The 453189-nt window shown below is 57.7% G+C and carries 444 protein-coding genes, 2 tRNA genes, 4 pseudogenes and 2 riboswitches (2 of these 452 only partly in view); of the genes and pseudogenes, 231 read left to right on the top strand and 219 right to left on the bottom strand.

What is annotated here, in order from left to right:
- Positions 1-932 carry the 3' portion of a UDP-galactopyranose mutase gene (gene glf, locus ACP0GE_RS12330; protein ID WP_424832236.1) on the top strand. It extends 226 nt beyond the left edge of the window, so 932 of the gene's 1158 nt are visible here — the last part of the coding sequence; the start codon falls outside the window, past its left edge; its stop codon occupies positions 930-932.
- 803 nt (positions 933-1735) lie between these two features.
- On the opposite strand, the gene ACP0GE_RS12325 is transcribed toward glf, so the two are convergent.
- Positions 1736-3541, bottom strand: coding sequence for an ABC transporter ATP-binding protein (locus ACP0GE_RS12325; protein ID WP_424832235.1), 1806 nt, complete (start codon positions 3539-3541; stop codon positions 1736-1738).
- A 467-nt stretch (positions 3542-4008) separates the two neighbouring features.
- On the opposite strand from ACP0GE_RS12325, the gene ACP0GE_RS12320 reads away from it, so the two are divergent.
- Entirely contained in the window at positions 4009-4809 is an 801-nt protein-coding gene (locus ACP0GE_RS12320; RefSeq protein WP_424832234.1) for a glycosyltransferase family 25 protein, read from the top strand.
- Between the two features lie 153 nt (positions 4810-4962).
- On the opposite strand, the gene ACP0GE_RS12315 is transcribed toward ACP0GE_RS12320, so the two are convergent.
- Positions 4963-5703 (bottom strand): hypothetical protein, encoded by a 741-nt coding sequence (locus ACP0GE_RS12315; RefSeq protein ID WP_424832233.1) that lies wholly within the window; start codon positions 5701-5703, stop codon positions 4963-4965.
- Positions 5704-5922: 219 nt separating this feature from the next.
- On the opposite strand from ACP0GE_RS12315, the gene ACP0GE_RS12310 reads away from it, so the two are divergent.
- The 8 genes from ACP0GE_RS12310 (at position 5923) to ACP0GE_RS12275 (ending at position 12029) form a co-directional block, all read left to right on the top strand.
- Positions 5923-6969: a Gfo/Idh/MocA family protein gene (locus ACP0GE_RS12310; protein ID WP_424832232.1), complete on the top strand. Its 1047-nt coding sequence runs from the start codon at positions 5923-5925 to the stop codon at positions 6967-6969.
- Between the two features lie 2 nt (positions 6970-6971).
- Positions 6972-7949: a hypothetical protein gene (locus ACP0GE_RS12305; protein WP_424832231.1), complete on the top strand. Its 978-nt coding sequence runs from the start codon at positions 6972-6974 to the stop codon at positions 7947-7949.
- Positions 7950-7978: 29 nt separating this feature from the next.
- Positions 7979-8605, top strand: a complete 627-nt coding sequence (locus ACP0GE_RS12300) for an SIS domain-containing protein (protein WP_424832230.1) — start codon at positions 7979-7981, stop codon at positions 8603-8605.
- Positions 8606-8607: 2 nt separating this feature from the next.
- Positions 8608-9396 (top strand): inositol monophosphatase family protein, encoded by a 789-nt coding sequence (locus ACP0GE_RS12295; RefSeq protein WP_424832229.1) that lies wholly within the window; start codon positions 8608-8610, stop codon positions 9394-9396.
- Between the two features lie 25 nt (positions 9397-9421).
- Positions 9422-10099 carry a cytidylyltransferase domain-containing protein gene (locus tag ACP0GE_RS12290; RefSeq protein ID WP_424832228.1) on the top strand — a complete coding sequence of 226 codons (678 nt, stop codon included), beginning with the start codon at positions 9422-9424 and terminating at the stop codon, positions 10097-10099.
- 10 nt (positions 10100-10109) lie between these two features.
- Positions 10110-11030, top strand: a complete 921-nt coding sequence (locus ACP0GE_RS12285; RefSeq protein WP_424832227.1) for a phosphoglycerate dehydrogenase — start codon at positions 10110-10112, stop codon at positions 11028-11030.
- Between the two features lie 301 nt (positions 11031-11331).
- On the top strand, positions 11332-11817 hold the full coding sequence (locus ACP0GE_RS12280) for an SMP-30/gluconolactonase/LRE family protein (RefSeq protein WP_424833849.1): 486 nt from the start codon (positions 11332-11334) through the stop codon (positions 11815-11817).
- Positions 11715-12029 carry an SMP-30/gluconolactonase/LRE family protein gene (locus ACP0GE_RS12275; protein ID WP_424832226.1) on the top strand — a complete coding sequence of 105 codons (315 nt, stop codon included), beginning with the start codon at positions 11715-11717 and terminating at the stop codon, positions 12027-12029. Before ACP0GE_RS12280 ends, ACP0GE_RS12275 begins: the two co-directional genes overlap by 103 nt.
- Before the next feature lie 107 nt (positions 12030-12136).
- Here the strand turns inward: ACP0GE_RS12275 and ACP0GE_RS12270 are convergent, their stop codons facing one another.
- The gene (locus ACP0GE_RS12270; protein WP_424832225.1) at positions 12137-13489 is read right to left on the bottom strand and encodes a hypothetical protein; all 1353 of its coding nucleotides are present in this window, start codon (positions 13487-13489) and stop codon (positions 12137-12139) included.
- A 508-nt stretch (positions 13490-13997) separates the two neighbouring features.
- On the opposite strand from ACP0GE_RS12270, the gene ACP0GE_RS12265 reads away from it, so the two are divergent.
- The 5 genes from ACP0GE_RS12265 (at position 13998) to ACP0GE_RS12245 (ending at position 21519) form a co-directional block, all read left to right on the top strand.
- Positions 13998-16880 (top strand): M10 family metallopeptidase C-terminal domain-containing protein, encoded by a 2883-nt coding sequence (locus ACP0GE_RS12265; protein ID WP_424832224.1) that lies wholly within the window; start codon positions 13998-14000, stop codon positions 16878-16880.
- Positions 16881-17414: 534 nt separating this feature from the next.
- Positions 17415-18458 (top strand): FkbM family methyltransferase, encoded by a 1044-nt coding sequence (locus ACP0GE_RS12260; protein WP_424832223.1) that lies wholly within the window; start codon positions 17415-17417, stop codon positions 18456-18458.
- Complete coding sequence (locus ACP0GE_RS12255) at positions 18458-19405, top strand: 6-hydroxymethylpterin diphosphokinase MptE-like protein (RefSeq protein ID WP_424832222.1); 948 nt, start codon at positions 18458-18460, stop codon at positions 19403-19405. Before ACP0GE_RS12260 ends, ACP0GE_RS12255 begins: the two co-directional genes overlap by 1 nt.
- 12 nt (positions 19406-19417) lie before the next feature.
- Entirely contained in the window at positions 19418-20356 is a 939-nt protein-coding gene (locus ACP0GE_RS12250) for a glycosyltransferase family 2 protein (RefSeq protein WP_424832221.1), read from the top strand.
- Positions 20357-20439: 83 nt separating this feature from the next.
- Positions 20440-21519, top strand: a complete 1080-nt coding sequence (locus ACP0GE_RS12245; protein ID WP_424832220.1) for a GSCFA domain-containing protein — start codon at positions 20440-20442, stop codon at positions 21517-21519.
- 131 nt (positions 21520-21650) lie between these two features.
- Here the strand turns inward: ACP0GE_RS12245 and ACP0GE_RS12240 are convergent, their stop codons facing one another.
- From ACP0GE_RS12240 to ACP0GE_RS12215, 6 genes and pseudogenes are all read right to left on the bottom strand, one after another.
- Positions 21651-23495 (bottom strand): carbamoyltransferase family protein, encoded by a 1845-nt coding sequence (locus ACP0GE_RS12240; RefSeq protein WP_424832219.1) that lies wholly within the window; start codon positions 23493-23495, stop codon positions 21651-21653.
- Positions 23496-23515: 20 nt separating this feature from the next.
- Positions 23516-23812, bottom strand: coding sequence for a hypothetical protein (locus tag ACP0GE_RS12235; RefSeq protein ID WP_424832218.1), 297 nt, complete (start codon positions 23810-23812; stop codon positions 23516-23518).
- Positions 23805-24719, bottom strand: coding sequence for an SGNH/GDSL hydrolase family protein (locus ACP0GE_RS12230; RefSeq protein ID WP_424832217.1), 915 nt, complete (start codon positions 24717-24719; stop codon positions 23805-23807). Before ACP0GE_RS12230 ends, ACP0GE_RS12235 begins: the two co-directional genes overlap by 8 nt.
- Before the next feature lie 642 nt (positions 24720-25361).
- Positions 25362-26189, bottom strand: a complete 828-nt coding sequence (locus ACP0GE_RS12225) for a 6-hydroxymethylpterin diphosphokinase MptE-like protein (protein ID WP_424832216.1) — start codon at positions 26187-26189, stop codon at positions 25362-25364.
- A 276-nt stretch (positions 26190-26465) separates the two neighbouring features.
- Positions 26466-27221: pseudogene (locus ACP0GE_RS12220) on the bottom strand (IS5 family transposase).
- A 287-nt stretch (positions 27222-27508) separates the two neighbouring features.
- Positions 27509-27585: transfer RNA gene (locus ACP0GE_RS12215), tRNA-Arg, on the bottom strand.
- 116 nt (positions 27586-27701) lie between these two features.
- Between ACP0GE_RS12215 and ACP0GE_RS12210 the strand changes: the two genes are divergently transcribed.
- Both ACP0GE_RS12210 and ACP0GE_RS12205 read left to right on the top strand, forming a co-directional pair.
- Positions 27702-28727 carry a LacI family DNA-binding transcriptional regulator gene (locus tag ACP0GE_RS12210; protein WP_424832215.1) on the top strand — a complete coding sequence of 342 codons (1026 nt, stop codon included), beginning with the start codon at positions 27702-27704 and terminating at the stop codon, positions 28725-28727.
- 4 nt (positions 28728-28731) lie between these two features.
- Positions 28732-29946: a winged helix-turn-helix domain-containing protein gene (locus ACP0GE_RS12205; protein WP_424832214.1), complete on the top strand. Its 1215-nt coding sequence runs from the start codon at positions 28732-28734 to the stop codon at positions 29944-29946.
- 3 nt (positions 29947-29949) lie between these two features.
- On the opposite strand, the gene ACP0GE_RS12200 is transcribed toward ACP0GE_RS12205, so the two are convergent.
- Genes ACP0GE_RS12200 through ACP0GE_RS12190 form a run of 3 tightly spaced genes read right to left on the bottom strand, consistent with a single transcriptional unit; the run spans position 29950 to position 32579 of the window.
- Positions 29950-30873 carry a helix-turn-helix transcriptional regulator gene (locus tag ACP0GE_RS12200; RefSeq protein WP_424832213.1) on the bottom strand — a complete coding sequence of 308 codons (924 nt, stop codon included), beginning with the start codon at positions 30871-30873 and terminating at the stop codon, positions 29950-29952.
- Positions 30874-30925: 52 nt separating this feature from the next.
- Positions 30926-31360 carry a homoprotocatechuate degradation operon regulator HpaR gene (hpaR, locus tag ACP0GE_RS12195; RefSeq protein WP_424832212.1) on the bottom strand — a complete coding sequence of 145 codons (435 nt, stop codon included), beginning with the start codon at positions 31358-31360 and terminating at the stop codon, positions 30926-30928.
- 46 nt (positions 31361-31406) lie between these two features.
- The gene (locus tag ACP0GE_RS12190; protein ID WP_424832211.1) at positions 31407-32579 is read right to left on the bottom strand and encodes a DUF3095 domain-containing protein; all 1173 of its coding nucleotides are present in this window, start codon (positions 32577-32579) and stop codon (positions 31407-31409) included.
- 129 nt (positions 32580-32708) lie between these two features.
- Here ACP0GE_RS12190 and ACP0GE_RS12185 point away from each other — a divergent pair, with 129 nt between their 5' ends.
- From ACP0GE_RS12185 to ACP0GE_RS12170, 4 genes are all read left to right on the top strand, one after another.
- On the top strand, positions 32709-33881 hold the full coding sequence (locus ACP0GE_RS12185) for an MFS transporter (protein WP_424832210.1): 1173 nt from the start codon (positions 32709-32711) through the stop codon (positions 33879-33881).
- A 31-nt stretch (positions 33882-33912) separates the two neighbouring features.
- A complete protein-coding gene (locus ACP0GE_RS12180) occupies positions 33913-34950 on the top strand; it encodes a glycosyltransferase family 4 protein (protein WP_424832209.1) in 1038 nt (345 codons plus the stop codon).
- Between the two features lie 112 nt (positions 34951-35062).
- Positions 35063-36085 carry an aspartate-semialdehyde dehydrogenase gene (locus tag ACP0GE_RS12175; protein WP_424832208.1) on the top strand — a complete coding sequence of 341 codons (1023 nt, stop codon included), beginning with the start codon at positions 35063-35065 and terminating at the stop codon, positions 36083-36085.
- A 213-nt stretch (positions 36086-36298) separates the two neighbouring features.
- The gene (locus ACP0GE_RS12170; protein ID WP_424832207.1) at positions 36299-37216 is read left to right on the top strand and encodes an endonuclease/exonuclease/phosphatase family protein; all 918 of its coding nucleotides are present in this window, start codon (positions 36299-36301) and stop codon (positions 37214-37216) included.
- Between the two features lie 2 nt (positions 37217-37218).
- Here ACP0GE_RS12170 and ACP0GE_RS12165 read toward each other — a convergent pair whose 3' ends face one another.
- Together ACP0GE_RS12165 and ACP0GE_RS12160 are read right to left on the bottom strand one after the other, a co-directional pair.
- Positions 37219-37755 (bottom strand): SRPBCC family protein, encoded by a 537-nt coding sequence (locus tag ACP0GE_RS12165; protein ID WP_424832206.1) that lies wholly within the window; start codon positions 37753-37755, stop codon positions 37219-37221.
- 242 nt (positions 37756-37997) lie between these two features.
- Positions 37998-38471 (bottom strand): phosphoribosyl-AMP cyclohydrolase, encoded by a 474-nt coding sequence (locus ACP0GE_RS12160; protein WP_424832205.1) that lies wholly within the window; start codon positions 38469-38471, stop codon positions 37998-38000.
- 262 nt (positions 38472-38733) lie between these two features.
- Here ACP0GE_RS12160 and ACP0GE_RS12155 point away from each other — a divergent pair, with 262 nt between their 5' ends.
- The 3 genes from ACP0GE_RS12155 (at position 38734) to ACP0GE_RS12145 (ending at position 41303) form a co-directional block, all read left to right on the top strand.
- Positions 38734-39123: a hypothetical protein gene (locus tag ACP0GE_RS12155; RefSeq protein WP_424832204.1), complete on the top strand. Its 390-nt coding sequence runs from the start codon at positions 38734-38736 to the stop codon at positions 39121-39123.
- 63 nt (positions 39124-39186) lie between these two features.
- Positions 39187-40569: a leucyl aminopeptidase family protein gene (locus ACP0GE_RS12150; RefSeq protein WP_424832203.1), complete on the top strand. Its 1383-nt coding sequence runs from the start codon at positions 39187-39189 to the stop codon at positions 40567-40569.
- Complete coding sequence (locus ACP0GE_RS12145; RefSeq protein WP_424832202.1) at positions 40566-41303, top strand: NlpC/P60 family protein; 738 nt, start codon at positions 40566-40568, stop codon at positions 41301-41303. The genes ACP0GE_RS12150 and ACP0GE_RS12145 overlap by 4 nt, the downstream gene beginning before the upstream one ends.
- Here the strand turns inward: ACP0GE_RS12145 and ACP0GE_RS12140 are convergent.
- The 11 genes from ACP0GE_RS12140 to ACP0GE_RS12090 all read right to left on the bottom strand — a co-directional run bounded on the left by ACP0GE_RS12140 (position 41300) and on the right by ACP0GE_RS12090 (position 52474).
- Positions 41300-41650, bottom strand: coding sequence for a DUF2794 domain-containing protein (locus tag ACP0GE_RS12140; RefSeq protein WP_424832201.1), 351 nt, complete (start codon positions 41648-41650; stop codon positions 41300-41302). The two genes, ACP0GE_RS12145 and ACP0GE_RS12140, sit on opposite strands and share 4 nt — an antisense overlap.
- A gap of 72 nt (positions 41651-41722) precedes the next feature.
- Entirely contained in the window at positions 41723-43387 is a 1665-nt protein-coding gene (locus ACP0GE_RS12135) for an ABC transporter permease (RefSeq protein ID WP_424832200.1), read from the bottom strand.
- A gap of 102 nt (positions 43388-43489) precedes the next feature.
- Positions 43490-44707: a phenylacetate--CoA ligase family protein gene (locus tag ACP0GE_RS12130; protein ID WP_424832199.1), complete on the bottom strand. Its 1218-nt coding sequence runs from the start codon at positions 44705-44707 to the stop codon at positions 43490-43492.
- 18 nt (positions 44708-44725) lie between these two features.
- Complete coding sequence (locus tag ACP0GE_RS12125; RefSeq protein ID WP_424832198.1) at positions 44726-45559, bottom strand: ABC transporter ATP-binding protein; 834 nt, start codon at positions 45557-45559, stop codon at positions 44726-44728.
- 108 nt (positions 45560-45667) lie between these two features.
- Positions 45668-46951 (bottom strand): ABC transporter substrate-binding protein, encoded by a 1284-nt coding sequence (locus tag ACP0GE_RS12120; protein WP_424833848.1) that lies wholly within the window; start codon positions 46949-46951, stop codon positions 45668-45670.
- Positions 46952-47028: 77 nt separating this feature from the next.
- On the bottom strand, positions 47029-48105 hold the full coding sequence (locus ACP0GE_RS12115; RefSeq protein ID WP_424832197.1) for a branched-chain amino acid ABC transporter permease: 1077 nt from the start codon (positions 48103-48105) through the stop codon (positions 47029-47031).
- Between the two features lie 3 nt (positions 48106-48108).
- Entirely contained in the window at positions 48109-48366 is a 258-nt protein-coding gene (locus ACP0GE_RS12110; protein ID WP_424832196.1) for a hypothetical protein, read from the bottom strand.
- Positions 48363-48617 carry a hypothetical protein gene (locus ACP0GE_RS12105; RefSeq protein ID WP_424832195.1) on the bottom strand — a complete coding sequence of 85 codons (255 nt, stop codon included), beginning with the start codon at positions 48615-48617 and terminating at the stop codon, positions 48363-48365. The genes ACP0GE_RS12110 and ACP0GE_RS12105 overlap by 4 nt, the downstream gene beginning before the upstream one ends.
- Positions 48617-49603: a branched-chain amino acid ABC transporter permease gene (locus tag ACP0GE_RS12100; RefSeq protein WP_424832194.1), complete on the bottom strand. Its 987-nt coding sequence runs from the start codon at positions 49601-49603 to the stop codon at positions 48617-48619. The genes ACP0GE_RS12105 and ACP0GE_RS12100 overlap by 1 nt, the downstream gene beginning before the upstream one ends.
- 29 nt (positions 49604-49632) lie before the next feature.
- Complete coding sequence (locus tag ACP0GE_RS12095) at positions 49633-50451, bottom strand: ABC transporter ATP-binding protein (RefSeq protein ID WP_424832193.1); 819 nt, start codon at positions 50449-50451, stop codon at positions 49633-49635.
- A 79-nt stretch (positions 50452-50530) separates the two neighbouring features.
- Positions 50531-52474 carry an AMP-binding protein gene (locus ACP0GE_RS12090; RefSeq protein ID WP_424833847.1) on the bottom strand — a complete coding sequence of 648 codons (1944 nt, stop codon included), beginning with the start codon at positions 52472-52474 and terminating at the stop codon, positions 50531-50533.
- Positions 52475-52798: 324 nt separating this feature from the next.
- Here ACP0GE_RS12090 and ACP0GE_RS12085 point away from each other — a divergent pair, with 324 nt between their 5' ends.
- Positions 52799-53986, top strand: coding sequence for an IS110 family transposase (locus tag ACP0GE_RS12085; RefSeq protein ID WP_424831702.1), 1188 nt, complete (start codon positions 52799-52801; stop codon positions 53984-53986).
- Between the two features lie 444 nt (positions 53987-54430).
- On the top strand, positions 54431-55552 hold the full coding sequence (locus ACP0GE_RS12080) for a serine/threonine protein kinase (RefSeq protein WP_424832192.1): 1122 nt from the start codon (positions 54431-54433) through the stop codon (positions 55550-55552).
- A 227-nt stretch (positions 55553-55779) separates the two neighbouring features.
- Here the strand turns inward: ACP0GE_RS12080 and ACP0GE_RS12075 are convergent, their stop codons facing one another.
- The 4 genes from ACP0GE_RS12075 to ACP0GE_RS12060 form a co-directional block, all read right to left on the bottom strand.
- Positions 55780-56502: a hypothetical protein gene (locus tag ACP0GE_RS12075; RefSeq protein ID WP_424832191.1), complete on the bottom strand. Its 723-nt coding sequence runs from the start codon at positions 56500-56502 to the stop codon at positions 55780-55782.
- Positions 56503-56740: 238 nt separating this feature from the next.
- Complete coding sequence (gene mutT, locus ACP0GE_RS12070) at positions 56741-57139, bottom strand: 8-oxo-dGTP diphosphatase MutT (protein WP_170411003.1); 399 nt, start codon at positions 57137-57139, stop codon at positions 56741-56743.
- Positions 57136-58362, bottom strand: a complete 1227-nt coding sequence (gene argJ, locus ACP0GE_RS12065) for a bifunctional glutamate N-acetyltransferase/amino-acid acetyltransferase ArgJ (RefSeq protein ID WP_424832190.1) — start codon at positions 58360-58362, stop codon at positions 57136-57138. The genes mutT and argJ overlap by 4 nt, the downstream gene beginning before the upstream one ends.
- A gap of 6 nt (positions 58363-58368) precedes the next feature.
- Complete coding sequence (locus tag ACP0GE_RS12060) at positions 58369-59217, bottom strand: peptidylprolyl isomerase (RefSeq protein WP_424832189.1); 849 nt, start codon at positions 59215-59217, stop codon at positions 58369-58371.
- Between the two features lie 176 nt (positions 59218-59393).
- On the opposite strand from ACP0GE_RS12060, the gene secA reads away from it, so the two are divergent.
- The 3 genes from secA (at position 59394) to ACP0GE_RS12045 (ending at position 64714) form a co-directional block, all read left to right on the top strand.
- Positions 59394-62111 carry a preprotein translocase subunit SecA gene (gene secA / locus ACP0GE_RS12055; RefSeq protein ID WP_424832188.1) on the top strand — a complete coding sequence of 906 codons (2718 nt, stop codon included), beginning with the start codon at positions 59394-59396 and terminating at the stop codon, positions 62109-62111.
- A gap of 100 nt (positions 62112-62211) precedes the next feature.
- The gene (locus tag ACP0GE_RS12050) at positions 62212-63132 is read left to right on the top strand and encodes a hypothetical protein (protein WP_424832187.1); all 921 of its coding nucleotides are present in this window, start codon (positions 62212-62214) and stop codon (positions 63130-63132) included.
- A 25-nt stretch (positions 63133-63157) separates the two neighbouring features.
- Complete coding sequence (locus ACP0GE_RS12045; protein WP_424832186.1) at positions 63158-64714, top strand: phosphate ABC transporter substrate-binding/OmpA family protein; 1557 nt, start codon at positions 63158-63160, stop codon at positions 64712-64714.
- 3 nt (positions 64715-64717) lie between these two features.
- On the opposite strand, the gene radC is transcribed toward ACP0GE_RS12045, so the two are convergent.
- From radC to dnaK, 13 genes are all read right to left on the bottom strand, one after another.
- Positions 64718-65473, bottom strand: coding sequence for a RadC family protein (radC, locus tag ACP0GE_RS12040; RefSeq protein ID WP_424832185.1), 756 nt, complete (start codon positions 65471-65473; stop codon positions 64718-64720).
- Positions 65474-65508: 35 nt separating this feature from the next.
- Positions 65509-66243, bottom strand: a complete 735-nt coding sequence (locus ACP0GE_RS12035; protein WP_424832184.1) for an ABC transporter permease — start codon at positions 66241-66243, stop codon at positions 65509-65511.
- Complete coding sequence (locus tag ACP0GE_RS12030; protein ID WP_424832183.1) at positions 66240-66965, bottom strand: ABC transporter ATP-binding protein; 726 nt, start codon at positions 66963-66965, stop codon at positions 66240-66242. The genes ACP0GE_RS12035 and ACP0GE_RS12030 overlap by 4 nt, the downstream gene beginning before the upstream one ends.
- Positions 66962-67636 carry a thiaminase II gene (gene tenA, locus ACP0GE_RS12025; RefSeq protein ID WP_424832182.1) on the bottom strand — a complete coding sequence of 225 codons (675 nt, stop codon included), beginning with the start codon at positions 67634-67636 and terminating at the stop codon, positions 66962-66964. Before tenA ends, ACP0GE_RS12030 begins: the two co-directional genes overlap by 4 nt.
- Positions 67633-68568, bottom strand: coding sequence for an ABC transporter substrate-binding protein (locus tag ACP0GE_RS12020; protein WP_424832181.1), 936 nt, complete (start codon positions 68566-68568; stop codon positions 67633-67635). Before ACP0GE_RS12020 ends, tenA begins: the two co-directional genes overlap by 4 nt.
- 20 nt (positions 68569-68588) lie before the next feature.
- Entirely contained in the window at positions 68589-69554 is a 966-nt protein-coding gene (locus tag ACP0GE_RS12015; protein WP_424832180.1) for a ThiF family adenylyltransferase, read from the bottom strand.
- Positions 69551-70147: a thiamine phosphate synthase gene (locus ACP0GE_RS12010; RefSeq protein WP_424832179.1), complete on the bottom strand. Its 597-nt coding sequence runs from the start codon at positions 70145-70147 to the stop codon at positions 69551-69553. Before ACP0GE_RS12010 ends, ACP0GE_RS12015 begins: the two co-directional genes overlap by 4 nt.
- On the bottom strand, positions 70144-70908 hold the full coding sequence (locus ACP0GE_RS12005; protein WP_424832178.1) for a thiazole synthase: 765 nt from the start codon (positions 70906-70908) through the stop codon (positions 70144-70146). The genes ACP0GE_RS12010 and ACP0GE_RS12005 overlap by 4 nt, the downstream gene beginning before the upstream one ends.
- 2 nt (positions 70909-70910) lie before the next feature.
- Entirely contained in the window at positions 70911-71105 is a 195-nt protein-coding gene (gene thiS / locus ACP0GE_RS12000; RefSeq protein ID WP_424832177.1) for a sulfur carrier protein ThiS, read from the bottom strand.
- On the bottom strand, positions 71089-72066 hold the full coding sequence (locus ACP0GE_RS11995) for an FAD-dependent oxidoreductase (protein ID WP_424832176.1): 978 nt from the start codon (positions 72064-72066) through the stop codon (positions 71089-71091). Before ACP0GE_RS11995 ends, thiS begins: the two co-directional genes overlap by 17 nt.
- Positions 72063-72866 carry a bifunctional hydroxymethylpyrimidine kinase/phosphomethylpyrimidine kinase gene (gene thiD, locus ACP0GE_RS11990; RefSeq protein WP_424832175.1) on the bottom strand — a complete coding sequence of 268 codons (804 nt, stop codon included), beginning with the start codon at positions 72864-72866 and terminating at the stop codon, positions 72063-72065. The genes ACP0GE_RS11995 and thiD overlap by 4 nt, the downstream gene beginning before the upstream one ends.
- Before the next feature lie 45 nt (positions 72867-72911).
- Positions 72912-73015, bottom strand: a riboswitch (TPP riboswitch).
- Between the two features lie 179 nt (positions 73016-73194).
- Positions 73195-74340, bottom strand: coding sequence for a molecular chaperone DnaJ (dnaJ, locus tag ACP0GE_RS11985; RefSeq protein ID WP_424832174.1), 1146 nt, complete (start codon positions 74338-74340; stop codon positions 73195-73197).
- Between the two features lie 74 nt (positions 74341-74414).
- The gene (gene dnaK / locus ACP0GE_RS11980) at positions 74415-76322 is read right to left on the bottom strand and encodes a molecular chaperone DnaK (RefSeq protein WP_424832173.1); all 1908 of its coding nucleotides are present in this window, start codon (positions 76320-76322) and stop codon (positions 74415-74417) included.
- A gap of 214 nt (positions 76323-76536) precedes the next feature.
- Between dnaK and ACP0GE_RS11975 the strand changes: the two genes are divergently transcribed.
- Positions 76537-77139, top strand: coding sequence for an alpha-ketoglutarate-dependent dioxygenase AlkB family protein (locus ACP0GE_RS11975; protein WP_424832172.1), 603 nt, complete (start codon positions 76537-76539; stop codon positions 77137-77139).
- Here the strand turns inward: ACP0GE_RS11975 and ACP0GE_RS11970 are convergent.
- Positions 77136-77960, bottom strand: a complete 825-nt coding sequence (locus ACP0GE_RS11970) for an ABC transporter permease (protein WP_424832171.1) — start codon at positions 77958-77960, stop codon at positions 77136-77138. The two genes, ACP0GE_RS11975 and ACP0GE_RS11970, sit on opposite strands and share 4 nt — an antisense overlap.
- A 122-nt stretch (positions 77961-78082) precedes the next feature.
- On the opposite strand from ACP0GE_RS11970, the gene cysQ reads away from it, so the two are divergent.
- From cysQ to ACP0GE_RS11935, 7 genes are all read left to right on the top strand, one after another.
- Positions 78083-78880, top strand: a complete 798-nt coding sequence (gene cysQ, locus ACP0GE_RS11965; protein ID WP_424832170.1) for a 3'(2'),5'-bisphosphate nucleotidase CysQ — start codon at positions 78083-78085, stop codon at positions 78878-78880.
- On the top strand, positions 78880-79680 hold the full coding sequence (locus ACP0GE_RS11960; protein WP_424832169.1) for a 3-deoxy-manno-octulosonate cytidylyltransferase: 801 nt from the start codon (positions 78880-78882) through the stop codon (positions 79678-79680). Before cysQ ends, ACP0GE_RS11960 begins: the two co-directional genes overlap by 1 nt.
- Positions 79677-80660 (top strand): UDP-glucose 4-epimerase GalE, encoded by a 984-nt coding sequence (gene galE / locus ACP0GE_RS11955; protein ID WP_424832168.1) that lies wholly within the window; start codon positions 79677-79679, stop codon positions 80658-80660. Before ACP0GE_RS11960 ends, galE begins: the two co-directional genes overlap by 4 nt.
- 7 nt (positions 80661-80667) lie before the next feature.
- Entirely contained in the window at positions 80668-81750 is a 1083-nt protein-coding gene (locus tag ACP0GE_RS11950) for a glycosyltransferase family 2 protein (protein ID WP_424832167.1), read from the top strand.
- Between the two features lie 135 nt (positions 81751-81885).
- Positions 81886-82872 carry a glycosyltransferase family 2 protein gene (locus ACP0GE_RS11945; RefSeq protein WP_424833846.1) on the top strand — a complete coding sequence of 329 codons (987 nt, stop codon included), beginning with the start codon at positions 81886-81888 and terminating at the stop codon, positions 82870-82872.
- On the top strand, positions 82869-84569 hold the full coding sequence (locus ACP0GE_RS11940; protein WP_424832166.1) for a beta-1,6-N-acetylglucosaminyltransferase: 1701 nt from the start codon (positions 82869-82871) through the stop codon (positions 84567-84569). Before ACP0GE_RS11945 ends, ACP0GE_RS11940 begins: the two co-directional genes overlap by 4 nt.
- Positions 84570-84575: 6 nt before the next feature.
- Complete coding sequence (locus ACP0GE_RS11935) at positions 84576-86030, top strand: nodulation protein NodH (RefSeq protein ID WP_424832165.1); 1455 nt, start codon at positions 84576-84578, stop codon at positions 86028-86030.
- On the opposite strand, the gene ACP0GE_RS11930 is transcribed toward ACP0GE_RS11935, so the two are convergent.
- The 5 genes and pseudogenes from ACP0GE_RS11930 to ACP0GE_RS11910 form a co-directional block, all read right to left on the bottom strand.
- On the bottom strand, positions 86014-86532 hold the full coding sequence (locus tag ACP0GE_RS11930; protein ID WP_424832164.1) for a L,D-transpeptidase family protein: 519 nt from the start codon (positions 86530-86532) through the stop codon (positions 86014-86016). The two genes, ACP0GE_RS11935 and ACP0GE_RS11930, sit on opposite strands and share 17 nt — an antisense overlap.
- 57 nt (positions 86533-86589) lie before the next feature.
- Complete coding sequence (locus ACP0GE_RS11925) at positions 86590-87375, bottom strand: ion transporter (RefSeq protein ID WP_424832163.1); 786 nt, start codon at positions 87373-87375, stop codon at positions 86590-86592.
- Between the two features lie 21 nt (positions 87376-87396).
- Positions 87397-88629, bottom strand: a complete 1233-nt coding sequence (locus ACP0GE_RS11920) for a class I SAM-dependent RNA methyltransferase (protein WP_424832162.1) — start codon at positions 88627-88629, stop codon at positions 87397-87399.
- A 39-nt stretch (positions 88630-88668) separates the two neighbouring features.
- Positions 88669-90501 (bottom strand): ABC transporter ATP-binding protein, encoded by a 1833-nt coding sequence (locus ACP0GE_RS11915; RefSeq protein WP_424832161.1) that lies wholly within the window; start codon positions 90499-90501, stop codon positions 88669-88671.
- A pseudogene (locus ACP0GE_RS11910) lies at positions 90498-90785 on the bottom strand (multidrug ABC transporter ATP-binding protein); the annotation flags it as partial. The pseudogene ACP0GE_RS11910 and the gene ACP0GE_RS11915, both read right to left, overlap by 4 nt.
- Positions 90786-90953: 168 nt before the next feature.
- On the opposite strand from ACP0GE_RS11910, the gene ACP0GE_RS11905 reads away from it, so the two are divergent.
- Positions 90954-92786, top strand: coding sequence for an IS1634 family transposase (locus tag ACP0GE_RS11905; protein WP_424830302.1), 1833 nt, complete (start codon positions 90954-90956; stop codon positions 92784-92786).
- Positions 92787-92916: 130 nt separating this feature from the next.
- Here the strand turns inward: ACP0GE_RS11905 and ACP0GE_RS11900 are convergent.
- From ACP0GE_RS11900 to ACP0GE_RS11885, 4 genes and pseudogenes are all read right to left on the bottom strand, one after another.
- Positions 92917-94462, bottom strand: a pseudogene (locus ACP0GE_RS11900) (ABC transporter ATP-binding protein); the annotation flags it as partial.
- 190 nt (positions 94463-94652) lie between these two features.
- On the bottom strand, positions 94653-95807 hold the full coding sequence (locus ACP0GE_RS11895; protein ID WP_424832160.1) for a CCA tRNA nucleotidyltransferase: 1155 nt from the start codon (positions 95805-95807) through the stop codon (positions 94653-94655).
- The gene (locus ACP0GE_RS11890; RefSeq protein ID WP_424832159.1) at positions 95804-96403 is read right to left on the bottom strand and encodes a CoA pyrophosphatase; all 600 of its coding nucleotides are present in this window, start codon (positions 96401-96403) and stop codon (positions 95804-95806) included. Before ACP0GE_RS11890 ends, ACP0GE_RS11895 begins: the two co-directional genes overlap by 4 nt.
- On the bottom strand, positions 96393-97379 hold the full coding sequence (locus tag ACP0GE_RS11885; RefSeq protein WP_424832158.1) for an Hsp33 family molecular chaperone HslO: 987 nt from the start codon (positions 97377-97379) through the stop codon (positions 96393-96395). Before ACP0GE_RS11885 ends, ACP0GE_RS11890 begins: the two co-directional genes overlap by 11 nt.
- 76 nt (positions 97380-97455) lie before the next feature.
- Here ACP0GE_RS11885 and ACP0GE_RS11880 point away from each other — a divergent pair, with 76 nt between their 5' ends.
- Positions 97456-97902: an NUDIX hydrolase gene (locus tag ACP0GE_RS11880; protein ID WP_424832157.1), complete on the top strand. Its 447-nt coding sequence runs from the start codon at positions 97456-97458 to the stop codon at positions 97900-97902.
- Here ACP0GE_RS11880 and ACP0GE_RS11875 read toward each other — a convergent pair.
- Positions 97899-99170, bottom strand: a complete 1272-nt coding sequence (locus tag ACP0GE_RS11875; protein ID WP_424832156.1) for a PP2C family protein-serine/threonine phosphatase — start codon at positions 99168-99170, stop codon at positions 97899-97901. The genes ACP0GE_RS11880 and ACP0GE_RS11875 overlap by 4 nt on opposite strands.
- Before the next feature lie 136 nt (positions 99171-99306).
- Between ACP0GE_RS11875 and ACP0GE_RS11870 the strand changes: the two genes are divergently transcribed.
- Positions 99307-99636, top strand: coding sequence for an Hpt domain-containing protein (locus ACP0GE_RS11870; protein WP_424832155.1), 330 nt, complete (start codon positions 99307-99309; stop codon positions 99634-99636).
- Here ACP0GE_RS11870 and ilvA read toward each other — a convergent pair.
- Positions 99633-100859, bottom strand: a complete 1227-nt coding sequence (gene ilvA, locus ACP0GE_RS11865; protein WP_424832154.1) for a threonine ammonia-lyase IlvA — start codon at positions 100857-100859, stop codon at positions 99633-99635. The genes ACP0GE_RS11870 and ilvA overlap by 4 nt on opposite strands.
- A gap of 59 nt (positions 100860-100918) precedes the next feature.
- On the bottom strand, positions 100919-101665 hold the full coding sequence (locus tag ACP0GE_RS11860; RefSeq protein WP_424832153.1) for a hypothetical protein: 747 nt from the start codon (positions 101663-101665) through the stop codon (positions 100919-100921).
- A 163-nt stretch (positions 101666-101828) separates the two neighbouring features.
- Between ACP0GE_RS11860 and ACP0GE_RS11855 the strand changes: the two genes are divergently transcribed.
- From ACP0GE_RS11855 to msrA, 3 genes are all read left to right on the top strand, one after another.
- Positions 101829-103055: an argininosuccinate synthase gene (locus tag ACP0GE_RS11855; protein ID WP_424832152.1), complete on the top strand. Its 1227-nt coding sequence runs from the start codon at positions 101829-101831 to the stop codon at positions 103053-103055.
- Between the two features lie 130 nt (positions 103056-103185).
- Positions 103186-103467 carry an SCP2 sterol-binding domain-containing protein gene (locus ACP0GE_RS11850; protein WP_424832151.1) on the top strand — a complete coding sequence of 94 codons (282 nt, stop codon included), beginning with the start codon at positions 103186-103188 and terminating at the stop codon, positions 103465-103467.
- A gap of 95 nt (positions 103468-103562) precedes the next feature.
- Positions 103563-104234, top strand: a complete 672-nt coding sequence (gene msrA / locus ACP0GE_RS11845; RefSeq protein ID WP_424832150.1) for a peptide-methionine (S)-S-oxide reductase MsrA — start codon at positions 103563-103565, stop codon at positions 104232-104234.
- Here the strand turns inward: msrA and ACP0GE_RS11840 are convergent.
- Together ACP0GE_RS11840 and ACP0GE_RS11835 are read right to left on the bottom strand one after the other, a co-directional pair.
- Positions 104231-105103: a ribokinase gene (locus ACP0GE_RS11840; protein WP_424832149.1), complete on the bottom strand. Its 873-nt coding sequence runs from the start codon at positions 105101-105103 to the stop codon at positions 104231-104233. The two genes, msrA and ACP0GE_RS11840, sit on opposite strands and share 4 nt — an antisense overlap.
- A 3-nt stretch (positions 105104-105106) precedes the next feature.
- On the bottom strand, positions 105107-107362 hold the full coding sequence (locus ACP0GE_RS11835) for an NADP-dependent malic enzyme (RefSeq protein ID WP_424832148.1): 2256 nt from the start codon (positions 107360-107362) through the stop codon (positions 105107-105109).
- Between the two features lie 161 nt (positions 107363-107523).
- Between ACP0GE_RS11835 and mutS the strand changes: the two genes are divergently transcribed.
- A complete protein-coding gene (gene mutS, locus ACP0GE_RS11830; RefSeq protein ID WP_424833845.1) occupies positions 107524-110136 on the top strand; it encodes a DNA mismatch repair protein MutS in 2613 nt (870 codons plus the stop codon).
- 57 nt (positions 110137-110193) lie between these two features.
- On the opposite strand, the gene ACP0GE_RS11825 is transcribed toward mutS, so the two are convergent.
- Together ACP0GE_RS11825 and hrcA are read right to left on the bottom strand one after the other, a co-directional pair.
- Positions 110194-110757: a nucleotide exchange factor GrpE gene (locus ACP0GE_RS11825; RefSeq protein WP_424832147.1), complete on the bottom strand. Its 564-nt coding sequence runs from the start codon at positions 110755-110757 to the stop codon at positions 110194-110196.
- A 10-nt stretch (positions 110758-110767) separates the two neighbouring features.
- Entirely contained in the window at positions 110768-111832 is a 1065-nt protein-coding gene (gene hrcA, locus ACP0GE_RS11820; RefSeq protein ID WP_424832146.1) for a heat-inducible transcriptional repressor HrcA, read from the bottom strand.
- A 112-nt stretch (positions 111833-111944) separates the two neighbouring features.
- On the opposite strand from hrcA, the gene rph reads away from it, so the two are divergent.
- Genes rph through ACP0GE_RS11800 form a run of 4 tightly spaced genes read left to right on the top strand, consistent with a single transcriptional unit; the run spans position 111945 to position 114770 of the window.
- Complete coding sequence (gene rph, locus ACP0GE_RS11815; protein WP_170412685.1) at positions 111945-112658, top strand: ribonuclease PH; 714 nt, start codon at positions 111945-111947, stop codon at positions 112656-112658.
- Positions 112655-113269 carry an RdgB/HAM1 family non-canonical purine NTP pyrophosphatase gene (gene rdgB, locus ACP0GE_RS11810; protein WP_424832145.1) on the top strand — a complete coding sequence of 205 codons (615 nt, stop codon included), beginning with the start codon at positions 112655-112657 and terminating at the stop codon, positions 113267-113269. The genes rph and rdgB overlap by 4 nt, the downstream gene beginning before the upstream one ends.
- Entirely contained in the window at positions 113259-114413 is a 1155-nt protein-coding gene (gene hemW / locus ACP0GE_RS11805) for a radical SAM family heme chaperone HemW (protein WP_424832144.1), read from the top strand. Before rdgB ends, hemW begins: the two co-directional genes overlap by 11 nt.
- A gap of 3 nt (positions 114414-114416) precedes the next feature.
- Positions 114417-114770, top strand: a complete 354-nt coding sequence (locus ACP0GE_RS11800) for a YbaN family protein (RefSeq protein WP_424832143.1) — start codon at positions 114417-114419, stop codon at positions 114768-114770.
- On the opposite strand, the gene ACP0GE_RS11795 is transcribed toward ACP0GE_RS11800, so the two are convergent.
- The 7 genes from ACP0GE_RS11795 to ACP0GE_RS11765 form a co-directional block, all read right to left on the bottom strand.
- Positions 114760-115656 carry a ParB/RepB/Spo0J family partition protein gene (locus ACP0GE_RS11795; protein WP_424832142.1) on the bottom strand — a complete coding sequence of 299 codons (897 nt, stop codon included), beginning with the start codon at positions 115654-115656 and terminating at the stop codon, positions 114760-114762. The genes ACP0GE_RS11800 and ACP0GE_RS11795 overlap by 11 nt on opposite strands.
- A gap of 20 nt (positions 115657-115676) precedes the next feature.
- Entirely contained in the window at positions 115677-116480 is an 804-nt protein-coding gene (locus ACP0GE_RS11790) for a ParA family protein (protein ID WP_424832141.1), read from the bottom strand.
- Positions 116473-117087, bottom strand: a complete 615-nt coding sequence (gene rsmG / locus ACP0GE_RS11785; protein WP_424832140.1) for a 16S rRNA (guanine(527)-N(7))-methyltransferase RsmG — start codon at positions 117085-117087, stop codon at positions 116473-116475. Before rsmG ends, ACP0GE_RS11790 begins: the two co-directional genes overlap by 8 nt.
- Positions 117084-118952, bottom strand: a complete 1869-nt coding sequence (gene mnmG / locus ACP0GE_RS11780) for a tRNA uridine-5-carboxymethylaminomethyl(34) synthesis enzyme MnmG (protein ID WP_424832139.1) — start codon at positions 118950-118952, stop codon at positions 117084-117086. Before mnmG ends, rsmG begins: the two co-directional genes overlap by 4 nt.
- A 12-nt stretch (positions 118953-118964) precedes the next feature.
- Positions 118965-120251, bottom strand: coding sequence for a tRNA uridine-5-carboxymethylaminomethyl(34) synthesis GTPase MnmE (gene mnmE / locus ACP0GE_RS11775; protein WP_424832138.1), 1287 nt, complete (start codon positions 120249-120251; stop codon positions 118965-118967).
- Positions 120252-120281: 30 nt separating this feature from the next.
- On the bottom strand, positions 120282-121553 hold the full coding sequence (gene rho / locus ACP0GE_RS11770; protein ID WP_424832137.1) for a transcription termination factor Rho: 1272 nt from the start codon (positions 121551-121553) through the stop codon (positions 120282-120284).
- A gap of 127 nt (positions 121554-121680) precedes the next feature.
- Complete coding sequence (locus tag ACP0GE_RS11765; RefSeq protein ID WP_424832136.1) at positions 121681-122130, bottom strand: CopD family protein; 450 nt, start codon at positions 122128-122130, stop codon at positions 121681-121683.
- 405 nt (positions 122131-122535) lie between these two features.
- Between ACP0GE_RS11765 and ACP0GE_RS11760 the strand changes: the two genes are divergently transcribed.
- The 4 genes from ACP0GE_RS11760 to dnaQ are packed head-to-tail and all read left to right on the top strand — an operon-like array spanning position 122536 to position 125270.
- Entirely contained in the window at positions 122536-123135 is a 600-nt protein-coding gene (locus ACP0GE_RS11760; RefSeq protein ID WP_424832135.1) for a Maf family protein, read from the top strand.
- Positions 123132-123965: a shikimate dehydrogenase gene (locus ACP0GE_RS11755; protein WP_424832134.1), complete on the top strand. Its 834-nt coding sequence runs from the start codon at positions 123132-123134 to the stop codon at positions 123963-123965. The genes ACP0GE_RS11760 and ACP0GE_RS11755 overlap by 4 nt, the downstream gene beginning before the upstream one ends.
- Positions 123962-124555 carry a dephospho-CoA kinase gene (coaE, locus tag ACP0GE_RS11750; RefSeq protein ID WP_424832133.1) on the top strand — a complete coding sequence of 198 codons (594 nt, stop codon included), beginning with the start codon at positions 123962-123964 and terminating at the stop codon, positions 124553-124555. Before ACP0GE_RS11755 ends, coaE begins: the two co-directional genes overlap by 4 nt.
- Complete coding sequence (gene dnaQ, locus ACP0GE_RS11745) at positions 124548-125270, top strand: DNA polymerase III subunit epsilon (protein WP_424832132.1); 723 nt, start codon at positions 124548-124550, stop codon at positions 125268-125270. The genes coaE and dnaQ overlap by 8 nt, the downstream gene beginning before the upstream one ends.
- Positions 125271-125295: 25 nt before the next feature.
- Here the strand turns inward: dnaQ and secB are convergent, their stop codons facing one another.
- Positions 125296-125793: a protein-export chaperone SecB gene (gene secB, locus ACP0GE_RS11740; protein WP_424832131.1), complete on the bottom strand. Its 498-nt coding sequence runs from the start codon at positions 125791-125793 to the stop codon at positions 125296-125298.
- A gap of 54 nt (positions 125794-125847) precedes the next feature.
- Positions 125848-126348, bottom strand: a complete 501-nt coding sequence (locus ACP0GE_RS11735) for an FxsA family protein (RefSeq protein WP_424832130.1) — start codon at positions 126346-126348, stop codon at positions 125848-125850.
- Between the two features lie 107 nt (positions 126349-126455).
- On the opposite strand from ACP0GE_RS11735, the gene ACP0GE_RS11730 reads away from it, so the two are divergent.
- The 3 genes from ACP0GE_RS11730 to ACP0GE_RS11720 are packed head-to-tail and all read left to right on the top strand — an operon-like array spanning position 126456 to position 128739.
- Positions 126456-127115, top strand: coding sequence for a Tim44/TimA family putative adaptor protein (locus tag ACP0GE_RS11730; RefSeq protein WP_424832129.1), 660 nt, complete (start codon positions 126456-126458; stop codon positions 127113-127115).
- Entirely contained in the window at positions 127112-128152 is a 1041-nt protein-coding gene (locus ACP0GE_RS11725) for a murein transglycosylase A (RefSeq protein ID WP_424832128.1), read from the top strand. The genes ACP0GE_RS11730 and ACP0GE_RS11725 overlap by 4 nt, the downstream gene beginning before the upstream one ends.
- A complete protein-coding gene (locus ACP0GE_RS11720) occupies positions 128152-128739 on the top strand; it encodes a Smr/MutS family protein (protein ID WP_424832127.1) in 588 nt (195 codons plus the stop codon). Before ACP0GE_RS11725 ends, ACP0GE_RS11720 begins: the two co-directional genes overlap by 1 nt.
- On the opposite strand, the gene ACP0GE_RS11715 is transcribed toward ACP0GE_RS11720, so the two are convergent.
- The 3 genes from ACP0GE_RS11715 to hslU all read right to left on the bottom strand — a co-directional run bounded on the left by ACP0GE_RS11715 (position 128736) and on the right by hslU (position 132466).
- Positions 128736-129956 carry an MFS transporter gene (locus tag ACP0GE_RS11715; protein ID WP_424832126.1) on the bottom strand — a complete coding sequence of 407 codons (1221 nt, stop codon included), beginning with the start codon at positions 129954-129956 and terminating at the stop codon, positions 128736-128738. The genes ACP0GE_RS11720 and ACP0GE_RS11715 overlap by 4 nt on opposite strands.
- Positions 129953-131050 carry an alpha/beta hydrolase gene (locus ACP0GE_RS11710; RefSeq protein ID WP_424832125.1) on the bottom strand — a complete coding sequence of 366 codons (1098 nt, stop codon included), beginning with the start codon at positions 131048-131050 and terminating at the stop codon, positions 129953-129955. The genes ACP0GE_RS11715 and ACP0GE_RS11710 overlap by 4 nt, the downstream gene beginning before the upstream one ends.
- Positions 131051-131158: 108 nt before the next feature.
- A complete protein-coding gene (gene hslU, locus ACP0GE_RS11705) occupies positions 131159-132466 on the bottom strand; it encodes an ATP-dependent protease ATPase subunit HslU (RefSeq protein ID WP_424832124.1) in 1308 nt (435 codons plus the stop codon).
- Positions 132467-132662: 196 nt separating this feature from the next.
- Here hslU and ACP0GE_RS11700 point away from each other — a divergent pair, with 196 nt between their 5' ends.
- Both ACP0GE_RS11700 and ACP0GE_RS11695 read left to right on the top strand, forming a co-directional pair.
- Positions 132663-133064, top strand: a complete 402-nt coding sequence (locus ACP0GE_RS11700) for a DM13 domain-containing protein (protein WP_424832123.1) — start codon at positions 132663-132665, stop codon at positions 133062-133064.
- A 105-nt stretch (positions 133065-133169) separates the two neighbouring features.
- A complete protein-coding gene (locus tag ACP0GE_RS11695) occupies positions 133170-134411 on the top strand; it encodes an MFS transporter (RefSeq protein WP_424832122.1) in 1242 nt (413 codons plus the stop codon).
- Here the strand turns inward: ACP0GE_RS11695 and hslV are convergent.
- Entirely contained in the window at positions 134403-134960 is a 558-nt protein-coding gene (gene hslV / locus ACP0GE_RS11690; protein ID WP_424832121.1) for an ATP-dependent protease subunit HslV, read from the bottom strand. The genes ACP0GE_RS11695 and hslV overlap by 9 nt on opposite strands.
- A gap of 197 nt (positions 134961-135157) precedes the next feature.
- Here hslV and ACP0GE_RS11685 point away from each other — a divergent pair, with 197 nt between their 5' ends.
- The gene (locus tag ACP0GE_RS11685) at positions 135158-135352 is read left to right on the top strand and encodes a DUF1127 domain-containing protein (RefSeq protein WP_424832120.1); all 195 of its coding nucleotides are present in this window, start codon (positions 135158-135160) and stop codon (positions 135350-135352) included.
- 150 nt (positions 135353-135502) lie between these two features.
- Here ACP0GE_RS11685 and trxA read toward each other — a convergent pair whose 3' ends face one another.
- The 8 genes from trxA to regB all read right to left on the bottom strand — a co-directional run bounded on the left by trxA (position 135503) and on the right by regB (position 147318).
- A complete protein-coding gene (gene trxA / locus ACP0GE_RS11680) occupies positions 135503-135823 on the bottom strand; it encodes a thioredoxin (protein WP_424832119.1) in 321 nt (106 codons plus the stop codon).
- A 60-nt stretch (positions 135824-135883) separates the two neighbouring features.
- The gene (addA, locus tag ACP0GE_RS11675; RefSeq protein ID WP_424832118.1) at positions 135884-139240 is read right to left on the bottom strand and encodes a double-strand break repair helicase AddA; all 3357 of its coding nucleotides are present in this window, start codon (positions 139238-139240) and stop codon (positions 135884-135886) included.
- Positions 139237-142164 carry a double-strand break repair protein AddB gene (gene addB / locus ACP0GE_RS11670; RefSeq protein WP_424832117.1) on the bottom strand — a complete coding sequence of 976 codons (2928 nt, stop codon included), beginning with the start codon at positions 142162-142164 and terminating at the stop codon, positions 139237-139239. Before addB ends, addA begins: the two co-directional genes overlap by 4 nt.
- Positions 142157-142843 carry a nucleotidyltransferase family protein gene (locus ACP0GE_RS11665; RefSeq protein WP_424832116.1) on the bottom strand — a complete coding sequence of 229 codons (687 nt, stop codon included), beginning with the start codon at positions 142841-142843 and terminating at the stop codon, positions 142157-142159. The genes addB and ACP0GE_RS11665 overlap by 8 nt, the downstream gene beginning before the upstream one ends.
- Positions 142840-143844, bottom strand: coding sequence for an aminoglycoside phosphotransferase family protein (locus ACP0GE_RS11660; RefSeq protein ID WP_424832115.1), 1005 nt, complete (start codon positions 143842-143844; stop codon positions 142840-142842). The genes ACP0GE_RS11665 and ACP0GE_RS11660 overlap by 4 nt, the downstream gene beginning before the upstream one ends.
- A complete protein-coding gene (gene tsaE / locus ACP0GE_RS11655) occupies positions 143841-144311 on the bottom strand; it encodes a tRNA (adenosine(37)-N6)-threonylcarbamoyltransferase complex ATPase subunit type 1 TsaE (protein WP_424832114.1) in 471 nt (156 codons plus the stop codon). Before tsaE ends, ACP0GE_RS11660 begins: the two co-directional genes overlap by 4 nt.
- A 41-nt stretch (positions 144312-144352) precedes the next feature.
- The gene (locus ACP0GE_RS11650) at positions 144353-145858 is read right to left on the bottom strand and encodes a PAS-domain containing protein (RefSeq protein WP_424832113.1); all 1506 of its coding nucleotides are present in this window, start codon (positions 145856-145858) and stop codon (positions 144353-144355) included.
- Positions 145859-145920: 62 nt separating this feature from the next.
- Entirely contained in the window at positions 145921-147318 is a 1398-nt protein-coding gene (gene regB, locus ACP0GE_RS11645; protein WP_424832112.1) for a sensor histidine kinase RegB, read from the bottom strand.
- 88 nt (positions 147319-147406) lie between these two features.
- Between regB and ACP0GE_RS11640 the strand changes: the two genes are divergently transcribed.
- Both ACP0GE_RS11640 and ACP0GE_RS11635 read left to right on the top strand, forming a co-directional pair.
- Positions 147407-148027 (top strand): SCO family protein, encoded by a 621-nt coding sequence (locus ACP0GE_RS11640; protein ID WP_424832111.1) that lies wholly within the window; start codon positions 147407-147409, stop codon positions 148025-148027.
- Positions 148028-148112: 85 nt separating this feature from the next.
- Positions 148113-148667 (top strand): ActR/PrrA/RegA family redox response regulator transcription factor, encoded by a 555-nt coding sequence (locus tag ACP0GE_RS11635; protein ID WP_298382043.1) that lies wholly within the window; start codon positions 148113-148115, stop codon positions 148665-148667.
- Positions 148668-148761: 94 nt separating this feature from the next.
- On the opposite strand, the gene ACP0GE_RS11630 is transcribed toward ACP0GE_RS11635, so the two are convergent.
- Positions 148762-149295, bottom strand: coding sequence for a hypothetical protein (locus ACP0GE_RS11630; RefSeq protein WP_424832110.1), 534 nt, complete (start codon positions 149293-149295; stop codon positions 148762-148764).
- Positions 149296-149542: 247 nt separating this feature from the next.
- Here ACP0GE_RS11630 and ACP0GE_RS11625 point away from each other — a divergent pair, with 247 nt between their 5' ends.
- On the top strand, positions 149543-149764 hold the full coding sequence (locus tag ACP0GE_RS11625) for a hypothetical protein (protein ID WP_424832109.1): 222 nt from the start codon (positions 149543-149545) through the stop codon (positions 149762-149764).
- A gap of 60 nt (positions 149765-149824) precedes the next feature.
- Here the strand turns inward: ACP0GE_RS11625 and ACP0GE_RS11620 are convergent, their stop codons facing one another.
- Positions 149825-150418, bottom strand: coding sequence for an HD domain-containing protein (locus tag ACP0GE_RS11620; RefSeq protein WP_424832108.1), 594 nt, complete (start codon positions 150416-150418; stop codon positions 149825-149827).
- 204 nt (positions 150419-150622) lie between these two features.
- Here ACP0GE_RS11620 and ACP0GE_RS11615 point away from each other — a divergent pair, with 204 nt between their 5' ends.
- On the top strand, positions 150623-150937 hold the full coding sequence (locus ACP0GE_RS11615) for a hypothetical protein (protein ID WP_424832107.1): 315 nt from the start codon (positions 150623-150625) through the stop codon (positions 150935-150937).
- A 6-nt stretch (positions 150938-150943) separates the two neighbouring features.
- Here ACP0GE_RS11615 and ACP0GE_RS11610 read toward each other — a convergent pair whose 3' ends face one another.
- Positions 150944-151996, bottom strand: coding sequence for a glycosyltransferase family 8 protein (locus ACP0GE_RS11610; protein ID WP_424832106.1), 1053 nt, complete (start codon positions 151994-151996; stop codon positions 150944-150946).
- Between the two features lie 67 nt (positions 151997-152063).
- On the opposite strand from ACP0GE_RS11610, the gene ahcY reads away from it, so the two are divergent.
- Positions 152064-153452 carry an adenosylhomocysteinase gene (gene ahcY, locus ACP0GE_RS11605; RefSeq protein WP_424832105.1) on the top strand — a complete coding sequence of 463 codons (1389 nt, stop codon included), beginning with the start codon at positions 152064-152066 and terminating at the stop codon, positions 153450-153452.
- A 63-nt stretch (positions 153453-153515) separates the two neighbouring features.
- Here ahcY and ACP0GE_RS11600 read toward each other — a convergent pair whose 3' ends face one another.
- Positions 153516-154163 carry a DUF899 family protein gene (locus ACP0GE_RS11600; RefSeq protein ID WP_424832104.1) on the bottom strand — a complete coding sequence of 216 codons (648 nt, stop codon included), beginning with the start codon at positions 154161-154163 and terminating at the stop codon, positions 153516-153518.
- Between the two features lie 186 nt (positions 154164-154349).
- Between ACP0GE_RS11600 and ACP0GE_RS11595 the strand changes: the two genes are divergently transcribed.
- Positions 154350-154691: a DUF2853 family protein gene (locus ACP0GE_RS11595; protein WP_424832103.1), complete on the top strand. Its 342-nt coding sequence runs from the start codon at positions 154350-154352 to the stop codon at positions 154689-154691.
- A 215-nt stretch (positions 154692-154906) separates the two neighbouring features.
- Here ACP0GE_RS11595 and ACP0GE_RS11590 read toward each other — a convergent pair whose 3' ends face one another.
- From ACP0GE_RS11590 to tsaD, 5 genes are all read right to left on the bottom strand, one after another.
- Entirely contained in the window at positions 154907-156028 is a 1122-nt protein-coding gene (locus ACP0GE_RS11590; RefSeq protein WP_424832102.1) for a hypothetical protein, read from the bottom strand.
- A 163-nt stretch (positions 156029-156191) separates the two neighbouring features.
- Positions 156192-156614: an EVE domain-containing protein gene (locus ACP0GE_RS11585; protein ID WP_424832101.1), complete on the bottom strand. Its 423-nt coding sequence runs from the start codon at positions 156612-156614 to the stop codon at positions 156192-156194.
- Positions 156614-156883, bottom strand: coding sequence for a YciI family protein (locus tag ACP0GE_RS11580; RefSeq protein WP_424832100.1), 270 nt, complete (start codon positions 156881-156883; stop codon positions 156614-156616). Before ACP0GE_RS11580 ends, ACP0GE_RS11585 begins: the two co-directional genes overlap by 1 nt.
- A 1-nt stretch (position 156884) precedes the next feature.
- Positions 156885-157847: an NAD(P)H-dependent glycerol-3-phosphate dehydrogenase gene (locus tag ACP0GE_RS11575; protein ID WP_424832099.1), complete on the bottom strand. Its 963-nt coding sequence runs from the start codon at positions 157845-157847 to the stop codon at positions 156885-156887.
- Positions 157844-158941, bottom strand: a complete 1098-nt coding sequence (tsaD, locus tag ACP0GE_RS11570) for a tRNA (adenosine(37)-N6)-threonylcarbamoyltransferase complex transferase subunit TsaD (RefSeq protein ID WP_424832098.1) — start codon at positions 158939-158941, stop codon at positions 157844-157846. Before tsaD ends, ACP0GE_RS11575 begins: the two co-directional genes overlap by 4 nt.
- Before the next feature lie 97 nt (positions 158942-159038).
- Here tsaD and ACP0GE_RS11565 point away from each other — a divergent pair, with 97 nt between their 5' ends.
- Genes ACP0GE_RS11565 through ACP0GE_RS11555 form a run of 3 tightly spaced genes read left to right on the top strand, consistent with a single transcriptional unit; the run spans position 159039 to position 162639 of the window.
- A complete protein-coding gene (locus ACP0GE_RS11565; protein ID WP_424832097.1) occupies positions 159039-159752 on the top strand; it encodes a uroporphyrinogen-III synthase in 714 nt (237 codons plus the stop codon).
- 54 nt (positions 159753-159806) lie between these two features.
- The gene (locus tag ACP0GE_RS11560) at positions 159807-161132 is read left to right on the top strand and encodes a COG4223 family protein (protein WP_424832096.1); all 1326 of its coding nucleotides are present in this window, start codon (positions 159807-159809) and stop codon (positions 161130-161132) included.
- Between the two features lie 10 nt (positions 161133-161142).
- Entirely contained in the window at positions 161143-162639 is a 1497-nt protein-coding gene (locus tag ACP0GE_RS11555) for a heme biosynthesis protein HemY (protein ID WP_424832095.1), read from the top strand.
- A 35-nt stretch (positions 162640-162674) separates the two neighbouring features.
- Here the strand turns inward: ACP0GE_RS11555 and ACP0GE_RS11550 are convergent, their stop codons facing one another.
- The 7 genes from ACP0GE_RS11550 to ACP0GE_RS11520 form a co-directional block, all read right to left on the bottom strand.
- The gene (locus tag ACP0GE_RS11550) at positions 162675-163517 is read right to left on the bottom strand and encodes a fumarylacetoacetate hydrolase family protein (RefSeq protein ID WP_424832094.1); all 843 of its coding nucleotides are present in this window, start codon (positions 163515-163517) and stop codon (positions 162675-162677) included.
- Between the two features lie 25 nt (positions 163518-163542).
- A complete protein-coding gene (locus ACP0GE_RS11545) occupies positions 163543-165045 on the bottom strand; it encodes an aldehyde dehydrogenase (NADP(+)) (protein WP_424832093.1) in 1503 nt (500 codons plus the stop codon).
- A 243-nt stretch (positions 165046-165288) separates the two neighbouring features.
- On the bottom strand, positions 165289-166290 hold the full coding sequence (locus ACP0GE_RS11540; RefSeq protein WP_424832092.1) for an endonuclease/exonuclease/phosphatase family protein: 1002 nt from the start codon (positions 166288-166290) through the stop codon (positions 165289-165291).
- A complete protein-coding gene (locus ACP0GE_RS11535) occupies positions 166287-167327 on the bottom strand; it encodes an ABC transporter ATP-binding protein (protein WP_424832091.1) in 1041 nt (346 codons plus the stop codon). Before ACP0GE_RS11535 ends, ACP0GE_RS11540 begins: the two co-directional genes overlap by 4 nt.
- Before the next feature lie 12 nt (positions 167328-167339).
- Positions 167340-168128, bottom strand: a complete 789-nt coding sequence (locus ACP0GE_RS11530; protein ID WP_424833844.1) for an ABC transporter permease subunit — start codon at positions 168126-168128, stop codon at positions 167340-167342.
- Positions 168129-168256: 128 nt separating this feature from the next.
- The gene (locus tag ACP0GE_RS11525; protein ID WP_424832090.1) at positions 168257-169138 is read right to left on the bottom strand and encodes an ABC transporter permease subunit; all 882 of its coding nucleotides are present in this window, start codon (positions 169136-169138) and stop codon (positions 168257-168259) included.
- 76 nt (positions 169139-169214) lie between these two features.
- A complete protein-coding gene (locus ACP0GE_RS11520) occupies positions 169215-170516 on the bottom strand; it encodes an extracellular solute-binding protein (RefSeq protein ID WP_424832089.1) in 1302 nt (433 codons plus the stop codon).
- Between the two features lie 256 nt (positions 170517-170772).
- Here ACP0GE_RS11520 and ACP0GE_RS11515 point away from each other — a divergent pair, with 256 nt between their 5' ends.
- From ACP0GE_RS11515 to ACP0GE_RS11505, 3 genes are all read left to right on the top strand, one after another.
- A complete protein-coding gene (locus ACP0GE_RS11515; protein WP_424832088.1) occupies positions 170773-171777 on the top strand; it encodes a LacI family DNA-binding transcriptional regulator in 1005 nt (334 codons plus the stop codon).
- Positions 171778-171908: 131 nt separating this feature from the next.
- Positions 171909-173015 carry a saccharopine dehydrogenase family protein gene (locus ACP0GE_RS11510; protein WP_424832087.1) on the top strand — a complete coding sequence of 369 codons (1107 nt, stop codon included), beginning with the start codon at positions 171909-171911 and terminating at the stop codon, positions 173013-173015.
- An 18-nt stretch (positions 173016-173033) separates the two neighbouring features.
- Positions 173034-174530, top strand: a complete 1497-nt coding sequence (locus tag ACP0GE_RS11505) for an aldehyde dehydrogenase family protein (protein ID WP_424832086.1) — start codon at positions 173034-173036, stop codon at positions 174528-174530.
- A 36-nt stretch (positions 174531-174566) separates the two neighbouring features.
- Here ACP0GE_RS11505 and ACP0GE_RS11500 read toward each other — a convergent pair whose 3' ends face one another.
- Positions 174567-176144, bottom strand: coding sequence for a DUF5928 domain-containing protein (locus ACP0GE_RS11500; RefSeq protein WP_424832085.1), 1578 nt, complete (start codon positions 176142-176144; stop codon positions 174567-174569).
- A gap of 142 nt (positions 176145-176286) precedes the next feature.
- Here ACP0GE_RS11500 and ACP0GE_RS11495 point away from each other — a divergent pair, with 142 nt between their 5' ends.
- Positions 176287-177105 (top strand): sulfotransferase family protein, encoded by an 819-nt coding sequence (locus ACP0GE_RS11495; RefSeq protein WP_424832084.1) that lies wholly within the window; start codon positions 176287-176289, stop codon positions 177103-177105.
- 109 nt (positions 177106-177214) lie between these two features.
- Here the strand turns inward: ACP0GE_RS11495 and ACP0GE_RS11490 are convergent, their stop codons facing one another.
- Together ACP0GE_RS11490 and ilvD are read right to left on the bottom strand one after the other, a co-directional pair.
- Positions 177215-177487, bottom strand: coding sequence for a hypothetical protein (locus ACP0GE_RS11490; protein WP_424832083.1), 273 nt, complete (start codon positions 177485-177487; stop codon positions 177215-177217).
- Positions 177488-177609: 122 nt separating this feature from the next.
- A complete protein-coding gene (gene ilvD, locus ACP0GE_RS11485) occupies positions 177610-179442 on the bottom strand; it encodes a dihydroxy-acid dehydratase (RefSeq protein WP_424832082.1) in 1833 nt (610 codons plus the stop codon).
- A 106-nt stretch (positions 179443-179548) separates the two neighbouring features.
- On the opposite strand from ilvD, the gene ACP0GE_RS11480 reads away from it, so the two are divergent.
- Both ACP0GE_RS11480 and ACP0GE_RS11475 read left to right on the top strand, forming a co-directional pair.
- On the top strand, positions 179549-180100 hold the full coding sequence (locus ACP0GE_RS11480; RefSeq protein ID WP_424832081.1) for a helix-turn-helix domain-containing protein: 552 nt from the start codon (positions 179549-179551) through the stop codon (positions 180098-180100).
- A gap of 16 nt (positions 180101-180116) precedes the next feature.
- The gene (locus tag ACP0GE_RS11475) at positions 180117-180386 is read left to right on the top strand and encodes a CBU_0592 family membrane protein (protein WP_424832080.1); all 270 of its coding nucleotides are present in this window, start codon (positions 180117-180119) and stop codon (positions 180384-180386) included.
- Between the two features lie 15 nt (positions 180387-180401).
- On the opposite strand, the gene ACP0GE_RS11470 is transcribed toward ACP0GE_RS11475, so the two are convergent.
- Positions 180402-181079 (bottom strand): energy-coupling factor ABC transporter permease, encoded by a 678-nt coding sequence (locus ACP0GE_RS11470; protein ID WP_424832079.1) that lies wholly within the window; start codon positions 181077-181079, stop codon positions 180402-180404.
- A gap of 53 nt (positions 181080-181132) precedes the next feature.
- Positions 181133-181345, bottom strand: a riboswitch (cobalamin riboswitch).
- A 144-nt stretch (positions 181346-181489) separates the two neighbouring features.
- On the opposite strand from ACP0GE_RS11470, the gene sseA reads away from it, so the two are divergent.
- On the top strand, positions 181490-182344 hold the full coding sequence (sseA, locus tag ACP0GE_RS11465) for a 3-mercaptopyruvate sulfurtransferase (RefSeq protein WP_424832078.1): 855 nt from the start codon (positions 181490-181492) through the stop codon (positions 182342-182344).
- Positions 182344-183528: an aromatic amino acid transaminase gene (locus ACP0GE_RS11460; RefSeq protein WP_424832077.1), complete on the top strand. Its 1185-nt coding sequence runs from the start codon at positions 182344-182346 to the stop codon at positions 183526-183528. The genes sseA and ACP0GE_RS11460 overlap by 1 nt, the downstream gene beginning before the upstream one ends.
- A gap of 66 nt (positions 183529-183594) precedes the next feature.
- On the opposite strand, the gene ACP0GE_RS11455 is transcribed toward ACP0GE_RS11460, so the two are convergent.
- Together ACP0GE_RS11455 and ACP0GE_RS11450 are read right to left on the bottom strand one after the other, a co-directional pair.
- Positions 183595-184905 (bottom strand): ammonium transporter, encoded by a 1311-nt coding sequence (locus ACP0GE_RS11455; protein WP_424832076.1) that lies wholly within the window; start codon positions 184903-184905, stop codon positions 183595-183597.
- Between the two features lie 31 nt (positions 184906-184936).
- Positions 184937-185275 (bottom strand): P-II family nitrogen regulator, encoded by a 339-nt coding sequence (locus ACP0GE_RS11450; protein ID WP_424832075.1) that lies wholly within the window; start codon positions 185273-185275, stop codon positions 184937-184939.
- A gap of 257 nt (positions 185276-185532) precedes the next feature.
- Between ACP0GE_RS11450 and ACP0GE_RS11445 the strand changes: the two genes are divergently transcribed.
- A complete protein-coding gene (locus ACP0GE_RS11445) occupies positions 185533-187713 on the top strand; it encodes a transglycosylase domain-containing protein (protein WP_424832074.1) in 2181 nt (726 codons plus the stop codon).
- Positions 187714-187763: 50 nt separating this feature from the next.
- On the opposite strand, the gene leuB is transcribed toward ACP0GE_RS11445, so the two are convergent.
- Positions 187764-188867, bottom strand: a complete 1104-nt coding sequence (leuB, locus tag ACP0GE_RS11440; protein ID WP_424832073.1) for a 3-isopropylmalate dehydrogenase — start codon at positions 188865-188867, stop codon at positions 187764-187766.
- Positions 188868-188958: 91 nt separating this feature from the next.
- Here leuB and ACP0GE_RS11435 point away from each other — a divergent pair, with 91 nt between their 5' ends.
- Positions 188959-189486, top strand: a complete 528-nt coding sequence (locus tag ACP0GE_RS11435) for a redoxin domain-containing protein (protein WP_424832072.1) — start codon at positions 188959-188961, stop codon at positions 189484-189486.
- A gap of 6 nt (positions 189487-189492) precedes the next feature.
- Here ACP0GE_RS11435 and ACP0GE_RS11430 read toward each other — a convergent pair whose 3' ends face one another.
- From ACP0GE_RS11430 to ACP0GE_RS11405, 6 genes are all read right to left on the bottom strand, one after another.
- Positions 189493-190521, bottom strand: coding sequence for an endonuclease/exonuclease/phosphatase family protein (locus ACP0GE_RS11430; RefSeq protein WP_424832071.1), 1029 nt, complete (start codon positions 190519-190521; stop codon positions 189493-189495).
- Positions 190518-191351 (bottom strand): hypothetical protein, encoded by an 834-nt coding sequence (locus ACP0GE_RS11425; protein WP_424832070.1) that lies wholly within the window; start codon positions 191349-191351, stop codon positions 190518-190520. Before ACP0GE_RS11425 ends, ACP0GE_RS11430 begins: the two co-directional genes overlap by 4 nt.
- 331 nt (positions 191352-191682) lie before the next feature.
- Positions 191683-192288, bottom strand: a complete 606-nt coding sequence (gene leuD / locus ACP0GE_RS11420) for a 3-isopropylmalate dehydratase small subunit (protein ID WP_424832069.1) — start codon at positions 192286-192288, stop codon at positions 191683-191685.
- Between the two features lie 42 nt (positions 192289-192330).
- Positions 192331-192876, bottom strand: coding sequence for an HdeD family acid-resistance protein (locus ACP0GE_RS11415; protein WP_424832068.1), 546 nt, complete (start codon positions 192874-192876; stop codon positions 192331-192333).
- Positions 192877-192913: 37 nt separating this feature from the next.
- Positions 192914-194317: a 3-isopropylmalate dehydratase large subunit gene (gene leuC / locus ACP0GE_RS11410; RefSeq protein WP_424832067.1), complete on the bottom strand. Its 1404-nt coding sequence runs from the start codon at positions 194315-194317 to the stop codon at positions 192914-192916.
- 43 nt (positions 194318-194360) lie between these two features.
- Positions 194361-194456: an isopropylmalate isomerase gene (locus tag ACP0GE_RS11405; protein ID WP_254438069.1), complete on the bottom strand. Its 96-nt coding sequence runs from the start codon at positions 194454-194456 to the stop codon at positions 194361-194363.
- Positions 194457-194570: 114 nt separating this feature from the next.
- On the opposite strand from ACP0GE_RS11405, the gene ACP0GE_RS11400 reads away from it, so the two are divergent.
- The 4 genes from ACP0GE_RS11400 to ACP0GE_RS11385 all read left to right on the top strand — a co-directional run bounded on the left by ACP0GE_RS11400 (position 194571) and on the right by ACP0GE_RS11385 (position 197449).
- Entirely contained in the window at positions 194571-195923 is a 1353-nt protein-coding gene (locus tag ACP0GE_RS11400; protein WP_424832066.1) for a mechanosensitive ion channel family protein, read from the top strand.
- A 164-nt stretch (positions 195924-196087) separates the two neighbouring features.
- Positions 196088-196447, top strand: a complete 360-nt coding sequence (rsfS, locus tag ACP0GE_RS11395; RefSeq protein ID WP_058276550.1) for a ribosome silencing factor — start codon at positions 196088-196090, stop codon at positions 196445-196447.
- Between the two features lie 44 nt (positions 196448-196491).
- The gene (rlmH, locus tag ACP0GE_RS11390; RefSeq protein WP_424832065.1) at positions 196492-196962 is read left to right on the top strand and encodes a 23S rRNA (pseudouridine(1915)-N(3))-methyltransferase RlmH; all 471 of its coding nucleotides are present in this window, start codon (positions 196492-196494) and stop codon (positions 196960-196962) included.
- 1 nt (position 196963) lies between these two features.
- Complete coding sequence (locus ACP0GE_RS11385) at positions 196964-197449, top strand: flavodoxin family protein (protein ID WP_424832064.1); 486 nt, start codon at positions 196964-196966, stop codon at positions 197447-197449.
- A 2-nt stretch (positions 197450-197451) separates the two neighbouring features.
- Here the strand turns inward: ACP0GE_RS11385 and ACP0GE_RS11380 are convergent, their stop codons facing one another.
- Together ACP0GE_RS11380 and ACP0GE_RS11375 are read right to left on the bottom strand one after the other, a co-directional pair.
- Positions 197452-197799, bottom strand: coding sequence for a hypothetical protein (locus ACP0GE_RS11380; protein WP_424832063.1), 348 nt, complete (start codon positions 197797-197799; stop codon positions 197452-197454).
- Between the two features lie 35 nt (positions 197800-197834).
- Positions 197835-198533: a DUF599 domain-containing protein gene (locus ACP0GE_RS11375; protein WP_424832062.1), complete on the bottom strand. Its 699-nt coding sequence runs from the start codon at positions 198531-198533 to the stop codon at positions 197835-197837.
- A gap of 82 nt (positions 198534-198615) precedes the next feature.
- Here ACP0GE_RS11375 and ACP0GE_RS11370 point away from each other — a divergent pair, with 82 nt between their 5' ends.
- From ACP0GE_RS11370 to ACP0GE_RS11340, 7 genes are all read left to right on the top strand, one after another.
- The gene (locus tag ACP0GE_RS11370) at positions 198616-200064 is read left to right on the top strand and encodes an FAD-linked oxidase C-terminal domain-containing protein (RefSeq protein WP_424832061.1); all 1449 of its coding nucleotides are present in this window, start codon (positions 198616-198618) and stop codon (positions 200062-200064) included.
- A gap of 66 nt (positions 200065-200130) precedes the next feature.
- Positions 200131-201249 carry an FAD-binding protein gene (locus ACP0GE_RS11365; RefSeq protein WP_424832060.1) on the top strand — a complete coding sequence of 373 codons (1119 nt, stop codon included), beginning with the start codon at positions 200131-200133 and terminating at the stop codon, positions 201247-201249.
- 4 nt (positions 201250-201253) lie between these two features.
- On the top strand, positions 201254-202570 hold the full coding sequence (glcF, locus tag ACP0GE_RS11360) for a glycolate oxidase subunit GlcF (protein ID WP_424832059.1): 1317 nt from the start codon (positions 201254-201256) through the stop codon (positions 202568-202570).
- 119 nt (positions 202571-202689) lie between these two features.
- Positions 202690-203481, top strand: a complete 792-nt coding sequence (locus ACP0GE_RS11355; RefSeq protein WP_424832058.1) for a trypsin-like serine peptidase — start codon at positions 202690-202692, stop codon at positions 203479-203481.
- Positions 203482-203576: 95 nt separating this feature from the next.
- Positions 203577-204293 carry a trypsin-like serine peptidase gene (locus tag ACP0GE_RS11350; RefSeq protein WP_424832057.1) on the top strand — a complete coding sequence of 239 codons (717 nt, stop codon included), beginning with the start codon at positions 203577-203579 and terminating at the stop codon, positions 204291-204293.
- Positions 204294-204417: 124 nt separating this feature from the next.
- Complete coding sequence (locus ACP0GE_RS11345; protein WP_424832056.1) at positions 204418-204885, top strand: Hsp20 family protein; 468 nt, start codon at positions 204418-204420, stop codon at positions 204883-204885.
- 230 nt (positions 204886-205115) lie between these two features.
- Positions 205116-205553, top strand: a complete 438-nt coding sequence (locus ACP0GE_RS11340; RefSeq protein WP_424832055.1) for a hypothetical protein — start codon at positions 205116-205118, stop codon at positions 205551-205553.
- A gap of 60 nt (positions 205554-205613) precedes the next feature.
- Here ACP0GE_RS11340 and ACP0GE_RS11335 read toward each other — a convergent pair whose 3' ends face one another.
- Entirely contained in the window at positions 205614-207797 is a 2184-nt protein-coding gene (locus ACP0GE_RS11335; RefSeq protein ID WP_424832054.1) for an esterase-like activity of phytase family protein, read from the bottom strand.
- A gap of 255 nt (positions 207798-208052) precedes the next feature.
- Here ACP0GE_RS11335 and ACP0GE_RS11330 point away from each other — a divergent pair, with 255 nt between their 5' ends.
- From ACP0GE_RS11330 to ACP0GE_RS11295, 8 genes are all read left to right on the top strand, one after another.
- Positions 208053-209132 carry a hypothetical protein gene (locus ACP0GE_RS11330; RefSeq protein ID WP_424832053.1) on the top strand — a complete coding sequence of 360 codons (1080 nt, stop codon included), beginning with the start codon at positions 208053-208055 and terminating at the stop codon, positions 209130-209132.
- Positions 209133-209221: 89 nt separating this feature from the next.
- A complete protein-coding gene (locus ACP0GE_RS11325) occupies positions 209222-209557 on the top strand; it encodes a hypothetical protein (protein WP_424832052.1) in 336 nt (111 codons plus the stop codon).
- Positions 209547-210668 carry a hypothetical protein gene (locus ACP0GE_RS11320; protein WP_424832051.1) on the top strand — a complete coding sequence of 374 codons (1122 nt, stop codon included), beginning with the start codon at positions 209547-209549 and terminating at the stop codon, positions 210666-210668. Before ACP0GE_RS11325 ends, ACP0GE_RS11320 begins: the two co-directional genes overlap by 11 nt.
- A gap of 58 nt (positions 210669-210726) precedes the next feature.
- The gene (locus ACP0GE_RS11315) at positions 210727-212658 is read left to right on the top strand and encodes an ATP-binding protein (RefSeq protein WP_424832050.1); all 1932 of its coding nucleotides are present in this window, start codon (positions 210727-210729) and stop codon (positions 212656-212658) included.
- Positions 212659-213495 carry a hypothetical protein gene (locus ACP0GE_RS11310; RefSeq protein ID WP_424832049.1) on the top strand — a complete coding sequence of 279 codons (837 nt, stop codon included), beginning with the start codon at positions 212659-212661 and terminating at the stop codon, positions 213493-213495.
- A complete protein-coding gene (locus tag ACP0GE_RS11305) occupies positions 213492-214829 on the top strand; it encodes a DUF6638 family protein (protein ID WP_424832048.1) in 1338 nt (445 codons plus the stop codon). The genes ACP0GE_RS11310 and ACP0GE_RS11305 overlap by 4 nt, the downstream gene beginning before the upstream one ends.
- Position 214830: 1 nt before the next feature.
- A complete protein-coding gene (locus ACP0GE_RS11300; RefSeq protein ID WP_424832047.1) occupies positions 214831-215097 on the top strand; it encodes a hypothetical protein in 267 nt (88 codons plus the stop codon).
- A gap of 10 nt (positions 215098-215107) precedes the next feature.
- Positions 215108-215752 (top strand): DUF1523 family protein, encoded by a 645-nt coding sequence (locus ACP0GE_RS11295; RefSeq protein ID WP_424832046.1) that lies wholly within the window; start codon positions 215108-215110, stop codon positions 215750-215752.
- Positions 215753-215776: 24 nt separating this feature from the next.
- Here the strand turns inward: ACP0GE_RS11295 and ACP0GE_RS11290 are convergent, their stop codons facing one another.
- From ACP0GE_RS11290 to ACP0GE_RS11265, 6 genes are all read right to left on the bottom strand, one after another.
- On the bottom strand, positions 215777-216871 hold the full coding sequence (locus ACP0GE_RS11290; protein ID WP_424832045.1) for a flagellar basal body P-ring protein FlgI: 1095 nt from the start codon (positions 216869-216871) through the stop codon (positions 215777-215779).
- Positions 216868-217875, bottom strand: coding sequence for a flagellin (locus ACP0GE_RS11285; RefSeq protein WP_424832044.1), 1008 nt, complete (start codon positions 217873-217875; stop codon positions 216868-216870). The genes ACP0GE_RS11290 and ACP0GE_RS11285 overlap by 4 nt, the downstream gene beginning before the upstream one ends.
- Before the next feature lie 2 nt (positions 217876-217877).
- Positions 217878-219329 (bottom strand): flagellar hook-associated protein FlgK, encoded by a 1452-nt coding sequence (flgK, locus tag ACP0GE_RS11280; protein WP_424832043.1) that lies wholly within the window; start codon positions 219327-219329, stop codon positions 217878-217880.
- A 33-nt stretch (positions 219330-219362) separates the two neighbouring features.
- A complete protein-coding gene (locus ACP0GE_RS11275) occupies positions 219363-220658 on the bottom strand; it encodes a flagellar hook protein FlgE (protein WP_424832042.1) in 1296 nt (431 codons plus the stop codon).
- 98 nt (positions 220659-220756) lie between these two features.
- Positions 220757-221596 carry a flagellar motor protein MotB gene (locus ACP0GE_RS11270; protein WP_424832041.1) on the bottom strand — a complete coding sequence of 280 codons (840 nt, stop codon included), beginning with the start codon at positions 221594-221596 and terminating at the stop codon, positions 220757-220759.
- Between the two features lie 87 nt (positions 221597-221683).
- Positions 221684-223003, bottom strand: a complete 1320-nt coding sequence (locus tag ACP0GE_RS11265) for a FliI/YscN family ATPase (protein WP_424833843.1) — start codon at positions 223001-223003, stop codon at positions 221684-221686.
- 106 nt (positions 223004-223109) lie between these two features.
- Here ACP0GE_RS11265 and ACP0GE_RS11260 point away from each other — a divergent pair, with 106 nt between their 5' ends.
- From ACP0GE_RS11260 to ACP0GE_RS11220, 9 genes are all read left to right on the top strand, one after another.
- Positions 223110-223496 carry a FlgB family protein gene (locus tag ACP0GE_RS11260; protein ID WP_424832040.1) on the top strand — a complete coding sequence of 129 codons (387 nt, stop codon included), beginning with the start codon at positions 223110-223112 and terminating at the stop codon, positions 223494-223496.
- A gap of 11 nt (positions 223497-223507) precedes the next feature.
- On the top strand, positions 223508-223894 hold the full coding sequence (flgC, locus tag ACP0GE_RS11255; protein ID WP_424832039.1) for a flagellar basal body rod protein FlgC: 387 nt from the start codon (positions 223508-223510) through the stop codon (positions 223892-223894).
- 12 nt (positions 223895-223906) lie between these two features.
- On the top strand, positions 223907-224197 hold the full coding sequence (gene fliE / locus ACP0GE_RS11250) for a flagellar hook-basal body complex protein FliE (RefSeq protein ID WP_424832038.1): 291 nt from the start codon (positions 223907-223909) through the stop codon (positions 224195-224197).
- Between the two features lie 3 nt (positions 224198-224200).
- Positions 224201-224473, top strand: coding sequence for a flagellar biosynthetic protein FliQ (locus ACP0GE_RS11245; protein ID WP_424832037.1), 273 nt, complete (start codon positions 224201-224203; stop codon positions 224471-224473).
- Entirely contained in the window at positions 224473-225183 is a 711-nt protein-coding gene (locus ACP0GE_RS11240) for a flagellar hook-basal body complex protein (protein ID WP_424832036.1), read from the top strand. Before ACP0GE_RS11245 ends, ACP0GE_RS11240 begins: the two co-directional genes overlap by 1 nt.
- Positions 225184-225204: 21 nt before the next feature.
- Entirely contained in the window at positions 225205-225990 is a 786-nt protein-coding gene (gene flgG, locus ACP0GE_RS11235) for a flagellar basal-body rod protein FlgG (RefSeq protein ID WP_424832035.1), read from the top strand.
- The gene (gene flgA / locus ACP0GE_RS11230) at positions 225990-226403 is read left to right on the top strand and encodes a flagellar basal body P-ring formation chaperone FlgA (protein WP_424832034.1); all 414 of its coding nucleotides are present in this window, start codon (positions 225990-225992) and stop codon (positions 226401-226403) included. Before flgG ends, flgA begins: the two co-directional genes overlap by 1 nt.
- The gene (gene flgH / locus ACP0GE_RS11225; RefSeq protein ID WP_424832033.1) at positions 226403-227128 is read left to right on the top strand and encodes a flagellar basal body L-ring protein FlgH; all 726 of its coding nucleotides are present in this window, start codon (positions 226403-226405) and stop codon (positions 227126-227128) included. The genes flgA and flgH overlap by 1 nt, the downstream gene beginning before the upstream one ends.
- Before the next feature lie 78 nt (positions 227129-227206).
- Positions 227207-227644 carry a flagellar basal body-associated FliL family protein gene (locus ACP0GE_RS11220; RefSeq protein ID WP_424832032.1) on the top strand — a complete coding sequence of 146 codons (438 nt, stop codon included), beginning with the start codon at positions 227207-227209 and terminating at the stop codon, positions 227642-227644.
- 21 nt (positions 227645-227665) lie between these two features.
- Here ACP0GE_RS11220 and ACP0GE_RS11215 read toward each other — a convergent pair whose 3' ends face one another.
- The 7 genes from ACP0GE_RS11215 to ACP0GE_RS11185 form a co-directional block, all read right to left on the bottom strand.
- Entirely contained in the window at positions 227666-228076 is a 411-nt protein-coding gene (locus ACP0GE_RS11215; protein ID WP_424832031.1) for a hypothetical protein, read from the bottom strand.
- On the bottom strand, positions 228076-229161 hold the full coding sequence (flhB, locus tag ACP0GE_RS11210; RefSeq protein ID WP_424832030.1) for a flagellar type III secretion system protein FlhB: 1086 nt from the start codon (positions 229159-229161) through the stop codon (positions 228076-228078). The genes ACP0GE_RS11215 and flhB overlap by 1 nt, the downstream gene beginning before the upstream one ends.
- On the bottom strand, positions 229158-229931 hold the full coding sequence (locus ACP0GE_RS11205) for a flagellar biosynthetic protein FliR (protein ID WP_424832029.1): 774 nt from the start codon (positions 229929-229931) through the stop codon (positions 229158-229160). The genes flhB and ACP0GE_RS11205 overlap by 4 nt, the downstream gene beginning before the upstream one ends.
- On the bottom strand, positions 229928-232015 hold the full coding sequence (flhA, locus tag ACP0GE_RS11200) for a flagellar biosynthesis protein FlhA (protein ID WP_424832028.1): 2088 nt from the start codon (positions 232013-232015) through the stop codon (positions 229928-229930). Before flhA ends, ACP0GE_RS11205 begins: the two co-directional genes overlap by 4 nt.
- Positions 232016-232024: 9 nt before the next feature.
- A complete protein-coding gene (locus ACP0GE_RS11195) occupies positions 232025-232711 on the bottom strand; it encodes a transglycosylase SLT domain-containing protein (RefSeq protein WP_424832027.1) in 687 nt (228 codons plus the stop codon).
- Between the two features lie 72 nt (positions 232712-232783).
- Positions 232784-233212: an Lrp/AsnC family transcriptional regulator gene (locus ACP0GE_RS11190; RefSeq protein ID WP_424832026.1), complete on the bottom strand. Its 429-nt coding sequence runs from the start codon at positions 233210-233212 to the stop codon at positions 232784-232786.
- 58 nt (positions 233213-233270) lie between these two features.
- Positions 233271-234590, bottom strand: a complete 1320-nt coding sequence (locus ACP0GE_RS11185; RefSeq protein ID WP_424833842.1) for an MFS transporter — start codon at positions 234588-234590, stop codon at positions 233271-233273.
- 144 nt (positions 234591-234734) lie between these two features.
- Between ACP0GE_RS11185 and ACP0GE_RS11180 the strand changes: the two genes are divergently transcribed.
- The 7 genes from ACP0GE_RS11180 to ACP0GE_RS11150 all read left to right on the top strand — a co-directional run bounded on the left by ACP0GE_RS11180 (position 234735) and on the right by ACP0GE_RS11150 (position 239507).
- Positions 234735-235349: a ribonuclease D gene (locus ACP0GE_RS11180; RefSeq protein ID WP_424832025.1), complete on the top strand. Its 615-nt coding sequence runs from the start codon at positions 234735-234737 to the stop codon at positions 235347-235349.
- A complete protein-coding gene (locus ACP0GE_RS11175) occupies positions 235346-236308 on the top strand; it encodes a KpsF/GutQ family sugar-phosphate isomerase (protein ID WP_424832024.1) in 963 nt (320 codons plus the stop codon). The genes ACP0GE_RS11180 and ACP0GE_RS11175 overlap by 4 nt, the downstream gene beginning before the upstream one ends.
- Positions 236309-236319: 11 nt before the next feature.
- Positions 236320-236919, top strand: coding sequence for a hypothetical protein (locus ACP0GE_RS11170; RefSeq protein ID WP_424832023.1), 600 nt, complete (start codon positions 236320-236322; stop codon positions 236917-236919).
- Positions 236920-236922: 3 nt separating this feature from the next.
- The gene (locus ACP0GE_RS11165; protein WP_424832022.1) at positions 236923-237408 is read left to right on the top strand and encodes an LptA/OstA family protein; all 486 of its coding nucleotides are present in this window, start codon (positions 236923-236925) and stop codon (positions 237406-237408) included.
- Positions 237408-238166: an LPS export ABC transporter ATP-binding protein gene (gene lptB / locus ACP0GE_RS11160; protein ID WP_424832021.1), complete on the top strand. Its 759-nt coding sequence runs from the start codon at positions 237408-237410 to the stop codon at positions 238164-238166. Before ACP0GE_RS11165 ends, lptB begins: the two co-directional genes overlap by 1 nt.
- Positions 238167-238418: 252 nt before the next feature.
- Positions 238419-238982: a ribosome hibernation-promoting factor, HPF/YfiA family gene (hpf, locus tag ACP0GE_RS11155; protein WP_170428456.1), complete on the top strand. Its 564-nt coding sequence runs from the start codon at positions 238419-238421 to the stop codon at positions 238980-238982.
- 60 nt (positions 238983-239042) lie between these two features.
- A complete protein-coding gene (locus tag ACP0GE_RS11150) occupies positions 239043-239507 on the top strand; it encodes a PTS sugar transporter subunit IIA (protein WP_424832020.1) in 465 nt (154 codons plus the stop codon).
- 71 nt (positions 239508-239578) lie between these two features.
- Here ACP0GE_RS11150 and ACP0GE_RS11145 read toward each other — a convergent pair whose 3' ends face one another.
- On the bottom strand, positions 239579-240094 hold the full coding sequence (locus ACP0GE_RS11145; RefSeq protein WP_424832019.1) for a CAP domain-containing protein: 516 nt from the start codon (positions 240092-240094) through the stop codon (positions 239579-239581).
- Between the two features lie 169 nt (positions 240095-240263).
- On the opposite strand from ACP0GE_RS11145, the gene ACP0GE_RS11140 reads away from it, so the two are divergent.
- Complete coding sequence (locus ACP0GE_RS11140; RefSeq protein ID WP_424832018.1) at positions 240264-240863, top strand: L,D-transpeptidase; 600 nt, start codon at positions 240264-240266, stop codon at positions 240861-240863.
- A gap of 139 nt (positions 240864-241002) precedes the next feature.
- Complete coding sequence (locus ACP0GE_RS11135; RefSeq protein WP_005979327.1) at positions 241003-241185, top strand: hypothetical protein; 183 nt, start codon at positions 241003-241005, stop codon at positions 241183-241185.
- Positions 241186-241255: 70 nt separating this feature from the next.
- Here the strand turns inward: ACP0GE_RS11135 and hemH are convergent, their stop codons facing one another.
- Complete coding sequence (hemH, locus tag ACP0GE_RS11130; RefSeq protein ID WP_424832017.1) at positions 241256-242305, bottom strand: ferrochelatase; 1050 nt, start codon at positions 242303-242305, stop codon at positions 241256-241258.
- A gap of 57 nt (positions 242306-242362) precedes the next feature.
- Complete coding sequence (locus ACP0GE_RS11125; protein ID WP_424832016.1) at positions 242363-243193, bottom strand: SAM-dependent methyltransferase; 831 nt, start codon at positions 243191-243193, stop codon at positions 242363-242365.
- Between ACP0GE_RS11125 and ACP0GE_RS11120 the strand changes: the two genes are divergently transcribed.
- The 4 genes from ACP0GE_RS11120 to ACP0GE_RS11105 are packed head-to-tail and all read left to right on the top strand — an operon-like array spanning position 243174 to position 245524.
- Positions 243174-243938 carry a double zinc ribbon domain-containing protein gene (locus tag ACP0GE_RS11120; RefSeq protein WP_424832015.1) on the top strand — a complete coding sequence of 255 codons (765 nt, stop codon included), beginning with the start codon at positions 243174-243176 and terminating at the stop codon, positions 243936-243938. The genes ACP0GE_RS11125 and ACP0GE_RS11120 overlap by 20 nt on opposite strands.
- Before the next feature lie 37 nt (positions 243939-243975).
- Positions 243976-244233, top strand: a complete 258-nt coding sequence (gene grxC / locus ACP0GE_RS11115; RefSeq protein ID WP_424832014.1) for a glutaredoxin 3 — start codon at positions 243976-243978, stop codon at positions 244231-244233.
- 4 nt (positions 244234-244237) lie between these two features.
- Positions 244238-245068 (top strand): carbon-nitrogen hydrolase family protein, encoded by an 831-nt coding sequence (locus ACP0GE_RS11110; protein ID WP_424832013.1) that lies wholly within the window; start codon positions 244238-244240, stop codon positions 245066-245068.
- Between the two features lie 15 nt (positions 245069-245083).
- A complete protein-coding gene (locus ACP0GE_RS11105) occupies positions 245084-245524 on the top strand; it encodes a MarR family winged helix-turn-helix transcriptional regulator (RefSeq protein ID WP_424832012.1) in 441 nt (146 codons plus the stop codon).
- 149 nt (positions 245525-245673) lie between these two features.
- Here the strand turns inward: ACP0GE_RS11105 and ACP0GE_RS11100 are convergent, their stop codons facing one another.
- Both ACP0GE_RS11100 and ubiG read right to left on the bottom strand, forming a co-directional pair.
- A complete protein-coding gene (locus tag ACP0GE_RS11100) occupies positions 245674-246111 on the bottom strand; it encodes a hypothetical protein (protein ID WP_424832011.1) in 438 nt (145 codons plus the stop codon).
- 87 nt (positions 246112-246198) lie between these two features.
- Complete coding sequence (gene ubiG / locus ACP0GE_RS11095) at positions 246199-246948, bottom strand: bifunctional 2-polyprenyl-6-hydroxyphenol methylase/3-demethylubiquinol 3-O-methyltransferase UbiG (protein WP_424832010.1); 750 nt, start codon at positions 246946-246948, stop codon at positions 246199-246201.
- A 48-nt stretch (positions 246949-246996) separates the two neighbouring features.
- Here ubiG and pip point away from each other — a divergent pair, with 48 nt between their 5' ends.
- The 8 genes from pip to ACP0GE_RS11055 all read left to right on the top strand — a co-directional run bounded on the left by pip (position 246997) and on the right by ACP0GE_RS11055 (position 255719).
- A complete protein-coding gene (gene pip / locus ACP0GE_RS11090; protein ID WP_424832009.1) occupies positions 246997-247974 on the top strand; it encodes a prolyl aminopeptidase in 978 nt (325 codons plus the stop codon).
- Positions 247971-248792 carry an ABC transporter substrate-binding protein gene (locus ACP0GE_RS11085; protein ID WP_424832008.1) on the top strand — a complete coding sequence of 274 codons (822 nt, stop codon included), beginning with the start codon at positions 247971-247973 and terminating at the stop codon, positions 248790-248792. The genes pip and ACP0GE_RS11085 overlap by 4 nt, the downstream gene beginning before the upstream one ends.
- Positions 248793-248862: 70 nt before the next feature.
- Positions 248863-249489 carry a CDGSH iron-sulfur domain-containing protein gene (locus tag ACP0GE_RS11080; protein ID WP_424832007.1) on the top strand — a complete coding sequence of 209 codons (627 nt, stop codon included), beginning with the start codon at positions 248863-248865 and terminating at the stop codon, positions 249487-249489.
- 156 nt (positions 249490-249645) lie between these two features.
- Positions 249646-250236 (top strand): ribosome maturation factor RimP, encoded by a 591-nt coding sequence (gene rimP, locus ACP0GE_RS11075; protein ID WP_424832006.1) that lies wholly within the window; start codon positions 249646-249648, stop codon positions 250234-250236.
- On the top strand, positions 250236-251849 hold the full coding sequence (gene nusA / locus ACP0GE_RS11070) for a transcription termination factor NusA (protein ID WP_424832005.1): 1614 nt from the start codon (positions 250236-250238) through the stop codon (positions 251847-251849). Before rimP ends, nusA begins: the two co-directional genes overlap by 1 nt.
- Positions 251850-251872: 23 nt before the next feature.
- On the top strand, positions 251873-252496 hold the full coding sequence (locus tag ACP0GE_RS11065; RefSeq protein ID WP_424832004.1) for an RNA-binding protein: 624 nt from the start codon (positions 251873-251875) through the stop codon (positions 252494-252496).
- 8 nt (positions 252497-252504) lie between these two features.
- Complete coding sequence (infB, locus tag ACP0GE_RS11060; protein WP_424832003.1) at positions 252505-254979, top strand: translation initiation factor IF-2; 2475 nt, start codon at positions 252505-252507, stop codon at positions 254977-254979.
- Between the two features lie 215 nt (positions 254980-255194).
- A complete protein-coding gene (locus ACP0GE_RS11055; protein WP_424832002.1) occupies positions 255195-255719 on the top strand; it encodes an AAA family ATPase in 525 nt (174 codons plus the stop codon).
- Between the two features lie 113 nt (positions 255720-255832).
- On the opposite strand, the gene ACP0GE_RS11050 is transcribed toward ACP0GE_RS11055, so the two are convergent.
- From ACP0GE_RS11050 to ACP0GE_RS11020, 7 genes are all read right to left on the bottom strand, one after another.
- Positions 255833-256657, bottom strand: a complete 825-nt coding sequence (locus ACP0GE_RS11050; RefSeq protein WP_424832001.1) for an alpha/beta hydrolase — start codon at positions 256655-256657, stop codon at positions 255833-255835.
- Positions 256658-256660: 3 nt separating this feature from the next.
- Positions 256661-257422, bottom strand: a complete 762-nt coding sequence (locus tag ACP0GE_RS11045) for a tryptophan 2,3-dioxygenase (protein ID WP_424833841.1) — start codon at positions 257420-257422, stop codon at positions 256661-256663.
- A gap of 145 nt (positions 257423-257567) precedes the next feature.
- A complete protein-coding gene (locus ACP0GE_RS11040) occupies positions 257568-259400 on the bottom strand; it encodes an IS1634 family transposase (RefSeq protein WP_424830302.1) in 1833 nt (610 codons plus the stop codon).
- A 144-nt stretch (positions 259401-259544) separates the two neighbouring features.
- A complete protein-coding gene (locus ACP0GE_RS11035; RefSeq protein ID WP_424832000.1) occupies positions 259545-259673 on the bottom strand; it encodes a hypothetical protein in 129 nt (42 codons plus the stop codon).
- A gap of 64 nt (positions 259674-259737) precedes the next feature.
- Positions 259738-260766 (bottom strand): L-threonine 3-dehydrogenase, encoded by a 1029-nt coding sequence (tdh, locus tag ACP0GE_RS11030; protein ID WP_424833840.1) that lies wholly within the window; start codon positions 260764-260766, stop codon positions 259738-259740.
- A gap of 14 nt (positions 260767-260780) precedes the next feature.
- Positions 260781-261965, bottom strand: a complete 1185-nt coding sequence (locus ACP0GE_RS11025) for a glycine C-acetyltransferase (protein ID WP_424831999.1) — start codon at positions 261963-261965, stop codon at positions 260781-260783.
- Between the two features lie 111 nt (positions 261966-262076).
- The gene (locus tag ACP0GE_RS11020) at positions 262077-262640 is read right to left on the bottom strand and encodes a helix-turn-helix domain-containing protein (protein ID WP_424831998.1); all 564 of its coding nucleotides are present in this window, start codon (positions 262638-262640) and stop codon (positions 262077-262079) included.
- Positions 262641-262757: 117 nt separating this feature from the next.
- Between ACP0GE_RS11020 and ACP0GE_RS11015 the strand changes: the two genes are divergently transcribed.
- Positions 262758-263933: an acetyl-CoA C-acyltransferase family protein gene (locus ACP0GE_RS11015; RefSeq protein ID WP_424831997.1), complete on the top strand. Its 1176-nt coding sequence runs from the start codon at positions 262758-262760 to the stop codon at positions 263931-263933.
- Between the two features lie 96 nt (positions 263934-264029).
- Here ACP0GE_RS11015 and ubiB read toward each other — a convergent pair whose 3' ends face one another.
- Positions 264030-265559, bottom strand: a complete 1530-nt coding sequence (gene ubiB / locus ACP0GE_RS11010; protein ID WP_424831996.1) for a 2-polyprenylphenol 6-hydroxylase — start codon at positions 265557-265559, stop codon at positions 264030-264032.
- Positions 265560-266312: a bifunctional demethylmenaquinone methyltransferase/2-methoxy-6-polyprenyl-1,4-benzoquinol methylase UbiE gene (ubiE, locus tag ACP0GE_RS11005; protein WP_424831995.1), complete on the bottom strand. Its 753-nt coding sequence runs from the start codon at positions 266310-266312 to the stop codon at positions 265560-265562. It abuts the gene before it with no gap.
- An 86-nt stretch (positions 266313-266398) separates the two neighbouring features.
- Here ubiE and mutM point away from each other — a divergent pair, with 86 nt between their 5' ends.
- From mutM to recF, 7 genes are all read left to right on the top strand, one after another.
- The gene (gene mutM / locus ACP0GE_RS11000; protein WP_424831994.1) at positions 266399-267250 is read left to right on the top strand and encodes a bifunctional DNA-formamidopyrimidine glycosylase/DNA-(apurinic or apyrimidinic site) lyase; all 852 of its coding nucleotides are present in this window, start codon (positions 266399-266401) and stop codon (positions 267248-267250) included.
- 66 nt (positions 267251-267316) lie between these two features.
- Positions 267317-268093 (top strand): enoyl-CoA hydratase, encoded by a 777-nt coding sequence (locus ACP0GE_RS10995; RefSeq protein WP_424831993.1) that lies wholly within the window; start codon positions 267317-267319, stop codon positions 268091-268093.
- Positions 268094-268322: 229 nt separating this feature from the next.
- The gene (gene rpsT / locus ACP0GE_RS10990; RefSeq protein ID WP_424831992.1) at positions 268323-268586 is read left to right on the top strand and encodes a 30S ribosomal protein S20; all 264 of its coding nucleotides are present in this window, start codon (positions 268323-268325) and stop codon (positions 268584-268586) included.
- 278 nt (positions 268587-268864) lie between these two features.
- Positions 268865-269041, top strand: a complete 177-nt coding sequence (locus ACP0GE_RS10985) for a hypothetical protein (protein ID WP_424831991.1) — start codon at positions 268865-268867, stop codon at positions 269039-269041.
- 76 nt (positions 269042-269117) lie between these two features.
- Complete coding sequence (dnaA, locus tag ACP0GE_RS10980; protein WP_424831990.1) at positions 269118-270494, top strand: chromosomal replication initiator protein DnaA; 1377 nt, start codon at positions 269118-269120, stop codon at positions 270492-270494.
- Between the two features lie 226 nt (positions 270495-270720).
- The gene (dnaN, locus tag ACP0GE_RS10975) at positions 270721-271842 is read left to right on the top strand and encodes a DNA polymerase III subunit beta (RefSeq protein WP_424831989.1); all 1122 of its coding nucleotides are present in this window, start codon (positions 270721-270723) and stop codon (positions 271840-271842) included.
- 59 nt (positions 271843-271901) lie between these two features.
- Positions 271902-272996, top strand: coding sequence for a DNA replication/repair protein RecF (gene recF, locus ACP0GE_RS10970; RefSeq protein ID WP_424831988.1), 1095 nt, complete (start codon positions 271902-271904; stop codon positions 272994-272996).
- On the opposite strand, the gene ACP0GE_RS10965 is transcribed toward recF, so the two are convergent.
- A complete protein-coding gene (locus ACP0GE_RS10965; RefSeq protein WP_424831987.1) occupies positions 272993-273559 on the bottom strand; it encodes a carboxymuconolactone decarboxylase family protein in 567 nt (188 codons plus the stop codon). The genes recF and ACP0GE_RS10965 overlap by 4 nt on opposite strands.
- A 99-nt stretch (positions 273560-273658) precedes the next feature.
- Between ACP0GE_RS10965 and ACP0GE_RS10960 the strand changes: the two genes are divergently transcribed.
- Positions 273659-274231: a TetR/AcrR family transcriptional regulator gene (locus ACP0GE_RS10960; protein WP_424831986.1), complete on the top strand. Its 573-nt coding sequence runs from the start codon at positions 273659-273661 to the stop codon at positions 274229-274231.
- Between the two features lie 102 nt (positions 274232-274333).
- A complete protein-coding gene (gene gyrB / locus ACP0GE_RS10955; protein ID WP_424831985.1) occupies positions 274334-276751 on the top strand; it encodes a DNA topoisomerase (ATP-hydrolyzing) subunit B in 2418 nt (805 codons plus the stop codon).
- Positions 276752-276840: 89 nt separating this feature from the next.
- On the opposite strand, the gene ACP0GE_RS10950 is transcribed toward gyrB, so the two are convergent.
- The 3 genes from ACP0GE_RS10950 to ACP0GE_RS10940 are packed head-to-tail and all read right to left on the bottom strand — an operon-like array spanning position 276841 to position 279262.
- Entirely contained in the window at positions 276841-277959 is a 1119-nt protein-coding gene (locus tag ACP0GE_RS10950; RefSeq protein ID WP_424831984.1) for a saccharopine dehydrogenase NADP-binding domain-containing protein, read from the bottom strand.
- Positions 277956-278657 carry a DUF4166 domain-containing protein gene (locus tag ACP0GE_RS10945; protein ID WP_424831983.1) on the bottom strand — a complete coding sequence of 234 codons (702 nt, stop codon included), beginning with the start codon at positions 278655-278657 and terminating at the stop codon, positions 277956-277958. The genes ACP0GE_RS10950 and ACP0GE_RS10945 overlap by 4 nt, the downstream gene beginning before the upstream one ends.
- 41 nt (positions 278658-278698) lie before the next feature.
- Positions 278699-279262 (bottom strand): GbsR/MarR family transcriptional regulator, encoded by a 564-nt coding sequence (locus ACP0GE_RS10940; protein WP_424831982.1) that lies wholly within the window; start codon positions 279260-279262, stop codon positions 278699-278701.
- A gap of 687 nt (positions 279263-279949) precedes the next feature.
- On the opposite strand from ACP0GE_RS10940, the gene ACP0GE_RS10935 reads away from it, so the two are divergent.
- Entirely contained in the window at positions 279950-281548 is a 1599-nt protein-coding gene (locus tag ACP0GE_RS10935; RefSeq protein ID WP_424831981.1) for a sulfatase-like hydrolase/transferase, read from the top strand.
- A gap of 78 nt (positions 281549-281626) precedes the next feature.
- Here the strand turns inward: ACP0GE_RS10935 and ACP0GE_RS10930 are convergent.
- The 5 genes and pseudogenes from ACP0GE_RS10930 to ACP0GE_RS10910 form a co-directional block, all read right to left on the bottom strand.
- Positions 281627-281701 (bottom strand): annotated as a pseudogene (locus ACP0GE_RS10930) (IS6 family transposase); the annotation flags it as partial.
- A gap of 132 nt (positions 281702-281833) precedes the next feature.
- Positions 281834-282724, bottom strand: coding sequence for a MurR/RpiR family transcriptional regulator (locus ACP0GE_RS10925; RefSeq protein ID WP_424831980.1), 891 nt, complete (start codon positions 282722-282724; stop codon positions 281834-281836).
- Positions 282725-282786: 62 nt separating this feature from the next.
- Positions 282787-284148, bottom strand: a complete 1362-nt coding sequence (locus tag ACP0GE_RS10920) for an aminotransferase class III-fold pyridoxal phosphate-dependent enzyme (protein WP_424831979.1) — start codon at positions 284146-284148, stop codon at positions 282787-282789.
- Positions 284149-284169: 21 nt separating this feature from the next.
- Positions 284170-285273, bottom strand: coding sequence for a mandelate racemase/muconate lactonizing enzyme family protein (locus tag ACP0GE_RS10915; protein ID WP_424831978.1), 1104 nt, complete (start codon positions 285271-285273; stop codon positions 284170-284172).
- Positions 285270-287747, bottom strand: a complete 2478-nt coding sequence (locus tag ACP0GE_RS10910; protein ID WP_424831977.1) for an FAD-dependent oxidoreductase — start codon at positions 287745-287747, stop codon at positions 285270-285272. Before ACP0GE_RS10910 ends, ACP0GE_RS10915 begins: the two co-directional genes overlap by 4 nt.
- Before the next feature lie 123 nt (positions 287748-287870).
- On the opposite strand from ACP0GE_RS10910, the gene ACP0GE_RS10905 reads away from it, so the two are divergent.
- The 3 genes from ACP0GE_RS10905 (at position 287871) to ACP0GE_RS10895 (ending at position 291239) form a co-directional block, all read left to right on the top strand.
- A complete protein-coding gene (locus ACP0GE_RS10905; protein ID WP_424831976.1) occupies positions 287871-288968 on the top strand; it encodes an aromatic ring-hydroxylating oxygenase subunit alpha in 1098 nt (365 codons plus the stop codon).
- A 33-nt stretch (positions 288969-289001) separates the two neighbouring features.
- Positions 289002-289382 (top strand): carboxymuconolactone decarboxylase family protein, encoded by a 381-nt coding sequence (locus ACP0GE_RS10900; RefSeq protein ID WP_424831975.1) that lies wholly within the window; start codon positions 289002-289004, stop codon positions 289380-289382.
- A 510-nt stretch (positions 289383-289892) separates the two neighbouring features.
- Positions 289893-291239, top strand: coding sequence for a Na+/H+ antiporter family protein (locus ACP0GE_RS10895; protein WP_424831974.1), 1347 nt, complete (start codon positions 289893-289895; stop codon positions 291237-291239).
- A 181-nt stretch (positions 291240-291420) separates the two neighbouring features.
- On the opposite strand, the gene ACP0GE_RS10890 is transcribed toward ACP0GE_RS10895, so the two are convergent.
- The 4 genes from ACP0GE_RS10890 to ACP0GE_RS10875 all read right to left on the bottom strand — a co-directional run bounded on the left by ACP0GE_RS10890 (position 291421) and on the right by ACP0GE_RS10875 (position 295534).
- Complete coding sequence (locus tag ACP0GE_RS10890; RefSeq protein WP_424831973.1) at positions 291421-292998, bottom strand: carbamoyltransferase C-terminal domain-containing protein; 1578 nt, start codon at positions 292996-292998, stop codon at positions 291421-291423.
- Between the two features lie 125 nt (positions 292999-293123).
- Positions 293124-294959: a carbamoyltransferase family protein gene (locus tag ACP0GE_RS10885; protein ID WP_424831972.1), complete on the bottom strand. Its 1836-nt coding sequence runs from the start codon at positions 294957-294959 to the stop codon at positions 293124-293126.
- A gap of 3 nt (positions 294960-294962) precedes the next feature.
- Complete coding sequence (locus ACP0GE_RS10880; protein ID WP_424831971.1) at positions 294963-295112, bottom strand: DUF5989 family protein; 150 nt, start codon at positions 295110-295112, stop codon at positions 294963-294965.
- Positions 295113-295129: 17 nt separating this feature from the next.
- A complete protein-coding gene (locus ACP0GE_RS10875) occupies positions 295130-295534 on the bottom strand; it encodes an SxtJ family membrane protein (protein WP_424831970.1) in 405 nt (134 codons plus the stop codon).
- Between the two features lie 535 nt (positions 295535-296069).
- On the opposite strand from ACP0GE_RS10875, the gene ACP0GE_RS10870 reads away from it, so the two are divergent.
- Entirely contained in the window at positions 296070-297245 is a 1176-nt protein-coding gene (locus tag ACP0GE_RS10870) for a hypothetical protein (RefSeq protein WP_424831969.1), read from the top strand.
- A gap of 167 nt (positions 297246-297412) precedes the next feature.
- Here the strand turns inward: ACP0GE_RS10870 and ACP0GE_RS10865 are convergent.
- Positions 297413-297502 (bottom strand) — tRNA-Ser (locus ACP0GE_RS10865).
- Between the two features lie 386 nt (positions 297503-297888).
- Here ACP0GE_RS10865 and ACP0GE_RS10860 point away from each other — a divergent pair.
- Entirely contained in the window at positions 297889-298842 is a 954-nt protein-coding gene (locus tag ACP0GE_RS10860) for a FecR family protein (RefSeq protein ID WP_424831968.1), read from the top strand.
- A gap of 222 nt (positions 298843-299064) precedes the next feature.
- Positions 299065-301299 (top strand): CHASE2 domain-containing protein, encoded by a 2235-nt coding sequence (locus ACP0GE_RS10855; protein ID WP_424831967.1) that lies wholly within the window; start codon positions 299065-299067, stop codon positions 301297-301299.
- Between the two features lie 228 nt (positions 301300-301527).
- Here the strand turns inward: ACP0GE_RS10855 and hemC are convergent, their stop codons facing one another.
- On the bottom strand, positions 301528-302487 hold the full coding sequence (gene hemC / locus ACP0GE_RS10850; RefSeq protein WP_424831966.1) for a hydroxymethylbilane synthase: 960 nt from the start codon (positions 302485-302487) through the stop codon (positions 301528-301530).
- A 107-nt stretch (positions 302488-302594) separates the two neighbouring features.
- On the opposite strand from hemC, the gene hemE reads away from it, so the two are divergent.
- Positions 302595-303629: a uroporphyrinogen decarboxylase gene (gene hemE, locus ACP0GE_RS10845; protein WP_424831965.1), complete on the top strand. Its 1035-nt coding sequence runs from the start codon at positions 302595-302597 to the stop codon at positions 303627-303629.
- 61 nt (positions 303630-303690) lie between these two features.
- Here the strand turns inward: hemE and ACP0GE_RS10840 are convergent, their stop codons facing one another.
- Entirely contained in the window at positions 303691-304797 is a 1107-nt protein-coding gene (locus tag ACP0GE_RS10840) for a CaiB/BaiF CoA transferase family protein (protein ID WP_424831964.1), read from the bottom strand.
- Positions 304798-304943: 146 nt separating this feature from the next.
- Here ACP0GE_RS10840 and ACP0GE_RS10835 point away from each other — a divergent pair, with 146 nt between their 5' ends.
- The 8 genes from ACP0GE_RS10835 (at position 304944) to uvrC (ending at position 312208) form a co-directional block, all read left to right on the top strand.
- On the top strand, positions 304944-305465 hold the full coding sequence (locus tag ACP0GE_RS10835; RefSeq protein ID WP_424831963.1) for a CoxG family protein: 522 nt from the start codon (positions 304944-304946) through the stop codon (positions 305463-305465).
- A 68-nt stretch (positions 305466-305533) separates the two neighbouring features.
- A complete protein-coding gene (locus tag ACP0GE_RS10830) occupies positions 305534-306463 on the top strand; it encodes an ABC transporter ATP-binding protein (RefSeq protein ID WP_424831962.1) in 930 nt (309 codons plus the stop codon).
- Positions 306460-307221: an ABC transporter permease gene (locus ACP0GE_RS10825; RefSeq protein ID WP_424831961.1), complete on the top strand. Its 762-nt coding sequence runs from the start codon at positions 306460-306462 to the stop codon at positions 307219-307221. The genes ACP0GE_RS10830 and ACP0GE_RS10825 overlap by 4 nt, the downstream gene beginning before the upstream one ends.
- Before the next feature lie 104 nt (positions 307222-307325).
- Positions 307326-308123 (top strand): S49 family peptidase, encoded by a 798-nt coding sequence (locus tag ACP0GE_RS10820; RefSeq protein WP_424831960.1) that lies wholly within the window; start codon positions 307326-307328, stop codon positions 308121-308123.
- On the top strand, positions 308104-308295 hold the full coding sequence (locus tag ACP0GE_RS10815; RefSeq protein ID WP_424831959.1) for a hypothetical protein: 192 nt from the start codon (positions 308104-308106) through the stop codon (positions 308293-308295). The genes ACP0GE_RS10820 and ACP0GE_RS10815 overlap by 20 nt, the downstream gene beginning before the upstream one ends.
- Positions 308292-309254: a calcium/sodium antiporter gene (locus ACP0GE_RS10810; protein ID WP_424831958.1), complete on the top strand. Its 963-nt coding sequence runs from the start codon at positions 308292-308294 to the stop codon at positions 309252-309254. Before ACP0GE_RS10815 ends, ACP0GE_RS10810 begins: the two co-directional genes overlap by 4 nt.
- Before the next feature lie 21 nt (positions 309255-309275).
- A complete protein-coding gene (locus ACP0GE_RS10805; RefSeq protein WP_424831957.1) occupies positions 309276-310055 on the top strand; it encodes an SDR family oxidoreductase in 780 nt (259 codons plus the stop codon).
- A gap of 263 nt (positions 310056-310318) precedes the next feature.
- Positions 310319-312208, top strand: coding sequence for an excinuclease ABC subunit UvrC (uvrC, locus tag ACP0GE_RS10800; RefSeq protein WP_424831956.1), 1890 nt, complete (start codon positions 310319-310321; stop codon positions 312206-312208).
- Here the strand turns inward: uvrC and ACP0GE_RS10795 are convergent.
- Positions 312205-313089 carry a DMT family transporter gene (locus tag ACP0GE_RS10795; protein WP_424831955.1) on the bottom strand — a complete coding sequence of 295 codons (885 nt, stop codon included), beginning with the start codon at positions 313087-313089 and terminating at the stop codon, positions 312205-312207. The genes uvrC and ACP0GE_RS10795 overlap by 4 nt on opposite strands.
- Positions 313090-313276: 187 nt before the next feature.
- On the opposite strand from ACP0GE_RS10795, the gene pgsA reads away from it, so the two are divergent.
- Genes pgsA through ACP0GE_RS10780 form a run of 3 tightly spaced genes read left to right on the top strand, consistent with a single transcriptional unit; the run spans position 313277 to position 314668 of the window.
- Complete coding sequence (pgsA, locus tag ACP0GE_RS10790; RefSeq protein WP_424831954.1) at positions 313277-313945, top strand: CDP-diacylglycerol--glycerol-3-phosphate 3-phosphatidyltransferase; 669 nt, start codon at positions 313277-313279, stop codon at positions 313943-313945.
- Between the two features lie 3 nt (positions 313946-313948).
- The gene (gene moaD / locus ACP0GE_RS10785; RefSeq protein ID WP_424831953.1) at positions 313949-314194 is read left to right on the top strand and encodes a molybdopterin converting factor subunit 1; all 246 of its coding nucleotides are present in this window, start codon (positions 313949-313951) and stop codon (positions 314192-314194) included.
- A 3-nt stretch (positions 314195-314197) separates the two neighbouring features.
- On the top strand, positions 314198-314668 hold the full coding sequence (locus ACP0GE_RS10780) for a molybdenum cofactor biosynthesis protein MoaE (RefSeq protein ID WP_424831952.1): 471 nt from the start codon (positions 314198-314200) through the stop codon (positions 314666-314668).
- Positions 314669-314804: 136 nt separating this feature from the next.
- Here ACP0GE_RS10780 and ACP0GE_RS10775 read toward each other — a convergent pair whose 3' ends face one another.
- The 4 genes from ACP0GE_RS10775 to ubiA all read right to left on the bottom strand — a co-directional run bounded on the left by ACP0GE_RS10775 (position 314805) and on the right by ubiA (position 319192).
- On the bottom strand, positions 314805-315557 hold the full coding sequence (locus ACP0GE_RS10775) for an SDR family oxidoreductase (RefSeq protein WP_424833839.1): 753 nt from the start codon (positions 315555-315557) through the stop codon (positions 314805-314807).
- A 376-nt stretch (positions 315558-315933) separates the two neighbouring features.
- Positions 315934-316254 carry a hypothetical protein gene (locus ACP0GE_RS10770; RefSeq protein WP_424831951.1) on the bottom strand — a complete coding sequence of 107 codons (321 nt, stop codon included), beginning with the start codon at positions 316252-316254 and terminating at the stop codon, positions 315934-315936.
- 1 nt (position 316255) lies between these two features.
- Positions 316256-318163 carry an OmpA family protein gene (locus tag ACP0GE_RS10765; protein ID WP_424831950.1) on the bottom strand — a complete coding sequence of 636 codons (1908 nt, stop codon included), beginning with the start codon at positions 318161-318163 and terminating at the stop codon, positions 316256-316258.
- Between the two features lie 66 nt (positions 318164-318229).
- Positions 318230-319192 carry a 4-hydroxybenzoate octaprenyltransferase gene (gene ubiA / locus ACP0GE_RS10760; protein WP_424831949.1) on the bottom strand — a complete coding sequence of 321 codons (963 nt, stop codon included), beginning with the start codon at positions 319190-319192 and terminating at the stop codon, positions 318230-318232.
- 12 nt (positions 319193-319204) lie between these two features.
- Between ubiA and ACP0GE_RS10755 the strand changes: the two genes are divergently transcribed.
- The 8 genes from ACP0GE_RS10755 (at position 319205) to ACP0GE_RS10720 (ending at position 327012) form a co-directional block, all read left to right on the top strand.
- Positions 319205-319930: a 16S rRNA (uracil(1498)-N(3))-methyltransferase gene (locus ACP0GE_RS10755; RefSeq protein ID WP_424831948.1), complete on the top strand. Its 726-nt coding sequence runs from the start codon at positions 319205-319207 to the stop codon at positions 319928-319930.
- Entirely contained in the window at positions 319927-320775 is an 849-nt protein-coding gene (locus ACP0GE_RS10750) for a GNAT family N-acetyltransferase (RefSeq protein WP_424831947.1), read from the top strand. The genes ACP0GE_RS10755 and ACP0GE_RS10750 overlap by 4 nt, the downstream gene beginning before the upstream one ends.
- Entirely contained in the window at positions 320772-321299 is a 528-nt protein-coding gene (locus tag ACP0GE_RS10745; protein ID WP_424831946.1) for a hypothetical protein, read from the top strand. Before ACP0GE_RS10750 ends, ACP0GE_RS10745 begins: the two co-directional genes overlap by 4 nt.
- A gap of 64 nt (positions 321300-321363) precedes the next feature.
- Complete coding sequence (locus ACP0GE_RS10740; RefSeq protein ID WP_424831945.1) at positions 321364-322734, top strand: glutamate--cysteine ligase; 1371 nt, start codon at positions 321364-321366, stop codon at positions 322732-322734.
- Positions 322735-322804: 70 nt separating this feature from the next.
- Positions 322805-323878 (top strand): phenylalanine--tRNA ligase subunit alpha, encoded by a 1074-nt coding sequence (gene pheS / locus ACP0GE_RS10735; protein ID WP_424831944.1) that lies wholly within the window; start codon positions 322805-322807, stop codon positions 323876-323878.
- The gene (locus tag ACP0GE_RS10730; RefSeq protein WP_424831943.1) at positions 323879-324127 is read left to right on the top strand and encodes a hypothetical protein; all 249 of its coding nucleotides are present in this window, start codon (positions 323879-323881) and stop codon (positions 324125-324127) included. It abuts the gene before it with no gap.
- Positions 324128-324507: 380 nt separating this feature from the next.
- The gene (locus ACP0GE_RS10725) at positions 324508-325152 is read left to right on the top strand and encodes a GNAT family N-acetyltransferase (protein ID WP_424831942.1); all 645 of its coding nucleotides are present in this window, start codon (positions 324508-324510) and stop codon (positions 325150-325152) included.
- Positions 325153-325266: 114 nt separating this feature from the next.
- Entirely contained in the window at positions 325267-327012 is a 1746-nt protein-coding gene (locus tag ACP0GE_RS10720) for an adenylate/guanylate cyclase domain-containing protein (protein ID WP_424831941.1), read from the top strand.
- A gap of 52 nt (positions 327013-327064) precedes the next feature.
- Here ACP0GE_RS10720 and ACP0GE_RS10715 read toward each other — a convergent pair whose 3' ends face one another.
- From ACP0GE_RS10715 to ACP0GE_RS10675, 9 genes are all read right to left on the bottom strand, one after another.
- Positions 327065-327907, bottom strand: a complete 843-nt coding sequence (locus tag ACP0GE_RS10715; RefSeq protein ID WP_424831940.1) for a hypothetical protein — start codon at positions 327905-327907, stop codon at positions 327065-327067.
- 154 nt (positions 327908-328061) lie between these two features.
- Positions 328062-329351, bottom strand: coding sequence for a hypothetical protein (locus tag ACP0GE_RS10710; protein WP_424831939.1), 1290 nt, complete (start codon positions 329349-329351; stop codon positions 328062-328064).
- A 40-nt stretch (positions 329352-329391) separates the two neighbouring features.
- On the bottom strand, positions 329392-330705 hold the full coding sequence (locus tag ACP0GE_RS10705; protein WP_424831938.1) for a TfuA-like protein: 1314 nt from the start codon (positions 330703-330705) through the stop codon (positions 329392-329394).
- Positions 330702-331907, bottom strand: coding sequence for a YcaO-like family protein (locus ACP0GE_RS10700; protein ID WP_424831937.1), 1206 nt, complete (start codon positions 331905-331907; stop codon positions 330702-330704). The genes ACP0GE_RS10705 and ACP0GE_RS10700 overlap by 4 nt, the downstream gene beginning before the upstream one ends.
- Before the next feature lie 132 nt (positions 331908-332039).
- Positions 332040-332582 (bottom strand): DUF3833 domain-containing protein, encoded by a 543-nt coding sequence (locus ACP0GE_RS10695; protein WP_424831936.1) that lies wholly within the window; start codon positions 332580-332582, stop codon positions 332040-332042.
- Positions 332579-333196 carry a DUF3833 domain-containing protein gene (locus ACP0GE_RS10690; RefSeq protein WP_424831935.1) on the bottom strand — a complete coding sequence of 206 codons (618 nt, stop codon included), beginning with the start codon at positions 333194-333196 and terminating at the stop codon, positions 332579-332581. The genes ACP0GE_RS10695 and ACP0GE_RS10690 overlap by 4 nt, the downstream gene beginning before the upstream one ends.
- Positions 333193-334416, bottom strand: coding sequence for an MFS transporter (locus tag ACP0GE_RS10685; RefSeq protein WP_424831934.1), 1224 nt, complete (start codon positions 334414-334416; stop codon positions 333193-333195). Before ACP0GE_RS10685 ends, ACP0GE_RS10690 begins: the two co-directional genes overlap by 4 nt.
- Positions 334416-334961 (bottom strand): hypothetical protein, encoded by a 546-nt coding sequence (locus ACP0GE_RS10680; protein WP_424831933.1) that lies wholly within the window; start codon positions 334959-334961, stop codon positions 334416-334418. The genes ACP0GE_RS10685 and ACP0GE_RS10680 overlap by 1 nt, the downstream gene beginning before the upstream one ends.
- Positions 334924-336246, bottom strand: coding sequence for an NAD(P)/FAD-dependent oxidoreductase (locus tag ACP0GE_RS10675; RefSeq protein ID WP_424831932.1), 1323 nt, complete (start codon positions 336244-336246; stop codon positions 334924-334926). Before ACP0GE_RS10675 ends, ACP0GE_RS10680 begins: the two co-directional genes overlap by 38 nt.
- 192 nt (positions 336247-336438) lie before the next feature.
- On the opposite strand from ACP0GE_RS10675, the gene ACP0GE_RS10670 reads away from it, so the two are divergent.
- The gene (locus ACP0GE_RS10670; protein ID WP_424831931.1) at positions 336439-337164 is read left to right on the top strand and encodes an SDR family NAD(P)-dependent oxidoreductase; all 726 of its coding nucleotides are present in this window, start codon (positions 336439-336441) and stop codon (positions 337162-337164) included.
- 3 nt (positions 337165-337167) lie between these two features.
- Here the strand turns inward: ACP0GE_RS10670 and ACP0GE_RS10665 are convergent, their stop codons facing one another.
- Positions 337168-338820, bottom strand: coding sequence for a DUF6504 family protein (locus ACP0GE_RS10665; RefSeq protein ID WP_424831930.1), 1653 nt, complete (start codon positions 338818-338820; stop codon positions 337168-337170).
- Positions 338821-338882: 62 nt separating this feature from the next.
- Positions 338883-339170, bottom strand: coding sequence for an I78 family peptidase inhibitor (locus ACP0GE_RS10660; protein WP_424831929.1), 288 nt, complete (start codon positions 339168-339170; stop codon positions 338883-338885).
- Between the two features lie 130 nt (positions 339171-339300).
- Between ACP0GE_RS10660 and ACP0GE_RS10655 the strand changes: the two genes are divergently transcribed.
- Positions 339301-340413 (top strand): S-(hydroxymethyl)glutathione dehydrogenase/class III alcohol dehydrogenase, encoded by a 1113-nt coding sequence (locus ACP0GE_RS10655; RefSeq protein WP_424831928.1) that lies wholly within the window; start codon positions 339301-339303, stop codon positions 340411-340413.
- 53 nt (positions 340414-340466) lie between these two features.
- Here the strand turns inward: ACP0GE_RS10655 and ACP0GE_RS10650 are convergent, their stop codons facing one another.
- The 3 genes from ACP0GE_RS10650 to ACP0GE_RS10640 all read right to left on the bottom strand — a co-directional run bounded on the left by ACP0GE_RS10650 (position 340467) and on the right by ACP0GE_RS10640 (position 344930).
- Positions 340467-341405: a DMT family transporter gene (locus ACP0GE_RS10650; protein WP_424831927.1), complete on the bottom strand. Its 939-nt coding sequence runs from the start codon at positions 341403-341405 to the stop codon at positions 340467-340469.
- 143 nt (positions 341406-341548) lie between these two features.
- A complete protein-coding gene (locus tag ACP0GE_RS10645) occupies positions 341549-341962 on the bottom strand; it encodes a group III truncated hemoglobin (protein WP_424831926.1) in 414 nt (137 codons plus the stop codon).
- Between the two features lie 49 nt (positions 341963-342011).
- Complete coding sequence (locus tag ACP0GE_RS10640) at positions 342012-344930, bottom strand: error-prone DNA polymerase (protein WP_424831925.1); 2919 nt, start codon at positions 344928-344930, stop codon at positions 342012-342014.
- A gap of 109 nt (positions 344931-345039) precedes the next feature.
- Between ACP0GE_RS10640 and ACP0GE_RS10635 the strand changes: the two genes are divergently transcribed.
- On the top strand, positions 345040-345504 hold the full coding sequence (locus tag ACP0GE_RS10635) for a DUF1203 domain-containing protein (protein WP_424831924.1): 465 nt from the start codon (positions 345040-345042) through the stop codon (positions 345502-345504).
- Here the strand turns inward: ACP0GE_RS10635 and ACP0GE_RS10630 are convergent.
- Complete coding sequence (locus ACP0GE_RS10630) at positions 345501-346493, bottom strand: ABC transporter ATP-binding protein (protein ID WP_424833838.1); 993 nt, start codon at positions 346491-346493, stop codon at positions 345501-345503. The genes ACP0GE_RS10635 and ACP0GE_RS10630 overlap by 4 nt on opposite strands.
- Positions 346494-346580: 87 nt before the next feature.
- Here ACP0GE_RS10630 and ACP0GE_RS10625 point away from each other — a divergent pair, with 87 nt between their 5' ends.
- Together ACP0GE_RS10625 and polA are read left to right on the top strand one after the other, a co-directional pair.
- On the top strand, positions 346581-346760 hold the full coding sequence (locus ACP0GE_RS10625) for a zinc-finger domain-containing protein (RefSeq protein WP_424831923.1): 180 nt from the start codon (positions 346581-346583) through the stop codon (positions 346758-346760).
- 127 nt (positions 346761-346887) lie between these two features.
- Positions 346888-349689, top strand: a complete 2802-nt coding sequence (polA, locus tag ACP0GE_RS10620; RefSeq protein WP_424831922.1) for a DNA polymerase I — start codon at positions 346888-346890, stop codon at positions 349687-349689.
- A 42-nt stretch (positions 349690-349731) separates the two neighbouring features.
- On the opposite strand, the gene ACP0GE_RS10615 is transcribed toward polA, so the two are convergent.
- The 3 genes from ACP0GE_RS10615 to ACP0GE_RS10605 all read right to left on the bottom strand — a co-directional run bounded on the left by ACP0GE_RS10615 (position 349732) and on the right by ACP0GE_RS10605 (position 351511).
- Positions 349732-349962 carry a DUF2798 domain-containing protein gene (locus ACP0GE_RS10615; protein ID WP_424831921.1) on the bottom strand — a complete coding sequence of 77 codons (231 nt, stop codon included), beginning with the start codon at positions 349960-349962 and terminating at the stop codon, positions 349732-349734.
- Positions 349963-350036: 74 nt separating this feature from the next.
- Positions 350037-350792: a hydroxypyruvate isomerase family protein gene (locus ACP0GE_RS10610; protein WP_424831920.1), complete on the bottom strand. Its 756-nt coding sequence runs from the start codon at positions 350790-350792 to the stop codon at positions 350037-350039.
- 140 nt (positions 350793-350932) lie between these two features.
- Entirely contained in the window at positions 350933-351511 is a 579-nt protein-coding gene (locus tag ACP0GE_RS10605) for a DUF1285 domain-containing protein (RefSeq protein ID WP_424831919.1), read from the bottom strand.
- Between the two features lie 64 nt (positions 351512-351575).
- Here ACP0GE_RS10605 and ACP0GE_RS10600 point away from each other — a divergent pair, with 64 nt between their 5' ends.
- Genes ACP0GE_RS10600 through ACP0GE_RS10580 form a run of 5 tightly spaced genes read left to right on the top strand, consistent with a single transcriptional unit; the run spans position 351576 to position 360529 of the window.
- Positions 351576-352583, top strand: coding sequence for an AAA family ATPase (locus ACP0GE_RS10600; RefSeq protein ID WP_424831918.1), 1008 nt, complete (start codon positions 351576-351578; stop codon positions 352581-352583).
- Positions 352580-353455, top strand: coding sequence for a DUF58 domain-containing protein (locus tag ACP0GE_RS10595; protein WP_424831917.1), 876 nt, complete (start codon positions 352580-352582; stop codon positions 353453-353455). Before ACP0GE_RS10600 ends, ACP0GE_RS10595 begins: the two co-directional genes overlap by 4 nt.
- A complete protein-coding gene (locus ACP0GE_RS10590; protein WP_424831916.1) occupies positions 353452-356214 on the top strand; it encodes a DUF4159 domain-containing protein in 2763 nt (920 codons plus the stop codon). Before ACP0GE_RS10595 ends, ACP0GE_RS10590 begins: the two co-directional genes overlap by 4 nt.
- Complete coding sequence (locus ACP0GE_RS10585; protein WP_424831915.1) at positions 356211-358253, top strand: DUF7408 domain-containing protein; 2043 nt, start codon at positions 356211-356213, stop codon at positions 358251-358253. Before ACP0GE_RS10590 ends, ACP0GE_RS10585 begins: the two co-directional genes overlap by 4 nt.
- A gap of 56 nt (positions 358254-358309) precedes the next feature.
- The gene (locus ACP0GE_RS10580; RefSeq protein WP_424831914.1) at positions 358310-360529 is read left to right on the top strand and encodes a response regulator; all 2220 of its coding nucleotides are present in this window, start codon (positions 358310-358312) and stop codon (positions 360527-360529) included.
- Here ACP0GE_RS10580 and yaaA read toward each other — a convergent pair.
- From yaaA to ACP0GE_RS10565, 3 genes are all read right to left on the bottom strand, one after another.
- Positions 360520-361290 (bottom strand): peroxide stress protein YaaA, encoded by a 771-nt coding sequence (gene yaaA / locus ACP0GE_RS10575; protein ID WP_424831913.1) that lies wholly within the window; start codon positions 361288-361290, stop codon positions 360520-360522. The genes ACP0GE_RS10580 and yaaA overlap by 10 nt on opposite strands.
- A gap of 133 nt (positions 361291-361423) precedes the next feature.
- Complete coding sequence (gene recQ / locus ACP0GE_RS10570; RefSeq protein WP_424831912.1) at positions 361424-363400, bottom strand: DNA helicase RecQ; 1977 nt, start codon at positions 363398-363400, stop codon at positions 361424-361426.
- 89 nt (positions 363401-363489) lie between these two features.
- Positions 363490-363777 carry a YggT family protein gene (locus tag ACP0GE_RS10565; protein ID WP_424833837.1) on the bottom strand — a complete coding sequence of 96 codons (288 nt, stop codon included), beginning with the start codon at positions 363775-363777 and terminating at the stop codon, positions 363490-363492.
- 130 nt (positions 363778-363907) lie between these two features.
- Here ACP0GE_RS10565 and ACP0GE_RS10560 point away from each other — a divergent pair, with 130 nt between their 5' ends.
- The 10 genes from ACP0GE_RS10560 to smpB all read left to right on the top strand — a co-directional run bounded on the left by ACP0GE_RS10560 (position 363908) and on the right by smpB (position 372081).
- Positions 363908-365275, top strand: a complete 1368-nt coding sequence (locus tag ACP0GE_RS10560; protein WP_424831911.1) for an MFS transporter — start codon at positions 363908-363910, stop codon at positions 365273-365275.
- Complete coding sequence (gene mepA / locus ACP0GE_RS10555; RefSeq protein ID WP_424831910.1) at positions 365272-366135, top strand: penicillin-insensitive murein endopeptidase; 864 nt, start codon at positions 365272-365274, stop codon at positions 366133-366135. Before ACP0GE_RS10560 ends, mepA begins: the two co-directional genes overlap by 4 nt.
- Positions 366108-366992 carry an esterase-like activity of phytase family protein gene (locus ACP0GE_RS10550; protein WP_424831909.1) on the top strand — a complete coding sequence of 295 codons (885 nt, stop codon included), beginning with the start codon at positions 366108-366110 and terminating at the stop codon, positions 366990-366992. Before mepA ends, ACP0GE_RS10550 begins: the two co-directional genes overlap by 28 nt.
- Positions 366993-367083: 91 nt before the next feature.
- Positions 367084-367731, top strand: coding sequence for a queuosine precursor transporter (locus tag ACP0GE_RS10545; protein ID WP_424831908.1), 648 nt, complete (start codon positions 367084-367086; stop codon positions 367729-367731).
- Between the two features lie 263 nt (positions 367732-367994).
- Positions 367995-368414: an alternative ribosome rescue aminoacyl-tRNA hydrolase ArfB gene (gene arfB, locus ACP0GE_RS10540; protein WP_424831907.1), complete on the top strand. Its 420-nt coding sequence runs from the start codon at positions 367995-367997 to the stop codon at positions 368412-368414.
- A 60-nt stretch (positions 368415-368474) separates the two neighbouring features.
- Positions 368475-369221 (top strand): SDR family oxidoreductase, encoded by a 747-nt coding sequence (locus tag ACP0GE_RS10535; protein WP_424831906.1) that lies wholly within the window; start codon positions 368475-368477, stop codon positions 369219-369221.
- 84 nt (positions 369222-369305) lie between these two features.
- Positions 369306-370319, top strand: a complete 1014-nt coding sequence (locus tag ACP0GE_RS10530; RefSeq protein ID WP_424831905.1) for a P1 family peptidase — start codon at positions 369306-369308, stop codon at positions 370317-370319.
- A 113-nt stretch (positions 370320-370432) separates the two neighbouring features.
- Positions 370433-370846: a c-type cytochrome gene (locus ACP0GE_RS10525; RefSeq protein ID WP_424831904.1), complete on the top strand. Its 414-nt coding sequence runs from the start codon at positions 370433-370435 to the stop codon at positions 370844-370846.
- 157 nt (positions 370847-371003) lie between these two features.
- The gene (gene idi / locus ACP0GE_RS10520; RefSeq protein ID WP_424831903.1) at positions 371004-371546 is read left to right on the top strand and encodes an isopentenyl-diphosphate Delta-isomerase; all 543 of its coding nucleotides are present in this window, start codon (positions 371004-371006) and stop codon (positions 371544-371546) included.
- A 58-nt stretch (positions 371547-371604) separates the two neighbouring features.
- Entirely contained in the window at positions 371605-372081 is a 477-nt protein-coding gene (gene smpB, locus ACP0GE_RS10515; RefSeq protein ID WP_424831902.1) for an SsrA-binding protein SmpB, read from the top strand.
- Here the strand turns inward: smpB and glpK are convergent.
- The 3 genes from glpK to panB form a co-directional block, all read right to left on the bottom strand.
- Positions 372078-373556, bottom strand: coding sequence for a glycerol kinase GlpK (glpK, locus tag ACP0GE_RS10510; RefSeq protein WP_424831901.1), 1479 nt, complete (start codon positions 373554-373556; stop codon positions 372078-372080). The genes smpB and glpK overlap by 4 nt on opposite strands.
- Before the next feature lie 70 nt (positions 373557-373626).
- Positions 373627-374478 carry a pantoate--beta-alanine ligase gene (gene panC / locus ACP0GE_RS10505; RefSeq protein ID WP_424831900.1) on the bottom strand — a complete coding sequence of 284 codons (852 nt, stop codon included), beginning with the start codon at positions 374476-374478 and terminating at the stop codon, positions 373627-373629.
- The gene (gene panB, locus ACP0GE_RS10500; protein WP_424831899.1) at positions 374475-375314 is read right to left on the bottom strand and encodes a 3-methyl-2-oxobutanoate hydroxymethyltransferase; all 840 of its coding nucleotides are present in this window, start codon (positions 375312-375314) and stop codon (positions 374475-374477) included. Before panB ends, panC begins: the two co-directional genes overlap by 4 nt.
- A gap of 169 nt (positions 375315-375483) precedes the next feature.
- Between panB and ACP0GE_RS10495 the strand changes: the two genes are divergently transcribed.
- The 5 genes from ACP0GE_RS10495 to ACP0GE_RS10475 all read left to right on the top strand — a co-directional run bounded on the left by ACP0GE_RS10495 (position 375484) and on the right by ACP0GE_RS10475 (position 381881).
- On the top strand, positions 375484-376971 hold the full coding sequence (locus ACP0GE_RS10495) for an ABC transporter substrate-binding protein (RefSeq protein ID WP_424831898.1): 1488 nt from the start codon (positions 375484-375486) through the stop codon (positions 376969-376971).
- Positions 376972-377040: 69 nt separating this feature from the next.
- Positions 377041-377988 carry an ABC transporter permease gene (locus ACP0GE_RS10490; protein ID WP_424831897.1) on the top strand — a complete coding sequence of 316 codons (948 nt, stop codon included), beginning with the start codon at positions 377041-377043 and terminating at the stop codon, positions 377986-377988.
- Entirely contained in the window at positions 377985-378800 is an 816-nt protein-coding gene (locus ACP0GE_RS10485) for an ABC transporter permease (RefSeq protein WP_424831896.1), read from the top strand. Before ACP0GE_RS10490 ends, ACP0GE_RS10485 begins: the two co-directional genes overlap by 4 nt.
- Positions 378797-380416, top strand: coding sequence for an ABC transporter ATP-binding protein (locus ACP0GE_RS10480; RefSeq protein WP_424831895.1), 1620 nt, complete (start codon positions 378797-378799; stop codon positions 380414-380416). The genes ACP0GE_RS10485 and ACP0GE_RS10480 overlap by 4 nt, the downstream gene beginning before the upstream one ends.
- A gap of 13 nt (positions 380417-380429) precedes the next feature.
- Positions 380430-381881 (top strand): aldehyde dehydrogenase family protein, encoded by a 1452-nt coding sequence (locus tag ACP0GE_RS10475; RefSeq protein ID WP_424831894.1) that lies wholly within the window; start codon positions 380430-380432, stop codon positions 381879-381881.
- On the opposite strand, the gene pncB is transcribed toward ACP0GE_RS10475, so the two are convergent.
- The gene (gene pncB, locus ACP0GE_RS10470; RefSeq protein ID WP_424831893.1) at positions 381878-383170 is read right to left on the bottom strand and encodes a nicotinate phosphoribosyltransferase; all 1293 of its coding nucleotides are present in this window, start codon (positions 383168-383170) and stop codon (positions 381878-381880) included. The two genes, ACP0GE_RS10475 and pncB, sit on opposite strands and share 4 nt — an antisense overlap.
- Positions 383171-383332: 162 nt before the next feature.
- Between pncB and ACP0GE_RS10465 the strand changes: the two genes are divergently transcribed.
- Positions 383333-383866: a hypothetical protein gene (locus ACP0GE_RS10465; protein ID WP_424831892.1), complete on the top strand. Its 534-nt coding sequence runs from the start codon at positions 383333-383335 to the stop codon at positions 383864-383866.
- Here the strand turns inward: ACP0GE_RS10465 and pncA are convergent.
- Entirely contained in the window at positions 383863-384456 is a 594-nt protein-coding gene (pncA, locus tag ACP0GE_RS10460; RefSeq protein WP_424831891.1) for a bifunctional nicotinamidase/pyrazinamidase, read from the bottom strand. The two genes, ACP0GE_RS10465 and pncA, sit on opposite strands and share 4 nt — an antisense overlap.
- 96 nt (positions 384457-384552) lie before the next feature.
- Between pncA and ACP0GE_RS10455 the strand changes: the two genes are divergently transcribed.
- Both ACP0GE_RS10455 and ACP0GE_RS10450 read left to right on the top strand, forming a co-directional pair.
- Entirely contained in the window at positions 384553-385458 is a 906-nt protein-coding gene (locus tag ACP0GE_RS10455) for a rhodanese-related sulfurtransferase (RefSeq protein WP_424831890.1), read from the top strand.
- Between the two features lie 64 nt (positions 385459-385522).
- On the top strand, positions 385523-386035 hold the full coding sequence (locus tag ACP0GE_RS10450) for a potassium channel family protein (RefSeq protein ID WP_424831889.1): 513 nt from the start codon (positions 385523-385525) through the stop codon (positions 386033-386035).
- A gap of 3 nt (positions 386036-386038) precedes the next feature.
- On the opposite strand, the gene ACP0GE_RS10445 is transcribed toward ACP0GE_RS10450, so the two are convergent.
- Positions 386039-386368, bottom strand: coding sequence for a hypothetical protein (locus tag ACP0GE_RS10445; RefSeq protein ID WP_424831888.1), 330 nt, complete (start codon positions 386366-386368; stop codon positions 386039-386041).
- A gap of 184 nt (positions 386369-386552) precedes the next feature.
- Between ACP0GE_RS10445 and betB the strand changes: the two genes are divergently transcribed.
- From betB to ACP0GE_RS10430, 3 genes are all read left to right on the top strand, one after another.
- Positions 386553-388007, top strand: coding sequence for a betaine-aldehyde dehydrogenase (gene betB / locus ACP0GE_RS10440; RefSeq protein ID WP_424831887.1), 1455 nt, complete (start codon positions 386553-386555; stop codon positions 388005-388007).
- Between the two features lie 135 nt (positions 388008-388142).
- Positions 388143-390584 carry a GcvT family protein gene (locus ACP0GE_RS10435; RefSeq protein WP_424831886.1) on the top strand — a complete coding sequence of 814 codons (2442 nt, stop codon included), beginning with the start codon at positions 388143-388145 and terminating at the stop codon, positions 390582-390584.
- The gene (locus tag ACP0GE_RS10430; RefSeq protein ID WP_424831885.1) at positions 390584-391954 is read left to right on the top strand and encodes an MmgE/PrpD family protein; all 1371 of its coding nucleotides are present in this window, start codon (positions 390584-390586) and stop codon (positions 391952-391954) included. The genes ACP0GE_RS10435 and ACP0GE_RS10430 overlap by 1 nt, the downstream gene beginning before the upstream one ends.
- Positions 391955-391988: 34 nt before the next feature.
- Here the strand turns inward: ACP0GE_RS10430 and ACP0GE_RS10425 are convergent, their stop codons facing one another.
- The 5 genes from ACP0GE_RS10425 to ACP0GE_RS10405 are packed head-to-tail and all read right to left on the bottom strand — an operon-like array spanning position 391989 to position 396649.
- Entirely contained in the window at positions 391989-394142 is a 2154-nt protein-coding gene (locus ACP0GE_RS10425; protein WP_424831884.1) for a hypothetical protein, read from the bottom strand.
- Positions 394139-395008, bottom strand: a complete 870-nt coding sequence (motA, locus tag ACP0GE_RS10420; protein ID WP_424831883.1) for a flagellar motor stator protein MotA — start codon at positions 395006-395008, stop codon at positions 394139-394141. Before motA ends, ACP0GE_RS10425 begins: the two co-directional genes overlap by 4 nt.
- Positions 395009-395054: 46 nt before the next feature.
- The gene (locus tag ACP0GE_RS10415; protein WP_424831882.1) at positions 395055-395648 is read right to left on the bottom strand and encodes a MotE family protein; all 594 of its coding nucleotides are present in this window, start codon (positions 395646-395648) and stop codon (positions 395055-395057) included.
- Positions 395645-396142: a hypothetical protein gene (locus ACP0GE_RS10410; protein WP_424831881.1), complete on the bottom strand. Its 498-nt coding sequence runs from the start codon at positions 396140-396142 to the stop codon at positions 395645-395647. Before ACP0GE_RS10410 ends, ACP0GE_RS10415 begins: the two co-directional genes overlap by 4 nt.
- A 9-nt stretch (positions 396143-396151) precedes the next feature.
- A complete protein-coding gene (locus ACP0GE_RS10405) occupies positions 396152-396649 on the bottom strand; it encodes a flagellar basal body-associated FliL family protein (protein WP_424831880.1) in 498 nt (165 codons plus the stop codon).
- A 118-nt stretch (positions 396650-396767) separates the two neighbouring features.
- Here ACP0GE_RS10405 and fliF point away from each other — a divergent pair, with 118 nt between their 5' ends.
- Genes fliF through fliP form a run of 4 tightly spaced genes read left to right on the top strand, consistent with a single transcriptional unit; the run spans position 396768 to position 399958 of the window.
- Positions 396768-398360, top strand: a complete 1593-nt coding sequence (gene fliF / locus ACP0GE_RS10400; protein ID WP_424831879.1) for a flagellar basal-body MS-ring/collar protein FliF — start codon at positions 396768-396770, stop codon at positions 398358-398360.
- Positions 398360-398956, top strand: a complete 597-nt coding sequence (locus tag ACP0GE_RS10395) for an ABC transporter ATP-binding protein (RefSeq protein WP_424831878.1) — start codon at positions 398360-398362, stop codon at positions 398954-398956. The genes fliF and ACP0GE_RS10395 overlap by 1 nt, the downstream gene beginning before the upstream one ends.
- The gene (locus ACP0GE_RS10390; protein ID WP_424831877.1) at positions 398949-399236 is read left to right on the top strand and encodes a FliM/FliN family flagellar motor switch protein; all 288 of its coding nucleotides are present in this window, start codon (positions 398949-398951) and stop codon (positions 399234-399236) included. Before ACP0GE_RS10395 ends, ACP0GE_RS10390 begins: the two co-directional genes overlap by 8 nt.
- The gene (gene fliP, locus ACP0GE_RS10385; protein ID WP_424831876.1) at positions 399236-399958 is read left to right on the top strand and encodes a flagellar type III secretion system pore protein FliP; all 723 of its coding nucleotides are present in this window, start codon (positions 399236-399238) and stop codon (positions 399956-399958) included. The genes ACP0GE_RS10390 and fliP overlap by 1 nt, the downstream gene beginning before the upstream one ends.
- 5 nt (positions 399959-399963) lie before the next feature.
- On the opposite strand, the gene ACP0GE_RS10380 is transcribed toward fliP, so the two are convergent.
- Entirely contained in the window at positions 399964-401403 is a 1440-nt protein-coding gene (locus ACP0GE_RS10380) for a sensor histidine kinase (RefSeq protein WP_424831875.1), read from the bottom strand.
- On the bottom strand, positions 401400-402137 hold the full coding sequence (locus ACP0GE_RS10375; protein ID WP_424831874.1) for a response regulator transcription factor: 738 nt from the start codon (positions 402135-402137) through the stop codon (positions 401400-401402). The genes ACP0GE_RS10380 and ACP0GE_RS10375 overlap by 4 nt, the downstream gene beginning before the upstream one ends.
- A 219-nt stretch (positions 402138-402356) precedes the next feature.
- Here ACP0GE_RS10375 and ACP0GE_RS10370 point away from each other — a divergent pair, with 219 nt between their 5' ends.
- Genes ACP0GE_RS10370 through ACP0GE_RS10355 form a run of 4 tightly spaced genes read left to right on the top strand, consistent with a single transcriptional unit; the run spans position 402357 to position 406527 of the window.
- The gene (locus tag ACP0GE_RS10370) at positions 402357-403601 is read left to right on the top strand and encodes an ABC transporter substrate-binding protein (RefSeq protein ID WP_424831873.1); all 1245 of its coding nucleotides are present in this window, start codon (positions 402357-402359) and stop codon (positions 403599-403601) included.
- A 58-nt stretch (positions 403602-403659) separates the two neighbouring features.
- A complete protein-coding gene (locus tag ACP0GE_RS10365; protein ID WP_424831872.1) occupies positions 403660-404532 on the top strand; it encodes a carbohydrate ABC transporter permease in 873 nt (290 codons plus the stop codon).
- Positions 404525-405424: a carbohydrate ABC transporter permease gene (locus tag ACP0GE_RS10360; protein WP_424831871.1), complete on the top strand. Its 900-nt coding sequence runs from the start codon at positions 404525-404527 to the stop codon at positions 405422-405424. The genes ACP0GE_RS10365 and ACP0GE_RS10360 overlap by 8 nt, the downstream gene beginning before the upstream one ends.
- A 5-nt stretch (positions 405425-405429) precedes the next feature.
- Complete coding sequence (locus ACP0GE_RS10355) at positions 405430-406527, top strand: ABC transporter ATP-binding protein (protein ID WP_424831870.1); 1098 nt, start codon at positions 405430-405432, stop codon at positions 406525-406527.
- Between the two features lie 59 nt (positions 406528-406586).
- On the opposite strand, the gene ACP0GE_RS10350 is transcribed toward ACP0GE_RS10355, so the two are convergent.
- Complete coding sequence (locus tag ACP0GE_RS10350) at positions 406587-407195, bottom strand: MlaC/ttg2D family ABC transporter substrate-binding protein (protein ID WP_424831869.1); 609 nt, start codon at positions 407193-407195, stop codon at positions 406587-406589.
- On the bottom strand, positions 407185-407967 hold the full coding sequence (locus tag ACP0GE_RS10345) for an MlaA family lipoprotein (protein WP_424833836.1): 783 nt from the start codon (positions 407965-407967) through the stop codon (positions 407185-407187). The genes ACP0GE_RS10350 and ACP0GE_RS10345 overlap by 11 nt, the downstream gene beginning before the upstream one ends.
- 328 nt (positions 407968-408295) lie before the next feature.
- Between ACP0GE_RS10345 and ACP0GE_RS10340 the strand changes: the two genes are divergently transcribed.
- Genes ACP0GE_RS10340 through ACP0GE_RS10325 form a run of 4 tightly spaced genes read left to right on the top strand, consistent with a single transcriptional unit; the run spans position 408296 to position 411038 of the window.
- The gene (locus tag ACP0GE_RS10340) at positions 408296-408751 is read left to right on the top strand and encodes a RidA family protein (RefSeq protein ID WP_424831868.1); all 456 of its coding nucleotides are present in this window, start codon (positions 408296-408298) and stop codon (positions 408749-408751) included.
- A complete protein-coding gene (locus ACP0GE_RS10335) occupies positions 408748-409515 on the top strand; it encodes a glycerophosphodiester phosphodiesterase family protein (RefSeq protein WP_424831867.1) in 768 nt (255 codons plus the stop codon). The genes ACP0GE_RS10340 and ACP0GE_RS10335 overlap by 4 nt, the downstream gene beginning before the upstream one ends.
- Positions 409516-409560: 45 nt before the next feature.
- Entirely contained in the window at positions 409561-410748 is a 1188-nt protein-coding gene (locus ACP0GE_RS10330; RefSeq protein ID WP_424831866.1) for a GNAT family N-acetyltransferase, read from the top strand.
- Positions 410745-411038: a 4a-hydroxytetrahydrobiopterin dehydratase gene (locus ACP0GE_RS10325; protein ID WP_424831865.1), complete on the top strand. Its 294-nt coding sequence runs from the start codon at positions 410745-410747 to the stop codon at positions 411036-411038. The genes ACP0GE_RS10330 and ACP0GE_RS10325 overlap by 4 nt, the downstream gene beginning before the upstream one ends.
- Here ACP0GE_RS10325 and ACP0GE_RS10320 read toward each other — a convergent pair.
- From ACP0GE_RS10320 to ACP0GE_RS10305, 4 genes are all read right to left on the bottom strand, one after another.
- Positions 411035-411343 carry a hypothetical protein gene (locus ACP0GE_RS10320; RefSeq protein ID WP_424831864.1) on the bottom strand — a complete coding sequence of 103 codons (309 nt, stop codon included), beginning with the start codon at positions 411341-411343 and terminating at the stop codon, positions 411035-411037. The two genes, ACP0GE_RS10325 and ACP0GE_RS10320, sit on opposite strands and share 4 nt — an antisense overlap.
- 28 nt (positions 411344-411371) lie before the next feature.
- Positions 411372-411716 carry a hypothetical protein gene (locus ACP0GE_RS10315; RefSeq protein ID WP_424831863.1) on the bottom strand — a complete coding sequence of 115 codons (345 nt, stop codon included), beginning with the start codon at positions 411714-411716 and terminating at the stop codon, positions 411372-411374.
- An 11-nt stretch (positions 411717-411727) separates the two neighbouring features.
- Entirely contained in the window at positions 411728-411973 is a 246-nt protein-coding gene (locus tag ACP0GE_RS10310) for a glycine zipper 2TM domain-containing protein (protein ID WP_424831862.1), read from the bottom strand.
- A 102-nt stretch (positions 411974-412075) separates the two neighbouring features.
- Positions 412076-412561 (bottom strand): peroxiredoxin, encoded by a 486-nt coding sequence (locus ACP0GE_RS10305; RefSeq protein WP_424831861.1) that lies wholly within the window; start codon positions 412559-412561, stop codon positions 412076-412078.
- A gap of 99 nt (positions 412562-412660) precedes the next feature.
- Between ACP0GE_RS10305 and ACP0GE_RS10300 the strand changes: the two genes are divergently transcribed.
- From ACP0GE_RS10300 to ACP0GE_RS10285, 4 genes are all read left to right on the top strand, one after another.
- On the top strand, positions 412661-413872 hold the full coding sequence (locus ACP0GE_RS10300; protein WP_424831860.1) for an NAD(P)/FAD-dependent oxidoreductase: 1212 nt from the start codon (positions 412661-412663) through the stop codon (positions 413870-413872).
- A complete protein-coding gene (gene rsmD / locus ACP0GE_RS10295) occupies positions 413869-414429 on the top strand; it encodes a 16S rRNA (guanine(966)-N(2))-methyltransferase RsmD (RefSeq protein ID WP_424831859.1) in 561 nt (186 codons plus the stop codon). The genes ACP0GE_RS10300 and rsmD overlap by 4 nt, the downstream gene beginning before the upstream one ends.
- Before the next feature lie 88 nt (positions 414430-414517).
- Entirely contained in the window at positions 414518-415153 is a 636-nt protein-coding gene (locus ACP0GE_RS10290) for an HAD family hydrolase (protein WP_424831858.1), read from the top strand.
- A 35-nt stretch (positions 415154-415188) separates the two neighbouring features.
- Complete coding sequence (locus ACP0GE_RS10285; protein WP_424831857.1) at positions 415189-415356, top strand: hypothetical protein; 168 nt, start codon at positions 415189-415191, stop codon at positions 415354-415356.
- On the opposite strand, the gene map is transcribed toward ACP0GE_RS10285, so the two are convergent.
- From map to sfsA, 3 genes are all read right to left on the bottom strand, one after another.
- Positions 415344-416156 carry a type I methionyl aminopeptidase gene (map, locus tag ACP0GE_RS10280; protein ID WP_424831856.1) on the bottom strand — a complete coding sequence of 271 codons (813 nt, stop codon included), beginning with the start codon at positions 416154-416156 and terminating at the stop codon, positions 415344-415346. The genes ACP0GE_RS10285 and map overlap by 13 nt on opposite strands.
- A gap of 280 nt (positions 416157-416436) precedes the next feature.
- On the bottom strand, positions 416437-417069 hold the full coding sequence (locus ACP0GE_RS10275) for a LysE family translocator (RefSeq protein ID WP_424831855.1): 633 nt from the start codon (positions 417067-417069) through the stop codon (positions 416437-416439).
- A 101-nt stretch (positions 417070-417170) separates the two neighbouring features.
- Positions 417171-417875, bottom strand: coding sequence for a DNA/RNA nuclease SfsA (sfsA, locus tag ACP0GE_RS10270; RefSeq protein WP_424831854.1), 705 nt, complete (start codon positions 417873-417875; stop codon positions 417171-417173).
- Positions 417876-417924: 49 nt separating this feature from the next.
- Between sfsA and ACP0GE_RS10265 the strand changes: the two genes are divergently transcribed.
- Genes ACP0GE_RS10265 through ACP0GE_RS10250 form a run of 4 tightly spaced genes read left to right on the top strand, consistent with a single transcriptional unit; the run spans position 417925 to position 420836 of the window.
- Positions 417925-418647 (top strand): competence/damage-inducible protein A, encoded by a 723-nt coding sequence (locus ACP0GE_RS10265; protein WP_424831853.1) that lies wholly within the window; start codon positions 417925-417927, stop codon positions 418645-418647.
- Positions 418644-419354, top strand: coding sequence for a GNAT family N-acetyltransferase (locus ACP0GE_RS10260; RefSeq protein WP_424831852.1), 711 nt, complete (start codon positions 418644-418646; stop codon positions 419352-419354). The genes ACP0GE_RS10265 and ACP0GE_RS10260 overlap by 4 nt, the downstream gene beginning before the upstream one ends.
- A gap of 25 nt (positions 419355-419379) precedes the next feature.
- Positions 419380-419937 (top strand): peroxidase-related enzyme, encoded by a 558-nt coding sequence (locus ACP0GE_RS10255; RefSeq protein ID WP_424833835.1) that lies wholly within the window; start codon positions 419380-419382, stop codon positions 419935-419937.
- Positions 419934-420836, top strand: coding sequence for an OmpA family protein (locus ACP0GE_RS10250; protein ID WP_424831851.1), 903 nt, complete (start codon positions 419934-419936; stop codon positions 420834-420836). The genes ACP0GE_RS10255 and ACP0GE_RS10250 overlap by 4 nt, the downstream gene beginning before the upstream one ends.
- 82 nt (positions 420837-420918) lie before the next feature.
- On the opposite strand, the gene ACP0GE_RS10245 is transcribed toward ACP0GE_RS10250, so the two are convergent.
- Positions 420919-421824, bottom strand: a complete 906-nt coding sequence (locus tag ACP0GE_RS10245; RefSeq protein WP_424831850.1) for a LysR family transcriptional regulator — start codon at positions 421822-421824, stop codon at positions 420919-420921.
- Between the two features lie 229 nt (positions 421825-422053).
- Between ACP0GE_RS10245 and ACP0GE_RS10240 the strand changes: the two genes are divergently transcribed.
- Entirely contained in the window at positions 422054-422494 is a 441-nt protein-coding gene (locus ACP0GE_RS10240) for a DUF4399 domain-containing protein (protein WP_424831849.1), read from the top strand.
- Positions 422495-422594: 100 nt separating this feature from the next.
- The gene (locus ACP0GE_RS10235; protein WP_424831848.1) at positions 422595-423203 is read left to right on the top strand and encodes a LysE family translocator; all 609 of its coding nucleotides are present in this window, start codon (positions 422595-422597) and stop codon (positions 423201-423203) included.
- A gap of 23 nt (positions 423204-423226) precedes the next feature.
- Here ACP0GE_RS10235 and ACP0GE_RS10230 read toward each other — a convergent pair whose 3' ends face one another.
- A complete protein-coding gene (locus ACP0GE_RS10230) occupies positions 423227-425254 on the bottom strand; it encodes an FAD-dependent oxidoreductase (protein WP_424831847.1) in 2028 nt (675 codons plus the stop codon).
- Positions 425255-425387: 133 nt separating this feature from the next.
- Here ACP0GE_RS10230 and ACP0GE_RS10225 point away from each other — a divergent pair, with 133 nt between their 5' ends.
- Positions 425388-425876: an RNA pyrophosphohydrolase gene (locus ACP0GE_RS10225; RefSeq protein WP_424831846.1), complete on the top strand. Its 489-nt coding sequence runs from the start codon at positions 425388-425390 to the stop codon at positions 425874-425876.
- A 12-nt stretch (positions 425877-425888) separates the two neighbouring features.
- Here ACP0GE_RS10225 and ACP0GE_RS10220 read toward each other — a convergent pair whose 3' ends face one another.
- Positions 425889-426425, bottom strand: coding sequence for a winged helix-turn-helix transcriptional regulator (locus ACP0GE_RS10220; RefSeq protein ID WP_424831845.1), 537 nt, complete (start codon positions 426423-426425; stop codon positions 425889-425891).
- A 40-nt stretch (positions 426426-426465) separates the two neighbouring features.
- On the opposite strand from ACP0GE_RS10220, the gene ACP0GE_RS10215 reads away from it, so the two are divergent.
- A complete protein-coding gene (locus ACP0GE_RS10215; protein ID WP_424831844.1) occupies positions 426466-426843 on the top strand; it encodes a VOC family protein in 378 nt (125 codons plus the stop codon).
- Between the two features lie 30 nt (positions 426844-426873).
- Here ACP0GE_RS10215 and ACP0GE_RS10210 read toward each other — a convergent pair whose 3' ends face one another.
- The 3 genes from ACP0GE_RS10210 to ACP0GE_RS10200 are packed head-to-tail and all read right to left on the bottom strand — an operon-like array spanning position 426874 to position 429346.
- Positions 426874-427863: an adenosine kinase gene (locus tag ACP0GE_RS10210; RefSeq protein ID WP_424831843.1), complete on the bottom strand. Its 990-nt coding sequence runs from the start codon at positions 427861-427863 to the stop codon at positions 426874-426876.
- Positions 427860-428504: an endonuclease III gene (nth, locus tag ACP0GE_RS10205; protein WP_424831842.1), complete on the bottom strand. Its 645-nt coding sequence runs from the start codon at positions 428502-428504 to the stop codon at positions 427860-427862. Before nth ends, ACP0GE_RS10210 begins: the two co-directional genes overlap by 4 nt.
- Before the next feature lie 41 nt (positions 428505-428545).
- Entirely contained in the window at positions 428546-429346 is an 801-nt protein-coding gene (locus ACP0GE_RS10200) for a methyltransferase domain-containing protein (protein WP_424831841.1), read from the bottom strand.
- Positions 429347-429478: 132 nt separating this feature from the next.
- On the opposite strand from ACP0GE_RS10200, the gene ACP0GE_RS10195 reads away from it, so the two are divergent.
- On the top strand, positions 429479-430330 hold the full coding sequence (locus tag ACP0GE_RS10195; RefSeq protein WP_424831840.1) for a methylated-DNA--[protein]-cysteine S-methyltransferase: 852 nt from the start codon (positions 429479-429481) through the stop codon (positions 430328-430330).
- A gap of 54 nt (positions 430331-430384) precedes the next feature.
- Here ACP0GE_RS10195 and ACP0GE_RS10190 read toward each other — a convergent pair whose 3' ends face one another.
- The gene (locus ACP0GE_RS10190; RefSeq protein ID WP_424831839.1) at positions 430385-431824 is read right to left on the bottom strand and encodes an aldehyde dehydrogenase family protein; all 1440 of its coding nucleotides are present in this window, start codon (positions 431822-431824) and stop codon (positions 430385-430387) included.
- Positions 431825-432031: 207 nt separating this feature from the next.
- Here ACP0GE_RS10190 and ACP0GE_RS10185 point away from each other — a divergent pair, with 207 nt between their 5' ends.
- Positions 432032-432682, top strand: coding sequence for a peroxiredoxin (locus tag ACP0GE_RS10185; protein WP_424831838.1), 651 nt, complete (start codon positions 432032-432034; stop codon positions 432680-432682).
- A gap of 98 nt (positions 432683-432780) precedes the next feature.
- On the opposite strand, the gene ACP0GE_RS10180 is transcribed toward ACP0GE_RS10185, so the two are convergent.
- Together ACP0GE_RS10180 and pnp are read right to left on the bottom strand one after the other, a co-directional pair.
- The gene (locus ACP0GE_RS10180; RefSeq protein WP_424831837.1) at positions 432781-433620 is read right to left on the bottom strand and encodes an isocitrate lyase/PEP mutase family protein; all 840 of its coding nucleotides are present in this window, start codon (positions 433618-433620) and stop codon (positions 432781-432783) included.
- 141 nt (positions 433621-433761) lie between these two features.
- Positions 433762-435912, bottom strand: coding sequence for a polyribonucleotide nucleotidyltransferase (gene pnp / locus ACP0GE_RS10175; RefSeq protein WP_424831836.1), 2151 nt, complete (start codon positions 435910-435912; stop codon positions 433762-433764).
- A 404-nt stretch (positions 435913-436316) separates the two neighbouring features.
- On the opposite strand from pnp, the gene ACP0GE_RS10170 reads away from it, so the two are divergent.
- The 3 genes from ACP0GE_RS10170 (at position 436317) to ACP0GE_RS10160 (ending at position 440062) form a co-directional block, all read left to right on the top strand.
- Complete coding sequence (locus ACP0GE_RS10170) at positions 436317-437918, top strand: BCCT family transporter (protein ID WP_424831835.1); 1602 nt, start codon at positions 436317-436319, stop codon at positions 437916-437918.
- A gap of 261 nt (positions 437919-438179) precedes the next feature.
- Positions 438180-439013 carry a transglutaminase-like domain-containing protein gene (locus tag ACP0GE_RS10165; RefSeq protein WP_424831834.1) on the top strand — a complete coding sequence of 278 codons (834 nt, stop codon included), beginning with the start codon at positions 438180-438182 and terminating at the stop codon, positions 439011-439013.
- 287 nt (positions 439014-439300) lie between these two features.
- The gene (locus tag ACP0GE_RS10160) at positions 439301-440062 is read left to right on the top strand and encodes a DNA helicase (protein WP_424831833.1); all 762 of its coding nucleotides are present in this window, start codon (positions 439301-439303) and stop codon (positions 440060-440062) included.
- Between the two features lie 131 nt (positions 440063-440193).
- On the opposite strand, the gene rpsO is transcribed toward ACP0GE_RS10160, so the two are convergent.
- From rpsO to rbfA, 6 genes are all read right to left on the bottom strand, one after another.
- Positions 440194-440463 (bottom strand): 30S ribosomal protein S15, encoded by a 270-nt coding sequence (gene rpsO / locus ACP0GE_RS10155; RefSeq protein WP_170379357.1) that lies wholly within the window; start codon positions 440461-440463, stop codon positions 440194-440196.
- A gap of 143 nt (positions 440464-440606) precedes the next feature.
- Entirely contained in the window at positions 440607-441638 is a 1032-nt protein-coding gene (locus ACP0GE_RS10150) for a calcium-binding protein (protein WP_424831832.1), read from the bottom strand.
- A 91-nt stretch (positions 441639-441729) separates the two neighbouring features.
- On the bottom strand, positions 441730-442236 hold the full coding sequence (locus ACP0GE_RS10145) for a DUF1643 domain-containing protein (protein ID WP_424831831.1): 507 nt from the start codon (positions 442234-442236) through the stop codon (positions 441730-441732).
- 21 nt (positions 442237-442257) lie between these two features.
- Positions 442258-443163, bottom strand: a complete 906-nt coding sequence (gene truB, locus ACP0GE_RS10140) for a tRNA pseudouridine(55) synthase TruB (protein WP_424831830.1) — start codon at positions 443161-443163, stop codon at positions 442258-442260.
- 203 nt (positions 443164-443366) lie between these two features.
- Positions 443367-444104 carry a phosphodiester glycosidase family protein gene (locus ACP0GE_RS10135; protein WP_424831829.1) on the bottom strand — a complete coding sequence of 246 codons (738 nt, stop codon included), beginning with the start codon at positions 444102-444104 and terminating at the stop codon, positions 443367-443369.
- Entirely contained in the window at positions 444101-444496 is a 396-nt protein-coding gene (gene rbfA, locus ACP0GE_RS10130) for a 30S ribosome-binding factor RbfA (RefSeq protein ID WP_424831828.1), read from the bottom strand. Before rbfA ends, ACP0GE_RS10135 begins: the two co-directional genes overlap by 4 nt.
- A gap of 91 nt (positions 444497-444587) precedes the next feature.
- On the opposite strand from rbfA, the gene dapB reads away from it, so the two are divergent.
- Positions 444588-445397: a 4-hydroxy-tetrahydrodipicolinate reductase gene (dapB, locus tag ACP0GE_RS10125; RefSeq protein WP_424831827.1), complete on the top strand. Its 810-nt coding sequence runs from the start codon at positions 444588-444590 to the stop codon at positions 445395-445397.
- A gap of 99 nt (positions 445398-445496) precedes the next feature.
- On the opposite strand, the gene ACP0GE_RS10120 is transcribed toward dapB, so the two are convergent.
- Entirely contained in the window at positions 445497-445679 is a 183-nt protein-coding gene (locus ACP0GE_RS10120) for a DUF1674 domain-containing protein (protein ID WP_424831826.1), read from the bottom strand.
- An 88-nt stretch (positions 445680-445767) separates the two neighbouring features.
- Here ACP0GE_RS10120 and ACP0GE_RS10115 point away from each other — a divergent pair, with 88 nt between their 5' ends.
- The 7 genes from ACP0GE_RS10115 to ACP0GE_RS10085 form a co-directional block, all read left to right on the top strand.
- A complete protein-coding gene (locus ACP0GE_RS10115) occupies positions 445768-447027 on the top strand; it encodes an RsmB/NOP family class I SAM-dependent RNA methyltransferase (RefSeq protein WP_424831825.1) in 1260 nt (419 codons plus the stop codon).
- Between the two features lie 88 nt (positions 447028-447115).
- Positions 447116-448855 (top strand): heparinase II/III family protein, encoded by a 1740-nt coding sequence (locus ACP0GE_RS10110; protein ID WP_424831824.1) that lies wholly within the window; start codon positions 447116-447118, stop codon positions 448853-448855.
- A gap of 22 nt (positions 448856-448877) precedes the next feature.
- A complete protein-coding gene (gene purH / locus ACP0GE_RS10105; protein ID WP_424831823.1) occupies positions 448878-450467 on the top strand; it encodes a bifunctional phosphoribosylaminoimidazolecarboxamide formyltransferase/IMP cyclohydrolase in 1590 nt (529 codons plus the stop codon).
- Positions 450467-450937: a signal peptidase II gene (gene lspA, locus ACP0GE_RS10100; protein ID WP_424831822.1), complete on the top strand. Its 471-nt coding sequence runs from the start codon at positions 450467-450469 to the stop codon at positions 450935-450937. Before purH ends, lspA begins: the two co-directional genes overlap by 1 nt.
- Positions 450938-450987: 50 nt before the next feature.
- Complete coding sequence (locus ACP0GE_RS10095) at positions 450988-451503, top strand: DUF3035 domain-containing protein (protein ID WP_424831821.1); 516 nt, start codon at positions 450988-450990, stop codon at positions 451501-451503.
- Between the two features lie 86 nt (positions 451504-451589).
- Positions 451590-452927: a M16 family metallopeptidase gene (locus ACP0GE_RS10090; RefSeq protein ID WP_424831820.1), complete on the top strand. Its 1338-nt coding sequence runs from the start codon at positions 451590-451592 to the stop codon at positions 452925-452927.
- A protein-coding gene (locus ACP0GE_RS10085; RefSeq protein ID WP_424831819.1) for a M16 family metallopeptidase crosses the window boundary here: on the top strand, positions 452924-453189 show its beginning. It continues 1039 nt past the right edge of the window; only the first 266 of its 1305 coding nucleotides appear in the window; it begins with the start codon at positions 452924-452926; its stop codon lies off the right edge, out of view. Before ACP0GE_RS10090 ends, ACP0GE_RS10085 begins: the two co-directional genes overlap by 4 nt.

The following is a 453189-nucleotide window of genomic DNA, read 5'->3' as shown; positions in this document are numbered from 1 at the left end:
ATGCCAGATTCATGCCCTACAAGAACCGGGTCAAAACAACATCTCAGGGTCAGGTATTTTCCCTCCCGGTAAACCTGCACACAATCAACCAGTTTTTCGGCAGGACGATGCGCCCGGACGAGGCCCATGCGTTTATCACCGAGGAGCAAGCAGATACGTCAATTGCTGACCCGCAGAGTTTTGAAGAACAGGCTATGCGATTTGTTGGGCGCGAGCTTTATGAGGCGTTCTTCAAGGGCTATACGATCAAGCAATGGGGTTGCCATCCCTCCGAGCTGCCCGCCTCGATTCTCAAGCGCTTGCCGGTCCGCTTCAACTATGATGACAACTATTTCTTCCATAGATTCCAGGGCATGCCTGAAAATGGCTATACTGAGATGATCGCTGGCATTCTTGATCATCCGTTGATCACCGTGAAGTTAAATACGTTGTTTGATCGAAGCATGGGCGATGACTATGATCACGTGTTCTATTCCGGTCCGCTGGACGGTTATTTCGGCTATGAGCTGGGTCGTCTGGGTTACCGCACCCTTGATTTCGAACGCTTCACTTATGATGGGGATTATCAGGGTTGCGCCGTTATGAACTACGGCGAAGAACATGTGCCCTATACCCGGATCACGGAGCACAAGCATTTCTCACCATGGGAGACCCACGAAAGTTCGATCTGCTATCGCGAGTTCTCACGCGCGGCAGGGCCAGACGATATTCCCTATTACCCGATCCGTCAGGTGAAAGAGAAGGAACTGCTGCGTGAGTATGTTGAACTGGCTCGGAAAACCCGGAAGGTAACCTTTGTCGGGCGACTGGGTACATACCGGTACCTGGATATGGACGTTACCATTCGCGAAGCATTGGATATCGCTGAATTTGCATTGACGGCATGGTCCGAAGGCAAAGAGATGCAGCCCTTTTTTGTGCCGGTTCTTTGAGAAACTGAATTGCAACCTACACGCAGAGACATGTCTGTGTTGAAATTGCGCACGCTCGATTGGGAACGCGCCCAGGCAAATTCTTGATTGGTTGAACGATAAGCCAATATGATCAAGCGCTTTGGCAGACAAGCGCTTGATCGGAGCGCTTGGACTAGCGGCTGAGGTGCGTATAAGACGACTTCCAAAGATAGTTGGTGTGGTGGCGGTCATCTGAGCCTTAGTTTTCCTCCACTTCGCGGAGAGTCCATGGGTTTGGCTGCTCTGCTACCCATCCTTCTGCCAAGTAGGTATGAGTTTTTCGCATTTTCTCAGCATGACGGGCTGGTATCGCAATGTGAGTTGGTCAGTATCGCCGGCGGGGTGTTCCCAATAGCTCTCGTTGTAGTATCTGTGCGCCCTTTCTTTGTCCTTTCGTAGCTATCCTACGGCGACATGAACCAACTCCAATCGCAAATGGCAGAAGTTCCGGGCTTCAGAGCACAACCTCCCTGAGCCTGACAAATAGTGAAGCAGTTCTAGGAGGGCCAACAATTTGCTTAGTTGTGTTGCGGTCCGCAGCCTAATCTCCTTGCGCACCAAGAACCAAGCTTTGGTCTTTCGCACAAAACATCAACACGGATTGAGGACATCTCCGAAAATACTGATAACCATCTACGTGCTACACCTATTGGCCTCTACGGTTAAAAGTATGCAACAGAACCAAATCAAGTCCTTGGCGAAGTGGCAGCCTTTCAAAGAGGCCATTGCGAAACCTACTCTCAATGGGCTTGGGGGAACAAGCACCTTTTAACGTGAGTTCGTCAACCTTGGTCTGAGGTTTGTAACGCAACCACTTCGGGCGCCGTGTCGATTGTTTTGAACTGCTGATCGAACAGTCGACGGAAGCTGCCATCGTTCCGCATCAATTCTTCTAAATTACCCTGTTCGACAATGGCGCCGTCCTGCACGACCATGATCTTGTCCGCTTCTAGAATAGTTGACAGGCGATGCGCGATTACGATCACCGTCACGTCCTTTGTCAGAGCATCCAGCGCGCTTTTGACTAGGGTCTCCGATTCAGCGTCCAGCGCGCTGGTAGCTTCGTCCAGCAGCAAGATTTCTGCATTGCGAAGGATGGCGCGGGCAATCGCGATGCGCTGCTTTTGCCCCCCGGACAGGAACGCCCCGTTTTCGCCAACCGGGGTGTCATATCCTTTGGGTAAATCACAGATGAAGTCATGAGCATGCGCGGCTTGCGCGGCCTCAATGACGTCCTCATCCGATGCGTTTGGCGCGGAACATCGAAGGTTCTCCATCACCGATGTTGAGAACAGGAAGGTATCCTGACCGACATAAGAGATTTTGCGACGCAATGAAGCAAAGCTAATCTCACGCAGATCCTGACCGTCGATTTCCACGCCGCCCTGGTCCGGATCGTAAAATCGCATGATCAGGCCGAAGATGGTTGATTTTCCGCCTCCGGACTGACCTACCAAAGCGGTGGTCTTTTGGGCCTCGAACTTCACGTTCATATCCTGGATCACCGGCACGGCACCATGATATCCAAATGTGACGTCACGTAAGATAATCTCACCCGGACCTCTTGGCAGATCAAGCGCATCCGGGCTTTCCTGCATGGTGTTTTCTTCATCCAGCAGTCTAAACAACATTCCGACGCCGACCATGCAGGTCTCGATCTGAACTCGCATCTTCGAGAGGCGTTTGGCAGGTTCATAGGCCATCAGCAGCGCGGTGATGAACGACATCAATTGGCCAGCAGTGGGCTGTTCGCTATTGGCAATTCCCATGGTGCTGACGACCAGAACGCCCGCGACGGCGAGCCCAGCCAGAAACTCCATTAGCGGGCTGGCGATGGATTGTAACCTAGCAATGTCGTTTGATCGTTTTTCGACAGTTCGGATCGCTGTTTCCATACGAGCAATCATACGATCCTCAAGCGAAAAGACCTTTATCACTTTGATACCGCTTGAAGTTTCCTGAAGAACACGGATGATTTCGGCCAGAGATTTAAACTCTGCCTGCATAATTGCACGGACACTTTTTAACAGGTAGCGCACACCAAGCAGAGCCACCGGACCCACGATGAAGAACATGATCGACAGAACCGGCTGCTGGTAGACCATGACGACGATAAGCCCGACCAGGGTCAATGAGTCTCGAACAAAACCGGTCACCAGAACGTCAATCAATCGGCGGGCGGATTGTGCTCCGTTGGTTGTGCGCATTAATAAATCGGAGGATTCGTTGGCGTTAAAAAACGCAACACCGTGCTTTAGCAACTTTCGGTAAACGCGTTCTTGTTGAGCCGCAACAATTCGATTGCCGGCGCGGGCGAGATACATAGCTTGAACGTAGGATGCTAAAGCCTTTGCAAGGAACAGGCTAACAACGCTCAGAGCAATGATATGGGTCCAACTGCGCATCTCGGGACTGGTCATGGCGTCAACAATGTACTCCATCATGTAAGCCGAACCAGCAGTCGCAACGGCAGCAATAATCATTGCAAAAATCGCAATGCCGTATAGTGCACCTTGCTCATAGAAGCTTTCGCCGATCAGACGGCCTATATAGCCTGATCGCCACTTGTCCCAGGCGCGCTTTAACATTGTATTCTCCAAATCGTGAAACCGTGTTCTCGCCCAGGTATCCTATATCCATGCCTACCTAAAGTGCAGATGATGCGAGGCCGCAGCTCTATGCGATACATAAGCCGTGCTTCGTCCAAGAACCACACAGGGTAGGTAAATACGGGTGCCTACTAAAACAAGCGTAGTGGTGAGGAGTTGTTTGAGCTACCTAGCTCGCAGCCTGACAGGAAGAAACCTGCTTGGGCATGCGTAAGAAACAAATCAGACTTCCGCTAATATTTAGCACTATATTTTCATTCTTGTTGGATTAGTTGTGGAGTCCTTCGTCTGTAAAATATCCCGTTTCCCCCCAAGTTTTCTGCAACAGCGGTGAAAAATTGCCTTACGGTAGAGAAATCGGCTATTTGATGAAAGGTACTTTTTATCCCCTTGCTCGTACTCTGCATGATTCTTAATTGTGCCCGGGTTTTCTTGGCGAAAGTTTAGTGTTGATCAGGACCTTTATTCTAAGCCTGCCAGAAGATGCGGGGCGGCGGCGTTTCTGTGGAAATGAAATGGCGCATCTTGGCCTGCAGTATGTGTTTGCGGATGCAATATCCGGCGACGAGCTTGAAGATGCTGATCTGTTGCGTGTTTACGATGCTGATATGAATCGCATCAAATTCAAACGACCGCTGAGCCGAAATGAAATTGCGTGTACGCTTGGGCACCGTCAGATTTGGCAGAGGATCGCGGACAGTCCCAACCACGTGAGTCTTGCCTTGGAGGATGACGCTACATTTGCTCAGAACCCAAGGCACTTCCTTGAAGCGATAGATCAATGTGCTGAATGCTTTGAAAATGTCATGATTAAACTCGACGGGGTGCCTGACAGGAATGCCCGGGTTCTCGGGGCTGTCGCGGATCAAAGCCTGGTTCTTTCTGATCGTTTGCCGCCAAGAACTACGGGTTATATCCTTGGGCGCAGGGCTGCCACGCGACTACTTGAACTCGCCGCGCCGATTGCGCGACCGATTGATATCGATCTGAAATTTTACTGGGAACACGAAATCCCAATTCTCACGCTCGCCAAACAAATGGTTAAAGAGCGTGAAGCGCTCAATAGTACGATTGAGCCTTGCAGAATAGCGACCAAAACCGGATCGTCTCTAAGTAGATTCGTGAGGAACCTTGTTTATCAGGTCAAGTATACCCATGGGCGGTTGAGTCATCCATTACATCCAGACTTGATAGAGGGCCTTGGCTCTGTGCTGCGCGCCAAATCCCAAGTTCACTCGCAATCATAAAGAACTTTATTGTCGTTCGTTCACCCGGCTAGTCGCGGCGCCCCCGTTGGTCGGAAATCTCCTGGAAAGACTGGAATTTCGGTCTTTTGATCAGATTTTTCTCGGACGAGGCCTGCTCGCAATTTATGATAACCGCTGCTTTTGGATTTGATATCAAGAGAGGGTGAGGGTTACATCCCATTCCAGAGCACTAACACGCATTGAATCACCCGCCGCTACCGCAACAGCGGGACTAAGGCCGCCAGTTGCGACCCACTGCCCTGGCAGCAGTGGAGCGCCAATATCGGCGGCAATCCGGAGAAACTCCTCGGCCGCACCAAGTGGACCATCGGGAAGATTGGTGGAGCTACCGGGCGAGATTTCCATTCCGTTCCGCCAAGTGCGAGATGAGAACTCTTGCTGCAAGACAGTTCGATCAAATGTGGTGATCCCCGCGATCCACAGAGCACCTGCCCCGGCCCTATCCGCGATTTGCCCGTTCAAGCTCGATTTCAAGACCTCTGGCAGAACTGATGCCGGAATTTCAAACCCAATTGCCATACGGGAAAACTCCATGTTGCGACCGGCACTATCACTTGAGGTAAGTTCCAGCATGATCTCCGGCTCCGCCATCGGTGCATTAAGGTGCGACACTGGAACGGACGAAGTCTCCAAAAAAAGTTCATCTGGATGCAGGGGGCCAATGAAACTGTCTTTGTTATTGAAAACTCTCCGCGACCATGGATTGGCGCCGCCGATTTTCCATGCCGCGATACTTTTCATTTGCGCAAAGCTGATGGCATATGCATCGAATAGGTTGCAAGGTATATCCGAGTCTTCAAGAGGAGCGAGGTGCCCTCCTGCGCGGGCTTGTGACAGGGCCGCGCGCGTGTGTTCTGACCGTGTTGGATCCATAAATTTTCCTTACTTTTTAGCGTTGGGTAATCCATAGCTTTGAATAGACGTAACGCAAGCGAAGTCTCTCTCAAGTCGCATCTGCGGACGCCAAAAAGCGACTTCCAACTTGCACCGACTTTGGAGCCTGATATGGTCAGTTCGACCTCGCGTTCAGACTGTTTTTCACCGTTTTGGAGCGTTGCAGGGAACTGCACCATATGGAAGAGAGATTGGTTTATGACTTTGCGTGTGGCCATAGTTGGTTATGGCAAAATGGGAAGAATTCGCCACGAGGCTATGGAACGTCATGGTGGGTTTGAAGTGATTGTCGCCTGCGACACATCTTTGGACCCCGACGCAAGCGTTCCCATGGTCACAGACCCGTTGGCGGTCTATGAGTACAACCCGGACATCGTCGTTTGTAGTGTTCCGAACAAGATGATCCCGGACGTGGTATGCACCGCGCTTGAACGCGGCAAACATGTTTTTTCCGAAAAACCACCTGGCCGTAATTCGGATGATGTGCGACGCATGATAGCCGCTGAACACGCGGCAGAAGACCGGGTATTGAAATTTGGCTTCAATCATCGGATGCATGATGCGATTGAAGAGGCAAAAAAGCTGATCGATGCTGGGACGATGGGTGAGCTCTATTTCATGCGCGGGGTCTACGGCAAGGCCGGTGGTCCGAACTACGCGCAGAACTGGCGCAATGATCCGGCGCAGTCAGGCGGCGGCATTTTGATTGATCAGGGCATTCACATGCTGGATCTGTTTCAAATGTTTGCTGGTCGTTTTCAGGACGTGCAAAGCTATGTCCAGCGCAACTTTTGGACAGACGTTCCGGTTGAAGATAATGCTTTCGCTTTGATGAAGAATGCCGATGGCATCGTCGCGTCAGTCCACTCTTCCGCCACCCAGTGGCAGCATACGTTTCGGCTTGAGCTTTATTTGCGCAATGGTTTTTTGTCCGTGGACGGCATCCTTTCGGCGTCGGGTAGTTATGGGACAGAAGTGCTGACGGTTGCGTTGAATAGACTGGATGCAAGCGGCAATCCAATTCCGAACCCGGAAAGTCAGGAATTGCGCTTTACGGAAGACAAATCCTGGGACAAAGAGATTACCGAGTTGTACGATGCGGTTGTGAGGCAGGAACCGTTGCGCAGCGGCACATCGCAACAAGCGCTGGACGTGATGGAGTTGGTCGAAAGAATTTACTCCGCCGACCCGGAATGGCACCAAATACTGCAAGAACAAAACGCTCTTTCTAATCAGGCAGTGTGACGATGCAAACACCTGTTTTTTTGGATCATCTTCCTGACGTCAGCACAATCACTGGGAAAAAATCGGCTCAATACCGTCATGCTCGTAACAAAGCACTGCTAGAGTTACTACTGAATGGAGATACTGCTTGGACACCGCGTCAGAATTGCCCTGCCTGCGGGGGAGATTTCGCCAGAAGCAAAAATTTCTCCCAAACATTACTGGAATTTCAGCGCTGCGCCGATTGCAACACCATTTACGCGCAGCGCGTTCCATGTCAGCGAACGCTAGACCGTCTGCGGCTTGACCTAATCAATCAAAAAGAAGAGAGCGATTCAGGCAATGATCGAGAGTTCGAATTCATTTCACTTATGAATTGGATCAGTCTTACCGAAGCGCGGCTGCAGCGCCCGCTTGATGCGGTCGTTGACATTCGATTTGCCTCACAGGCTACCGCTTGGCCAGCATCGACACGACGGCTAAGTCACAACCGAAGTTGGGATTTCCTGCCTCTAAACCCCGACAATGCTGATTTTGATGACATTCAAGAGCACCTGAGAAAAATAACACCGAGTGCGGTCCTTGTGCCGACAGAACTGGATCGGGTTGCAGATCCTGAGTCTCTTATGCGGACGATCAAACAGTCGGTGTCGCCAGGAACAGTGATTTTCATTGCCAGTTCCTGCGCGGATGGCTTGGAGTATGAAATCCTAGGCGCAGATTCCCCCAGCTTCATTCCACTTGATCGGCTAACAGTATTTTCCATCAAGGGCTTTCAGGCTTTTTGCGCACGGATCGGGTTTTCAGTTCTTGAAATTTCCACGCCCGGCCGGTTGGATGCAGTTATTCTCAATCGCTACTTCAAGACCGCCGAGAATTCTGATATCCCGTTCTGGTCTGGCTTTTTTCGAGAGGCAGACCAAAACCGATTGCGTGACTTGCAAATCCTGTTACAGCGTAGTCTTAGGTCCGGGGTTCTGCGCTTTGTCCTGGAAGTCTAAGGTTACCCATCTTCGAAGGATGATCGGATATGAAAGATTTTTTTCCAAATAGGCGCTTCCCAAGTTGTGAGAGCTTTGCAATTGAATACTTCGACATTCTCTCTAAGGCTTCAGCGTTATGCAACCTAAGCGCATTGGACAGAGTTAGCGCGGTACTTGCGGAAACGATTCAAGCGGGCAACTTCATTTACATCTGCGGCAATGGTGGCTCTGCAGGCATTGCTAACCACTCGTTGTGCGATTTTTTGAAATGTGTGCGCACAGACACCAAGTTGAAACCGCGTTTCATGTCGTTGTCGGCGCATACGGAAATGAACTCGGCGCTTGCCAACGATATCTCGTATGCTGAGGTCTTCGCCTATCAGTTGCAGTCCATGGCTCGTCCGGGCGATTTACTATGGACGGTGAGTTCATCAGGGGACAGCGAGAATATCGTTAGGGCCCTCGAAGTCTCGAAACACATTGGAATGAAATCTATCTCGTTCACCGGATTTTCGGGCGGACGGTCGAAGAATATAGCGGATGTGAATGTGCATGTTGAGGCCCAGAACTATGGGGTCATCGAAGATATACATATGTCTTTCATTCACATTCTGACTCAGTATCTGCGCATGTCGAACATGGACGAAGCACTTATTGCCGAACGAAAGTTCTGACCATGCTCGGTCAATCAGCTCCAGACGGCTTACATGCGGCGTTATGCGATGCGTTGCCCGGTTGGGTGAAAGAAGTGTTCAAACAGCGCCCGGAAATCTGGGGTAAAGGCTCTGATGGTTTGGATCTGGTCACAAGTTTGGACCTAGGCATGCAGAAGCTGCTTGAGGCCAAGTTGCCAGAATTGTTCCCTGGGTCTTCAGTGGTAGGAGAGGAAGACTACCGCTCGCTTGAGGGTTCAGGTCCGCTTTGGGTGGTTGATCCACTGGATGGAACAGTGAACTTCGTTGCAGGAGTGCCTGTTTATAGCGTTGCAGTGGCCTTAATTATCGACGGTAGACCTGCGTTGTCCGCTGTTTATGACGTCGTACAAGAAGATATTTATTCCGCTCAGAGGGGCAGTGGCGCATTTTTGAACGGAACTGCTCTGCTTCCCACCCCAAGCAGATCAAAACTTGCGGTCGTGTCATCAGGGTTGCTAAAGGATTTTGCGGATGTAGCCCCCGATGCGCTTATACAATTGTTGTCCGACTTCAAACTGCGCAATTTTGGCAGCCAGGCAATGCACCTGTGTTACGCCGCTGCAGGAAAGGTGAGCCTTGTCGCCAGCCGGGAAGCAAAGGGTTGGGATGATATGGCAGGCGCCTTGATCGCGAAGGAATCTGGGCTGAACTATGGCAGCTATGACCTCTGTGCTGCATCGGTATCGCTTGACGACGACCAAAAAAGCCTTTGTGCGCCGCCAGAAATTTTTGACAAGCATAGACCGCTTTTTGCACGTAGCTGCACTTGAGGTGGCTACGGATGGGAAGAAAAACATGAAAACAATTGCAATGATACCGGCGCGCATGGGCAGCCAGCGTCTGAAGAAGAAAAACCTTGCTCCGCTGGCGGGCCAACCGCTGATTACCCATGCGATCGAGAAATGCAAAAACGCAGAATACTTTGACGAAATCTACGTCAATTCGGAGAACGCAGAATTCGAAGCGATTGCCGATCAATATGGTATCAACTTCTATCAGCGCCCGGAAGAGTTGGGCAATTCAGTCGCAACATCAGAGCAGTTCGTTTATGACTTTCTGAAAAATGTCGATTGCGATCTTCTTATCCAGGTTCACTCGATTGCGCCCTTGCTGACAGCGGAAGAAGTACAGAACTTTGCCGAGGCGTTTATCGCGTCGGACGCAGATGTGATGCTGTCCTGCATCCAGGACCAAATTGAAGTTGCATACAATGACCAGCCCGTGAACTTTACGTTCAAAGAGAAAACAAATTCGCAAGATCTGGAGCCCACACAACGCGTAACCTGGTCGATTACCGGCTGGCGCGCAAAATCCTATGTCGACGCGGTGGAAGCAGGCAGTATCGGCACTTACAATGGCAAGATCGCCTTTTACCCGGTGAGCGCGATTTCGGGCCACGTAATCAAAACGCAAGAAGATCTTGATATAGCCGAAGCTCTTTTGGGCGTTCTGGCAAAACGCAAAAAGGCTTAAAGGTCCCGTCATGCATGTGCTCGTTTCAAATGTAATGATGATAAACGAAAGGGATCGCTTCGATGCGCTGTTACAGGGAAAAGGGCTGACACCAATCTGGCCTGAAGTGAACCAGTTTATGACCGAGCCGCAATGTCTGGAATTCGCCGGAGATATTGATGGTTGGCTCGCAGGTGATGATCAGATCACGCAAACGGTTCTTGAGGCATATCTGCCGCGAATCAAGGTGATTTCCAAATGGGGAACCGGCGTTGACAGCATTGATCTTGAAGCAGCACAGCGATTGAATGTACCGGTATGCAACTCGCCGGGCGCTTTCCAAGATGCGGTCGGCGAATATGCCATTGGTTTATTGTTGGCAGCGACTCGCCGATTGGCGCGTACGGATCGATTGATCCGCGCAGGTAAATGGCCGAAGGGACGCTTTCCCGGTATGGCTGGAAAGACCATGGGTGTTGTAGGTTATGGGGCTATTGGTCAGGGGGTGGGCCAAAGGGCGCGCGGATTGGGCATGAATGTGATTGCGCATGATCCCCATATGGGTTCAGCGCCTGATGGCACACAAATTGTTTCGTTCGATGATCTGCTGGGTCAGGCTGATGTGATCTGTTTGTGCTGCAATCAAACGCCTGAGAACTACCATCTGATCAACGCGGATACGCTGGAAAAAGCCCGTGATCAGGTGATCCTGTGCAACGTGGCGCGCGGCGGGCTTGTGGATGAAGCGGCGCTGATTGCCGCGCTGCAAAGTGGCAAAGTCGCGGCCGCGGCGCTTGATGTTTTTGAACAGGAACCTCTGCCCACCGATCATCCTCTGCTGCAGTTCGAAAACGTCGCCGTCTCGAGCCACAATGCCAACAGCACCGTACAGGCCATTGAATATGTGCATGAAAACACATTGAATAACCTGTACCGGCACCTGGGGTTGTAGTCGTGCGAGGTGCTCTGCAAGCGGGATCGACCGCGGGAGGTGGATTTGGTGGCCGACCACATGTGGCGGGTATCAGGCTGTCTGGGAATACGTCTGAGGCGCATTGTTATCTGGATATTCTATGACCCATCAAGCGAAGATTTTTGATGATCGCCCCGGTACCCTTGGAGAAGGCCCCCTCTGGCATCCGGAGCGCCAGCAGCTTTTCTGGTTCGATATCGTCAATTCGAAACTCCTGTCGCCTGCAGGGTCCCAATCCTTTAGCTAGGAATTCGACCGTAATGTCAGCGCTGCGAGTTGGATTGATCGGGACCATCTGCTGATTGCCAGCGAAACCGGGGTGAGCAGCTTCAACCTCGTGTCAAGGTCCGAGGAAACGCCCTGCGATATCGAGGCTGGCGACCCGTTGACGCGTTCTAACGACGGTCGGGCCGAGGCATGGGGCGGCTTTTGGGCGGGCACCATGAGCAAATCCGGAGGCGCGGGCATGGGAACGCTCAATCGCTGGCGTCCGGATCACTATGGTGGCGGCGGATTGCGGGTTCTGAAGCGCAAAATGAGCACCCCCAACTCCATCTGCTTCGACCATAGCCGGGACTGCGCGTATTTTCGGACACTAAAACCCACATTATCTGACGCATCCAGGTTGACCCCGAAACCGGCTGGCCAGTGGGCGAGGCGGCGATGTTCGTCGATTTGCGCGCTTCGGATGACCATCCTGAACGCAAACTGGACGGTTCCGTGGTGGATGCAGCAGGATACCTGCGGAGCGCCCAATGGGGTTTGACCCGGGTCGCGCGCTACAGCCCGGAAGGTGCATTCCTGTCCGCGATTGATCTCCCAACCGGCCATACGTCTTGCCCTGCGTTTGAGGGTCAGGATTTTCAGCATCTCTTTGTGACGACGGCACGCCAGAAGCTGCCCGAAAATCATCCGGAGTGGTTTGTTGTCCATTTGGATGTGCTTGGCAGTGCTGAACCGCACGTTATTCTGAAGTAGCAGTGCGCAAACCGGGCTCGGCGAAAACCCATTGTGCTAGGTGGACTGAATTCAATTCCGACCCGAACGCACAGAGACGTCAGGCCGGTTCCTCAAGGTAGCAGCCGCTACTGCGCAAAAACCGATTGATTCACGAATTCTGCCAGCCGTTTGTTGCCTTCGGCGGACAGATGCCCGTCGTAGACCGGGTGGATCACATAGGGTCTTTTTTCCGGATAGAGCCCGGTCGCATCCAGAACCTCCACGTGCCCCGCATCCTGAAACAACTGTTTAAGATCGACATAGGACTCGATTTCGCTGCCCGACTTTCCGGGGTGGAGGACAACAATCAGGCGCGCGTTGGGAATCTCTTGAACCTTATTCGCAACGAATTGCACGAGGTCTGAATAGGGTGCCGCCTCATACCCCAGCCGGTTCAGGGCCCTGCAGCGGCGTTCGCAGAAATAATGGAGAGAGGAATAGAGGATGTACTTTTTGAACGAGTAATTTCTCAGACGGCCGATCTTTGCAACTTGACCATCAGCAACCTCGAACCTTGGGTAATTGGGGTGATAGTATAGCGTTTCGATGTAACCACCTGCGCTGCGCCCCACATGCCCTATATAGGCGACGTATACGAATGTTACCGGATCAAGCTCTGCAATTTCTGCAACATCCTCAAACCGCTCGCTCAGCAGAAATGCGTTCTGCCCGATACCCCAACCGCTCAGCGCCCAAATGTCTCCGCGAATTCCGGTCAAATCGGAAAGGTAATAGGGTAACGTCTGGTCATCACGGACTCCGTCTCCAAACACGCGAGAACCGCCAATGAAAATTAGTCTCCCTTCCGTGCGGGCAGGTGCCGGGTTCACGCGCTCCGCATTTTCATCCGTCTTTAGGAAGTACTCGCTCAGCAGCTCATCACCAAGCACTTGATTGGTCTTTTGACCTACACAATTTGCTTTGCGCCGGTAGCCGAGATCGTGATCAATGGTGTAGCCACAGTCCACATGCCCCGGGGCATGTTCTCGGGCGAAAGCCGGTTCAAGAGAATTGGCGCTATTCGTCTTAGAAAACAGCGGAGATTTAGTCAGCGGAAAACACACGATGAAACCAAATATAGTCAACGTAGCAACCCAAGCCGACGACCCGGAACGTAGTAGAATCGTGCCAATATAGAAGGGCATCAGTAGCACCAGAAAGTGGCTGTCTGGCGTGCCGATCATGTTGTCGACATAGCCCGCTAACCATAGGATATACACCAAAGGCAGGTAAAGCGCCGCTGAAACGAGCTTCACCCAAAAAGAACCAACTAGGAAAACGACAAAATAGACTGCTACAAGCGCTACATAAACTACATGATGCACGAAATCTGCTGAAAAAGACATACTCCAGCACAACATCAGGATGGCGCAGCAAGTCTTGAAGAAAAACTCCCCAGACTGGATACCGAAGCGGTTCAGAAAACGAGCAGGCAACATAGCGCACACCTCAGTAGAAAATTAGCTTTAAGCCCATCATTGCATCTGCGGTCAAGTGCTGAATTTGCTTCTTTTCGTTGCAGATGGAGTTTCAATTCGGACCTCAAGCTCGCGGTCTGTGTGCAGCGGAATATATCCTTCGAAGGCAGGTACAATGAATCTGTTGTTGACTCAGACTTAAGGAAGAAACTGCCGCTGTCAGAGTTAAAGTGGGCCACGTGGTAGGAGAGCCCATATAACTAGGGTGGATAGCTTTTGATCAAAGGGTGAAGTCAGCCCACGCACTCCTATCCGTCTCTCTTCTGCTTGGAAAATGCACGACAGATTCTGCCCTGCAGCCGTTCGATAAAGTCATCAAAGACGCCATCGCTTTTGACACAATTTCCTCTTGTTTCGGCCATAAGGTTGCTTCATCAGTACCCCAATTTAGAGTATCGAGCGTGTCGATCACGACGGTTGCCGCTTAAGTTTGGTTGGTTAATTGAGTATGTTAGTCTAGGTGCTGGTTTTGGATTTCGCCAGCAGAAGAACATTACAAATAGGGTGTGATGGTATGGTAGCTTTTAACAACGATCAGATCGCAAACTTTTTGGTGTATGAAGATGGCAATCGAGCGACCCATTGGTCGTCCAATTCAATTACCGTTAATTTTTCGGGTTTACCATCAGCAGTAAAGACGATGGCCCGGCTAGCTTTGTCCACTTGGGAAGACCTTACAGGTGTAAGCTTTAACGAAGTTTCGTTTGGCGCGCAGATTACTTTTGATGATGAAAGGGCAGGCGCTTATGCATCATCCTATGGGTATGTTTACCCAAACGACATCATCCTGACAGATGTAGATATAAACGTCAGCAAAAACTGGATTCAAACATATGGTATTGGAACGGACACCTATTCCTTCCAGACATATGTACATGAAATCGGTCATGCGCTCGGATTGGGGCACGCCGGGCACTACAATGGCAGCGCTGTCTTTGGCCGCGACAATCACTATGACAACGATAGCTGGCAAACCTCAGTTATGTCATATTTTTCACAAACTGAGAACACTTTTACAGACGCCTCATTTGCTTTCGTGATAACCCCAATGATCGCGGATGTTCTGGCCATGTGGGACCTTTATGGTAGGACAAATAATCTTAGGGATACGAATACGGTATATGGTGTCGGTTCAACTGCCGGTGGGGTATACGACGAAATTTCGCGGGTGGGTCACTCGGTAGCGTTCAACATCGTTGATGATGGCGGTTGGGATATTATTGATTTCTCGAACGACTACGAAGATCAATCGGTAAATCTTAACGCGGAAGAATACTCCGACGTCTACGGCCTAGTCGGAAACATGGCGATCATGCGTCATACGATGATAGAGCAGTACAATGCCGGGCAAGGCAATGACACAATCACCGGAAACTCAGCTACAAATATCCTAAATGGTAATGGCGGCAATGACGTAATTTACTCAAAATCCAATGGCTCCAACAACAACACGATAAACGGCGGCAATGGTAACGACACTATATATCTTGCTAACGGTTCCGGAGCGGACACGGTCAACGGAGATGTAGGAAACGATACTGCCGTCGTAAGAAACAATACCGGCTCATTCACCGGCGGTGTCGGCATAGATACGGTTCGGTTTGTCAATGCCATGAACACCTATTTGCTCAACACCAGTGGCGGCAACTACGAGTTTTTCAATGTCTTAACTGGCAAGACCTTCACAGTATCAAACGATGTGGAGCGGTTCGAGTTTTCCAATGGGTCCCTCAGTTTGGCCAAATCTGAACTGGCTTCAGCGACGCAGATCACAGATATCGAGACAACGGGCACTGCATTACGACACGCCAAACAGGGGATATATCTGATTGGCGGCAACGCAACAGATATCGTCGTGACCAAAGATGGGGGCGTGGTCGGAGAGGGCTCCATCACAGGATGGTCTGCTATACACGCCCAATCGAATGGCTCAGGCGGCTACAATCTACTGTGGAAAAGCGATAACGGTGCGTTTTATGAGTGGTCGCTGAATGATCAAGGTACCCTATTGAACGGGGCAGCCATCGCCAACGTCGTTGATCGGGAGATTTTTTACGGAGCGGATCTCAACAATGACGGTACAATCGGACATGCAACATCCTCGATTGAAAGTAACGGATCGAACGAACTGTTCTTGTCAACGCGGGGCATGTACCTGATCGACGGGGTCACAGAGATTACCAAAAACGGGGTGGCTATGGGGCCTGACTCCATTCCCGGCTGGACCCCGGTTCAGGTTGAGGCGTCCGGTGGCGGGTATCGTGTGCTGTGGCAGAATACATCCGGCAGCTACTATGAGTGGGCGCTGGACGGCCAAGGAGAGCTTGTCAATGGCAGCGCCGTCGCCAATGTAATCGACGTCGAAGCCTTCTATGGGGTTGACCTCAACAACGATGGCCAGACCGGCCATTTCAATATGTCGATTGAAAGTAACGGATCGAACGAACTGTTCTTGTCAACGCGGGGCATGTACCTGATCGACGGGGTCACAGAGATTACCAAAAACGGGGTGGCTATGGGGCCTGACTCCATTCCCGGCTGGACCCCGGTTCAGGTTGAGGCGTCCGGTGGCGGGTATCGTGTGCTGTGGCAGAATACATCCGGCAGCTACTATGAGTGGGCGCTGGACGGCCAAGGAGAGCTTGTCAATGGCAGCACCGTCGCCAATGTAATCGACGTCGAAGCCTTCTATGGGGTTGACCTCAACAACGATGGCCAGACCGGCCATTTCAATATGTCGATTGAAAGTAACGGATCGAACGAACTGTTCTTGTCAACGCGGGGCATGTACCTGATCGACGGGGTCACAGAGATTACCAAAAACGGGGTGGCTATGGGGCCTGACTCCATTCCCGGCTGGACCCCGGTTCAGGTTGAGGCGTCCGGTGGCGGGTATCGTGTGCTGTGGCAGAATACATCCGGCAGCTACTATGAGTGGGCGCTGGACGGCCAAGGAGAGCTTGTCAATGGCAGCGCCGTCGCCAATGTGGCCAACGTTGAGAGTTTCTATGGTTTTGATGTTGACGGAAACGGTTCGATTGGACTCACTGCTGTAAATCATCACTCGCAAACCTCTGGTAATTATCAGCCCCGACAATTGCCTAGCAATCAGAGTGATTTGACTTGTGTGGGGCTAAGCGATGATCACGAATTCGTCTTCGTCCCAAAGAGCGATGGGGGCATCGAAGAAAGCGGTGATTTGTTTTGCGGCGTTGCCAGCGACAACAATGGGCTTCCAGAAATGGACAACGTTCTAATTCAGACGTGGGACGGTTCTGCTGAATCAGGATATCCGCAGAATATCGATCTCGTTTCATCTGGTGTCGAGGAGGAAGAGTTCTTTTTTCTTTAAGTTGCGAGCAATACGCGGAGGCAGGGCAGGTTCGGCAATCGACGGGAAATCTGCTGCAAACGAAGACGAAAACATAGATGCCCAAAGCTTGATCTGGTCTGGGCCGACAACCAGCCTTTGGCGTAAGTGTTGCTCAAGCCGAATGCCCAACGAGCACCCGTTCCACCTCCGCGCCATGCTTGTCACATGATTTGAGATAGCATGATCACAACAACCATCGCGACCCGTTCCTGTACAACGACTGGTTCACTTCGCCTGAATTCTGCCGGCCAAAAGAAGACCAAGTTTTGAACAGAGCCAGCTTGTAATCGTGGTCTTCAAGGAGTACGGGACCGCCATGAATCTTCGTCTTCCCATCGCTCTTGGCCACTTGTTCCATCGCTGCTTTGTTGCTATGCACGCACCCAATTAAGCGGGCCCTTAGGCCGCGCGCCGGCAACATAATGGCCCCTCATGCCCTCACTTCGACAGGTATTAAGATCTTTGCGAGAAGGGCTCCGCCGCCCCAAGAGCACTAGACGACGCGTAAAGGCGATGTCGCGTCGGCTTGAGACTTTGGAGCAAGTAATAAACAGCTTTCAAGCTCGCCAGTTAGATCGCAGCGAGTTCTTGTTGCAGGCTTTGCGCAGCACTGATCGCAACATTAGCCGTGACCTCAAGGTGCTTTTGGACGCGAGCAGGCAGATGCCGACAGCACACGCTACGTTGAGCGACCTGCGCGCCGCGTTAGCTGACTCAAGCCGTAAACCCCGCCGATTGCCCAAGCTCAAGGACGTATTCAGCGAGTACTCCAATGTTTTAGAAGAAGGCAAACCCTTCAAACTATGGGGCTATGATGTAGAGTACTTAGATTCCAAAGCGCTTTGGATCCAGCTCAATGAGCTAATCTTTCGCCGCGAGTACATTTTTTCGCATGATTTCAATGCACCCCATCGTATTATTGACGGTGGCGCCAACATTGGCCTGTCAGTGTTGTTTCTCAAGGCGATCTACCCTAATGCTCATATAGTCGCTTTCGAGCCGAACGAGGTTTGCTGGGAGGTGGCGCGAAGAAATATCGAACGTAACAACTTAAGCAATGTGACATTATTGAAGGCGGCGCTTGGCCCCGAGTGTGGCTCTGCTAAGCTCTACGTCAGTGACACTGACAGTATGGCTGCTTCTCTTGCTCCGCGTCGGATTACAGATGAAATGGAACACGCAGCTGTCGATGTGCCAATGAAAGGGCTGGGTGCCTACCTGGATTCCCCTGTTGATTTTCTTAAGCTTGACATCGAGGGTAACGAGGCCGAGGTGCTTGCGGCAGTTCGCGACAAGTTGGGTAACGTACGCAACCTCTTTTGTGAATACCACTTCTCGGCGGCCCAGCCCGACAAGAACAAGCTGCGTGATATTATCGATGTCCTTGATGACACTGCGTTTGACTTTCAGGTGGCCAAGTCTTTGTGGTTTGGAGAACACTCCGAGTCGGCACCGATGGATTTCGTTGGTAAGGACTATAGCGGAGTGATCTATGCGAAGCGCCGAGCAGGAGCGATGACGGACACGGTCGCGCCCGCGCGCAAGACAAACGACTGATGGCTACTGAGATAAGGTTGATGCGCATCATGTTCAATAAGCTCTTCCAAAGCTCACTAACCGACGGTGACGAGGCAAGCATCTCTATGCCTTCCAAAAGGCGCATCGCGAAGTTGGAGGAGAGCGTTAGAAAGCTGGAAAAAGAGATCCAAAAACGCAATGAGGAAATTAGCAAACTAAAATACAAAAGCGTCTTGTCGGACCGAACCTTTGAAAGCCTCTTTCGCGGCATCTATGGCCGGTCGCTGCACGATTTCGCAGGTCGCCATGCGGGAGAGCGGTGTTTTGTAGTGGGCAACGGTCCTTCGCTCAACAAAATCGATATATCCCGCCTGCGAGACGAGATTACGCTCGGTGCCAACCGGGCCTTTATCGGATTTGAGAAATGGGGGTTTTCTTTTGATTATTGGATGGTCCAGGATCGCATCCTGGCAAATCAAAGTGCCGATGAGTTTTGCGATAACCTTCCCAAGGAGATGATCAAATTCATCCCTTATACGATCTTGCGGCATTTCGATATTGCACGGCTAGACAATGTGGTGCCGTTCAATTTGGACTACACGCAGCAATGTTCTTTCTCCAATGACCCTTCCGCTTTGCATGAAGGGTTCACTGTAACGGTGGGATTACTGCAGGTCGCAGCTATCATGGGCTTCACCAAAATTGTACTGGTAGGAGTTGATCACAACTATCAGATTCCCAAAAGAAACGTGAACGACGACAAAAAGTGGTCAGGTGAAGGTCTTTCGAACCATTTTTCCGAAGATTATACCAACTCTAAAAACGGCCAGGTCTGGGAAATGCCTGATATCGATAGGATGATCCGGGCCTATGAAGCAGCAGCAGTTTGGGCCCGAAAGAATGGTATCGAGATAGTAAACGCCTCGCCTGGGACCCATCTTGAAGCGTTTCCAAAAGTTGAATTTGAAGGCCTGTTCCAATCCTGATCACAGCGTGTCATGTCTAAAATTTCAATCGTCGTTCCAATATACAATACCGAAGCCTATCTGCCGCAGTGCTTGGATTCGATCCTAACCCAAACCCACGAAAACATTGAAGTAATTTGCGTAGATGACCGAACACCAGACCGGTCAGCTGAGATCGTACGGGATTATATGGCTGGAGACGAACGCGTACGCCTTTTATCCCATCGCATAAATCAAGGGTTGGGGCCTGCACGTAACACAGGAATCCGTGCAGCTTCGGGTGAGGTTATCGGCTTTGTAGATAGTGACGATTGGGTCGATCCTGAGATGTTTTCTACCCTCTGGAAAGTGATGATTCGTGACGAGGCGGACATTGTCCAATGTTCTGCACGTCGCATCAAGAAGGGCCGAAATATTGGCTCTTATCCGAAATCTGTGGGTACACGGGACGCATTTGTCATGCATTCAATGTTTGGCGAACGCCCCCGTATAGTCGGCGCGGCCTGGAACAAAATCTACCGGACCCGACTTTTTCAGGACAATGGCATTACCTACCCACCGATCCTTTTTGAGGACGTTGCTACCACACCACGGCTAGTGCATTTGTCAAAGCGCGTGTCGAGCGTGCCTGAAAGCTATCTTAACTACCGGTTTCGCGACGACAGTATTGTTAATTCAATTAATCCAAACACCCTAGTCAAAAGGGTCGAAGGCTTACTCACCGCCGCTGAAATCCTTGGTGCCTTTTTTAACCAGCGGAATGCTCATTCCCTGGAGTTCATTCTCAATATGCGGGCGTTTCTGCTCCAACAGATCGAGCAAAACTTGAATACCGCACGAGACCAGGCCAAGGCGGGTAACGCGTTGGAACGTAGCCATGAAACTCTGCGGGCGCATTTCTCGAAACACAACCGGGATGCACAGTACTTTTTTCCAGACCAGGCAGAACTACTTAAGCGGTTTGGCGCATAGTGGAAAACAGCTGCTATCAGTTGGTCTGTCTGTAAGATATCATAAACATCGAGCCTCCGTTTCCAATTGAAAGGATAAACTCTGTGTTCTCTTTCATCGAGCGTCGTTACAAGCAATGGACCCGAGGGAGTTCTTGGAAGACCAACTCCAAAGGTTTTCTACATTCGCGCTCATCTGCCGCACGAGGTTCCACGACCTCATTTGTTGAACGTCACTACAAACAATGGTCGCGAGGGCTGGACGATAAATTCAAAACTGAGGGGCACGCGCCGCATGATGCCTGCACCCGGCTAATCCGAGATGAATTTATAGACATCGCCTTTCACCCCAAATTCAAACTCGCAGAGGATGCCAGCTATTTTGCCATCGGTTCCTGTTTCGCGCGTAACATCGAAGCAGCTCTTCTGAAGGAGGGCTATCCGGTGCTGTCAACGCAGCTTGAACTGCCGCCAGAAGCAGAAGCGCGGATATTTCACTTCCAAAGCGAAGTGATGACCAAGTTTAACCCACACTCAATGGAAGTTGAGATTGAGCGTGCATTTTCCGACACCCCAATTGGTTATGGGCTGATTGAGATGAACGAAGGTAAACTCTGGAACCCTCAACTTCATCGAGTGGGGGAGTTGTCAGTAGAAGGCCAATTGGAAACGACCAAAGCCGTTCGCAAAACCGTTCGCAAAATTTCCGAAGCTGATGTGGTTTTCATAACGCTGGGTCTGACCGAAACTTGGTGGGACGTTGAAACAAACACGCCGTTGAATGATGCACCTGCAGACTGGCGCTTTGCTAAGCGAACCGGTCGATTTGAGTTTCGCAACACCGGGTTTGCCGAAAGCTATACCAGCGTAGAGCGACTGCTGAATCTGATTCGGGCCAATTCCACTCGCGATCCCAAAATCATCCTGACAGTCTCGCCAGTTCCACTCTTGCGCACATTTACCGATCAGGACATCATAGTGGCGAACTCGTATTCAAAATCAACTCTGCGAGCAGTTGCTACAGAGATCGCAGGCGCATATGCTGATGTCGATTACTTCCCTAGCTTCGAAATGGTTACTTACTCGCCGCGCCATCTTGCCTGGAGACACGACCAACGCCATGTGGAGCCGCCCATGGTTTGGAGTATCACAAGGCGCTTTAGAGAATCTTATATTGAAGGTTAAATTTCGAGAGAGCGCGCCTAGGTACAAAATGTTCCGTCGCACGGTTGGGTAGTTACGCACAGAACCTCCTCTCTCGTTGACGCCCATATTGCGATGTGAGGTTCGAAGTCTGTTACCTTTTCGGGCGTGTTTCAATCGTGCTCAAACTTCTGAAAATACCGAAAACACACAATCGGATCTTGTTCTGTCTTTCTGACAAGAAACGGGCCAATGGCCAGATAATCCAGATCGGTATTCACAAAACACCTGAACGCATCCTCTGGTGTGCAGACAATAGGTTCGCCTCGAACGTTGAAGCTCGTATTAACTAAGATCGGGCAGTCAGTGAGTCCTCGAAACTCATCGATCAGGGCATGAAACTCGGGATTTGTTTTTTTGCTTACGGTCTGAACCCTAGCCGAATAATCAACATGAGTTACTGCTGGGATTTGACTGTGGTCTGTTTCGGGCAGGATGTCCTGACTTTGGTCGGTGCCATCTTTGTTACCACTTTCTTTGCGGCAATGTTCTTCATTCACTTGCGCAACAAGAGACATGTACGGGCTAAAGCCGTCGAATTGAAACCACTCTTCGGTGAATTCTTCCAATACCGCAGGGGCAAAAGGTCTGAACGACTCTCGTTTTTTTACCTGAAGGTTCAGCTTGCGTTGCATCACACGCGAGCGTGGGTCCGCCAGAATTGATCGATTTCCAAGTGCGCGTGGGCCGAATTCCATTCTTCCTTGAAACCAGGCCACGGAACTTCCTCTGGACAGTTCCGAAGCTACTGTTTCGCGCAATTTTTGCATCGATAGCTCAGTAAAACTTGCGCCCATTGCAGTAAGCCGTTCACGAGTATCGTCGTCATCAAAAGCTGGGCCTAAATATGCTCCCGACATCCCGTCGGTCTGGGAATCAGGCTTTCGCTCCTTCCCTTGAACCACATGATGTCCATATAGTGCTGCTCCAAGCGCTCCGCCCGCATCACCTGCTGCCGGTTGAATCCAAAGATTCCCAGCGCCAATTCTTTGAGCCAATCGGCCATTTGCAACAGAATTCAGGGCGACCCCCCCTGCAAGACAGATTGAGCTGCAACCCAATTCCGAGAGTGCCGCAGTTGAAAGTTTTTGAACGATATCTTCGACTACTCTTTGGATAGAAGCCGCGACATCGGCGTACATTTTTGTCAACAAAGAATCGGACTCTCGACGTGGAACGCCGAAAAGTCTTTCCAGCTTTTCAGCGACCACGTCATTTCTAGAAAAGCCCTGAAAATACTCTTGGTTGATCTCGAACGAGCCATCATTGTTTACGGAAATAAGCTCGTCCCGTATTTGGTTCTCAAAAATCGGATCACCGTACGGCGCGAGTCCCATCATTTTGTACTCACCAGAGTTTATTTTAAATCCGGTGAAATGCGTAAATGCCGAGTAGAGCAGGCCCAAGGAATTCGGGTATTTCATTTCCTTGAGCATCGATATTTTGTTTGCTTCCCCCAAAGCCAGGCTTGCTGTAGCGTGCTCACCAACCCCGTCGAGCGTGAGGATTGCGGCCCTGTCAAAAGGTGAAGGGAAAAAAGCGCTAGAGGCGTGTGCGGCGTGGTGTTCGACAAAAATCAAGTTTGATTTACAATCAAAATCCGCAACGATACCGTTAATTCTCTCTTCTATTTCCCTGTGTTGGAACAAATGCCCGCCAAGCCAGCGAGACATCGCTTCGTCGAACTCCTCCTTGCCATCCGAGGTCAGGCGGAGCGCAGTCTCAACAATTCTGTCGAACTTCAGAAACGGGTTTTCATAAAAGACAACTTTCTCAATGCTTTCGCCGTGCGCTGCAGCCTGACTAACGCAGTACTCTAAAGCGCGGGACGGAAAAGACGGATCGTGACGCTTGCGGGTAAAGCGTTCCTCCTGAGCGGCCGCCAGCACTGAACCATTGCTTCCAACACAAGCAGCGGCAGCGTCATGGTAAAAGCAGGAAATACCAATTATCGCCATGATGTTCTTTCGTTCTCTTTTTAGTAGAGGGGATATTTATACTGCAGGAGTGCACTAACTGAGGTGTGTAAGCGAAACTCATCTTCATCTGTTGAAATCTTGACGCATTCCTCCAGGAACGCCGCCGCATCCATCATGCCCATCGAGTGAAAAAATACCGCTGCTTCCTTGAAGTTTTCAGGCAGTTCTCGAGCATGGACAACAAAAGCTTCATCTGACGCACGCGCGCTCCAGCCAACCTGATCTTTCTGGACATCTGCGCCACTGGTCTCCAGAGACCTCAATTTGTCCCATAGTCTATCGATCACATTACTCATTTTTTAGCCCCTTGATGTCGAAACGTTCACCCATCTCACGAGCAATTGCCTGGGCCAATACGCGGTCACCCGCCTCATTCTGGTGCCGGTAATCTCTGTATAATTTGACCTTGCCATCGAATAAAAAGCTCAGATCACAACAATGCGCATAGATGTCCGGCTGTGACTGTAGGTGGCTGCGAACAGAATTATAGAAGTCAATTGCCACATCCCGGTAAATATCTCCATCATTCATGTACTTGCTAGCAAATGGCTCCAGCAAGTTCTTTCGCTCTATTTCATCGTGATGGTAGTTGCCGTAGACCATTGTCGGCTGCAAACAGCACAAAATCTGCGCATCTGCATCGGTACACAGCGCTCGCATCAATCGGATGTTGCGCAACCAGACCTCACTCTTGTCACTTCGATGGGGTATTCCCCCGACCCAATCGTCAAATGCGTCTGTCGACTCGCACAAATATTCTGCCACGCGCCGTTGATAAGAGTGCAAAAGCGGAAATTCTGGACGGGTATGCCCCCAAGTAAAATCATTAATTCCAGATAGTGAGACAACTATATCAGGTTTGATGGACGGTAGATCCCTTAGGACCTTGATGAGTTCTTGGCTGGAGGAGTACCCTGCGACCCCGCCGTTCAATATGACAGTGTTAACCCCTTGGGAAATTAGTATCTCTCCAAGAAAAGCTGGCCACCTTGCGCTTCCAAAATCTGTCGTCGACCCCCCGATCGTGAGAATAACAATATCCTTGTCCTTGAATCCCTCTCCCGGGGGCCAAATATCATAGCCTGGAATGGCGTTGGACTTCTTCGAGTAACCCAAGAATGGGTCATATACACTGTAATCTGGTTCTTCGTAGGGGAAAGCTTCACTTAGGTTTTCGTAAGGTGCCGTCACTTTGGTGGCCATTTTTCGCACTCTCCTTTTTCGTTAGGTGATAGAGGGAGCTTTCCACCCCTTCAACCCAACACGGGATCTGGTTGGAGGGTTTGCCCGATTTATCCATCTTATGTTGCCGGGTCTGGGATGTCCTGACTGCTAATCCCAGTTTAACCTGGAGCTTCGACCGAAGCCTGCGCCAACGGACAGCTCCATATTTGCAATGCGCCAAATTTCAACGAGATAACAAGAAATTCCCAAGGCTCTTCAGGTCCGATACATCGGGGCTCAAAGCCAGTACACGGCGGGCGTTGCCCACGAGAACGGAAATCGCGCCAGGTCAGGCATTCGATTTGTCTCGGTTTCGATATGGTTATGGCAGACAATCCGCCCCAACTGAGCGCTCTACTGGCAGATCGTGGTAATGGTGCCGACAGCAGTCATAAAAACATGGACAGCGAGTCCTCCCCTGGCAGAAATTACGCAAAAAAGCGTGTCGGTGTCGACTGCTCGTTTTATCATTTCCGCAACTAAATGGGACGCAGCTTCATCAAGCTGAAGAATGCTCCGCATGTCACAATCCGCTATAACGAGACCGCTGAAAACTACTTGGGTTTCATCGACATCACATCTGCCTGCTTTTGGTTACGTCATTTATCAACATAACCTAGTCTAATTTGGCTCAGAAGCCAAAACACTTTCAAGGTCTTCTCGCTCAAAAACGCTCAGATTAGTGCGCCTAGAACAATTCACAATACGGATACCCAATTTCTCCGCTTCAAATCGAGCTTTCTTATATGAAACCTCCAAAACATGTAGGTTTGGTGAGTGCCACTTTTCACCAGGTGGCCGATATAGGGGGTGAAAATGATTTTGCTCTCCTTCACTGATCATAACACCTTTTTCGCCTTTAGAAGCCCTACCCTCAGTGTATTGGTGGTCCAAACCTAGTAAATAAATCTCCGTAAATCCCATGGCTATTGCCATTTGAATTTCTGTATAAACAATTGTCGACCCCCAAGCAATTCCGCTGGTTAGGCTTGGATTGAAGTTCGGGAATTCAGGGTCATCCAACGGGCTATCCCAGTATTTCGGCGGAGTAGTGGGGAAGCAAATAATACCTTTAAATCTCTTGATGTCGGAAAACAAATTGGTAGGAAAGAGTCGTACACACCCAGATAGCTGCTGTATTTCGCTACGGCACTGAGTAAGAACCAGTTTATCCTCGACACAGTAGAAGTTGGGGCGCCACGTCGTCTGATCGTAAATTAGAAATATCTTATTGGAGGCAAAGGATATTTCACCCCTTATCCTTTCAAGATCTGCCGCGGCAAGGCTTGGACCATTACCAATTATAAAACATCTTTTCCCAGAGTATTTTCCAGTAACGCCCTTTAAATACTCTCTGTCTCGTTTACTGACATGTGAGTAAATCTTGGCACGATATCCGGGTGCAAAGGCACGCCTTAGTTCTCGCCTTATTTTCCAAAACGGAATCATGGTAGATAACGGCCTCCAAATTGGGCAATTTTTTGCAAGACTGCAGGTCGAGCAAAGATATGTCGATGTGAATACTCTCATAAATCAGCACATCAGTATGCCTTTTACCAGCAAAGCGCCGGAAGTCTACGAGAGATATGTATTCCCAATTAATTACGGTTGCTTTTCAACGACGTTGCCGCCCAATTTCATCAGCTTTATGCACTATTTGCGCAACTCGATACAACTCGTTCGAAGAATTGATAGGCCGGCCCTGGCCCACTCTCATGATTAGGCTCAGGACCATAACCAATAGATGCCGATGGCTGCGAGTGCGGACAGAAAGACCTTTGGGCATCTGCCACATCGGGTTGCGACACGCCGCCAGTCCTTCAGTCTACCGAACATGATTTCAGTGCGGTTGCGACGTTCGTATCGGCGCCGCCGTATCAGGCGGCTTTTTTGCGTTGCTTTCGGCCTGGGACGCAGACACGTATCCCTTTGTCCTACAGGGCTTCTCTGAACCAATCTGCATCTTAGCCGCGATCTCCGAGCAGCCAATCGACATCCGGTAGGCTGCACAGCAGAGTCTTTGCCCTGGGATAATCACTGACCTGACCAGCCGTCACAAAGATGTTCAGTGGGCGCCCTTGACTGTCACAGATAGCATGAAGCTTGGTGTTCTTGCCACCTTTGGTCCGACCGATCAGCCATCCACGCCCCTTTTTTGACCCCAAGGCTGGAAGCCGTGCGGTGCGCCTTCAGGTAGGCGGCATCGATCACCACTGTCTATTGCTCGCCGTGGTCAGCAGACAAACCCATCGTCATCTCGGCAGAGATGCCCTCGTCGCTCCACCGCTTCCGGAGGTTGTTGAGCCTCTTATGTGGTCCATATTCCTTGGGTGCGTCCCTCCACCTCAACCCGTTGCGATTGATGAAGATACTGTCGCTCAAGACGCGCCGATCATCCACGCGAGGCTTGCTCTGGGATTTCGGGAAATAGGGCTCCAGGTAGGCCATCTGCTCGTCGCTCAACCAGAAAAAATCAGACATTGTCACCGCTTATTTTTGCAATCGTGAATCATGTCATTCGACGGAAATCAATGGGTCCCGAGCCTAAGGGCCCGAAATGAAATCCCTTCTCATTGTAGTGAACCTGTATGTCCTTTGGTATTCTGCGCCGCTAGTTCGCTCTACCTCCATGCCATTCAATATGTTTGACCGTCATTCTTATTGGACTGTATCTGAACCAGTTTTTCGACATGTGTCACCCAATGTGTCACCTATCGGGGTACAAGAACATCCAAGATATAGAAAGCACATACTTTTTAAGAAAAGCCTGGCGACCCCGGCAGGATTCGAACCTGCAACCTGCCCCTTAGGAGGGGGCTGCTCTATCCAGTTGAGCCACGGGGCCGTGCGTTGCCCTCTGTAGCCGGGTTTTGCAGGCTTGTCATCGCCTTTGCTCAACGGTTGTAAATCTTGTCCTGTTCACGCTACCATCGGGCAAAACAACAACGCAGGTACTCCCCGGTGACAACAGAAACAAAACGCCCGCTTACCCTTCGTGACGTCTCGGAAGCGTCCGGAGTATCGGAAATGACGGTCAGTCGGGTCTTGCGGAACCGGGGCGATGTCTCAGATGCCACGCGGACGCGGGTTCTGGCTGCCGCGAAAGAGCTTGGGTATGTTCCGAACAAGATCGCAGGTGCCCTGGCCTCCAGCCGGGTGAACCTGGTTGCCGTCATTATCCCGTCACTGTCGAACATGGTGTTCCCTGAGGTGCTGACAGGCATCAATCAGGTGCTTGAGGATACAGAACTGCAGCCCGTGGTCGGCGTTACAGACTATCTGCCGGAAAAAGAAGAAAAGGTTCTGTACGAGATGCTCTCGTGGCGGCCCTCGGGCGTTATCATCGCAGGGCTGGAGCATACGGATGCCGCGCGCGCCATGTTGGATTCCGCGGGTATTCCGGTGGTTGAGATCATGGATACCGACGGCAAGCCGGTGGATGCGATGGTCGGTATTTCGCACCGCCGCGCCGGGCGTGAGATGGCGCAGGCAATCCTGAAGGCCGGGTATGAGCATATCGGTTTCATGGGAACCAAAATGCCGCTAGATCATCGGGCGCGAAAGCGGTTCGAAGGCTTTACCGAGGTGTTGGGCAAGCACGGGGTCGAGATCGAGGACCGCGAGTTCTATTCCGGCGGTTCCGCGCTGGCCAAGGGGCGCGAGATGACGCAAGCCATGCTCGAACGGTCCCCCGAACTGGATTTTCTTTATTATTCCAACGACATGATTGGTGCTGGCGGATTGCTGTACCTGCTGGATCAGGGCATTGATGTGCCGGGTCAGATCGGCTTGGCCGGGTTCAACAATGTCGAGCTTTTGCAAGGCCTGCCGCGTAAACTGGCCACGATGGATGCGTGCCGGCTTGAGATCGGGCGCCAGGCGGCAGAAATTATCGCAGCTCAGTTGCAGGACCCCGAGGCCGAGATTGAAACGCGTGTCACTCTGACCCCCAAGATCAGCTATGGCGATACGCTGAAACGGCGTTGAACCCATGGCCTTGCCGCAGCTAAGCAATCGCGCGGCGCGGGCCGTATTCATGCAGCGCCACGCTCTGCTGGAACCGCCTGCTGGTGGCGCAAAGGGCGCAGAGCTGCTGGACCTGATCCATCGCCTCGGCTTTGTCCAGCTTGACAGCATCAACACAGTTGCACGCGCCCATGATATGATCCTGTATTCGCGCAGGCCCACTTACAGGGCTGGCAACCTGAAACGCCTGTACGAGCGTGACAGAGCATTGTTCGAGCACTGGACGCATGATGCAGCGGTCATTCCCATGGAGTTTTACCCCCACTGGCACCTGCGGTTTCAGCGGGATGCGGCGGAATTGAAGGCCAGATGGAAGAACTGGCGGCGCGACGGGTTCGAACAGCAATTTGAAGCCGTGCTGCAACATATTCGCGATCATGGACCGGTCTGTTCGTCCGATGTCGGCAAGGATGAACGCAAAGGCTCGGGCGGGTGGTGGGACTGGCATCCATCGAAAACGGCCCTTGAATACCTTTGGCGATCAGGCGCCCTGACAGTGATTGGCCGGGATGGGTTTCAAAAGCGGTATGATCTGACCGAACGGGTGATCGAACAGCACCTTTGCCCCGGCAACCTTCCATGCGATCCCAACGAAACCGTGGGTTGGCTTTGCAACGCGGCGCTGGATCGGCTTGGGTTTGCGACCTCGGGCGAATTGGCCGCCTTTTGGGATACAGTCAGCCCGGCAGAGGCGAAAGAATGGTGCAATTCGGCTCTGATCAAGGGTGAATTGGAGGAAATCGAGGTCGAATGCGCGAATGGTCAATCCCGGAAACTATTCGCCCGTCCCGGGATTTCGACCCATGCTGAGACCCTGCCCCCTGCCCCCGGTCGGATCAGAGCGCTCAGCCCCTTTGACCCAATGCTGCGAGATCGAAAAAGAACTGAGCGTCTGTTCGGGTTTCATTATCGGATTGAGGTTTTTGTACCCGCACCCAAACGTACCTATGGATACTACGTCTTTCCTTTACTGGAGGGGGATCGGCTGATCGGGCGGATCGACATGAAAGCCCATCGCGATTGCGGGGAATTGCGCGTCAAAGCCTTGTGGCCGGAACAGTCCGTACGCTGGTCGGATGCGCGGACGAAACGGCTTGAATCCGAATTGGAGCGTGTCCGAAGGTTTACCGGAACTGAACGAGTGATCTTTGCCGGGAACTGGTTGAAAGAGGCAAAATAGGCTCTAACCAGGTCGAACATAGCTTTGATCAATGACCAGCCGATGCAGGTCACCCAGGGAATCCTCGGGCGTTTGACCGGACGTATCCAATTGCGCGGATGCCCGGCTATATTGGGTCTCTCTGTCGGCAAGGACGGATTTCAACTGGTCCATGGCCTCGGAATTGCCGTCCATGGGGCGCAAATCACCCTGCGCCCGAACACGTACCATATGTTCAACCGGAGAGGCACGCAGCCAAACCGTATAGAATTGGCTCAGCAAAGCGTCAAAGGTTGCGGGTTCAGCCACTATGCCTCCGGCAACGGCCAATACCAGATGCTGATGATCAGCGCTGACCCGATCCAGCGCCTGCGCTTCAAGCCGACGGTACCCCTCCTGACCATAGAAGGCCATGATTTCGGACAAAGGCATGCCAGCCAAGCCTTCAATTACGTTGGTCAGTTCGACAAAGGGCAATCCAAGTTGGTCGCCGAGCATTGCGCCCAGCGTCGATTTGCCAGCCCCCCTCAACCCGATCAGGCACACACGCCCGGCACGCCGGTCGCTGGGCTGACCCGATTGCAAAACGTTGCGCACGGCGTTTTGGACATCTGCGCTTGCGTTGCGGTAAAGGTCCAGCACGTTCAAACTGTCGGTTTCCCAAGGGTCTTCTTCGACGATGAACCACTCGACCTTACAATCCAAAGCCTCGGCGAGTCGCTGCAAAAACCCAACCGAGATATTGCCCTCTCCGGTCTCAAGCTGCGCAAGGTAGCGGGATGAGATTCCGGATTTTTCAGACAGAATCCTGCGCGACATACCGGCTTTCCGCCGCATCCTGCGCACCCGTGCGCCAACCCGTTCACCAAGGCTGTGCGACCGCAGCTCTTGCTGCGCAGCGTCTCTTTGCTGCTGTTCTTCTTCGGGCGAACCGGTGGGCGAAACCATACTCAACAAACCCAACTGTGTATTATAATGCACAATCTACGTCAGAGCCGGGTCAGGTGTCCAGTTCGTGCAATTCGCCCAAAAGATCTAGCAGCATCTCATGACGCTCGGCGCCCATTTTCTTGCGAATGGCTTCCGCCTGCTGAAGGCTTGCGGTCAGATTGTCAGCGATAATCTGCAAACCTTTGTCCGTGATCTCGACAATCTGCCGACGGCGATCTTCCGTGTCCGCACGCCGGGCGATCAGGTCCTTTTCCTCAAGCTTTCTGAGGATACGTGTCAGGCTGGGCAACAACAGACAGGCCTGATCGGCGATCTGAGTGGGCTCCTGCGCCCCTTTTTCCTGCAACACGCGCAGAACGCGCCATTGCTGTTCGGTCACACCAGCATCCGCCAGTATTGCCCTTATGGGTCCCATGACCTTCTCGCGCCCGCGCAAAAGCGCAATCGGCAAAGACCGGGACATAAGTGGGAATTCATCGGTCATACCGAATTTTCGCTGAATATTCCAAACGTTGCAACCAGTCGCAGAATCAGCCCTGATTTGTGCCGTCAAATCCGTGAAACCCCCGCATTCTTGCAGCGGCCTGCGCGTACCCACCCGACGCACCATCGACAAAATGAACGTGATCATCACGCATGGCAGAGGGGACAAAACAGGTCATCATCGCCTCACTCTGTGCGTGCAACCCATATCGAATTAGACCCTGTTCCTGGGCTTTTTCCAAAATTTCGGTAATGCGGGCCAACGTCTTTGCGTCGCAGTCCAGCGTCATCTTCAATCCATCATCGAACTTCCGGAAATCCGCGTTGCGACTGACCATGCGCTTATAGTGGCCGGGCTCGAATTCTCCCATTCGAAGGCCGGTCCAGAACAGTGAACCAATAAACAGGTTCTCAGCCAGTAATCGCAGTTTTTGCAGAAACAGGTTACGCCCCGCCCGTGCGACATGAGCGTCAATGTCAATCCCCGGTGGGGGCCAACCCATGGGGGGGCCGTTGGCCGGAACCGGGTGTCCCGCCCGATCCAATGCTTCGGACGCAGCCAAAACAGATCGTGACAATTGGCCAAAATCCCCCTCGTTAGCCTCCGATGTGGGCTGAATAACCAGAGAAACGATCTGACCATGCCGTGCACGGCTATTGGACCAACGGCATGACAATCCTGTCAAATCGGGTTGAGCGTCGGTGTCCGCAGGTGCGACCATATTATGCCCGGCCTTCATCTGCGCCTCAGCCCAGGCCAACCCACCACCCGAGAACATGGCGTAGTCCACTCCGGCAGACGGCGCGTAACGCGCGACCCTCAGATCACGACCTGCCTTGCGAATATCGGCCATGGGAACCAGCGCCGCGCGCAGCGGCATGGCGAATTCAGTCTCTGCCCAACTGCGCAACCGTGCCAGCGTGTCACGGGCGGACCCTACATCTGCCTGCGATACCGCAAAGGCGGCACCATCTCCGCCAAAGACATATGGAAATTCCTTTCCGCCCAACGCGTTGATCGCGCCCGAAATGACGGCGGCCCCGACCATATTGACCGTTTTGTACCGCCCTCGCGCCATTTCACCGGTGGAGTCCACAATATCAGCGACCCCGACGACCCAATCATTCGGCAAGGCCGTGAACTCGGCCGGGTCGCTCAGCCGAAGAAAGTCATCCGAAATTGGAACCGAAGCATAAAAATCCTGATCGGCGGCGGTCATTGCACCTCCTGATAAAATGAATTGCGGAACAGTTAGCACGATTGTGACGCTTTTTGCCCCCCAAACCACAACGCATGCGCTTGTTTGTGATTGCACTACGTGCCAAGCATTCCGCCGAGGAGGACGAACATGCAGGCAGGTTTGGTGGTTTTGTGTCTGGCATATGTCCTCAGCCAGTTCTTTCGCGCGTTTCTTGCGGTGCTGACAGCCGATCTGGGCCGGGACATCGGCGCCACCCCCGAGGATCTGGCCTTTGCTTCAGGGCTTTGGTTTCTTGTCTTTGCGGCGATGCAAATTCCTGTGGGTTGGGCGCTGGACCGGGTGGGGCCACGCCTCAGTTCTGCGATACCCTTGCTGGTTGGTGGCGCCGGGGGGGCGGCTATGTTCGCTGTGGCAACCAACCCTTTGCACATCAGTCTGGCCATGGGCCTGATCGGAGTTGGCTGCGCGCCGGTCCTTATGGCGTCTTATTTCATCTTTGCGCGTGAATTTTCCCCGGCCAGATTCGCCACTTTGGCCGCAGTAATGCTGGGCGCGGGTTCGGTGGGGAATCTCATTGCCTCCTACCCGACCGCCCTTGCCGTCGAATGGGTCGGTTGGCGCGCCACAATGTGGGGTTTGGCAACTATCTCGGCCGTCATAGCAACCGGCATATGGTTCACCGTGCGGGATCCCCAGCGTGTCGAGGCCGAGCAAAAGGGATCTCTGCTTGATCTTCTGAAAGAGCCCGCCCTATGGGCGATCCTGCCCCTGATGCTGGTGGCTTATGCCCCATCCGGGGCGCTGCGAGGGCTATGGGCGGGCCCCTATCTGCGGGACATATTTGCGCTCGACACGTCGCAAATCGGTCAGGCCACGCTTGTGATGGGCACCGCGATGATTGCCGGAACTTTTGCCTATGGACCGTTGGATCGTATTCTGAATACTCGTAAATGGGTTATCTTCGGGGGCAACGCGCTGAGCCTCGCGGCGCTGATTTTATTGATCCTATGGATCGAAAGCGCCGTCTGGATTTCCGTTCTGCTTCTGGCCATCGTCGGCTTCACCGGGGCCTCCTTCCCTGTCATCATGGCCCATGGGCGCGCCTTCATCCCGCCGCATCTGGTGGGGCGCGGCGTGACCTTGCTGAACCTGTTCGGAATTGGCGGGGTCGGGCTTGCCCAGTTTGCCACCGGTCGCATTCACGCAGCGGCAACCGGCATAGGCCCAACCGCGCCCTATGCTGCCATATTCGGCTTTTTCGCCGTGACCTTGGGTATCGGCTGTGTCATCTACCTGTTCAGCCGGGACAGCATGGACTGACCCCACCCGGACCACCGGATAGGAGAGCGCAATGCCGGATATAGAAGTAGTCGCGCCGAATCTGAAACACAGCCTGTCGGGCGTTACAACAACCATCATCAGGCTGCTGCCTATCCAGGAAAAGCTGATCAACATCCGTGCAACAGGCCCAGGTTTGCCGGGCGATATCCCCCATATTCGCCTTTGGAAGACTCTGTTTTTGCCCAACCGCAAGCCCATCGTCTGGCACGCACGACGGAACACCGAGATGCTGATGGGCCTGTTTCTGAAAACCGTCCTGCGCCGAAATTACAAGCTGCTGTTTACCTCCGCTGCTCAGCGCAATCATTCGGGATTCACCAAAAAGCTGATCTCGAAAATGGATGCTGTCATCGCAACAACACCGCAGGCAGCGTCCTTTCTGGAACGGCCCTCGACCGTGATCATGCACGGCGTGAACACGCAACTTTTTCACCCAGCCGAAGACAAAAACGCCTTGCGCGCCAAACTTGGACTGCCTTCGGGAACCCTGATCGGTTGTTTTGGGCGAATCCGGCCGCAAAAGGGTGTTGATCTGTTGGTGGATGCAGCAATCGAGGTTCTGCCTGCCTTCCCTGACGCCAAAATCATCTTTACCGGCAATGCAACGAAAGAGTTCGAGGCCTTCCAGCGCGAACAGGAAGACAAGCTGAAACGGGCCGGTCTGGGTACTCGGGCTCTGTTTCTGGGTGAACGTCCGTGGGATGAGATTGTCGAAACCTACCGGGCGCTGGATTTGTTTGTCGCGCCCGCGCGGCACGAGGGGTTCGGGCTCACCCCGCTTGAGGCCATGGCTTCGGGCGTTCCGGCCATTGCCTGCAACAATGTCGGGGCGTTCAGCGCTCAGATCCAGGACGGTGTGACCGGCCGTCTGGTGGACAAAGACAACGCAGAAGCACTGGCCCAAGCTCTGCGCGATATGCTCGCGGATCCCGGCAAAATGGCAAAGGCCGGAGCGGCAGCACGACAGCATGTCGAGCAGAATTTTCGAATCGAGGGCGAGGCCGAAGCCATCGTTAAGGTCTATCGCACGTTGCTGGATTCAAACTGAGCATCGGGAAATGGCGCAAATCGTCATCACAAACCGATTATTGGCCCGATTCCTCTTTTTTATCCGCTGCAACGCGGCTATGAACGCGCGTCCTTAACTTTGGAGACATGAAATGGGCTATCGCGTCGTTGTCGCCGGCGCCACAGGTAATGTGGGCCGCGAAATGCTGAACATCCTGGCGGAACGCCAGTTCCCGGTCGATGAAATTGCCGCTCTGGCAAGCCGTCGTTCGCTTGGAACCGAGGTGAGCTTTGGCGACAAGACACTGACGACCCAGGACATCGACACGTTTGACTTCACCGGCTGGGACATGGCGCTGTTCGCCATCGGCTCGGACGCAACCAAGACCTATGGCCCCAAGGCCGCTGCGGCAGGTTGTGTGGTGATCGATAACTCGTCGCTATATCGCTATGACCCGGACATTCCGCTGATCGTGCCGGAATGTAACCCCGAGGCGATCCACGACTACAAGAACAAGAACATCATCGCCAACCCCAACTGCTCGACCGCGCAGATGGTTGTCGCGCTGAAGCCGCTGCATGATCGTGCGCGCATCAAGCGCGTGGTTGTCTCGACCTATCAGTCGGTTTCGGGTGCCGGTAAAGACGGCATGGATGAGCTTTGGGATCAGACCAAGGCCATCTACAACCCGACCACGGAAGTAGAGCCGAAGAAATTCCAGAAACAGATCGCCTTCAACGTCATTCCGCAGATCGACGTCTTCATGGAAGACGGCTCGACCAAGGAAGAATGGAAGATGGTTGTCGAGACCAAAAAGATCGTCGATCCGTCGATCAAGGTCACTGCGACCTGCGTCCGCGTTCCGGTTTTCGTCGGCCATTCCGAGGCTGTGAACATCGAGTTCGAGGAATTCCTGGATGAAGACGAAGCCCGCGATATCCTGCGCGAAGCACCGGGCATCATGGTGATCGACAAGCGCGAAGACGGTGGCTACGTCTCGCCCATCGAATGCGCGGGCGATTTCGCCACCTTCATCAGCCGTATCCGTCAGGATTCGACCATCGAGAACGGCCTGAACCTGTGGTGTGTTTCGGACAATCTGCGCAAGGGCGCCGCCCTGAACGCAGTGCAGATCGCCGAGCTGCTGGGCCGTGAGATCCTGAAAAAGGGCTGATCGCCCGGCTTCCAATCACGCACTAAGGAAACCCCGTCGTCTCTGGCGGGGTTTTTCATTCAAGGTCCGGATGCGCGCGGCAATTGGCCAATCTCTGCCGCGCCGCGCACCGTTGACAAAACCGGCAAGCCTTGTCACCAGATCAACGGGTAATCCCAATAGGCGCGCCAGAGCAGGCTACACATATCATGGGCGCGGCAATTGAGGCGGTGTATGCAGGTTCTGACAAACAAGCGACTTGTGCGAATCCTGATCCGGGGTTGCTCCTGCATCCTGATTGGTCTGGCGATCTTTGGGTTTACCGGGCACTTCTTCTCTGCCGGGGATTCTATCGCACTCCTGCGTTTGCAAATCGGAGTGTTGCTGGCCGTGTTCACCTTCGGCCTGTTCCTAATTCGCGCCAAATATCTGGCGCCTACGGCCTTGGCCACCGCAGCAATCGCCATCGGCTCAATCGCATTGGGCTTTACTGCGCCGTCCGAAGACTGCAACGGATCCTGCCTGACATTGTATCAGAAAAACCTGATGAGTCGGGCTTGGCCACGGTATTCGCTGGCCGACGATATCATCACGATGAATGCGGACATTGTGACGCTTCAGGAAGTGTCGGATCACAACCGTAAGTTCATGGCCAACATGTACGCGCACTACCAGAACAAGGTGTCCTGCAGGTTTCGCACCTATCAGGATGTTGCGGTTCTGACCAACCTTCCGGTTGTTGAAGGTTCAGAGTTTTGTCTGACCGGTTACGGGGTAGCCGGCCTGCAGGTCGTGGCACCCGAGGGTGAAGCCGTATGGGTTGTGTCAGTCCACCTGAAATGGCCGTTTCCATTCGAACAATCCGCACAAAGCCGCAGGATCGCCGAGCGGATCGCAGAACTGGATGGTCCCGTCCTGATTGCCGGTGATTTCAACATGGTCCCGTGGGGCGCCAGCGTGAAGCGCATTGCATCAGCCGCCGAGAACGAGGTTTTCGGAACCGTTGAAAATACCCATCACCTGGGCAGGTGGTCACTGCCCTTGTCAATTGATAATCTCCTGTTTCCCAAGGGCACAGTCGGGACGGTTGAACTGCGCCCTTATCTGGGCTCTGACCATCTGGGAAAATTCGCCCGGTTCCGGTTGCAGTGACCTTACGACCCGGTTTCCACCAGGGCCTTCAGATTTTCCAACCCACGCTCGTAATCGCCGCCGACCCAGTTATCCATCATCAGCCCCATCCAGCGCGACATCGGGTTCATGCCCAAATCAGATTCGAAACCCCATGTAACCTGCGTTTCCGACCCTTCGGGCTGCAGCAGAAAATATGCTGACGCCGTACCCATAGACCCGAAATCCAAGGCCGTTTTCACTGTCTGGTTTTCTATGCTTTCCGTAATCTCCTGCGAACCGATACCCACTTGCGGATGCTCCGAACTCCAGTTCAGCGTGTTGCCAACTCCGGCCTCAGGTCCGCTGTAGGACAATTTGGTCTCTGGATCGCGTGACAGCCAGGGGGACCATTTTTCGGTCTCCTGCATCGAGTTTACAAACGGAAAAATCGCCTCGGCAGGCGCGTTGATCGTGATGCTGCGGGATACTTCTGCCTTGCCGGGTAACAAATAGGATACCCCGATCAGAACCAGTACAATGATCAAAATGGTCGCCAAAATTCGTTTAACAAGTCTCATGGAACGCTCCGAATCCAATATTGATATCGGCAACGTACCAAAAGTTCGCATAAAATCAGAGACCTGATTGCCGAACCCTCGGATAGCGAGAAACGCCCTTTGACCGGGGTCACGGTATCGCAGCCCGCGCTGGGTAACGGACCCATACTGCACAACGGGCAATACAAACCAGATGGGCAGCAGGCCCCAAACGCCAGCCTGACTGTCCGCCGAAACCGGCCTCGCCTGATGCTCCCCTAGCGTTACGGCCTGTAAGGCAAAGATGAGTGGTGCAGCACGATACGCAAGGTTCCTTCGGAATCTTTCCTGTAGCCAAAGCTCTTGTCGACCTGCGTGACGTTGCCGTTTTTGTCCGTCAGTTCGATCTTTCCCATCCACATGGCGACATCACCTTCGGCAAAACTTGCTGCCGTCTCGCTGTTCATCGAACGCCAACCTTTGATCCCGAACCCACCGTCCAGCGGGTATTCGGTGTCATGGCCGACAAAATAGGCCAACGCACCGTGGCGCGTCGGGCGAAAAGTCTGATCTCCTGAGGCCATGGTCGGCTTGAAAAGGACCGGTCCCAGGTTATAACCATAAGCGGCATCCAGAACGCTTTCGGCAACAGGACGGGCGGCATCGATACCGCCCTCTTCATAGGCCTTTGAAATGGCGATCAGACCTTCGCCCCATGCATTGCGCGCAGCGGCCAGCTCATCAGTGGTAATCGGCATAGTCCTGTCCTTTCCTGTCCGCCGTGTTGCTGCAGGTAATTGGCAGCAAGTGAAAGTCAAAGCAAGAGCCCCAGATTTTTAGCCTGACAATGTGACGTCATGACGGGGGTTACAAAGAGTACTTAATGCGAAACTTTGACCTTCAACCTGTGCTGTCTTCTGAATTCGCAAAAAATTCGAAACAATATCCCTGTCGGCAGCAACGAATTGCAAAGACATTTTCGCCAACATCACCCTGCGCCGTGGGGGCGTTAAGACCAGGGTGAATGTGGTGGAAAAGATTATCACGCTTGAACAACAGGAATCCGTGCATCTGGATCCCGACCGTCTGGGTGGGCTGTGCACTCAATTGGGCGACACGAATGCGGTGGACGTTTTGTGCCGCACGATTGAAGAACTGGCCTTGCGCCTGTCCAATTGTGAGCGGTTCTGGCGGCAACGCAATTGGGTAGACCTGCGCAAATGTGCCAAATCACTGGTGGCGATTTCCGATCAAGTCGGGATGACGGCGCTGGCCCGTGTTGCGGGTGATGTAGTGAACACCGTCGACACCGGGGATGTTGTGGCCACGGGCGCAACGCTCAGCCGGTTGATCCGAGTTGGTGAACGGTCGCTGACTGCTATTTGGGACCAGCAGGACCTTTCGGTCTGACAGGGGTTGCAGGCTGAATACGGACCGATAGTCTGGGCACCAACCGAACCAGTTGAGACGCCCATGACCCTGTCCTTCGCACCGCCTTCCGATCCTGCCCTTGATCTGCACGTCATTGCCCAGCCCGATCTGGAAGGTTGGCTGGAGACCCAACCCGAACATGTTCGCGCATGGATCGCAACCAACGGTTTTTCCGCAGCTCTGGGGCAGGTGCTGATCATACCCGGCGGCGATGGCTCTGCCGATTGCGTACTGGCCGGTTACGGCACCAAAGCCAAACGCGCGCGTAAACGATTTCCGCTGGCCGCGGTCGCTGAATCGCTGCCCAAGGGGACATATCGTATCCGTTCGGGATTGCCCGAGAAAGCCGCGCCCACCGAAGCGTTGGGCTGGTTGTTGACCGGTTACGCCTTTGACCGGTACGCCGTCCAGTCACCTGCCAAGGCTCGTTTGATTGCACCCGAAGGGATCGACGCCGCGCGGATCGAAGCACTTGCGCAGGCCGAGGGTTTGATCCGTGATCTGGTCAACACTCCGGCCTCTGACATGGGTCCCGACCAGCTACAGGCTGCATCCGAGGGACTGGCCGAGGAGTTTGAAGCCTCATGCAATGTGATCACCGGAGAAGGCCTGTTAGAGCAGAACTTCCCCATGATTCACACCGTTGGTCGCGCCGCAGATCAGGCCCCGCGTCTGATTGAAATGAATTGGGGCAACGTGGGGCCAAAGCTTACACTGGTTGGTAAAGGCGTATGTTTCGACACGGGCGGGCTGGACCTGAAACCGGCGGCCGCCATGGGGCTGATGAAAAAAGACATGGGCGGGGCAGCCAATGTGCTGGGTCTGGCGCGCATGATCATGGCGCTGAACCTCCCGCTGCAATTGCGGGTCCTGATCCCGGCGGTCGAGAACGCGGTCGCTGGAAACGCCTTCCGCCCCGGTGACATCCTGACTGCACGCAACGGCCTGACGGTCGAGATCAACAACACCGACGCCGAAGGGCGTCTGGTGCTGGCTGACGCATTGGCGCTGGCGCAGGAAGGCGAACCGGACCTGGTGATCTCAATGGCAACCCTGACCGGCGCCGCGCGTGTGGCGGTGGGGGCTGATCTGGCCCCGTTTTACACGGATGACGATCAGACAGCGGACAGTCTTGCACGCGCCGCCCGGCAAGCCGCCGATCCGGTTTGGCGGATGCCATTTCACGAACCCTACGAGGCCCTGATTGAGCCGGGCATCGCTGATCTGGACAACGCGCCGTCGGGCGGGTTCGCCGGATCGATCACCGCCGCACTGTTTCTGCGCCGCTTTGTGGGCGACTGCCGATACGTGCATTTTGACATCTATTCCTGGCAACGCAGCAAAGAACCTGGCCGCAGCAAAGGCGGACTTGGACAAGGCCCGCGTGCCCTGTTAGCAGCCCTGCCCGAGGTCCTTGGCTTATGACCCAAATGCGCGTGATCGAACCCGTCGCCGACCTGCTGCGCCAACCGGAGGGCCCGCGAGATCGGCAATTGCTGTACGGAGAGGCGGTCGTGGCCGCGGATGAAATCGATGGCTTTACCCGCATCACATCAGAAAAGGACAGCTACCCCGGCTGGATCCGTACCGACCACCTGGGTCCGATTGAACCACAAACCCATTGGATTGTGGCGGCTTCAACCCATGCGTATGAGCGTGCCGACCTGAAAAGCCCCGATCTGACATCGCTGAGCTTTGGCAGCCGCATTCGCGCCCTGTCCGAAAAAAAAGGGTTTTTGGAAACCTCTTTGGGGTTCATCCCCGCAGTTCACGCCGTGCCCGCCTATTCCCGCCTGACCGACCCGGTTGCAGCGGCAGAGCTGTTTCTGGGCACCCCGTATCTGTGGGGCGGCAACAGCCGGTTCGGGCTGGATTGTTCAGGGCTTGTGCAAGCCTGTCTGCTGGCCTGCGGAGTCCCTTGCCCGGGCGACAGCGGAGATCAGGAAAAGGTTCTGGGCAATCCTGTGCCTTCGGGGACCCAGGCACAGCGCGGTGATCTGTTGTTCTGGAAAGGTCATGTCGCCTGGGTCGCAGCTGAAAACCTGCTGCTGCACGCTAACGCCTATCACATGGCTGTTGCGCTGGAAGCGATGGATCAGGCCATTGCCCGGATCTCAGAACAGGGCGACGGGCCGGTTACGGCCCACAAAAGGCTCTAATCCAGGTCAACCGAGCGGATCAGCTTGCGCTCAAGCACCCGCAGAACCGTCCGCAGATCGGGTCCGCGTTTCAGGATCCGCCCGTCCATCCCCACGACCGAGTACATCCCTTGCCGCAATCGCAGACGCGGGTGTTTTTCAACACGATAGATCGGATGCTCGGCGGTGCGTCGAAAGATCGAAAACACCGCCATCTCTCTCAGGTTGGAAATTCCGTAATCCCGCCATTCCCCGGCGGCGACCATCCGGCCATAGACGGACAGAATCTGAGACATCTCTCGCCGGTCAAATGCGACTGGCATCTGCGCCGATTGTGAGGGAAACCGGCTGGGAGGCTGCATGTTCATGCCTCCAGCCTTGCCGGAAAATGCGTTTGAATCAAGCCCGGTGGAAATCGGTGTGGCACATTTGAGCCACCTTTAACGCCGCCCGACCTGCTGGCAAATCAGGATAACCGGCAACAACCCCACCGCCAGGATGACCAGCGATGGCACCGCCGCGCCCTCCAACCGTTCATCCGACGCCAGCCGGAACGCCTGCACCGCCAAAGTGTCAAAATTGAAGGGTCGCATGATCAGAGTAGCCGGAAGCTCTTTCATGACATCGACAAACACGATCAGCAAAGCGGTCAGCAGCGAGGGTGTCAGGATCGGCAGGTGCACCCGCCGCAAAGTGCCCAACGGCGACTGACCCAGTGACCGGGCTGCGGCATCCATATTGGCGTGAACTGTGCTCTGCCCGCCTTCATAAGCGCTGAGAGCGGCAGCCAGAAACCGCACCATATAGGCCGCGACCAGCAGCCAGATCGAACCAGTGACCAGCAAACCTGTTGAAATGTCAAAGTTTTCACGCATCCACGCATCCAGCGCGTTGTCGAAACCAGCAAAAGGAACGATCAGCCCAACCGCGATCACACCGCCCGGAACCGCATAGCCCAGCCGCGCCAGATAGGCCACTGTGGCCGACCCGCGCCCGGGGCGCAGGCGTTGGTAGAACCCAATCGCAATCGCCGCGCAGACCGTCAACACGGCCGCCGTCCCCGCCAGTGTCAGCGAGTTTCGAATGAAACCGATATAGCGGGTCGACAGTAGATTCTGCTCTGATTCCATCCCCATCTGCACCAGAATGACCACCGGTAGCAGAAACCCGAACAGCACGGGAATTGCACACAGCAGGAACGCCGCCACCGACTGCCAGCCCTTCAACTGGGCCGCAGGCAAGATGACCTGACGTTTGCCGGCCTGATAATACTTGGCCTTACCGCGTTGTGTGCGTTCACTGACCGCCATCACAAGGGCAAATGCCAGCAAACACAGCGCAAGCTGGGCCGCCGCCGCCCTGTCAGCCATGGAAAACCAGCTTGTGTAGATGCCGGTGGCAAATGTCTGCACCCCGAAATAGGCAACAGTGCCAAAGTCGGCGATGGTTTCCATCACTGCCAACAACACGCCCCCCGCAATTGCAGGGCGCGCCATCGGCAGAGAGACGCGCCAAAAAGCACCCCATGGCGAGTTGCCCAGCGCCCGCGCGGCCAGAAAGGCCGTGGCGCTTTGCTGCAGAAACGCGGCACGGGCCAGCAGATAGACATACGGATAAAGAACAAGGATCAGCATCACGGCCGCACCCTCGGTCGAGCGGATTTCAGGGAACCAATAGTCGCGCGGCCCCCAGCCGGTTACATCGCGCAGGGTTGTCTGCACGATTCCCGGATGATCCAGAATGAACGTATAGGCATAGGCCAGCACATAGGCCGGAAAGGCCAGAGGCAGAACCAAAGCGATCTCAAGGAATCTGACACCGGGAAAACGGGTCATAGTGACCAGCCATGCAGCACCTACTCCGATCGAGAATGTTCCTGCTGCCACAAGCACCACCAGAATGGCCGTCGTCAGCGCGTAGCCGGGCAATACAGTCTCTAATAAATGGGAAATCGTATCCGTACCGCCGGTCACAGCCGCCAGAACAACGGCCACCATGGGCAACAGACAAGCCGCCGCGACCGCATAGGCGATACCCCCGACCAACCGCGTGCCAAGCGCACCGCGATTGCGCGTCCCGTGTTCTGAATATTCGACTTCGGCCATGATCTGTGACTGGCATTCCGGCAGATTCAGTCTTTAATCGACTAAAATGCTAAGAAACGCCAGTGGCTGTGGCAACAATTCTTCGGCGCTTTGTGCCGCAGATCACTCGTAAACGCGCTGGTCCTCGATCACCAACCCGTCCTTGGGCAGGGATCCGGGGGCCACAACTTCGATCGCGCCTTTCAGTTTCAGCACTTCCACCACGGATTTGGCATAGGCCGTATCGTTGCCACCGGGGCTTTCGATCTGAACGGTCATCGAATCCATCTCACCCTCGCGCGTCGCAATGACCCGCGCTTTGACGATCTCATCATGCTTGTCGACCAGTGCCGCCACCTGTTCGGGCCGCACGAACATGCCCTTGATCTTTGTGGTTTGATCGGCGCGACCCATCCAACCCCTGATCCGCGCGTTTGTCCGGCCACACGGGCTTTGCCCCGGCATCATCGCCGAAAGATCACCCGTGGCAAAGCGAATCAACGGATAATCGGGGTTGAGTGAGGTCACCACCACCTCACCCACCTCACCCGGCGCGACCGGGGTTCCGGTGCCTGGGGTTACAATCTCGACGATGACATGTTCGTCGATGATCATCCCCTCCATCGCAGCGCTTTCATAGGCGATATTGCCCAGATCGGCAGTGGCGTAGCATTGCAGGCAGGATATGCCCCGATCGACGTATTCCTGTCGCAGACTGGGGAACAAGGCCCCACCCCCCACAACGGCCTTGGAGAAACTCAGCGTCACGCCCATCTCATCAGCCTTGTCGAGGATGATTTTCAGATAATCCGGCGTGCCTGCATAAGCTGTACAACCTACGTCCCGTGCCGCAGTCACTTGCAACTCGGTCTGGCCGGTGCCGGCAGGCAGGACGGCAGCCCCAACTGCACGAGCCCCATTTTCAAAGATCATACCTGCCGGCGTCAGGTGATATCCGAAACAGTTCTGTACGATATCTCCGGCGACGACACCCGCCGCATGCAGGAAGCGCCCCATGCGCCACCAGTCGTGATCGGTGCCGCCGGGTTCGTAGATCGGGCCCGGTGACTGAAACACATGGTGGAAATGCCGCGCGGGTTTGGTGGTAAACCCGCCAAACGGCGCGCGTTCGGTTTGCGCCTTGATCAGGTCAGATTTACGCAGCACCGGCAGGGCGGTAAGATCATCCGCAGATTGGACTGAATCAGTGTCTAAACCAGCTAGATGTGACGCAAACCCGGGGGCACATGTCACACGTTTCAACTGCTCGCGCAGCGCCGCAGCCTGGTCGCTTGTACGTTGGTCGGCTGATCGGGTCTCGAGGGTGTCATAGAAAGTCATCGCCAAATCCTCCACCGCTTACAGCCATCTCTTACGGCGGCGGTATGAGCGCACGTCGCGAAAGCTCTTGCGGCCCTCGTCCGACATGCCGAGGTAAAATTCCTTAACGTCCGGATTCTCGCGCAATTCGGCGGCTGGGCCGTCCATCACCACACGGCCCGATTCCAGAATATAACCATAGTGGGCGAACCTTAGAGCCACATTTGTATTCTGTTCAGCCAACAGGAAAGACACGCCTTCTTTCTCGTTCAGGTCCTTCACGATGCCGAAGATTTCTTCGACCAACTGCGGGGCCAAACCCATCGAGGGTTCGTCCAGCAGGATCGTCTCGGGCCGCGACATCAGCGCGCGTCCCATCGCCACCATCTGCTGTTCCCCGCCCGAGGTATAGCCTGCCTGCGATTTACGACGCTCGGCCAAACGCGGAAAGTAGGAGTACACCAGCTCAAGGTCCTGCTGAATCGCCGCGTTGCCATCCTTGCGGGTATAGGCACCGGTCAGCAGGTTCTCCTCGACCGTGAGGTGTTCGAAACAGTGGCGGCCTTCCATCACCTGAATGACGCCCTTTTCCACCAGATCGGCCGGGTCGCTTTCATGCACGCTTTCACCACGATACCTGATCGAGCCTTTGGTGACCTCGCCTCGTTCCGAATGCAACAGGTTCGACACCGCCTTGAGTGTCGTTGTCTTACCCGCACCATTGCCACCCAGCAAGGCTGTGATGCCGCCCTTGGGCACAGTCAGGCTGACGCCTTTCAGCACGAGGATCACGTGGTTGTAGATCACCTCGATATTGTTGACCTCAAGCAGGGTGTCCGCCTGCACGTCGGTGGTTTGAGCCGCATCCAGCATCAGCGCGTGTCCTCATGCCTGCCCCATTTGGGGCTGTCCGTAAGGAGCGGCAGCGCAACCGCCGCTCCGGTTTTTAGGGCACCCCGGAAAGTCCGGGGCACAAGTTGCTTATTCGCAGCGCTGCGAGATATTGTTCTCGGCCGCGTAGGCACCCGAGTCTTCGTCGATCAAGGCATTGATGACCTCGACATCGGTCGGCTTGAAATCCTGGATCGAATTCCATGTCCCAGCCGCAGCATCCCATTGGACAACACCGACCAGACCGGGGCCACCGTGGTTGTCACAGCTGACCGCGAACTCGGGCCCGAAACCGGACATACCCAGCCCTTCCATCTTGGCGTTGGTGATCTCCAGCGCTTCCATGCCGTCGCGCATCATCGACGCGTCGATCTCGGCAGTGCCGTGCATGTCCTGCGCAGTCTTCACCGCCTCGGCTGCCAGCATCGCGGCATAGAGACCACGATTGTACTGAACCGTACCCAGCTGATCGCCCGCGCCCGCGGCTTTGCCCGCATCCACAACATATTTCTGTAGATCGTCATAGACGGGATAATCCTTGCCGAGGCCGGTGAACGTCAGCGCCTTGTAACCGGTGGCTTTGTCGCCAGCAGGCTCAACGTCGAATTCAGCACCCGACCACCAGACGCCAATGAAGTTCTCCATCGGAAAGCGGATATTGGCGGCCTCTTGCACTGCAACCTGGTTCATCACGCCCCAGCCCCACATGATCACATAGTCGGGCTTTTCACGGCGGATCTGCAGCCATTGCGACTTCTGCTCCTGACCGGGGTGGTCGACGGGCAGCAGGGTCAGGTCATAGCCGTGCTTTTCGGCCAGCGTCTCCAACGTGCGGATCGGTTCCTTGCCGTAAGCCGAGTTGTGGTAGACCAGCGCGATTTTCTTGCCGTTCAGGTCCCCGCCGTTTTCATCCAGCAGATAGTTGATCGCGCCCGAGGCACCGTTCCAATAGTTGGCCGGATAGTTGAACACATGGCTGAACACCTTGCCATTCGCAGCCGAGGTCCGGCCATAACCCATCGTGTGCAGGGGGATGCCGTCGGCCGTGACTTTTGGGATCAATTGATAGGTAATCCCGGTCGACAGCGGCTGATAGACAAGCGCGCCTTCGCCTTTGGTTGATTCATAGCATTCCACACCTTTTTCAGTGTTGTAGCCGGTTTCGCATTCGACCACGCGGGTCGGAACACCCCCGATGCCGCCATCGCGTTCGTTCAGCAAGGTGAAATAATCGGCATAGCCGTCCGCAAACGGAATACCGCCCGCCGCATAAGGGCCAGTCCGGTAGCTGAGCGACGGGAACACAAGGTCGGCCATGACCGGACCTGCGGCCATCACGGCGCCCAGCGCCAGGGTTGCCAGTTTCTTATTCATCATCGGGTGTCTCCTCCCTTGGTTGATCCGATGTTGGGTTTCGGGCTTTCCACCCGTCTTTTGATTGGACCGGCCCCTTAGTGCGGGAACGGCCAGAGTCTGAGTTTCTCTTTTGCCACGCGCCACAGCTGAGCCAGCCCGTGCGGTTCGAGGATCAGGAACATGATGATCAACGCGCCCACGATCACGAGGTTCAGGTGCGCGACGATATCCGTGGGCCAGCCCAGCAGATCGACGCCAAGCAGCTTCAGGACAACCGGCAGCAACACCAGGAAAGCCGCCCCGGCGAATGAGCCGAAAATCGAACCTAACCCGCCGATAATGACCATGAATAGCACCAGGAATGATTTCTGGATGCCAAACACCTCACCCACTTCGACGGCTCCCAGATAGACCGCAAAGAACAATGCCCCCGAGATACCGACAAAGAACGAGCTGACAGCAAACGCAGTGAGCTTGGCCCTGAGAGGGTTCACCCCGATAATCTCGGCGGCGATGTCCATGTCACGGATCGCCATCCAGGTCCGGCCTGTGGTGCCGCGCGTCAGATTGCGCGCAATGATCGCGCTGACGGTCAGGAAGATCAGGCAGAACAGATAGGTCGCCCAGGCCGGAGCATTCGGGCCGGTGATGATGATGCCGAACACGTCCCGTTCCGGCGCGTTGATCTGACCCGAAGCGGAATAGTTGTAAAACCACGGCACCCGGTTGAACAGCCATACAAGGAAGAACTGCGCCGCCAGCGTCGCCACAGCCAGATAGAAGCCTTTGATCCGAAGGCTCGGCAGGCCGAACAGAACGCCCACAAAGGCTGTGATTCCACCTGCGAGAAGGACGTGGATGAACATGCTGACATCCGGGAAAGCCGTCATCAGTTTGTAACAGGCATAGGCCCCCACAGCCATGAACCCGCCCGTACCCAGCGAGACCTGCCCGCAATACCCCACCAAAATGTTCAACCCGATCGCCGCAATCGCATAGATCAGGAAGGGCAGCAGCAGGGCATTGGCCCAGTAATCATTGATCAGGAACGGGATGATCCCAAACGCCACGGCCAGCACGACGTAGTAGCGATACCGGTCAAACTTGATCGGGAAAGTCTGGCTGTCGGCGATGTAAGAGGTTTTGAAATCCCCGGCCTCACGATAGAACATATCTTACTTTCCCCATTCTTCCTGCGCCCGGTTCCGGGCCGCGGCGTCCAGTTGGTTTGAGCCTTTGGCGTATCCGGTGGCCTCGGAGGATCGGACCAGTTTCATGTAGGCGAAAAGGCCCATGACCAGCCCCGCAAAAGCCAGAATCGCCGCCACGACCAGTTGGCTGTCTGTCAGATCATCCGAGGTGATGGCGATATAGCCAAAAGCCCAGAACCCGGCCCAAGCAATCACGTTTATGACGGCGATCAGCTTGGTCATGCTGGAACCCTCACAGCCCGTTTATTCAGCCAGTGAACCACCGCCGAAAGCGAACCGTAGAAAAACAGAGGTTCCAACGCTCGCAAGTATGCAACATACAGCGCCATCCTCAGTTGCCATTCGGTATCAGCTTCCAACATCATGCTGGACGCTGACATGCTGACCTCAAAGCTCTCTCCAATCGCAAGGACCAACCCATAAATCAACAGAGCAATGGGCAGAGCTTTGAAAACGGGTTCCAGCTTCTCCATCATACCCTCTCGATGATCTTCTCGCCGAACAGGCCCTGCGGTCGGAAGACCAGGAAGATCAAGGCCAGTACGTAGGCAAACCAATTCTCGGTTGCGCCGCCCAGCGCAGGCCCCAAGGCGAATTCGAACAGCTTCTCACCAACACCGATGATCAACCCGCCAACGATCGCTCCGGGGATCGAGGTGAACCCGCCCAGCATCAATACCGGCAGCGCCTTGAGCGCGATCAACGACAGCGAAAACTGCACCCCCGATTTGGTGCCCCACATGATCCCTGCGACCAAAGCCACAAAACCCGCCACCGACCAGACCATGATCCAGATGAAGTTCAGCGAAATTCCAACTGACAGCGCCGCCTGATGGTCATCAGCCACCGCGCGCATCGCCCGGCCCTGTTTGGTGTACTGGCTGAAGGCCACCAACGCGGCCACCAGCAATGCAGCAATGACCGTCGCCACGATATCCAGATTGTCGATGAAGAAGCCGTAATCGAAGATGTTGAAGGTCGTTTCGTCAATCCACAGGTTGATACCCTGCGGCAAACCCACATCCAGCGTCTTGATCTCGGACCCCCACATCAGGTCGGCCACACCCTCAAGGAAATAGGCCAGACCGATGGTCGCCATGAACAGGATGATCGGCTCCTGCCCGACCAGATGTCGCATGACAAAGCGTTGCACTGCCCAGGCCAGCAGCACCATAACCGCCATCGTTAAAAGGATCGCCAGCAGCGCAGGCACATTCCAGCCGAAATAGTGAACATGAGTCCCGAAGATCGCGTTGATCAGATGCGCAAAGGGCACCTGACCATTCATGATCCCGACCAAGGTCATCGCCGCAAATAGGGCCATAACTCCTTGGGCGTAATTGAAAATCCCAGAAGCTTTGTATATCAACACAAAGCCCAGCGCGACCAGAGCATACAGCACGCCAGCCATCAGACCGTTGAGGATCACCTCCATCGCGAATACGAGTTGTTCAGGCATCTGCGCCTCCCCAAATATCTGTCCGGATATCAGTCATGGCTGACCCCCAGATAGGCGTCGATGACCTCCTGATTGTTGCGCACCTCGTCGGGCGTTCCATCCCCAATCTTGCGCCCGTAATCCATCACGACCACCCGGTCGCTCAGATCCATCACCACGCCCATGTCATGCTCGATCAGCGCAATGGTGGTTCCGAATTCGTCGTTCACGTCGAGGATGAAGCGGCTCATGTCCTCTTTCTCTTCAACGTTCATCCCGGCCATCGGTTCATCCAGCAGCAACAGCTTCGGTTCCGCCGCCAAAGCACGCGCCAGTTCAACGCGCTTTTTCAAGCCGTAAGGCAAGCGGGACACCGGCGTTTTGCGGATGTGCTGGATTTCCAGAAAATCGATGATCTTCTCAACAGCCTCGCGGTTCTCGGTCTCTTCGGCCTCAGCTTTACCCTTCCACCAGGCCTGCTGCAGGATGTTGGTTTTCATGAAGCTCAGGCGCCCGGTCATAACGTTGTCCAGAACGCTCATCCCTTCGAACAGGGCGATGTTCTGGAACGTCCGTGCAATCCCCTGCCGCGCGACTTCATAGGGCCGCATCGGGGGGCGCTTGGACCCATGGAACCAGACCTCGCCCTCTTGTGGCACGTAAAACCCCGAGATCACGTTCAGCATCGAGGATTTACCGGCCCCGTTCGGCCCGATAATGGCGCGGATCTCGCCCTCGCGGATGTCAAACGAGATATCCTTGATCGCCACCACACCGCCGAACCGCAGGGTGATGTTCTTCATCTCCATCACCACGCCACCGATCTTGCGACCGTCTTCGGTGACATATCCTTCTGAACTATCCAGCATCAGTCACTCCCAGACTTACGCAAAAACGGGATGGCGGGCGGGGCGATGACCGCAGGTCGAGCGGCGCGCGTCAGGCTCCTCATTCCGCCGCCACCTTGTGCTGCGCGACCGGCACAACCGGCGCGTCCACAATCTCCAATGTCGCCGAAATCGATCCCTTGCGGCCATCCTCATAGGTCACTTCCGTCGTGGTCGATACACTTTCCGACCCGTCATAAAGCGCAGCGATGATGTCGCTAAACTTCTCCTCGACAAATCCGCGACGCACCTTGCGGGTCCGGGTCATCTCGCCGTCATCCGCATCCAGTTCCTTATGCAGCACCACAAAGCGATGCACCTGACAGCCTGACAGCATCTCGTCTGCTGCCACGGATTTGTTCACCGCTTCCACATGGGCCTTGATCGTCTCTAACACACGGGGATGACCGGCCAGTTCCTGATAGGACGCATAGGCCACATTGTTCCGCTCTGCCCAGTTCCCCACCGCCGTCAGGTCGATATTGATGAACGCCACACAGCGATCCTTGCCATTTCCAAACAGCACCACCTCAAGGATATCGGGATAGAATTTCAGCTTGTTCTCGACATATTTCGGCGCGAACATCGACCCGTCAGCCATTTTGCCAACATCCTTGGCGCGGTCGATGATCCGCAAGTGGCCCGAGTTTTCCTCGATGAAGCCTGCATCTCCGGTGGCGACCCAGCCTTCGGCATCTTTTGTCGAGGCCGTCGAGTCCGGGTTGTTGTAATACTCAACGAACACCCCAGGCGAGCGGTAGTGGATCTCGCCACTGTCGTCGATTTTCAGTTCAACATCCGGCGCGGGGACGCCCACGGTGTCGGCGCGAACCTCACCATCTGGCTGTACGGTGATGAATACCGTGGCCTCGGTCTGACCATAGAGCTGCTTTAGATTGATGCCCAAAGACCGATAGAAATCAAAGATCTCCGGCCCAATCGCCTCACCCGCCGTATAGCCCACCCGAAACCGGCCATATCCAAGCGTATCCTTGAGTGGCCCATAGACCAGCAGATTGCCCAGCGCGTATTTCACCTTGTCGCCAAATCCTACCGGCTTGCCGTCCAGCAACTGACCGCCGACCTTTTTGGCATGGGCCATAAAGTGATGGAACATGCGCTGCTTCAGCTTACCCGCGTCCTCCATCCGGATCATCACGTTGGTCAGCTGAGTCTCAAACACACGCGGCGGAGCGAAGAAATAGGTCGGCCCGATTTCGCGCAGGTCGGTCATCATCGTGTCGGCGCTTTCGGGGCAGTTCACGCAGAAACCGCACCAATAAGCCTGACCGATGGAAAAGATGAAATCGCCGACCCAGGCCATTGGCAGATAGGACAGGATGTCCTCATTCCGGGTCAGATGATCGAATTCGGCCGAGTTCTTGGCGCTTTCAATGACATTCCGGTTCGACAGCACCACGCCCTTGGGCTTGCCCGTGGTGCCCGAGGTGTAAAGCATCACGCAGGTATCATCGTACGTGATCTCCGAGATGCGCTTATCCAGTTCTGCATCGAACCGCGCATGACCGGCGCTGCCTTCGGCCATGATGTCCTCAAGCGCGTTCATCTGGGAATGGTCGTATTTCCGCATCCCGCGCTTGTCAGTGTAGAGGATATGTTTAACCTGATGCAGGTTTTCCTGAATCTCGATGACCTTGTCGACCTGCTCCTGATCGCCACAAACGACGTATTTCGCACCGCAATGTTCCAGAACATAGGCCATCTCTTCAGCGACCGAGTCCTGATACAGAGGCACAGGCACCGCACCCACCATTTGAGCCGCGACCATCGACCAGTAATGCGCCGGACGGTTGCGGCCTATGACGGCGATGTGGTCGCCCTTCTCAACACCAAGTTCCAGAAATCCCAGCGCAATAGCCCGGATTTCCTTGGCGGCTTCCGCCCAGGACCAGCATTGCCAGATCCCGAATTCCTTTTCCCGATAGGCCGGGGCATCCCCGAACTTGGTCGCATTGCGATGTAACAGCGCCGGAAGAGATGTCATCCCTTCAGCGCCCGACTGCGTCTGAGCCAATCTGTCTCTCCTCCCCATCCGGCCCCTCCCCGGGCCGAAAATGGCGGGTCCGGGATGGTGCCCGAACGCCATTGCCCCGATAAGGAACGCGGAAAAGATCAACGTCAAGTTTTGCCTGATGTTTTCTCAATTCTTACGAATTGTAACAGCTGTGAAGAAAGCAAGCCGGTCAGGCATTCAAAAGCTCTTCTTCCCAACACTTACAAGCAATGTTATGTGGCCCGTCAAGATCCTATGAGAAAGCGGCGACTGGTGCCAAAATCGCGCCGTCAAACACAGAATAGGAGAACACGAATGTCCACCACAAACGCCACCGCAGCACCAGTCTTCGGCGAGAATAACACGGTCTACGTCGCAGTGGAAATATCACGCAAGTCTTGGGTGTTCGGGATTAAAAGCCCGACCCGGGATCGGATCGGCCTGCACGTGCTTCCAGCGGCAGACACGGACGCCCTCAAAACCCTGATCGAAGAACAACAGGCCAGGGCAGAGCGAGTGCTTGGCCAGCAGGTGCGCGTCCTTTGCTGCTATGAAGCTGGTTATGAAGGCTTCTGGTTGGCCCGCTGGCTGGATCAGTTCATGTCGATTGAGACAATCGTACTGGATCCGGCCAGCTTGCTGGTCAATCGCAAGGCTAAACAGCGCAAGACCGACCGGATCGATGCCAAGAAGATGGTGCGGGCGCTGTTAGCGCATGATCGAGGCGACAGTTCGGTTCTCAGCCAGGTGCGTGTTCCGAATGTTGAACAGGAAGACCGTAAACGTCTGCTTCGAGAACGTAATCGATTGGTCAAAGATCGAACATCTAAAACAAACTCGATCAAGGGGTTGCTGAAGCTGCACGGCATCTTCGATCTCGACCCTCGGAGCAAAGACTTTGAAGCGCGGTTCAATGAGGTGAAAACCGCCTATGGGACGCCGTTCCCTGCACAGGCCCGCAAGGAAATATTGCGGATTCTGGATCGGATGCAACTGGCCGAGAAACAGATTGCGGAGGTTGAGGCTGAACGTGACGAAGTTGCCTGCAAGGGCGCAACGATAGCGATAGCTGATACGGTCGCAGGCAGCGATGAACAGGTGGCCGCAAAGATTGCGACACTCAGCCAGCTCAAAGGGATCGGCGCGAACGATGCCACTTTGCTGGTCAATGAGGTCTTCTACCGAGACTTCCGCAATCGCCGCGAACTGGCCGGTTGGGTTGGGATCGCACCGACTCCCCATGCAAGTGGCGATACGGAACGGGATCAGGGGATCGGCGGCGATGGCCCTGGATGGATCCGCGCAAACCTGATCCAAATGGCCTGGCGCTGGGTTAGATATCAGCCTGATAGCGCGCTCAGCAAGTGGTTTGAAAAGCGCACTGCAGGGGCAAAAGGGCGCATGCGCAGGGTGATGATTGTAGCACTCGCTCGCAAACTGCTGATTGCGCTATGGCGTTTCTGTGAAACCGGGCTCGTTCCCACTGAGGCAAAACTCGCCTGACCCTATAGAATCTAGTCTGGCCGGACGCGGCAGGGCTGGAGACCGGGCGGTGTGTGACCGTAATGGCACGAGGCTGAAAGACGCCGATCCCGAGATGGGTCCCACCTCCGGAACGTTGTGCCCGCAGCACGCGGGATTGTGGGAGAGTACCAGCGTCGCTGGAAGCCACCCGGATATAAGTTTGGTGAAGCGCACACAAGGCGCAACCGTTGCAAAGAAACGTTCCGACCCGAATACCAAGCCAGCAAGGCCGCCTGAACGAAGGAAAACGAAATGCTCTAGAACCCAAAATCTCCGGGCTTGACAACCGCTTTCTCATATAAGCTCTTTGGCGATGGCGTCGCCAAAGGTATTTCAGCGACGAACCCCATATCCTGTACGCCGGGACTTTCAATCAGGAGATTGAGGGCCCCGTCCTGATCTCCGTTAAAACAGGAGACAGCCATGGCCTGGTCCCCCGACAAAACCGAAGTCAAAAGCTGGAACGAATGGGACACCCTGCGCCACGTCATCGTGGGGCGCGCGGATGATTGCCACATTCCGCCGGAAGAGCCCGCGCTCGACGCCAAGGTGCCGGAAGACAGCGACATGCGCGGCCAATGGGGCCGTCGTCCTCAGGAAAGCATCGACCGCGCCAACGAGCTGCTCGACACGTTCGCGGACCAGCTGTGCAAACGCGGCGTCCGCGTGGATCGACCGACGTCGATTGATCACTCTCAACCAGCCACCACGCCGGATTTCCACACCGAAAGTCAGTTCGGTTGCATGCCTCCGCGCGATGTGCTGCTGACCGTCGGGCACGAAATCCTCGAAGCGACAATGTCCTACCGCTGCCGCTGGTTCGAATACCTGAACTATCGCCCGCTGATGCAGCAATATTGGGACGAAGACCCGAATTTCCGGCACGAGGCCGCACCCAAGCCGCGCCTGACCGATGCGGATTACCACCCCGACTACCTGAGCGACAAGATCGGCGTTGAAAAGCGCCTGCAGTGGGCGGCTGAGAAGTTCTTTGTCACCACCGAAGAAGAGCCTTTGTTCGATGCCGCCGACGTGTTGCGCTTTGGCCGTGATCTGGTGGTGCAGCACGGCTTTACCACCAACCTCAAGGGGATCGAGTGGCTGCGCCGTCACTTCCCCGATCACCGCGTCCACACGGTGAACTTCCCCGGTGACCCCTACCCGATCCATATCGACGCGACGTTTACGCCTCTGCGCCCGGGCCTGATCCTCAACAATCCGCAGCGCCGACTGCCCGAAGATCAGCGCGGCATGTTCGAGAAAAACGGATGGGAGATCGTGGACGCAGCCCAGCCTGCCCACAACACACCGCCGCCGCTGTGCTATTCCTCGACCTGGCTGTCGATGAACGTGCTGGTGCTGGACCCGAAAACCGTCTGTGTCGAGAAGTCCGAGGTCTATCAGGCCGAGCAAATGGACAAGCTGGGCATGGAAGTGGTCGAAGTCGACCTGCGCGACGCCTACGCCTTTGGCGGCGGGCTGCATTGCTGCACGGCAGATGTCTATCGCGATGGGGACTGTGAGGACTACTTCCCGAATATGTAGGTTTTTTGCGTTGAGAACAGGGTGCCCGAGGTACGCTCGGGCATCGGCATCCTGTGTCAGGGGATCGTGCTGCTTCGGTGTTGTAGGAGTGGCAACAATGAGCTCAACCCGTCGATTTCTGCGGCGTGTATGAATGTCCACAATCGAGCTGAGGCAAATTTCCCTGGAGTGCTATTTTGTGAGCCGCAGTAATAGTTTGCGACTCTGGTCCGCACCTTGAGCAAAAATTATTCGATTGCTTCAATTGTGATGCTTTGCGTCAGCATTTCCAAATGGGCCTCAAGAAGATTTTCCCAGCGTTCAGCATTCTCACCGCCCGGACGCAACGACGGAGCTGTCAATCCCATTGATGTCAAATCCCTATTATGCAGAATAAGCATCTCATGGCGGGGGGAGCCCACTGGCACATAGGCAAATCGTGACCAAATGTAGTCCTTAGGCTTGGGAAAGCCTCGCTCATCCATAAAACTGTGGTAGCGTTCTCCATCCGTCCCCGGCAAACCATTGGAGACCAGCCAGTGACGACGGACCGGATCGGCATCCACATCGAATTCCAATGGTCCGATGCGCATTGCGCGCGGCGCGCCGGAATAATCGTAAGTCCAGTCAAACTCAGGTAAAACTGTTTCAAACTGAACGTTGATCAGTGATCGTGTTGAGCCATCCGGGTGCGAGGACGCAAACATGTATTGTTCCGCTTCAACTGTGCCATAGAGAATAAATCTATGGGCACCTAAATACTTATACTCCGGAGGAAAAGTGATACGCGCTGCCGGATGTTCATAAGAAATAAGCGTGTTACCTTCGACAGTTCGCTTCAAACCCTCCGTACTGGCCTCTGATGAGAACCGCCCAGGGTGGCTGTAATATACCTTGTAGATGCCATAACCAACGGCACCAGAGATGCCGAGAACAACCAGGGTTGCAGCCATCAATATCCATTTTTTCACAATGCTGCTCCAACTTAAAAAAAAACCCGCCGCACGGTAGGTTCGATCTATTGACCAGCGTCCGCGTGTTCAAGGCAAAGGGCTACCATTGTATAGCAAAGGTTCCGCCAAGTGTGTGGCTTTCCTGCGTGCCGTCGTTATCAGGGCGCGCACAAAGCGGACACGGGACGCTGAAGATTGAACGTTAACTCCGTCCGCAAATCGGACATATGACCACAACACTGACACCAACTCGCAACTACAACCAGTCCCGCAAAATCGGAATCAACGGCACGTCCGCCGCGGGCATAGGGTAGTTCCGCAACTCATTCGCCCGCACCCACTTCAGCGCCTGCCCTTCTTTCGACTGTGGAATGCCCTCCCACTTGCGGCAGGCGAACAGCGGCATCAGCAGGTGAAAGTCATCATAGCTGTGGCTGGCAAAGGTAAGTGGCGCGAGGCATGAGGCCCAGGTGTCGATGCCCAATTCCTCGTGCAATTCGCGGATCAAGGCGGCCTCGGGGGTTTCGCCGGGTTCGATCTTGCCGCCGGGGAATTCCCACAGACCGGCCATGGATTTGCCTTCGGGGCGTTGGGCCAGCAATACGCGGCCCTCGATATCGATCAGAGCCACGGCAGACACTAACACTGTCTTCATGAACGGTAATCCGCGTTGATCTCGATATAGCCGTGGGTCAGATCGCAGGTCCACACGGTGGAGCTTCCTTCACCCAGACCCAGATCGACCGCGATCACGAGACTCTCACCTTTCATATACGCGGCGGCGTTCTCTTCGCGGTAATCAGGGCTGACCCAACCTTTTTCGGCCACCAGAATATCTCCGAAGGAAATGCTCAGACGGTCGCGATCCGCCGCCGCGCCGGATTTGCCGATGGCCATAACGATGCGGCCCCAGTTCGGGTCCTCGCCCGCGACGGCGGTTTTGACCAAAGGAGAGTTCGCGATGGCCAGCCCATGCACTTTTGCATCAGCGTCCGTAGCAGCCCCGGTCACACGAATTTCGACGAGTTTCGTCGCCCCTTCACCGTCGCGCACGACCTGTTGTGCGAGGTCCAGCATCACGGTCTCAAGCGCTTGTGCAAAGGCGGCGTTGCCGGTGGCGTCGACGCCCGAGGCTCCGGTTGCGCACAAAAGCAGGCTATCCGAGGTCGAAGTGTCGCTATCCACAGTGATGCAGTTGAAGGTGCGATCCGTCTGTGCACCCAGCATCGCCTGCAGGGCGGATTGGTCGACCTGCGCATCGGTGAAGATATAGACCAGCATCGTCGCCATATCCGGCGCAATCATGCCCGAGCCCTTGGCAATCCCAGCAATAGAGACTGTTTTACCGTCAATCTCGACCTGCGCCGAAGCCCCTTTTGGGAAGGTGTCAGTGGTCATGATCGCCCGCGCCGCGTCTTCGATAGCGTGCCGGCTAAGGCCCGCTTTCAACGTCTCAAGCTGCGATATGATGCGGTCATGCGGCAGAGGTTCTCCAATGACGCCGGTCGAGGACGTAAAAACCCGCCCGACAGCAACGCCGGTCGCTTCTGCAACTGCCCCGGTCACCTCAGCGACCGAGGTTTGACCGTAGTGACCGGTGAACGCGTTGGCGTTGCCCGAGTTTACCAGTATCGCCGCCGGACCATCACTTGGCCCGCCAATCTTGTCCTGACAGTCCAAAACCGGCGCGGCGCGGGTGGCCGAACGTGTGAAGACTCCGGCCACGGATGTCCCTGGGTCCATTACCGCCAGCATGACATCCGTCCGGCCCTGATAGCGCACGCCCGCCTCGACGGTTGCGAACCGTACTCCGTCAATTGGGGGTAAGTCCGGGAAGGCCTCTGGGGCCAGCGGAGAAACCTTGGTGATCGTCACCACGGGAGGTTACTCCTGAATCAGATCGATTTGGCGAATGACCTCTGGCCCAACACCTTCCAGGGCCGGACGGTCGATTTGCGCCTGTTGGATCAATTCGTCAATCCGGTCCTGAATGGCCTCTTGCTGCAATGTCTGCGCCAGCTCCTCGCGAACAGCCTCAAGCTCGGGTGCTTCGGTTTTGCGCTTGTCGTTCAGTATGATCACATGCCAGCCGAACTGCGTTTGAACCGGGTCCGAGACCTGTCCTTTTTCAAGCCCGACAACGGCACCTTCAAACTCCGGCACCATGCGTCCCTTGCCGAACCATCCCAAAGCTCCGCCATTGGGGCCAGATGGGCCGGTGGACTTTTCTTTCGCCAGTTCAGCGAAATCGACGCCTTCGTCCAACTGCGTTTTAAGCTCGTTCGCCTCTTTTTCGGTCTCGACCAGAATGTGGCTGGCGTTGAATTCATCCTCGCCTACAAACTCGGCAAACTGCGCGTCATAGGCTGCCTGAATCGCCTCATCCGTGACCTCGGCATCCGATATCGCGTTGATGGACTGAACGGCCAGCAAAGACCGTTTTTCGTTTTCCAGAGTCAGCGCGTTCTGCGACGACAGCCCCTCTTGCTGCTGGCTGAGCATTTGCTGCTGCACCAACTGTTCAACGATGAAGTCGTAAAGCACATCGTCTTCCAGTTGCTGGTATTGCGCCGGCAAGGCCGCGATGGTGGCGATAACGTGACCCAGAGTGATCTCGTCCCCGTTTACGCGCGCAACAACCGTGGATGCGTCAGGCTTGGTTTCGGCGGCCAGCGGCAAGGCCATCACGGCAGCAAGCGCGAGCGATGGCAGAAAAGTGAGGCCTTTGGGCATGGATTTATCCTATTTCTTTGCCGCGACAGGGCGCAGCGTTGACACTTCAGAACCTGCCGCTTACATCGCTTTGAAGCCTTGGACAGGGCCGCCTTTCACCCCCCGTATCTATGGGTTGCGCGCAAGGTGGGCAAGCCTGTCGCAACCAAGACAAGAACTGATCCGCTGGAGTGAACATGCTGGGACTCGGAACGCTCGCGAAAAAGGTGTTCGGAACACCGAACGACCGCAAGATCAAGGCGACCCGCCCCCTGATCGAAAAGATCAACGCGCTGGAGCCCGAGTTCGAAAAACTCTCTGACGAGGGCCTGATCGAAAAGACCGCCGAACTGCGCAAACGCGCGCTGGAGGGCGAAAGCCTGGATGCCCTGCTGCCCGAAGCTTTTGCCAACGTGCGCGAAGGCGGCAAGCGCGCTTTGGGTCTGCGCGCCTTTGACGTCCAGCTGATGGGCGGTGTGTTCCTGCATCAGGGCAACATCTCGGAAATGAAAACGGGTGAGGGTAAGACTCTGGTCGCCACCCTGCCCGCCTACCTGAATGCTCTGACCGGCAAGGGCGTTCACATCGTGACGGTCAACGAATACCTGGCCAAGCGTGACGCGGAATGGATGGGCAAGGTTTTCGGCGCCGTGGGCATGACCACCGGCGTGATCTGGTCGGGCCAGCCCGATGCCGAGAAGATGGCCGCTTATTCCAGCGACATCACCTATGCCACGAACAACGAGCTGGGCTTCGATTATCTGCGTGACAACATGAAGGCCGATCTTGAGACGGTCTATCAGAAGCACCACAACTACGCCATCGTCGATGAGGTGGATTCGATCCTGATCGACGAAGCGCGGACGCCCCTGATCATTTCCGGCCCGTCACAGGACCGGTCAGACCTTTATACCGCCATCGACGCTGTGATCCCATCGCTCGGTGACGATCACTTCACCGTGGACGAAAAAGCCAGAAACGTGACCTTCACCGATGAGGGCAATGATTTTCTTGAGCAGCAATTGATCGCGGCGGGCCTGATCCCCGAGGGTCATTCGCTGTACGACCCGGAAAGCACCACGGTGGTGCACCATGTCAATCAAGGCCTGCGCGCGCATAAGCTTTTCCAACGCGACAAGGACTATATCGTGCGCGACGGGAACGTGGTTCTGATCGACGAATTCACCGGCCGGATGATGCCCGGACGCCGCTTGTCCGAAGGCCTGCATCAAGCCATCGAGGCGAAGGAAGGCGTGCAGATTCAGCCCGAGAACGTGACAATGGCCAGTGTCACGTTCCAGAACTATTTCCGCCTGTATGACAAACTGGGCGGCATGACCGGCACCGCGCTGACCGAGGCCGAGGAATTCGCCGAAATCTACGGCTTGGGCGTGGTCGAGGTTCCAACCAACAAACCAATTGCGCGCGTGGACAAGGACGATCAGGTCTATCGTACCGCCGTCGAGAAATACGACGCAATGATCCAGCAGACCAAGAAAGCCCAGGAAAAGGGCCAGCCCGTTCTGCTGGGCACCACCTCAATCGAGAAGTCCGAACTGCTGAGCCAGTTGCTGACCAAAGAGAATATCGAACACAACGTTCTGAACGCCCGCCAGCACGAGCAAGAGGCGCAGATCGTCGCCGATGCAGGCCGTTTGGGCGCGGTGACCATCGCCACCAACATGGCCGGTCGCGGGACTGATATTCAGCTGGGCGGCAATGTCGAGATGAAGGTTCTGCAGGCGCTGGCAGAAAACCCCGAGGCCGATCCGGCCGAGCTTCGCGCTGCGGAAGAGGCCAAGCACTCGGAAGAAAAACAGAAAGTGCTGGAGGCCGGTGGTCTGTATGTGATGGCCTCGGAACGCCACGAAAGCCGCCGCATCGACAACCAGTTGCGCGGGCGTTCGGGCCGTCAGGGTGATCCCGGAAAAACCGTGTTCTACCTGAGCCTGGAAGATGACCTGATGCGCATCTTCGGCTCGGAACGGCTGGACAAAGTGCTGACCACGCTGGGCATGAAAGAAGGCGAGGCGATCATCCACCCCTGGGTGAACAAATCGCTGGAGCGCGCGCAGTCCAAGGTTGAAGGCCGCAACTTTGACATGCGCAAGAACGTTCTGAAATTCGATGATGTGATGAATGACCAGCGAAAAGTGGTCTTCAGCCAGCGACGCGATATCATGTCCACAGATGACCTGTCCGAGATCGTGTCGGACATGCGCGAACAGGTGATCGACGATCTGATCGACGAATACATGCCGCCGAAAACCTATGCCGATCAATGGGATACCGAGGGCCTGCACGAAGCGGTCAAGGACAAGCTGACTATTGACGCCGCAGTTCAGGATTGGGCCGCCGAAGAAGGCGTCGATGATGAACAGATCCGCGAACGGCTGGTTAAGGCGGCTGATGAGATGATGGCGCAGAAAGCAGTGGCTTTTGGCCCCGAAAACATGCGCAACATCGAAAAGCAGGTTCTGCTGCAAACCATCGACAGCAAATGGCGCGAGCACCTGCTGACGCTGGAACATCTGCGTTCCGTGGTGGCCTTCCGGGGCTATGCCCAGCGCGACCCGCTGAACGAATACAAGAACGAAAGCTTCCAACTGTTTGAAGGCATGCTGGACAGCCTGCGTGAAACCGTGACACAGCAACTGTCCCGCGTGCGCCCTTTGACCGAGGAAGAACAAAAGGAAATGCTGGCGCAGATGGCCGCGCAACAGGCTCAGACTCAGAAGGCGGTTGAGCAAGCCACGAACCGCGCCGAAGCTGTGGCCGAGGCCGAAGCCTCGGGCGACGCCCTACCCGGTTTTGACGAGAATGACCCAAGCACCTGGGGGAACCCAAAGCGCAATGACCTCTGCCCCTGCGGTTCGGGCAAGAAATTCAAGCACTGCCATGGCCGCCTGACCTGAGGCGGCCCGCACCGGAACACAATGACTCCGCCTGCCTGCCACAAATAAGCCTTGATTGTTAATAAAAGTCCGACTCGCTCCTTCAACTGGGGAGGGTGTCTTGTTTGTCGTAAGAAACTACGTGACCACTGGTGGTACCGTTGCCTGCGCTTTGGCCATTGGCTATTTGATGCAGTACGGCCCGGCGTCACAAAGCAAAGCTGTAGCGGGAACCGAACAGGTTGCGACCGCTGGTCAGGCATCCGTCTTGCCGGGGATCGAAGCCATTGTGCTGACGTCAGCAACCGGCCCGACCAACGGCAAGACCGGCATTTCGGCATCAACCACGTCTCTGGCACGCATACAGCCCAATCCCGGTTCACATTGCCCATTAAGCGCCCGAGCGACAGCCGTTCAGGGTGCCAACGCAGAGCTGAAGATCAAAGCCCCCTGTCACGAATCCTCGACGGTCGAGATTCACCACAGCGGCTTGACCTTCACCGCCATGACCGACGCTGATGGAGCGTTGACCATGACGGTTCCGACCCTATCCGAATACGCGATTTTTCTGATTTCACTTGATGATCAGACCGGCACAGTTGCCACCACTCACACTCCTGATATCGCGAATTTCGACCGGGTTGCACTGCAATGGCAGGGAGAGACCGATTTGCAATTGCATGCGCTTGAGTTTGGCGCAAGCTACGGCCAGGTCGGCCATGTCTGGACCGGAACGGATACGGATGGCGCTGGCACAATCGTGCATCTCGGCCAGCCAGAAATGGCAAAGGCGCGGAATGTACAAATCTATTCCTTCCCCAGCAGCACCAATGCAACCTCTGGCACAATCGACCTGAGCGTCGAGGCCGAGGTAACCGCCGCCAACTGCGGCAGCGATCTGAGTGTCCAGGCCCTGCACCTGCACGGCGACAGCCCGCTCAGCTCGCGTGACCTGACACTGACACTGCCCGACTGTTCCAAGGCTGGTGAGTTTCTGGTGTTGAATAATCTGCTGGAAGACCTGACAATCGCCGCCAAATAAAACGGCAGGCAGGCTCGAACGTTCCATGGCATTCCCAAAAGTGGCGACCGCCGCGCTGATCTGCGCGGCTTTGGCGGGTGGTGCGACAGCGCAGGACATCACCCTGACCTCGCATGATGGCAAGGTCGAGATCACCGGCAATCTTCTGGGATTCGACGGTGAATTCTACCGTGTTGAGACGCAGTTTGGCGAGCTGACTGTCGATGGCTCAGGCGTGACCTGCGATGGGATTGCCTGCCCCAGCCTGACCGATTTTGTGGCCGAGATCACCTTGTCCGGTTCCTCGGTCATGGCCGAGAAACTGCTACCGGCCCTGGTGGTTGGATTTGCCCGGCAGGAAGGGCTGACCGCCACGCCGGTTCAGGACAGCGCATTCGGTTTCGTTTACGAACTGCATCAACCGGATCGCCCGGCACCATTGGCACGTCTATGGTTTCGCGTCGGCACCACCGATCAGGGATTCACTGATCTGACCCTGGGTGATGCCGACATCGTAATGGCCCTGCGCGAGGTGCGCCCGGACGAGATTGAAGCCGCGCAAGATGCCGGGTTGGGTGATCTGAGCCGTGCCCGCAGGTCTCGGGTTCTGGCGCTGGATGCGATGGTGCCGGTTGTGGCAGACGAAAACCCTGTCCGACAGATTTCCCCGAATGATCTGGCCCGCATCCTGTCCGGCGAAATTGACAACTGGTCAGAGCTTGGCGGCCCGGACGCTCCAATTGCCGTTCACCTGCCCGAAGCGGGTTCAGGTTTGGCGCAGGCGATCGATTCTTACCTGTTGAAACCCGTCAAAGTCGACGCACCCGGCCCTTCGAGCCGTCATACCCGCAACCGGGCTTTGGTGCGGGCCGTGGGCAGGGATCCCTTTGCAATCGGCATCGCCAGCCAAGCAGATATCGGCAACACACGGGCCTTACCCCTTGCCGGGGGGTGCGGTCACGCGCTGGCGGCAACACGGCAAGCGATCAAGACCGAGGATTACCCGCTGACCTCGCCAATGTTTCTGTATCTTCCCGCGCACCGTCTACCCCGCATCGCACGGCAGTTTCTGGCTTACGTGCAAGGCGATCAGGCGCAGCCCGTCATTCGCGATGCTGGCTTTGTGGATCAGTTCCCGGAAACCGTAGAACTTGGGCTACAAGGGAACCGCCTTGCTAATGCTATTACCACCGGAGCAGGCGAGGTTGGGCTGGAAGAGCTGCAACGCATGGTCGAAACCCTGCGCCCCATGGCAAGGCTATCTCTTTCCTTCCGGTTCGAGCCTGGGTCGTCACGTCCGGATGCTCAGTCACGGTCAAACATCCTTCAGCTGGCGCAGGCGTTGGAATCGGGGGCGTTCGATGCGCGCAAACTGACATTTGTCGGGTTCAGCGATGGCCATGGCCCGGCTGCAGGAAACGCCCGGATCGCAAAACTGCGCGCTCAAACGGTGCGTAACGCCGTTCTGGCCGCAGTGGAAACAACCGTGACCGACAGCGTCGAGATATCGGTGGACGGATTCGGTGAGGCCATGCCAATGGCCTGTGACGACACCGAATGGGGTCGAAAGACCAACCGCAGGGTCGAAATCTGGGTGCAATAGAGGTCACAGATAGCCCTCGGATCGGAAACTCAGTTCAGTCGATTTGCCGATGATCAGGTGATCATGCAGGGTTAGCCCCAAGGCCGAACAGGCGTCCTGTATCCGGTTGGTCATGTCGATATCTGACTGTGAGGGTGTTGGATCACCAGATGGATGATTATGCACCAGTATCAGCGCCGAAGCGTTCAGTTCCAGCGCCCGTTTCGCCACCTCTCGCGGATAGACCGGCACGTGATCTACGGTGCCTTTGGCCTGCTCCTCATCTGCGATCAGAACGTTCTTGCGATCCAGATAAAACACGCGAAACTGTTCGATCTCGCGATGGGCCATCGTTGTATGACAATAATCCAGCAGCGCATCCCAGCCCGCGATCACATGCCGCTGCATCACCCGTGCGCGGGCCATGCGATGTGCACAAGCCTCAAGGATTTTCAGATCGGTGATTACGGTATCGCCAACGCCCTTGATCTGCCGCAACCGTTCCTCGGGCGCGGTCAGCACTCGGTTGAAATCACCAAAGGTGTCCATCAGCGCCCGGGCCAGCGGTTTCACATCCTGTCGAGGGATCGACCGGAACAACACCAGCTCCAGCAGCTCGTAATCCGGCATCGCGGCCGAGCCGCCAGACATGAACCGTTCGCGCAGCCGCTTACGATGGTCTTTGATGTAGGAGGGTAAACGACCCGTCGGCAACGGCTGCGCTGGCGCTTCGTCCGTATCGAACAGCATGGGGGCTTCGGCAAAGGCGTCCTGTGTCATGGGCCTACCCTGACGCAGAATCGGTTTCCGAAATGTTAACGCATCTCGCCCGCCATACGCGCCGTGGCGCGGCGAACGACCATGTGCAGCACAATCGAGAAAACACCCAGCGTCAGCATCGCTGCAAACATCAAATCGGTCTTGGCGCGGCCATTGGCCAGCAGCATCAGATAACCCAACCCTTGTGACGACCCCACCCATTCGCCAATCACCGCCCCAATCGGTGCATAGACCGCCGCCAACCGCATCCCCGAGGCCAGCGAGGGCAAGGCCGCCGGAATACGAATGTGCCAAAGGATGGATCGCTTGCTGGCCTGCATTGTGCGGGCCAGATCCAGATAGCCCGGTGGGGTCCGCATCAGCCCGTCAAAGAACGACGATGTGATCGGGAAATAGATGATCAGCACCGCCATCGCGACCTTGGACCAGAGGCCATAGCCCAGCCACAATGTCAGCAGAGGCGCCAATGCGAAAACCGGCAGGGCCTGAGTAAAGACCAACATCGGCTGTACCAACACACGCGCGGCGCGGGAATTGGCCAGTTGCAGCGCGGTGACCACCCCCAGAAGCGTACCACAGGCCAGGCCGATCAGCACTTCGATGGCCGTGATCCAGGTGTGTTCGGCAATCAGCCAGCGGTTTTGCCACCATGTCTCGGCGACGACGGCAGGTCCGGGCAGGATGAATTTCGGCAACCCGGTGATCGAGACGATGGCCTGCCAGATGGCCACAGCAAACACGGTCGCGGCAAGAGCAGAGAGGTATTTCATGACGCCTCTCTCAGCAGCTTGAGCAGCGCGCCCTGGGTTTCCAGTGTCTCAAGATCGTCCACGTGGCGCGGGGCCGGGGCCCTGGGTGGCTCGCAGGGCGTCAGGCCGTCCTGCGTCATCACGGTGATCGATTGACCCAGACGCGCGGCCTCTGCCGGGTCATGAGTGACCAGCAAGACGGTGCGACCGTGCAGTGCTTCTGCAGCCAGATCCTGCATATCGGCGCGGGTGCGGGCATCGAGGGCTGAAAATGGCTCGTCCAGCAGCACGATGGGACGGTCCTCCATAAGCGTGCGGGCAAGCGCCACGCGTTGGCGTTGGCCGCCGGACAGCTCGGATGGTTTCTTGGTCAGGTGATCCTGCAGGCGCATCCGCATGATCAGACGGTCGCGGCGGTCCAGATCAACCGTTTCGCCCCTTAGCCGTGCGCCCAGCGAGACGTTCTGCGCCACCGTTGCCCAAGGCAGCAGCAAATCATCCTGCGCCATATAGGCCACGCGATCCGGCACGGTTTGCCCATCGCTGGCGGTGATCCGGCCCGAGAAATTGGCCCCGGTCTCCAGCCCGGCAATCAGCCGCAGAACAGTGGTTTTGCCAACGCCCGATCCGCCCAGCAGACAAGTCCACGCCCCTGCCCCAAGGGTCAGGGTCAGCGGTGCGAACAATGTCGCGCCGTCGATGGTGGCTGTACCGCTGATGGTCAGATCGGGTGCAGGGGTCATGGGGTCAGACCCATTTGCCAGAAATTAACCTCGAGTTCGGTCGCGGTGCGGAAGGTCTGGCACAGGCGATCCCAACGCGGCGAAGCTTTGAAATCCGCCCCGATGCGCCGTGTTAGAGCCTGATCAAGCAGCTCTCCAACCGCCTTACAGGCGCTCTGATAATCCTCACCTGCATAGGTGTCGATCCAGTCGCGATAGGTTTCAGACGTGGCCTCGGAAGCAAGCCGCGCACCGATCTCGCCATAACCCATCACGCAAGGGGCAAGGGCCGCCAACAGATCGAGCAGATCACCGCTATATCCGGCCTCAAGCACAAAGCGGGTATAGGCGAGGTTCTCGGCCCGTTCGGGCGTTGCGAACAGCTCCTCCTGCGAAATCCCGACGGCCTCGCAAATGCCGATATGCAGCTGCATTTCCTCGGCCACCAGCGCGTTTACGGTGCCCACAGCGGTCAGCATCTCGGAATGCGTTTGCGATTTCACCACAGCCAGCGCCCAGGCGCGGGAGAAATGGATCAGAAACACATAGTCCTGCCGCAGGTAGTGCAGGAACGCGGCGCGCGGCAGCGTCCCGTCTTTCAATCCTTCGACAAAGGCGTGGCGGGTATAATCCCGCCACGGCCCCTGCGCCGCGTTGCGCATCAGCGCGAAGGCTTTGCCATAATCGCTCATTGCGCAGTCACGTCGATGGCGATGTCGCTGACGGGGTTGATGCTGTCGATCATGCCGCTGTCTTTCAGGAACGCCTCGAACCGTGCATAGCGACCGGCCTCAAGACCCGCCGGACGCAGGGCAAAACGCGGCAGGGTGTCGACCCAAGCGCGGGCGTTCAGCTCGTCCTGCAACTCGGGTGACGTGCCCGAGAAAATCTCCCAGCTTTTTTCAGGGTTGTTGACGATGTACTGAGTCGCTTTCTCGGTCGCGGCGAGGAAACGGGTCACCTTATCAACATCCATGGTTTCCGGGTTGGCCACATAGATCAGTTCGTCATAAGGCGGCACGCCTTCTTCCTCGATATAGAAACAGGTACCGGGAACGCCTTCGATATCCATCTGGTTCAGTTCGAAATTACGATAGGCGCCGATCACCGCATCCACCTGACCGGTCATCAACGAGGGCGACAGCGAGAAATTGACGTTGATCAGTTCAACCTCATCCAGAGTTACGCCATATTTTCCCAAAACGGTGCTCAGCACCGCTTCTTCTACACCAGCGACCGAGAAGCCGATCTTCTTGCCCTTCAGATCGGCGGGCGACTTGATCGGGCCGTCTTCCAGCACCAGCAGGCAGTTCAGCGGGGTCGCGACCAGAGTACCCACGCGTTTCAGCGGCAGACCCTCGTGGATCTGCAGGTGCAGTTGCGGCTGGTAGGACACGGCCAGATCGGCCTGACCCGCAGCCACCAGACGCGGCGGGGCAGAGGGGTCGGCAGGCGGAACAATCTCGACCTCAAGACCTTGCTCGGCGAAATACCCGTTTTCTTGCGCAACGATGATGGGACCATGATCCGGGTTGATAAACCAGTCCAGAAGAACAGTCATCTTATCCTCGGCCCAGGCAGGCGCAGCGGCCATCAGGGCGATGGCTGTAATCAGTTTCTTCATATCTCGCGTTTCCTTCTCACTCACGAGGTTGAGGCCGCAACGAGGATAATCTCGCCCGGCCAATTCGGTTGAAGTTGTTCGGCAGCACGCCAGGCGCGCAGGCCGGTGGCACAGCAGAGCGCCAGCCTTTTTCCGTTATTAGGGTCTATGTCATGCAGGTTTTCCGGCGAAACCCGCGCGGCATCTGGATGCGCCATTGTCGGGGCTTCATCCGCATCCCGCAGGTCGATAATCTGATCATATTTGGTCAGTTGGCTTGGCGAGAGAAAACGAAAGCAGCTATTGGGCTCGGGCGCGTCATCGAACCGGAAACCGCTGCTGCGCAATGTATGGGCGTCATATTGAAGCATCTGCCCCAGAGGCGAAGGCTCAACCCCCAATATCAGGTTTAACGCCATCTGCGCCTGCATCGCGCCCAGGACACCCACGACCGGGCCCAGAACCCCTGCTGCGGCACAGTTGGCCCCGTTGTCCGGCGCATCCGGGAACAAGGCACGCAACGACGGAGCCCCGCCGCAAAAGCCACCAACATACCCCGACAGACCCAGCACCGAGGCGCTGATCAACGGCCTGACCTGTGCCAGACAAGTGTCCGACAGGATATAGCTGGCCGCATAGCTATCGGCACAGTCGAGGATTACATCCGCTTGCGCCACGAACGACGCCGCATTTTCGCTTGTTAGAGCCTGTTTTGTCACGACAACCTCAATCTCACTGTTCAGCGCGCGGCATCGGGCGGCGGCGACATCTGCTTTAAAGCGCCCGCAATCTGCTTCGGTAAACAATGTCTGGCGGTGCAGGTTTGACAAAGCGACCGTATCACCGTCGACAATCGTGATGCGGCCCACACCGGCCCCCGCCAACAGCGGCAGCACCGGTGCGGCCAACCCACCAGCGCCTATGACCAGTACATGCGCCGAACCAAGGCGGGCCTGCCCCTCGGCCCCAACCTCGGGCAGTAGGGTTTGACGAGCGTAGCGACTCATCTGGTGACCTCGATCCACGCGCGCACGCGCGCCTCGGGGTCAGCGTTCAGGGTGATGTCCGTGACGGCCGAGACGATATCAGCACCGGCCTCCAACACACCCGGCGCGCGTTCGACGTTCATGCCGCCGATACCGACCAAAGGGATGTCACCCACGCGGGCCTTCCATTCAGTGACGCGCGGCAGACCTTGCTGATGCCATTTCATCTTTTTCAGAATGGTCGGATAGACCGGCCCCAGCGCCACATAATCCGGGTCCATAGCCAGAACACGCTCAAGCTCACCATCATCATGGGTCGAAAAACCCAGTTTCAACCCCGCTTTCCGAATCGCTTTGAGGTCGGCGTCGTCCAGATCCTCCTGCCCCAGATGAATCCAGTCGCAACCCAGATCAATCGCCTGCTGCCAATAATCATTCACCACCAAAACCGCACCGTGCGCACGGCACAGATCGCGCGAAACGGCAATCTGTTCGCGCACAACCTTTTCGGGCTGATCCTTGATCCGCAACTGCACCAGCTTCACACCCAGAGGCAGCATCCGCCGCAGCCAATCCGAATGATCAAAGATCGGGTAGAAACGATCCAGAGTCATGACAGAAAGGCCTTTCCGATGACGGGGGTCGATGGCTCTGCCATATCGCGTGCCTCAATCGGGTCGGCCTGATGCGCGAGTTGACCAGCCTCGATGGCACGCATCATGGCTTTGGCCATGAGAACCGGGTCTCCGGCGCGGGCCACGGCGGTGTTCAACAGAACAGCGTCATAGCCCAGCTCCATCGCGTGGGCGGCATGGCTGGGCAGGCCGATCCCGGCATCAATGACCAGTGGCACATCGGGAAACTCGGCCCGCATGGCACGCAACGCGTATTCGTTGTTCAGCCCGCGCCCCGAGCCGATGGGTGCGCCCCAGGGCATCAAAACCTCACACCCGGCCTCAAGCAGGCGCTCACCTACGATCAGATCGTCGGTGGTGTAGGGAAAGACCTGAAACCCATCCTCGGTCAGGATGCGCGCGGCCTCGACCAGTTGGAACACGTCCGGTTGCAGGCTGTCCGTGTGACCGATCAACTCAAGCTTGATCCAGTTGGTGCGGAACACTTCACGCGCCATCTGGGCGGTCGTCACCGCCTCTTTCACCGTGTGACAGCCAGCGGTGTTGGGCAGGATCAGCACACCAAGGTCTTGAATCATCTGCCAGAATGTCTGCCCGGCCCCGGATTCCCGCCGCAGAGAGACCGTAGCCACCCCCGCCCCACTTTCGCGGAAAGCCTGTTCCAGAATGGCCGGGCTGGGATATTGCGCCGTGCCCAGCATCAGTGGATTCGGCAGTTCGGTGCCGTAAAATGTCCTCATTCTCAGCCCCCCTGCATCGGTGCGACCACTTCGACCCGGTCGCCATCCGCCAGTTTGTGAGCGATACGCAGGCTGGAGGGCACGAAGTCTTCGTTTACCGCCGTCGCGACACGCCCCGAGAAACCACATTCCTCCAACAGTTCTGACAGGGTTCCGGCCCGCACCTCGCGCGCCTCTCCGTTAAGCATGATCTTCATCGACCATCTCCGAATGTTTGTTCTCGAGCGCCAGATCGGCCACACCGCGCGCCAGCGCGGGCGCAAGCAGGTAGCCGTGGCGATAGAGCCCATTGGCATAGATCGTCCGACCCAGACGCCGGATGCGGGGCAGGTTGTCCGGGAAGGCGGGGCGCAGATCGACACCGATTTCCAGCACCTCGGCCTCACCAAAGGCCGGGTTCAGCGCATAGGCTGCGCTGAGCAGTTCAAGCATCGACCGTGCCGTAATGCGGCTGCTGTCCTCGGACTCGATCGTCGTCGCGCCCAGCATGTAAACCCCGTCTCCCCGAGGCACGATGTAAAGGGGCATCCGCGGGTGCAACAAACGTACCGGACGTGTCAACGTCACGTCTGGACAGCGGATCACCAGCATCTCACCCTTCACTCCTCGCAGGTCATGCAGGTATTCGCGCGCGTGCAGTCCACGGCAATCGATCGCATTCTCAAGCCCGGCAGGCGCGAGATTCTGAAGGAATTTCACCCCGTCTAATTGCAGCTGCCTGTATACATCCGTCAGCGCCTGCCGGGGGTCAATGTGCCCTTCGTCAGCGAACAGAAGGCCCTTGGAGAAGCTGTGTAAATCAGGCTCTAATGAAAGGATTTCGGCCTGATTTACTTCGGCATAACCATTGGTTCTGCGCCCAAATCTGCGCAAATCTGGCAGGTCTCGTGCATTTGCAACAACCAACGTTCCACGCCGATGAACCTCAGTGCGCGCTGACCACCAATCCATCGCTGCCTGTCCCAAGCGCAGCACCGGCTCTTCGGCATTCTCAAATTCACACCACGGGGCCAGCATGCCGCCTGCCCACCACGAACAACCATGGGGGCCAGGAGGTCCACCCGGATCAAACACCTGCACTTTCGCTCCACGCGCCGCCAGTTCGGACGCAACGGCCAACCCGGCAACGCCGGACCCTATGACCGACCAAACCGTCATGCGGACCAGATCCTATGAAAGTGATGCACGGGACCGTGGCCTTGCCCCACCTGCAACTCATCTGCTCGGGCAATGGCCCCTTGCAGATAAACATGCGCCTCGGCAACCGCATCTGTCAGGTCTAGCCCCTTGGCAAGCCCGGCGGCAATCGAGGATGACAAACTGCATCCCGTACCATGGGTGTTTCCAGTCTTCAGGCGGCGGGCCTCGTACTTAGTCACCTGACCCGACGCATCTATCAGCAAGTCGATGCAAGTTTCGCCTTCGCCATGTCCGCCCTTCATCAAAACGGATTGAGCGCCCTGCTTGCACAAAGCCCTACCCTGCTCCTCCATTTCAGCCACGGATTGCGCTGCGGAACCGCCCAGTAAACGGACCGCTTCGGGCAAGTTTGGTGTCAGTATGGTGGCCCTTGGGACCAACACATCTCGAAGCGTCTCAACCGCTGCGTCCGCCAGCAACGCATCGCCGGACTTTGCAATCATCACCGGATCCAGCACGACCGGCCCCCGAAACCCTTCAAGCCCCTTCGCGACTGTGTGGATAATCTCAGGCGTGGCCAGCATTCCGATCTTGACCGCGCGGACATCCAGATCGCCCAGAACCGCGTCGATCTGGGCGGCGACAACATCCAGCGGAATCCCATGCACAGACGTGACGGCGCATGTGTTCTGAGCGGTAACCGCAGTGATAACACTGGCACCGAAAACGCCCAGCGCGGACATAGCCTTGAGATCGGCCTGAATCCCAGCGCCTCCGCCACTGTCCGACCCTGCAATTGTCAACGCAATTGGCACCATATCGTTGCTCCATCAAATCTTGGGCAACGGGGCGCGGAAAACACCTGTGGTGTCAGGACCGTTCCCTACGCCGGCATTGCCCGGATCAGGTTCGATGGGTTAGCGCATGCGCCTCTCAGCCCCTGCTCGGGGCACCCCAACGGTTGGCGCGCACAATCTCAGGAGTACCTGCGAGAATCAAGGGAATTCTGCGAGGCTCTGCCTCGCGCTCCGGGATATTTGGGGCCAGATGAAGAATGGATCCCCTGCTTCATCTGGCTGTAAATATCCCGGGGGAGTCGCAGCTTGCTGCGACGGGGGCAGAGCCCCCTTTACTGACAGTGACGAGTCAGCTCTTCATACCATCCCAAAAGGACTTCACTGATGAAAAGAAGCTTTTGGATTCCGGGTGATTGTCCTCACCCAAATCGTCAAACTCGCGCAGCAGTTCCTTCTGGCGGCTGGTCAGGTTGACCGGGGTTTCAACGGCCAGTTCGATAAACATGTCACCGATGCCATTACCGCGCAGTGCGGGCATGCCTTTGCCGCGCAGGCGCATCTGACGACCGGACTGGCTGCCAGCCGGAATCTGAACGCGGCCGCGGCCCCCATCGATGGTCGGCACTTCGATCGAACCTCCAAGCGCGGCCTTTGCCATACTGACCGGCACACGGCAGTAGAGGTTCACGCTGTCACGCTCGAACAGTTTGTGATCCAATACTTCGACAAAAATATAAAGATCACCCGGAGGACCACCGCGCATCCCGGCTTCGCCCTCACCGGCCAAACGGATACGGGTTCCGGTTTCAACGCCGGCAGGGATGTTGACTGACAAGGCACGATCTTTTTCGACACGGCCTGCGCCCTGGCAGGATTTACAAGGGTTTTTAATGATTTGCCCTAGCCCCGAGCAGGTCGGGCAAGTTCGTTCAACCGTAAAGAAACCTTGCTGTGCACGCACTTTACCCATGCCCGAACAGGTCGGGCAGGTCGTGGGTTCAACACCACCTTCCGCACCCGTGCCATCGCAGGCAGAACAGGCAACAGCCGTTGGCACGTTGATGGTTTTTTGCAGGCCCGCGTAAGCTTCTTCCAGCGTCACACGCAGGTTATAGCGCAGGTCTGATCCGCGCGCAGCGCGACGACCACCACCGCCTCGCTGACCGCCCATGAAATCACCGAACAAGTCGTCGAACACGTCAGAGAACGCGCTGGAGAAATCGCCTTGTCCAAAGCCGCCGCCCGGGCGGCCACCGCCACCCATGCCGTTTTCAAATGCAGCGTGACCAAAGCGGTCATAGGCGGCTTTTTTGTCGGCATCGCGCAAAACGTCGTAGGCCTCGTTGGCCTCTTTGAACTGCGACTCGGCGTCGGGGTTGTCCTTGTTGCGATCCGGATGAAGCTCTTTGGCTTTCCGGCGAAAGCCCTTCTTGATCTCATCCGCCGAAGCGCCCTTGGACACGCCGAGCACATCGTAATAGTCGCGTTTGGACATCAGTATTTCCTTCTGCCTCAACGTAATCGGGCCGGCCCGGCAACCGGACCGGCCCGAATTGGCCCGGTTACCCGTTAGTTACGTTTGTCGTCGTCCAGATCTTCGAACTCGGCGTCGACAATGTCATCGTCGCCGGGTGCGGCGTCTGCAGCGGCAGGCTCATCTTCGCCCCCTTCGGCTTGCGCCTTGTAGATGGCTTCGCCCAGCTTCATGGCGGCTTCGGTGACGTTCTGGATGCCGGACTTGATCTTGTCGGCATTCTCGGTTTCCAGCTCGTCTTTCAGCGCGGCAATTGCCAGCTCGATGGCTTCGATGGTGGTCGGGTCTACCTTGTCGGCATGCTCTTCCATCGACTTCTCGGTCGAGTGGATGAGGCTTTCCGCCTGGTTCTTGGCGTCGACCAGCTCGCGGCGTTCCTTGTCAGCTTCCGCGTTCTCTTCGGCATCCTTGACCATCTTTTCGATATCGTCATCCGACAGACCGCCAGAGGCCTGGATCGTGATCTTCTGCTCTTTGCCGGTGCCTTTGTCTTTGGCCGAAACCGAGACAATGCCGTTGGCATCGATATCGAAGGTCACCTCGATCTGAGGCATGCCGCGCGGTGCGGGCGGGATGTCTTCGAGGTTGAACTGACCCAGGATCTTGTTGTCTGCGGCCATTTCACGCTCACCCTGGAACACGCGGATGGTCACGGCGTTCTGGTTGTCCTCGGCGGTCGAGAAGACCTGAGACTTTTTGGTCGGAATGGTCGTGTTGCGGTCGATCAGACGGGTGAATACGCCACCCAGAGTTTCGATGCCCAGCGACAGCGGAGTCACATCCAGAAGAACCACATCTTTGACGTCGCCCTGCAGAACACCGGCCTGAATGGCGGCGCCCATGGCAACAACTTCGTCCGGGTTCACACCCTTGTGCGGCTCTTTGCCGAAGAATTTTGTGACCTCTTCGATCACTTTCGGCATCCGGGTCATACCACCGACCAGAACAACCTCATCCACGTCAGCAGCCGACAGACCGGCGTCTTTCAGGGCTGCCTGACAGGGCTTCATCGACTTCTTGATCAGGTCCGCAACCAGCGATTCCAGCTTGGCACGGGTCAGCTTCATGACCATGTGCAGCGGCTGACCGTTCGAGCCCATCGAGATGAACGGCTGGTTGATTTCGGTCTGCGAGGTCGAGCTGAGTTCGATCTTGGCTTTCTCTGCGGCTTCTTTCAGACGCTGCAGGGCCATCTTGTCCGCAGACAGATCGACACCGTGTTCCTTTTTGAACTCATCTGCCAGGTAGTTGACGATGCGCATGTCAAAGTCTTCACCACCCAGGAAGGTGTCGCCGTTGGTCGATTTGACCTCGAACAGGCCGTCGTCGATTTCCAGAATGGTCACGTCGAAGGTACCACCACCAAGGTCATAGACTGCGATGGTTTGGGTTTCTTCTTTGTCCAGACCATATGCCAGAGCGGCGGCTGTCGGTTCGTTGATGATCCGCAGCACTTCCAGACCGGCGATTTTACCGGCGTCTTTGGTGGCCTGACGCTGTGCGTCGTTGAAATAGGCCGGAACGGTGATAACCGCTTGCGTGACTTCCTCACCCAGATAGCTCTCGGCGGTTTCCTTCATCTTGCCCAGAGTGAAGGCCGAGATCTGGCTTGGGGAGTACTTTTCACCGCGGGCTTCAACCCACGCGTCGCCATTGCCGCCATCGACGATAGCGTAGGGCACCATTTTCTTATCTTTTTCGACTTCGGCATCATCCACGCGACGACCGATCAGACGCTTGACGCCAAAGATCGTGTTGTCGGGGTTGGTGACCGCCTGACGTTTTGCAGGCTGACCGACCAGTCGCTCATCTTCGGTGAAGGCGACAATCGAGGGCGTGGTCCGCGCCCCTTCGGCGTTTTCGATGACCTTCGGCTGCGAGCCGTCCATGATGGCCACACACGAGTTCGTGGTCCCGAGGTCAATCCCGATTACTTTTCCCATTTTTGCAATCCCTTTCTCTTCAAGGCGATGTCCCGAGGCCGGGACCCGTTATGGCATCCATGCCCCGATCTGATGTGCGCGACAGCACTACACCATCGCGCGTCCCGGCGTATATAAGGGCGACAGGAAAGGCCTGCAAGCGTTCAGAAAAGCAGGTTTTGGGGAATCTTTGACCTTTTTGGGCAAGGATTTGGAAAGGAATGGGGATTCCGAAATGACGCGGCTGCTTTTGCGTGGGTTTGATATCAGAAAAGGCCATCTGAATCTTGCCCGGCAGACAGCACTGGTTGACGTCCTTAGGCCGATTCTGAAATCTGCCCCCCTGTTCCGCCCCACAACGTCGACGGGCAAGCAAATGTCGGTGCGCATGACATCGGCTGGAGCTCTTGGGTGGGTGTCGGACAAATCAGGCTATCGGTATCAGGCCCAACATCCCAAAGGCATGGAATGGCCTGATATCCCACAGGACATATTGACCGTATGGCAGGATGTTACCGGGGTTGAAAAGCTGCCTGATTGTTGCCTGATCAACTATTATGGCGAGGGCACCCGAATGGGGATGCATCAGGACAAGGACGAGGCGGATTTTTCCTGGCCGGTTGTGTCGATCTCGTTGGGTGATGACGCGCTGTTTCGCATCGGCAATACAACACGCGGGGGAAAGACCGAATCTGTATGGTTGAACTCGGGCGATGTCGTCGTCATGGGCGGCCCGGCACGCCTTACCTATCATGGGATTGACCGAATCCGTTTTAACTCATCCCGGTTGCTGCCCAAGGGTGGGCGGATCAACCTGACCCTGCGCGTTGCGTCCTAGCGGCGGGCTTCCCAACTGTTCGAAACGCGTTTGCGGGTGTAAAATTCCGCCATTAACCCAATCATCAGCAGAATGATCCCGACCCATAACGCATATTCCCAGTTGGTGTTTCGCGGAAAATAGTTCCGAAATACAAACCCGCGGCATTGATCAATCACGTGAAACAAGGGGTTCCATGCAAACATGCCAAGCATGAGCCCGCCTAAAGCGTTGGCGACGAACATCTTGCCCGAGAACACCATGTTCATTCGACGATACAAGTTCGAAAGGGTGGTGACCGTGTTGGGAAACCAGGGTTTCAGCGCCAGGAAAATCATTCCGACGGAACATCCAGTAAACCATGCCAGAACGAGCATCCCGAATGCCCCGCCTGGTTCCTGAATCTCTAAAGGGGCAACCGCGACGCTGTAAACAAACAGGATCACCAGAATGGACACCAGCTGCGTGTAGAACGCGCCCAGGGCTGTGGCCAAAAGCATCACCATCATGTTCATCGGCGAATGCAATGTCATCGGATTGTTCCCGCTTCCCACGCTCAAAACAGCGGACACGGATTTTACATGGGTAAGATACAGAAAGATGCCCGAGAGAATATAAAGGATGAAATCGCCCCGGATTTTAGCCGCCCCAAACCGGCCCATCAACGACATGAGAAAATAGAAGAACGTGGCAACTACAATCATCTGGACGATGTTCATCAGAATCGCAATCACCGCATTGGAATGGCGCGCACGGATGCTTCGCACGATGGCGTGAAACACCAGCTCTGTTGTGGTGAATGCACCGCCCAAAAGCGTCTGGCTGCGCTTGTAATGAAACACCCGAACCTACTTTCCTGCTATCTCGCCCGCAAACTGGCACGAAATTCTTGCTGTTCCGTATCCAGCACAGCATAAGTCCGTCAGGAATTTGGATCAACAAACCATAAAATACGGAGCCCTTCGTGACCTACGACGCCCTTATCCCTGTCATTCGACGCCTTGCACTCGAGGCAGGAGACAAGATCATGGAGATCTACGAGGCCGATGATTTCGACGTCAAAGTCAAATCCGATGCCAGCCCCGTGACCGAGGCGGATGAGGCCGCGGATGCCCTGATTTCAGCCGGGCTGCGTGCAGCCTTCCCGGACATTTTGCTGGTGACCGAAGAACAGGCTGCGTCGCATTCGGAAAAAGGTGATACGTTCCTGATCGTTGATCCGCTGGACGGGACCAAGGAGTTCATAAACCGGCGCGGCGATTTTACGGTGAACATCGCACTGGTCGAGAATGGTGTTCCGACCCGTGGTGTCGTATATGCCCCGGCGCGTGGCCGGATGTTCTACACGCGAGCCGATGGGCAAGCAGTCGAAGAAACCGGCGCGCTGGACAAGGACAATGCCGGTCAGGTGACGCCGATTTCAGTCTCTAAACCTGACAATTCCGCACTGATGATCGTTGCCTCCAAATCCCACCGCGATCAGGCGACCGAAGATTACATCAACAAGTACAGCGTGCAGGATAGCAAAAGCGCGGGCTCATCGCTCAAGTTCTGTCTGGTCGCGACGGGCGAGGCAGACCTGTATCCCCGCGTCGGCCGCACGATGGAATGGGACACCGCCGCCGGTCACGCCGTGTTATCGGGTGCCGGGGGTCATGTGGTTCGGTTCCACGATCACAGCCCGTTGACCTATGGCAAAGACAGTTACGCCAACCCGTTCTTCATCGCCTACGCTCCGGGCGTTGACCTGAAGGAGGCCTGATGTCCGTTCTGATTGCCATCCCCGCCCGCTATGCCTCGACCCGTTACCCCGGTAAGCCGCTTGTGCCGCTCACGGGTGCCCGTGGCACCGCAATGACGCTGATCGAACGCAGCTGGCGGGCGGCCATGTCGGTCAACGGCGTGGATCGGGTGGTTGTGGCCACCGATGATGATCGCATCCGCGAGGTATCCGAAGCGTTCGGGGCCGAAGTGGTGATGACCTCGGAAACCTGTGCCAACGGCACCGAACGCTGCGCCGAGGCACATGCTGCGCTGGGTGGCGGGTATGATATCGTGGTCAACCTGCAAGGCGACGCCCCCCTGACACCGCATTGGTTTGTCGAAGATCTGATCAACGGATTGCGCAACGCCCCCGACGCGGAAATCGCCACCCCGGTCCTGCGCTGCGACGGTGACGCGCTGAACGGTCTGCTGAACGACCGGAAACATGGCCGCGTCGGTGGTACAACTGCCGTCTTCGGGGCCGATCACAGTGCGCTCTACTTCTCGAAAGAGGTAATCCCGTTCACCTCAGAGACCTACAGCAGCAGCGACGAAACCCCCGTTTTCCACCACGTTGGGGTCTATGCGTACCGCCCCGAAGCCCTGTCCGCTTATCCCGGATGGCCAACCGGACCGCTGGAAACTCTGGAAGGGCTCGAGCAACTGCGGTTCATGGAAAACGGCCGCAAAGTTCTGTGTGTTGAGGTCGAAGCCAAAGGCCGCCAGTTCTGGGAGCTGAACAACCCGCAGGACGTCGCCAAAATCGAAGAGATGATGACCGCAATGGGGCTGGAATGACAAACATATTGGTAACAGGTGGTGCCGGATATATCGGATCACATGCCTGCAAGGCACTGGCCCAAGCGGGTTATGTCCCGGTCACCTTTGACAACCTAAACACAGGTTGGCAGGACGCCGTCAAATTTGGCCCGTTCGAGAGAGGCGACCTGTTGGACCGCGCGCGGCTGGATGAAGTCTTTGCCAAGTACCAACCTGCCGCCGTGATGCATTTTGCCGCTCTCAGCCAAGTCGGCGAAGCGATGTCCGAGCCCGGGCTATACTGGAAAAACAATGTTCTGGGTTCGCTGAACCTGATCGAAGCAACCGTGGCAGCAGAATGCCGGAACTTCGTGTTCTCGTCGACCTGCGCCACCTATGGGGATCAGGATAATGTGGTGCTGGACGAGGACTCGGCGCAGCACCCCCTCAACGCCTATGGCGCATCCAAGCGGGCCATTGAGGATATTCTGAACGATTTTCAGGCAGCGCACGGCCTGAACCACGTGATCTTCCGCTATTTCAACGTCGCCGGGGCCGACCCCGAAGGCGAGATTGGTGAGTTTCATCGCCCGGAAACCCATCTGGTGCCCCTGATGCTGGACGCAATCGACGGAAAGCGGGATGGGCTGACCGTATTTGGTACAAATTACGACACGCCGGACGGCACATGTATCCGCGATTATGTCCATGTCTGTGATCTGGTGGACGCCCATATCCTGGGGCTTGAGTGGCTGGAACGGGGCAATGAAAGCCGAGTGTTCAATTTGGGCACCGGGTCAGGGTTTTCGGTTATGGAAGTGATTGAACATTCCAAATCCGTCACCAACCGCCCCGTCCCGTACACCGTCGGGCCGCGCCGTGCCGGGGATTGCACCAAGTTGGTCTCGGGGTCGGTTCGAGCCGAGACAGAGCTGGGCTGGAAAGCCAAAAGATCAACGTTAGAGACGATGATTGCAGACGCCTGGCGGTGGCATCAGAACGGTCATTACGAGAAGTGAGGCGCGCATGACGTCGGGTTCAAACCAGACGCTTCCGCCCCTTAGCTGGCTGCAAAAATACCGGCTGCGCCTCAAGCGCAGACGCCTTTTATGGCGATCCTTCTGCAGCCGCCATGATCTGACTTGTCTGTCTGACAAGACACGGCTGATCGCGCCGGGCGGTGTTTTGGCCTTTACCACCTTGCGCAATGAAATGACGCGCCTGCCGTGGTTTTTTCGCCATTATCGCCGGTTGGGGATCGATCATTTTCTGATGGTGGACAACAATAGCAACGATGGGACGGTTGAATTTCTTCTGGATCAACCGGACGTGTCGCTGTGGCAAACCGGGGCCAGCTATCGGGCCGCGCGATTTGGTGTGGATTGGCTGACATGGCTGCAAATGCGGTATGGGCACGGCCAATGGACTTTGACCGTGGATGCCGATGAGCTGCTTGTGTACGCCCACCACGACACGAGATCATTGCACGATCTGACCAAATGGCTTGAAGATCGAAACCAACAGGTCTTTGGCGCGCTGATGCTGGATATGTACCCCAATGGCCCGGTTGGCGAGCAGAGTTATGACCCCGACACCGACCCCACAGACCTGCTGCGCTGGTTCGACGCCGCACCCTATCGCGCCCAACGCCAATCCCCGATGGGAAACCTGTGGGTGCAGGGCGGTCTGCGCGAGCGGGTATTCTTTGCGGATCAGCCACAACGATCGCCGACCCTGAACAAGATTCCTCTGGTCCGGTGGTCCCGGCGCTATGCTTATGTGAACTCAAGCCACTCCGCCCTGCCACGACACCTGAACTCTGGCTATGACGGCCCCGGCACAAATGCGCCTTCGGGCGTCTTGTTGCATACCAAATTTCTGCCCGAGATCGTGGAGAAGTCACGCATCGAAAAGCAGCGAGGCCAGCATTTTCACGCCCCATCCGAATTCGGTACATATTACGACCAGGTTACAAGCAACCCGGACCTTTGGACACCGAAATCCGTTCGTTACGAAAACTGGGCTCAACTAGAGCATCTGGGTCTGATGAGCTCTGGCGGATGGGGAAAAGGCGGCAAAGAAAACCCGTTTGCAAATAACGCAATATAAATACGTTGCCTGCCAAAGTTCTAAAATGCCATAATGCGGTAATTGTCCGGCACCACTCTGGCTTAGGCCGCCCCGGGCATGCTCGCGTATAATAAAAGGTTGGGCAGTCACGTGAGCCTGTTGGATTCCTATCGCATGAGATTGCGGCGCAAGCGTCGTATTCTGCGCTGCCTGCGAAAGCAGCGTGAATTGAAACCCGTGCGTGACAACACAGCCGCGATCCAACCCAACGATGTACTGCTGGCCTGCGTTGTCCGAAATGAAAAGATCAGGCTGCCGTATCTCCTTAGTTACTATCGCACGCGGGGCGTCAATCACTTCCTGTTTGTGGAAAATAATGGCGATGACGGCACCCGCGAATACCTGGCCAGCCAGTCCGATGTATCCGTATGGACCACCTCGGCCAGCTATAAAAAGGCCACATATGGTGTAGATTGGGTGAACTATCTGCTGCGCACCTATGCGCATGGGCATTGGGCTTTGACGGTCGATCCGGATGAGTTCTTTGTCTATCCGTTCTGCGATACCCGCCCTATTCAGGCTCTGACCGATTGGCTGGACGGGTCCTTTATCCGCAGCTTCGGCACCATGCTGATCGACATGTATCCCGAGGGCCCTATTGAAGAGGCCAAGTATCAACCCGGGCAAAATCCGTTTGAAATAGCACCCTGGTTTGACCCCGGAAATTACATGATCACGCAGAATCCGACCTATCGCAATCTGTGGATTCAAGGCGGCCCTCGTGCGCGTGTGTTCTTTCGCGATAACCCGTCCAAAGCGCCGGCGCTGAACAAGATACCGCTGGTCAAGTGGAACAAACGTTATGTCTACGTCAGCTCGACTCATTCTCTGCTGCCGCGGGGGTTGAATCAGGTTTACGACGAACAGGGCGGTGAAAAGGCCAGTGGCGCGCTGCTGCATGCCAAGCTGATCGATACCTTGGGCGACAAAGCACGCGAGGAGGTGCAGCGGGGCGAACACTACCGCACATCCGGTGAGTACCGCGCTTATGCCGAACAGCTGGAAGATCGGCCGGTGTTCTGGAACAAATGGTCCGAGAAATACCTGAACTGGCGCCAACTTGAGATTTTGGGCCTGATGTCCAAGGGGAATTGGGCATGAATAGCCTTGGCATTGTCATGTTGGTGCACACCGCTCTGGATCGCGCCGAACAGGTTGCGCGGCACTGGACTGCTGCGGGCTGCCCGGTTGTCATCCATGTCGATCGCAAAGTCGGCGAGCCCGAGTATTCGGACTTTGTCGCCGCCTGTGCCGATGATCCGCTGATCCTGTTCTCAGATCGCCATGTCTGTGAATGGGGCGGTTGGGGAATCGTCGCGGCATCGCAATCGGCGGCAACCCTGATGCTTGACCGATTTCCCAATGTACGGCACGTTTTCCTATCCTCCGGAGCCTGTTTACCACTGCGCCCGGTGGAAGAGCTGATCGCGTATCTGGCTGATCGCCCTCGGGTCGACTTCATTGAAAGCGCCACGACAGCAGACGTGACATGGACCGTCGGCGGGCTGGATCTGGAACGATTTACGCTGCGCTTTCCGTTTTCGTGGCGCAAGCAGCGGCGCCTGTTTGACCTCCACGTCCGGCTTCAACGGCGTCTGGGTATCCGGCGCGAGATTCCGGATGGTCTGGTCCCCCATATGGGAAGCCAATGGTGGTGCCTGACGCGCCAAACCCTGTCGGCGATTCTGCAGGATCCGCGCCGCGCCGTTTATGACAGTTATTTCCGCCATGTCTGGATACCGGATGAAAGCTATTTTCAGACCCTGACCCGGCTCTATTCCACTCATATTGAAAGCCGGTCGCTGACATTGTCGAAATTCGACTATCAGGGCAGACCGCATGTCTTTTATGATGATCACCTGCAATTGCTGCGGCGGTCCGACTGTTTCGTTGCGCGCAAAATCTGGCCGCATGCAGATCGCCTCTATCAGACCTTTCTGACCGGTCAGGGCTGTGCGCTCACGCCAGCAGAACCCAACCCCGGCAAGATCGATCGTGTCTTTGCCAAGGCGGTCGAGCGTCGATTGCGCGGGCGTGATGGGCTTTACATGCAGGGTCGCTTTCCCAGCCACGACGACGAGAATAGGCTGACCGCCTACCCCTACTCAGTCTTTCAGGGGTTCGCGGAGGTGTTTGAGGATTTTGAGACATGGCTGACCAACGCCACCGACACACGCGTCCATGGTCACCTGTTCCATCCTGAAGGGGCTCAGTTCGCGGATGGTGAGGCGCTTACGAATGGCGCGCTTTCGGATTGTGCCGCTTTGCGAGACTATAATCCAACTTCGTTCCTGACCAATCTGATCTGGAACACGCGGGGCGAAAGACAGTGTTTTCAGTTCGGCCCGGGGGACAATCAGAAAATCAACCCGGTTCTGGCCCGGGACAAGAATGCTCAGATTTCGATCATCACCGGTGCCTGGGCCGTGCCGCTGTTCCGTTCAAACCTGAACTTCGCCGACATCCGGGCCGAAGCTGCGCGCCTTCAGCAGATCGAAACAAAGCAGCTGAGAACGCTTGAGACGGCCGGAATCAAAGCCAAGGTCAGGGTTTGGTCAATGGCGGATTTTGTAGAAGCCCCGATGGAACCCCTGCAGACCGTGATTGACGAAATCGGTGCCGAACAGCCCAACCATCTGACCGAAGCCCCTACGATGGTGGATCTGACAGGTTTTGGGAAGTTCCTGCAAAACCTAAAGAATCAGGGCATGCATCCCTATCTGATGGGGGATTTTCCAGCCGACGATGTCTTTGGCACGCAGGCCAAGACCTTCCGCAAACCTTATCTTGTGCAATAACCCGGTATGAGTGATCGGTTCGACTATTTCATCCTACTGGCGGACATGCGCACGGGGTCCAACCTGCTTGAATCGCAACTGAACGCTCTGGACGGCGTGACGTGCCATGGCGAGGCATTCAACCCGTATTTCGCGGGGCTACCCAAGTTGGACGATTTACTGGGGTTTACGGTCGAAAAGCGCGACCGCGATCCGCTGGCACTGTTGGACGCGATCCGCGCAGCGCCGGGTGAAATGAGCGGGTTTCGCTTTTTCAGCGATCATGATCTTCGGGCGCTGACCCCAGCCCTAAACGACCCGCGTTGCGCTAAAATCATTCTGACGCGAAATGCGCTGGACAGCTATATCTCCTGGAAGATCGCTGTTGAGACAAAACAGTGGAAGCTGGTGAACATCAAACAACGGCGCGAGGCGCAGGTTGCCTTCGACAGCGATGAATTCACCCGCCAGTTCGAAAGCCGGCAGGCGTTTCAGCAGATGGTGCTGAACCACCTGCAAAAAACCGGTCAAACCGCTTTTTATATCACATATGACGACCTGAACGATGTCGAGGTTCTGAACGGTCTGGCGCGCTGGTTGGGGGTCACTGGCCGTCTGGAGGCGGCAAATGACCATTTGAAACGCCAAAACCCGGCGCCAGCCTTGTCCAAGGTCACCAACCCGGATGAGATGGCAAATGCCGTGTCCGGGCTGGATGTTTTCAACCTGCACCGCACTCCGAACTTCGAACCGCGCCGGGGCCCGGCTGTGTCGCGCTATGTCGGCGCGTCAAAGACGCCCCTGTTGTATTTGCCGGTACGAGGCGGCCCGGAGTTTGATGTCACGCGATGGATGGCTGATCTGGATAGTGTCACGCAGGATGATCTGGTGATAGGGCGCAACCAGAAACAGATGCGCCGCTGGATGCAGGATCATCCAAAGCATCGCAAATTTACGGTCGTGCGTCATCCGCTGGCACGCGCGCATTCGGTATTCTGTAAACACATCCTCCGCACCGGGCCGGGCGCCTATGTCGCGATCCGCAATATGCTGCGCAAAAGATATGAATTGCCCCTGCCCGCCGATGACCCCGATACCTCCTATACGCCGGATCAACATTACGCCGCATTTTCAGGATTTCTGACCATGTTGGGCCATATCCTTGCAGGTCAAACCCCGATCCGCGTGGATGGAACATGGTGCAGCCAGGCACAGACACTGGAGGGGATGGCGGGCTTCGCCATGCCGGACCAGATTTTACGGGAAGACGAGATGGCGGGCGCCCTTCCCGCTCTGGCCCGTCAGGTTGGTCATGCAAACCCACCGGCTCCGCCCTCTTCTGCGCCGGACATGCCCTTCACCCTGGCGCAGATTTACGACACCGCGCTCGAGGACAAGGCCGCCGAGGCTTATCAGCGCGATTATCTGTTGTTCGGGTTCGAAGACTGGAAGGCGCAGAAAATCGTCAAGGGCGAAGGGTAATAACCGTGCCCTCATTCACCATGGCGTAAATCTCTTCGATCTCTTCGTTCTTCACGGCAATGCAGCCGGCTGTCCAATCCGTTGTCTTCTTCGCGCGTTTGCGCTCGGATCGTTTGTTGGGCTGGCCATGAATGAAAATGTCACCACCGGGATCAACTCCGGCGGCCTTCGCCTGCGCAATATCCTTCGAGTTCGGATAGGAAATGCCCAGCGATAGGTGATATCGGCTGTTAGGGTTGCGGCGATCAATCAGATATGTACCTTCGGGCGTGCGTCCATCGCCCTTTTTGGTCTTGGTTCCTTGCGGAGCAAATCCAAGATCTACCTTATATTCCTTGAGAATTTTCTCGTTGTGCAAAAGATACATTTTGCGCGCGCCCTTGTTGATCACCAATGAGGTCACCTCGGGTCCGCTATAGGAGAGAATTCTGGGATTGGCTGAAGCACAAGCCGAAAGGCTCAGCGTTGCCATCGCCCCCAATCCAAATGCTCGACGATCCATTTTTTCACTGCCTGCTGTTTTTTGCGATCATTATGCCAAATTGCGCAAAAACTGAAATCACTTTTTGCTGTGTGACTGCTCAATTAGACGGCGTTCGATGCTTTCAAGCCGCTCCAGCACCTCGTCCCGGTAGGCGTCGGTCTTCACCTCATCCTCGGCATGATGCGCGTCCTGCATCGAGTTCACGATCAGACCCACCAGCAGGTTCACCACCGCAAAGGTCGTGACCATGATGAAGGGCACAAAGAACAACCAGGCGTAAGGATAGACCTGCATCACGGGGCGCACGATGCCCATCGACCAGCTTTCCAACGTCATGATCTGGAACAGCGTATAGGCGGACAGGCCCAGATCGCCGAACCAGTCCGGGAAGCTTTGCGAAAACAGTTTCGTCGAGATCACAGCGCCGATGTAGAACAGGATCGCCATCAACAGGAATACACTGGCCATGCCCGGCAGGGCCGAGATGAAACCTTCGACCACCCGTCGAAGACGTGGTGCGACCGAGATCACCCGCAACACCCGCAAAATCCGCAGCGCCCGCAACACAGACAGGCTGCCAGCGCTTGGAACAAGAGCGATCCCGACGATCAGAAAGTCGAAGACATTCCAGCCACTGGTAAAAAACCTGCGCCCGGTTGCAATCAGCTTCATCGCAATCTCGGCCACGAAGATCGCCAGGCACATCTTGTCCAAAGCCACGATCACAGGTCCAGCCGCATCCATCAGTGTTGGCGACGTCTCCATCCCCAGTAATATCGCGTTGAATATGATCACGCCGGTGATGAAGCGCCCAAAAGCGGGGGTTTCAATGATGGTATGCAAACGCTGGGTGATCCCCATGTCCGGCGGTCTCCTGTCTGATCACGCGGCGGGGTTCAGGGTGAACCGCGCGGCAAGTTCCGTGTGCGACGACCATCGAAATTGGTCAACCACTTGTACCCATTCAAGGGTGTATCCGGCGTTAACCAGCGTTTTTGCGTCTCGCGCGAAAGTCACCGGATTGCACGAAACATAGGCGATGACCGGGCGCTGTGCCTGCGCCAGCTCGGCCACCTGGGCTTCGGCCCCTGCCCGGGGCGGATCAAGAACCACGGCGTCAAACAACTTTAGTTCATCCGGCATCAAAGGTCGGCGGAACAGATCGCGCGCTTCGGTTGTAACGCGTTTAAGCCCCTGCGCCTTGTTGCGCCATCCCTGATCCAGGGCTTGCGTCATCTCTGCTTCACCTTCGACGGCGTGAACCTCAGCCGCCCCAGCCAGCGGCAACGAGAATGTCCCGCAGCCGGCAAACAGATCGACGATCCGCTTTGCACCCTCGGTTGCTTGCAAAACCGCCTGTAATAGAGCCTGTTCACCGTCCTTCGTGGCCTGAAGAAAAGCGCCCGGAGGAGGAACAACAGCGACCGTGCCAAACCGTTGAGTGGGCGAGTGACGCATTGCGATAACTTCTGCATCCCAGCTTAGACGGGCAAGCCCATGCTGCTCGGTTGCCTGCGCGAGCGCCAGTTCCAGCGGCCCGTCCAACGGTTTGCCGCCCTTGACCGAGACATCCAGCCCGCCCTCGGACAGCGTAAGGGTCACCGCCAATATCCCTTTGCGGCTGCCGCCCAAAACGGCCAGCGCCTTGGCCACGGGTATGGCGGCAATCAGGGCCGGGTCCAGCAAATGGCAGTCAGGGATTTCCGTAATCGTCTCGGACGCACGCCCGTGAAACCCCGCCAGTGTTCCCTTTTTCGTGCGTCGCACGGCAATCGTCGCCCTGCGCCGGGACCGGTCAGGAGAGGTATGGATGGGGCGCATCACTGTCCCGAGCCCCTGCGCAGCCAGCGCGTTGCGCACGATCTCGACCTTCCAGTCTGCGACAAACCCGTCATCTGCGTGCTGCAACTGGCAGCCTCCGCAAGCCTTATAGTGACGGCAGGGCGCTTTTACCCGGTGTTCGGAAGGCGTTAACACGCGGATATCAGTCAGCTGACCGCCTACTACCTCGCCGCTGACCACCTCACCCGGCAGGGTACGGGGCGCGTATATTGGCCCTTCGGCGATGCCGTCGCCCTGATGACCAAGGCGGAGGATGGTGAATTCCTGTGTCATGGCTGGCCTGATAGCCGGGCCGACGCGGTAACAAAACCCTTATTCGGCAGCTTCGGTCTGAATGAAGCCCCCGGACTGACGATGCCAGAACCGAGCGTACAATCCGTTCTGCGCCAACAATATGTCATGTGGTCCGTCTTCAACGATCCGGCCCTGATCCAGAACAATGATCCGGTTCATCTCGCTGAGGGTGGAAAGACGATGCGCAATGGCCAGAACCGTCTTACCCTCCATCACGCGGTGCAAGGCTGTCTGGATCGATGCCTCGACTTCGGAATCCAGTGCCGAGGTTGCCTCGTCCAGCACCAGAATGGGCGCGTCCTTCAGAATCGCACGGGCCAAAGCGATCCTTTGCCGCTGACCACCGCTGAGCTTGACGCCCCGTTCGCCCAGATAGGCGTCGTATCCGGTGCGTCCCTGCGCGTCCTGCAGGCCAAGGATGAACTCATGCGCTTCGGCCTTGTGGGCGGCGGCAATCATGTCCTCTTGGGACGCCAAAGGATTGCCGTACAGGATATTGTCACGGGCCGAGCGGTTAAACATCGCCGTTTCCTGCGTGACCATGCCAATTTGCCGCCGCAAACTGTCCTGGGTGACGGTCGCAATGTCCTGGCCATCGATCAGAACAACGCCTTTTTCCCTGTCATAGAGCCTGAGAAGCAAGGAAACGAGAGTGGACTTTCCCGCCCCGGAAGCCCCGACAATTCCCAGTTTTTCACCGGGCTTCACGGTCAGGCTCAGGTCCGACACACCGCCGATATCGCGCCCATAAGCAAAGCCAACGTGCTGAAAATCGATCTGCCCGTTCGGCACGATCAGATCAGGCGCAGAGGGGACATCTTCCACCCGATCCCGTTTGGTCAGAGTTTTCATGCCGTTTTCAATTTCGCCGACATTGGCGTAAAGCGTCATCAACGTGAAACTCACCCACCCCGTCATCTGCGCAATCCGGATGGAAACGGCACCGGCGGCGACGATGTCACCGGGCGTCGCCGATCCGACCTGCCACAACATAAGCGTTGCGCCCAGCAGCAGTACGGGCAAAACGCCCGCAAGGGTCATCAGGACAAAACGAAAACTGGCCGACAGCTTGCCAAACTCCAGTGACTTTTCACGCAGATCGATCATCGAATTGCGCGCGGCCTGATCTTCGAATTCAGAATGTGCAAACAGTTTGACTGTTTTGATGTTGGTGATTGTATCAACCACCTGTCCCGTCACCATCGCCCGCGCCCCGGCACGCGCGCCCGACCAGTGGCGAATGCGCGGCAAATACCAGCGGATCAGCAGAAAATAGACCGCCAGCCACACGACGAAGGGCAGCATCACCATTGGGTGAATCGACCCTAACAATAGCAAAGACCCGGCCAATGACGCCATGGCAAACACGATCGCGCTGATCGTTTCCGAGACAACGGAGGTCAGCGCGTTGGACGTCTGCATCTGTTTCTGCGCGATGCGTCCTGCGAAGTCATCGTCGAAATATGTAACCGACTGGCCCAATGTCCACCGGTTCAATTTCGCCAGAATCAGAGGCGGCAAGTTCGGCATGACGATGTAGTTGTTCGACAGCGAGGAAAGGCCGAACAACACCGGACGCAGCACCATAAAGAACGCCACGGCACCAAGGATCATCCACAGGTTCCCGGCGGTCAGAAACTGATCGGGGCCGCTGGCGGTTGCCGTGTCGATCACACGCCCCAGAATCCACGCGGTACCGGCCTCCAAAACACCTGCTGCTGCAGAAAAGAAGGCGGCCAGAAAAAGCATTGGCCATGACCCGGTCAGGCACCAGCGGATGAACGCCCCCAACGTCTGCGGCGGGGGCGTATCGGTGCCTCTGAATGGCTGGATCAGGTCGGCAATTCTCATTCAGCGGCCTCCGGGTTCATGAAGCCCCCTGATTGCCTTGCCCAGAACTGCGCGTAAAGCCCACCATGCGCCAAAAGGTCGGCATGCGCGCCTTCTTCAACGATCCGGCCACCATCCATGACCAGAATCCGATCCATCTGAGCGATCGTGCTCAGCCGGTGAGCGATTGCGATCACGGTCTTGCCCTGCATCATGCCGTAAAGGGTTTCCTGAATGGATGCTTCGACTTCGGAATCCAGCGCCGATGTCGCCTCGTCCAACAACAGGATTGGCGCGTCTTTCACCCAAGTTCCGCACTTTTTTGCTGAAATCGGTCGAAATTGCCGCTTTCTGGCCGGTAAAGCGTTGATTTTGTTGAGGTGAGTTTCTGGATTTTCGAAGTGGTGCCATAATGTGCTTCCTGAGGGCTTTTCGGGATTCCCAGTGGGGTGCAGCGGTCCTAATGTAGGAACATGTTTATTCGTGAGACCCTGACCCGCCGCCGCGCTGACAAATGCTACCGATCCGTCCGGTTGGTCGAGAATTTTAGAACGGGCCGCAAGGTGCAACAAAAGACGCTCCTGAACCTCGGAGCAGCCTTTCCGATCCCCAAATCGCAGTGGCCCGAACTGGTCGAACTCGTTCAGGCGGGGATTACGGGAGAAACGCCTCTGTTCGATCCTGAACCGGAATTGGCGACAATGGCGGATACCATTGTGCAGAAGTTGCGCAGCCGCGCGTTGGTCCAGTCGGCGGCCGAGGCCCTGGATGGCGGCACAGCAAATATCCGTCTCGACAGCATACAGATTGAAGACGCGCGGTCTGTGGGCTGTGAGCGACTTGCCCTGGCCGCTCTGGAGGCTCTGGGCTTTCTTGGGGTGCTCAAGAATGTCGGCCTGTCGGATCGAGACGCCCGGATCGCCATGGCGCTGGTGATTGCGCGCATGGTGCATCCCGCCAGCGAACGGGAGACTTTGCGATGGTTGGAGACCAACAGTGCCACGTTTGAACTTCTGCGCCTCAATACCGGGCCGGCGCTCTATCTCGACAAGCTGTATCGTCTCAGTGACGGTCTGGTCAAACACCACGAGGCCATCGAAGACGCGCTGTTTGACCGTCAGCGCACGTTGTTCGGCAGTTCCGGTGCGGTGATCTTCTATGACCTGACCAACACCTACATGACCGGGCGTCCAGCGTCCGATCTGGCCAGGTTCGGACGCTCCAAGCAGAAACGGAACGACTGCCCTCTTGTCACGCTCGCGATGGCCACCGACGAGGGCGGCTTCCCGCGCCGCTCCAGCGTTCTGCCCGGCAATGTCAGCGAACCCGGCACGCTGTTCGAGGCGCTGGACAGCCTTGCCACACCGGAGGACAAGGACAAGCCCACGGTCATCATGGATGCAGGCATCGCTACCGAAAACAACCTCGCCGAACTGCGCAACCGGGGCTATCATTGGATCACGGTCAGGCGGGGTGGGGTCAAGCCGGATCAGGCGGATGCTGCAGGCGCGCGGGATCCTGATGCAACGATCGAGACCAGATCGGGGCATGAGGCGCGGATCTGGAACCTGTCCCACGAGCCTGAGAACGAAGCGCAACTCTGCATCTGGAGCCAGGCGCGACAGGAGCGTGATGAAGCCATTCTGGCCAAGAAGCGGGACGCCTTTGAGGCAGAACTTACCGCCTTGCACGACGGCTTGAGCAAGCCGCGCTCCGTCAAGACATACGACAAGGTTCTGGAGCGGCTCGGGCGTTTGCGGGAACGCTACGCTATGGTCAATCAGCATTATGACATCCGCGTCACAAAGGGTTCGGATGGCAAGGCCAGCGCGGTGACATGGGTACCCAATGCGGCATTCAATACACGCGATGCCCGCGCGGGCCTCTATGTGCTGCGCACCAGCCACACGGAATGGGGCCTTGAGAAGACGGTGCGCACCTACTGGCGTTTGACCGAACTCGAAGCGACGTTTGAGACGCTCAAGTCTGAACTCGGCTTGCGCCCGATCTGGCACCAACTGTCCAGGCGGATCGAGGGCCATCTGTTCATCGCGGTGCTGGCGCTGTACGGCGTCAATGTCATCCGGACCCGTCTCGCTGCGCAGGGGGTCCACGACAGTTGGGCCTCTGTGCGCAACAAGCTCGGTCGCTGGCAGCGGGCCACCACGTCCTTCACCTCCGTCGACGGCGCACGGATCGAGGTCAGAACGGACGCTCGGCCAGACCCGGTGGCGGCAGGGGTTGCGAAGGCGGCGGGCGTACCATACGCGCTTGAAAGGCGTATCCGGAAACTGAAAAACCCGTAACGGTCGAGGCCATTCCAACCGACCTCCTGACGCACAAAATGTAGTGCCATATCGGGCTTTTCCGAAAATAAAATCGTTTTGTATCATGACCTTATGGAGCCGTGTATGTCAAATTTGCTGAACCTGGGTTCAGGATCACTCGCGCCAACGTCACCCGCTGTCGCTGACCGCCGCTCAGTTTCACACCCCGTTCGCCGACATGCGCGTCGTACCCGGTACGACCCTGCGGATCTTGAAGATCAAGGATGAAGTCATGCGCCTCGGCCTGTTTGGCGGCCGCGATCATGTCTTCTTCGGTCGCGTCAGGGCGGCCATACAGGATATTTTCCCGTACCGAGCGATGCAGCAACGCGCTGTCTTGCTGGACCATTCCGATACAGCTTCGCAAACTGTCCTGAGTGACCTGGGCAATGTTCTGGTCATCGATCAGGATCGCGCCGCGTTCAACGTCGTAAAACCGCAAGAGCAGCTTTACCAATGTCGACTTGCCCGCGCCCGATCAGCCCGATCTTCTCACCTGGCTGAATGGTCAGGTTTATATGATCCAGCCCACCTGTTTTTCGGCCATAGTGGTGCGACAGGTCGCGAACTTCGATCCGACCATCCTTCAGCCGAAGCGGCTGTGCCCGCGGCGCATCCAGCAATTGGATTGGCTGGGCAATCGTTTCCAGGCCTTCGGCCACAACGCCCAGCTGACGGAACAGGCTGGTCAATGCCCACATGATCCATCCGGTCATGGCGTTCAAGCGCAAGGTCAGGGCCGTGGCAGCCGCAACCACACCAACCGAGGCCTGCCCCTGCATCCACAGCACAATCGCCCAGCCGACCACGCCCACGATCAGGAAGCCGTTCAAGGTGACCAGAAACGCGTCCATAATGGTGAAAATCCGCATCTCGACCTGAACGGTGCGGCGCGTTTCGGCTATCGCCTCCTTCGCATAGTCCAGTTCCTGATCCGCATGGGCGAACATCTTGACCGAGTGGATGTTGGTATAGCTGTCAACCACTCGCCCCGTTACGGTCGAGCGCGCATCAGACGCCGCCTTGGACGCCGGGCCAACGCGCCGGATCGCCCAATGGACCAGTACCGCATATAGCGCAAACCAGACCAGAAGCGGCAGCAACAACCGGGCGTCTGCGGCCATCAACAGGACAGCCGCCCCGATCAGGTAGGCCAGCGAAAAGGAAATCGCGTCAAACACCTGAAACACCACCTCGCCTGCCGCCGGTGGGGTCTGCATGATCCGGTTGGCAATCCGTCCGGCAAAGTCGTTTTCAAACCAATTCACGGACTGGCGCAATACATGCTTATGCGCGCGCCAGCGGAACAGCGTACCATATTGCGGCAGGATCGCGTTGTTGATCACCAAGACATCAAGAATGTGCAGAATGGGCCGTAACAAAAGGATAAACGCTGCCATCAGCAGCAACTCAGTCCCGTGGTTCTGCCAGACCTCTGCCGGAGATCCGACGAGCAAGTCGACGACGCGGCCCATATAGTAGATCAGACCGACCTCAACCCCGGCCACGACAATAGACAGCAGCGTCGCCCAGACAAAAATCCGGAAGAAGGGCCGCGAATAGTCCAGCATGAACGGCCACAGCTTGGTCGGCGGCGCATTGGTTTCTTTGTAGGCGACAAAAGGGTCAACGAGGTTTTCGAAATAGCGAAACATGGAGAGTGCTCCGATTGAGCAGAAAAAAGTCATGCGAAGAAAGATGGCGCCAGAACACCACCCTTACGGGTCAAAGTGTCCCGGCTTTAGCCGAACCAGATCCCGTAATACATTCGCATCCCTCCATTCATGTGACAGGCGCACGTAACCACAAAGTTTTTGGTTTGTCATCCCCTTTTGAGACTTCATCTCAGTCAGATAGCAAATCCTTGCGGGTCAGAGTGAAGCCTGACGCGATCCATCGGGCCTCAAGCTCGGCCAGCTTTTCACCCAACGCTGGGCCCGAGAAGGCCGGGATCAGATCGGCGGCCCGGATGGGAAAGCTGGCCATGGCGCCTTGTTTCAATTGTGCACTCAGGTCATCGGTCCATGGTTGTTCCAGAAACGCGCATCGCAACAGGGCCTCGTTCAGGCCCCCTTCGACGCCATTGCGATAACCCAGTTCCGCGACGCTTGCCGTACCTGCCGCCTCGTCCCGCATTCGTGTCAGGCGCTGTAGTTGGGACCGGCTAAGCCTTAAGGTCGCTGCAACTTCGGGTGGGGTGATGGCGGCAAGACGGCGCACCGGATCGGGTGCAACCTGCGCATCAGTTTCAAGTTTTGTCAGAACGGGCAGAGATCGATCATCCGACCCAGGCATAAGCTGGGCCAGAACGCCGGCATTGCGCATCGCCGCAACAGACGGCGCGGGGTCCGGTGCCGCCAGCAGCTTGAGCAATTCGGCCCCCACACGCTCGCGCGACAATGCGGTCAAACCATCCAGATTGGCCGCAATGGCCGCCAGCGCATCCGCGTCGAACCCGGCATCCGCATCCCCATACCAGGCATGAAAACGGAAATAGCGCAACGAGCGGAGGTAGTCCTCGCGGATGCGATCCTCGGCCTCTCCGATGAAACGCACGTGCCGGGCCTCAAGATCCGGCAGCCCGTTCAACGGATCAAGGATCGAGCCATCGGGCCGGGCATAAAGCGCATTCATGGTGAAATCGCGCCGTGCGGCGTCCTCTTCGACCTTGTCGGAAAAGGCGACCACCGCACGTCTGCCATCCGTTTCAACGTCGCGGCGAAAGGTGGTGATTTCATGTGGAATGCCATGGCTGACGACCGTGATCGTGCCATGATCGATCCCGGTGGGGATGGCCTTGAGACCGGCGGCCTGCGCCAGCTCCATCACCCGTCCCGGGCGTGCATCGGTCGAGATGTCGAGATCGGACACAGGCGCACCCAGCAAGGCGTTTCGGACACAGCCCCCAACAAACAAAGCCTGCGCACCGGCCCCTGTCAGAGCTTTGCAGACCTGTTGCGTTGGCTCAGCGGTAATCCAGTCTTCGGTGATCTGCATCATTCATGCACTCGCGCTGCCAGCCCTCGCAATATTCGTGCTGTCGCGCCCCAGATGTAATAAGGGCCAAATGGGACGGTGAAATAATATCGTTTCTGACCCCGCCAGCGACGTGATTCAACCACATAATTTGCCGGGTTCAGAACATGGTCAAGCGGGACCGAAAATACCTCATCCACTTCGCCCGGTTCGGGGATCGGATCAAAGTTTTGGTCAAGCACCGCAACGACCGGCGTCATTGAAAAAGAGGTTACGGTCTCATGTGTTGGTAGACTGCCTAGAATGCGCGGCAGATCCGGCGGCAGGCCGATTTCTTCCCGCGCTTCGCGCAGGGCCGTTGCAACGACATCCGCATCCCCGTCATCCTGTTTACCACCCGGAAAGGCAATCTGGCCAGGATGGTGCTTCAGGGCCGAGGACCGCTTGGTCAGAATAACCCGCGGAGCACCCTGAGCCAGCGAAACAGGCACCAACACACCAGCAGGGCGCAGTTTGCGCCCCTTTGGCAGGGTGACATCCGGGTTCAGGTCAAAGTCGCTGGACCCGGCTCCGGAGCGGCCCAGCGCCGTGGTCAGCTGCGTGACGGGATCAGGCTCCATCCTTGTCCCGCGCCTCAAAGCCGACGGACTGAGGGTCCAGCACGTAATGCGCACCGCAGAACTGGCAATCTGCTGTCACCGTTCCCTCATCCGTGGTCATCTTGGCAATGTCCTGCGCCGAGTAAATCGACAGGCTTTGCCTGACGCGATCCTCGGAACAGGTACAGCCGAACTGCACCTGCTGCGCATCATAGACGCGGGGCTGTTCCTCGTGAAACAAACGGATCAGCAGGTCGGTGGGCGCAATGGATGGCCCGATCAGCTCCAGATCCTCGACCGTATCGAGCAAGATGTTGACACGGCCCCAGTTCTCGCCCTCTTCCCCGTCAACCAGATCAGCCGCTGTCAGGATATCGCCATTGCCCTCACCGCTTGCCGCGAACGGGGACGCCTTGGGCATGTGTTGCAACATGACCCCGCCCGCGCGCCAATGTTCGCCGACGCCCGGTTCGGTCGATTTGCCAAAGCTCAGCGAAAACCGTGTCGGTAGCTGCTCGGACTGTGCAAAATACGCCTCGGCACAGGCGCTCAGCGATCCGCCAGCCAGAGGGGTGATCCCCTGATACGGCTGGTTGCCCTCACCCTGATCGATCATGATGGCGAAATACCCTTCGCCCACCTGATCGAAAGGGGCACCGTCGGTCAGACGATCCCGGTCAAAGCTGGCATAAGCGCGGATTTGCGCAGGTTGCCCTTCTTCCTGCGGCGCATAATAGTCAGTGGCAATCATCCGCACGGGACCCTTCGACTGGGCCTGCAACGACAGTTTCCAGCGCAGTGCTACGGTCTGGCCGATCAATGCGGTCAGCAGGGCCATCTCGGCAACCAGCGCCTCGACCTGTTCGGGATAGTCGTGCTGTTTCAGGATACCGTCCAGCACCCCGTCCAGCCGCGCCACACGGCCGCGCATATCCGAGACATCAAGTTGAAAGGGCAGGACGGTATCGTCCCACGCGATTTTCGTTCCAATAGACATGGGGTTTCCTTACACGCCACAGGTTGGCATACCGCCACCATATAAGTCCAACAATCCGGGTTGAAAGGGGCCATACATGATCCGACGGTTTGGTGAAACCCCAGAGCCGGGGCGAAGGTATATTCGACGACCCGGTGTCTATGCCCTGTTGCCGCGCGGACCATCGCTGTTGGTGACGTGGTATGACGATGGCCAAAACCCCGAGCTGCAATTGCCCGGCGGCGGCATCGACCCCGGCGAATCCCCGATTACCGCACTGCACCGGGAAGTCTATGAGGAAACCGGCTGGCTAATCAGCGCGCCCCGCCGTATCGGTGCCTTTCGCAGATTCACCTACATGCCCGAATATGACCTGTGGGCCGAGAAGGTTTGCACCGTTTATCGAGCCCAGCCTGTGCGCAGAATGGGGCCGCCGACCGAGGCGTTTCACGAAGCCTTATGGATGAATGCTGCAGACGCGCTGGGTCAGCTTGGCAACGCGGGCGACCGCCACTTCACCGCCCGACACCTTCGGCGACTTTAAGCTCCGTTATATTCAAAGAAGACCGCGGAAACATCATCGTCAATACCGCCATCAGAGGCCGCGGCCTGCGTCAGCCGCCAGAACATATCGTCAAGAAACTCCGGCCCTGTATGGTCTGCAACGCAATCCATTGCCATGCGCATAAGGCCATCTTCGTCCAACAGTCGGCCGTCCTTTAACCGGCATTCTGTAAACCCGTCAGAATACAACAACAGCTTGTCGCCCGGCTGCAGATAGATGTCAGTCCTTTGAAACGTGACGTCCGGCAACAGTCCGATTGGCAGCCCGCCTTCACCCAGAAACTCTGACCTTCCATTGGCGCGCAGCAGCAGGGGATGCGGATGACCCGCCTGCACCATCTTGAGATGACCATTCCGAAGATCAATGATGGCGTAGACCATCGTAAAATACTCTTCGATGCCGGTATCTGCCATTAACCGCGAATTGAGCAGGGAGGCGACTTCCTCTGGTGGCAACAGCGCATAGAACTTGTTGAATCGCCGCTCCATCGCGACATTCTGATCGAAATGCGAACTGGACAGATACCCCCCTAAACGCGCTGTCATCATGGCCGAAGTGATCCCGTGACCGGATACGTCAATGCTGTAAAACCCCAGCCGATTGACACCCGGTGAGAACATCCCGACCAGATCGCCGCCGATGTGACCGCAAGGTTTCAGCAACAGGCTGACCTGCGAGGTGCCAAAGGTGCCGGTCAGTTCGGGGACCAGAGATTCCTGTATCTTCCGCGCCTGTATCAGGTCTTTGTCGATGGCATCGTGGGCCAGCTTCAGCTCGTCCAGAGCGGATTCGATTATCCGGTTTTTCTCGGACAGCTCACGCTGCATATCCAGAATGCGCGCACCCGCCGAGATGCGCGCGCGCAGTTCATCCGCTTCCAACGGTTTGATCAGGAAATCGTCTGCACCCGCATCCAGCCCCCGCGCGACCTCCTGCTTTTCGCTTTTTGAGGTCAAAAGGATGAAATAGCTGTATTGATCATTGTCCAGCGCACGAAAGGCACGGCAGAACTCAAGCCCGCCCATTCCCGGCATGATCCAGTCGCTGAGAACCAGGTCGGGCGGTCCGTCGCGGCACAATTCGATGGCTGCTTCACCGCTATCGGCCTCGATCACCTCGAAACCCCATTTCTTGAGCGACGCCGTCAGAATGCGGCGCTGCAGACGGCTGTCGTCCACAATCAGAACCTTCCGGATCGCGCCAAAGTCCAGCTCGACCCTGACCTCGGCTTGACTGGTTCCTGACACCCTGAAAATCCTGTACGGCCACAATGGTCCCAAACTAGGCCTGCGACACTTAATAACCGGTGAAGGCAGGTTTTTAACCAGCCGTTTACTTGTCTGTTGAACACTGCCCTGAAGCGGCACGGGGCGGAGGGAGGGCATGATTCACTGGCCCAGGGTCATACAATTGCGCGACGAAGTTGGCGCAGATGAATTCGACGAGGTTGTTCAGATCTTTCTGGATGAGGTGCAGGAGGTCATCGCACGCCTAAAACAAGACACCACACGCCGGGACTTCGAACAGAACCTTCACTTCCTGAAAGGCAGCGCATTAAGCTTGGGTTTTGACCACTTCTCAAAACTCTGTCAGGACGGCGAACGCCGCGCGGCCGGAGGCGAAGCGCTAACGGTCGATCTACCCTCGATTTTGGCCGCGTTTGATCGATCCAAAACGCTGTTTGAAGCCGGGTTGGTCGAAAACCTGCGCTAGATTACGAACTGCGCCAGTGTCTCGTCTTCGGTGATGTCTGTGTAGGTAAATCCGGCCTCATCCAGATGGGCAAACAAACGCATGAAGTTCTCGGGCTTGCGTGTCTCGATTCCGATCAGGACCGAGCCGAAATTGCGTGCTGATTTCTTCATGTATTCGAACCGCGCAATATCATCCTCGGGGCCGAGGATATTCAGAAATTCTTTCAGCGCACCTGGGCGCTGCGGCAGGCGCAGGATGAAGTACTTTTTCACGCCCGAATAACGCTGTGCGCGTTCCTTGACCTCGGGCAGGCGCTCGAAATCAAAATTCCCGCCCGAGGTGACGCAGACCACAGTCTTTCCCCGGATAAAGCTCTGAATATCGCCCAGCGCTTCGATCGCCAAAGCGCCTGCTGGCTCTAGCACGATGCCTTCGACGTTCAGCATTTCGATCATCGTGGTGCAGATGCGATCCTCGGACAGGACCAGCACATCAGACAGATGGCGATTTTTTAGCAGCTCAAACGGTTTCGCGCCAATCTTTCCAACCGCTGCGCCGTCAACGAAGTTGTCGATATGGTCCAGCGCTACCGGATGGCCTGCCGCCATGGCCGCGTGCAGACAGGCCCCGCCCTTGGGTTCGACAAACAGGCAATGAGTTCGATCTCCGAACCATGTCGCAACGCCAGAAGACATACCGCCACCGCCCACCGGCAAAAGTACATGATCCGGCACGCTACCCAATTGCGCCTCAATCTCGACAGCCAGCGAGGCCTGTCCTTCGATCACATCCTCATCGTCGAAGGGTGACAGGAAATGCCCGCCCTGCTGAGTGCACCACGCCTGCGCAGCGGCCAGGGTGTCATCGAAATAGTCTCCGGTCAGGTGAACCTCGATATTGTCGCCACCGAAGATGCGGGTTTTCTGGATTTTCTGCTGCGGCGTCGTCACGGGCATGAAGATTACACCGCGCACGTTCAGATGCTTGCACATATAAGCCACGCCCTGCGCATGATTGCCCGCGCTGGCACAGACGAACAGATCCTGCCCTTGCTGCTTGCGCATCGCATTGAACGCGCCACGGATTTTATAGGACCGCACCGGGCTGAGGTCTTCCCGCTTGAGCCAGATGTCTGCACCAAAACGGTCGGACAGATGGGCATTCCGTTGCAAAGGCGTTGCCGGAAAGACAGAGCGCATCGCCTGTTCAGCGGCACGGGCGCGGGTCATGAAATCAGTCATGGCCGTTTCAGTGCCGCATCACCGCCGAAAGGGCAAGGAATACATATGTGTACGAGCGGTCAGGTGAGTTCGCGCTTTTCGATGAAGACGCCATAGATTGTGGTCAGAATGCTGACGTTGATCAAAGGAACAATCAGCATGCCTGCAAAGATTACGATAACAATTCCGATGATCGGGACAAAAAGCAGCAAAGAAGCCAAAAATTGAAGCAGCATCTGAAATAGCACCGACACGATCACCAACACTGCAAGTGTACCGCTTGCACCAGATGTCGACCGCCAAGCGTCTGACAGCTTGATAGGCCTGCCGATTGCAGCGGCCGGTAATATCGGAGAAGCCCGATAGAACGCGATGGTCAAAAAGACGATGAAAGCAATCCAAAATAGTAATCCCAGCACCGCAGAAGCTTGAGTCATCATGCCCATTACAATTCCTGCTGGAATGGAAGCGGCCAGCCCCAATAGGATCAGCATCAATAGGCGCCCAAAATAAGCTAAAACGCGATCGAGCCGAAACGGGGGAACTACTCCTCTCGGATACTCTTTGAGCAGAACAAACCTGTGCCAAGATACTACAATCCAAAGCATAACCGCAAAAACCACGATCAAAAGGCAAAAGAGGAATCCAAGTATCGTCATCACAGCAGATGCGTCCGGGGATGCAGCCGTGGCATTTTCGAATTGCTTATGAGGAGCGTCGAACAGAAAGAACAACAAGACCGCAAGTACGCTCCCGATCAGAGCCGGAACTAACGATACCTGCATAGCCTCTTTTAGGTTCCGCAGAACCATCTTCACCGAATGCACGAAGATTCTCCAACCCAACATCCGGAATACTACCTTCTCAACCAATCCTTGTTCTCTATCCCTCCGTTTCACCCCAATTCCTGCGCTGCGTCAATCCACACTCCTTGCCCCCGTGTCGAAAACCCGCTAGGGGCCAGTCGTTCTACGCATAAAGGGAAGTCAGATGTCCGCGCCCAAGAAAGTTGTACTGGCCTATTCCGGTGGCCTTGATACCTCGATCATTCTGAAATGGCTGCAGACCGAGTATGGCTGTGAGGTCGTGACCTTCACTGCCGATCTGGGTCAGGGTGAGGAGCTGGAGCCTGCCCGCAAAAAGGCCGAGCTGCTGGGGATCGAGCCCGAGAACATCTATATCGAGGATATCCGCGAGGAATTCGTCCGCGACTTCGTCTTCCCGATGTTCCGCGCCAATGCGGTTTACGAAGGCCTGTACCTGCTGGGTACATCCATTGCGCGGCCGCTGATCTCGAAACGTCTGGTCGAGATTGCCGAGGAAACCGGCGCTGATGCCGTCGCCCATGGCGCGACCGGCAAGGGCAACGATCAGGTGCGCTTTGAGCTGGCCGCCTATGCCCTGAACCCCGACATTAAAGTGATTGCCCCGTGGCGCGAATGGGACCTGACCAGCCGCACCAAGCTGCTGGAATTCGCCGAGGCAAACCAGATCCCAATCGCCAAGGACAAACGCGGTGAGGCTCCGTTCTCGGTCGATGCCAACCTGCTGCACACCTCGTCGGAAGGGAAAGTTCTTGAGGACCCCGCCGATATGGCGCCCGACTATGTCTATCAGCGCACTGTCCACCCCGAAGATGCGCCGAACGAGCCCGAATTCATCGAGATCGGCTTTGAAAAAGGTGACGCGGTCAGCATAAATGGCGAGGCGATGAGCCCGGCCACCATCTTGACCAAGCTGAACGAATATGGCGGCAAGCACGGCATTGGTCGTCTCGATCTGGTCGAAGGTCGTTTCGTCGGAATGAAGTCGCGCGGTATCTATGAAACACCCGGCGGCACCATCCTGCTGGAGGCGCACCGCGGGATCGAGTCCATAACCATGGACCGCGGCGCGATGCATCTGAAAGACCAGCTGATGCCACAATATGCGGAACTGATCTATAACGGTTTCTGGTACTCGCCCGAGCGTGAGATGCTGCAGGCCGCCATCGACAAGAGCCAAGAGCATGTCACCGGCACCGTGCGCGTGAAACTGTACAAAGGTCTGGCCTCAACCGTGGGCCGCTGGTCGGATCATTCGCTGTATTCCGAGGCACACGTGACCTTTGAAGAAGACGCCGGTGCTTATGATCAGAAAGATGCGGCAGGCTTCATCCAGTTGAACGCTCTGCGCTTGAAGCTATTGGCAGCGCGGGATAAGCGCCTGTCAAAGTAAACGCAGCGCAACCGAATTCCGAAACCCCGGCTCGTCATCTGACGCCGGGGTTTTTTGGTTCCTGTCGCGTCACCCTTGCCCGCAACACCGGTTTGTCTTTACGCAAAGGTCAACCGTGAGAGGAGAATACATGCTGCAGGACATCGCCGACGGAATACAGAAAGGCCTGAACGGAAAAAGCTTTGATGGGTCGCTGAAATTCGACTGCGGGTCAGATGGCGTAATCGTTCTGGCGGATAACAAAGCGACCACACGGGATCAGGACACAGATTGCACTATCCGGATTTCCACGGAAAACCTGACCAAACTACTAACAGGAAAGCTGAACCCGATGACCGGCGTTGCGATGGGCAAACTCAAGGTGTCCGGCAATATGGGTGTCGCGATGAAACTGGGGCAGTTGCTGGGCTAGCCGATAAACTCGCATCACCTGCCTGTGACAAACCATGACAGCGGATTGCAAGCGCATGAAAGACGCGGCAGCCTGATCTCGGAAGGAGACTCGTCATGACCCGTCCCGTCACACTTAGCTGCGTTAAGCCCGTTCTTCTGTTCACACTGATTACTCTGGCAGCCATGTTGCGCGCCTTGCCTGCACCAGCGGCTGAAACGGAAACCCTTACGGTAGCGGGCGGGTGTTTCTGGTGTGTGGAATCCGATTTTGAATCCGTTTCCGGGGTCATCGAGGCCGTATCGGGATATACAGGCGGTACGACAGACGATCCGAAATACAGCGATGTCTCCAAGGGCGGTACGGGCCACTACGAGGCTGTGCAAATCACGTACGACCCGGCGCGCATTTCCCGTGAAACGCTGTTGAACATGTTCTTCCGCTCGGTCGATCCCACAGATGCCGGGGGTCAGTTCTGCGACCGTGGGGAAAGCTATCGCACAGCGATATTTGTCTCTAACGCAGGCGAAAAGGCAATTGCAGAGGCAGCAAAAGAGGATGCCCAGCGCGCGTTGGACCAGGCCATCGTCACACCCATCCTGGACCAGTCGACCTTTTACCCGGCCGAGACCTATCACCAGGACTATTACAAAGGAAATAAACTGGTTCTCACCCGCTTTGGGCCCAAACGCCAATCCAATGCTTACAAAGCCTATCGCAAGGCTTGCGGGCGGGACGATCGGGTCAGACAGCTTTGGGGCAGCGACGCCCCCTTTGCCGGATCTTAATCGAACCGGGCATCCCGTACCTCTTTCAAATCGGGAATGACATCTGCCGTACCGTGCCGCGTAACCATCAAGGCCGCAGCGCGGTTTGCCTGCACAATAGCCTGTGACATCGGCATTCCCCGATCCATCCCGGCCAGCACGTAACCGGTGAAAGTGTCACCGGCACCGGTCGTATCGACCGGCTTCACCTTGTGGGCAGCAAAATCAACTGGGTCCTTGCCCCGCTGATAGTACCGCGCACCATCCGAACCTAGCGTTACAATCACATGCTCAACAGCCAGGTCCGACAGGGCAAGACCTGTGGATTGCCCAAGCTGTTCTGCCTCGATCCGGTTCAGGATCAGAAAGTCCAGAAAGGGCAGAATGGCCTGTACGGCCTCGGCCTGAAAAGGGGCTGCAGCATAACACACTTTCAGTCCCAATTGACGTCCCAGCTTGGCGGCTTCGACTTGCAGGTTGGTTTCGTTCTGCATCACCAGCAGGTCGCCTGTGGAAGCCGAAGACAGCGCCTGCTCCAACTGATCAATCGAAATCGCCTGATTAGAGCCTGAGAACAGGATAATATTATTCTCGCCCTGCGCATCCACGGCGATGATGGCATGACCTGTGGGTATATCGACTTCGGCAATATGCCTGGTGTCGACGCCGTATTCCGTTAATCGGTCAAATGCCCAGCGCCCATCTGGCCCAATCGCACCGACATGCGCCACCTGCGCACCCGCGCGCGCGGCGGCCACGGACATATTCGCCCCCTTGCCACCCAGAAATCGCGCCAGACGATCAGCGGCCAGGGTCTCTCCCGGACCGGGCAGATGCGGCACATCATAAATCATGTCCGCATTGATCGAGCCGAGATTCCAGATCGTCATGACTTACCCAATATCGCAGGAGGCCAGAATGGCCATGTTCAGAATGTCATTCGCCGTCGAAACGGTGGAGCATATCTGAATCGGCTTGTCGACACCCGACAGGATCGGGCCGATCACCGTTGCTCCGCCCATCTCCTGCATCAGCTTGGTCGAGATCGAGGCCGAATGCCGTGCAGGTACAATCAGGATGTTGGCAGGCCCGGTCAGGCGCTGGAACGGATAAGCCGCTTGCTGATCCACGTTCAGGGCCACGTCGACGGTCATCTCGCCTTCGTATTCGAAATCGACGCCGCGCTGATCCAGAACTGCCGGGGCGCGGTGCATCTTTTCTGCCCGTTCGGACACCGGATAGCCAAAGGTTGAAAAACTGACAAAGGCCACGCGCGGCTCTAACCCCATATGACGGGCCACAGCGGCCGAGCGTTCGGCGATATTGGCCAGATCATTCTCATCCGGCCATTCATGCACCAGAGTATCGCCAATCAGAACGATCCGGCCCTTGTGCAGCAACGCCGTCACGCCCGCCGCACCATGGGTGGCGTCGGCATCAAACACATGGTTAATCCGGTCCAGAACGTGCGCCGATTTACGCGTGGCCCCGGTGACCAGCCCATCCGCGTGACCGTGTGCCAGCATCAGCGACGAGAACACATGACGGTCGCGTGCCGCCAACCGATGGATATCCTTGTGGTCAAACCCCCTGCGCTGGAGGCGTTGGTAAAGAAAGTCCTTGTAGGCCTCCAGATGCGTGGTGTTTGCTGCATTCACCACCTCAAGCTCACGCACAGCATCACCAAGACCGGCTTCTTCCAGCTTCTGCTTGACCTCTTCGGGGCGACCAACAACCAGCGCCTTGCCAAAGCCCGAGCGCTGATAGGTCACCGCCGCGCGCAACACACGTGGGTCGTCGCCCTCGGCAAAGATCATCCGGCTTTGCGCCTGACGCGCCCGGGCGTTCAGGCCCCGCAGGATGCTGGCCGTCGGGTCCATGCGGGATTTCAGGCTCAACTCATAGGCGTCCATATCAATGATCGGACGGCGGGCAGCCCCGGTATCCATGCCAGCCCTGGCGACGGCAGGCGGAATACGGTGGATCAGGCGCGGGTCAAACGGTGTCGGGATGATGTAGTCACGACCAAAGGTCAGCGATTTGCCATAGGCCATGGCAACTTCATCCGGCACATCCTCGCGCGCCAGATTGGCCAGCGCATGGGCGCAGGCGATCTTCATCTCGTCATTGATGGCGCGCGCATGGATGTCCAATGCGCCGCGGAACAGGTAGGGGAAACCCAGTACGTTGTTAACCTGGTTGGGATAATCACTTCGGCCCGTCGCGACGATCGCATCCACGCGCACTTCGTGTGCTTCTTCAGGTGTGATTTCAGGATCGGGATTCGCCATCGCAAAAATCACCGGATTATCCGCCATCGAGGCAACCATATCCTGCGTCACGGCCCCTTTGACCGACACGCCAAGGAACACATCCGCGCCCTTCATGGCGTCTTCCAGTGTACGCAGGTCCGTGGTGATCGCGTGGGCCGATTTCCACTGGTTCATGCCTTCGGTTCGGCCTTGATAGATCACGCCTTTAGTATCGCAGACGATACAATTGTCGTGCTTGGCTCCCATTGCCTTGAGCAGTTCGATACACGCGATCCCGGCTGCCCCTGCACCATTCAGGACGATCTTTACGTCTTCGATCTTCTTGCCCGAGATGCGCAGCGCATTCAGCAAACCCGCCGCACAGATCACCGCTGTGCCATGCTGGTCATCGTGGAAGACCGGGATATCCATCTCTTCCTTGAGGCGCTGTTCGATGATGAAGCATTCGGGTGCCTTGATATCTTCAAGGTTGATGCCACCAAAAGTCGGCCCCATCAGTCGCACCGCGCGGCAAAACTCATCCGGATCCTCGGTATCGAGTTCGATATCGATCGAATTCACATCAGCGAACCGCTTGAACAGGACAGATTTGCCCTCCATCACCGGTTTCGAACCCAGTGCACCAAGGTTCCCAAGACCCAGAACGGCGGTCCCGTTCGAGATCACGGCGACCAGATTTCCCTTGTTGGTATAGTCATAGGCGGTCTCGGGCGCTTCGGCGATGGCTTCACAAGGAACCGCAACGCCGGGGCTATAGGCCAATGACAAATCACGCTGCGTGGTCATCGGGACGGTGGCCTGAACCTCCCACTTGCCGGGTGTGGGCTCCAGGTGAAAGGCCAGCGCCTCTTCGTTGGTGATCTTGGTCTTTGGCATGAAATTGTCGTTTCTTTGCTGTTCGGGGCAATCGCGTTCTACCCCAAGGGTCCAAAGGCCACAACGACAATGCGTTTTCGCCTTTCGCCGCGCGAGGGGGATTTGTAAGGTCACGCCCGGAACACGCCAGAAGGGGGCCGCTTTTGTCCACAGTCACGCCGATGATGGCGCAATATCTTGAGATCAAAGAGGCCCACTCGGACGCCCTGCTGTTCTATCGCATGGGCGATTTCTACGAGATGTTTTTTGAGGACGCGGTGAACGCTGCCGAGGCGCTGGACATCGCGCTTACCAAACGCGGCAAGCACAACGGCACTGATATCCCAATGTGCGGCGTGCCGGTGCATTCGGCCGAAGGCTACCTTCTGACACTGATCCGCAAAGGGTTCCGCGTGGCGGTCTGCGAACAGATGGAAAGCCCGGCGGAGGCGAAGAAAAGAGGCTCTAAATCAGTTGTAAAGCGCGATGTCGTGCGTCTCGTGACGCCCGGCACGCTGACCGAGGACGCCTTGCTGGAAGCCCGGCGCCACAACTTTCTGGCCGCCTATGCCGAGGTGCGGGACGAGGCTGCGCTGGCCTGGGCCGATATCTCGACCGGCGCGTTTCACGTGATGCCTTTGACGTCGGTACGGCTCAGCCCAGAGCTGGCGCGGCTGGCACCGTCCGAACTGATCGTGGCCGATGGATCCCAGCAATCGTTGCTGGACCCTGTTCGCGATCTGGGTATCTCACTCACGCCTGTTGGGCGGGCCAGTTTCGACAGCACCGCGGCGGAAAAACGTATCTGCACCCTATTCGGCGTGGGCGCACTGGATGCCTTTGGCAGTTTCGGGCGCGCCGAAGTGTCGGCCATGGGCGCGCTGATCGACTATCTGGAGATCACCCAGAAGGGCAAACTGCCCTTGCTGCAAACGCCTTTGAAGGAATCCGAGGATCGCGTCGTCCAGATCGACGCCGCCACTCGCCGCAATCTGGAACTGACCCGATCACTCTCGGGCGGGCGCGCCGGATCGTTGCTCTCGGTAGTGGACCGCACCGTCACACCTGGGGGCGCACGTTTGCTGGAACAACGCCTCTCAAGCCCGTCCCGCAATCTGGAGGTGATCCATGCGCGATTAGATGCGGTGAGTTTTGCCGCCGAAGACAGCCTGATCACCTCGGACCTGCGCGAAGCACTGCGCAAAACCCCTGATCTCGATCGCGCCCTGTCCCGCCTCTCGCTGGAGCGCGGCGGCCCCCGCGATCTGGCAGCCGTCCGAAACGGGTTGGCGCAGGCAGCAACCATTGCCGAGCTGTGTAATACGCAAGAGCTACCGGTTCTACTGTCCACCGCCGTACAAAATCTTACAGGCTTTGACGACCTTCTGACCCTGCTGGACGAAGCCTTGGTCGCCGAGCCGCCCCTGCTGGCCCGCGACGGCGGCTTCATCGCCCCCGGTTTCGACGCCGAACTGGACGAAGCCCGCACCCTGCGCGACGAAGGCCGTTCCGTCATCGCCGGGTTTCAGCAGAAATACGCAGACCACACCGGCATCGCCTCGCTGAAAATCAAGCACAACAATGTGCTGGGCTATTTCATCGAAACCACGGCCACCCACGCCGAAAAGATGCTGAACCCACCGTTCAGTGAGACCTACATCCACCGCCAGACCACCGCCAATCAGGTGCGGTTTACCACCGTCGAACTCTCCGAGATCGAGACGCGCATCTTGAACGCGGGCAATCTGGCGCTTGAGATCGAAAAGCGGCTCTATCAAAGGCTTTCTGACGAAATTTTGGCCCTCGCCGCCCGCCTCAACCAAGCTGCCCGAGGGTTGGCCGAGCTTGATCTGACCACCGCGCTCGCTGACCTCGCCCGCGGAGAAAACTGGTGCCGCCCCCAAGTCGACAATTCGCGCGCCTTCAACGTGCAAGGTGGTCGCCACCCAGTCGTCGAACACGCCCTGCGCCAGCAAAGCAGCGATTCGTTCATCGCCAATGACTGCGACCTCAGCGCTGAAGATGGGGCCGCAATCTGGTTGCTGACCGGCCCCAACATGGCCGGTAAATCAACCTTCCTGCGTCAAAACGCCCTGATCGCTCTGCTCGCCCAGATGGGCAGCTATGTCCCCGCCGAAACAGCCCATATCGGTGTGGTCAGCCAGCTTTTCAGCCGCGTCGGGGCCTCGGACGATCTGGCTCGGGGCCGCTCGACCTTCATGGTTGAAATGGTGGAAACCGCCGCCATCCTGAACCAGGCCGATAACCGCGCGCTGGTCATCCTCGACGAAATTGGCCGCGGAACAGCCACTTATGACGGGCTTTCCATCGCCTGGGCCACGCTGGAACACCTGCACGCCGCCAACCAATGCCGCGCCCTGTTCGCCACGCATTACCATGAACTCACCGTATTGGCCGGAAGTCTGGAGGGCGTGGACAACGCCACCGTCGCGGTCAAGGAATGGGAAGGCGAGGTCATCTTCCTGCACGAGGTCCACAAAGGCGCCGCCGACCGCTCATACGGCGTTCAGGTCGCACAGCTTGCAGGTCTCCCAACCTCAGTTGTCGAACGCGCCCGCGTCGTCCTCGACCAACTGGAAAAGACCGAACGCGAAGGCGGCAAGCAAAAGACCTTGATAGATGACCTGCCGCTGTTTTCAGCCGCACCCCCACCGCCGCCTGCTCCAAAAGCGTCACCCGTCGCGGATATGCTCAGCGAAATCCTCCCGGACGAACTCACTCCCCGCGAAGCGCTCGACCTGATCTACAAACTAAAAGAGGCGGCCAACACATGACCGCCCTTCTTCTGTTTAAAAATACCTCCGCCGGAGGCTTGGCTTTGAAAAAGCCAATCAGTTCGCAGGCGTCGATGACACTCCAACCTGCGCCGGGCGCAGCAAACGGTCGTGCAACATGAACCCCTCGGCGGACACCTGAATGATGTCTCCTGCCTTGGTTCCCGGCACCGGAGCTTCAAACATTGCCTCATGCACATTCGGATCAAACCGGTCACCCACCTCGGGCGTGATCACCTCGATCCCGTGTTTCTGGAACACATCCTTCAGCGCGCGCATGGTCAGTTCAACGCCTTCGATCAGACCGGCGGCCACTTCTTTCTGTTCATCCGTCGCCGCCTCGAGCGCACGTTTCATATTGTCGTAGACCGGCAGCATGTCGCGGGCCAGTTTCGAGCCACCATATTGTTCCGCATCGCGACGCGCTTTGTCGCCACGCTTGCGCGCGTTTTCGGCATCCGCCAGCGCGCGCATGAATTTGTCCTTGTAATCGTCACGCTCAGCCCGAAGCGCGTCGAGCTCCAGCTCTTCCTCGCTGATATCCATCAGCTCCTCGGCCAACTCTTCCGCTTCGGCGGTTGCGATATCGTCCAGAAATTCTTCGTTCTTGGGCTCTGCCATCTCTTACCCTCTAGCTCCGGTCGGATATCAGCTTGCCGACCAGTTGCGCCGTATAATCCACGATTGGCACGATCCGCCCGTAATTCAGACGTGTGGGCCCGATGACCCCGACCGCACCGATTATCTTTCGATCAGCGTTCATATATGGAGACACCACCAAAGAGGAACCCGAAAGTGAGAAAAGTTTGTTCTCAGAGCCGATAAAAATGCGCACACCTTCGCCTTCTTCGGTCAATTCAAGGAACTCAGCGATGTCACGTTTGCGTTCCAGATCGTCAAACAAGGTTCGGATACGGTCCAGCTCTTCGGTTTCACCCGAGTCACCCAGCAGATTCGCCCGCCCCCGCACGATCAATCGCGCCGAGTCGCCCCCATCCCCATCCCACGCAGCGATCCCGCTTTCGACCATCTCGCGGGCCAGCACATCAATTTCCTGTTTGCGCGCGTCGATCTGAGACAGCATCTGACGCCTTACTTCACTAATCGTGCGGCCTTCGATCAGCGCATTCAGGAAATTCGCCGCTTCACGCATGGAGCTGGGCGTTTGCCCTGGCGGAGGTGTGAACAGGCGGTTTTCCACATGCCCGTCCGAGAAGACCAATACAACCAAGGCCCGGTCATGACCCAGTGAGACAAACTCGATATGCTTGATCTCGGCCTCATGCTTAGGCGTCAGAACCAGAGAGGCCCCTTGGGTCACGTGTGACAAGGCTGCGCCCACACGGTCCAGCATTCCGCCCACATTTCCTGCGTTAGAGCCTAATGTCTCATCCAATTTCTGTCGATCATCCGCGCCCAGATCACCCACCTCCAGCAACCCATCGACGAACATCCGCAGTCCTTGCTGTGTCGGAATCCGACCGGCTGACACATGGGGGCTGTCCAGCAAGCCCAGAAACTCCAGATCCTGCATCACGTTGCGCACGGTTGCAGCGCTGACTTTCTCGGACAAGGTGCGGGTCAGGGTACGGCTGCCAACCGGTTCGCCGCTGTCCAGATAGCTTTCGACAATCAACCGGAACACCTCGCGCGACCGGTCGTTCATCTCGTCCAGAATTTTGCTCGCTTCGCTCATCGGCGGCCCCCTGCTGGGTCGTCATTAAATCGCAGGCAAATGAAAGGTCAATCGGGGTTGCATCGTAACGCCGCGGGGCGTTATCCCCAACCCAGCAAACAAAGGATTTTCCATGCGACCCTCAGGACGTGATCTAAATGAAATGCGCGCGGTTTCAATCGAAACCGGCTTTACCAAACATGCCGAAGGTTCCTGCCTGATCAAGATGGGCGACACCCACGTACTGTGCACCGCCACAATCGAGGACCGCGTGCCGCCCTTCATCAAAGGTTCCGGCTTGGGTTGGGTCACCGCCGAATACGGCATGCTGCCCCGCGCCACCAACACCCGGATGCGGCGCGAAGCTGCCAGCGGCAAACAAGGGGGCCGTACCGTCGAAATCCAGCGCCTGATCGGCCGCGCCCTGCGCGCCGGTGTGGATCGGGTTGCATTGGGCGAACGCCAGATCACTGTCGACTGCGATGTGATTCAGGCCGACGGCGGCACCCGCTGCGCCTCAATCACTGGCGGCTGGGTGGCGCTGCGTTTGGCCGTGAACAAGCTGATGAAGGCGGGTGATGTAATTTCTGATCCCTTGGTAGACCCTGTTGCAGCCGTTTCCTGCGGTATTTATGCCGGTCAACCTGTGCTAGATCTGGATTACCCTGAAGACAGCGAAGCTGGTGTCGATGGCAACTTCATCATGACCGGATCGGGCAAATTGATCGAAGTGCAGATGAGCGCCGAAGGCTCGGTCTTCAGCCGTGCACAGATGGATCAACTGATGGATCTGGCCGAAAAAGGCGTCGGCGAACTGGCCGCCGCGCAAAAGGCCGCCACCGCATGACTCGTAAATTCGACGGGGACAGGTTGTTAGTCGCGACCCACAACAAAGGCAAGCTTGAGGAGACGGCGCATCTGCTTGAGCCCTTTGGCGTGACCGTTGTCGGCGCGGGCGAGATGAACCTGCCGGAACCGGAAGAGACCGAGGATACCTTTGTCGGCAACGCCCGGATCAAAGCTCATGCCGCGGCAAAGGCCACCGGCCTGCCTGCCCTATCGGACGATTCCGGGATCACCATCGACGCACTGGACGGCGCGCCGGGCGTCTACACCGCTGACTGGGCCGAAACCGGAAATGGCCGGGATTTCCTGATGGCGATGACTCGCGCCCATAACGAGCTTGAGGCCGCAAATGCCCCTCATCCACGCGCCGCGCAATTCCGCTGCACCTTGGTTCTGGCCTGGCCCGACGGGCATGAAGAAGTGTTCGAAGGCATCGCCCCCGGCCATCTGACCTGGCCGATCCGTGGCACGGACGGATTCGGTTATGACCCGATGTTTGTCCCCGAGGGCCACGACATTACCTTTGCCGAAATGGATCGCTGGGAAAAGAACAAGATCAGTCATCGCGGCCGCGCGGTGGAGATGTTCGTGAAAGGCTGCTTTGGCGGATGATTGGCGCAACGGGGGCTTCGGCCTATACGTGCATTGGCCTTTTTGCGAGGCCAAGTGCCCCTATTGCGACTTCAACAGCCACGTTTCCAGAAATATTAATCAAAAACAATGGCTTACCGCGTATCTAAGCGAACTGCAACGCTCAGCCGCCGAAACACCTGACCGGGTTCTGAACACGATCTTCTTTGGCGGCGGCACGCCTTCTCTGATGGACCCCGCTACGGTCGCCGCGGTAATCGACGAAGCCCGTGCCCTCTGGCGCCCTGCCAATGACATGGAAATCACGCTTGAGGCCAACCCCGGGTCGGTTGAGGCTGGTCGATTTGCCGCCTACCGCGATGCCGGGGTCAACCGGATCTCGATGGGCGTGCAGGCCCTGAACGACGAAGACCTGCGCCGCTTGGGTCGCATTCATACTGTGGCCGAGGCGCGTGCTGCTTTCGACATTGCCAGAAATTGTTTTGAGCGTGTCAGTTTTGATCTGATTTACGCGCGCCAGCATCAAACACTGGACGCATGGCGCGCCGAACTGACCGAAGCGTTAAATATGGCCGTCGGTCACTTGTCACTTTATCAATTAACGATCGAAGAGGGTACCGCGTTCGGCGACCGGTACGCGGTGGGTAAATTGCGCGGTCTACCCGAAGATGACAGTGCAGCCGACATGTATATGGCCACGCAAGAGATTTGCGACACGTTTGGCCTGCCGGCGTATGAAGTCTCGAACCATGCCCGATCGGGCGCGGAATCACAGCACAACCTGATTTATTGGCGCTACGGTGATTATGTTGGCATAGGCCCCGGTGCACATGGGCGGATCACGCTGAATGGTCGGAAATTGGCCACCGAAACCCATCTGACGCCACAACTCTGGCTGAATGCGGTCAATGCAGGTAGCGGTGAGAAAGCTCGCGTGTCGCTCAGCACCGAAGATCAGGCAAATGAATACCTTATGATGGGTATGAGAACGTATGAGGGACTAGATATTGATCGGTATGCGATTTTGGCTGGCCATCCTCTATCACGGAGCAAGATAGATCACCTGACCGAGCTGGGGATGATTCACTCCCAAGCCGGGCGACTGGCAGCAACGGCAAACGGCCGTGCTGTATTGAACGCGGTCATCCGTGAGTTGTTGGTGTAGCTGATGCGTTACCTCTGGGCAGGTTTGGGTTTGTTCTGTGTCGCGCTCGCAGTGGTCGGAGTTGCACTGCCCCTGCTTCCAACAGTTCCATTCCTGCTTTTGGCTGCGTTTTTCTTTGCCCGGTCTTCGTCTCGCTTGCACAATTGGCTAATCACACACCGCACATTTGGACCAATGATCCTGGATTGGCAAACCTCTGGCGCCATTCGGCCTGCCGCAAAAAAAGCGGCAACCTTGTCCGTCGCCGCTGTGTTTGGGCTGTCCGCCCTGATCTCGGTCCCAAACCACGTCCTGATTATTCAAGCGGTCGTTTTGGGTGGAGTGATGGCCTTTATCTGGACCCGACCTAACGGCTGAGTTTTGCGCAAAGGTCGTCCAGCTGATCCAGGTTTTCATACGTCAGAATGACCTGACCGGTCTCACTTCCTGCTTTGTGATTGATCGAGACTTTCATTGCGAGGATCGCAGACAGGTCTTTTTCCAAAGCACGGGTATCCGCGTCCTTGTCTGCATTCAAATTCCTGGATTTTGGCGCTGACCGTTCTGCATCAGATTGCTGCTGCTTTTTCACCAAGGCCTCAGTTGCCCGCACCGACAGCCCATCACGCACAACCCTTTTGGCAAGGTCGGATGGATCTTCGGCGGTGATCAGCGCCCGGGCATGACCAGCAGACAGCTTGCCTTCGATCACCAGTGCCTGAACATCCATCGGCAGCGACAGCAGCCGTAACAAGTTGGCAATGTGGCTGCGGCTTTTACCCAAAGCTTCGGCCATCTTTTCCTGGGTGTGGCCGAACCGATCCATCAACTGCCTATATCCGGCAGCTTCTTCAACAGCGTTCAGATCCGCGCGCTGAATATTCTCGATAATTGCGACTTCCAGAACTTCGGTATCGTCGAACTCGCGTACAATGACAGGAATATCATGCAATTGCGCCATCTGCGCCGCGCGCCAGCGACGCTCGCCAGCGACGATTTCATACTGGCCGCCTGCAATGCTGCGAACGATCAAAGGCTGAATGATGCCCTTTTCCTTAATCGACGCGGCCAGTTCATCCAGTTGCTCTTGCGAAAACGTCCGGCGCGGCTGATCCGGGTTTGCCTGCAATTTTTCAATCGGAACCTTCAAATCAGGACGGCGTGGTTCTGACGGCGCCAAACCTTCTGCCTCGGTTGTGACATCCGCCATCAATGCGGACAAACCCCGCCCCAAGCCTCTGGATTTGCTTTTCTTGGCGTTCACTTTGCCCTCCTCACGGTCGTTTAAGCGACTGCTTTGTTATTCTTATACATGACTTCCCGGGCCAAATGCCGATAGGCCATTGCCCCCAGTGATCCTGAATCGTACTGCAAGACAGGCAGCGAATAAGACGGAGCCTCACTGACCCGCACATTTCTGGGTATCTTGGTTTTAAATACCATCTCACCCAGATTGTCACGCGCGTCTTTCTCAACCTGCCGGGACAAGTTGTTGCGGTTGTCATACATAGTCAACACAACACCTTCGATTCTGAGGTCCGGATTGGCCGTCTGGCGGACCTCTCGAATTGTCAGCATCAGCTGGGACAAGCCTTCGAGCGCAAAGAACTCACTTTGCAACGGAACCAAGACCGAATGGGCCGCAACCATGGCATTTACAGTCAAAAGGTTCAGCGAAGGCGGGCAATCGATAAGCACAAAGTCCAAATCGAACGCGTCTATCGCCGTCTGACGCAGCGCGTCATGCAGCAGATAACTGCGTTTCTCGTTTGAGATCAGCTCAATATCCGCTGAACTGAGGTCCACGGTCGCCGGAACAATAAGCAGATTGTCGATTTCTGTGTCCTGAACGACGGCTTCCAGCGGAGCATCGTCCAGCAGAAGATCATAAGTCGTCCAATCCCGGTCCTCAATTCCCAAACCAGTGGAAGCATTGCCCTGGGGGTCCAGATCGACCACCAAAACCTTACATCCGGCCTCTGCCAGCCCGGCCGCAAGGTTGATCGCAGTGGTTGTCTTTCCAACTCCGCCCTTTTGATTGGCAACCGCAATAATTCGGGGACCTGAAGGGCGAGACAGATCAACCACGTGAGACTCCTTTGATTTTCAGAATAGCGGCCTGAGGCTCAGTTACGCTTGTAATCGGTTCAACCTGAAATTGCCATTCTTCCTGCGCCTCCAGCAGCTCTTTTTTCCAGTTTGCACCTTTTGGCAACAAGGCCGTGCCGGACGCGCGTAAATGTCTGTCACAAAACGAGATTAGTGTTTTCAGATCGGCCAGCGCGCGTGCCGACAAAATGTCCGCACCCAAAGGCTCAAGCGCCTCAATACGACGAGAAATCACGGTGCAGTTCGCACCACATTCGCGAATTACGGTTCTCAGAAACGCGGATTTGCGCTGGTCGCTTTCCACCAAGGTGAATTTGGTATCCGGTGATTCCTCGATTGCGATGATCGCGCAGACAAGCCCCGGAAACCCGCCGCCGCTACCTAAATCAACCCAATTCTGCGCAGGCTCAGCACATCGAAAAACCTGCACTGAATCCTGAATGTGGCGAGTCCACAGATCCTTCAGGCTGTTTCGCGACACAAGATTAATCTTTGGATTCCAACGCTCCACCAGATCTGAATATTCTTTTAGGCGCTCGAGTGTTTCACGTGAAACATCCAGGTCAAAATGTTCTTTGGGTGTCATGCGTTGCGGACTTTCTGATCCCGTCGCAGCCTTGCTAGCACCAAAGTCAGGGCCGCGGGCGTAACGCCCTCAACCCGGCTCGCCTGGGCGATGTTTGCTGGTTTGGCCTTGGACAGCTTCTGCTTCATCTCTGAAGACAGCCCATCCAAAGCGAAATAATCAAAATCAAACGGGATCTCCTGAGATTCATCCCGCTTCATCGCTTCCACGTCCCGCTTTTGACGCTCGATATAATTGGCATACAAGGCATCGCGCTCTACCTGACGGCGGGTTTCGATATCCGTATCCGCTAGTGAGGGAGCCAGAGCTACAATGTCGTCAAAGGATACATCGGGAAAAGCCAAAACAGCCATACCGTCACGACGGTTTCCATCCTGATTGACATTAATACCCGCCGCACGGATTTCCTTTGGCGTGTAGGTATACTCGGTTAATTTGTCCTTAGCGCTGGTAAGACGACCCATCTTGTCAGTAAAAATCTGGCGTCGCCTGTCACCAACGCAACCCAGCTCGATCCCGATAGATGTAAGCCGCTGATCCGCATTGTCTGCACGCAATGACAGCCGGAATTCCGCACGTGAGGTAAACATCCGATAGGGCTCTACAACACCTCGCGTCGTCAGATCATCTATCATCACGCCAATATAACTGTCCGCGCGTGTGAAATGAGCTGGTTCCCTTCCTTGCACGGCCAAAGCAGCATTCAACCCAGCAACCAATCCCTGAGCCGCAGCTTCCTCGTACCCGGTGGTGCCGTTGATTTGACCTGCAAGATATAGACCGGGAACATCGGGCAGTGACAAAGAAGAGGTCAAGGTACGCGGATCAACGTAATCGTATTCAATTGCGTAGCCAGACTGCAATATTACGGCTTGCTCAAGCCCCTTTATGGACTGAACATATTCAACCTGAACGTCTTGCGGCAGCGATGTGGAAATGCCGTTTGGATAGACCGTGTGGTCATTCACACCTTCAGGCTCCAAGAATATCTGATGTGATTGCTTATCAGCAAACCTAACTATCTTGTCTTCGATAGAGGGGCAGTATCTGGGACCCACGCCATCGATATGACCGCCATACATGGCAGAACGGCTCAGGTTTCTCTCGATAATCCCATGAGTCCGCGCGTTTGTATGTGTGATTCCACAAGCGATTTGAGGCGCGGTAACGGCTGTCGAAAGAAAGGAAAATAGCGACGGATCACTATCCCCGTCTTGGCGTTCCAAATTTTCCCAATCGATCGTTCGCCCATCCAGACGCGGCGGTGTTCCGGTTTTCAGGCGCCCCATCGGAAGATCAAACCCATCCAGGCGTTGGGCCAACTTCATCGAGGGTCGATCCCCCATCCGCCCACCCGGGCGTGAGACATCACCAATGTGGATCACGCCGCGCAAAAATGTTCCTGACGTCAGAATAACCGCCGAGGCGGGGATTTCCGATCCATCCGCCAGCTTTACTCCGGACACTCGCGATCCGTTCACGATGAAGTCCACCACTTCCCCGCAAATTATGGACAGGTTGGTTTGCCGTGATGTCACTTCCAACATCGCAGCCCGATACAAGGTACGATCTGCCTGGGCGCGAGGGCCTTGAACCGCAGGACCCTTGCGTCGGTTCAGAAGACGAAATTGAATGCCTGCCCTGTCCGCGACACGCCCCATCACGCCATCCATCGCATCAATCTCGCGCACCAGATGGCCTTTACCCAGCCCTCCGATGGCCGGGTTGCAGGACATCACCCCAAGGTCTTTTTCGGACAGAGTGACAAGCGCTGTCGACGCACCCATTCGCGCAGCGGCATGGGCGGCTTCAGCACCGGCATGACCAGCTCCGATAACAACCACATCAAATTTCGAATGTTTCACGTGAAACACTCCTCACTTTCCAAGGCAGAAGCTCGAGAATATCTCATCCAGTAGAGTTTCCACATCTATTCTGCCAACCAAGGATTCAAGGGCGCGAATTGCGGTGCGCAACTCCTCTGCCGCGATATCATATAAGTCCGGACCTGATTCCAGAACCGCCAGTGAGGCTTCCAGTGCTTGCAAAGCTTTCAAAATCGCTATTCTGTGGCGCTCCCGCGTTGCAATACCAGATTTAGTGGTTCTATCCCGCAATCTGAGTGATATATCAGATATTAGTTGGTCAACACCCTGCCCGGTCTTCCCAGAAACTCCGTCAGTCGAATCCTCTCTGAGGTCAGATTTTGGAAAAACCTGGATATCGCCATTCTGCATCGGGATGCCCAAATCATCGACGGATTCGGCTAAAAACACCCTCAGATCAGCGGACATCGCGCGTTTGCGCGCCAGTTCAATCCCAAGGTTTTCGACATGATCCTCTGTCTGTCGTAGCCCTGCTGTATCAAGCAATGTGACCGGCAAACCAGCCAGATCCATTCGAACTTCGATGACATCGCGTGTCGTCCCCGCGTATTCAGATGTAATCGCGGCATCGCGCCCGGCCAACGCATTAAGCAGCGTGGATTTCCCTGCGTTCGGCAGGCCAATAATGGCGACCTCAAATCCGGTGCGGATACGTTCGGAAATCGCCACGCCCTGCTCCTCGCGTTTCAGATCAGTCATGACGCCCGAAATCAGATCGCGCACTTCCGGGGAAACATCCGTCGGAACCTCTTCATCCGCGAAATCGATCACCGCCTCCAGCAAGGAGGCAGCCCGAATCAAATCCCGACGCCAACGTTCGGCCAGATCACCCAGCGCACCAGCTAAAATGGTCTGCGCCTGGACGCGCTGCGCTTCGGTTTCAGCATCGATCAGATCGGCCAGGCCTTCGACCTGTGCCAGATCCATCTTACCGTTTTCCAGCGCTCGCCGGGTAAACTCTCCAGGTTCAGCCAGACGCAGATCATCGATTTCAGACAGGCAGCGCAGCACTGCGTTGACCGTGGCCGTACTGCCATGGATCTGAAACTCGACAACATCTTCACCAGTGAAACTGGCCGGTGCCTGAAATGTCAGGACCAGCCCGTCATCCAACACCGATCCATCGCCTGCTTTCAAACCACGCATCCGCATTCCACGTGATGGAAGTCCATCACCGGCGATAATTCCAGCTGCGGTATGCGCCTGAGGTCCAGAGAGGCGGATGACCGCCACTCCGGCTTTGCCTTGCGCGCTGGCCAAGGCGAATATCGTATCCATTCGAAGGCCTCGCGTCAGTTAAGACCTGTGTCAGGTGTTCATCGAATCGAAGAACTCACCGTTTGTCTTGGTCTGCTTCAACTTCGACAACAGGAACTCGATGGCGTCGGTCGTGCCCATCGGGTTGAGGATGCGGCGCAGAACGAAGGTCTTGGCCAGATCACCCTTGTCGACCAGCAGGTCTTCTTTCCGCGTACCGGACTTGAGGATGTCGATGGCCGGGAACACACGCTTGTCTGCAATCTTGCGATCCAAAACGATTTCCGAGTTACCGGTGCCTTTGAATTCTTCGAAGATCACTTCGTCCATCCGGCTACCGGTGTCGATCAGCGCGGTGGCGATGATGGTTAGTGAGCCACCTTCTTCGATATTCCGCGCGGCACCAAAGAAACGCTTAGGTCTTTGTAGCGCGTTTGCGTCCACACCGCCGGTCAGAACCTTACCTGAGGATGGAACCACAGTGTTAAACGCCCTACCAAGTCTTGTGATAGAATCGAGAAGAATAACAACATCTCGTTTATGTTCGACCAGACGCTTGGCTTTTTCGATCACCATCTCGGACACGGCCACGTGGCGCGTCGCCGGCTCGTCAAAGGTCGAGGACACAACCTCGCCCTTCACCGAACGCTGCATGTCGGTCACCTCTTCCGGGCGTTCGTCGATCAGCAGAACGATCAGATAGCACTCAGGATGGTTCTGTTCGATCGAATGCGCGATGTTCTGCAGGATCACTGTCTTACCGGTCCGCGGCGGCGCGACGATCAGAGAACGCTGACCTTTACCGATGGGTGCGACCAGGTCGATCACACGGGCCGATTTGTCCTTAATGGTCGGATCCTCGATTTCCATCTTCAGACGCTCGTCTGGATACAGAGGCGTCAGGTTGTCAAACAGGATTTTGTGCTTGGCCTTCTCAGGATCTTCAAAGTTGATCTTGGTGACCTTTGTCAGCGCAAAGTAACGCTCGTTCTCGTCCGGCGCCTTAATTTCGCCTTCGACCGTGTCGCCGGTGCGCAGCGAATGCTGACGGATCATATCAGGAGAAACATAGATGTCATCAGGACCCGGCAGATAGTTCGCCTCGGGCGAGCGCAGGAAGCCAAAGCCGTCCTGCAGCACTTCCAACACACCATCGCCGCCGACGGTCCAGCCCTCATCCGCGCGTTCGCGCAGGATCTGGAACATCATCTCGCCTTTCCGCATGGTCGAGGCGTTTTCGATCTCCAGCTCTTCGGCCATCGCCAGAAGGTCTTTGGGGCTTTTGGCCTTCAGATCAGCCAGATTCAGGGATTCTGTTGTCATGATGGATACGAACCTTGGCCGTATGAATGACGGCACCACAGTGAAATTTCAGTACGGAAGATACGCCGCCCGGACGGGCGTGTTGCGCAGTAAATAAGCACTTACTTAGTGAGAGTCAAATAGCCCCTCAGAACTTCAGAACGACCGCCAGAACAATGATCACCATAAGAACGGTCGGAACCTCATTCATCATGCGGTACTGTCGCCCTGTGAGCTTATTTTGGCCCTCAGCAAAATCTTTTCGCCGCGCCATCAGCCAGTGATGAAACCAGGTCATCGCAATCACCGCAGCGCCTTTGACCCAGGGCCATGCAAAATCCCATCCGACGATGCCCGGTGTGAAGACCATGATCAGGCCACAGACCCATGCCACGATCATCGCGGGGCGCATGATGACACGCAGCAGCTTTTCTTCCATTTCAAAGAAGATGAATTCCGCTCCGTCAACGCTCTGAGCCTTTTCCACGTGATAGACGAACAGTCTGGGTAAATAGAACAGGCCGGCCATCCAAGAAATAACCGCCATAATATGAAGCGTCTTCACCCATGGATACACTGTGAAAAGAAAATCGGTCATTCCGGCTCCGGGCTTTGCTCGGAACTCTCCCTAATAAAAAAATAAGAAAAGAAAAAGGATGATGGTTTTGTAGGGGGACTGAAATCCGTGGATTACTTTTTTGTTCAAGCCTTTTCCCCAGCTTGGATAAGTTCCAAGAGTACGATAGTGATTCTGTGAGTTCCGAAAATATATGTTTAAAAACAATAGCATAATTAACAATACAGCATCCATAATTGTGGATAACCCTTGGAGTATCGCCGGATAATTGGTTTATCCCAAAGAACCGACTTATCCTTGTCCCAACGGGACAGAGTTCGAGCGACTCATGGAAGTTTTTCGCGAAACTCCCGGGGTTGCGTGTCAACCGGAAAACCATACAAACCACCCCAGAAGATTCATTGATTTGCACACGGGGTTTTCCACATGACTGTCCCCATAGTTCTGGCCTCGGGCTCTGAAATTCGCGCGCAGTTGCTGCGCAATGCAGGTGTGCCGTTTACGGTTCAGATCGCGCGTGTGGATGAGGATACCGCCAAGCGCGCTTTGCTGGCCGAAGACGCTGCACCCCGCGATATTGCCGACACGCTGGCCGAGATGAAAGCGCGCAAGGTCAGCGATAAATCCCCCGGAGCGATGGTTCTGGGCTGCGATCAGGTTCTGGATTTCGAAGGTCGACTACTGTCCAAACCTGAAACACCCGAGGATGCACTGGCGCAGCTAAAAGCGATGCGCGGGCAGCGCCATATGTTGTTGTCGGCTGCTGTTGTTTACCAAAACGGCGAACCGATCTGGCGTCACGTGGGACAGGTCCGATTGCGGATGCGGATGAGCTCTGACGCATATCTGCGCGATTATGTATCGCGCAACTGGGACAGCATTCGCCACGCGGTTGGGGCCTATAAGCTGGAAGAAGAAGGCGTGCGCCTGTTTGCGACCATTGACGGCGACTACTTTAATGTCTTGGGTATGCCCCTGTTGGAGCTGCTGAATTTTCTGGCCGTCAAAGGGGTGATCGATCAATGACAGAAAACCGAATTCCTTTGGCCGGGGTGATTGGCCACCCGATCGCGCATTCAAAATCTCCTGTTTTGCATGGTCATTGGCTGAAATCCTACGGGCTGGCCGGGCATTATATTCCCATGGACGTAACACCAGCAGATCTGGAAACGGTTTTACGTACCCTTCCAAAGGCAGGATTTGTCGGGGCAAATGTTACGGTGCCTCATAAAGAGGCCGCCTTGCGTCTGGCAGATCATGTCTCAGACCGGGCGTCGGTGATCGGGGCCGCGAACACTCTGGTCTTTCGCGAGGACGGATCGATTCATGCGGACAATACCGATGGTTACGGTTTCATGCAGAACCTGCGCAGCGGAGCACCGGATTGGAACCCGCCGGACGGCCCAGCCGTTGTTTTTGGTGCTGGTGGGGCGGCCCGTGCGGTACTGCAAGCGTTGGCCGAGGCTGGCGTACCCGAGATTCTGCTGACCAACCGTACAAGGGCGCGGGCGGATCATCTGAAAGAAGAATTCGGCCAGCGCATCACCGTGGTCGATTGGGTGCAGGCCGGAAATGTCATCGAAAACGCTGAGCTGGTGGTTAACACGACCTCTCTGGGCATGCAGGGGCAACCGGAATTACGTGTGCCGCTGGATGGATTGCAGCCCGGGGCGGTTGTAACCGATCTGGTCTATGCGCCACTGAAAACCCATCTGCTGCAAACCGCCGAAGAGGCAGGGTGTACCACTGTCGATGGCCTTGGCATGCTGCTGCATCAGGCCGTTCCGGGTTTTGAGCGTTGGTTTGGTGTCCGGCCTGAGGTGGATGCCAACCTGCGCGCGGCTGTTCTGGCATGAGTTTTGCGCTTGGTCTGACGGGCTCCATCGGGATGGGCAAAAGCACAACGGCGCAGATGTTTGTCGAGGAAGGCTGTGCGCTGTGGGATGCGGATGCGGCTGTGCATAGACTCTATTCAAGGGGCGGAGCAGCCGTTCAGCCGATGCAGGCGGCCTTTCCGAATGCTATTGCCGATGGGGCCGTCAGCCGGGATGCACTGAGGAAGATCATCGCGCAAGACCCCACGGCGTTGCAACGGATCGAAGCTATCGTTCACCCTTTGGTGGCAGACGATCGCGCCGCGTTTCGCGCGAGTTCAGAGGAAGACATTCTGGTTTTCGACATCCCGCTGCTGTTTGAAACAGGCGGGGATGCGGCGATGGATGCAGTCGCCTGTGTCTCAATCCCGGCAGAAGAACAAAAGCGTCGCGTTATGGCACGTGGTACGATGAGCGAGGCGCAATTTGAGCAGATCCGGGCCAAGCAGATGCCCAATGCGGAAAAATGTGCGCGGTCGGATTACGTGATCGTAACGGATACTCTGGACCACGCTCGCGCTCAGGTGCAGGATGTGGTCAGGCAGATACGGGCGGGGTTGGCAGATGCGTGAGATCGTACTTGATACCGAAACCACGGGTTTCGATCCCGAAAGCGGCGACCGGATTGTCGAGATTGGTGCGGTTGAATTGTGGAACCACGTAGCGACCAGCAAAACCTACCACGTCTACATCAACCCGGAACGATCGATGCCGGATGAGGCTTTTGGCGTTCACGGAATCGGCCCAGACCTGTTGGAACCTCCGCGCGCCGCCCAGGCCGGAGAGGTTACGCTGAAAGACAAACCTGTCTTTGCCAAGGTCGGTCAGGAGTTTCGCGATTTCGTCGGCGACGCAAAACTGGTGATCCACAACGCGTCTTTTGACATGAAATTCCTGAATGCTGAACTGGGCTGGATGGGCGTGCCGCTGATCCCGATGGATCAGGCCATCGACACGCTGGCCATCGCGCGCAAACGTTTTCCCGGCTCACCAGCATCGCTGGATGCGTTGTGTCGCCGCTTTGGCATCGATAACTCAAACCGGGTACTGCACGGCGCGCTTCTCGACTCTGAGATTCTGGCCGAGGTCTATCTGGAACTGATCGGTGGCCGGCAGCCGGATTTTGGCCTGTCCGCCTCTGCCTCTGGCGCATCGGGGACTGGTGAGGATTGGCGCCCGACACAGCGGCCCACCCCGCTGCCATCCCGGATTACCGAGGCAGAACAGACTGCACATCAGGATTTTGTGGAAAAGCTGGGCGAAAACGCCCTGTGGACCCGCGCCTGAGCCCTGCCCGGCGCGGGTCGAAGGCTTAAGCTTCGGCTTTCTGCGCTTCGGCCTGGCGGCGCATCAGCTCGTTGCGGTACAGCGCAACAAAATCGATGTTGTCCAGGTTTACCGGCGGGTAACCGCCATCGCGGGTCACGTCACTGACGATGCGGCGCAGGAACGGGAACAGCATCCGCGGGCATTCGATCATCAGGAAGGGGTGCAGCTGATCTTCCGGCACACCTTCGATGTGGAACAGGCCGCAGTAGTCGATCTCGAACACAAACAGGACGTCTTCCAGACCTTTGGCCTTGGATTTCAGGTTCAGCTTGATCGCCACTTCGTACTGATGATCGACGGTGCGTTTTTTCGCGTCCAGATTCACCTGAACGGCGATTTCGGGCTGAACCTCGCCTGACACGCCTTTCTGCGCCATGACGTTTTCGAAAGACATGTCGCGGATGAACTGGGACAGAACGCGCATCTGAACCTGCGGGGCGGCTTGGGCCGCAGTGTTTTCCTGGGTGCCTTCTTCGGCCATGGAACTACTCCAAAAATGAAATTCGCCACTGCTTAACAAGTTGGGCGGGACACCTCAATGCTGGAGCGGCCCTTCGACCCATTTCGAAGGCTGCGCAGGGTCCTTTTTCGGCCGAACCTCGGAAAACTCGCCATCTATGATGTCCCCGTCGTCGAACGGTGCGCTGTCAGATCGGAACTGTGCCCCGGTCCCCATCTGGAATTGCGTGATTGTCATACGGGATTTGAGGTATCGGAAAACCGCCACGCGTATGCCAGGAACCAGAAGGGCGAATCCAATTGCATCTGTAAAAAACCCAGGCGTCAGCAACAACACGCCAGACAACAGGATCATCGCACCATGGGCCAACGGCTCGGTCGGATCGTCCAGTTCGGCAAAGGATCGCTGAAGGTTTGCCAGGGCCAAGCGCCCCTGCGTTCGTACCAACACAGTACCCAGAACCGCCGTCAGAACCACGATGGCAAGGGTCGGCCACAGGCCGATTAAGCCGCCAACCTGTATGAACAGGGCGATCTCGACAATCGGAACCAATAAAAATGCCAGAAACAGGTACATTTGGGTTATCCTTTAGCGTAGGCCGGGATGTGGACTTGCCACCAACTGTCACCTACATAGTGGCATGAGGCCGCGTATACAAAGTCGCGGTCTGAAAAGAGGATGAAATGAACGAACCGATGATCCAGTTGCTGGTCCTGGCCGGAATTGCCGTTTTCCTGATCCTGCGCCTCAAAAGCGTATTGGGTACGCGTGAGGGTTTTGAAAAGCCGCCGCTGCAACAGCAGCCTGACACCAACAAGTCGCGCCGTGACTTTGAGGTGATCGAGGGCGGCCCAGATCACGATATTACTGACCACGTGCCGGAAGGCAGCGAACAGGCCGAGACATTTGCTGCAATGAAACGGATTGAGCCGGCGTTTTCAGTCAGTGAGTTTGTTCAGGGCGCGCGCGGTGCCTATGAGATGATCGTAATGGGCTTCGAAAAGGGCAACCTGAACGAAATCCAGCCGTTCCTGTCAGAAGAAGTGTTTGAGACCTTTGTTTCCGTCGTGTCCGCCCGCGAAGATCAGGGCCTGACAATCGAGGCCGAATTTATCGGGGTGCGGGAAACATCCGTGTCAGATATATCGTTCGACAAGGATACCAACCACGCAGAAATCACCATGAAATTCGTGGGTGAACTGACGTCGGTTGTACGCGACCGTGGCGGGGATATCGTTGAGGGCAGCCCCAACACCGTCAAACGGCAAAAGGACAGCTGGACCTTTGCCCGCGTGATGGGCTCGGACGACCCGAACTGGCTGCTTGTTGCCACGGACGCATGATTGCCACGCTCCGGTCGCTTTTTCTGGTGGGCGCAATGACCACAGCCAGCGTTGCCGGAGCCGAGGCGACGCGATCCATTCTGACGTTTGATGCATTGGATGGCTGGGCTGCGGACGATCATGGCGCGGCCCTTTCCGTCTTTCTGAACACCTGCAAGGATCTGGATAACCCGGATTGGCAGGCCCTGTGCCGGGTTGCCCAGACGTATGACTCGGATGCCGCCCGCTCTTTCTTTGAGCTGTTTTTCCGCCCTGTTCTGATCGAAGACGGCAAGGATGCTCTGTTCACGGGGTATTTTGAGCCCGAGCTGGATGGATCGAAAACCCGGACGGACAAGTTTCGCTACCCCCTTTACAAAATGCCGCCCGAGGCACGCGCCACTGACAAATGGTTCAGCCGTCGAGAGCTTCTGACCAGTGGTGTGATGTCTGGTCGTGGGTTGGAAATCGCATGGGTCGATGACCCGGTCGAGCTGTTCTTTCTGCAAATCCAGGGCTCGGGCCGCATTCGTTTACCCGATGGCAGCGCCCTGCGGGTTGGGTATGGGGGTGCGAACGGACATCCTTACCGCTCGATCGGGGCTGAACTGATACGGCGCGGCGCACTGAGTGCACATCAGGTTAGCGCGCAGATGATCCGCGCCTGGGTTCGTAAGAATCCGGAAGACGGAGCAGAGCTGCTGTTCCACAACCCCTCTTATGTGTTCTTTCGGGAAGTGACTCGCGTGGCGCCCGAGCTGGGGCCGCTGGGTGCGATGAACCGATCCGTGACCACAATGCGCAGCATTGCGGCTGATCCGGCTTATACGCCCTTGGGTGCGCCGGTCTGGGTTGAAAAGGACGGCAAGGAACCAATCCGCCGGTTGATGATCGCACAGGATACAGGGTCGGCGATCAAGGGTGCGCAGCGGGCGGATATTTTCTTTGGTACCGGGGATGAGGCCGGAAAGGCTGCCGGTCGCCTGAAAGATCCGGGACGCATGGTGGTGCTACTGCCCATTCAACGCGCCTATGCGCTGTTGCCGGATGAGTTCTGATGCCCCGGCGCAAACTGACGACAGAAGAGATCGAGCTATGGCGCAAGGTCGCCAAACAGGCTGAGCGGTTGCACCCCGACATCCCTCAGACCATCCACCCGACCACCTTGCCCAAGCCTAAACCCTCCAAGACGCCCAAATCCCGGATCGAGGCGTTTGAGCTGGGACAGAAGGTACAGGCCAAGCCATCCCGGAATAGCCTGAAACCCTCGGTTACGGAAAGCCTGCGCGCAAGCCCGGTGCAGATGGACATCAAGGCCTTCGGCCGCATGAAACGCGGCAAGCTGAAGCCCGAAGGCAAAATCGACCTGCACGGAATGCGCGTGGATACGGCACACCCTGCATTGGTCCGGTTCATTCTGACAGCGCAGGCGCAAGGCAAGCGGTTGGTTCTGGTGATCACCGGCAAAGGCAAGGACCGGGATGAGCCCGGTCCGATTCCTACCCCACGCGGCGTCTTGCGCAATCAGGTGCCGCACTGGCTGTCCATCCCTCCGTTGGCGCAAGCCGTGATGCAGGTCGCACCTGCCCATATCAGCCATGGGGGTGACGGGGCCTATTACGTTTACCTGCGCCGCACCCGTTAGAGGTTACGTGCGGCGCGATGGATTCCGAACCAGACGGACAAGCAAGACAGGATGAAGAACCCCGCAATCCAGAGGAACTGAGCCTCCAGCGGGACGCCAAGATCGATTGACACACCTGTCAGACCCGGCCCGATGGCTGACCCCAGAACCATAAGTGCCGTTGCCATGGCCTTGATCCCGCCGATATGGCGGGTGCCGTAGAATTCGGCCCAAAAGGCGCTGGGCAATGTACCGTAGGCCCCAACGGTCACGGCCAGGACCGTCAGGCCTAAAAGTGCCCCGCCAATCGTTTCGGTCAGCGCCAAAAGGACGAATCCAATTGCCATTGGCACTTGAAAAACCGGCATCAGGCGCGCGGTGCCCCATTTGTCCAACGCCCAACCCGAGGTGATCATCGCCAGAATGGAAACCCCGGTATAAGCTGGAAACAAGGTCACCAGTTGGATATGTTCCCAGCCTTTGACGGCAGCCAGATGGACCTGATGAAAGAAAAGCGCGGTCAAAAAGGCCGATGGGCCCATGAAAGCCGGGACCATGAACCAGAAAAGCGGATGAAACAGCGTTTCTTTCCGTGTCCAGTGGTGCCCATCCATCCCTGTTGAAGACGCGGTTTCAGAAAGGCTTTGCGGGGTGCGTTCCCGCCGCAACAGGCGTATCAGAACCGGAATGCCCAGTGCCGTGATCGCCGCCGCAAGAATCCATAACCATCGCCAGTCCATCATTGTCATGGCCGCAACGAAACTAAGCGGCAGCACAATCTCTCCGATGGCGAAACCAAGTGTGGCGATGGACAAGGCTCGACCCCGCGTCGCGGTGAACCATCGGGCCATGGCTACCATCGCGATATGCACGCTCATGCCCTGCCCGAACAGACGTAGCATAAAGATCACGACAGGCAGCAGCAGCACCATTGTATTCAGTGCCATCGCCAGTGCTGCTATCATCAAACCGGCTAAAATCCACGGTCCCAGCGCGCGAACGCGGAAGATGTCGGTCAGCCCACCAGCCCAGATCATCACAAGCGCCGATGCGGTGGTGCCCAGAGAGTAGAGACCGCCCCACGCCCCATGGCTCAGCCCGAACTCAGTTCGGATTTCACCCGCAAAGATCGAGATGAAGAAAGTCTGCCCAAAGCTGGACAGAAAAGTCAGCAGGACCCCTGCGCCCAACCACGTCGCGTTCTGTGAAAGATACTGGCGCAGGCGGAACTGCGTCACGGTGGGCTGACCTCGGCATCTCCGGTTTCGGTCAGAACGATCTCGGTTGCGCCATCGGGGTTTCGCTGGCTTTCCGGCACCAGAGCATCAACGCCCGAACGCCCCTCGCCGAATGTCCGGCCAACACGCCGCACGGAATTGAGGATCGACAACAGCGCGGGCGAAGTTGCCGCCACGAAATGAGACGATCCGGCATCGGCGGCGAATGCGGTCGTGTCGATCACATCGATCGGATATTCGGACAACGCGTCAATCGAGCTGATATTGCCCAGCCGTTTGCTGTCGGGTGTCCCGCGTAGCCGGGCGGATATGTTCAGGATTTTGTCTTTCTGCGACACCATCACCACAAAGGGTTGCGGCGGGTTTTTGATGCTGCTCATTTGAGATCGAAACACATCGACATCCAGATCGGGTGAGATCAGAAAGACCCCCTCAAGATTGCGATTGGACCAGCCCGGCGATTTCAGTTCAGCCTGACGCATCATCTCCATCGACAGGGCGCCGCCCATCGAATGTGCCACCAGAATTATTCGTTTCACACCAATGGATTTCAGTTCGCGAATGGTTTGTTCCAACCCGTCGCGGGCAAACAGCATGCTGTCCAGATCATAGGCATACCCCGCCCCACGGGCCTGACTGGGCCAGGAATAGATCAGGATCGATCCGGGGATTTCGATATCATGCGCCAACTGTGCGGCCCGGAACGCCGTTTCTGTGTGCGTTGAATTGTACCCATGAACAAAGATGGTCACGTCATCCTCGCCGCGCAGCTGTTGCGCCAGATCCTGTGGACCAGAAAACTCCTCGACCCCAGCCAGAACAAATTGTTTGTCCGGTTTTGGATTCGCGTAGGAAAATTCCAGATTTCCGGGTGTATGGGTCGGTGGGATCGAGATCGTCATTTCTTGATATCGAAGGCCGTCGCCCCGACTGGCGTTATAAGTTCCATCGGAGTTCCGTCCCCGAGTAGTCGCGGCATAGACGGTTTTCGGGGTCCCGACCTCCAATGCTGAAGGCAGCGTGACCGAAACAGATCGGTCGACGCAGGCACCGAGGGTCACAACGGCAAACAGGGCAATGAAAGGACGCAGCACGGGCAAGACCTCAAGAAATGTGTCTTTGCCACGGATAGCGATTTCTGGTCGCAGGTCCAGTGATGACGGTCGCGCTGCCCTCAATAGGCAGCGGAAACCGGCTGGGTGTTACAGAACGTAGCGGCTGAGATCCATAGATTTCGTCAGCTCGCCCAGATTGTCCTCGACAAACTGCGCATTCACCGTGATCTCGACCCCGGCCTGATCCGGTGCGTTGAACGAGAGTTCCTCAAACACCCGCTCCATCACTGTATAAAGCCGCCGGGCGCCAATGTTTTCGACGCTCTGGTTTACGTCCGCTGCAATGCGGGCCAGCGCTGCGATGCCGTTATCGGTAAAATTCACAGTGACCTCTTCCGTGCCCATCAGCGCGGTGTACTGACGGGTCAAGGCGTTATCAGTCTCGGTCAGGATGCGGACGAAATCTTCTTCGGTCAGGGCGCGCAGTTCGACGCGGATCGGCAGGCGGCCCTGAAGCTCGGGCAGCAGGTCCGAGGGTTTGGCGATGTGGAATGCACCCGAGGCGATGAACAGGATATGGTCGGTTTTAACGGCACCGTATTTGGTTGATACGGTGGTGCCTTCGATCAGAGGCAACAGGTCGCGCTGCACCCCTTCCCGGCTCACATCGCCACCACGCGCATCCGAGCGGGCGCAGACCTTGTCGATCTCATCCAGAAACACGATGCCGTTCTGTTCCACCGATTCCAGAGCCACGCGGTTGACGGTTTCATCATCCAGCAGCTTGTCGGCCTCTTCCCCGATCAGTGCGTCGTAGCTTTCAGCGACGGTCATGCGTTTCTTGACGGTGCGCCCGCCAAGGGCTTTGCCAAAGATATCGCCCAGATTCATCATGCCCATCTGGCCACCCGGCTGGCCGGGAATGTCGAACATTGGCATCGGGTTTGACGTATCCGAAAGCTCCAGCTCGATCACCGTGTCGTCCAGCTCCCCCGCTTTAAGCTTCTTACGGAACATCTCGCGCGTGCCTTCGCGGGCATCCTCGCCTGCGATTGCGGCGATCACGCGATCCTCGGCGGCCTGATGCGCGCGCGCCTTCACATCCTCGCGCATATATTCGCGGGTCTGAATGATCGCCGCATCGGCCAAATCGCGCACGATCTGTTCCACGTCGCGACCGACATAGCCGACCTCGGTAAATTTGGTCGCCTCAACCTTGATAAAGGGTGCGCGGGCGAGTTTGGCCAGACGGCGGCTGATCTCGGTCTTGCCGACGCCAGTAGGGCCAATCATCAGGATGTTCTTGGGATAGACCTCGTCCCGGATATCATCCGCCAGCTGCTTGCGCCGCCAGCGATTGCGCAGCGCCACGGCCACGGCGCGCTTGGCGTCTTTCTGTCCGATGATAAAGCGGTCCAGTTCCGAGACGATCTCGCGCGGGGTCAGGTCGGTCATGTGCATTCTATCCGTTGTTTCGCAGCGGAACCTAATCATAAGCCGGGAAAACACAAGTCGATCACGGCAAGATCACGGCAACTCACAGAAAGCACACGCCTTTTCGTGGTGATGTGAATCGCCTTTCCGGCACGGCCTGCTGCATAACCACACGAAGGGCACCACAGCCCGTATCAAACTATGGAGATACCTCATCATGATGACTCGCCGCTCACTTTTTGTGAAAGCTGCTGCCACCGGCGCAGCCCTGACTCTGGCCAGCACAGGCGTTGCTTTGGCCGGTGGCGCCAAAAAGAAAGGTACGTTCGAGGGCCGTTCGAACCACATCACGTCCGGGTCCGTGAAACTGGTTAAAGATGGAGACCGTTACATTGTCGAACTCGGCGAAGATTTCTCGCTGGATGGTGGCCCCGACCCGCGCGTGGCCTTTGGCAAGGATGGCGCCTATGCCCCGGACAGCAAGCTTGGCGCCTTGCTGAACCTGACGGGCAAGCAATCTTATGCAGTGCCGCCCACCATGGATGTTTCGGGCTACAATGAGGTTTACATCTGGTGCGAAGTTGCCGGTGTGCCGCTGGGTGTCGCAACTCTGAACTAAAATCTGTGGTCAGAGGTCGGATCTCCCGGCCTCTGTCACTTTGTTAGGTAACATAAGGTTAGTCTGTTACACTCGCCCCAAGCTATTGGAACCGGGGGCGTTTTAATGACTAAGATTGCCAAGATCACCTTGCTGTTTGTGGTGTTTGTGGACCTGATCGGACAAGGGTTGGTCTTTCCCATCATCAATTCGCTGATCATGGAAACCAAGTCCGGCTTTCTGCCCGACAGTACACCCGTAGGACGCCGTCATTTCTATTATGGGTTGGTGATTGGGTGTTTCTTTCTGTCCTGGTTTTTGGGTGTTGTCTATGTTTCCAAGGTCTCGGATTCCATCGGGCGCAAGAACGCGCTGTTGGTCTGCCTGGGCGGGGCGCTCGTTGGATATGCCCTGACGATTGTAGCGCTGTTTTTGAACAGCCTCTTGCTGCTGATCATCGGCCGTTCGATCACCGGCTTCACCGCCGGAAATCAGCCGATCGCCCAGGCGGCGATGATCGACGGCAGTACCGATGCAGCCGACCGGGACCGTAACATGGGGTACATCGTCACCGGCGTCAGCTTTGGTCTTGTCGGCGGCCCGATCATCGGAGCGGTTCTGTCAGACGCAGCCCTGCTGGGCGGCTTTGCCACACTGAAAACCCCATTCTATGGCGCATTTGTTCTGGTGCTGATCGCCATCTTCCTGGTCCTGTTCTTCTTCAGGGATACCCGGACCGAGCGTGAGCCCTTTGTCTTTCGCCCCCGCGATATCACCGACAGCCTGATTGCCGTGCGTGACCACCCGTTGGTTTTGAAGATCATGCCGGTCTATGCGTTGTTCATGATTGCCAACGTCACCTTCTACGTGTTCGTCGATAACTTCCTGACCAGCGCTTGGGGCTATGGCGTGGTCGGGGGCAGTATGGCGATGGTAACCATTGGCTTTGCGCTGGCGTTTTCCAGCACCTTCCTTGTGAAACCGGCGCAGCAACGTTTCAGTAAACATGCCATCATCCATGCGTCCCTGATGACCATGGTCGTTTGCGGCTTTGCTTTCGCCTTCAGCCCAAGTGGCGTGTTGAGTTTCGTGCCGGTCTTCTTCTTCTATTTCTTCTTCGGCGTGTCATACCCGACCCTTCTGGGCCTGTTCTCTTCAGCGGTCGGCGAGGCTGATCAGGGTTGGGTCATGGGGGTCACAACCGCCGTCTTCTGCCTGGCGGGTGGGGTTATGTCTTTGATCGGAGGCGGATTGATGAGCATCGATATCCGCGTGCCCTACTACATCGTGATCACTGCCGCGATCCTTGGTCTGGTCGCGATGCAACTGCGCTGGAAAGGCAAAGAGATCAGGACATTGTTAGCCTAAGATCGTCTCAACCGTCAGGTTGCCGTTGGTATAGACGCAGATGTCGGCGGCAATCGCCATGGCTTCGCACGCCACCTGCTCGGCGGGTTTGTCGCTGTCCATCATCGCGCGGGCAGCGGCCAGGGCGAAATTGCCGCCCGATCCGATGGCGGCCACGTTGTGTTCAGGCTCCAGCACGTCCCCTGCCCCGGTGATCACCAGAAGATCCTTGCCGTCAGTCACGATCAGCATTGCCTCAAGCTTTTGCAGATACTTGTCGGTGCGCCAGTCCTTGGCCAGTTCTACCGAAGCGCGGGCCAATTGTCCGGGCGTGGCCTCCAGCTTGGATTCCAGCCGCTCTAGCAGGGTAAAGGCGTCGGCGGTCGATCCCGCGAAGCCCGCGACAACCTCGAATCCACCCGGCGACAGGCGGCGCACCTTGCGCGCGGTCCCTTTGATCACCGTCTGGCCCAGGCTGACCTGCCCGTCCCCGGCGATGACGACCTGCCCACCTTTTTTGACGCCAATGATGGTCGTGCCGTGCCATCCGGGAAATTCGCTGTCTGCCATAAAAGCCTCCGTACTCTGTGGCACCCTATATGGGCCGGGGCCGCAAATGGCGCAACCCGTTCCGGAACTGCCCAAAAGATATGCAAAAAATGCAGATCGGGGCTGTCGAACAAGCAATTGTGAGTCCCGGCGTTTGATCCTAAATGAGCCTCACAACCGACAACGGGTCGGCTGTTTCACATATAAGGACTGCGCACATGGCAACTACAGCTAACATTCATGCGCCGCTCGGAGCAGCTACCATCCTGCACGTAGTGGACGCGTTCACCGGCATCTTCGACCGCATCGTCGAATGGAATGCCTCGCGTAAAACCCGCAACCTGCTGTCGGACCTGACCGACTCTCAGTTGGACGATATCGGTCTGACACGCGCGGATATCGCGAAACTCTGATCCACAGATCAGATCACAGATCAGAAGCAGCCGCCCGGATTTCCGAGCGGCTTTTTCTTTGCCAGTTTCGTCCGCATTTTGTCCTTCGCCCCCGCAAAGAAAAGGGCGCCTGCGATGAGGCGCCCTTTGATACGTGCAGATCAGATCAAATCAGATGGATTCGTCAATCCAGCTCTGCAGGGCGGCCTTTGGTGCCGCGCCCGCCCGGTTCGAGACAACCTGACCATCCTTGAAGATGAATAGCGCCGGGATACCGCGCACGCCCATGGCGGCCGCCGCGTTCGGGTTGCTGTCAACATCGACCTTGGCGATCTTAACCTTGCCACCGTACTCGGTTGCCAGCTCTTCCAGAGCGGGGCCGATCTGCTTACAGGGGCCACACCATTCGGCCCAGAAATCTACAACAACTGGGACGTCCGAGTTCTTGACCTCGGCGTCAAAGGTTTCGTCGGTTACGGCTACGGTCGACATATTCTGTCTCCTGGATGGGGAATGCTTGGGGTCAGAACGTAGGTGCCGCGATTTGGGAGGTCAAGACACCCCTGCCCGTTGCAGCGCTTGTGTCACAACTTCGTGCGGCAACCACATCAATTGCGCGGTCCGAGTCCAGAGGATCGCGGTTCTGATTTCGCGTCCGGGATAAATCTGCGCCAGTGTATATGCGTAAGCCCCCATTTGCCGCAACAGGCCCTCGGGGCAGGTTTCAGCAGATGCGGGAACCGTTGCGTTTGTTTTGAAATCAATGATTTGCACGGCGGATTCGCTGACGATCAGGCGGTCGATCACCCCGTGGATACGCGTACCGTTCAGGTCTGCTGAAACCGGAACCTCGGCCAGGGCGCCCGCGTTGAATATGTATGACAGGTGATCTGCTGTCAGAACGTTGGCGGCCTCGCTCAAAAGCTCTTGCAGGGTGTCGTCTTGCATATCCGGTATCAACCGGGCGCAAAGCTGGGGCCAATCATCGGGTTGCGCGGTTGGCAAATGCTCCAACAAAAGATGCAGACGGGTCCCACGTCGCTTGGCGGCCTCTTCATCCTGACCGTCATCCCCCGGCAAAGCCTTGGCTCCCCCCAGATCGGAGGGGCTGATCGAGGTCTGTGGTTCGGCGGGTGGCGGTGGTGCGGCGTGGAAAAGATCGGGCATGGCCTCAATCTTTGGCCGTGATTCAGTGTGCGTGGCGATGGGCAGCCCATCCCAATCCCCATGCGCCAGTCTCAGCGTTTCGGCGCCTTCGACCGGTGTCGCCCCGGCTTGCGTCATGGCGGCCTGTACCAGTTGATACCAACTGGTTCCGTCTGTGCCGACATCACCCGCGGCGGCAACAATGAGCCACTTTTCAGCCCGTGTTAGAGCCACATAGAGCAGCCGCAACCGCTCATTTTCTTCTCGGCTCCGCGCCTCTTCGCGCGCCTTCGCAATCAGGCTGGGTGATGCGTCCGCGGGTACTTTCCACAGCGGCACCCTATCAGCGACCATGATCTCGGCATCCCGCGGCGGCTGTCGCTTGCCTGTATCCGGCAGGATCACGATCGGCGCTTCCAACCCTTTTGAGCCGTGCACGGTCATCACCCGGATCATATTGCCAACGCCGGTCATCTGGCGCTTGATTTCCAAATCGTCGGTCTGCATCCAGATCAGAAATCCGGTCAGGCTGGGAACATCCGTGCGCTCGTAGGCCAGCGCCTGAGACAGCAAAGCATTGATGCCGTCTTCTGCCTCAGCCCCCAGACGACCCAACAGCTTTTTGCGCCCTTCATGGCGGGTCAGTATGCGTTCGATCAGGTCGTAGGGGCGCAAAAAGTCGATTTGGCCCCGCAGATCGTTCAAAACGGTCAATGTTTCCGGGTATTCATCCGCGCGATTGCGCAGGGCCGTCCACAAATACGTATCGGTCCGGCGATGTGCCAGATCAAACAACGCCTGTTCCGACCAGCCAAACAGCGGAGACTTCAGAACCGTGGCCAGCGACAGGCTGTCTTCGGGCGTGGCCAGAAAGCTTAACAGCGCGGCCAGGTCTTTGACGGCCAGTTCAGCGCCCACTTTCAGACGGTCGGCACCAGCAATAGGCAGCCCAGCAGATTTACAGGCGCGTATGATCTCGGCAAACAGATCGGACCGGCGCTGAACAAGGATCAGGAAATCCCCCGGTTGCACTTTGCGGCGTACAAACTGGCCGGGTGCCCCATCATCGGGGATCGTTTCACCCTTATCGATCATATCTTTGATCGAGCGCGCGATCTTGTCCGCCAACAATACGGTATGATGCCGAGCGCCCGGCCGGTCGACCGGGTCCGTCCAGTCGCCACCTTCCTCGTCTTCGGTCTTTTCGATCACCGGCCACAAGTCCACCCGACCTGGCAGATCGGCCTTGAAGGCGCGATGCTGAGCGTTCTTGTGAAACCCCGCAGAGGCGTGATTTTCGAACAGAATATCGACCAAAGACAGAATTGCGCTGGAGGATCGGAACGAAAACTCCAGCGTCGAATCCCACAGTTTAGAGCCTGATTCCTGCAATTTCCGCCCAAACTGCTCTCGCATCTGATCAAAAGCTTGAGGGTCTGCCCCCTGGAAGGAATAGATTGACTGTTTCTTGTCCCCGACGACAAAGATTGTACGCTCAACCCCGGACCGGGCCCCTTCCCCGCTGGTGAACTCCTGCGCGAGCTTTTCCACCACGTCCCACTGATCCGGGCTGGTATCCTGTGCTTCATCCACCAGAATATGATCGATACCCCCGTCCAGACGATACAGCACCCATTCCGCCACAGCCGGATCGTTCAGGACCTGTCTGGCGCGCAGGATCAGGTCGTCAAAGTCTAACCAGCCGCGCAATTGCTTGCGTCGTTCGTATTCCGGCAGGAAGGCGGCGGCGAAACGGTGCAAGACATGACTCTTCTGCGCTGCCACAAGGGCCAGACGTTTTTCACGCGCATCCTCGACCCGCTGCATTAGGGATTCGAGCTGCGGCATGCGATCAGCCAAAACCCCTTCGCGCAGGGCTTTTGTTGGAAAACTGTTTATCTTGGCCGTGAACGGCTCTTTCGCGGATTTTCCTGTCAAAAGAACATCTTCAAGGATTGGAAGACTGGCCATCTGAGCAGTTTTGAACTGCGCAAGCTTTGCAGCCGCCTTAGCATTGTTGCCGCCGCTTTCCGTTAACGCGGACAGCATGGATTGGATCAGATCAACCTCGCCCCCAAGGAAAACACTGCTCAGCAACACATCCTCGTCAAACCCGGCGGGCAACCCAAACCGGTCCAGTAGGCCAGGCCAGTCAAGCGTCTGAGAAAAAAGGCTTCGTTTGTTTGTAATGGCAGCGGTCAGCGCGTCAAAGCCGGCATCGGTGACAAATTGGGCGATGTCGTCGACCAAAGCGGATTGCGGGCCGTCAGCGAAATCCTCGACGATCTCCTCGCGCAGCAGGGCAGCGGCGCGGTCTTCCATCTCGGTAAACTGGGGGCTTACGCCAGCCTCCAGCGGAAAGCGGCGCAGCAGCGAGGCGCAGAAAGAGTGGATTGTCTGGATTTTCAACCCGCCCGGCGTCTCAATGGCGCGGGCAAACAATGTGCGCGCCTGGGCGAGGCTGGCCGGGTCGATGGTGCCTTCGATCCCAAGGTCCACCAACTGCGCGATCAGGTCATCGTCACTCAGCATTGCCCATTCGCCAAGGCGCTTGAACAGGCGGTTCTGCATCTCACTGGCGGCGGCCTTGGTGTATGTCAGGCACAGTATATGCTGCGGCTGCACGCCACCCAACAACAGCCGCGCCACGCGGTCCGTCAGAACGCGCGTCTTGCCGGACCCCGCATTTGCAGCCAGCCAGGTCGAGGCATCTGGTCGCGCAGCCTGCACTTGCCGCTCGGTTGCGTCGTTGCGGGGCGTCATGTCAGGTCCTCGGGGCGGGTTTCTGCGGTCCGGTCCCATTCGCCGAAGCGGGCCAGGTGATCATAGTCACCCGTGTCGGTATCCTTATGCAGCATACGTCGGGATGAGAAGCCCTGATCAGGCTCTAAATAGGCAGAAATCAACTGTTTTAGCTCGGACAGAACCTTGTCGGGCGGTTCTTCGGTCAGGGGGGCCAGCACCTCTTTATAAGCCCCGCCCATTCCGACAAAGATGGCCTGTGCAACGGGTGAGGGATCGAACCCGTCGATACCGCCCTGCTCGGCCAGCGCGGCCTCGATCAGCAGCTGTTTATCGAACTTCGCCTGCTGGCTTTGGGACGGTGGTGCGCCGGTCTTATAGTCGACAATCCGCAATGCGCCCCGGCTGTTTCGATCAATCCTGTCGGCCCGACCGCTGATCGTGAAATCCAGCGGGGCAAGCGTCAGGTTCATTTTGGCTTCGAACGCAACAGGACCGCCATCGGTTCTGCGCGCAGTTTCAGCGCTCAGAAACGCATCCGCGACCCGGGTCAGGCGGGCCAGCCATAATTTCCGCGCCGTGGTCCACGCCACATGGGTTTCCAGCAGGGATTCGGCCCGTCTGAGGAAGTTTTCGCGGGTCAACAAAGCAGCGTCCAACACGCTGTCCTTGATGAAATGTTCCAATATCTCGTGAATAACGATCCCGCGCAGCAGGGCATCGGGGGCCTGAACCAGTGGATCAAGGGGCCTAAGCCGTAGAACGTGCCTGGCGTAGATGGCGTAGGGGTCGCGGATCAGCCGTTTGATTTCGGTCACCGACAATCCGCGCGGACGGGCCGCGACCGGAGGCCGTGGAGACGGACGATGGGCCGCCGTCAAAGGTGGGGCATATTCCAAATCTTCAGACCAGCGCAGCCATTTTTGACCACGTTGGCGCATCCCCTCCAATGCTACAGGCCCTTCCTGTTTGGGCAAGCCCTGCAGCAGGTTGGTCAACCGGTTCAGCCAACGGGACGGCACGGTTTCCGCGTCATCAGATCGGGTGGCGCGGGTCAGCCAGACCTCGGGCGCGGCAATGGCTTGCTGAAAATCATGGGCCGACAGCCCGATCCTGCGTTCCGGCAGCAACAACCCGGCCTGATCGCGCATTTGGCGGTTCAGCCAGGGGTCCGGTGCAGCGGCCTCGGGCCAGCTGCCCTCGTTCAATCCGCCAAGAATCAGCAGATCCGCGCCCTGAACACGAGCCTCCAACGTGCCCCAGATCATGATCTGAGGGTGTGGTGCATCCCGATCCCGAACTTCTTCGCCCGCAAGCAGGGCGCCCAGAAGATCGGCGAAATCATGCGCTGTCATCGCGCCGCCATGTTCCGCCTCGTCTTCCAATGCGGTCAGCACGGACAGCGCCTTTTGTCCGGCATTCTTCTGCCACAAGGTGCCGGGTTCACCGGTCGTACCGGCCGAGATCGCCTCGGCCAATCCACGCAGGCGCGTGACCCAGTTCGACAACGGCAAGGAACCAATAACCTGCTGCTTGCAGAAATGAGCGATAAGCCACTGAACCCAGTTCTCGACCCCCTCCTTTCGGGCTGCAAAACCCGAAAGGCTTTCGGTGTCCGGAAACGGCGGGCCCTTGCGTCGCAGATCCAGTTCCAGATCACGGGTGTGCAGTAAATGCGTTCCGCGGCCACCGCCATCATGGCAAAGAGGGTGCTTTAGAAGGGTCAGCAGCGCCTCACCATCCAGCCGATGGGCAAACAGCCCGGCCACGTGGCGCAGGAATCGACCGGGTGGAGACAACTGCAAAGGCAGGCCGGCACTGTCATCCGGCAAGATACCCCAGCGATCCAATGCGGCGGTGACCTGACGAGTCAGCATCCGGTCGGGCGTGATCAGCGCGGCAGTCTGGCCGTCCTCGGCAGCTTGACGCAGGCGCAGCGCGATGGCGAGCGCCTCGGCCCGGGGCGATTGTGCCTCAACCAGGGTCAGGTCGTTTGCCGCACCGGTCAGATCAGTCAGGCGCGGACCTTCTGCCATCCAGGCATCTGTGATCGGGGCAGGGCGCAAGGCCAGTGAGATCAAGCGGTTACGCGCCGGTGACGGAGCTTGATCGTCGGTCCAGGCCAGGATTTGGTCCGGCGTCAGATCCAGTTCGCGCATCAGTTTGCGAAACCGGAATTGCGGATGGTCTTCGGACGTCAGCGCCTTATCCAGATTGCGCCAGACATGTTCGGGCTGATCGAAATCATAACCCGGCAGCACCAGCGCGCCTTGCGGTAATCGTGCCACCGCCTGCATCAGCATGAGGGTCGTGCCACGTGAACCGGTCGAGCCCGCGAGGATCACCGGGTGTTGCGGCGGGTCTTCCTGCCACTGCGCGATCAGCATTTCGACGACACGGCGTTGCCGCGCCTGAACGTCCAGTGTCTTGTCGTCGGTATCGATGAAGTAGTCCGCGATACCGATAAAGGCCTGCGCGCGGGCCCAATGGCCGGACATGTCGCTGACATCCAACTGCCGGATGGCGTCAGGTGAGACACCTTCGCCCTGCATCTCATCGATCAAGGCCGCCAGACTGTCAGACAGGTCAAACAGCGAGGATCTGGCGGCTAGATCCGGCTGCTGATCCAGCAGTTTGGCGATCAGCTGCGTAAGCTCCAATCTGCGGCGTAGCGGAGGAATGGCCGGGGGGATTCGCGCCAGATCAACGGTTTCGCCCAGATCGGTGACCAGTGACAGACGTGGCAGCAGGCAAGGCGGACCCTGATCGAACAAGTCCCGCACACGGCGGTCCATGCGGCGGGTATTCACCACCAGTTGTGCGCGCGCCAAGGCCTCGGGCGGTTGGTTAATGCAGCGTTGCCGCAGGCCATTCACCAAAGCCTTGGGAAAATCCACGCCCGGCGGGACGGCAAACACTCTTGGCGCGGTAGACGGGTCAAACATCGGCAATCAAACCCTCGGCCAGGCCGATCCCTTCGGGTCGGCCAACATCGCACCAGCGGCCGGGGTAGCGAAGCGCAAACAGGCGATCCTGCTGGTGCATCCGATCCCACAACAGATTCAGCGAGAACGCTCTTTCTGGGAACGTGTGCAGCCCATTCGTCTTCAGGATCTGAGCACCGCCATAAACCAGTCCCGGTCCGCGCGTAATCCGGCCATCCGCATCTGCGGTAAAATCGCCGGGCCCGGAATGGCCAATCGTCTGCCTTACCGGGATGCACATCAGCAGCGCATCCATCTTGTCAGGATTCCAGGCGTTTTTCAGCAAGGTCAACGGGTTGGGGCCAGACCAGATTGCGTCCGTATTCAAGGTGAACACAGGATCAGGGCCAAGCAGCGGCAATGCGGCCCTCAACCCGCCGCCAGTCTCCAGAATGTCAGGCGCTTCATGTGACAACAGAACGCCACGCGGTGACAGATGATCGGCAAGCTGATCGGCATGGTAATGCAGGTTCGCCACAATCCGGTCCGGCTGAACACCCTCCGCCAAATCCAGCGCATGGTCGACAAGAGGCTTTCCGGCCACGGGGATAAGGGGCTTGGGCCGGTTCCTAGTCAGCTCGCCCATACGTTTGCCGAACCCGGCGGCAAACAGCATGATGGCCTGCGGCGGTCGGGTCATTGTGCCCTCAGTCCGGCAAGGTTTTCGGGCGTTGGTTTTGGCAGCGAGTCGCGCAGCAGATCAGCCACCGGAACCAGCGCGGGATGTTCCAGATTGCGCATCAGATGCGTCCATGCCGCCGGTATCAGATCGACATAGTGTGGTTTGCCATAATCGGTTGCGAGTCGAGCAAACCCACCCAGAATGCGGAGGTTTCGCTGAACCCCAAGCACGCTATAGGCAGTTCGGAAATCGTGCGCATCGACACCCGTGGCCGAGATGTACCTGTCAATCATGCGCATTTCGATTCCGATGGGTACAGTTCGGCGCACATCCTGCAACAGCGACATCAGATCATAGGCCGGATGACACAGCATCGCGCTTTGGAAATCCAGCAAACCCACACGAGCGATCCCCTCGCGCTTGGGCAGCCAGATCAGGTTTTCCGCGTGATAGTCACGCTGCACCACAACACGCGTGCCGCCGGTTTCACGGTGCAGGATATCGGCAAAACGCAGTTCGAACCGGGATCGGGCGTCCGGGTCATGGGTGCCCAGAATGCCCTGCGCATATTTGGTAAAGGACAGTGCCGCATACTCGGTCATCAGCGCCGGGTCATAGCTGTCCAGCGACAGGCTGGGCGCAGCATGCAGATGGACCAGAACATCGGTGGCGGCGTCATACAAGGCGCGTTCTAATTCAGGTTTCTTTTTCAGCACCCGCGCGAACAGATCATCGCCCAGATCTTCGAGCAACAGAAAGCCATACTCGCTGTCCTCGGCATAGATTTCCGGGGCGCTCAGCCCGATGGAACGCAGATACTCGGACACGCGCACAAAAGGTGCAACGTCTTCACCTTTGTCCGGCGGCGCGTCCATCAGAACGGCAGTTCGCCCACTGTCCGGGTCGGTCAGTCGCTCGTAGCGCCGGTTCGATGCGTCACCAGCCAAAGGCGCGTGTGTCGCCTTGGCCCATGGTGTTTGCGCAATCAAAGCTTCGGCCAGAATTGCCCGGTTGGTCATGCGGCGGTCTCCAGCTTGCGCGCCCATTTCGGGTCAGTCCAGGAAAAATCCAACCGGCGCCAGTCATCGTCGTCGGGATTCGCCCGAAAGGCCAATGTCAGGGCCGATTCCGGGCGTACAGGCCCCAGTTTTTCGGGCCATTCGATCAGGCAGATACCGGTTTCGAACGCTTCGGTCAGGCCCAGCTCTTCTATCTCTTCTATGGCCGTCAGGCGGTAGAGGTCGGAATGCCAGATCTCTCCGATCTGTGTGTCATAGACCTGCACCAGCGTGAAAGTTGGTGAGGGGATATCCTCGGGGTCTGCCAAGACGGATTGAATCAGCGCGCGGGCGAAATGGGTTTTGCCGCTGCCGATGGGACCATTCAGCAACAGGACGTCGCCACGACTCAGATTGCCCCCCAAACGCGAGGCCAAAGCCGAGGTTTCTTCCGGGGAATTCAGTGAAATCGACAGCGAGGCATTCATGGCGCCACAATGGACGCGGGGATGGGCGTCTGCAACCCGGTTCAGGCGCTGATTTTACTCATTTTGTTTTCTGTCCCAACCCTGTCAATCGCGGTGAAACGCACGATCGTTGCCCCGTTCTGTATCGGGCTGGCCGTACAGGTCAGATGCATACCGTTTCGCATTTGAATCTCGGCGGACCATTCGGCCCGGTTATCCCGCATCTCGACAAAATCGCGGATCTCTCCCAGAACCGGAGTGGCCAGGCAGTGCTCTTGCCACTGCCGCGTGATATCCAGCACGGTCACCGGCTCAAACCCGGCTTCGTCACTTTCACCCCAAAGCAACTGATAGGCGTAGTTGGTGAAGGCCAGGGAACCGTCATCGGCAAATACGATGATCGCGTCGGCCAGCTTGTCCAGAATGGATTGCATCAGGTCCATCTCGGACCGGAACCGGCGTGTCAGAGTAATTTCGGCGGTTATGTCCTCGAACAAGAACGCAACCGCGCCGTCAGGATGTGGCCGCCCGCTGACTGAATAGACCGAGCCCGAGGGCAGGGACCAGGTTTCCTGATAATTGCCGTCCTGCGCCGCCTCGAGCAGGTCGTTCATCTGCCGCCGCCAACTGCGGTAGTTTTTGGGTTCAGGCATCATGTGCTGATCACGCAGCCGGTCAAAAAAACCGGACAGACTGGGGCGGCAACTCAGGAAATCCGGGGGCAGGGTGGTCAGATCGATCAGGGCAGGGTTGAACAGCGCAAGCTGCCTGTTGCGATCAAAAATTGCCAGTCCGATAGACAGCTGCGCAAAGGTTTTCGTCATCGTCTGGACGAATTTGCGCTGGGCGATTTCGGCTTCGACAATGGCGTTGATATCAACCGCGTAGAACAGATGGCCCTGCTCGTGCTCGACATGAGTCAGATCGAACCACAGTTTGGCGTTACCGTCCCCGGCCGTGATCGACATACGGGTTTTGCGCCCCAAAGGAACCTCGTCAACGCGCGCGGGAAACAGCGGAGCGGTCAGGTCAGCGTCTGGCCCGCGTGCCTTGCGCACCAATGAGACATAGGCCGCATTGCACCAGCGCACTGTGCCGCTGTGATCCAACAGCCAAACAGGGTAGGGTGCCCTGTCCATCACAAGGCGGATCGGGTCATTGTGGTCCCGCGGTTTTGGGTCCTTGCCAGCCACATCGCGTAGCTGAACACGAACGATCCCGTCGATCCACTCACATACAACTTCTCGCTCTACCGTACAGTCGATGGCCGAGATGGTCAGACTGCCTTCCGCCCGGACCGCGTCTGGTGTTTCGGGAAAGGCGGGAAAGTCGCGTTGCAACATTCGGCGCAGATCGTGCCAGTCGTTCACACAATCCAACCCTGCCAACGCGATGTCGGAGTGGCTGATAAGGGTGTCCCCGTCGAATAAAAACACGGCATCATCAAGTGAAGAGGACAAAGATAGCCCGAAATCCGCCGCCCTGATCCGACGGCGCGGCAGCAGCCATTGCACGGCAAAGGTGATTGAAACCAGGCTGATCCCGGCCAGAATGATCCAGTCCACCATGATCAGGCCTCCGACAAACGCAGAAACCTTTATGATCCGTAAATGGTTAACGGCTTCTTAATTCAGATCTGAAACGGTTGGTTTGCGCCGGACGGCACCGGAGAATCCCCGGTTTGCGCGTCGATCAGGTTCCGTGGCCAGGTGACCTGAACAATAGCCCCGCGCCGGTCGATCTGATCGGTGAGGTTTTGGTAGGGATCCGCGCCGTTTGCGAATTTCAGCTCGGCGCCGCTGCGTTCCAACAGGGTCTTGGCGATGAACAAGCCAAGGCCCATGCCTTCGTATTCGGGCCGCGCACTGCGATCGGTCTCGGATCGCCGTCTCCGGACGAACGGGTCCCCGATACGGCCAAACATATGGGCAGGAAAGCCGCGCCCGTCATCCATGATGCAGATCGTGATCCAGTTCGAAGTCCACTCGGCCTCGACCCAGACATTGCCCAGCGCAAAGTCCACCGCGTTCTGGATCAGATTGCGCAGCCCGTGGATGATCTCGGGCTTGCGCAGGATCGAGGGCTGTTGAACATCGCCGTCGCCCACCGGGCCTTCATCAAAATGCACTTCCTTGCCGCGGTGGATATGTGGCTCGGCGGCCTCGTGAATCACGCTGGACAACGGCGCCTGACGCAGATGCAGGTCGTCTTTGCCCGCCCGTCCCATATCGCGCAGGATGTCGCGGCAGCGATTGGCCTGCTCTCGGATCAGGGCGGCATCTTCTTTCAGGTCTGGCCGGTCGTCCAGCTCCTCGATCAGTTCCGAACTTGTCAGCTTGATCGTCGCCAGCGGCGTGCCCAGTTCGTGTGCGGCGGCGGCGACAACACCGCCCAGATCGGTCAGCTTTTGCTCACGCGCCAGCGCCATATGAGTGGCTGACAGCGCCTCGGACATCGACTGAACCTCAGAACTGACCCGGTGGGAATAGGCACCCAGAAACACGATGGCGATGACAATCGCAGCCCAGTTTCCGAACAGGAGGATATCAGGCATGTCCAGAACAAGACCCAGATTGGTGCGCAGGGGCAGGTGGAATTGCGCCAGCAAGGTCGTCAAAACAATCGCAACGCCGCCAACAATCAGGGTTGACCGCGTGCTCATCACGCTGGCCGAGATTGTCACCGGGCCCACCAGCAGCAACGCGAAGGGGTTGTTCAGACCGCCAGTCAGATACAGCAGGAAGGATAATTGCAGCAGGTCAAAGAGAACCATCAGAAAGTTCTCGTATTCCGACAGGCGTTTGTTTTCGGGGAACAGCAGGATTGCTGTCAGGTTGCCCATGACCGAAACACCAATGGCGGTATAACACAGGCCCAGCTCAAGCTGCACGTGATAGGTCTGCTGGGCCACCGTGATTGCGGTGATCTGGCCAATGATGGCCACCCAGCGCAACAGGATCAGAGTGCGCAGACGAATCCAGCTGCTGCGTTCCTGACCGCGCCATAGACTGGTATTGGAATTTGCCATTGGTCGATTATGTCCTGTTGCACCGGCTGGGTAACTTGATAGGTGTCCGGGCCGAAACGATCAACAACCCCTTGCCGCAGGTGACCCCATGATCCGCCTTTACGCCATTCTCGCAACCGTTGTTCTGGCCGTCGGGCTGGGGGCCATGTGGCTGCTGACGCGCGGCGCAGGGTCCGATGACAAATACGCCCAATGCCGGACCAGCCAGATTGCGGGCGGCTCCGCAACAATCGGCGGCCCGTTTGAGCTTATCAACGCCAAGGGCGAAACCGTGACCGACGCGGATGTCATCACCGAACCGACGCTGGTCTATTTCGGCTATACGTTCTGCCCCGATGTCTGCCCTCTGGACATGTCCCGCAATGTCGAGGCATCGGACATTCTGACAGAACGCGGTCAGTCGATGACGCCGCTGTTCATTTCGGTCGACCCGGACCGCGATACCCCCGAAGTGGTGGGTGACTTTGCCTTCAACCTAGGCGGAAAAACCGTTGGGTTGACCGGAACGCCCGAGCAGGTCAAATCCGCCAGCCAGGCGTACAAGACCTATTACAAGGCGCATGACAAAAGCGACGAGTATTATCTGGTCGATCACTCGACCTTCTCGTACCTGGTCACGCCAGAGGACGGGTTTGTGGAGTTTTTTGACCGCAACGCTTCGGCCGAGCAGTTGGCGGATCAATTGGGCTGTTTCCTGGAAAAGATGTAGCAAAAACCCGTTGTTTGACCTTTGTCATGGCGCTGCTATGACTCATGTCTAAGCCAACGGCGTGAATTAGCGGAAAGAAAAGACAATGGCGGACAGCGCTCCACTCGATATCGGCCCTGATAAATCCTTGCTTCTTGTGGATGATGACGAGCCATTTCTGAGACGTCTGGCCAAAGCCATGGAGAAACGCGGGTTCGAGGTTGAAACCGCCGGTTCCGTCGCCGCAGGCCGCGCCATCTCCACCGCCCGCCCGCCGGCCTATGCGGTTGTTGACCTGCGGTTGGAGGATGGCAACGGTCTGGATGTGGTCGAAGTGCTGCGCGAAAAACGCCCCGACAGCCGTGTTGTGGTTTTGACGGGCTACGGCGCGATTGCCACCGCCGTAGCTGCCGTCAAGATCGGCGCGACCGACTATTTGTCAAAGCCTGCCGACGCCACCGACATCACCAACGCATTGCTGGCCAAGGGCGACGAACTGCCCCCGCCGCCGGAAAACCCCATGAGCGCGGATCGCGTGCGCTGGGAGCACATTCAGCGCGTCTATGAGCTGTGTGATCGGAATGTGTCCGAGACCGCGCGGCGGCTGAACATGCACCGCCGGACGTTGCAGCGGATTTTGGCGAAGCGTAGTCCGCGGTAGCGAGTAGCATTTTCTGACTTAGTTTTGGGCGATCCTGGTCTTCAGCTTTTACAACTGTTGAGCAGGTCGTATTGAGATATTGTGCAAGCAAATCTCAAATTTGGTCATCATGTTTTTGCGTTAGCAATTGCTTAAACTGAAGATAGATTTCCTCAAGGTCTGCGTTAAGCCTTTTGTGAAATCTAAATATATGCCGAGGATCATCTTGGTTTACATCGTGATCGCCATCCGCCGCCGCGTCTGCCAGTTCCGAGGCCAGTTCGGCGCAGGTTTTCATGCGAGCATGCAAGTCCGCAGCAATACTGGCGGATGTACGTCTGCCAGAGCCGCCATTGGCAGTATTATCGACGGCCAACATCATAGACCCGCCATTTGAAGCTATCTTGTTCTGATTTGGCTTGGCTATTCTACGCTGAAGGGTCGTGCGAAAATCGCGAACGTCGATCCCCTCTTCGTTTTCCAAACCATTAAGTAGCTTACTTACTGAGCTTGTACTTACACGTTGACCGTCCCTCATTGCGGCGAGCGTATTTCGTGACACTCGTGTAATGGTGCTGACCCTGTTGATGGTCAAACCGGTCATTAAGAGAATCTCACTTAGCTCCGGGAATTTGACCTTGGTGCTCATGGTTGCTTTTTCATGATGAATGGTGGTCGATTGCTTGTGCCATGCAAATTTATAGCGAAGGTTACAAGAGAGAGCAAGTGCAGACACATTAATTTTATCTAAATATGGGTAAAAGTGGTAAAAATTGCGAGACTGTGAATCTCATACACAAGATATAGACCGATCCACTACTGATCATAGTTGATCAAAGATGTTGAAATACTTTGCTCATCGGTGTAGTTTGGAAATCACCACTATGGGGAAAACTATGTCTGAGCCACACGTTGTCTTTGGCTGCCTAGCGTTGTCTACAGCCGTTTTAACTCTGCTGACCGTTGCAGAAGCTTTGGGAGTGGACCGTCTACCTTTTGGCGGCTCTTCGATCGCACAAGCTGCAATCGTTTACCTTACACCTCTTGGAACTGCCGGGATCTTTTTTGCGATTGCTTACATAATGAAAGCACTCAATACCCAACCAGATGATAGGTGATGGCCCCTTTCTTCTGAAGGATGGCTACTTTGGATGCCGATAAGCAAATTCTTAACTAAACTATACGGATGCCAACAGTTCTTTGTGCCTGACCAAATACGCCCGCCGAGCCTCAACCGGCGGGCGTAATTTGATCTCAAGCCCTTCCATCACCGCTTTGTTCGGCCGACCAAAGAACTTCGTCGCCTCCGCCTCTGAAAACCCCGCAATCTGCGTCGCCTCCATCCAGGCGCTGATTTTGTCGGCTTTCTTGATCTGCTGCTTCACCGTTTTCGGCACGGTAGCAGGCAGGCCGAACCGGATGTGGATTGCCGCAGCCAACCGGTCATCCAGCGCGCCGTAACCCGGTCCCACGGCGGATTTCACGGGCGAGATCATATCTCCGATCACATATTCCGGCGCATCGTGTAACAAGGCCGCCAGCCGCCATTTCACCGGTGCTTTGGGCGCAATCTTGCCAAACAGTTCTTCGACCAAAAGGGAATGTTCGGCCACGGAATAGGCGAAATCGCCGCGTGTTTGTCCGTTCCAGCGGGCCACAAAGGCCAGTCCGTGGGCGATATCTTCGATCTCGATATCCACTGGCGTCGGGTCAAGTAAATCCAGCCTGCGCCCCGACAGCATCCTTTGCCACGCCCGTGCTTGTGTTGCCATTATGCCATGCCCCGTCTCAACAGCCGCGATTGCGCCGCATTTTTGTGGTATAGTTTACCTGTCAAGATCACCAGCTGCCAACTTTTTCTTGAGCATTCGTGCTTTGCACAGGCACGTGGTGATCCCGACATAAATACCGAGGGGGGCGCATGCTCCTCCCGGTGTGCCCCTCTCGATCGAAACTCGTATCGAAAGGAGCTTGCTATGTTCAAGCGTTTGTTTGGAATATCACTGGCCTTTGGCATGGCCGCCACCGCGCCGCCTGCTTTGGCTCAGACCTGCGCGCAGCGCGATCACATCATCACCAAGCTGCAAGACAGCTACTCGGAAGAGCTGGCATTTGGTGGATTGCAGAAATCGCGCAATACGCAATCGGTTATGGAGGTCTGGACTTCAAAAGAAACGGGCAGCTACACCGTTCTGGTGACACAGCCCAACGGAATTAGTTGTATCGTGGCCGTGGGCACAGACTTTTTTGAGGCAGTACCAAAGATCACCCCGGACGGCATCCCAAGCTGAATATTGTTACCGTGATCTTGACGTGATGACCTGCAGATCGTCTGAAAAGCGATTGAGATAACGCTGAGTCCTGGCGCCCGAAACGAAGTGCTTCAGCAGCATCTTGCGCATTTTGGCGCTGTCTGGGGCAAGCGGCTGACCTGCAGCCTGTAAGACATCGAGGTCCGGAAAATACCGTTCCGAGAAGGCCTGCATCGCCTTCGCAAATCGCGGGCTGAGTTCGCCTTTTGGATCTTTCCACGGTTTTGTCTTGCCGATGAAGTGAACCAGATGGGGTTCGATCTGCATCGCAAACAGAAGCGACGACCAGGTAAACTGCCAGTTCCACATCGGGCTGAGTTCGGCCCAATCCCCCTGCAATACGGAGTTATACAGGTTCTGGTCATGCCGGATCATGATGTCGGCATGTTCCTTGCCCAGTGTCAGGCAGCGATCCAACAGGTTCTGTTCGTTATAGCGTGTCACATCCATCAGGATGACGCCTGCGTTGAAATAGGGCGCGGCGGGCAGATTCAGGGTTTTGAACTGTTTGGGCCTGCGCTTTGGCGTGCGCCATTGGGTATTGTCCCGGACCGCTGCAATGGGATGGGGCGCGAAATCCACGTCCATCAGCGAACTGAAATCGCCACCCTGAATAAAAATATCGCTGTCCAGATAGAGGATGCGGTCATAGTCGTCGGCAAAGGCCAGCGGCAAGGCCAGACGCAGGTAGACATCGTGGCTCTTGCCACGGTCCAGACGCAGCCCTTTGAACAGGTCGCCGGTTTTGACATGGCAAAGGCGGATGTTCAGATGGTCCAGCGTGTCGGGGACCGAGACCGGGCGCTTGTCAAAGCAGATGCAGATATCGAAATCACGCTGCGGATGAAGATCTGCGATCTGGGATGCGGCATGTGCCGCAAACACAAGATAGTTCTGGTCGCAGCAGAACATTATGGCCTTGCGGTTCCTGGCCGGCCCGGACGCGGAAAAGCCCAGCTGTTGCGATGTATTCACCATCTGAATGTACTTTTTACCTGCCGGGTATTCCGGTGCGTTGCCTTCGTCTTGATATGGCACCCGGTTACGCATTGCAGGACAGCGATGTCAATGTTAGACGCTGCCTCGGTTTAATTGGAGAGGTGCTATGGGCAGTGACTACATTGTAAAAGACATTTCACTGGCCGGGTTCGGCCGTAAAGAACTGGATATCGCCGAAACCGAGATGCCGGGCCTGATGGCCCTGCGTGCGGAATATGGTGAAGGCAAGCCCCTGTCAGGCGCGCGCATTGTCGGCTCGCTGCACATGACCATCCAGACAGCCGTTTTGATCGAAACGCTGGTCGCGCTGGGCGCAGATGTGCGTTGGGCATCGTGCAACATCTTCTCAACCCAGGATCACGCGGCGGCTGCGATTGCCGAAGCGGGCATTCCGGTTTTCGCCATCAAAGGCCAGACGCTGGAAGAGCATTGGGATTATCTGGACAAATCCTTCCTGTTCGATGATGGCCCGAACATGATCCTGGACGACGGTGGCGACGCGACACTGTACATCCTGCTGGGCGCCCGCGCCGAAGCGGGTGAAGACATCATCCCCGTACCCGGTTCGGAAGAGGAAGAGGTGATCAAGAAGCAGATTGCCAAACGCATGGCGGCAAGCCCCGGCTGGTTCACCAAGATGCGCGACCAGATCCAGGGCGTGTCCGAAGAAACCACCACCGGTGTGAACCGCCTGTATCAGCTGGTGAAAGACGGCCACCTGCCGTTCCCGGCGATTAACGTGAACGACTCGGTCACCAAGTCGAAGTTTGACAACAAATACGGCTGTAAGGAATCGCTGGTCGACGGTATCCGCCGCGCCACCGACACCATGATGGCCGGTAAGGTTGCCGTGGTCTGCGGTTATGGTGACGTAGGCAAAGGCTCGGCTGCCTCGCTGCGCGGCGCAGGCGCTCGTGTGAAGGTGACCGAAGTGGATCCGATCTGTGCTCTGCAAGCGGCCATGGATGGGTTTGAAGTCACCCTGCTGGAAGACGAAGTTGCCAGCGCGGATATCTTCATCACCACCACCGGCAACAAGGACGTGATCCGCATCGAGCATATGCGCGAGATGAAGGACATGGCCATCGTCGGCAACATCGGCCATTTCGACAATGAAATTCAGGTGGCCAGCCTGAAGAACCACAAATGGACCAACATCAAGGAACAGGTGGATATGATCGAGATGCCCTCGGGCAACCGTATCATTCTGCTGTCCGAAGGCCGTTTGCTGAACCTCGGCAACGCAACGGGTCACCCTTCGTTTGTGATGTCGGCGTCCTTCACCAACCAGGTTCTGGCGCAGATCGAGCTGTTCACCAAAGGCGATCAGTACGAAAACAAGGTCTACATCCTGCCCAAGCATCTGGATGAGAAAGTCGCCCGCCTGCATCTGGACCGTATCGGCGTGAAGCTGACCCAGATGGACAGCGATCAGGCCGCTTATATCGGCGTGAAACCCGAAGGCCCGTACAAACCCGAGCATTATCGGTACTGAAGTCTGACATTTTGCAGAATTAAGACGGCGGCCATCGCGGTCGCCGTTTTTTGACGTCATCCGTCAGCGCAGTGGCGGGATAAAGTCTTCGCGACCCATGGGCGTGAAATCCAGAACGTTCCAAAGCGGCCATGCGCTGTCGATATGCCGTGGGTGCCAGTCGCTGGGCTCAAAGAACATCTCTGAACTCCAGAAATGGCGTATGCTGTCGCCGTCCCTTTGGAACACGTTCAGAATGGGCAGCTGACTTCCATCAGGTGTTTCGGCCAGATAGTCGCGTTGGTAATCGGTGCCCAAGGACGAGTATAGCGGCAGATTGCGCCATCCCATTTGCGAGTTGAGCTCTGACAGCTTCTCAGGTGTGTTTTGGGCCACCACGGCAAGGGCGATTTTCCGGCAGATATGCGCGACCTGTCCGTCCAACCCGTCCAGAAATGCCGAACACATGGGGCAAGGGCTTTTTGCCTCTGGCCCATACATTAACGAATAGATCGCCAAGGTGTCATGCGACCCTAACAAAGACGATAGCGGCGCTGGTTTTCCGTCGAGGGACTGAAACGCATAGTCCTGCGGCAGTATCCCGCCCTTGGGCAGGTTGCGCCGAAGGGCTGCCACATCTTCAATACGGGCTCTCAATTCAGTTTCCGCGGTCAACAGGGCGTTGCGCGCGGCTCTGTATTCAGCGCTTTCGTTTGGAAGGGAAACGGGCATGGTAACCTCCTGCATCATTATTTAACAAAAATGTTAAATAATGATGCATGGAAATCAAGTCGCCGGGTAGCTCGGAACCAGTACGGGGAAAGCCGCCGATTTTTCCCTTTGTGTGAATTTATGCGCTCGTTACCGTATTTGCAGTGCGGCAATTGCCAGAAACGACCCAATTATCAGGAGTGAACTATGGGAAAACGCGATGACTTGATCGCCAAATATGCGGATGATCTGAAAAACAAATGCGGCATGGACGCCGATATGGATCTGCTGACCAAAGTGACCATCGGCTGCGGACCAGCTATCTATGATGCCGATGCGTCTACTGTTGCGGCCAGCCAGGAAGGTGAGTTGGAGACGGTCAAGAACAACTTTCTGATCAAAAAGCTGGGCCTGTCCGATGGGCCGGAATTGATGGACGCCATCAATAAAGCTCTGGAAACTTACGGTATGTCCGAGCGTAATAAATACCGCGCCGTTGTCTATTACATGCTGACCAAGCATTTCGGCAAAGAAGCGGTTTACGGCTAATCGCTGTATTTTCGATTGGAACGCCTGCCCCGATCAGCAGGCGTTTCGCATTTGTATTATATTTTAAAAACTTGGCGTTTGATTTTGCTGCATATATTCGGCTAGCGTCAATCCGTGACCAGGACGGTCAGAACCAAAAATTCTATACGCGTGTGGTGAGTCGGGAGCACGTGGGGTAGGGAAGGTTCTGCATCGCCGGGGCCTTCCCGCAAACTCTATCTGAATTCTTCAAAGATGCGCGCAAGAATCCGTTCTACCGGATCCGTTCTTTGCTGGTATGTCCGGGCCCGACCGCCCCCAGATCCGGCCAGATAGACCTCGATATGACCCGGTCGCGTCTTGGACCCGGAGTCTGTAAAATCGCGGGAAATACCGCCCAGAGATTCTGCCGCCTGATCAGCCAACTCCGCATCATCTGAGTGATAGTAACGGACCTGCGTTGCCTTCACGGAATAACCAACTCGCGCGGTGGTCACCACATCCGTGCGACCTGATGACAATATTGTATACGCGTTCGCGCTGGCTTCGTTCGCAACGCCCATCGGTACAAAAAGTGAAACTGCTGTGGCCAAAGGCTTCTGGGGTTTTGAACTTATCTCGGAACGTGCCACCTCCACCTTGGGAATTGCGGTGTCCTGATCGTAGTTGGCCACAAACTCAGGCAATGGCCTGGGCGTAACGGCTTCGCCCAAACCCGGCATCATGGGCGGGGGCAGGGCTTCCATAGAGATTGCAGCCGGTGGCGGCACATGGCGAGCAGGTCCCGGTGCAACATCGGGTTTTGGCGGGCGAACGGTGGGAACTTCGATATCCTTGAGCGTCAGGATGTCGGGTTCATCCGCCCATATGACAGGCACTGCAGGTTCAGACTGGTCGTGTCCTGCACTGACACGCTGAACGTCAGAATCAGAGCCTGTCGGGTTTTCCAAGGTAGCGGCGTTCAGGCTGACCTGGGCCGACGCGTCAGGGCTTCGCCAGCCGGCCCAGACACTTGTTGCTGCCCATTGAAGAAACGCACCGCACAGCATTGCACCCGCAACGATGAAGGCCAACCGGTGAGGGATTTGTCCTTGTCGGCGCTTGGCGGGAACTTTGGGCCGTGCGGTTTTGCTCACAACCTGTTCAAGTTTCGATTCGCCCAATTCTACAGGCTCATTGTCCTGAAAGATGTTCTCCTGAAGCTCCCACGCGGTCTTTGGCGCAGCAGAGACTCGTGCCTCCGCTAGCGCGGATGCACGCTGCTTTCGCGCAATCTCAAGGCGCGCTTCCCAGCTTTTTGTACTCAACTCAGCAGCAATGTCTTCTTTGGTCCCATCGCTGCTTTCAACGTCAGACATGGGTCGTTGCTTTCGAAAAGACGAACTAACATTCGGGCAACACCACGAAAGAACGGCGACCGTAGAATATGCGACAGCCACAGCCCCCAGCTTGGTGCAGCCTGCAAAACATACCACTTTATTGGTGTTTTGAGAAGGTTTATGCCCTCAGGCGTTGAGTCGCTCAGTCCGGTTGGGTCTCACCCATCGCGCAAATCGCCAGCCATTCTGCTTCGGTCACAGGTTGAACGGATAGGCGCGAGCTTTTGACCAGAACCATTTCGGACAATCGTTCCTCCGCCTTGACCTGCTCCAGCGTGACTGCTGTCACAAATGGCCGTACCGCTTTGATGTCCACGCATTCCCACCGTTCGTCATCCGTGGTGCTGTCGGGATGGGCTTCGGCGCAGACCTCTACAATACCGACAATCGCCTTGTCCTTTTGCGAATGATAAAAGAACCCGCGATCGCCAACCTGCATCTGGCGCATGAAATTGCGGGCCTGATAGTTGCGCACACCGTCCCATTCCTCACCTGCCTCGCCCTTGGCGACCTGCTGATCCCAGCTCCAGGTTGAAGGTTCCGATTTGAATAACCAATACGCCATCAGCCAATCACCTTTTTCCAGGGGATCAGGTCTACAGACTGAAACAGGCCCGCCTTGGCGTAGGGGTCATTGTCGGCCCAGGATTGCGCCGCTGTCAGATCCTCGACATCCAGAATAATCAGCGACCCGATCATAGCATCCCCGTTCAGCAAGGGCCCGGCCTGCGCAACTACGCCAGTCTCTTCGATATAGGCCAGATGCGCGGCGCGATTGTCCAATCGGGTTTGCAATGCGCCGTCTTTGTCGCGCGCGATCAGAGCGATCAGCATATCATTCCTCCTTGAGTGGGCGATTAAGCAGAGTTTGGATTGCCTCAGTGACACTGTAAGCCCCATAGCTAAGTTCCGCCACTGTCGTGCTGATAGGCATGTCAAACCTCTCGGCTTTGGCGATATCAGCCATCGCGCGGGCGGTGGCGACACCCTCTACCGTTGTGCTGCTGTCGAAAGGCTGATTCAGACCCAAAGACAGGCCAAAACGATAGTTTCTGGACAGGTCGGACGAGCATGTAAGCACCAAATCGCCCAACCCCGACAAGCCCATAAGGGTCTCCACCTGGGCGCCGCGCATGGTTGCAAAACGTTGCATCTCGGCAAAGCCTCGGGTCATCAGCGCAGCACGCGCGCTATCGCCCAGGCCCGCGCCGATGGCTGCGCCACAGGCAATTGCCATGACGTTTTTCAACGCCCCACCCAACTCGGCCCCGATTATGTCCGTTGTGCGATACAGGCGTAGATTGGCGGTTGTCAGGTCGGCTTGTAAGGTTTCGCCTAAAGCGCCGTCTGCACAGGCAAGCGTCAAGGCGGTGGGCAAACCACGGGCGATGTCATCGGCAAAACTGGGGCCTGTCAGCAAAGCGGGGCGCGACTCCGGGACGACTTGGCGAATGACCGATACTGGCCCAAGGCCCGATGTCAGTTCGATCCCCTTGCAGCAGGCAACCAGAGTTTTACCGGCCAGCGCAGGTGCATAATCCTGCAACGCCCCGCGTAGCTTTTGCATCGGGACGGCCAACAATAGAATATCACTTTCGACGGCCTGAGTGATGTCCGATGTAACCGAAATGGTGGGCGGCAATGGTACATCTGGCAGGCGAGTCGCGTTCCGTCGGGTCTGTTGCATCCTGTCGGCCTGCTCGGCTGACCGGGACCACAGGGTGACCGGTCCGTTTCCGGCCAGTGAAATCGCCAGTGCGGTGCCGAAGGCGCCTGATCCCAGAACGGAAACGCTCATGCCTTTGCACCCTTCTTGCCGCTGCCCAGCATTGCCGGACTGGTCTGATCCAACGGCCACCGGGGCCGTGCCATTAGGTCCAACCCGTCCCGGGCACCGGTGCGAAACCGCTCGATCCCGGCATAGGCGATCATGGCCGCATTGTCAGTGCACAAGGCCATTGGGGGCGCGGTGAAGCACGCGCCTGCTTGGGACGAAACAGTCTCTAACGCAGCTCGAATGGCCGAGTTTGCGGCTACACCCCCTGCGACGGCTATGACCGGAACGGGTGGTTGCTCTGCAAGATAAAGGGCCAAAGCGCGCCGGGTCTTTTCGGCCAGGGTATCCACCACGGCTTGCTGGAAGCCCGCGCACAGATCAGCCCGATCCTGCTGTGTCAGGCCTCCCTTCTCTGCGGCGATCTGATCGCGCATCCGCATCAATGCCGTCTTGAGGCCCGAGAATGACAGATCGCAACCGGGCCGATCCAGCAGAGGGCGCGGAAATCGGAACCGTCTGGGATCACCTGACCGCGCTTCGGCCTCGACGGACGGGCCACCGGGTTGCGGCAGGCCCAGCAAACGAGCTGTTTTGTCGAAAGCCTCGCCCGGCGCATCGTCGATTGTGCCGCCCAGACGAGTGAACTGCTCTGGCCCATGGGCGATCAGATATTGGCAATGCCCGCCCGAGACCAGCAGCATCAGGTAGGGAAACGCCACATCATCGGTCAGGCGTGGTGTCAGGGCATGCCCGGCCAGATGATTGACGCCGATCAGGGGCAGGCTGGTCGCTGCGCTGATCCCCTTGGCGCACATGACGCCGGACATCACGCCGCCGATCAAACCCGGTCCGGCGGTGACGGCGATGGCGTCCAGGTCGCGCAAGGCCAAACCAGCAGATTTCAGAGCCTGAATAACGCAAATATCCAGTTTTTCAGCATGCGCGCGCGCCGCAATCTCGGGCACGACGCCGCCATAGGCGCTGTGCAATTCGGTTTGACCATGCACGACCGAAGACAGAATCTCGGCCCGCGCGCCGTTGGTCTGGCGCACAACTGCGGCGGCGGTATCGTCGCAGCTGCTTTCCAATCCCAGAACGGTAAGTGTTTGCACCATTGGCCTGATCCGTTGCATCATGATGTCCAAGCGGGGTATCACCCTGCGCGGACGCAAACAATCCCAAGGCCGAAGGCGCCGCCTGTTGTATTTGTTGATGACCCGCCCGCGCGCCGCCTCTGAGAGGTTTGTTGCGCAACTTCCAACCCGCGCCAGGACGCGGGTGCAAGTCATCCATTCCCCTCTGATACAAATCAGACCTTTGCAGATTCAGGCTGACACGCGCGGTGTGCAAGGGATCATTTTCTCGTCTGCCAATGCAGTTAATGCAGCAGCGTCGATGGGCATCGATCGTGATCTTCCTGCGTATTGCGTCGGCCCGGCAACGACGGGCACGGCAAAAGGGGCGGGCTGGGATGCACAGATGGTCGGTGCGACGGCGGAAGAGCTGATTGCGACCCTGCTGCGCCTACACCCTCAAAGCCCCTTGATGCATCTGCGGGGTGAGCATAGCCGAGGCGATGTTGCCGAGCGGCTGACCGAGTCGGGCCTGACAGTTTTTGAACAGGCGATATACCAGCAAAACCTGTTACCTCTGACAGACGAGGCCATGGCAGCATCCATCGGCGATACGCCAATTATCGCGCCAGTATTTTCACCCCGTACGGCGCGACAATTTGCCGATGTCTGGTCCGGAACCGCGCCTTTGTGGCTTGCGGCAATCAGCGAAGCGACTGCGGACCCCCTTAAATCCTTGGGCTATACCCGGTTGAAAGTCGCCAAAGAACCGACGCCCAGAAAAATGCGAAAAGCCGTTAAAAAGCTTGTGAAACTTGCGATGCGGGTTGAGAGCACGCCGCGCCCGGATTAACTTGGACAAGTTCGCAGTTCTGGTGTTTTGGGAATCGATAAGGGGAATGTGGCGGTGGCTGGTAAAAAGAAATCCGATCAGAACCCGGTTGAGAGCCCCGACCCGCAAGACGTGGGTCAAGGCGAAACCGTCCAACCCGAGGTGGACACTGTCGATACACCCGTTGACGTTGAAGACCCTGTAGAGGACGCGCCTTCCGAAGCCGAAGCCGAAGCCGAAGCCGAAGCCGAAGCCGAAGCCGAAGCCGAAGCCGAAGCCGAAGCCGAAGCCGAAGCCGAAGCCGAAGCCGAAGCCGAAGCCGAAGCCGAAGCCGAAGCCGAAGCCGAAGCCGAAGCCGAAGCCGAAGCCGAAGCGGTGGAATCTGCCCCAGCGGCGGAACAGGAAAAGATCGTTGAGCGTACGGTGGAAAAGCGCGGCGGGTTTGTTCCGGCCCTGTTGGGTGGCGCTGTCGCGGCGGCCATCGGATTTGCGGCCGGAAATGCCGGGTTGTTTTCCAATAGCTCCGATGGCGCGGATGCCATTGCGGCGCTTGAGGCCAAGCTGACTGATCAATCGGAACAGATTGCCAAGCTGTCGAAAACTCTGTCCGATGGGCCAGATCTTTCGGGTCTGACAGATCAGGTCTCGGCGCTTTCGAACAAGCTGGTGCCATTGGAAAGTGACCTAGGTGGGGTCAAGTCCAGCGTTGATGCTTTGACAGGAAAGGTCGATCCATTGGCGGATCGACTGACGGCGCTGGAAAACCGCCCTGTCGCCCAGGGTGCATCGGCTGAGGCAACCGCCGCCTATGATGCCGAGCTGAAAAAGCTTCAGGACGCCATGGCTGCACAACGGGCCGAGGTTGAAAAGATGGTGACGGATGCGCAGGCGTTGGAAACCAAAGCAGCCGCAGATGCGCAGGCTGCGGCAAACACCGCCACACTTTCGCGGCTGGTAAGCCAATTGGATGCGGGTCAGCCCTTTGCCGATCTGGTATCGGAACTGCAAGCCGGAGGGGTGACGGTGCCAGAGGCTCTGTCTGGTCCAGCCGACAAAGGGGTTGCCACGATGTCTGACCTTAGCGCCTCATTTGCTCCGGCGGCCCGGACGGCGCTGGCCGATGCGCGAGATGCGGATAAGAGTACCGGGTTGGTGGCGTTTCTGCAGCGCCAAACGGGCGCACGGTCGGTAACTCCACAGGATGGGGACGATCCGGATGCGATCCTGTCACGGGCGCAGGCCGCGCTTGCGGATGGTGATCTGTCGGCGGCGCTGTCCGAAATCAAAGCTCTTCCCGAAGCCGCCCAAGCGGCATTGGCCGGTTGGGTGCAGTCGGCCCAGACACGGGCGAATGCCGTCGAAGCGGCAAATGCGCTTGTTTCAAGCGTGAACTCGAACTGAAGGACCTGCCATGCTGTGGTCGTTGTTAAAGATCCTTGTTTTTGTTGCGATTATCGGTCTGCTGGCCACGGGGGCGGGCTTTCTCATGGAATCCAGCGGTGGCGTTCAGGTCACCGTGGCGGGTACGGAATACACTCTGGGGCCGCTGCAATCGGCCATCGCGTTGGGCCTGCTGGTCTTTGCGGTCTGGCTGTTCTTCAAGCTGCTCAGTCTTCTGATCGCGACGCTGAAATTCCTGAACGGCGATGAAACTGCGCTGTCGCGGTATTTCGACCGCAGTCGTGAACAGCGTGGGTATCAGGCGCTGGCGGACGGTCTGATGGCGCTGGCCTCGGGCGAAGGGCGCATGGCGATGACCAAGGCGCACAAGGCGGAAAAACTGCTGAACAAGCCCGAGTTGACCAACCTTCTGGTCGCGCAGGCGGCTGAGATGACCGGTGACACGAAAAAGGCGTCCGAAACCTACAAGAAGCTGGTGACGAACAATGCCACCCGCTTTGTTGGCGTGCGCGGGATCATGAAACAGAAACTGGCTGAGGGGGATGACGAAACGGCCCGCAAGCTGGCTGAAAAGGCTCTGGCCATAAAACCGCGACATGAAGAAACGCAGGACGTTTTGCTGAACCTGCAGACCAAGGCGCAGGACTGGGCCGGTGCGCGGTCGACCCTAACCTCAAAACTGAAAGCGGGGTATCTGCCGCGCGATGTGTTCAAACGCCGCGACGCGGTTCTGGCCCTGTCCGAGGCCAAGGATATTCTTGACGAAGACGCCTCGGTCGAACAGCAGGAACACGCGATTGAGGCCAATCGCCTGTCACCCGATCTGGTTCCTGCCGCTGCCATGGCTGCCCGCGCCTATATCGCCAAGGGCAAGCCACGTCCCGCGACCAAAATCCTGAAAAAGGCGTGGGAGGCTCAGCCGCATCCTGATTTGGCCCATGCCTTTGCGGAAATCGTCCCGGATGAATCCCCCGAGGCCCGGATCAAACGCTTTACGGCGCTGACCCGAATTCATCCGGAAGATATGGAGACCCGCCTGATCCTGGCAGAGCTTAACATCGTGGCGGAAGACTTCCCCGAAGCCCGCCGCGCGTTGGGTGATGTTGTTGAGAAACAGGGCGATGCGCGGGCCTATACTCTGATGGCGGCGATTGAACGGGGCGAGGGTGCATCGGACGCCGTGGTTCAGGGCTGGTTGGCCCGCGCCTTGAATGCGCCACGTGGGCCGCAATGGGTTTGTGAAAATTGTCATGACATTCAGCCCGAATGGGCCCCGGTCTGCCAGAATTGCGGCAGCTTTGACACGCTCAGCTGGCAGACACCGCAAACGCCTGAAATTGCAACGGCAACCGGTGTTCACATGTTGCCGCTGATCGTTGGCGCGCTTGAAGATCGGGCAGAGTCTGAGGAAACCGCAGAGGCTGAGCCGGTCGACGAGGTCGAAGAGGCAGAGGTCATCGAAGCAGATGCAGAAGCTGTGGCGCGAGAGGTTGAAAAACAGGACTAGCGTGGTTCAACGCTTCGGTCGCCACTGCCGCAAGGTCAGCCCGCACTAACGGTCTGACGTTGTACGCCAAGGCCTTCGACCCCTGTTTCCAGCCGATCTCCGGGCTTTAGGTAAACCGGTGGTGTCTGACCCATTCCAACACCCGGAGGCGTCCCGGTGGAGATGATATCCCCGGGCTGTAGCGACATGAACTGCGACAGGTATGAGATGACTTTGGCCACACCGAAATGCATCGTTCTGGTTGATCCATCCTGATACCGGTGTCCGTTCACCTCAAGATACATAGACAGATTATGTGGGTCAGGAACCTCATCCCGGGTCACAAGCCACGGGCCAATTGGTCCGAACGTGTCGGCCGATTTTCCTTTGACCCACTGGCCAGAGCGGTGAAGCTGAAAATCGCGCTCTGACACATCGTTGACGACGCAATATCCGGTGACATGGCCAAGTGCATCTTCCTCGGATACGTATTTCGCCGCCTTGCCGATCACCACGCCCAGCTCGACCTCCCAATCGGTCTTGACCGCGCCGCGCGGGATTTCGACCGTGTCGTTGGGGCCGCAGATGGCCGAGGTCGCCTTGAGAAAGATCACCGGTTCGGCGGGCAGCTCCATTCCGGCCTCGGCTGCGTGGTCGGCATAGTTCAGGCCTATGCAGATGAATTTCCCGACATGACCGACGCAAGGCCCGATACGCGCTGTGCCGTCGACCAGGGGTAAGCTGTGCGGATCGATCTCGCGCAATTTTGCCAGAACCTTGTCGCTCAGCGCCTCGCCTGCAATATCCGCGACCTCGCCAGACAGGTCACGGATATCACCGTTGTTGTCCAGCAAACCGGGTTTTTCCGAACCGGTTGCACCGAAGCGCAGCAGCTTCATATCTGGCGTCCTTTGACGTCGGGTTTCAGGTCGCCTCGGGCAGCAGGTCTGCCGGGATGTCCTGATAACAGACCGGGCGCAGGAAGCGGCGGATCGACAGCGTACCGACCGATGTCGCACCAAAATTGGTCGAAGCCGGGTAGGGGCCGCCATGAACCATGCTGTCGCAGACCTCAACGCCTGTGGGGAAGCTGTTCGCCAGCAACCGGCCTGCCTTACGCTCCAGCATCGGCATAAGGGTCCGGGCAGCGTCGCGGTCGGCGTCGTCCATGTGCAGCGTGCAGGTCAGCTGACCTTCAACGGCGTGGGCGATCTGTTGCATTTGATCCAGATCCTTGGCACGCACGATGATGCCCAGCGGGCCAAAAACCTCTTCCTGCAATTTGTGATCGCTCAGCCAATCGTCGCCCGATACCGAGAACAGATAAGGTGCCGCGTTGCGGGCATCACAGCTGTTACCCATGATCTTGGTCACCCCGGTACCCGCGGCCACGCGCGCGGTGCCGTCGCGATAGGCGGCGGCGATACCCGGGGTCAGCATGGTCTGGTCGGCAACGGCAGATAGCCCGGTTTCGGCTGCGTCCTGAAACGCATCCGCCTCGGGCCCGTCGATGATGACGGCGATACCGGGATTGGTGCAGAACTGGCCCACGCCCATGGTCAGCGATCCGGCCCATCCCGTTCCGATTTCGGTGCCGCGCGCGGATGCCGCTTGCGGCAGGATGAACATCGGATTGACCGAGCCCAGCTCGCCAAAGAAAGGGATTGGCTCGGGTCGGGCAGCGCACAGGTCGAACAGGGCACGACCGGCGCGTAGCGATCCGGTGAAACCCACCGCACGGATCAGCGGGTGTTGGGCCAGCGCGGTGCCGACCTCGATCCCGTTGCTTTGGATCAGAGAGAACACGCCTGGATGCGTGCCGGTTGATTTGATCGCGGCGTCGATGGCTTGGGCCACGATCTCGCCGGTGCCGGGATGGGCCGGGTGGCCTTTGACCACGACTGGGCAGCCAGCCGCCAGGGCTGCTGCAGTGTCGCCGCCAGCAACCGAAAAAGCCAACGGGAAGTTAGAGGCTCCGAAAACGGCGACCGGCCCCAACGGGCGCTGGATCATCTGCAAATCGGGCCGGGGCAGTGGTGCGCGGTCGGGCAGGGCGGTATCGTGGCGCAGGTCCAGATAGGAACCATTTTCGATGTGATCGGCAAACAGGCGCAACTGCCCCACGGTACGACCGCGTTCGCCCTGCAACCGCATTTCGGGCAGACCGGTTTCCTGAGTTCCGATTTCGGTGATCGCCTCGCCGCGCGCATCGATCTCATCGGCGATGGCGCGCAGCAAGGCGGCGCGATCCGCGCGTGAGGACCATCCGAACGTCAGAAACGCCTGCTCGGCACTTTGAGCCGCCGCGTCTACATCCGCCGGCGTACCCACTGAAAAGTCATGGCTGGGCCCATGGGCCGGGTCCGAAGAAAAGCTGGCCTCTGAGCCAGTCCAATTGCCTGCGATCAGGTGTTTTCCGGTCAACATAAGCAGATCTTTCTTTCATCTGGCCGCGACGGCCTGGTTTCATGTCGGATCAGGCACACCCGTACTGGGCACCTGGCTTGTCATTTGCAATTGTCATGATCTCACCCATCTGACGGGCGACCCCGGCAAAGGTGTAACGTGGTCTGGATATTGTGCAAGGGGGTGGTCCAAAAGACATCGCAACTTTGCCAAGGGTTTACGATGTGCCGACGCCAAAGGCGCGGCACATCGTGGTTGTAACCTTCAGCCTTGGGTGACCCGGCACCAGACCGCATCGTGGTCGGACAGTGGTTTGCCTTCTTCGGTCACCGAAGGCACGCGCCGCTTGTCCGCGCAGATGACCCCTCGGGTGCAAAACCAGTCCAGTCGCATTTGCCGGGACGGATGGGGTGTGATCAGGCTTGGCCGTGTGGTCATGCCCTCGGGTGAACAAGACCAGTCATAGCCGCGTTGCTCTGCATTCTGGAACAAAGTCTCATCCCGCCAGTCGAAATTCGGAGGGATGTGGTTTCCGGTGTTCAGGTCCCCGCCGATGATCACGGGCATGTCCGGCGCGAACTGGTCCAGCCTGTCCAGCAGCGCATCGAACTGAGCAGCACGGTGCGCCGCGCCCGAGTTGCTTTCCAGATGTGTCGACACCACGCAAATGGGCCCGTCCTGTCCGGGCAGGATCGCCGCCAGCGCCATACGGCCACCGACGCGCGGTTGTTCCGGGTCGCCCGCGCCGCCATCGGTCATGAACCAATGCCCGTCCTCATCCAGCCGCAGCAGCATCAGCCGCTCGAAGGGCACCGAACTGAGGATCGCGTTGCCGTGCCAGCCCCGGGTGTTGAAATCGTCGGTGCAGTAGGCCCGTTCCGTCGGGCCGCCGAGATCCAGTTCGTGAAACTCGACCCCGTAGGCATAGGTCATGCCCAGCGCGTGAGCCATATCCGCAGTTGTGTGGCGCTGCCCGGTGCGGGCCATGCCGTGATCCATCTCGGACAGCAGAACCACTTGCGGGGCATAGGGTGCCAGATGGCTGGCGCTTTCTTCGGGGAAAAGACAGCGTTCCAGATTCCACGCCGCAACGGAAATCTCTTGCGGCAGGGCTGTATCCGGGGCCTCTCCACCGGTTTGCAGCAAGTTCATTGCGGGAATGCCCGCCAGCAATGCACGATGCGCCTCAGCCGTGCGAGGGGCCGTGAGGATGCGCTGGCGCTCGGTGTCCGAGACCAGCGGCAAGGTCGGAACTGTATGGGTCACAGGCGCTTTCCGGTCTCAATTGCAAACAGAGAGGCCGTGCCGGGTTTGACCGACAGGTTGGCGGGGCCGGGGGACACTTCGGTATCCTTGCCCACATGCACGGTCAGTTGTTCCTGCCCGATCGAGGCATGCAGCAGACGATGTGCGCCCAGTTCCTCGATGATGTCGATAGTGATCGACAGCGGCCCGGCAGGGTCCAGCAACAGATCCTCGGGGCGGATGCCAAGGGTCACGGGACCATCGGCCGGGGCACCATCGGTGATGTGGGTATCGGCAAAGCGCACCGATCCACCGCTGGCCCGCGCGTTCAGCAGGTTCATCGGCGGCGCGCCCATGAAGGCCGCCACAAAGGTCGAGGCGGGGGAGTGATAGACCTCGGCCGGGGTGCCGATCTGTTCGATCTTGCCGCTGTTCATGACGATGATGCGGTCGGCCATGGTCATCGCTTCGACCTGATCGTGGGTGACGTAGATCGAGGTCACGCCCAGACGCCGTTGCAGTGCCTTGATCTCGATCCGCATCTGGTTGCGCAGTTTGGCATCCAGGTTCGACAACGGTTCGTCAAACAGGAACAGGGCCGGGTCGCGCACGATGGCGCGGCCCATGGCGACGCGTTGGCGCTGACCGCCCGACAGTTGCGACGGTTTGCGATCCAGATAGTCATCCAGATTCAACAACGCCGAGGCCTCGGCCACTTTGCGGTCAATCTCGGCCGCCGGGGTTTTACGGTTCTTCAGACCGTAAGCGATGTTCTTGCGTACCGTCATATGCGGATACAAAGCATAGTTCTGGAACACCATCGCGATGTCGCGATCTGCGGGATCGACATTGTTCACCTCGCGGTCGCCGATATGCAAGGTGCCTTCGGTGATATCTTCAAGCCCCGCGATCATGCGCAGCAGTGTGGATTTACCGCAGCCCGACGGGCCGACCAGCACGACGAATTCGCCATCGTCGATATGGAAGCTGGAGGGCGTGACCGCCTCGAACCCGTTGGGATAAAGCTTGCGGATTGCGTTCAGGGAAACCTGAGCCATGTGGTGTATTCCTTACTTATCGGATTCCGTCAGGCCCTTGACGAACCAGCTTTGGAAGAAAATGACGACGAAGACCGGCGGGATGATGGCGATGATTGCCAGCATGTTCGCGCGGCCATATTCGGGGACATTGTTGCCTTCAAGAACCTGCGTGATCTGTTTGATGCCGCGGACCAGGGTGAACATATCCTCTTCGGTGGTGATCATCGTCGGCCACAGATACTGGTTCCAGCCGAAGACGAACATGATGATAAACATCGCGGCAATCATCGTCCGGCTGAGTGGCACCAGAATGTCGATGAAGAACTTGATCGGACCCGCGCCATCGATACGCGCGGCCTCGACCAGTTCTTCAGGGACCGAGCGGTAGTATTGCCGGAAGAAGAATGTCGCTGTGGCCGAAGCGATCAGCGGGATGATCAGGCCCTGATAGGTGTTCAGCATTCCCAGCTTCTGGATCACTTCGTATGAAGGCAGGATGCGCACCTCAAGCGGCAGCAGCAGCGTGGTGAAGATGATCCAGAACGCCAGCGTGGCAAAGCGCAGGCGGAAATAGACAATCGCATAAGCCGCCATCATGCCGATGACGATCTTGCCGACCGCAAAGCCGATGCCCAGAATGAACGAGTTCATCAGCATGCTGGTTCCGGTGTTCAAGCCGGAAAAGCCCGAGGCCTGAAACATCGCCTTGTCAAAGTTAGGGCCTAGCTGATCGCCGATTTGCAGGGTCGGGCCGGTCTTGATCACCTCGACATCCGGCATCGTGGTCATTTGAAAGACCACCAACAGCGGCAGCAGCATGAACAGCGCGCCAAGGATCAGGACCACGTGGTCGCCGATATCACTCAGACGAATACGGCGTTTTGAGACCTTGGGGGCCGCCGTTTCGACGCTTTGTGCGGTATGAACATGTGTCATGACAGGCCCCCTTACGTATAATGGATGCGACGTTCGACCAGCCGGAACTGGAAGATGGTCAACGCCAGTACCAACACCATCAGGACAACCGATTGCGCCGACGATCCGCCCAGGTCATTGCCGCGGAACCCGTCCACATAGACCTTGTAGACCAGCGTCATCGGGTTGTTGCCCGGCTCACCCTTCACCAGCACGTCGATGGTGCCGAAAGTGTCGAACAGGGAATAGGTGATGTTGATGATCAGCAGGAAGAACCCTGTGGGTGCCAGCAGCGGGAAAGTGACATCCCAGAACCGGCTGGTGGCCGAGCCATTGTCGATCAGCGCGGCCTCGCGCACGGAACGCGGGATGGATTGCAGGCCGGACAGGAAGAAGATGAAATTGACAGGCACCTGTTTCCAGACCGAGACGACGATCATCGCGGTTGCGGTGTCGAAATTGTTGACGCCCAGCTTGAAATCCCAACCGAGTTTCTGCGCGAACTCGGTCAGTGGTCCCCAGCTTTGGTCGAACATGATCAGACCGATGAAGCCCGCGACCGGAGGGGCAACCGCATAGACCCACATCAGCAGGGTCCGATAGCTGCGCGCGCCACGAATGACTTTGTCGGCCTTGACGGCCAGCAGCAGCGCAATACCCAGTGAGAAAAACGTGACCAGCACGGTGAACACAACCGTGAACCAGGCGATACGGCGGTATTCCGCATTCGCAGCCAGATCGGTGTAATTGTCGGCACCGACGAAGGTCGATCCGAACCCGAACGGGTCTTGCAGGAACATCGAGGACTGGATCGCATGGGCTGCGGGCCAATAGAAGAAGACTGCGATAATGATCAACTGCGGCAGCAGCAGCAGGATCGGCAGCCATTTCGTGTCAAAGCCTGCGCGCTTCATGCTGGCCTTCCTTTCATTGAATTAAGGGCGGCGGCCGCAGATGTCTGCAACCGCCGCGCCCGGTCAGAGTATCAGATTACCCCTGAGTTTTCGAGAAACGCTCGAGCAGCTGGTTGGCTTCTGTCTCGATGTTCTTGAACGCGTCTTCAACCGAAGTTTCACCAGTCAGGATACGGCCATATTCGCGGTTCATCACGTCACGGATCTGAACGTAGAAGCCCATGCGATAGCCTTTGGTGTTGTCACCGGCAGGCAGCGACAGCTGCTTGATACCAACCTCAGCAGCCGGTGCGGTTTCATAGTGACCGTCCGATTTTGCCAGCTCATAAGCGGCTTCGGTAATCGGAACATAGCCGGTTTCCTTGTGCCAGAAATACTGGGTTTCCGGCGCGGTCAGGAACTCAAAGAACGCAGCGGTGGCTTCGTTTTCCTCGGCAGGCTTACCAGCCATCGCGAACAGGGCTGCACCTCCGATGAAGGTCTGTTTGGGCTCGGCGATGACCGCTTCCCAATAGGGCAGATAGGTAGCCGAGAAATCAAACGGCAGGTCTTTCTTGGACAGGCCGCCAAACGAACCCGACGAGCCCAGCCAGATTGCAACCTTGCCGTCCTCGAACGGGGTCTGGTTGTCGCCCCAACCGGTGCCGAACCATTCGAAATAGCCTTTGTCCTGCCAGTCCTGAACCGCGGTAAAGTGTGCTTTGATGGCGTCGTTGTTCACCAGAATTTCGGTGTCGTTGCTGTCATAGCCATTGTTGTTGGTGGCAAACGGCAGGTCGTGGCGCGACATGAAGTTTTCGGTGAAGATCCAGGGCAGGTGCGACTGCGACAGGGCGGTGTAGCCGGCTTCTTTCAGCGCGGGGGCAGTGACGGTCTGGAACTCTTCCCAGGTTTTCGGCGGGGTCACGCCTGCTTTTTCCAGCGCCTGCACATTGTAGTACATGATGGGCGAGGATGAGTTGAACGGCATACCGATCATCTTGCCGTCGCTGTCGGCAAAGAAGTAGCGCACGCCCGAGATATAATCTTCGATATCGAACTCGACGCCATTCCCGGTCAGCAGGTCCTGAACTGGAATAGTTGCGCCTTTTGCACCGATCACGGTGGCAGCACCCGCGTCAAACACTTGCAGGATGTTCGGCTGCTCTCCTGCACGGAAGGCGGCGATGCCTGCGGTCAGGGTTTCTTCATAGGTGCCTTTGAAGACGGGGGTGACGGTGTATTCGTCTTGGCTGGCGTTGAAATCCGCTGCGATCTGGTTGACGGTATCCCCCAGCGCGCCGCCCATGGCGTGCCACAAGGTGATTTCGGTTTCCGCAAAAGCAGCGCCGGACAGCAGCGTCGCAGCTGCGGCAGAGGCGAGAGTCAGACGAGTCATTCTGTATCTCCGATCAAAGAGGCCCAGAGGGCACATTGAGGTGGTTTGGCCCGCAGAGACCTGCGACTCCAAATAATGTACGCACGTGATTCCGTACTGGAATACGAGTTAAATCCTTGAAATTAATCTTAGATTCCCCCCGATCTCCCCTTGTATGGAATCTGCACACGTGTTCACATACAAGTGCACTGTAACGCGGCTGTGACGAATGTGAAGTATTTTGACGAAACTGCACACAAGACAGTGAGGCGCTGAGATGAAACCCAGAAGCGGCCCCCGAACAAAGCGGGTGACGGCGGAAGACGTGGCGAAAATGGCCGGATCGTCCCGCTCGGCTGTGTCGCGGGCGTTCACCCCCGGTGCTTATCTGAATGCCGAAAAGCGAAAGGCCATCCTGAAAGCTGCGGAGGAGTTGGGCTATCGTCCCAACGCTTTGGCCGCCAGTCTACAGGCAGGTGGATCGAACCTTGTCGCGATCTTTGTGGGCGAAATGCCGAATGAATACGATCAGGAGGTTCTCAAGCATCTGACCACCGGGCTTTGCGGTGCGGGACGCTGGCCTATCGTGATTGGCGGCTCGGAAGAAACTGCGCGCGAGGCGGTCTCGAACGTGCTGCGTTATCCGCTCGAGGCGATCATCCTGCGGTCAGGCAGCCTGAACGAAGACATTGTGGAATCCTGTGGCAAGCTGAGCATTCCGGTGATTTCAAGTGGCCGTATGCTGGATGCGCCGGGGGTCGACAATGTGAGCTGCCGTAATTCAGACGGGATGCGTCGCGGGACGATTGCATTGCTGGGCAGGGGGCGAACCCGGTTTGCCTATATCGGCGGTCCCGGGCAGTTCAGTTCGTCACATTGGCGGCGCGAAGGGCTGTGTCAGGCTTTATCGTCGCAGAACCTATCCCTGATCGCCGAAGAAACGGGCGATTTCACGGTTCAAAGCGGATATGACGCGGCCGCCCGGCTGGTGCAGAGAGGTGAGATTGACGCCTTGGTCTGTGCCAATGACGCGATGGCCATCGGGGCGTTAACAGCGTTGCGCGAGAAAGGTATTTGTGTGCCCGAGGATATTTCAGTGTTGGGGTTCGACGACATTGCGATGGCTGCCTGGCCGTCATTCTCACTGACCACGCTGCGCAATCCCATTCCCGAACTGGTGGCCGAGGTGGTTGGTCTGTTGGACCGCAGGGCTGAAAGCCCTGACAAACCCGAAGAACAGCTGTGGCTAGAGCCGGAACTGATCCTGCGTAGCAGCCATTGACCGGCTTGGCCGTCGAAATAACGATAATTCCGATAATACGCCGAAGATAACGACGGTTTCGTCAAGATTTACCCTGCGAACCGAACAAGCTGCCCTTCATACTGAATGAAAACAGGCAATGGAGGCGTGTCGTGAACTGGAACATTTGCGTTATTGGGGCTGGCAAGATCGGGCAGATGATTGCCACCTTGCTCAAAGGGTCCCCGAATTATCGTGTGACTGTGGCGGATCACGATCTGAAGGCGCTGGGTGAAATATCCCGACTGGGTGTGTCGACGAAACAGATCGATGCCAAGGACGAGGCTGGGATGACCGAAGCCCTCACAGGCTTCGATGCAATCATCTCGGCGGCTCCGTTTTTCCTGACCCCTGCGATTGCTGCGGCAGCCAAGACGGTTGGTGCCCACTACTTCGACTTGACCGAAGATGTGGCCGCCACAAATGCCGTGCGCCAGCTGGCGGAAGACAGCGACACAGCCTTTATGCCGCAATGTGGCTTGGCACCGGGTTTTGTTGGCATTGCGGGCGCCGCGCTGGCCGCCGAATTCGATGAGATCGACAGCCTGCACATGCGGGTCGGGGCCTTGCCACTGTATCCGACAAACGCGTTGAAATACAATCTGACCTGGTCGACCGACGGGCTGATCAACGAATACTGCAACCCCTGCGATGCCATCGTGAATGGCGAGCTGGTGAAGACCGCTCCGTTGGAGGACTATGAGGTTCTGGGCCACGATGGTGTGGAATATGAATGCTTCAACACCTCGGGCGGTCTGGGCACTTTGCCTGAGACCCTGGAAGGCAAGGCGCGGGCTGTATCCTATCGCTCGATCCGCTATCCGGGCCACTGCGATATTCTGAAGCTGCTGTTGAACGATCTGGGGCTGGAGCGCCGCCGCGATCTACTGAAAGAGATTTTCGAGGCCGCTTTGCCCCGCACCGATCAGGACGTGGTGCTGGTCTATTGCACCGCAAAGGGCAAGATCGACGGCGTGCTGCGCGAGAAATCCCTGATCAACAAATCCTTCGCCCGCACGATCAACGGGCAGGTCTGGAGCGCCATTCAGATCACCACCGCCGCAGGCGTTCTGGGTGTGGTCGATCTGATGCGGACAGGGGCGCTGCCCTCGAAAGGCTTTATCCGTCAAGAGCAGGTCAAACTGACCGATTTCCTGAACACAGAATTTGGCCAGCTGTACCGTGCTGGTGACGTAACCGAACAGAACAAGGCGGCCTGAGAGATGAAAGACATAGTGATGACAGCCCAAACCACGCTTGCAAATCTGGATCTGACTGAGGCCGAACTGAAAGGCGGAACGCTCAAGGTGACGTCACCGATCGACGGCAGCCTGTTGGCCGAGGTGCATGAGACACTGGCGTCGGATATGGATGCTGTATTCGCCAACGCCAAATCAGCGTTCAAGGCGTGGCGCACCGTACCTGCCCCCCGTCGCGGTGAACTGATCCGCCTGCTGGGCGAGGAGCTGCGCGCCGCCAAGGATGATCTGGGCGCGCTGGTCAGCTGGGAAGCGGGCAAGATCACGTCCGAAGGTCTGGGCGAAGTGCAGGAGATGATCGATATCTGCGACTTTGCCGTGGGTCTGTCGCGTCAGCTTTATGGCCTGACCATCGCGTCCGAGCGTCCGGGCCACCGGATGATGGAAACCTGGCACCCCGTGGGTCCGGTCGGTGTGATCTCGGCCTTCAACTTCCCGGTTGCGGTGTGGTCGTGGAACGCCGCGATTGCGCTGGTTTGCGGTGATCCTGTGATCTGGAAACCGTCCGAGAAAACCCCGCTGACCGCGCTGGCTTGCCAGAAGATTTTTGAACGCGCGCTGGCTCGGTTTGGTGACGCGCCTGACCACCTGCTGCAAACCCTGATCGGCGGTGCTGATCTGGGTGAGACGCTGGTGGCCAGCGAGGATGTGCCGGTGATCTCGGCCACCGGTTCGACCCGCATGGGTCGCGCGGTGGCCCCCATCGTGGCTCAGCGTTTCGGCAAGTGTATTCTGGAACTGGGCGGCAACAACGCGATGATCGTTGGCCCCTCGGCCGATCTGGAAATGGCCGTGCGCGCCATTGTTTTCTCGGCTGTTGGCACCGCAGGTCAGCGCTGTACCACGCTGCGCCGTCTGATCGTGCACAATTCAATCCGCGAGGAGCTGGTGAGCCGCCTGAAGAAAGCCTATGCCGGTCTGCCCATCGGCAACCCGCTGGCCGAGGGCACATTGGTCGGCCCGCTGGTGGACGAAGCGTCAGGTGCCGCAATGACTGCGGCGCTGAAAGCCGCTGAGGCAGAAGGCGGTTCGGTGTTCGGCGGCAATCGCGTCACCGAAGGCGTTCCGGCTGGCGTCTACATGGAGCCTGCTATTGTCGAAATGCCCGGTCAGACTGCGACCGTGAAGACCGAGACCTTCGCGCCGATTCTCTATGTCATGGGCTATGACGACTTTGCGGACGCGCTGGAGATTCAGAATGACGTCCCGCAGGGCCTATCTTCCTGCGTGTTCACGCTGAACATGCGCGAAGCCGAGCAGTTCCTGACCGCAGCCGGGTCCGATTGCGGCATTGCCAACGTCAATATCGGTCCTTCGGGGGCAGAGATCGGTGGTGCCTTTGGCGGTGAAAAGGAAACCGGTGGCGGGCGAGAAAGCGGTTCGGACGCGTGGAAAGCCTATATGCGCCGTCAGACCAATACGGTGAACTATTCGGCTGAACTGCCGCTGGCGCAGGGCGTCAAGTTCGACATCTGATTATATCACCCGGCGGTGCACCTTACGCCGCCGGGCTTAATCACAAAACAGATAATCCAACCGCATGATGGCCTGGGCCTTGTTCTCGGCAATGCCAAGGAACTGCGCCAGGGCACGTTCGTTCTCGGAATTGGGCGCGGACTGGCGCAGGCGCAAATACCCGTCAAACCCAGATCCGCGAATCTGTTCCGATTCATATGCGATGTCGTTGCGAATGGTTGGCAGAAGACGTTCGACCGTTTCCGCCGGGCTGGTCTCCCCGGCCAGCCCCACACGTCGAGCGTGGCCAATCAGATAGTCGTTGGAATAGTCGCACTCGATCTCCAATACATGAGTGCGGGCCTGATCGGCGCAGAAGTCTTGAACAATGTCCAGATTTGACGGGTCGAGGCACAGAACCAGCCGGTCCGATCCGAAATGGTCGAACAACATTTGCACCAGCGCACGACGATGGCGCGAGCGCTTGGTCAAGGTCGTTTCGATCCCACCCAAATCCGGCAGCGGTGTTGCAAGCTCGTTGAACAGGTATTCGACGCAGGGGATATCGGTTTCTGATGCGATCTGATCAATCAGGCGCTTCGCGACGTGCCATTTCTTACAGACGACAAGAAACAGCTCGCGTTCGGGCCCCAGAGTATTCGCGGCTTCCCAGAACCGTTTCGCATAACGCCGTCCGACACGTCCGCGTCCGGTCAGAAAATTGTAAAGGCTGCGCCCTTCGTTCGACACCTGAAACGTGACACCTTCGGTGGCATAAAGGCGCCCCAACCTGTCTTTGAGCTCATGCGCCTCGGGGCTGATTTTCCGTGCAAACAGGTAATCCTGCCCCAGCAGCATATCGTAGTGATCATTGTAGAAGGTGACCGGCATGCCGTAGTCCGAAAACATCAGAAAGGTCAGCGTGCGGTTGTTTATTTCTTCTTTCGGGATCAGATGCCGGACAAGCGTCTGAAAGAACGTCTCGTCCGGTATCCAGGTGCTTGAGAAGAAGCGGACCACATCCCGTCGCTCGCGCAGAAAGGCCAGAATCATTTCAATCGTACGGCGGCGCAGACACCACCATTGGCTACCGATCATAACCTGCAAATCCGCCGGGATGTCGCGTGTCAGGTTAAATCGCTTCTGAAGTTCATAGGCTCCGTAAAACCGACGGCTTTGGGTTCGCTCGTTGAAATAGTGGCGATAGATCAGCCGGTCCGCTTTCATGCCGGTCTTGATCCAGTTGCTTTCGAAGAAATCGTGGCTCTCGATAAAATCCGCGTCGTTTTCATCCAGAAACCGATGCGCGTATTCGGCCGTTTTGATCGCCATGCAATCACCCGACAGCATGTAGAAATGCGTGGCGCGCGGAAAAGCATCGACCGCTGCCTGAACCGCGTACAAGGTGGCCTGAACCAGCGACCATTCCCCCCAGCCGCATTTGATCCGCTTGCGCGCGAAAGTGACGTTTGGATTGCTTTCCAATGCCTTGCGGATGCGCTCGTAATCCGTTGCTTTGGCGCGTGCATCGAAATGGATGGCCATGCAATCGCCGACAGCGGTCAGTTGCTCGGCCTGTGCGATGATTGCTTCAGGGTCTTTGTGACACAGTAAAATGTAGGCAATCTTTGCCATCGAGGTCCGCAATTCTCATTTCCGCTCGTTTCCATCCGTGATACTGAGGATGAGCGATTGAATAAACAGAATATTTTTGGTTCTTTTACGCCGAATGCCAGAGTATCGGCCTGAGACCGAACCGGCGAAGGAGGCGCGGCAAATGGGTTTTCCCGGGACATGGATGACCGAGAGTCAGAGCATGGTTTACCGCGTGGTGCCCAAATGTGCCTGCTCGACCATTGGGCAGATCATGTATTACTCGGATCATGGTCAGTTCTTCGATGGTGACATCCATGATGCGCAGGACGGGCTGCACAAATGGGCTTTTGATGGCAGTCAGGATCTGATCGCCCGCAATGTGCAATCGCACGGGTCTTACACGTTCACCTGTGTACGTAATCCGTATACCCGAATCCTCAGTTCCTTTTTCGACAAGATCTGTGGCATCCAACGCAACGGCAAACGCTATCGCGGTAATCTGGTGCCGACCTTGGTTTACAACTACGGGATTGAAGTTGGCGGTGAAGACGGCAAGGGCGAGTTTGACCAGATTGCCAGTTTCCGCCGGTTCCTATTGTTCGCGCGCGATACGATCCGGTGGCGGCGGCCCATGGACCCCGATATTCACTGGTCGGCCATGTCAGGGCATGTGTCGACGCTGATCGCAAATGGCGGTCGCTATGATCGCATATTCTGGACGGAAAAATTCAACGACGGCATGCAGGGCGTGCTGGACAACTTGGATACGGCGCACCCTGTGACACTGTCCGGGATTCCGCGTTTCAATGAATCCGAAGGGCATGGCCCCAAACGCGCGCATCCGGTCGAGGACTACTTTGACGATCTGTCCATGCATTTGGTCTATGAAATCTACAAACAGGATTTCGAATTGTTCAAATACGATTTCGAAAACCCGGGCAACAAAATGCCCGTTGGTGAGATCGATCTGGACGAGGTTCACGCCAAGCTGGGTGATTGAGGAGCAATGGGTGCGCCCGGCAGGTACGCATCTGCTTAGAATTTGATTTTCAGGTGAGTGTCTGCTTCGAGCCCAAAGTGTCCAAACTCACTCTGTCCATATGTTGGCTCTATTGCCTGCTCAACTTTTCACGAATTTGCCGAAGGCACTGATCGCCCTGAAGACAGGACGAGACCAGGCATGGGTCTTGCCACTCATTTTGAAACACGAAAGTGGCGCCACCAAACTTCACTTCGCTCGCCATAACAAATTGCTTTTGTTCGGCTTTGCCGAACTCAGTTCTAATTGCCTCTACAACGTCTGAAACATCCTCTTCTTCGAATTCCAAAGAAAAGTGACCGTTGCTGAGTTTGAGTAGACCAATTGCCATGGCGCCAAACATGGCATCGAAGGCTCAATGTGGTCAACTTTCAAGCAAGTAGATGATCGGTAGCAATGTCCGCACAGCATAACCAAAACAGACCACCGGAAAGGTGGACTGTTTTTTGTTGAGCAATTTCTAACTCAAACCTGACGCACAGCCCCTTTGGCCGCGCTGGTGGTCAGTTTGGCATAGGCTTTCAGCGCGGTCGAAACTTTGCGCTTGCGTGGCTCTGCCGGATGCCAACCCTTTTCATCCTGTTCTTCGCGCCGCTCGGCAAGTACCTCGTCCGATACGGCCAGATGAATCGTGCGGTTGGGGATGTCGATTTCGATCTTGTCGCCGGTTTTCACCAGCCCGATCTCACCACCTTCGGCAGCTTCGGGAGAGACGTGGCCGATGGACAACCCGGATGTACCGCCCGAAAAGCGCCCGTCGGTCAACAACGCGCAGGCTTTGCCCAGCCCTTTCGATTTCAGATACGAGGTCGGGTACAGCATTTCCTGCATCCCCGGCCCGCCACGTGGACCTTCGTAGCGGATGACCACAACGTCGCCTTCAACCACCTTACCGGTCAGGATGTCGTTGACAGCCTGGTCCTGACTTTCGCAGACATAGGCCGAGCCGGTGAATTTCAGGATGTTCTCGTCGACGCCCGCCGTTTTCACGATACAGCCGTCGCGCGCGATGTTGCCGAACAGAACCGCCAGACCTCCGTCCTGACTGAACGCGTGCTCTTTTGAGCGGATCACGCCGCCTTCGCGGTCTGTGTCCAGCTCTTTGTACCTGTTCGACTGGCTGAACGCCTGCGTGGTGCGAACGCCACCCGGGGCGGCCTTGAACAGATCCTGCGCCTTGGGGTTGTTGGCGACCTTAATGTCCCAGTTGGCGATTGCCTCGCCCATCGTGGCCGAATGCACGGTGCTGCAATCTTCGTGCAGCAGCCCGGCGCGGCTCAACTCGCCAAGGATCGAGAAAATGCCACCAGCACGGTGGACGTCTTCCATATGCACATTCTCGGTATTCGGCGCGACTTTGCACAGGCACGGTACTTTGCGGCTGAGATGATCCATATGGCTCATGTTGAAGTGAACCTCGCCCTCGTGGGCAATGGCCAGCAGGTGCAGAACCGTGTTGGTGGACCCGCCCATGGCAATATCGAGGCTCATGGCGTTTTCGAACGCCTCGAACGTGGCGATCTCGCGCGGCAAGAAGCCTTTTTCGTCCAGCTCATAATGCCGCTTGGTAATCTCGACGATGCGGCGCCCGGCTTCGAGGAACAGTTCCTTGCGATCCGCGTGGGTGGCCAGGGTCGAGCCGTTGCCCGGCAGGGCCAGACCCAGCGCTTCGGCCAGACAGTTCATCGAGTTGGCAGTGAACATGCCTGAACACGACCCGCAGGTGGGGCAGGCGTTTTCCTCGATATGCTTGACCTGTTCGTCAGTGTATTTGTCGTCGGCGGCCGCGACCATCGCGTCGACAAGGTCGATCTTTTTCACGTCCAGATCTTCGATGTCGATCTTTCCGGCCTCCATCGGCCCGCCCGAAACAAAGATTGCCGGGATGTTCAGGCGCATCGCGGCCATCAACATGCCCGGAGTGATCTTGTCGCAGTTCGAGATACAAACCATCGCGTCAGCGCAATGTGCGTTGACCATGTATTCGACCGAATCCGCAATCACCTCACGGGACGGCAGCGAATACAGCATCCCGTCGTGACCCATGGCGATGCCATCGTCCACGGCGATTGTGTTGAACTCTTTGGCGACACCACCTGCGGCCTCGACCTCGCGCGCGACCATCTGGCCAAGGTCTTTCAGGTGGACGTGGCCGGGCACGAATTGGGTGAACGAATTGACGATGGCGATGATCGGTTTGCCAAAATCATCATCACCCATGCCGGTGGCGCGCCACAGGCCGCGTGCGCCCGCCATGTTGCGGCCGTGAGTAGAGGTTCTGGATCGGTACAATGGCATATGCTGTTTCCCTATTGCCTCGGGTTGCATGTCTTGGGGTTCGTGCGTTATAGCGCACGTATCACATGTGCGCTATAACGTACAAGAGGATTCGAGAGACGATGATATGGCACCGGACGAAATCACGCTGAAGCTTAGGGATGTACGGGCAGCCACGGGGCTGAGCCTGTCGAAAGTGGCCGAGATGACGGGCGTCAGCAAAGCGATGCTGGGCCAGATCGAACGCGGTGAATCCAGCCCGACCATCGCGACGCTGTGGAAAATTGCCAAAGGGTTCGAATTGCCACTCAGCGCATTGATTGGCTCGGCAGTATTGCGCGATCCCTCAAATGCGGGCGTGTTTCAGACGGTGACCTTTCCTGGCAGCATCAAGGTCAAAATTGTCTTTCCCTTTGATCCGGATTTGGGAGCAGAGACTTTTCACGTGGAGCTCACCCCGAGTCAAAGCCATGAATCCCCGCCCCATGCCGCAGGAGTCACAGAAGAGGTCTTTGTTCTTGGCGGTACGCTGGAAATTCTACGAGACGGAGAATGGTTGCCCTTGCAAACCGGGCAAGGCCTGCGCTTTGCAGCCGATCTGCCGCACGGCTACCGAGCTGGCGTGGATGGGGCGAGTTTTCTCAACATGCACCATTACCCGCATCTGACTGAAATTTAAAAAACGGACACAGCCTATGACTGCATTGCTCGACAACCTGACTATCGTCGATGCCATCGGGTCCTTCGGAGCCCTGATCGTGGTCGCTGCGTATTTCGCGACCCAGATGCGGATGATGAATTCCGACGATCTGGCATTCCCGGTGGTGAACCTGCTGGGCTCGGTCCTGATCGTTTATTCGTTGGTCTACAATTTCAATCTGGCGTCAATGTTGATTGAAGGATTCTGGATTCTGATTAGCCTGATCGGAATTATTCAGCATTTCAGGTTGCGCCGCGCAGAGTAACGCGGCGCAAGGGGATTATGCCGCGTTGTGTAGGCGTGGCGTGAACAGGCCAAACTTGCCCATGTCCCGCGTGGATTTCGCTGCGGCCAAAACGGCCAGATCGGCCAGCGGCTCAATCAGGATAACCAGCATGTAGGCAGCGCCAAAGCTGACAACGGCCGCAAGGTTCTCGGCCCCAAATCCTTGACCAAAAAACGCCCAGAATGCCACCCAGACGACAACTCCGCCCTGATAGGCTGTGGACAGCGCAAGCGCCTGAGAATACTTCAGATCAACATAGGCCGTATTCGGCGCGATGATGCGGCCGGCCAAGGCCTGCAAGGCAAACAATGGCACCAGCAACGTTGTCATGTTCATCCCGAACTGAGGCAGGTCGAAAGGGGCCAGGAAAAACCCCTGAATGAACAGGCCCGCAATCAGGCCGATGGCAGCAGGTGCTGCGCCAAACAACAAAAACAGCGTCGATCCCAGAATGAAGTGTACTTCTGACACCCCGACTGGGAAGTGCGGCAATATTTCAAAGAAGGCGAAAACCAGCCCGGTGGTCAGGGCCGACCGAATGGCGAGGCTGGCAAGGCCGCTGCTTTTCAGACTGTCCCATGCCAGTTTAGCGGTATAGAGCCCTGCTCCGGTCGCGGTGGCGTAGCTCAGGACAAGTTTGGCGCCGTTTACGACGCCCGGTTCGATGTGCATAGTTTGATCTCCTTACCGTCACACCCGACGGCGGATAGGTTTAAATTGGGCTGTCGCCCGGCTTGCACATGGCAGGTCTCCTGACTTGCGGATTGAGTTCGGTCCCGACCTTCCCAACCGATGCGTTCGGTCAGTGGTCCTGCTGGGGCGAAGCTCCGCCTACAGTTGCGGGGGCAGTTCCGGCATAGACGGGTCTTGTCGCACCGGATTCCCTTTTCATTCCTCTGGGGAAATTCCCCTTTGGAAACCATGTCACGCAGGTGTCTGGCACAAGGTGCCGCCTGTCAAGCAGGCAAACGTCGGTGATCGGAAAAAAATACCAGTTCGCAAGGGGGGCAGGCCTTGGCATGGCTTGCACGTTTGGCCTCTCACCTATAGGGAAAATTCAAGCTCGCTTAGGAGAGGCTTTGATGCAGGACGATCCGAAAACCCTCGTATCTACTGATTGGTTGGCCGCACATTTAAAGGATCCGGATCTTCGGATTTTGGACGGGTCATGGTATCTGCCTGCGCAGAACCGCGATGCCAAGGCGGAATACGATGCTGGCCACATCCCGGGCGCCCGGTTCTTTGATATCGATGAGATTTCGGACCACCGTTCGGACCTGCCGCATATGGCACCTCCGGTCGAGAAGTTCATGTCACGCCTGCGGGCGATGGGCGTGGGCGATGGCCATCAGGTGGTCGTCTATGACGGCGCTGGGCTGATGTCGGCAGCGCGCGTTTGGTGGTTGTTCCGCCTGATGGGCCAGGACAACATCGCCGTTCTGGATGGCGGTTTGCCCAAATGGCAGGCCGAAGGTCGCGAGATCGAGGATCTGCCCCCCGTTATCCGTGACAGGCATATGACCGTGCGTGTCCAGAACCACCTGGTGCGCGATGTAACGCAAGTCTCTGCCGCTGCAAAGCTGACGGACCATGAAATCATCGACGCCCGGTCGGCCCCACGCTTTGCCGGGACCGAGGCCGAGCCGCGCGAAGGGCTGCGTTCGGGCCACATTCCTGGCTCGCGCAATGTGCCGTTTACCCAGTTGCTGAATGCCGACAGCACAATGAAATCGCCCGAAGACTGCCGTGCCGTGTTCAAAGCCGCAGGCGTGGACCTGTCGAAACCGGCGATCACATCCTGCGGGTCAGGAGTGACCGCAGCGATCCTCAGCCTGGCGCTTGAACGCATGGGCAAGAAAGACCACTCGCTTTATGACGGCTCCTGGGCTGAATGGGGTGCCTTCCCGACCCTGCCCGTCGCAACCGGAGAGAACTGATGTTCGAGAACCTGAAACCACAGCCTGCCGACAAGATTCTGGCGCTGATGCAGATGTACCGCGAAGACCCCCGCGATCAGAAGATCGATCTGGGCGTGGGTGTCTACAAGAATGCTGACGGCGTAACGCCGGTGATGCGTGCGGTAAAAGCAGCCGAAAAGCGTATTCTGGAAGAGCAGGAAAGCAAGGCCTATACCGGGCTGGCGGGTGATCCGGCCTTTGCGGACGCAATGATTGGTCTGGTCCTTGGTGACGCCGTGCCGCGCGACAACATTGCTGCTGCGGCGACCCCCGGCGGCACCGGTGCTTGCCGTCAGGCCTTCGAGATGATCCGCATGGCCAACCCCACGGCCCGTGTGTTCGTGTCGAACCCGACCTGGCCGAACCACCTGTCGATCCTGCACTATCTTGGGATCGAGACGGTCCCGTACCGGTATTTCGACGGCGAAGCTCGTGGCGTCGATTTCGACGGGATGATCGAAGATCTCAAGACAGCCAAAGTGGGTGACGTTGTCCTGCTGCACGGCTGCTGCCACAATCCGACCGGGGCCAATCTGAACATTGTGCAATGGCAAGAGGTGGTGAACCTGATCAACACGCGCGGGTTGGTGGCGATGATCGACATCGCCTATCAGGGTTTCGGCGACGGTCTGGAAGAAGACGCACAGGCAGTACGTCTGGTTGCCGCGTCGGTCAGCCGCTGTCTGGTTGCGGCATCCTGTTCGAAGAACTTTGGCGTCTACCGCGAGCGGACCGGGTTGCTGATGGCGATCAGCGATAACGCGGAAGAAACCGCGCTGAACCAGTCCACGCTGTCGTTCCTGAACCGCCAGAACTATTCGTTCCCGCCTGATCACGGCGCGCGGGTCGTGACGACCATCCTGAACGACGAGGCCCTGCGCGCCGACTGGGCGGCTGAACTGGAAGAGGTCCGCCTGTCCATGCTGGGTCTGCGTCAGCAACTGGCCGACGAATTGCAGCGCCTGAGTGGTTCGGACCGCTTCGGTTTTATCGCCCAGCACCGCGGCATGTTCTCGCGCCTGGGTGCGGCCCCGGAACTGGTCGAAAAGCTGCGAAACGATCACGGCATCTACATGGTGGGCGACAGCCGTCTGAACATTGCCGGATTGAACGTCAACACAGTGCCGATTTTGGCAAAGGCGATTGTTGACGTTGGGGTCTGAAGCAAACGTTGTAGCAAAAGAAAACCCGGGCGCGAACGCCCGGGTTTTTTTGTAGTAGTCGGTTTTTTACCCCTTCGAAAACTCCGGATAGGCCTCCATCCCTAGTTCCGCCATATCCAGCCCGTTGATCTCGTCCTCTTCGCTGACGCGAATACCCAAGGTCGCCTTCAGGATGATCCACAGGATCAGCGCGCCGACAAAGGTGAAGACACCGTATGCGATGATGCCGGTCAGTTGGGTGATCAGGTTCGCCTCACCGTAAAAGATCACAGCGATGGTGCCCCAGATGCCTGCGAACAGGTGAACTGGGATTGCGCCGACAACGTCGTCGATTTTGAACTTGTCCAGCATCGGAACCGCGAAGACCACGATGATACCGCCCACGGCACCAATCCACAGCGCACCAAACAGGGTTGGGGCCAGAGGTTCAGCGGTGATCGAGACCAGACCGGCCAGCGCACCGTTCAACACCATGGTCAGGTCGGGCTTTTTATACAGGACCTGTGTCATGATCAGAGCGGCAACCGCACCAGAGGCTGCGGCCATATTGGTGTTGGCAAAGATGCGCGACACGTCGGATACGTCACCCACGGTGCCCATGGCCAGTTGCGAGCCGCCGTTGAAGCCGAACCAACCCAGCCACAGGATGAATGTCCCCAAGGTGGCTAGCGCCAGATTCGAACCGGGCATTGGGTGAACTTTGCCGTCCTTGTACTTGCCGATACGCGGACCAAGGATCAGACAGCCAGCCAGAGCAGCCCAGCCGCCGACCGAATGAACAACGGTTGAACCGGCGAAGTCCGAGAAGCCAGCTTCGGACAGCCAGCCACCACCCCACTGCCAGGACCCCGAGATCGGGTACAGGATACCGGTCAGCACGACGACAAAGATCAGGAAGGGCCACAGCTTGATCCGTTCAGCCACGGCACCCGACACGATGGACGCTGTTGCAGCGACAAAGACCAACTGGAAGAAGAAGTCCGAACCGATCGAAGCATAGTCCAGCGCGGCTTCGGCAGGGTCAACACCAACCGGATCCAGCACAGTTGGACCGCCAATGGCAAAGAAACCATTGAAGTCCCCTGGATACATCGTGTTGAAGCCAATCAGCCAGTACATGATCGCGGCAATGGAAAATAACGCGATGTTCTTGATCATTTGCATGGCCACGTTTTTGGAACGCACCAGACCGCCTTCCAGCATGGCAAAACCTGCCGCCATGAAGAAGACCAGAAAGCCCGCCATCAGGAACAGCAGGGTGGTGAATATATATTGGGTGTGCAGCGCGGCCTCGCCTTCGGCGGCCTCTTGCGCCAGGCCCATCTGCGGCAGCACGACAAGCGCGGCAGCAGGGATGAGAGATTTTGTCAGGTTCATAGTCAGTCCTCGAATGATTGGGGTGGAGCGCTTACAGCGCATCCTCGTTGGTTTCCCCGGTCCGCACGCGCAGGGCCTGCTCGACATCGAGGACGAAAATCTTGCCGTCACCGATCTTGCCGGTCTTGGCGGTGTTGGAGATGGTTTCGACGATCTGGTCGGCCATGGTGGCCGGAACTACGATCTCGAGTTTGATCTTGGGCACGAAATTCACAGCGTATTCCGCGCCGCGGTAAATCTCGGTGTGACCCGATTGCGAGCCGAAGCCCTTGATTTCGGTCACCATCATGCCGCGAACACCAGCCTGGGTCAGTGCCTCGCGCACCTCCTCGAGCTTGAACGGCTTGATTGTTGCAATGATAAATTTCACGTCTTTCCCCTCTGCTTTTCCGGAGTGGCCGGTATTTCGCACCTGCAGAAAAAAAGCGTGAGGACGGGCTTATAGGAATGGATTTCGGGAGTAGGTGGCGCTGAAAATCAAAGAAATTGCATATTTTTTGCACAGAAATTCGCGGATGATAAAAAAATAGGCGGTTGCAGGAGGGGAATTACCGGAAATTCACACCTCTACATGTCGGCAGCACCGGGGTATGGTGCGACAAAAGTATAATCGGGCAGAGTTTGAGCATGACTGAGTCCAAGCGCCGTAAGCCGCCACTGGTCGCGGACAAAAGATATCCGTCGAAGCGGCGTAAGCCGACGGCGACCAAGCGCGCTGCGAAGCCTGCGGGCAAGAAATCCGTGGTCCGCAAGCCGGTGGCGCGCAAGACAACCCGCAAGAAGACACGCCGCCGCTCGGGTGGTGGTGGCGGGCCGTTTCGGCGGTTGTTCCGTTGGATCGGGCGTCTGATCTGGGGCGTCACCTGGCGCGTCGGGGCTGTGGCCGCGCTGATGCTGGCGCTGGCCATCGGCATCGTCTACAGCACCCTGCCTGATGTAGACGCACTGCTGGACGGGCGCGCGCGCGGATCGGTGACCTTGCTGGATCGCGACGGTAAGGTTTTCGCCTGGCGTGGCGACCAGTTTGGTGGGGTGATCACTGCGGATACGGTGTCTCCGCATCTGAAAAACGCGGTGGTCGCGACCGAAGACAAACGCTTTTACCGCCATTTCGGAGTCAGTCCGCGCGGCATCGCAAGCGCGGTTCGGATCAACCTGAGCGAAGGACGCGGACCGTTATCGGGCCATGGTGGCTCGACCATTACGCAGCAAACCGCCAAACTGCTATGCCTCGGCGTGCCCTATGAACCGAGCGAATGGGAGTCAGAGGCCGCGTATGAGGCCGACTGCCGCCAAGGTTCGTTATGGCGCAAAGCCAAAGAGGCCATCTATGCGATGGCGATGGAGGTCAAGTATTCCAAGGATCAAATTCTGACCATCTATCTGAACCGCGCATTCCTTGGGGCAGGCGCACGTGGCTTCGAAGCGGCAAGTCAGCGTTACTTTGGTAAATCGGCGGCCGAAGTGTCCCCGGCTGAGGCAGCGATGCTGGCCGGGCTTCTGGTGGCTCCCACACGTTATGCGCCCACAAACAACCTGCAACGGTCTCAGGACCGGGCGCGGCTGGTGGTCGGCCTTATGGAGGATCAGGGCTATCTGACGTCAGCTCAGGCCAGTGAAGCACGTAGTCGACCAGCTGCCCTGTCCGAGGCCGCCGCGGCGCGGGCAGGCGGGTATTTTGCTGATTGGGTCATGGCCAGCGGGCCCGAATTCTTTACCCGCAACACTACTGAAGATGTGGTGATCCGCACCACTCTGGATCAGCGCATCCAGAAGTCCGCCGAAGAGGCGTTGAAATATATCTTCGAGGAGAAAGTCCGGGAGGGGTCGAAAGCACAGGCTGCGATTGTGGTCATGTCGGCAGACGGCGCCGTGCGCGGCATGGTCGGCGGGCGAAAAACCAAGGTGTCAGGGGCGTTCAACCGGGCCACTCAGGCGCTGCGCCAAACCGGGTCGTCGTTTAAGCCCTTCGTTTACGCAACTGCGTTGGAGCTGGGTTATTCCCCGCTGGATACCGTGATGGACGAACCCTATTGCGTGAACATCCCCGGTTCGGGCCAGTGGTGCCCGAAGAACTACACCAACAAGTTCTACGGCCGGGTCACTCTGGCAGATGCGTTGAAGAATTCTCTGAATATCCCGGCGGTCAAAGTGGCCGAGATCTCGGGCCTGGACAACGTCCGCACCGTCGCCAGCGGGTTCGGGATCGCCAGTGATCTGGCGCAGGGTCCGGCGCTGGCGCTGGGCGCATCCGAGAGCACGTTGATCGAGATGACCGGTGCCTATGCGGGTATCCTGAACGGCGGTTCAGCGGTAGAGCCCTACGGGCTGACCGAACTGAAACTTCTGGGTGATGACACTCCGGTTATGATTACAACCACCGGTATCGGCGAGCGTGTCATCAACGATGCTGCTGCCAAACAACTGACCTGGATGATGGAGCGGGTGGTGTCCGAAGGCACCGGCGCGCGCGCCAAGCTGCCGGGTTGGCAGGTGGCAGGTAAAACCGGCACGACGCAGGCCGCGCGGGATGCGTGGTTTATCGGTTTCACTGCGGATTATGTTGCGGGGGTCTGGATGGGTTATGACGACAACACGCCACTGTCCGGCGTCACCGGCGGTGGATTGCCCGCCGAGATTTGGAAAGAGACGATGGTCCGCGTGACGGATGGCATGACACCCACGTCGTTGCCAATGATGGCACCCGAACCTCCGGTACAGACAGTGCAACCATCACAGCAACGTCGCCGGCAGGGTGGGTTCGCACAGGAAATCAACAACCTGTTGAACAGTATCTTTGGCAACTAAAAAAGGCGACGCACCCGGCGCCGCCTTTTCCTAATCACATACAGCGTGGGTCACAGGCTTTCGTCCAGCGCCGCCACGATCGTATCCCCCATTTCCGAGGTCGATACCGGCTGAACCCCTTCCGCCGCCGCCAGATCGGCAGTGCGGACACCATCGGCCAGAACTTTTTCGATTGCGGCTTCCAGACGATCCGCCTCGGCGCCCTGATCAAAACTGTAGCGCAGCGCCATGGCAAAGCTGAGAATACAGGCGATCGGATTGGCCTTACCCTGTCCGGCAATATCCGGGGCCGATCCGTGGACGGGCTCGTACATCGCCTTGGGGCGGCCGTTTGCCATCGGGGCGCCCAAGCTGGCCGACGGCAGCATGCCCAGCGAGCCGGTCAGCATCGCCGCGCAGTCTGACAGCAGATCACCAAACAGATTGTCTGTGACGATCACATCGAATTGCTTCGGTGCGCGTACCAACTGCATCGCGCCATTGTCGGCATACATATGGACGACTTCAACCTCGGGGTAATCCCCGGCAACACGATCTACGACCTCGCGCCACAGGATGCCCGATTCCATCACGTTGGCCTTTTCCATCGAGCACAGCTTCTTGTTCCGGCGCATCGCCAGTTCAAAGGCCGAGCGCGCGGCGCGTTCGATCTCGGACTCGGTGTAGCGCTGGGTGTTGATGCCGACGCGCTCGTTGCCTTCTTCGAAGATGCCACGCGGCTCGCCGAAATAGACGCCCGAGGTCAGCTCGCGCACGATCATGATATCCAGACCGGCAACGATGTCTTTCTTCAGCGACGAGAAATCGGCCAGCGCATCAAAGCACTGAGCTGGGCGCAGGTTGGAATACAGGTCCATTTCCTTGCGCAGGCGCAGCAGGCCGCGCTCGGGCTTTACGCTGAAGTCCAGATCGTCGTATTTCGGGCCGCCAACAGCACCCAGCAGAACTGCGTCCACCTCTTGCGCTTTGGCCATGGTCTCGTCCGACAGTGGTTTGCCGTGGGCATCATAGGCCGCACCGCCGACCAGATCCTCGCTCACGTCAAAGTGAAGATCACGATTGGCACCGAACCAATCGATGATTTTGCGCACTTCGGCCATAACTTCCGGGCCAATTCCGTCTCCGGGCAGGATGAGGAGCGAGGGGTTGGACATCGACGGTCTCCTTGCGTTTCGTCGCAAAGGGCCTAGCGTCTGAGCCGCATCGGGTCAATGAGACGAACCCGTCAATTCACGAGGAAAACACATGTTGATACCGGGAAATTCCGTTCCTGCCCTTAAAATCGAAACCATTGGCGGTGGTAACTTTGACCTGGAGGCCGACAAGGGCGAAAACGGCACGCTGGTGATTCAGTATCGAGGCCTTCACTGCCCGATCTGTATCCGCCAGATGGGAGAGGTTGAAGCTGCACTGGATGATTTCGCAGCGCTGGGTGTCGAGGTGATCATGCTGAGCACCGATAGCGCCGAACGGGCAGCCAAGACTGTCGAAAAAGCCGGGACGTCGAAGCTGCGTGTTGGACACGGCCTGCCGTTGACAGAGGCACGGGACGGCTGGGGCCTTCATATTTCAAAAGGGCGCGAGGGCACGGCGGAAGCCCCGTTTTTTGCCGAACCGGGGCATTTCTATATCGCACCTGATCGGACCTTGTTTTTTGCGTGGCAGCAAACAACGCCGTTTGGTCGGCCTGCGGTTTCGGATATTTCGGGTGGGATCAAATACGCGCTGGAGAACAAATATCCACCGCGGGGGACTTATACCGGGCCACTGTAAGGCCGACTATTCCACCACCAAATCGACCCAAACCAGCCGATGGCGGCTTGCTGCTTCGGCTGATTTGCGGCCCGGGGTGTTTTCCTTAGGCCAGTAGATGCCAGACGCTGCAATCTGCCATCCTGCTGACGGCAGAACGTAATCGACCCGCATCTCGCCCACGCCCTTCCAAAGCACGGTTTCAGGTGATCCGTCAGGCGTTAAGGGTTTTGAGTCCTGCAAGCGCGTGTTGTCCAGCAGATTACGGATCGCGTCCTTGCGCCCTTCTCCCTTATTGGGGTCAAGATTAGCGTCGCCCGCGATCACGAAACGGCCTTTGGGTGATGGGCCCAGTTCCCCCTTCAGAACCAAAGACCACAGCCGGATTTCGTCGGCATTGCGCAACCCGTTGCGGTCCTCTGGCCCATCAAAAACCGGAGGCGTTGCGTGAAACGTCAAAACGTCGATCAGCCCGCCGGGTGCCTCAATTGGGACAATCCAATGCGCGGTCGAAGACAGGCGTTGCTGCTCTTGCGCCTGCTTCGACGGGAATGGCACCCCATCCACTTGCGGCAGAGTGGCTCCGGGTAGATCACGCCACAACAGAGACGTCAGTGAACGCGCCTCCCCGGTTCGAATAGGATACCGGGACAAGACAGCGATGCCCGATTGGCCGGTGAATTTCCCCCAGCCCTGCGCGTCGCCCGGCCCTCCGGTTTTGCCGTCACCGTCAAGGTCTAGGCCGGTTTCAAGTCCTGCATTGGGTTGAGCGGCAAAGGCGAATGGGTAACTTAATCCGGCCTCGTCCAAAGCTTGTGTCAGGGCACCAAGCGCCAGCCCGTCCAGGTCCCAATCAATGCTCTGAAGTGCGACGATGTCCGGTTTCGTTTCCGCCAGGACCGAGACCACGGCGTCCACCTGAGGGTCGCCGCGCCGGATATCCCGCAATAACAGCCCCGGCCCGTCACGGCTGAGCTCTGTATTGAAGGTCGCGATGCGAAGGGATTCTGCCTGCGCTGCGAAGGGCAGCATCAGCAGCAGAAGGATACGGATCATGCAGTCTGTCGGGACGTCTCGGTTGTCGAATAGGCGCGTCGTTTTTCAACGATCAAATTGGCAACGCGAATGGTCGCCATCCCGCGCATGATCATGCTGGCTGGTAGAAAGGCCCAGGCGCTGAGCGTCCAGATCAGTGTCTGCGGGTTGCTGAGCGTAATCGGGCTGCCAAACTCCGAGATCAGTTTGATCAGGGCGGGGATCAGGAATGGCAGTAACACGCCAATCATGATGTTCAAACGCCCGTCGCGCTGCAGACGGGTTACAACATCGCCACCTTTGGTTGGGTCGAACAGCGGAAGATTGGTCCAGACGTTGAAGGCCCCGTTGCCAGTAGGCCAGCCACGCCATTTGACCGCATAGGCAAAGCTGGCGATCGTCACAAGCGCGGCGACATAAGCGATACCTGCTGAGATGCGCACCAATTCGATCAGCGGAGCCGAAGCATTCGCCGGCAGCATCAGCACGACAAGGCGTACAGGTGAATAGGGAAAGTCCGCCACGTTGGCGACCATCAGACCTATGGTATAGAACGCGTGCGTCAACTCGGTCGGTGCATAGACGTTTTTGCAGATCAGCGTCAGAAACGTGATCATCGAGGTCAAACCAACAAAGCGCAGCCGATTTACCGGTGGGGCATCGCGGAATTCAATGAAACTGGGAAAGGCAGAGTTGTATTCTGAGAACGTCAGAATGAACGCCAGAATCGCAAGAAACACGACGATCTCGGTCCCGTTCGACGTCGATGTAGGCAGGTACAACGCAGGGGTCAGCACCATAAGTGCGACCAATAGTCCACGTATCGCCGCCCCCGTAGTGCGTGCAATCACAATCCGAACCCTTTCCAAACCGGATCAGTCGATTCTGTGCCGACTTACAATCCAACTTGTGCCCGACGTTCCTTTATCAAACGCATGCCTCGATGCCGACAACACTGGCGACAACGACCATTAAGCTCAAGCCAAGCGCCAGAAAACACGGCATTTCGGGCAAAATGATGGCAAGACTGGTGCCGCTTTGCATCATTCCCGACGCAAATTCGACGTGTAATTCAGAATACGCCCTACATGTTGTGGTTGCCGAAAGTTTGACCCCAAAAATGAGAACGGGGCCGCATTGGCGACCCCGTTAGGTTGAGCAGACATAACGCCGGTTTCAGAATCACACCCAGGGACGAGCCTGATTTGCGTGTTCTTCGAACTTGTCGATGTGATGATCTTTTTCCATAGTCAGGCCGATATCGTCCAAACCGTTCAACAGGCAATGCTTGCGATGCGGGTCGATGTCGAACTCGATCACGACGCCATCCGAGGTGGTGATCTGCTGATCTTCAAGATGAACCGTCATGCGGGCGTTTTCACCCTTATGCGCGTCATCCATCAGAATCGCGTGATGTTCTTCTTCAACCACGATGGGCAGGATGCCGTTCTTGAAGCAGTTGTTGAAAAAGATGTCGGCAAAGCTGGTCGAGATCACGACCTTGATGCCGAAATCCTTGATCGCCCAAGGTGCGTGTTCCCGCGACGAACCGCAGCCGAAATTGTCGCCGGCCACCAGAATCTCGGTGTTGCGATAGGCGGGCTTGTTCAGAACGAAATCCTCAATCTCGCCGCCATGATCGTGATAGCGCATCTCGTCAAACAGCACGACGCCCAGGCCGGACCGCTTGATGGTTTTCAGGTGCACTTTCGGAATGATCATATCGGTGTCGATATTGATCAGCGGCATCGGGGCGGCCACCCCGTGGACTTTGTCAAACTTTTCCATGTCTACACTCCTGCGGGGTAGGGCCGCGCCCGTGCCCCGCGTTTAAGCTTCGGTTGTTTCGTCCTTGGGTGCGTCTTTGACGAAGAACGCCATAAAGATCAGGCCGAACCCGTTGAACAGCATCTCGATGCCCAGCAGAATACCCAGCAGCTGAAGCAATACCGCCGGATCGGCGGCGGCAAAGCGCCAGATCAGGATCGCCAGAACGATTGACATGATGCCCGAGATCAACGTTGCCCAGAAAAACTGCGTTCCTTTCATCTGGAACGACAGGATGATCCGGGCAATGCCGCCTGCCATGAACAGGATCAGCACCACGGTCGCCAAGGTCACTGTTCCTTGCAGCGGATGATCCAGGAAGGACCAGCCCAGGAACAGCATCACGACACCCATGATGAGTGACAAAATCTTGTTGCCGGTGCCTTCGACAGTGAAGCCGCCAACAACTTGCAGCGCCCCCGAGATCAGCAGCAACACTCCGGTCACCACCGTCACGGCAATCGACGCCACCGCAGGCGCGCCCAGTACAAAGATACCGAACGCTATGGACAGAAGCCCCAGCAGGAGCCATTTGATCCAGTCACTCATGTTTTCAATCCCTCAAATATCTAGATATGAGGGGAGCTTACATCAATTCACGGACGTCTGTCAGCCGTCCTGTGATTGCCGCAGCGGCAGCCATCGCGGGGCTGAGCAGATGGGTGCGTCCGCCCCGACCCTGACGGCCTTCAAAGTTGCGGTTCGAAGTTGCGGCACAGCGCTCGCCCGGCTGCAACTGGTCGGGGTTCATCGCCAGGCACATCGAACATCCGGCAAGGCGCCATTCGAAACCGGCTTCTTTGAAAATCTCGGCCAGACCTTCTTCTTCGGCCTGCGCGCGGACCAGTCCCGAACCGGGTACGACCATGGCGCGCATACCGTCCTTGATCTTCTTGCCTTTCAAGATTTCGGCCGCAGCACGCAGGTCTTCGATACGACCGTTGGTGCAGGAGCCGATGAAAACGGTGTCGATTTCCACGTCGCTCAGCCTCTGCCCGGCTTCCAGACCCATGTATTCGATAGACCGGCGGGCCGCGTCGACCTTGCCGCCTTCGAAATCCTCCGGATGAGGCACCGATGCAGTGATCGGCAGAACGTCCTCGGGGCTGGTGCCCCAGGTCACGACCGGAGCGATATCTTCGCCGCGTAGAGTGATCACCTTGTCGAATTCTGCGCCCTCATCGGTATAGAGCGTCTTCCACCAATCCAGAGCCGCTTCCCACTGCGCGCCTTTCGGGGCGTGTGGGCGACCTTTGACATATTCATAGGTGGTCTCGTCCGGCGCGATCAGGCCCGCGCGGGCACCTCCTTCGATCGCCATGTTGCAGACGGTCATACGGCCTTCCATCGTGAGGTCCCGGATCGCTTCGCCGCAATATTCGATGACATAGCCGGTGCCGCCAGCGGTACCGGTCTCGCCGATCACGGCCAGCGTGATATCCTTGGCGGTCACGCCCGGCTGCAATTTGCCGGTGATCTCGACCTTCATGTTCTTGGATTTCTTCTGGATCAGAGTTTGGGTGGCCAGAACGTGTTCGACCTCGGACGTACCGATGCCGTGGGCCAAAGCGCCAAACGCGCCGTGGGTGGCGGTGTGGCTGTCGCCGCACACAACGGTCATGCCGGGCAGGGTCCAGCCCTGTTCTGGGCCGACGATATGGACGATGCCCTGACGGACGTCATGCACCGGGTAGTAGTGAATGCCGAAATCCTTGGCGTTCTTGTCCAGCGCTTCGACCTGAATACGCGATTCCGGGTTCTCGATCCCGTTCACACGATCCGGCGTGGTCGGCACGTTGTGGTCCGGAACAGCGATGGTCTTTTCCGGCGCACGCACTTTGCGGCCCGCCATGCGCAGGCCCTCGAACGCCTGCGGGCTGGTCACTTCATGCACCAGATGGCGGTCGATATACAGCAGGCAGGTGCCATCATCGGCTTCATGCGCGACATGGGCATCCCAGATCTTGTCATAGAGTGTTTTGGGGGACATCGGTCCTCTCCCGTATGTAATGAGAAATAGCTGGCGAGGTGGCTTAAGCCGCAGATAGGCGGGCCAAAACCGTGCGGGCGGCCCCAAAGAACCGTTCGCGCAGGCGTGCGCGATCTTCCAGATTCTGCTGTTGGGCCACGTTGAGTCTCATACGCCCCAGATATATCGGGCTTTGGCGGCAATCAAGGTTCAATCCCGTGCCGGGCTTGCATCGCCTTGCATTGCTGTTCAATCTGCAGGTTAGGAGACGTGCATGAACCAAGACCTGATCCCCAGTTCGCTGTCGGACCTCTACGAAAACATGGTCGCGGGTTTTTCGTCGCAATTCGCAAATCTGGTCGAATTGATCGTTACGCCGGGCTGGCGTCAACACCAGTTGCTCATCATTCTGGCTCTGTGGGCGTTGGCATACTTCCTGAAGCTTGCAACGCAAGCCCGGTGGGAGTCCTGGGCCCGTTCGCGTACCGGCTGGCCGAAATGGCGGCTGCGGACTTTGGTGCAGCTGATGCAGCGTCTGACTCTGGTCTATTTCGTGCTGATGTCCTGGGCTCTGTATCTGTTGATGCAGCAAATCACATGGCCCTCGCGCAGCTATATGATCGGTGTTGTTGCGACTTTGGCATTGGCTTGGCTGGTTATCGCTTTGGTGGCGCGGTTGGTGCGAAACCGGACGTTACGGCGGATTTTCAAGTGGGCAATGTGGGTCTATGCAACGCTGATTGCGCTGAATCTGACGGACGATGTGGCTGGGTTTCTGGACGGGGTAGCGATCTCAATCGGTGATCTGCACATTTCAGCGCTGGGGATTCTCAAGGCAATTCTTCTGATCGGAGTTTTGCTGACACTGGCCCGTATCGGAACCCGCGCGGCGGAACGCGGTTTGCAAAACAACGACGACATCACCCCGTCGATGCAGGTTCTGCTGGCCAAGGGCATTCAGGTTCTGCTGTACGGGGCCGTCTTTCTGGCCGCGATCCGCACGCTTGGGTTCGATCTGACCGGGATCGCTCTGCTATCCGGTGCCATTGGCGTAGGCATCGGCTTTGGGCTGCAGAAAGTGGTGTCGAACCTGATCTCGGGCATCATCATCCTGATGGATCGGTCGATCAAACCGGGGGATGTAATCTCGCTGGGCGATACCTTCGGTTGGATCAACGCGCTGGGCGCGCGCTATGTCTCGGTCGTCACACGGGATGGGCGGGAATACCTGATCCCGAACGAGGATTTGATCACCAATCAGGTGGTGAACTGGTCTCATTCGGACAAGTTTGTGCGTTTGGACCTGGATTTCGGCACCAGCTATGACGACGACCCTCATCAGGTGCGTGCAACGGCGATCCGGGCTGTAAAGGCTGTTGCGCGGGTTCTAAGCGGTGGTTCGCACGAACCGGTCTGTCACATCACTGGTTTTGGGGACAGCAGCGTGGACTATGTGCTGCGGTTTTGGATCAGCGACCCGACCAAAGGTCTGACGAACATCCGCGGGAATGTCTATCTGGCGCTATGGGATGCGTTCAAGGACGAGGGTATCTCGATCCCGTTCCCACAGCGCGAGGTTCGGGTGCTGAACGAAGACGCAGCCGCGCAACAGATCGCCAAAGAGTGAGCCCTTGTGTGCCTGCCAGGGTGGCCCTTCATTGAAATGTTGCAATCCCCTTGTTACCTTAATACTACCCCTGCGCCGGGGTTTGGCGGCGCGCAGCAAAGGAGGACTATGTCCTGTCTCTACATACTCAGGCGGGTTTGCCCGCCGATGATGGGGCCAGTGTAATGGCCCACTCTCAGTCAATCAGCGACAAGCTGCTTGAACGTATCCTTTCCTCACTTTCCGATGACAAGGCCGAAGACGTCGTGCAGATCAACCTGCAAGGCAAGTCTTCTGTTGCGGATCACATGGTGATTGCCTCGGGTCGGTCGACCCGTCAGGTCTCGGCCATGGCAGAAAAGCTGACGGATCGCATCAAGCAGGAATTCGGTTTCACCTCGAAGGTCGAAGGCAAGGATGCCGGCGACTGGGTGTTGATCGATACGGGCGATGTGATCGTCCATATCTTCCGCCCCGAAGTGCGTGAATTCTATCAGCTGGAAAAGATGTGGCTGCCTCAGGGCGGCAGCGCCTCGGCGAACTGAGGCGCTATCCCGGTCTGCATTAACAGGCCGGAGGCGAGAGAAATATGCGTATCAGCATTTGTGCGGTCGGGCGATTGCGTGCCGGACCGGAGAAGACCCTGCTTGACGATTACCTGACCCGATTTGATCGGACCGGCCGCGCGCTGGGCCTTGGTCCCGCACGCGTGATCGAGGTCGAGGACAAGAAAAACGCAGGCATGGGGGCTGAAGCGGCCCTGCTGCGCAAAGCGTTGCCCAAAGGCGCGGTGATCTGCACGCTGGACGAACGGGGGCGGGTGATGTCCTCGCCCGATTTCGCGCAGAAACTGAGCGGCTGGCGCGACACGGGTCGGCAGGATCTGGCGCTGATCATTGGCGGGGCGGACGGAATAGACCCTAATCTGAGAGCAGAGGCCGACTTTTCTATTTCATTCGGGTCGATGGTCTGGCCGCATATGCTGGTTCGTGTGATGCTGGCCGAACAACTTTATCGGGCCGCAACGATCTTGTCGGGCAGCCCCTATCACCGGGTCTGACATGGCGCAGCTTTTGATCGTCTACCATTCGCGCACCGGCGGGGCCCGGCAGATGGCCGAAGAGGCGGCAGAGGCCGGGCGCGAACAAGCGGACGTTATCCTGAAGACCGCAGATCAGGCTGGACCCGAAGATTTGCTTCTGGCGGATGGTTACATCTTTTGCGCGCCCGAGAATCTGGCGGCGATTTCTGGCCTGATGAAGGAATTCTTCGACCGTAGTTATTATCCCGTGCTGGGCCGGGTCGAAGGCCGCCCCTATGCGCAGATGATTTGCGCCGGGTCTGACGGTGAAAACGCCGCCCGTCAAACTGCCCGCATTGCAACCGGCTGGCGTTTGAAAGAGGTTCAGCCGCCACTGATCATCTGCACTCACGCACAGACGCCCGAGGCGATTCTGGCCGAGAAAACCATACCCGAGGACCAGTTAGAGGCATGCCGCGCGCTTGGGTTGGCCATGGCCGCCGGGTTAGAGATGGGCGTGTTCTGACCTCAGTTCAGATCGACCACAAAGGTTTCTTCCGCCCAACCGTCCACATTGGTGCGGGCCTGAACCTGCACTTGGGCCGTGCCTTCCGGGATCGAGACACCGCTCAGGGATCGGGTGAAAGGTTGTTCATTCTCGTGCGGGTGATGCAGCACACGTATCCCCAGCTCGTTTCCGTCCATGTCCAGCACCCGCCAACCATCGGCATAGTCGTCCCATCCAGTTTCAGGATGTGAAACGGTTACATCGAATCGCCAGGTCTGATCGCTTTGTTTGGCGGTGACGGCTTCGATCACGGGATCATCCGCAAAGGCCGGGGTGGCCAGTAGGGCGGTCAGAACAAGATATCTCATGATGTGAACCTAACCTTTTCAGGACGGACCGGCGATCACGATCCGGTGTTGAGCAGAACTGTCCGGGAATGCGATGCGAACTCGCGTCGATAAAGCACCGCCAGCGTCGCTACTGAGCCCGCAATCAGCGCGATCGGTCCCAGAATCCAGGCAACCGACGCCAAAGCAAAGTAAGTGGCACGCAGCGCGCGGTTAAAACTACGGGCTGCCGTAATGCATATTTCGGCGGCCTGAGCCGCACGCGGATAGGCCTGCTGGTCTTCGGGATCGTTTGGAACAGCCGCCATCAGAACGGCGCAGTATCCAAACAGCCGGTGCGCCCAAACAAATTTCAAAAAAGCGTTGGATAGCAGCAGGATGACCACGAGTATCTTGATTTCCCACACCAAAGCAGGCGCGCTGCCGATGGCCAGATCGCTGGCGACACCAGCCAGACGTTCTGTATTCCCCAGCAGGGCTAGCCCTCCGCCGATTGCGATCATCGTGGTTGAGGCGAAGAACGTACTGCCCTGACGCATTGCCGCAACAACCTGGGCGTCAAACATGCGAGGTTGCCGGGTCACCATCTCATGCATCCATTTGCGGCGGAACTCATCCATCATCATCGATACGGATGGCTTGTTCGGCGACAGTTTCTCGATTCGCCAGCCAATGCCCAGCCACGCGCCGACCAGTATCAGGACAGCAGCGTAGTCTATTGGCGAAAACAGCAATGCACGATCGATCCACGTCATGCCCGCGACACTAGAGTCCGTTTTCAGAACTTGCCAGATCGTAAAATTGGTAATATTATTTTACCAAATAGGAGGATCGACAATGGACATGCCCCGGCCAAACCCTGAAGTCCTGGCAAGAAAGGCAAATGTACTCGCCCGTTTGCAGCAGGTGTTGCCGGCGGACGCAGTTATCCATGATCCGGCGGAAACGCGGGTATATGAATGCGATGCCCTGACGGCTTACAAATGCCCACCGATGCTGGCGGTTCTGCCATCGACCACGCAAGAGGTCTCGGACGTTTTGCGGATTTGCAACGAAGAAGGTGTGCCGGTGGTCCCGCGAGGTTCGGGCACTTCGCTTGCAGGTGGGGCGCTGCCGACTGCCGATTGCGTAATCCTGGGCGTTGCTCGGATGAGCGAGGTTCTGGAGATCGACTATAAGAACCGTTTTATCCGTGTGCAGTCCGGCCGCACCAATCTGAGTGTTTCCGGAGCTGTGGAAGAGGAAGATTTCTTTTACGCGCCTGACCCGTCGTCCCAATTGGCCTGCGCGATTGCCGGAAATGTCGCAATGAACTCTGGCGGCGCACATTGTCTGAAATACGGTGTTACGACAAACAATCTGCTGGGCGTGACCATGGTGTTGATGGATGGCAGCATCGTCGAAATCGGCGGCGCGCATTTGGATTCCGCAGGGTTAGACCTTTTGGGGGTGATCTGCGGTTCAGAAGGGCAACTGGGCGTCGTGACCGAGGCGACGTTGCGCATTCTGCGCAAACCCGAAGGTGCCCGGCCTGTTTTGATGGGGTTCGATGACAACGAAGTTGCTGGTCAATGTGTCTCTGACATTATCAAATCGGGCATTTTGCCCGTCGCTATCGAGTTTATGGACCGTCTGTGCATTCAGGCTTGCGAGAGCTTTGCCCATGCAGGTTATCCCGACTGCGAAGCGTTGCTGATTGTCGAGGTCGAAGGCTCCGAGGCGGAGATCGACAGCCAGTTGGCCAAGATCATCGAAATCGCAAAGCGCCATAATCCGGTTGAACTGCGGGAAAGCCAGTCAGCCGACGAAAGCGCGCGGATCTGGCTGGGGCGCAAATCGGCCTTCGGCGCGATGGGGCAAATCAATGATTACATGTGTCTGGACGGTACGATTCCGGTCTCGTCTCTGCCGGAAGTTTTGCGGCGGATTGGCGAGTTAAGCGAAGACTATGGCCTGCCAGTGGGGAACGTTTTTCACGCCGGCGACGGGAATATGCACCCGTTAATTCTGTTTGATGCCAACAAACCTGGTGACCTTGAGAAATGCGAGGCGTTCGGCGCCGATATCCTGCGGCTTTGTGTGGATGTTGGCGGGTGCCTGACCGGAGAGCATGGGGTGGGGATCGAAAAGCGCGACCTGATGCACCATCAATATGACCCGCAGGACCTTGAGGTACAGATGGCAATCAAGGATGTGTTTGATCCGGGGTGGCTGTTGAACCCGGCCAAAGTTTTCCCTCTGGATGTTTCCGCGCAGCGTCGTGCCACCGGGATCGCTGCGGAATAACTGGTCCGTGATTTTCGACCCGCAAGCCAAGTCATCCCGCCACTACTGAACACGAGAAGATGAGCTATGAAACCTGAGTCAGAGGCCGAACTGGCCGAGATCATTCCCGGATTGTCAGAACCGGTACGGATTGTCGGGGGCGGAACCCGGGGTGTGGCCGGGCCGGAAGCCGAACTAAGCACAGCAAGGCTGCGCGGGATCACGTTGTACGAACCGGGGGCTTTGACTGTGGTCGCGCGGGCAGGGACACCGGTGGTCGAGATCGAAACGGCATTGGCCGCTGAAAACCAGCAGCTTGCGTTTGAACCGGCTGATTATCGAGCAGTGTTAGGAACATCTGGGGAACCGACAATTGGCGGAGTGGTTGCGGCGAATATCTCAGGGCCGCGGCGCATTCAGGCCGGGGCCTGTCGGGATTTTTTGCTGGGTGTCCGATTTGTTGATGGGCGCGGGCAGGTGATCAAGAATGGTGGGCGGGTGATGAAGAACGTCACCGGTTACGATCTGGTCAAGTTGATGGCCGGGTCTTGGGGAACCTTGGGGGTGCTGACTGAGGTGTCTCTCAAGGTTCTGCCCAAGTCTGAAACCGCAGCGACCCTTGTCTGGGAAGGACGCGACTGGGCTTCGACCTTAAAGCTGTTTTGCGATGCGCTGGGCGCTCCGTTTGAGGTAAGCGGAGCGGCGCGTTTGCCGGAAGAGGGTAATCAGCGCGCCCGAACTGTTCTGCGTGTCGAAGGGTTTGAAGACTCCGTCAAATATCGCGTCAGCAAACTGTTGGAATTGTTCAAGGATTCGGGTCCTGATCAGGTCGTGACCGAGCCAGCTGAGAATGCCAGGGTTTGGGGCGCTGTGCGCAACCTCAAACCGTTTCAAGGGGCATCTGGAAACGTTTGGAAAACGTCAGTCAAGCCAACCGACATGACCCGTGTCGTCAACGGGAGTAACCCAAACAGGATCATCGACTGGGGCGGGGGGCTGATATGGACATTGGCTCCGGAAGGCGAAGATTTGCGTGAGGCGCTGGACGGTATTCCCGGCCATTCAACCTTGGTGCGCGCCGCGCGATCCGAGATGGAAATGATGGGCAGATTTCAACAGGAAGATGCTGGAATACAGGCTCTAACCCAGGCGATCAGAGAGAAACTCGATCCACGCGGCCTGTTCAATCCCGGGCTTATGGGGTGATGTAATGCAGACCACATTTACCGAAAATCAACTAAAAGATCCGGCGATCCAGCGATCGAATGAAATCTTGCGAAACTGTGTGCATTGCGGGTTCTGCACAGCCACCTGCCCGACCTATCAGGTATTGGGTGATGAGCTGGACAGCCCTCGGGGTCGTATTTACCTGATCAAGGACATGCTGGAAAACGAACGCGTGCCTGACGACAAGACGGTCAAGCATATCGATCGCTGTTTGTCCTGTCTGGCGTGCATGACGACCTGCCCTTCGGGCGTTCATTACATGCATTTGGTGGATCACGCGCGCGAATATATCGAGGCAAACTACAAGCGTCCCTTCTCGGATCGGGTCTTGCGTTGGCTTCTGGCACGGATATTGCCGTATCCTATGCGGTTTCGCTGGGCTTTGATCGGCGCAAAACTGGGGCGTCCATTTCGATTCCTGATGCCGGACGCACGGTTGAAGGCCATGCTGGACATGGCACCCAAGAAAATTCCTCCGGTCAGTCGTAATGATGACCCGCAAAGCTTCCCCGCAGAAGGAAAACAGATCAGACGCGTGGCCCTGATGACCGGATGCGCGCAAAAGGCGCTGAACACCGATATCAACGACGCAACGATTCGTCTGCTGACCCGATTGGGTTGCGAAATCGTGGTTGCCGAAGGCGCAGGATGTTGCGGAGCACTAACCCATCACATGGGCAAAACGCGGGAAAGCCATGCCTCGGCCGCTGCGAATATCCAGGCCTGGGCACGCGAGATGGATGGCGAAGGGCTGGATGCGATTGTTATCAACACTTCAGGATGCGGGACCACGGTCAAGGATTACGGCCATATGTTTCGCACAGAACCCCTGGCAGAAGACGCCAAACGGGTTTCGGCAATCGCGATGGATGTCAGCGAGCTTTTGACCCAGATCGGCATTCCGCAGGGCGAGGACAGAAATTTGACCGTTGCCTATCACGCGGCATGTTCATTGCAGCATGGTCAAAAGATCAAGACACACCCCAAAAACCTCCTGAAACAGGCCGGATTCGCTGTGTTAGAGCCTGCTGACAGTCATTTGTGCTGCGGCAGTGCGGGGACCTACAACCTGATGCAGCCCGAGATATCGGCCCAACTGAAAGATCGAAAAGTTCGGACGCTGGAGGCAAAAAAGCCCGATGTGATTGCTGCTGGCAATATCGGGTGCATGATGCAAATCGGCTCGGGCACCAAAGTCCCGGTTGTCCACACGGTTGAATTGCTGGACTGGGCGACCGGTGGGCCAAAGCCCCGTGCCTTGCAACCCGGCATTGCGTCTGAGGTGCCGATCCTGCGCTGATCCGGGCTGCGATTTCAGTGTAACAGGACCTGACTAAAGAATAATCCAACGCGCCCGCCCTAATTTCGCCCAACGCGTCGCGTATGACTCATGGCCTGACCCAAGGACCGGAGAGTCGCGTGCGCAATTGGATCACTGCACTTGCCCTGGCTGTATTGCCTTTGGGCGCTTTGGCACAGGATAGCGGGTTGAAAAGCCTGGATACCACCGATTCCGGTCGGCAATGGATGGCTGTCGGGCGCTTGGATGTTGAAGGTACGGGGTTTTGCACCGGTACGCTGATCTCGCCTACCCTGGTTTTGACGGCCGCGCATTGCCTGTTTGACAAAGCGACACGGCAGCGGGTCGACCCGGCGAAAATTCAGTTTCTGGCCGGATGGCGCCTGGGGCGCGCATCCGCTTACCGTTCGGCCCGGCAGGCGGTTGTGCATCCGAGTTACGAATATGACCGCGGAACTTCGGCTGAGCGCGTCCGCCATGACATCGCCTTGATCGAACTGTGGCAGCCCGTCCGCAACACTGCTGTTGTCCCTTTTGAGACTGGCGATCGCCCGGTTCGCGGGGAAGAGGTTGGCGTCGTGTCCTACGCGCAGGATCGGTCCGAGGTTCCATCGTTGCAAGAAGTCTGCTCGATTATGACCCGCCGATCCGGTGTTCTGGTGATGTCCTGTGATGTGGATCTGGGGTCCTCTGGCGCGCCCGTCTTTTCTTTCACCGAAGATATGCCCCGCATCGTCTCGGTGGTCGCCGCCAAGGCCGAGATGAGCGGGATGAGCGTTGCGCTGGGTACGCCGATCGAGGATTCGCTGCAGCTGCTGCAGGCCGAGCTTTCCTCGGGGCGCGGATTGAGCGCGTCGCCCGGTGCCATCAGCACAAAGAACAATATCGGTGCGAGGTTTGTCAGACCGTGATCAGATTACTTATTTGTTTTGTTCTTTTTTCTTCAATTTCCGCCACAACAGGACAAGCGCAGGCCAATAAGCGCAAGCTGACGGATCGTGATGATTTGTATGGATGGGAGGCCATCGGGCGCCTGGATATCGGCTCAAAGTTCCTGTGCACAGGTACGCTGATTGCGCAGGATCTTGTTCTGACGGCTGCGCATTGTGTCTTCGACAAAAAGACCAGCGAACTCTATCAACCCGGAGAGCTTAGGTTTCGGGCGGGGTTCAGCGATGGTGCGGCGCTGGCGGAACGTGAGGTCGTTCAGATCGCCGCGCATCCCGACTATGGTGCAAACGATCCTTTGACCGATGCGAGCGTTCGGGCTGATGTGGCCCTTATGCGGCTGGATCAACCGATTCCGTATTCGATTGCCAATCCATTTGCATTGCACAAAGGGCGTGTGACGAACAATGAGGTCAGTATCGCATCATATGGGCGCGGTCGGTCCGAAGCGATCACGCGTGAGCGGTCCTGCCGGATTTTGGACCGTTTTCAAGGCCTGATTATCTTCAACTGTGACATCACCTTCGGATCGTCCGGGTCTGCTATTCTGGCCAAGAACGGCTCGCGCTGGCAAATCCTGTCGGTTGTTTCCGCCGTTGGCACAGATCACCGTGGCAAGATCGGGTTTGGGATGGAATTGGGTGGGATCGTGTCCAACCTAAAGGCCATTCTACGCCGGGATGCGCCGCAACCCAAAGCCGCGATCCGTCGTCTTCAGGTGGGGTCGGGAAAGTCCGGGTCGGGTGCTAAATTCATCAGCTCTGGCGGGGGTTGAACTGCGCCAAACCTCTCCCCATTTGATTTGTATCGGATCGCCACTTTCGGGGTCCGAACACATAACCGCCCGTCCGAAACGGAGGGCTTACACCGCAAATCGCTCAAAGGATGAGGATTATACTATGCGTAGTTTTGACTTTGCACCGCTGCACCGTGCCACCATCGGTTTCGACCAGATCGCAGACATGATGGACCGCGTTCTGACCAATGACGTGGCCCAGCCCAGCTATCCCCCGTACAACATCGAAAAAACCGATGTCGACACCTATCGGATTTCCGTGGCTGTCGCCGGATTTGCCGAGAATGACCTGTCGGTTGAAGTGAAAGAGAACTCTCTGGTCGTATCGGGCAAGAAAGCCGCCGAGGACAAAGATCGCAGCTATCTGCACCGTGGCATTGCCACCCGCGCGTTCGAGCGTCGCTTTGCCCTGGCAGACCATGTCCGCGTCACCGGTGCGAGCCACGAGAACGGCATGCTGAACATCGACCTGAAGCGCGAAGTGCCCGAGGCATTGAAACCGCGCAAGATTGAGATTTCTTCGGCCAAGGCCATCGAAAAAGATGTAGTTGACGCCAAAGCCGTGAACTGAGGCTTTTGACGATCTGGCGATAATCTCCTCCTCCCATGATTATCGCAACACGCGCCCCGCGATCCTCCAGTCGCGGGGCGTTGTTTTTTGAGCGTACTGGCTTGCGGGATTAGCGTTAGGGGATTTTTGAACGAAGGTACTGGCTATTGCGACGGGCGTTACGCTAACCTCAAACGGAAAACAGCGCCGATCCAATCCGGCAAATGTGACCCGCAGGAGGACTGAAACCCATGTTAACCAAGACGATTTCCACCGGAATCCTGTGTATGATTGTCGCTGTGACAAACCTCTCGGCGCCGCAAGCTTATGCAGATGACGATGGCAAGTTTATTGCTGGTGTTGCGTTGGGCGTGCTGGGCGCGTCGATTGCGCATCATCATCATAAGCATGGGTCCGACTATCAAAAACACCCTCATGTCTCGCCAGAGGAGAATGCAATCGGGCTGTGTATGCACCGCACCATCACTGCGATGACCAACCAAGGGTATTATGCGGTGGATTTTGAGCAGACGCTTTCATACACGACCAATTCGGACGGTATCGACCTGATTGATCTGGAGGTCGGTCGGTCAAACAACCAAACGGATCAACGCAGCTATATCAAGGCGCATTGTGCGATCCAGAATGATGCTGTGGTGAACTTCCGCTATTCGAATTATTTGCAGTAGCAATGGTTAAATAGAAAACCCGCGCGAAATCCGCGCGGGTTGGTTTCCGTGGCGACGGGCTTAGTTTCCAGCCGTCACCGACCCGATCGACCAGAACATCGTCTCGCCCGAGGCATCGTCGACGCCGTCATTGTCGGTCATGACAAACGCCTCGCCCGAGGGCAAGATGGCCAGACCTTCGATCTTGTCCAGAACGTAACCTCCGGTCGAAGTCAGGTCGGGCAGCAGGTCGCGGACCTCTTCTTTGCTGACCACGGGCAACTCGCTGCCCAGCGGGGCCGGGGTCATCTCGGACAGCGGGATGCGGTAGATCTTTTTGGTCACGGCGCGGTGGTCGTGCTGGTTGTCGCGCTCGATCACATAGACATGGTCGCCGAAGGCCGCGATTTCCGACAGACCGACCCAGCCTGTGTCCGGGTCCGCCTTGGGATAGTGAACGGCGCCCCATTCCTGGGTGTCCAGATTGTAGGCCACCAGTTTCACGTGGTTTTCAGGATCGTCCTTCCATTCGCGCTGCACGGCCATCCATAGGGTGTCGCCAACCTTGGTGATGCCCTCAAAGCCAAAGCGCTTCTCGACGGCCATCAGTTCCGGCGGTAGGCCGATCTCGCCCTTGCGGTCCTTGATCTTGCCTTCGGCCGAGACGTGATAGATCGCGTGCGGGATGACGCGATCGGTGCGGCCTTCGGAGGCGACGTAGAAGCCACCCTTGCCGTCCAGCGTGATGCCCTCAAGGTCCAGCTTCTGCGCTGGGTTGCCATCCTGACGGTGGATGCGGATCACGTCCACGATGCGGGCGGGCTGCTGGCTGGGGTCGATCTTGAAGATCGAGGGCTGGAAGCCATAAAAGCTGTCATTGACCGCGTAGATCATGCCGTCTTCATCCGCGACCAGGCCGGACAGGGCACCCCATCCGATCAGCTCATCCGCGCCAGCGGAGGTCAGATGCGGATAAGCGGCGGGTGCATCCTGATACTCGAAGATCGAGACATGCGCCCGCGGGCCGCCATCTTCGATCAGGTCTTTTTCATTGGCCGAGATCAGCAGGTTGCGGTCAGGAATCGCCACGTAGCCTTCCGGACCGACGCCCGAGGGCAGCAATTGTTTCAGCACCGGGTTCGCCGGATCGGTAGCGTCATAGACCCCCACGACCGAAGCGCGCTCGGCCCCCACAAAGATCATCGGCGTGCCGCCGAAAGTGGCTGCAGTCACGCTTTCCGGCTCAACCCCTTTGCTGTCCGAACGTTTGTCGGGGTAGTGGCCGATCTGGATGATAGCTTTCTCGAAATCGGTGCCGTTTTCGTAAACAACGGTGCCGTCCTTGTGGAAGATGGTCCAACCACGCGAGCCACCCTCATAGTCGCCTTCATTGGCGGTGGCGAAGTGGTTGTCGTCGATCCATTTCACTGCGTCCGGCTCGCGCAGGCGGCCCGGCTGACTTTCTGTGAAGATCAGAGCGCCGCGTTCATCGGTGGCGTCGATACCCTCCAGATCAACCGCGCCGGCCGAGAAATGGCTGATCACGGTGCCATCCTTGTCGACAACCGCGATGTGGTTGTTTTCCTGCAGGGTGATGACGGTTTCGCCCAGACCGTTGATATCGACGAACTCAGGCTCAGGGTCCGTCGGAGCAACCTCGGCCAGACCGGTCACCGAGGCCATCTTCATGCCAGAACAGTCCAACGCGCCGTCTTTCAGCGGCACGAGTGCCAGAGAACCGGCGGGCAGTTGCGGGATGATGCCGTCATTCAAGTCTTCGTCGCGCTCGTTTTCAATCGCAACTGCGACAAAGCTGCCATCGGGGGCGATGGCGACACTGTCAGGCTGTCCGCCCAGATCGCAAGCGCCAGTTTCGGCTTTGCCTGCGATATCAACCGAGATCAGCTTGCCCGAAGGGGCGGTGTAGCTCTCGGATGTGTTCACACCCACAAACGCCGTAGCGCCAACGATACCGACCGAGGTCGGCTCGCCGCCTACATCCATTGCGCCCAATGGTGCCGGGTTCGCGGGGTCGGTGATATCGACCATACCGATCACACCCAGCGGGCTGTCGGTATAAACCAGCGTCTTTCCGCCGGCGGTCGCTGCGATGATCTCGGGCGAGGTTTCGCGGGTGGGATCGGCCCCTTCGGCCATGTTTTTCACAACAGGGAAGGACGCAATTCGGTTAAAGTTCATCTCTGCCGCAGCCTGACCGGCGGTCAGGGCAAGGGCAGATGTCAGGCAGACAAAGCGCAATGACATCGGGTGGTATCCTCTCTCACTTGGACGCAAGTGGGATGGACGTGGTTCTTAACGCCGACATGACGGTTTTGATTCAGTTTGGTGACAACCCAACCCTAACGTTGCAACCAGAGCGCGATCTGATCTTTCAGTGCGCGACATCTTTCCTTTTGCCCCTGATTTTGCCAATCTTTGCAGGATTTTAGGGCCCAAGGGGATGTAAATAGGCGTAACATTGCCTATCTATTGGGTACATAAACAAAAAAGGGATAGCAGATGTCGAACCAGCAATTCGAAGCGTTGATTCAGGAAACGCAAACCAAGGTCCGCGAAAGCCAGTCACAGATCGAAGGGCTGACCTCACGCATCGAAGCGGCGCGGGCCAAGATTGGTACGGCTGAGGCGGATATCGACATCGAAAACGCCACGCTGGAAGATGTACATGCCCATACCGAGGTGATGAACGCCAATATTGCTGAGTTGATCATGGGTTTGGATGACGTCACCAGCGCGTTCTCAAAGGATTTCGACGAAATGCGCTCGAAAACCGGGTGGGAGTCGTTTGTGGGCATCTTCGCGAAAGCCAAATCCGAGTCGATGCGGCAGGAACGGATGCGCACCGCCAATATCGACGACAAGCTACAGGACTTGATCGCCAAATCCGATGTGATCGTGAAGCTGCTGGAAGGGCAGTTGGCGGTGCTGGAAGAACAGCGCGTCAAGGTCGAACAGAACCTGACCGTCACGCTGGATGACCGGGAGGCGACAGTGGCCGAACTTGAAGCCTTGCGCGCTGAGATTCAGGGCATGGACCCGACGATCATCACTCTGGAAAACAAGATCAGCGTCGAACAGGACGCCGCCGCACGCACCCAGTTGGAAACCGAACTTGCTGAGCTGAACAAGCAATACAACGCCAAGGTTCAGGAAGAGCAGGTCAAGCTGGCCAAATCACAGACGCTGGAGCGTTATATCGAAAAGGGCAAGACCTGGGTCGATTCACTCCAGAACCAGGCGGCGACGCAGATGGTGTTGATCAACAAGCTGCAGACAGACACGCAACAGCGCGTGGTGCTGTATGACGCCCTGACCAAATCGCTGAAAACCGCGCAGCAGCAGGACGTGGCCCACCGCATCAACGAGATCGGCGTGCAGACGGACCAAGAGGCTCAAACCGCCATGGCCGCCATCGGCACCGCGACCAACCAGAAGATGGCCGACATGCTAGAGGCGCATGAGGACCACATGGTCTTTGCCCGCGACGTGCTGGAGAAAAAGGCCAAGGCAGACGAACGCTTTGCCCGCCGGTTTGCCTCGATTGTCGAGAAGCATGATAAGAATTTGTATGGGGGTTGAGCTTGGGCCGATTGAATACAAGCCGGTCAGAGCAGTTAGGTTGGTCGCCCCTTCGTTGGGTTGTTGGTATCTTCGGTGCAGTGCTTGCAATGGCATATATCGGGGGCTGGTACTTTCTCTTTGCGCTACCTTTGATGGCGGTATTCGCCATTAGCTTTGCGGTTACGTTTTGGATTACCGGTGGCAACGAAACTGCCGTGGGAATTTCACTAATATTGCTGTCGCCAATTTCTTTGGCGTTTCTCGTTTGGCAAGTAGCGAGGTTTGTGGGCCCTGCTTATGTTGGCATAATTCAGAAATGTGGAATTATCTGGCAACGCGCTCACCATTTCTCTCCAGCGGATTTGCTTGGTTCTGTTCGCAAACAGCGCCAGATAGCGTCTGCGGACGTTCTTAAACTGTGGGAGAAAGCAATTGGCAGCTGACCCCACCCAAGACCATGTTGGCCTGACCGACACCTTCGCCTCGCGCCGATATTTCCGCAAATTCGAGGTGATCACCGTCCACCTCCTGCGCGTGGCCGCAACGATGGAGGCCGAGGGCGCGATCAGCAAGCAAGAGGTGCGGATCGTGTCGCGCTACCTGTCGGGGCTGCTCTACACGTTCCGCGCGCTTAGCATGAAGTACCTGCTGGTCGGGCGCGACACAGGGAGGTTCTTTGGCAGCCTTGCGATGGACAAGCGCGACAGCGGGTTCCCGGTGGCGGCCGAGTTGCTGACCATGGCCAATGACGCGCAGCAGGCGCAGGTGCATCTGGCGAACATGCCCTCGGAAGACGACCTGAAAACCGACATGGTGCGGACGATTATTGGCGATCAGGAAATCCCCACCAAACTGCAATTCGCGCTGTCCCAAAGGCTCTATTACGAGGAATTGCTAAAGGGTCAGCTGTTCTGGGCCCGCAACGATCCCGAATGTCATTGGGTCGGGAATGAGGGCGAGCGGCGCGAGTTCATGATCCACTGGGCGGTCTATGACAGCCAGATCAACCTGCCGGTCATCTATCTGATGCAGTTAGAGGACAGCGGCAAGACGGCGTTGCCCAAGGACCAACGCCGCTGGCCCGAGGTACAGGCCCATCTAATGGCGCAGGCGCTGGGCGGGTTGAAACTGGTGACCATCGCCAAGGGCTTCGATCAGGATTTCGAAGACCTACACCCCAAACACCTACGCCGTATCCATGTGGGTCCGATGTATTCCTCGGCCTATACCGAGCAATCCGGCCCCCTGCGGCAGGTGTTGGAGGACGCGCAGTCTCCGCAAGGGCAGGACTGGGCGCTGGCCTGGACCACCGAGGAGCTGGAAAGTGAAGAGGTGGTCGAAGAACGTGCCGGGTGGTTTTCGACCGTTGAACGCGAGGTCTTTGCCCTCGACCCATTCGGCGGGCAGGGGGCCGAGACCGGGGCGACGCGGATGCAGCGCTCGATCATCCTGCCCCAGCGCCCGTTTCAGGTGCTGGCCGAACGCACCCCACCGGGTTTTGCCGATGTGCGCAAGTTTGTGGTCAGCAAGGCGGGGCAGGTGTTGCGCTATTGAGTATTTCGCCTTCGGCGAGAGTATTTTTGAAAAGATGAAGTAGGGGCGGTTTTTTGAAATGAGTTTGACGTCAGATCAGATGGAATTGCGCGAGGCGGATATTCGCAAGCACTATCCGGCAGCGGCCGCCTTGTTGAACGGGTTCGAACACGCGCCGCGGATTGCCAAGGCGGTTGAGGCAGCTGTCGAGCGGTCGCCGGGTGTATCGACCGGGCGGCGTTTCCGGTCGACGACGCCGGGATTGGTTACGCGGCGCACGGTGCGGGCGGATGGGGTACATCTGGTTGAGCGGATCGAAGCCTCGGATGATGGCGATACGCTGGTTTCGCCCCCTCAGGCCACTACGCAGCAAGCCATTCGGCGTGCGACTGCCATCGCTCTGGCCGTGGCGGAGGCCTACGCCGAGCAAACCCCTCTGGCCGACCTGAAACGCGCCAATCTGGCCGGAGACCTACCCGCCGCCCGCAAGACTGAGTTTTCGGAGTTGCTGACGGCTGAAGCGCTGATCACCTTGCATGTCTTTGGTAATGCGCTGGCCTATCTGATGTCCTCGCATCTGGGAGAGACTGCGGTCGAGATCGGCGAAATCGAAGAAGTGCTGACCGACAACGGCCAGCTTGCCCTGCACGGTGCGCTTTGGGAACTGGACCAAACCCTTGCCAAACACGCCCCCGACGACGCGCACTTGATCGCGGCCACGAGCGCCTATGCCGAACAACTGATGGAAAAGGCCGCCCTGCGCGCCGAGTCCGCAGGCCATCTTGCCCCGTTCCAGAACGCCGCTTGGCATATCGAGGCGGATGACCTGACCATCCGCGGGTTCGAACCCGCCTCCAAGGCCAAGTCGACCACCCTGACCATGACGTTCAAGAAACCGAACGAGGTGGTGGGCAACCATATCGCCAAACATCAGGCGATGAAGCTGGCCAAGATGGTGATGGCCTATGACTTTGACCGCCGCCTGAATCCCTTTGCGGAACTCGGTGGGTTCATTTTCACCTTCATGGGCGACGGCAAGCCGGGCACCGGCAAGACCACTCTGATCCAGATGATGGCCGGGCTGATCAACGACTATTGCCAGAACGCGGGCTATCCGTTTCGCTATCAGAACCTGAGCACCGACAACATCGACAGCTATCAGGGCAAGTCGGGCCAGAACGCCAAGGCTTTTATCAATACGATCATCGACCCCTCGGTCATCGGCTTCGGCACCATTGACGATATCGACCAACTGGCGGGCAAACGCGGCGACCGGCAGTCTTCGGCGGGGCAGCTGGAAATCACGGCCGTGTTGATGGAGAGCTTTGCGGGCGCCAACACCGTCGTACGCGGGAACTGCACCTTTGGCATGTTCTCGAACTACCCCGAGAATGTGGACGACGCCCTGCGTCAGCGGGCGGGCGCGCGGTTTCTGGTGGACGGGCCGCAGACGCGCGAGGACTACATCGACATCCTGCACCTGCTGATGGGCCGCAACCACGACATTCCGCTGGGCGAACACGAAGCCTATGCCGCGCAAGAGATCAAAAAGGCCGTTGCCGCCAGTTTCGAAAGCCACTCCCGCCCGCATGAGGATGCCTTGTTGCAGGTCTATGACCGGGTCTCCGGCGAGATCGGCCCGATGGACACGATCGCCAAACTGGGAACCTACCTCAAGGCGATCCAACAGGCGGATGAGCGCTTCACCGGCCGCGCGATCAAGAACATTACTGACGCGGTCAAGGTCCGCGCGATGGATTTCGAACTGCCCGACGAGTGGATGGAAAACCCCGACCTGTTCCTGTTCCGCGACTACGACACCAAGAAGGCCATGATCGAGGACCTGCGCCAGCCGATCACGGTGGACATGGTGATCCAAGAGATCAACCGCTACGCCGACAGCGAGTTCCGCTATGCCGACAAAAGCGATGAGGCCGCCATCGAGAACGCCGTCCGCGAGATGGGTCGGATGGAAGAGGCCAAGCGGCGGTATCTGGAGGGGAAAGGGTAGATGGTTGAAACTGACCAACCCGGTTTCTTGCGTCTCGCAAACCCCATTATGTGGGCCTGTTTCGCGACGATATGCTTTGTCGCGTTGATTGTTTGGTTCGGGTTGGCGCCTACCTGCGACGGGGACTTGTTCCCCAAAGACGAATGCCCGCCAAAGTGGCGTCATCTATATGTCGCTCCACCGAATGAGGTTGGGGACACTTTGGCTGGCTTGGCCGGGGTGCTCGCGTTTATTTGGTTGATCGCTACTGTATTGTTACAGTCGGTCGAGCTTGGTGAACAACGGCGGGTTTTAACACTGCAAAAAGAGGAAATGGAAGAACAGAGAAAAGCTACTCAGGATATGGCTCGGTCGATGGCTGCCCAAGCGCATATCTTCGAGGATGAACAGCTGGAAAGAGCGGAGAAACGTTCAAAGGACGCGCTCATCTCATTGATTTCATCTATTGCGACCTTAGCCCGCGAGTTAAAAGTAAGCGATGAAAATTGGAAGTTCGAGTTAAAGCCCGATGACACTTCAGAATTTGCGGTTTTTGGGAATCTCTCATTTGGGCCTTTTGACGATATCGATACACCTGACGATGAGGCCTATGTTCGACAAATTCATCATGGCTTCTCGGACCTTTTGCAGAAATTGCAAAACAGCAATCGTAAGTTGGAAAAGCGCCCAAAAAGCGAACGTTACTTGGAACTCCACCGTCTATTCGATCTAGCCTGTGAAACCCAGTCTTCGTTGTCGCTCGCAGAACAGATCAGATTTGAAAAGCTCAAGTTCAAGCAATCTTACGATGAACTTGGCACTCTACTTCAAAGCGATATTTGGGATGTTCAGACATGATCCGCCTCATCGAAAAAGGCCTGATGTTCGGCAATCTTGTCCACATCTCCAGCCCGGCTCTGGTCGAGCGGTATAACCGCGCGCTGCAGCATCTGGCGGGCAAGACCACGGCGCTGACGGATTTCCATGTCGATATCTCGGGCTATTCACCCGAGGTGGGGATTGAGCTGGAAGATGAGCTTTACCTCAACCCTAACGGGGTCAACCGGCAGTTCATCCTGCTGACGACCGAGCAGAAACGCGCGCCTTTGCTGAACGTCAAATTCTCGACCTCGCGCGACATCCTGCGCGAGTTTATCGAGATGAACGAGGCGCAGCTGTTTGCCCTGACCGCTACCGATGCGGTGGCAGGAGAGCTGGTGAACTCGGTCATCAAACTCAGCACCCCACGCGATCTGTTCAACATCAAAAAAATCGAGATCGAAGCGGATACCGCGGGCGGCACCTTGCGCAAGGCCGAGCAATTGGCGGGCATGGTCGAACAGTTCAAAACCGAAGAGGATGCCTGGTTCGACGATGTGCTGATCGCGCAGATGATCGAAACGGCCAAGGAAACCGGCGACGTCACCCGCAATCCGGTCCGCCTGCGTCATACCGCGTTTGAACAGCGTAATTTTTGGACTGCGCATTTTGGCGGTCTCTATCTGTTCCCGGATGTGGACCATCCGGCTGCGCTCTGTATGGGTGAAAAGCCGGACGATCTGCCGATCAAATATATCTTTGACCCCTCACAGCGGAACCAGATCGCAAAGTTCCTCGACTACAACGACCTGGTTGAGTCCATCGTCAAGGCACGGGGCGTGGATGCTGCGGCGATCCTGCAGCAAAAGATGGATTTCCTGACCATTGATGCCGCCGCGAATGCCGATGTCGACCTGACCGGGCTGGACCGCAGCGACATGCGCCGTCTGGCACGGAACCACTCTGATCGCCTGCCCGAGGCTTATCACGGTCTGGCGCAGTTGCTGCGCTGGGCAAGTGATGGTGGGCCATGGCCGCGTATCACCTCGGACCACCCGGCTTATTTCTACACCTTGCGCGCGGCAGATACGCCAAACCGCGATCTGGTGAACATGCTGCTGGCGGATTTGGCCCCTTTGGACCCGCGTCAGATGTTCATCTGCCACAAGGAACTGTTCTACGACACTTACGTTTCCTGGCCCGAGAGCAAGAAGGCCTATGTTGCCGACTTTCTGGAGCGCGAGTATCAGGTGGACAAATCGGGTGCCCGCGCCGCGCTGTTCGGGCATGAACCGGATATGAGCGGCAATGATCGGGTCAGTGATGATATAATCGCCCGTGTTGGTCCGTGGGGCTCGGTAAGGAAAGGGTAAGATGTTCGGAGCGATGCGCCTGTTTCTGATCCTGCTGGTGATCCAGACGGTCGCCTATTTTGCGCTGTCGCTTTATTCGCGCAACGCACGCCGCCGCAAGCTGGAAACCTGGTGGGATGAAAAAGGAAAGCAGGGCGACAAAATGGCTTTTGTGGAACGCGGTTTACACGTCTATGACAACTCGTTCCGGCGTAAACTGATCCTGGGTGTCTATATTGTGCCGTGGGTGGCGATTGGCGCGCTGATCTACATCGTGAATTACATGTGAGGGTTAAGGCATGGCCTATGTGAAATGGGCGTTCATTATCATCTTCTGGGGCACGATTGCCGTGATCCTGCAATACTCCCTGCCGCAGCACGATGTCGTGCGGATCGTCAACACATATGAAGAACGTCAGGATCTGAACGACTGGACCCGGATCTTCTGGTCCGAGCCCGAGGATCAGTCGACCAGCCTGTCCAACCGCGACGTGCAGTTCATTCAGGCCGTGCGGGCCAATGGCAAACCCATCGTGTATCGGAACGAGGATACCGGCTGGGGATGGCCGCCCTATTTCAAGTTCGACACGGCAAACCTGTATACCGAGGCCAACGACGCGAAATCGACCAAAGACAATCCGGAATGGGTTGTCGTGACGCATTATGGTTGGCGCAATGAATTCATGTCGATTTTCCCGAATGCGGTCTTTATCAAGCACGTTGATGGGCCAGATGTCCGTATCGTCCCATGGTTCAACATCATCTTCCTGACGATATTTGCAGCCATTGTCTGGGCGCTATGGGTGCGGTGGCGCAGGTTCCGCCGGCGCCGCATCGATCCAATGCTGGAGAATGTTGAGGATGGCTTGTACGCGGCAGGCGACGCGATTGAAGAAAAGCGCAATGGGTTCCGCCGCTGGCTGGATAGCTGGAAGTCGAAATAGATCAGGTACGGCGCGGCCGCTTTGTTAGCGCACGATAAATTCGGCATGAAGCGCCCCGGCGGCTTTGATCGTTTTCAGGATGTCGATCATGTCGCGCGGGGATACGCCCAAGGCATTCAGACCGGCGACAACTTCGGACAGAGTGGTCGCCTCGGGGATTTCGGCCAACCCTGTGCCTTCGTCTTCTTCAATTCCAGCGATTGTGCGCGGGACAACCACGGTTTCACCGCGCGCAAACGGGTTGGGCTGCACCGCTATCGGAGCTTCCTCGACGGTCAGCGTCAGGTTTCCCTGGGAAACCGCAACCCGTGAAATCCGCACGTCCCGACCCATGACAATTGTGCCCGACCTTTGATCGACCACGACACGCGCCTTGCTTTCCGGTTCCACCAGAATGTTTTCGATCCGCCCGATAGCGTGTGCGGTGGAAATGGATTGAGTTGCACGGATGTTCAACTCAACCGTCCCTGAATCCCTCATGATTGCCACTGCGCGGTTGAACTCTGAGTTGATGGCCACCTCGATGCGGCTCGCTGTCGTGAAGTCGGGTTCACGCAGGGCAAGCCTGAGCTGTGTCAGGTCAGACAGATCAAAATCAATCTCGCGTTCCACCCGTGCGCCTGCAGGGACAACCCCCGAGGTCGGCACGCCGCGCGTGACAGACGCGGCTTCGCCTTCCGCCACGGCACCGCCTGCCAATACCGTACCTTGCGCCACCGCATAGATCTGACCGTCTGCGGCGTTTAATGGCGTCATAATCAGCGTTCCGCCCAGCAGGCTTTTACTGTCCCCGATAGCTGATACTGTGATATCGATTTGGCTGCCCACGCGTGAAAACGGGGGCAGAGTCGCGGTGACCAACACGGCCGCCACATTTTTAGGTCGGAAATCCTCGCCATTCACGTTGACGCCCAGGCGTTCGAGAATGTTGGTCATGATCTCTTCTGTGAACGGAGAGTTCCTGAGCCCGTCACCGGTACCGTTCAGCCCGACAACCAAACCGTAACCAACCAGGTCGTTGCCTCGCACACCGTCGAAATCCACCAGATCTTTCAACCGGATCGTTCCGGCATTGGTCAAAACAGGCAATATCATCAAAAGGAGTACAAGAACTCTCATCTCAGGAAATTCACCAGTGAAAGGTTCGAATTACGAACGGTTACGGAATACAGGCTTTCCAGTTGGAACTGTACGGTCTGAAGCTGCGCAGCGGTTTCATACGGGTCCGCGCCAATCAACGCGCCGCGTGCGTATTCTGCACTGGTCTTGGCGGCCGCATTGCGTGTCGCGGCCTGCTCGATCCGCGCCTCTGCGGCGCCGATTTCAGCTTGAAGTTTCACGGTTTCATTCTGCGTGTTGGCCAAATCGACACCCAACTCCGTGAACAATGCGGTCCGCAGGGTCGGAGGAAGATTCAGCGCGCCGTCTGATGCGAGCGCCGCCAGCGCAACATCGCGCATGGCCGCCTTGAGTGATGGATCCGTAGCGGTAATCGGAACCTTGATCTTTTCATTTTCCGATATCTGCATCGGTGCCAGGGGTGTTCCGGCGCCCTGATAAATGACGGCATCAAAACCTGCGGGGTCATTGAACCACGTCTCGGCGGCCTGACGAATGCCGGTTACCGTGGTCTGGCCGACCAATTGCGCCTGCAACGCGCCAAGCAACGTATCTGCGGACGGCAGTGGCGAGACATCCGTTGCCGTACCTGAATACAGACTACGCCCACCCGCGCGCGTATTCAGCACCGAGACCATCGTGTCCAGTTCGTTTCGTGCCTGTACCGACGCTTGCTCGTGGGTCACGGTCTGGTTTGCGGTGCCAAAGGACAAAAGCGCGCCGGACATCTCGGATACGGAATCGGCAAAGGTGGTCATGCTCAGCTGCATGGCGCTGGTGAACAATCGCGCCTCGGAAGTGGCGATGCCGAAGGCGTCCAGGCGCGACAGGCTATGGTCCAGATCCAGCAGATGCGAATAGTCACCGCCCAGATGACCCGAGACATCCTGCACCTGCCCGGTCGACATTTCGTAGGATAGGGTTTCGATCTGGGATTTGATCTGGGCGCTGCGCGCCTGCAGGGTCAAACCCCGAGCCAGATCGCCAATTGCATTCAATGTCATGATCAAATCCTCAGCAAAGTATCCATCAGTTCATCGACGACCGACATGATCCGCGCGTTTGCGGCATAGGCCTGTTCGATCTGCATCATGCGCTGTAGCTCCTGATCTGTATCGACGCCTTGTTCGGCGACGATTTTCTCCATCTCCAGTTGGGCGCTTGCAGCGAAGGATTTACGTTGTTCTGCGTCATGCGCATTGGCTCCGGCCTTTGACAGAAGGGCTTCGGTGATTTCCGACGCTCTCATGTTCCCAGTGCCGAAACTTGCCCCGACCAGCGGGCGTGCAGTGTCCAGAATCGCGCCGAAGGCCTGTATCTGGGATGCGTCGCCGGGATCACCTGGCACAAGCGAACCAAGCCCCGTGCGGAGTTTCCAACTGTCGCCCCCCGCGTCCGGATCAACGACCGCGTTCAGCGCAATCCGGGACGCCAGCCCGGTGATTGCTGTGACATCAAACCGGTTCCCGCCATCGGTAAACAGACCGGGATCTGTCGCCGCCACCGTCGGATCTATGCCCGGAGTTTCGAAACGTTCGATCAGATCCCGGGCAACTGCATCCAGATCCGATTGCGCCTCAACCGTCAGATCATCGCGAATTTCGAACTGCGCCACCAGCGCGCCACCACGAATTTGGGCGTAATCGCCCGAGACGCGAACCGGTTGGCCGTTGGCTTCCAGTCCCGACAACAGGCCATTGCCCACCGTCATGTGGGGCATGGTCTCACCGGTGGTCGAAAAGGTGAACTCAACAGCAGAACCTTCCAAAAGGATGAGGCCGCCATCGGCGTAAAGGGAAACGCGGTCGTTATCGCGTGCCACAACGTTGACGGGAACCAATTCGTTTATCTGGTCTATGAGGGCCTGCCGCTGATCCAACAGTGCCCCTATGTCGCCGCCAGAATTGCGCACAGCTGGAATGCGGGCATTCAACGCTTCGATATCGCTAAGTGTCTCGTTCAGCTTGTCGACGTGAGCCCCAATTGTTCTGTCAGCGTCAGACCGTATTTGCCTTAGCCCTTCCGAGGCCGCATTGAGCCCAGCCGCCAGGTCCCGACCAGCGCGGGCCACCTGATCCAGACGCTGGGCCGAATCGGGAAGGCTGGCGGCTGTGATCAGGCTGCTTTCAAAGTCGGCCAGCCGTGCCGCTATCGAGGTCGGGTCAGTTGCTGAGCCGACAAGCTTTTCGAAACCGGCGTGAAAGTCGGAGATGGCGGATCTGTTGACCATATCCGCGTCGGTTGCGCGACGGTTGGCCAAAAGAACCGGATCCTGATGCCGGGTGACGCCAACCACCCGGACACCGTTTCCGGCGACGGGGCTGGTTGCCAATTCCAGCGAACGCCGGGCATAGCCAGGTGTCAGTGCATTGGCGATGTTGCCGGAAACAACCGCCGCACCGCGACTGGCGGCGCCTAACCCGCCCAATGCGTTGTTCAATGCCGTCGACATGTTCATGGATCGGTTCCTTTCCGCAGGTCAGCGCTGCGATCAGCGTTTGATATTGGTGGTTTCCTGCAGCATCTCGTCCACGGTCTGAATCACCTTGGCGCTAGAGGAATAGGCCCGCTGTGTCTGGATCATTGAGGTCAGCTCGGTGGCGACATCGGTGGTCGATTCCTCACGCGCGAATGAGATCAGGTTGCCGGTTGGCCCCTCGCCTGCGTTCCACAGAAAGAAGGTCCCGCTTTCCCGGGACGGGGCGTAAGTCTGGCTGTCCATCGCGGTCAGGCCATTGGGGTTGGGGACATCAGCGAGGGGAATCTGGAACATGCGGCGGCTGACGCCGGTATCGTAAAAGGCGTAGACATAGCCCTTTTCGTCGACCTGAACGCTGGTCATCGTTCCAACGGCGGAACCATCCCGTGTAATCGAAACCGGGGCGAAGGTGTCTGATAACTGCGTAATTCCGTCCGAATCTCCGATCAGGCCGATATTGACCTCCATTGGGCCACCGGCCACGTTCACGACCACGCTGCCCGTCACCGGATCATAGGCACCGCCGGATACGGTTGTGACACTGGCCAGTGTTCCCCCGGCTGTGCGGCTGTCGGTGAATGTCAGCGTGTATTCCCCGATCACCGCCCCGCCCGACGCCGAATCCCTGAGGGTCATGGTCCATTGGTTGCTGGAGCCGGTCGCGGGCACCGTTGGCGTCAACTCGATATCGACGCTTTCGGATTTGCCCAGATTGTCAAAATACTCGACCGAAAGCGGCTGAACATCCCCCGGAGCACCGGCATCGGTCGCAGTGGCGGGCAGGTTCATCCTGAGGTTCATCTGGGTTGTAGGAGAACCCGAAAGCTGATTGACGCTGAGTTGCACGGGGACCAGTGCAGCGGGTGTGTCACGCGGCACGCTTGGCATTGATCCATCCGCGTTAGCGGGCCATCCCAGCAGGACAAGGCCGGATTCGGTTACCAGATACCCCTGTTCATTTGAACGGAACGAACCAGTGGTGGTCAGCAGCATCTCACTCGACCCTGTCCCGATCTGAGAACTGGGTCGCACCGGCAACATCCCGCGCCCGCGCACGGCAAGATCTGTCGAATTGTTCGTGGTCACCAGCGATCCGCGCTGATCTATCAAGCGCTGACTAGTGGTTCTGACGCCACCAGCGGAATAACTGCCGCCCTGGCCAGACGTGACCATGGAGTGAAAATCGGTTTCGACCCGTTTGTATCCAAAGGTCGAGGAATTGGCGATGTTGTCTGAAATAGTGGCCAGCCTGTTGGCATTGGCCTTCAACGCCGCCACACCGGCATTCAGCGAAGAGGAAATGGTCATCGGCGCGCCCTTTTGTTGCCTCCATTATTGAGACAACACCTAACGCGCGGGGCCTTAACAGCGCGCTAACAGGTAAAATACGCCCTATCGTTTTTTGCTCAGGGGGTTCGCAGAAAGATGATCTCGATCCGGTTGTTTCTGGGTTCCATCGGGTTCTCCGTCACCAATTCCCGATCTGCATGACCTGCGATCCGATCAAAGCGTTCCGCCGGGACTCCTTTGTTTTGCAGCATCTGGCGTACAACACGTGCGCGGGAGGATGACAGATCCCATGACGGGTTTCGGGCCAGCACAAGCGGTTCGGACCGAACGTGCCCTTCGACTGCAACCGCGTTGGTGACCAGATCCGATGATCGCGCCACCAACAAGGTAAGGGCGCGCATCATATCAGTTGGTTTGTCGGATGCCGATTCGAACAAAGGCTGATCTTCCGTGTCGAACATTTCGACCACCAACCCCTCATCCGTTACGCGGGTGATGATGTGTTTCAGCAGTTTGTCCGAGACTGCGCTTTCGCCTGTTCGGCCCAGCAGATGCGCCTCGAGCGATGTGAACTCTTCCGTTGAGTGGTCCCCTCCGCCGTCTGAATCCACGCCTGTGGACCCCCGCGCTTCTTTGGCGATGGTGGGTTTGAGGCTGGTTGCTCCTCGGCCATCCATGACCAGCGTTTGTTCTGAAAACATGTTGTTGCCGCCAAATGCGCCGTCCCCTCCGCCGGAGGACGGATTCACGGGAATCGTTGGCGAAAAGTAATCCGCCAGACCTTTGCGTTGTTTTTCAGTCGTTGCGTTCAGCAGCCACATCAACATGAAGAAGGCCATCATGGCCGTGACAAAGTCGGCATATGCAACTTTCCACGCGCCACCGTGATGGCCATCGCCACCCGATACACGCTTCTTCTTGATGATGATTGGCGCCGCATTGGATTGCGCACCCATCTCCACCACCTTCTTATCACCCGATTACCGGGGTAGCAGCGAAGGCCTTAAGGGGGGCTTAACACTTAAAACTGTCTTGGTTTTCGGTCATCGGGGCAGGCCGGAACCCGCGCGGCGGAGAATCAGGGACAAGTGGTTAAAGCTGTCTTCGATGCTGCCGGATTCCTGTTTTCCGAAAAATGCATCCAGTTCGTCGTGCACACGGACGGCTTGGTCCAGCAGCGGGTCAGCGCCTTCGGCGTAGAGGCCGGCTTTGATCATCACTTCGGACTGTTCATAAGTGCCGACCAATTTGCGTGCGTCTGCGATCATCTGGTTCTGCTCTTCCGTCGCAGCGCCTGGCAGGCTGCGTGAAACGGAACGGCTTAGGTCAATCGCTGGAAAACGCCCGCGTTCGGCGATGTCGCGGCTTAGAATGATATGACCGTCCAGAACGCCGCGCAGGATGTCTGCGACAGGTTCGTCCATGTCGGACCCCGCCACCAGAACCGAGAACACCGCCGTTATGTCCCCCTGATCCGCCGGTCCCGGCCCGGCACGTTCACAAAGGTTGGCGATCAGTGGTGTCACCGATGGAGGATACCCGCGCAAAGACGGGGATTCACCGGTCGCCACGGCGATTTCACGATGTGCTTCTGCGAAACGGGTAATCGAATCGGCCAGAAACAGAACGTTCAGTCCCTGATCACGTAGATATTCAGCCACCGACATTGCAGACCAGGCGCAACGCCTGCGGGCCAACGCCGATTGATCCGAAGTCGCGGCGACGACGACAGATCGCTTCATCCCTTCCGGGCCCAAGGCAGTTTCGACGAAATCGTTTATCTCACGCCCACGCTCACCGACCAAAGCGACAACCACCGCGTCCGCCTGCATCGCACGCGCCAAGGTCGCCAGCAGGGTCGACTTACCAACACCCGAACCGGCAAACAGACCAACCCTTTGCCCGCGCACGACGGGAAGCATGGTATTCAGAACCGCCAACCCTGTCTCCAACCGTTCGCCCATCGGCTTGCGCGCGACGGCGGGTGGCGGAGCGCGCATGAGATTGCATTCGGCCTTGCCTGCAATCAGAGGCTTGCCATCCAGCGGTTGGCCAAAAGGATCGACGACCCGCCCCAGCCAGTGCATCCCCGGCGCGAACGCGGCCACCGGCTCGAGAATCACCGTGTCGCCCAAAGATACGCCGTCCGGGGTCGATCCGGGCAGCATGTGAACCCTGTTCGGATCAACACGCAAAACTTCACCCGTGATGTCGGGTCCGGTCGCGCGGCGCAGAATCAGATGATCTCCGATCCGCGCGCGGTCAGACAGGCCGTCAATTTCGATCACGCCGCGCGCGACGCCTGCAACGCGCCCCATATGGCGCAGGGCAGACATCCTGTCGAATTCGTATTTCAGAAGCATCGGATCGAGATCGGACATCGTGAGGTCTCCAACTGGTTTGTTGAAAACGCTTTCTAAAGGAATCGGGGTTAAGCCTTGATTGAAATTGATCGAGGGAGAAGCCCCGATGTTCTCTGACCTGAACGTCTTTAAGACAGCGTACGCAATGGCAACCCATGCCGGGCAGCGGCAGGCCGTCATCGCGCGCAACATGGCGAATGCGGATACTCCGGGATATCAGCCGCGGGATATCGAGGCCTTTCAGACAGCATTCGAAAACACCGGGCATGAGGCCCCGATGGTCACCACACGGCAAGGCCATTTGCACGGTCATGCGGCCGCGCAGCCCTGGGCTGAACACGTGGCCGACCCGTCCGGGGATCCCAACGGCAATGGCGTTTCGCTGGAGGAGGAGATGCTGAAAGCGGTTGAGGTGAAACGGCAGCATGATCGTGCCCTTGCCATCTACAAATCCGCCATCGGGGTTCTGCGCACCAGTCTGGGCCGTGGGTAAGGGGAATTGAGATGAGCGATTTTTCCCATTCCCTTTCTGCCTCGGCCAGCGCCCTGCGCGCACAAGCGACGCGGCTGCGGCATGTTTCCGAGAACATCTCGAACGCCGACACACCCGGCTATCGGCGCAAGACCGTGCCGTTTGAGATGACCGAACAGAACGGTCACATGACCGTGCAGACGGGTCGGGTCAAACTGGACCGGCGCGACCTGACACGCATTTATGATCCCGGCCATCCGATGGCAGACGAAAGCGGTCATTTTCGCGGCTCGAATGTCGATCTGATGATCGAAATCGCCGACGCGCGCGAGGCGCAACGCAGTTACGAAGCCAACCTCAAAATGTTCGATCAGACCCGGCAGATGTCGTCGAGCCTGATGGATTTACTTCGCAAATAAAGGACAACCAGAATGGATATCCGATCTTTGACGGCCGCACAGAATTACGCTGTCGCGCGCCCTGCCACACAAGCCAAACCTGATCACGAAGGGATGGCTCAGGGGCTGCGATCCTCATTTCAGGATTTCGCCGCGACGCTGAAGCATAGCGAGCAGGTGGCGCACAGCTCGATGGTCGGACAGGCCGACCCGCATGCGTTGGTGCAGGCGCTGGCGCAAACCGAACTGGCGGTCGAAACTGCCGTGATCGTGCGCAACAAGGTTGTCGAAGCCTACCAGGAAATCCTGCGGATGCCGGTCTGATTCATGCTGAGCGAGGGTCTATTCTACGATATTGTGCGCCAATCGCTGTGGGTCGCTGTGATCACCTCGGTCCCGATCCTGGCGGTGGCGCTGATTTCTGGCCTGGCCGTGGGCCTGTTTCAAGCGCTGACCTCGGTGCAGGAAATGACCCTAACCTTTGTTCCCAAACTGATCGCCATCGTCATCGTATTCTGGATTTCGATGGGTTTCATGACCCAAACACTGGTCACGTTCTTTACCTCAACCCTCATCCCCCTAATCGCCGGAGGTCGCTGATGGACACCGCTTATGTCACTTTATCCCGCCAGTCCGGTTTGATGAACGAAATGCGATTGGTGGCCAACAACATCGCCAATGCCAATACCACCGGATATCGCCAGCAGGGGTTGGTTTTTTCCGAATTCGTTAGGGACATGCCCAGCAACCCATCCCTGTCCATGAGCCGGGCCGAAGTGCGAAACACCGCGCTGCATCAGGGCGTACTGACCGAAACCGGGGGCCAGTTCGATTTTGCCATCGAAGGGGACGGGTTCTTTATGATCGAAACGCCCAACGGCAATCGACTGACCCGTGCGGGCAGCTTCGCGCCAAATGCTGCCGGCGATCTTGTCGCGATGGATGGCGCGCGGGTGTTGGACGCCAATGGCGCGCCGGTTTTTGTCCCACCGGATGCGGCCTCAATCGATGTCGGCAGTGATGGCACGCTCAGCGTGAATGGACAGGTGTTGGGTCAGATCGGCGTCTATCGCGTGGCCGAGCCCAAGGATCTGGTGCGCGAAGGCAATACGCGCTTCCGGCCTGCGGGCGATGTAGAGCCGGTTGAAACGCCTGTTGTCCTTCATCGTTTCCTCGAGGGGTCGAACGTGAACGCGATTGAGCAGGTTACCAGACTGGTCGAAATCCAACGTGCCTATGAGCTGGGGCAGAGCTTTCTGGAAACCGAAGACGAACGAGTGCGCGGAGCCCTCAAAGCCCTGATGCGCTGATCTGATGAAGGAGAGTCCACCATGCGTGCACTGAAAATCGCCGCTACCGGCATGACCGCCCAGCAAATGCGGGTCGAGACGATCTCGAACAACCTCGCGAATATGAACACCACTGGCTACAACGCGCGGCGGGCCGAGTTCGCCGATCTGCACTACCAACAAATGGCGCGTGCAGGGACGGTGAATGCCTCGGATGGGACCGTGTTGCCAACCGGCGTTCAGTTGGGTTTGGGAGTGCGCCCCGCCGCCGTTACCGTGCAATTGGCCCAAGGTGCGCTGTCGGCCACCGGCAGCGATCTGGACATTGCCATCGAAGGTCGTGGGTATCTTGAAGTCACGCAGCCAAGCGGTCAGCCAGCCTATACCCGGGACGGCAGTCTGAAACGATCTGCCGAAGGGTTGATCGTCACTTCGGACGGATTTGCCGTCGCGCCCGAGGTCACGATACCCGACGATGCCCGATCGATCTCAATCAACGCCGCTGGCGAAGTTTATGCCTATTTCGACGACGCGCCCGAAGGCCAGTTGCTTGGTGAGCTTACCCTCGCCAGCTTTTCCAATGCCAAGGGGTTGGAGGCGATTGGCGGTAATTTGTTCCGGGAAACCGAAGCCTCTGGCGCGCCGGTCGTCGGCACCCCAGGCGAGGATGGTTTGGGAACATTGCGGCAAGGGTATCTTGAAGACAGCTCGGTCGATGCGGTGCGAGAAGTCACCGAACTGATCGAGGCGCAGCGGGGCTATGAAATGAACGCCAAAGTCATCTCTGCTGTCGATCAGATGATGGGCGCAACAACGCAGGTTCGGTAATGCGCTGGCTAGTTTTCATATTGGTGTTGACTCCGGTCCTTGCATTGGCTGAGGCCGTTGTTCCAACACGAACCATTCGCGCCAAGGAAATGATTTCGGCACCGGATCTGGAAATTAAACAGATGGATGTTGCAGGGGCAATCACCAACCCATCGGCGGTAATCGGACAGGAAGCGCGGGTGGCACTTTATGCAGGTCGCCCCATTCGGGCCTCGGATTTCGGCCCGCCCGCCATCGTTAATCGCAACGATCTGGTGACGCTGGTGTTCGATCATGCGTTGCTGTCGATCTCGACCGAGGGCCGGGCCCTTGGCCGTGGTGCGGTTGGTGACCGAATTCGCGTGATGAACCTGTCTTCACGCACGACAATCACGGGCCTGATCCGGGCCGATGGTCAAATTGAGGTTCAGTGATGAAAATCTTCCCTGTTGCGCTTGGTCTGATAATCCTGACCGCCTGTGGCCGAATGGACCATCTGGGCAAACCGCCCAGCCTGACTCCAAACACCGAGTCGCCCGAACATGTTGCGATGCTGTGGCCCGGTTTGCCTTTACATACTCAGTCCCAGCGCACGGTCGACCAGGCTTCGCTATGGAGTGGTGGCCAGCATTCTCTGCTGGGCGATCAGCGCGCGATGAAGAAGGGCGATATTCTGACCGTTGTGATCGAGCTGGATGAAAAAGCGGAAATTTCCAATGACACCAGCCGTTCGCGTGCCGGATCGGAAAATCTGGCGGTCCCCGGATTGTTCGGTTTGCCACAGCGGGCAGAGGAACGCCTTCCCGAGGGGGCATCTCTCGAAGAAGCGGTCTCGATCGATTCCGCGTCTTCAAGCAAGGGGAAAGGGTCGGTCAAACGCAAGGAAAAGCTGACCCTCAGGGTAGCGGCTACCGTCATCGATGTGTTGCCCAATGGCGTTTTGTCGATCTCCGGGTCGCAGGAGTTGCGGGTGAATTTTGAACTGCGCGAGCTGCTGGTTTCAGGGTATGTGCGCCCCGAGGATATCTCGCGCCGGAATGAGATCACATATGACAAGATTGCCTCGGCACGGGTGTCCTATGGCGGTCGCGGTCAGATCACGGATGTGCAGCAGCCGCGATATGGCCAGCAGATTCTTGATACATTGCTGCCGTTCTGAGGTGCCGTTTTGATCAGGAAGTTATTTCCCGTTATCTTTCTGGCCGTAGGGCTGTGCGCAGGCGTTGGTGCTGGGATCATGCTCGCCCCGCCAGATAAAGGCAATGACACCGGGAAAAAGGCAGCCGAAGACAAGCCGGATAAGGCCGAAGAGGCCAAACCCAAAAAGACTAGTAAAGACGAAAAAGCTTCCCAGTTCGAGTATTTGAAGCTGACCAAGCAATTCGTGGTGCCCGTCGTCAAGAACGACAGGATTTCGGCACTTGTGGTGATGTCGCTCAGCCTGGAAACTCGACCGGGCATTTCCGAGGCTTTCTATGAAATCGAACCCAAACTGCGGGATGGCTTTCTTCAGGTGCTGTTCGATCACGCCAATACCGGCGGGTTTGATGGAAGTTTCACCCAATCCGGCAATCTTACCGCGTTGCGCCAATCCTTGTTGGAGGTTGCCAAGAAAGAATTGGGCGAAGATGTCTCCAGTGTCCTGATCATGAGTGTCGCACGGCAGGATTCGTGAATGGCTTTGCCCCAACCATGATCATTGGTTGGGGTTGTCATTTATCCCCTGAGCCATCCTTACCTTCTGTAGCTTCATACGCTTTAGGTTCTGTTCTTCTGCGGACAGAGTTTCGACGGCTTGTTTTTGGCCAAATGCCTTTCTCAGCCGGTCCATAGCCTCGAGTTTTTGCGACCTCAGTTGCGCCAGTTCCATGTTCAACTGACGGCGTGTTGCTGATTCCCACCCATGCCACAATACGTCGCCGCCGGTCACACGATAGCCTTCGGCTTGATGGCTTTCCGAACGAACCTGCGAAACCTGAGCATCCAGCCGCGCCAGTTGACCCCGCAGTTGGGCCTCTTTCTGCAGCAGAGGGTGCAGTGCCTGGAATTCCTTCTGGTAGACCGCCTCGGTCACCGCACTCAGATCGGCGATTCGGAGCCGCGTCATCAGATCTGCCCTTTCGCCCGCTTCCGCATCGCTTCGGCAAAGCGAATGGCAGCGGCGACGGGGCGATAGTGTTCTTCGGCGATTTCGTGGCCAATTTCGACCGTGGCGTGCAGGGCGCGGGCTGTTGGTGGGTCGGAATGGATGGGCACGCCAGCATCACCGGCGGCAGAGCGGATGGCCGACGCAACTTCATCCACACCCTTGGCGACGCAGACCGGTGCAGTTCCGGCGGCGCGGGACCATTTCAATGCGACGGCAAAGTGGGTCGGGTTGACGATGACGACATCCGCCTTGGGCACGTCGGCCATCATCTGATTGGTCGCGATATCCTGCGCCTTTTGGCGGCGCTGTTGCTTCACATGGGGGTCGCCTTCTGCGTCCTTGGTTTCGTCCTGAATCTCTTTGCGCGACATGCGATTCTTGCGGATGTGTTCGACGTGTTGCCAGACATAGTCGATTGCTCCGATCACCAGAGCGATAGCGATCACGATGCATAGAAACCGGAACAACAAGTTCATCATGAGCAAGATGGATGAGCGTGCAGGGGCAGCACTTGCCGCGAGTATTTGATCCAGATTTGTATACAGGAACACTGTCAGGCTGACGCTGTAGATCAGCAGTTTAACGAAGCTTTTGGCAAACTCGAACAGCCCGCCCCGACCGAATTTGTTCTTGGCGTTTGATGGGATCGAGATCCTTGAAAGCTTCGGCTTCAACTTATTTGGCGCAAATATCAAGGCGCGCTGGGCGATCAGACTTAGCAAAACGGCGGCAGCCGGGATTGCGAATAGTAGCGAAACAGGGATGAGCGTGGACCGCAGAAGCCCCCCGACCGGACCTGAACCTGGCCCCGAAATCAGCAACTGCGCGAGCTGTTCCGGCTGGTCCAACAAAACCACAAATGTGGATCCCAATTGCTCTGCCGCATAGTGGCCGGCGGTCATCAGTGAAATCAACAACCCGGAATAGGCGGCGACAACTGACAGGTCGTTTGATTTGGCCACCTCGCCCTTTTGCCGTGCTTTTTGCAGTTTTTGGGGGGTCGGGTCGAACGGTTTATCGCTGTCTTCGTCCTGACCACTCATCGCGTACTTCCCAACGGGTTTTGGAGAAAGGCGAACAAGCCGTCCGACCAGACTGACAGAATCAACGGAGCCCCTGCGAACAACAGGAAAAGGCCTGCAAATGTAATTGCCGGGGCTCCGACAAACGCGACCATAAGCTGCGGCATCGCACGGTTGATCACGCCCAGAGCGAGATTGTAGATCAGCGACGCGATGACAAATGGTGTCGCCAGCGCGAAAGCCAGACCAAAGCTATGGGATATCCGGTTCACACCCCAGTGCGACAGATCAGGTGGGGCTGGCACGCTTCCAACTGGAAACAGGTCATAGCTTTGGATCATGAACTGCGCTGCCCGTACGTGCAGACCCATCAACACGGCCAGCGTTAGACCTGCAAGGGTCAGCAGGTAACCCATGGCCGGGACCGGATCAGCAGCGGCCCCACCCAGGATCTGCGACAGTGATGTGGCTTGCGCCGCAATCGAACCAGCGGTCTGAAGAGCCAGTACAAACAGGCGCAGCCCCATACCCAGAACCAGCCCAATCAGAATTTCTTTGCCGACCAACGCGACCATGCCAAAGAAATCTGGTTCTGCAGACGGGACTGAGATGGCCGGAGTAACGATAAGAGTAAAAGCCGCGGCGATGCCAAGTTTTACCCGTGTTGGAATGCTGCGTTCACCAAAGGCAGGCAGAACGGAAACCAGCGCAGAGACCCGCAGAAACACGATAAAGACGTGCCAAAGGCTGTCCCCAAGCTGCCCCAGCAGGTCTGAAGGCAGAACGATCACGCGGGCACCGTGCCAACCAGCGCAGGCCGTGCCTCAAGCCCGATTTCCTCGAATGACAGAACCGGGTTCGCTACTCCGCGTGCGTGCATGATCGTGCGCAGCAGTCGCCGTCGCCGGGTGGAGGTTACGACAGCAGGAAATAACCCATGGTCAGCTGATTGTGAGACACTGTTGACGACGCCATCGGCCAGTTTGTTGAACAGGTTCGGTGGCAACGCGACATCTAGCCCGGCATTGGGCGCGTCGATCTGGTAGGTGGCAAACGTGTCCTCCCATTCCGGAGCCAGCTGGATCAGAGGGATCGAGCCGTCCTCGCGCTTCATTTCCGAGACCAACTGAAAGCCTAACCGTTGGCGCACCAGTTCACAGATGCCTTCCGGTTGGGTGGTGGTCAGTCGGGCCTCGGCCACGCTTTCCAGGATCAGGGCCATGTTGCGGATTGAAACGCGCTCGTCCAACAGCAGGCGCAATACCGCGTGTAAAGTGTCTATCGGCACTTTGTCAGGGATCAGTTCGTCCAACAGTTTTCGATTGGCTTCGGCCCGAACCGGATCGCTGAGGCGGGTCATTTCGGACAAGAGGCGGCGCAAGGATTTCAGGGTCAGTAGGCGCGAGAAATTCTGTTTGATGATCTCCAGCAAATGCGTCGCCAGAATCTCGGGCGGCGTGACAATGGTGGCCCCGTTCAGGGCGGCAGCCTCTTGATCCTTGGGCAGGATCCAGCGCGCCGGCGCACCATAGACCGGTTCGGTCACATCGGTGCCGTCTGGCAGCAGATCCTGACCATCTTGGACCAGCGCCAGAACAAGATCCGAGTTCAGAACCCCGCGCGCCTGCTCAACCCCCTGTACTTTGATTACATAAGTGCCGGTGGGCAGATCGACCCGATCCGTCAGGCGGATTTCGGGCAGTATGAGACCAAAGCCTGAGGCGACATAGGTCCGCATATTGGCAATTCGCGCGTCCAGCCCGGTGCCGGGGTCCAGCACCATGCTGACCAGATCGGGGGCGAATTCCAGATGCACGTCGTCGAGGTCCAGAATATCCCCGATGGCCTGAGAAACCGAGGAGTCCGCTTCCGCCTCGGGCGCCTGATCAGCCAGTTCCTGAGCTCTCTGACTGCGTTGCACGTGATAGGCGGCATAGCCCAGAACCGCGGCGCCAAGGATAAAGGGCAGGAACGGCAAGCCGGGTACCAAGGCAAACAACACCATCAGAAGGGAAACCGTTCCCAACGCGGCCGGGTGTCGCCCGAGCTGCGAGAATATCGCGCTGTCGGTCGCGCCTTGTGTGCCCCCGCGCGCCAGCAACAGGGCAGACGCGATTGAGATGATCACTGCGGGAATTTGTGAAACCAGCCCGTCTCCGACAGTCAGGATCGCATAGGTTTCAAAGGCGGACGCGACCGGCATGCTGTGGACGACAACACCCATGACCAGACCCATGACAAGGTTCAGCAAGGTGATCAGAAGCCCCGCAATCGCGTCACCTTTGACGAATTTCGACGCACCGTCGAGCGATCCGAAAAATGTTGTTTCTTGTTGTTCCCGTTCGCGCCGTTCCTTGGCTTGCTGATGGTCAATGGCCCCGGCGGACATGTCGCTGTCGATGGCGAGTTGCTTGCCGGGCATACCGTCCAGAGCAAACCGCGCGCCGACTTCGGCCATGCGGGCAGCGCCTTTGGTGATGACCATGAAGTTCACGATCAGCAGCACCCCGAACACCACGAGGCCCAGAAAGATGCTGCCGCCCATGACGAATTGCGCAAATCCTTCGATCACGTCGCCAGCGGCGTTTGTGCCGGTATGGCCCTCACCGATGATCAGCTTGGTTGACGACACGTTCAACGACAGACGCAACATCAGAGAGGCCAGCAGGATCGTCGGGAAGGCCGAAAAGTCCAGCGGGCGTTCAATGAACAAGGTCAAAGTAAAAATCAGGATGGCCAATGCGAAGGACGCGGCCAGCCCCACGTCCAGAACCCATGCGGGCATCGGCAGGATCATCATCACGATGACCGTCATCAGCGCAATTGCCAGCAGAACGGTCGGAGAGAACAGGGTGCGGATATCGATCCGGGGCACGGGCGGCTCCTAGTTGAAGGCGATGAAGGCGGCGTTGGAGTTTGTGGCAGGCATCAGCGAACCCAGAACGCCCTGAGGGGTGTTCTGCACAAGCGGTACCAGCGGCGCAGCCGTGCCGACGAAAGGGTCGCGGGCGGCATGGGCGACCTGCGGAAGAGGTATGTTCTCCAGCCGTGCCTGAACCGTTTGAAACCGTCTGGAATAGGCATTCGCCAGGCTCGGTGTTCGCGAATGGTAAGCGCCCGCTGCTGCCTCCCACGAGCCCAATTCGGCGTGCAATTGGTAAAGGAAACGGGCCGCGTAGGCGGCGTTTTGATCTGGGTCGAACATGGCGTCGATTGACGAAAACGCTTTGCCATGCCAGCGATAATTGATCTGGAAACAGCCCACATCAAAACTGCGCGCGCCGGATTTGAAGATGCCGAAGACATGGGCCTTGGCCTCAGCCTCGGACCCGAACCAGTATCCTTGACCTTCCACATTGACGGCCCAGGGCCAGGGCTCCAGCTGCCCGTTTCTTAAGCGGCCAGTTTCCACCCGTGTGATTGTACGCAGCACGTTCAGCGGGACGCCCTCGGCTTGCGCCGCGCGGTGGGCGGCCTGATCACAAAGCTCGAAATACGAGGCAGGCGCGGCTGAAACGGGCAAGGGTACGCTTGCCAGTGCAACAAGAAGCAGGGTCTTCAGTTTAGGCATTCTGCCGGTCCGGGATTCTGATCCATCCCGGCCAAGCTAGCCAATAATCGGTTTACAGAGAGTTATCGCGTCTCAGTTTCGGTCAATCCGACGGCCAAAAACGACGCTGGTATTGGTACGCAATACGCCGGGTATCCGGGCGAGGTCGTCCACCAGAATATCCAGATCTTCGATGCGGGGCGCCTCGGCCGACAGCAAAAGGTCGAATTCACCATTGATCGACAGGCACAGTTTTACTTCGGGATACGCTTCGAGCCGTTTGATAATCCGGGTGGTCTCTTTCTGTTGCACTTCAAGCAGCACAACGACCTGAACCCGCGGCGTGTCTTCGGTTTCGCCCAGCACGACGGAATAGCCCGCAATCACGCCGCGTTCTTCCATGCGGTTGATGCGTTCGTGCACGGTTGTGCGGGCCACGCCCAGCGTCGCGGCAATATGCGTGGTCGATGCGCGCGCATTGGCTTGAAGGGCAGCAATGATGCGGCGGTCTAAGGGATCCATTGGGGCTCCGATCCGGTCCGGGATTCGACGCAGTTTAGATCAGGTCCGGGATCGGGGCTCAAGACTTGCGCGGAAATCGTGGGTGCAGGTCGTCAATTATGATCGGATGCTGGTGCGGACGGTTGCCTGCCATATGAGGGTGATCCCGCGGCAGATCCGGGTGATCATGCACCACCGGTTCATGATCTCTGCGCGGCCATAATATCAGCGCTGCTGCCTGTCCAAGGATCGAGAAGCCCGTCATCACTGCAAGTGTGGTGGCGCTGCCAAAGGCGGTCATCAATCCTCCGGCCAGTGGATAGAGGAACAGCCAGCACGCGTGCGACAGAGTGAACTGCGCGGCAAATACGGCAGGTCGATCTTCGGGATGGGCCGACCGTGTCAGCAGGCGGCCCGAAGGTGTCAGCGTCGCCGAATAGCCAAAACCGGTCGCCATCCACAGCACGGCCAACAGGGGAAGGGTCAGCGGTACAGATGCGGCCAGCAAAGCTGCCGCCGCCATGGTCACAGTTCCAAACGTGGCCCCCGCGACCATGACTTTGCGATCCTCGAACCGGTCCAGCAAACGGGGCAGCGCAAACGCGGCCAGCATCGAGCCACCGCCGAACCCGGCCAATGCGATCGCGACGGCGCTTTCTGACAACCCCATCTCGCTGCGGACGATGACGACTGTATTCACGATCACCATCGAGCTGAGCGCAGCCGCGCTCCAACTCAACGCCAGCAGGCCGCGTAGGCGCGGGGTTTTCAGATAGATGCGAATGCCACGGGTGGTTCGGTCATAAATGCCCCGAGGTTTGCCTGGTTTGGGGGACGGTAAAACAACCGATACGACCAACAGCGCCGAGGCGATGAACCCCAGGCTGGTGCCCAGGAACAGACTGTCGAAGCTGACCAGCAACAGCAAAGCCGCCGCCAGCATCGGGCTGAGAAGGCTCTCAAGATCATAAGCCAGACGCGACAGGGACAGGGCTTTGGTATAGTCGCCCTCATCCGTCAATACATCCGGGATAGTCGCCTGAAAGGCGGGCGTGAACCCGGCCGAGGCGGATTGCAGCACGAAGATCAACACATAAACCTGCCAGATCTCGGTGACAAACGGCAGGCACAGGGCCACAGCCGCCCGCACGAGATCCAGCACCACCAGCATCTTGCGCCGGTCCAACCGTTCGGCAAAAGCAGCGGCGAGCGGGGCGACGGTGACATAGGCCACCATCTTGATCGTCAGCGCGGTACCCAACACCAGCCCGGCTGCATCGCCAGCCAGATCATAGGCCAGCAGGCCCAGAGCAACGGTCGCCAACCCGGTTCCGATCAGCGCTACGATCTGCGCGGCCAGCAGATGTCGGTAGGTTCGATTTTGCAGGACGTTCAGCATTGACCCGGCTTTCCCTGTCACGGTCTCCCACAGCATAGTTCCCGCTAGGCGTTGGACGTCAAGGCGTCATTGTAGTGCCACACGGCGTTGAGTTTGGTGATCAAACCTCTTATCTGGGGGCAACAGAGCACAAAGGACATTTCCGTGGCCAACCACCTATACAAAAACGACCTGCCGGACGGGCTGGATCTGGGGCCTGTTGTGGCCATCGATTGTGAAACCATGGGCTTGAACCCACATCGCGATCGCCTGTGTGTGATTCAGATGTCGGGTGGCGACGGCAACAGCCATATCGTGCAGGTGGAAAAGGGTCAGACCGAGGCCCCGAACTTATGTGCCATGCTGGAAAACCCAGATGTGCTGAAACTGTTCCATTTCGGCCGTTTTGATATTGCCGCGATGTATCACACCTTTGGCGCTTTGGCTGCGCCGGTCTATTGCACCAAGATCGCCAGCCGCCTTGTACGCACCTATACAGACCGTCACGGGTTGAAAAACCTGTGTCAGGAACTGATCGGCGTCGATATCTCGAAACAGCAACAGATGAGCGACTGGGGGTCTGAAACTCTGACCGAAGCGCAATTGGACTATGCCGCCTCTGACGTGTTGTACCTGCATCAGCTGCGTTCGGCATTGGATGCAAGGCTGGCCCGTGAAGGTCGCACCGAAATGGCGCAGGCCTGTTTTGATTTCCTGCCGATGCGTGCGAAGCTTGACCTCGCCGGTTGGCCCGAAACTGATATTTTTGCGCACTCATGACCGATACCGAAGCCTTCCTGAAAACCGCCCGACAGGTCGTCACTGACGAAGCCCGCGCGCTGGACGTGCTTGCCGACAGTCTGGACGAGAACTTTGTAAAGGCCGTTCAGATGATCCTGAAGGCCCCGGGCCGCATCATCATCAGCGGCATCGGCAAGTCGGGCCATATCGGCCACAAGATTGCCGCGACACTGGCTAGTACAGGTACGCCCGCCTATTTCGTACACCCCGCCGAGGCGAGCCACGGTGATCTGGGTATGGTGTCGAAGGATGATGTGGTTCTGGCGATCTCGAACTCGGGCGAGGCGCCGGAACTGGTCAACCTGCTGGCCTTTACCCGCCGCTTTGGCATCCCGCTGATCGGCCTGTCCAGCAAGCCTGAAAGCACATTGATGAAGCAGGCGGATGTGCATTTGCTGATCCCGTCCATGGGTGAGGCCTGTGGGTTTGGCATGGTGCCTTCAACCTCGACCACGCTGACGCTGGCCATGGGCGATGCGCTGGCGATTGCGCTGATGAAATACCGCGACTTCAAGCCCGAGGATTTCCGTGCCTTCCATCCTGGCGGCAAGCTGGGCGCTCAGCTGTCCACCGTGCGTGACCTGATGCATGCCGATCTGCCCGTGGTGCCCACTGGCACCTCGATGAGCGAGGCGCTGCTGGTCATGAGCCAGAAGAGCTTTGGCGTTGTTGGTGTCACCGATGGGGCGGGTCGCCTGCTTGGCATCGTCACCGATGGTGACTTGCGCCGCAATATGGATGGGCTGCTGAACAAAACGACGGATGAGGTCATGACCCGCGATCCGCTGACCATCGCGCCAAACGCCATGGCGGAAGAAGCGGTTGCGATCATGAATGATCGCAAGATTACCTCTCTGTTTGTGGTCGACCCGGAGTCTTCGGGACAGGCGCAAGGCCTGTTGCATATCCACGACTGCCTGCGCGTCGGGCTGGGCTGAGGGCGGCCGTCGTGGATCGTCATTCCAGATGGGTGCAGTTCCTCAAGGTGGTGCTGCCACTGATGGCGATCGCTCTGTTGTCGACCGTATTCCTGCTGTCGCGCAGTATCGAGACCAACGTTTCCGTACCTTTTTCGCGCGAGGCGATTGACGAACGGCTTGCCAATCAGGCGGTGACCCGTCCCAACTACAAAGGCGTGACAAGCAAGGGCGAGGAAATTCAGGTACAGGCTACCCAGGCGACACAGGGCAGCGAGAATGCGGTGCCCACTGCCTCTGATCTGCGGGGGCGGTTCGGGTTAAGCAATGGCGGCGAGATCTCGCTGCACTCAAACTCCGGCTCAATTCGCCCGGATAAGGGGACTGCCACCTTTGTCGGAGACGTTGTGATAACCACGGCGGATGGAATTCAGGTGACCACGGATATTCTGAACACATCTTTGGAAGAAATTCGTGGCGATACCCCCGGACAGATTGACGGAACTGGCCCGATCGGTGATTTCACCGCTGGCCGCATGACATTCGGAACAGAAAAAGCGGACGGGCCGGTCCATATTCTTTTTACAGATGGCGTGAAGCTGATATACGAGCCAAAGAAAGCTGAAAGATAACCTGTGTTTGATTTACGCGTAGTCTCTGTTTGTATTGCTCTGGCAAGTGGTGCGGCATCGGCGCAAGAGGCGCAGGTGGCCTTTGGTTCCGTCAAGGCGGATCCCACGCTACCGGTCGAAGTCACCTCTGAGACGCTGAACGTCAATCAGGCCGACGGGTCAGCCGAGTTCTTGGGCAATGTCATCGTCATCCAGGGCGAAATGCGGCTCAGCGCCGAGCGGGTTCTTGTGATCTACAATGAGGACCGTTCCGCCATTCAGCGACTTGAAGCGACCGAGAATGTGGTGCTGGTCAGCCCTCCGGATGCTGCCGAAGGGGATCGTGCGGAATATACGATCGATACCGGCGTGATCCGCATGAACGGCAATGTGCTGCTGACGCAGGGGCCCAGCGTGATCAGCGGGGATCAGATGGTCGCGAACCTGACGTCAGGAACCGCGACGATGACCGGCCGGGTCAAAACCATTCTACAACCGGGTGACAATTGATGAACCGCCCGAACCTGTCCATTGCCGAAGGCTCGTCCGGTCTGAAGATCGAAAAGCTGCGCAAATCCTACAAGAAAAAGACCGTTATTCGCGACGTCTCGATGACGTTGGATCGATCCGAAGTTGTGGCTTTGCTGGGACCGAACGGGTCGGGTAAAACGACCACGTTCTATTCGGTCGCGGGCCTTGTGTTCCCCGAGGCCGGGACCGTCACAATTGACGGTCAGAACGTCACCACCTTGCCGATGTACCGCCGCGCGCGCTTGGGTATCGGGTACTTGCCGCAGGAAATGTCGATCTTTCGCGGCATGAGCGTCGAAGATAATATCGCCGCCGTTCTGGATATCACCGTCAAACATGCCCACCGCCGCAAAGAACGGTTGGAGGAGCTGCTGTCCGACTTCTCGATCGAACATCTGCGCCGGGCACCGGCACTGGCGCTGTCAGGGGGGGAGCGTCGCCGGGTGGAGATTGCCCGCTGTCTGGCTGCCGACCCGAATTATCTGCTGCTGGATGAACCTTTTGCCGGTGTTGACCCGATCAGCGTCGGAGATATCCGCCACCTGGTCGCTGATCTGAAAAAGCGCGGAATCGGTGTGTTGATCACCGACCATAACGTTCGGGAAACGCTCGAAATTGTGGACCGCGCCTATATCCTGCATGACGGGCAGGTTCTGATGTCCGGCACCCCGGATGAAGTGGTCGAAAACGAAAACGTGCGTCGGGTCTACCTGGGCGAAAACTTCCGTATTTCATGAGGATACGCGGATTTGCGCCGGGTGCATGGCGGAAATCGCGTATATACACACCTGTTTTGATTGACTCTTCCGTTGGCTCTTGTCTCAATTGGGGTATGGCATTTATTCGGTTCCAGTCTGGATCTCGATGTCCCTTCATTGAAGGGCCAGATCACAGACAACCGTTTAAAATGCCGCGACCCCCCACCCGATAAAAACAAGTCCGCCGCGTGATGCGGCGCCAGAATGGGTGTGAATTGTGAAGGAGATCACATGCGTTACCAAATCAGCGGAAAACAGATCGACATCGGCGCGGCGCTGCAGACACACGTGCAGACCGAGCTGGGCGAGGTCGTGGGCAAATACGCCCAGAGACCAACAGACGCCAATGTCGTCTTTTCCCGTTCAGCGCATGAATATGTTTGCGAAACCACCGTGCATTTGTCGACGGGCCTGACCGCACAGGCCAAGGCCCACGCAACAGAAATCTATGCAGCCTTTGAAGGATGCTGCGACAAAATGGAAACACAGCTGCGCCGGTACAAGCGCCGCCTGAAGGATCATCACAAGGATCGTTCTGAGCCTGTTGAACTCTTTGGCGCGTCCTCCTATATCCTCGCCTCTGACGAATCGGAGACGGCTGATGAACCCGAATCGCTGCAGCCAATGATTGTGGCTGAGATGGAGACCAAGATCCCGTCGCTCAGCGTTGGTGAGGCTGTTATGCAAATGGAACTTGCGGGTGCCCCGGTGCTTGTGTTCCGCAATGAGAACAAGGACGGATTGAATGTCGTGTATCGTCGGGATGACGGCAATATCGGCTGGATCGATCCGTAATAGGCAAGAATGAAAGCCGTGCCTCTGCAGTCCGCAGGGGCACAGCCCAGGAGCGTGATCATGGAGCTTTCGAGCATACTGAAGCCCGAAGCAGTGCGTGTATTGTCTGCGGCGTCCAGCAAGAAACGGCTGTTTCAGGAAATCGGTGACATTGGCGCCGTGACGTTGGGACTGGATGCGCAGGTCGTTGTCGACAATCTGCTGGAGCGTGAAAGTCTGGGGCCGACCGGCGTTGGGCACGGCGTTGCTCTGCCGCACGCGCGCCTAACCAATCTGGAGTCGGTGTCCGGTGTATTCGTCCTGCTGGAGAAGCCGCTGGATTTCGGGTCCGTTGACCGTCAGCCGGTGGATTTGGCGTTTTCGCTGTTTGCGCCGGAAGAGGCCGGGGTCGAACACCTCAAGGCGTTGGCGCTGGTCTCGCGAACCCTGCGGGAACCAACGGTCTGCGCCAAGCTGCGCGCCAATCCGGATCCGGTGAAGCTCTACGCAATTCTGACCGAAGCCCAGTCGATGCAGGCGGCTTAAAGCGTTCTGAGTTACAAAAAAGGGCGCTCGTATTTACAGGCGCCCTTTTTTGTTTGAAAGATGCAGACCAATCAGCCGCCGGTTCCCATTTCCAGCGTCCACCAGATTTTGCCACCACCTTCCTGGTGCCAGGCAAATCCCATCTGAGTGGCTTTAGGGTCCAGAATCACCGAACGCGGCCCGGGCTCCTGCATCCAGGCGGCCAGCGTTTCGGTTTCTGTCTCATAGGTTTCAGAAATCGCCTCGCCCAGGAAAGTCCCGAAATATCCAACGCGCGCGGCACGATCCAATGGTGAAGACCCGTCTGATCCGAAATGCCACGGGCGGTTTTGGCGGGCCATGTCCTTGGAATGCGTTTCGGCGGCTGCGTTCAGTTGTGCGTTCAGCTGCACGGGCTGCAAGCCCTGCGCCTGGCGCAAGGCATTGACCGAATCAAGCATGCGGAACTGCAGCTTTTCGGGGTTTCCGCGAATCTTGTAGACGGTTGGCAGCGGCTGCCCGTCCGTACCCAGGGCTGGTGCCCGCGAATCGGTACACGCGGCCAGAGCGGCCAAGCAAAGCAGGAGAATGGAAAAAATACGCGTCATATGGGACCTAATTTTTGTGTTGCTATCGGAAATAGCTTGCCTGATCGCCCGGGGCAAACCTGCTGTGGCTTTTACGCGCATGATTCTGCCGGATTGATTTGCGACTGAAGCATTCTGGCCATAAAATAGGGCAGATTTCGCGTCAGGATATAACAAAGGACCGCCTCTCATGGTCAAAAAGCGCATTCATACACAAACACGCCGCGGGTTCATCGCGGGTGCGGCGGCGGGCCTTGCGTCGCCTGCCTTGGCTCAATACATCCCCGGTGATCCGCTGCGCCCCGCGCCCGAGCCGGAAGCGCCGGTGCGCCGGAATGTTTCGGGTTTCCGCGCACTGGACTGGCAACCCTATTTCTCGAACACCAAAAATGGCGCAATTCTGGTCGATACCGTCTCACGGGCGCTGCATTATTGGTCAGATGATCAAACAGTCTACAAACTTTATCCCTCGTCAGTACCTCTGACCGAGGAATTGACCCGCCGGGGACGCACCAGTGTTATCCGCAAAGTCGAAGGACCAAGCTGGTCGCCGACGCCGTCGATGAAAAAGCGCAACCCGGAATGGCCGGACTATATTCCGCCAGGGCCGGATAACCCATTGGGAACACACGCTTTATACCTAAGCTGGAAATATTATCGCATCCATGGAACCCATGATACGCGCAAAATCGGGCGTCGCTCGTCGAATGGCTGCATCGGTCTTTTCAACGAAGATATTGCCGAACTGTTCTCGATGACCAAAGTGGGCACACAAGTGTTGCTAATTTGACGCCACTTTCGCGCGCGAACCTGCTTATATTGCAAGTAATATTTGCAATCCATGGGCATAGCTGATTAGTAAAACTCACGAGGTAAGTCTTAGATGTGCGGTTTCGAATTATGGAATCGCGCAAATTCTGGAGGTTAATATGAAGAAACTCGTTCTCGCTGCTGCTCTGACCGCTGCTGCTTCGACCGCATACGCTGGCAACCTGGAAGAGCCGGTTGTTGAAGCACCTGTTGTTGTCGAAGAAACCCAGGGTTCGTCGCAGGGCATCATCCTGCCGCTGATCCTGCTGGTTGTTGTTGCCGCAGCTGTTGCAGCTGGCTAAGTCGACGAGACTCAATCAGTTAAAAAGGCGGTGGAGCTTTCCACCGCCTTTTTTTGTTCGACTTTTCCAGTCAGCTCAGCCAGCCTTTTAGGTTGTCTTCGACGACCTTCCCCAAGGCTGCGATATGTGCATCCTCGTCGTTCAGACAGGGGATGTAGGTGAAGGTCTCACCTCCGGCCTCTTCAAAGCTTTCCTTGATCTCTTCGTTGATCTCTTCCAGCGTTTCTATGCAATCAGCAGAAAACGCCGGGGCGATGACCGCAATGTTCTTTTTGCCCTGTTGGGCAAGTTCGGCCACGTGGTCCACCGTATAGGGTTTCAGCCATTCCTCAGGCCCGAATCTGGATTGAAAGGTTGAGATCAGTTGTTCCTCAGACCAACCCAGCCGTTCCTTCAGCAGTCTTGAGGTCTTGACGCATTGGCAGTGATAGGGATCGCCCTGCTGCAAATAGCGCTCGGGCATACCGTGGTATGAGCAGACAAGGATATCCGGCTTGGTGTCCATCGCGGCATATGCGTGTTCGACAGATTGTGCCAACGCGTCGATATAGGCCGGTTCGTCATAATAGGCCGGGACGGTGCGGCTGGCCGGTTGCCACGTTTCCTCCATCAGTGCGCGAAAGAACTGATCGTTGGCTGTTGCTGTCGTGGCACCCGCATATTGCGGATAGAGGGGGAAAAACAGGATACGGTCGCAGCCCTCCGCCACCAACTGCCGGACCTTGGATTTGGTTGAAGGATTCCCATAGCGCATACAGAAATCGACAATAACCTGATCGCCATACCGTTCGCGCATCGCATCCCGCAGCTTGGCCGTCTGATCCTTGGTGATGGTCATCAGCGGGCTTTCGCCCTTTTCGTGGTTCCAGATCGATTGATACGCTTCGCCCGAGCTGAAGGGGCGTTTGGTCAGAATGATACCCTGAAGAATCGGCTGCCATTTCCACGCCGGGTAGTCGATCACGCGCTTATCAGACAGGAATTCGTTCAGATAACGCCGCATCGGCCAGTATGTATAATCATCCGGCGTCCCCAGGTTGGCCAACAGAACGCCCACGCGGCCCATCTTGACCTTTGGATGATCGGCAGGCGCATGTGCGGGGCGGGTGGCTTCAAACATATTGAGGGTCCTGGGTTTGTCTGCTTCCGGCCTGAGATATAGGGATTTTGCGAGGCGTCAATCAGGCAGTTTGCCTTCGTCCGTGTTCAACGCTTCCGCCAGACGCATTTGGGCCGATCCCGGACGCAGAGGTTTGGGTTGGCTGGCATCCGGCGACCAACCGGTCAGGCAGATCAGTTCGAAGGTTGCTTTCAGGCGGCCAGAAGGTGTGGAGAAATGTGTCCCATAGATACGCTGAGCCTGCTCGAAAAGCGACCGGCGGGTGGGGTGTTTCAGGCGCGCGGACATAGCATTGGTCTCTGCCATTGCGCGCAGATCACGCATCAGGTGCCAGATATCTCGGTATTCTGCCGTCAGCGGTACAGAGTCTGCCACCGGCAAAGCCAACCCGGCCCGTTGCAGCAGGCCCCCAAGATCGCGCAGCTCGGCCATAGGGGCCACGCGGGGGCTGATGCCGCCTGACACCGCGACCTCGGCTTCGCTCAACGCTGCGCGCAGTTCGTTCAGCGTTTCTCCGCCCAGACAGATCACCAGCAGTAACCCATCAGACTGCAAGGCCCGGTGGCATTGGATCAGTTGTCCGACAGGATCATTGGCGCTGTGCAAGGCCATCGCATGGATAATCAGGTCATGTGCGCCCGGGGTTAAGGCAAGAACATCGTCATCCCCTACAATCACTGCATCTGGCAGGGCATCGGCCCAAACTTGTGGGAACGGCGTCACAATCGCGGGCGCGGTAAAGGCTTTGTTAACCATAGAGAGCCGATCCTGCACCTCGTCCAGGGCAGCGCGATGCAGAAACAGAGCGTCGTCCTGCGCACGGGCGCGACGTTTCCGGATGATGGACCTGTCAAACAGTGAGGGTGGATTGGACGCAGGTAATTTCATAAGCCGCAAGTATCGCATCCCGCGCGGGATTCAAACTGTTGTCGAAATGATCTACCCACCACGCTGCTTGAGTTGCGGAGACCTGACCGAAGCGGATTTCGGGCTGTGCGGCCCCTGCTGGCGGGATACACCCTTCATCGGCGGGACCGTCTGTGACAGCTGCGGTCTGCCTGTGACGGGTGTTAGAGATGGCTTTCGGATTGACTGCGACGATTGCCTGAAGACCCCGAGGCCATGGCACGACGGTCGGGCGGCTTTGCTGTATCAGGGCCGCGCGCGATCTCTGATTCTGGCTCTGAAACACGGTGATCGGCCTGAATTAGCCAGGCCCGCCGCACGCTGGATGGCGCAGGCCGGGCGTGATTTGTTTCGTCCGGACATGCTGATTGCACCGGTTCCATTGCATTGGTCGCGTCTGGTCAAGCGGCGCTATAATCAATCGGCCTTGTTGGCCCAACATCTGGCCCATGAGATCGGTCTGGAATGCGTGCCGGATCTGTTGCAGCGCAGGCTGCGAACCCCGGTTCTGGATGGAAAAACCGCAAAGGAACGTGCGGAGACTTTGGCAAATGCGATTTCCCCGCACCCAAGGCGATCTGCCGGGATCAAAGGACGGGACATTCTTTTGGTGGATGATGTGATGACTTCGGGGGCGACATTATCCGCTTGCACGCGTGTTTGTCAGGACGCGGGCGCAAATCATATTTCCGTGTTGGTACTGGCGCGCGTTGCCAAGGATGCCTAATTCGCCCTAGATTGCGCGAAACCCCGAAGGACGGATTATGAAATCGGTTGAGATCTACACGTCACCGCTGTGCGGTTATTGCCATGCAGCCAAACGCCTGCTGAAACAGAAAGGCGTCGAGTTCCACGAGGTCGACGTTCTGATTCACCCGAAACGCAAGCCGGAAATGATCCAGCGCGCAGGTGGCAAACGCACCGTGCCGCAGATTTTCATCGGTGAAACCCATGTTGGCGGGTGCGATGAGCTGTACGAGCTGGACCGTCAGGGCAAGCTGGATCGCCTGTTGGCAGCGTGATGAAATGAAGACCGCGCTGCTACAGATCACCTCATCGGACGACCCTGTCGCCAATCTGGACATGGTCCGCGCCATGATGACCGAGGCGGCTGGGCAGGGTGCGCAGTTCATTCTGACGCCCGAAGTAACGAATTGCGTCTCAAACAGTACAACGCGACAGCAGCAGGTCTTGCAGCACGAAGAAGACGACATCACGCTGGCGGGTTTGCGTGAGCAGGCCGCCGCGCTGGGCGTCTGGCTGCTGATCGGTTCGCTGGGGATCAAGACACACGACGCCGATGGCCGCTTTGCCAACCGATCCTACATGATCGACCCGCAGGGGCAGATCGTCGCTCGGTATGACAAGATTCACATGTTCGATGTGCAGGTCACCGAAACCGAAACCTTCCGCGAATCGGCCAATTACCGGCCCGGCAGTCAGGCGGTGGTTGCCGAGACGGATTTCGGCAAGATCGGCCTGACCATCTGCTACGACGTCCGTTTCCCCTATCTGCACGCCGCGCTGGCACAGGCCGGGGCACGTATCCTGACCGCACCGGCGGCATTTTCTCCGGTCACGGGTGCGGCGCATTGGGAATCGCTATTGCGCGCGCGGGCGATTGAGACGGGCTGTTGGGTCATTGCCCCCGCTCAAACCGGTGCGCATCCTAAAACTCGGGGAAAGACACGCCACACTCACGGTCACAGCCTGGTTGTGGCCCCGTGGGGAGAGGTGCTGATCGACGCAGGCACCGATCCGGGCATTCACTTTTTCGATTTGGATGATAGTTCTGTGACAGAGGCGCGCCGCCGCGTGCCCTCATTGACTCACGTGCGGCCCTTCGAGGGGCCCTGACCCAGAACCGGACTTATGACGGACGAGAAAAATGCCCTGGCGGTCACGCTGTTCAGCGAGATCCTGACCGCAGATCAGCTATTGCGCAACCGGCTGAGCCGGGTGCTGCCCAAGGGCATGGAAATCTCGCATTTCTCGGTGCTGAATCATCTGGTTTTTGTTGGGGATGAGCGCAGCCCGGCGCAGCTGGCCAATACATTTCACGTCACGCGCGGAGCCATGACCAACACTTTGGCCAAGCTGGAATGGGCCGGATACATCCACATCCGCCCCGATTGGGACGACGCCCGCCGCAAGATGGTCGCCATCAGCCCCGCTGGTCGCAGGGCGCGGGATCAGGCGATTTCGTCGATTGCACCGCTGATCAACCGTGTGGTTGATGAGTTGGGGTTGGAGCGGGTTCGCAGCGCGCTGCCCGTGCTCCGGGATTTGCGGTTGCAGTTGGAGGGGGAGTAAGGGCTTAGCGGCTACCGCGCCGAAATAGCAGAACTCGCAATAGGTGAGAGTCGAACCATCGACGTGGTATCAGGGTTCGGCTCGCCAAATCCAATTCGGATGTTCGAGCTCTACGAATTCTATTGAACATTCAATTTAGCGGCTCAATCTTATGATAGAAACTTCCACCTGAATTCTCGAACATTGCTTCTTACTGCACCGCAGTTGGAAACATAGACAATACGCCCCCTTTTCAGAAGCTGTAGATCGTGTTTTTCGAGTCCTGCGAGGTCATAGTTAACAAGCGCATACGCTCGAAATCCGCCGGAACGTTTTACCCAAGAAGGGACTTTTTCTTCATCCCTAACTTCGGAATGTGAGACCAGCCGAACTGAAAAGGCGGCGTCCCGATAGTCAGGGTCCTTCCGCAAGGGGTTACCTTGCATTGCATAAGTTCTTGCGAGCGCCAGACTTTCCTCATCTGAAAGTCTGTGCCCGGTCTCAATACAATATCCTGCGACCCGCTTTGAACTTTTGTAGATTGATGTAGAGAAAACGACTGCCGCCACTGCAAAAACAAGGCACATCAAGACACGGGCAAAAGTCATGTAGTGTATCCTCAGTCAATACCTGGAGAGTGGTTGCGTACATCGCGGCTATTCACTTTCATGGGCATGATGGGTTGAAAACCCATCCTACGACCCCGGCTTCACACTCGCCGTCACATAGTTCACGCTCAAATCCCGATCCGAGATCGACCAGCTCCAGAGGATTGGGTTGAATACGAACCCCTTGCGGTCCACCGGCTCCAGCCCGGCCTGGCGCAGCAGGTCGAACAGCTCATCGGGGGTGATGAACTTGTTCCACTCATGGGTGCCGCGTGGCAGCCAGCGCATGACGACCTCGGCCCCAAAAATGGCCATCGCATAAGATTTCGGGTTGCGGTTGATGGTTGAGCAGATCTCAAGCCCGCCGGGTTTCAGCAATTGTTGCGTCGCGGTCAGGTAGCTTAATGGATCAGCCACGTGTTCAACGACTTCCATGTTCAGCACCACGTCGAACTGTTCGCCAGCGGCGGCCATGTCCTCGGCGGTGGTGTGGCGATAGTCGATCTGCAACCCCGATTGTTCGGCATGGATACGGGCGACGGGAAGGTTGCCTTCGGCGGCGTCGGCGCCCACAACCTCGGCCCCCAAACGCGCCATCGGTTCGCTCAGCAGCCCGCCGCCGCAGCCGATATCCAGCAGGCGCAAGCCCTCGAAGGGCTTCGGAGATGTCAGATCCCGGTCAAATTCACCCGCGATCTGCTGCGTGATATAATCAAGACGACAGGGGTTCAGCATGTGCAGAGGTTTGAATTTCCCGTGAGGATCCCACCATTCTGCGGCCATTGCCTCGAATTTTGCGATCTCGGACGGGTCCACCGTGTTCGGATGCGCTTGCATTCCTGTCTCCGTGTGCTCTTTTACGCTTAAGGACTATATAGGCCCATAATGGACAAGTACCCGGACCAAAAGCGCGCAGTTCAATATCTTTACCCGCCGGTCGAACCGTTCGATCAGCGTATGGTCGATATGGGCGATGGGCATCGTATCTATGTGGAACAATGCGGGAATCCAGACGGAATTCCGGTGGTGGTGCTGCATGGCGGCCCCGGTGGTGGCTGCAGCCCGGCGATGCGGCGGTACTTTGATCCGCGTATATTCCGTGTGATTCTGTTTGATCAGCGCGGATGTGGCCGGTCGCGGCCAACGGCCTCGGTCGAAAACAACACGACTTGGGATCTGGTGGCCGATATCGAACGCTTGCGCACATTATTCGATATCAAGGAATGGATCGCCTTTGGTGGCAGCTGGGGCGCCACGCTGGCGTTGATTTATGCGCAGACCCATCCGGACCGAGTCAGCCGTCTGGTTCTGCGCGGCGTATTTCTGGCGACTCAGGCCGAGCTGGACTGGTTCTATGGCGGCGGTGCAGGCAAGTTCTGGCCCGAGCAGTGGGCGAAGTTCACGTCGCTGCTGTCGGAGGATGAGCAATCCGATGCCATCAGCGCCTATAACAAACGCTTGTTCTCGGGCGACCGCGCGACCGAGATTCTGTATGCCAAGGCGTGGTCGCATTGGGAAAACGCATTGGCCTCGATTCACACAAATGGATCGGTCGGGGAAAGCCCGGGGGAATACGCCCGCACCTTTGCGCGGCTGGAGAATCATTATTTCGCCAACAAGGCGTTTCTTGAGGCGGACGGTCAGATTCTGGATCGGATGGACCGGATCGCTCATATCCCCGGCTATATCGTGCAGGGGCGATATGACATGATCTGCCCACCCCAGGCGGCGTGGAATCTGGCCGAGCGCTGGCCCAATGCCGAGCTGAAGATGGTGCGGCAGGCAGGCCATGCACTGTCCGAGCCGGGCATCAGCGCGGAGCTGGTTCGCATCATGGATCGCGTGGCGGAGGGTTTGGCATGACCCGTATCGACCGCCGTGCTTTGTTCGCTTCTGGTGCCGCTGCGGCCCTGTTGACTGCGACTGGGGCGTCTTTAGCAGACACTCCGAAACCGGGTGGTACGCTGCGGTTGGCCGTGCCGCGCGATGACAGTCTGGAACTGGTGGCACGTGGTGCCGTTTTCGACACCCTGACCGAGATTGCGCCTGACGGCACGCTCCGCGGAGAGCTGGCGACCGGCTGGCAAACGGATGCCGAAGCGCGGGTTTGGAGTTTCGATCTGCGCGACGATGCACTGTTCCACGACGGCGCGTTTCTGGATGTTGCTGATGTCACCGCGGTCCTTTCCGAACTCGGCCAGACTGAAGTGCTTGCCCAAAACCGCTTGCGTCTGGAACTGGCTCAGGGCAATCCGGGCCTGCCATTTCTGCTGGCAGACAGCCGCTTTGTCATCACTCGGGCCGGGCAAGATGTGACCCCGCTGCACGCAGCCAATGGCACCGGCTGTTACCGGGTCGAACGTGCCGAGGATGACAGGCATTTTCTGGGTCGGCGTGTCCAGGGGCACTACAAGGACAATCAGGCCGGATGGGCCGATGCATTCGAAGTGATCGTCATCCCCAACGCGTCCGTGCGGGCCGAGGCGCTGCGTGACGGATATGTGGATATCGCAGCGTTTCCTGATCGGGCCGATCTGCGCGGTACACGCGGATTGCGGTTCCACCCTTCTGAATCCGAGGTGGCACTCGCGGTCGCCACGAATGTTGGCGTGCCTCGCCAGATCGGTCGGGGGCACAGCCTGGATGATGGGCGTCTGGCCGAACGGTGGTGGCTGGTCTGATCCTCGGTTCTGAAATTTGACATGAACGAGCGTATCGTTACCCTGATTTCAAATGGGGAAGGATATTGCCATGTCCGACACGACCACGATCGAAGAGCGTGAAAATGGCCCACTGATCGTCAAATACCTTCACTCAATGCGCGATGCCTCGGGCGCGGATGTCGAAATAAAACAGGTCATGGCGCTGTGCCGCTGCGGACATTCGTCGAACAAACCGTTTTGCGACGGAACCCATGCAAAAGTGGGATTTGAAAGCCATGGGGGAACGCCTGCCGGGCCAGACAAGATTATCGGATACCGCGGTGAGGCCGTAACGGTCAGCTTCAATCCGCGCCTGTGCTCTCATGCTGCCGAATGCGGGCGTTTAGCTTCGAATATCTTTAGCCCATCGCAGAAACCGTGGGTTCAGCCCGACAACGGTACCGTGGATGAGGTGCGCGCGGTTGTATCAGCCTGTCCGTCGGGCGCGCTGGCAATTGGGGATGACGAAAACCGCGAGCATTTGCATGCCAAGCGTGCGCAGATTGAGGTGCAGAAGGATGGGCCCTACTGGGTTCTTGGTATCGCACCGCCCGAGGCGCTGAACGCCAAAGGCGCGTGTCAGGAAAAGTTCGTTTTGTGCCGCTGCGGCAAGTCGGGCAACAAGCCTTTTTGCGATGGAACGCATCGTGACGAAGGGTGGTCCGACGCCGAATAAGCGACGGGCCGAACAATCGGCTTGCAGACTCAGGGTTTCCTGCTTATATGCATCTCCAACAGCGGCGCGTTGGACTTCTGGTCCGGGGCTCCACCGGAAAAGATCGACGGGCCGCGCGCCCGTTTTTTTGTGCCCGATTGAAGGGTAGAGTACCTGATGACAAACGACCTGATAGCCAAAGCTGCCATCGACCGGCGACTGGCCGAGATCATCACCCCTGTGATCGAGGATCTGGGGTACGAACTCGTCCGCATTCGCCTGATGAGCGGCAAGCAGACCACGCTGCAGATCATGGCTGACAAGCCCGATGGCGGTATCGAAGTGGATGACTGCGCCGAGATTTCCAACGCAGTTAGCGCCACTCTGGATGTCGAGGATCCGATCCTTGACGCCTATACGCTGGAAGTGTCCAGCCCCGGCATCGACCGCCCGCTGACCCGTCTCAAGGATTTTGAGATGTTCGAGGGGTATGAGGCCAAGATCGAAACCGCCGAGCTGATCGACGGCCGCCGCCGCTTCAAGGGCGAGCTGGCCGGGATCGAAGGGGACGAGGTTCTGATCAACATCCCCGAGGGCGATGAGACGATCACCATCGGTCTGCAATTCGACTGGCTGAGCGACGCCAAGCTGGTCCTGACCGATGACCTGATCAAGGAAATGCTGCGCCAGCGCAAAGACGCGGGTGCCCTGAACGAAAACGCTTTCGACGAGATTGAGACCGAAGGGTCCGAAGAGGAGACGAACTGATGGCAATTACCTCAGCCAACCAGCTGGAGCTGCTACAGACCGCCGAGGCCGTGGCCCGCGAAAAGATGATCGACCCCGGTCTGGTTGTCGAAGCGATGGAAGAATCGCTCGCCCGTGCCGCCAAGAGCCGTTATGGCGCGGAAATGGACATCCGCGTGTCGATCGACCGCAAGACCGGTAAGGCGACCTTTACCCGCGTGCGCACCGTGGTCGAGGATGAAGAGCTTGAGAACTATCAGGCTGAATTCACCGTTGAGCAGGCCAAGCAATATATGGAAAACCCTGAGGTCGGTGACGTCTTTGTCGAAGAAGTCCCACCGGTTGAAATGGGTCGTATCGCTGCTCAGTCCGCCAAGCAGGTGATCCTGCAGAAGGTTCGCGAAGCGGAACGTGATCGTCAGTACGAAGAATTCAAGGATCGTGCAGGCACCATCATCAACGGTGCCGTCAAGCGCGAGGAATTCGGCAATGTCATCGTCGACCTGGGCGGTGCCGAGGCCGTTCTGCGCCGCAACGACAAGATCGGCCGCGAAAGCTATCGTCCCAACGACCGCGTGCGTGCTTACATCAAAGAGGTTCGCCGCGAGGTTCGTGGCCACCAGATCTTCCTGTCGCGTACCGCGCCGGAATTCATGGCGGAGCTGTTCAAGATGGAAGTGCCGGAAATCTATGATGGCATCATCGAGGTTAAAGCTGTGGCTCGTGACCCCGGTTCGCGCGCCAAGATCGCTGTGATTTCCTACGACGGTTCGATCGACCCTGTCGGCGCCTGCGTTGGTATGCGCGGCAGCCGCGTGCAGGCCGTTGTGAACGAGCTGCAGGGTGAGAAAATCGACATCATCCCGTGGAACGAAGATCAGCCGACTTTCCTGGTGAATGCGCTTCAGCCTGCCGAGGTTTCCAAGGTGGTTCTGGACGAAGAAGCCGGCAAGATCGAGGTTGTTGTTCCTGAGGAACAACTGAGCCTCGCCATCGGCCGTCGCGGTCAGAACGTGCGTCTGGCCAGCCAGCTGACCAATCTGGACATCGACATCATGACCGAAGCCGAAGAATCGGCGCGCCGTCAGAAAGAATTCGAAGCCCGCACCCAGCTGTTCATGGAAACGCTGGATCTGGATGAATTCTTTGCACAGCTGTTGGTTTCGGAAGGATTCACCAACCTTGAAGAGGTAGCCTATGTCGAGATCGAGGAACTGTTGGTCATCGATGGTGTGGATGAAGGCACAGCGCAGGAGCTGCAAACCCGTGCCCGTGAATTCCTGGAAGCACAGGCCAAGGCCGCTTTGGATGCTGCGCGCGCGCTGGGCGTTGAGGACAGTCTTATTGAATTCGAAGGTCTGACACCCCAGATGGTAGAAGCGCTGGCCAAGGATGATGTGAAGACACTGGAAGACTTCGCAACCTGCGCTGACTGGGAACTGGCCGGTGGCTGGACCACGGTCGATGGCGAACGCATCAAGGATGATGGCGTGTTGGAGCCTTTCGGCGTGACGCTGGAAGAGGCTCAGGATTTGGTCATGACCGCGCGTATCATGCTGGGCTGGGTTGATCCGGCCGAGCTGGAGCAGGTCGAAGAAGACGGCGAAATTGCAGAAGAGGAGGCCGAGGCCTGATCTCAGGGCCTCGGAGGTCGTGAATGGGTCGCGGTGGCGTCCATAAGAATCGGTCGGATGGCCCCGAGCGCAGGTGCATCGCCACGGGCGAGGTTCAGCCTAAATATGGGTTGATCCGCTTTGTGGCGGGGCCGGACGGTCAGGTCTTTCCCGATGTCGCGGCGAAATTGCCGGGGCGTGGAGTCTATGTGGCGGCGGATCGCGCTGCGCTGGACAAGGCGATCGGCAAGAAACTGTTCTCGCGCGGGTTCAAGGCGCAGGTGAATGCGGCCAAGGATCTGACCGATGAGGTCGAAAAACAGGTCGCACGTCGTGTGGTTGAACTGATCAGCCTTGCGCGTAAGTCCGGTGATGCGGTTACCGGGTACGAAAAGGTCAAGACGTGGCTGGACCGGGAAGAGGCCCAGGTGCTGATTCAGGCCTCGGATGGATCGGGGCGCGGCAAGTCTAAACTCAGCACGCCGCACTTCGGGAAATACATCGGCTGGCTGACTGCGGATGAATTAGGGCAGGCATTTGGGCGCCAAACGGTGATTCATGCGGCCTTGGCCTCTGGCGGACTCGCCAAACGTGTTGTAGAGGAAGCGCAGCGCCTGCGTGGCTTGCGCGAAAAGGATGACGGCGGCAAGGGCCGCTCGGAAGGGTAAGAAGCTTTATGAGCGATAGTGACGGCAAAAAGACATTGGGTCTTCGTGGCGGGGCACGCCCCGGAAATGTGAAACAGAGTTTCAGCCACGGACGTACCAAAAATGTCGTGGTGGAGACCAAACGCAAGCGCGTGGTCGTTCCCAAGCCGGGCGCGACCAAACCAAGTGGTGGTGCGACACCATCGGGTGATCCTTCGCGGCGCCCGGCGGGTATTTCCGATGCGGAAATGGCGCGCCGGATGAAGGCGTTGCAGGCTGCGAAAGCCCGTGAGGCCGAAGAGGTCGCGGCCCGTGAAGCAGCCGAAAAAGCACGCGAGGAAGAACGTGCCCGCCGCCGTGCGGAGCAGGAGGCCAAAGAGCGCGAACAGCGCGAGGCTGAAGAACGCGCGCGTCAGAAGGCTGAAGAAGAAGAGCGCAAGCGCCTTGAGGCTGAAGAGGCCGCCAAACGCGCTGCTGCCGCTCCTGCACCGGAAGAGCCGAAAGCGGCGCGTGGTCCGGCCAGCAAGCCAGCACCGGCATCCGCACCACGCAAGCAGGATCGTGAACGTGAACAGCGTGGTCGCGGCAAAGGCCGTGACGACAACCGCCGTTCGGGCAAACTGACACTGGGTCAGGCCACCGGTGGCGAGGGTAATCGCCAGCGTTCGATGGCGTCGATGAAGCGCAAGCAAGAGCGGGCGCGTCAGAAAGCCATGGGTGCGCCGGTCGAGCGGGAAAAGGTCATCCGCGACGTACAATTGCCCGAGGCAATCATGGTCTCGGAACTGGCCAACCGTATGGCCGAGCGCGTGGCTGACGTTGTCAAATCGCTGATGCAGATGGGCATGATGGTCACACAGAACCAGACCATCGACGCGGACACCGCTGAACTGATCATCGAAGAGTTTGGCCACAAGGTCACTCGCGTCTCCGATTCGGACGTTGAAGACGTCATCAAAGAGGTTGAGGACAGCGACGAAGATCTGAAACCGCGTCCACCGGTCATCACCATCATGGGTCACGTTGACCATGGTAAGACCTCGCTGCTGGATGCGATCCGCGACGCGCGCGTTGTGGCGGGCGAAGCCGGTGGCATCACCCAGCATATCGGCGCCTATCAGGTGAAAACCGATGGCGGCACCACACTGACCTTCCTGGATACGCCGGGTCACGCGGCCTTTACCTCGATGCGGTCACGCGGGGCTCAGGTCACGGATATCGTGGTTCTGGTTGTCGCTGCGGATGACGCGGTGATGCCGCAGACCATCGAGGCGATCAACCACGCCAAAGCGGCCGAAGTGCCGATGATTGTAGCGATCAACAAGATCGATAAGCCCGAGGCCAACCCGGACAAAGTACGTACTGATCTGCTGCAACACGAAGTCATCGTCGAGAAGATGTCGGGTGAAGTGCAAGACGTTGAGGTTTCGGCTGTCACCGGTCAGGGCCTGGACGAATTGCTGGAAGCCATCGCGCTGCAGGCCGAGATTCTGGAACTGAAAGCCAACCCCGACCGCGCCGCCCAAGGTGCCGTGATCGAGGCGCAGCTGGATGTGGGCCGCGGTCCTGTTGCCACCGTTCTGGTTCAGAACGGCACCCTGCACCAAGGCGACATCTTCGTTGTGGGTGAGCAATACGGTAAGGTCCGTGCGCTGATCAACGACAAGGGCGAACGTGTCAAAGAAGCTGGCCCGTCGGTTCCGGTCGAGGTTCTGGGTCTCAACGGCACGCCCGAAGCGGGTGACGTTCTGAACGTGACCGAGACCGAAGCGCAGGCCCGTGAGATCGCTGCCTATCGCGAACAAGCCGCCAAGGACAAACGCGCCGCTGCCGGTGCCGCGACCACCCTTGAACAGCTGATGCAAAAGGCCAAGGAAGACGAGAACGTGGCCGAACTGCCGATCCTCGTAAAAGCCGACGTGCAGGGTTCCGCCGAAGCCATCGTTCAGGCGATGGAGAAGATCGGCAACGACGAAGTCCGCGTGCGTGTGCTGCACTCGGGCGTGGGTGCGATCACCGAGACGGATGTCGGTCTTGCCGAGGCCTCCGGTGCACCGGTCATGGGCTTTAACGTCCGTGCCAACGCGTCTGCGCGGAACACTGCGAACCAGAAGGGTGTGGAAATCCGCTACTACTCGGTGATCTATGACCTCGTGGATGACGTGAAAGCGGCCGCTTCGGGCCTGCTGAGCGCCGAGATCCGCGAGAAGTTCATCGGTTACGCCGAGATCCGCGAAGTCTTCAAGGTCACCGGTGTCGGCAAGGTTGCCGGCTGTCTGGTCACCGAAGGCGTCGCCCGCCGTTCCGCAGGCGTCCGCCTGCTGCGCGACAACGTGGTGATCCACGAAGGCACGCTGAAGACACTCAAGCGCTTCAAGGATGAAGTGGCCGAGGTTCAGTCGGGTCAGGAATGTGGTATGGCGTTCGAGAACTATGACGATATCCGCGCAGGTGACGTGATTGAAATCTTCGAGCGTGAAGAGGTTACGCGGACGCTGGATTGATTTGGTTTTGTAAGGAAATAGAAAAAGCGGTCCCTTTGGGGGCCGCTTTTTTACTGTAGAAGTTTACTTACCTTAGATGTCTTGTCCGAGATTTTCAGAATCCAGCCAGTACCGCGCAGCGTATAATCCTCGCCCAAGTGCTAGGTAAACCTGGCTTAAGGTCAGCTATGCGGACAAAACTGCCGTTCGCGCCACGTTGGTGTTACTCTTACTGAATGACAATACTGGTTTCCCTTTCAGGTCTTCCCGGAGTTGGCAAGACAACCGTTGCAAAGAACTTGTCCGCGCTGACCAATGCCGTGCATCTGCGCGTGGACTCGGTTGAGGCCGCGCTGAAGAGAAGTATCCTGAACATCCACCCTGCAGAAGACGCAGGTTATTTGGCACTCGCGTCCATCGCGCAAGACAACCTTTTGCTTGGACATGATGTAATTGTGGACACCGTAAACCCAATTGAAGTCACACGGGAGTTATGGGCGCAAACTGCTTCCGTGGCATCGGCCCAACTCCTAAATGTCGAAGTCGTCTGTTCAGATATAGATGTCCATCGGCAACGGGTCGAAACCCGCATGAGCGATATTGAAGGGCTTGTGGTCCCGAGTTGGAAGGCCGTTTCTCAGCGTGAATTCGAACAGTGGCGCACTTACCGACTCGTCGTGGACACAAGTGTCAGTAGCATCGAAAAGTGTGCTGCGACTATTGCATGCGCGATGGAAAAGTTAAGGTCGCTGGCTGGGTAAGTTTGGGTTCGAACCGGACTTTCTTGTCTCAACCATAAATACCCGGTTCTTAGTAGTTGGTTCAGTATGCGACGCAAAGGTCAGATTAGTCCGATGCCCGACAACTATGACTATCAAGATGCAGGCAGAAACGTCCCTGGATGCAGGATGATATCGAAATGATGCATCCCGCGTTTCAGGTCAAAACTGACCGAGTGCCCCCCCTTACGCAGCAACTCGGCATAGTCTCGGCTTTGGCGGATGAATTCCAGTGTATCCCGTTCAGCGACCGCCACATGATAGCGCGGGCCGGGTGTGGGCAGGTTCAGTATGGGTGAGAGGTCGTGCAGCTCAACCGGGGTCAGCTGCAGCGGCTCATTCACAGATGTCAGGCTGATTGGTTCCAGATCATAAATGCCGCTGATCAGGATCACATCCCGCATCCGCAGCCCCGCGCGGGCCAGTGCATCGGCCGAAGTCGCCATGACCATACTTGCGAGCTGTGCTCCGGCGCTGTGCCCGGACAGGGTGACCCGCGACGGGTCGAACCCCAGATCCGCTGCGTTTGACGCCAGCCAGAGCAGGGCGTTCCGACATTCCTTGATCATGTCACCGATACGCGTATCCGGGGCAAGCGTGTAGTTCAGGGTCGCAAAGGACTGCTCGGCCTCGATCATCGCCGGTGCCATCATGGCCGACTCGCGCTGGCTGAGGGCTTGCCAGTATCCGCCGTGGATGAACACGTGCAATGGTGCGCCCGCACCTTTTGCGGGAAAGAAATCCAGAACTTGCTGGGGCGTGTCCCCATAGCGCAGGTTTTCCCGCACCGGCATATTCGCACGGGCCTGCGCGCTGAGTGCCTGATAGCTGTCAAGATAGGGGGTCAAATCGCCACCGATCATGGAGCTTGGGGAATATTCCTGCTCCAGCTCGACCTGTGAGAAACCACGATAGAGCATGGATCAACCCTGCCCGCTATACATCAGTTCGGTGCGCACATCATACAGATCGTGGAAGAACCGCAGCTCTAGCGCCTTACGCAGGAAGGCCACGCCGCTGGATCCGCCGGTGCCCGGCTGCATTCCGATGACGCGTTCAACGGCTGTTGCATGGTCGAACCGCCAGCGTTGGAACAGGGATTCGACATCCATCAGCTTTTCGGCCAGCGCGTAGAGGTCCCAGTATTTGCCCGTGTTGCGGAACACTTCGACCCAGATTTTCACAACACGGGGGTCGCCGGAATAGGGCTGTGCATAGTCCCGTTCGATCAACTCGACCGGAACATCAAAGCCCTGTCGTGCCAGCATGTGCAGCACTTCGTCATAGAGCGATGGTTTGGACAGGGCCGCATTCAGCATTTCCATGACCTCGGGGTCGTGTTCATGCACTTTCAGGGTCGAGGCATCTTTGTTGCCCAGAATGAACTCGATCTGGCGATAGCCATAGCTTTGAAACCCTGACGAACTGCCCAGCGCCTGCCGGAAGGTCATGTAGTCGGCGGGTGTCATGGTCAGCAGGGTCTCCCACGCCGCGATCAGTTGCCGCTGGATCGCCTTGATCCGGTCGAGGTTTTTCATCGCCGGGCCAAAATCGTCCTGCTGCAGAAAGCGGCGCACCTCGACCAGCTGGTGATGCATCAGCTTTAGCCACAGCTCGCTGACCTGATGGATGATGATGAACAGCATCTCATCGGGTTGGGCCGGGTCCTGAAAGGTTTTTTGCAGGTTCAGCAGCGTCTTGACCCAGGTTCAGCAAATTTGACATACACGGCTCCATAAGGTCATGATACAAAACGATTTTATTTTCGGAAAAGCCCGATATGGCACTACATTTTGTGCGTCAGGAGGTCGGTTGGAATGGCCTCGACCGTTACGGGTTTTTCAGTTTCCGGATACGCCTTTCAAGCGCGTATGGTACGCCCGCCGCCTTCGCAACCCCTGCCGCCACCGGGTCTGGCCGAGCGTCCGTTCTGACCTCGATCCGTGCGCCGTCGACGGAGGTGAAGGACGTGGTGGCCCGCTGCCAGCGACCGAGCTTGTTGCGCACAGAGGCCCAACTGTCGTGGACCCCCTGCGCAGCGAGACGGGTCCGGATGACATTGACGCCGTACAGCGCCAGCACCGCGATGAACAGATGGCCCTCGATCCGCCTGGACAGTTGGTGCCAGATCGGGCGCAAGCCGAGTTCAGACTTGAGCGTCTCAAACGTCGCTTCGAGTTCGGTCAAACGCCAGTAGGTGCGCACCGTCTTCTCAAGGCCCCATTCCGTGTGGCTGGTGCGCAGCACATAGAGGCCCGCGCGGGCATCGCGTGTATTGAATGCCGCATTGGGTACCCATGTCACCGCGCTGGCCTTGCCATCCGAACCCTTTGTGACGCGGATGTCATAATGCTGATTGACCATAGCGTAGCGTTCCCGCAAACGCCCGAGCCGCTCCAGAACCTTGTCGTATGTCTTGACGGAGCGCGGCTTGCTCAAGCCGTCGTGCAAGGCGGTAAGTTCTGCCTCAAAGGCGTCCCGCTTCTTGGCCAGAATGGCTTCATCACGCTCCTGTCGCGCCTGGCTCCAGATGCAGAGTTGCGCTTCGTTCTCAGGCTCGTGGGACAGGTTCCAGATCCGCGCCTCATGCCCCGATCTGGTCTCGATCGTTGCATCAGGATCCCGCGCGCCTGCAGCATCCGCCTGATCCGGCTTGACCCCACCCCGCCTGACCGTGATCCAATGATAGCCCCGGTTGCGCAGTTCGGCGAGGTTGTTTTCGGTAGCGATGCCTGCATCCATGATGACCGTGGGCTTGTCCTTGTCCTCCGGTGTGGCAAGGCTGTCCAGCGCCTCGAACAGCGTGCCGGGTTCGCTGACATTGCCGGGCAGAACGCTGGAGCGGCGCGGGAAGCCGCCCTCGTCGGTGGCCATCGCGAGCGTGACAAGAGGGCAGTCGTTCCGTTTCTGCTTGGAGCGTCCGAACCTGGCCAGATCGGACGCTGGACGCCCGGTCATGTAGGTGTTGGTCAGGTCATAGAAGATCACCGCACCGGAACTGCCGAACAACGTGCGCTGACGGTCAAACAGCGCGTCTTCGATGGCCTCGTGGTGTTTGACCAGACCGTCACTGAGACGATACAGCTTGTCGAGATAGAGCGCCGGCCCGGTATTGAGGCGCAGAAGTTCAAACGTGGCACTGTTGGTCTCCAACCATCGCAAAGTCTCCCGTTCGCTGGCGGGATGCACCATGCGCGCAATCACCAGCGCCATGGCGATCCGGGCGTCTCGATCCGACAGGCCGACATTCTTGAGCACCCCAAGAAAGCCCAGAGCCTCCAGAGCGGCCAGGGCAAGTCGCTCACAGCCCACAGACCGCGCGTCTTCAATCTGTATGCTGTCGAGACGGATATTTGCTGTGCCGCCATCCAGGGCCTCGGCCGCCGACTGGACCAACGCGCGGCTGCGCAACTTCTGCACAATGGTATCCGCCATTGTCGCCAATTCCGGTTCAGGATCGAACAGAGGCGTTTCTCCCGTAATCCCCGCCTGAACGAGTTCGACCAGTTCGGGCCACTGCGATTTGGGGATCGGAAAGGCTGCTCCGAGGTTCAGGAGCGTCTTTTGTTGCACCTTGCGGCCCGTTCTAAAATTCTCGACCAACCGGACGGATCGGTAGCATTTGTCAGCGCGGCGGCGGGTCAGGGTCTCACGAATAAACATGTTCCTACATTAGGACCGCTGCACCCCACTGGGAATCCCGAAAAGCCCTCAGGAAGCACATTATGGCACCACTTCGAAAATCCAGAAACTCACCTCAACAAAATCAACGCTTTACCGGCCAGAAAGCGGCAATTTCGACCGATTTCAGCAAAAAAGTGCGGAACTTGGGTTGAGCTGCAGAAAGTCACCATAGCTTTTTCGATGTGTTTCCGCGAAATCGGTGACCAGAGACTCTTCGATCCCGCGTTCCAGATACCTGTCATTGTCGCCCATATACACCTCCAAAACGCGCGGGTTTATTCCTGTTTAGGGTCAAAACCCGCGCGGTGCCAGAGCGTTAGGTCCAGTCCAGAACAACCTTGCCGGATTGACCGGATTTCATTGCGGCGAAGCCCTCAGCGAAGTCGTCGACCTTGAACCGGTGCGTGATCACGCGGCTGACATCCAGGCCGTTCTGAAGCATGGCGATCATCTTGTACCAGGTCTCAAACATCTCGCGCCCGTAGACGCCCTTGATGGTGATGGCCTTGAACACGATGCGTGACCAGTCGACAGGGGATTTCCCGGGTGGAATGCCCAACAAGGCGATCTTGCCCCCCATCACCAGCGCTTCGACCATTTGATCCAGAGCAGCCTGTGAGCCAGACATCTCAAGCCCCACATCGAAGCCTTGCGTCATACCGAGTTCAGAAATGACGTCTTGTAGATCCTCTTTCGAGGCATCAACGGCACGCAGGGTTGGCACCACATGCTGTGCCAGTTCCAAGCGATCAGGATTGATGTCAGTGATCACCACATGTCGTGCGCCCGCATGACGCGCGACCGCGGCGGCCATGATCCCGATTGGGCCGGCACCGGTGATCAGCACGTCCTCGCCCAGCAGATCAAAGCTGAGTGCGGTGTGTACAGCGTTGCCCAGCGGATCGAGGATAGCTCCGATCTCATCGGGCACATCATCCGGCAAGGGCACCACGTTGAAAGCGGGCAGTTTCAGATACTGGGCAAAAGCGCCCTGTTCGTTCACCCCGATGCCCCGCGTGCCGGGATCGAGGTGGAATTTTCCTGCACGGCTTTGGCGGCTGTCGGGGGTAATCAGATGCCCCTCGCCCGAGCAACGCTGGCCGACTTCCAGCCCGGTCACGTTTGGCCCGATCTCGACGATCTCTCCGGCGAATTCATGACCGGTGATCAACGGAACTGGTACGGTATGAGAGGCCCATTCATCCCAGTTCCAAATATGAATGTCGGTGCCGCAGATGCCGGTCTTGTTGACCTTGATCAGAACCTCATCGGGTCCGATTTCAGGCACCGGAGCCTGCACCATCCACAACCCCTCTGCGGGCTTGGATTTTTCCAGCGCTTTCATTGTGTTGGGCAGCATCAGATAACTCCCAAGTCCTTGCCGACTTTGCCAAAGGCTGCGAGTGCGCGATCCAGTTCGTCTTTGGTTAGAGCCGCATTCATCTGCGTTCTGATCCTTGCCTGACCGCGTGGGACCACCGGGAAGAAGAAGCCCGAAACATAAACGCCTTCATCAAACAGCCGCGATGCCATCTCCTGCGCCAAAGCCGCTTCACCCAGCATGACGGGAATGATCGGGTGTTCGCCGGGCAGCAGATTGAACCCCAGTTTCTCCAATCCCGCGCGCCAGTATTTGGCATTGCCGAACAGTTGGGCGCGCAACATGTCGCCCTCTTCGACCAGCCGGATCGCTTCCAGACCGGCCGCGACGATTGAGGGCGGCAGCGAGTTCGAGAACAGATAGGGCCGCGCCCGCTGCCGCAGCAGGTCGATCACTGGCTGCGGCCCGGCAATATAACCGCCGATTGCCCCCCCAAGCGCCTTGCCTAAAGTTCCCGTCAGAATGTCCACATCGACACCGAAATGATCCGGTGTTCCGGCGCCGTTCGGCCCCATGAAGCCGGTGGCGTGGCAATCATCGACCATGACGATGGCGTCATATTTGTCGGCCAGTTCCCGGATTTTCGGCAGATTGGCCAGATATCCATCCATCGAGAACACGCCATCGGTGGCAATCATGATATGCCGCGCCCCGTCCTCGCGCGCCTGCTTCAACCAGGCTTCGAGGTCGTTCATGTCATTGTTCATGTATCGATAGCGTTTCGCCTTGCATAGGCGTACCCCGTCGATGATCGAGGCATGGTTCAGACTGTCTGAGATGATAGCATCTTCAGGCCCTAACAAAGGCTCGAATAGCCCTCCGTTCGCATCAAAGCAGGCCGCGAACAGAATTGAATCGTCCTTGTTCAGGAATTGCGCCAGCTTCTGTTCCAACTCGCGGTGAATATCCTGCGTGCCACAGATGAACCGGACCGAGGCCATGCCGAACCCTTTGGGCTCCATCGCACCTTTGGCGGCGTCGATCAGCGCAGGGTGATCGGCCAGACCCAGATAATTGTTGGCGCACAGGTTGATGACCTGTTTGTCGCCCACCGTAATCTCACCGCCCTGAGGCGATGTGATCATGCGTTCGCGCTTGTAAAGCCCTTCAGCTTCGATCTGCGCGAGGGTGTCCGTGATGTGGGACAGGAATGCATCTGCCATGGCGGCCTCCGTTCAACTGAGTCGCATATCTAACATAGCGGATGAAATTCCCAAATAGGGGAATTACAGTATGAAGGAAAAATTTCCGTGAAGGCGGAAAGCTGCCGAAAATCAGGCGTTTTTGACGATCAAAAACACCCGGGCCGGAGAGTCGGCGGATATGGAATGTACGACATCAGCCGCATATCGCGCGGTATCCCCCTGCCCCAGATGGGACACCGCCGCGCCAGAGGTGACGCGTACAGCGCCTTCCAAAACGGTCAGTTGTTCGCGTGCGCCTCGGGCGTGGGGCTGACTGTTCAGCGCCCCGTCCTGATCGAACTGGATGTCGTAAACCTCATGCCCGCCCGCCTCTTCCGGGGGTGAGAGGATGCGGATGCGGCAGTTCTGGCCCATATTGTCGATGCTGGGCACTTCGGATTTCTTAAGGACTTCGATCTGATCGGCAGTCTTGGTGTCTTCCAGCAGACCCGCGAAATCCACCTGCAGCGCGCGGGTCAGGTTCCAGAGGGTCGAGATCGTGGGGCTGCTTTCCCCGCGCTCGATCTGGCTGACCATTGATCGGGAGACGCCGCTGAGATTGGCGACCGCTTCAAGAGACAGGCCCTTGGCCCGGCGTGCCTCTTTCAGGCGGGCAGGTAGGCGTGTCAGGATATCGTCTGTGTTTTCCGTCATGACGGAATTTCATGCGCTCTGGATGGCCGCTTGTCAATTCCAACCGTGACGGGACGTCCTATAGGACAGATCAGCGCTGCACGTGCACAATGCAGACGAATCCAGGAGGAGAGAGACATGACCGATATCGTATTGCTGGATGGTGCCCGCACCGCAATCGGGACATTTGGCGGGGCGCTTGCGTCCACGGCACCCATCGATCTGGCAACTGTCGCCACTGAAGCCGCCTTGGAGCGATCAGGCGTTGAGGGCGGTCAGATCGGCCACGTCGTCTTTGGGCATGTGATCAATACCGAGCCGCGGGACATGTACCTGTCACGGGTGGCGGCGATGCAGGCCGGTATTCCGAACGGAACGCCCGCGATGAATGTGAACCGGCTATGTGGGTCGGGCGCGCAGGCCATTGTATCTGCGGTTCAGTCTCTGATGTTGGGCGATGCCGAGTTTGCGGTGGCCGGCGGTGCGGAAAGCATGTCGCGCAGCCCGTATATCGTGCCGCAAGCGAGATGGGGCGCGAAGATGGGCGATGTGACCTCGCTGGACATGATGCTGGGCGCGCTGAACTGCCCGTTCGGGACCGGGCATATGGGTGTCACGGCTGAAAACGTAGCGGATGAGCATCAGATCAGCCGAGAGCAGATGGACGAATTTGCGATGACCAGCCAGACCCGGGCCGCATCGGCGATTGAGGCGGGATATTTCGAAAGCCAGATCGTTCCGGTTCAGGTCAAGGTCAAGCGGGATATGGTGGATTTCACGGTCGACGAGCATCCCAAATCGACAACCGTCGAAGCGCTTGCGGGTCTTCGCCCGGTGTTCCAGAAAGACGGGCGCGTGACGGCGGGCAATGCTTCAGGCATCAATGATGGGGCAGCGGCTATGGTTCTGGCCACAGCGGGTGCGGCTGAGCGGGCAGGGTTGAAGCCAAGGGCGCGGATTCTGGGCTATGCCCATGCGGGTGTGCGCCCCGAGGTTATGGGAATCGGCCCGGTTCCGGCGGTGCGGAATCTGTTGAAAAAGACCGGCTTGTCCGTCGGGGATTTCGATGTGGTCGAAAGCAATGAGGCTTTTGCAGCCCAGGCGCTGGCCGTCAATCAGGAGCTTGGGTTGGATGCAGCCAAAGTAAACCCGAACGGCGGTGCAATTGCCTTGGGTCATCCGGTTGGGGCGACAGGGGCCATCATCACAATGAAAGCGCTGTACGAGTTGGAGCGGACTGGCGGGTCCAAAGGGCTGATTACGATGTGTATTGGGGGCGGCCAGGGTATCGCCATCGCCATCGAGCGTCTTTGATTGGCGTTCGGCAGGGGGGGCTGTCTGCCCCCCATCGCGCCTGCGGCGCGATTCCCCCCGAGGATATTTTTGGCCAGATGAAGCCTTGGATCAGGTCTAACTTAGCGCCGTCAGGATCAGGGCTATGGCTGCGCCCGCGGCGGCCCCGATGGTTGCGGGAAGGGCCACGGACCAGAAGCTGGAATTCTGCTGATCGTCCTTTTGTGTTTGCGCGATAAGAGCGTTTTCCACCAGCGCGGGTAGGCGGGGGCCGAAACGCGCCAGAACCATCGCTGTTTTGCCAAAGTCGCGCAGGGCCGCGCGGGGGCCGATTGATTTCTTGATGTAATCCTCGACCACCGGGCGCGCGACTTCCCAGATGTTGATATGCGGGTCCAATGAGCGCGCAACGCCTTCGACCACAACCATCGTGCGCTGTAGCAGGATCAGCTCGGTGCGGGTTTCCATGCCGAAGCGTTCGGTGACTTCGAACAGGTAATTTAGCAGGCGGCCCATCGAGATATGGGTGGCGTCCATGCCGAAGATGGGTTCTCCGACCGCGCGAAGGGCGCGGGCGAACTCGTCAACGTCTTGATTGGCAGGGACATAGCCGGCCTCGAAATGCACTTCGGCCACGCGTTTATAGTCGCGGCGGATGAAGCCAAAGAGGATCTCGGCGTAGACCCGGCGGGTGTATTCGTCGATATGACCCATGATGCCGTAGTCGTAGGCGATGATATCTCCGTTTGCGGCGACCTTCAGGTTGCCTTGGTGCATGTCAGCGTGGAAATAGCCGTCACGCAGCGCGTGCAGCAGGAACAGGCGCAAGACGCGCTCGGCCAGATCGCGGCGGTCATGGCCTGCGGCATCCAGCGCGTCGTTTTCCCCAAGCGGGACACCGTCGGCCCAGCTGAGGGTCATCACTCGACGCGCCGACAGGGACCAGACAACTGGGGGCAGCCAAAATCCGGCATCGTCCTTGGTATTGGCGGCGTATTCAGAAGCGGCGGCGCTTTCCAGGCGCAAGTCAAGCTCACCGCGTACCACACCATCAAAATGTTCGATGACTTCCATCGGGCGCAGGCGGCGCGCGCCGGGGGCGAAAAGCTGAACGATACGGGCCGCAAAATAAAACGCATCCACATCCTTGCGAAAGGCACGCTCGATAGCCGGGCGCAGAACCTTGACGGCGACGTCTTCGCCCGTGCTGGTCAGCTTGGCCTTGTGGACCTGTGCGATCGAGGCTGCGGCGATGGGTTCGCTGAACTCTGAGAACATCTCGGCGATGGGCTGGCCAAGTTCCTTTTCAACCTCGGCCATGGCTTCGGTGCGTGGGAAAGGGGGCAGTTTATCCTGAAGAACGCGCAGCTGTTCGGCTAGTTCATTTCCAACGACATCGGGTCGGGTCGACAGGACCTGTCCGAATTTGATGTAGGCGGGTCCAAGCGCAGTCAAGGCGCGGGTTGCGGGCGGCATGTTCGGGTCGCCCTTGTAGCCAAGCCATTGGAACGGCTTACCTAAAGTGTGCGCGAGGATTCGCACCGCGCGTGGTGCTTCAAACGCATCCAGCACCACGTTCATGGCGCCGGTCCGCTCTAACGTGGCGCCCGTGCGGATCAGGCGTATGATGTTGTGAGGGCCGCGCATCTAGATTTTCCAACCGGAATGCAAGGCGGCGATGCCCATGCTCAGGTTGCGGTATTTGGCGTTTTCGAACCCGGCGGTGCGGATCATATTCAGGAAGGTTTCCTGATCGGGGAATTTACGGATCGATTCCACCAGATACTGATAGCTGTCATAGTCATTGGCGATCAGCTTGCCCATGCGCGGGATGACGTTGAAGCTGTAGAGGTCATAGAGTTTTTGCAGCCCGTCATTCGGCAGCTGGCTGAATTCCAGCACCATCAACCGGCCACCGGGTTTCAGCACGCGGAAGGCCTCGTTCAGAGCCTCTTGCGGGCGGGTGACGTTCCGGATGCCGAACGAGATGGTGTAAACGTCGAAGGAGTTATCCTCGAACGGCAGAGACATCGCGTCGCCGACCACCCAGTTCAGGCTGTCCGACATCTGATCGGCTTCGGCGCGTTGGCGGCCCTCAACCAGCATCGGCTCGGTCAGGTCCAGAACGGTGGCGTGGCCATGGCCCGCGCGTTTGAGGAAACGGAACGAGATATCGCCGGTGCCACCGGCCACATCCAGCAAGCGTTGACCGGGGCGCGGGGCAAGCCAGTCCATCATCGCGTCTTTCCAGACCCGGTGGATGCCCATCGACATGACATCGTTCATCACGTCGTATTTCGAGGCGACCGAGTTGAACACGCCCTGTACGCGCCCGGCCTTGTCAGCCTCGCGCACGGTTTCGAACCCGAAATGAGTGGTCTTGTCGTTGCTGTCGGACATTTGCCTTGCCGTTTAACAAATTTCGCCTCTGTTATAGGGCCATAAGAGGCGGGCACAATGCGGCCCTTTGGAATAGGAGCCATCTAATGCCCGAATTGCCCGAGGTCGAGACAGTAAGACGCGGCCTGAGCCCGGCCATGGAAGGCGTGGTGATCGAACAGGCGGATGTGAACCGCCCCGATCTGCGTTGGCCTTTTCCGGATCGGATGGCCGAGCGGCTGACCGGGCAGCGTGTGGACCGGTTGCGGCGGCGGTCGAAATACATTCTGGCTGATCTCAACAGTGGTGAGACGCTGCTGATCCATCTGGGCATGTCGGGGCGCATGACGGTATCAGGTGACCCGCTGGGACAGTTCGTGCATGAGCATCCGATGCCCGAGAAACACGACCATGTGGTGTTTCACATGGCCAACGGTGCGCGGGTGACATTTAACGACCCGCGCCGGTTTGGGGCGATGGACCTGCTGCCGACAGCCACCGCTGAGGAACACAAGCTGCTTTCGGTTCTGGGGCCTGAACCGCTGGGCAATGATTTCCACGAACAACACCTGATCGATGCATTCAAAGGCAAGAACACCCCGGTCAAATCCGCGCTTCTGGATCAGGGAATCGTTGCCGGTTTGGGGAATATCTATGTCTGCGAGGCGCTTTATCGCGGCAAGGTGTCGCCACGTCGCAAAGCCGGGCAGATTTCTGCGCCCCGCGTTGCAGCCCTTGTGCCGATCATTCGGAAAGTGTTGCAGGACGCGATTGAAGCGGGCGGGTCGTCGCTGCGGGATTTCCGCCAAGCCGATGGAGAACTTGGATATTTTCAACACAGCTTTGACGTCTACGGTCGCGAAGGCGAACCCTGTCGTACCGAAGGCTGCGGCGCTCCGATCAAGAGAATCACACAGTCCGGTCGCTCATCCTTCTACTGTGCGCAATGCCAAAGATAACTTGATCCAGCGAAATCGCGTGGTAAGGAATCGTACCTGAACGGAACAACCGGAAGCTTACACCTCATGGCTTTTGAGACGATCATCGTCGAAATCGAAGACCACGTCGCCCTTATCAAACTTGACCGCCCCGATGCGATGAACGCGCTGAACACCCAGTTGCTGGGTGAATTGTGCGCGGCGCTGGAAGAGGCTGATCAGAATGACAAGGTGCGCTGCATCGTTATCACCGGCTCGGACAAGGCCTTTGCCGCTGGTGCGGACATTAAAGAGATGTCCGAGATGAGCTATGTTGATGTGTTCAACATCAACCTCTTTGCCGATGCCAATGATCGTGTGTCAGCCATTCGCAAGCCGATCATTGCGGCTGTGGCCGGCTATGCGCTGGGCGGCGGGTGCGAGTTGGCGATGCTGTGTGATTTCATCATCGCGGCTGACACGGCCAAGTTCGGTCAGCCCGAGATCAATCTGGGCGTCATTGCCGGGCTTGGTGGCAGCCAGCGCCTGACCCGTTTTGTCGGTAAGTCCAAATCGATGGACATGAACCTGACCGGGCGTTTCATGGATGCCGACGAAGCCGAGCGCGCAGGCTTGGTCAGCCGTGTCGTGCCTGCCAAGAAGCTGATCGAAGAAGCGACAGGCGTGGCCCAGAAGATCGCGGAGAAATCTCAGATCTCGGTAATTGCGGCCAAAGAGGCCGTGAACCGCAGTTATGAAATGCCTCTGAGCGAAGGGATGTTGTTCGAACGCCGGGTGTTCCATTCGATGTTTGCGACAGAAGACCAGAAAGAGGGCATGGCTGCCTTTCTGGAGAAGCGCGCGGCGCAGTTCCGCGACAAATAGCGGATCCTTCACAAGCCTCACTCGGGCGGGCCTTTGCCCGCCTTTTTCATGCCCGGCCTGCGCGTTCAAGAATCAGCTTGGCAAACCCGGACAACTTGGATAGTAAGCGCCGCTATACATGCGCGTGCGGCCCGCTTGGCCCGACTCACACTCGTGATTTCTGATCCGGTGCGGAATTGTCCGTGGCGCGCAACCCAAGATAACCGTACCGAACAAAGGTCAGAGACACATGGCTAACTCGCCCCAGGCAAAGAAACGCGCGCGTCAGAACGAAAAGCGTTTCGCTGTTAACAAAGCGCGTCGTTCGCGCATCCGCACCTATCTGCGCAAAGTTGAAGAAGCAATCGCATCCGGTGACAAGGACGCAGCCTCTGCTGCCCTGCGCGCTGCTCAGCCCGAGCTGATGCGTGGCGTCACCAAAGGCGTGTTCCACAAGAACACCGCAGCCCGCAAGATGTCGCGCCTGTCGGCCCGCGTCAAAGCGCTGGGATGATTCCCGGTCAACACGTCAAGTGTTAATTCCTGAATCAGGCGCCGCACCCCGTGGCGCCTTTTTCATTGTTGCCGGAAAGCCGCGTCTTCACGAAGCCGAGAGATTCTTTCGCTCTCAGACCCGAGTCAACATCAGAGTTTCATTGCCGCGACCCGTGACCTCTTGCTACCACTGAGTCAGCGATTCACTCGCTTGGGGGGACAGGCTGTTCCAGGGATCTGACTGACGGGCATCAGGATGATCCGGGAACGAATGTTCGAAAAACCGGCTTAGGCCGGATGGACGATCTGCTCTGGGTCTCGGGTTTTCCGATGATCTCGGCCCTGTCGAAAAACTGGATTGTGACGCGTGCCTCGGTTTGCCGGTGTCCCGCAATGGGATGGTATTTGGTAGCGCTGACTTTCGAAAATACCCGCCGGATGGGACAATCCGGCGTTGGGTATCCCTGTGTGTGAACGCATTATACCGGGAAACCGGGCCTTATTAAAAAGACCGACAGGTCAATAAAGAATGGGATGCGTGAGGCGCTGAATGACACAAGAGAAATGGGGACAACTGCGTAGCAAGTTGCTTAAGGCCGTCGGTAAAAACAATTTCACCACCTGGATTGAACCTCTGGAATTTCAGGAGCTGCAGGACGGTGTTGCCGTATTTTCGGTGCCGACCAATTTTATGGGCAACTATGTCAGCCAAAATTTCGCTGACCTTATTTTATATGAACTGAATACTGCGGGCGCAGACGTTCAGCGTCTGGCTTTCCGTACGGCGGCCAATTCGACGGCGCGCCCGGCCCCGGCGACGGATGAACCCCAACCGTTCGCGCAACCCGCACCTGCTGTTGAGACCAGCAACGCGGCGTTGGAGGATCTACAGGCCGCACCGTTGGATGCGCGCTTTACGTTTGACAGCTTTGTTGTCGGCAAACCAAACGAACTGGCCCATGCCGCCGCGCGCCGCGTGTCCGAAGGTGGCCCGGTGACGTTCAATCCGCTGGTTCTGTATGGCGGTGTCGGTCTTGGTAAGACCCACCTGATGCATGCGATCGCGTGGGAGCTGAAAACCAAGCACCCCGAGCTGAACGTTCTGTACCTGTCAGCGGAACAGTTCATGTATCGTTTTGTACAGGCCCTGCGCGAGCGTCGGATGATGGATTTCAAACATCTGTTCCGTTCGGTCGACGTTCTGATGGTCGATGATGTTCAGTTCATCGCGGGCAAGGATTCCACGCAGGAAGAATTCTTCCACACGTTCAACGCGCTGGTGGATCAGAACAAGCAGATCATCATTTCGGCCGACCGCGCGCCGGGTGAGATCAAGGATCTGGAAGATCGCGTGAAATCACGCTTGCAATGCGGTCTGGTCGTGGATCTGCACCCGACGGATTACGAATTGCGTCTAGGCATCCTGCAAAACAAGGTGCAGCAATACAGCAGCACCTATCCCGACCTGACAATTGCCGACGGTGTGTTGGAGTTCCTGGCCCATCGCATCTCGACCAATGTCCGCGTGCTTGAAGGCGCGTTGACCCGCCTGTTTGCCTTCGCTTCGCTGGTGGGTCGCGAAATCGACATGGAGCTGACGCAGGATTGTCTGGCCGATGTGCTGCGCATGTCCGAGCGCAAGATCACCGTCGAAGAGATTCAGCGCAAGGTGTCCGAATACTACAACATTCGCCTGTCCGATATCATCGGCCCCAAGCGTCTGCGCTCTTATGCACGTCCGCGTCAGGTGGCGATGTATCTGTGCAAGCAACTGACCAGCCGGTCCCTGCCCGAGATTGGCCGCCGGTTCGGTGGGCGTGACCACACCACGGTCATGCATGGCGTCAAACGCATTGAAGAGCTGAAGCTGACCGACGGTCAGATCGCCGAAGACGTGGAAATGCTGCGGCGGTCGCTGGAAGCCTGATCTGCGTTCCCTTTTCTTCAAAACGCCCCAGGTCCTCACGCCCGGGGCGTTTTCTTGTGCGCTATTGTCCACGGTCACGCGAGAACTGAGCCCGAGGACCCCGCTGCCCCTTGACGCTGGGGGCATTCCGACCCAGAAATCCGTAAAAAATCCTTGTGCCTCAGGGTGGAACCGCTAACGTGCCAGTCCCGCCTGTTTCGGCACGCAAGTCAGAGGAATTGAGGGTATGAAGATCAGCATCGAACGCGGCACCCTTCTCAAGGCCGTTTCGCAGGCCCAATCCGTTGTGGAACGTCGCAACACAATTCCCATACTTGCCAATGTGCTGATCGAGGCCGAAGGAGATCAGGTGCAGTTTCGCGCGACCGATCTGGATATCGAAGTGGTCGACAAAGCCCCGGCACAGGTCGAGAAAGCCGGTGCTACTACCGTGGCGGCAACGACGCTGCACGAGATTGTGCGCAAACTGCCCGACGGGGCTTTGGTCACACTGACCGCTGACAGCGCCGCTGGCCGATTGACGGTCGAAGCGGGGCGGTCGAACTTCTCGTTGGCGACCCTGCCGAAAGAAGATTTCCCGGTCATGGCGTCCTCGGAATATCAATCGAACTTCACCGCCTCGGCTGCGTTGCTGCGCCGGCTGTTCGATAAATCGAAATTTGCCATTTCTACGGAAGAAACCCGCTATTACCTGAACGGCGTCTACATGCATGTGGCTGATGGTTCGGAAGGCGGCAAGGTGCTGCGCTGCGTGGCTACCGATGGTCACCGTCTGGCCCGCATCGATGCGGACCTGCCGGATGGTGCAGCCGACATGCCCGGCGTCATCGTACCGCGCAAGACCGTGGGCGAGCTGCGCAAGTTGTTGGAAGATGACGAGATGGATATCGCGGTTTCGGTGAGCGAGACCAAGGTACGTTTCGCGACGCCGGATATCACCCTGACGTCGAAAGTGATCGACGGCACGTTCCCCGATTACACACGTGTTATTCCGCAGGGCAACACGCGGCAGCTGGAGGTTGATGCGGCTGAATTTGCCCAGGCTGTGGATCGGGTCGCAACCGTTTCGTCCGAACGCTCTCGGGCCGTGAAGCTGCAACTGGATGCGGATAAGCTGGTTCTGTCGGTCAATGCACCAGACAGTGGTGCCGCCGAAGAAGAACTGGCTGTGGCTTATGGCGACGAGCGGTTGGAGATTGGTTTCAACGCCAAGTATTTGTTGGAGATCGCGTCTCAGGTTGACCGCGAGAACGCGGTGTTCCTGTTCAACTCGGCCGGTGACCCGACCCTGATGCGTGAAGGCAATGATCAGAGCGCGGTTTATGTGGTCATGCCGATGCGCGTCTGATCGCGCTGGCGCGCGATGCCTCCGGCGGAGGTATTTTTGAACAGAAGAAGGGAGGGGTCATGGGACTGGCCCTGACCGAGCTTACGGTCTCGCATTTTCGGTCTCATAAACTGGCGCGGTTGTCTTTGGATGGGCGGCCGGTTGCGATCCATGGGCCGAACGGGGCCGGGAAGACCAACATTCTGGAAGCTGTGTCGTTGTTTTCGCCCGGGCGCGGGATGCGGCGGGCGAGTGCGGCCGAGATGACGCGGCGGCCTGAGGCCCTGGGTTGGAAGCTGTCCGGTCTGTTGCGGTCTCAGGGACAGAACTACGAGATTGAGACATGGTCCGAAGGTTGTGCGGCGCGTCAGGTTCGGATTGACGATAGGGCAGCCAGCCAGATTGATCTTGGCAAGCTGGCGCGGGTGGTCTGGTTAATCCCCTCGATGGATCGTCTCTGGATCGAAGGCGCCGAGGGGCGGCGCCGGTTTCTGGATCGTATTGCGCTGAGTTTTGATCCCTCGCATGCCGAGGCGTCGCTGACCTATGAAAAAGCAATGCGCGAGCGCAATCGTCTGCTGAAAGAGCAAGTGCGTGATGCGCATTGGTATGCCGCATTGGAAGGTCAGATGGCCGAGAGCGGGCAACGCATTCACGCGGCGCGGTTATTTGCGCTGGACCACTTGCAGTCGGCGCAGGATCAGGCAGAGACCGCGTTTCCATCGGCTGATCTGGAATTGGTACAGACGGAAGGCGCGATGCCGGAGACGGCAGACGATCTGCGCGAGGCGCTGAACGAAAGCCGGTTCCGTGATCTGGCGGCAGGGCGGACTTTGGTGGGGCCGCACCGGTCGGATCTTTATGGAGTGTTTGCGGCCAAGGGTGTGCCTGCCAAGGACTGTTCGACCGGAGAGCAAAAGGCGTTGCTTGTGTCACTGATCCTGTCCAACGCACGGGCGCTTGCCAGCATGGTTGGCGCTCCTCCGATCGTGTTGCTGGATGAGGTGGCCGCGCATCTGGATGCCGGGCGGCGGGCGGCTCTCTATGACGAGATCTGCGCGCTGGGCGCACAGGCCTGGATGACGGGCACCGGGCCTGAGCTGTTTGCTGAATTGGGGGATCGGGCCCAAACGCTGGTTGTTACCGAAGGCGATGAGGGCTCGGTCGTCGCTTAAGCGGGTTCGCTGACTTTGCGTTCCCACAGGAAGCCGCGCATCACTTCGTCGACTGGCGTTTTGGCCATGTGGTTGACGTAGTTCGACATGGTTTTCTGCGCCAGACCCAGCACGACATCCAGAACTGCACGGTGCGAGTAACCGGCATCAAAGAACGCTTGCAGTTGCTCCTCGGTCGGGTTGCCGCGGGTTTCCATCACTTGCAGGGTGAAACTGCGAAGCGCCTCAAGTTTGGCCGTCGGCAGCGGGGTTTCGTTGCGCAGAGCCTCGGTGATCTCGTCCGATACCTTCATCATCTTGGCGATGCCGGTATGGGCGGGCACGCAGTAGTGGCATTCGTTTTCCACGTTGATGGTCTGCCAGACGACTGTTTTCTCATCGTTGTCGAAATCGGTTTGCAGGAAGAGTCCATGCAAAACCTGATAGCCTTCCAGATGCTGCGGGCTTTCGGCCATGACTTTGTGCAGGCCGGGCAGGCGGCCAAAGGCGGCTTGCGATTTCTCGAGCAACGGTTTGGACCCCTCGGGGGCAGTTTCGAGATCGTGAGACGGGAAGTTGGCCATATCAAAACTCCTGTTTCTGGCGCGATGAATCGTATTTAGGGTTTCTTGAGCGATCACTCAAGTATATATTTGAGTGGACGTTCAAGTATTGGTGAGATGATGCCCCGCAAACCCTCATACGACCGAGACACGCTGATCGCGCAGGCCCGCGATATTTTCTGGCGTCAGGGTTGGGCTGGCACGTCGTTGAAGGATCTGGAGCGTGAGCTAAAGCTGAAGCCGGGCAGCTTTTATGCGGCGTTCGGATCGAAAGATGCGCTTTATGCGTTGGCCTTAGAGCGCTATGCGCAGGATGGGGTCGCCACTATGATGGCATTGGCGCAAGAGCTGGGTCCGCTTGGGGCCCTCAAGACCCAGCCCCGCCGCGTGATTGAAGCCTCCGAGCATCCGACCAAAGCCTGCATGTTGGCCAAGACCTATGCCGAGCTTCAGGCCAAGGATCACGATCTGGCCGGACAGGCCCGGATGCATATGGTCGACATGAAGACCTGTTTCGCAGACCTGTTTCGCCATGCGCAAAATACCGGAGAGATCGCGCCCGACCACGACCCCGAACGCCTGGCAGCGCGCTATCAATCAGACCTTCTGGGGCTGCGGTTGTCGGCGGAACGAGACGATGTGAACGCGGTTGAAATCGCCGAAGATATCGCGGCGGATCTGGATCGGCTTTGATCTGCCAAAGGCGGCGGACCCTAGCACAAAATATTGGGGTAGCGCGTGACAATCCCCACCAGAAAACATATAAGTTACCAAAATAATATAGGTACTAACGGCATGTCCGAAGACGCACAGGCACCACAGGAATACGGCGCTGATTCCATCAAAGTTCTCAAAGGCTTAGAGGCTGTTCGCAAACGCCCCGGTATGTATATCGGAGACACGGACGATGGCTCGGGTCTGCACCATATGGTGTATGAAGTTGTCGACAACGGAATTGATGAGGCTTTGGCCGGTCACGCCGATCATGTGACGGTGAAAATCCATGCGGATTCCAGCGTCTCGGTCAGTGATAATGGTCGCGGGATTCCGGTGGATATTCACCCGGAAGAGGGCGTTTCCGCTGCCGAGGTCATCATGACCCAGCTGCATGCGGGCGGGAAGTTTGACAGCAACTCGTACAAAGTGTCGGGTGGTTTGCACGGCGTGGGTGTGTCGGTGGTGAACGCGCTGTCGGATTGGCTCGAGCTGCGTATCTGGCGCGCTGGCAAAGAGCACGTGGCCCGCTTTGAGGGCGGTGAGACGGCCGAGCATCTGAAAGTCGTTGGTGACTGCGGTGACCGCACCGGGACCGAAGTGCGTTTCTTGGCCTCGACAAATACGTTCTCGAACCTCGAATACTCTTTTGAGACGCTGGAAAAACGTCTGCGCGAACTGGCCTTCCTGAATTCGGGTGTACGGATCATCCTGATCGACGAACGCCCGGCGGAGCGTCTGGAGACCGAGCTGTTCTATGAGGGCGGCGTGAAGGAGTTCGTCAAATATCTCGACCGATCCAAGACCCCGGCCATGCCCGAACCGATTTACATCAAGGGCGAACGCGACGACATCGGCGTCGAAATCGCTATGTGGTGGAATGACAGCTATCACGAGACGGTGTTGCCCTTCACCAACAACATCCCGCAGCGGGATGGCGGGACGCACGTGGCCGGGTTCCGGGGTGCCTTGACTCGGACGATCAACAATTACGCGCAATCGAGCGGAATTGCGAAAAAAGAAAAGGTCAGCTTTACTGGCGATGATGCACGTGAGGGTTTGACCTGCGTGTTGTCGGTTAAAGTGCCTGACCCGAAATTCTCGTCTCAGACCAAAGACAAGCTGGTGTCGTCTGAGGTCCGCCCGGCGGTCGAAGGTCTGATGAACGAAAAGCTGGCCGAATGGTTCGAAGAAAACCCGAACGAGGCCAAGACCATCGTTGGTAAAATCATCGAGGCCGCCTTGGCCCGTGAAGCTGCCCGCAAAGCACGTGAACTGACCCGTCGTAAGACAGCGATGGATGTGAATTATCTGGCCGGGAAATTGAAGGATTGTTCGGAAAAAGACCCGTCCAAGACAGAGGTCTTTCTTGTTGAGGGGGACTCGGCGGGCGGCTCGGCACAGACAGGCCGGGATCGTCTGACGCAGGCCGTTTTGCCCCTGCGCGGGAAGATTCTGAACGTGGAACGGGCGCGGTTTGACCGGATGCTGTCGTCTCAGGAAATCGGCAACCTCGTGATGGCACTGGGCACCGGCATTGGCCGGGACGAGTTCAACATCGAAAAGCTGCGCTACCACAAGATCGTCATCATGACCGATGCGGATGTGGATGGAGCGCATATCCGGACGCTGCTGCTGACCTTCTTCTACCGGCAGATGCCGGAGCTGATTGAAGGTGGCTACCTGTATATCGCGCAGCCACCGCTTTATAAGGTTTCGCGAGGAAAATCAGAAGTTTACCTGAAGGACCAAGCAGCGCTGGACGACTACCTGATCAATCAGGGCGTCGAAGGGGCTGTGCTGAAGCTTGGCTCGGGCGAGGAGATCATCGGTCAGGACCTGACCCGTGTTGTGGACGAAGCGCGCCAACTGAAGCGCGTTCTGGACGCCTTCCCAACCCACTACCCACGCCACATTCTGGAACAGGCCGCCGTTGCAGGTGCATTTGTACCGGGCGCTGTGGATGCCGACCTGCAAGGCGTGGCGGACAAGGTCGCCGCTCGCCTCGACCTGATCGCACTGGAATACGAACGCGGTTGGCAAGGCCGGATCACGCAGGACCATGGCATCCGTCTCGCCCGCATTCTGCGTGGCGTTGAAGAGGTGCGGACGCTGGACGGCCCCATGCTGCGCTCGGGTGAGGCACGCAAAACCGGTAGCTTCACGCAGAGCCTGCAAGAGGTTTACAACACGCCCGCAACCTTGATCCGTCGCGATCGGTCTCAAGCCATTCACGGCCCGCTGGACTTGTTGCGTGCCATTCTGGAAGAGGGCGAAAAGGGCCTATCCCTGCAACGCTACAAAGGTCTGGGCGAGATGAACCCCGATCAGTTGTGGGAAACAACGCTGGACCCGGACGCCCGCACACTGCTTCAGGTGCGCGTGGACGATATGGTTGAGGCCGATGACCTGTTCACGAAACTCATGGGCGACGTCGTCGAGCCACGCCGCGAGTTCATCCAAAAAAATGCGCTGAGTGTGGAAAACCTAGACTTCTGATCCATTTGTAGGGTCGCCCATAATGGTTCGTCGGTGATTTTTGCTGGGCAGACATCTGTTGAGCGAGAGACCGCCTTTTACAGAGTTCTTCATGCTCTTCTTGTCTGTGTTTCTGTGGTGCGCTGATCAAACAGGACGGCCATCTTGGTGTGGATTTCCAGATCTGCCATCGCGCTTTCGACCGCGGGTCTTGGTAATTCTGCCAGGCAAGGTCGTGCGCCCGCGTCTATGTTGTCGTGCTCTCGTAGGATCGCGCGGCACATGATGCCAGGCACAAAAGGACCGTGCCCTTTTTCAGCGATTAGGGTCCATCTGCGCGTTGCACTATGCCCACCGAGTCTACCGGAAACACTCACCTGCATACCACCGCGATCACCGCCAAACGGGTAAAGCGCTTTCGAAAGAACGTAGAGCGCAGAATAGGCCATGTCCGGTATTTCAAATTGGCGGTACTGCCTCAGTTTGGCCAGCAGATGTAGGGCCCAGTTCATCACCGAAAGCTCCAGCCCCGCGCGAAACTCGACGCTTCTTGCGCCTGTCATTTCCGGAAGAAGCGTGAGGTCGGGAACGTTAACGTTGTATCCCGCGCGCATCATACCCGGCTCCAGCTCATACAATTTGCGATCCGTCCAACCGATGGCTTTTTGCCAAGCGCCTTCGCGCCACATCTGATGGGGGCGTCCGGCACCGCTGACGATACTTTTGATAACGGACATACCGCGCGGCGCCCGATTGCCCGGCAGGATCGCGATATCGATAAGATCGACTTCATCCAGGCGGTCGATCAAGTCTTTTACAACGCACGAAGACAGGCCAGGTACGCTGGATGCCCCAGAGAGCACGAAAACACCTGCGTCCATCGCTTGGGTATTCAAAGCTTCGATACCGTTCGTAAAACTGGCGCCGTCCGACAGGTCGAGATAGTGGCAGCCATGAGCGACGCAGAGTTTTGGCACTCGATAAGGATCGTCGCCATAGAGTTGGAACGGCCCTGCTGCATCGATGACCACATTGGGTTCGGCTTCGAACAGGGCTTCTGGCGTTTTGCGCATATCCAACTTCAAGGTCTGCGCATTGATTTCCTGGGCCAGAGCGCGTCCCTGATCGGGGTGTCGTCCGGCCAGCCAAATTTGGTGTCCGTCGCGCGCCAGCAATCGGGCGGTCAAGGATCCGAAAGCACCATATCCTCCTATGATCACAACTTTCATGACGGGATGCCTCCGACAATTTCGGCATCGTGGAAAATTGCGTCCTGCCAGATCAGTTCGCCAAAAAGCGGATGGGTCAGTTCCAGGGTAAACCGGAACTGCCCGCCACCAAGTTCCTCGTGGCCAACCACGAGGTTTCCCGGGCAGGCCCACCGCGGCAGAGGGAATCGTCTTTGCCGTAGTTTCAGGAAATACCGATCGCTAATGAAATAGAGACCGTTTGGTTTGCTTTCGAGCTTCAGTGAGATGCCAATCCCAAAGCCGATATATTCTTCCAATCCGGTGGGTCCGGCAAAGCGTTTAGAGCTGCCAACCATCTGCGGAAATCCGTCGGCCCGACCATATTGGCGGATCCAAAACTGACCACCAGTTGCTGCATCTTCGGTGACGGTGACAACGGCGGATCGCCCGACGGAAGTGCGATCAAACGGTAGCGGAGCCCCTATGACGCGCAGGGTAAAGGCCAGCGCGCGTCCAACCGGGTTCATCCGCATCTGGGTTACGCGGCCCTGATAAGCAAGGCTGGCATCACCCAGCAACCGCTTGCTGAACCGGCTTTGAATTGCCTTGGGCAGGCGGGCCCAGGCCATAAGCCCCAGCAGGTTTTTGAACCGATCATCCCTGCTGCTGGCCGCAGCGGACAGCTCTTGGGCTGGCACCATATCAGGTAGGGTGGCTTTTTGTTTATTTACGACCATTCTGTTATTTCCGTTGTAAGAGAAATTAAAGCTCAAAATTTTTATCTGCTCTTTTTGCCTCCGGTGAAGTTGAGCAGAGAAACAACTTTGGTTCCCATTTTCATCAACACCACCAGCTTGGGACGAGGCACAGTAAGCATATCGCGGAACCACGTGTCGGCCGTAGCCAAGAATTCCTGCATGTCCTTCATCCGCCGCAGTGAAATCGGGTCCAGCCCGCTTTCGGTTTCAGCTTGAGAGACGCATGCGCGCAAGGCTTGCATCGCCGGATCAATCTCACGTTCCTTGCGTCCCTGGGCGATACGGATCCCCATTTCCCAGACATCCACTTCCGCCTCGTAATGTTCACGCCGATCCCCAGGGACTGGAACGCGCCGAATAAGCCGCCAGCTTACCAGTTCTTTAAGTGAGTTGGACACATTGGACCGCGCAATGCCCAACGAATCTGCGATCTGCTCTGCATTAAGGGGTCTGGAACTGAGATAGAGCAGCGCGTGAATCTGCGCCACTGAGCGATTGACACCCCATTGATTGCCCATGTCACCCCAATACAGAATGAACTGGCTTGCTGAGTCGGATTTCGTTATGTCATAAATTTCTGTCATGACAGAAATATCGGACAAAGCATAACAAAAGTCAAGAGATCAGCCAGCATTCCAACAAACAGGCCTTGCGGAAGGGGTAACTCACCAGTCGAACACTCGACAAAGGATTGATTAAAGCGGTTGTTCGACGCCCGGATATCGGGCCGTGCGATCCGTCCAGGTGGCCCCAAGAAGGAGCTGTAGGGTACGAAGATTGCCTGGCTTCTTGTAAATCCGGGTGACTTTGGCCCGCGCTAGGCATGTTCCGTATGCGCCCGGATTTTTCGAATATAGGGATATGTGGCGCGATCTTGCGTTTCGCGACGAAGGCACACGGCATTGGGATTGAAAAGTCCGGCCATTTCCGAACGGAAAGCGGTCTAACGAGTACCGGGAGTGGCACGAAAATGGGGCAGGCCCACCCCTTGTCTGCCATCAGGTCCTGGTAACTGCTTCTCCGAGCTGGAGCGCAAGAAGGGGTACATTTCTCAACAGCGCGATAAACAATCATTGATTGATTTTTTCATATTGATCATCTCTTTGAGTTGATTTAAGGAGTTCAGAATTCTAGCAAATTTTTGCAACATATTAACTTATAAAACGCGATATTATGGTTCTTTATTGAGTTTAAAACTTCTCACAGTTCACCGTGGCCGGAACAGTCTCGGCAGCCGCGTGAAGTACAATGTTCTAATTGGTTTGTTCTGCATGTTCACGCTGTCGGCGATGGATATGGGATACTATCAATTCGTAAATCCCAACTATGTTTTCAAATTCTCTGCGCTGGCCGAACCCGGTTACCTGGCGACCTTCGTCATTATTATGGCTGCGACGTTTGCCGGTCGGTTTTTTTGGTGGGCATTTATCAGCCTTGTTTTTGTGATATCGATATTCCAGCTGGTCAACTTCGAGTATTTTGGAAGTTACATATTACCTATTAATTTTATTCAATTGCTGCCCGACTTTTGGTTGATCACCTCTTCACTTTTTGAGGCCGGTAGGGAAATGTTGCCGGTCTTGGCGATAAGTGTCGTGGGCTTGGTTATGCTGCTGGTGGTGTTGGTACCGCTTTCGCGTCGCAGGATTGTCAACAAGCGCGCGGCGCTGGTTGTACTTATACTATTGGGCAGCGATTTTCTGGGAAACTACCTGTTTATTCAGACAAACAAAGAAAAGCTTGGCGAACCCTCCTACTTGACCCTGTTTCCCAACATAAACCGGCTGGGTATCGAAAATGCGTATCGGTCGGCACGATATTTGACGGTGGGTATATTGCCGGATCGGCTATCAGGCAAAACACCAGACTATCCCGCGCTGCCGGCGCCCGCGATTTTACAGCAGCCGGACGTGAACATAGTCATCATAATGAACGAAACTGTTCGCGCAGCCAGTCTTTCGGTCTTGGGATACGAACTTCCAACAACCCCGTACCTGGATCAACTGAAAGGCGCCTTCGCGGCATCTGTCTATTCTGCTGGTACGATGACCCGCACATCCTGGGCTGGTTTCGTCAACCGGCTAAAGTACCCGGGGATCGGAAAGCAGTTCCTGTCACAGTCAAATTGCCTGTTTCGGCTGGCAGCACAAAACGGGTTCAAGACTCATTTCATCTACGCCGCAAATAGAGAGGTCGCCGATACGCTATTGCCGTTTATGTGTTCAAAGTACATTGACGCAATTCAAGTCAGTACCGATGCCCCGCAGGGCCTGCAGGAGTTTGACAGAAGCCTTGCCTACCACATTGAGAACATTGACCTTGAACAACCCAATTTCATCTTCATTGGAATGAGCGGCGCACATTCGCCCTACGCGGAGAAATCTCCGGCCGAGTTCAAGATTTTCCAGCGCGAGTACGACAATGCGATCTACTACTCTCATCACGTCGTCGGAGAGCTGATCGAAAGACTACGCAAGAGCAGCAAGCCGACATATGTCCTTTATACATCTGATCACGGGGAGCTGTTGAAAGGGGAAGCTGACAAACGTGGGCATGGTTGGTTCAATAATCATGTCTTCAACGTACCTTTCATCTTCCTGCCGATTAACGTCGCTGCATCAAGCAAGATCATGGCAAACGTTGAACGGGTGCAATCCCACTTTGATATGGCCACATTGGCGGTGCAGCTGATGGGTTACGATGTCGCTGTGGACCGCGAAACAAACAAAGAGATTTTTGTTAACGGCTCCGACTTGTCCGGTCTGGCCGGAAGCCTCCGGCTACACTTTCAAGAAGGGAAATTGCAGGAAGTTGAGTTGATCAATGGCACGGGTGCCGGGCCATCTCTTGAGGAGGTCGTGATACGCTAGTGCCTAATTTTCCTGCAGGCAGGGCCCATTTGAACGCTAGCGGCCTTCTTCCTTTGTTCACAGGCGCCTGAAGCAGAGCGACACGGATATAAAGGATTTGAAACCCAACATTGGTCGGATACGCCGTGCGATAAAGCGAGCATCCTGTTCGATATGAACCCGTGCTTGCGTGACGGCCCGCTGTACCCTCGCAGTGATGAGTGTTTTTGTAAGGTGGCACGAACGTGAACGCAGCGTCCCACGCCGTCATCCAACATCCAGGACCATCCCGGGACGATCGGAAAGTCATTCCGGGATCTTATCGTGGTAGATGCCCAGCCGGTGGCGGCGTGAGTGGAAGGCTTCGACCCGTTCGACAATTTCACCTCCGGCCTGGGCGATGATGAAAGACAAAAGCGTCTCTAACAAGGCCAGCGCGCTGACGGAGGTCGGGAAAAACTGGGGCGTGTCTACCGCAACGACAAACCCATGGTCCGCTGCGCGGTAAATCGGGCTGGCCAGGCTGTCGGTGATGCCGATGATTGTGACGCCCTGCTCCCGCGCGACAGTCACGGCGTCCAGGACTTCGCTGCGATAGGGCGCACTGGTAATGGCGATCAGAACGTCCCGGTCATCCGACCAAGCCAGATCATCGGTGGCGACCGAGCCGGCGCGGGGAATGGCATGGAATTGCACCATCCCGGTTGAAGCGAGATAGGTAAAGTTCCGCGCATTGGCGTTGTTCACGCCGACACCCATTGTGAACACATTGCGCGAGTTCCAGATGGCCTGAGCGGCTGCTGTCAACGCTTCGGTTGTGATCCCTGCAAATGTCTCTTCGATATTGCGCAGCGCAGCCTGGACCATATCGGCGTAAAGATCACCCATCTGGCCGGATTTTCTGATCTCTTGCAGAAACCGCGCGCGGTCGGGAAAGTCGACATGCCCCTGCCGGATCGCCTGCCGGAAGGGTTCGCGGAAATCCTCATAGCCTTCGAATCCGACCTGCCGCGCCATGCGCACCACCGTATTGGGTTTGACTTCGGCCGCTTTTGCGATCTCGCGCACGGTCGAGACACCCACATCGCGCGGGTTTTCCAGCACATAGCGGGCAGCTTTCTGGGCTTCGGGCGTCAATTCCCCGAACTCTTCGGCCAGACGGGTCAGGACGGTGGCTGAGACATTGGTATCGGTCATGTTCACCAAAGCGTTAGAGGTTCCTTTCTGGGGTCATACAAGAGCCCGCGCGGATTGTCAGGTCAGCTGCATTCACGGTCGGCGATGTCCAGTGTTCGGTCCAGAATTTCAAGCCCGGTCATCATGTCTTGTTCCGAGATATTCAGGGGCGGGGTCAGGCGGATGACGTTCGAGAAAAACGACAGATACAGACCTTGATCCATGGCAAATGCCATCATTTCGGTCATCGGGCGGGCCGAGTCGCCCTTGGCGGCGAAGGGGACAAGCGGCTCTTTGGTGGTGCGGTTCTTGACCAGTTCGATCCCGTTGAACATGCCAAGTCCGCGAACCTCGCCGATCGAAGGGTGCTTGTCTGCCAGACGTGTCAGTTCGGCGCGCATCTTCTGGCCCATCTCGGTGGCGTGGGTCAGGATATCCTCGTCCTGCATCGCGCGGATCGCTGCCACGCCCGAGGCGCAGGCCAGCGGGTGTCCGGCATAGGTCAGCCCGCCGGGCAGCGGGGTGTCGCGCATCCAGTCGTGCAGCTCGGTCGACACCGACATGGTGCCCAGAGGCACATAGCCCGAGTTTATGCCCTTGGCGCTTGTGATGATGTCTGGCTCGACGCCCCAATGATCGACGGCGAACCATTTGCCGGTGCGGCCAAAGCCCGCCATCACCTCGTCGGCAATCAGCAGGATGCCGTATTTCGAGCAGGTTTCCCGGATTGATTGAAGGTATCCGTCGGGCGGCACGATGATCCCGTTTGTGCCAACCACGGTTTCAAGGATCACGGCGGCAACCGTGTTGGGGTTTTCATACATCAGGATTTCTTCCAGATGTGGCCCACCCTGCGCGACGGGGCAGTTAGCCGGATCGGCATGACCCGTGGGTAAACGATAGGTATAGGGGTCCAGCATCCGCACCACCCCGGGCATATCGGCGCGGGTCAGGTGATGGCGCGGATCGCCGGTCAGGGACAGCGTGCCGCCAGTTGCCCCATGATAGGATCGATATCGCGCGATGATCTTGTTGCGCCCGGTCTTGTGGCGCGCGATGCGGATGGCGGTTTCATTCGCCGCCGCCCCGCCGGTGGTAAAGAAGGTCGAGGTGATGTTGGGCGGCGTGATCTCGGTCATGATCGCGGCCAGTTCGCTGCGCACGTCGCAACCCATGGCGGGGCCGATGTAACATAGCCGATCCGCCTGATCCTTGATCGCCTGCACGATCTTGGGATGCTGATGCCCCAGATTGGCGTTCACAAGTTGACTTTGGAAATCCAGATAGCGGTTTCCATCGCTGTCCCAGAACCAGCTGCCTTGCCCGCCGGTAATGACCCTCGGACGCGCGCCCTGTTTCGACCAGCTTTGCAGATAATGGTCGGCGTGCATGTCCCGAACCCATTCGGGGTCGTGGGTTGGATAGGTGTTGCTCAGATCGTCCATGGTGCGGTCCCTTCCAAAGGGTCAGTCAAAAAGAGCGGCTGCGGGGCCAAGCTGGTCCGGGTCTGGCGCAACCCCAAGCCCGGCGCCGTCGGGCGGGGCGATGCGACCATTTTTGCGAGAAGGTCCGGTTGGGTCCAGCCGGGGGCCAACATAATGGCTAAGGTCACAGGTGTTCATGATCCCCCGCGCGGGTGTCGAGGCCGCCAGATGCAGCAGCGCAGCGGTGGTAATGTCGCTGCCCCAGGTGTCTTCGATACACATCTGGGTGCCCAGGCTGAGGCATAGATCCCGCACCCGGCGCGAGGCTGAAAGGCCGCCCATCTTCGACAGTTTCACAGCCACCGCATCCATGCATCCCGCCTGATGCCCCGCCAGAACCGACGCCATGTCATGCGCGTTCTCGTCCAGCTTCATCGGCAGGCCCGTTGCTGCACGTACTTGGGCGCACTCTTCGATTGTGGCGCAGGGCTGTTCCAGCATGATATCCAGACGCGCCACCGCGCGGCCTACGCGCGTGGCCGTCAGACTGTCCGAGCCGCAATTCCAGTCGCCATAGATCAAAGGCCCTTCGCCCACCGCCTCTCGCACCAAAGTCAGGCGCGCCACGTCAGCCTGCCAGTTGTCATCAGCACCCAGCTTGACCTGAAACTGGCGCATTCCCTGATCGAAGGCATCCCGCGCGATGCGAGCCATCTCATCAGGGGCGATGCAGGTGATTGAATGATAAAGCGGCATATCCGCCACCGCGCGCCCACCCAGCAGCGCGTACAAAGGCAGCCCGGCGGCCTGTGCTGTCAGGTCCCAAAGCGCCGTATCGATGGCCGATTTCGCGTAGTCATGACCGGGCAGATACTTGTTCAACCGCTCCATCATGGCCTCGGGGCCGACCGGGTCGGCGCCCATCAGGACCGGGGCCAGTTCTTCGAGCGCCGGAATGACGCCATTGGCATAGGCGGGCAGGTAATGGGGGATGGGGCAGACCTCTCCCCACCCTGATAGGCCCGTATCCGTGTCCAGCCGCACCAGAACCGAGGTAGTGACGTCGCAGGTCTTGCCTTCGGCCATGTAATAGGTGTCGTGGCTGGTCAGCGGCACATGCCAGGCAGAGATGCGAGCGATCTTCATTCTGCCGCCACCTGCTCCAGATCGGTTCGGGGCCGGGTCGAGGCCGGGTTATATGCGGCTTGCTCCAGGAACCGGCCCCTGCGCGGTTTTCCGGCGATGATCACTTCGACCTGTTTGCCCGGCTCGACAGCCCAAGGCTTCACATAGGCGAAGGCCAGAATTTTACCGACCGTATGCCCATAGGCGACCGAGGCTGTAGCACCGATCACCTCACCATCCACGATGACCGCTTCGCCGCCATGGCCATCTTCGATCCCGTCCGGTTCAATCTCAAGATAGGCACAAATCCAGGGCATTTGACCCTTCTCGGCCTGTTCCGCGCTGCGCCGCGTTGCCTCGGCCCCCAGAAACTCTTTGTCCAATCTCAGAAAGCGGTTCTGATTGGCCTCGGGCAGGGTGACTTCATTGGTCAACTCACCCGCGCCCGGGAATGCCTTTTCCATCCGCATCGCGTTCATCGCGAATGAGCCGTAATTGGCAATGCCGTGCGGTTCACCCGCAGCCCAAAGCGCCTTATAGACGTCGACGCAGGCCGCGAAGGGCATGTGGAATTCCCAGCCAAGTTCACCTGCATATGACATGCGGAAGGCCCAGACCTTATGTCCCGCGATGGTAATTTCCTGCGCCGACAGCCAGCGGAACCCGGCGTTGGACAGGTCGGCATCGGTGCATTGCATCAGCACATCCCGCGCCCTTGGCCCGTTCAGGGATAGCGCCGCCCAGTCCGAGGACAACGCGATGATGGTCACATCCTCATCACGGCGGTTGTGGTTCAGATGATCCAGCAGGCGCTGTTCGAAGAAGGCCGCGCAGACCAGATAGAACCGATCATCGGCCATGCGGACCAAAGTGGTCTCGACCTCAATCCGCCCACGTCGGTTCAGCATATGGGTCAGGGTGATCGAGCCCGTTTTCTGAGGCATCCTGTTCGCGGTCAAGCGGTTCAGCAGGGCATAGGCGTCCGGGCCGCTGACCTCGACCTTGGTAAAGGCGGTCACGTCCATGATGCCGACACCATTGCGCACGGCGTGGACCTCGGCCCCGACCATGTCATGCACCGCGTTGCGGCGGAAACTGTAGTGGTCGCGCTGCTCAACGCCGTCGCGGGCGAACCAGCGGGGGCGTTCAAAGCCATAGACCTCTTCATACACCGCGCCCTGATCTTTCAGGATGTCATAGAGCGGTGAAGGTTTGATCGGTCGGCCTTCCAGCCGGTTGAAATGCGGGAACGGAATTTCGTGCCGCAGCTTGTAGTCCTCATGCGCTTTGATGACCTGCCAGTCCTTGGTGGCATAGCTACCAAAGCGGCGCGGATCGTAGTCACGCATGGAAATGTCGGCGGCCCCATGCACCATCCATTTCGCCAGTTCGCGGGTCAGGCCCGGCCCCCAGCCGATACCGATCTGAGTGCCGCAGCAACACCAGTAGTTCCGCACGCCCGGCGCGGGCCCGACCATCGGGTTGCCATCCGGCGGGTGGCTGATCGCGCCATGAACCTCGCGCGTGATGCCCAGATCGGCAAAGATCGGCATCCGGTCCAGCGCGTTTTCCAGCCACGGCATGACCCGGTCGTAATCGGCATCGAACAGCCAATTCTCATAGTCCCACGGGCATTCGTCATGCCAGACCGAGTTCACGTTCTCTTTCTCGTAGATCCCGATCAAGCCCTTTTTCTGCTCCATCCGGATATAGCCCGACACCAGTTTGTCATCGCGGATCACCGGCAGTTCGGCGTCCAGATCGCGGAATTCGGGGACATCCTCGGTGACGAAATAATGGTGCGTCATCGAGGTCATCGGCAGTTGCAGCCCGGACCATTCGCCCATCTGGCGCGCATAAGTACCACCCGCGTTGACCACATGTTCACAGATGATCGTACCTTTTTCGGTCTCGACCACCCACTCGCCCGAGGCGTTCTGCGTGATGTTGGTCGCCCGGCAATGGCGGAAAATCCCGACGCCCTTCTGCCGCGCGCCGGCGGCCAGCGCCATAGTCACGTTGGACGGATCAACATGCCCGTCATCCGGCGTGTAAAGCGCGCCCAGAACGCCGTCGAGATTATAAAACGGATGCTTCTGCGCGATGAATGCAGGGTCGACAAGATCGATATTGAACCCAAGAGACCGACCCACAGACAGTGTATGGCGCAGCCAGTCCATCTCATCCTCGGTATAGGCCAGCCGGAACGATCCGCAGCCATGCCATGTGACAGCCTGCCCGGTCTCGGCCTCAAGCTTGCCGGAATAGAGACCGATATTGTAGTCGACCATCTTGCCCAGCCCGTATGAACTGGTGGAATGCGTAATCTGACCCGCCGCGTGCCAGGTCGATCCACTGGTCAACTCGGCCTTTTCCAGGAGAATCGTTTCCGCCCCCCAGCCTTCGTGGCCAAGGTGATAGGCCAGGCCGCAGCCCATGACCCCTCCGCCTACGATGACAACTTTTGCCCGGCTGGGCAGCTCTTTCTGGGCCATGGCCAAATATCCTGTGCCAGAGTTGAAGATTTCTGTGGATTCACTATTGAAACAAATGTACCAAAGTCAAATAAAAATGGTACAAAAGAAATCAGCGGCCGGAAAGGGTCAGGAGGTCAGCCGATGAATGCGCCACTCACGCATACGTTAGAGCCACGGTACTACACCGATCCGGCCATCTTCGAGGCCGAGATGACAGGTCTTTTGGCTCGCACGTGGCAATACGCTGGTCATGCGGCTGACATACCGAATGTGGGGGATTACTTCGCGTTCGAGATTGCCGGGCAGAACCTGTTTGCCATTCGTGGCCGCGATAACGTTGTGCGCACCTTCTACAACGTCTGCCAGCACCGCGCGCATGAAATGGTCAGCGGCACCGGCAATACGCGCGTCGTGGTATGTCCGTACCATCAATGGACATACGAGCTGACCGGTGGTTTACGAGCGGGCCCGAACATCAAAAGCGTTCCGGGTTTCGACCGCAGCAAGATCTGCCTGACCGAAGTCCGCACCGAGGACTTTCTGGGGTTTCTATTCGTCAACCTCGACAAAGAAGCGGCCCCGATGGACGAGTGGTTTCCCGGCGTTCGGCAAGAACTCGCAGAATTTGTTCCGCAGATCAGTGATTTGGCACCGCTGGAATGGGTTGAAGTGCCAGAGAACTGCAACTGGAAGGTCTCGATCGAGAATTACTCGGAATGCTACCATTGCCCGACCAATCACCCGACCTTTGCCGAAGGTGTGGTTGATCCGAACACCTATGACATTCAACCTGCAAAAAAGGGTTATGTCCTGCGACACACCACGCAATGTCAGAGCCTGGACAGGATGACGTATGAGATTGACCTGAACAGCAACGAACATGCTGGCGACTATCAGTCGTGGTTTCTGTGGCCGATGTTTTCGTTCCAGTGTTACCCCGGTAACGTGCTGAATACGTATCACTGGCGCGCAAACTCGGTCGATAGCTGCACCGTCTGGCGCGGTTGGTTCACCGAAGGCGGGCATGAGAGTGACGTAATCCGCAGCTTGGCCATACAAGACCGAGAGACCACCGTGGCCGAGGATATTCGGCTGGTGGAATCGGTGCATCGCGGTTTGAAATCCAAAGGCTACGTGCCCGGGCCGCTTGTGCTGGACCCGTCCGGCGGGGTGATGAGCGAACATTCCATCGCCCGGCTTCAACAATGGATGCGCGAAGCCGTGGACGGACAGTGTTAACTAAGCAAGACAGCCAAGAAATCGGAGACTGACATGGACGATCTATTCGACCGCGGCCTGAGCCAGCGCAAGGCCACATTGGGTGCAGAATATGTCGAGAAAAACCTCGCGGCCGCAGACGACTTCACCCGTCCGTTTCAAGAGGCCATGACAGCCTGGTGCTGGGGGTTCGGCTGGGGGGACGACACAATCGACCCCAAAACGCGGTCGATGATGAACCTCGCCATGATCGGTGCGCTGGGTAAGATGCATGAATGGGAAGTTCACTGCAACGGGGCTTTGAACAACGGCGTGACCAAAGAGGAAATTCGCGCCATCATTCATGTGGTGGGCATCTATTGCGGCGTGCCTCAGTCGCTGGAATGTTTCCGCGTGGCCAGAAAGGTGCTGCAGGAACGCGGGATGTTGGACTGATCTGCCTAAATGGCCCGACAAGAGCTTGAGGGTTTGGTCGCGTAGCCCTGATTGGGGGGGGGCTGCGGCATTCCTGCCGCGCTTCGAAAATGACCAGATTGCCGCGGGCGATCGGGCGGTCACGAGTTATTCCACCGGCGATGTTACCCGGGTTGGTGAGGACTGGGGGCGAGATGGGGTTATTCTGCGACGGGCAGGGCGCCCTGACGAAGTTGGCCTGCAGTCTTCCAGAAATGCCGAAAACCACAATTTTCGAGCTCTCAAACAAGATCCGTTTTCGCGTGTCGGCAAATACCGATCTCGAGTAGTCGACGGTAGCAGTTTACGCCAATCAGGCCGTAACAAAAATCCCGACACTTGTCTGGGCGCTGCAGCCTTTTGGCGTGGATCATGATCACATTAAATCGTGCCGCTGGGTGAACCTTGCATCCAGTCTTTACATGCCCATACAGCTTGTATAGACAACTATATGTAATAATAGGGCACCTCTAACTCAGAAAGACAGACGACATGAACTCAGTTCTAATCGCGGTTATCGTAATGGTGGCGCTGAGCCTCTTGCGGTTTCCGATTGTATTCGCGCTCATACTCGCGTCAGTGCTAGGCGGCTTGCTAGCGGGAATGGCTCCTGCGGATATCGTTTCCGCCTTCAACTCAGGGCTTGGAAACGGGGCGCCCGTAGCGCTGGCCTATGCCACACTGGGCGCATTTGCGGTTATGCTGTCACGTTCGGGCATTCCCCAGAAAATGACGGCCCGTGTCGTTGAAAAGATAAAATCCGACGACTCGGCAGGTCACGCCAACGCAACGAAAATCACTTGGGGCATCTATGTCTGCCTGATCGCAACAGGGTTCATTTCCGGTACAATCGTACCTGTGCATATCGCCTTTATCCCTATTTTGGTGCCGCCACTTCTATTGGTGATGAACCACCTGAAACTTGACCGTCGCGCGGTCGCCTGTGCGATCACGTTCAGTATCACGGTCATGTATATGTCTGCCCCGATTGGATACGGGACAATCTACCTGAACGACATCCTGCTTGGCTCGATCAACAGCAGCGGTGAGGAGCTTGGGTTCTCGGCAACGCGGGATCTGGCGCCCAAAGCCATGTTGATCCCTGCATCCGGAATGATCTTCGGCCTTTTGGTGGCCCTGCTGTTCAGCTACCGCAAAGAGCGGTCCTATGTGGATGCACCAATCGTGGGCCAGGAAACCAGTAGTGAACCAGGAGAGCTGCAACTTTGGCAGAAGGGTTGTCTGCTGGCCGGTCTGATCGTTGCGTTGGTGATCCAGTTGTGGACCGGATCGATGGTATTTGGCGGGATCGCTGGCTTTGCTGTTCTGTCGCTCAGCGGCTTGTCCAAATTCAATGAGTTGGACTCGGTGTTCATCCAGGGCGTGCGGCTTATGGCAACGATTGGTTTCATCATGATTGCCGCCGCGGGTTTTGCCGGAGTTATGAAGGCAACGGGTGATATCGCTTCGTTGGTTGAAGGTGTCGGCACCACAATCGGAGACAGCAAATCAATGGCTGCCCTGTTGATGCTTGTTGTGGGGCTGTTCATCACGATGGGAATCGGGTCTTCGTTTTCTACTGTGCCTATCCTTGCCGCGATCTTCGTGCCCTTGTGCCTGCACTATGGGTTTTCGCCGCTGGCAACGATCGCAATCATCGGTACCGCAGGGGCGCTGGGCGATGCGGGTTCCCCGGCATCGGATTCCACATTGGGGCCGACAGCTGGTTTGAATGCTGACCGTCAACATGACCACATCCGCGACACGGTCATCCCGACGTTCATTCACTTTAACATCCCTCTGATCCTCTTCGGGTGGATTGCGGCTATGATCCTGTAAACTTAGCCAACCGCCTGCCAAAATCCTGCAGCCTGAAAACCGGCTGCAGGACTTTGATGGGCAGACGGTGCGCCGAAACAGGCATTGTCACTGCTAAGTGGTTTGACTGGGTTTGTAACAACCAAAACTAGTTTGGATCGAACCATTCAAACATGGCGCCGACCGCATATGACCCCGGTGCTTAGCCAGAACGCCTGTGGAAGCGGTAAAACGATAGGCCTGCCACAACTCCATCAAGGCCCGCGGCGCGTGCATATGTGTAAAGATCGCTGGTTTTATTGATGAAGCCCGCACCCTGAAAATTCAAAGACGTGTTGCACAGAACCCCGGAACCGGAAATCGCTTTGAACTCCTGAAGCAGCTTGTAAAGCATGGCGTTCTGATCCTGCGTGACGGTCTGCACGCGCGCGGAACCATCCAAATGGGTCACAGCCCTGAGTTCCGGGTCCGTTACCTTTGAGAAATTCAGCATATAAGGCGACGGTCCGGACCAATCGAAATGTTTTGATACGTCTTCTTCAAGGCAAACTGGTGCAATCGGCGCGCTGATGGGGCGACCTTTGAGCCCGTTCAACCTGTCGCGTGTCTTTGTGCTGAAGGGCGCGGCCAGTATGGACCGATTGCCCAATGCCCTTGGACCAAGTTCGCAATTCCCAATGGCCCACCCAATTATCATTCCGTCATTCAGAGCCGCAGCCACCTCTCGCAGGTTCAACTCGCTGGCGGTAACATAGTCCATTTTGGAACGATCGTCACAGAACGGCTGCCCGGCGTAAACGGTCCAATCCAGCTTGGCCTTTCCGGTGAAATGGCGCATCGCATCGACGGCAGTTCCAATAGCGCTGCCCGAGTCGTTGGTGCAAGGCGGCACAAACACATCGCGAAAAAGACCGCTTTTTCGCCAGCGTGTGTTCCAATCACAGTTCAGGCCGCACCCGCCGGAAATCAGCAATGGAAGACCTTTGGTCAGATTGACCTTCGCGTAGTCGTGAAAGACAGAAAAAATGGCCTCGGAATAGCTGGCGGCCAGGTCGCGAAACCTTTGCGATTCAATGCCTATGTTGTGAAACGCTGAGGATTTGAAATCATCTTTTTGTAACCGATCGATCGCCGTCGGGTCGCTCAAAAGTTGATCAATCAGGTTCTGCGCCTCTTGGTCAATTTCTGAGGCATCACCCAAAGCGCTTGCTGCCATCAGTTTGCCGGCATCCCCTTTTCTGACCGATCCATTGGTTGGATTGAAACCGGGGTCGGCAAGGGCATAGAGAAACGAGAACTTTTGGCCCGGGTTGCTCATAACCCGACCCAAATGGTGGATCTTCAGATCCGAGTCGATTTCATAAAAGTCCCCTAATGAGCCTTCCCAAACCAGCACATAACACGGTTCGCCTTGTCGGAAGGGTGACATCGCATAAGTTGCCCAGATATGTGAACGCTCATGCGTTGATGAATAATAATCAACGACTTTTCCGAAGAATCTTTGGGCCCCCACAACTTCGGAACCGTCCCCGACGCCAAAATACCCTGCGCCCGAGCTTTTGACGTGATCCAACCCCGTGCTTGACCATCCGCTTAGCGCCAAAACATCGGGGATCTGGTCAAACCAGGACGCCGCAGTGATAAGCGTATCCGGATTGACAGGCGCGTTGCGCGGAAAGCTGTCTTTCTCAGCTTCATAGGCAAACAGCAAATCCTGTTTGCTGGCATCAACGCCAGCGGTAGAACCGTCATGGCCAGAGTTGATCGAAAAAATTCTCATATCACCAAACTGGGTTTTTAACTTTCAATCTTTCACCGCCGCCGCTCTCAGTGTTCGCAGGTCTTCTCGAAATCTTATTTGGTCATCCGAGACACTCAGCCTCGGCGTTTCAACAACTGTCAGCGTTAGTCCAACTCGTATTTTTCTTCGTAGTTCTCGGCCAATTCCGGATCTTGGTCTTCCTTGCGAAGAAACGCATTCCCAACTACCAAAACCTCAATTCCCGTTCCCATGAAACAACGGAACGCATCCTCTGGCGAACAAACGATCGGCTCGCCGCGAACATTGAACGAGGTGTTGACGACAACAGGACAGCCAGTCTTTTCCCGGAAGGCGTCGATCAGGGCGTGATATTTGGGGTTTGTTTCCTGATGAACGGTCTGAACCCGCGCTGAATAATCGACATGCGTAATCGCCGGAATATCCGAGCGTTTTACGTTCAACTTGTCGATGCCGAAGAGACGCCTTTCATCTTCCGACATTTGTCGGCGGATCTTCTCGTTCACATCAGCGACAAGCAGCATGTACGGGCTGTCATAATCAAGCTCAAACCAGTCGCTCACATGTTCGCGCAAAACAGAAGGCGCAAAGGGGCGGAAGCTTTCCCGGTATTTTACCTTGAGATTCAGCACTTTCTGCATTGTAGGAGAGCGCGGATCGCCAAGGATGGAACGTCCGCCCAAAGCGCGCGGGCCAAATTCCATACGTCCCTGAAACCAGCCAACGGCTTTCTCCTCGGACAGTGCTTCGGCAGTTCTGGAAAGGATATCGTCGTCCGAAAGAAGTTCGAATTTGGCACCGGCTTTTGTCAGCTGTGCGGCGATGTCGTCGGTTTCGAAAGACGGCCCAAGATAGGCACCCTTCATCGCATCCCCTGCATGGATGGTGCGCGGCATTTTCATTTCGCTGTGCCAGGCGCCCAAGGCTGCGCCCAACGCGCCACCGGCATCCCCAGCAGCGGGCTGAATCCAGATGTCTTTGAAGGCGCCGTCACGCAGGATTTTGCCATTGGCAACGCAATTCAGGGCAACACCGCCCGCCATACACAGGTTTGGGCAATCATATTCCTTCGAAAGCGCGCGGGTCATGCGAAGAACAACGTCCTCGGTCGCGGCCTGCACCGAGGCCGCAATATCCATATGAAACTGGGTCAGATCGTCGGTTTCAGGCTTCCGGACAGGCTGGCCGAAAAGATCGGCAAATGCCTGATTGGTCATGGTCAATCCATGCGTATAGTTGAAATAATCCTGATTGAGTTTGTAGGAACCGTCCTCTTTTACATCAATCAGATTATCCAGGATGACGTCTTTGTATTTGGGTTCACCATATGGTGCGAGGCCCATAACCTTGTATTCGCCGGAATTTACCTTGAAGCCGGTGTAATAGGTGAACGCCGAGTAAAGAAGGCCCAGCGAGTGCGGAAAGTGAATTTCCTTTTCAATGGATAATTCGTTTCCATTTCCCATCGCCACTGTAGTGGTTGCCCACTCACCCACACCGTCCAGAGTCAGTACAACCGCCTGTTCGAATGGCGAGGGGTAGAAAGCGCTTGCCGCGTGGCTGAAGTGGTGTTCGGAGAACATCAACCGATCCCCCGAGAACCCCTTTTCCAACTGACGCAGCTCGCGCACCAATAGATCCTTGAGGAACAGTTTTTCCCGCAGCCAGATCGGCATTGCCTTGCGAAACGAGTTGAACCCCTTGGGCGCAGTGGCAAGATAAGTTTCCAACAGCCGTTCGAATTTGAGAAACGGTTTGTCGTAAAACACGACATTGTCGACGTCAGCCAGGGTAATTCCTGCTTCTGCCAACACGTATTTCACCGCGTTATGAGGGAATCGCGCGTCGTGCTTTTTCCTGCTGAAACGCTCTTCCTGCGCAGCGGCAATGATCTCGCCATCGGCGATCAAAGCTGCTGCACTGTCGTGATACAGGGCAGAAACACCGAGTAGATAGGTCATTGATCAGAACAACGTATATATGAATGGAGCGACCGCGGACCCCTGGCTGAGAACGATCAGAACGCCAAACAATGCCAGCACCAGCACCACCGGAAAAAGCCAAAACTTTTTGCGTACTTTCAGGAAGGTCCAAAGTTCAGATACAAAAGACATTTCAATTTCCCCAAAATTTAAAACTGGTTCTTCATACTGTTTGGAAGATCGGTCCGTTTGATCCAATAAGATTTTGCGTTCGGGTCAAGTTTCTGACCCAAAAGATCCTTGCCGAACAGGCGCAATAGACCACCGATCGTCACGAAAGTTGTAATAAAAACAAGCGCCATTACGATCGGGGCCACGATTGCCCCCAGCAGCATTCCGAACTTGAACCACAGTACATTCAACCGTTTCAGTTTGGTTGGCGCAATGAAAGCAAACCCCAGGAAAACAAGGGCAATTGCAATCGCCCAAACCCGGATCCCTCCGCCGCCGATCAATGGCCAAAGCCCGATGATGGTGAACACAGCGGCAAAAACCAGACCGAATCCGCGTTCCGACCCTACTTCTACAGTAACGTTGGATTGATGATCAGACAAACAAACAACCTCCTAAAAAGGACGAACGATACTGCATTAACACTCGTTCTCCGACACCTCAACACTCGTTCTCCGACACCTCCGGCCATGGATATTCCCCAACCGCGAGCTCAACCCTCGGTTATTGCGTGTTCAGCTGGACATATTTTGGATGAGTCGTTCGGAGCTAAACTCTGAAACCAAACAACACGCAGAAACTGGACACTCTAATCGGCTTGGAGAATTGCAACCCCAAGTCAGTTGTCAGAGCAAACTTCTCAACTGCATATTCCGCGCGACCGTTGCGCTGTTTCGCGACCCGTATCGAGTTATGCGAAATCAACTGAAGGGACTCCGAACAGGGTCTTCGGCAATAATCCGAACCGCCGGTCACGCAGCGTCGGGATTGTCTGCCTTACGATCATTCAGAATTCACGTTGTCAGAACACAAGTCCCGGATAATGTGGTGAGGTTGGCAGATCGCATTTAAATCGCCGATCTGTTTATGGTTACCAGTTTGAAACCGATACGCGTCGGGGGTGTGGAGATGAATTGGATGAAAGCGACATTGAGAGTATTTCTGATCAACGTTTTCGTCATTGTGTTGCTCTATGGCATTCTTGAAATTGCCGTTTCGACTTATGCGTATCTTACAGGGGGGCAAACGGTCTGGGTCGCGGAAGAGGCCGGTAACACTGTCCAATTTGACCCTGTCATGGGATACAAGCTGACCCAAACGCCGTCACGCTTCACCCGGATCAATGACGGCGTGATGAATTATGTCGGCACTTTCGAAGGCAACGCACAGGGTTTCCCTGATCGCGACGATTTTTCAGCAGAACGGACCGCTCCGAACCAGCGCGTCTTTGCCGTTCTGGGGGATTCTTTCACAGCAGGTAATTTTCTGTCGCATAACTGGCCGGACAGGGCCGAAGACCTGCTGCAGTCTCAGGGCGAAGATGTAACCTTGCTGAACATGTCCGGAGATGGCTGGGGCCTTGGGAACTGGGCCAGTATCGTCGATGGAATGCTAGAACAGGACCCCTATGAGTTGGATGGTCTGATTTTCGCCGTCTGGACCTGGGATTTGGGACGTCCGTTTCGATATGCCGATTACCGGGGCCAGAAACGGCGCGCTGCGGGGCATGTTTCAGGATGGAAACTGGATGACCGCCCCAAGGATCATGCCGAAGCGATGGAAATACTGGATGGCACGGGCCCCGAGCAGTCCTGGATCGTCTCGTCAGAAGAGTTTGACGAAGTGCTTCGTGGCAAGCAGCTGGCCCAACCCGGCTGGAGTTTTGTGGTTTTCGACCGGGCCAAGCGGTTGCTTAAACCCGTCGTTCATCAGTTTCGCAGGACCCAGAATGGTGAGAACTGGGCAGAGAATGCCAACTGCGTAGGAGAAAGTGACCCGGATCGCCTGGCATTGTTCGAGCTGATAAAGAACTATGCGCAGGCACGCGACCTTCCGATCCTTGTCGTCTACATCTGGAGCCGCGAAGGCCTGATCAACGGTGCGGTCAACACTGACCTCTGCCGAAGGGAAAACGCCCGAGAGTTTGCCGAGCTTATAGGCGCAGAGTTCATGGATGGCGGCGAGGCATTTACCGACATCCCCAAAGACCAGCTCGAACAACTTTGGCTGCCCAATGATGGTCACTGGGGGCAGGGCGGTTCGGATGTTTTTGCTGACTTCATGACGAAAACTCTGAGCGGCAATTGGCCCTAAGGCGGATTGCTTGCCGCAGCTCAAGGCCTACCGGACCAATAGCCGAAGCCGTCAGTTGCCAACAGTTGTAATTATGCTAAGCGCATGCGTTACGATTTGAAGGCAGGCGTATCTTCGCCTGGCCGCGCTCGCCGAGGCCACATCATATAGGGCAGTTGCGGGGATTATGGCGGAGACGAAGGGATTCGAACCCTCGAGACGGTTTCCCGCCTACTCCCTTAGCAGGGGAGCGCCTTCGACCACTCGGCCACGTCTCCGCTGGCCGGTATATCCTTGGCTGTTGACCAGTTACAAGGCGATTTTCCCAGGCGACAGAATTTTTCTGATGTTCGAGGTTAGATTCAGGGTGTCCTACCCCACAAACCTAAGGGCCATTGGCGCTGAATCCACCAACGAGGCTGGCTAATCCAACAGATCCGTTTGCGACCCTGTCAGCTCGAAAGTCCAGTGGTGAAACGGAAAACTTGCAATCTGACGCGGTTTCCGCGCATATTTGTGCATATTTAATAAACCAATTGACCATAATTATGTGGTTGTGAGGGGCTACCAAAATCGGGCATCGGGCGGTTGACGCCTGCATAGAATCCTTTGGGGGAAGGGACTCGGTTTGGCTTGGTTAAGAGTTGTTTTGTTTTTTGGGATCATGATGGCCCTCCCGGAAGTGGCCGCAGCAACAATCGGAAAAGTTCTCAGCGTACAGCAGGGTGCGGAAGTGATCCGCGCCGGCAAGACGTCGCGGGTGCGTGAAGGGATGGAGATTGCCTCGGGCGATACGATCACCACCAACAGCTCTGGCGTGGTGCAACTGTTGTTCGCGGATGAGACTAAGATTGCCGTTGGCCCTAATGCGACAATGGTTCTGGATGTGTCGATGCTGCGTGGAAAGCGTCGGGCCAAAAGCTTTGGAGTACAAGCGCTGGGCGGCAGCTTTCGCTTTATCTCGGGCAACAGCAGAAAACGGGCCTATTCGGTCAAGACCCCAACGGCGACGATGGCGGTGCGTGGGACGATTTTTGACCTATGGATCGCCTCGGACACGCAGAGTGCAATGCTGGTTCTGGAAGGCACCGTTCAAATGTGCGGTCAAAGCGGCAGGTGTCGTTCTACCCGGCGTCAATGCAGCATGTTTGCCACCAGTTCAGGCGGTGGGGTCGGACAGCCTGTGGATCGGGATCAGTATACCAAGGCGATTGCGTCCGGGTTTCCTTTCATCGAGTCCGAGAGCCAGTTATTGCCGCCCTTTCAGGCTGGTGGTGAGGGATGTGCGCGTGAGACAGCTGTTGTAGCTCCTCCCCCTCGCGTCGAACCGGAACGCCCTGAAGTTCAGCAAGCCAGGGCCGCAGAACCGCCTGAGCCTGCACCGCCTGAGGTGGAGCCGCCGGAACCAGATGATGAGCCGGTAGATGACGGGCCAGTGGATGACGGGCCTGTAGACGACGGGCCAGTGGATGATGGGCCAGTAGATGATGGGCCAGTGGATGATGGACCGACAGATGATGGGCCTGCGGAAGATTTGGATGATGGGCCGAACGAAGAACCAGACGATGGACCGGATGCGGGTTTGGATGACGGTCCTCAGGAAGAACAGGATGGCTGACAAAAAGAGCATCAGAAAGAACGGGGGCAGGTGATGGAAACCGGGACGTCGGTCGAGCCACCATGCCGCTCATTGCGCTGCATCCAAGAGCTAGACCAGTGAGGCCGTCGAGCTTTACGAGTCGTTCGGTCAGGCCAAGTCTGGCAACAGTGGTGCCGGCCAACGCAAGCTAGGGTGTCGTAGCTAGCACTTTCGTTTCCCTCGGATGCCAAGGAGGCTGACGTGGCAGGCAAGACAAGAGATCGGTTTGCACGACGATTGGCGTTTCGCCTCGTGGGTGTGGGATTGATCCTGCTTGGGTGCTTTGTACGCGTCAGCGACCCTTACCCTGTTCAGATCACCCGGCTGATCTACTTCGACATCCTGCAAAGGATTACGCCACGACAATTCAACCCGGATTTGCCGGTGCGTGTCGTGGATATTGACGAGAAGTCCCTGACCGAGTGGGGCCAATGGCCCTGGCCACGCAGTCAGTTGGGGGTGATGGTCGACCGGTTGGGGGACTATGGGGCAGCAGCCATTGCCTTCGACATGCTGCTTGCCGAGCCGGACCGCTATTCTCCGTCACGTCTGTTGCAAGACCCGTCTCTGGCGGGTGTTTTGCGCGTGGATGAAAGTGCCGCCAACTTGGACAATGATGCTTTGTTTGGCGCAAAGATCGCCAAGTACCCGGTTGTTTTGGGGGTGGCCGCGCGCCAGACCGATGGCGGGGCACCCATCACGCCAAAAGTTGGAATCGTTGAGATCGGAGAGCAGCCCGCCGCCGGATTGGTAAAGGTCGCGCATTGGACAACGCTGGCACCACCGCTTGGAGAAGATGCAACCGGGATCGGTGGGGTCAATGTCTCACCGGTTGGTGGAATGGGTGTTGTCAGGCGGGTCCCGGCGCTGTGGTCTGGTCCAGGGGGCGTGCTGCCTGCTCTGGGGGTCGAGGCATTGCGTGTGGCCCTGGGTGAGTCGGTCATTTTTGCCGAAGGCATGGAGGATGAGTCCGGCATCATGCTGGGCGCTGCTGTTGGGGATTTTCTGCTGCCCACTACCGAAAACGGCGAAATCTGGGTGCGCTACCGGCGGGACAATCCGGGCCTTTATCTGTCCGCCGATGACATCATGAAACGCGGTGATGACCCAGCGTTGCGGGCCGAGATCGAAGGGCGGATCATCCTGGTAGGAACCTCGGCTGCGGGGTTGTTCGACATGCGGGAAACCGCGTTGGGAGAATCCGTTCCTGGCGTTTCGATTCACGCACAGATCATCGAACAGATTATTCTGGGTGATATGCTCAGCCGATCAGACGTTACGGCCGCGCTGGAACTTTTGGCTTTTGTCATTCTGGGGATCGTGGTGACCGTGGTGATGTCCAGCTTTGGCGCAGTGGCGTCCTTCATCGCCGGTGGGGTCGCGGCGGCGGTTGTCATGGCGATCAGTTGGCTTGCCTTTCAAAATCAATCGGTTCTGTTCGATGCGACCTTCCCTCTGATCGGTGGCATGGCAAATTTCGGGCTGCTGGCCGGATACCTTTTCATCTCGACCGAACGGGAAAAGCGCGTGATCCGCCAGACTTTCTCGCACTATGTCGCGCCCGAGATTCTGGACGAGATGGAAGCTTCGGGTCATCGCATTCAGTTGGGTGGTGAAGCGCAGGAGATTACGGTGATGTTCTCGGACATCCGGGGATTCACACCCCTCTCGGAATCGGTTTCGGCCACGGATCTGGTGGCATTGCTGAACGAGCTGTTCTCGGAAATCGGCGACCAGATTCTGCTGGAGCGAGGCACTATCGACAAATTCATCGGGGATGCGGTCATGGCCTTCTGGAATGCTCCGCTGCCGGTGGACGACCACCCCTGGCGCGCCGCGCGGGCGGCATTGCTGATGCGGAAGGCGCTGGCGCAGTTCAATGCCTCGGATTTGATGCAGGGGCGCCCACCCATTGCGCTGGCCACCGGATGTGCAACCGGAACGGCCTGTGTCGGCAATATCGGATCACGCAGCCGATTCAATTATACAGTGATTGGCGACGTCGTGAATGTCGCCGCGCGGATCGAGCAGAATTGCCGTCACGTGGATTATGATATTCTGGTGTCGCGTTCGATACAGAAGGCGGTCGGGTCGACATTGGCTTTGTTAGAGGCCGGGTTTGTCGATCTGAAAGGTAAAAGTGAATTAGAGCCCGTCTATGTGCTGGTGGGAGACCGTGTGCTGGCCGAAAGCGCCGCGTTTCAGACCCTTTTGGCTGCCCATACAAAGCTGATCAATGCCATTCGCGGCGGCGAGGCGCGACCAACAATCGAGCTTCTTTGCGCCGATTGCGCAGCGCTTGCAGTGAGCATAGAGCCGGGGCTTGAGAATTTTTATCGCGCGCTGCATGTGCGGGCCGCAGATTTCCAATCAGACAGCCAGACAGAGCAGGCTGTTTTCAGTCACCGCAATGGTGGTCCCTCGGCTGTGCCTTAGGCCGCTTCTGCAGGTCAAAAAAGAAGCGGGCCGCTGCCTGACAATACGGCAACGACCCACCTTATTTAGACACTTTGATCAGGCTCGCCCCCTCGAGAACCAAGTAAAACAAAACGGGCTAAAACAATCGATATTCGAGACTGATCTTGCATCCTTCCGGAATAGCCTCACTTTGCCCCAAGGTCGGGGGTTTCACAGTGAAGCAGTTCACATTGCTGAAAAATTTATTCAACTGCGCCAATCGAAGAAGCCGGGGCCAGCCTGTTTCAGCAGTAATTCCGCCATTTCGCGGCCCAGTTCGGCGCCGTCATCGGCGGGGCCTGTGGCAATCTCGCTGATGGCTTCGGACCCATCCGGGCGCAGAACCTCTCCGCGCAGATGTAGCTGACCGTTCCGTATCTCTGCCAGTCCGGCAATCGGGGTCTCGCATGACCCGTCCAGCCCGGCCAGAAGACTGCGCTCGGCGGCCAGCCGATGTGCCGTTTCGGTGTGGTGGATCGCCTCTAACATTTCGGCGGCACGGCTATCATTGCTGCGCCGTTCGATCCCGATGGTGCCCTGCGCGATGGCGGGCAGCATGTCATCGGGGGAAATCGCGGTGGCAGGGACATCTTTCATCTCAAGCCGACGCAGACCTGCCATGGCGAGAAAGGTGCAATCGGCAACGCCATCGGCCAGTTTTTTCAGCCGGGTCTGCACATTGCCCCGGAACTCGACCACTTTCAGGTCAGGCCGCCGGTTCAGCATCTGCGCGCGCCGACGCAGGGACGAGGTGCCCACAACCGCCCCCGGCGGCAGATCATGGATCGAATTGAGGCTGGGCGAGATGAAAGCATCGCGCACGTCTTCGCGGGGCAGGAATGTATCCAGCACCAGACCTTCCGGTTGTTCAACCGGCATGTCCTTGGTCGAATGTACGGCGATGTCGATGTCACCCGTCAGCATCGCCTCTTCGATTTCCTTGGTGAACAGACCCTTGTTTCCGATCTCTTTCAATGGGCGGTCCGCGTCGATCATGGCGCGATTGTCGCCGGTGGTCTTGATCACCACGATCTCGAACGCCTCATGCGGCAGGTTGAAAGCATCGCCGAGGCGCTGAAGAGTTTCGTAGGCCTGAGCTAGCGCCAATGGCGAACCACGTGTGCCAATTCTAAGAGGTGATGCGGGAGTCGGCAGGGTCAAAGTCATGCGCATAGCTTTAGTCGCGTCACATTGCCCTGACAATGGGGGCAGAGCTTGACAAATTGCCGCCGAAGGAAGACCCGTTGCGCCAGACCTTAAGATCGGGGGCAGGCATGGCCGAGACGAAGAAAATTCTGCGGGCGCTGGCGGGAGAGGTTCAGGACGTCCCGCCGATCTGGATGATGCGTCAGGCGGGCCGGTATCTGCCCGAGTATCGCGCGACCCGTGCGCAGGCCGGGGATTTCCTGTCGCTGTGCTATAATCCCGAACTGGCGGCCGAGGTCACCTTGCAGCCAATCCGGCGCTACGGCTTTGACGCGGCGATCCTGTTTGCCGACATCCTGCTGGTGCCGCAGGCATTGGGTGCGGATTTGTGGTTTGTCACCGGCGAAGGGCCGCGTCTTTCGACCATTTCCCGGCAATCGGATTTTGACGCCTTGAAACCGGTTGATGTGATTCACGAGACGCTGTCGCCCGTTTATGAAACCGTCCGCATCCTGTCGCGCGAATTGCCTTCGGAAACGACTTTGATCGGTTTTGCGGGTGCACCCTGGACCGTGGCGACCTACATGATCGCCGGGCGTGGTACGCCGGATCAGGGTCCGGCGCATGCGCTGCGCGAAGAGAATACCGCGCTTTTTGAAGCCTTGCTGGACCGGATCACGGCGGCAACGATCGAATACCTGTCGGCGCAGATCAAGGTCGGAGCCGAAGTGGTCAAGATTTTCGACAGTTGGGCGGGATCGCTGAAGGGTGAGGCGTTCCAGAAATATGCGGTTGAACCGTGCCGGGTGATCACCCAAGCCATCAAGGCGCGCCACCCCGATATCCCGGTGATCGGATTCCCGCGTGAGGCGGGCGAAGGCTATATCGGCTTTGCGAAAGCCACTGGTGTTGATTGTGTGGCGTTGGACAATTCAGTTTCGCCGGAATGGGCCGCTGAACATGTTCAGGTGGATGGTTGCGTTCAGGGCAATCTGGCTTCGTCGCATATGGTGACCGGCGGGCAGGCATTGGTGGATGACACGCGACGCATTGTCGAGGCGTTCTCGAAAGGGCCGCATATCTTCAATCTCGGGCACGGGATTACTCCGGATGCTGATCCGGAAAACGTGCAATTGATGATCGACACGGTGCGTGGGAATTAAAGGCAGTTAAGGGGGCCAGCCCCCTTCTTGGCCCGCGGCCAATTCATCCCCCGGGATATTTTTAGCCAGATGAAGCAGGGGATTCGCGTGAGTGATCCAACTCGGTGAGGATTTGCTGCGTATGTTCTCCGCGGGTCGGGCTGGGTTTTGCCTGCCAGTCCTGGTTGGAAAATCTTGGGGCGGCGGCGGCCTGGAGTGAACCGTTCATTTTTTGCCATGTCTGGCGGCGGTTCATCGGGTGATCTTTTGCCTGACCCGGGCTGAGAACCGGGGCGACGCAGGCGTCCGTTCCGGAAAACAAATCTGCCCAATGGTCGCGCGGTTTTTCGGCAAATATCCGGGCCAGGCGGCGGGTCAATTCCGGCCAGTGCTGGCGGTCAAACTGGTTCAGGAACTGCGGATCATCTGACAGGCCGAGCAGGCCTAGAAATGTCGCGTAGAACTTGGGCTCAAGGCATTGAACAGAGATGTAACCCCCATCGGCGCAGGTGTAGCAGCGGCTCCAATGCGGGCCGTCGAGCATGCTCTGCCCCCGGGTTTCCGAAAGGTTGCCGGTTTGGCGCATGGTCATGAGCAGGTTCATCATGTGGGCCGAGCCATCATAGATTGCAGCATCCACGACCGTTCCCTGACCGGTTGCGCGGGCGTTGATCAGGCCGGCCAGGATGCCGGTGACCAGATACAGCGCTCCGCCGCCGACATCTCCGACAAGTGTGGCCGGTGTTTGCGGGATCTGGTCGGGCGGTGAGGCGTACCAGAGCGCGCCGGACAAGGCGATGTAGTTCAGATCGTGACCTGCAACCGAAGAAAGCGGGCTGTCCTGCCCCCAGCCGGTCATCCGGCCATAAACGAGTTGGGGGTTCAGGTCGTGGCAGGTTTTGGGCCCAAGGCCTAGCTTTTCCATGACACCTGGACGAAACCCCTCGATCAGCGCATCTGCCTTTGCAATCAGGGCCAGGGCGGTCTTCAGGTCTTGCGGATCCTTCAGGTCCAGCTCAATCGAACGTTTGCCGCGGTCCAGCAGAGATCGCTCGGGCATACCCGGCGTCACGGCACCGCCTTTGCGGTGAATGGTGACCACATCAGCACCCAGATCTGCCAGGTGCATTGCCGCAAAAGGCCCAGGGCCCAGGCCTTCGATCTCGATAATTCGTATTCCGTTCAGCATGGCATGGCCTCCTTGCCCGGCAGAGTTTCTTTGGGCGGGCCGAAATGCAAGAGGCGGATCAACGCCGCACGCAATTTGGTTGCCTGAACCGCATGTTAGGGGCAAGGTCGCTGAGGGAAGGAAGCTGCGACAAGGGGAGAGCGACGATGCACTTGAATGACTCCAGGACGATTCAGGCGACACCTTCGGTCGTATATGCCGCTTTGCTTGATCCCGATGTTCTGAAAGCCTGTATCGCCGGTACGCAAGAGATCTCTGGCAACCCTGATGAAGGGTATGAGGCGACCGTGGTGCAAAAGGTCGGCCCGGTGAAGGCGACTTTCAAAGGCAAAGTGACCATGTCTGACATGATCGAGGCCGAGCGGTTGACGATTACAGGCGAGGGCAAAGGCGGTGCTGCGGGGTTTGCCAAAGGCAGCGCATCGGTCAGTTTATCGCCGGATGACGCGGGTGGCACTGTTCTGACCTACGATGTCGATGCCAAGGTTGGCGGCAAGCTGGCACAGCTCGGCAGCCGTTTGATCGACGGGTTTGCCCGGAAGATGGCCGATCAGTTCTTTGCAAACCTGCAAGAACATTTGGAAGGACCCAAGGAGCAGACGGAAGAAGAACCTGACGGAGAGGAGCCCAAAAAGGGTTGGCTGGGGCGCCTGACGGGGCGCGAATAGCTGCGTTATTTTGATCTGTTCCATAGCGGTTCCACGCGATAGGGTGCCGGCAAGAACCAGGGGGGCGCATGGCACCGATTTTGTCCATTCAGGATTTACGCAAGTCCTATGAGGGCGGCTTTGAAGCGCTCAAGGGCGTGTCGCTGGAGATTGAGCAGGGTGAGATCCTGGCCTTGCTTGGCCCAAACGGGGCCGGCAAGACAACGCTGATTTCCACGGTATGCGGGATTACCACGCCGACTTCGGGGTCCGTCACCGTCGGTGGGTATGACATTCAGGCCGATTTTAGGGCCGCCCGCAAGATGATTGGTTTGGTGCCGCAGGAGATCGCGCTGGAGCCGTTTGAAAAGGTCTGGAACACCGTTCGGTTCTCGCGAGGATTATTTGGACAGAGTCCCGACAATGCCCGGATCGAAGAAATCCTGCGCAAGCTGTCGCTGTGGGACAAACGTAAGAATGCCATCAAGGAATTGTCGGGCGGAATGAAGCGGCGCGTTCTGATTGCCAAGGCTCTGGCGCACGAACCCCGGGTGCTGTTTCTGGATGAGCCTACGGCCGGCGTTGATGTCGAATTGCGCAAGGACATGTGGGACATTGTGGCCGAGTTGAAGGAAGCGGGTGTCACCATCATCCTGACCACCCATTACATCGAAGAGGCCGAGGCCATTGCCGACCGGATCGGCGTCATCGACAAAGGTGAGCTGCTGCTGGTGCAGGACAAGGATACGCTGATGGCGCAGATGGGCAAAAAGCAGATCGAGGTGATGCTGAATGAGCCGGTCGCCGCCATTCCTGAAAGCTTGTCGGTTCACAACCTGACCCTGAACAGCGCGGGTGACATGCTGGTTTACACATATGACACCAACGCCGAGCGGACCGGGATCACCACGCTGTTGAACGATGTGGCTCAGGCCGGGTTGGTGTTGCGCGATGTGCAGACGCGGCAGTCGAGCCTTGAAGAGATATTTGTCAACCTTGTGTCGGGAGAGCCCGCATGAACTGGTCTGCTGTCGCCGCCATCTACCGGTTTGAAATGGCCCGGTTCTTTCGCACTCTGGCGCAGAGCTTTCTATCGCCGGTCCTGTCGACGTCTCTGTATTTTGTGGTGTTCGGTACTGCGATCGGTAGCCGCATTCAGGAGGTCGAAGGCGTATCTTATGGCGCGTTCATCGTGCCCGGGCTGATCATGTTGTCAGTTGTGATGCTGTCGATTTCAAACGCGTCATTTGGCATCTATTTCCCAAAGTTTCTGGGCACGATCTACGAATTGCTGTCCGCGCCGGTCAATTTTATCGAAATCGTGATCGGCTATGTTGGGGCGGCAGCGACCAAGGCCCTGTTCGTGGGGTTGGTCATTTTGGGTACCGCGACGTTCTTTGTGGATTTACGGATTGAGCATCCTTTTGCGATGGCGGCCTTTTTGATCCTGTCCTGTCTTAGCTTCTCATTACTGGGCTTCATCATTGGTATCTGGGCCAGCAATTTTGAGCAGATGTCGCTGGTGCCGCAACTGGTGGTGACGCCGCTGATCTTTCTGGGCGGAACGTTTTATTCGATCTCGATGCTGCCGCCTCTTTGGCAGACGATTACGCTGTTCAACCCGGTGGTATATCTGATCTCGGGCTTCCGCTGGTCGTTTTACGGTATCGCCGATGTGCCGATATTCTGGAGCCTTTTGGCCATTGTCGCGTTCACCGGAGGGTGCCTTGCGGTCATCGGCTGGATCTTCAAAACGGGCTGGCGTATCCGCAGCTAGGCAGTTGCATTTTTGCCGACCACCTGTGGGAATCTGGTTCACGTCACGTTTATGCGTCCGACGATCCCTTGTTAACGGCTGTGGCGCGCTCTACATCGGCATCCATGAAACTTCGCCTGCCTTTCCTGAAAAAGCAGCCCACTGTGGCCGTTGTCCGTCTGTCCGGTGCCATCGGTATGGCTGGACGTGCGTCGATGAATGACGTGTCATTGGCGCCGGTTCTGGAAAAGGCCTTTCGCAAGGGCAAACCCGCTGCCATTGCGCTTGAGGTTAACTCGCCCGGCGGCTCACCGGTTCAAAGCTCACTGATCGGGGCGCGCATCCGGCGTTTGGCGGATGAGTTGGATGTCCCCGTGTTCGCCTTCGTCGAGGACGTGGCGGCCTCGGGAGGCTATTGGCTGGCAGCTTCGGCCGATGAGATCTGGGCCGACGAAAGCTCGGTACTTGGGTCGATCGGCGTGATTTCATCGGGCTTTGGTGCGCATGTCTTTCTGGCGCGACAGGGATTCGAACGTCGGGTCCATACAGCAGGGCAGTCGAAATCCATGCTCGACCCGTTTGCGCCCGAAAAGAAAGAAGATGTGGCCCGTCTCAAGGTTCTGCTGGGTGATATCCACGAAAACTTCATCGCCCATGTCAAAACCCGTCGCGGTGACAAGCTGGATACGGCGGCTGATTTGTTCAATGGCGAGGTGTGGCTGGCCCGTCGCGCGCAAGAGCTGGGCCTGATCGATGGTATCGCGCATCTGAAGCCAAAGATGCAGGAGCGCTTTGGTGACAAGGTTAAATTCCGCCGGTATGGCCTGCGCAAGCCGATCTGGTCGCGCTTTGGGGCGGCAATGGCGCAGGATGCCATTGCGGGCCTGGAGGAGCGCGCAGCCTATGCGCGTTTCGGGTTGTGACGTGATCATCAAAGCCGTCACTCTTTTTCTGATTGCCATGGGCGTGCTGGCCATGTTCGGCAAGCTTCGGTTTCCGGGGCAGCGGCGGCTGAGTTCTGCCAAATGTCCCAAATGCGGACGGTTTCGGATCGGCAAGGGCCCGTGTCCATGTGAAAAGGGAGGCCGCGGATGACGGCGTGGCTGCTTTCCGGTCTTGGGCTGCTGATCCTGTTGCTGGCCGGAGATGCGCTGGTGCGTGGCGCGGTGAACCTCAGTCTTCGGCTGGGCGTGCCTGCGCTTATTGTCAGTCTGACCATCGTGGCCTTTGGGACCTCGGCACCCGAGCTGTTGATCGCGATCAGCGCAATCAAGGAAAACGCGCCCGGGATTGCTTTGGGTAACGTGGTCGGATCGAACACGGCCAATATTCTGCTGGTTCTGGGCCTGCCCGCCCTTCTGGCAACTCTGCACACAAGCGAATGCGACAGCCGCAAGAACTATGTGTTCATGCTGATGGCCTCGGTCCTGTTTATCGGGCTTGCTTTCTGCGGTGTCTTCAATCTGGTCAGCGGCGCAATTCTGTTAACAGGTCTCGCGCTTGTCCTGTGGAATGCCTTCCGCGAGGCACATGCCCATCGCAAAGCCTGCGGTGACGCGTGCGCCGATGATGATGACCTGGACGGGTTGGAAGAAGCCGACCCGAACATGCCGTATTGGAAGCTATCGATCTACCTGATCCTGGGTTTGATCGGGCTGCCCATGGGTGCGCATCTTTTGGTGGACAACGCGACGGTCATTGCCCGCACCTACGGCGTCAGCGAGACAGTGATCGGACTGACGCTGGTGGCGGTCGGAACGTCTTTGCCCGAACTTGCGACTACGGTTATGGCGGCGCTGCGCCGGCAGGCAGATGTCGCACTGGGCAACGTGATCGGGTCGAATATGTTCAACCTGCTGGCCATTATCGGGATCGCCACACTGTTCGGGCGTATCCCGGTGGACCCCGAATTCCTGTATTTTGACCTGTGGGTCATGTTGGGTGCTTCGCTGCTTTTGATCCCGTTCGTGTTCTTCAAAAAAGACATCACCCGTGTTTGGGGCATGATCCTGACCGCGCTATATGTCATGTATATCGTAGTTCTTCTGGCGTGACCTGACCGAGGGAGGTGCCGCATGACCCGAGCTTTGGTGACCGGCGCCGGAAAACGGTTGGGCCGTGCCATGGCGCTGTATCTGGCCGGGCGTGGCTATGATGTGGCCGTTCACTTCGCCTCGTCCGAAGAAGATGCGCGCGAAACCGTGGATGAGGTTCAGGCGCTTGGTCGTACCTCAGTTGCGCTGCAGGCAGATTTGCTGGATGAGGTGCAGGTCGCGACCCTGCTGCCGCGCGCGGCGAAGGCATTGGGCGGGCCGGTGACCTGTCTGGTCAACAATGCTTCGATCTTTGAGTACGACAATATCCATACTGCCACGCGACAAAGCTGGGATCGCCATCTCGACAGCAACCTGCGTGCGCCCTTTGTCCTGACGCAGGCTATGGCAGAGCAGGGGCTGGAGCCCCGAACAGACAGCATGGGCGAGCCGGTCGCAACCGGCCTGATCGTCAACATGGTGGACATGCGCGTGCGCAAGCTGACGCCAGAGTTCATGTCCTATACCATCGCCAAAATGGGCCTGTGGGCGCTGACCCGCACCGCTGCACAGGCGTTGACGCCTGCCATCCGCGTCAACGCGATTGGCCCCGGCCCAACCCTGCAGGGTCACCGCCAGAGCGAGAGTCACTTCAAGGCGCAGCGCGAAAACACAGTGCTGGAGCGTGGTGCAAACCCTTCGGATATCACTGCGGCGCTGGGCTATTTTCTGGATGCACATGCCGTCACCGGGCAGCTTCTATGCGTTGACGGGGGGCAGCATCTTGGGTGGCAAACCCCCGATGTGATCGGCGTAGAATAAGTATAATTGTTGTAAGTTTTGCACCGCTCGCGGTTCTGTTACCGGCACGTTACAAAAATGTCTTTTTTTTCATGCACTTGTTTCGAGATTAAAAAAATAATAAACAAAAACAATAACTTAAAGAAGTGCCTAATTTTTAGGCAAACTGGGGAATCCTTAATGAATTAAGGGAAAATCTCGTTGCCCCAAAACTTATCAGCACAGTTATCCACAGATTCCGTGGATTTGTTTTCTCTTGATCTGAAGCGCTCAAGATTGCAGCCATGGTCAGAGAATCATATCTCGGTATCATGACCATCCAAAACGAATCTTCCCCAACCGGTTATGCCTGCATTCAGCGTTACGTTAAGACGCTGGACAGCTCGCCCGGCGTGTACCGGATGTTGGATGCCGATAGCCGCGTTCTGTATGTCGGCAAGGCACGGAACCTAAAGGCGCGGGTGTCGAATTACACGCGCCCCGGGCATTCGGGGCGGATCGAGAAGATGATTGCTTCGACCGCGTCGATGATGTTTCTGACGACCCGGACCGAGACCGAGGCACTGCTGCTGGAACAGAACCTGATCAAGCAGCTCAAGCCCAAATACAATGTGCTGCTGCGCGACGATAAGAGTTTTCCCAATATACTGGTCGCCAAGGATCACGCCTTTCCGCAGATCAAGAAACATCGCGGCGCGAAGAAGGAAAAGGGTGCCTATTTCGGCCCCTTCGCCAGCGCAGGTGCGGTCAATAGAACGCTGAACCAGTTGCAAAAGGCATTCCTGCTGCGCAACTGCTCGGATTCCATGTTCGACAGCCGCACACGGCCCTGTTTGCTCTACCAGATCAAGCGGTGCTCCGGGCCGTGCGTCGGATTGATCTCGAAAGAGGATTACCGCGAAAGCGTCAAAGATGCGGAACGGTTCCTGTCGGGTCGATCCACCAAAGTACAAGAGGATCTGGCCGATCAGATGATGGCCGCGTCCGAGGCGATGGAGTTCGAACGGGCCGCCGGGTTGCGCGACCGCATCCGGGCGCTGACGCAGGTGCAGACGTCGCAAGGCATCAACCCGCGTGGTGTGACCGAGGCGGATGTGATCGGCTTGTATATGGACAGCGGACAAGCCTGCGTTCAGGTGTTTTTCATCCGCGCCAACCAGAATTGGGGCAACAAGGACTTTTACCCTCGGGTCGGGGCCTATGTGTCCCCGGCTGAGGTGATGGAGGCTTTCCTAGGCCAGTTCTACGACAACAAGGAACCGCCGCGTCAGCTGATCCTGTCCGATGCCATCGAAAACGCGGATCTGATGCAGGAAGCGCTGACCGAGAAGGCCGGGCGCAAGGTCGAAATCCTGGTGCCTCAGCGTGGGGAGAAACAGGAACTGGTCGCAGGTGCCCTGCGTAACGCGCGCGAGTCGCTGGCCCGTCGCATGTCAGAAAGCGCGACGCAGGCCAAGCTGTTGCGCGGTGTGGCCGAGGCCTTCGATCTCGACACCCCGCCGGAACGGATCGAGGTTTATGATAACAGCCACATTCAGGGTACCAATGCGGTGGGCGGGATGATCGTGGCAGGCCCCGAGGGGTTCATGAAAAACGCCTATCGCAAGTTCAACATTCGCGGCGATGATCTGACCCCCGGCGATGATTTCGGCATGATGAAAGAGGTGCTGACACGTCGTTTCACCCGGCTGCAAAAGGAAGACCCGGATCGCGAAAAAGGTATGTGGCCCGACCTCCTGCTGATCGATGGAGGGGCCGGGCAGGTGATTGCGGTTCAAGAGATCATGGTAGAGCACGGTGTCGAAGACATCCCGATGGTTGGCGTGGCCAAGGGTGTCGATCGCGATCATGGTAAAGAGGAGTTCCATCGCATCGGCCAGCGCCCCTTTGCCTTGAAACGCAACGACCCGGTTCTGTATTTCATCCAACGTTTGCGGGACGAAGCACACCGCTTTGCCATTGGCACTCACCGTGCGAAACGCGCCAAGGCCGTGGGTGCGACACCATTGGACGAAATCCCCGGTGTGGGCGCGACGCGCAAACGGGCACTATTGGCGCATTTTGGAAGCGCCAAGGCTGTTAGCCGCGCCAATCTGGCTGACCTTCAGGCGGTGGAGGGGATATCGGCCGGGCTGGCGCAGAAGGTCTATGACTTTTTCCACGACAAGGGTTAGGCCTGCCGTCCACGCCAAAGGATATAGAGTCCCGAGGCCACGATCAGCGCGCTGCCGATCCACATGGTCTGATCCAGCCGTTCACCAAACATCACCACGCCCAAACCGACGCCGAACAGCAACCGCGAATAGCGAAACGGTGTGACGGCGGAGACCTCACCCATCCGCATTGCCTTCATCAGCGAGGCATAGGCGGCGGTGCCCATCACGACAGCCCCACCCACATGCAGGCTGGTTTGCGGGTCCACGGAGGCAATCGGCGCGCCCTCCCAAAATCGGTAGGTCACGCCAGCGATGACGATGCAGAGAAATCCGTAAAAGCCCAGAACTTCTGTGCTCAACGATGCAGGCGCGGCGCGGCTGGCCAGATCGCGCCCGGCAAAGCCCAGCATCCCAAGGACTGCAAGTATAGACAGCGCTGAAAAGCTGGCTCCGGTCGGCTGAATGATGATGACGACGCCGATGAGGCCAACCACAATGGCGCTCCATCGCCGCCAGCCGACGGTTTCCCCAAAGAACAGGGCCGCCCCCGCGACCACGACCAGGGGTGTGGCCTGCAGGATTACCGTGGCCGAGGACAGGGGCGTCAGGGCGATGGCCAGTACATAGAACAACCGCCCCAGGATTTCGAACAGAACGCGCACTTTCATCGGCCGTGACAGCACATCCGGCTGAAACAGCCTTGTTCCCCGCAGCAGGGCCACCACGGCAAAGACAATCGCCCCGCCCGTACCAAACAACACCAGAACCTGCCAGATCGGCAGAGAGGCCGAGGCCCCCTTCAGCAAGGCGTCCTCAAGCGCGAACAGGGCCATTGCGGCAATCATCCAGGTGCTGCCGATCAGGTTCGATCTTGGGTCGGTTTGAATATGCGGGGTCATCTTTGCTGTCACTCTTGGGTCGAACCGCCCGCCAATCTGACGGCAAAGCGATCGCGCGCCAAGATGTATCTGATTGAGAGTGCGGGGTTGCGACCCTTTGACCGTCACTGCTGCAACCATCTGTGATCGGGTCAGTTTTTTGCAAGGTTGTCTTTTCTGTCTCCAACCGGCGATGTAGTGTCGCCCTATGAAATGGAACCTGCCCAATATCCTGACCGTGCTGCGCCTGCTGGCGGCACCCGGTCTGGCTGTGATGTTTTTGTATTTCACCCGTCCCTACGCGGATTGGTTCGCGCTGATCCTGTTCCTTTCGGCAGCAATCACCGACTGGTTCGATGGCTATCTGGCGCGTGCATGGAAGCAGGAAACCAAGATCGGCGCGATGCTGGACCCGATTGCCGACAAGGCGATGGTGGTCATCGCGCTGATGATCCTTGTGGGCTATTCCGCCGAGCACTGGACACCCTGGCTGGTGCTGCCTGCCACCGTGATTCTGTTCCGCGAGGTCTTTGTCTCGGGCCTGCGCGAATATCTGGGCGATGTGGCCGGGACGCTGAAGGTGACCAAGCTGGCCAAGTGGAAAACCACTGCGCAGATGGTGGCGATCGCCATCCTGTTCTCGCAGGGCATTTTCGAGCATCATTTTGTGATGGGATCGTTCGGGATGGATGCCACGACGCTGGATCAGGTGCTGACGGGTCAGATCGAGGATATATACGGGCTGCGCTGGCATGTTGAGGGCATGTTCTGGTCGGGCCGGATCGGTCTGTGGCTGTTGTGGATTGCCGCGACGCTGACATTGATCACCGGCTACGACTACCTACGTAAAGCCATGCCCCATCTGAAGGAGAGCTAAGCGATGGACGTGCTGTATTTCGCCTGGGTGCGCGAACGGATCGGCTTGCCGAAGGAAAAGGTCGAAACGCAGGCCGCCACGGTTAACGAGCTGGTCGCCGAGCTTACGGCGCGGGAAGATCGATATGCCGCAGCTTTTGCTGACCTGTCAGCTCTGCGGGTGGCTTTGGATCAGGAATTGTCCGACTTTGACGCGCCATTGGCTGGTGTGCGAGAGGTAGCATTTTTTCCGCCCATGACAGGCGGCTGACCCATGCGCATCGTCGTTCAGGAAGACCCGTTCGATCTGGGGGCCGAGGCCAACGCCTTTGCCGCCGGAGACAACGCGAATGGGGCCATCGTGACCTTTACCGGTGTTGTGCGCGATCTGGCCTCGGGCGATCTGGATGTGATGGAGATCGAACACTACCCAGGCATGACCGAACGCGCCCTGACCCAAATTGCGGAAGAGGCACAAAAGCGCTGGGCGCTGGGCGATGTACTGGTGATCCACCGCCACGGACGCCTTGCGCCGGGGGATCGGATCATGATGGTCGCAACCGCATCGCCACATCGCAAAGATGCGTTTGAGGCGGCGGAATACCTGATGGATTACCTAAAATCCCGCGCGCCGTTCTGGAAGAAAGAGATCACCCGGTCGGGTGCGGAATGGGTTGCCGCCAAAGACGAGGATGAAGATGCGCTGACGCGGTGGGGTGGAACCTCGCAATTGTCTGACCCCTGACGCGAAATTTTCTGGATCAAATCAGAGAGCTGGGTCACGCGGTATTGACCCAAACGCCAAGCAGTTCTGACCCGATGTCGGCAGGGTGGACGATGCGGCCATTGACGTTTGAAGGCCAATGTCCGCTCTTCTGCGCTTAGAATTTGTTAATCGAGTTTCCACCGTCAGCAACTATGGCGCTGCCGGTCACGAATGACGCGTCCTCAGAAAGCAAAAACGTAGCAACTTGCGCGATTTCTGACGGCTCGGCCATCCGTTTCAATGCATGGAGACCACGTACAACTTCGTGGAAACCGGCGTCATCCCCTGCCATGGGAGTCATGGTGCCTCCTGGCAGGAGGGCATTGACACGTATGTTCTCAGAACCATGCTCTGCCGCGAGCACCTGAGTCATACCGATCAGGCCTGCCTTGGCAGCCGCATAAGCCGCCATGCCCGGCAACCCAATCGTATGCCCCACAAATGAGGATGTGAAAACGATGGACCCACCACCGTTTTCGAGCAGCGCAGGTATTTGATACTTTGCCGCGTAGAAACCACTGCTAAGATTGACATCCATGACTGTATGCCAGTTGCTGGACTGCATTTCCGGGACAGGGCCCATGTCACCTGTCATCCCCGCGTTATTGAATGCCCCGTCAAGACCACCGAATTCCTTCTTTGCGCAGCTCACAAGCGCCTGTGCGTAGGTTTCGTCGCTCACGTCACCGGACAGGCAAACGGCATTTCCGTTGCCTTGCTTGATCTGCTCGACAACCTGATCAAGTTCCGCTTTCCTGCGTGCCCCGAGGACAACGTTCGCCCCTTTTGAGGCGAGCAAAAGTGAAGCCGCTGCACCGATTCCGCTGCTTGCTCCGGTGACGATAAAGGTTTTGTCTTTGAGTTCCATTTTCATGCCTTTCGATCATTGGTAGATGATCGTCTACGGCTTGGACGTGCTTTCGAGCGACCCGTTTCATGCGCTGTTCAGCGCCAGAGGAGTTTTTGCGCAGGATTCGGGTCAGCGCGGCCTAAGAAATGAAAACCGCCCTTCAAGCACACTGCAGCATTGCGAAGGTTTGGGCTCAACAGCAGACATTTTCTGCAGTGCGTCATGCTGATCAGCACTTCTGCGCCTGATTTCTCTGTTCAAAGGATGTTTGATCTGGGGCGTGCTTTGATGTCGAACGTTCACCTTGTTGCCGGTCCGACTATGACTGTTGGGTCAGGTTCGTGTTACGTTCAACAGTTCGAAAGCCCGAAGATATCAATCCGGAGAAAATTTACTAATCCGCGTTGTTAATCCGACCGCGCAGTTCCTCGGCTTCTTGCCGGGCCGCGCGCAGACCTTCCATGGCGGCGGCAAGTTCTGCCTCGGCCTGAGTCAATTGATTGGTCAATTCGCCTTCACGCTGTTGCAGATAGGTGATTGCCTGATCGCGGGTTTCTTCGGCCTCGTGCAGGTCCTGGCTCATCCGGTCCAGATCGGCCACGTCGCTTTGACGCACGCGCGACAGGCGGTGTGCCAGCCAATTGGCGAACCAACCCATGCAGACGGCGGCGAACAGGATAATGGCGGTGGCGATGATGAATTCGGTTCTGTTCAACTTACTGGTCCTCTGCATCCGCATCTGCGGCGGGCGTGTCCGGCTGCTGTTCAGCCTCGGCTTCGATCGCGTCAAGGCCGGTTTCGGTATTGGGCACCGGTTCGGGCCGGATCAGGCGGAATTCGATCCTACGGTTTTCCTCGCGGCCCTCTTCGGTGTCATTGTCGGCGATGGGTTGTGTTTCGCCATAGCCGATGGCGGTATAGCTTGAGGTTGGAATGCGTCGTCCGCGCAGTTCGTTCAGGATGGACTGTGCCCGCGCCTGGCTGAGGTTCTGGTTCATTTCCTCGCGGCCCTGACTGTCGGTATGGCCCTGAATCTCCATCCGGATCGGCCCGCATTCACGCAGGATATCCGCGATCTGATTGACGGCATCGCGCGAGTCTGCGGCAATCGTGGCCGAGCCAGGCTCAAAGGCGATCTTGCTCACCGATTGAACCTCGGCAATGCGTTCTTCGCAGATTTCGGGATCGGGCAGGGCGTCTTCGGGCTCAGGCGGTTCGACATAGGTGATCGACAGGGTGTAATCCTGTGCACTGCCCAGCTTTTCCGACAATTGCCCGGCGATGCGCGCCTTGGCGCCCGGATCACGCGCGATGCCGGACAGGTCCACCGTTTCGGGGGTGACAGTCAGGGCGCCGTTGTGAAGCTGCGCCAGCGCCTCAAGCCCGGCCAGAACACGCACCGGCCAGTCGATAGGCAAATCTGGCGCGATCCGCGTGGCGGTGTGCACCTGCCCGGACCCAAACGCCGCGCGCGCGTAACTGTCGGTCATGTTCCGCAACGTTTCATCCCCGACGCGGCCACGCAATTGCACAAGACCTTCCGGACTGCGGGTGGCTGTGAATTCGACCGGCCCGGACGCCGTATCCTCTTCGGGCTCCGGCAGCACCGCGTGTAGGGCAAAGACCTCGGGCAGAGCACTTTCCAATTCTCCCACCACCCGGTCGAACTGCGCCGGGTTGGTGCCTTGCGCCGCCACCAGCGAGATATCCGCATCCGACAGGGTCACGCTGCCGTGCCCGATCTCGGCCAGAGCGCGGATGCTCATCTCGGCGGCGGTGGCCCAGTTGGGCGACGGCACGCCCAGGCCGATGGTGCAGGTATAGGGGCCGGAGAGGCCTGCTTCTTTGGCGGCTGCGACGATGGTTTCCCGGGCTTCCTCATCCTGTGCTGAACAGGCGTCGAACTGACCGCCCTGATCGTCGATCAGATAGCGCAGGGTGAAGGGTGTGATCACCGGGCGCGGGGCTGAAATGGCAAGTCCGATCCGCAACGTGGGCGGCGCGGCGCGGGTCAGGTCCTGCTGCAGGCGATCTTTTTCCTGCTGGCTATCGGCGATGGCGGTGATCCGGACCAGACCGGGGCTGGCCGAGATTTTGGCGCGCGGCAGTTTCGACAACGCACTGACCGAATAGGCAATCGCCTCGTCCCAGCCCTTGGGCTTGGGGTAATCGGCTGTTTCCATCAGATCCGAGACCGTAGCGTCGTCATCCAGATCCTGCAGGCTGTTCATCAAAGCTTCGCGGTCGACACTGGCCGGGACCAGCCCGATGACCGATATTCCGCTGTCATTGCGCAAGATTTCAGCCGAAAACCGTGGCGGCGTCAGGTCGGCGGTCGGAGCTACGTCCATTTCATCAATGACCCGGGATGTATCGACCTCGGTCCCTGCGGCGGTCAGAGCGTTAAACCGGGTCGCCTCGTCTGGGGCGGTACCGGTCAGAACAACCCGCAACCCGTCGGATTGTACTTCGGCCCAGTCGTGGCCTTTCAAGTTCAGCGCCCGACGCACCGCCAGTTCGGATGCGTCCTCGATCCGGGTCACCGCAGATTCGGCGGCGAGCAAGGCCAACGCGGCGGACACCACAAAAATTAGAACGGCAACAATAGGATAAGGCAGACGCATGGGCGAGCTTGAGGTTCCTCGGGCGATTGGTCCCGGACTCATACCGGCCACTGCGCAAAGGTGCAATCAGAGCAATAGGGCAACGCAGAGGAAGATCAGCGGAATTAGGCCGGTGTCGCGATTGGCGCGGAACAATTGCAGCAGCTTGGCGTTGTCCTCGGTGTCCAGGCCGCGCAATTGCCATGCCATATGCCATCCCATGGCCCATGGTCCGCCCAGTGCCACCACCAGCGCCAGAATCGAGGCATGGGGAATCCCCGCGTCGATAATGGCCACGCCCATCAACGACACGGTTGCGACCAGGAAATACTTAAGCCAGCGGGCCGTATCGGATCCAAACAGGCGCGCGGTGGATTTGATGCCGATCAGTTCATCGTCTTCGGCGTCCTGATGGGCATAGATGGTGTCATAGAACAGCGTCCACGCGATACCGGACAGATACAGAACGATGGCAGGCCACCCCACCGATCCCGTATGGGCGGCCCACGCCAGCAAAGCACCCCAGTTGAAGGCCAGCCCCAGAAACACCTGCGGCCACCACGTAAATCGTTTGGCAAAAGGGTAGATCGCCACCGGCAGCAAGGACAGAACGCCCATGGCGATGGCGGCCTGATTGAAGGTCAGAAGAATACCCAGCGCCAGAAGGCATTGCAGACCCATCCAGATCACGGCCTGTTTCACCGTGACCTGACCCGATGGAATCGGGCGCGACCGGGTGCGTTCGACCTGCCCGTCGAACTCGCGGTCGGTGATATCGTTCCATGTGCAGCCAGCGCCACGCATCAGGAAAGCTCCGATAGCGCAGCCAATGGCGATCCACAAATCCTCCCACCTTGGCGACCCATCGCCGAGGATCGCCAGCGCCAGACCCCACCAGCAGGGGATCAACAGCAACCATGTGCCGATGGGCCGGTCTGCACGGCTGAGCCGTAGATAGGGCCGTGCGAAAGCGGGGGCATGGGTGTCGACCCAATTGCCGGTGACCGCATCGGCGACCTGACCATCTGGTGTTGGGGCATTGCCTTGCATATGTAAGGTCTCATGACTGCAAAAATCAGACTGTATGTAGAGCACCCTCTGGGTCCGGGGCAATCGGTTCCTTTGACGCGCGAGCAGGCGCATTACCTGTTTGGCGTTATGCGCTTGTCGGTCGGCGGCCACGTGGCCCTGTTCAACGGGCAGGATGGAGAGTGGCTGACCGAGGTCACCGAAGCTGGCAAACGGGGCGGTGTTCTGGCCTGTGTCGAGCAATCCAGACCGCTGCAGCTGCCGCCGGACCTTTGGTTTCTGTTCGCGCCGATCAAAAAAGCGCGGACCGATTTTATCGTTGAAAAGGCAGCAGAAATGGGCGCAGCGCGGATTCTGCCCGTGCAGACTGAATTCACCAATTCCGAACGTATCCGTCAGGATCGCCTGCAGGCGCATGCGGTCGAGGCCGCCGAACAATGCGGCGGGACTTTTGTGCCCGAGGTAGCCGAGCTGCAGCGGCTCGACCGGGTGTTGGATACGTGGCCCAAGGGACGCCAGTTGATGTTCTGCAACGAGGCCGAGGTTGGTTCCGGTCTGCGTCTGGCGGCCAAAGAAAAAGGCCAGCCCTGGGCCATCCTGATCGGCCCCGAGGGTGGGTTTTCCGACCGAGAACGGGCGCGCCTGACCGGCTTACCTTATGCGCATGTCGTCAGCCTAGGCCCGCGCATATTGCGTGCGGATACGGCGACTGTGGCGGCGCTGACGGTGTGGCAGCAGGCGTTGGGAGACTGGGCGTGAGCTGGCGTTTGGCGCAGGTCGAGGATCTGCCCCGGATCGATACGTTCCTGTCGCAGCACATCCAGACCTCAATGTTCCCATTGGCCAATCTGCGTGATTATGGCTTGCGCGGCACCGACCCGCGCGCAGTGAATATCTGGATGCTGGACAAAGATCCTCGGGCCATTCTTGCCATGACCAACGAAGGCATGGTCCTGCCGCAATGTCCGGACTGCCCGGATCAGGAGTTGGTGGATGCAATTGACTTGATCCGTGGTCGTAAACTCTTCGGCGTGGCGGGGGAGGCAACGCAAACACGGCGGATCATGCGTTTGGCCGGGTGGGAAAACAGGCAAGCGACTTTGAACAGCGATGAGCCGAGCTTTACGCTGGATTTGGATCGGCTGATCCTGCCGGATGCCACGGACGCAGAGCTGGTGCCACTCGGCGACCTCGACCGGGAGGTAACTGAAAAGTGGCGTAGGGATTATCTGATCGAAGTCATGGAGTTTCCGGCCGACCGGGCGCGAAAGCATGCTGCACGAGACTATGAATCCTACGCAAAGCGAGACTCGCATCGAGTTCTGATTGTCCGGGGTCGGCCCGTCGCCATGACCGGGTTCAATGTGCGTTTGCCTCAGGTTGTGCAGATCGGCGGTGTCTATACACCTCCGGACCTGCGAGGTCGTGGCTACGCGCGCCTCGCCGTCGCTTTGCATTTGCAAGAGGCACGCCGGGGCGGTGCAACCCGCGCGGTGCTTTTTGCCGCGTCTGAGGCCGCGGTGAGAGCCTACAAAGCTATAGGTTTCCAACCTGCGGGCCATTTCTCGCTTATTCTGTTCAACAACCCCGAGGACATGGTATGAGTTTCATTCGACCCGAAGCAAAACTGGCCCTGTGGCGCTGGCGCGAGGTGCTGGTGGCGGGGTTTGTTCTTATCCTTGGCCTCAGCTGGATCAGCGGGCCGGGCGGTCTGCTTGGCTGGCTGGGCTGGGTGCTGGTTCTGGTCTCGGTCGCTCTCGCCGTGATCGGCGTCCAACGCGCCCGGTTTCGCCGGGGTGCAGGCGGTCCCGGCGTCGTAACCATTGATGAGGGCCAGATCACCTATCTCGGCCCGTTGGACGGCGGTATGGTGGCCACGCGCGAGATTGAGAGGCTGGCGCTGGATCCCACATCGTCTCCGGCGCACTGGATCCTGCATCAGCCGGGGCAACCGACGCTTCACATTCCTGTGAATGCCGAAGGGGCCGAGGCGCTGTTTGACGTGTTTTCCGCGCTGCCCGGGCTGAAAACCGAACAAATGCTGGCGGAACTGAACGGTGGCGCTGTGCACCCGGTTGTGATCTGGGAAAAACAATCAATGCGCCCCGCGCATCTGCGGCTGCATTGACACCGGCACGGTTTGCCCCCACGACTGACCCAACGAAAGACACATCAGGATCGGAGCACGCATCATGTCCATCCCCCAATCCGGCGGCGGACCGATCGAGCGCCACGAACAACTGGCCGAATATCTGGAATCGGGCTGCAAGCCCAAGGACGATTGGCGCATCGGCACCGAGCACGAAAAGTTCGGCTATTGCAAAGACACGCTGAAACCCTTGCCGTTTGAAGGCACCCGTTCGATTGTCGCGGTGCTAGAAGGGTTGCGCGACCGTCATGGCTGGGCCGAGGTGCGCGAAGCCGGGCATCTGATCGGGCTTGAGAAAGACGGGGCAAATGTCAGCCTTGAACCCGGTGGCGCGCTTGAACTGTCCGGAGCGCCCCTTAGAACGATCCACGAGACCTGCGATGAGGTGAACGTCCACCTGCGCGAGGTGAAGGACATCGCCGACGAGATCGGCGTGGGCTTCATCGGTCTGGGCGCGGCCCCGATCTGGACCCATGACGAGATGCCGCTGATGCCCAAAGGCCGTTATCGGTTGATGAACGACTACATGGAGAAGGTCGGCACCATGGGCCGCGCCATGATGCGGCGGACCTGTACGGTTCAGGTCAATATCGACTTCGGGTCCGAGGCCGATATGGTGCAGAAACTGCGTGTGGCGCTGGCCTTGCAGCCGGTTGCGACGGCGCTGTTCGCTAATTCTCCGTTCTTTGAGGGCAAGGTGAACGGCCAGAAAAGCTGGCGCAGCTATATCTGGCGGCATCTGGACGATGCCCGCACCGGGATGCTGCCTTTCGTGTTCGAAGAAGGCTTCGGGTTCGAACGCTACGTGCAATACGCGCTCGATGTGCCGATGTATTTCGTCTATCGCGACGGCGAGTATATCAACGCGTTGGGCATGTCCTTCCGCGATTTCCTGAAGGGCGAACTGCCCGCGCTGCCCGGTGAGACACCCACCCTGTCAGACTGGGCCGACCACCTGACCACCGCCTTCCCCGAAGCGCGGATCAAGAAATTCATGGAGATGCGCGGCGCCGATGGCGGCCCGTGGCGTCGTCTGTGCGCGCTGCCAGCGTTCTGGGTTGGCCTGACCTATGACCAAACCGCACTGGATGCGGCGTGGGATCTGGTCAAAGGCTGGGATGCCGAAACCCGCGAGGCCCTGCGCATTGAAGCTGCCAAGGACGGCTTGCAAGCGCAGGTCGGCAACATCAACATGCACGATCTGGCACGTGAGGTTGTGGCGATCTCTGAGGCCGGTCTGAAATCCCGTGCCTTCCCCGGTGCGGGCGGTCTGGTCCCCGATGAAACGCATTTCCTGAACGCGCTGAAAGACAGCCTTGAGACCGGCAAGGTTCCGTCTGATGAGTTGCTGGATCATTACAATGGCGACTGGAACGGCGACCTGACCCGGATTTTCCCCGAATACAGCTATTGATCCACCCGGTCCCGCTTGCATTCGTGGGGCTGGCCCGATAGCAGGTTGGCGACCAAATTCAGAGGGCGTCATGGACGATCTTAAGGCAAAATATCTGGGGCAGATCGCCGACGCGGGCGACGAAAACGCGCTTGAGGCGATCCGCGTCGCCGCCGTGGGCAAAAAGGGCGAGGTCGCGCTGAAGATGCGCGAGCTGGGCAAAATGACGCCCGAGGAACGTCAGGTCGCAGGCCCCGCGCTGAACGCCCTGAAGGATGAGATCAACTCAGCGCTCTCCGCCAAAAAGGCCGCTTTGGCCGATGCCGCATTGGACGAGCGTCTGCGCACCGAATGGCTGGACGTCACTTTGCCGACCCGCGCGCGCCGTCAGGGTTCGATCCACCCGGTCAGCCAGGCGACCGAGGAGCTGACCGCGATCTTTGCCGAACTGGGTTTCTCCGTCGCCGAAGGGCCGCGGATCGAGGACGACTGGTACAATTTCGACGCCCTGAACATCCCCGGCCACCACCCCGCGCGGGCCGAGATGGACACGTTCTACATGCACCGCGCCGAAGGTGATAACCGCCCGCCGCATGTGCTGCGGACGCATACGTCTCCGGTTCAGATCCGGTCGATGGAGAAACAGGGCGCACCGATCCGGGTGATCTGCCCGGGCGGCGTGTACCGCGCCGACTATGACCAGACCCACACGCCGATGTTCCATCAGGTCGAGGGGTTGGCGATTGATAAAGACATCTCGATGGCGAACCTGAAATGGGTTCTGGAAGAGTTCGTAAAGGCGTTCTTTGAGGTCGACGATGTCGAACTGCGCTTCCGCGCCTCGCACTTCCCCTTCACCGAACCGTCGGCCGAGGTCGATATCCGCTGTTCCTGGGACAATGGTCAGCTGAAGATCGGCGAGGGCGACGACTGGATGGAGATTCTTGGTTCCGGCATGGTCCACCCCAAGGTGATCGCCGCCGGTGGGATCGACCCCGAGGTCTATCAGGGCTTTGCCTTTGGCATCGGCATCGACCGTCTGGCGATGCTGAAATACGGCATTCCCGATCTGCGGGCGTTCTTTGATAGTGATCTGCGGTGGTTGCGGCACTATGGGTTCGCCGCGCTGGATATGCCGAACCTGCATGGTGGTTTGAGCCGCTAGATGTATCAGCTCAGCGCGGTAATGGCTTGGTGTTACAACTGGTGCCTTGACCGCGCCGAAAGGATGCCGCGCTGGCAAGGGTATGCCATTCAAGTTTTGGCTGTTTTTACGTTTGTTGCGGTGATAATATTCGCGCCCAACTGGGTGGTTTTCACCTATTGGGTCGTCGTACTCGGTCCATTGAGTGTGTTTTGTGCCGCGCATCGCAGTGTCTGGAAAAAACGCGATGAAACCCGGCGCGACAGATAGACTCAATCACAGAAAACGAAAAAGCTAATCAATCGCTTCAAGTGACCTAAGCTTGTAGTTTGACCTGAATTTAGAAAGTTCGGAGAAAAGGCCGACAGGCCGCCGCGCCATCGCCAGACCGCTCGCACGGGCTGGCGATTTGCCTCCGCAAGCGCTCCGTTTGAACGTCACGCGGACTTGGCAGGCATAAACTGCCCACCACGGCCCGAGGATCGCCACCCCGCGGTCCGGCGATAGCACGGCTCGTGTGATCAACCACTATCGCGTCAGCGGGAAAATACCCCCGGAACGATGTGTGAAATACCCCTTTCTCCTCTGGCGCGTTTTCGTGTTAGTATCATCCGGATATATTTACGCATTCATTTTGGAGGTCATTTCTAATGGCCGAAACTTCTCAAAGAACATTCAGATTACGCCCATTGGAAAAGGCTGATCTGGCAGACGTGCAGCGCTGGTTTCAGGATGTTCAGGACATAGCGCTGTTTGATCGCGCGTGCCGTATCCCGCCGAACCAGGCGCAGACGGAACATATGTGGGAGGACGCGCTGAGCGGGGCAGAGAACCCCAGCAAATGCTGGTTCGTGATCGAAACCGACAGGGGTGTCTCGCAGGGCGTGATCGGATTCGAAGGGATTTCAAGCGTCAATCGTGACGCCGTTGTGGCCTTGTTCGTGGATAAATCCGCGCGGGGCTGTGGCGCTGGAATTCGAGCGGCCGCCTTGCTTGTGGATTTCGGTTTTCGCCAGCTTGGGCTGAACCGGATCACGTCATATTGCCGGGCCGACAACAAACGCAGCCTGGATCTGCTGCGCGCGCTGAACTTTGAACCCGAGGGCACAATGCGGCAAGCCTGGTTTGCGGATGGTCAGTTCCACGACATAGTTGTGGTCGGCCTGTTGCAGCAGGACTGGGCGGCCCGACGCGGGTCTCTGGCACAAGAACTGGGCTCTGAAACGGTGGTTTCCTTCGGATCCGGTGGCTGTCCGGCCTGGTCCTGGCCGCCAAAAGAAGGGGAAGGTAACTGAAATCACAAAAATGCGACCGCTTTTTGCGGTAAAATCAAGTATATAGGACCTGTTAGATTCGACGACAGGGGCAATCGAGTATTATCAGTGCACAGTTCCAATTCGGAAAAACCCATGAGACAAAAGCTCGGCGCAGTGATGTTTGCCGATGTTGTCGGGTATTCCAAATTGATGAGCGAAAACGAGATGGACACGTATAATGCGTTGAAGTCTTTGATTTCGCAATTGGAATCTATCTGCAAGTCATACGAAGGCGACGTGGTCGAGGTGCGGGGTGACGGCATTCTGGCGCTGTTCGAAACCGCCACCAGCGCAGTGGAATTCAGCATCGAACTGCACCGCATTGCCGCCCAGCACAACCAGACCCATGGTCGGACGCACCCAATCCGGTTCCGCGCCGGGGTGCATCTGGGTGAGGTTCTGATCGACGAGCGCGGCATTCATGGCGACAACGTCAATATCGCCGCGCGGCTGCAAGAGATCGCCGACCCCGAGAGGGTTTATGTCAGCTCGGCCGTTTATGACCAGATTCGCAACCGCCTGCGCTATGGCTACGAGTTTCTGGGGCCAAAACAGCTCAAGAACATCATGTCGCCCGTTGCGACCTATTGCGTCCGCAGCGAGGTCGAAGGCGCGACGATGGCGGCGACGTTGCGGACCGATCCGCAGCCCGATCTGCTGATGCAGCGCCCCGATACACCATCCGTGGCCGTATTGCCGTTTTCGATTGCCGGACAGGACGAAAATGACAGCTGGATTGCCGAAGGACTGACGGACGATATCATCATGAACCTGTCCAAGTTTCGCAATCTGTTCATCATTGCGCGGAACTCGTCATTCCTGTTCAAGGCGCAGTCCCTGCCGCCGCAAGAGGCCGCGCGCCGTTTGAACGTGCGCTATATTGCGCGCGGCAGCGTGCGTCGATCTTCCAGCCGCATCCGTATCGCGGCGGAACTGGTGGATGCGCAGTCAGAACGCACGATCTGGGGTGAGAGGTTTGACCGCAAGATCGACGATATCTTTGATATTCTGGACGAAGTGACCGAATGCATCGTTGCCGCGATGGCGGTCATGATTGAAGCGCATGAGAAGCAGAGGATGGTGCAATCCATCCCGTCGGACCTTCAGGCGTATGGATCGGTTCTTCAGGGTCAGCAGCACATTTTCAAATACACGCGTGTTGATAACCAGAAAGCCCAGAGTTTCTATCAGACCGCGCTGCAGCAAGATGGCGGCTATGCCCGTGCGGCTGCGGCTTTGTCCCGGACGATGAACCTCGATTGGCGGTATTCCTGGACCGAGGATCCAAACGGTGCGCTGGACATGGCGCTCTCTCTGGCGCAGCGCGCGATTGATCTGGACCCGACCGATGCCCGTGGATTTGGCGAGCTGGGCTATGTACAGCTTTACCGTAAAGAGCACGAGGCGGCTCTGCAATCCTACCGGCGGGCGCTTGCGCTGAACCCGAATGATGCAGATATGCATTCAGACTTTGCTGATGCCTTGGCGCATTCCGGTGACAATGAAACCGCAATCAACCATTTACAACAGGCCATGCGCCTGAACCCTTATTTCCCGGATCAGTACCTGTGGCACCTGGGCGGGGCCTACTACAATCTGCGGCGCTATGAGGATGTGATCGCATCGGTCAACAAGATGAATAACCCGACCGAAGGGCAACGGATGTTGGCCGCCAGCTATGCGCAGATGGGCGATACAGAAATGGCGCGCAGCATTGCGGAAAAACATCGCGAAGCGCATCCGAATTTCTCATTGGATCGCTGGTCCAGGGTTCTGCCGGACAAGCTGGAAGATGACACGCAGCATTTCGTGGAAGGGCTGCGCAAGGCGGGGTTCTGAAACAAAAAAGGGCGCGGCTCGATGCGCGCCCCTTCCTTTATTCTCTGCGAAATCAGTCGCCGCGCGCTTTGGCGCCACTGACTTTCGCGCCCGAGACTTTGGCCCCACTGACCTTGGCGCCGCTGACTTTCGCGCCCGAAACCTTGGCACCGCTGACTTTGGCACCGCTGATACCAACGCCATCGCCGAGACATACATCCAGCAAGACCTGTTCGAACATTCCGGTCATCACATCCATTCGGATGGTGTAGTCGGCCTTGTCATAGTCCCAGACGCGGATGTCATCGGCTATCTGGAAATCGGCAGCAGCCACACCGCTTAGGGTCGGGTTGTTGGGCGCGCGTGACGCGAGACCGCCCGGGCTGTCCCCGTCTGTTGCGCTGTCCCCCTCGCCATGGACAAGGAAAATGGTCGGCTCCGGCAGGTCGAAATAAGTACCCTCATAGGCAAATCCGTAGATCTTTGCGAAACGCGCATCGTCGCCCAACTGCTTGGACAGGAAGCTGTTTTGGCCTTTTGCTTTCTTTTCGGAGATTTCCTTGAAGCGTTGCCGACCCTTGCTGAAATTTCCACGTTGCAGCCAGAATCCTTTTTCCTCGCCCGACAAGACTTTCACGACGGTCCCAACCTCGAACTGCTCTTTGCTTTTCCAGGTTTTGTTTGCGTCGTTGGACACGGTGTAGATGCCGTTCTGCTTCTTCTTTTTCTGATCCTTGATCAGAATCTTGTCTCCGACCGCGACGGTCTGGCCGTTGACCTTCAGCCCCTTCAAATCGGCGATGTTTTCGGTACTGCCGACCTTGGCTTCGGGATTTTCCTCTTTTTTGATCTTCAGTTCACGAACCAATCTTCCAAATAACAGCACTTCTGAAAAACTGAGTAAGGATCCAGACATTAACTTCTCTCCCTAATTGCGGGAGCGACGCAGTCCGAGACCCCATCTCTCCCCCCTTGTTGGCGCATCTGTAAAAACGCCTAATCTCAAAAATATCATCCCGTGGCCGTAAAATGCCACAAGACGCCGCGAAATCAAAGTCTTTTGCGACGGCTCAATCTGGTACTTGCGTGCGGATAGACGCCGAGTGGCTGTTTTCATCCGGTTCCGCCAAACGCGGGCCAGCTTCGGTCAGGCCGATTTCGCGCATGCGGAAATTGCCCTCGATAATTCGCCGAAACGCGTCGCCGGTGATTTCCTGATCCACGGCCAGCAAAGCGCGTTCAACGCCGAAATAGCTGAGCATGTCTGCATCCAGCATTTCCCATGCGTCAGCCAGATACGTGCCCAGAAAATCCCGTGCCTCAAGCAGGGCGATCCGGAACCCATCAGGGTCTTCGGCATAGCGTTCATCGAACATCCGCTGCATCACGGCGCCATATTCCGGTGTACCCTCAAGCTTGTCCGACAGGTCCTCCATCTCGGGGCTAATCAGATCGTGGACCAGCAGCCGTTCGTGGTAGATATCGACAAAGACGTCGAACATTGCGCCGGTCAGCGGTTCCGAGAGATCGTGTTCGCTGGACCAGCCCTTTGCGAACTCGGATAGTACCCGGTCATTGGCGGCAAGCCGGATTTGCGCATTCTCGGACAGTTCGGCAAAGCGGCTGAGGCGATTGAAGGTGTAAAGATTGCCGCGTGTGTTTTCCAACAGGCCGTCAACCACCGATCCGAAGTGCAGCGAGGTCAGCAGCGCCACCAGATCGGCGGCGGACTCGTGGAAACCATAGTATTCGCCCGGGCCATCCCCCTGTGTCGGCAGGCCGACGACGCTGTAGATAATGGCATGTCCGATCTCATGCGAAACCACGTCGAAGTTCAGGCTATAGGGGCGGTATTCGTTGCCGTGTTCCCGGGTGCCGCCGGTCTCGAGAAATCCCCAACCGATATGGGCATTGTCCAGACTGGGCAGCAGCGACAGTTCCAGCCGGTCAAAGTCGCGGGCGAAGTGCCAGGGGATTGGACGGTCGAAATAGCCTTCCCACACATCCATGGTGAAATGGGCGGCCCCAAACAGATGGGCAGCCTCAAAAGCCGGGTCTGACGGGTCGATATGGATGAAATTGCCGTACTCATCCGGTTCCGCAGGCGGGTGGATATACCCGTCCCACGACGGAAGGTACATTTGCGGGCCAAACGGGCCGTCGATCATCGCGCCGTAGGGGGTTGTCTTGCCAACCGGGTTGACCGTGTACATGCGCGGCCCGGACGGGCCTGCGCCGATGCTGCCCGGAGGGGCCGAGATTTCCACCAGTTCAGGCTTCGCGTTCGGGTCCATGAAGGGCGATTGCGGATACAGCAGGAAGCGCGTTCCGGGGGCTTCGTCCTGAAAGGTCTGGTTCATCAAAATACCCTCCTGCGGTCTGCCAGGGTCGTAATGTGGATCAGAGGTCACCCTCTGACTGGCAGAACAAGAATTCAGCTTCGATCAATTCATAAAATGCGTCGCGCCCGGCCAGGCCAAGTGAAACTGCGTAGGATTCAAGATCATCCGGTACCGTTTGGTCAAGCCGTGTTTCAAAATACCATATCATGACCTGCAATCGGTCTATCGACGGCCCGTTCGTTCCGGCCTGCTCGGAAAGAGTTTTTGCCTTGCGGGCGGCCCGATCGCGCAGGGCGTTATAGCTGCCGTTTTGGCGCAGCTCGGTCAGCAAGGGGGTAGACAAAGCCTCTGAACGCGTTGTCAGCGCAGCCTGTACACGCGCGCGGCTGGCCAGATGGGATTCATAGTCTTGCGAGCTCAGATCGTTTTCGTCCAACCAACGCATCAGGTCCGCATGACGCGGCAGTCCGGCATGGGTTCTGTGCAGTGTCATTTGATGCATCAGCGCCTTCCGGTCCGGTTCATGATCCCGCCGCCGTGCGTCTTCACTTGCCAACAGCCCCAGCAAGGCGCGGTCCCGGAATTGGGCATAACGATCCGGGTCCAGCCGAAGTTCGTTGATAATCCGAAGATCCCCGATCTGCCCCGGCGTTGGCTCGCGATCAACGCGGGCGCGCAGCTCACGCCACGCAAGGGTGGGTTCGACCCGCGTTGGCGCGCCATTGATCTGCCCTGCCGCATCCTGCGCCGCCATTTGCGTCAACATCTCTCGGGCGTCTTTGGCCTTGGCATCGACTTGCCCCCCGGGCAGCCACGCCGAAAATTCAGACAGGCCGGGCTGCCCGTCCAATGCTTTGCAAATGTTCTTCCAGGTCCGTTGGCGGTAGTGCATCGCCTTGGCCACCCGCAACAGCTCGGCTGCGGTGTTTTTTGGCAGAACGCCAGTCTCAACCGCCTGTTCGACTGTTGCACGGACCGAGACCATAGGTTCGCTGAGCGGTTTGAAGCCCAGTTCGGCAGGGCTGTGCAGGACGGCAACCTCGTCATCGTCCTGCAATGTGCCGTCATGATAGTCGCGGAATATCCGGCCAACGCCGATCATGCCAAAATCGGCCAACTCGGCGGCACGCAGGGCCCCCATACTGGCGCTGCCGTAAACCGGGATACCCTGTTTAATGGCCCAAAGGATCTCTTTGTGCCAGACCGACGGTACGCCTTCGAAAAACCCGTCAATGATCCCAATTGCCCGGGGTTGCTGTTGAACGGCGCGGTACACGTCACCCTGCCGCACCGGGGGAAGGATGGTGGCGTCCAGTTGGCGCAAGACCTCTTTGGCGGAAAGGGTCGGACCTACAAAAACGATGACCGTCATTGCGCCGCCTCTCGAATCCGATTTGCACGGGGCCCGGCAACATAGTCGGGTTCGTCATGCGGGGCCTCCAACCCCGGAATGATGGCGCGGATCACGGCAATGTCGATTTCAGGCCGGGACAGATCGACCGTAATCACCTGCGGCATTCCGCTGTCGGACAGACGGTCCAGCAACAGGCTCAGATCATCGTCGAAAGACTTGGTCACATATGTCGGGCAATCCTGATAGCTGGTCGAGGCTGGCGCCTTTTCAATCAGATTGTGCACATAGGTGCTGCGATCCGACTGAGCCCTGTCTGTGAATTCTTCCGGGTCCAGATCGTCCCGCGCGCCGGAAATATAGGTCAGCCGTGTCTGCGCGGCCTCGGTCAGTGCCCTCAGCAAGGCAATTGCACGGTCGGGATGGCAGCCCTCGCCAATGCCGATGTGGCCGGATTTTCCGTCTGCCTCGCCGATCATACAGCGGAAACTGGCAATGCCGATGTCCGAGGTTGTATCCCAGACACCCATCTCAAGCCCGGCCTGCGCAATCAAATCCATGGCCTGCCGGCATCGCGGATCATCAATACTGTCCGGGTCTACCCGTGGCGGTAGCGATTGGTGATGCCACAGCGTCGTGGCATCCCGTTCGATCAACTCGCAAATGGCATGGCAACTGGCCTCGGTCGCATTGTTGCCCGAGGCCAGCCCGTTGGTTGTCCTGGGAAACGCGCCTTGCCCCGCGCTGTGTGCGCCGGTGTAGTCTGTATCGACCATTTCATATGGTGCCCAGCAGGCACGATCTGTGCTCAGGTCATGGCCCTGCACCCACAGCATGGCGCGTGACGGATCGAACTGCCCCCGTGTGACCCTTGGCAGAGCATAAACATCTGCAACATGCGTATCGGCAATCAGCTCGTCATGACTGGCCAACCGCAGCGGCAATTCGATGCGTTCCGCATGCCACGATTCGATTGCCTCCATCACACCCGAGGCTTCGGCGGCGCGCAGGGACAGACCCTTGCCCAGCGATACGGCCACAGATCGGGAGTTCGGGCGCGTCACCATAACGGTGGGTAAACCGATCCGGTCCAATCCGGTCAGGTTTGCAATACGGGTAATACCCATGCGTTTGAGATGAGGGCGCACGATGGTAAGGGTTTGTTCCGGATCCCGCAGGCGATGCGTGTCCAGAACATATGTCTTCTGCGATGTTTTGGGCATGCACCTGACCTTGCCAATATGATCCACAGACCGGTAGCGCCGAAATTGCGCCAAGCTAAGGCCGATCTGGTTCTGACAAGGATGGGCGATCCGGCCCAACGGGTCAACCGCCCCGGTTGCTGGCCGTAAAAGTCATTTCTTTTCAAAGTATAAAATAACCTCGCCCAATCGCACCCCAAAGCGCGAGACATAGGCCCGGTTGAGCAGCCGATCATCACTGAGCAGCCACATCCAGTCGTCGAAGTTGACCCGCATTGTGCCGTCTTTCACCGGCAGATCGATCTTGTATTTCCAGTTGAAGGTATCACCACGCTCGATCCCGGACGCGGTGCCCAAAACGCCCGGCGCGGTGCCGGTCCAGGTGTCCTCACCCGTTTTGGTCAGGGTCCAGATCCGTTGCTCGGTTGCGCCGTCGTCATAGACAAAGTCCTCAACCAGGGTCAGGGTTTCACCGTCCCATGTTCCATCAATCTCGACTGTAAATCGACGGGGGACGTTGCCCAGAATGTCCTGAAACTGACCATAGGCGACGGTTTTGCCCTCAAAGAACTCTTCCAAGTTCAATTGTCGGTCAGACAGGAATGTTTTCGGCACACGCGGTTTGGCAGAACAGGCGGTCAGCGCGGCCAGCCCGACAATCGCAAGTGCGGCAATCAGAAAGCGGCGCGTGTTCATTGAAGAGGCCGTGCGTCTGCATCGGTGTCATAGCCGTTTGCGCCATTTAGATGGGCCGCTGCAACTTCGGGCGCCGGGCGCATCGTGGCGATCAGCTCCGCCACCTTTAACCCGAATTTCCGCATCTCGGACCGGTTCATGATCGCGCCGTTTTCGGTCAGATACATCCAATCGGTCACATCCAGCACGTGGCCGCCAGCGTCTTCGGGCAGGATAATGCGATAGGTCAGCTTGACCGTAGAGCCTGAGATCACGCCGTGCCCTTCGCCCACGATATCGTATGCAGTTGCAGTAAAGGTGTTGCCGGTCCCCAGTGTCAGATACCATTTTCGGGACATCTGTTTGCCGTTTGAATATGTGAAATACTCGGCCAGGGTGCCTGTGTTTCCCTCCCACTCTCCGACCATGCGCGCCACGAAGCTGTTCGACATCTTGCCGTTCGGGCCATAAATCAAACCCTCGGACAGGATTTCGCCGCTCAGGTGTTTCTTGAGCGAAAACTGAGGCCCTGTACTGGCGTAATCTGTAGGTGACTGGGACCTAAAACTCAGGAATCGGGTTTTGCCCACGATCAGGGCCAGTAGCGCAAGCAGGATGACAACAGCAAGTTTCATTTGGCAGATACCTCCGTCGGAAGCGTCAGGACCATGCCAAACGCTCCGATTTTGAGAATGCAGGGAAGGACGGCATAGGCGAGGTTGAGTGTTTCAAGCGCCTGCGCCGAGTTCGATTGTCCGGGGACAAATCCACTGCGTTCCAGCAGCGGCAGAGTAAAAAACGCGGCCAGTGCAAGACCCAGCTTGCCTGCAAAAGACCAAATGCCGAACGCGGCCGAGGCGTTCAGCCCGGCGCGTGTCAGAGCGACCGAGAACATGGCGGGCAGAACCACCATATCCGCGCCCAGCGCGGCACCCGATGCGATGCAGATCACGGCAAAGCCACCCAGATTGCCAACTGACAGCATGGCAGCCCCGATAAAGCCGGCAATCGACAGGGGCATCGCAATTATCAGAGTCTGTTTCGGGCCAATCCGGTTGCTCAACCGTGCCCAGAACGGCACGCTGACCCCGGCGCTGAGGAAAAACAGGATCAGTAAAGGCCCTGCCTTGCCCGGCAATTGCAGCCGGTCCTCGACAAAAAACAGAAACAGGGTCGAGGTAATTGCCACTGGCAGGCTGTTCACAAGTGCCAGAGCCAAAAGGCGCAATGCACCGGCCTGACCGAGACCGGCGAAAGACAGGCCCTGGCCAGTGATCGGTGCCCTGCGCCACATCGGCACGGTCAGAATCAGTGTGCACACGGCCAAGCACCCAAGAAACAGGCCAAACGCCGGATAGCCCTGCGCCCCGGCCCCCAGCGCCACAAACAGTGCTGGGGCGGCGGCGGCGATGACCACCCCGGCCAATTGCCCGCCTTCACGGTAGGCCGCCAGCACCATTAGTTCCTTGGCATCCGCCTTTTTGGCCAAAGTCGCGCTGCGGCCATAGAGCAGGATGGTTCCAAGACTGTAGGCCGAGAACAATAGGATCAGGGTGACCACCAGGACACTGACACTGGCGCTCTCTGGCAAATTGAACAGTACCGGGAAACCGACTGCCAGCCCAAGCGCTGCCGCTGCGGCAAAGAAAAGCTGACCTCCGGGCCAGCGGTCAATGGACCAGCCGATCAGCGGGTCCTGCACCAGATCCACCAGTCGAATGACCAGCAGGACGGTGCCGATAACACCCAGTCCAAGCCCCAGATTGACGGCGGCAAAACGAGGCAGGTGGATATAAAGCGGAATCCCGGCCGCGGCCAGCATCAAGGCGTAAAGACTGACCCGTGGATACAGCATCACTGCCCCTTCAACTGACGGGTAAAACTGGCCGAGCGTGTGTCATTGCCCAGAAAAATCGACATGAAAGCCCGCTTTGCACCGGGGTAGGACAGAACACATGTCTTTTTGCCATTACGCCAGAACCCAACCGCGTTTGGCCCTTGTGAGACGGCCAGGTAACTGTCTCCTTTTTGGACGGCCTGAAAGCACTGTTCCAGTTGCGCCTGTGTTGGGGTCGGATTGCCCTGGCGGGCCATCTCTTCCAGCGTGGATTCAACCAGCGCCTTTTGTTTGAGGGTCTTGCGATAGGTCAGTTTCAGGCCAAAATCCTCAGTCCAGCTGAACGGGGCGCCGCCGGGCGTGTAAAGCGTGGCGTCATAAAGAGGCAGGCCCAGAAAACGGAAGGTGGAGCTGCCAAGTTGCTTAGGGTCCTGCAATCCTCCGGGAATTGGCGAGGCCACCAGCCCGGCAGGGGCCAGTAGCAAGACTGCCAAAAGGGCCGCGCGGCAGGTGTCGCAACCCGATCTACGCAGGAATGGCCTGATCTTTGTCAGAAACGCCATTTTCAGCTCCGAGGGTTTGCGGGGTGCCGTTCAGCAAATCCACGACATGCATGGCGCTGGCGATCCCGTCTTCGTGAAATCCGTGCCGGTTGTAAGCACCGGCAAACCAAGTTCGGTTCTGCCCCTGCATCTTGCGGATTTGCCCTTGCGCATGCAGGGCGGCTTTGTCGAATACCGGATGGGCGAATTCGACGGTATCGTATGTTTTCTCCGCAGGAATTTCCGATGCTGCGTTCAACGTCACAAACAGAGGATCACTGTCCGGAATATTCTGAAGACGGTTCATCCAATATGTGACCCCGACATTGCCTTTTTGCGATCGATAGGTCCAACTGGACCAGCACGCGCGCCGCCGGGGCATCTGGCGCGGGTCGCAATGCAGAACGGCCGTATTCGGCTGATAGCGGATCGCGCCGAGCGCAGCCTTTTCAGCAGCGGTCGCCTGATCGCCCAGAATGGCCAGCGACTGGTCGGAATGGGTGGCCAATATGACCTCGTCAAACAGCTCGGATTGACCCTGACTGCGTATCGTGACGCCCAGATCGTGGCGATCGATATGCTGAACGGGTGATGCAACGCGGATTTCGCTGCCGCGCCCGCGCAGAGCGGTTTCGATCCGGCGGACATACTCGATACTGCCGCCTTTGACCGTGTACCATTGATGCTGATTGGCGCGCCCGCTGGCCAGCAGGGCGTGATTGCGGAAGAACTGAACCAGCGAGCGGGCGGGAAATTGATCAACGAATTCCACCGGCGTGGACCAGATCGCCCCACACATCGGCATCAGGTAATTGTGTCGGAACCAGTGGCCAAGGCGCAGTTGATCGACCAGTTCTCCGATCGTGGTGTCGTCGTCGCGGGCGGCTTCGGGGGCCTCTTTGCCAAAGCGCAGGATATCGGCGATCATTTTATAATAGGCCGGACGGGCCAGATTGCGTTTTTGCGCTGTCAGGGTGCGCAGGTTGTTGAGGCCATATTCAATGCGCCCACCATCGATGGTCGCGCCAAAGCTCATCTCGGATTTGATTACGGGCACATTCAACTCGTCGAACAGGCGTGTCAGATAAGGGTAGGTGACATAGTTGAATACGATGAAACCAGTATCAACCGGCTGATCCCCGTGCTTTCCGGCCAACACGGTTCGCGCGTGACCGCCCAGCCTGGATTCAGCTTCGAAAACGGTGACATCGTGGTTTTCTGAGAGGTAATAAGCAGCCGACAGACCTGAGATACCTGCACCTACTACTGCGATTTTCTTGCGTACGCCCCGGGTTTCGTCGAACATGCCATCCTCTTTGTGCGACATTTTACAATAGGATACGCAGGACAGGTGGGGGTGGATCAATCAGATTAGATTTTTTTCTGGAACGCACTATGTTTTGCCGACTGGCGTTTGGCTCCGCTTTTCCCGCCCGGGTCCGTGATCCACTGGTTTCTCTCATCCGTAAAACCTGAAACACAACTGAATTGGCTGGGTATGAGCAGTTTTCACGGAAAAACCTACTGGATTGTCGGCGCAAGCGAGGGTTTGGGCCGCGCGCTGGCTGAGGCACTCAGCCGTAAGGGTGCTCGCCTTATCCTTTCGGCGCGCAATGCAAAGCGCTTGTCCGATATCTGTGAAAACCTTCCAAACGCGCGGGCGATCCCGCTGGATGTGACCGATTTAGACTCTGTTCGCAATGCTGTGGCGCAGACGGGGTTGGTGGATGGTTTGGTCTATAATGCCGGGGCCTATGATCCGATGCGCGCAACAGAGTGGAACACGGAGTCCTCTCTGATGATAAGTGACGTGAACTATATGGGCGCATTGCGGGTGCTTGGGGAAACCGTTCCGGGATTTGTCAAAGCAGGTCAGGGCGAGATTACGCTGATCGGATCGTTGGCGGGCTATCACGGGTTGCCGGCGGCGATTGGGTACGGAGCCAGCAAGGCGGCGTTGATCTCACTGGCCGAGACGATGCGGCATGATCTGGCCGGGACCGGCGTAACGGTTCGGATTGTCAATCCGGGCTTCATCAAGACCCGCCTGACCGAAAAGAACAGCTTTCGGATGCCGATGCTGATGACGCCCGAGGACGCGGCAGAGCGTGTCGTCCGGGCGATGGCGCGCCGCCGCTTTCGCACCGATTTCCCTGCGTCGTTTTCCTGGGTGATCCGCCTGATCGATTATCTGCCGGATTTGCTGGTTTACCGTGGAAAATAGACTCTAACCAAACTGCCCCTGACAGAACCAGCCCGCTGACATCGTGCCGCCATGGCCATAGAACAGCCATAACCTTTCACCCTGCTCGGTCACGACTACCCAGTAATCGCGCACACCGCTGCGCCAGTTGGGGTCATCCAGCCACCATTCCGGTGCGATCCGCTCTGGCCCGGTGGCCTGCGCCAATCGCCAGTCGCGCCCGCGCCAGCGAAATGCGGAAGGCACATCCGGGGTTTCCGGCGCCATCACCGGTTCGGGCTGCCACATCTGCAAGGGGCGCGGTCGGGGTGGTGCAGGCCAGTCGCGGGCGGGTTCGGACCAAGCCGCTGCCAAAGTCTGGGCGGTTTTCTCGGGGATATGAGAGGCCGCCGGGTGGCGCCGTGTGATCACCTCAAGCCCCACGCGCGCGCCCAGTTTGCCAATCAGGTCTTCTACACCCGTATTGCCCTCGATCCTGTTGCGAACCGCATTACGAGCCTCAGCATGACCGGTCATGGTGCGGGCGTGTATCGGTTCGGTCTGCACCGCCTCAAGTCGCAGCATATCGATGCCATAACCGGCATCAATCTTGTCTATTTTCATCTCTAACAAAGGACGAATGCGGTATTTGTCGTAAGTGGGCCGAGCCAGACCGATCTCGATGACCTCAGCCGCCTGATCGGCACGATGCGCTTCAAGCCGTAATGTCCGCACCCCGCGGCCTTTCTCCTCCAGTTTGGTGCAGAGAGTTGGCAGAACCCGATCAACAGCGGCCATCACGTCCTCGACCAGACCGATCGGGTTGGGCAAGGTCATCCGCGCCGCAAAGTGATGCGGCGCGCGGGCGGGGGACACCGGTTCGGGTGCGCTGCCCATTGCCTGGTCTAGCCGCAGCACCAGCCCACGACCGAACCGCCGCGCTAAACTGGCGCGGGGTTGCCCCAGCAGATCGCCGATACGGCGCAGGCCCAGACGGTTCAACTGCGTCACCACCCGTTCTTCCAGCCGCAGCGCCGCGATGGGCAACGGGCTGAGCGCGCCATAGGCTTGCCCCGGTGCCGCAATCCGCGCGCCACCGCCCAACGCCATTACCTGAGGCGCGGTCCCGCCTTTGGTCCAGTGCCGCCGCTTGGTCGCGCGGGCGCGGGTGGCGCGGGCCTCCTGACTGATGGCGTCGCCGTTGCGGTCGGATGTCACCTCTTGCCCGGCATAACGTGCCAAGGCCCAGGCCGCACCCAGTGTATCGGCAATGCCAATCTGCACGCTGAGCCCCATATCGGCGCAGTCGGTTTCAAGAACGCTCAGCAAGGTCTCTTCTCCGCCGAACAGATGGGCGCAGCCCGACAGGTCGACGATCAGCCCGTCGGGCGCTTCCTCGGCCACCCAGGGGCTGAACTTGCTTGCCCAGCGGCGCAGCGCGTTCAGAAAGGCGGCCTCGGCCGGGATGTTGCGGGGGCGGGTCACAAGGTTTGCGCACATGGCGTGGGCATCACGTACCGGCTGACCAACACGCAGACCGGCGGCCTGAGCTTCGGTGTTCAGTGAGGTGACAACCTGCATGTTCGACTGCTCGGCCACCACGGCCAAAGGCCCGTCATGCAGGCCCCGGGCAGCGCGGATCAGCCGTTCAGCCCCCAGACGGGGGAACCATAAGGAGAGTATTCGGCGTTTGGGCATTGGGCAGACATCAAAATGTTCTCACTTTGTTCTTAAATGAGAATCAGCTTTCGAGTCCATGCCTACCCGCAAGTCAGGCGCTGAATGATTCCGGCGTCGTCCACGAAAACGTTCAGGCGATCAATACGGTAATCCTGTGTTGCGACGCTGTTGGGCCCCAATACCCGCGATCGTTCCGGTAGTTGTGCCTGAATGGTCGAAACCGGCTGGCCAACCGAGCCAGCAAACGCCTCGCCCAGACAAAAGGCCAGATCGACAGTTGCGATCTGGGGGGATGTCGGCGCGACCTGGGGTTCGGGCGTGTCCGTACAGGCCGATAAAAGGGCAAGGATCGGAAAAAATCGATACATTGGCGCTCCTCATGCTGGCAATGTCGCATCTGCAATACCAAAGACTTAGACACTCTGCCACGACTGCAGAGTTGAAAACGCTCTGTATTTGACGCAGGGTCGGGTCAAAGAAGACAGGGAGACTATTACCATGCGTACCCGTGCCGCCGTCGCCGTTCAGGCGGGCAAATCTTTGGAAGTGATGGATGTGAACCTCGAAGGCCCCAAAGCGGGTGAGGTTCTGGTCGAGATCAAGGCCACCGGCATCTGCCACACAGACGAATTCACCCTGTCGGGCGCCGATCCGGAGGGGCTGTTTCCGGCCATTCTGGGCCATGAAGGCGCAGGCGTGGTGCTTGAGGTCGGCCCGGGTGTCACCAGCCTGAAGCCGGGTGATCACGTGATCCCGCTCTACACCCCTGAATGTCGTGAGTGCGAATATTGTCTGCACCCCAAGACCAACCTGTGTCAGGCGATCCGTGAAACACAGGGGCAGGGCCTGATGCCCGATGGAACGTCCCGGTTCTCGACTTTGGATGGTGATCCGATCCTGCACTACATGGGCTGCTCGACCTTCGCGAACCACACGGTTTTGCCGGAAATCGCGCTGGCAAAGGTGCGTGAGGATGCGCCTTTTGACAAAATCTGCTACATCGGATGCGGTGTCACCACCGGCATCGGTGCGGTGATCAACACCGCTAAGGTCGAAATCGGTAGTCGCGCTATCGTGTTCGGTCTGGGCGGCATCGGCCTGAACGTCATTCAGGGCCTGCGTCTGGCCGGGGCCGATCAGATCGTCGGCGTCGACCTGAATCCGTCCAAGGTGGAAATGGCCACCAAGTTCGGCATGACCGATTTTGTGAACCCCAAAGAGGTCGAAGGTGATCTGGTGCCTTATCTGGTCAACCTGACCAAGGGCGGAGCGGATTATACCTTTGACGCAACCGGCAATGTCGGCGTGATGCGCGACGCGTTGGAATCAGCGCATAAGGGCTGGGGCGAGTCGATTATCATCGGCGTGGCGCCTGCAGGTGCCGAGATTTCGACCCGACCGTTCCAACTGGTCACTGGCCGGTCGTGGCGCGGTACCGCTTTTGGGGGTGCCCGTGGCCGGACCGATGTGCCAAAGATCGTCGACTGGTACATGGACGGCAAGATCGAGATCGACCCGATGATCACCCACACCATGGGTCTGGACGATATCAACCACGGCTTCGACTTGATGCATAAGGGCGAGAGCATTCGCTCGGTGGTGGTGTACTAAGGCTCTAAACCAAGCGGAATTGTCTTCTCGGCGCGCTGATTGGCGCGCCGTTCTTATTTCCCCGGGCGCGAAGCCCCGGTATCTGAGCGCGGAGACCGCACCCGCAGGACCGGCGTATTGACAGATGACGTATTGGCCCGGCTCTCGCGCCAGACAACAAACACACCGGATGCAATGATGATGCTGGCTCCGACGGCGACCCAGCTGTCGGGCTGTTCGCCAAAGAAGATCACGCCAAAGATCGTGGCCCAGATGATCTGGCTGTACTGGCTGGGGGCGACGACCCCGGCAGGCGCGGCGCGGTAGGCCATGATGATCAGGTGCTGGGCGATGACCGAAAACACGCCTACGAGGGCCATCATGGCCAGATGCAGCAGTGACGGTGGCTGATAGACGGCGGGCTGCATCAGGCTCATGACCAGAATGGCCAGCAGCATCGGATAGAGGATGAGCACGGCCGAGCGTTCCTCATTCCCGATCTTTCGCACCAGAACCGAGGCAAAGGCGCTGCAAAACGCTGCCGTCAAAGCCGCGAGATGGCCCAGTGTGATATCCGTGGAACCGGGGCGCAACACGATCAGAACGCCGATTAGTCCCACTCCGACAGCGGCCCAGCGTTGAATGCGGACGACCTCTCCCAAAATCGGGATCGACAGGACGGTGACGATCAAGGGGAAGGAGAAGAGCAGCGAATAGACCTCGGCCAGCGGCAGGACCGAGAAGGCGTAGAAGGCGCAGGCCATGGATGTGACCATCAGGGCTGAACGCAGAAGTACCAGCCACGGATGATGTGGCAGGAAGTTGCCTGTCGTGCGGTCGGTCAGGATCGTCACCGCCATCGGGACAAAGGAAAACAGCGTGGCGAAGAAGATGATCTGCATCACCGAATAGGTTCCGCCCAGCACTTTGATCAGCACGTCATGACTGGCAAAGACCGCGAATCCCAGAAACGCGAAACCAAGTCCCCGGAGGGTGGTGTTTTGAGTGCTCATAATCTGGCCTCAGGTGATGTCGGTGTGGTGGCACTGTGCCGTCGCAGCGCAAAGGGGCTGTCTTGCCTTTGAGTAAACTCATTTGGCCGGTCCGCATAGCCCCTATTTTACCGCTAACATCGCAAAGCCGTCATGCCGTGGGATCAACGCAGGATCGGTGGTGCATCCTTGGGTTGGCGGGCCGATTGCACCCCAGCCTTCATACCTACGCCGATCCGCCGGGCCAATGCGGCCCAAGGGGTTGCGGTTTCCTGTGGCAATGTCAGGGTTGCGACCTCTTCGAACAGATCCAGCCAATGGGCGAACATCTCGGGCTTTACGTCGGGCTGTTCAATATGGACCCGCTGCGGATTGCCGTCGTAGCTGCGTTCAAACAGGATGGCATTGCGCCAGAAGGCGGCGATCTTTTCTTCATGGGCGGGCCAGTCGGCGACGTGGTTGGCAAAGACCGGACCCAGCACGGCGTGCTCGCGCACACGGGCATAAAACGCGCGAACCTGAGCGTTGATCTGATCGGGCGTTGCCGGAAAGCGCGGCGGCAGGGTGGGTCTGGTCATTAAGGCACCGGAATTCGTCTCTGTTTTGGGCGAATATCCGGTTCTTGTGTTACGCAACAGGCGTGGTTTTGTCGCGCGGCGCGGGTGTCAGCAGATGCCGCAACAGGGCCACCGGATGCGCCCGCAGGCTGAGGCGGGTGGCCACGTAATCCTCGACCACCTGCTCGCCCAGCGTCATCTGGGGCAGGTGGGCTTCGGGCTCATCCAGTGCCTCACCCTCCAGATCCTGAGCGAACAGAGGCAGGGGCTTGGCCGTGGCAATCGCCTTGGCCTGCCACAGGGCTTCGCGCCGGGTCAGGTCGCAGGCGGCAAAGGCGTCGGCTTCGGCCAGTCGCTCGATCACTGACGGCCCCAGCCCGGCACGGCGCCAGACATCATCGACCTGATGATACCCGTTGCCGCGCGCAGCGGTCAGCCAACTGGCATCTTCCTCGCTGAGGCCCTTGATCTGGCGGAATCCCAGCCGCAGGGCCAGCCCGCCCTGACCGTCAGGCTCCATCACGTTGTCCCAGAAGCTGGCATTGATGCAGACCGGGCGGACTTGCACCCCGTGCTCGCGCGCATCGCGTACGATCTGGGCAGGCGCATAGAACCCCATCGGCTGAGAGTTCAGCAGCGCGCAGGCGAAAATCCCCGGATGATGGCATTTGATCCAGGCGCTGGCATAGACCAGCAGTGCAAAGCTGGCCGCGTGGCTTTCGGGGAAGCCATAGGACCCGAACCCTTCGATCTGCGAGAAACAGCGTTCGGCGAAATCGTCCTCATAGCCGTTGCGCTTCATCCCGCGCAGGAACAGGGTGCGGAATTCGCTGACATTTCCATGTTTCTTGAACGTCGCCAGTGAGCGCCGCAACCGGTCTGCCTGTTCCGGGGTGAACCCCGCGCCGACAATGGCGATCTGCATCGCTTGTTCCTGAAACAACGGCACGCCTTTCGTCTTGCCCAGTACCTCACCCAAGGCGTCCGAGGGGAAAACGACCGGCTCTTCACCATTTCTCCGCCGGATATAGGGATGCACCATATCGCCCTGAATGGGGCCGGGGCGGATAATGGCGACCTCGATCACCAGATCGTAGAAAGTGCGCGGCTTCATACGGGGCAGAAAGTTCATCTGCGCCCGGCTCTCCACCTGAAACACGCCAATACTGTCCGCCTTGCACAGCATGTCGTAAACCATCGGGTCCTCTGGCGGCAGGGTGGCCAGCGTATAGCTGGTGTGGTGGTGATGTGTGATCAGATCAAAGGCTTTGCGGATGCAGGTCAGCATCCCGAGGCTGAGAACATCGACCTTGAGGATGCCAAGCGAGTCGATGTCATCCTTGTCCCAGCAGATGACCGTGCGATCCTCCATCGTGGCGTTTTCGATGGGGACAAGTTCGTCCAAGCGTCCCTCGGTGATGATGAAACCGCCCACATGTTGGGACAGATGACGAGGGAAACCGTTGATCGTATAGACTAGTGTTAGAGTCTGTTTTAGCCGCCGATCCTCGGGGTCAAGGCCGATTTCACGCATCCGTTCCGCCTCAAGCCCGGCGGCTGAGAAGAATCCCCAAAGTTGGGAAGACAGTGCCGAGATGGTGTCTTCGGTCAGACCCATCGCCCGGCCAACCTCGCGAATGGCGCGTTTGCCGCGATAGTGGACAACCGTGGCGCAAAGGCCGGCGCGTTCGCGGCCATAGCGATCATAGATGTGCTGGATGACTTCCTCGCGGCGTTCGTGTTCGAAATCGACATCTATGTCAGGCGGCTCGTCGCGGGCTTCCGAGACGAAACGTTCGAAGACCATGGTGCCCATCTCGGGGCTGACCTCGGTGATGCCAAGGCAGAAGCAGACCACCGAATTGGCCGCCGAGCCGCGCCCCTGGCAGAGAATGTCGCGGGATCGGGCGAATTTCACGATGTCACGGACGGTCAGGAAATAGGGTTCGTATTTCAGCTTGCCGATCAGGGTCAGCTCATGGGCGAGCATCTGCTTGGCTTTATCCGGAGCCCCGGCGGGATAGCGCCATTTCAGCCCTTCATGCGCCAGACGGTGCAGGCGCTGGGTCGGGGTTTCCTGTTCGCTGCCTTCGCTGGGATATTCATAGCGCAGTTCATCCAGTGAGAATGTAAGCTGTTCGCTGAGTGCATGAGCGCGGGCAACAGCGCCTTCATGACCTCTGAAGATACGCAACATCTCGGTTTCCGAACGCAAACGCTGTTCGCCATTGGCCAGCGCGTCTCGGCCCAGTTCATCCACCTTACGGCGCAGGCGGATGGCGGTCAGCACATCACCCAGCTTGCGGCGGGCACCGTGATGCATCATCGGCGTGGCACTGGCGAGGGTGGGGATGCCAAGCTGCTTTGATTCAGTCTCTATTAACGAAAAAAGGTCGCTATCGGCCCCATCATAGCGAGGATGCATCAGCAGATGCATTCGCCCGGCAAAGCGGCGCGTCAACTGTTGCGTCTGTGTCTTCCATGCATCCGCGCCGCCCGGGGACCGGTCCGCCTGTGGCCAGAGCAGCAGGTGGAGACCGTCGGAAAACTCCAGCAGGTCGGACAAGTGCAGGATGCAATCGCCCTTTTCCGCACGCAGGCGACCGGCAGAGAGGATGCGGCACAGGTTGGCCCAGCCCTGCCGGTTCAGGGGCAGGGCGGTGACGGTGGGCGCGTCGGTAAAGATCAGCCGCGCCGCCGGGATCAGACGGGGCACGGCGTGGATCGGGTAGGAGGGCGGTTTGGTGATCTGATCGGGGCAGGGCGGGCCTATGGAGGTGTTCCGAGCCTCCCACTCCAGCCGTTCGCGGACCTTGCGGGCGATCTCGCGCGCCTGGGTATGGGCGCGGACAATGCCAGCGACCGAGTTGTCATCGGCAATGGCGATGGCGGGCAGGTTTAGGGTGACGGCACGTTCCATATACTCCTCGGGGTGGGACGCCCCGGTGAGGAAGGTGAAGTTCGACGTGATCGACAGCTCGGCATACATGGCGAGTCACTACTATATTCACGTTTTGTTCTTTTTCGAGTCCTTTGCGCAGGAAACGGGTCGCTTGGTTTTTCCGGGCAGGCATGGTCGGGCAAAAAGGAGACCGAAAATGTTCAAGATCACCGCTTTACCCACCAGCGAAGTACGCGCCCTTCAGGCGGGCGGCCTTGATGCCTATGGTGCTACGCCCGAGCGAGCTGTTTCGACAGGCGCAGGTAACCCATGTCGCCATTGTTTGCAGAATATCCCCGAGGGACAGGACATGTTAATTCTGGCCCATCGGCCCTTTTTAGAGTCACATCCTTACGCCGAAACAGGCCCGATCTTTCTATGTGCCGCACATTGTGAACGGTATGAAGGCGCAGAGCTGCCCGAGATTCTGACCACCTCGCCGGACTATCTGATCAAGGGGTATGGGACGGATGATCGGATCGTCTATGGCACCGGGGCGATCACACCTACGGATCAGATTGGTGCAAAAGTCAGGGATATCTTTGCCCGCCCGGATATTGCTTATATTCACGTCCGGTCTGCACGTAACAATTGCTATCAGGCGCGGATTGACCGGGCCTAGAGTTTGACCCGATGCATCCCCCGGCGCGGCTGGTCCTGATCATTCGTCGGCAGGTCATCCGCGTGGGATGATGTCAGCGCAAGGAAAATGTCTTCCAGATCGGCTTCCTCTGTTCGGACGTCGCGAATACGGATATTGGCGGCGCGGACGGATTCCAGAACCTGCTCGGCGCTGGTCTGCGCACTGCGGTATTGCAGCACAAGGCTGCCATCGTCGCGCAGGGTGGCCTCGACACCTTCGGTTGCGGGAAGGTCCGTAATCGGGCTGTCGGGCACGATCACCATTGTCCGGCTGTCCATCCGGCCCAAAAGGTTGGCCGTGCTGTCCTGTGCGATCTTTTCGCCGTGGTTGATGATGGCGATCTCGTCGCACATCTCTTGCGCTTCTTCCAGATAGTGGGTGGTCAGGATGATGGTCATGCCCTGTTCATTTAGCTTGCGGACATTGGTCCAAAGCATCTGCCGCAGTTCGATATCCACGCCAGCCGTGGGTTCGTCCAAGACAAGAATCTTCGGATGATGGACCAGCGCCTTGGCCAGCAGCAGCCGCCGCCGCATCCCGCCCGAGAGAGTGCGGGCATAAGCCTCGGCCTTGTCGCTGAGGCCGACCAGTTCGAGGATCTCATCGCTGCGGCGTTCCGATTTCGGCACACCATAAAGACCCGCCTGCACCTCCAGCGCGCCGCGCGGGGTAAAGAACGGGTCCAGGTTCAGCTCTTGCGGCATGACGCCAATGGCGGCGCGGGACTGGCGCGGGTTGCGGTCCTGATCGAAGCCCCAGATCGAGACGTGGCCTGAGGTCTTCACCACCAGACCGGCAAGGATGTTGATCAGCGTTGATTTTCCGGCCCCGTTCGGCCCCAACAAACCAAAGACCGAGCCACGCGGGATGGTCAGATCAATCCCCTTCAGCGCCTGCTTCTCGGGTTGACCCTTACTGCCACGATAGGTTTTGCGCAGCCCTTCGATCCTGATTGCCGCATCGCTCATGTGGCTCTTGCCCCCGGTTTGCTCATCGCTCATAAACGCACCTAATACATGCCCGCGAGGCCGACAACCGAAGAAGGATCGCCAGCCGTGACCATCGAAGCGCCGGAAACCAAGATCGTCGAGACCACCCGTGTCGCCTGTGATGGTGGCGAAGGTGCATTGGGCCATCCGCGCGTCTGGTTGCAGATCCCCGAGGATATCGGCTGGGTCGAATGTCCTTATTGCGACTGCAAATATGTGCTGGCCGGGCGTGAAGCAGAGGCCTAAGCGCGTGCGGCCCACACTGGGCATTGAGTATTTTTGAAAAGATGAAGTTTGTGGCCCTGGTGCGGGTGGTTCTGCCGTCGCACCCATGGCATTAATGTTGTCGGATCAGATCGGGAGAGGGCGCAAGATGACCATGAATTTCGGAAAAGGGTGTCACCTGCATCTGATTGACGGATCGGCGTTCATCTTTCGGGCTTATCACGCGCTGCCTCCGTTGACGCGGAAATCCGATGGATTGCCGATTGGGGCCGTTTCGGGGTTCTGCAATATGCTGCAGAAATACGTCGAGGGGAACGCGGGGGCGGATGCGCCGACTCATGTGGCGGTGATCTTTGACAAGGGCTCGCACACGTTCCGCAATGATCTGTATGACCTTTACAAGGCCAATCGTGAGGCGATGCCCGAGGATTTGCGCCCGCAGATGCCGCTGACGCGCGAGGCGACCAAAGCCTTCAACATCGCCTGTAAAGAGCTTGAGGGGTACGAGGCTGACGACATCATTGCGACTCTGGCCGTTCAGGCGCGGGATGCTGGGGGGCGCGTGACTATTGTAAGCTCGGATAAAGACTTGATGCAGCTGGTCGGTGACGGCGTGGAAATGCTGGACGCGATGAAGAACAAGCGGATCGACCGGGATGGCGTGATTGAGAAGTTCGGCGTCGGGCCGGAACGGGTGGTGGATGTTCAGGCGCTGGCCGGGGATTCGGTGGACAATGTGCCCGGTGCACCGGGGATCGGGGTCAAGACTGCCGCTTTGCTGATCAACGAATACGGTGATCTGGAGACGCTGCTGGACCGTGCGGACGAGATCAAGCAGCCCAAGCGTCGCCAAACTCTGATCGAAAAACGCGACCAGATCGAGCTGTCGAAGAAGCTGGTGCAGCTGGATGAGAATACGCCGCTGGATTTCACTTTGGACGATCTTGAGGTGAAAGACCCAGAGCCGGAGACCCTGCTTGGTTTCCTGGCAGAGATGGAGTTCCGCACCCTCACCAAGCGCATCGCCGACAAGTTGGGGGCCGAGGCTCCGGTGATTGCCGATGCGCCAGCGCCTGTGGTCGAGGAGGTTGAGGCCGAGGTCATCCCCTTCGACGCGTCCAAATACGAATGCGTGCGGGATGCGGTTGCTTTGCAGAAGTGGATTGATCAGGCCTACGAGCGAGGCTGGGTTGCTGTTGATACCGAGACAACTGGCCTGAACGAGATGATCGCTGATCTGGTCGGTATTTCACTGTGTATTGAACCAGGTGAGGCCTGTTACATCCCGTTGACTCACCGGGAGAGCGCCAGCGATGACCTGTTCGGCTCGGACGCGCTGGCCGAGGGGCAGATGCCGGTGGAAGAGGCTCTAAATCTGCTGAAACCGATGTTCCAGGACCCGTCGATCCTGAAAATCGGGCAGAACATGAAATACGATGCCAAGATATTTGCACGCCATGGCATCGACGTGGCCCCGATCGACGACACGATGCTGATGTCTTATGCCATGCATGGTGGTGAGCATGGGCATGGGATGGATACGCTGTCCGAGCGCTATCTGAGCCACACACCAATTCCGATCAAACCGCTGCTGGGTTCGGGAAAATCGGCGATCACCTTCGACAAGGTGGCGGTGGATGAGGCCACGGCTTATGCCGCCGAGGATGCGGATATCACGCTGCGCCTGTGGAAGCTGTTTAAACCGCAACTGCATCAGGTGCAGGTCACGACGGTTTATGAAACGCTCGAACGCCCGTTGGTGCCAGTTTTGGCCGAGATGGAGATGCATGGCATCAAAGTCGACCGCGATGTTCTGAGCCGCATGTCCAATGCGTTTGCCCAAAAAATGGCTGGGTTAGAGGCTGATATCCACGAACTGGCTGGTGAGAACTTCAATGTCGGATCGCCCGCGCAACTGGGGGAAATCCTGTTCGACAAGATGGGGCTTGAGGGCGGCAAGAAGGGGAAAACCGGGAAATATTCGACCGGAGCGGACGTTCTGGAAGACCTTGCGACCGAGCATGAATTGCCGCGCCGGGTGCTGGACTGGCGGCAACTGTCCAAGCTGAAATCGACCTACACGGATGCTTTGCAGACCCATATCAACCCCGATACCGGGCGGGTGCATACGTCTTATTCCATCACCGGGGCCAGCACAGGCCGTCTGGCGTCGACCGATCCGAACCTGCAGAACATTCCGGTGCGCACCGAAGAAGGGCGGCGCATTCGTGAGGCGTTTATTGCCGAACCGGGGAACGTGCTGGTCAGTCTCGACTACAGTCAGATCGAACTGCGGATATTGGCGCATATCGCCGGGATAGATGCTCTGAAACAGGCGTTCTCGGACGGGTTGGACATTCACGCGATGACCGCGTCCGAGATGTTTGACGTCCCGCTGGATGAGATGACGCCAGACATTCGCCGTCAGGCCAAGGCGATCAACTTTGGCGTGATTTATGGCATCTCAGGCTTTGGTCTGGCGCGCAATCTGCGCATTCCGCGGGCCGAGGCACAGGGGTTCATCGATCGCTATTTCGAACGGTTCCCGGGCATCCGGCGCTATATGGACGACACAGTCGCCTTTGCCAAAGAGAATGGCTATGTTCAGACTCTATTCGGGCGCAAAATTCATACGCCCGAGATCAATGCCAAAGGTCCGCATGCGGGCTTCTCGCGCCGGGCGGCGATCAATGCTCCGATCCAGGGGACAGCGGCGGATGTGATCAGGCGGGCGATGGTGCGGATGCCTGATGCGATCAACGGCCTGTCTGCCAAGATGCTTTTGCAGGTGCACGACGAATTGTTGTTCGAAGTGGCAGAAGATGCGGTTGATCAGGTGGTTGAAACTGCGCGCGCGGTCATGGAAGGCGCCTCGGACCCGGCGGTGAAACTGGATGTGAAACTTGTTGTTGATGCCGGACAGGGTGCGAATTGGGCCGAAGCGCATTAGGGGCGCTGCTCATCAGGCCCGGCGGGCCATCTTCGCAGCGGGTCAGTCCTGCGGACGGACCAATCGGTTGACCAGACGTTGCACCGACGGTCCCAACACTAGGATAACGGTAAAGGCAATGGGCCAGCAGAAAGCCCAGGACGCCATCCAGTCGCCCAAGGTGCCTGGCCCCATCCCGATAGCTTTGACTGTGGCAATCCCTGTTACGATACAGGACATCAGCCCCGACATGATCAGACTGAACAAAGCGCGGGCGTATCGGGAAGGGATCATATGCGGTCGTCCTGATGGTGGAGTCGCCCCGACCTTCGTCATTTTCGCAGCAAATGCCAGCAAAAACGCCTGATTCAAGCCCTTATCCAGCCCAAAGTGTCGATCGTACGCGGTAAGGAAGGCGTGTATTCTGCACTGACCCAGCCTGCATAACCGCTGTCATCCATGGCGTCGAACAGGGCCTGGAAATCCGTGGGTCCGCGCCCAGGTTCCGAGCGATCCGGGGCCGCGCCGATCTGGGCGTGCGTGATCCGATCCTTATGGGTTTTCCACACTTCAATCGCATTTCCGTGGATCATGTGGGCATGAAAACTGTCATATTGCAGCCCGACATTTGGGCGATCCACGCGATCCAGAATTTCGGCTGCCAGATCATAACTGTTCAGAAAGTAATCGGGCTGCGAAATTGGATTCAGCGGCTCGATTGTAAACTGCTGTTTCGGCGCAGAATCTGCGGCCCATTGCAGGTTGCGTACAAAGGTATCTGCCGCCTCTGGCCCCGATACATACCCGGCCATAACGTGAATCAGACCAGGGCGCAGCACATCGGCATAGCGCATGACCCGTTTGATGTCGGATTGGAAACGCGCTTGACCGCCGGGAACCGCCGCGTATCCGGGGGTGCCGCCGGTGTAGTTCGGTGGGGGCGCGTTGATCAGGACGAGCTTTAGCCCGTGAGAGAGCAGCGCCCGCCGCGTGTCCTTGGCGGCCAGTTCGTAAGGGAACAGGATTTCGACCGCTTTGAAACCAGCCTGTGCGGCTGCCGGAAATCGGTCAAGATAAGGTAGCTCGGCAAACAGCAGCGAGATGTTGGCGGCAAATCGGGGCATAAGCGGTCTCGGGTCGTTGGTATTGCAAGCTTAGCCGTTGGTCTCGGGCGTCGAAAGAGGACGGAACAGAACAGATTGTCGAAAATTGAGTGGATAGTGCCTGCGACTTCGACGTGTGCGGAGGCACCGAAACGGGCCTGTTATTCCGACAATTGATCAGACTGGATCAAAGGAAAGAACTGCCCGTCGGACCAGACTCCAAACCATCCATCGTGCTCTGTGCCGATATCCACCAGCCGGTAAAAGCTTTTGCGGTCAATGCGCGCCTCAAGGTTTGCGCGGATCAATATGTAGGGTGCCGGTTCTTCTGTTTCGGGATCGATGACAACGCGGATCGGGTGTTCTGTCCCGGCCGAGGCCGTATCGCCGACCTGAGTGGTAAAGGTCAGCGACTGCGCGTCTCCGTCTCTGGTCCGATCAAAGTCGACGGCCAGGAAGGGGGCGTCCTCAACGGTGATTCCCACCTTTTCAACCGGGGTCACGAGGTAAAATTTGTCACCTTCTTTCTTAAGAATTGACGAAAAAAGCTTCACCAGCTCGAAACGGTTGATGGGCGACCCTAGGTAACTCCAGGTGCCATCTTTGGCGATATGGATGTCCAGATCGCCGCAAAACGGAGGATTCCAGAGGTGAACGGGCGGCAAACCCTTGGTTTTGGTCGCTTTGACTGATGCCGCCAAACCATCCGGTGACGGTTTCACAGGTTTTTGTCCGCTCATTGCTTTTGCCATTTCCTCTCAGCGCGATACACTTCAATCATAATAGTCCACGGAAGGGAAAGTCATGACGGAACCCGCCGACCTCATAGCCGAGATCGAAGCGCTGGAAAACAAGCTGCAAGAGGCCAAGGCCTCGATCACCCGCCGCTTTATCGGGCAGGAAAGGGTTGTGGACCTGACCCTGGCCGCATTGCTGTGCGGCGGTCACGCGCTGCTGATTGGTTTGCCGGGGCTGGGCAAGACGCGACTGGTCGAGACGCTGTCGACCGTGATGGGGCTGCACGGCAACCGGATCCAGTTCACCCCCGACCTGATGCCTGCGGATATCTTGGGGTCAGAAGTTCTGGACACTGCCGATGATGGCTCGCGTCATTTCCGCTTCATTTCCGGCCCGATTTTTTGTCAGTTGCTGATGGCAGATGAAATCAACCGCGCCAGCCCGCGGACGCAATCCGCCTTGTTGCAAGCGATGCAAGAGCGGACCGTAACCGTAGCGGGCGAGGATCGGTCGCTGGGTGTGCCGTTCCATGTCCTGGCGACACAAAACCCGATCGAGCAGGAAGGCACCTATCCGCTGCCCGAAGCTCAGTTGGACCGGTTCCTGGTTCAGATTGATGTAGAGTACCCTGATCGCCAGACCGAGCGGGACATTCTGCTGGCCACAACCGGTGTGGAAGAGGAAGAGGCGCACGAGATTTTCACCAAAGAGGAACTGCTGGCGGCGCAGGTTCTGTTGCGCCGCATGCCGGTGGGTGACTCGGTTGTTGAACTGATCCTTGATCTGGTCCGGGCTTTCCGTCCTGAAGAAGAGGGTGTGTCAGAACGTGTCGCTGAAACCGTGGCCTGGGGTCCTGGCCCACGGGCGGCGCAGGCCTTGATGATGACGGTCCGCGCGCGGGCGATGTTGCAGGGACGACTGGCACCGAATGCCGAAGATGTTTTGGATATGGCCCGTCCGGTGCTCAGCCACCGGATGGCGCTGAACTTTGCAGCACGGGCGCGCGGTGACAGCCTGGCCGATCTGATCGAAACCACTGCCAATGGGTTGATCCGCACCGAGGCCGCGGCGTGAATGCGGCGCTGACCCTTCGCGAAAGATCCGAGGCCGAAGCGTCTCGGCTGCCGCCTTTGTTGGCGCGGGCGGAACACTTGGCTGGAACGGTTTTGCTGGGTGACCATGGGCGGCGACGCTCGGGGCTTGGGGATGATTTCTGGCAGTATCGGCCTGCACAGGCCGGAGACAGCCGTCGAATGATCGATCATCGCCGGTCTGCCCGTGGGGATCAGCAGTTTGTTCGGGAACGGGAATGGCAGATTGCGCAATCGGTGATGCTGTGGGTCGATCAGGGGGCGTCGATGCGTTATGCGTCCGATAGGGCACTGCCGACCAAGGCTGACCGCGCGCGCCTGCTGGGGCTGTCCACAGCCATCCTTTTGGTGCGCGGTGGTGAGCGTGTGGGCCTGACCGGCACCACCTTGCCGCCTCGGCGCGGCAATGCGCAGGTCATTCGGCTGGCGCAGGCCTGGTCCGAAGATTCCGAGATCGATTATGCCCCGCCGGAACATCGCGCCATGATCCCGCATGCACGCGCTGTGTTCATCTCAGATTTTCTGGGCCCATTGGACGAGGTTGAACTGGCGCTGACCAAGGCTGCCGACCGGGGTGTGCGTGGGGTTCTGTTGCAGGTCCTTGATCCGGGTGAAGAGGCGTTCCCCTTCAACGGGCGCACCATATTTGAAAGCGTCGGCGGCACGGTCCGCCACGAAACCCTCAAAGCCGGAGATCTTCGGGATCGGTATCTGGACCGGCTTGCAGAACGCAAGGAAGCACTGACGCAATTGTGCCGTGCGACCGGGTGGCAACTGGGTCTGCACCACACCGGGGACAGCGCGCAATCGGCTCTGTTGTGGCTCTATCGCGCGTTGGATGGGGGTGCGCAATGACGGTTTTGGCGGGTATCGGCTTTACCGCGCCCTGGGTGCTTTTGGGTCTGCTGACATTGCCGATCCTGTGGCTGATCTTGCGCGCCGTGCCACCTGCGCCGATCCGCAGGCTGTTTCCGGCGGTGACGCTGCTGTTGGGCCTGAAAGACGATGAAACTGTCTCGGACCGCACGCCGTGGTGGTTGCTTTTGCTGCGGATGCTTGCGGCAGCGGCTATTATCATCGGTCTGGCAGGGCCTGTTCTGAATCCGTCGCGGGATCAGGCCGGGACTGGCCCGCTGTTACTGGTGCTGGATGCCAGTTGGGCCGGGGCAACGCGGTGGTCGTCTACGCTGGACCAGATCGACACCCAATTGACCGAGGCCGGTCGCGCCGGTCGTCCTGTATCCATCCTGCGCCTGACCGAGCCCGAGCCGCCCATCTTCCAGTCCGCCGAGGCCTGGCGCAGCCGTTTGCCAGGGCTGGTGCCAATGCCGTGGCAGCCCTCTGACGCGCAGATCGAGGCGGCCATTGCCGCTGTGCGGGATGTATCGGGAGGATTTGAGACGCATTGGTTCAGTGATCGCCTGTCCTATCCCGGTCATGATGCGTTGCTGTCTGCCTTACGCGCGCAAGGCGCCGTGACCGTCTACAGATCACCAGCGCCCGTGTTGGCCGTTGCGCCGGCTGCCTATCAGGATGGCGCGATCCGACTGACTGCGCTGCGGGCCGAAGAAGGCCCTGCGGAATCGATTACTCTGCTGGCGCAAGGCCGCGATCCGGCGGGCATCATGCGCGTGCTGCATTCCACCGAAATGGAATTCGAAAACGGCTCTGATCAGGCCCAAACCGAGCTGTCCTTGCCATCCGAACTGCGCGCCCGGATCACGCGATTCGAGATTCAGGGCCAACGGTCCGCCGGTGCAGTTACCCTGACCGACGACAGCCTGCGGCGACGAGAGGTCGCCCTGATCGCGGGTACTCGGAACCGGGAGGGTTTGGAGTTACTGTCCCCGCTGCACTATCTGACGCAGGTTTTGATCCCGACTGCCGATTTCGTCGATGGCGGGTTGTTGGAGGTGCTGCCAGCGAATCCGGACGTTATCGTATTGGCCGACGTCGCCAAACTGTCCGATACCGAACAGGCCGAACTGGTGGAATGGGTCGAACAGGGCGGGCTGCTGCTGCGCTTTGCTGGCCCGCGGATGGCTGCAAGCGATTTGGGGCGGGATGCCGAAGACACGTTGCTGCCAGTACGCCTGCGCAGCGGCGGCCGATCGGTTGGTGGCGCGATGAGCTGGGGTGAGGCCAAAGGGCTGGCACCTTTCACCGAAGGATCGCCATTCCACGGTTTGCAGATCCCTGAAGATGTCACCGTGACGACACAGGTCATGGCGCAGCCAGACCCTAATCTGGCGGATCGTGTGATCGCATCATTGTCTGACGGCACGCCTCTGGTCACGCGCAAAGCGCTGGGGCTTGGGCAGGTGGTGCTGTTCCACGTCACCGCAGATGCGGAATGGTCCAGTTTGCCTTTGTCCGGGCTTTTTGTTGAAATGCTGGACCGGCTGGCCGTGGCTTCGGCGGCGAAATCCCGGCAGGTTGAACAGCTTCAGGGAACCACATGGGAGCCGATTCAAATATTGGACGGATTTGGTGTCCTGTCGGATGCAGGTAATCTGCCAGGGGTGGATGGGGTCAATCTGGTCTCGGCGCAGGTCGGGCCCGACTTGCGACCTGGTCTTTATGAAAGCGGTAAGCAAAAGCTGGCGCGGAATGTTCTGAACGAAGAGGCGACACTGACTCCAATCATCTGGCCTTCGGATGTTCCGATCAAGGGGCAGGAGATCAGCTCTGAAACTCCTGTCGGAGGGCTTTTGCTGAGCCTGGCTTTGATTTTGTTGACCTTGGATGTGATTGCCTCACTGGCATTGTCAGGCCGCTTGGGTTTGGCGCGGGCGACCGCCATGGCGTTGGGGGCGATGCTGATTGCGCCGCACGCGCAGGCTCAGACCCCGGACGAAACCGAGTTTGCCCTGAACTCCACGCAAGAACTTGTGTTGGCGCATGTCCTGACCGGCGATCCGCAAGTGGATGACATAGCGCTGGCGGGTCTGCGCGGGTTGCGACAGACGCTGTTCTATCGCACCTCAGTGGAACCCGCTGACCCGGTTGGGGTCGATCTGGAACGGGATGAGCTTGCCTTTTTTCCGCTGCTCTATTGGCCAATCACACCGGAGCAACCGCAGCCTTCCGTCGAAGCATATGCCAAACTGAATGCGTATCTGCGGTCGGGTGGCATGATCCTGTTCGACACCCGCGACGCGAATATCGCCGGGTTCGGGGCTTCCAGTGCGAATGGACGCAAGCTGCAACAATTGGCGGCACCCCTGAATATCCCATCGTTAGAGCCGATACCGCGTGACCACGTGCTGACGCGGGCGTTCTATCTTTTGCAGGACTTCCCGGGCCGACATGCAGGCACCGAGGTCTGGGTCGAGGCTGCGCCTCTGGATGCGGAACAGATCGAGGGGATGCCCTTTCGCAACCTCAATGACAACGTGACGCCGGTTGTGATCGGGGGCAATGACTGGGCCGGGGCCTGGGCCGTGGATCGCAACGGGCAGGCGCTGTTGCCGGTTGGGCGCGGCTATGCGGGCGAACGGCAGCGCGAACTGGCCAATCGTTTCGGTGTTAATCTGGTGATGCATGTGCTGACCGGGAATTATAAGTCCGATCAGGTTCACGTGCCCGCCCTCCTGGACAGGTTGGGACAATGACCGGAACCGTCATTTTCGATCCACTCATCCCCTGGCCTGTTCTGGCTGCGGTTGCAGCCGTTGCAGTTGGTGGAGTTATTCTGGCCCTGTGGCGCGGGCTGTCCGGCTGGGCGTTGCGCGGGTTGGCCGCCCTTGTCGTGATCGCCGCGCTGACAGGCCCCGTTTACCAGATCGAGGATCGCGCGCCGCTGACGGATATCGTTCTGATGATCGAAGACGAAAGCGCCAGCCAGTCATTGTCGGACCGCGCTGAACAGACCGCCCAGGCTGCCGATGAGCTGGCGGCTGAGATCGAAAGCCGCGACAACACCGAACTGCGTCGCATTCAGGTCGGCGATGGTGACGGCGACGAAGGTACTCAGGTCATGTCGGCGTTGAATGCCGCATTGGCCGAAGAGCCGCGCGCGCGGATTGCAGGCATCCTCGTGGTTTCGGACGGCATCGTGCATGATGTCGATCAGGCCCCCGACCTGCCCGCGCCGATGCATCTGCTGCAAACCGGACGCGAAGCCGATTGGGATCGCCGCCTGATCGTCAGCAACGCTCCGGCCTTTGCCATCATCGGTGAACCGGTGACCCTGACATTGCGGGTTGAAGACAGCGGGGCAACGCCTGCCGGGGCCATCACGGCCCCCTTGGAAATCTCAGTGGACGGTGGCGAGCCGGAAAGCTTTGCCATGCCAATCGGAGCCGATATCGAGGTGCCGATCACTCTGCCCCATGGCGGGCGCAACGTCATCCAGTTCACTGTGCCGCAAGCCGAAGGTGAGCTGACCGATCGCAACAACACCGCGCTGATTCAGATCAACGGCGTGCGCGACCGGTTGCGCGTTCTGTTGGTCTCGGGCGAGCCGCATCCGGGTGGACGCACATGGCGCAATTTGCTGAAATCCGACAGTTCGGTCGATCTGGTGCATTTCACCATTCTGCGCCCGCCCGAGAAACAGGATGGCGTTCCGGTAGACGAACTCTCGCTGATTGCTTTCCCCACGCGCGAGCTGTTTCTTGAGAAGATCAACGATTTCGACCTGATCATCTTTGACCGGTACAAACGGCGCGGCATTCTGCCGGCGATCTATCTGGATAACGTCACGAACTATATCAACGACGGCGGTGCGGTTCTGGTCGCCGCCGGTCCCGATTTTGCCTCGGCGGACAGTATCTTCCGTTCACCGCTTGCGCCGCTGTTGCCTGCGCAACCTACGGCGCGGGTGATCGAGGAGCGCTATGTTCCCGTTGTTTCGGATCTGGGTCAGCGCCATCCGGTCACAACCGATCTGGGTGACCCTGACACTTGGGGTGCGTGGTTGCGCCAGGTCGATGTGAGTCATCGCACCGGCGAAGTGTTGATGACCGGGGTCGAGGAGCGACCTTTGCTGGTTCTGGACCGCGTTGGCGAAGGGCGCGTGGCGCTGTTGGCCTCGGATCATGCGTGGTTGTGGAGCCGCGGTTTTGAAGGAGGTGGCCCGCAGCTGGAACTGTTGCGCCGTCTGGCCCACTGGATGATGAAAGAACCCGAGCTTGAGGAAGAGGCGCTGTGGGCCGAAGCCACTGGCCAGTCGATGCGCATCATTCGCCAAACCCTGAGCGATGAGGTGGGGGCAGTGACCGTAACACGACCAAACGGTGACACTTTGCAGATCGAATTGCAGGAAGTATCGCCGGGCCGGTTCGAAGCGCAGTATTTTGGCCCGGAAATTGGCCTCTATCGTTTGCAGGAGGGTGAACATTCCGCCGTGATCGGCCTTGGCCCGGCAGCGCCGAAAGAGTTCGAGCGCACAATTGCCACTGATGACGTTCTGGAACCGGTTTTGGCCAGTCTGCGCGGCGGTACAATCCGGGTTGAAGACGGCCTGCCCGCAATCCGCAACGTCCGGGTCGGGCGACCGGCAGCCGGACGCGGGTGGATCGGGCTGACCCCGCGCAACGCTTATGAAACGCGGGATGTCACCCAGGCGGGTCTGTTGCCACCCTGGCTGGTTCTCCTGCTGGCCGGTGGGTTCCTTGTGGCGGGATGGCTGCGCGAGGGACGGCATTAAGCACTTTTTCATTGGCCGCAGGGATGCTGTGCACAAACAGCTCCGGAAAACCAGTGATGAGCCTTGCAGAAAAACTTGCCCAGGAACGGCGCGCTCGTTTGGCGGCCGAGCGGATGTTGCACCTGAAACAGGCGGAATTGTCGGCGGCAAACCGTAAACTGGGCCGCCACGCCCTGGCATTGTCGCGTCAGATTGGCGAAACGCAGGCCGAGGTTGAAACGGTGCGCGGTGAAAACGAGAAGGTCAAGTCCGACCTGACCGTCGCCAACGCCAAGATCGAATTGGCCGAACGGCGGTTGTGGCATTCGATTCAGACCATACAGGACGGCTTTGCCTTTTTCGACGAAAACAGCCAGTTGATCAGCGCCAACACCGCTTATCTGAGCGTGTTCGAAGGCCTTGATGAAGTGGTCCCGGGGATTGAATACAAGCGCATCCTAGAGCTGCTGACGGATGAAGGCATCGTGGATATCGGGGCTGAACCCGTCACCGACTGGCAGGCAAACATGCTGGCCCGATGGTCCAGCGCCACGCCCGAGCCGGTGGTGATCCAGTTGTGGAATGGTGAGTATATCAAGCTTATCGATCAGCGTGGCAGTGGTGGCGATGTCGTCAGTCTGGCTTTGAACATCACTGCATCCGTCCGGCACGAGGCCGAGTTGCATGCCGCCCGCGAACGGGCCGAGGCCGCAAACCGTGCCAAGTCCGCCTTCCTGGCCAATATGAGTCATGAAATCCGCACGCCCATGAACGGTGTCGTCGGAATGGCCGAGCTTTTGACCGAGACCCCTTTGAGTGACGAGCAGAAGGCCTACGTCAACACGATCCGTCATTCGGGCGAGGCGTTGCTGGTGATCATTAATGACGTGTTGGACTATTCCAAGATCGAGGCAGGCAAGCTGACGCTGCATCCCGAGCAGTTCGATCTGGAGCGGTGTATCCTTGAGGTGGCGATGCTGTTGCAGCCCAGTGTGCGGGACAAGGGGCTGACACTGTTGGTCGATTACGATCTGTTTCTGCCCACGCTGTTTATTGGCGACCCGGGGCGGGTGCGCCAGATCATGACAAATCTGGTGGGTAACGCGGTCAAGTTCACCTCGGACGGGCATGTGCTGATCCGAGTAACCGGGGTGCCGAATGGTGAAAACCAAAACTGCGATATTCACATTGCAATCGAAGACACAGGGATCGGGATCGAAGTCGATAAAATCCCGTATGTTTTTGGCGAGTTCAATCAGGTCGAGGATGAGCAAAACCGCCAATTCGAAGGCACGGGTCTGGGGTTGGCGATCACCAAGCGCCTGATCACGATGATGGGTGGAAAAGTCTGGGTAGAAAGCGAATTGGGCAGAGGTTCCTGTTTTGGCTTCCGCATTTCCCTTCCCACGGTCGAAGGGGCACAACCCAGCCCGCCCAATCTTGCGGGACGTCTGCATCATGTGATGATCGTCGATGATCTGGCCGTAAACTGCGCCATCCTGACCAAACAATTAGGGCGATTGGGGTCTCGGGTGACCGTGTGCAGTACCGGGGGTGAGGCGCTGAAAATTCTGGATGAAACGATTGATCTTGTACTTTGTGATCAGGATCTCCCGGATATGAGTGGGGTCGAGCTTGCCTCAACGCTACGGGAACGGGGGTGGGGTGATCTGCCAATCGTGGTGATGTCGTCCAATCCCGGTGCGATCCACGCCGACCCGGCGCATCGATTGATCGAAGGCGTATTGCAGAAACCCATTCCACGGGCCGAACTGTATTCGCGGCTTATGGCGCTAGGCGGTTCGGTGTTTGGCAATAAGGATCACGCTGTTCCGGGCACGCCAGCTGATCCTCCGGTGGTACAGGACCCGAGCCAAAGGTGCATGCGCGTTCTCGCGGCCGAGGATAATCGAACCAATCAACTGATCCTGAAAAAGATGACAAAGGATCTGAATATCGATCTGAGATTTGTGTCCAACGGGCTTGAGGCGATTGAGGCCCATATGGAATTCGCCCCTGACCTGATCTTCATGGATATTTCGATGCCAAAGATGGATGGAAAAGAGGCAACCGCCGAGATACGGCGGCGCGAGATCGGAGCCGGTCAAAGAACGCCAATCGTTGCCCTGACAGCGCATGCCATGAAGGGCGATGATCAAGGCATTCTGGCGGCAGGGCTGGACTATTACCTGACCAAACCCCTGCAAAAAAGACTGATCCTGCAAATGATCCGGGATCACTCGCCCCCTGACACGCAACCCGTTTTCCCGGGCAAGGGTGAAGGTGATCAGGCCTGATAGGGCCTCACAAAAACGGGTCGGTCTGTTTCGGACAGGTCGGCACGATATTCATAGCCACCGCTGTCGAAATCCAGCACGCCAGCCGGGTCGGTCAGGCGGTGTTGGATGATGTATCGCGCCATGGCACCACGCGCTTTCTTCGCAAAGAAGCTGACGATTTTTGGCGTGCCGCCTTTGTCTTCCATGAAAACGGGGGTTACGACGTTCAGCTTCAGAGCTTTGGGATCGACGGCCCCAAAATATTCCTGACTGGCGCAGTTCACCAGAACGTCGCTGCCAATTTCAGCGGCTTGCTTGTTCAGAGCCTTGCTCAGCTGATCGCGCCAATATTCATACAGGTTCTTCCCGCGCCGGGTTTTCAGCCTGCTGCCCATCTCTAGCCGATAGGGTTGAATGGCGTCCAACGGGCGCAAGACGCCGTAAAGGCCGGATAGAATGCGCAAGTGATCCTGTGCCCAGGCAATCTCGTCATCATCCAACGAGCCCGCCTCTAGCCCCTGGTAGGTATCCCCGGCAAAGGCAAGCGCGGCAGGGCGGGTCGCGTTGGCGTCAGGCGTATCCGAAAACGTGCGATAGCGGTCCCGGTTCAACCGGGCCAGATCGTCGCTGAGGTCCATCAGTTTCTTGAGATCGCCCAGGGTCAGGTTCTTTGCGGTTTTTGACAATCGGATTGCGTCGTCCTGAAAATCCGGTTGTGTGACCTCGTGATCGCGCTCTGCCCAATCCAGCCGCTTGGCCGGGGAAATCACTACCAGCATATTCGCCCTCGTTCCTTGCCTGTCTTGCGGTATCTAGGTCGTTTCGCGTTTCATAAAAAGCGCTTTTGTCGAAAGGCGCGTTCGACCGTGGGGAGAGGTAGCGTCTTTTGACGCCTTTCAAACGCGAAACGAACTAGCCCGCATCCCGCAGCACGTCCAGAAAGGCCGCGCCGAACCTTTCGTGACGACGATCGCCCAGCACCTGTTCGATCCCGCGTGGATCATCCGGGCGCAGTTGCGCCACCTTGGCCAATTGCGAGGCAGAACAGGTCAGCGGCTTGTCGATCCCATCAGTCCCGCGAGACAGTTGTGACTGAACTTCCAGCAGGCGGTCATAGATCTCACCCTGATCCCGGCCTGCAAGTTTGCGGCGCGCGGGGTGAACAGCTTCAACTTCGCCGGCGATCACCTCCAGAAACGTATCGCCGTAGCGCTCTAGCTTCTTCGCGCCAACACCGCTGATCCGGGCCATCTCGTCCAGAGTCATCGGGCGGGTCTCGGCCATTTCGATCAGGGTTCGGTCGGGAAAGATCACATAGGCCGGAACCCGCGCCGATTCCGCCAAAGCTCGGCGCTTGGCCTTGAGCGCAGACAGCAGCGGTGCATCCTCTTCCGAGACTATGGCCTTAACCGCGGGTCGGCGCGTCGCCTTGCGGATCGTATCCTTGCGCAAGTTGATCTGCGCCTCGCCCTTAAGAATTGGTTTCGCGGCTTCTGTCATACGCAAGGCGCCGTGACGCTCGGGGTCGGGGCGCACCAGATCATGTCCCATCATCTGCCGGAAAATCGCCTGCCATTGCGGGCGGGACCAGTCCTTGCCAATGCCCCAAGTGGACAGGGCGTCGTGACGACGAGCACGGATTTTATCCGTTTCGTTCCCCAGCAGGATGTCGATCAGATGACCCGCCCCGAACCATTCTTCGGTGCGAAGGATTGCAGACAGGGCCATGCGGACAGGGGTGGTACCGTCGAACACCTCGGGCGGCGTATCACACAGATCGCATTTGCCGCAGGGCGCGGCCTGTTCGCCGAAGTAACCCAGCAGGTTCTGACGGCGACAAACCAGCGCCTCGGCCAGCCCCAGCAGAGCATTCAGCCGCGCGTGATCGGCCATGCGCCGCTCGGGCGGGGCAAGTCCTTCGTCGATTTGCGACCGGCGCAGACGGATATCATCCGGCCCAAACAGGGTCAGCGTCTCGGCAGGGCCGCCGTCACGTCCGGCGCGGCCGATTTCCTGATAATAAGCCTCGATGGATTTGGGCAGGTCCGCGTGTGCGACCCAGCGGATGTCGGGTTTGTCGATACCCATGCCAAAGGCGACGGTGGCAACAACGATCAGGCCGTCTTCGCGCGCGAAACGGGTTTCGACGATGCGGCGATCCTCGGGGTCCATGCCGCCGTGATAGTGGCAGGTCACGTGACCCTCGGCGCGCAGGGCTTGCGCCAGCACCTCTGTCTTGTTGCGGGTGCCGCAATAGACGATGCCTGACTGGCCTTTGCGGGCGGCGGCAAAGTCGAGGATCTGTTTGCGCGGACCGTCTTTGGCGGCAAAGGCCAAATGGATGTTGGGCCGATCAAACCCGCGCAGGAACTTGCGCGGGGCGGTGCCGTCGAACAGTTTTTCGACGATCTCGTCCTGCGTTTCCGCGTCGGCGGTGGCGGTAAACGCGGCCAGCGGCACGTTCAACGCGCGCCGCAATTCTCCGATCCGCAGGTAATCGGGGCGGAAATCGTGACCCCATTGGCTAACGCAATGCGCCTCGTCCACGGCGATCAGGTTGACGTTGATCCGGCGCAGCATACCCAAAGCGGACCCAGCGGCCAGACGTTCGGGGGCTATGTAGAGCAGCTTCAGCCGCCCGGCCTCAACCCCGGCTTCTTGCAATCCGCGCACTTGATCGCGCATCAGGGCGATCAGCGGGGAAATCACCACAGTAACCCCGTCGCGCAGCAGGGCAGGCAGTTGGAAGCACAGGGATTTACCGCCCCCCGTGGGCATAATCGCCAGCACGTTTTCGCCTGCGGTCACGGCATCGACGATCTCTTCCTGCCCGGGGCGGAAGTCGTCGAATCCAAAGACATCTCGCAGCAGGGGTGCGGAGTCGAACATGTGCGGGCTGGCCCTGTTTTATGGTTTATCTGCTCTTAAGACAGGACCATCACATACTAAGATTCGGTGAACAAGAGGGAACCCCCGGATCACATAAATCCAAAGAGTGTTGGCAGGATATAATTCTGCAACGAGATAACGATGATGAAAGCCACCAAAGGTGCCAAATCAATCCCACCGGTATCGGGCAGGATCCTGCGAATTGGCCGGTAGATGGGCTCCAGAATCTTGTTCAAACCATACCAGATTTGCGCAACGAACTGCTGGTGCAGATTCAAAACCTGGAAATTGATCAGCCAACTCATGATCACGTGCACGATGATAAAAATGTAGACCACATTGAGTATCAACTGCAGGGGTCCGTAAATTGCCATCATGGCCGTGATCTCCGTTTTTGTTTCGCGAGAGGTAATTGTTGGCAGGGCAAAGAGCAAGCCCGTGCCAACAGAACGCTTGCGAAACGGGTCAAAGCCCCGTCTTATGAATGCAACAAAAACAGGGGCAGGTATGGCAGAGATTTCCAAGCGTAAGCGTATCTGGGGATGGTGGTTCTTTGACTGGGCAAGCCAGCCCTATCACACCTTGCTGGTGACCTTTGTCTTTGGCCCCTACTTCGCGGGTGTCGCTGCTGGATACTACTCTAACACAGGGATGGACGCCGAGGCTGCGGCCGCGCAGGCGCAGACGGTCTGGGCGAACTGCCTGACTATCACCGGCCTGATCATCGCGTTCGGAGCCCCTTTGCTGGGCGCAATGGCTGATGTATCCGGGCGGCGTATTCCATGGATCTTTGCCTTTTCGGTGATGTATGCGGTGGGCTCTGCCGCGCTGTGGTACACTATGCCGGACGGGTCCAACATGTGGCTGATGCTGTCAGCTTTTGGGCTGGGCTTTGTTGGTGCTGAATACGCGCTGATTTTCATCAATTCCCAACTGCCCGATCTGGGCGACGACAAGGAAGTGGGTGAGATTTCGGGTTCGGGTTTTGCCTTCGGTTATTTCGGCGGTCTGATTTCACTCGCGATCATGCTGGCGCTGTTTGTCGAGCAGGCGAATGGCAAAACGTTGATCGGGATGGCCCCTGTGTTCGGGCTGGATGCATCACAACAGGAAGGGACGCGCTTTGTTGGGCCATTCACCGCCGGGTGGTTTGTTCTGTTCATGGTGCCCTATTTCCTGTGGGTCCGCGATGATGCGCCGACCGACAAGACCGGCAGCATAGGTGAAGCACTGAGCCTGTTGGCCAAATCCGTCTCAAACCTGCGCCATCGCGTCAGTCTGGCCAGCTATCTCGGCTCGTCCATGTTCTACCGCGACGCGCTGAACGGGCTTTACAGCTTTGGGGGCGTCTATGCCCGTCTGGTGTTGGAGTGGGACCTGATCAAGATCGGCGTATTCGGGATCGTCAGCGTGTTGGCCGCCGCCGCGTTTTCCTGGGTTGGTGGCAAGCTGGACAAGAAATACGGGCCCAAACCTGTGATCATCGTGGCGATTTGGGTGCTGATCTTTGTCTGCGCCACCGTTGTCATGATGGACCGGACGCAGATCTATGGCATTCCACTGCCCGAGGGTTCGGGCCTGCCGGACATGGTTTTCTTTGGCTGCGGTATTCTTATCGGCGGGATGGGTGGCATTCTGCAATCGGCCAGCCGTTCGATGATGGTACGCCATACCGATCCCGAAGCGCCGGTTGAAAGCTTTGGTCTTTATGGATTGTCGGGGCGCGCCACTGCCTTTGCCGCGCCGCTGCTGATCGGGATTGCCACAACGATCACCGGCAGCGCGCGACTGGGGGTGTCTCCGATCGTTCTGTTGTTTATTCTGGGTCTGTTCCTAATGCGCTGGGTGAAACCGGAAGGGGATCAGAGCAGATGATTTTATTACGTTTTTTGGCGATATTGGCCGCTTTGACGCTGACAGGCACGGCGGGGGCACAACCTTTGGCCAAACAATTGTTTGGGGTGCAGAAGGTCAGTTCACAGCAAAAACCGGCCGCTTTCGGCAGTTATTCGCGCGGATGCGCCGCCGGGTCGGTGCAATTGCCCGAAACCGGACCGACCTGGCAAGCCATGCGGCTGTCGCGCAATCGCAACTGGGGGCATCCCGAAGCGATCGACTATGTGCAGGACCTCAGCCGGTTTGCAGCGAAACAACCCGGGTGGAACGGTCTCTATATCGGGGATATCAGCCAGCCGCGGGGTGGGCCGATGACCTCGGGGCACCGCTCTCATCAAATGGGTCTGGACATCGATATCTGGATGCTGCCGGGCGACAACATGCGTCTCAGCCGAAAGGCGCGTGAGAACATATCATCGATTTCCCTGCGCCGTTCGAACGGCGCCTTTGTCAACAACAACTGGACGAAGCAACACCACGCCGTGCTGCGCGAGGCCGCCAAGGATAAGCGCGTTGCCCGGATCTTCGTGTTCCCCGGCGCCAAGGTGCAGATGTGTAAGGACGAGAAGGGCAATCGCGCCTATCTGCGCAAGATCAGGCCCTGGTGGGGGCATCACTACCATTTCCATGTTCGGCTGAAGTGCCCAAAAGGATCCCGCGGATGTGTCAATCAGGATGCGCCGCCCAAAGGTGATGGTTGCGCTCAGGCGCAGGAATGGGTGAACAACATTCTCAACCCACCGCCACCAGATCCAAACGCACCACCCCCCAAGAAACGCCGGGAATATGTACTGGCCGATTTGCCCCAGCAATGCACCGCCGTACTGCAATCCAACTGATTTCAGCGTCCTTTCTGGCCGGGCCGGTTCTGGCAGTTGACGTCAAATCGGCCACGCATCTGGGCAGTTTCAGGTGGCAACACCCGGCCGAGTGGTTTGGCGGGTTTTCGGCCCTTCATATCTCGGATGACGGGCACAGGATGATCGCGCTCAGCGACCGATCAATGCTTGTACAGGCGCATATTGACCGGGACGGAGATCGGATAAACGCAGTCAAGATTCTGGAACAATGGCCAGTTCTGTCCAGCAAAGGACGCGCCCTGCCGGGATATACGGGTGATTCCGAAGGCATCGCCATCGCGCCGGATGACACCATCTACATCTCTTTCGAAGGCATTCACCGCGTGGCCCACTATGCCAAGCCGGACAGCCCGGCCCGCGTTCTGCCACGCCCCAAATTGTTCATCCATCTGGACAGCAACGGATCGTTCGAAGGGTTGGCGATCGATAATCAGGGGCGTTTGTATACGCTGACGGAAAAGAACCGCACCGCCGAAGGGCATATTCCGGTCTATCGCTGGAATGGCCAAGAATGGTCCACACCCTTCGTTTTGCCGCAACGGGGCAAGTTTCTGCCAGTATCCGCGGACTTCGATCCGGATGGCCGGTTTTATGTGCTTGAACGCACGGTTTCCATAACGGGATTTCGTTCACGGCTGCGTCGGTGGCACATCAGCGCTGACACGCCCGCGTCTGAAGAAATCCTGTTCGAGACCGCCACAGGCACCCATGACAATCTCGAAGGGCTGTCGATCTGGCGTGATATCCAAAACCGGCTGCGTGCCACGATGATTTCGGATGACAACTTTCTGGCCCTGCAACGCAGCGAACTGGTGGAATACCTTCTGCCCGATTGACTCGGGCCAACAGAGGGTCTAAACGCACGGCCTGCCTTGGGATGAGCCCGGGGCCAAGTCGCCGCTACCTTGTCAAAACGGGCATCTGAAAATGCAACGCAGCTTTATTCCCGGCATTCTTGCCATGGCCTCCATTGTTGTGGCCTCAAACATCCTGGTCCAGTTCCTGATCTTCGATGGGCTGCTGACCTGGGGTGCATTCACCTATCCGCTGGCCTTTCTGGTCACCGACATCATGAACCGCGTCTATGGCGTGGCCACCGCCCGCAAGGTCGTGTTCGCCGGGTTTATCACCGGTATCATCTGCTCGCTGATCGGCAGCCAGATCATGCTGCAGGGCGATGGCTTTACCTATGCTGCCGTGCCGCTGCGGATCGCCGTAGCCTCGGGCACCGCCTTCCTGATCGCACAACTGACTGACGTCACCGTGTTCAATTCGCTGCGGGGTGGCCGCTGGTGGCGCGCGCCTCTGGTATCAACCCTCGTGGGGTCGGCGCTGGATACGGCGATCTTCTTCACTCTGGCTTTCTCTGCCTCGGTCACGGTCTTTGGTGCCAATGCGGACGCCGCGATCAATTGGGCGTGGGAGCCTGTGCCCTTCATGCTGTCAGGCCCGATGGCACCACTGTGGGTGACGCTGGCATTTGCGGATTGGTTGGTGAAACTGTCACTGGCCGTGATCGCCCTGATCCCGTTCAAGGTGATCGTCGCGCGATTGACCGCGGCTCAGCCTGCATAAAAAAACGCTTTGAGTTTGGCACAACTTGTGTCACGCTCAATCTCAACCGCAACAGATAGAAAAGGAGGTGATCCAGTGTCGAGAAAGAGATTGGAGAGAGGTGTCGGAACAACCGGGGGGATCGCCTGCTAAGGCAGCCCTTGGCGGAGCGCACGCTCCGGCTGGTCGATTGATCTAACCGACCCGACCTCCTGAACTTTCGAAGGGCCGTCCCGCCGGGACGGCCCTTTCTGTTTCCCCTTGCGCCGGATAAGGTCCACACCATGTTGCGCATCAATGACGATATCACCCTGCAGGACTGGGAAATGACCGAGAGTTTTATGCGTTCCTCCGGTCCCGGTGGGCAGAACGTCAACAAGGTTTCGACGGCGGTCGAGCTTCGGTTCGAGGCCGCGCGTTCGCCCTCCTTGCCCGATCCGGTCAAGACCCGGCTGAAACGGCTGGCCGGGCGGCGGTGGACCAAAGATGGGGCGATCATCATCCAATGCGAAGAAACCCGCAGCCAGGCCCGTAACCGTGAAATCGCGCGCACCCGTTTGGCTGAACTGATCACCCGCGCGTTGGTCAAGCCCAAGCGGCGCATTGCGACCAAACCCACCTTTGGCTCGGTCAAGCGCCGTCTGGCGGCGAAAAAGGCGCGTGGGGATGTAAAGGCGTTGCGGGGCAAAGTATCCGAAGAATGATCTGGCATCTCGGCCTTTCGTTGATAGTCTGATCCGCGACACAGGCAGGAGGGCAACATCATGAGGTTGGAGGGGAAAACCGCAATCGTGACAGGCGGCGCATCCGGGTTTGGCGCAGGTATTGCGCAGAAGTTCCTGGCCGAAGGCGCCCGGGTCATGATCGCTGATATCAACCACGATGCTGCGCAGGATATGGCAACGCAGCTTGGCCCGAACACCATAGCCCAGCAGGTGGATGTGGGTGACCAAGTCTCTGTCCGTGCAATGGCAGACGCAGCTTACTCAGAATATGGCCAGCTCGACATTCTGATCAACAATGCGGGCGTAACCCACCTGCCGACACCTCTGGAAGACGTCACGGAAGAGGATTTTGACCGTGTCTTCAACGTGAACATGAAATCCGTATACCTCACCGCACGCGCCTTTGTTCCGGATATGAAGGCGCGCGGGGCAGGGGCGATCCTGAACGTGGCCTCTACCGCAGGCCTGTCGCCGCGCCCCAATCTGAATTGGTACAACGCCTCCAAGGGCTGGATGATCACCGCAACCAAAACCATGGCGGTTGAGCTTGCCCCCTCGGGCGTTCGCGTCAACGCGATCTGCCCGGTGGCCGGGGAAACACCGCTGCTGAAATCTTTCATGGGCGAAGACACGCCCGAAATTCGCGCCAAATTCCTGTCGACGATTCCGCTGGGCCGCTTTTCGACCCCCGAAGACATGGCCAACGCCGCCTGCTTCCTGTGCTCGGACGAAGCCAGCATGATCACCGGCACAGCGCTTGAAGTGGATGGCGGCCGTTGTATCTGATCCACTCTTCATCTGGCCAAAAATATCCCCGCCGGAGGCAGCGCGCGTCAGCGCGCTAAACTCCCTTAATCCACGAGATCCCGCATGAAACCCGGACGCAAGAACCTGATCACTGATATCCCCGGCCTCAAGGTCGGCAATGCGCAGGATGACGCGCTGAAATCCGGAACAACGGTGCTCACGGCGGATACGGCCTTTACCGCCTCGGTCCATGTTATGGGCGGCGCGCCGGGCACGCGTGAAACGGATTTGTTGGCCCCGGACAAAACCGTGGACCGGGTCGATGCGATCACCCTGTCCGGAGGCTCGGCCTTCGGTCTGGATGCTGGATCTGGCGTGTCGGATGCTCTGCGGGCCGAGGGGCGCGGCTTTCAGGTCGGATCGGCCATCGTTCCCATTGTGCCCGGCGCAATACTGTTCGACTTGCTGAATGGCGGCGACAAAAACTGGTCCGGGAATCCCTATCGCGCGCTGGGCCGTGCCGCGTATCTTTCGGCGTCCGAGACATTTGAACTCGGTTCCGTAGGTGCCGGAACAGGGGCGCTGGCGGCCATGCACAAGGGCGGCTTGGGGTCGGCTTCTGCGGTGATGGACAATGGCGTCACGGTCGGGGCGTTGGTGGCAGCCAACCCGCTCGGCAGCGTTACAACGCCGGGTGACAAACATTTCTGGGCCGCTCCGTTCGAGGTAGGCACCGAATTTGGCGGATTGGGGCCGGATTCGTCCACTGGGCTTGGTGAGGTACCGGTAAGCCGTAAATCAATTGCCATGCGCCCGGCACCGCCTGATGCCACCAACACAACAATTGCGATTGTCGCGACCGATGCCGCGCTGACAAAGGCTCAATGTCACCGTTTGGCGGTCACGGCTCATGACGGGATCGCGCGGTCCATTGTTCCGGCTCATACACCCGGAGACGGTGATCTGGTGTTCGGGGTCAGTACAGGCGCGCGCCCGGTCGAAAATTCCGACGTTGGCCGTATCGGTCATGCCTGCGCGGTATGCCTGAGCCGGGCCATAGCCCGAGCGATCTACCTGGCATCACCTGCTTCGGGCGACCTTTTGCCCTGCTGGTCCGAGCCACATGACTTAAGTTAAGGACGGCCTATATGCCGCAGTGGCACAGTGTCGTTGCGCGGCAATCCGCGCGTTGACTCTTTTTCGCACCGACGATCCATTCGGTGCAGCCAATTCGTATCGGAGCACAAGCTATGAACCGCATCCTTGCAACAGCACTCGTGGGCCTTTTGGCCGTCCCTGCCTACGCTGAGGGCGACGCTGAGGCCGGCAAAAAAGCCTTCAATAAATGTAAATCCTGCCACCTGATCGCAGACCCGGCGGGCGAGGTGATTGTCAAAGGCGGCAAGACAGGGCCGAACCTGTATGGCATCGCGGGCCGCACGGCGGGCACCGTTGAAGGGTTCAAATATGGCGACAGTATCGTGGCAGCTGGTGAGAATGGCCTTGTGTGGGATGAAACCACATTTGTCGAATATGCGCAGGATCCCAAAGGGTTTCTGAAAACCTATCTGGATGACACTGCGGCCAAGTCGAAAATGACCTTCAAGCTGAAATCGGGCGCCGAGGACGTCTACGCCTATATCATCAGCGTTTCCGGCGAATAAAGCCTGTCGCCACACTAGAAGACCAAGTGCAAAAAGGCCGCAGCCCCTGCGGCCTTTCGTGCGCTTGATCAGGGGGGCGAACAGCGCCACTTTGGCAGTGACCGGCATTCAGACACGTGACTGCACGGATAGTTCGGCCGGTAACGGGAGACGACAGATGGGAATTATGATCCCGGCCTGGGTGGGTGGCGAACTGGCCCCCGTCGACAAGCTTGAAGCACATGAAAAGGGACTCAAGCATAAGGCGGTGTCAGTCTTTGTTGTCCGGGGAACCGAAATTCTCATGCAGCGCCGGGCGCTGAGCAAATATCATACGCCGGGTCTGTGGGCGAATACCTGCTGTACCCATCCGGACTGGAACGAAAGTGCATCGGCCTGTGCCGTACGTCGCCTGCGGGAAGAGCTGGGGATCGCCGGCCTCTACCCCGAATACCGTCATCGTCTGGAATATCATGCGGATGTAGGCAATGGCATGGTCGAGAATGAGGTCGTGGACGTGTTTCTGGCCCATGCGCGCGGCCCGTTGGAAATTGTGCCCAACCCGGATGAAGTCATGGAGATCCGCTGGGTCGATTACCACGATCTGTTGGCCGAAGCTCAGCGCCACCCGGCACGCTTCACACCCTGGCTCAAGATTTATCTGCACAACCATGCAGACACGATTTTCGGCCCGGACCTGATCATTTCGGCCAAAACCTGACCGTGTCATCTGTTCCGCGCCTTGCAAGGGCCGTTCAAGCCGCCTAAATCATCGCGTCATGGCCAAGCAAAAGACAGACCCGAATTACAAGGTAATCGCCGAAAACCGGCGCGCGCGCTTTGATTATGCAATCGAAGACGACATCGAATGCGGCATCGTGCTGGAAGGGTCCGAGGTCAAATCCCTGCGCGCGGGTGGGTCGAACATTGCCGACAGCTATGCCTCGGTCGACAATGCAGAGCTGTGGCTGGTCAACTGTTACATCGCGCCTTACGAACAGGCCAAGGTTTTCAAGCACGAAGAGCGCCGCCGCCGCAAGCTGTTGGTATCCCGAAAACAATTGTCGGACCTGTGGAATGCGACCCAGCGCAAGGGTATGACGCTGGTGCCGCTTGTATTGTACTTCAATCACAAGGGCCGGGCGAAGATCAAAATCGGCATCGCCAAGGGTAAGAAAACTCACGACAAGCGGGAAACTCAGGCCAAACGCGATTGGTCACGGCAGAAACAGCGCCTGATGAAGGATCACAGTTAGAAGGTCATTGCGGCCTGAACCGCCCGTTGCCAGCGGGCATAGGCTGCATCCCGATCTTTATCGCTTTGATCCGGTACGAATCTGCGGTCCAGTTCCCATGTCTTGGAAAATCCGGCCTGATCTGGATAAACGCCCGCCTTCATCCCGGCCAGCCAGGCAGCGCCCAAAGCTGTCGTTTCCTGCATCACCGGCCGATCCACGGGTGCACCAAGGCAATTCGCCAGGCCCTGCATGGTCCAGTCCGACGCGCTCATTCCACCGTCGACACGCAGGATGACATCGGCTTCTGCCCCCCAATCGCCCTGCATCGCGTGCCACAGGTCGCGGGTCTGAAAGGCGATGCTGTCCAATGTGGCGCGCGCGATCTCTGCCCGGCCCGAGTTGCGGGTCAATCCGAACATCGCGCCCCGGCAATCAGGTTTCCAGTATGGGGCACCAAGACCAGTGAATGCGGGCACCAGCACCACATGCTGGGTCGGATCGGCTTGCGCCGCCAATTCGCCGCTTTGCGGCGCAGCATCGATGATCTTGACGGCATCGCGCAGCCACTGAACAGCTGCACCCGCGATAAAGATTGACCCTTCCAGCGCATAGGTGCGCTGTCCGTCCAACTGATAGGCAATCGTGGTCAGCAGGCGGTTCTTTGACAGAACAGGCTGATCACCTGTGTTTAGCAAGGCAAAACAGCCGGTGCCATAGGTCGATTTCATCATGCCGGGGCTAAAGCACGCCTGGCCGATTGTTGCGGCCTGCTGATCTCCGGCAACACCAAGGATTGCGATTTCGCCACCCAGCAGGGTGGTTCTGCCGAAATCCGTCGCGCAGTCGCAGACCTGGGGCAGCATGTTTGTCGGAATGTCCAGCAATTCGCAGATTTCCGTGCTCCATTCGCCCGCGTGGATGTCGAACAGCAGCGTCCGAGCGGCATTTGTGGCGTCGGTTACATGGCTGCGCCCCTCAGTCAGACGCCAGATCAGAAAGCTGTCGATCGTGCCGAACAGCAACGCCCCGGCTGCGGCGCGGTCGCGGGCGCCGGGTACGGTGTCCAGCAGCCATTTGACTTTGGTTCCCGAGAAATAGGGGTCCAGCAGCAATCCGGTCTGTGCAGTTACACGATCCTCATGCCCCGCCTTGCGCAGGCCCGCGCAGATTTCCGAAGTACGCCGGTCCTGCCAGACAATGGCGTTGTGAATCGGCTTGCCGGTGGCCTTGTCCCAAACAACAGTTGTTTCCCGCTGGTTGGTGATGCCAATCCCGGCGATCTGTTCGGGAGAAACCCCCGCTGTTTCCATCACCTCGCGGCAGACGGTCAGAACGCTGTCCCAAATCTCCTCCGGGTCGTGTTCGACCCAGCCTTCCTGCGGGAAATGCTGCGTGAATTCGCGCTGGGCCGTGGCCGCGCGCTGCATCTGTTTATCAAACAGAATGGCACGGGAAGACGTGGTGCCCTGATCGATTGCCAGAATATAGGTCATGCCTGCGCTCCTCCCCGCGTGGTTTTGCGAGACTTTAGCGCAAACAATCGCACAGGGGCCAGAGCAGAAATCAGGTCGCCGGAACCGCGATATTATCGATCAGCCGGACGCCATCGGCCCAAGCAGTGACGAACAGGCGGGCAGGGCGTGACGCGTGAGGCAACGCCTCAAGCGTTTCGGCACAGCGCAGGTCGATATATTCAACCTGTGAAAACCCCGCGTTCAGCAAATCGGCCTCAGCCTGTTGTTTCAGAGGCTCAAAGGGGTGACCGTTGATCAAGCGATCGGAAAGCGTCTGCATGACTTCGCTGATCTTAACCGCGGTTGCGATCCCCTCGGGCGACAACAGCAAATTTCGCGAGGACATGGCCAGACCCGAAGCTTCCCTGACAGTAGGACATCCGATCACTTCAATTGGAATGTCCAGATCGCGGGCCATACGGCGCACGACCAGCAGTTGCTGATAGTCTTTTTCCCCGAAATAGGCTCGATCCGCTTGTGTTTGCAGGAACAGTTTGGCGACAACCGTGGCGACACCATCGAAATGCCCGGGGCGGAACGGCCCCTCCATCACGTCTGTCAGCCCCGAGACCGTCACAGTTGTCGAAAACCCCTGAGGGTAGACTTCTTCCGGATCAGGCACATAGATCGCGTCAACACCGTAAGGCGCAAGTTTTTCGGCGTCTTCGTTTTCAGTGCGGGGGTAGTTGGCAAGGTCTTCGGGGTTGTTGAACTGCTTGGGGTTCACAAAGATCGTCACAATGACCCGGTCGCATCCGGCCTTTGCGGCCTTGACCAGCGACAAGTGGCCTTTATGCAGCGCGCCCATCGTGGGGACGACACCGATTGTTTCGTTGTCGCCGTGCCATCTTCGGGTCAGCGCGCGCAGATCGGCCAGACGGCGCAGGATCGGTGCGGTCATGCCTTGGGCCCCTTGGCCGGAGCCTGATCGGAAAACACATGTTGGTCTGCCGGAAAGGATCGCGCCCGCACTTCGGCGGCGTATTCCGCAATGGCGGCCTCGGCCATCGGACCAAGATCGGCGTAGCGTTTGACGAATTTCGGTTTGAACGCGGTGAAAAAGCCCAGCATATCGTCCACCACAAGGATTTGCCCGTCGCACCCGGCCGAAGCTCCGATGCCGATGGTCGGAATTGCGACCTCATCCGTGATCCGATTGGCGAGACCTTGCGGAACCTTCTCTAACACGACGCAAAACGCGCCAGCCTCGGCCACAGCGCGGGCATCTGCCAGCACAGTCTCGGCCTGTTCGTCGCGCCCCTGAACCTTGTAGCCGCCCAGCGTGTTGATCGATTGCGGCGTCAGACCGATATGTGCCATCACCGGAATGCCGCGTTTGACCAGAAAGCGGATGGTTTCGGCCATTTCCACCCCGCCTTCCAGCTTGACCGCACCCGCGCCGGTCTCGGCCATCAGGCGGGCGGCGTTGCGGAAGGCATCGGCAGGGCCGTGTTCGTACGTGGCAAACGGCATGTCGATAACCATCATCGCCGTATCCAACCCGCGCTGGACGGCCTGACCATGCATGATCATCATCTCCATCGTCACACCCAGGGTCGAGGTCAGACCGTGCAAAACCATGCCAACGCTGTCGCCCACCAGAACGAAGTCGCAATGTGCGTCCATCAGCCGGGCCATTGGCGTTGTGTACGCAGTCAGGGACACCAAGGGATCGCTGCCTTTTCGGGCGCGGATATCCTCGGCGTTCGGGGCTTTCTTGCGGGCCGTGGCGCTCATTCTCGCTCCTGCAGAGTTTATGTTGCAGTGCGGCATAGCAGATTGCCCAAGCCCATAGAAACCCCGGTTGCGCGAACATTCCCTTGATTGACCTGAGGTTTGTGGGACTATTGGCGGTGGAAAAGCCTGCAAAACAGCGGGCGCATTCTATCAACGGGGAGAGATTTTCATGACAAAGCAGATGTTTCGATCATTAGCCTCGGCTTTGGCTTTGGGCGCGGGTCTTATGGCCACACAGGCCTTGGCCAAGTCCGACATCACAATCGGGATGCAGTTGGAACCGCCTCATTTGGACCCGACCAGCGCGGCAGCGCAGGCAATCGATTCGGTCGTTTACACCAATGTGTTCGAAGGTCTGACCCGTTTCATGGGCGATGGTTCAGTTGTGCCGGGGCTGGCTGAAAGCTGGGAAATTTCGGATGACGGCACCGTCTATACCTTCAAGCTGCACGAGGGTGTGACGTTCCATGACGGCACAACGATGGATGCCGAAGACGTCAAGTTCAGCCTTGACCGAGCCCGTGCCGAAGACAGCGCCAACGCGCAAAAGGCCCTGTTCGCCGGGATCGAAAGCGTTGAGGTGATCGATCCGTTGACTGTTCAGGTGACCCTGTCAGCGCCGAACGGCAACTTTCTGTTCAACATGGCCTGGGGTGATGCGGTCATCGTGGCCCCGGAAAGCATTGAGAACATCAAGACCAACCCAGTCGGGACCGGCGCGTTCACCTTTGGTAACTGGGTTCAGGGCGACAGCATTACCCTGAATCGCAATCCCGACTACTGGGGTGATCAGCCTGCGTTAGAGTCCGCCACATTCAAGTTTATCTCGGACCCGACCGCCGCATTCGCCGCAATGATGGCCGAGGATATCGACGTATTCGACAACTTCCCGGCACCGGAAAATCTGCCCCAGTTCGAGGCCGACCCAAGGTTTCAGGTTCTTGTCGGTTCAACCGAAGGTGAGACGATCCTGTCCACCAATAACAAACAATCCCCGTTTGACGATATTCGTGTCCGGCAGGCTTTGGCCCATGCGATCGATCGTCAGGCCATTATCGATGGCGCGATGTTCGGCTATGGCACACCCATCGGCACCCACTTCGCCCCACATAACCCGGCTTATGTCGATCTGACCGGCCAATCCGCGCACGACCCTGAAAAAGCCAAAGCGCTACTGGCCGAAGCGGGGTTCCCGGACGGGTTCGAAACCACGTTGCACCTGCCGCCGCCCTCTTATGCCCGCCGCGGGGGTGAGATCGTTGCTGCGCAACTGGCCGAGGTCGGTATCAAAGCCGAGATCATCAATGTGGAATGGGCGCAGTGGCTGGAATCCGTCTTTAATGGCAAGGATTACGGCCTGACCATCGTTAGCCACACCGAGCCGATGGACATCGGAATCTATGCGCGGCCCGACTATTACTTTCAGTATGACAGCACGGACTTTCAGGCGCTGATGGAGACGCTGAACGCCACCACCGACCCAGACGAGCGCAAACGGCTTTTGGGTGAGGCGCAGCGGTTGATCTCAAACGATTATGTCAACGGCTACATGTTCCAGTTGGCCAAGCTGGGTGTTGCCAAGGCCGGTGTGCAGGGCCTGTGGAAAAATGCGCCCACAGCAGCCAATGATCTGACCGGCATAAGCTGGTCAGAGTAAGCCACGATTCCAGATCAAGGCGAGCCCGGATCACGGGCTCGTCCGTTTTTTGACCCTAATAGGGCCTAAATGCTTCGCTATACCCTAAAACGCCTGATATCTCTGATGATCAGTCTCGCCGTTGCTTCGGTGGTCATCTTCGCCGTGATCGAGGTGGCTCCGGGTGATCCGGCCTCTTTCATGTTGGGGGTGAACGCGCAGGAGGACACACTGGCCGCGCTGCGGGCCGAACTGGGGCTGGACGTGTCTAAGATCGAGCGGTACTTCAACTGGATCAGCGGGATGCTGATGGGCGATTTCGGCACCTCTTACACCTATCGCACACCGGTCTCGCAAATGATTGCCGACCGGTTGTGGGTGTCCCTGCCGCTGGCGCTGTACGCGCTGACCTTATCGACGCTGATTGCTTTTCCGGTCGGCATCTATGCCGCTGCACGCCGTGGCAAGCCGGGGGACCTGGCCGTGATGGGTGCAACGCAGCTTGGGATCGCGGTCCCCAATTTCTGGTTCGCAATGATGCTGGTGCTGATCTTCGCCATCAACCTGCGCTGGTTCAACGCCGGAGGATTCGCGGGGTGGGGCGACGGGTTTTGGGTAGGGCTGCATTCCCTGACTCTGCCGGCGATAGCGCTGGCTTTGCCGCAAGCCGCGATTCTGGCGCGTGTCATGCGGTCGTCGCTGCTGGACATTCTGGGTGAAGACTTCATGCGCACGGCCCGTGCCAAGGGCCTGTCGCGCCGCCAAGCGCTATGGCGGCACGGGGTGCGCAATGCGCTGATCCCGGTTCTGACTATCATCGGGCTGCAATTTTCTTTCCTTCTGGCAGGGTCGATTATCATCGAGCAGGTGTTCTATCTGCCTGGCCTGGGGCGGCTGGTGTTTCAGGCAATCTCGGCCCGCGACCTGATTGTGGTCGAGTCGGTGGTCATGCTGCTGGTCTTTGCGGTCATCACCGTGAACTTTCTGGTCGATCTCGCCTATGCGGCTGTCGACCCCCGGCTAAGGAACAGGACATGAGCCGCAACCTGATCCTTGGTGCTGTTCTGTCCTCGCTTGTCCTGCTGGCGGCGTTGGTGTCCTTTGTCTGGACACCCTATGACCACGCCGCGCTGAATATCCCTGGTAAACTGCAAACCCCCGGTGCGCAGAACTGGTTCGGCACTGATCATTTCGGGCGCGACATGTTCTCGATGATCATGGTGGGCGCGCGGACCTCGATTGCCGTGGCTTTGGTGGCTGTTGGCATCGGGATGGCGCTGGGCGTGCCTTTGGGGCTGACGGCGGCCGCGCGCAGGGGGGCGTGGCTGGATGAAGTGATCATGCGCGGCAACGATCTGGTCTTTGCCTTCCCCTCGCTGGTGATTGCGATCCTGATTACGGCGATCTTCGGGGCCGGAGCCATCAACGCCATTATCGCCATTGGCATCTTCAACATCCCCGTTTTTGCCCGCATCACCCGCGGCGCGGCGTTGTCGCTGTGGGAGCGGGAATTCATCCTTGCTGCCCGAGTCTCGGGCAAAGGCGCAGCGCGCATATCGGCCGAGCATATCTTGCCCAACGTCGCCAATCTGTTAATCGTGCAGGGCACCATCCAATTCAGCCTTGGCATTCTGGCCGAGGCAGGCCTGTCCTACGTGGGTCTGGGCGCGCAACCACCCACACCCAGCTGGGGCCGTATGCTGGCCGATGCGCAGACAATGGTCAATTTTGCCCCGCATTTGGCTCTGATTCCGGGCCTGGCGATTATCGTGACCGTGCTGGGCCTAAATCTGCTGGGCGACGGTCTGCGCGATTGGCTGGATCCTCGTATCCGGGTGGCGCGCGCATGAGTTTGCTGCAAATCGATAAGCTCTCGGTCGCGATCCACGGGGTGCCGATCCTCAGGCAGGTCAGCCTGGCGATTGAGCCGGGACAGATCGTGGCGGTGACCGGGGAAAGCGGATCGGGCAAGTCGATGACCGCCCTGGCCGTGATGCAATTACTGCCCAACGGGGCAGAGGTTGAAGGGGCGATCACGCTGGAGGGCCAGAACCTGTTGCAATGCTCCGAAACACAGATGTGTGCCTTGCGCGGCGCCTCGATCGGGATGGTGTTTCAGGAACCGATGACGGCGTTGAACCCGGTCAGAACGGTCGGAGATCAGGTGACCGAGACCATCCTGATCCACAAGGCCATGCCACAAGCGCAGGCAGTAGAACGCGCAAAGGAGGTTCTGACCCGCGTTGGCTTGCCACCCGACAGGTTTCCGCTGACGCGCTATCCGCACGAACTGTCCGGCGGCCAGCGTCAGCGGGTGGTTATCGCAATGGCCATTGCCTTGCGCCCGCACCTTTTGATCGCGGATGAACCCACCACGGCGCTGGATGTGACCACGCAGGCGCAAATCCTTGAACTGGTGCAAGGGTTGGTCCGTGAATATGATATGGGCCTGCTGATGATCACGCATGATCTGGCGGTTGTGGCCGAGATGGCGGACCAGATTGTCGTCATGCGTCATGGTGAAGTTGTCGAAACCGGTGCAACGGATCATCTGTTACGGCATATGCAGCATCCGTACACCAAGATGTTGTTCGAGGCGTCCAGCCATCAGGTCGTGTTGCCCCCCACGCGAAACCCTGGCCCTTTGTTGCAGGTGACTAACGTGATCCGCGACTATCGTCTGCCGCGCAAGAAAGTGTTCAGCGCACCGGAACATCACCGTGCGGTGGATCGGGTTAGCTTCACCCTGAGCAAAGGAGAGCGGTTGGGACTGGTCGGGGAATCCGGATGTGGAAAATCGACCCTAACACGGGCCATTTTGGGCTTGGAAGAAGTGCAGGGCGGGGAAATCCTGCTGGACGGTCAGCATGTGTTCACAGGTCACAAACCGAATCCCGAAGTGCGCCGAAAGATGCAGGTCGTGTTTCAGGATCCCTTTGGCAGCTTCAATCCCCGCCACCGCGTCGCGCGCCTGATCACCGAGCCATTTCATCTTTTGGATACGCCGCCAACCGGATCGGATCGGCGGGATCGGATCGCGGAAATGCTGGGTGCCGTGGGCCTTAGCCCCGACGACGCAGAAAAGTACATCCACGAATTCTCGGGTGGGCAACGGCAACGCATTGCCATTGCGCGTGCCTTGATGATCCGCCCCCAACTGATCCTGTTTGACGAAGCTGTTTCGGCCCTGGATGTCTCGGTCCGGGCGCAAATCCTGGATCTGCTGGTCGAGCTTTGTGAAACCTACGACCTGACCTATCTGTTCATCAGCCATGACTTGAGCGTCGTGCGAACGATCACGGACAGGGTCATGGTCATGCAGGCAGGCCGGATCGTGGAACAAGGCGACACCGAACAGGTCTTTTCGAACCCCAGCCATTCTTACACACGCAAACTGATCGAGGCCGCGCCAACGCTTCCTCAATTCGCTGAGCCAAACGCCAAAAGCCCTCATGTTAGAGCCTGAACAGGAGATTCCCATGCCCAACCCTCTTTGGTTTGATCCCGCGTCTTGTCTGATCGGGGGCGCATGGATGCCGCCTGTCTCGGGTCAGGTGCTTCCTCTGATCAACCCGTCTGATGGTGTTGAAATCTGCAAGATCGCGCGGGGGGATGCGCAGGATATCGATCTGGCTGTTGAGGCCGCGCAGACGGCGCTGGAGGGGGATTGGGGGAGCAAGACCGCGCTGGAACGCGGCCGCATTCTGACACGTTTGGGCCAACTGGTGCTGGAGCGTGTGGATGACCTGGCGCAGATCGAGGCGATGGATGTGGGCAAACCATTGACGCAGGCGCGCGCGGATGCGGTAGCGCTGGCCCGGTATTGTGAGTTCTACGGAGGTGCTGCGGATAAGGTGATGGGCGAGACGATCCCCTATCTGGAAGGTTACACCGTTTACACCCTGCGCGAACCGCACGGGGTCACCGGGCATATCGTGCCATGGAATTACCCGATGCAAATCATTGGCCGTTCGGTTGGTGCTGCGTTGGCCATGGGCAATGCCTGCGTCCTGAAACCGGCCGAAGAGGCTTGTCTGACTGCGCTTGCCTTTGCGCATCTCGCGCAACAGGCCGGATTGCCTGCCGGCGCGTTGAACGTTGTACCGGGGCTGGGGGCCGAGGCTGGTGCCGCTTTGTCGGCCCATCCGGGGGTTCACCATATCTCGTTCACCGGGTCGGTGGCCACGGGTGCTCTGGTCCAGCAGGCGGCGGGGCGCAATGTGGTGCCGGTGACGCTGGAATTGGGCGGAAAGTCCCCGCAACTGGTGTTTGACGACGCCGATCTGGATGCGGCGCTGCCGTTTCTGGTGAACGCGGGCATTCAGAATGCAGGGCAAACCTGCTCGGCCTCGTCGCGGATACTGGTTCAGCGCGGCGTGTATGAAGAGGTCAAGGCCCGCATGGCCGAGGCCTATGCTCAGCTTACAGTTGGCCCCGCGATGCAGGATCTAAGGGTTGGGCCGCTGATTTCAGCCCGGCAGAAGCAGATCGTATCGGGGTTTCTGGAAAAGGGCGCAGACCTCACTATCGCGGCGCAGGGTAAAATCGTGGACGGGGCGCCCGTGAACGGGGCCTATGTTCTGCCGACCCTGTTTGCCGATGTTCCCGCGGATCATGCCCTTGCGCGCCAAGAGATTTTTGGCCCGGTGCAGGTTCTGATCCCGTTTGAAACCGAAGAACAGGCTCTAAATATCGCCAATAGTACCGAATATGGCCTTGTCGCCAGCATCTGGACCCGTGATGGAGCGCGGCAGATGCGTTTGGCCAAGGGGCTGCATTCGGGGCAGGTTTTCATCAACAATTACGGTGCAGGCGGCGGTGTCGAACTGCCGTTTGGAGGTGTTGGAAAGTCCGGGCATGGTCGCGAAAAGGGGTTCGAGGCGCTGTATGGCTTTTCGCAGCTAAAGACGGTTGCGGCCTATCACGGCTAGACGATGACCTCGATCGCGTCTTGTGCGCCAACCCTGAAGACCCGCTTGTAACGTTCAATCTGATCCGCCGGTCCCATTGCTTTTTCCGGATTGTCCGACAGTTTGACCGTTGGCCGCCCGTTGGCCGATACGGCCTTGCACACCAATGAAAACGGCGCGAGGGCATCGTTTGGCACAAGATCGCGGAAATCATTGGTCAACAGCGTGCCCCAACCGAACGAGACGTTGGTCCGGCCCGCAAACTGCGTGTGCAATTCGCGAATTTTGTTCACGTCCAGCCCGTCGGAAAAGATGATCCGTTTCTGTGTCGGGTCTTCGCCCCGGGATTTCCACCACTCGATCGCAGTCTCTGCACCGGAGGCGGGATCGCCGCTATCAATGCGGATACCGGTCCAGCCGGCCAGCCAGTCTGGCGCGTTGTCCAAAAACCCTTTTGTTCCATAGGTATCGGGCAAAATAATGCGCAGGTTCCCCTCATGCTCATCATGCCAATCGCTGAGAACATCATAAGGTGCCTGCGCCAGCGCGGCGTCCGTATCGGCCAGCGCAGAATAGACCATAGGCAGCTCATGCGCGTTGGTGCCGATGGCTTCAACCTCGCGACGCATGGCGATAAGGCAATTCGATGTGCCAGTGAAAGATGACCCCAACCCTTCGATCATCGCCTGCACGCACCAATCCTGCCATAGGAAGGAATGCCGTCTACGGGTGCCGAAATCGGCAATGCTGAGGCCATCAGTCTCGCGCAACTGGCCGATTTTCTCCCACACACGCGTCATGGCGCGCGCATAAAGCACCTGAAGTTCGAACCGGCGCATGTCATTCAGTACCGCACGTGAGCGCAATTCCATCAAAACGGCCAGTGCCGGGATTTCCCACAGCATGACTTCATGCCACTTGCCTTCGAAGGTCAGCTCGTATTGATCGCCCTTACGCTCAAGATGGTAAGGCGGCAGGCGCATGTTCTCGAACCATTTCATAAAGTCGGAACGGAACATTTGTCGTTTGCCATAAAACATATTGCCGCGCAGCCAGGTGCTTTCCCCCCGGCTGAGGCTTAGCGAACGGATATGATCCAGCTGCTCGCGCAGTTCACCTTCGTCGATCAGACGGGCCAGCGGGACGTGATTCGAACGGTTGATCAGCGAAAATACGACATCGGTTTGGCGCTTATTTCGAAACACTGACTGGCACATCAGCAGTTTGTAGAAATCTGTGTCGATTAAAGACCTGATAATCGGGTCAATTTTCCATTTGTGATTGTAGACCCGCGTGGCGATGTCGACCATTGGAAGCTCCTGCGATTTCGATTGTTAGATCAATCGGGGCGGTGATTGGCAAGAGTCGCCAAAATGGTAACAATGCCAAGGACAGGTCACATTGCAGGCTTATTGTGAGTTCCCTTCACGCGGTAGTGGAGGGTGGGGGATGGTAGAAGGTTAGTTTTGTGAATGGGTCTAGAGTACGATTTTGACATAGTTGCCATTGCACCTGACGAAGTCGATCCGGAGCATGGTTTTGCTGCCATGACGGGCACGCGGCCCGTACGCGCCCTGTTTCGGGATTTTAACACGGCGCAGGCTTTGCGTTCGGCATCACCGAAAATCCGCCGGATTTTCTTGGAATCCGGTTTCAGCCTGGAAACACGTGCCAGTGGGGAAAAGCATGGATTCTATCCACCCGAAGATACGGCTGCGCGTAACCGTATCCTGAAACGGCTGTTTACCAACATCCGAAACATGGGCCTGCAGGGTGAATATTGCGGTGAATTCGATTTTTGGGAGTTTCTGAATCACGTTAGAACAGCGAAACCCTCGGAACCGCGCGTAAACGCCAAACCGGAACAACTGCCGAAACTGCACGACCCGGTCAGCACGCCTCCGGAACGGACGACGGTGATTGGCCGTGTGGGCATTGCGATAGCTGTCGCCGTTATTTTGTTTGTCGTTCTGAAATATCTGGCCGAACGCGGGGCTACGCCTTAGGCCAGCACGACACCTGCCGCACGCGTCGCATTCTTGGCTGCTGCCAAAGACCCGTCCATGTCGATGGCGCGGCATGCATCCAGTTTCACTGTTACGTCAAACCCAAGATTTGCGGCATCAATGGCTGAGTAATGCACGCAGAAATCGGTGGCGAGACCAACTATGGTCAGTTTTCCGATCCCGCGCGTGTCCAGGTATCCTTTCAGGCCGGTTGGCGTTTCCCGGTCGTTCTCAAAAAACGCGGAATAGCTGTCGATCGCGCTGCGAAACCCTTTGCGGATGATCAGATCTGCATCGGTTCGCAGATCCGGGTGAAAAGCAGCCCCATCGGTGCCCTGAACACAATGATCCGGCCATAGAACCTGTGGCCCGTAGGGCATCTCTGTCATTTCAAACGGAGCCTTGCCCGGGTGCGAACTGGCGAATGAGGAATGACTGGCCGGATGCCAGTCCTGCGTCAAGATGACGGCGTCAAACGCGCTCATCATGGCGTTGATCGGCGCGATGATCTCGTCCCCGCCGGCCACGGCGAGGGCACCGCCGGGACAAAAGTCATTCTGCACGTCGATCACGATCAGGGCATGGGTCATGCGGGTCTCCTGTTTGCTTTCTATCGGTATGGTCCGGGGCGGGGGTCGTCAATCCACTCTCTTGCGTCCGAACCGCGCGGGCCTTAAATCGCGCCCATGTACACAATTGCTGCCCTCTATCACTTTACCCGGTTTCCCAACCCCGAGGCCCTGCGCCCTGCGTTGCTTGACCTGTGCCGCGCGCAATCCGTCAAAGGCACCTTGCTTTTGGCGCAGGAGGGAATCAACGGCACCATTGCCGGACCCCGCGCGGGAATCGATGCTGTGCTGGCCCATATCCGTGCCCTGCCCGGTTGCGATGGGCTGGAATGGAAAGAGGCCACGTCCGACCATCCGCCGTTTGGCAAGATGAAGGTCCGGCTGAAGAAAGAGATCGTGACCATGGGGCAGCCGGACGTCGATCCGCGCGCCAGTGTCGGTCATTATGTCGAACCCGAGGATTGGAACGATCTGATCCGCTCGGACGACGTTGTGGTGATCGACACCCGTAACGACTATGAGGTGGCAATTGGTACGTTTGAAGGCGCGATAGACCCTGAAACGGCCAGTTTCCGCGAATTTCCCGCCTGGTGGGAGGAGAACAAGGACCGTTTTCACAACAAGCGTGTCGCCATGTTCTGCACCGGTGGGATCAGATGCGAGAAATCGACTAACTATCTGCTGGGGCAGGGGGTCGAGGATGTCTATCACCTCAAGGGTGGCATTCTGCGCTACCTCGAGGAAACACCGGTCGAGGACAGCACGTGGCAGGGTGAGTGTTTCGTGTTCGACAACCGCGTCTCGGTTGGGCATGGGCTGGTCGAAGGGCCACACAAGCTGTGCCATGGCTGTCGCCGCCCGATCCTGCCTGAGGATGTGAAACGCCCGGAATACGAACACGGCGTGGCCTGTCATCAATGTGTTGATGAGACATCGGAGGCGGACAAGATGCGATTCCGCGAGCGGCAGAAACAGATTCTGTTGGCCCGTAAACGCGGGGGCGTGCATCTGGGGTCGGACTGAATTCCGCTTGCAGGTCCGTGCCGGAATTTAGATGATCCCGTAAGACCAGCATGTTGGAGCCCTGATGTCGCGCGAACCCTCAACTCTGGAAGAATGGAAATCGACCCTGTTGGCCGCTTTGGGGTTGATGGTGGCCAGTTTTCTGGCCTGGTTTGGGTTGTCGCGGCTCAGCGAGGCGACTGCCGGGGATACGTTGGGCAGCATTGCCGCTGTTTGTCTGGTGATCTGGATCGTATCGCAGTCCTGGTACTATATGACTCAGGTGAAATCGCCGCGGCGGCTGCTGTTTCTGATGGGCGTGTCCTTCATTCAGGTTGTGCCCTTCCTGTTTGCCGCCGTCTACGGTGCGTTTGGCTATAATGACAACTGCGTGGACGGCGCGCAGGGCCCTGCCGATATCCTGTATTTCTCGTATGTGACCTTCACCACCGTTGGCTATGGCGACATGACCCCAACCGGCCTGTGCCGCTGGGTTGCTGTGTCCGAGGCTGTCTCAGGCTATATCCTGCTGGGCATGTTCGTGGCCGCAGCAGTTGCACTTTACACGCGCACTCACAGTCAAAGCGGCTCTGACTAAGCGTTATTTGTTCTGATCGATCCATTGCGACATCGTCTGTTTGTCGCGAAAACACTCATTCGGAATCGGACGCCGCTTACTGCGCGAGATACGCTCGGCAAAGGCGATCTGTTTGCCGGTGGGGTAATTGGCAAAAGGCGACGGGTCCGCTGGTTTGTTGGCGGAAATCCAGTCTGTCATGGATTTGCGATCCTGCTGCGCCTCGACCGGGATATCAAGGGCTGATTGCTGTGCGATGGCGCGGGCATAGCGCATTTGCCGGTCGGTGACCGGAAGAAGGTGGTAATCGTTGCTGGGTGCGTCGAACCAGCTTTGACGGGCAGCGTTGGTCATAGCTCGAAAAACCTCCGTTCCACCTGTGGCGTGGAACAAATATAGAACATTTTAGGAACTGTTTCAAGATTTCTGCCGGATACGGTGCCGTTCACGCCGCATATAAACCAGCCTGTCCCGTCGTCTTGCGACCATATTCGGCGCGCGTTATCTGCGCGTCCAAGACAGATCAAAGGACGATTCCATGAAATTTCAACCCGCAGCCAGTCACTTCATTGATGGGGAGTATGTCGAGGACACGGATGGTGCCGTGATCGACGTTGTCTATCCCGCGACCGGCGAAATCATCGCGCGGCTTCATTCGGCCACGCCTGATGTTGTTGATAAGGCTCTAAACAGTGCAAAAGCAGCACAATCTGAATGGGCAGCTCTCTCTGGAACCGAACGCGGCCGCATCCTGCGTCGGGCTGCTGATATCATGCGCGCGCGTAACTATGATCTGTCGGCTCTGGAAACCCATGACACTGGCAAGCCGATTCAGGAAACCACTGTGGCGGATGCCACCAGCGGGGCCGACGCGCTGGAATATTTCGGTGGCCTGACTGCATCGCTGACCGGTGAGCATATCCCACTGGGTGGCGGTGATTTCGTTTACACCATCCGCGAAGCGCTGGGCGTGTGCGTGGGTATCGGTGCGTGGAATTATCCGACCCAGATCGCCTGCTGGAAGGGAGCCCCGGCGCTGGCCTGCGGCAATACGATGGTGTTCAAACCATCGGAAACCACACCGTTGTCAGCATTGAAAGTGGCCGAGATTCTGATCGAAGCGGGGGCGCCCAAGGGCGTCTACAACGTGATCCAAGGTTACGGCGATGTCGGAGCATCTTTGGTGACCGACCCGCGCGTGGCCAAGGTGTCGTTGACCGGATCGGTCCCGACCGGCCGCAAGGTGTATGCCGCTGCCGCTGACGGCATGAAGCACGTCACTATGGAACTGGGCGGCAAATCCCCGATGATCGTGTTCGATGATGCCGATATCGAAAACGCAGTCTCGGGTGCGATTCTGGGCAATTTCTACTCCTCAGGGCAGGTCTGTTCCAACGGCACCCGTGTCTTTGTACAGAAAGGTATCAAAGAGGCTTTCCTGAAACGCCTCGCCGAACGTCTGGCCAACGCCAAAATTGGCGATCCGATGGATGAGGATGTCAGCTTTGGCCCCATGGTCAGTGAAAACCAGATGAATATCGCGCTGACCTATATCGAAAAGGGCAAGGCCGAAGGCGCGCGTCTGGTCTATGGCGGCGAACGGATCGAGGGCGACGGATTTTACATGCAACCCACCGTATTTGCCGATGTCACCGACGACATGACCATCGCACGTGAAGAGATCTTTGGCCCGGTCATGTCAGTGCTGGATTTCGATACCGAAGAAGAGGTCATGGCCCGGGCCAATGACACCGAATTTGGTCTGGCCGCCGGGGTGTTCACCAACGACCTGACCCGCGCGCATCGCGTTGTGGCCGGGTTTGAGGCGGGTACCTGCTATATCAACACCTACAACCTCGCCCCGGTCGAAGCACCGTTCGGCGGGTCGAAAATGTCAGGCGTGGGGCGCGAGAACTCGAAACTGGCGATCAACCACTTCAGCGAGATGAAGACGGTCTACGTGTCGATGAACGAAGTTGAAGCGCCGTACTGATCAAACCCGGATGCGCATCAAAACCGGCCATCCAAACTCTGTTCCCGACATTTCGCGTCGGGAACAGAGCATAAGCTAACCTCATCCTGTGGCTGACTTTCTGCAAGGGCGCTGATCTGAAGCAGGAGGCAAGCCATGAAAACCCACGCTCAGGCCGTTGTGATCGGAGGGGGGCTTGTCGGCTGCTCTATCCTTTACCACTTGGCCAAGCTCGGCTGGACGGATGTTGTCTTGCTGGAACGGGATGAACTGACCAGCGGTTCGACCTGGCACGCGGCGGCGAACATTCACGGGTTGCACGACAACAACAACATCACCCGCATCCAGCATTATACGATGAACCTGTATAAAGAGCTGGAGAAGGAAACCGGGCAGGGGTGCGGCGTATTTCAATCCGGCTCGCTGTATCTGGCGCAGACCGAAGACCGCGAACACCAGCTGCGTCTGCAAGAGGCGAAGGCCAGGTTCTACGGTCTGAACTTCTATGAAATCAGCCGGGAACAGGCAAAAGAACTGCACCCGTTGGCGCAGTTCGACGACATCCGCTGTATCATGTTCGAACCCGATGGCGGCAATGTTGACCCTTCGGGCGTAACCCATGCCTATGCGGCCGGGGCGCGGGCGATGGGCGCCACGATTGAACGATTTTGCCCAGTATTAGGCACTGAACAGCAGTCGGATGGTTCGTGGATTGTGCGCACCGAAAAGGGCGACATCCATACGCAATGGGTGGTCAATGCCGGTGGTCTATGGGGGCGGGAGGTGGCCGCGATGGCCGGGATTGAACTGCCGCTACAGCCGACCGAGCATCAGTATTTCGTCACCGAAGCGATTGACGAGGTTGCTGCTTTGGGCCGCCGCCTGCCTTCGATCGCCGACCGGGATGGAGAGTATTACTTTCGGCAGGAAGGCAACGGCCTTCTGATCGGCGCTTATGAGAAAGACATGCGGTTCTGGGCTGAAACCGGCACGCCGCTGGATTTTGCTCATGACCTGTTCCCGGACGATCTGGACCGCATCATGGAGAACGTCATTCGCGCCACTGAACGGGTGCCGGTGGCCGCAACGGCCGGTGTGAAACGGGTGATCAACGGGCCAATGATCTGGTCGCCGGATTCCAATGCGATTTGGGGGCCGGTGCCGGAATTACAGAACTACTTCTGTTGCACCGGTATCATTCCCGGGTTTTCACAATCCGGCGGGCTCGGCCTGTTATCCGCGCAATGGATGGTTGAAGGTGAGCCACAATACGACATGTTTGCCTGGGATTTGGCGCGTTTTGGGGATTGGGCCGACAAGGCGTTTACCAAGGCCAAGGTCGAAGACGTCTACACACACCGTTTCGCCATCCATTTCCCCAATGAGGAACGCAGCGCCGGTCGCCCGGCCCGTGTTAGACCCGCATATGAGATGCAGAAGGACATGGGTTGTGTCTTTGGCCTGAATTGCGGTTGGGAACATCCGCTGTGGTTCGCCGATCAACCCGGCGTGGTCGAGACCAACGGGTTTACCCGCCAGAACTGGTGGGAGCCTGTTGGCCGTGAGGCGCGGATGCTGCGCAACAATGTGGGCGTCATCGACATCTCTAACTTTGCCAACTACGTGATCAAGGGGCCGGGTGCCTATGACTGGCTGGACCGTTTGGTTGCCAACCGTGTCCCGACGCAGATTGGCAGGTCTTGTCTGACCCCGTTAATATCAGTTCGTGGCGGTGTGGCTGGAGACTTCACCATTACCAAAGTTGCCGAGGATGAGTACATGATGATCGGCTCGGGCATGGCCGAGCGCTATCATCAGCGGTTCTTCAACATGGTCGACATGCCTGCGGGAACGACTTTCGAAGTCGCCACCAATCGCATCGCAGGTTTCAACGTCGCCGGGCCCAGGTCGCGCGATCTGTTGCAACGGCTGACCAATGCGGACCTGTCAAACGATGCGTTCCGGTTCATGCGTTCGGCCAGAATTGAGGTTGCAGGCGTCACTTGCCTTGCTATCCGCGTCAGCTTTACCGGCGATCTGGGGTGGGAATTACATTGCGCCGAAGCGGACCAAGTTAGACTCTATTCTGCGCTATTGGAGGCAGCACAAGACCTTGGTGGCGGTCCGGTCGGTGGCCGCGCCCTTGGCGCTTTGAGGATCGAAAAAGGTTACGGCTCGTGGGGCAGGGAGTATTCGCAGGAATATTGGCCGCAAGAGGTCGGGTTGGCGGGTCTGATCAAACTGGAAAAGGACTTCCTGCACAAAAACGCTTATCTGGCCATCAAGGACAATGCCCCCCGAGAGGTGTTGTCGATGTTTGAGATCGAAGTGACCGAAGCTGACGCCTCGGGCGGTGAGCCGATTTTCAACCCCGACGGCAAGCCAGTGGGTCGTGTGACATCGGGTGCGTATGGCTATTCGGTCGGGAAATCCCTGGCCATCGGCTATGCCAATCCGCAGATGGCCAAACCCGGTGACCGTGTCGAGGTCTTCATTCTCGGCAAACCCCACCCCGCCCGAATTCTGCAAGAACCTCCCTTCGATCCCAAGGGCAAAAGGCTGCGCGATGTCGAGGCATCTGTGGCAGAGACCGTCTGATGACCGTTACATTTGAACAGGTGGCGGAGTTTATCCTGCAGCGCCCTGCCTGCGAAATGCCCGAGGACGTACAGGAATGGGCTGCCCTGATGTTGTTGGACACTCTGGGCGTCCTGATTGCTGCCGGACCGATGGAGGCTGGTGTCATCGCGCGCGACACGGCAGTATCCCTCTACGCCAGCAATGATCCGTCTTTTACTGCGCGTTTGTTGTTTGATGGGCGGAAAGCCAGTCTGGCAGGTGCCGCATATGCTGCCGCGACGCAGACTGATAACCTTGATGCGCATGATGGCTTTAACCCGACAAAGGGACATATCGGCGTTGTCGTGGCGCCTGCGCTCACCGCGTTGGCTGAACATTGCCCGGAGTTGACCGGCCCCGAGGCGCTGGCAACTGTAATTGTCGGGTATGAAATTGCAGGTCGCGCTGGTTTGGCGCTGCATGCGACGGTCAGTGACTATCACACTTCGGGCGCGTGGAATGCACTGGGCGTTGCGGCGATGGCCGCGCGGTTGCGTGGTTTCACCCAAGATCAATTGCGCCAAGCGCTTGGGATTGCTGAATATCATGGACCTCGCAGTCAGATGATGCGCGAGATCGCCAACCCGACAATGCTGCATGATGGTTCGGGTTGGGGTGCCCTTGTCGGTATGTCCGCAGCGCTTTTGGCCGAGCGGGGTTTCACCGGCGCCCCGGCAATCACGATCGAGGAAGATCGCGCAGTGCCGTATTGGGACGATCTGGGCGACGTCTGGCAGATGTGTCAGCAATATGTGAAACCCTATCCGATCTGTCGCTGGGCGCATGCCGCTATTGATGGGGTGCGTTTGCTGATGCAGGAACACGCGCTGACCCACGAACAGATTGAAACGATCCGGATCAACAGCTTTCACGAGGCAGCGTGCCTGTATCGGGGCCTGCCCCAGACCACGTCTCAGGCGCAGTATTCACTGCCATTTGCCGTGGCGGCATACGCTGTTCACGGCCAGATCGGTGTTGCCCAAATCACAGGAGATGGCCTGTCGGATCCAGACATTGCGGCGTTGATTAACCGAATTGAGGTGTCGGAACGTGACCGTCACAACGCCCGCTTTCCCGATGGGCGCTGGGCGGATGTCCAGATTGTCACCAAAGACGGGCAGGATTTTCATTCCGGAGACCTGAACGCCCGAGGCGGTCCGGATACCCCTTTCAGCCGAGAAGATATCATCGAAAAGTTCAGAGCATTTGCGGCCCCGTGTATCGGCCCAGATCGTGCGGACCGGATTGAAAAGGCAGTGCTTGGCCTGGCTGACACAAAGTCGCGGTTCTCGGATCTGGCCAAGCTTCTTTATCATCCACCACGAGCTGATCCTGATTTGTCGGCCTAGCCCTCATTTATCGATTCCCAGATTTCGGACGCAGCTAGGGTTCCTGCGAGCCAATAATCTCGAAGAGTTGGGTAATCTCGGCCCGCATTTCAGCGCTGGTCTGCAACAGCTTTGCGGCATCGGTCAGAGGTTTGTCGGGCTGTCTTTCAACTGTCCCGGTCAGCGATTGGCTCAATTGGGCAACTGCATCGTATTGGCCAGATTCATCGCCACTTGTCCTCTCAAACAGGCCAGCGCGCCAAAAGTTCCGGTTGGCATCTTCTGTTGATCCGATCTTTGCCAACGCCAGTGCGGCACCTGCAAAATCCTGACTATCGACCAGAGCTTGTGCCCGCAGCAACAAGGCAGTCTCCGAGTCGTCGCCGGATAACTCAAGCAAAGCTTGACGCGGCCTTTTTTGTTGCAACGCGGCGTGGGCCCGCAAGCGCGCCCTTTCCGTGCTTCTGTCCGTGTCGGTACGGCGGTTTGCAAGCGCGAAGCTGCGGCCAGCGAACCCAAGCTTTATGAGCCTTTCAGACAGAGCAATTGCAGTATCCATTTCGATGCCGTTCTGCGTTTCCGTCGACAAGGAAAGCGTATGTCGTAGGAAAGTCACGTCATCAGCACGCTCCACCAGCAGATGAAGAACCTGATTTTGCGTTCGGGTCCAATCTTTGCTGTCAGTCGTGTCCCGAAGCTGTCCCAACGCGGTATCAAATTCCTGATTGAGGCCAAGCGCCACCGCGTAGGCCTGTGCCAGCATGGGGCCGATTTCGGAATTGCGATGCTCTGTGGCATATGCCTCCAGCAGCTCGATCTCCTGACCCGTTACTGCGCCCCTATCTGACCACCGTTTTTCGACCAACCGGGCCAGGGCCAGCGGTGCCTGCTGTGTCGCATTTGGATTAGTGGCCGCCTTGACCAGCAATTCTTCTGCCAGTTTGCCGTCTCCTTCGGCTTTTGCGACCCCTGCTTTCGCCAAGGTCGTTTGGGGTTGGTCACCGCCTTCAACCCGTTCAATCGCGCGCAACACGCGGCGAGACGCTTCCAGCTTGTCTGCCGCGACAAAGATTTCAGACAGACCCGCTCCGAATTGGCGCTTCAAGTGCCGGGGCAAGCGTACAAAAGCCAACTCGATTTCGTCGGAACGCGCATCCTTGGTCAGCTGCCCGTCGATCAGCACCGCCCACAGGGCCGCATCACCGCCGCAACGTTGTTGATCCCGGAACGGATTGAGTTCGGTTTGCCGCTGTTTGTCCATCAGGTGGGCTATCGCCCTGACCCGGTTCCATACAGGGGCGCTTTCGCCAGCCAAATGCAGAACCTGAACGGCTTCGGCGCCAAAGCCATGATAGGTATAAAGCTGCGCCAGTTTCTCGACCGTAGGTATGTCCAACCGGTCGAACTCGTGAAAGAGGTCGGCTCTCAGATCGGCGACTTGCTGTGTGAACGGAGTTGCATCAGACCAGCTATGAAACCCCAGCTCTGTATCGGAAATACAGACTGGCCTTGTATCGATCTGTTGAATGGTCGGGCCCCTTAACCCTGACAGCTCATCCAGTATCGATGTCACATTCAGGTTGGCTGGCAGGTCGAGCGGCAGTTGAAGCGGTCCGAAATAACCCGATTGCCGGGCGCCAACACCAGCGAGGTTCATGTCGACGATTTCCCGGTCCGAGCCCTGCAAAATCCGTGACATGAGCTGCGTCTCAAACCCACGACGTTTCAACTGCAGCAGAGGGATCGAAAACTCGGTGCTTTGTATTTGCTCGGCTGTGGTACTGCGCTTTGCCGTGGTCACCCCATGCAGCAATGACACTGGCTCGGCCGGTTCCGGTGAAGGGATGTGCTCACCCGGGGCAATATCCACAACCACCATCGTGTCGCGGTGCAAAAACGCTGTAGCGACGCATTCGCACCCAAACTCCATCTCCAGAGCCGCGCCCGGCTCTGATTGGGCCAGCGAGGCAAGCCTGCCCTGATTTAAACGCTCAAATACTGAAGCCGTTTCAAACTCCACGCCATCCAGATCAAGCGAAAGCTGTGCCCCCTTTCGTCGCGGTGTCAAAACCCAACGGGTTCCAGGCGGGATTTGAGCCACAAGGCGGGTGTGATCGCCATGTTCACCGGACCGAATCTTGATGGTTTGCGCCCCGCTGTCTGCCGCTGCCGCGATCAGGACCAGGGCCAGGAAAAGTATACGCGTCATGCCGCAGCCTGTTTTAGTTCCTTCAGCGCATTCTCAAGGTCAGAAAAGGCAGGTCGGTTATGTGTCGGCGTATTCTGACGTCCGACTTCGATACACATTGCGGCATTGTGATTGTGCAGATTGGCCACCAGAACCTCTTTGATCAGTTGGTAAAAGTGATTGTCCTCTTCGACCACAGCCTTGAGTTTTCCGGCAAACGGACCCACCAGACCGTAGGCTAAAAACACACCCAGAAACGTCCCGACCAATGCGCCACCGATCAACTTGCCCAAAACCTCGGGCGGCTGGTCGATGGATCCCATCGTCTTGATCACCCCAAGCACGGCGGCGACGATTCCAAGGGCAGGCAGGCCATCCGCCACCGTTTGCAAAGCGTGGCTGGAGTGCATGGCGTGGTGGAAATTGGCCTCCATCCTTTTTTCCAGAACTTCTTCAACCTGATGCGGGTCGTCATAGTTCATCGTGGCCGAGCGCATGGTGTCGCAGATCAGATCAACCGCTTCTTTATCGGCCAATATCTTTGGGTAGGGCGAGAATAAATCCGACGCCTGAGGGTCTTCGATATGCTGTTCGACCTCGACCGGGTTGGCACGGGCAATGCGGATCAGGGAAAACAAAAGGCACAGAAGGTCCCTGTAGTCTTCGGGCTTCCATTTCGGGCCCTTGAACACTTTGCCGATGTCCTTTGCAGTGTGTTTTACAGCGCTCATGTCATTGCTGATCAGAAACGCACCAATTGCTGCGCCGCCAATCATCATCATTTCAAACGGCAGCGATTTCAGAATGATCGCCATCTTGCCCCCTGCGGCGAGATAGCCGCCAAAGACCATGACGAAAATGCAGACTATTCCAATCAATCCAATCACAGGCGATCTCCAGATTTAAGGGCTTTGGTCCGGCGGTACATCTGATCTATTCCACCGGTGCCGAAGCGTTTCGACCGGCCATTACAACGCTGATCGTGTAGGCGGCTTCGGGGCTGAGACCGGCCATTACCCCGGCGGCGGCGTCCGGAGGCATGCGCGACAGGAAGCCAGCGGCAAAGACCGGGTCCATTGTTTCGAATAGGGCCGCGGCATCCTTGGGTTTCATGTTCTGATAGACATCCGTCAAACGGGTGAGGTCCGTTTCTGCAGCTTTGTCGGCCAGCGCCAGGGTCTCGCGAAGCGTCTTTTCGGCGCTCAGCAAGGCGTCAAGACGCTCATCAATGGCGCGTTTTGCAATTTCCTGTGCCTTTTCCATATCCAGGATGGCAGCTTCGCGGCGATTCAGCTCGTCCTCGCGGCGCAGCAGGGCGGTCAGCAAAACCTGCAGGTCAGCCGGGGTTGCGATGTTCTCTGGGGGCGTTTTCTCCGGGTTCTGCTCGGGCTCGGTGCCGCGAGCCAATGCAGGCCCGGCCTCAAGCCCGACACGAATGATCGCAGACCCAATCATCAGCAGAGATATCACGGTCAAAACTCCGCTGCGCGGCCGTTTGGGCCTTGCCTTTGGCGAGGGCCGGATCATTGCGCCCCTCCAACGGCGCGGCCATGCCGGAAGAACATGATGCCCTCGGGCACCTTTGTCGGTTTAATAGCCTCACCCGAGGTTTCGGGCTCTGGATGCTCGACGGTTTTGGGAAGTACAGGTTCTGTAGACTGTGCTTCGGCATCTTCGACCGGTTCATCAGCGTCTGAGGGCGGTTCTGTTGCGTTGGTGCCTTGCGGTTCCTCTTGTGGAATCACATCGTGCATGGACGCCATCATCAGCTCCAGACGCTGTGCCACGGATTCTGCCCGTTGGGTCAGATCTTCCAGCGTTTTCCCGGATTGATCGGATGCCATACGTGCTGCATCCAACGAAGCTTTCAGTTCGTCTGCTTGTGCGGATAAAACGGAAACCGCACCGCCGACGCCTTTTTCAAGGTCAGTAAAGCGCTTCAGGCGTCGAGCCAAAACAAAACAATACACCCCAGCGCCAAGTGCGCCTGCGACCAGCAGAATATCGGCAATCAGTTCCAATTTTGCCTCCTAATTCAAAACGAATTCCATGATCAGGACGTCCCGTACCCGCCCCTCGCCAACCACAATTTCAATACGCCGCAGCAGATGCCCCCGGATACGAACCAGGGCCAGCGAATCCTCAAGATCGTTCAATTCAACCGCGCGCAGATAATTGTTCAGAACGTCCATGATCCGTGGTTTCAGTTTTTCGACGTCAGCGACGTAGTCGGCGTTCACCTCTAGCTGGGCGTGAAATTTCAGATGCCGCGAATCGCCTGCATTGACCGAGACAACGACCGGTGGAAGATCGACAAAGCCGACGGCGGGCACGGCGTCGACCGGCTTATTTTTTTCCTGGCCCGAAGTTTCCTGCGCGGTGGGTTTTGCGCCAAATGGCAGTAGGCCTGAACTGGTGGCATAGAATCCGGCACCTGCCCCGGCAAGAGCCAGAATCACTGCAGTAACCATGCCTTTTTTCCCAGATTTTCCAGTGACTTCTGCCACTTCATCCGACGTATCGGTCATGATGCCCTCATCCTTGTATTCGGGACTGTCATAACCTTGCAGGGACTAACCGATTGTTAAGGGCAATCGTTCAAATAGGGGACCAGTCGCACAGAATGGCGGCGAGTCGGAGGTGAGCGTGCAGCAGATCGGAACTGTCTGGGCAAGTTTGGACAGGCGCAAACAAATCATAGTCGCCGGCGCAGCGGCACTGGTGTTTCTGGGCGTTCTGACGATGTCGCGTATTGCGACCACGCCTTCGATGACGCTGCTGTATGCGGGGTTGGAAAGCGGCGCAGCCGGCGACATTGTTCGTTCTCTGGATCAGCGCGGGATTCCGTATGAGATCAAGGGCGGGTCCATCTATGTGCCCGGGTCGCAGCGGGATGAGCTGCGCATGATGCTTGCCAGCGAGGGGCTGCCTGCGAATGGCAATCGCGGGTACGAACTGCTGGACTCGCTGAGTGGGTTTGGCACCACCTCGCAGATGTTCGATGCGGCCTATTGGCGGGCAAAGGAAGGCGAATTGGCACGCACGATTGTCGGCAGCCCACATGTCAGCCAGGCGCGCGTGCACATCGCAAATGGGTCCTCTAATCCGTTTCAACGTAACTCGGCCCCAACGGCCTCGGTTTATTTGGTGCCGTCCGGGTCCGAAATCACTGGCGACCAGGCCAAGGCGATTCGTTTTCTGGTGGCCTCGGCAGTTAGCGGGCTGGCACCGGAAAACGTTACAGTGATCGATTCGAACGGGGCGGTGATCGGGGCGCAGGAAACGGTAGCCTCTGCCGATACAGCGGACGACAAAGCGCGTCAGCTGCGGGAGCGTGTCCTGCGGTTGGTCGAGGCGCGTGTCGGCACGGGGAATGCGGTGGTCGAGGTCAGCGTGGACACTGTGACCGAAACCGAATCGATCCGCGAACGCCGGTTTGATCCCAAGGGTCGTGTGGCAATCAGCACAGATGTCGAGGAGCGCTCTGACAATTCGCGCAATCAGTCGGCTGATGTGACCGTGGCGTCCAATCTGCCTGACGGGGATGGCGCTGGCGGAGACGAATCCAATTCGACTGCAACCCAGACGCGAGAGCGTGTAAATTACGAAGTTTCCGAAACCGAGCTTGAAGTGCACCGCGCGCCAGGGGCGATCAAACGGTTGACGGTTGCGGTTCTTGTAAACGGTACTCGTTCGACCGGTGCGGATGGGGTGGAAACCTTTCAACCGATGCCGCAGCCTGAACTGGACGCTTTGGAAGAACTGGTCGCCTCGGCGGTTGGCTTCGACGCCGAGCGCGGAGATGTGATCACGCTTAAATCTCTGGACCTGCCCGCGTCAGAACCGCAGGGCACACTGGTTGCGGCATCGCTGTGGCAAAAGATCCATCTCGACGCCATGTCGCTGATCCAGATGGCCGTATTGGCTGCGGTTTCGTTGATTTTGGGTCTGTTTGTGATCCGGCCTATCTTGACCGCTCGGGTGACGGAACCGGCGCTTTTGCCTGCGGGCAATCCCCCGCTGCCGGATGCAAGCGCAGCCCTGGACGGTGAGATTGCGGTAGCAGACTCGCAGAACTTTATGCCTTTACCAGTCCAATCCGATGGCGATGTTCCGGCGCTGGCGGGCGTGCAGACAACGGATGCTGTCGATCGGCTGCGTGCCATGATCGGCGACAAGCAGGAAGAAACCGTTGAAATCCTGCGCAGCTGGCTTGAGGAAAGCGAGGAGAAGGTGTGATGTCGATTGTCCATCTTCTTGAGGATTTTACGGTTCAAAGCGGCTCGGGCGTGCTTCACATGTTGGATGAGGGCGCGCTGGAAGAGCAACGACTGGCCGCCTTTGAGCGCGGCTACGGCGCGGGTTGGGACGACGCGATTCAGGCTCGGGATCAGGGGCGCGATCAGCTCAGCGCTGAATTGTCCAGCACCCTGTCGGATCTGTCTTTTACCTATCACGAGGCGCTGACCCGCATGACGTTGTCTTTGGAACCGATGTTCCAGAGTCTTGTCCAAACCATTCTTCCAGAGATGCTGGAGCAGGGGTTTGGCGCTGAACTCGTCGCTCAACTGTGTGAGATGGCAAAAGAGCAGGTGGATCAGCCGATGCTGCTGCGGGTGCCGCCGGGCACCGAGGGACAGGTCGCTGCAGTGATGCCGCAAGACCTGAGGCCGCTGCCGAAAATTGTCGAAGACCCGTCACTGGAAGCGGGCCAAGCCCGGTTACAGGTCGGTACGACCTGCCGTGAGGTCGATAACGGCGCCCTGCTGAGTGCCATTTCCGGCGCGTTTGATGCCTATGTTTTTGAAGCAAAAAAGGCTTTGTCCAATGAGTGATCCCCAAACCCCAAAATCAGAAAAACCCAATCCGTTCGAGGCGGTTCCAATCGAAGTAACGGTTTCGGTCGGGCGCGCGCGCCCTCTGATCCGCGATCTGTTGAGCATGGGCGAAAACGCGGTGCTGACATTAGACAAACGGATTGAAGATCCCGTTGACCTGTATGTCGGCGACCAATTGGTTGCCCGCGGGCTGCTGGAGGAGATGGAGGGCGATCAGGCTGGCCAACTTGCCGTACGCCTGACCGAAATTTCGGACCTGCAAAACGGGATCGGGTGATGCGCCTGCTGGTTCTACTGGCGTTGTTCATGTTGCCGTCGATGGCGGCGGCGCAGGAGGTGTCTCTATCCTTGGGCGACGGGGGCTCCATCTCGGCCCGAACCATTCAACTGATCCTATTGATTGCGGTGCTGAGCCTCGCCCCTGGTCTGGCGATTATGATCACCTGTTTTCCCTTTCTGATCACGGTGCTGGCCATTCTGAGGCAGGGTATCGGGCTGCAGCAATCTCCGCCCAATATGCTGATCGTCAGCCTGGCGCTTTTTCTGACGTATTTCATCATGGAGCCGGTGTTTTCCGAAGCCTGGATCACCGGCATCCAGCCTCTGATCGAGGAAACGCTGGACGTAGAAACAGCGCTTGAACGCGCATTGATTCCGTTTCGTGAATTCATGGCGTCGCGGCTAGATCCGGATACCTTTCTGGCCATGGCCTCGCTGCGCCCAGACAGCGCGGATATGCAATTGTCGCCCGAGGCGCCGCTGTCGGTTCTGATGCCATCTTTCATGCTGTCCGAGATCGCGCGCGCCTTTCAGATCGGATTTCTTGTCTTTCTTCCGTTTCTGATCATCGATCTGGTGGTTGCGGCGGTCCTGATGTCGATGGGGATGATGATGGTTCCACCTGCCACCGTATCCCTGCCGTTCAAGTTGGCGTTCTTTGTCATCGCAGATGGATGGGCGTTGATCGCAGGCGCGCTGGTGCGCAGTTACGGAACGTGATGCCGCTAGCGGGTGATGCGCAACAGGGCACGCAGGCCCTGTTCCCCGGCCTCGAAACTCAGCGTGCCGCCATGTTGTTCCGCGACGGTTGTGGCGATCGTAAGGCCAAGGCCGAACCCGTCGGACGATCCGATGTTCGAACCGCGCCGAAACGGGGAAAGCAGGGCCTCAATATCCTCGACCGAGAGGTCGGCGCCCTTATCCTCGACAATGATTGTGGCGCATTGGGCATCCGTTTCCAGGGCGATTTCGGCGTGGCGACCATATTTCAGGGCGTTGTCAATCAGGTTTGTAAGCGCGCGCTTCAGCGAAACAGGGCGCGCCGTAACCAGAATGCGCCGTGTTTCGGTCAGTGAACCGCGACCCCTGCGGGACATAAAGACGGATGGAGCTCCTTCGACTGTCACCGGAGCGGTTTCCAGCAATGTCACAGGTTGGCCGGTGTCCTGATAGTCGGCGACCAGCGACTCCACGAGGGATGTCAGGGAAATCTGACGCGGCGCTTCGACATTCAGCTCTGACCTTGTGTAAGTCAGCACGCTTTCAATCATTCCGGTCATCTGATCCACGTCCGCTTCAAGCTTTTCGCGCAATTCGTCGTCGCGGATCAGTGCGGCCCTCAAACGCACCCGGGTTGCAGGGGTGCCAAGATCGTGACTTACACCGGACAGAACAATGGCGCGCTTCTCCAGCTGCGCGCGCTCGTCATCCAGATGGGCGTTCACGGCCGAGACGATGTCGCGCAGCTCTTCCGGGCCGTCGGCGTCATAGCTTTCCGGCCCTCCACGACGTCTGCGATCGCGCAGAGCCTGAGAGAACCGCGTAAACGTGTCCGAGACATTGCCGATCGATGTCAGGATCACCGCCATTGCCACAATGGCTGCAAGAATGGCGGGCAGGCGCAGATCGGTGGGGGCGGCTTTGCACCCCCAGATGTCGGTGCCGTCCACCTGCTGCCACGGCCCACGCCCATATTGCGCGATCAGGATCGGCTCACTGCAATAGGTCGCCAGAAGGCGGGTCAGGTTTCCCATCTTTTCAGGCCCGGTCTGATCTATGCCGGACACGATGCCCGAAATCGGATACACCAGACGATCAGACATGACGGCCAGTGTCAGTACCCGACCGTTCAGAGGCGCAGAGCTGTCGGTCAGAATCGACAGGTTGGTGACAAAGCCGCGCCCCGAAATACCCGGTATCTGTTCGAACATGCCTGCCTCGGCCAGCGCGGCCGCGTCAGGGGATAAAGGCGTGATCCTAACTCCGGTGGCGGGCGCGATGCCGGTGCGCAACTCTTCGTAGACCGCAAAGCCTGCAACAAAGGACCGGGTCAGGTACTTGTCCCATGCCTGAGCCGAGGCAAACCACATACCTGCCGACAGCAGTCCGGCGGCGAAGGCAGCCAATGACCAAATCCAGCCCAGACTTCGCAGGCGCAGGGTCATGTATCCTCTTCCACGGACACGTCGGCAGAAAACACGTAACCTGTACCACGCTCGGTTCGCAGCATCTGGGGGTCTTTGGGATTCGTTTCGATTTTGGACCTCAGGCGACCGACTAGCATATCAATGGCCCGGCCCTGCGCCTCGGGCTTTTCGGCCTCGCCGGTCACATCCAATGCATCAGCGATTTCGTCGCGGGTCAGCGGGATGTGCGGATTGGCCAGCAGGACCTTGAGCAACGCAGTTTCGCGTTGCGACAGCGACACCAGAAAGCCCTCGGGCGAGTGCACCTCGTCCCGCTTTCCGTCGAAAACCCATCCATCGAACCGAAACGTCCGGGTGCGGCGGCGATAGGCCAGTGAAGAGGTCCGCCGGGCCCGCTGCATTACCGCACGGACACGCGCCAGCAGCAATTGCGGGTTAAAGGGCTTGGCGATGTAGTCGTCTGCCCCGACCTCATACCCGGCCATGCGTTGATGATCTGCCGACAGGGCCGAGACCAGAATGATCGGCACGTCCTGTTCGCGTCGTAAACGGGCGCAGATTTCGACACCGTTTTCGTCGCCCAGCATCACATCCAGCAGAATCAGATCAATCCGGCCTGCAGTCAGGTGGCGCTGGATTTCAGCTTCAGAGCTTGCGGGCAGGGCGATAAATCCGTTCTGTTGAAAGAACTGCGTCATCATCGACCGCATATCCGGGTCGTCATCTACCACCAAGAGTCGCGGTATGCCCAAGATGCTGATCCTCCCAATCTCCGCCCCTTTGATTGCCGTCAATTGTAACGAATGGAAACGGATTCAATGTCAACGTAACACGCTGTAACAAAAGCGGTGAATATTTGGAGCCTGACATTGGACTAAGCCGGATTCAGCGTTGTCAGACAGCGTTCCGCCCGCACAATGACGCCCATCGCCGCTGTTTCAGTGGCATCGAAATACCTAAGGGAGGAAAGAATGAAGTGTTTTGCATTTGCAACGGTTTCGACATTTGCCATCGCGGCAGGATCGTCGGCGCTGGCTGGACCAGAGGCCGAAGTGCTGCACTGGTGGACCTCGGGCGGTGAGGCCAAATCGGTTGCCGTTCTACAGGAAGAATTCGCCTCGAACGGCGGCACCTGGACTGATATGCCAGTCGCCGGTGGCGGCGGTGACGCGGCGATGACCGCTCTGCGCGCCCGTGTTCTGGCGGGGAACGCGCCGACGGCGGTTCAGCTGAAAGGCCCTGCGATTCAGGAATGGTATGAAGAGGGCGTTCTGGCTGACATCTCGTCAGTGGCTGAAGCCGAAGGCTGGGCAGATGTTCTGCCCGCGTCGATCGCCGGACACATGCAGTGTGAGGGCACTTGGTGCGCGGCACCCGTGAACGTCCACCGCGTGGACTGGATCTGGGCCAACGCAGACGTTCTGGCGGCCAATGGCATCGAGATGCCAACCACTTGGGATGAGTTCAACGCCGCCGCTGACAAGCTGCAAGCCGCCGGTGTGATCCCGCTGGCCCATGGTGGTCAGGCATGGCAGGACGCAACCGTTTTTGAGACCGTGGTTCTGGGCATTGGCGGACCTGAGTTCTTCCAGAAAGCGCTGGTCGATCTGGACCCCGACGCGCTGACCTCGGATACGATGGTTCAGGTGTTCGACCAGATGCGCACCTTGCGTGGGTATGTGGACGAGAACTTCTCGGGCCGCGACTGGAACCTTGCCACGGCGATGGTCATGAACGGCGAAGCGGCGTTCCAGATCATGGGAGACTGGGCCAAGGGCGAATTCCTGGCAGCCGGTAAAAAGCCCGGTGAGGATTTCCTGTGCGCCTCGACCCCCGGTGACGGATATCTCTACAACGTCGACAGCTTTGCCATGTTTGATGTGGAAGGTGACGACAAGAAAGCCGGTCAGGACCTTCTGGCCAAGCTGATCGTGGCGCCGAACTTCCAAAAAGTGTTCAACCTGAACAAGGGTTCGATCCCTGCGCGGACCGATGTAGGTCTGGAAGACTTTGACATCTGCGCCAACCTGTCGGCCGAAGACATGGGCTCGACCTCGGCAGGTGGCTCGCTGCTGCCGTCCTACGCGCATGGTATGGCGCTGCGCGGGTCGCAGGCCGGTGCGATCACCGATGTTGTGACCGCGCATTTCAACTCGGATATGTCCTCGGCTGACGCGGTTCAGCAATTGGCGGACGCGGTGGCAAACAGCTACTGATCCAACCCGCTCTGCCCCCTATACTGACGGGGCAGAGCACTTCTCCCCGGAGGCTAAAATGTCCGAATGGCTGGAAAACCACCTGCCCAAGGTGGTGCTGGCACCGTCGTTCATCGCCGTATTGATCTTTGTTTACGGATTTATCGGATGGACGGCATGGGTGTCGCTGACCCGATCAAAACTACTGCCGAAATACGAAATCCATGGCTTCATTCAGTATGAACGCCTGTTCGACTCGCCCCGCTGGGACACGGCAATCAACAACCTGTATATCTTTGGCGCGCTGTTCATCGTGATCGCGATGGTGCTGGGCCTGTTGCTGGCCATCCTGCTGGATCAGAAGATCCGCGTCGAAGGGGCGATCCGCACGATCTACCTGTACCCGATGGCGCTGTCGATGATTGTGACCGGTACGGCGTGGAAATGGATTTTGAACCCAGGGTTGGGCATTGAATCCATGGTGCAGGGCTGGGGCTTTACCAATTTCGAGTTCGACTGGCTGGTGAACCCCGATTACGCGATCTACACCATCGTAATTGCTGCGATCTGGCAGAGCTCGGGCTTCGTCATGGCGCTGTTTCTGGCCGGACTACGGTCGGTGGACGGAGAGATCATCAAGGCCGCGCAGGTCGATGGCATCCCCACATGGCGCATCTACACGGCGATCATCATCCCCTCGATGGCCCCGATCTTCCTGTCAGCCTTCATCGTGCTAGCCCACCTTGCGATCAAGAGCTTTGACCTTGTCATCGCCCTGACAGGCGGTGGCCCCGGTTACGCAACCGATCTGCCCGCCACCTACATGTACGCCATGGCGTTTTCGCGCGGGGATATAGGTCAGGCGGCCTCGTCCGCGATGATCATGATGCTGGTCGTCTTTGCCATCGTGGTTCCCTATCTTTATTCAGAGCTGAGGGCGAAAAATGACTGATCTGTCGATGCCCCAAACCCAAACCCGCACCCAAAGCGCCGCTAGCAAGATTGCCTTGCGTTGGTTGCTGTACGTGATGCTGGGCCTGTTCGCGTTGTATTACCTGATGCCGCTTTTCGTAATGTTGACCACATCACTGAAAAGCCTTGAGGAAATCCGCACAGGGTCCCTGATTTCCCTGCCGCGTGAGGTCAGTTTTGACGCCTGGAAAACAGCATGGTCCGGCGCTTGTACCGGTATCCAATGCGAGGGCCTGCGGCCTTACTTCTGGAACTCGGTCCTGATCGCGGTGCCAGCGGTGGCCCTGTCGACCCTGCTGGGCGCATTGAACGGCTATGTGGTCGCGCAATGGCAGTTCAAAGGCGCGAACATCATCTTCTCGCTGATGCTGTTTGGCTGCTTCATCCCGTTCCAGGTTGTTCTGCTGCCGATGGCGCGTCTGCTGGGCATGATGGGCATCGCTGGAACCATTCCGGGTCTGATCTTTGTCCACGTTATCTACGGGCTGGGCTTCACCACGCTGTTCTTCCGCAACTACTATGTCACCATTCCGTCCGAGCTGACCAAGGCTGCGCGGGTTGATGGCGCGGGCTTCCTGCGGATTTTCTGGTCGATCTTCCTGCCGCTGTCGTTGCCCATCATCGTGGTGACTGTAATCTGGCAGTTCACGCAGATCTGGAACGACTTCCTGTTCGGCGTGTCGTTTAGCCAGGCAGGCACGCAGCCCGTGACCGTGGCGCTGAATAACATCGTAAACTCCACCACCGGCGTCAAAGAATACAACGTCGACATGGCCGCCGCGATCATCGCGGGGCTGCCGACGCTGCTCGTCTATGTCGTTGCCGGTAAGTATTTCATCCGCGGCCTGACCGCTGGCTCAGTGAAGGGATAAGACCCATGGCTCCTATTCTCGACATCAACAGTCTCTACAAGAACTACGGCACGACCGAGATTTTGAAGGACATCAACATCTCGATCGAACCGGGCGACTTTCTGGTGCTGGTCGGCCCTTCGGGCTGCGGTAAATCCACATTGCTGAACTGTATTGCGGGGCTTGAGGAGATCACCGGCGGAACCTTGTCCATCGGGGGCAAGGATATGACCCATGTCAGCCCCAAGGACCGCGACATCGCGATGGTATTCCAGTCCTACGCTCTGTACCCGACCATGTCGGTGGCCAAGAACATCACCTTCGGCATGAAGGTGCGCGGGGTGGATCAGGCGACGCAGGATACCAAGTTGAAAGACGTGGCTTCTCTGTTGCAGATCGAACCGTTGCTGAACCGCCGCCCCAGCCAGTTGTCGGGCGGTCAGCGTCAGCGTGTGGCGATGGGCCGGGCGCTGGTGCGTGATCCCAAGCTGTTCCTGTTTGATGAACCCCTGTCAAACCTCGACGCCAAATTGCGGGTCGAGATGCGGACCGAGATCAAAAAGCTGCACCAGACCCTTGATGCATCAATCGTCTATGTGACCCACGATCAGATCGAGGCGATGACGCTGGCGACAAAGATCGTCGTTCTGAAAGGCGGTATCGTGCAGCAGATCGGAACACCGGCCGAGATCTACAACAACCCGGCCAACCTGTTTGTCGCTGATTTCATGGGGTCACCTGCGATGAACCTGATCCCTGCCCAGGCGGTCAAGAACGGGGTGAGAACCCAGATCGCCATCACGCGCGAGAATGGAGAGACACTCGTGCTAAACGATGCCCGCGACCTGTCGCTGCCAAAGGACGTCATCCTCGGCCTGCGCCCTGAAGACATCGCCGAGGCCGGATTCCGCGCCGGAGCCGGTGTGCAGGAGGCAGAATGCCTTGTCGACATGGTCGAGCCCGCCGGGGCGGATACCTATGTGGTCTCGGAACTGGGGGGCAAGCAGGTCACGGCGCGTTTGCACGCGGAAACCAGCGCGCAGGCGGGGAAGATGCTGACCCTTGCCTTTGACATGAGCAAGGTCTCGTATTTCGCCAAGGAAACCGGTGAGCGGCTAAACTAATAGAAAACCGCCGCGCGAGTGGCTCGTGCGGCGGTTTTTCATGACAAGTCCAAGCTGAATCAGCCGGTCTTTCCCAGGTCCTTGATCAGCTGGTTCAGGTTGCCCTTGCGCGCATCCAGCATAGCGCCGATTTCGGTGCGCTCGGTCAGCAGCAGATTCACCCCTTCGATGAACATGTTATAGAACTTGCCACTGCCGGATTTGTCCGACACCAGAAAAGTAACCTCAAATGGGGCTGACCCGCGCAGTTTGACCGAGGTGCGTACTTCATATCCGGCCTTAATCTTGCGCGCGTTGCGTACAGACACTTCACCACCGATGAATTCACGGAACCGGCGGCCATATTTGCGCGAGATATATCCTTCGAATGCCTTGGTGAACTGGCGCATTTGGGCCGAGGACGCGCTGCGTGCCTCTACACCCAAAGCATAGCGGGCCATGATCGGCACATCGCCATACTGTACAAAGATCTTCTGAAAATCGCGCAGCATGGCCTTTTCGGATTTGCCGGATTCGATGACGCGGGTGATGTCGGCGACCACGCTGTTGACCAGTTGCTTGGCACTGTCTTCGGTCAGGGCAAATGCGGGCAGGGGTAGCGCGATGGCCGTCAACCCGACCAGGGCTGTTGCGGCAAAGCTACGGCGGTTCATCAGGTTATTCGGCATAGGGGTCCTCGTAGGGGTCGAGATAGGGGTCCCTGACTGGGTCGGTCCCCGTTGTGGCATAGGGGTCGTCATACAGTCCCAGATAGGCGTCTTCGTCATCCCTTGCCAGTTCAAAGCGGCGGTTTTGCAGGTAAATCGTCCGGGCCTGCGCGTAACTGTCCGCACTTTCATACAAAATCGAATCGACCGTGTCCGAGAACCTGCCGCGATCGCCCATGCGCCGCACGACTTCGGCATAAACACCCAAATTGTCCGCCGGTCGTGTGGGCGAAAAGTTGATCGGGTTCGAGAACAGGTTGACCACAACACCAACCGCATCCCGTGTTGTCGACGGGCCATAGAAGGGCAGTTCCACATAGGCGCCCTCGCCAAAGCCCCAGACATGCAGGGTTTCGCCGAAGTCAGTGTCGACCGGGGGCAGATTCAGTTCATCCGCGGGCGAGGACAGACCGGCCCCACCAACGGTCATATTGATCACGAACCGCAGCAACGCGTTGCCCGACTGCTTGAGGTTTCCCTGTAACAGATAGTCCACCGCCTGACCCGGCAGCGAGATATTCTCGGCAAAGGTGCTGAAACTTGTGACCATCGGATCGGGTACGATCTTCACATAGCCTTTCGAGGCCGGGCGGAACAGAAAACGGTCTACGCCCAGGTTGAATTTGTGAATACCGCGATTTGCGTTTTCGTAGGGGTCAAAAATTTCCCCGCGCGCGGACTCCTCGGCGGGTTGCGACGCACAGGCGCTGAGCACTGCCAGAACGGGCAGCATAAACAAATGCTTGAAGCGGAATCTGCTCGACACTGTCTTCGATACTCCGGATCGCCAGTTTGGGTCTGGCTTTCAATCACTACTGCTATGGCCGGGCCCGCAAGGCCCAAGTTGCCGTCACATAAAAGTTTCAGGCTCGAATTGAAACACCTAGCCTTTAACTTGATGAACACAATTTGGCAAAGTGATGGATTTACTTAGCCCGGAATAAGAGAATCTATGCTCAGAACACGTGCAATGCGGAAAATGACGGTTTCCGGCTTTCCGCTGCGCGCTTTCCCGGTTAGCGTCCGCCCGAGTCGAATTACTTAGGGTGAGGATCATACTCATGAGCATCGCAGCAAAACTGGAAAGCCTTGGCATAACCTTGCCGGATGCACCCGCACCGGCGGCGAACTATGTGCCTTTCGTGAGAATCGGCAATATTGTTTACGTTTCGGGCCAGATTTCCAAGGACGACGATCTGATCACCGGAAAACTGGGCGCGGACATGGATGTCGAGGCGGGTGCAGCAGCAGCCAAGGTTTGTGCGATCAATCTGCTTGCACAGGTCAAGGCGGCTTGTGATGGGGATATCGAGAATCTGGTGCGTGTGATAAAGTTGACCGGCTTTGTGAACTCGACCCCTGAATTTACCGCGCAGCCGCAGGTGATCAATGGCGCTTCGGATTTTCTGGTCGAGGCGCTGGGCGAGGCTGGCCGTCACTCTCGATCCGCTGTCAGTGCCGCGTCGCTGCCGCTGGGCGTGGCGGTCGAAATCGAAGGTATCTTCGAGGTCCGATGACACCCGCTTTGCCTGATGCGTTTCTGCAGACCCCGATTGCGCATCGGGCCTTGCACGACAAGACCAAGAACCGCCCGGAAAACAGTCGGGCGGCCATTCGCGCCGCTGTTGAGGCTGGCTATGGGATCGAGATTGATCTGCAACTGACCTCGGACAACCGGGCGATGGCCTTTCATGACTATGACCTGAAGCGTCTGACCGGACAGCCCGGCCCAATCCGACAGATTACGGCAGAACAGGCGCGGGCGACACCGCTGCTTCATGCCGAGGACGGCATCCCGACACTGGACGAGGTTCTGGATATCGTCGGTGGTCGGGTCCCCCTGCTGATCGAGCTTAAGGATCAGGACGGTGCCATGGGTCCGAATGTCGGAGCGCTTGAGGCTGATACGGTGCGCGCATTGAAGGGTTATGACGGCCCGGTCGCGCTGATGTCCTTCAATCCGAATTCGGTCTCCGAACTGGTCCGTCTGGCCCCGGATCTTCCCCGGGGCATCGTCACCTGCGCCTATCGGCCCGAGGTCGAGCTGCTGCCGGCTGCGGTCTGCGACCACCTGCGCGGCATACCCGATTTCGACCGTGTTGGCGCCAGTTTCATCAGCCACGAGGCCGCCGATCTGTCTCGTCCTCGTGTTGCTGAACTAAAAGCGCAAGGGGTGCCGATTCTGTGTTGGACCATCCGGTCGCCCGGGCAAGAGGCCGAGGCCCGTAAGGTTGCCAATAATGTGACCTTCGAAGGGTATCTGGCCGCACAACCCGCTTGAACCCTGCCCCTGCCATCACAAATAATGGCAGGGCGCGGAGGGAATATGGATCAGGCACAAATCGAAGTTCGGGTTCTAAGCGCGCTGTCGCAGATTCCTGCAGCCGAATGGGATAGCTGTGCCTGCCCCGAAACAGCGGATGGTGGGCGGCCATTTGATCCGTTCACGACGCACCGGTTTTTGTCCGCGCTTGAAGACAGCGGCTCGGTCGGGCGCGGGACCGGGTGGCAACCTCAGTACCTGACAGCCTATCTGGACGGGATGCTGATCGGTGCCGCGCCGATGTTTGCCAAATCACACAGTCAGGGCGAATATATTTTCGATCATAGCTGGGCCCACGCCTATGAAAGCGCGGGTGGGCGCTATTACCCCAAATTGCAGATCGCTGTGCCGTTTACCCCTGCGACGGGGCGGCGGTTCCTGGTTCGTCCCGGCTATGATGCGGTGGGTATGTCGGCGCTGGTGCAGGGTGCTGTGCAACTGGCAGCCGAGAACCGGATATCGTCGCTGCACGCCACATTCTGTACGGAGGCCGAGGCGCTGGCGGGAGAGCAGATGGGCCTGCTGCAGCGCACCTCGCAGCAGTTTCATTGGCTGAACGATGATTACGCGGATTTTGATGGGTTTCTGACCGCCTTATCGTCTCGCAAGCGGAAGAACATTCGCAGGGAACGGGCGCAGGCCTGCGATTTCGGGGGTGAGATCAGAACCATCACCGGACCAGACTTGCAGCCTGAACACTGGGACGCATTCTGGCAGTTTTATCAGGACACAGGTGCACGCAAGTGGGGCTCGCCCTACCTGACCCGCCAATTCTTTGATATCGCACAGGAAACCATGGCAGATGACATGGCTTTGGTGTTGGCAGAACGCAACGGGTATCCTATCGCCGGGGCTTTGAATTTCATTGGGCGAGAAACGTTGTTTGGCCGGTATTGGGGGTGTGTCGAACACCATGCCTGCCTGCATTTCGAACTGTGCTATTATAGGGCGATCGACTTTGCCATTGCCAACGGACTGGCCCGGGTCGAAGCTGGCGCGCAGGGTGAACACAAGTTGGCGCGTGGCTATCTGCCGACCCGTACCTTCAGCCTGCACTGGATCGGCGATCCGGGATTTGCAGATGCGGTTCGGAAATATCTGGACGCCGAGGCCCACGCAGTGGGAGAAGAGATCGAGATTCTGACGGATTATGGTCCGTTCAGAAAGTCGAACCCGGAGGAACAGCAATGACTGAACTTTTGTCGACCGAGGCCCGCGGCCCGCTGTTGGACCCGTTGTTCAAAAACGGCTGGACCATGGTGGAAGATCGTGACGCCATCACCAAAACCTTCATTTTCGACAATTTTGTCCAGGCGTTCGGCTGGATGACGCAAGTTGCGATCTTTGCCGAAAAGTGGAACCACCACCCCGAATGGTCCAACGTCTATCGGACCGTCGAAGTGGTGCTGTCGACCCATGATGTGGGTGGATTGTCGTCTCTGGATGCCAAGCTGGCGCGCAAGATGGATAGTCTGGTTTAACGGTTTCCACCCGATCCCATACCGCCTGCCAATGACGCCGCGACGCTCATCTGTTTGAACTCTTCGGGCGTCACGGTGCCATCGCTGACATTGATGTTTCCAGGAATTCCAATGGTGCGATTGCCAATCGAGCGAACGCTGCGTGCAAACGGATTGATGTCCAAGCACCGCGTCTCGTAACAAGTCAAACCTTCAGTATTGATTTGAATACGGGTCTGGCCATCCGGGCCGGTCACCACGGGTGCTTGCGGCACGTCACAGGCCGCAAGCGCGGTAATTCCCGCCAACAACATCCATTTATTCATGACATGCTCCTGTCAGAACATACCGACGTCAATCCAACTGGCCGTTTTCGTCACGATCCGCCGAATTGAAATCGCTTTCCATCTGCGCGTCGTATTCTGCCCTTGAGATAAGGCTGTCTCCGTCCCGGTCAACGGATTGGAATTGTTTAATGTCCAGAAACGGCTTGGTTTCTTCCAAACCTAAAGTGCCGTTCTTGTCTCCGTCCATCGCCTGAAAGGCATAGTCCGAGAAGGCGTTGAACTCATCCTTGGACAGAAAACCGTCATTGTTGGTGTCGATGGCCTTCAGCTCATTCTCATGCAGTTCCGCGACGGTTTCCGCGCTGGCGATGCCGGCGCATGTCAGGGCCGCAATCAGTATAACTCGTTTCATGTCCCGCCTCCTCAGCACGCGTATCTTTGACCTTCGAAACCACCAGTGGCAGCGCCCGCGGCCGTCAGGATTGCCTTACCGGACCCGCCGCCGAACTGGTTGCCGATGGCTCCGCCGATCAGCGCGCCGCCCAATGTGCCGCTGAGGCATGCGATTTCATGCTGCCGGGCCGCCTGCTGTTGAGGGGTTGGGGCCGGGCCGCACGCTGCCAGCGCACCTGCGCAGCCCAGAACGAGGGTAATTTTCTTCAACGCCATCAATGAACTCCCTGATTGAATACACCAAGTATCCGCGCATCGGGGTGTTGCATCAAGTTAAATGCGGTTCAGGTCGCCCCGACCGTGCCGGGGCAAGCGAGATCAGATCACGTCCAACAAGCCTTCGCCCGCTGAAATCTCGCAAGTACCGGGGCTTTCTTCCAGGTTCAGGGCGGTTACCTTGCCGTCTTCGACCAGCATCGCATAGCGTTTGGACCGCGCAATCAACCCGACAGGCGGTGCATCGAAATCCATGCCGATGGCCTTGGTGAATTCCGATGCCGCGTCGGACAGCATGGTCAGGCCGGCGGCTGTGGCCCCTGTGGACTCTCCCCAGGCGCCCATCACGAACGGGTCGTTGACGGAAACGCAGATGATCTCATCAACACCCTTGGCGTCGAACTGACCTTTGGTGCGAATAAAGCTTGGCACATGTGCCGTAGTACAGGTGCCGGTGAATGCACCGGGAACTGCGAAGATCACGACTTTGCGCCCTTTGGTCTTTTCTGAAACCCGAACCTCTTCCGGTCCGTCCGAACCCATTTGGATCAGTGTGGCGTCGGGGAGGGTGTCACCTGTTGAAATCATTTTTACACTCCTGTCGTTTGGATTTGCAGAGTCGGGCTTTGCCGCAATATAGGTGTCCGAGTGGAAGAGACCACGGGAATTCGACAGGGTGGGAGGAACATGAGCCATATAGTCGTGATTGGAGCAGGTCAGGCGGGTGCATCTCTGGTTGCACGGTTACGCAACGACGGGTTTGACGGGGATATCACCCTGATCGGGGCCGAACCGCATCCGCCCTATCAGCGCCCGCCGCTGTCCAAGGCTTATCTGTTAGGAGAGATGGAGCTAGAGCGCCTGTTCCTGCGGCCTGAAAGCTTTTACGCCGAAAACAACATCACCTTACGCCTGGGTCAGCGCGTCACCGCAATCGATCCGCAAGCCAAGACAGTGACCGTGGGCGATGAGGTCATCGCTTATGATGAACTGGCGCTGACCACGGGATCGGACCCGCGTCGCCTGCCTGCTGCAATTGGCGGGGATCTGGGCGGTGTCCATGTGGTGCGCGATCTGGCCCATATCGACGAGATGGAGCCCCGGGTGGCCGAGGGCGCGCGCGCCCTGATCGTGGGTGGCGGTTATATCGGGCTTGAGGCCGCAGCCGTTTGCGCCAAGCGCGGAGTCAAGGTGACTCTGGTCGAGATGGCCGACCGCATCTTGCAGCGCGTCGCCGCGCCCGAGACCAGTGATTACTTCCGTGCCCTGCACAGCGAGTACGGCGCGGATATTCGCGAGGGCGTTGGGCTGGATCGGCTTATCGGCGAAGATGGGAAGGTAACGGGGGCGGTCCTGACCGACGGCACCGAAGTGGAGGTGGATTTCGTCGTGGTCGGCGTCGGCATCGCGCCTGCGACCCAGCTGGCCGAAATGGCTGGGCTTGAGCTGGATAACGGCATCAAAACCAATGCCCATGGCCGGACGTCCGATCCCTCGATCTGGGCGGCGGGCGATTGTGCGTCCTTTCCGCATGGTGAAGGGCGGATCCGGCTGGAGAGCGTGCCGAACGCCATCGATCAGGCCGAAATCGTGGCCCAGAACATGTTGGGCGCGGCCAGGGATTATGTGGCAAAACCTTGGTTCTGGTCGGACCAGTATGACGTGAAGCTACAGATTGCTGGGCTGAACACAGGCTATGACCGTGTCGTGACCCGTCAGGGTGAAGGCCAGACCGTGTCTTTCTGGTATTACAACGGCGACCAGTTGATCGCAGTGGACGCAATGAACGACCCGCGCGCCTATATGGTCGGCAAGCGTTTGATCGAGATGGGTAAGACCGCTGACCCAGCCATCGTAGCCGACCCGGAGGCCGACCTTAAACCGCTGCTTAAGGCGTGAGGATCATTGCCGGAGAGTTCCGGGGCCGGACCTTGGCCTCGGTTGGCAAAGGGGATGCGGGCGCGCATCTGCGTCCCACCACAGATCGGGTGCGCGAAAGCCTGTTCAACGTTCTGACCCACCAGGTCGATTTCGACGGCCTTCGTGTGCTGGACCTGTTCGCTGGCACCGGCGCGCTGGGGCTTGAGGCGCTGTCGCGTGGGGCTGCGCACGTGACTTTTGTCGACGACGGACGTGTGGCGCAGGGTCTGATCCGCAAGAATATCGACCTGACCCGTAGCGCCGATCGCACCGACCTGATCCGCCGCGATGCGACGCGGTTACCCGAGAACACCGGCGCGCCATATGACCTTATCTTCCTCGACCCGCCTTACGGCAAGGCGCTGGGTCAGAAAGCTGTCGCTGCTGCTGTGGACGGAGGGTGGGTTGCGGAAGGCGCCCTGCTGGTTTGGGAAGAAAACGCTCCCATGCCCGCGCCGGATGGGTTCAGCCTGCACAATACGCGGAAATATGGCGATACCCACATCTCGTTGATGTGGCGCAATGTTTCAGGCTGAAACAGGTCGCGCAGATTGACGCCTATCTGCCATTTGCATGCTGCTTTCTCCTCGGTTAGGTCGACTCCACAACAGGCGGAGGCCCCATATGCACGATCTTGTCATCTTCGATTGTGACGGTGTGCTGGTTGATAGTGAAATCCCTTCGAACCAGGCATTAGCTGATAGCTTGTCCCGCTATGGATTGAATTTGACACTCGCTGAATGCCTGTCGATCTTTGCCGGGCACACGACCGGAGAGTGCATGGAAAAGGCACGGGAACTGGGCGTAACCCTACCAGATAACTGGGGCAAGGAACTCGACGCGGAGACCAATAAACTATTGCGATCCGGCGTTCCGGTCATCCATGGGATTTTCGAAGTTCTGGGGCATTTGGACAAATGTGGTTTGCCGTATTGTGTGGCGTCAAACGGGCCGCCCTCTAAGATGAAGGTGACGATGGGGCAGAATGATCTTTGGGATCGGTTTAAAGATGCATTGTTTTCCGCAGAGGTGCTGGGCATCGGAAAACCCGATCCCACACTGTTTCTGACCGCCGCAAAGCACTTCGGGGCGTCCTCCCCTGTGGTAATCGAAGACAGCTTGGCGGGCGTTACCGCCGCAATCCGGGCCAATATGCGCTGTCTGGCCTATGCGCCCCACGGGAACGGAGCGGTTCTGGCAGATCTCGGTGCCGAAGTCTTCACCGACATGGCTGAGGTTCCAAGGCTTTTGGGAATCTGACCCGGTCGTGCTAACATCCGCATATGGACCGCGCTTTGACCCCTTGGACCTGGTCGTTCTCCCGCGACGCCGAGACCTCTACAGGCCCCGAGCCAAAACCCTTGCGCGCGCCGGTCTTTATTCACGACGCGGTCATCCCGTGGCGGGATGAGACATTGCTGTTAAAGCTGTTGCGCGATCAGGCCGCAGATCAGGACGAATAGGTCGGGTGGAACTTGTTGCCCGGTGAAAGGGTAAAGATCTCAACCCCATCCGCTGTTACACCGACCGAATGCTCGAACTGCGCCGACAGCGACTTGTCGCGGGTCACGGCGGTCCAGTCATCCGCCAGCGTTTTAGTCTCGGGGCGGCCCAGATTGACCATCGGTTCGATAGTGAAAAACATGCCCTCTTCCAGCTTGGCACCGGTTCCCGGACGACCATAGTGCAGCACATTCGGCGGGGCGTGGAACACCCGGCCCAGACCATGGCCGCAGAAATCGCGTACGACGCTCATCCGATGCGCCTCGACATAAGCCTGGATCGCGTGGCCGATATCGCCGAACGTGTTGCCCGGCTTGACCATCTCGATGCCTTTGAACAGCGCATCATGGGTTACCTGGATCAGGCGTTCCGCCTTGCGCGGCAATTTCCCGGCCACATACATGCGCGAGGTATCGCCAAACCAGCCGTCGACAATGACCGTGACGTCGATATTCAGAATATCGCCATCCTTCAGCTTTTTGTCGCCCGGAATCCCGTGGCAGACCACATGGTTCACGCTGATACAGCTGGCGTGCTGATACCCCTTGTAGCCTATCGTGGCCGAGGTCGCGCCCGCGTCTTCGACCATCTGCGTGATGATCCCGTCAATCGCGCCAGTGGTCTGGCCGGGAAAGACATGTTCCGCAATGTCATCCAGAATCCGCGCAGCCAAGGCCCCTGCGGCGTGCATGCCAGCAAAGTCACCTTGCTCATAGATGCGGATACCGTCCTTGGTCAGACGGCCACGATGGTCTTTCATAGATGCGAGGCTCCAAATGTTTCGCGCAGCACTTCTTTTACGCTGCTTGTGTAGAAAGTACCAGAGGGCGCAGGGTCGCGGGGCGCTGTATCGAGTGATTGTGATAGATCAAGGGTTGGCGGAGGTGCCAACTGGAGTTTCACAACGTTCGATGAACCAGCTCTGAAAATCGATCACATATCAACTTTGCTATATGAATCAACGCTGCCGTCGGACGGCTTTTGCTGATTGTCCACTTTGGTTGATGCATGGACCCCCAGATGCGGACCGTTGCGGCTTCCTAATGACGCGACAGCGCAACGTTCAGGCCGAGGGCAACCAGAATACTCCCGCCGATCTTACGCACGATCTTCGCTGCCATGACCGATTGTTTGAGAGCCGCTGTGACCTTGTCCGCCAGGATCACCGCAATCACGTCCGCGCTGGAAAACATGACATTCACGACAGTCCCGAGGATGAACAACTGCAACCAAATCGGAAAGTTCGCGGCGGGATCGGTGAACTGCGGCAGAAAGGCTACGTAGAAAATAGCGGTTTTGGGGTTGAGGACCTCAACTGTCACGCTCTCCCAAAAGGCGCGCATTGGCGATTTTGTGTCTACCTCAAGCACGGATGTTGTGATGTGCTCACGCGAGAGAAACAACCTTGCACCAAGAAAAACCAAATACAGCGCACCCGCGAATTTTAGCACGGTGTAGAGGGTCGGGACCGCGTCAAACAGAATTGCAAGGCCCAGAGAGGCCGCCGCCACATGTGCATAGCCGCCAACATGAATGCCCACAGCCGCCAACCAGCCCGCTTTGCGACCTCGTGCCATCGTTTGTGCCGCTGTATAAAGCATCGCCGGTCCGGGCATGTATGCGAATACCGCTGTTGCGGCCACAAAGGCGAGCAGTAGTTCAATTGATGGCATCGGCTCTTCTTTGATATTTTCTATTGATGTTAAGTGTAGCCGACGGTCGTCCCCAATGCCGTATTTGTCAAGATGAGCCCAGAATGGGTGTTCAGCGAAACCTAAGAAGGACTGCGTTCCAGCTTGGCCACCCAAACCCCGTCAGGTGAAATCTGCGTCCCATACACCAGCTTCTCAACTCCCTTCGCCTGCGCGACTTCAAAGGCCGCTGCATAGGTTGGATCGATATCCGCAGCCAGGGCGAACCGATCGCAATCCGTCCTTTGCACCAGATACAACATGATTGCCCGGTGCCCTTGTGCCACCATCGCCGTCAACTCGCCCAGATGTTTGGTGCCACGTGCGGTGACGCTGTCGGGAAACTCGGCCAGGCCGGGCTGACGGGACAGGGTCACGCTTTTGACCTCGACATAGGCATCCGGAAGGCCGGGCTGGGTTAGTAGGAAATCGACGCGGCTGTTCTGGCCGTATTTCACTTCGGGCTTTACCGTTTCGTAAGCCGCCAGTTCTGGGATTTCTTGTGCCTCCAGTGCGGCGCGCAGGGCCTTGTTGGGGACAGATGTGTCGACGCCGGTGAAATGCCCATTCTCGTGATCCACCAGCCGCCAGCCGTATTTCAGCTTTTTCTTCGGATCGTCATTGGGTTCCAGCCAGATTTTCTCGCCCGGCTCGGCCAGATCCATCATCGAACCCGGATTGGCGCAGTGGGCGGTCACCTCGCGCCCATCCTCCAGCGTGCAATCGGCCAGAAAGCGTTTGTAGCGGCGGATCAGGCGGGCGGGGACAAGAGGGGTTTCAAATCGCATGGTCAAGGGCCTATACCTGGCCAAAGGGTCGATCAAGAGGAAGAGCGCCATGGCCAACCCAACCGCCGCAATGCTTGTGATCGGAGATGAGATCCTCTCGGGCCGGACCCGTGATGCGAATATGCACTATCTGGCGCAGGAGTTGACCAAGCACGGTATCGATCTGTCAGAGGTGCGGATCGTCAGTGATGACGCCCCGGCGATTGAGGCCGCCGTCAAAGCGCTGTCTGAAGCATATGACCATGTGTTCACCAGTGGTGGCATTGGCCCGACCCATGACGATATCACCGCCGATTGCATCGCGCGGGCCTTTGGGGCGCATATCGACATTCGCGATGATGCGCGCGCGCTGTTGCAGGCGCATTACGACAAATCGGGTCTGGAACTGAATGCGGCGCGCCTTCGGATGGCACGCATTCCCGATGGCGCGGCGCTGATAGACAATCCGGTCTCGATTGCGCCGGGGTTCACCCTTGCAAATGTGCATGTCATGGCCGGGGTGCCTTTGGTCTTTCAGGCGATGGTCGCCAGCGTGCTGACCGGTTTAACGGGCGGTCAACCTTTGTTGTCGCAAACCCTGCGCGTGGACCGGGGAGAGGGTGAAATTGCCGCAACGCTGTCTGCGCTTGCCACGGATTTCGACGACCTGTCCATCGGTTGTTATCCGTTTCAGGCCAATGGTGTTTTTGGCGCCAATGTGGTGGTCCGGGGCACCGAAGGCGCGCGGATCGATGATGCCATGACCCGCCTTGCTAAAGAGCTTGATCTATGACCACCAATTGGGCCGAGATTGTCGACGGCACCTGGCCTGCGGCGCAGTATGAACGGGTGGGCCCGTTTCAGGTGCGGCACGGGCAGGGCGGTGGATCGCGCGTTTCCGCAGCCAGTCGGCTTGGGGACGTGGCAGATGCAGATATCGATGCCGTCGAAGCCGCGATGCAGGCTATTGGCCAAAAACACCTGTTCTGTCTGCGCCCGGGGGATGAGGCTTTGGATGCGCTTCTGGCGGATCGTGGGTATGACATTCTTGATCCGGTCAACATTTATGCGTGCCCGGTCGAACGCCTGACCGACCTCGCAATCCCTCGTGTGACCGTCTTTGACATCTGGCCGCCTCTGGCGATCATGCGAGAGATTTGGGCGCAGGGCGGTATCGGGCCCGAGCGGCTGGCCGTGATGGACCGGGTGCAGGGCCCAAAGACCGGCCTGTTACTGCGGCGCAAGGATCAACCTGCCGGTGCAGGGTTTGTCGCCATTCACGATGGCATCGCCGTTGTGCACGCGTTGGAGGTTTTGCCAGATCACCGCCGCGACGGTCTGGGACAATGGGCCATGCGCGCCGCGGCTTTTTGGGCGCTGGACAACGGGGCGCAGACCCTTAGCGTGATCTGTACCAAGGCGAATGCCGGGGCAAACGGCCTTTACCATTCGCTTGGGATGGAGATTGTGGGTGAGTACCACTACCGGCAACGCGTCTGAGGAGGTTGAAGTGACGACACAGGAAATGCCCACCGCTTTGAATCTTCCAATGGTAGACCCGCTACCCGCCGAAACTCAGAAATACTTTGATATCTGTGTCGAAAAGCTGGGCATGATCCCGAATGTATTGCAGGCCTATGCCTTTGACATAGACAAGTTGAACACCTTCACGGTCATGTACAATGATCTGATGCTGGCCGATAGCGGGCTAAGCAAGCTGGAACGTGAGATGATTGCGGTTGTCGTCTCGTCCATCAACAAGTGCTTCTATTGCCTCGTCGCCCATGGCGCTGCGGTGCGTCAGTTGTCTGGTGATCCCGAATTGGGCGAGATGCTGGTTATGAACTATCGGGTCGCACCGCTGGACACCCGCCAGCGCGCCATGCTGGATTTCGCCGCCAAGATGACCAACGCCAGCGCCGAGGTTGGAGAGCTGGACCGCCAGCGCCTGCGGGACGTCGGGTTTAGGGATCGTGACATCTGGGACATTGCCAATGTGGCGGGTTTCTTCAATATGACCAACCGAGTGGCGAGTGCCACCGGAATGGTCCCAAACCCCGAATACCACGCGCAGGCCCGATGATCCGACGACTTTCCTTGTTTCTGGCAGTGTTGGCCGCGCCTGCCGTGGCGCAGGAACTTACTTTGCCATCCAGCGCTCGTCAGATCAGCGAGCGGATCAGTGTGCTGGACAGTTATGACCTGCCTATGGGGCCTTTTGCGGAAGACACCGTTCCCAGCCGCTCGGTCGAGGGGCGGGTTGAACGGACCTCGTGGCAATTGCAGGCGGGTTCCAGCACAACCTTGCAAATTCTGGCCCCTTTGCGCGATCAGCTAACAGCGCAGGGGTTCGACATCGATTTCGAATGCGAGGCCCGGACGTGCGGAGGATTCGATTTCCGGTTTGGAATCGAAGTCGTGCCAACGCCTGATATGTATGTGGCAATCCACGATTACCGCTTTTTGACTGCGTCTCGCGGCGGTGAAGTACTGAGCCTGTTGATCAGCCGCAATCCTCCGGATGGATATGTTCAGATGATCCGTGTGATACCGGCGAGCAGCAAGCCAACCCCGCCGCTGGTGATCGAGGAAACGGTAGAAGCCTCGGGTGGGTTGCTGGCCGACCTGCAACGGGATGGTCACGTAATTCTGGACGATTTGCACTTTAATACGGGCGAAGTGGCGCTGGGCGAGGGACCGTTTGCTTCACTCGCGCTGCTGGCGGCGTATCTGACGGACAATCCGGAAAGCAGGTTGGCGCTGGTCGGGCATACCGATGACACGGGCGCATTGCAGGCCAATGTTGCGGTCAGCACCCGGCGGGCCGAAGCCGTCCGCGCGCGTCTGATCGAAGCTTATGGCGTTGCCGCAAACCGGATCGAGGCGCTGGGGGCGGGATATATGGCCCCGATCACGTCGAACGCCACCCCGGAAGGCCGAGACATCAATCGCCGGGTCGAGGCGGTATTGCTGTTAAATTGACCGGCTGCTGTTCGGATTTTCGCGGCAAAAAAGAAACCCGCACAAAAGCGTGCGGGCCTTGTAGGTTCCACCGGGAGAAATCTTACCAGTCCATCGGACCCTTTTCGGCAAAGGATTCGACGAGAAAATCAATAAACGCCCGCACCTTAGGTTGGGTAAACCGACCCGGCGGGTAAACAGCGTAGATGCCCTGAACTTCATCCGGCAAAGATGGCATTGCATCCACCACCAGACCGGATTTCAGTGCGTCTGCATATAGATAGCTGGGCAAATGCGCGATCCCCAGGCCCGAGATCGCGGCGTTAAGAAGCGATTGCCCGTCATTGACACTCAGCCAACCGGCGGTGCGGACCTGACGTTTTTCGCCCGATGGCGCGGTCAGTTTCCAGACACTACCCGAAGATTGGCTGGAGTAATGCAACAGCTTGTGTTCGTTCAGATCGTCGATTTTCTGCGGACGTCCGAATTGTTCGATATATTTCGGTGACGCAACCATGCGCTTCACGGTTTCGGTCAGCTTGCGGGCACGCAGGGTGCTGTCTTCCAGCTCACCAATGCGCACGGCAACATCGAAACCTTCGGAAATCAGTTCCACGTAACGGTTGTTCAAAACCATGTTCACGGTGATTTCGGGGTAAGACGAAAGGAACCCGGACAGAACCGGAGACAGGTGGTTCACGCCAAAATCCGTTGCCACACTGATCCGCAGCAGACCAGAGGGCGCAGATTGCATGGATGTCACCAGGGCATCTGCTTCGCCTGCGTCGTTCAGAACGCGCCGCGCGCGATCATAATAGGCCAATCCAATCTCGGTTGGTGAAACCCGACGTGTTGTCCGGTTCAGCAGCCGCGCACCCAATCTCGCCTCAAGGCTTGATACGTGCTTTGACACGGCCGATTTGGAAATACCCATTTTTTTGGCCGCATCCGTGAACCCCCCCTGGTCCACCACATTGGAAAAGGCCTCCATTTCGGTTAGTCGATCCATTCTCGTTCCCCAGGTCTTCTGTTCGTTGTCTCACTATTCCGTTCAATCTGGGCGAGAACGGGGCAATCATGGGATAATATCAGGGTTTTGATTCGGATCGTTTTCAATAGGGAAACGCGGAAACGATGGTTTCCAAATGTGCCAAACAGCCTTGTGAGGTTGGGTTTTCTGGAAAATATTTCAGTTGTGTTATGTTGAGAATGGCAAATTTGTGACTTGGGAGGAGATCATGAAAGCCATTTATACAGCCATATTTCTGGGTCTTGCGGCAGGTTTTGCCCATGCGGGCGGGGAAACGCCGTCAAACCCGGATGCAAAGGTCTATTTTGTGAATTTGTCCGATGGGGACACGGTGCAGTCGCCCGTGACCATTGTTTTTGGGCTCAACGGCATGGGTGTCGCCCCTGCGGGAACCGAGGCTGAAAATACCGGTCACCATCATCTGCTGATCAATCGCCCACCGCTGGGTGAAGGTGAAGACGGCGCGGATGAGCTGGCCTACGGCTTGCCTTCGGATGAGAACCACATGCATTTCGGCGGTGGCCAGACCGAGGTCACCCTGGACCTGCCATCAGGTGAACACACGCTGCAACTGGTTCTGGGTGATGCCGGCCACGTACCGCACGCGACGCCGATTGTCTCTGATGTGATTACGATTTCGGTTGAGTAGGAAACCAACGGACAATCTCTCACTGAGGCTGTGATCCGGCCAAGTTTACTTTTCCATTCAGATCAGCGACCCTGCCGACGATTTGTCTTGAGGGGCGCACATGGCGTTGGACTTCTTTCTTACTTCGTTGATTGTCGTGCTTTTGCCGGGTACAGGCGTGATTTACACTCTGGCAATTGGACTTGGCAGGGGCTTCCGGGCCAGCCTCGCAGCGGCGCTTGGCTGCACAATTGGGATTGTACCAGCGGCACTGGCAAGCATTATTGGCCTGGCTGCGTTGTTGCATACAAGTGCTGTGGCCTTTCAGATCATCAAGTATCTTGGCGTGCTCTACCTGTTTTATATGGCCTTGAGCATTTTAAGGGACGGCGGCGGGATGGATGTTAACGCCGAGAAAACGTCAAAGGGTTACCTTAGAATTGCGACCACCGGGACCTTGATCAATGTCCTGAATCCAAAGCTGTCCTTGTTTTTCCTGGCCTTTCTGCCTCAGTTCCTGCCCGCAGGTGCCGCCAACCCGGGGCTTGAACTGGCAAAGCTCGCCCTTGCCTTTATGGCAATGACCCTCGCCGTTTTCGTGGTTTACGGTGCCTGCGCAGCCCTTGCGCGCGACTATGTCATACGTCGCCCGTCCGTGATGGCCTGGATCAAACGCTGCTTTGCCGCCACTTTTGGCGCGTTAGGGGCCAAATTGGCGTTAACCGATTGATTTCGTCCCCGATGCCAGCCGGTTCATAATTCCGCCGCCAACCGAGTTCCCTGATTGATCGCGCGCTTTGCATCCAGCTCGGCAGCCACATCTGCCCCGCCAATCACATGCGGGGTGACGCCCCTTTCGATCAGGTCGTCCGCAAGACTGCGCTCTGACACTTGCCCGGCGCAAAGCACGATTGTGTCGGCAGCGATAACGGTCGGGTCCGCCCGTTCTTCACCAAAGCTGACATGCAGACCATCATCATCGATGCGTTCGTAGTTCACACCGCCTACAAAATTGACGTTCTTCATCTTCAATGCCGTGCGATGAATCCAGCCGGTCGTCTTGCCCAGCCCTTTGCCATGGGCTTGTTTCTTGCGCTGCAACAGAGTGACCTGACGTTCCGGCGCCGCAGGTTGCGGGCCTTCGGGGGCCAGACCGGACCTGTGTTCGGCCGGATCGGTCACGCCCCATTCCTTCATCCACAAAGGCAGGTCGGTTGTCGGGCTGTGACCAGCCTCCAGCAGGAATTCAGACACGTCGAACCCGATACCGCCTGCACCGATCACGGCCACGGACCTACCCACCTCGGCCTTGCTGCGCAGCACGTCGATATAGCTGAGTACATTGCTCCGGTCCTGTCCCGGAATCTGCGGATCACGCGGGATGACGCCGGTTGCAATTACGACCTCGTCAAATCCGGTCAGGTCATCCGCAGTGACGTCACGGTTGAGTTCCAGCTTGACGCCCAGTTCGGTCATCATGGTGCGATACCAGTCGACGAGACCCCAGAATTCCTCTTTCCCCGGCACCTGTTTGGCCATGTTCAACTGACCGCCGATTTCGGCGGCGCGGTCGAAAAGCGTTACATCATGACCGCGCTGGGCGGCGGTCATCGCGGTGGCCAAGCCCGCCGGGCCCGCGCCGACTATGGCGATGGATTTTGGTGCGCTGGCCTTGCCGATCACCAGTTCGGTTTCGTGGCAGGCACGCGGGTTAACAAGGCACGATGTCAGTTTGCCGCTGAACGTATGATCCAGACAGGCTTGGTTGCAGGCGATGCAGGGGGCAATCTTCTGGGCCTCTCCTGATATCGCTTTGGCCACGAAATCGGCATCCGCCAACATCGGACGTGCCAATGACACCATGTCGGCGCAGCCTGTCGCCAGAACCTCTTCGGCGACCTCGGGCGTGTTGATCCGGTTTGAGGTGATCAGCGGGGTCGACACCTTGCCCATCAGCTTTTTTGTGACCCACGCAAAAGCCGCACGGGGGACGCTGGTGGCAATCGTTGGTATCCGCGCCTCGTGCCAGCCGATACCCGTGTTGATGATCGTGGCCCCTGCCTTTTCGATCTCTTGCGCCAGTTGCACAACCTCATCATGGGTCGAGCCATTGGGTATCAGGTCGATCATCGACAGCCGGAAAATGATGATGAAATCAGACCCTACCGCTTCCCGTGTGCGGCGGACAACTTCGATGGCCAACCGCATCCGATTTTCATACGACCCGCCCCAACGGTCGGTGCGCTTGTTGGTATGGGTCACGAGGAACTGGTTAATGAAATACCCTTCTGACCCCATGATTTCGACCCCGTCATAGCCTGCTTTCCGGGCCAGCACGGCAGCATTGACGATGTCGCTGATCTGTTTCTCGATCCCCTCCTCGTCCAACTCGTTTGGTGGAAAAGGCGAAATCGGAGATTTTACCGGGCTCGGGGCCACGCATTTGGGGCCGTAGGCGTATCGACCTGCATGCAGAATCTGCATCGCGATTTTACCACCTGCCTGATGCACCCGGTCGGTGACGATGGAATGATTGGCGACATCCTTGTCGCTGGTCATCATCGCAGCCCCCGGCAGCACCGAACCCTCCAGGTTCGGCCCGATCCCTCCGGTTACCATCAGCGCCACACCGCCGCGCGCCCGGTCGGCGTAGAACTCGGCCACCCGGTTCCAGTCGCCGGTCTCCTCCAGCCCGGTATGCATCGAGCCCATCAGCACGCGGTTCTTTAACGTGGTAAAGCCCAGATCCAGCGGGGCCAGCAGGTTTGGGTACGCGGTCATAATGATCCTCTCCCTCGGTTTGGCATTTAGATTGACGTTTGCATCAGGCTTGTCACGCGAAACCCAACGTCACCCCCTTTGCTGTCGCGGCGGTGCTTGGTACAGCTTGGCCACACAACACATGAGGCCGCGCATGACACCGGAAGAAATCGCCAAACTGCCCTATCGCCCTTGTGTCGGGCTGATGCTGATGAATGCCGAGGGCGGTATTTTTGTCGGTATGCGAAATGACGGCCCTAAGGACGCATGGCAGATGCCGCAAGGCGGTGTGGACAAGGGCGAAGACCCGCGCGACGCGGCCTTGCGCGAGCTGTGGGAAGAGACCGGAGTGACCTCTGATCTGGTCGAGATCATCGCCGAAACGGATGGGTGGCTGCCCTATGACCTGCCCCACGACATTGTGCCGAAGATTTGGAAGGGCCGCTATCGCGGGCAGGAGCAGAAATGGTATTTGATGCGGTTTCTGGGGCGGGACGATCAGATCAATATTCAGACCAAACACCCGGAGTTTACAAAGTGGAAATGGCAGCAGCCGTCTCGACTGGTTGAAGAAATCGTTCCATTTAAGCGCGAGGTCTATGAGCAGGTCGTTGCGGCGTTCTCTGCTTATCTGAAAAGCTGACCCGGTGCTTTCTTATCCCGACAGATCGATGACTTGACTGACCTCAATGCCCCTGTTGATGGCCCTATAAGTGGGAAAGGGCGCGCGGCCGGACAGGTCGATGTCGCGCTGCAGCCAATCCTGGCCCTCAAGCTGATGCAGGGATTTTGACAAAGCGCGGTCAGTAACAGTGACCAGATCAGATCTGAGGCTCGAAAACCGTTGCGGCGTTTTCGTCAACGCCAGAATCGGGAGCGTCCAATTGCGACGCAGCAAAGTGAACTCGGACGCGTCCGGGACGGTTTTGACAATTTGGCTGGCCAGTTCGGCGGCCTTCACGCCATCCTGCGTCAGCCGGAATTCCGGACGCAGCGGATGTCCGTGACCCGGATTTCGCTCCAGCAGTTCAAGCTCGACAAGATGTTCCAGGCTTGATGCAAAAGCGGTTCGGCTTGCCCCGGCTGCCTTCAACAGCGGTGCCTGCCGCCCCGGGACACCCGCGTGCAGGGCCGCAAGAATGCTCAGAGACCAAGTGCGGGACGTAAGCTTGACAAGCGTCTTTATGTCCATAAAGTATAGTTACTATATTTAGATTCTAAAGGAAAGCACAATGCCACTCGTTTCATTGGAAGATACCATTACACTTGCAATATCTGTGCGTGATCGCCACGCCAGCGCTGACTGGTACGCTGACAAACTGGGGTTTGAACTGATCCATCACATTGATGAAGCGGGTTGGAGCGAGATGCAGACCAAGACCCCGGGCGTGACGCTTGGGCTAGGCGAACAGACGGAACCCGCGCCCGGCAACACCGTGCCAGTTTTCGGTGTATCGGACATTGAAACGGCCCGGGGCGCGCTTGAGTCGGCAGGCGTTAAATTTGACGGCGCCACCGAGACCATCGAGGGGATGGTCAGCACAGCGACGTTTTATGATCCAGACGGAAACGCCTTGATGTTGGCACAGGATCTGACGGGGGCAGGTTGACGCCCCCGTCGCTAGGCAAACGGAATCTGGTTAAAGCAACCCTTCGGCGCGCAGCAGTTCCAGCATATTTGCCTCGGGGCGCGGCCCAATGTGGCTGATAACCTCACGGGCGCAAACATTGCCAATCCGGGCGCAGGTTTCGAAGTCCCGGCCTGTGGCCATCCCGTACAGGAACCCGGCAGCGAACTGATCGCCTGCACCAGTTGCGTCAACTGGAACGATTTTTTCGACGGGCACGTTGAACCGTTGCCCGTCACTTAGAACCGCCACGCCATCACCCGACCGGGTACACACGACCAGAGGGCAAATTTCGGCGGTCTTGGCCAGCGCCTCTTCAAGGTCATCGGTTTCGAACAGCGATTTGATTTCGGCCTCATTGCCAATCACAAAATCCAGCTCGTTTTCGATCAGCAGCAAAAAGTCGACCCGATGCCGTTCAACGCAGAACGGGTCAGAAATGGCGATACCGGCCTTGCCGCCACCCTTGTGACAGGTGCGCGCGGCCTCAAGAAAGGCAGCCTTGCCCTTTTCCTTATCGAACAGATACCCCTCAAGGAACATGATCTGGCTGTTGCCGGCCACATCGCTGGACACATCCTGCGAGGACAGCTCGGACGAAATTCCCAGATAGGTATTCATCGACCGTTCTCCGTCCGGCGAGACAAAGATCATCGAACGCGAGGTCGGCAACTCGCCCCCCGGGACCGGAGGGTTCACGAAATCGACCCCATCTTCATTCATCGCATCGGCGTAGAACCGGCCCAGGGCGTCATCGTGCACCCGGCCAATGAACGCCGCGTCCAAACCCAGCGCACCCGCACCCGCGATCGTATTTGCAACAGAGCCGCCGGGTGTCTGCACGCGACCTTCCATCGACGCATAAAGAACTTCACCGCGTTCCTGTTCGATCAGCTGCATGATGCCCTTTTCGATGCCCATCAGTTCCAGGAAACTGTCATCGGCTTGGGAAATCACGTCCACAACGGCATTTCCGATGCCAGTGAGCTGGTAGGTTTTCATAGGTTTTTGTCCTCAAATTCGCAGAGATCGCGGATGATGCAGGTGCTGCACAAAGGTTTGCGCGCCTTACAGTGATAGCGGCCATGCAGGATCAGCCAGTGATGCGCAGGGAGTTGGAAATCGGCCGGGATATTGTCTTCGATGGCACGCTCGACCGCGTTCACATCCTTGCCCGGGCAAATGCCGGTGCGATTGCCAACACGAAAGATATGGGTGTCCACGGCCTGCGCCGGTTGCCGCCACCACATGTTCAACACCACATTGGCCGTCTTGCGCCCCACACCGGGCAGCGATTGCAGCGCCGCGCGCGAATTTGGCACTTCACCGTCATAGTCTTCGACCAGAATGCGGCTGAGTTTGATGACGTTCTTGGCCTTCTGGCGGAACAGGCCGATGGTCTTGATATGCTCGATCAAACCTTCTTCGCCCAGATCCAGCATCTTTTGCGGGGTATCGGCGATCTTGAACAGCTCACGCGTGGCCTTGTTGACGCCAGCGTCAGTCGCCTGCGCCGAAAGCGCCACGGCCACGACCAGAGTATAGACGTTCACATGCTCCAGCTCGCCCTTGGGTTCCGGGTCGGCTGCCTGAAAACGGGTAAAGATCTCGCGGATCGTATGGTAATCGAGTTGTTTTGCCATCCGGGCCTTAATGCCGTGTGCGGGCCACCGGGTAAAGGGCGTCAGGCCCGGGTTGCGACAAAGAAATGCGCCTCCTGCGGCACGATGAACACGCCGTCTTGGGAATAAGGGGCCAGTCGGGCCGCGATATCGTCGATGACCTGATCTATCACGGCCTCTCCTTTGGCGCGCATGTCTTGTTCAACCGGCAGTGCCAGAACCTGAGCGCGCAGGTCTTCAAATCGACGCTGCAATATGATGCCGTCATGGGTGGCCACCGAAAAACCGGCATCTTGCAACAATGATGTGATCACGTCCCCATCCCGGAATGAGAATGGCGCGCGGGCTTTTTGTGCCGCGCTGTCACTGACAAATGTTGCCAATGCTTCGGCAAGCGCGTTGTTGAAGGGAGAAATTGCGCGCCAGCACGTCAGGCTCAGGTGCCCTGACGGCTTCAGCACGCGGTGAATCTCGGCCAGTGCCGCAGGCTTGTCAGGAAAGAATTGCAGGCCTTGCTGAATACAGGCCAGATCGAAACTCTGGTCGTCCAGGGGCAAAGCGGTGACATCCGAGGCCACCCATTCCACAGAATGAACTGTCCGCTTCGTCATGGACCGGGCGACATCAATCATTGACTGGTTCAAATCCGCTCCGACAACACGCCCTTGCCCGGGCAAATGCTCCAGTATGGCCCGAGTCAAGGCACCGGTCCCGCAGGCGACGTCCAGAATGTGCCCGTTGGCGGGAAGATTCAGGCGCTTGGCCGTGGCATCAGCCAGGGGGGCGAACATCGCCGGGACCGAGTGATCCTGATATTTGCGGGCTGCTGCTTCTGACAAGCGAAAGGCATCAATTGGCGACATTGGCAAGCTCCTGAAAGAGTGCAGACTAACAAAGGCCGTCTGAATCAACAAATCGGTGAACGCTTGCGCAAGTTCCGGGTCGCTCTGATAGCGTCAAAAGGATTACGATCAATTCAACGAAGGAGGTGCGACATGAACGTCCAGACCCCAGAAGGCGGATACCATTACAACGTCATGCGCCGAGCCATAGACTTGATCGATCAGGGCGGTGAAGGCCTCAGCCTCGACGAGTTGGCCAGCCAGATGGATATGAGCCCTGCGCACTTTCAGCGCCTGTTCTCGCGCTGGACAGGAGTCTCGCCCAAACGGTACCAACAATACCTGACGCTGGGCCATGCCAAGGCTCTGCTGCGTGAGAGGTTCACGACTTTGGAGACCGCTCACAATGTGGGACTTTCCGGCAGCGGCCGTCTCCATGACCTGTTCCTGAAATGGGAATCCATGAGCCCCGGGGAATACGCTCGCAAAGGCGCCGGCCTGACTATCTTTTGGGGCTGGTTCGAAAGCCCCTTTGGGCCTGCACTGGTGATGGGCACAGACAAAGGCATTTGCGGGATGGCCTTCGGGGCCGAAACCGGCGAGGAAGAGGCGATGGAGGATATGCTGTCGCGCTGGCCGATGGCCAATTTCGTCGAGGATCCGATGCGGCTGCGCCCCTGGGTGCTCAGCGCGTTTGGCGCGACCAGCGACCGGCTGGAGCCGACGCCGCTTTACCTGATCGGATCACCCTTGCAGATCAAGGTGTGGGAAGCGCTGATGCATATCCCCTCTGGTCAGGTCACCACCTATTCCGAAATCGCCCAGCGGGTGGGTTCGCCACAAGCCGTGCGCGCGGTGGGCACGGCGGTTGGACGCAACCCGGTCAGTTGGCTGATCCCATGCCACCGGGCGCTGCGCAAATCCGGAGGGCTAGGTGGCTATCATTGGGGCTTGCCAGTCAAACGCGCCATGCTGGCCTACGAAGCCGCGCAGGCAGAAGCCTGAAAATAAAGCGAGGCACCTTTGGGTGCCTCACAATTGGATCGCTTTGGCACGGGCTTATTCTGCGGCCCAGCCTCCGACGGCCTTGACTTCAAGAAAGTCCTCCAGCCCCCAGACACCGCCCTCGCGCCCGTTGCCGGATTGCTTCATCCCGCCGAATGGAGAACCCGCGCTGCGCGACTGGCCGTTCATCTCAACCATGCCCGAGCGCAAGGCGCGGGCCATACGGTTGGCGCGGTCGCCATCCTGAGTCTGGACGTAATTGGTCAGACCATAGGGCGTATCATTGGCGATCTCGACAGCCTCTTCCTCGGTATCGAAAGGGATCATGGTCAGAACCGGGCCAAAGATTTCTTCGCGCGCGATGATCATCTGATTGTTGGCATCCGCGAATACGGTTGGCCGGACGTAGTAACCTTTGTTCAATCCCTCAGGACGACCTGTACCGCCTGCGACCAGACGCGCGCCCTCGTCGATGCCTTTCTGAATCAAGTCCTGAATCTTGGTCCACTGAACCTCATTCACCACGGGGCCGATGTGACGGCCTTCTTCCTGCGCGGGACCAACTGAGACCTTGTTTGCCACCTGGGCGGCGGTCTCAATCGCCTGATCGTAGATCGGGCGTTGCACCAGCATCCGGCTGGGCGCGTTACAGCTTTGACCGGTGTTGTTCATCATATGCAGAACGCCACGCTTCACCGCCTTCTCATCTGCATCCGCAAAGACCACATTTGCGCCCTTGCCGCCCAACTCCAGATGCACCTTCTTCAACGTATCCGCTGCATTCTTCGAAATGGCCGTCCCGGCGCGGGTCGATCCGGTAAAGCTGACCATATCGACATCCCTATGCCCCGACAGTTGCGAGCCCACGCCCACGCCATCCCCATTCACAAGGTTGAACACACCCGCCGGGAATCCGGCCTCATCCATCATTTCGGCAAAGATCATCGCGTTCAGCGGGCTCTGTTCCGAGGGTTTCAGCACCATCGTGCAGCCCGCAATCGCCGCAGCGCCGACTTTGAGTGTGATCTGGTTCATCGGCCAGTTCCACGGTGTAATCAAGGCTGCCACACCGACAGCTTCATATATGATCCGGTCGTTCGGGGCGTGTTCCCCCAGCGGGCGTTCGAACTGGAACGCCTTGGCCGCGCGGATGAAGTTCTTCAGGTGCCAGATACCCGCTCCTGCCTGCGACGTGCGGGACATGTCGATGGGGGCGCCCATTTCAAGCGACATCGCCTGCGCCAGATCTTCTGATCGTGTCTGGTAAATCTCGACCAGCTTCTCAACCAGCGCGATGCGTTCTTCAGCCGGAGTTGCCATCCATCCGGGCAGGGCAGATTTTGCGGCAGCGACAGCGGCGTCTGTATCGGCGGCACCGCCCAGAGAGATCACAGCGCAGGGCTCTTCTGTCGAGGGGTTGATCACATGAAAATCATGAGGCTCAACCGGGGCGACCCACTGGCCATTGATATAGAAATCGCGCTTTTCGATCATTGAGTGTGCCTCCGCAAAAAAGAAATCGACCGCGTGGTCGGTTATTGCCACTTTGTCACTGCGTGTTTACGGGGGCAAGGGAAAAGCTTGGGACATTTCCAGGGCCGATGAAATGACGCTGGGTCAGGAATGAAAGGTTTAACCCGGCGGCAAAGTAACTAAGTTGGCAGCAACCGAGTCGGTCAACCCCAACAGAGGAGACGCCCCATGGGTTTACGCATAAATGATACCGTCCCGAATTTCACGGCAGAAACGGATCAGGGAACCATCCAGTTCCACGACTGGATCGGCGACAGCTGGGCGATTCTGTTCTCGCATCCCAAGGATTTCACCCCTGTCTGCACCACCGAGTTTTCGGCCGTGGCGCAGCTGAACGATGAATGGGCGGCGCGCAACACCAAGGTGATTGGCGTTTCGGTCGACAGTGCCGAAGATCACCGCAAATGGAAGAAGGACATCGAGGAATACGGCAAGGCCAACCCGGGCTTTCCGATCATTGCCGATGACGGTCTGGCCGTGTCCAAGGCTTTTGACATGCTACCAGCCGAGGCCTACCTGCCCGATGGCCGCACGCCCGCCGACAGTGCCACCGTGCGTTCGGTCTTTATCATTGGACCGGACAAGCAATTGAAGCTGTCGATGACTTATCCGATGACTGTAGGCCGGAACTTTGCCGAGATCCTGCGCGCGCTGGACGGATTGCAGATGAGCGCCAAAGGCGTTGCCACGCCTGCCAACTGGGTGCCGGGCGAGGACGTGATTATCCCTCCGGCGGTGTCGAACGATGAGGCCAAAGAGAAATTCGGCGAGTTCGAAACGATCTTCCCCTATTTGCGTAAAACAAAGGCTCCGACATAAGTCTGAGCGGGTACGGGGGGGGCTGTCTGCCCCCTGTCGCGCCTGTTGGCGCGCCTCCCCCCGAAGATATTTGGGGCCAGATGAAGCAGGGGTGGGGACTAGGATCTGTTTGTGCTTTTGGTATGCGACATGAGCTGGCTTATGGCTTCGCCGGGCATTGCGTCCAGCGCATAATCGAAGGTTCCCGAGAGGCGGACTTCTTGCGCGGCACGCATCAGCGCGCCGAATGCGGCGCGTGCGAAAGACCCGCCGACGCTGATGCGTTTCACACCAGCGTCGGCCAGTTCAGCGATGCTGTATCCTGGGCCGCGCAATCCCATCACCACGTTCACAGGCTTGTCCACTTCGCGGCAGACCGTTCTGATCGTCTCGATATCGGGTAGGCCCGGGGCGTAGAGCACATCTGCACCAGCCTCGGAAAATGCTTGTAGGCGGCGGATCGTGTCGGTGAGATCGGGGTTGCCGCAGATGAAATTCTCGGCGCGGGCGGTCAGCAGGAAGTCTTGCCCCGAGGCGGCCTCAGCCGCAGCGCGGATACGGTCGACGGCCTGTGCGAATTCATAGATCGGGGTGCCGGGATCGCCTGTGGCATCTTCGATCGACCCGCCGACAAGGCCGGTTGCGCAGGCCTTTGTGACCGTTTCGGCGCAGATATCGGAGGTTGCGCCAAACCCGTCTTCGAGGTCTGCCGATACCGGCAATTCGGTCGCCGCAGTGATTTCGGTGGCATTGATCAGAATCTCCTGCCTGCTCAGGCCCGCGAAGGAATCGCGCTTGCCTTTCGAGAAGGCGTAACCCGCACTAGTGGTGGCCAGGGCTTCGAATCCAAGGCTTGTCAGCAGTCGGGCGGATCCGGCATCCCATGGGTTGGGCATGACAAAGGTGGTGTCTTGTTCATGCAGCGCCTTGAAATGTTGGTATTTCTCGTTTCGGTTCATAGCAGTGACCCCGCATGTTGAGGATGATGGGGTCAGCATAACGAGAAGGAACATAAAGTGAACAATTGTATGCTTTGGCCGCCGCAAAAAAAGACCCCGGTCAGATGCCGGGGCCTTTTGTGATCATCAGACAAGAACAGATTACTCTGCGCTTTCCTCTTTCTTTTCTTTTTTCTCGGGCACGATCTCTTCGCCGGTTTCCTGATCGACGACTTTCATCGACAGGCGGACCTTGCCGCGATCATCAAAGCCCAGCAGCTTGACCTTTACTTCCTGACCTTCCTTCAGAACGTCCGACGGATGGTTCAGACGGCGGTTTTCAATCTGGGATACATGGACCAGACCGTCGCGCTTGCCAAAGAAGTTCACGAAGGCACCGAAATCGACGATCTTGACCACTTTACCGGTGTAGATCTGGCCCTCTTCCGGCTCGGCGACGATCGAGTGGATCATCTCATAAGCCTTCTTGATCGATTCACCATCGGGCGAGGCGATCTTGATCACGCCGTCGTCGTTGATGTCGACCTTGGCACCCGAAACCTCGACGATTTCGCGGATGACCTTGCCGCCCGAACCGATCACTTCGCGGATCTTGTCGGTCGGGATGTTCATGGTCTCGATGCGCGGGGCGTGGACCGAGAATTCGTTGGTCTCGGACAGGGCTTTGCCCATCTCGCCCAGAATGTGCATCCGGCCGTCCTTGGCTTGCGCCAGGGCTTTCTCCATGATCTCAGGCGTGATGCCCGCAACCTTGATGTCCATCTGCAGCGAGGTGATGCCGTTTTCGGTACCTGCCACTTTGAAGTCCATGTCGCCCAGGTGATCTTCGTCACCCAGAATGTCGGACAGGATGGCATAATCGCCGTCATCTTCCAGGATCAGACCCATGGCGACACCGGCAACCGGTGCTTTCAGCGGAACGCCCGCATCCATCATCGACAGCGAACCGCCGCAGACCGATGCCATCGAGGACGATCCATTGGATTCTGTAATCTCCGACACGATGCGGATCGTGTAGGGGAAGTCGGTCGCCGCAGGCAGAACCGCCTGAAGCGCGCGCCATGCCAGCTTGCCGTGGCCGATCTCACGACGGCCCGGACCACCTACGCGGCCAACTTCACCAACCGAATACGGAGGGAAGTTGTAGTGCAGCAGGAAGTTCGATTTGAAGTTGCCATGCAGCGCGTCGATGAACTGTTCGTCGTCACCCGTGCCCAGCGTGGTCACGGCCAGCGCCTGCGTTTCACCACGGGTGAACAGGGCGGAACCGTGGGTCCGCGGCAGCATCGAGGTTTCCGCAACGATCGAACGGATATCGGTGGTCGAACGACCATCGATCCGCTTGCCGCCTTTGACGACGTCGCCGCGCAGAATACCAGCTTCCAGCTTTTTCATCGCGGAACCGAGGTTGCCGTCTTCCAGCTGTTCCTCGGTCAGTGCTTCCTTGATCGCTTCACGGGCAGCGGCAACAGCGGCGGTGCGCTCTTGCTTGTCGGTGATTGCGAACGCGGCGCGCATCTGCTCTTCACCGGCGGCCTTAACGGCGGCGGACAGCTCCGAGTAATCAGGCGCTTCGAACTCAAACGGCTCTTTCGCGGCGTCTTCGGCCAACGAGATGATCAGGTCGATGACCGGCTGAATCTGCTCATGCGCAAATGTCACCGCGCCCAGCATTTCCGCCTCGGACAGCTCATACGCTTCGGATTCAACCATCATCACGGCGTCTTTGGTGCCGGCGACAACCAGGTCCAGACGCTGTTCAGGGTTCAGGCGCAGATCCTGCATGTCATCGACGGTCGGGTTCAGGACGTATTCGCCATCTTCAAACCCAACGCGGGCACCGGCGATCGGGCCACGGAACGGGGCGCCCGAGATGGTCAGCGCGGCCGAAGCAGCGATCATCGCGACGATGTCGGGGTCGTTGACCAGATCGTGGCTCAGCACGGTGCACATCACCAGAACTTCGTTTTTGAAGCCGTCAACGAACAGCGGGCGGATCGGGCGGTCGATCAGACGCGCGGTCAGCGTCTCTTTCTCGGTCGGGCGCGCCTCGCGCTTGAAGAAGCCACCCGGAACTTTACCGGCGGCATAGTATTTCTCTTGATAGTGCACGGTCAGCGGGAAAAAGTCCTGACCGGGTTTTTGCGCACGGGCAAAGGTCACGTTCGCCATGACGCTGGTTTCACCCAGTGTGGCGATCACGCTGCCGTCGGCCTGACGGGCAACCTTGCCGGTTTCCAGCGTGAGCGTTTCCTCGCCCCACTGCATTGATTTCTTAGTTACATCAAACATATGCGTATCCTAGAACGGAGCACTCCCGCCCCTGCGGGTCTCCGGTTTGCATGGCGGCCCCATTGCCGCCGACCCCACTTTATCTTCCGTTCGAGTGCCGGGGTCAGGGCACAACGTCTCAGATATCCGCGCGCATACAGCAGAATGCGTTGAAAGGAAAGGGGAACCGAAGTGATTGGCCGACTTGCGCGGACTCTGGTTTGAAACCGCCCCAATTGCCACCTTTTCACTGTGCGCAAATCGATAAATATATTTGCGTTTTGAGAAAAACTGATTGCAGTGTAGGCTGTTACCACCGAACCTGCGGTCGAACGGACGGAAACGCGCCAAGGGGGTAATATACTCATAACCGTCACCCGGCCGACTACCTTGGCGTTTGCCTATTGCGAACAGAGGGGCAAAGTATGGCTCAAACCAAAAAAATGCTGGATCCTGATCCACGGATCTATGACTTTGAAACCGAGTACGAACTGGGGCAGGATAACGTCCGCCCGTTCGGTCTCGACATCCACAATCCGGTTTTCCTGATATCCAGTATATTGATCTTTGCGTTCGTCCTGATCGCATTGGCCAACCAAGAGGCTGCGGCCACATTCTTTGGCTGGCTTCGGCCCTGGCTGACCAGCACGTTTGACTGGTTCCTCGTCCTGTCGGTCGACGCTATCACCCTGTTCTGTCTGGTGCTGATCGTTCTGCCGGTGGGCAAGGTGCGGATTGGTGGGAAAGACGCCACGCCCGACTATTCCTATGCCGGCTGGATCGCGATGATGTTTGCGGCCGGCATCGGCATCGGCCTGCTGTTCTTTGGCGTGATGGAGCCGGTCTATTACAACTTTGCCGAAGGCGGGAACGCCGTACCGCTTGGCATCGATATCGCGGTGCCGGGCAACGAATACGCTGGCATTGTCGGTACGATCCACCATTGGGGCCTTGAAGGCTGGGCGGTCTACGCGGCCGTGGGTCTGGCGCTTGCGATCTTCAGCTACAATCTCGGCCTGCCGCTGACCCTGCGTTCGGCCTTTTACCCGATCCTGGGCGAGCGCGTCTGGGGCTGGTGGGGCCACATCATCGACACTCTGGCGGTGTTTGCCACGCTGTTCGGTCTGACCACCTCGCTGGGACTGGGCGCACAACAGGTTGCCGCCGGTCTGAACGAAGTGTTTGGCATCGAACCCAGTCCGACAGTGGTGGTTCTGCTAATCATCGGTATCACCGCGATTGCGCTTGGCTCGGTCCTGATGGGCATGGATGCAGGCGTGAAACGGTTGAGTGAGATCAATATGATCATGGCTGTGGGCCTGTTCCTCTTTGTCATTGCCGTCACCGGTATCGGCACAGCCATTGCCCGGTATTTCCACGTGATGGTCGATTACGTGTTCCACCTTCCGGCCCTTTCGAACCCGTTCGGACGAGAAGACACCAGCTATTTCCACGGCTGGACAACCTTCTACTGGGCGTGGTGGATCGCATGGTCGCCCTTCGTTGGCATGTTCATCGCCCGTATCTCCAAAGGCCGTACGGTGCGTGAATTTATCCTCTGCGCCCTGCTGGCGCCCACGGCGGTTTGTGCCCTGTGGATGTCGACCTTTGGCGGTGCCGCCATCGACATGCTGAACGCAGGCGGAGCAGAAGGCGTCCGTGCCACGGTGATCGACAGCTATGCCCCCGAAGGCGCGCTGTTCGGCTTCCTGAAAGAGCTGCCGCTTTATGGCATCATCGCCCCCATCGCGTTGATCCTGATCGTGGTGTTCTTTGTCACCTCGTCTGACTCGGGCTCACTGGTGATCGATACGATCACCGCAGGCGGCAAGATGGACGCCCCGGTGGTTCAGCGTGTCTTCTGGTGCACGCTGGAAGGACTGGTCGCTATCGCCCTGCTGTTGGGAGGCGGTCTGTCCGCCCTGCAAGGCGCAGCGGTGTCGACGGGCATTCCGTTTACTCTGGTGGTTCTGATGATGTGCTACTGCCTCTGGCTGGCGCTGAAATCGGAAAAGGCGAAGATGTAGCAAATTTGTTCAAACGAAACGGAAATCGCCCGCCAGTTAGCGGGCGATTTTATTTGGATTGAGAATTCCTCGAACCAGCAAAACTCTCCATAAATGCTCTACGACATTTCTTTGTTAAACGTCAGTCTTATTTCTCAGAAGGCCGACGGATTTAATATTTACAAAACTAGTTTTATGGTTTTTGTTGCGCTGTGATTGTTGGACGGCTCCTTCGTCCAACGGCGGCCAATCTAAAGCGTGTTTCATCCAGAAGGAATTTTGATGACACAAGTTACTGTAGAGGTTGACTGTAAGGGCTGCGCTACTCTGCTTGTTCCGAATGGAATCACGACACCATATGACGCAGTGGCGGCATTGGATGTGCACGGCGGTCAGATCACATGCGTGCTTTCAGAAGCGGAACTGGGACAATCCGCGTGCCTGATTGCGCCGGACGGGCCAAGAGTAACGCTGCGATACGCCATCACACCTGCGCCACGTGATGCAACGTATCCAGAAGCGATCTATCGTCTACGTGAAAACCAGTTTACCGTCGCGGCAGCCGAGTTGGCTGAGGCCAGTTCAGCAATCGCGCAGAAGGCAGGTGGCGGGCAACAGGGTATAGCCGCATTGGTTGCCGAAGCGGAAAGCCGCTTTTCTTATGCGCATCCCGAGAGCCGATTTAATGATGGTATGGATGCAGTACCTTTTCTGTCCTGCGGGGCGACCCCCGGATCATGTGTGGATATAAATACTTATCTGGTCGCTAGCCTTCGGGCGGCTGGATATCAGGCAGGCTACATATACGGATATTTCTTTCCTCAAGAACGGGGTGGTATCACCGATGATGGCCATTGTTGGGTTGTGACCCGACATGACGGAAACGTGCTGGAATGGGACATTGCGCACCACTTCAAAGCAGGCCTTGGTCCCACCAAGCCCGGTTTGAATCCGCGACCGGGCAAACGATTTGGCATTAGTCACTCAATGGGTCACTTTTACAAAGTCTCAGACGACGCCACGTTGCTGAAAATTCTAGGTGAACCTATTGGCTATTCCCATAGTATGGCACCAATAGACCCAAAAATCACCGTTCGCATGGAGCCCTGGAGTTAGTGTCGCTGAAGTTTCTGAGAATTGTATCCTAGCGGGCCAAGCGGTGAGTATCTCACATGATAAATTAAGAAAAACGCCCGCCAATTGGCGGGCGTTTTTTTTGCATTTTCAAACCCGGGTCGTCCTGTTCCGGCTCGCCATTCCTTGCAGGCCCTCAGTTTTTGACATTGAGTTTTGCGTTTAACTCTGAAAATCTCAGCGCAGGTTTTGCTCGAACCTCCGCCCTCCAATCGGGAAGCATCATTCATGCAGAGTAAATCACGTGTAAATCTGTCTCGGTCGGGCAAGTGCATAAGGAGGGATTGCCAATACAGCTCGAACCAGGAGGATTTAACATGCGCCTATCCGCCCCAATCTATCGATTGAAAAGGCAAGCCAAACTTATTGCGCGGCAAAAAGCCATCCGCCTGCACGAAGCTCTGGATCAAGTAGCGATCAATCAAGGATACCAAAGCTGGAGTCATCTCGCCTCGGTTTCATCAACTCGTGGGCCCGCAGCCAAGATCCTGTCGAATCTCAATCCGGGGGATATGATATTGATCGGAGCCCGACCGGGTCAGGGTAAAACATCTCTTGGGTTTGAACTGGCATCAAAGGCGTCAGAGATCGGCAGAAAGGGGTTTTTCTTTACCTTGGATTTTCACGAACGGGACATAGAAAATCTGGCCTCGGATCTGGGTATACGGCCTAGTCCGGATAAAAACGCTCCGACCGTTGATACGTCAGATCAGGTGTCTGCAGAATATGTGATTAATCACCTTAAGCTCAGCAAGGAACCGGCTTTGGTCGTGGTCGATTACCTTCAGCTTCTCGATCAAAAACGTGTTCACCCAAGCCTTGATGAGCAGGTTCAGTCGTTGAGGCAATATGTGACGGCGACGGATGCGATTTGCGTTCTGATTTCGCAAGTTGATCGCGCATTCGATCTTAGCAATAAATCAATGCCCGGTGTGTCGGACATCAGGTTGCCCAATCCAATTGATCTTTCCGTCTTCGACAAGATGTGTTTCCTGCACGACGGCGCAATTCACTTGCAATCGAACGTCTGATGGAACCACACAATTCCATCGGTCATAGCTTCTCGATGAGGTTTCCGAGCGTCTCAGCTCTTTAACTGGAAAAACAAAAACGCCCGCCAAAGTGGCGGGCGTCTGAAATCTGTAAGCGGTGCAATCCGATCTTAGCGGCGGATGCCCAGCTTTTTGATCAGGTCCTGGTAGCGCGCTTCTTCTTTGCCCTTCAGGTAGTCCAGCAGCTTACGGCGCTGGGCAACCATCTTCAGCAGACCGCGACGACCGTGGTTGTCTTTCTTGTGGGTCTTGAAGTGCTCGGTCAGGGTGGTGATGCGCGAGGTCAGGATGGCAACCTGAACTTCAGGCGAACCGGTGTCGCCCTCTTTGGTGCCGAATTCTTTCATGACGCGTGCTTTTTCAGCGGCAGTAATCGACATCGGGGTCTCCTTCAAAGGTTAGAGTTAATGGCGCAGGCCGGGATGTCGTCCAGCACAGGCCCATGGAGAAAACCGCACCGATTCCGATGCGGATGGGCGCGTATAGGCGCTTTTGCCCAGAATGGCAAAGGGATTCTGACGGATCAGGCCGTGGCGGCAAACTGAGCCAGATGAGCTTCGGTCACCAGCTGAATATCCTGTAGGGTCAGGCCTTGCGCGTGATACAGCTGGGCCACGTCCTCGCCGTTGATCTTGACCCGCGTCAGGTTCTCGTTTTCAGGGTCGGTCTCGATACTGACCTCAGGGTCTTCCTGATCCTCCCAGGGGATGATCAGTTTATCCTGCCCGATCTGAAAATCGACAATTGCCGCGCTTTGCTGGTCTTGCGATCCGGTCAGAACAAATTCATCTGCGCCGGTGCCGCCAGTCAGGATATCGCCGCTGCCTGCCAGCAGGATGTCATCCCCGGCCCCGCCGTTCAGGAAATCGGCGCTCTGCTCATCCAGGCATTCGGCGTCATCTGCACCAGAGAGGATGTCATCCCCGTCGCCGCCAAACAAACGATCTGATCCGGACCCGCCTGCCAGATAATCTGCGCCATCGCCGCCTTGCAGCGCATCGTCCCCCTCGCCACCCAGCAACGTGTCGTTATCCTGGCCGCCGAACAGCTCGTCATTCCCCTGACCACCGGTCAGGGCATCATCCCCGTAATGTCCATAAAGGGAATCATCCCCCTCATCGCCCGCCAGCAGGTCGTTGCCGGCGTCCCCGTGCAAGATGTCCGCACCGGCACCGCCCAGAATTTGGTCTGAGCCGTCGCCACCAAACAGGACGTCATTGCCTTCACCCCCCGCAATAAGGTCATTGCCGCCGTAACCATTGATCTGATCGTTGCCCTCGTCACCGGTCAGGGCGTCGGTGCCGTCATCTCCGGCGATGACAAGATGCCCTTCGAAATCGGACAGTATCTCACCTATGCCGGGGTCGTCTGTTTCGATCACTGTAGGGTCATCGACATTTTCACCATCCTCAAGCAGGTTCCCCTGCGAGGGTTCCTCGACCGAGGTGTCGTCGACTCGGTCATCATCACTCTGATCGTCGAAAGCAAAAAGATCACCCATCGCATACGCTGCGCCGCCGATTGCGGCCAGACCAAACAAACCAATCAGAAACATGGGAGCCCTCCGAAAGCACTTTGCCCCGGGGTGAAATATCCCATGCAATCAGCGGCTTGGTCAAAGCCAAGCTGAGCCCGTGGTTAACCGTTTATGACCATGGTTCGGGTTGCTGGGTGTAGGCGATGTACAGCGGGTGTTTGGGGTGCCCGTCCTTGGTCAGCCCCAGATGGAACAGCGGTTGCCCAGAGCCGCGCAGCAGAGTTTCAACCGCCGGGCCACGCTCCAGATGCGCTCCGTGGGTGCCCCATGCGGCGATAACCTGATCGGCCCATTGCACGCCATCCAGAATGGCCGCATCGTTCTGTGGCCCCACGGGATCGGCAGCGGCCCGCATTTTGCGCGGGTCGGTGTCGCGCCAGGCAAAGATGTTGGTCACCTGAAACGCCCCGAACCCCAGTGCCCGCGCGCGGCGCTCGCAACGTTCCACGGTGGGGTCGTTCTGCACCTCGGTCGCGGTCGAGGGGTTCAGCATCACGAACAGAGCTTTGCGCCCGCCCGCGTCCCAGACGCGAGTCAGGCTATAGCGATATTTCTCGCAGTCGGAGTAGATGGCGGTCGAGGGCGCGTCGCCCTTGGTATGGGAACGGGTGATCATGCCACCCGCCTAACATGCCATTCAGGCGACGAACACCCGGCTGGGATGCAATTCGCCCGATTTATAGACGCCCACAGCCACGGCTTTGCCGTCGAGCGAGGCCCAGGCCTCATCGCCGTATTCAATGCCTGAGGTCAGAACCATGCCGGGGTTGCCATTGCGCAGGCGGGTGGCGCCTTCGGGGGTGCATTTCAACTCGGGCAGGTCGGCGAGGCCGGTTTCCAGCGGATGCAGGTACTCGTCCAGCGCCTCGGTCTTGGCCATTTCGTCGATCTGTTCGATCGTGAGCCCGTCTTCGGCCTCGAACGGGCCGGACCAGATGCGGCGGAGTACCTTGACGTGACCGTGGCAGCCCAGAGCCGCGCCCAGATCACGGGCGATAGAGCGGACATAGCCACCTTTGCCACAGGTTATTTCCAGCACCACATGATCGTCGTCGGGGCGGTCCACAAGGATCAGTTCCTCGACCCACAAAGGACGGGCGGACAGTTCCACATCCTCACCATCGCGGGCCAGTTTATAGGCGCGCTGCCCGTCGATCTTCACCGCCGAGAACTTGGGTGGCACCTGCATGATATCACCCAGAAACGGGGCGAGCGCCTGTTTGATATCGTCATCCGAGGGGCGCGCATCGCTTTGCGCAATCACTTCGCCTTCGGCATCATCGGTGTTGGTGGCCTGACCCAGACGCACGGTGAAGGTGTAAGCCTTCAAAGCGTCGGTGATATAGGGAACGGTCTTGGTCGCCTCGCCCAGAGCCACGGCCAGAACGCCGGTCGCCTCAGGGTCCAGCGTACCCGCATGGCCCGCTTTCTTGGCGTCCATTGCCCACCGCACCTTGTTGACCACAGCGGTCGAGGTCATGCCCGCAGGCTTGTCCACCACCAGCCAACCGGAAATGTCGCGGCCCTTGCGTTTGCGTCCCATTTTACACCCTGAATCTTGCTGAGGCGCGCGAGTTAACGGATCGCGGCAAGGCTGTCAATTTACCCGTGCAACAGGTCTTTTCCGGGTGACGCTCTGCGCCCTAGCGCAGTTGCAAGCCGCGCAGCATCTCTGGATAGAAATCCAGGGCGAGGCCCTTTTGCTTATGCGCCACAAGCAATCCGTTCACGATGAGGCGCATGGTTTCAATCCAACGCCTCGACCACACCCACGATTGGCCCCAGTGAAAAACCGACATCCGAGCGATTGCTTGCACGTTCATACATGCGAGAGATATTGCCATCGAAGAACAGCGCGTTCGGCGTTTTCAGAACGTCCCGGAACAGGCTGCCGAATTCGTGGAAAGTCACGTAATCTTCCGAGATCGCGAATACCGCGCGGGTGCCATCTGCGTTGGTGCCAACCCCGTTGCGGATATAGCGCGAAGTTGAATCGGGCAGGAAACGTGGGTGCAGTTCCCCGTCGATCACCAGCATCGGGCCGGATTGAGAAGCGAAGCGGCAGGTTGGTGCCTGATCGACGTAATCCAAGGTCTCAAACACGTCCGCCCGACCGTCGCGAATACAGAACACGCCATTGGGCAACAGGCCGAAATTACCGGGTCCGGCATTTGGGATCACGCGCATCTGCTCCTGACCCTCTTCGACATAATGGCCGACGGGCGAGCGGTCGTCGTGATACATGCCCGCATTCATCGCGAAGGCGAGCCGTTTGCCCTCGGGCTCCAGCGCCTCATTTACCGATGAAAAATGGCCCAGCACTTCGCCATTTTCATCGTTCAGAAACAGGCGCAGGTCGGCGGCAGAGGCGTCTACCTCGCAGACGGTATACCGCTTGTCCGCGTGAGTGACCTTTTCACAAGTCACCGCCGCGGCCTGCGCGGCCCACAGGACCGCGCACAAGGCAACAAGCGTGCGGATCACTCGTCCAGATCGCGGCGTACCGCGTCCTGGCTGAACATTCGGCGCGTGTCGTCCAGCCGGTCAAACGTGTCATCCAGACGGAACCGCAGATCGGGCGAGAATTTCAGGTTCAGCTTTTTGCCAATGACGCGCCGCAGTTCACCCTTGTTGCGGGCAAGCAGGTCGATCACGTCATCCTGCCCTTTGCCGCCCAAGGGCAGCACATAGGCGGTGGCGACCTTCAGATCGGGCGAGGTGCGCACCTCACCCACGGTGATTGACATGCGGTTCAGGTCGGGGTCGTGGACATCCCCGCGCGCCAGAACTTCGGACAGGGTGCGGCGGATCAGTTCGCCGACGCGCAGCTGTCGTTGGGACGGGCCGGGGCCATCGTGGAATTTGTTCTTTGCCATGCCCCCGATCTAAGGGCAAAGCAGGGCTTTGCCAAGCGGGCGCGAACCGGGTAGGAGGCTTTGAGCCGACTTAACGAAAAGGACCAGCGCAATGACCCATATTCCGGGGATCGTCATCACAGGGGCTTCGGGCCGTATGGGGCAGATGCTGATCAAGACCGTTAGCGAAAGCGAACAGGCGCGTCTGGTTGGCGTGGTTGAGCGCAAGGGTCATGACTGGATCGGTCAGGATGTGGGCGAGGCGATGGGTGGCCCCGCGTTGGGTGTGATCGTGACGGATGATCCGTTGGAGGCATTTGCGCAGGCGCAGGCGGTGATCGACTTCACAGCGCCTGAGGCGACGCTGGAATTCGCCGCGCTGGCCGCGCAGGCGCGGTGTGTGCATGTTATTGGCACCACAGGGATGACGGATGAGCAGATCGCCGCGCTGGAGCCAGCCGCGCGCCATGCGGTGATCGTGCGGGCGGGGAATATGAGCCTTGGTGTGAACCTGCTGGTGCAGCTGACCAAGAAGGTTGCCGCCGCATTGGATGAGGATTTCGATATCGAAGTGATCGAGACGCATCATCGTCACAAAGTCGATGCGCCCTCGGGCACTGCGCTGATGTTGGGTGAAGCCGCCGCCGAGGGGCGGGGGGTCAATCTGGCGGATGTTTCGGATCGGGGACGGGATGGCATCACCGGAGCGCGCAAGCGTGGGGATATCGGGTTTCACGCCGTGCGTGGTGGTGATGTGGTTGGCGAGCATGACGTGCTTTTTGCAGCGCCCGGAGAGCGGATTGTGCTGCGCCATCTGGCCTCAGACCGGGCGATTTTTGCCCGAGGCGCGCTGAAAGCGGCTTTGTGGGGGCAGGGAAAAGCGCCGGGTCAGTATGACATGGTGGATGTGCTGGGCCTGTAACCCCCTGGTTCCGTCCCGACGGACGGCCGACGCGAGGGGCCAGCCCCTCGCGCTCCCCGGAGTATTTGCAAAAAAGATGAAGGGGCAGCCCCTTTGGGCTCAGAAGTCGATGGCGATGCCTTTTTTCTCCCAATCGCCATAGCGGGCGGGGTCCGGACCGTCGCGCCCGCCAAGTTCTTTGGGCATTGTCTTGGCCTCGGCTTCGGCTTTGCGGCGACGTTCGTCCGCTTCGGCCAGGGCGCGCTGGGCGGCGGGGGGGATGTCTTTGCGTTTCTCGCTCATGACTTCGGGTTCCTTTCCGTACGCACGCTTGATATACGCCCTCGTCTGCCGGTGACAATGCGGGCAGAGGTCACATAAAGGCAAGACAATGTCGGATAACCCAACGGCGGCAAGGCGCAGCGCAATCTACCTGCTCGATCAGATTCTGGGCGAGGGGCGGTTGCTATCTGAATGTCTGGCCGCCGGGGCATTGGACCGGTTGGACCCCGAAGATCGCGCGCGGGCGCAGCGATTGACGTTGGAAACGTTGCGCGGGTTGGAGCGGGCGGATCGGTTGGTTGGTAATCATTTGAATCGCACACCCGCACTGACCGTGCACAACGCTTTGCGACTGGGCGCGGTTGAGCTATGCCACGGTGCCGCGGCGCATGGGGTGGTCAATTCCATGGTCGAGATTGTGGGGCGGTCCCGCAAGCACGGACGGCTGAAGGGGCTGGTGAACGCCGTTTTGCGAAAAGTGGCTGCAGAAGGCCCCGAGGCTTGGCCGAAGATGCGTGTGCCGCGCTTGCCGGAATGGCTGCGTGATCCGCTGGTCATGGCGTGGGGGGACGAGACCGTCAAAGGGATGGAGCAGGCGCATTTCGCAGGAGCTCCGTTGGATTTGACGGTGAAATCCGGCGCAGCGATGTCGGTTGGTGATCTGCTGCCGACCGGGTCGGTGCGGATCATTGATGCGGGGCAGGTGTCGGCTTTGCCGGGCTATGCGTCCGGGGATTGGTGGGTTCAGGATGCGGCGGCGGCGTTGCCGGTGCGTGTTCTGGCCCCGAAAGCCGGTGAGCGCATTTTGGACCTTTGCGCTGCCCCGGGTGGCAAAACCTTGCAAATTGCCGCTGCCGGGGCGGAGGTCACGGCATTAGATATCTCTCAGGGTCGGATCGAGCGGGTGCGCGAGAATCTTGAACGGACCGGTTTGACCGCACAGGTCGTCGTTGGCGATGCGTTGGAGCATCAGGGCCAGTATGACGCAATCCTGTTGGATGCCCCCTGTTCTGCGACTGGGACAATACGGCGTCACCCCGATCTGCCCTTTGCCAAGGATGGGTCGGAATTTGGTGAGTTGATCGAATTGCAGGCGCAGATGCTGAGCCATGCCTGGTCCCTGCTGAAGCCCGGTGGGCGGCTGGTCTATTGCACCTGCTCGCTGCTGCCAGACGAGGGGGAAGTTCAGATCGAAGACGCGGTACAGCAGCATTCTGATATGCAGGTGGACCGGAATGCCCTTGACGTGCCGGGAGTGGAAGAGGGCTGGATCACCGAAGAGGGCGGGTTGCGCTTGCGGCCGGACTACTGGCCGGATCGGGGCGGAATGGACGGGTTCTATATCGCCCGTCTGAACAAATCCGCCTAGGCGCACTGTTTTCGATGACTTGACGAACGGACCCGTCTATCGTTGGTTCAGACGCCGACAGAGCGTCGGGGGCAGAGTAACGAGCGTCATGTCACAATCAGACACCATGGCCAACCGATGGATGCGGTTTCAGAACCGCCTTTACGCGCGGCTGGCACAGCGCCGCAAAGCGGTGGCCGGGTTCGTCGGTCAGCCCGAACCACGCACTGTTGGCGCGTTCGCGCGCGGGCGACAGTTGGTGGCCGGAAACCTGTTGTTTGCGGGTTATTTGGTCGAGGCGGAAGACACCGACCTTTGGGATGTGATTGCTCCAAGCATTGATTTCGACAATGAGAGGCACGGGTTCGTCTGGCTGGACGATCTGGCCGCCGTCGGAGATATGCGGGCGCGGGAAAAAGCGCAGCGGTGGGTTTGGGGCTGGATCGAGGCCCATGGTCGGGGGCAAGGGCCCGGCTGGGCGCCGGATCTGACGGGCCGCAGGGTCATGCGCTGGATCAACCACGCCCTGTTCTTGCTGCGCGGGGTGGATGAGGCGCAGAGCAAGGCGTTTTTTCGGTCTCTGGCGCAGCAGACGTGGTTCCTGTCCAAGCGGTGGAATGCAGCCACCCCGGGCCTTCCGCGGTTCGAAGCACTGGCGGGGCTGGTGCAGGCCGGGCTGGCGCTTGAGGGGCTTGAGCAGATGGCCGACCCGGCACTGCGCGCGCTGGCGCAGGAATGTGATCGGCAGGTGGATGCGCAAGGGGGTATCCCGACCCGAAACCCCGAGGAATTGCTGGAAGTCTTTACGCTATTGTCCTGGACCTCGGCCGCGCTGAATGAAGTGGGGCGCGGCACGCCTGCAGGCCATACCGAGGCGATCAAGCGTATTGCCCCCACGCTGCGCAGCCTGCGCCATGCGGATGGGGCTTTGGCGCGCTTTCATGGTGGAGGGCGCGGTTTGGAGGGGCGGCTGGATCAGGCTCTTGCCCAAAGCGGCGTTAAACATCAACCAAGCGCAGGTCTTTCCATGGGGTATGCGCGGATGACAGCCGCGCGGACGTCCGTGATTGTGGATGCCAGCGCGCCTCCGACCGGGGCGGCTTCGTATAACGCCCACGCCTCGACCCTGGCGTTTGAGCTGACATCCGGGCGGCGACCGCTGATCGTGAATTGCGGGTCGGGGGTTACTTTTGGTCAGGACTGGCGGCGTGCGGGACGGGCGACGCCTTCGCATTCAACACTGTGCCTGGATGGGTATTCCAGCGCCCGGCTGACCTCGCCCGTCAAGGGCTCGGGGCGCGAGGCTTTGGTGGACGCACCGCAGGACGTACCGACCGATACCGAACAGGCCTTTGAAGGTGAGCGTCTGATGGTCGGGCATGATGGCTACACCAGAGTGTTCGGTCTGACCCATGCCCGCACCTTTGAGCTGCGCTTTGACGGGCGAGAGCTGATTGGTGAAGACATTTTGCTGACGGCGACAGACAGATCAAAACGGCAATTCGACCGCGCGTTGGATGCATCGGATCTGAAAGGGATTCCCTTTGATGTTCGTTTTCACCTGCACCCGGACGTCGATGCGGCGCTTGATCTGGGGGGGGCTGCGGTGTCCATGGCGCTCAAAAGCGGTGAGATCTGGGTGTTCCGCCATGATGGCACGGCAAAACTGTCAGTCGAACCAAGCGTTTATCTGGAAAATGGGCGTTTAAAGCCACGCGCGACAAAACAGATCGTTCTATCTGGCCGCGCAATGGAGTATGCGACGCGCATCCGGTGGACGCTCAGCAAGGCTCAGGATACAGCCTATGCCGTGCGCGACCTGCACCGGGACGAGCCAGAATTCGACTGACGCCAAAAGGACCTTTGGACCCATGACCGACCTTCACCCCGTGCGCCGCGCGCTGCTTTCCGTTTCCGACAAGACCGGGCTGATCGAGCTGGGCAAGGCATTGGCCGCGCGCGGGGTCGAGCTGTTGTCGACCGGCGGCACCGCAAAGGCGCTGCGTGATGCGGGGCTTGAGGTCAAGGACGTGAGCGAGATCACCGGCTTCCCCGAGATGATGGATGGTCGTGTGAAAACCCTGCACCCGATGGTGCATGGTGGATTGCTGGCTTTGCGAGACAATGACAGCCATGTGGCTGCGATGAATGAACATGGCATCGGCGCGATCGACCTGTTGGTGGTGAATCTCTACCCGTTCGAGGCGACTGTGGCGAAGGGTGCGGACTATGACACCTGTATTGAAAACATCGATATCGGCGGCCCGGCGATGATCCGGGCGGCCTCGAAGAACCATGCCTTTGTCAATGTCGTGGTTGATGTTCAGGATTATGATGCGCTGCTGGCCGAATTGGCGGCAAATAACGGGCAGACCTCTTATGCGTTCCGTCAGAATCTGGCGCAGACAGCTTATGCCCGCACCGCCGCCTATGATGCCGCCGTGTCAAACTGGATGGCTGACGCACTGGCTGCCCAGGCTCCACGCCGCCGCGCCTTTGCTGGTGAGCTGAAACAAACGCTGCGTTATGGTGAGAACAGCCATCAGCAGGCGGCGTTCTACACTGACGGTACGAACCGCCCCGGCGTGGCGACCGCCGTACAGCATCAGGGCAAGGAACTGAGCTACAACAATATCAACGACACCGATGCCGCCTTTGAGCTGGTGGCCGAATTCGATCCGGCGGAGAATGCGGCCTGCGCCATCATCAAACATGCCAACCCTTGCGGTGTTGCGAAAGGTGCCACGCTGCTTGAGGCGTACAAGGCCGCCTTCGACTGTGACCGCACCTCGGCCTTTGGCGGGATCGTTGCGCTGAATCAGCCGCTGGACGCCGAAACCGCGCAGGAAATCACCGGTATCTTCACCGAGGTTGTGATCGCGCCCGGTGCCTCTGATGAGGCCAAGGCCATCTTCGCCGCCAAGAAGAACTTGCGATTGCTGACGACCGAAGGCTTGCCCGATGTGACCGCAGGCGGCAAAACCGTGCGTCAGGTTGCGGGTGGTTTGCTGGTGCAGGACAAGGACAACGGCTTTGTCGGGATGGATGACCTGAAGGTTGTTACCAAGAAAGCACCCACTGACGCGCAGATGCGTGACTTGCTGTTCGCGTGGAAAGTTGCCAAGCACGTCAAATCCAATGCCATCGTCTACGTCAAGGACGGCGCGACCGTGGGCGTGGGCGCCGGGCAGATGAGCCGTGTCGACTCGGCCCTGATCGCGGCGAAGAAAGCCGAACGCATGGCCGACGCGCTGGATTTGCCGCAACCTCTGACAATCGGTTCGGCTGTGGCGTCAGACGCGTTCTTCCCGTTCCCTGACGGGTTGATGGAGGCCGCCGAGGCAGGCGCGACCTGTGTCATCCAGCCGGGTGGTTCGATGCGCGACGATGAGGTGATCGCCGCCGCAGACGAGGCCGGTCTGGCGATGGTCTTCACCGGTATGCGGCATTTCCGTCACTGATGCGGTCTCATGTATTACTCTGGGCCGCGCTGGCTGCGTTTCTGATCGACCAGATCAGCAAGTATCTGGTCGTTCACGTCCTGCGCGTGGCCGAGGGGAGCATTGACGTGCTGCCGTCCCTTCTGGTCTTCAAATACGGCGAGAATCGCGGGATCAATTTCGGGCTGTTCCAGGGTAACAGCGATGCAGCGCGCTGGGTTTTGATCGGAATTTCGCTGGTGATCTGCATCGGGGTTCTGATCTGGCTTGGCCGGACAGCTCCCACGAAACTCATGTTGTTGTGTGCGGGTCTTTTGATCGGCGGCGCGTTGGGCAATGTGGTGGATCGGCTGTTATACGGCTATGTTCTGGACTTTCTGAACATGTCCTGCTGTGGCATCAACAACCCGTATGTGTTCAACATCGCCGATGTGTTCATTTTTGCGGGCGCGTTGGGACTGGTGCTGTTTGATGGCAAAAAGCCCTCGTGACGCGCCGGATGTTATGCGATAAAAGCGCCTGAAACTGGCTGGAGACACTGATGCGGATGCCGCGCGCCATACTTGCCCTGACACTTGCCGCTGCGGTAGCGGGCTGCTCGGATATCGGCTTGCGCAATCTGCAGCCGCCCGGGCCGGGACCTGATGAATTCTCGGTATTGCCGGTGAAGCCGTTGACACAGCCGCAAGACTACGCGTTCCTGCCCGCGCCCACACCCGGTGGGGGAAACCTGACCGACCCGACGCCTCAGGCTGACGCGGTCATAGCGCTGGGTGGCAGTTCTGCTGCGCTGAACCCGAACACGGCGATTCCCTCTTCGGATGGCGCGCTTGTTACGGCGTCCAGCCGCTATGGTGTGCCCTCGAACACGCGCGAAGTGACTGCGCAGGAAGACGCGGAATTCCGCAAGCGCAAAGCCCGTTTTACCCGCCTGCGCCTGTTCCCGGTTGATCGTTATTCACAGGCTTACAAGCGACAAGCGCTGGATGCGGACGCTCAGAACGAGGCGGCGCGCCGCCAGGGGATTGAGACACCATCAGCCCCGCCCGGCGGATGAAAACTTCTTAACTTTCCGTCATCGGCCTTGAACCCGCGCAGCGTCACCGTAGTTTGAACACCATAAAACGAAACGGAGGATGCCCCATGGTTCGGGCCCTTGCATTGTCGGCTGCCCTGTTTGCCACCCCCTTGTTGGCCAATGAAGGCCACGAGGCGGTCACTACATTCACGCTGGATAACGGCATGGATGTTGTTGTGATCGAGGATCACCGCGCCCCCGTCGTACAGCACATGGTGTGGTATCGTGCTGGTTCGGCTGACGAACCCGTTGGGTCATCCGGCGTGGCGCATTTTCTGGAACATCTGCTGTTCAAAGGGACCGATACGCTGGCCCCGGGTGAATTTTCGGCCACCGTCGCCGCCAACGGAGGCAATGACAACGCGTTCACCTCTTACGATTACACCGCCTATTTCCAGCGCGTCGCGGCCGACCGGCTTGAACTGATGATGCGGATGGAGGCGGACCGGATGCGCAATATCCGGCTGTCCGATGAAGATATCGCAACCGAACGCGATGTGATCCTGGAAGAACGCAATCAGCGTACCGAAAACAACCCTCGCGCCCTGTTTGGCGAGCAGATGAACGCCGCGCAGTATCTGAACCACCGCTATGGTGTGCCGATTATCGGCTGGAAACACGAAATGGAAGAGTTGGATATGGAGGACGCCCTGTCCTTCTACCAGACTCACTATGCGCCTAATAATGCCATTCTGGTGGTCACCGGTGATGTGGAGCCTGATGAGGTCAAAGCGCTGGCGGATCAATACTATGGCGTGATCCCTGCCAACCCGGACCTGCCGGAACGTGTGCGGTCTCAGGAACCTCCGCAAACGGCCGAGCGGCGCTTGACCTATAAGGACCCACGGGTTGCTCAGCCTTATGTGCAACGCAGCTATCTGGCACCGGAACGGGATGCCGGAGCACAGGAAAAGGCTGCGGCGCTGTTCCTGCTGGCCGAACTGCTGGGCGGCAGCACCACGTCCTATCTGAACGAAAAGCTGCAATTCGAGCAGCAAAAGGTCGTTTACACCGGCGCGTTCTATCGGGGCGTATCTTTGGACGATACGACCTTTGACCTGCTTGTTGTTCCTGCCGAGGGCGTGTCGCTGCAAGAGGCTGAAGAGGCCATGGATCAGGCCGTTGCAGATTTCATCGCCGAAGGTGTGAACGAAGAAGATCTTGACCGGATCAAGATGCAGTTGCGGGCGTCGCAGACCTATGCGCGTGACAATGTGGATGGCATCGGCAATCGCTATGGCCGCGCCCTGACCAGTGGTCTGACGGTCGAAGACGTGCAGGCCTGGCCCGATATTCTTCAGGCGGTGACCGGCGAAGAAATCATCGCGGCTGCCCGAGAAGTGCTGCAGCCCGAAACATCCGTGACTGGCTGGCTGATGCGCGACGATGAGGTGACGCAATGAAACAGCTTTTCGCAACCCTGATCGTCTTCGTTATCGCTCTGCCCGCATGGGCCGAGATTCAGATCAAAGAGGTCACCTCACCCGGCGGGATCACCGCTTGGCTGGTCGAAGATCATTCGATCCCTTTCACCGCACTTGAACTGCGGTTTCGCGGTGGTACATCGCTGGATGATCCGGACGCGCGTGGCGCGGTTTATCTGATGAGCGGCCTGATCGAAGAGGGCGCGGGCGATATGGATGCGCGCACCTATGCCCGCGAACT

The sequence above is a fragment of the Ruegeria sp. genome (genome assembly GCF_965243365.1).
Taxonomy (GTDB): domain Bacteria; phylum Pseudomonadota; class Alphaproteobacteria; order Rhodobacterales; family Rhodobacteraceae; genus Ruegeria.
Note: the sequence above shows the minus strand (reverse complement) of the source record. Positions and strands in the feature narration are given on the sequence as shown.

Excerpts from the sequence above, each read along its gene's own strand:
- pheS (WP_424831944.1), top strand. The coding sequence starts at position 322,805 with ATGGACGATCTTAAGGCAAAATATCTGGGGCAGATCGCCGACGCGGGC.
- pip (WP_424832009.1), top strand. The coding sequence starts at position 246,997 with ATGGACAAGTACCCGGACCAAAAGCGCGCAGTTCAATATCTTTACCCG.
- ACP0GE_RS12035 (WP_424832184.1), bottom strand. The coding sequence starts at position 66,243 with ATGAAATACCTCTCTGCTCTTGCCGCGACCGTGTTTGCTGTGGCCATC.
- rpsT (WP_424831992.1), top strand. The coding sequence starts at position 268,323 with ATGGCTAACTCGCCCCAGGCAAAGAAACGCGCGCGTCAGAACGAAAAG.
- ACP0GE_RS11065 (WP_424832004.1), top strand. The coding sequence starts at position 251,873 with ATGGGTCGCGGTGGCGTCCATAAGAATCGGTCGGATGGCCCCGAGCGC.
- ACP0GE_RS11100 (WP_424832011.1), bottom strand. The coding sequence starts at position 246,111 with ATGACTTTTGCCCGTGTCTTGATGTGCCTTGTTTTTGCAGTGGCGGCA.
- ACP0GE_RS10265 (WP_424831853.1), top strand. The coding sequence starts at position 417,925 with ATGGCCAACCCAACCGCCGCAATGCTTGTGATCGGAGATGAGATCCTC.
- ACP0GE_RS11625 (WP_424832109.1), top strand. The coding sequence starts at position 149,543 with ATGTCTGAGCCACACGTTGTCTTTGGCTGCCTAGCGTTGTCTACAGCC.
- ACP0GE_RS10335 (WP_424831867.1), top strand. The coding sequence starts at position 408,748 with ATGACACCCGCTTTGCCTGATGCGTTTCTGCAGACCCCGATTGCGCAT.
- ACP0GE_RS10910 (WP_424831977.1), bottom strand. The coding sequence starts at position 287,747 with ATGGCCCAGAAAGAGCTGCCCAGCCGGGCAAAAGTTGTCATCGTAGGC.
- ACP0GE_RS11755 (WP_424832134.1), top strand. The coding sequence starts at position 123,132 with ATGACAGAAAACCGAATTCCTTTGGCCGGGGTGATTGGCCACCCGATC.
- leuB (WP_424832073.1), bottom strand. The coding sequence starts at position 188,867 with ATGTCCAACCCCTCGCTCCTCATCCTGCCCGGAGACGGAATTGGCCCG.
- pncB (WP_424831893.1), bottom strand. The coding sequence starts at position 383,170 with ATGGTCGACATCGCCACGCGGGTCTACAATCACAAATGGAAAATTGAC.
- dnaA (WP_424831990.1), top strand. The coding sequence starts at position 269,118 with ATGACACAAGAGAAATGGGGACAACTGCGTAGCAAGTTGCTTAAGGCC.
- ACP0GE_RS11550 (WP_424832094.1), bottom strand. The coding sequence starts at position 163,517 with ATGAAGCTGCTGCGCTTCGGTGCAACCGGTTCGGAAAAACCCGGTTTG.
- ACP0GE_RS10810 (WP_424831958.1), top strand. The coding sequence starts at position 308,292 with ATGACGGCGTGGCTGCTTTCCGGTCTTGGGCTGCTGATCCTGTTGCTG.
- ACP0GE_RS10120 (WP_424831826.1), bottom strand. The coding sequence starts at position 445,679 with ATGAGCGAGAAACGCAAAGACATCCCCCCCGCCGCCCAGCGCGCCCTG.
- ACP0GE_RS12105 (WP_424832195.1), bottom strand. The coding sequence starts at position 48,617 with ATGGAGAAGCTGGAACCCGTTTTCAAAGCTCTGCCCATTGCTCTGTTG.
- ACP0GE_RS10305 (WP_424831861.1), bottom strand. The coding sequence starts at position 412,561 with ATGATTTCAACAGGTGACACCCTCCCCGACGCCACACTGATCCAAATG.
- ACP0GE_RS11520 (WP_424832089.1), bottom strand. The coding sequence starts at position 170,516 with ATGACTCGTCTGACTCTCGCCTCTGCCGCAGCTGCGACGCTGCTGTCC.
- ACP0GE_RS11400 (WP_424832066.1), top strand. The coding sequence starts at position 194,571 with ATGAACCAAGACCTGATCCCCAGTTCGCTGTCGGACCTCTACGAAAAC.
- rimP (WP_424832006.1), top strand. The coding sequence starts at position 249,646 with ATGACAAACGACCTGATAGCCAAAGCTGCCATCGACCGGCGACTGGCC.
- ACP0GE_RS10450 (WP_424831889.1), top strand. The coding sequence starts at position 385,523 with ATGTCGCGCGAACCCTCAACTCTGGAAGAATGGAAATCGACCCTGTTG.
- ACP0GE_RS10905 (WP_424831976.1), top strand. The coding sequence starts at position 287,871 with ATGAATGCGCCACTCACGCATACGTTAGAGCCACGGTACTACACCGAT.
- infB (WP_424832003.1), top strand. The coding sequence starts at position 252,505 with ATGAGCGATAGTGACGGCAAAAAGACATTGGGTCTTCGTGGCGGGGCA.
- ACP0GE_RS10645 (WP_424831926.1), bottom strand. The coding sequence starts at position 341,962 with ATGACCAGACCCACCCTGCCGCCGCGCTTTCCGGCAACGCCCGATCAG.
- ACP0GE_RS11580 (WP_424832100.1), bottom strand. The coding sequence starts at position 156,883 with ATGCTGATCGCTCTGATCGCGCGCGACAAAGACGGCGCATTGCAAACC.
- ACP0GE_RS11330 (WP_424832053.1), top strand. The coding sequence starts at position 208,053 with ATGTCGAACCAGCAATTCGAAGCGTTGATTCAGGAAACGCAAACCAAG.
- ACP0GE_RS11195 (WP_424832027.1), bottom strand. The coding sequence starts at position 232,711 with ATGCCTAAACTGAAGACCCTGCTTCTTGTTGCACTGGCAAGCGTACCC.
- ACP0GE_RS10835 (WP_424831963.1), top strand. The coding sequence starts at position 304,944 with ATGCACTTGAATGACTCCAGGACGATTCAGGCGACACCTTCGGTCGTA.
- ACP0GE_RS11300 (WP_424832047.1), top strand. The coding sequence starts at position 214,831 with ATGTTCGGAGCGATGCGCCTGTTTCTGATCCTGCTGGTGATCCAGACG.
- ACP0GE_RS11035 (WP_424832000.1), bottom strand. The coding sequence starts at position 259,673 with ATGGGCGACAATGACAGGTATCTGGAACGCGGGATCGAAGAGTCTCTG.
- ACP0GE_RS11535 (WP_424832091.1), bottom strand. The coding sequence starts at position 167,327 with ATGGCTCAGGTTTCCCTGAACGCAATCCGCAAGCTTTATCCCAACGGG.
- idi (WP_424831903.1), top strand. The coding sequence starts at position 371,004 with ATGGGAATTATGATCCCGGCCTGGGTGGGTGGCGAACTGGCCCCCGTC.
- ACP0GE_RS12020 (WP_424832181.1), bottom strand. The coding sequence starts at position 68,568 with ATGAAGAAACTGATTACAGCCATCGCCCTGATGGCCGCTGCGCCTGCC.
- ACP0GE_RS10340 (WP_424831868.1), top strand. The coding sequence starts at position 408,296 with ATGAGCATCGCAGCAAAACTGGAAAGCCTTGGCATAACCTTGCCGGAT.
- flgA (WP_424832034.1), top strand. The coding sequence starts at position 225,990 with ATGCGCTGGCTAGTTTTCATATTGGTGTTGACTCCGGTCCTTGCATTG.
- ACP0GE_RS10825 (WP_424831961.1), top strand. The coding sequence starts at position 306,460 with ATGAACTGGTCTGCTGTCGCCGCCATCTACCGGTTTGAAATGGCCCGG.
- ACP0GE_RS11660 (WP_424832115.1), bottom strand. The coding sequence starts at position 143,844 with ATGACCAACCGGGCAATTCTGGCCGAAGCTTTGATTGCGCAAACACCA.
- ACP0GE_RS10695 (WP_424831936.1), bottom strand. The coding sequence starts at position 332,582 with ATGAACACGCGCCGCTTTCTGATTGCCGCACTTGCGATTGTCGGGCTG.
- ACP0GE_RS10605 (WP_424831919.1), bottom strand. The coding sequence starts at position 351,511 with ATGAGCGGACAAAAACCTGTGAAACCGTCACCGGATGGTTTGGCGGCA.
- ACP0GE_RS12185 (WP_424832210.1), top strand. The coding sequence starts at position 32,709 with ATGCAGGCAGGTTTGGTGGTTTTGTGTCTGGCATATGTCCTCAGCCAG.
- ACP0GE_RS11455 (WP_424832076.1), bottom strand. The coding sequence starts at position 184,905 with ATGAACCTGACAAAATCTCTCATCCCTGCTGCCGCGCTTGTCGTGCTG.
- ACP0GE_RS11110 (WP_424832013.1), top strand. The coding sequence starts at position 244,238 with ATGAAGACCGCGCTGCTACAGATCACCTCATCGGACGACCCTGTCGCC.
- ACP0GE_RS12190 (WP_424832211.1), bottom strand. The coding sequence starts at position 32,579 with ATGACCGCCGCCGATCAGGATTTTTATGCTTCGGTTCCAATTTCGGAT.
- ACP0GE_RS10215 (WP_424831844.1), top strand. The coding sequence starts at position 426,466 with ATGCCACTCGTTTCATTGGAAGATACCATTACACTTGCAATATCTGTG.
- ACP0GE_RS10740 (WP_424831945.1), top strand. The coding sequence starts at position 321,364 with ATGTCCATCCCCCAATCCGGCGGCGGACCGATCGAGCGCCACGAACAA.
- ACP0GE_RS10985 (WP_424831991.1), top strand. The coding sequence starts at position 268,865 with ATGGACGATCTGCTCTGGGTCTCGGGTTTTCCGATGATCTCGGCCCTG.
- ACP0GE_RS10185 (WP_424831838.1), top strand. The coding sequence starts at position 432,032 with ATGGGTTTACGCATAAATGATACCGTCCCGAATTTCACGGCAGAAACG.
- ACP0GE_RS11340 (WP_424832055.1), top strand. The coding sequence starts at position 205,116 with ATGTTAACCAAGACGATTTCCACCGGAATCCTGTGTATGATTGTCGCT.
- leuD (WP_424832069.1), bottom strand. The coding sequence starts at position 192,288 with ATGGAAAAGTTTGACAAAGTCCACGGGGTGGCCGCCCCGATGCCGCTG.
- ACP0GE_RS10275 (WP_424831855.1), bottom strand. The coding sequence starts at position 417,069 with ATGCCATCAATTGAACTACTGCTCGCCTTTGTGGCCGCAACAGCGGTA.
- ACP0GE_RS10370 (WP_424831873.1), top strand. The coding sequence starts at position 402,357 with ATGAAGTGTTTTGCATTTGCAACGGTTTCGACATTTGCCATCGCGGCA.
- ACP0GE_RS11380 (WP_424832063.1), bottom strand. The coding sequence starts at position 197,799 with ATGAGATATCTTGTTCTGACCGCCCTACTGGCCACCCCGGCCTTTGCG.
- ACP0GE_RS10315 (WP_424831863.1), bottom strand. The coding sequence starts at position 411,716 with ATGAAACGAGTTATACTGATTGCGGCCCTGACATGCGCCGGCATCGCC.
- ahcY (WP_424832105.1), top strand. The coding sequence starts at position 152,064 with ATGGGCAGTGACTACATTGTAAAAGACATTTCACTGGCCGGGTTCGGC.
- ACP0GE_RS10885 (WP_424831972.1), bottom strand. The coding sequence starts at position 294,959 with ATGACCTATCTACTCGGTGTTTCTGCCCTGTATCACGACAGTGCAGCA.
- ACP0GE_RS11375 (WP_424832062.1), bottom strand. The coding sequence starts at position 198,533 with ATGACGTGGATCGATCGTGCATTGCTGTTTTCGCCAATAGACTACGCT.
- ACP0GE_RS12150 (WP_424832203.1), top strand. The coding sequence starts at position 39,187 with ATGACCCTGTCCTTCGCACCGCCTTCCGATCCTGCCCTTGATCTGCAC.
- ACP0GE_RS10165 (WP_424831834.1), top strand. The coding sequence starts at position 438,180 with ATGACACAAGTTACTGTAGAGGTTGACTGTAAGGGCTGCGCTACTCTG.
- ACP0GE_RS10685 (WP_424831934.1), bottom strand. The coding sequence starts at position 334,416 with ATGCTGTATCCACGGGTCAGTCTTTACGCCTTGATGCTGGCCGCGGCC.
- ACP0GE_RS10240 (WP_424831849.1), top strand. The coding sequence starts at position 422,054 with ATGAAAGCCATTTATACAGCCATATTTCTGGGTCTTGCGGCAGGTTTT.
- ACP0GE_RS11960 (WP_424832169.1), top strand. The coding sequence starts at position 78,880 with ATGTCCGTTCTGATTGCCATCCCCGCCCGCTATGCCTCGACCCGTTAC.
- glcF (WP_424832059.1), top strand. The coding sequence starts at position 201,254 with ATGCAGACCACATTTACCGAAAATCAACTAAAAGATCCGGCGATCCAG.
- ACP0GE_RS12080 (WP_424832192.1), top strand. The coding sequence starts at position 54,431 with ATGGCCTGGTCCCCCGACAAAACCGAAGTCAAAAGCTGGAACGAATGG.
- ACP0GE_RS11500 (WP_424832085.1), bottom strand. The coding sequence starts at position 176,144 with ATGGCAAAGATTGCCTACATTTTACTGTGTCACAAAGACCCTGAAGCA.
- hpf (WP_170428456.1), top strand. The coding sequence starts at position 238,419 with ATGCGTTACCAAATCAGCGGAAAACAGATCGACATCGGCGCGGCGCTG.
- secA (WP_424832188.1), top strand. The coding sequence starts at position 59,394 with ATGCTGGGACTCGGAACGCTCGCGAAAAAGGTGTTCGGAACACCGAAC.
- ACP0GE_RS11335 (WP_424832054.1), bottom strand. The coding sequence starts at position 207,797 with ATGTCATTGCGCTTTGTCTGCCTGACATCTGCCCTTGCCCTGACCGCC.
- ACP0GE_RS10210 (WP_424831843.1), bottom strand. The coding sequence starts at position 427,863 with ATGAAAACCTACCAGCTCACTGGCATCGGAAATGCCGTTGTGGACGTG.
- ACP0GE_RS11275 (WP_424832042.1), bottom strand. The coding sequence starts at position 220,658 with ATGACCATTTCCTCTTCGCTGAATGCCGGTGTGGCGGCGTTGAAGGCC.
- ACP0GE_RS12270 (WP_424832225.1), bottom strand. The coding sequence starts at position 13,489 with ATGTTGCCTGCTCGTTTTCTGAACCGCTTCGGTATCCAGTCTGGGGAG.
- ACP0GE_RS11915 (WP_424832161.1), bottom strand. The coding sequence starts at position 90,501 with ATGAGAATTGCCGACCTGATCCAGCCATTCAGAGGCACCGATACGCCC.
- ACP0GE_RS10775 (WP_424833839.1), bottom strand. The coding sequence starts at position 315,557 with ATGGAACTCAAAGACAAAACCTTTATCGTCACCGGAGCAAGCAGCGGA.
- ACP0GE_RS10720 (WP_424831941.1), top strand. The coding sequence starts at position 325,267 with ATGAGACAAAAGCTCGGCGCAGTGATGTTTGCCGATGTTGTCGGGTAT.
- tsaE (WP_424832114.1), bottom strand. The coding sequence starts at position 144,311 with ATGAATGCCTCGCTGTCGATTTCACTGAATTCCCCGGAAGAAACCTCG.
- ACP0GE_RS11105 (WP_424832012.1), top strand. The coding sequence starts at position 245,084 with ATGACGGACGAGAAAAATGCCCTGGCGGTCACGCTGTTCAGCGAGATC.
- ACP0GE_RS10110 (WP_424831824.1), top strand. The coding sequence starts at position 447,116 with ATGTCACAATCAGACACCATGGCCAACCGATGGATGCGGTTTCAGAAC.
- ACP0GE_RS11920 (WP_424832162.1), bottom strand. The coding sequence starts at position 88,629 with ATGACACAGGAATTCACCATCCTCCGCCTTGGTCATCAGGGCGACGGC.
- ubiG (WP_424832010.1), bottom strand. The coding sequence starts at position 246,948 with ATGCAAGCGCATCCGAACACGGTGGACCCGTCCGAGATCGCAAAATTC.
- ACP0GE_RS12230 (WP_424832217.1), bottom strand. The coding sequence starts at position 24,719 with ATGGCCACCAAAGTGACGGCACCTTACGAAAACCTAAGTGAAGCTTTC.
- ACP0GE_RS10395 (WP_424831878.1), top strand. The coding sequence starts at position 398,360 with ATGTCGATTGTCCATCTTCTTGAGGATTTTACGGTTCAAAGCGGCTCG.
- ACP0GE_RS11565 (WP_424832097.1), top strand. The coding sequence starts at position 159,039 with ATGACCCGCCCGCGCGCCGCCTCTGAGAGGTTTGTTGCGCAACTTCCA.
- ACP0GE_RS11530 (WP_424833844.1), bottom strand. The coding sequence starts at position 168,128 with ATGCTGCTGCCGCTGTTGGTGGTCTTTCAAATGACCACGATGCCGGAT.
- ACP0GE_RS11025 (WP_424831999.1), bottom strand. The coding sequence starts at position 261,965 with ATGGCAGATGCATTCCTGTCCCACATCACGGACACCCTCGCGCAGATC.
- ACP0GE_RS10565 (WP_424833837.1), bottom strand. The coding sequence starts at position 363,777 with ATGATGGCAATTTACGGACCCCTGCAGTTGATACTCAATGTGGTCTAC.
- ACP0GE_RS11895 (WP_424832160.1), bottom strand. The coding sequence starts at position 95,807 with ATGATGCAGATCACCGAAGACTGGATTACCGCTGAGCCAACGCAACAG.
- ACP0GE_RS10920 (WP_424831979.1), bottom strand. The coding sequence starts at position 284,148 with ATGGACGATCTGAGCAACACCTATCCAACCCACGACCCCGAATGGGTT.
- ACP0GE_RS11665 (WP_424832116.1), bottom strand. The coding sequence starts at position 142,843 with ATGACCCGACCGCCGCAGGCCATCATGCTGTTTGCCGCCGGGTTCGGC.
- ACP0GE_RS10480 (WP_424831895.1), top strand. The coding sequence starts at position 378,797 with ATGAGTTTGCTGCAAATCGATAAGCTCTCGGTCGCGATCCACGGGGTG.
- ACP0GE_RS11905 (WP_424830302.1), top strand. The coding sequence starts at position 90,954 with ATGTTTATTCGTGAGACCCTGACCCGCCGCCGCGCTGACAAATGCTAC.
- smpB (WP_424831902.1), top strand. The coding sequence starts at position 371,605 with ATGGCCAAGCAAAAGACAGACCCGAATTACAAGGTAATCGCCGAAAAC.
- ACP0GE_RS11595 (WP_424832103.1), top strand. The coding sequence starts at position 154,350 with ATGGGAAAACGCGATGACTTGATCGCCAAATATGCGGATGATCTGAAA.
- ACP0GE_RS10960 (WP_424831986.1), top strand. The coding sequence starts at position 273,659 with ATGCCCCGCAAACCCTCATACGACCGAGACACGCTGATCGCGCAGGCC.
- rbfA (WP_424831828.1), bottom strand. The coding sequence starts at position 444,496 with ATGGCAAAGAACAAATTCCACGATGGCCCCGGCCCGTCCCAACGACAG.
- ACP0GE_RS10255 (WP_424833835.1), top strand. The coding sequence starts at position 419,380 with ATGCCCACCGCTTTGAATCTTCCAATGGTAGACCCGCTACCCGCCGAA.
- ACP0GE_RS10925 (WP_424831980.1), bottom strand. The coding sequence starts at position 282,724 with ATGACCGATACCAATGTCTCAGCCACCGTCCTGACCCGTCTGGCCGAA.
- ACP0GE_RS11950 (WP_424832167.1), top strand. The coding sequence starts at position 80,668 with ATGACGTCGGGTTCAAACCAGACGCTTCCGCCCCTTAGCTGGCTGCAA.
- ACP0GE_RS10610 (WP_424831920.1), bottom strand. The coding sequence starts at position 350,792 with ATGCCCCGATTTGCCGCCAACATCTCGCTGCTGTTTGCCGAGCTACCT.
- ACP0GE_RS11490 (WP_424832083.1), bottom strand. The coding sequence starts at position 177,487 with ATGTTTGGCGCCATGGCAATTGGTCTACTCAAACTCAGCAACGGTCAC.
- ACP0GE_RS11385 (WP_424832064.1), top strand. The coding sequence starts at position 196,964 with ATGGCGCAGCTTTTGATCGTCTACCATTCGCGCACCGGCGGGGCCCGG.
- ACP0GE_RS10545 (WP_424831908.1), top strand. The coding sequence starts at position 367,084 with ATGCAACGCAGCTTTATTCCCGGCATTCTTGCCATGGCCTCCATTGTT.
- arfB (WP_424831907.1), top strand. The coding sequence starts at position 367,995 with ATGTTGCGCATCAATGACGATATCACCCTGCAGGACTGGGAAATGACC.
- ACP0GE_RS11315 (WP_424832050.1), top strand. The coding sequence starts at position 210,727 with ATGAGTTTGACGTCAGATCAGATGGAATTGCGCGAGGCGGATATTCGC.
- ACP0GE_RS11460 (WP_424832077.1), top strand. The coding sequence starts at position 182,344 with ATGTTCGAGAACCTGAAACCACAGCCTGCCGACAAGATTCTGGCGCTG.
- ACP0GE_RS10590 (WP_424831916.1), top strand. The coding sequence starts at position 353,452 with ATGACGGTTTTGGCGGGTATCGGCTTTACCGCGCCCTGGGTGCTTTTG.
- panC (WP_424831900.1), bottom strand. The coding sequence starts at position 374,478 with ATGACCGCACCGATCCTGCGCCGTCTGGCCGATCTGCGCGCGCTGACC.
- ACP0GE_RS11190 (WP_424832026.1), bottom strand. The coding sequence starts at position 233,212 with ATGGATCCCTTAGACCGCCGCATCATTGCTGCCCTTCAAGCCAATGCG.
- msrA (WP_424832150.1), top strand. The coding sequence starts at position 103,563 with ATGACCCGTCCCGTCACACTTAGCTGCGTTAAGCCCGTTCTTCTGTTC.
- hslV (WP_424832121.1), bottom strand. The coding sequence starts at position 134,960 with ATGGCAGACAGCGAATTTCCCGGATGGCACGGCACGACCATCATTGGC.
- ACP0GE_RS10965 (WP_424831987.1), bottom strand. The coding sequence starts at position 273,559 with ATGGCCAACTTCCCGTCTCACGATCTCGAAACTGCCCCCGAGGGGTCC.
- flgH (WP_424832033.1), top strand. The coding sequence starts at position 226,403 with ATGAAAATCTTCCCTGTTGCGCTTGGTCTGATAATCCTGACCGCCTGT.
- mutM (WP_424831994.1), top strand. The coding sequence starts at position 266,399 with ATGCCCGAATTGCCCGAGGTCGAGACAGTAAGACGCGGCCTGAGCCCG.
- ACP0GE_RS10415 (WP_424831882.1), bottom strand. The coding sequence starts at position 395,648 with ATGATCCGGCCCTCGCCAAAGGCAAGGCCCAAACGGCCGCGCAGCGGA.
- dnaJ (WP_424832174.1), bottom strand. The coding sequence starts at position 74,340 with ATGTCCAAACGCGACTATTACGATGTGCTCGGCGTGTCCAAGGGCGCT.
- ACP0GE_RS12170 (WP_424832207.1), top strand. The coding sequence starts at position 36,299 with ATGCAGGTTCTGACAAACAAGCGACTTGTGCGAATCCTGATCCGGGGT.
- nusA (WP_424832005.1), top strand. The coding sequence starts at position 250,236 with ATGGCAATTACCTCAGCCAACCAGCTGGAGCTGCTACAGACCGCCGAG.
- ACP0GE_RS10485 (WP_424831896.1), top strand. The coding sequence starts at position 377,985 with ATGAGCCGCAACCTGATCCTTGGTGCTGTTCTGTCCTCGCTTGTCCTG.
- rpsO (WP_170379357.1), bottom strand. The coding sequence starts at position 440,463 with ATGTCGATTACTGCCGCTGAAAAAGCACGCGTCATGAAAGAATTCGGC.
- ACP0GE_RS10425 (WP_424831884.1), bottom strand. The coding sequence starts at position 394,142 with ATGACGCGTATACTTTTCCTGGCCCTGGTCCTGATCGCGGCAGCGGCA.
- grxC (WP_424832014.1), top strand. The coding sequence starts at position 243,976 with ATGAAATCGGTTGAGATCTACACGTCACCGCTGTGCGGTTATTGCCAT.
- pgsA (WP_424831954.1), top strand. The coding sequence starts at position 313,277 with ATGAAATGGAACCTGCCCAATATCCTGACCGTGCTGCGCCTGCTGGCG.
- ACP0GE_RS10350 (WP_424831869.1), bottom strand. The coding sequence starts at position 407,195 with ATGCCGAATAACCTGATGAACCGCCGTAGCTTTGCCGCAACAGCCCTG.
- ACP0GE_RS12235 (WP_424832218.1), bottom strand. The coding sequence starts at position 23,812 with ATGAGTAATGTGATCGATAGACTATGGGACAAATTGAGGTCTCTGGAG.
- ACP0GE_RS10915 (WP_424831978.1), bottom strand. The coding sequence starts at position 285,273 with ATGAAGATCGCTCGCATCTCTGCCTGGCATGTGCCGCTGACCAGCCAC.
- hpaR (WP_424832212.1), bottom strand. The coding sequence starts at position 31,360 with ATGACCGATGAATTCCCACTTATGTCCCGGTCTTTGCCGATTGCGCTT.
- ACP0GE_RS10950 (WP_424831984.1), bottom strand. The coding sequence starts at position 277,959 with ATGAAAGTTGTGATCATAGGAGGATATGGTGCTTTCGGATCCTTGACC.
- ACP0GE_RS11325 (WP_424832052.1), top strand. The coding sequence starts at position 209,222 with ATGGCATATATCGGGGGCTGGTACTTTCTCTTTGCGCTACCTTTGATG.
- ACP0GE_RS12295 (WP_424832229.1), top strand. The coding sequence starts at position 8,608 with ATGCTCGGTCAATCAGCTCCAGACGGCTTACATGCGGCGTTATGCGAT.
- ACP0GE_RS11145 (WP_424832019.1), bottom strand. The coding sequence starts at position 240,094 with ATGACGCGTATTTTTTCCATTCTCCTGCTTTGCTTGGCCGCTCTGGCC.
- ACP0GE_RS11135 (WP_005979327.1), top strand. The coding sequence starts at position 241,003 with ATGAAGAAACTCGTTCTCGCTGCTGCTCTGACCGCTGCTGCTTCGACC.
- ACP0GE_RS10715 (WP_424831940.1), bottom strand. The coding sequence starts at position 327,907 with ATGTCTGGATCCTTACTCAGTTTTTCAGAAGTGCTGTTATTTGGAAGA.
- ACP0GE_RS11085 (WP_424832008.1), top strand. The coding sequence starts at position 247,971 with ATGACCCGTATCGACCGCCGTGCTTTGTTCGCTTCTGGTGCCGCTGCG.
- ACP0GE_RS11635 (WP_298382043.1), top strand. The coding sequence starts at position 148,113 with ATGGCGGACAGCGCTCCACTCGATATCGGCCCTGATAAATCCTTGCTT.
- ACP0GE_RS11545 (WP_424832093.1), bottom strand. The coding sequence starts at position 165,045 with ATGTTGACCGGAAAACACCTGATCGCAGGCAATTGGACTGGCTCAGAG.
- ACP0GE_RS10490 (WP_424831897.1), top strand. The coding sequence starts at position 377,041 with ATGCTTCGCTATACCCTAAAACGCCTGATATCTCTGATGATCAGTCTC.
- ACP0GE_RS12225 (WP_424832216.1), bottom strand. The coding sequence starts at position 26,189 with ATGATTCCGTTTTGGAAAATAAGGCGAGAACTAAGGCGTGCCTTTGCA.
- ACP0GE_RS10360 (WP_424831871.1), top strand. The coding sequence starts at position 404,525 with ATGACTGATCTGTCGATGCCCCAAACCCAAACCCGCACCCAAAGCGCC.
- ACP0GE_RS12315 (WP_424832233.1), bottom strand. The coding sequence starts at position 5,703 with ATGGATCCAACACGGTCAGAACACACGCGCGCGGCCCTGTCACAAGCC.
- ACP0GE_RS11700 (WP_424832123.1), top strand. The coding sequence starts at position 132,663 with ATGATGACTCGCCGCTCACTTTTTGTGAAAGCTGCTGCCACCGGCGCA.
- ACP0GE_RS12100 (WP_424832194.1), bottom strand. The coding sequence starts at position 49,603 with ATGCCTGAACAACTCGTATTCGCGATGGAGGTGATCCTCAACGGTCTG.
- ACP0GE_RS10675 (WP_424831932.1), bottom strand. The coding sequence starts at position 336,246 with ATGTTCGACGAAACCCGGGGCGTACGCAAGAAAATCGCAGTAGTAGGT.
- ACP0GE_RS10200 (WP_424831841.1), bottom strand. The coding sequence starts at position 429,346 with ATGTCGCCAATTGATGCCTTTCGCTTGTCAGAAGCAGCAGCCCGCAAA.
- ACP0GE_RS11050 (WP_424832001.1), bottom strand. The coding sequence starts at position 256,657 with ATGCTCTATCGTGGTTTCTCACAGGTCGAGCTGGAGCAGGAATATTCC.
- ACP0GE_RS10615 (WP_424831921.1), bottom strand. The coding sequence starts at position 349,962 with ATGATCCCTTCCCGATACGCCCGCGCTTTGTTCAGTCTGATCATGTCG.
- ACP0GE_RS10840 (WP_424831964.1), bottom strand. The coding sequence starts at position 304,797 with ATGCTGAACGGAATACGAATTATCGAGATCGAAGGCCTGGGCCCTGGG.
- recF (WP_424831988.1), top strand. The coding sequence starts at position 271,902 with ATGGGACTGGCCCTGACCGAGCTTACGGTCTCGCATTTTCGGTCTCAT.
- ACP0GE_RS11370 (WP_424832061.1), top strand. The coding sequence starts at position 198,616 with ATGGACATGCCCCGGCCAAACCCTGAAGTCCTGGCAAGAAAGGCAAAT.
- hemH (WP_424832017.1), bottom strand. The coding sequence starts at position 242,305 with ATGTTTGAAGCCACCCGCCCCGCACATGCGCCTGCCGATCATCCAAAG.
- fliE (WP_424832038.1), top strand. The coding sequence starts at position 223,907 with ATGGATATCCGATCTTTGACGGCCGCACAGAATTACGCTGTCGCGCGC.
- ACP0GE_RS10635 (WP_424831924.1), top strand. The coding sequence starts at position 345,040 with ATGTTCAAGATCACCGCTTTACCCACCAGCGAAGTACGCGCCCTTCAG.
- dnaN (WP_424831989.1), top strand. The coding sequence starts at position 270,721 with ATGAAGATCAGCATCGAACGCGGCACCCTTCTCAAGGCCGTTTCGCAG.
- ACP0GE_RS10250 (WP_424831851.1), top strand. The coding sequence starts at position 419,934 with ATGATCCGACGACTTTCCTTGTTTCTGGCAGTGTTGGCCGCGCCTGCC.
- lspA (WP_424831822.1), top strand. The coding sequence starts at position 450,467 with ATGCGGTCTCATGTATTACTCTGGGCCGCGCTGGCTGCGTTTCTGATC.
- ACP0GE_RS10365 (WP_424831872.1), top strand. The coding sequence starts at position 403,660 with ATGTCCGAATGGCTGGAAAACCACCTGCCCAAGGTGGTGCTGGCACCG.
- addB (WP_424832117.1), bottom strand. The coding sequence starts at position 142,164 with ATGTTTGACCCGTCTACCGCGCCAAGAGTGTTTGCCGTCCCGCCGGGC.
- ACP0GE_RS12205 (WP_424832214.1), top strand. The coding sequence starts at position 28,732 with ATGGCCTTGCCGCAGCTAAGCAATCGCGCGGCGCGGGCCGTATTCATG.
- ACP0GE_RS12145 (WP_424832202.1), top strand. The coding sequence starts at position 40,566 with ATGACCCAAATGCGCGTGATCGAACCCGTCGCCGACCTGCTGCGCCAA.
- ACP0GE_RS12085 (WP_424831702.1), top strand. The coding sequence starts at position 52,799 with ATGTCCACCACAAACGCCACCGCAGCACCAGTCTTCGGCGAGAATAAC.
- ACP0GE_RS11220 (WP_424832032.1), top strand. The coding sequence starts at position 227,207 with ATGCTCGCCCCGCCAGATAAAGGCAATGACACCGGGAAAAAGGCAGCC.
- ACP0GE_RS11040 (WP_424830302.1), bottom strand. The coding sequence starts at position 259,400 with ATGTTTATTCGTGAGACCCTGACCCGCCGCCGCGCTGACAAATGCTAC.
- tenA (WP_424832182.1), bottom strand. The coding sequence starts at position 67,636 with ATGAGCGATTATGGCAAAGCCTTCGCGCTGATGCGCAACGCGGCGCAG.
- ilvD (WP_424832082.1), bottom strand. The coding sequence starts at position 179,442 with ATGCCATTGTACCGATCCAGAACCTCTACTCACGGCCGCAACATGGCG.
- ACP0GE_RS12045 (WP_424832186.1), top strand. The coding sequence starts at position 63,158 with ATGGCATTCCCAAAAGTGGCGACCGCCGCGCTGATCTGCGCGGCTTTG.
- ACP0GE_RS11880 (WP_424832157.1), top strand. The coding sequence starts at position 97,456 with ATGATCCGACGGTTTGGTGAAACCCCAGAGCCGGGGCGAAGGTATATT.
- ACP0GE_RS11295 (WP_424832046.1), top strand. The coding sequence starts at position 215,108 with ATGGCCTATGTGAAATGGGCGTTCATTATCATCTTCTGGGGCACGATT.
- ACP0GE_RS12120 (WP_424833848.1), bottom strand. The coding sequence starts at position 46,951 with ATGAATAAGAAACTGGCAACCCTGGCGCTGGGCGCCGTGATGGCCGCA.
- ACP0GE_RS11445 (WP_424832074.1), top strand. The coding sequence starts at position 185,533 with ATGACTGAGTCCAAGCGCCGTAAGCCGCCACTGGTCGCGGACAAAAGA.
- ACP0GE_RS11265 (WP_424833843.1), bottom strand. The coding sequence starts at position 223,003 with ATGCTTCTGAAATACGAATTCGACAGGATGTCTGCCCTGCGCCATATG.
- ACP0GE_RS12255 (WP_424832222.1), top strand. The coding sequence starts at position 18,458 with ATGGCTACTGAGATAAGGTTGATGCGCATCATGTTCAATAAGCTCTTC.
- rho (WP_424832137.1), bottom strand. The coding sequence starts at position 121,553 with ATGACAACAGAATCCCTGAATCTGGCTGATCTGAAGGCCAAAAGCCCC.
- sseA (WP_424832078.1), top strand. The coding sequence starts at position 181,490 with ATGCAGGACGATCCGAAAACCCTCGTATCTACTGATTGGTTGGCCGCA.
- yaaA (WP_424831913.1), bottom strand. The coding sequence starts at position 361,290 with ATGCTGGTAGTGATTTCCCCGGCCAAGCGGCTGGATTGGGCAGAGCGC.
- ACP0GE_RS11870 (WP_424832155.1), top strand. The coding sequence starts at position 99,307 with ATGATTCACTGGCCCAGGGTCATACAATTGCGCGACGAAGTTGGCGCA.
- dnaK (WP_424832173.1), bottom strand. The coding sequence starts at position 76,322 with ATGGGAAAAGTAATCGGGATTGACCTCGGGACCACGAACTCGTGTGTG.
- ACP0GE_RS12030 (WP_424832183.1), bottom strand. The coding sequence starts at position 66,965 with ATGACCCCTGCACCCGATCTGACCATCAGCGGTACAGCCACCATCGAC.
- rlmH (WP_424832065.1), top strand. The coding sequence starts at position 196,492 with ATGCGTATCAGCATTTGTGCGGTCGGGCGATTGCGTGCCGGACCGGAG.
- ACP0GE_RS11185 (WP_424833842.1), bottom strand. The coding sequence starts at position 234,590 with ATGCTGAACGTCCTGCAAAATCGAACCTACCGACATCTGCTGGCCGCG.
- ACP0GE_RS12140 (WP_424832201.1), bottom strand. The coding sequence starts at position 41,650 with ATGAACATGCAGCCTCCCAGCCGGTTTCCCTCACAATCGGCGCAGATG.
- nth (WP_424831842.1), bottom strand. The coding sequence starts at position 428,504 with ATGGCAAAACAACTCGATTACCATACGATCCGCGAGATCTTTACCCGT.
- ACP0GE_RS10815 (WP_424831959.1), top strand. The coding sequence starts at position 308,104 with ATGCGCGTTTCGGGTTGTGACGTGATCATCAAAGCCGTCACTCTTTTT.
- ACP0GE_RS11150 (WP_424832020.1), top strand. The coding sequence starts at position 239,043 with ATGGAGCTTTCGAGCATACTGAAGCCCGAAGCAGTGCGTGTATTGTCT.
- ACP0GE_RS10560 (WP_424831911.1), top strand. The coding sequence starts at position 363,908 with ATGGCAGAGATTTCCAAGCGTAAGCGTATCTGGGGATGGTGGTTCTTT.
- ACP0GE_RS10430 (WP_424831885.1), top strand. The coding sequence starts at position 390,584 with ATGACCGTTACATTTGAACAGGTGGCGGAGTTTATCCTGCAGCGCCCT.
- ACP0GE_RS11995 (WP_424832176.1), bottom strand. The coding sequence starts at position 72,066 with ATGACGGTTTGGTCGGTCATAGGGTCCGGCGTTGCCGGGTTGGCCGTT.
- ACP0GE_RS10325 (WP_424831865.1), top strand. The coding sequence starts at position 410,745 with ATGACTGAACTTTTGTCGACCGAGGCCCGCGGCCCGCTGTTGGACCCG.
- ACP0GE_RS10900 (WP_424831975.1), top strand. The coding sequence starts at position 289,002 with ATGGACGATCTATTCGACCGCGGCCTGAGCCAGCGCAAGGCCACATTG.
- ACP0GE_RS11760 (WP_424832135.1), top strand. The coding sequence starts at position 122,536 with ATGACTGTCCCCATAGTTCTGGCCTCGGGCTCTGAAATTCGCGCGCAG.
- addA (WP_424832118.1), bottom strand. The coding sequence starts at position 139,240 with ATGACGCCCCGCAACGACGCAACCGAGCGGCAAGTGCAGGCTGCGCGA.
- ACP0GE_RS10585 (WP_424831915.1), top strand. The coding sequence starts at position 356,211 with ATGACCGGAACCGTCATTTTCGATCCACTCATCCCCTGGCCTGTTCTG.
- ACP0GE_RS12090 (WP_424833847.1), bottom strand. The coding sequence starts at position 52,474 with ATGACATCTCTTCCGGCGCTGTTACATCGCAATGCGACCAAGTTCGGG.
- ACP0GE_RS10995 (WP_424831993.1), top strand. The coding sequence starts at position 267,317 with ATGGCTTTTGAGACGATCATCGTCGAAATCGAAGACCACGTCGCCCTT.
- ACP0GE_RS11630 (WP_424832110.1), bottom strand. The coding sequence starts at position 149,295 with ATGAGCACCAAGGTCAAATTCCCGGAGCTAAGTGAGATTCTCTTAATG.
- ACP0GE_RS11525 (WP_424832090.1), bottom strand. The coding sequence starts at position 169,138 with ATGAAGCGCGCAGGCTTTGACACGAAATGGCTGCCGATCCTGCTGCTG.
- ACP0GE_RS10530 (WP_424831905.1), top strand. The coding sequence starts at position 369,306 with ATGAAACCCGGACGCAAGAACCTGATCACTGATATCCCCGGCCTCAAG.
- polA (WP_424831922.1), top strand. The coding sequence starts at position 346,888 with ATGACCATGAATTTCGGAAAAGGGTGTCACCTGCATCTGATTGACGGA.
- ACP0GE_RS10700 (WP_424831937.1), bottom strand. The coding sequence starts at position 331,907 with ATGCCCAAAACATCGCAGAAGACATATGTTCTGGACACGCATCGCCTG.
- ACP0GE_RS11585 (WP_424832101.1), bottom strand. The coding sequence starts at position 156,614 with ATGGCGTATTGGTTATTCAAATCGGAACCTTCAACCTGGAGCTGGGAT.
- ACP0GE_RS11850 (WP_424832151.1), top strand. The coding sequence starts at position 103,186 with ATGCTGCAGGACATCGCCGACGGAATACAGAAAGGCCTGAACGGAAAA.
- rsfS (WP_058276550.1), top strand. The coding sequence starts at position 196,088 with ATGGCCCACTCTCAGTCAATCAGCGACAAGCTGCTTGAACGTATCCTT.
- ACP0GE_RS12180 (WP_424832209.1), top strand. The coding sequence starts at position 33,913 with ATGCCGGATATAGAAGTAGTCGCGCCGAATCTGAAACACAGCCTGTCG.
- ACP0GE_RS12250 (WP_424832221.1), top strand. The coding sequence starts at position 19,418 with ATGTCTAAAATTTCAATCGTCGTTCCAATATACAATACCGAAGCCTAT.
- ACP0GE_RS11310 (WP_424832049.1), top strand. The coding sequence starts at position 212,659 with ATGGTTGAAACTGACCAACCCGGTTTCTTGCGTCTCGCAAACCCCATT.
- ACP0GE_RS10095 (WP_424831821.1), top strand. The coding sequence starts at position 450,988 with ATGCGGATGCCGCGCGCCATACTTGCCCTGACACTTGCCGCTGCGGTA.
- ACP0GE_RS11840 (WP_424832149.1), bottom strand. The coding sequence starts at position 105,103 with ATGACGATCTGGAATCTCGGCTCGATCAATGCGGACATGATTTATGAT.
- ACP0GE_RS11260 (WP_424832040.1), top strand. The coding sequence starts at position 223,110 with ATGTTCTCTGACCTGAACGTCTTTAAGACAGCGTACGCAATGGCAACC.
- ACP0GE_RS11125 (WP_424832016.1), bottom strand. The coding sequence starts at position 243,193 with ATGAAATTACCTGCGTCCAATCCACCCTCACTGTTTGACAGGTCCATC.
- ACP0GE_RS11975 (WP_424832172.1), top strand. The coding sequence starts at position 76,537 with ATGACGCGGCTGCTTTTGCGTGGGTTTGATATCAGAAAAGGCCATCTG.
- ACP0GE_RS12130 (WP_424832199.1), bottom strand. The coding sequence starts at position 44,707 with ATGACTTTCTATGACACCCTCGAGACCCGATCAGCCGACCAACGTACA.
- ACP0GE_RS10600 (WP_424831918.1), top strand. The coding sequence starts at position 351,576 with ATGACGGAACCCGCCGACCTCATAGCCGAGATCGAAGCGCTGGAAAAC.
- ACP0GE_RS12275 (WP_424832226.1), top strand. The coding sequence starts at position 11,715 with ATGTTCGTCGATTTGCGCGCTTCGGATGACCATCCTGAACGCAAACTG.
- ACP0GE_RS12290 (WP_424832228.1), top strand. The coding sequence starts at position 9,422 with ATGAAAACAATTGCAATGATACCGGCGCGCATGGGCAGCCAGCGTCTG.
- dapB (WP_424831827.1), top strand. The coding sequence starts at position 444,588 with ATGACCCATATTCCGGGGATCGTCATCACAGGGGCTTCGGGCCGTATG.
- flgC (WP_424832039.1), top strand. The coding sequence starts at position 223,508 with ATGAGCGATTTTTCCCATTCCCTTTCTGCCTCGGCCAGCGCCCTGCGC.
- ACP0GE_RS12200 (WP_424832213.1), bottom strand. The coding sequence starts at position 30,873 with ATGGTTTCGCCCACCGGTTCGCCCGAAGAAGAACAGCAGCAAAGAGAC.
- ACP0GE_RS10260 (WP_424831852.1), top strand. The coding sequence starts at position 418,644 with ATGACCACCAATTGGGCCGAGATTGTCGACGGCACCTGGCCTGCGGCG.
- ACP0GE_RS10230 (WP_424831847.1), bottom strand. The coding sequence starts at position 425,254 with ATGACCGCGTACCCAAACCTGCTGGCCCCGCTGGATCTGGGCTTTACC.
- ACP0GE_RS12115 (WP_424832197.1), bottom strand. The coding sequence starts at position 48,105 with ATGTTCTATCGTGAGGCCGGGGATTTCAAAACCTCTTACATCGCCGAC.
- ACP0GE_RS12175 (WP_424832208.1), top strand. The coding sequence starts at position 35,063 with ATGGGCTATCGCGTCGTTGTCGCCGGCGCCACAGGTAATGTGGGCCGC.
- ACP0GE_RS10380 (WP_424831875.1), bottom strand. The coding sequence starts at position 401,403 with ATGACCCTGCGCCTGCGAAGTCTGGGCTGGATTTGGTCATTGGCTGCC.
- ACP0GE_RS11855 (WP_424832152.1), top strand. The coding sequence starts at position 101,829 with ATGTCCGCGCCCAAGAAAGTTGTACTGGCCTATTCCGGTGGCCTTGAT.
- ACP0GE_RS10310 (WP_424831862.1), bottom strand. The coding sequence starts at position 411,973 with ATGGCGTTGAAGAAAATTACCCTCGTTCTGGGCTGCGCAGGTGCGCTG.
- hemE (WP_424831965.1), top strand. The coding sequence starts at position 302,595 with ATGGCCGAGACGAAGAAAATTCTGCGGGCGCTGGCGGGAGAGGTTCAG.
- ACP0GE_RS10475 (WP_424831894.1), top strand. The coding sequence starts at position 380,430 with ATGCCCAACCCTCTTTGGTTTGATCCCGCGTCTTGTCTGATCGGGGGC.
- ACP0GE_RS10725 (WP_424831942.1), top strand. The coding sequence starts at position 324,508 with ATGGCCGAAACTTCTCAAAGAACATTCAGATTACGCCCATTGGAAAAG.
- secB (WP_424832131.1), bottom strand. The coding sequence starts at position 125,793 with ATGGCCGAAGAAGGCACCCAGGAAAACACTGCGGCCCAAGCCGCCCCG.
- ACP0GE_RS11240 (WP_424832036.1), top strand. The coding sequence starts at position 224,473 with ATGGACACCGCTTATGTCACTTTATCCCGCCAGTCCGGTTTGATGAAC.
- ACP0GE_RS11720 (WP_424832127.1), top strand. The coding sequence starts at position 128,152 with ATGCCCCGGCGCAAACTGACGACAGAAGAGATCGAGCTATGGCGCAAG.
- ACP0GE_RS12060 (WP_424832189.1), bottom strand. The coding sequence starts at position 59,217 with ATGCCCAAAGGCCTCACTTTTCTGCCATCGCTCGCGCTTGCTGCCGTG.
- ACP0GE_RS10860 (WP_424831968.1), top strand. The coding sequence starts at position 297,889 with ATGATGGCCCTCCCGGAAGTGGCCGCAGCAACAATCGGAAAAGTTCTC.
- ACP0GE_RS10795 (WP_424831955.1), bottom strand. The coding sequence starts at position 313,089 with ATGACCCCGCATATTCAAACCGACCCAAGATCGAACCTGATCGGCAGC.
- ACP0GE_RS10300 (WP_424831860.1), top strand. The coding sequence starts at position 412,661 with ATGAGCCATATAGTCGTGATTGGAGCAGGTCAGGCGGGTGCATCTCTG.
- regB (WP_424832112.1), bottom strand. The coding sequence starts at position 147,318 with ATGGCAAATTCCAATACCAGTCTATGGCGCGGTCAGGAACGCAGCAGC.
- ACP0GE_RS11600 (WP_424832104.1), bottom strand. The coding sequence starts at position 154,163 with ATGCCCGTTTCCCTTCCAAACGAAAGCGCTGAATACAGAGCCGCGCGC.
- fliP (WP_424831876.1), top strand. The coding sequence starts at position 399,236 with ATGCGCCTGCTGGTTCTACTGGCGTTGTTCATGTTGCCGTCGATGGCG.
- galE (WP_424832168.1), top strand. The coding sequence starts at position 79,677 with ATGACAAACATATTGGTAACAGGTGGTGCCGGATATATCGGATCACAT.
- leuC (WP_424832067.1), bottom strand. The coding sequence starts at position 194,317 with ATGTCCCCCAAAACACTCTATGACAAGATCTGGGATGCCCATGTCGCG.
- ACP0GE_RS11925 (WP_424832163.1), bottom strand. The coding sequence starts at position 87,375 with ATGGGGATCACCCAGCGTTTGCATACCATCATTGAAACCCCCGCTTTT.
- ACP0GE_RS12095 (WP_424832193.1), bottom strand. The coding sequence starts at position 50,451 with ATGCTGGATAGTTCAGAAGGATATGTCACCGAAGACGGTCGCAAGATC.
- mutS (WP_424833845.1), top strand. The coding sequence starts at position 107,524 with ATGATGGCGCAATATCTTGAGATCAAAGAGGCCCACTCGGACGCCCTG.
- ACP0GE_RS10195 (WP_424831840.1), top strand. The coding sequence starts at position 429,479 with ATGAACGTCCAGACCCCAGAAGGCGGATACCATTACAACGTCATGCGC.
- ACP0GE_RS11765 (WP_424832136.1), bottom strand. The coding sequence starts at position 122,130 with ATGACCGATTTTCTTTTCACAGTGTATCCATGGGTGAAGACGCTTCAT.
- ACP0GE_RS12135 (WP_424832200.1), bottom strand. The coding sequence starts at position 43,387 with ATGGCCGAAGTCGAATATTCAGAACACGGGACGCGCAATCGCGGTGCG.
- tdh (WP_424833840.1), bottom strand. The coding sequence starts at position 260,766 with ATGAAAGCGCTGGAAAAATCCAAGCCCGCAGAGGGGTTGTGGATGGTG.
- moaD (WP_424831953.1), top strand. The coding sequence starts at position 313,949 with ATGGACGTGCTGTATTTCGCCTGGGTGCGCGAACGGATCGGCTTGCCG.
- sfsA (WP_424831854.1), bottom strand. The coding sequence starts at position 417,875 with ATGCGATTTGAAACCCCTCTTGTCCCCGCCCGCCTGATCCGCCGCTAC.
- flgG (WP_424832035.1), top strand. The coding sequence starts at position 225,205 with ATGCGTGCACTGAAAATCGCCGCTACCGGCATGACCGCCCAGCAAATG.
- ACP0GE_RS10830 (WP_424831962.1), top strand. The coding sequence starts at position 305,534 with ATGGCACCGATTTTGTCCATTCAGGATTTACGCAAGTCCTATGAGGGC.
- ACP0GE_RS11495 (WP_424832084.1), top strand. The coding sequence starts at position 176,287 with ATGGGTTTTCCCGGGACATGGATGACCGAGAGTCAGAGCATGGTTTAC.
- ACP0GE_RS10690 (WP_424831935.1), bottom strand. The coding sequence starts at position 333,196 with ATGAAACTTGCTGTTGTCATCCTGCTTGCGCTACTGGCCCTGATCGTG.
- tsaD (WP_424832098.1), bottom strand. The coding sequence starts at position 158,941 with ATGGTGCAAACACTTACCGTTCTGGGATTGGAAAGCAGCTGCGACGAT.
- ACP0GE_RS10670 (WP_424831931.1), top strand. The coding sequence starts at position 336,439 with ATGAGCAGTTTTCACGGAAAAACCTACTGGATTGTCGGCGCAAGCGAG.
- ACP0GE_RS10895 (WP_424831974.1), top strand. The coding sequence starts at position 289,893 with ATGAACTCAGTTCTAATCGCGGTTATCGTAATGGTGGCGCTGAGCCTC.
- ACP0GE_RS10820 (WP_424831960.1), top strand. The coding sequence starts at position 307,326 with ATGAAACTTCGCCTGCCTTTCCTGAAAAAGCAGCCCACTGTGGCCGTT.
- ACP0GE_RS11480 (WP_424832081.1), top strand. The coding sequence starts at position 179,549 with ATGGCACCGGACGAAATCACGCTGAAGCTTAGGGATGTACGGGCAGCC.
- thiS (WP_424832177.1), bottom strand. The coding sequence starts at position 71,105 with ATGAAGATCATGCTTAACGGAGAGGCGCGCGAGGTGCGGGCCGGAACC.
- ACP0GE_RS11215 (WP_424832031.1), bottom strand. The coding sequence starts at position 228,076 with ATGACGCGGCTCCGAATCGCCGATCTGAGTGCGGTGACCGAGGCGGTC.
- ACP0GE_RS12165 (WP_424832206.1), bottom strand. The coding sequence starts at position 37,755 with ATGAGACTTGTTAAACGAATTTTGGCGACCATTTTGATCATTGTACTG.
- ACP0GE_RS12310 (WP_424832232.1), top strand. The coding sequence starts at position 5,923 with ATGACTTTGCGTGTGGCCATAGTTGGTTATGGCAAAATGGGAAGAATT.
- ACP0GE_RS11685 (WP_424832120.1), top strand. The coding sequence starts at position 135,158 with ATGGCAACTACAGCTAACATTCATGCGCCGCTCGGAGCAGCTACCATC.
- ACP0GE_RS11020 (WP_424831998.1), bottom strand. The coding sequence starts at position 262,640 with ATGACGGAAAACACAGACGATATCCTGACACGCCTACCTGCCCGCCTG.
- ACP0GE_RS11800 (WP_424832143.1), top strand. The coding sequence starts at position 114,417 with ATGCGTTACCTCTGGGCAGGTTTGGGTTTGTTCTGTGTCGCGCTCGCA.
- ACP0GE_RS10550 (WP_424831909.1), top strand. The coding sequence starts at position 366,108 with ATGCACCGCCGTACTGCAATCCAACTGATTTCAGCGTCCTTTCTGGCC.
- hrcA (WP_424832146.1), bottom strand. The coding sequence starts at position 111,832 with ATGAGCGAAGCGAGCAAAATTCTGGACGAGATGAACGACCGGTCGCGC.
- ACP0GE_RS10220 (WP_424831845.1), bottom strand. The coding sequence starts at position 426,425 with ATGGACATAAAGACGCTTGTCAAGCTTACGTCCCGCACTTGGTCTCTG.
- glpK (WP_424831901.1), bottom strand. The coding sequence starts at position 373,556 with ATGACCTATATTCTGGCAATCGATCAGGGCACCACGTCTTCCCGTGCC.
- mnmE (WP_424832138.1), bottom strand. The coding sequence starts at position 120,251 with ATGGATACGATATTCGCCTTGGCCAGCGCGCAAGGCAAAGCCGGAGTG.
- ACP0GE_RS10705 (WP_424831938.1), bottom strand. The coding sequence starts at position 330,705 with ATGACGGTCATCGTTTTTGTAGGTCCGACCCTTTCCGCCAAAGAGGTC.
- ACP0GE_RS11505 (WP_424832086.1), top strand. The coding sequence starts at position 173,034 with ATGACAGCCCAAACCACGCTTGCAAATCTGGATCTGACTGAGGCCGAA.
- ubiE (WP_424831995.1), bottom strand. The coding sequence starts at position 266,312 with ATGTCCGACAGCAACGACAAGACCACTCATTTCGGGTTCGAAACCGTG.
- ACP0GE_RS11620 (WP_424832108.1), bottom strand. The coding sequence starts at position 150,418 with ATGGCAACACAAGCACGGGCGTGGCAAAGGATGCTGTCGGGGCGCAGG.
- ACP0GE_RS10320 (WP_424831864.1), bottom strand. The coding sequence starts at position 411,343 with ATGAATAAATGGATGTTGTTGGCGGGAATTACCGCGCTTGCGGCCTGT.
- ACP0GE_RS11305 (WP_424832048.1), top strand. The coding sequence starts at position 213,492 with ATGATCCGCCTCATCGAAAAAGGCCTGATGTTCGGCAATCTTGTCCAC.
- ACP0GE_RS10880 (WP_424831971.1), bottom strand. The coding sequence starts at position 295,112 with ATGTCTTTTGTATCTGAACTTTGGACCTTCCTGAAAGTACGCAAAAAG.
- betB (WP_424831887.1), top strand. The coding sequence starts at position 386,553 with ATGAAATTTCAACCCGCAGCCAGTCACTTCATTGATGGGGAGTATGTC.
- ACP0GE_RS11080 (WP_424832007.1), top strand. The coding sequence starts at position 248,863 with ATGTCCGACACGACCACGATCGAAGAGCGTGAAAATGGCCCACTGATC.
- ACP0GE_RS11285 (WP_424832044.1), bottom strand. The coding sequence starts at position 217,875 with ATGACATTGAATGCAATTGGCGATCTGGCTCGGGGTTTGACCCTGCAG.
- ACP0GE_RS10710 (WP_424831939.1), bottom strand. The coding sequence starts at position 329,351 with ATGAACCAGACCTTTCAGGACGAAGCCCCCGGAACGCGCTTCCTGCTG.
- ACP0GE_RS11650 (WP_424832113.1), bottom strand. The coding sequence starts at position 145,858 with ATGGTGGACTGGATCATTCTGGCCGGGATCAGCCTGGTTTCAATCACC.
- ACP0GE_RS10145 (WP_424831831.1), bottom strand. The coding sequence starts at position 442,236 with ATGATCACCCGTTCCCATACCAAGGGCGACGCGCCCTCGACCGCCATC.
- ACP0GE_RS11615 (WP_424832107.1), top strand. The coding sequence starts at position 150,623 with ATGTTCAAGCGTTTGTTTGGAATATCACTGGCCTTTGGCATGGCCGCC.
- ACP0GE_RS11555 (WP_424832095.1), top strand. The coding sequence starts at position 161,143 with ATGCTGTGGTCGTTGTTAAAGATCCTTGTTTTTGTTGCGATTATCGGT.
- ACP0GE_RS12005 (WP_424832178.1), bottom strand. The coding sequence starts at position 70,908 with ATGAGGACATTTTACGGCACCGAACTGCCGAATCCACTGATGCTGGGC.
- ACP0GE_RS11470 (WP_424832079.1), bottom strand. The coding sequence starts at position 181,079 with ATGCACATCGAACCGGGCGTCGTAAACGGCGCCAAACTTGTCCTGAGC.
- ACP0GE_RS10405 (WP_424831880.1), bottom strand. The coding sequence starts at position 396,649 with ATGACCGATACGTCGGATGAAGTGGCAGAAGTCACTGGAAAATCTGGG.
- ACP0GE_RS10755 (WP_424831948.1), top strand. The coding sequence starts at position 319,205 with ATGACTGCAAAAATCAGACTGTATGTAGAGCACCCTCTGGGTCCGGGG.
- ACP0GE_RS10780 (WP_424831952.1), top strand. The coding sequence starts at position 314,198 with ATGCGCATCGTCGTTCAGGAAGACCCGTTCGATCTGGGGGCCGAGGCC.
- ACP0GE_RS10225 (WP_424831846.1), top strand. The coding sequence starts at position 425,388 with ATGACACCGGAAGAAATCGCCAAACTGCCCTATCGCCCTTGTGTCGGG.
- ACP0GE_RS11515 (WP_424832088.1), top strand. The coding sequence starts at position 170,773 with ATGAAACCCAGAAGCGGCCCCCGAACAAAGCGGGTGACGGCGGAAGAC.
- ACP0GE_RS10180 (WP_424831837.1), bottom strand. The coding sequence starts at position 433,620 with ATGAACCGAAACGAGAAATACCAACATTTCAAGGCGCTGCATGAACAA.
- radC (WP_424832185.1), bottom strand. The coding sequence starts at position 65,473 with ATGACACAGGACGCCTTTGCCGAAGCCCCCATGCTGTTCGATACGGAC.
- panB (WP_424831899.1), bottom strand. The coding sequence starts at position 375,314 with ATGAGCGCCACGGCCCGCAAGAAAGCCCCGAACGCCGAGGATATCCGC.
- ACP0GE_RS11270 (WP_424832041.1), bottom strand. The coding sequence starts at position 221,596 with ATGGGTGCGCAATCCAATGCGGCGCCAATCATCATCAAGAAGAAGCGT.
- ACP0GE_RS11640 (WP_424832111.1), top strand. The coding sequence starts at position 147,407 with ATGATCCGCCTTTACGCCATTCTCGCAACCGTTGTTCTGGCCGTCGGG.
- ACP0GE_RS10190 (WP_424831839.1), bottom strand. The coding sequence starts at position 431,824 with ATGATCGAAAAGCGCGATTTCTATATCAATGGCCAGTGGGTCGCCCCG.
- ACP0GE_RS11345 (WP_424832056.1), top strand. The coding sequence starts at position 204,418 with ATGCGTAGTTTTGACTTTGCACCGCTGCACCGTGCCACCATCGGTTTC.
- ACP0GE_RS11430 (WP_424832071.1), bottom strand. The coding sequence starts at position 190,521 with ATGATCCGTATCCTTCTGCTGCTGATGCTGCCCTTCGCAGCGCAGGCA.
- ACP0GE_RS10580 (WP_424831914.1), top strand. The coding sequence starts at position 358,310 with ATGAGCCTTGCAGAAAAACTTGCCCAGGAACGGCGCGCTCGTTTGGCG.
- ACP0GE_RS12305 (WP_424832231.1), top strand. The coding sequence starts at position 6,972 with ATGCAAACACCTGTTTTTTTGGATCATCTTCCTGACGTCAGCACAATC.
- ACP0GE_RS11575 (WP_424832099.1), bottom strand. The coding sequence starts at position 157,847 with ATGAGCGTTTCCGTTCTGGGATCAGGCGCCTTCGGCACCGCACTGGCG.
- ACP0GE_RS10445 (WP_424831888.1), bottom strand. The coding sequence starts at position 386,368 with ATGACCAACGCTGCCCGTCAAAGCTGGTTCGACGCACCCAGCAACGAT.
- ACP0GE_RS10525 (WP_424831904.1), top strand. The coding sequence starts at position 370,433 with ATGAACCGCATCCTTGCAACAGCACTCGTGGGCCTTTTGGCCGTCCCT.
- ACP0GE_RS10935 (WP_424831981.1), top strand. The coding sequence starts at position 279,950 with ATGTTCACGCTGTCGGCGATGGATATGGGATACTATCAATTCGTAAAT.
- ACP0GE_RS11735 (WP_424832130.1), bottom strand. The coding sequence starts at position 126,348 with ATGTACCTGTTTCTGGCATTTTTATTGGTTCCGATTGTCGAGATCGCC.
- trxA (WP_424832119.1), bottom strand. The coding sequence starts at position 135,823 with ATGTCGACCGTAGCCGTAACCGACGAAACCTTTGACGCCGAGGTCAAG.
- ACP0GE_RS11245 (WP_424832037.1), top strand. The coding sequence starts at position 224,201 with ATGCTGAGCGAGGGTCTATTCTACGATATTGTGCGCCAATCGCTGTGG.
- ACP0GE_RS11140 (WP_424832018.1), top strand. The coding sequence starts at position 240,264 with ATGGTCAAAAAGCGCATTCATACACAAACACGCCGCGGGTTCATCGCG.
- thiD (WP_424832175.1), bottom strand. The coding sequence starts at position 72,866 with ATGGTGCCAATTGCGTTGACAATTGCAGGGTCGGACAGTGGCGGAGGC.
- ACP0GE_RS11935 (WP_424832165.1), top strand. The coding sequence starts at position 84,576 with ATGAGTGATCGGTTCGACTATTTCATCCTACTGGCGGACATGCGCACG.
- ACP0GE_RS10170 (WP_424831835.1), top strand. The coding sequence starts at position 436,317 with ATGGCTCAAACCAAAAAAATGCTGGATCCTGATCCACGGATCTATGAC.
- ACP0GE_RS10805 (WP_424831957.1), top strand. The coding sequence starts at position 309,276 with ATGACCCGAGCTTTGGTGACCGGCGCCGGAAAACGGTTGGGCCGTGCC.
- ACP0GE_RS10665 (WP_424831930.1), bottom strand. The coding sequence starts at position 338,820 with ATGCCCAAACGCCGAATACTCTCCTTATGGTTCCCCCGTCTGGGGGCT.
- pnp (WP_424831836.1), bottom strand. The coding sequence starts at position 435,912 with ATGTTTGATGTAACTAAGAAATCAATGCAGTGGGGCGAGGAAACGCTC.
- map (WP_424831856.1), bottom strand. The coding sequence starts at position 416,156 with ATGAAAGACCATCGTGGCCGTCTGACCAAGGACGGTATCCGCATCTAT.
- ACP0GE_RS11590 (WP_424832102.1), bottom strand. The coding sequence starts at position 156,028 with ATGTCTGACGTTGAAAGCAGCGATGGGACCAAAGAAGACATTGCTGCT.
- ACP0GE_RS12010 (WP_424832179.1), bottom strand. The coding sequence starts at position 70,147 with ATGACTCTGGATCGTTTCTACCCGATCTTTGATCATTCGGATTGGCTG.
- ACP0GE_RS10495 (WP_424831898.1), top strand. The coding sequence starts at position 375,484 with ATGACAAAGCAGATGTTTCGATCATTAGCCTCGGCTTTGGCTTTGGGC.
- ACP0GE_RS10150 (WP_424831832.1), bottom strand. The coding sequence starts at position 441,638 with ATGTTTCTGATTGGTTTGTTTGGTCTGGCCGCAATCGGCGGCGCAGCG.
- ACP0GE_RS11290 (WP_424832045.1), bottom strand. The coding sequence starts at position 216,871 with ATGAGAGTTCTTGTACTCCTTTTGATGATATTGCCTGTTTTGACCAAT.
- ACP0GE_RS11415 (WP_424832068.1), bottom strand. The coding sequence starts at position 192,876 with ATGAGTGACTGGATCAAATGGCTCCTGCTGGGGCTTCTGTCCATAGCG.
- dnaQ (WP_424832132.1), top strand. The coding sequence starts at position 124,548 with ATGCGTGAGATCGTACTTGATACCGAAACCACGGGTTTCGATCCCGAA.
- ACP0GE_RS10945 (WP_424831983.1), bottom strand. The coding sequence starts at position 278,657 with ATGGTCGTAAATAAACAAAAAGCCACCCTACCTGATATGGTGCCAGCC.
- ACP0GE_RS12260 (WP_424832223.1), top strand. The coding sequence starts at position 17,415 with ATGTCGCGTCGGCTTGAGACTTTGGAGCAAGTAATAAACAGCTTTCAA.
- ACP0GE_RS10940 (WP_424831982.1), bottom strand. The coding sequence starts at position 279,262 with ATGACAGAAATTTATGACATAACGAAATCCGACTCAGCAAGCCAGTTC.
- ACP0GE_RS10090 (WP_424831820.1), top strand. The coding sequence starts at position 451,590 with ATGGTTCGGGCCCTTGCATTGTCGGCTGCCCTGTTTGCCACCCCCTTG.
- ACP0GE_RS12325 (WP_424832235.1), bottom strand. The coding sequence starts at position 3,541 with ATGTTAAAGCGCGCCTGGGACAAGTGGCGATCAGGCTATATAGGCCGT.
- ACP0GE_RS11890 (WP_424832159.1), bottom strand. The coding sequence starts at position 96,403 with ATGGAGCCTGATCCCGTCACGCAGCTGACCACGGCGCTGGGCCGCTCC.
- ACP0GE_RS10355 (WP_424831870.1), top strand. The coding sequence starts at position 405,430 with ATGGCTCCTATTCTCGACATCAACAGTCTCTACAAGAACTACGGCACG.
- ACP0GE_RS11945 (WP_424833846.1), top strand. The coding sequence starts at position 81,886 with ATGAGATTGCGGCGCAAGCGTCGTATTCTGCGCTGCCTGCGAAAGCAG.
- ACP0GE_RS10730 (WP_424831943.1), top strand. The coding sequence starts at position 323,879 with ATGTATCAGCTCAGCGCGGTAATGGCTTGGTGTTACAACTGGTGCCTT.
- ACP0GE_RS10330 (WP_424831866.1), top strand. The coding sequence starts at position 409,561 with ATGGATCAGGCACAAATCGAAGTTCGGGTTCTAAGCGCGCTGTCGCAG.
- ACP0GE_RS11825 (WP_424832147.1), bottom strand. The coding sequence starts at position 110,757 with ATGGCAGAGCCCAAGAACGAAGAATTTCTGGACGATATCGCAACCGCC.
- ACP0GE_RS10455 (WP_424831890.1), top strand. The coding sequence starts at position 384,553 with ATGTACACAATTGCTGCCCTCTATCACTTTACCCGGTTTCCCAACCCC.
- ACP0GE_RS10390 (WP_424831877.1), top strand. The coding sequence starts at position 398,949 with ATGAGTGATCCCCAAACCCCAAAATCAGAAAAACCCAATCCGTTCGAG.
- rdgB (WP_424832145.1), top strand. The coding sequence starts at position 112,655 with ATGACTCGTAAATTCGACGGGGACAGGTTGTTAGTCGCGACCCACAAC.
- uvrC (WP_424831956.1), top strand. The coding sequence starts at position 310,319 with ATGGTCAGAGAATCATATCTCGGTATCATGACCATCCAAAACGAATCT.
- coaE (WP_424832133.1), top strand. The coding sequence starts at position 123,962 with ATGAGTTTTGCGCTTGGTCTGACGGGCTCCATCGGGATGGGCAAAAGC.
- ACP0GE_RS12160 (WP_424832205.1), bottom strand. The coding sequence starts at position 38,471 with ATGCCGATTACCACTGATGAGCTGGCCGCTGCGCGCAATGCATGGGGC.
- truB (WP_424831830.1), bottom strand. The coding sequence starts at position 443,163 with ATGGGACGCAAACGCAAGGGCCGCGACATTTCCGGTTGGCTGGTGGTG.
- ACP0GE_RS12300 (WP_424832230.1), top strand. The coding sequence starts at position 7,979 with ATGAAAGATTTTTTTCCAAATAGGCGCTTCCCAAGTTGTGAGAGCTTT.
- ACP0GE_RS10535 (WP_424831906.1), top strand. The coding sequence starts at position 368,475 with ATGAGGTTGGAGGGGAAAACCGCAATCGTGACAGGCGGCGCATCCGGG.
- recQ (WP_424831912.1), bottom strand. The coding sequence starts at position 363,400 with ATGTTCGACTCCGCACCCCTGCTGCGAGATGTCTTTGGATTCGACGAC.
- ACP0GE_RS11885 (WP_424832158.1), bottom strand. The coding sequence starts at position 97,379 with ATGTCTATTGGAACGAAAATCGCGTGGGACGATACCGTCCTGCCCTTT.
- ACP0GE_RS10680 (WP_424831933.1), bottom strand. The coding sequence starts at position 334,961 with ATGGCGTTTCTGACAAAGATCAGGCCATTCCTGCGTAGATCGGGTTGC.
- ACP0GE_RS11475 (WP_424832080.1), top strand. The coding sequence starts at position 180,117 with ATGACTGCATTGCTCGACAACCTGACTATCGTCGATGCCATCGGGTCC.
- ACP0GE_RS10745 (WP_424831946.1), top strand. The coding sequence starts at position 320,772 with ATGAGTTTCATTCGACCCGAAGCAAAACTGGCCCTGTGGCGCTGGCGC.
- rph (WP_170412685.1), top strand. The coding sequence starts at position 111,945 with ATGCGACCCTCAGGACGTGATCTAAATGAAATGCGCGCGGTTTCAATC.
- ACP0GE_RS11695 (WP_424832122.1), top strand. The coding sequence starts at position 133,170 with ATGACTAAGATTGCCAAGATCACCTTGCTGTTTGTGGTGTTTGTGGAC.
- ACP0GE_RS10235 (WP_424831848.1), top strand. The coding sequence starts at position 422,595 with ATGGCGTTGGACTTCTTTCTTACTTCGTTGATTGTCGTGCTTTTGCCG.
- ACP0GE_RS11940 (WP_424832166.1), top strand. The coding sequence starts at position 82,869 with ATGAATAGCCTTGGCATTGTCATGTTGGTGCACACCGCTCTGGATCGC.
- ACP0GE_RS12110 (WP_424832196.1), bottom strand. The coding sequence starts at position 48,366 with ATGACCAAGCTGATCGCCGTCATAAACGTGATTGCTTGGGCCGGGTTC.
- ACP0GE_RS10640 (WP_424831925.1), bottom strand. The coding sequence starts at position 344,930 with ATGTATGCCGAGCTGTCGATCACGTCGAACTTCACCTTCCTCACCGGG.
- ACP0GE_RS11435 (WP_424832072.1), top strand. The coding sequence starts at position 188,959 with ATGTTGATACCGGGAAATTCCGTTCCTGCCCTTAAAATCGAAACCATT.
- pncA (WP_424831891.1), bottom strand. The coding sequence starts at position 384,456 with ATGACCCATGCCCTGATCGTGATCGACGTGCAGAATGACTTTTGTCCC.
- purH (WP_424831823.1), top strand. The coding sequence starts at position 448,878 with ATGACCGACCTTCACCCCGTGCGCCGCGCGCTGCTTTCCGTTTCCGAC.
- ACP0GE_RS11930 (WP_424832164.1), bottom strand. The coding sequence starts at position 86,532 with ATGGATCGTCGAGCATTTGGATTGGGGGCGATGGCAACGCTGAGCCTT.
- ACP0GE_RS10290 (WP_424831858.1), top strand. The coding sequence starts at position 414,518 with ATGCACGATCTTGTCATCTTCGATTGTGACGGTGTGCTGGTTGATAGT.
- ACP0GE_RS12125 (WP_424832198.1), bottom strand. The coding sequence starts at position 45,559 with ATGCTGGATGCGGCTCAAACCACCGACGTGCAGGCGGACACCCTGCTT.
- ACP0GE_RS11725 (WP_424832128.1), top strand. The coding sequence starts at position 127,112 with ATGATTGCCACGCTCCGGTCGCTTTTTCTGGTGGGCGCAATGACCACA.
- hslU (WP_424832124.1), bottom strand. The coding sequence starts at position 132,466 with ATGACCGACCTGACCCCGCGCGAGATCGTCTCGGAACTGGACCGCTTT.
- ACP0GE_RS12240 (WP_424832219.1), bottom strand. The coding sequence starts at position 23,495 with ATGGCGATAATTGGTATTTCCTGCTTTTACCATGACGCTGCCGCTGCT.
- ACP0GE_RS10890 (WP_424831973.1), bottom strand. The coding sequence starts at position 292,998 with ATGAGAATTTTTTCGATCAACTCTGGCCATGACGGTTCTACCGCTGGC.
- ACP0GE_RS10245 (WP_424831850.1), bottom strand. The coding sequence starts at position 421,824 with ATGGATCGACTAACCGAAATGGAGGCCTTTTCCAATGTGGTGGACCAG.
- hemC (WP_424831966.1), bottom strand. The coding sequence starts at position 302,487 with ATGACTTTGACCCTGCCGACTCCCGCATCACCTCTTAGAATTGGCACA.
- ACP0GE_RS10115 (WP_424831825.1), top strand. The coding sequence starts at position 445,768 with ATGTCGGATAACCCAACGGCGGCAAGGCGCAGCGCAATCTACCTGCTC.
- mepA (WP_424831910.1), top strand. The coding sequence starts at position 365,272 with ATGATTTTATTACGTTTTTTGGCGATATTGGCCGCTTTGACGCTGACA.
- ACP0GE_RS12285 (WP_424832227.1), top strand. The coding sequence starts at position 10,110 with ATGCATGTGCTCGTTTCAAATGTAATGATGATAAACGAAAGGGATCGC.
- ACP0GE_RS10660 (WP_424831929.1), bottom strand. The coding sequence starts at position 339,170 with ATGTATCGATTTTTTCCGATCCTTGCCCTTTTATCGGCCTGTACGGAC.
- ACP0GE_RS11835 (WP_424832148.1), bottom strand. The coding sequence starts at position 107,362 with ATGCCAAAGACCAAGATCACCAACGAAGAGGCGCTGGCCTTTCACCTG.
- ACP0GE_RS10655 (WP_424831928.1), top strand. The coding sequence starts at position 339,301 with ATGCGTACCCGTGCCGCCGTCGCCGTTCAGGCGGGCAAATCTTTGGAA.
- gyrB (WP_424831985.1), top strand. The coding sequence starts at position 274,334 with ATGTCCGAAGACGCACAGGCACCACAGGAATACGGCGCTGATTCCATC.
- ubiB (WP_424831996.1), bottom strand. The coding sequence starts at position 265,559 with ATGCGCGGCCCTCACAACATCATACGCCTGATCCGCACGGGCGCCACG.
- ACP0GE_RS10435 (WP_424831886.1), top strand. The coding sequence starts at position 388,143 with ATGAAAACCCACGCTCAGGCCGTTGTGATCGGAGGGGGGCTTGTCGGC.
- ACP0GE_RS10630 (WP_424833838.1), bottom strand. The coding sequence starts at position 346,493 with ATGAGCGATGCGGCAATCAGGATCGAAGGGCTGCGCAAAACCTATCGT.
- ACP0GE_RS10870 (WP_424831969.1), top strand. The coding sequence starts at position 296,070 with ATGAAAGCGACATTGAGAGTATTTCTGATCAACGTTTTCGTCATTGTG.
- ilvA (WP_424832154.1), bottom strand. The coding sequence starts at position 100,859 with ATGACTGATTTCATGACCCGCGCCCGTGCCGCTGAACAGGCGATGCGC.
- mutT (WP_170411003.1), bottom strand. The coding sequence starts at position 57,139 with ATGAAGACAGTGTTAGTGTCTGCCGTGGCTCTGATCGATATCGAGGGC.
- flhB (WP_424832030.1), bottom strand. The coding sequence starts at position 229,161 with ATGAGTGGTCAGGACGAAGACAGCGATAAACCGTTCGACCCGACCCCC.
- flgK (WP_424832043.1), bottom strand. The coding sequence starts at position 219,329 with ATGAACATGTCGACGGCATTGAACAACGCATTGGGCGGGTTAGGCGCC.
- ACP0GE_RS11015 (WP_424831997.1), top strand. The coding sequence starts at position 262,758 with ATGACCGATATCGTATTGCTGGATGGTGCCCGCACCGCAATCGGGACA.
- ACP0GE_RS10345 (WP_424833836.1), bottom strand. The coding sequence starts at position 407,967 with ATGCTGCCCGTTCTGGCAGTGCTCAGCGCCTGTGCGTCGCAACCCGCC.
- rsmG (WP_424832140.1), bottom strand. The coding sequence starts at position 117,087 with ATGACACCCAAAGAACATTTTGACCTGGATGTTTCACGTGAAACACTC.
- ACP0GE_RS11175 (WP_424832024.1), top strand. The coding sequence starts at position 235,346 with ATGACCGATACCGAAGCCTTCCTGAAAACCGCCCGACAGGTCGTCACT.
- ubiA (WP_424831949.1), bottom strand. The coding sequence starts at position 319,192 with ATGCAAGGCAATGCCCCAACACCAGATGGTCAGGTCGCCGATGCGGTC.
- ACP0GE_RS11365 (WP_424832060.1), top strand. The coding sequence starts at position 200,131 with ATGAAACCTGAGTCAGAGGCCGAACTGGCCGAGATCATTCCCGGATTG.
- ACP0GE_RS10765 (WP_424831950.1), bottom strand. The coding sequence starts at position 318,163 with ATGCGTCTGCCTTATCCTATTGTTGCCGTTCTAATTTTTGTGGTGTCC.
- ACP0GE_RS11730 (WP_424832129.1), top strand. The coding sequence starts at position 126,456 with ATGAACGAACCGATGATCCAGTTGCTGGTCCTGGCCGGAATTGCCGTT.
- lptB (WP_424832021.1), top strand. The coding sequence starts at position 237,408 with ATGAACCGCCCGAACCTGTCCATTGCCGAAGGCTCGTCCGGTCTGAAG.
- ACP0GE_RS10650 (WP_424831927.1), bottom strand. The coding sequence starts at position 341,405 with ATGAGCACTCAAAACACCACCCTCCGGGGACTTGGTTTCGCGTTTCTG.
- ACP0GE_RS12015 (WP_424832180.1), bottom strand. The coding sequence starts at position 69,554 with ATGAGTCGCTACGCTCGTCAAACCCTACTGCCCGAGGTTGGGGCCGAG.
- ACP0GE_RS11055 (WP_424832002.1), top strand. The coding sequence starts at position 255,195 with ATGACAATACTGGTTTCCCTTTCAGGTCTTCCCGGAGTTGGCAAGACA.
- ACP0GE_RS10465 (WP_424831892.1), top strand. The coding sequence starts at position 383,333 with ATGGGTCTAGAGTACGATTTTGACATAGTTGCCATTGCACCTGACGAA.